Origin of the sequence: Roseivirga sp., from assembly GCF_034669765.1 — a bacterium.
Taxonomy (GTDB): Bacteria; Bacteroidota; Bacteroidia; order Cytophagales; family Cyclobacteriaceae; genus Roseivirga.
In genome coordinates this window covers 345,189-743,607 of sequence record NZ_JAXMOQ010000001.1, presented here as the reverse complement: position 1 = coordinate 743,607, position 398,419 = coordinate 345,189, and the positions used below count along the sequence as shown (strand labels likewise).

At 40.4% G+C, this 398,419-nt stretch carries 308 protein-coding genes and 2 tRNA genes (1 of these 310 running past the window's edge); 149 read left to right on the top strand and 161 right to left on the bottom strand.

The genetic code is table 11. The annotated features are described in order from the left end of the window. The coding region (locus tag VOI17_RS03155) for an Ig-like domain-containing protein (RefSeq protein WP_323755777.1) at positions 1–5,716 on the bottom strand (5,716 nt) is incomplete at its 3' end. Positions 5,717–5,819: 103 nt separating this feature from the next. On the opposite strand from VOI17_RS03155, the gene VOI17_RS03150 reads away from it, so the two are divergent. Together VOI17_RS03150 and VOI17_RS03145 are read left to right on the top strand one after the other, a co-directional pair. Further along, positions 5,820–6,803: an aspartate-semialdehyde dehydrogenase gene (locus VOI17_RS03150; RefSeq protein ID WP_323755776.1), complete on the top strand. Its 984-nt coding sequence runs from the start codon at positions 5,820–5,822 to the stop codon at positions 6,801–6,803. A 3-nt stretch (positions 6,804–6,806) separates the two neighbouring features. Beyond that, positions 6,807–7,994, top strand: a complete 1,188-nt coding sequence (locus VOI17_RS03145; protein WP_323755775.1) for a THUMP-like domain-containing protein — start codon at positions 6,807–6,809, stop codon at positions 7,992–7,994. Between the two features lie 221 nt (positions 7,995–8,215). Here the strand turns inward: VOI17_RS03145 and infB are convergent, their stop codons facing one another. Genes infB through rimP form a run of 3 tightly spaced genes read right to left on the bottom strand, consistent with a single transcriptional unit; the run spans position 8,216 to position 12,830 of the window. Continuing rightward, complete coding sequence (infB, locus tag VOI17_RS03140) at positions 8,216–11,074, bottom strand: translation initiation factor IF-2 (RefSeq protein ID WP_323755774.1); 2,859 nt, start codon at positions 11,072–11,074, stop codon at positions 8,216–8,218. Between the two features lie 36 nt (positions 11,075–11,110). Beyond that, a complete protein-coding gene (nusA, locus tag VOI17_RS03135) occupies positions 11,111–12,358 on the bottom strand; it encodes a transcription termination factor NusA (protein WP_323755773.1) in 1,248 nt (415 codons plus the stop codon). A 4-nt stretch (positions 12,359–12,362) separates the two neighbouring features. Beyond that, positions 12,363–12,830 carry a ribosome maturation factor RimP gene (gene rimP, locus VOI17_RS03130; protein WP_323755772.1) on the bottom strand — a complete coding sequence of 156 codons (468 nt, stop codon included), beginning with the start codon at positions 12,828–12,830 and terminating at the stop codon, positions 12,363–12,365. Positions 12,831–12,996: 166 nt separating this feature from the next. Here rimP and VOI17_RS03125 point away from each other — a divergent pair, with 166 nt between their 5' ends. Beyond that, entirely contained in the window at positions 12,997–13,986 is a 990-nt protein-coding gene (locus tag VOI17_RS03125) for a M28 family peptidase (protein ID WP_323755771.1), read from the top strand. Here VOI17_RS03125 and rfbA read toward each other — a convergent pair whose 3' ends face one another. Both rfbA and rfbB read right to left on the bottom strand, forming a co-directional pair. Next, entirely contained in the window at positions 13,987–14,847 is an 861-nt protein-coding gene (gene rfbA / locus VOI17_RS03120) for a glucose-1-phosphate thymidylyltransferase RfbA (protein WP_323755770.1), read from the bottom strand. Positions 14,848–14,849: 2 nt separating this feature from the next. Next, a complete protein-coding gene (rfbB, locus tag VOI17_RS03115) occupies positions 14,850–15,899 on the bottom strand; it encodes a dTDP-glucose 4,6-dehydratase (RefSeq protein ID WP_323755769.1) in 1,050 nt (349 codons plus the stop codon). A 174-nt stretch (positions 15,900–16,073) separates the two neighbouring features. On the opposite strand from rfbB, the gene VOI17_RS03110 reads away from it, so the two are divergent. From VOI17_RS03110 to VOI17_RS03090, 5 genes are all read left to right on the top strand, one after another. Then, positions 16,074–17,213, top strand: coding sequence for an acyl-CoA dehydrogenase (locus VOI17_RS03110; protein ID WP_323755768.1), 1,140 nt, complete (start codon positions 16,074–16,076; stop codon positions 17,211–17,213). A 130-nt stretch (positions 17,214–17,343) separates the two neighbouring features. Then, positions 17,344–17,538, top strand: a complete 195-nt coding sequence (gene rpsU, locus VOI17_RS03105) for a 30S ribosomal protein S21 (RefSeq protein ID WP_068411356.1) — start codon at positions 17,344–17,346, stop codon at positions 17,536–17,538. 53 nt (positions 17,539–17,591) lie between these two features. Next, complete coding sequence (locus tag VOI17_RS03100; protein WP_323755767.1) at positions 17,592–18,488, top strand: tyrosine-type recombinase/integrase; 897 nt, start codon at positions 17,592–17,594, stop codon at positions 18,486–18,488. A 25-nt stretch (positions 18,489–18,513) separates the two neighbouring features. After that, entirely contained in the window at positions 18,514–18,810 is a 297-nt protein-coding gene (gene hpf, locus VOI17_RS03095) for a ribosome hibernation-promoting factor, HPF/YfiA family (RefSeq protein WP_323755766.1), read from the top strand. Positions 18,811–18,976: 166 nt separating this feature from the next. Continuing rightward, on the top strand, positions 18,977–20,020 hold the full coding sequence (locus tag VOI17_RS03090; protein ID WP_323755765.1) for a BF3164 family lipoprotein: 1,044 nt from the start codon (positions 18,977–18,979) through the stop codon (positions 20,018–20,020). A 187-nt stretch (positions 20,021–20,207) separates the two neighbouring features. On the opposite strand, the gene VOI17_RS03085 is transcribed toward VOI17_RS03090, so the two are convergent. Genes VOI17_RS03085 through VOI17_RS03070 form a run of 4 tightly spaced genes read right to left on the bottom strand, consistent with a single transcriptional unit; the run spans position 20,208 to position 23,021 of the window. Continuing rightward, positions 20,208–21,035 carry an MOSC domain-containing protein gene (locus VOI17_RS03085; RefSeq protein ID WP_323755764.1) on the bottom strand — a complete coding sequence of 276 codons (828 nt, stop codon included), beginning with the start codon at positions 21,033–21,035 and terminating at the stop codon, positions 20,208–20,210. A 32-nt stretch (positions 21,036–21,067) separates the two neighbouring features. After that, positions 21,068–21,901, bottom strand: a complete 834-nt coding sequence (locus VOI17_RS03080; protein WP_323755763.1) for a hypothetical protein — start codon at positions 21,899–21,901, stop codon at positions 21,068–21,070. Between the two features lie 2 nt (positions 21,902–21,903). Continuing rightward, positions 21,904–22,521, bottom strand: coding sequence for a TIGR04282 family arsenosugar biosynthesis glycosyltransferase (locus VOI17_RS03075; RefSeq protein ID WP_323755762.1), 618 nt, complete (start codon positions 22,519–22,521; stop codon positions 21,904–21,906). Positions 22,522–22,526: 5 nt separating this feature from the next. Next, positions 22,527–23,021 carry a rhodanese-like domain-containing protein gene (locus VOI17_RS03070; protein WP_323755761.1) on the bottom strand — a complete coding sequence of 165 codons (495 nt, stop codon included), beginning with the start codon at positions 23,019–23,021 and terminating at the stop codon, positions 22,527–22,529. An 83-nt stretch (positions 23,022–23,104) separates the two neighbouring features. On the opposite strand from VOI17_RS03070, the gene meaB reads away from it, so the two are divergent. Further along, on the top strand, positions 23,105–24,097 hold the full coding sequence (gene meaB / locus VOI17_RS03065) for a methylmalonyl Co-A mutase-associated GTPase MeaB (protein WP_323755760.1): 993 nt from the start codon (positions 23,105–23,107) through the stop codon (positions 24,095–24,097). A gap of 95 nt (positions 24,098–24,192) precedes the next feature. Here meaB and VOI17_RS03060 read toward each other — a convergent pair whose 3' ends face one another. Beyond that, on the bottom strand, positions 24,193–24,906 hold the full coding sequence (locus VOI17_RS03060; protein ID WP_323755759.1) for a head GIN domain-containing protein: 714 nt from the start codon (positions 24,904–24,906) through the stop codon (positions 24,193–24,195). Between the two features lie 243 nt (positions 24,907–25,149). Between VOI17_RS03060 and VOI17_RS03055 the strand changes: the two genes are divergently transcribed. Together VOI17_RS03055 and VOI17_RS03050 are read left to right on the top strand one after the other, a co-directional pair. Next, the gene (locus VOI17_RS03055) at positions 25,150–26,484 is read left to right on the top strand and encodes an NAD(P)/FAD-dependent oxidoreductase (RefSeq protein WP_323755758.1); all 1,335 of its coding nucleotides are present in this window, start codon (positions 25,150–25,152) and stop codon (positions 26,482–26,484) included. Between the two features lie 15 nt (positions 26,485–26,499). Then, positions 26,500–27,927: a 4Fe-4S binding protein gene (locus VOI17_RS03050; RefSeq protein WP_323755757.1), complete on the top strand. Its 1,428-nt coding sequence runs from the start codon at positions 26,500–26,502 to the stop codon at positions 27,925–27,927. 66 nt (positions 27,928–27,993) lie between these two features. Here VOI17_RS03050 and VOI17_RS03045 read toward each other — a convergent pair whose 3' ends face one another. From VOI17_RS03045 to VOI17_RS03025, 5 genes are all read right to left on the bottom strand, one after another. Then, complete coding sequence (locus tag VOI17_RS03045; RefSeq protein WP_323755756.1) at positions 27,994–28,473, bottom strand: DinB family protein; 480 nt, start codon at positions 28,471–28,473, stop codon at positions 27,994–27,996. A gap of 67 nt (positions 28,474–28,540) precedes the next feature. Continuing rightward, positions 28,541–29,794 (bottom strand): methionine adenosyltransferase, encoded by a 1,254-nt coding sequence (gene metK, locus VOI17_RS03040; RefSeq protein ID WP_323755755.1) that lies wholly within the window; start codon positions 29,792–29,794, stop codon positions 28,541–28,543. 80 nt (positions 29,795–29,874) lie between these two features. After that, entirely contained in the window at positions 29,875–30,585 is a 711-nt protein-coding gene (locus VOI17_RS03035) for an SAM-dependent methyltransferase (protein ID WP_323755754.1), read from the bottom strand. Next, positions 30,578–31,345 carry an alpha/beta fold hydrolase gene (locus VOI17_RS03030; protein WP_323755753.1) on the bottom strand — a complete coding sequence of 256 codons (768 nt, stop codon included), beginning with the start codon at positions 31,343–31,345 and terminating at the stop codon, positions 30,578–30,580. The genes VOI17_RS03035 and VOI17_RS03030 overlap by 8 nt, the downstream gene beginning before the upstream one ends. Beyond that, complete coding sequence (locus VOI17_RS03025; RefSeq protein ID WP_323755752.1) at positions 31,345–32,058, bottom strand: pyridoxine 5'-phosphate synthase; 714 nt, start codon at positions 32,056–32,058, stop codon at positions 31,345–31,347. The genes VOI17_RS03030 and VOI17_RS03025 overlap by 1 nt, the downstream gene beginning before the upstream one ends. Positions 32,059–32,124: 66 nt before the next feature. Between VOI17_RS03025 and VOI17_RS03020 the strand changes: the two genes are divergently transcribed. The 11 genes from VOI17_RS03020 (at position 32,125) to VOI17_RS02970 (ending at position 41,408) form a co-directional block, all read left to right on the top strand. Next, the gene (locus VOI17_RS03020) at positions 32,125–32,577 is read left to right on the top strand and encodes a GatB/YqeY domain-containing protein (RefSeq protein ID WP_323755751.1); all 453 of its coding nucleotides are present in this window, start codon (positions 32,125–32,127) and stop codon (positions 32,575–32,577) included. Between the two features lie 4 nt (positions 32,578–32,581). Further along, positions 32,582–33,112: a CvpA family protein gene (locus tag VOI17_RS03015; protein WP_323755750.1), complete on the top strand. Its 531-nt coding sequence runs from the start codon at positions 32,582–32,584 to the stop codon at positions 33,110–33,112. Continuing rightward, positions 33,109–33,675, top strand: coding sequence for an aminodeoxychorismate/anthranilate synthase component II (locus tag VOI17_RS03010; protein ID WP_323755749.1), 567 nt, complete (start codon positions 33,109–33,111; stop codon positions 33,673–33,675). Before VOI17_RS03015 ends, VOI17_RS03010 begins: the two co-directional genes overlap by 4 nt. Before the next feature lie 22 nt (positions 33,676–33,697). Continuing rightward, positions 33,698–34,462 carry an alpha/beta hydrolase gene (locus VOI17_RS03005; RefSeq protein WP_323755748.1) on the top strand — a complete coding sequence of 255 codons (765 nt, stop codon included), beginning with the start codon at positions 33,698–33,700 and terminating at the stop codon, positions 34,460–34,462. Beyond that, positions 34,459–35,124: a CBS domain-containing protein gene (locus VOI17_RS03000; RefSeq protein ID WP_323755747.1), complete on the top strand. Its 666-nt coding sequence runs from the start codon at positions 34,459–34,461 to the stop codon at positions 35,122–35,124. Before VOI17_RS03005 ends, VOI17_RS03000 begins: the two co-directional genes overlap by 4 nt. Before the next feature lie 6 nt (positions 35,125–35,130). Further along, positions 35,131–36,006, top strand: coding sequence for an NAD kinase (locus tag VOI17_RS02995; RefSeq protein ID WP_323755746.1), 876 nt, complete (start codon positions 35,131–35,133; stop codon positions 36,004–36,006). A gap of 95 nt (positions 36,007–36,101) precedes the next feature. Continuing rightward, a complete protein-coding gene (locus tag VOI17_RS02990) occupies positions 36,102–36,782 on the top strand; it encodes a DUF6089 family protein (RefSeq protein WP_323755745.1) in 681 nt (226 codons plus the stop codon). Positions 36,783–36,863: 81 nt separating this feature from the next. Beyond that, entirely contained in the window at positions 36,864–37,595 is a 732-nt protein-coding gene (locus VOI17_RS02985; protein ID WP_068411314.1) for an isoprenyl transferase, read from the top strand. Positions 37,596–37,609: 14 nt separating this feature from the next. Then, complete coding sequence (locus tag VOI17_RS02980) at positions 37,610–40,273, top strand: BamA/OMP85 family outer membrane protein (protein ID WP_323755744.1); 2,664 nt, start codon at positions 37,610–37,612, stop codon at positions 40,271–40,273. Between the two features lies 1 nt (position 40,274). After that, positions 40,275–40,817, top strand: a complete 543-nt coding sequence (locus VOI17_RS02975) for an OmpH family outer membrane protein (RefSeq protein WP_323755743.1) — start codon at positions 40,275–40,277, stop codon at positions 40,815–40,817. 24 nt (positions 40,818–40,841) lie between these two features. Further along, positions 40,842–41,408, top strand: a complete 567-nt coding sequence (locus VOI17_RS02970) for an OmpH family outer membrane protein (protein ID WP_323755742.1) — start codon at positions 40,842–40,844, stop codon at positions 41,406–41,408. Positions 41,409–41,482: 74 nt separating this feature from the next. Here the strand turns inward: VOI17_RS02970 and VOI17_RS02965 are convergent, their stop codons facing one another. The 5 genes from VOI17_RS02965 to VOI17_RS02945 all read right to left on the bottom strand — a co-directional run bounded on the left by VOI17_RS02965 (position 41,483) and on the right by VOI17_RS02945 (position 47,902). Next, positions 41,483–42,418, bottom strand: a complete 936-nt coding sequence (locus VOI17_RS02965) for a tetratricopeptide repeat protein (protein ID WP_323755741.1) — start codon at positions 42,416–42,418, stop codon at positions 41,483–41,485. 4 nt (positions 42,419–42,422) lie between these two features. After that, a complete protein-coding gene (locus VOI17_RS02960; RefSeq protein WP_323755740.1) occupies positions 42,423–44,009 on the bottom strand; it encodes an amidohydrolase family protein in 1,587 nt (528 codons plus the stop codon). A gap of 150 nt (positions 44,010–44,159) precedes the next feature. Beyond that, positions 44,160–44,519, bottom strand: a complete 360-nt coding sequence (locus VOI17_RS02955) for a hypothetical protein (RefSeq protein ID WP_323755739.1) — start codon at positions 44,517–44,519, stop codon at positions 44,160–44,162. 104 nt (positions 44,520–44,623) lie between these two features. Then, a complete protein-coding gene (locus tag VOI17_RS02950) occupies positions 44,624–47,191 on the bottom strand; it encodes an ABC transporter permease (RefSeq protein WP_323755738.1) in 2,568 nt (855 codons plus the stop codon). 9 nt (positions 47,192–47,200) lie between these two features. Next, positions 47,201–47,902, bottom strand: coding sequence for an ABC transporter ATP-binding protein (locus VOI17_RS02945; protein ID WP_323755737.1), 702 nt, complete (start codon positions 47,900–47,902; stop codon positions 47,201–47,203). Between the two features lie 79 nt (positions 47,903–47,981). Here VOI17_RS02945 and VOI17_RS02940 point away from each other — a divergent pair, with 79 nt between their 5' ends. After that, positions 47,982–48,608, top strand: a complete 627-nt coding sequence (locus VOI17_RS02940) for an arylesterase (RefSeq protein ID WP_323755736.1) — start codon at positions 47,982–47,984, stop codon at positions 48,606–48,608. 75 nt (positions 48,609–48,683) lie between these two features. On the opposite strand, the gene VOI17_RS02935 is transcribed toward VOI17_RS02940, so the two are convergent. The 4 genes from VOI17_RS02935 to VOI17_RS02920 form a co-directional block, all read right to left on the bottom strand. Then, complete coding sequence (locus VOI17_RS02935) at positions 48,684–49,085, bottom strand: GxxExxY protein (RefSeq protein ID WP_323755735.1); 402 nt, start codon at positions 49,083–49,085, stop codon at positions 48,684–48,686. A gap of 120 nt (positions 49,086–49,205) precedes the next feature. Further along, on the bottom strand, positions 49,206–49,958 hold the full coding sequence (locus VOI17_RS02930) for a carboxypeptidase-like regulatory domain-containing protein (RefSeq protein ID WP_323755734.1): 753 nt from the start codon (positions 49,956–49,958) through the stop codon (positions 49,206–49,208). 50 nt (positions 49,959–50,008) lie between these two features. Next, positions 50,009–50,398: a hypothetical protein gene (locus VOI17_RS02925; protein WP_323755733.1), complete on the bottom strand. Its 390-nt coding sequence runs from the start codon at positions 50,396–50,398 to the stop codon at positions 50,009–50,011. Continuing rightward, positions 50,395–50,985, bottom strand: a complete 591-nt coding sequence (locus VOI17_RS02920; protein WP_323755732.1) for an RNA polymerase sigma factor — start codon at positions 50,983–50,985, stop codon at positions 50,395–50,397. The genes VOI17_RS02925 and VOI17_RS02920 overlap by 4 nt, the downstream gene beginning before the upstream one ends. A 158-nt stretch (positions 50,986–51,143) precedes the next feature. Between VOI17_RS02920 and VOI17_RS02915 the strand changes: the two genes are divergently transcribed. Next, positions 51,144–51,536 (top strand): DUF6249 domain-containing protein, encoded by a 393-nt coding sequence (locus VOI17_RS02915; protein ID WP_323755731.1) that lies wholly within the window; start codon positions 51,144–51,146, stop codon positions 51,534–51,536. A 73-nt stretch (positions 51,537–51,609) separates the two neighbouring features. Here VOI17_RS02915 and VOI17_RS02910 read toward each other — a convergent pair whose 3' ends face one another. Then, the gene (locus tag VOI17_RS02910) at positions 51,610–53,238 is read right to left on the bottom strand and encodes a S8 family peptidase (RefSeq protein ID WP_323755730.1); all 1,629 of its coding nucleotides are present in this window, start codon (positions 53,236–53,238) and stop codon (positions 51,610–51,612) included. Positions 53,239–53,268: 30 nt separating this feature from the next. Then, positions 53,269–53,757: an asparaginase domain-containing protein gene (locus tag VOI17_RS02905; RefSeq protein WP_323755729.1), complete on the bottom strand. Its 489-nt coding sequence runs from the start codon at positions 53,755–53,757 to the stop codon at positions 53,269–53,271. A 157-nt stretch (positions 53,758–53,914) separates the two neighbouring features. Here VOI17_RS02905 and VOI17_RS02900 point away from each other — a divergent pair, with 157 nt between their 5' ends. Further along, positions 53,915–54,724: an amidohydrolase family protein gene (locus VOI17_RS02900; protein ID WP_323755728.1), complete on the top strand. Its 810-nt coding sequence runs from the start codon at positions 53,915–53,917 to the stop codon at positions 54,722–54,724. Between the two features lie 33 nt (positions 54,725–54,757). Here the strand turns inward: VOI17_RS02900 and rodA are convergent, their stop codons facing one another. From rodA to VOI17_RS02860, 8 genes are all read right to left on the bottom strand, one after another. Continuing rightward, positions 54,758–56,029 carry a rod shape-determining protein RodA gene (gene rodA / locus VOI17_RS02895; RefSeq protein ID WP_323755727.1) on the bottom strand — a complete coding sequence of 424 codons (1,272 nt, stop codon included), beginning with the start codon at positions 56,027–56,029 and terminating at the stop codon, positions 54,758–54,760. Then, positions 56,026–57,909 carry a penicillin-binding transpeptidase domain-containing protein gene (locus VOI17_RS02890; protein ID WP_323755726.1) on the bottom strand — a complete coding sequence of 628 codons (1,884 nt, stop codon included), beginning with the start codon at positions 57,907–57,909 and terminating at the stop codon, positions 56,026–56,028. The genes rodA and VOI17_RS02890 overlap by 4 nt, the downstream gene beginning before the upstream one ends. Next, the gene (gene mreD / locus VOI17_RS02885; protein WP_323755725.1) at positions 57,909–58,424 is read right to left on the bottom strand and encodes a rod shape-determining protein MreD; all 516 of its coding nucleotides are present in this window, start codon (positions 58,422–58,424) and stop codon (positions 57,909–57,911) included. Before mreD ends, VOI17_RS02890 begins: the two co-directional genes overlap by 1 nt. Continuing rightward, positions 58,417–59,271 (bottom strand): rod shape-determining protein MreC, encoded by an 855-nt coding sequence (gene mreC, locus VOI17_RS02880; RefSeq protein WP_323755724.1) that lies wholly within the window; start codon positions 59,269–59,271, stop codon positions 58,417–58,419. Before mreC ends, mreD begins: the two co-directional genes overlap by 8 nt. 6 nt (positions 59,272–59,277) lie before the next feature. Continuing rightward, positions 59,278–60,306, bottom strand: a complete 1,029-nt coding sequence (locus tag VOI17_RS02875) for a rod shape-determining protein (RefSeq protein ID WP_068411272.1) — start codon at positions 60,304–60,306, stop codon at positions 59,278–59,280. Positions 60,307–60,384: 78 nt separating this feature from the next. Continuing rightward, positions 60,385–61,914 (bottom strand): bifunctional phosphoribosylaminoimidazolecarboxamide formyltransferase/IMP cyclohydrolase, encoded by a 1,530-nt coding sequence (gene purH, locus VOI17_RS02870; RefSeq protein WP_323755723.1) that lies wholly within the window; start codon positions 61,912–61,914, stop codon positions 60,385–60,387. 38 nt (positions 61,915–61,952) lie between these two features. Next, entirely contained in the window at positions 61,953–62,531 is a 579-nt protein-coding gene (locus tag VOI17_RS02865; protein ID WP_323755722.1) for a phosphoribosylglycinamide formyltransferase, read from the bottom strand. Next, positions 62,528–63,334: a geranylgeranylglycerol-phosphate geranylgeranyltransferase gene (locus VOI17_RS02860; RefSeq protein WP_323755721.1), complete on the bottom strand. Its 807-nt coding sequence runs from the start codon at positions 63,332–63,334 to the stop codon at positions 62,528–62,530. The genes VOI17_RS02865 and VOI17_RS02860 overlap by 4 nt, the downstream gene beginning before the upstream one ends. 354 nt (positions 63,335–63,688) lie before the next feature. Here VOI17_RS02860 and VOI17_RS02855 point away from each other — a divergent pair, with 354 nt between their 5' ends. Next, on the top strand, positions 63,689–69,238 hold the full coding sequence (locus VOI17_RS02855) for a hypothetical protein (protein WP_323755720.1): 5,550 nt from the start codon (positions 63,689–63,691) through the stop codon (positions 69,236–69,238). Here VOI17_RS02855 and VOI17_RS02850 read toward each other — a convergent pair. The 12 genes from VOI17_RS02850 to VOI17_RS02795 all read right to left on the bottom strand — a co-directional run bounded on the left by VOI17_RS02850 (position 69,225) and on the right by VOI17_RS02795 (position 77,783). Further along, positions 69,225–69,845 (bottom strand): class I SAM-dependent methyltransferase, encoded by a 621-nt coding sequence (locus VOI17_RS02850; protein ID WP_323755719.1) that lies wholly within the window; start codon positions 69,843–69,845, stop codon positions 69,225–69,227. The two genes, VOI17_RS02855 and VOI17_RS02850, sit on opposite strands and share 14 nt — an antisense overlap. Then, the gene (locus VOI17_RS02845; RefSeq protein WP_323755718.1) at positions 69,842–70,681 is read right to left on the bottom strand and encodes a UbiA family prenyltransferase; all 840 of its coding nucleotides are present in this window, start codon (positions 70,679–70,681) and stop codon (positions 69,842–69,844) included. Before VOI17_RS02845 ends, VOI17_RS02850 begins: the two co-directional genes overlap by 4 nt. A gap of 99 nt (positions 70,682–70,780) precedes the next feature. After that, positions 70,781–71,656, bottom strand: coding sequence for an ATP synthase F1 subunit gamma (atpG, locus tag VOI17_RS02840; RefSeq protein WP_323755717.1), 876 nt, complete (start codon positions 71,654–71,656; stop codon positions 70,781–70,783). A 25-nt stretch (positions 71,657–71,681) separates the two neighbouring features. Then, a complete protein-coding gene (gene atpA, locus VOI17_RS02835; RefSeq protein WP_068411252.1) occupies positions 71,682–73,256 on the bottom strand; it encodes a F0F1 ATP synthase subunit alpha in 1,575 nt (524 codons plus the stop codon). A gap of 27 nt (positions 73,257–73,283) precedes the next feature. Then, complete coding sequence (gene atpH, locus VOI17_RS02830; RefSeq protein WP_323755716.1) at positions 73,284–73,841, bottom strand: ATP synthase F1 subunit delta; 558 nt, start codon at positions 73,839–73,841, stop codon at positions 73,284–73,286. 6 nt (positions 73,842–73,847) lie between these two features. Next, a complete protein-coding gene (gene atpF / locus VOI17_RS02825) occupies positions 73,848–74,342 on the bottom strand; it encodes a F0F1 ATP synthase subunit B (RefSeq protein WP_323755715.1) in 495 nt (164 codons plus the stop codon). Between the two features lie 74 nt (positions 74,343–74,416). After that, a complete protein-coding gene (atpE, locus tag VOI17_RS02820; RefSeq protein WP_416376041.1) occupies positions 74,417–74,677 on the bottom strand; it encodes an ATP synthase F0 subunit C in 261 nt (86 codons plus the stop codon). A gap of 35 nt (positions 74,678–74,712) precedes the next feature. Continuing rightward, complete coding sequence (atpB, locus tag VOI17_RS02815; RefSeq protein ID WP_323755714.1) at positions 74,713–75,750, bottom strand: F0F1 ATP synthase subunit A; 1,038 nt, start codon at positions 75,748–75,750, stop codon at positions 74,713–74,715. A 12-nt stretch (positions 75,751–75,762) separates the two neighbouring features. Then, positions 75,763–76,155, bottom strand: a complete 393-nt coding sequence (locus tag VOI17_RS02810) for a hypothetical protein (RefSeq protein ID WP_323755713.1) — start codon at positions 76,153–76,155, stop codon at positions 75,763–75,765. A gap of 28 nt (positions 76,156–76,183) precedes the next feature. After that, positions 76,184–76,435 carry an AtpZ/AtpI family protein gene (locus VOI17_RS02805; RefSeq protein WP_323755712.1) on the bottom strand — a complete coding sequence of 84 codons (252 nt, stop codon included), beginning with the start codon at positions 76,433–76,435 and terminating at the stop codon, positions 76,184–76,186. Positions 76,436–76,473: 38 nt separating this feature from the next. Further along, on the bottom strand, positions 76,474–76,899 hold the full coding sequence (locus VOI17_RS02800) for a polymer-forming cytoskeletal protein (protein WP_323755711.1): 426 nt from the start codon (positions 76,897–76,899) through the stop codon (positions 76,474–76,476). 26 nt (positions 76,900–76,925) lie between these two features. Further along, entirely contained in the window at positions 76,926–77,783 is an 858-nt protein-coding gene (locus VOI17_RS02795) for a M23 family metallopeptidase (RefSeq protein ID WP_323755710.1), read from the bottom strand. A gap of 105 nt (positions 77,784–77,888) precedes the next feature. Here VOI17_RS02795 and VOI17_RS02790 point away from each other — a divergent pair, with 105 nt between their 5' ends. The 3 genes from VOI17_RS02790 to uvrC are packed head-to-tail and all read left to right on the top strand — an operon-like array spanning position 77,889 to position 84,600. Further along, on the top strand, positions 77,889–80,459 hold the full coding sequence (locus VOI17_RS02790) for a hypothetical protein (protein ID WP_323755709.1): 2,571 nt from the start codon (positions 77,889–77,891) through the stop codon (positions 80,457–80,459). A 2-nt stretch (positions 80,460–80,461) separates the two neighbouring features. Then, positions 80,462–82,786 (top strand): penicillin-binding protein 1A, encoded by a 2,325-nt coding sequence (locus tag VOI17_RS02785; protein ID WP_323755708.1) that lies wholly within the window; start codon positions 80,462–80,464, stop codon positions 82,784–82,786. Between the two features lie 8 nt (positions 82,787–82,794). After that, complete coding sequence (uvrC, locus tag VOI17_RS02780) at positions 82,795–84,600, top strand: excinuclease ABC subunit UvrC (protein ID WP_323755707.1); 1,806 nt, start codon at positions 82,795–82,797, stop codon at positions 84,598–84,600. A gap of 37 nt (positions 84,601–84,637) precedes the next feature. On the opposite strand, the gene VOI17_RS02775 is transcribed toward uvrC, so the two are convergent. The 8 genes from VOI17_RS02775 to VOI17_RS02740 all read right to left on the bottom strand — a co-directional run bounded on the left by VOI17_RS02775 (position 84,638) and on the right by VOI17_RS02740 (position 93,794). Then, the gene (locus VOI17_RS02775; RefSeq protein WP_323755706.1) at positions 84,638–85,600 is read right to left on the bottom strand and encodes a hypothetical protein; all 963 of its coding nucleotides are present in this window, start codon (positions 85,598–85,600) and stop codon (positions 84,638–84,640) included. Positions 85,601–85,602: 2 nt separating this feature from the next. After that, the gene (gene gldM, locus VOI17_RS02770; protein ID WP_323755705.1) at positions 85,603–87,207 is read right to left on the bottom strand and encodes a gliding motility protein GldM; all 1,605 of its coding nucleotides are present in this window, start codon (positions 87,205–87,207) and stop codon (positions 85,603–85,605) included. Between the two features lie 11 nt (positions 87,208–87,218). Continuing rightward, positions 87,219–87,989: a gliding motility protein GldL gene (gene gldL / locus VOI17_RS02765; RefSeq protein WP_323755704.1), complete on the bottom strand. Its 771-nt coding sequence runs from the start codon at positions 87,987–87,989 to the stop codon at positions 87,219–87,221. 83 nt (positions 87,990–88,072) lie between these two features. Further along, positions 88,073–89,266, bottom strand: coding sequence for an SUMF1/EgtB/PvdO family nonheme iron enzyme (locus VOI17_RS02760; RefSeq protein ID WP_323755703.1), 1,194 nt, complete (start codon positions 89,264–89,266; stop codon positions 88,073–88,075). A gap of 212 nt (positions 89,267–89,478) precedes the next feature. Then, on the bottom strand, positions 89,479–90,444 hold the full coding sequence (locus VOI17_RS02755) for a type IX secretion system membrane protein PorP/SprF (RefSeq protein WP_323755702.1): 966 nt from the start codon (positions 90,442–90,444) through the stop codon (positions 89,479–89,481). 89 nt (positions 90,445–90,533) lie between these two features. Next, positions 90,534–91,313, bottom strand: a complete 780-nt coding sequence (locus VOI17_RS02750) for a uroporphyrinogen-III synthase (protein WP_323755701.1) — start codon at positions 91,311–91,313, stop codon at positions 90,534–90,536. A 15-nt stretch (positions 91,314–91,328) separates the two neighbouring features. Further along, the gene (locus VOI17_RS02745; RefSeq protein ID WP_323755700.1) at positions 91,329–92,036 is read right to left on the bottom strand and encodes a DUF4271 domain-containing protein; all 708 of its coding nucleotides are present in this window, start codon (positions 92,034–92,036) and stop codon (positions 91,329–91,331) included. A 6-nt stretch (positions 92,037–92,042) separates the two neighbouring features. Further along, a complete protein-coding gene (locus tag VOI17_RS02740; RefSeq protein ID WP_323755699.1) occupies positions 92,043–93,794 on the bottom strand; it encodes a hypothetical protein in 1,752 nt (583 codons plus the stop codon). 32 nt (positions 93,795–93,826) lie between these two features. Between VOI17_RS02740 and hemW the strand changes: the two genes are divergently transcribed. From hemW to VOI17_RS02725, 3 genes are all read left to right on the top strand, one after another. After that, positions 93,827–94,966, top strand: a complete 1,140-nt coding sequence (gene hemW / locus VOI17_RS02735; protein WP_323755698.1) for a radical SAM family heme chaperone HemW — start codon at positions 93,827–93,829, stop codon at positions 94,964–94,966. Between the two features lie 111 nt (positions 94,967–95,077). Next, positions 95,078–95,392, top strand: a complete 315-nt coding sequence (locus tag VOI17_RS02730; protein ID WP_062591426.1) for a DUF721 domain-containing protein — start codon at positions 95,078–95,080, stop codon at positions 95,390–95,392. A 66-nt stretch (positions 95,393–95,458) separates the two neighbouring features. Next, on the top strand, positions 95,459–96,472 hold the full coding sequence (locus VOI17_RS02725) for a hypothetical protein (protein ID WP_323755697.1): 1,014 nt from the start codon (positions 95,459–95,461) through the stop codon (positions 96,470–96,472). 89 nt (positions 96,473–96,561) lie between these two features. Here VOI17_RS02725 and VOI17_RS02720 read toward each other — a convergent pair whose 3' ends face one another. From VOI17_RS02720 to VOI17_RS02700, 5 genes are all read right to left on the bottom strand, one after another. Continuing rightward, positions 96,562–99,414, bottom strand: coding sequence for a M16 family metallopeptidase (locus VOI17_RS02720; protein WP_323755696.1), 2,853 nt, complete (start codon positions 99,412–99,414; stop codon positions 96,562–96,564). 134 nt (positions 99,415–99,548) lie between these two features. Continuing rightward, positions 99,549–100,169, bottom strand: coding sequence for a lipoprotein signal peptidase (locus VOI17_RS02715; protein WP_323755695.1), 621 nt, complete (start codon positions 100,167–100,169; stop codon positions 99,549–99,551). Then, on the bottom strand, positions 100,169–103,474 hold the full coding sequence (gene ileS / locus VOI17_RS02710; RefSeq protein ID WP_323755694.1) for an isoleucine--tRNA ligase: 3,306 nt from the start codon (positions 103,472–103,474) through the stop codon (positions 100,169–100,171). Before ileS ends, VOI17_RS02715 begins: the two co-directional genes overlap by 1 nt. A 38-nt stretch (positions 103,475–103,512) precedes the next feature. After that, positions 103,513–105,954 (bottom strand): efflux RND transporter permease subunit, encoded by a 2,442-nt coding sequence (locus VOI17_RS02705; protein ID WP_323755693.1) that lies wholly within the window; start codon positions 105,952–105,954, stop codon positions 103,513–103,515. Between the two features lie 89 nt (positions 105,955–106,043). Next, positions 106,044–107,360 (bottom strand): deoxyguanosinetriphosphate triphosphohydrolase, encoded by a 1,317-nt coding sequence (locus tag VOI17_RS02700; RefSeq protein WP_323755692.1) that lies wholly within the window; start codon positions 107,358–107,360, stop codon positions 106,044–106,046. A 200-nt stretch (positions 107,361–107,560) separates the two neighbouring features. On the opposite strand from VOI17_RS02700, the gene glpK reads away from it, so the two are divergent. Further along, on the top strand, positions 107,561–109,051 hold the full coding sequence (gene glpK, locus VOI17_RS02695; RefSeq protein ID WP_323755691.1) for a glycerol kinase GlpK: 1,491 nt from the start codon (positions 107,561–107,563) through the stop codon (positions 109,049–109,051). A 4-nt stretch (positions 109,052–109,055) separates the two neighbouring features. Next, a complete protein-coding gene (locus tag VOI17_RS02690; RefSeq protein WP_323755690.1) occupies positions 109,056–110,702 on the top strand; it encodes a glycerol-3-phosphate dehydrogenase/oxidase in 1,647 nt (548 codons plus the stop codon). Positions 110,703–110,708: 6 nt separating this feature from the next. On the opposite strand, the gene VOI17_RS02685 is transcribed toward VOI17_RS02690, so the two are convergent. Together VOI17_RS02685 and VOI17_RS02680 are read right to left on the bottom strand one after the other, a co-directional pair. Beyond that, entirely contained in the window at positions 110,709–111,872 is a 1,164-nt protein-coding gene (locus VOI17_RS02685) for a hypothetical protein (RefSeq protein ID WP_323755689.1), read from the bottom strand. Between the two features lie 12 nt (positions 111,873–111,884). Continuing rightward, positions 111,885–113,075, bottom strand: a complete 1,191-nt coding sequence (locus VOI17_RS02680) for a hypothetical protein (RefSeq protein ID WP_323755688.1) — start codon at positions 113,073–113,075, stop codon at positions 111,885–111,887. A 175-nt stretch (positions 113,076–113,250) separates the two neighbouring features. On the opposite strand from VOI17_RS02680, the gene VOI17_RS02675 reads away from it, so the two are divergent. From VOI17_RS02675 to VOI17_RS02665, 3 genes are all read left to right on the top strand, one after another. Next, entirely contained in the window at positions 113,251–114,300 is a 1,050-nt protein-coding gene (locus VOI17_RS02675) for a PA0069 family radical SAM protein (protein ID WP_323755687.1), read from the top strand. 159 nt (positions 114,301–114,459) lie between these two features. Next, on the top strand, positions 114,460–115,773 hold the full coding sequence (locus VOI17_RS02670; RefSeq protein WP_323755686.1) for a Fic family protein: 1,314 nt from the start codon (positions 114,460–114,462) through the stop codon (positions 115,771–115,773). 226 nt (positions 115,774–115,999) lie between these two features. Next, a complete protein-coding gene (locus VOI17_RS02665) occupies positions 116,000–116,995 on the top strand; it encodes an AraC family transcriptional regulator (protein WP_323755685.1) in 996 nt (331 codons plus the stop codon). Positions 116,996–117,044: 49 nt separating this feature from the next. Here the strand turns inward: VOI17_RS02665 and VOI17_RS02660 are convergent, their stop codons facing one another. Beyond that, positions 117,045–118,145, bottom strand: coding sequence for a DUF2911 domain-containing protein (locus VOI17_RS02660; protein WP_323755684.1), 1,101 nt, complete (start codon positions 118,143–118,145; stop codon positions 117,045–117,047). A gap of 415 nt (positions 118,146–118,560) precedes the next feature. Continuing rightward, positions 118,561–121,032, bottom strand: a complete 2,472-nt coding sequence (locus VOI17_RS02655; RefSeq protein WP_323755683.1) for an alpha/beta hydrolase family protein — start codon at positions 121,030–121,032, stop codon at positions 118,561–118,563. A gap of 281 nt (positions 121,033–121,313) precedes the next feature. Here VOI17_RS02655 and VOI17_RS02650 point away from each other — a divergent pair, with 281 nt between their 5' ends. After that, on the top strand, positions 121,314–121,691 hold the full coding sequence (locus VOI17_RS02650) for a BlaI/MecI/CopY family transcriptional regulator (protein ID WP_323755682.1): 378 nt from the start codon (positions 121,314–121,316) through the stop codon (positions 121,689–121,691). After that, positions 121,688–124,198, top strand: coding sequence for a M56 family metallopeptidase (locus VOI17_RS02645; RefSeq protein ID WP_323755681.1), 2,511 nt, complete (start codon positions 121,688–121,690; stop codon positions 124,196–124,198). The genes VOI17_RS02650 and VOI17_RS02645 overlap by 4 nt, the downstream gene beginning before the upstream one ends. Positions 124,199–124,399: 201 nt before the next feature. On the opposite strand, the gene VOI17_RS02640 is transcribed toward VOI17_RS02645, so the two are convergent. Together VOI17_RS02640 and VOI17_RS02635 are read right to left on the bottom strand one after the other, a co-directional pair. After that, positions 124,400–125,080, bottom strand: coding sequence for a response regulator transcription factor (locus VOI17_RS02640; protein WP_323755680.1), 681 nt, complete (start codon positions 125,078–125,080; stop codon positions 124,400–124,402). Further along, a complete protein-coding gene (locus VOI17_RS02635) occupies positions 125,077–126,582 on the bottom strand; it encodes a HAMP domain-containing sensor histidine kinase (RefSeq protein WP_323755679.1) in 1,506 nt (501 codons plus the stop codon). The genes VOI17_RS02640 and VOI17_RS02635 overlap by 4 nt, the downstream gene beginning before the upstream one ends. Before the next feature lie 117 nt (positions 126,583–126,699). Here VOI17_RS02635 and VOI17_RS02630 point away from each other — a divergent pair, with 117 nt between their 5' ends. The 3 genes from VOI17_RS02630 (at position 126,700) to VOI17_RS02620 (ending at position 130,980) form a co-directional block, all read left to right on the top strand. Continuing rightward, a complete protein-coding gene (locus tag VOI17_RS02630) occupies positions 126,700–127,545 on the top strand; it encodes a GLPGLI family protein (protein ID WP_323755678.1) in 846 nt (281 codons plus the stop codon). Positions 127,546–127,578: 33 nt separating this feature from the next. Then, positions 127,579–130,272 (top strand): carboxypeptidase-like regulatory domain-containing protein, encoded by a 2,694-nt coding sequence (locus VOI17_RS02625; RefSeq protein WP_323755677.1) that lies wholly within the window; start codon positions 127,579–127,581, stop codon positions 130,270–130,272. Positions 130,273–130,635: 363 nt separating this feature from the next. Next, the gene (locus tag VOI17_RS02620) at positions 130,636–130,980 is read left to right on the top strand and encodes a hypothetical protein (RefSeq protein WP_323755676.1); all 345 of its coding nucleotides are present in this window, start codon (positions 130,636–130,638) and stop codon (positions 130,978–130,980) included. Positions 130,981–130,982: 2 nt separating this feature from the next. Here VOI17_RS02620 and VOI17_RS02615 read toward each other — a convergent pair whose 3' ends face one another. Continuing rightward, entirely contained in the window at positions 130,983–133,382 is a 2,400-nt protein-coding gene (locus VOI17_RS02615) for an ABC transporter permease (RefSeq protein WP_323755675.1), read from the bottom strand. A gap of 645 nt (positions 133,383–134,027) precedes the next feature. Between VOI17_RS02615 and VOI17_RS02610 the strand changes: the two genes are divergently transcribed. From VOI17_RS02610 to VOI17_RS02595, 4 genes are all read left to right on the top strand, one after another. After that, on the top strand, positions 134,028–135,383 hold the full coding sequence (locus VOI17_RS02610) for a sigma-54 dependent transcriptional regulator (RefSeq protein ID WP_323755674.1): 1,356 nt from the start codon (positions 134,028–134,030) through the stop codon (positions 135,381–135,383). 183 nt (positions 135,384–135,566) lie between these two features. Then, complete coding sequence (locus VOI17_RS02605) at positions 135,567–136,490, top strand: hypothetical protein (RefSeq protein ID WP_323755673.1); 924 nt, start codon at positions 135,567–135,569, stop codon at positions 136,488–136,490. Between the two features lie 98 nt (positions 136,491–136,588). Continuing rightward, positions 136,589–137,206 (top strand): porin family protein, encoded by a 618-nt coding sequence (locus VOI17_RS02600; RefSeq protein ID WP_323755672.1) that lies wholly within the window; start codon positions 136,589–136,591, stop codon positions 137,204–137,206. A 106-nt stretch (positions 137,207–137,312) separates the two neighbouring features. Next, on the top strand, positions 137,313–137,846 hold the full coding sequence (locus tag VOI17_RS02595) for an RNA methyltransferase (RefSeq protein WP_323755671.1): 534 nt from the start codon (positions 137,313–137,315) through the stop codon (positions 137,844–137,846). 4 nt (positions 137,847–137,850) lie between these two features. On the opposite strand, the gene VOI17_RS02590 is transcribed toward VOI17_RS02595, so the two are convergent. The 4 genes from VOI17_RS02590 to VOI17_RS02575 form a co-directional block, all read right to left on the bottom strand. After that, the gene (locus tag VOI17_RS02590; protein WP_323755670.1) at positions 137,851–140,544 is read right to left on the bottom strand and encodes a carboxypeptidase-like regulatory domain-containing protein; all 2,694 of its coding nucleotides are present in this window, start codon (positions 140,542–140,544) and stop codon (positions 137,851–137,853) included. Positions 140,545–140,599: 55 nt separating this feature from the next. Continuing rightward, complete coding sequence (locus VOI17_RS02585) at positions 140,600–141,466, bottom strand: FecR family protein (RefSeq protein ID WP_323755669.1); 867 nt, start codon at positions 141,464–141,466, stop codon at positions 140,600–140,602. Positions 141,467–141,476: 10 nt separating this feature from the next. Continuing rightward, positions 141,477–142,013: an RNA polymerase sigma factor gene (locus VOI17_RS02580; RefSeq protein WP_323755668.1), complete on the bottom strand. Its 537-nt coding sequence runs from the start codon at positions 142,011–142,013 to the stop codon at positions 141,477–141,479. Positions 142,014–142,078: 65 nt separating this feature from the next. Then, positions 142,079–142,867: a PepSY-like domain-containing protein gene (locus VOI17_RS02575; RefSeq protein WP_323755667.1), complete on the bottom strand. Its 789-nt coding sequence runs from the start codon at positions 142,865–142,867 to the stop codon at positions 142,079–142,081. A gap of 138 nt (positions 142,868–143,005) precedes the next feature. Between VOI17_RS02575 and VOI17_RS02570 the strand changes: the two genes are divergently transcribed. Both VOI17_RS02570 and VOI17_RS02565 read left to right on the top strand, forming a co-directional pair. Further along, positions 143,006–143,458 (top strand): hypothetical protein, encoded by a 453-nt coding sequence (locus VOI17_RS02570; RefSeq protein WP_323755666.1) that lies wholly within the window; start codon positions 143,006–143,008, stop codon positions 143,456–143,458. 16 nt (positions 143,459–143,474) lie between these two features. Then, a complete protein-coding gene (locus VOI17_RS02565; protein ID WP_323755665.1) occupies positions 143,475–144,191 on the top strand; it encodes an endonuclease/exonuclease/phosphatase family protein in 717 nt (238 codons plus the stop codon). 17 nt (positions 144,192–144,208) lie between these two features. Here the strand turns inward: VOI17_RS02565 and VOI17_RS02560 are convergent, their stop codons facing one another. Continuing rightward, on the bottom strand, positions 144,209–146,572 hold the full coding sequence (locus VOI17_RS02560; protein WP_323755664.1) for an ABC transporter permease: 2,364 nt from the start codon (positions 146,570–146,572) through the stop codon (positions 144,209–144,211). Between the two features lie 237 nt (positions 146,573–146,809). Here VOI17_RS02560 and VOI17_RS02555 point away from each other — a divergent pair. The 3 genes from VOI17_RS02555 to VOI17_RS02545 all read left to right on the top strand — a co-directional run bounded on the left by VOI17_RS02555 (position 146,810) and on the right by VOI17_RS02545 (position 148,967). Continuing rightward, positions 146,810–146,882, top strand: a tRNA-Gly gene (locus VOI17_RS02555). A 299-nt stretch (positions 146,883–147,181) separates the two neighbouring features. Next, positions 147,182–147,265: transfer RNA gene (locus VOI17_RS02550), tRNA-Leu, on the top strand. Between the two features lie 157 nt (positions 147,266–147,422). After that, a complete protein-coding gene (locus VOI17_RS02545) occupies positions 147,423–148,967 on the top strand; it encodes a family 20 glycosylhydrolase (RefSeq protein ID WP_323755663.1) in 1,545 nt (514 codons plus the stop codon). Positions 148,968–149,019: 52 nt separating this feature from the next. Here VOI17_RS02545 and VOI17_RS02540 read toward each other — a convergent pair whose 3' ends face one another. The 6 genes from VOI17_RS02540 to VOI17_RS02515 form a co-directional block, all read right to left on the bottom strand. After that, complete coding sequence (locus VOI17_RS02540; protein WP_323755662.1) at positions 149,020–149,586, bottom strand: hypothetical protein; 567 nt, start codon at positions 149,584–149,586, stop codon at positions 149,020–149,022. 13 nt (positions 149,587–149,599) lie between these two features. Next, the gene (locus VOI17_RS02535; protein ID WP_323755661.1) at positions 149,600–150,142 is read right to left on the bottom strand and encodes a hypothetical protein; all 543 of its coding nucleotides are present in this window, start codon (positions 150,140–150,142) and stop codon (positions 149,600–149,602) included. Positions 150,143–150,177: 35 nt separating this feature from the next. Beyond that, entirely contained in the window at positions 150,178–150,750 is a 573-nt protein-coding gene (locus VOI17_RS02530) for a hypothetical protein (protein ID WP_323755660.1), read from the bottom strand. Positions 150,751–151,119: 369 nt separating this feature from the next. Further along, entirely contained in the window at positions 151,120–151,608 is a 489-nt protein-coding gene (locus tag VOI17_RS02525; protein WP_323755659.1) for an OsmC family protein, read from the bottom strand. Positions 151,609–151,977: 369 nt separating this feature from the next. After that, positions 151,978–152,748, bottom strand: coding sequence for a hypothetical protein (locus VOI17_RS02520; RefSeq protein WP_323755658.1), 771 nt, complete (start codon positions 152,746–152,748; stop codon positions 151,978–151,980). Then, positions 152,748–153,302, bottom strand: coding sequence for a hypothetical protein (locus VOI17_RS02515; RefSeq protein WP_323755657.1), 555 nt, complete (start codon positions 153,300–153,302; stop codon positions 152,748–152,750). Before VOI17_RS02515 ends, VOI17_RS02520 begins: the two co-directional genes overlap by 1 nt. 553 nt (positions 153,303–153,855) lie before the next feature. On the opposite strand from VOI17_RS02515, the gene VOI17_RS02510 reads away from it, so the two are divergent. From VOI17_RS02510 to VOI17_RS02495, 4 genes are all read left to right on the top strand, one after another. Further along, complete coding sequence (locus tag VOI17_RS02510; RefSeq protein WP_323755656.1) at positions 153,856–156,516, top strand: glycoside hydrolase family 3 protein; 2,661 nt, start codon at positions 153,856–153,858, stop codon at positions 156,514–156,516. Positions 156,517–156,664: 148 nt separating this feature from the next. Continuing rightward, entirely contained in the window at positions 156,665–161,689 is a 5,025-nt protein-coding gene (locus VOI17_RS02505) for a translocation/assembly module TamB domain-containing protein (protein WP_323755655.1), read from the top strand. 71 nt (positions 161,690–161,760) lie between these two features. Continuing rightward, the gene (locus tag VOI17_RS02500; RefSeq protein WP_323755654.1) at positions 161,761–163,968 is read left to right on the top strand and encodes a BamA/TamA family outer membrane protein; all 2,208 of its coding nucleotides are present in this window, start codon (positions 161,761–161,763) and stop codon (positions 163,966–163,968) included. 431 nt (positions 163,969–164,399) lie between these two features. Next, positions 164,400–165,488, top strand: coding sequence for a Fic family protein (locus tag VOI17_RS02495; protein ID WP_323755653.1), 1,089 nt, complete (start codon positions 164,400–164,402; stop codon positions 165,486–165,488). A 53-nt stretch (positions 165,489–165,541) separates the two neighbouring features. Here VOI17_RS02495 and VOI17_RS02490 read toward each other — a convergent pair whose 3' ends face one another. After that, positions 165,542–165,676, bottom strand: coding sequence for a hypothetical protein (locus VOI17_RS02490; RefSeq protein WP_323755652.1), 135 nt, complete (start codon positions 165,674–165,676; stop codon positions 165,542–165,544). 58 nt (positions 165,677–165,734) lie between these two features. Between VOI17_RS02490 and VOI17_RS02485 the strand changes: the two genes are divergently transcribed. The 4 genes from VOI17_RS02485 to VOI17_RS02470 are packed head-to-tail and all read left to right on the top strand — an operon-like array spanning position 165,735 to position 168,126. Then, on the top strand, positions 165,735–166,301 hold the full coding sequence (locus VOI17_RS02485; RefSeq protein ID WP_323755651.1) for a DUF4287 domain-containing protein: 567 nt from the start codon (positions 165,735–165,737) through the stop codon (positions 166,299–166,301). After that, entirely contained in the window at positions 166,301–166,696 is a 396-nt protein-coding gene (locus VOI17_RS02480; RefSeq protein WP_323755650.1) for a DUF1801 domain-containing protein, read from the top strand. Before VOI17_RS02485 ends, VOI17_RS02480 begins: the two co-directional genes overlap by 1 nt. A 44-nt stretch (positions 166,697–166,740) precedes the next feature. Further along, the gene (locus VOI17_RS02475; RefSeq protein WP_323755649.1) at positions 166,741–167,652 is read left to right on the top strand and encodes a pirin family protein; all 912 of its coding nucleotides are present in this window, start codon (positions 166,741–166,743) and stop codon (positions 167,650–167,652) included. A 36-nt stretch (positions 167,653–167,688) separates the two neighbouring features. Continuing rightward, positions 167,689–168,126 carry a hypothetical protein gene (locus VOI17_RS02470; protein WP_323755648.1) on the top strand — a complete coding sequence of 146 codons (438 nt, stop codon included), beginning with the start codon at positions 167,689–167,691 and terminating at the stop codon, positions 168,124–168,126. Here the strand turns inward: VOI17_RS02470 and VOI17_RS02465 are convergent. Together VOI17_RS02465 and VOI17_RS02460 are read right to left on the bottom strand one after the other, a co-directional pair. Further along, positions 168,123–170,549, bottom strand: coding sequence for a response regulator (locus VOI17_RS02465; RefSeq protein ID WP_323755647.1), 2,427 nt, complete (start codon positions 170,547–170,549; stop codon positions 168,123–168,125). The genes VOI17_RS02470 and VOI17_RS02465 overlap by 4 nt on opposite strands. 133 nt (positions 170,550–170,682) lie before the next feature. Beyond that, positions 170,683–171,606, bottom strand: a complete 924-nt coding sequence (locus tag VOI17_RS02460) for a DUF4382 domain-containing protein (protein WP_323755646.1) — start codon at positions 171,604–171,606, stop codon at positions 170,683–170,685. Positions 171,607–171,906: 300 nt separating this feature from the next. On the opposite strand from VOI17_RS02460, the gene mutS reads away from it, so the two are divergent. Continuing rightward, on the top strand, positions 171,907–174,516 hold the full coding sequence (gene mutS / locus VOI17_RS02455) for a DNA mismatch repair protein MutS (protein ID WP_323755645.1): 2,610 nt from the start codon (positions 171,907–171,909) through the stop codon (positions 174,514–174,516). A 226-nt stretch (positions 174,517–174,742) separates the two neighbouring features. Here the strand turns inward: mutS and tnpA are convergent, their stop codons facing one another. Continuing rightward, positions 174,743–175,195 carry an IS200/IS605 family transposase gene (gene tnpA / locus VOI17_RS02450; RefSeq protein WP_323755644.1) on the bottom strand — a complete coding sequence of 151 codons (453 nt, stop codon included), beginning with the start codon at positions 175,193–175,195 and terminating at the stop codon, positions 174,743–174,745. Positions 175,196–175,738: 543 nt separating this feature from the next. Here tnpA and VOI17_RS02445 point away from each other — a divergent pair. Beyond that, entirely contained in the window at positions 175,739–175,972 is a 234-nt protein-coding gene (locus VOI17_RS02445; RefSeq protein ID WP_323755643.1) for an addiction module protein, read from the top strand. A gap of 223 nt (positions 175,973–176,195) precedes the next feature. Here VOI17_RS02445 and VOI17_RS02440 read toward each other — a convergent pair whose 3' ends face one another. Both VOI17_RS02440 and VOI17_RS02435 read right to left on the bottom strand, forming a co-directional pair. Further along, on the bottom strand, positions 176,196–177,683 hold the full coding sequence (locus VOI17_RS02440) for a M28 family peptidase (protein WP_323755642.1): 1,488 nt from the start codon (positions 177,681–177,683) through the stop codon (positions 176,196–176,198). Position 177,684: 1 nt separating this feature from the next. Then, positions 177,685–179,319, bottom strand: coding sequence for a M14 family metallopeptidase (locus VOI17_RS02435; RefSeq protein WP_323755641.1), 1,635 nt, complete (start codon positions 179,317–179,319; stop codon positions 177,685–177,687). A 142-nt stretch (positions 179,320–179,461) separates the two neighbouring features. Between VOI17_RS02435 and VOI17_RS02430 the strand changes: the two genes are divergently transcribed. Beyond that, positions 179,462–180,355, top strand: coding sequence for an MBL fold metallo-hydrolase (locus VOI17_RS02430; protein WP_323755640.1), 894 nt, complete (start codon positions 179,462–179,464; stop codon positions 180,353–180,355). Beyond that, a complete protein-coding gene (locus tag VOI17_RS02425) occupies positions 180,355–181,101 on the top strand; it encodes a hypothetical protein (RefSeq protein ID WP_323755639.1) in 747 nt (248 codons plus the stop codon). Before VOI17_RS02430 ends, VOI17_RS02425 begins: the two co-directional genes overlap by 1 nt. Before the next feature lie 76 nt (positions 181,102–181,177). Here the strand turns inward: VOI17_RS02425 and VOI17_RS02420 are convergent, their stop codons facing one another. The 4 genes from VOI17_RS02420 to pdhA all read right to left on the bottom strand — a co-directional run bounded on the left by VOI17_RS02420 (position 181,178) and on the right by pdhA (position 184,915). Beyond that, entirely contained in the window at positions 181,178–182,497 is a 1,320-nt protein-coding gene (locus tag VOI17_RS02420) for an aspartate kinase (protein WP_323755638.1), read from the bottom strand. Between the two features lie 37 nt (positions 182,498–182,534). Then, on the bottom strand, positions 182,535–183,011 hold the full coding sequence (ribH, locus tag VOI17_RS02415) for a 6,7-dimethyl-8-ribityllumazine synthase (protein ID WP_323755637.1): 477 nt from the start codon (positions 183,009–183,011) through the stop codon (positions 182,535–182,537). Between the two features lie 125 nt (positions 183,012–183,136). Next, entirely contained in the window at positions 183,137–183,826 is a 690-nt protein-coding gene (locus VOI17_RS02410) for a tetratricopeptide repeat protein (protein ID WP_323755636.1), read from the bottom strand. Positions 183,827–183,883: 57 nt separating this feature from the next. Continuing rightward, complete coding sequence (gene pdhA / locus VOI17_RS02405; RefSeq protein ID WP_323755635.1) at positions 183,884–184,915, bottom strand: pyruvate dehydrogenase (acetyl-transferring) E1 component subunit alpha; 1,032 nt, start codon at positions 184,913–184,915, stop codon at positions 183,884–183,886. A gap of 96 nt (positions 184,916–185,011) precedes the next feature. Between pdhA and recF the strand changes: the two genes are divergently transcribed. Then, positions 185,012–186,115 (top strand): DNA replication/repair protein RecF, encoded by a 1,104-nt coding sequence (gene recF / locus VOI17_RS02400; protein WP_323755634.1) that lies wholly within the window; start codon positions 185,012–185,014, stop codon positions 186,113–186,115. 63 nt (positions 186,116–186,178) lie between these two features. On the opposite strand, the gene VOI17_RS02395 is transcribed toward recF, so the two are convergent. Together VOI17_RS02395 and VOI17_RS02390 are read right to left on the bottom strand one after the other, a co-directional pair. Then, positions 186,179–187,207, bottom strand: a complete 1,029-nt coding sequence (locus VOI17_RS02395; RefSeq protein WP_323755633.1) for a PorP/SprF family type IX secretion system membrane protein — start codon at positions 187,205–187,207, stop codon at positions 186,179–186,181. Further along, a complete protein-coding gene (locus VOI17_RS02390; RefSeq protein ID WP_323755632.1) occupies positions 187,207–193,578 on the bottom strand; it encodes a PKD domain-containing protein in 6,372 nt (2,123 codons plus the stop codon). The genes VOI17_RS02395 and VOI17_RS02390 overlap by 1 nt, the downstream gene beginning before the upstream one ends. Before the next feature lie 270 nt (positions 193,579–193,848). Here VOI17_RS02390 and VOI17_RS02385 point away from each other — a divergent pair, with 270 nt between their 5' ends. From VOI17_RS02385 to VOI17_RS02350, 8 genes are all read left to right on the top strand, one after another. Then, on the top strand, positions 193,849–194,352 hold the full coding sequence (locus VOI17_RS02385; protein ID WP_323755631.1) for a DinB family protein: 504 nt from the start codon (positions 193,849–193,851) through the stop codon (positions 194,350–194,352). Positions 194,353–194,650: 298 nt separating this feature from the next. Next, positions 194,651–196,234 (top strand): hypothetical protein, encoded by a 1,584-nt coding sequence (locus VOI17_RS02380; RefSeq protein WP_323755630.1) that lies wholly within the window; start codon positions 194,651–194,653, stop codon positions 196,232–196,234. Between the two features lie 112 nt (positions 196,235–196,346). Next, a complete protein-coding gene (locus VOI17_RS02375) occupies positions 196,347–197,378 on the top strand; it encodes a sensor histidine kinase (protein ID WP_323755629.1) in 1,032 nt (343 codons plus the stop codon). Then, complete coding sequence (locus VOI17_RS02370) at positions 197,375–198,430, top strand: histidine kinase (protein WP_323755628.1); 1,056 nt, start codon at positions 197,375–197,377, stop codon at positions 198,428–198,430. Before VOI17_RS02375 ends, VOI17_RS02370 begins: the two co-directional genes overlap by 4 nt. Further along, positions 198,427–199,206, top strand: coding sequence for a LytTR family DNA-binding domain-containing protein (locus VOI17_RS02365; protein WP_323755627.1), 780 nt, complete (start codon positions 198,427–198,429; stop codon positions 199,204–199,206). Before VOI17_RS02370 ends, VOI17_RS02365 begins: the two co-directional genes overlap by 4 nt. A 54-nt stretch (positions 199,207–199,260) precedes the next feature. Further along, positions 199,261–199,770 carry a hypothetical protein gene (locus VOI17_RS02360; protein ID WP_323755626.1) on the top strand — a complete coding sequence of 170 codons (510 nt, stop codon included), beginning with the start codon at positions 199,261–199,263 and terminating at the stop codon, positions 199,768–199,770. Positions 199,771–199,904: 134 nt separating this feature from the next. Next, positions 199,905–201,035: a DUF4221 family protein gene (locus VOI17_RS02355; protein ID WP_323755625.1), complete on the top strand. Its 1,131-nt coding sequence runs from the start codon at positions 199,905–199,907 to the stop codon at positions 201,033–201,035. A gap of 80 nt (positions 201,036–201,115) precedes the next feature. After that, on the top strand, positions 201,116–203,266 hold the full coding sequence (locus VOI17_RS02350) for a DUF5916 domain-containing protein (RefSeq protein ID WP_323755624.1): 2,151 nt from the start codon (positions 201,116–201,118) through the stop codon (positions 203,264–203,266). A 446-nt stretch (positions 203,267–203,712) separates the two neighbouring features. Here the strand turns inward: VOI17_RS02350 and recG are convergent, their stop codons facing one another. Genes recG through mutY form a run of 5 tightly spaced genes read right to left on the bottom strand, consistent with a single transcriptional unit; the run spans position 203,713 to position 209,301 of the window. After that, positions 203,713–205,806: an ATP-dependent DNA helicase RecG gene (recG, locus tag VOI17_RS02345; RefSeq protein WP_323755623.1), complete on the bottom strand. Its 2,094-nt coding sequence runs from the start codon at positions 205,804–205,806 to the stop codon at positions 203,713–203,715. Positions 205,807–205,815: 9 nt separating this feature from the next. Beyond that, a complete protein-coding gene (locus VOI17_RS02340; RefSeq protein WP_323755622.1) occupies positions 205,816–206,406 on the bottom strand; it encodes a gliding motility lipoprotein GldD in 591 nt (196 codons plus the stop codon). Then, complete coding sequence (gene gldE, locus VOI17_RS02335; RefSeq protein ID WP_323755621.1) at positions 206,403–207,743, bottom strand: gliding motility-associated protein GldE; 1,341 nt, start codon at positions 207,741–207,743, stop codon at positions 206,403–206,405. The genes VOI17_RS02340 and gldE overlap by 4 nt, the downstream gene beginning before the upstream one ends. Positions 207,744–207,761: 18 nt before the next feature. Then, the gene (locus VOI17_RS02330; RefSeq protein ID WP_068410956.1) at positions 207,762–208,199 is read right to left on the bottom strand and encodes a single-stranded DNA-binding protein; all 438 of its coding nucleotides are present in this window, start codon (positions 208,197–208,199) and stop codon (positions 207,762–207,764) included. A 34-nt stretch (positions 208,200–208,233) separates the two neighbouring features. Then, positions 208,234–209,301, bottom strand: a complete 1,068-nt coding sequence (mutY, locus tag VOI17_RS02325; RefSeq protein WP_323755620.1) for an A/G-specific adenine glycosylase — start codon at positions 209,299–209,301, stop codon at positions 208,234–208,236. A 155-nt stretch (positions 209,302–209,456) separates the two neighbouring features. Here mutY and VOI17_RS02320 point away from each other — a divergent pair, with 155 nt between their 5' ends. The 3 genes from VOI17_RS02320 (at position 209,457) to VOI17_RS02310 (ending at position 212,341) form a co-directional block, all read left to right on the top strand. Further along, entirely contained in the window at positions 209,457–209,759 is a 303-nt protein-coding gene (locus VOI17_RS02320) for an HU family DNA-binding protein (RefSeq protein WP_053221676.1), read from the top strand. 21 nt (positions 209,760–209,780) lie between these two features. Next, entirely contained in the window at positions 209,781–210,599 is an 819-nt protein-coding gene (locus VOI17_RS02315) for a tetratricopeptide repeat protein (protein ID WP_323755619.1), read from the top strand. A gap of 185 nt (positions 210,600–210,784) precedes the next feature. Continuing rightward, entirely contained in the window at positions 210,785–212,341 is a 1,557-nt protein-coding gene (locus VOI17_RS02310) for an Rne/Rng family ribonuclease (RefSeq protein ID WP_323755618.1), read from the top strand. Between the two features lie 77 nt (positions 212,342–212,418). Here the strand turns inward: VOI17_RS02310 and VOI17_RS02305 are convergent, their stop codons facing one another. From VOI17_RS02305 to VOI17_RS02230, 16 genes are all read right to left on the bottom strand, one after another. Beyond that, complete coding sequence (locus tag VOI17_RS02305; RefSeq protein WP_323755617.1) at positions 212,419–214,233, bottom strand: acyl-CoA dehydrogenase family protein; 1,815 nt, start codon at positions 214,231–214,233, stop codon at positions 212,419–212,421. Positions 214,234–214,253: 20 nt separating this feature from the next. Continuing rightward, the gene (locus VOI17_RS02300; RefSeq protein WP_323755616.1) at positions 214,254–215,432 is read right to left on the bottom strand and encodes an acetyl-CoA C-acyltransferase; all 1,179 of its coding nucleotides are present in this window, start codon (positions 215,430–215,432) and stop codon (positions 214,254–214,256) included. A 58-nt stretch (positions 215,433–215,490) separates the two neighbouring features. Further along, positions 215,491–217,875: a 3-hydroxyacyl-CoA dehydrogenase/enoyl-CoA hydratase family protein gene (locus tag VOI17_RS02295; protein WP_323755615.1), complete on the bottom strand. Its 2,385-nt coding sequence runs from the start codon at positions 217,873–217,875 to the stop codon at positions 215,491–215,493. A gap of 5 nt (positions 217,876–217,880) precedes the next feature. Further along, on the bottom strand, positions 217,881–218,315 hold the full coding sequence (locus tag VOI17_RS02290; protein WP_323755614.1) for a MarR family transcriptional regulator: 435 nt from the start codon (positions 218,313–218,315) through the stop codon (positions 217,881–217,883). 96 nt (positions 218,316–218,411) lie between these two features. Then, complete coding sequence (locus tag VOI17_RS02285) at positions 218,412–218,612, bottom strand: hypothetical protein (RefSeq protein ID WP_068410931.1); 201 nt, start codon at positions 218,610–218,612, stop codon at positions 218,412–218,414. A 12-nt stretch (positions 218,613–218,624) separates the two neighbouring features. Continuing rightward, a complete protein-coding gene (locus VOI17_RS02280; RefSeq protein ID WP_323755613.1) occupies positions 218,625–220,388 on the bottom strand; it encodes a long-chain fatty acid--CoA ligase in 1,764 nt (587 codons plus the stop codon). Positions 220,389–220,438: 50 nt separating this feature from the next. Further along, positions 220,439–222,262, bottom strand: a complete 1,824-nt coding sequence (locus tag VOI17_RS02275; RefSeq protein ID WP_323755612.1) for a tetratricopeptide repeat protein — start codon at positions 222,260–222,262, stop codon at positions 220,439–220,441. Between the two features lie 373 nt (positions 222,263–222,635). Then, a complete protein-coding gene (locus VOI17_RS02270; RefSeq protein ID WP_323755611.1) occupies positions 222,636–224,273 on the bottom strand; it encodes an Ig-like domain-containing protein in 1,638 nt (545 codons plus the stop codon). Then, positions 224,270–225,151, bottom strand: a complete 882-nt coding sequence (locus VOI17_RS02265) for a class I SAM-dependent methyltransferase (RefSeq protein ID WP_323755610.1) — start codon at positions 225,149–225,151, stop codon at positions 224,270–224,272. Before VOI17_RS02265 ends, VOI17_RS02270 begins: the two co-directional genes overlap by 4 nt. Before the next feature lie 3 nt (positions 225,152–225,154). Beyond that, the gene (gene mnmG, locus VOI17_RS02260) at positions 225,155–227,020 is read right to left on the bottom strand and encodes a tRNA uridine-5-carboxymethylaminomethyl(34) synthesis enzyme MnmG (protein ID WP_323755609.1); all 1,866 of its coding nucleotides are present in this window, start codon (positions 227,018–227,020) and stop codon (positions 225,155–225,157) included. 79 nt (positions 227,021–227,099) lie between these two features. After that, a complete protein-coding gene (ybeY, locus tag VOI17_RS02255) occupies positions 227,100–227,528 on the bottom strand; it encodes an rRNA maturation RNase YbeY (RefSeq protein ID WP_323755608.1) in 429 nt (142 codons plus the stop codon). Continuing rightward, the gene (locus tag VOI17_RS02250) at positions 227,528–227,929 is read right to left on the bottom strand and encodes an ATP-binding protein (protein ID WP_323755607.1); all 402 of its coding nucleotides are present in this window, start codon (positions 227,927–227,929) and stop codon (positions 227,528–227,530) included. Before VOI17_RS02250 ends, ybeY begins: the two co-directional genes overlap by 1 nt. Before the next feature lie 8 nt (positions 227,930–227,937). Then, positions 227,938–231,327, bottom strand: a complete 3,390-nt coding sequence (locus VOI17_RS02245) for a DUF4175 family protein (protein ID WP_323755606.1) — start codon at positions 231,325–231,327, stop codon at positions 227,938–227,940. 90 nt (positions 231,328–231,417) lie between these two features. Further along, positions 231,418–232,179 (bottom strand): exodeoxyribonuclease III, encoded by a 762-nt coding sequence (locus VOI17_RS02240; protein WP_323755605.1) that lies wholly within the window; start codon positions 232,177–232,179, stop codon positions 231,418–231,420. Beyond that, the gene (locus VOI17_RS02235) at positions 232,176–232,538 is read right to left on the bottom strand and encodes a hypothetical protein (protein ID WP_323755604.1); all 363 of its coding nucleotides are present in this window, start codon (positions 232,536–232,538) and stop codon (positions 232,176–232,178) included. The genes VOI17_RS02240 and VOI17_RS02235 overlap by 4 nt, the downstream gene beginning before the upstream one ends. After that, the gene (locus VOI17_RS02230; protein WP_068410901.1) at positions 232,538–232,876 is read right to left on the bottom strand and encodes a carboxymuconolactone decarboxylase family protein; all 339 of its coding nucleotides are present in this window, start codon (positions 232,874–232,876) and stop codon (positions 232,538–232,540) included. Before VOI17_RS02230 ends, VOI17_RS02235 begins: the two co-directional genes overlap by 1 nt. Positions 232,877–232,915: 39 nt before the next feature. On the opposite strand from VOI17_RS02230, the gene VOI17_RS02225 reads away from it, so the two are divergent. Further along, positions 232,916–233,614, top strand: a complete 699-nt coding sequence (locus VOI17_RS02225) for a ComF family protein (protein ID WP_323755603.1) — start codon at positions 232,916–232,918, stop codon at positions 233,612–233,614. Between the two features lie 66 nt (positions 233,615–233,680). Here the strand turns inward: VOI17_RS02225 and VOI17_RS02220 are convergent, their stop codons facing one another. Beyond that, the gene (locus VOI17_RS02220) at positions 233,681–235,114 is read right to left on the bottom strand and encodes an SUMF1/EgtB/PvdO family nonheme iron enzyme (protein WP_323755602.1); all 1,434 of its coding nucleotides are present in this window, start codon (positions 235,112–235,114) and stop codon (positions 233,681–233,683) included. Between the two features lie 323 nt (positions 235,115–235,437). On the opposite strand from VOI17_RS02220, the gene VOI17_RS02215 reads away from it, so the two are divergent. Genes VOI17_RS02215 through VOI17_RS02205 form a run of 3 tightly spaced genes read left to right on the top strand, consistent with a single transcriptional unit; the run spans position 235,438 to position 237,934 of the window. After that, positions 235,438–236,577, top strand: a complete 1,140-nt coding sequence (locus VOI17_RS02215) for a sensor histidine kinase (protein WP_323755601.1) — start codon at positions 235,438–235,440, stop codon at positions 236,575–236,577. Between the two features lie 20 nt (positions 236,578–236,597). Then, on the top strand, positions 236,598–237,320 hold the full coding sequence (locus VOI17_RS02210; RefSeq protein WP_323755600.1) for a LytTR family DNA-binding domain-containing protein: 723 nt from the start codon (positions 236,598–236,600) through the stop codon (positions 237,318–237,320). A gap of 11 nt (positions 237,321–237,331) precedes the next feature. Beyond that, positions 237,332–237,934, top strand: coding sequence for a hypothetical protein (locus VOI17_RS02205; RefSeq protein ID WP_323755599.1), 603 nt, complete (start codon positions 237,332–237,334; stop codon positions 237,932–237,934). On the opposite strand, the gene mfd is transcribed toward VOI17_RS02205, so the two are convergent. Next, positions 237,897–241,244 (bottom strand): transcription-repair coupling factor, encoded by a 3,348-nt coding sequence (gene mfd / locus VOI17_RS02200; RefSeq protein ID WP_323755598.1) that lies wholly within the window; start codon positions 241,242–241,244, stop codon positions 237,897–237,899. The genes VOI17_RS02205 and mfd overlap by 38 nt on opposite strands. Positions 241,245–241,376: 132 nt before the next feature. Between mfd and VOI17_RS02195 the strand changes: the two genes are divergently transcribed. Next, positions 241,377–242,003: a cytochrome c oxidase subunit 3 gene (locus VOI17_RS02195; protein ID WP_323755597.1), complete on the top strand. Its 627-nt coding sequence runs from the start codon at positions 241,377–241,379 to the stop codon at positions 242,001–242,003. 68 nt (positions 242,004–242,071) lie between these two features. Here the strand turns inward: VOI17_RS02195 and VOI17_RS02190 are convergent, their stop codons facing one another. From VOI17_RS02190 to VOI17_RS02170, 5 genes are all read right to left on the bottom strand, one after another. Then, on the bottom strand, positions 242,072–243,307 hold the full coding sequence (locus tag VOI17_RS02190) for a hypothetical protein (protein WP_323755596.1): 1,236 nt from the start codon (positions 243,305–243,307) through the stop codon (positions 242,072–242,074). A gap of 198 nt (positions 243,308–243,505) precedes the next feature. Further along, positions 243,506–244,267, bottom strand: coding sequence for a LytTR family DNA-binding domain-containing protein (locus VOI17_RS02185; protein WP_323755595.1), 762 nt, complete (start codon positions 244,265–244,267; stop codon positions 243,506–243,508). Between the two features lie 17 nt (positions 244,268–244,284). Further along, complete coding sequence (locus VOI17_RS02180; protein WP_323755594.1) at positions 244,285–245,304, bottom strand: sensor histidine kinase; 1,020 nt, start codon at positions 245,302–245,304, stop codon at positions 244,285–244,287. A gap of 10 nt (positions 245,305–245,314) precedes the next feature. Beyond that, positions 245,315–246,619, bottom strand: a complete 1,305-nt coding sequence (locus VOI17_RS02175; protein ID WP_323755593.1) for a hypothetical protein — start codon at positions 246,617–246,619, stop codon at positions 245,315–245,317. A gap of 99 nt (positions 246,620–246,718) precedes the next feature. Then, positions 246,719–247,804, bottom strand: coding sequence for an amidohydrolase family protein (locus VOI17_RS02170; protein WP_323755592.1), 1,086 nt, complete (start codon positions 247,802–247,804; stop codon positions 246,719–246,721). Positions 247,805–247,983: 179 nt separating this feature from the next. Here VOI17_RS02170 and VOI17_RS02165 point away from each other — a divergent pair, with 179 nt between their 5' ends. Then, positions 247,984–248,742, top strand: a complete 759-nt coding sequence (locus VOI17_RS02165) for an SDR family NAD(P)-dependent oxidoreductase (RefSeq protein WP_323755591.1) — start codon at positions 247,984–247,986, stop codon at positions 248,740–248,742. On the opposite strand, the gene VOI17_RS02160 is transcribed toward VOI17_RS02165, so the two are convergent. Genes VOI17_RS02160 through VOI17_RS02150 form a run of 3 tightly spaced genes read right to left on the bottom strand, consistent with a single transcriptional unit; the run spans position 248,739 to position 252,132 of the window. Further along, positions 248,739–250,070, bottom strand: a complete 1,332-nt coding sequence (locus VOI17_RS02160; protein ID WP_323755590.1) for a HAMP domain-containing sensor histidine kinase — start codon at positions 250,068–250,070, stop codon at positions 248,739–248,741. The two genes, VOI17_RS02165 and VOI17_RS02160, sit on opposite strands and share 4 nt — an antisense overlap. A gap of 2 nt (positions 250,071–250,072) precedes the next feature. Next, complete coding sequence (locus tag VOI17_RS02155) at positions 250,073–250,756, bottom strand: response regulator transcription factor (RefSeq protein ID WP_068410863.1); 684 nt, start codon at positions 250,754–250,756, stop codon at positions 250,073–250,075. Continuing rightward, on the bottom strand, positions 250,753–252,132 hold the full coding sequence (locus tag VOI17_RS02150) for a hypothetical protein (protein ID WP_323755589.1): 1,380 nt from the start codon (positions 252,130–252,132) through the stop codon (positions 250,753–250,755). Before VOI17_RS02150 ends, VOI17_RS02155 begins: the two co-directional genes overlap by 4 nt. A 79-nt stretch (positions 252,133–252,211) precedes the next feature. Here VOI17_RS02150 and VOI17_RS02145 point away from each other — a divergent pair, with 79 nt between their 5' ends. Continuing rightward, the gene (locus tag VOI17_RS02145; protein WP_323755588.1) at positions 252,212–252,784 is read left to right on the top strand and encodes a DNA-3-methyladenine glycosylase I; all 573 of its coding nucleotides are present in this window, start codon (positions 252,212–252,214) and stop codon (positions 252,782–252,784) included. A 3-nt stretch (positions 252,785–252,787) separates the two neighbouring features. Here VOI17_RS02145 and VOI17_RS02140 read toward each other — a convergent pair whose 3' ends face one another. Then, the gene (locus VOI17_RS02140; RefSeq protein WP_323755587.1) at positions 252,788–253,255 is read right to left on the bottom strand and encodes a hypothetical protein; all 468 of its coding nucleotides are present in this window, start codon (positions 253,253–253,255) and stop codon (positions 252,788–252,790) included. A gap of 83 nt (positions 253,256–253,338) precedes the next feature. On the opposite strand from VOI17_RS02140, the gene prfA reads away from it, so the two are divergent. After that, a complete protein-coding gene (gene prfA / locus VOI17_RS02135; RefSeq protein ID WP_323755586.1) occupies positions 253,339–254,412 on the top strand; it encodes a peptide chain release factor 1 in 1,074 nt (357 codons plus the stop codon). Here the strand turns inward: prfA and VOI17_RS02130 are convergent, their stop codons facing one another. Continuing rightward, positions 254,413–254,625 carry a helix-turn-helix transcriptional regulator gene (locus VOI17_RS02130; RefSeq protein WP_323755585.1) on the bottom strand — a complete coding sequence of 71 codons (213 nt, stop codon included), beginning with the start codon at positions 254,623–254,625 and terminating at the stop codon, positions 254,413–254,415. Positions 254,626–254,813: 188 nt separating this feature from the next. On the opposite strand from VOI17_RS02130, the gene VOI17_RS02125 reads away from it, so the two are divergent. Continuing rightward, the gene (locus VOI17_RS02125) at positions 254,814–254,951 is read left to right on the top strand and encodes a hypothetical protein (RefSeq protein WP_157716040.1); all 138 of its coding nucleotides are present in this window, start codon (positions 254,814–254,816) and stop codon (positions 254,949–254,951) included. 71 nt (positions 254,952–255,022) lie between these two features. Here VOI17_RS02125 and VOI17_RS02120 read toward each other — a convergent pair whose 3' ends face one another. Then, positions 255,023–256,447, bottom strand: coding sequence for a pyridoxal phosphate-dependent decarboxylase family protein (locus VOI17_RS02120; protein WP_323755584.1), 1,425 nt, complete (start codon positions 256,445–256,447; stop codon positions 255,023–255,025). A 93-nt stretch (positions 256,448–256,540) separates the two neighbouring features. On the opposite strand from VOI17_RS02120, the gene VOI17_RS02115 reads away from it, so the two are divergent. Genes VOI17_RS02115 through VOI17_RS02105 form a run of 3 tightly spaced genes read left to right on the top strand, consistent with a single transcriptional unit; the run spans position 256,541 to position 258,376 of the window. Further along, entirely contained in the window at positions 256,541–257,134 is a 594-nt protein-coding gene (locus tag VOI17_RS02115) for a LemA family protein (RefSeq protein WP_323755583.1), read from the top strand. Continuing rightward, positions 257,134–257,574 carry a TPM domain-containing protein gene (locus tag VOI17_RS02110; protein WP_323755582.1) on the top strand — a complete coding sequence of 147 codons (441 nt, stop codon included), beginning with the start codon at positions 257,134–257,136 and terminating at the stop codon, positions 257,572–257,574. The genes VOI17_RS02115 and VOI17_RS02110 overlap by 1 nt, the downstream gene beginning before the upstream one ends. 1 nt (position 257,575) lies before the next feature. Then, positions 257,576–258,376, top strand: coding sequence for a TPM domain-containing protein (locus VOI17_RS02105; protein WP_323755581.1), 801 nt, complete (start codon positions 257,576–257,578; stop codon positions 258,374–258,376). Positions 258,377–258,532: 156 nt separating this feature from the next. On the opposite strand, the gene VOI17_RS02100 is transcribed toward VOI17_RS02105, so the two are convergent. The 3 genes from VOI17_RS02100 to VOI17_RS02090 form a co-directional block, all read right to left on the bottom strand. Further along, entirely contained in the window at positions 258,533–259,279 is a 747-nt protein-coding gene (locus VOI17_RS02100) for a LytR/AlgR family response regulator transcription factor (protein ID WP_323755580.1), read from the bottom strand. Then, entirely contained in the window at positions 259,276–260,331 is a 1,056-nt protein-coding gene (locus tag VOI17_RS02095) for a sensor histidine kinase (protein WP_323755579.1), read from the bottom strand. Before VOI17_RS02095 ends, VOI17_RS02100 begins: the two co-directional genes overlap by 4 nt. Before the next feature lie 120 nt (positions 260,332–260,451). After that, a complete protein-coding gene (locus VOI17_RS02090) occupies positions 260,452–261,150 on the bottom strand; it encodes a LiaF transmembrane domain-containing protein (protein ID WP_323755578.1) in 699 nt (232 codons plus the stop codon). Between the two features lie 302 nt (positions 261,151–261,452). Here VOI17_RS02090 and fumC point away from each other — a divergent pair, with 302 nt between their 5' ends. From fumC to VOI17_RS02065, 5 genes are all read left to right on the top strand, one after another. After that, positions 261,453–262,853, top strand: coding sequence for a class II fumarate hydratase (gene fumC, locus VOI17_RS02085; RefSeq protein WP_323755577.1), 1,401 nt, complete (start codon positions 261,453–261,455; stop codon positions 262,851–262,853). Between the two features lie 56 nt (positions 262,854–262,909). Then, a complete protein-coding gene (locus VOI17_RS02080; RefSeq protein ID WP_323755576.1) occupies positions 262,910–263,569 on the top strand; it encodes a hypothetical protein in 660 nt (219 codons plus the stop codon). Between the two features lie 91 nt (positions 263,570–263,660). Then, complete coding sequence (gene recJ, locus VOI17_RS02075) at positions 263,661–265,361, top strand: single-stranded-DNA-specific exonuclease RecJ (RefSeq protein ID WP_323755575.1); 1,701 nt, start codon at positions 263,661–263,663, stop codon at positions 265,359–265,361. 24 nt (positions 265,362–265,385) lie between these two features. Further along, complete coding sequence (lptB, locus tag VOI17_RS02070; RefSeq protein ID WP_068410816.1) at positions 265,386–266,117, top strand: LPS export ABC transporter ATP-binding protein; 732 nt, start codon at positions 265,386–265,388, stop codon at positions 266,115–266,117. Positions 266,118–266,150: 33 nt separating this feature from the next. Beyond that, a complete protein-coding gene (locus VOI17_RS02065; protein WP_323755786.1) occupies positions 266,151–267,656 on the top strand; it encodes a GH3 auxin-responsive promoter family protein in 1,506 nt (501 codons plus the stop codon). Between the two features lie 45 nt (positions 267,657–267,701). On the opposite strand, the gene VOI17_RS02060 is transcribed toward VOI17_RS02065, so the two are convergent. The 3 genes from VOI17_RS02060 to mazG form a co-directional block, all read right to left on the bottom strand. Then, on the bottom strand, positions 267,702–268,304 hold the full coding sequence (locus VOI17_RS02060) for a thioredoxin family protein (protein ID WP_323755574.1): 603 nt from the start codon (positions 268,302–268,304) through the stop codon (positions 267,702–267,704). Positions 268,305–268,933: 629 nt separating this feature from the next. Continuing rightward, positions 268,934–270,709 carry a chloride channel protein gene (locus VOI17_RS02055; RefSeq protein ID WP_323755573.1) on the bottom strand — a complete coding sequence of 592 codons (1,776 nt, stop codon included), beginning with the start codon at positions 270,707–270,709 and terminating at the stop codon, positions 268,934–268,936. A gap of 20 nt (positions 270,710–270,729) precedes the next feature. Then, on the bottom strand, positions 270,730–271,539 hold the full coding sequence (mazG, locus tag VOI17_RS02050) for a nucleoside triphosphate pyrophosphohydrolase (RefSeq protein ID WP_323755572.1): 810 nt from the start codon (positions 271,537–271,539) through the stop codon (positions 270,730–270,732). A gap of 86 nt (positions 271,540–271,625) precedes the next feature. Between mazG and VOI17_RS02045 the strand changes: the two genes are divergently transcribed. The 4 genes from VOI17_RS02045 to VOI17_RS02030 all read left to right on the top strand — a co-directional run bounded on the left by VOI17_RS02045 (position 271,626) and on the right by VOI17_RS02030 (position 274,838). Next, on the top strand, positions 271,626–271,856 hold the full coding sequence (locus VOI17_RS02045) for a hypothetical protein (protein WP_323755571.1): 231 nt from the start codon (positions 271,626–271,628) through the stop codon (positions 271,854–271,856). Between the two features lie 96 nt (positions 271,857–271,952). Further along, positions 271,953–273,344, top strand: a complete 1,392-nt coding sequence (glmM, locus tag VOI17_RS02040) for a phosphoglucosamine mutase (protein WP_323755570.1) — start codon at positions 271,953–271,955, stop codon at positions 273,342–273,344. Positions 273,345–273,348: 4 nt separating this feature from the next. Further along, positions 273,349–274,491, top strand: a complete 1,143-nt coding sequence (locus VOI17_RS02035) for a cysteine desulfurase family protein (protein WP_323755569.1) — start codon at positions 273,349–273,351, stop codon at positions 274,489–274,491. A gap of 5 nt (positions 274,492–274,496) precedes the next feature. Beyond that, on the top strand, positions 274,497–274,838 hold the full coding sequence (locus VOI17_RS02030; protein WP_323755568.1) for a hypothetical protein: 342 nt from the start codon (positions 274,497–274,499) through the stop codon (positions 274,836–274,838). Positions 274,839–274,842: 4 nt separating this feature from the next. Here VOI17_RS02030 and hemH read toward each other — a convergent pair whose 3' ends face one another. Beyond that, the gene (gene hemH, locus VOI17_RS02025; RefSeq protein ID WP_323755567.1) at positions 274,843–275,862 is read right to left on the bottom strand and encodes a ferrochelatase; all 1,020 of its coding nucleotides are present in this window, start codon (positions 275,860–275,862) and stop codon (positions 274,843–274,845) included. Positions 275,863–276,240: 378 nt separating this feature from the next. On the opposite strand from hemH, the gene VOI17_RS02020 reads away from it, so the two are divergent. Together VOI17_RS02020 and VOI17_RS02015 are read left to right on the top strand one after the other, a co-directional pair. Continuing rightward, positions 276,241–277,452 carry a bifunctional alpha/beta hydrolase/OsmC family protein gene (locus tag VOI17_RS02020; protein ID WP_323755566.1) on the top strand — a complete coding sequence of 404 codons (1,212 nt, stop codon included), beginning with the start codon at positions 276,241–276,243 and terminating at the stop codon, positions 277,450–277,452. 99 nt (positions 277,453–277,551) lie between these two features. Beyond that, complete coding sequence (locus VOI17_RS02015) at positions 277,552–279,477, top strand: cation:proton antiporter (RefSeq protein ID WP_323755565.1); 1,926 nt, start codon at positions 277,552–277,554, stop codon at positions 279,475–279,477. A gap of 61 nt (positions 279,478–279,538) precedes the next feature. Here VOI17_RS02015 and VOI17_RS02010 read toward each other — a convergent pair whose 3' ends face one another. Both VOI17_RS02010 and VOI17_RS02005 read right to left on the bottom strand, forming a co-directional pair. Next, positions 279,539–280,042: a hypothetical protein gene (locus VOI17_RS02010; RefSeq protein ID WP_323755564.1), complete on the bottom strand. Its 504-nt coding sequence runs from the start codon at positions 280,040–280,042 to the stop codon at positions 279,539–279,541. 162 nt (positions 280,043–280,204) lie between these two features. Then, on the bottom strand, positions 280,205–280,744 hold the full coding sequence (locus tag VOI17_RS02005; RefSeq protein WP_323755563.1) for a DUF2911 domain-containing protein: 540 nt from the start codon (positions 280,742–280,744) through the stop codon (positions 280,205–280,207). Positions 280,745–280,880: 136 nt separating this feature from the next. Between VOI17_RS02005 and VOI17_RS02000 the strand changes: the two genes are divergently transcribed. The 4 genes from VOI17_RS02000 to yjjX all read left to right on the top strand — a co-directional run bounded on the left by VOI17_RS02000 (position 280,881) and on the right by yjjX (position 287,953). Further along, positions 280,881–282,431 carry a glycine--tRNA ligase gene (locus tag VOI17_RS02000; RefSeq protein ID WP_323755562.1) on the top strand — a complete coding sequence of 517 codons (1,551 nt, stop codon included), beginning with the start codon at positions 280,881–280,883 and terminating at the stop codon, positions 282,429–282,431. A gap of 178 nt (positions 282,432–282,609) precedes the next feature. Beyond that, positions 282,610–285,924 carry a glycosyl hydrolase gene (locus VOI17_RS01995; RefSeq protein WP_323755561.1) on the top strand — a complete coding sequence of 1,105 codons (3,315 nt, stop codon included), beginning with the start codon at positions 282,610–282,612 and terminating at the stop codon, positions 285,922–285,924. Between the two features lie 316 nt (positions 285,925–286,240). Then, positions 286,241–287,416, top strand: coding sequence for a tetratricopeptide repeat protein (locus VOI17_RS01990; RefSeq protein WP_323755560.1), 1,176 nt, complete (start codon positions 286,241–286,243; stop codon positions 287,414–287,416). A gap of 6 nt (positions 287,417–287,422) precedes the next feature. Next, positions 287,423–287,953 (top strand): inosine/xanthosine triphosphatase, encoded by a 531-nt coding sequence (yjjX, locus tag VOI17_RS01985; protein WP_323755559.1) that lies wholly within the window; start codon positions 287,423–287,425, stop codon positions 287,951–287,953. A 71-nt stretch (positions 287,954–288,024) separates the two neighbouring features. On the opposite strand, the gene VOI17_RS01980 is transcribed toward yjjX, so the two are convergent. Both VOI17_RS01980 and VOI17_RS01975 read right to left on the bottom strand, forming a co-directional pair. Beyond that, complete coding sequence (locus tag VOI17_RS01980; protein WP_323755558.1) at positions 288,025–289,545, bottom strand: M20/M25/M40 family metallo-hydrolase; 1,521 nt, start codon at positions 289,543–289,545, stop codon at positions 288,025–288,027. Positions 289,546–289,638: 93 nt separating this feature from the next. After that, a complete protein-coding gene (locus VOI17_RS01975) occupies positions 289,639–290,685 on the bottom strand; it encodes a hypothetical protein (RefSeq protein WP_323755557.1) in 1,047 nt (348 codons plus the stop codon). A 90-nt stretch (positions 290,686–290,775) separates the two neighbouring features. On the opposite strand from VOI17_RS01975, the gene VOI17_RS01970 reads away from it, so the two are divergent. The 3 genes from VOI17_RS01970 to VOI17_RS01960 are packed head-to-tail and all read left to right on the top strand — an operon-like array spanning position 290,776 to position 293,857. After that, positions 290,776–291,675, top strand: coding sequence for a M28 family peptidase (locus VOI17_RS01970; RefSeq protein ID WP_323755556.1), 900 nt, complete (start codon positions 290,776–290,778; stop codon positions 291,673–291,675). Positions 291,676–291,679: 4 nt separating this feature from the next. Beyond that, positions 291,680–293,152, top strand: coding sequence for a DUF5687 family protein (locus VOI17_RS01965; protein ID WP_323755555.1), 1,473 nt, complete (start codon positions 291,680–291,682; stop codon positions 293,150–293,152). 9 nt (positions 293,153–293,161) lie between these two features. Next, positions 293,162–293,857, top strand: coding sequence for an ABC transporter ATP-binding protein (locus VOI17_RS01960; protein WP_323755554.1), 696 nt, complete (start codon positions 293,162–293,164; stop codon positions 293,855–293,857). 21 nt (positions 293,858–293,878) lie between these two features. Here VOI17_RS01960 and VOI17_RS01955 read toward each other — a convergent pair whose 3' ends face one another. From VOI17_RS01955 to VOI17_RS01940, 4 genes are all read right to left on the bottom strand, one after another. Beyond that, positions 293,879–294,613, bottom strand: a complete 735-nt coding sequence (locus VOI17_RS01955; RefSeq protein WP_323755553.1) for a DJ-1/PfpI family protein — start codon at positions 294,611–294,613, stop codon at positions 293,879–293,881. Next, on the bottom strand, positions 294,613–295,869 hold the full coding sequence (locus VOI17_RS01950; RefSeq protein ID WP_323755552.1) for an amidohydrolase family protein: 1,257 nt from the start codon (positions 295,867–295,869) through the stop codon (positions 294,613–294,615). The genes VOI17_RS01955 and VOI17_RS01950 overlap by 1 nt, the downstream gene beginning before the upstream one ends. Next, positions 295,866–296,282 carry a VOC family protein gene (locus VOI17_RS01945; protein ID WP_416376040.1) on the bottom strand — a complete coding sequence of 139 codons (417 nt, stop codon included), beginning with the start codon at positions 296,280–296,282 and terminating at the stop codon, positions 295,866–295,868. The genes VOI17_RS01950 and VOI17_RS01945 overlap by 4 nt, the downstream gene beginning before the upstream one ends. Positions 296,283–296,701: 419 nt before the next feature. Continuing rightward, the gene (locus VOI17_RS01940; protein WP_323755551.1) at positions 296,702–297,247 is read right to left on the bottom strand and encodes an REP-associated tyrosine transposase; all 546 of its coding nucleotides are present in this window, start codon (positions 297,245–297,247) and stop codon (positions 296,702–296,704) included. A 555-nt stretch (positions 297,248–297,802) separates the two neighbouring features. Here VOI17_RS01940 and VOI17_RS01935 point away from each other — a divergent pair. Together VOI17_RS01935 and VOI17_RS01930 are read left to right on the top strand one after the other, a co-directional pair. Continuing rightward, positions 297,803–299,317, top strand: a complete 1,515-nt coding sequence (locus VOI17_RS01935) for a sensor histidine kinase (RefSeq protein WP_323755550.1) — start codon at positions 297,803–297,805, stop codon at positions 299,315–299,317. Beyond that, positions 299,314–299,982 (top strand): LytTR family DNA-binding domain-containing protein, encoded by a 669-nt coding sequence (locus tag VOI17_RS01930; protein WP_323755549.1) that lies wholly within the window; start codon positions 299,314–299,316, stop codon positions 299,980–299,982. Before VOI17_RS01935 ends, VOI17_RS01930 begins: the two co-directional genes overlap by 4 nt. 7 nt (positions 299,983–299,989) lie before the next feature. On the opposite strand, the gene VOI17_RS01925 is transcribed toward VOI17_RS01930, so the two are convergent. Next, a complete protein-coding gene (locus tag VOI17_RS01925) occupies positions 299,990–300,937 on the bottom strand; it encodes a pyridoxal-phosphate dependent enzyme (RefSeq protein WP_323755548.1) in 948 nt (315 codons plus the stop codon). Positions 300,938–301,064: 127 nt separating this feature from the next. Beyond that, positions 301,065–303,878 (bottom strand): DNA polymerase I, encoded by a 2,814-nt coding sequence (gene polA / locus VOI17_RS01920; RefSeq protein ID WP_323755547.1) that lies wholly within the window; start codon positions 303,876–303,878, stop codon positions 301,065–301,067. Between the two features lie 217 nt (positions 303,879–304,095). Here polA and VOI17_RS01915 point away from each other — a divergent pair, with 217 nt between their 5' ends. Beyond that, positions 304,096–305,535: a DUF5723 family protein gene (locus VOI17_RS01915; RefSeq protein WP_323755546.1), complete on the top strand. Its 1,440-nt coding sequence runs from the start codon at positions 304,096–304,098 to the stop codon at positions 305,533–305,535. A gap of 164 nt (positions 305,536–305,699) precedes the next feature. Here VOI17_RS01915 and VOI17_RS01910 read toward each other — a convergent pair whose 3' ends face one another. After that, the gene (locus VOI17_RS01910) at positions 305,700–306,149 is read right to left on the bottom strand and encodes a DinB family protein (RefSeq protein WP_323755545.1); all 450 of its coding nucleotides are present in this window, start codon (positions 306,147–306,149) and stop codon (positions 305,700–305,702) included. Positions 306,150–306,196: 47 nt separating this feature from the next. Next, entirely contained in the window at positions 306,197–306,622 is a 426-nt protein-coding gene (locus tag VOI17_RS01905; protein ID WP_323755544.1) for a hypothetical protein, read from the bottom strand. A gap of 73 nt (positions 306,623–306,695) precedes the next feature. Between VOI17_RS01905 and VOI17_RS01900 the strand changes: the two genes are divergently transcribed. Together VOI17_RS01900 and VOI17_RS01895 are read left to right on the top strand one after the other, a co-directional pair. Next, positions 306,696–308,396: an amidase gene (locus VOI17_RS01900; protein WP_323755543.1), complete on the top strand. Its 1,701-nt coding sequence runs from the start codon at positions 306,696–306,698 to the stop codon at positions 308,394–308,396. Between the two features lie 42 nt (positions 308,397–308,438). Then, a complete protein-coding gene (locus tag VOI17_RS01895; RefSeq protein ID WP_323755542.1) occupies positions 308,439–309,203 on the top strand; it encodes a type III pantothenate kinase in 765 nt (254 codons plus the stop codon). Positions 309,204–309,389: 186 nt separating this feature from the next. On the opposite strand, the gene VOI17_RS01890 is transcribed toward VOI17_RS01895, so the two are convergent. Continuing rightward, positions 309,390–309,947 carry a hypothetical protein gene (locus tag VOI17_RS01890; protein ID WP_323755541.1) on the bottom strand — a complete coding sequence of 186 codons (558 nt, stop codon included), beginning with the start codon at positions 309,945–309,947 and terminating at the stop codon, positions 309,390–309,392. Between the two features lie 183 nt (positions 309,948–310,130). Between VOI17_RS01890 and VOI17_RS01885 the strand changes: the two genes are divergently transcribed. Both VOI17_RS01885 and VOI17_RS01880 read left to right on the top strand, forming a co-directional pair. Further along, positions 310,131–311,783 carry a hypothetical protein gene (locus VOI17_RS01885; RefSeq protein ID WP_323755540.1) on the top strand — a complete coding sequence of 551 codons (1,653 nt, stop codon included), beginning with the start codon at positions 310,131–310,133 and terminating at the stop codon, positions 311,781–311,783. A 649-nt stretch (positions 311,784–312,432) separates the two neighbouring features. Next, complete coding sequence (locus VOI17_RS01880) at positions 312,433–312,879, top strand: DUF2141 domain-containing protein (protein ID WP_323755539.1); 447 nt, start codon at positions 312,433–312,435, stop codon at positions 312,877–312,879. A 194-nt stretch (positions 312,880–313,073) separates the two neighbouring features. Here the strand turns inward: VOI17_RS01880 and VOI17_RS01875 are convergent, their stop codons facing one another. Further along, a complete protein-coding gene (locus tag VOI17_RS01875) occupies positions 313,074–314,102 on the bottom strand; it encodes a type IX secretion system membrane protein PorP/SprF (protein ID WP_323755538.1) in 1,029 nt (342 codons plus the stop codon). Positions 314,103–314,115: 13 nt separating this feature from the next. Continuing rightward, positions 314,116–322,290, bottom strand: coding sequence for a PKD domain-containing protein (locus tag VOI17_RS01870; RefSeq protein WP_323755537.1), 8,175 nt, complete (start codon positions 322,288–322,290; stop codon positions 314,116–314,118). Between the two features lie 479 nt (positions 322,291–322,769). Between VOI17_RS01870 and VOI17_RS01865 the strand changes: the two genes are divergently transcribed. The 3 genes from VOI17_RS01865 to VOI17_RS01855 all read left to right on the top strand — a co-directional run bounded on the left by VOI17_RS01865 (position 322,770) and on the right by VOI17_RS01855 (position 341,580). Continuing rightward, entirely contained in the window at positions 322,770–323,726 is a 957-nt protein-coding gene (locus tag VOI17_RS01865) for a MoxR family ATPase (protein WP_323755784.1), read from the top strand. Positions 323,727–324,128: 402 nt separating this feature from the next. Next, positions 324,129–335,135, top strand: coding sequence for a hypothetical protein (locus tag VOI17_RS01860; RefSeq protein WP_323755536.1), 11,007 nt, complete (start codon positions 324,129–324,131; stop codon positions 335,133–335,135). A 589-nt stretch (positions 335,136–335,724) separates the two neighbouring features. Continuing rightward, positions 335,725–341,580 (top strand): LamG-like jellyroll fold domain-containing protein, encoded by a 5,856-nt coding sequence (locus VOI17_RS01855; protein WP_323755535.1) that lies wholly within the window; start codon positions 335,725–335,727, stop codon positions 341,578–341,580. Between the two features lie 728 nt (positions 341,581–342,308). On the opposite strand, the gene VOI17_RS01850 is transcribed toward VOI17_RS01855, so the two are convergent. Further along, positions 342,309–343,511: a hypothetical protein gene (locus VOI17_RS01850; protein WP_323755534.1), complete on the bottom strand. Its 1,203-nt coding sequence runs from the start codon at positions 343,509–343,511 to the stop codon at positions 342,309–342,311. A gap of 32 nt (positions 343,512–343,543) precedes the next feature. Further along, positions 343,544–346,291: a TonB-dependent receptor gene (locus VOI17_RS01845; RefSeq protein ID WP_323755533.1), complete on the bottom strand. Its 2,748-nt coding sequence runs from the start codon at positions 346,289–346,291 to the stop codon at positions 343,544–343,546. A 300-nt stretch (positions 346,292–346,591) separates the two neighbouring features. Here VOI17_RS01845 and VOI17_RS01840 point away from each other — a divergent pair, with 300 nt between their 5' ends. The 3 genes from VOI17_RS01840 (at position 346,592) to VOI17_RS01830 (ending at position 349,022) form a co-directional block, all read left to right on the top strand. Beyond that, complete coding sequence (locus VOI17_RS01840) at positions 346,592–347,497, top strand: TIGR01777 family oxidoreductase (protein ID WP_323755532.1); 906 nt, start codon at positions 346,592–346,594, stop codon at positions 347,495–347,497. Between the two features lie 157 nt (positions 347,498–347,654). After that, positions 347,655–348,359, top strand: coding sequence for a TIGR00730 family Rossman fold protein (locus VOI17_RS01835; RefSeq protein WP_323755531.1), 705 nt, complete (start codon positions 347,655–347,657; stop codon positions 348,357–348,359). 3 nt (positions 348,360–348,362) lie between these two features. Then, positions 348,363–349,022: an HAD-IA family hydrolase gene (locus VOI17_RS01830; RefSeq protein WP_323755530.1), complete on the top strand. Its 660-nt coding sequence runs from the start codon at positions 348,363–348,365 to the stop codon at positions 349,020–349,022. A gap of 73 nt (positions 349,023–349,095) precedes the next feature. Here the strand turns inward: VOI17_RS01830 and VOI17_RS01825 are convergent, their stop codons facing one another. Further along, on the bottom strand, positions 349,096–350,013 hold the full coding sequence (locus VOI17_RS01825) for a DUF6624 domain-containing protein (protein ID WP_323755529.1): 918 nt from the start codon (positions 350,011–350,013) through the stop codon (positions 349,096–349,098). A 206-nt stretch (positions 350,014–350,219) separates the two neighbouring features. On the opposite strand from VOI17_RS01825, the gene VOI17_RS01820 reads away from it, so the two are divergent. Then, positions 350,220–351,263: a sensor histidine kinase gene (locus tag VOI17_RS01820; protein ID WP_323755528.1), complete on the top strand. Its 1,044-nt coding sequence runs from the start codon at positions 350,220–350,222 to the stop codon at positions 351,261–351,263. 8 nt (positions 351,264–351,271) lie between these two features. Next, entirely contained in the window at positions 351,272–351,967 is a 696-nt protein-coding gene (locus tag VOI17_RS01815; RefSeq protein WP_323755527.1) for a response regulator transcription factor, read from the top strand. 41 nt (positions 351,968–352,008) lie between these two features. Here VOI17_RS01815 and VOI17_RS01810 read toward each other — a convergent pair whose 3' ends face one another. The 4 genes from VOI17_RS01810 to VOI17_RS01795 all read right to left on the bottom strand — a co-directional run bounded on the left by VOI17_RS01810 (position 352,009) and on the right by VOI17_RS01795 (position 355,770). Beyond that, positions 352,009–353,298, bottom strand: a complete 1,290-nt coding sequence (locus VOI17_RS01810; protein WP_323755526.1) for an STN domain-containing protein — start codon at positions 353,296–353,298, stop codon at positions 352,009–352,011. Between the two features lie 103 nt (positions 353,299–353,401). Beyond that, entirely contained in the window at positions 353,402–354,034 is a 633-nt protein-coding gene (locus tag VOI17_RS01805) for a hypothetical protein (protein WP_323755525.1), read from the bottom strand. 122 nt (positions 354,035–354,156) lie between these two features. Continuing rightward, entirely contained in the window at positions 354,157–355,140 is a 984-nt protein-coding gene (locus VOI17_RS01800; RefSeq protein ID WP_323755524.1) for a FecR domain-containing protein, read from the bottom strand. 57 nt (positions 355,141–355,197) lie between these two features. Further along, positions 355,198–355,770, bottom strand: coding sequence for an RNA polymerase sigma-70 factor (locus tag VOI17_RS01795; protein ID WP_323755523.1), 573 nt, complete (start codon positions 355,768–355,770; stop codon positions 355,198–355,200). Between the two features lie 173 nt (positions 355,771–355,943). On the opposite strand from VOI17_RS01795, the gene VOI17_RS01790 reads away from it, so the two are divergent. The 8 genes from VOI17_RS01790 (at position 355,944) to VOI17_RS01755 (ending at position 365,750) form a co-directional block, all read left to right on the top strand. Then, a complete protein-coding gene (locus VOI17_RS01790) occupies positions 355,944–356,564 on the top strand; it encodes a hypothetical protein (RefSeq protein ID WP_323755522.1) in 621 nt (206 codons plus the stop codon). Continuing rightward, complete coding sequence (locus tag VOI17_RS01785; RefSeq protein ID WP_323755521.1) at positions 356,561–356,869, top strand: transcriptional regulator; 309 nt, start codon at positions 356,561–356,563, stop codon at positions 356,867–356,869. Before VOI17_RS01790 ends, VOI17_RS01785 begins: the two co-directional genes overlap by 4 nt. A gap of 53 nt (positions 356,870–356,922) precedes the next feature. After that, complete coding sequence (gene creD, locus VOI17_RS01780; protein ID WP_323755520.1) at positions 356,923–358,272, top strand: cell envelope integrity protein CreD; 1,350 nt, start codon at positions 356,923–356,925, stop codon at positions 358,270–358,272. Further along, entirely contained in the window at positions 358,262–359,260 is a 999-nt protein-coding gene (locus tag VOI17_RS01775) for an endonuclease/exonuclease/phosphatase family protein (protein WP_323755519.1), read from the top strand. Before creD ends, VOI17_RS01775 begins: the two co-directional genes overlap by 11 nt. A 234-nt stretch (positions 359,261–359,494) precedes the next feature. Further along, a complete protein-coding gene (locus VOI17_RS01770; protein ID WP_323755518.1) occupies positions 359,495–359,839 on the top strand; it encodes a GIY-YIG nuclease family protein in 345 nt (114 codons plus the stop codon). Positions 359,840–360,237: 398 nt separating this feature from the next. Then, entirely contained in the window at positions 360,238–363,105 is a 2,868-nt protein-coding gene (uvrA, locus tag VOI17_RS01765) for an excinuclease ABC subunit UvrA (protein WP_323755517.1), read from the top strand. Between the two features lie 178 nt (positions 363,106–363,283). Beyond that, the gene (locus tag VOI17_RS01760; protein WP_323755516.1) at positions 363,284–364,603 is read left to right on the top strand and encodes an acyl-CoA dehydrogenase family protein; all 1,320 of its coding nucleotides are present in this window, start codon (positions 363,284–363,286) and stop codon (positions 364,601–364,603) included. A gap of 118 nt (positions 364,604–364,721) precedes the next feature. Then, positions 364,722–365,750 carry an RluA family pseudouridine synthase gene (locus VOI17_RS01755; RefSeq protein WP_323755515.1) on the top strand — a complete coding sequence of 343 codons (1,029 nt, stop codon included), beginning with the start codon at positions 364,722–364,724 and terminating at the stop codon, positions 365,748–365,750. On the opposite strand, the gene VOI17_RS01750 is transcribed toward VOI17_RS01755, so the two are convergent. Further along, positions 365,747–366,583: a DUF3298 and DUF4163 domain-containing protein gene (locus tag VOI17_RS01750; RefSeq protein ID WP_323755514.1), complete on the bottom strand. Its 837-nt coding sequence runs from the start codon at positions 366,581–366,583 to the stop codon at positions 365,747–365,749. The two genes, VOI17_RS01755 and VOI17_RS01750, sit on opposite strands and share 4 nt — an antisense overlap. After that, a complete protein-coding gene (locus VOI17_RS01745) occupies positions 366,580–367,077 on the bottom strand; it encodes a DUF6702 family protein (RefSeq protein ID WP_323755513.1) in 498 nt (165 codons plus the stop codon). The genes VOI17_RS01750 and VOI17_RS01745 overlap by 4 nt, the downstream gene beginning before the upstream one ends. 90 nt (positions 367,078–367,167) lie before the next feature. On the opposite strand from VOI17_RS01745, the gene VOI17_RS01740 reads away from it, so the two are divergent. Further along, entirely contained in the window at positions 367,168–367,752 is a 585-nt protein-coding gene (locus tag VOI17_RS01740) for a HupE/UreJ family protein (RefSeq protein WP_323755512.1), read from the top strand. 164 nt (positions 367,753–367,916) lie between these two features. After that, the gene (locus VOI17_RS01735) at positions 367,917–370,253 is read left to right on the top strand and encodes a M1 family metallopeptidase (protein ID WP_323755511.1); all 2,337 of its coding nucleotides are present in this window, start codon (positions 367,917–367,919) and stop codon (positions 370,251–370,253) included. 71 nt (positions 370,254–370,324) lie between these two features. On the opposite strand, the gene VOI17_RS01730 is transcribed toward VOI17_RS01735, so the two are convergent. Continuing rightward, complete coding sequence (locus VOI17_RS01730) at positions 370,325–373,408, bottom strand: CHAT domain-containing protein (protein ID WP_323755510.1); 3,084 nt, start codon at positions 373,406–373,408, stop codon at positions 370,325–370,327. Positions 373,409–373,515: 107 nt separating this feature from the next. On the opposite strand from VOI17_RS01730, the gene VOI17_RS01725 reads away from it, so the two are divergent. Next, positions 373,516–373,953: a hypothetical protein gene (locus VOI17_RS01725; RefSeq protein WP_323755509.1), complete on the top strand. Its 438-nt coding sequence runs from the start codon at positions 373,516–373,518 to the stop codon at positions 373,951–373,953. Positions 373,954–374,043: 90 nt separating this feature from the next. Continuing rightward, entirely contained in the window at positions 374,044–375,288 is a 1,245-nt protein-coding gene (locus tag VOI17_RS01720; protein WP_323755508.1) for an aspartyl protease family protein, read from the top strand. 54 nt (positions 375,289–375,342) lie between these two features. Here VOI17_RS01720 and VOI17_RS01715 read toward each other — a convergent pair whose 3' ends face one another. Continuing rightward, complete coding sequence (locus VOI17_RS01715; protein ID WP_323755507.1) at positions 375,343–377,823, bottom strand: zinc-dependent metalloprotease; 2,481 nt, start codon at positions 377,821–377,823, stop codon at positions 375,343–375,345. 106 nt (positions 377,824–377,929) lie between these two features. Between VOI17_RS01715 and VOI17_RS01710 the strand changes: the two genes are divergently transcribed. Further along, on the top strand, positions 377,930–379,045 hold the full coding sequence (locus VOI17_RS01710) for an NAD(P)/FAD-dependent oxidoreductase (protein ID WP_323755506.1): 1,116 nt from the start codon (positions 377,930–377,932) through the stop codon (positions 379,043–379,045). Here the strand turns inward: VOI17_RS01710 and VOI17_RS01705 are convergent. After that, positions 379,042–379,947 (bottom strand): UbiA family prenyltransferase, encoded by a 906-nt coding sequence (locus tag VOI17_RS01705; protein WP_323755505.1) that lies wholly within the window; start codon positions 379,945–379,947, stop codon positions 379,042–379,044. The genes VOI17_RS01710 and VOI17_RS01705 overlap by 4 nt on opposite strands. Before the next feature lie 50 nt (positions 379,948–379,997). Between VOI17_RS01705 and VOI17_RS01700 the strand changes: the two genes are divergently transcribed. Continuing rightward, entirely contained in the window at positions 379,998–381,089 is a 1,092-nt protein-coding gene (locus VOI17_RS01700; protein WP_323755504.1) for a type III polyketide synthase, read from the top strand. Positions 381,090–381,127: 38 nt separating this feature from the next. Continuing rightward, complete coding sequence (locus VOI17_RS01695) at positions 381,128–381,820, top strand: methyltransferase domain-containing protein (RefSeq protein ID WP_323755503.1); 693 nt, start codon at positions 381,128–381,130, stop codon at positions 381,818–381,820. Positions 381,821–381,874: 54 nt separating this feature from the next. Here the strand turns inward: VOI17_RS01695 and VOI17_RS01690 are convergent, their stop codons facing one another. Next, positions 381,875–382,468 (bottom strand): nitroreductase, encoded by a 594-nt coding sequence (locus VOI17_RS01690; RefSeq protein ID WP_323755502.1) that lies wholly within the window; start codon positions 382,466–382,468, stop codon positions 381,875–381,877. Between the two features lie 157 nt (positions 382,469–382,625). On the opposite strand from VOI17_RS01690, the gene VOI17_RS01685 reads away from it, so the two are divergent. From VOI17_RS01685 to VOI17_RS01660, 6 genes are all read left to right on the top strand, one after another. After that, positions 382,626–383,357 carry a peptidase-C39 like family protein gene (locus VOI17_RS01685; RefSeq protein ID WP_323755501.1) on the top strand — a complete coding sequence of 244 codons (732 nt, stop codon included), beginning with the start codon at positions 382,626–382,628 and terminating at the stop codon, positions 383,355–383,357. Next, entirely contained in the window at positions 383,357–384,805 is a 1,449-nt protein-coding gene (locus VOI17_RS01680; protein WP_323755500.1) for a RimK family protein, read from the top strand. Before VOI17_RS01685 ends, VOI17_RS01680 begins: the two co-directional genes overlap by 1 nt. A gap of 5 nt (positions 384,806–384,810) precedes the next feature. Then, positions 384,811–386,076: a carboxylate-amine ligase gene (locus VOI17_RS01675; protein ID WP_323755499.1), complete on the top strand. Its 1,266-nt coding sequence runs from the start codon at positions 384,811–384,813 to the stop codon at positions 386,074–386,076. After that, positions 386,055–386,747, top strand: a complete 693-nt coding sequence (locus VOI17_RS01670) for an N-formylglutamate amidohydrolase (protein WP_323755498.1) — start codon at positions 386,055–386,057, stop codon at positions 386,745–386,747. Before VOI17_RS01675 ends, VOI17_RS01670 begins: the two co-directional genes overlap by 22 nt. 166 nt (positions 386,748–386,913) lie before the next feature. Next, on the top strand, positions 386,914–387,696 hold the full coding sequence (locus VOI17_RS01665; RefSeq protein ID WP_323755497.1) for an inositol monophosphatase family protein: 783 nt from the start codon (positions 386,914–386,916) through the stop codon (positions 387,694–387,696). A 96-nt stretch (positions 387,697–387,792) separates the two neighbouring features. After that, positions 387,793–387,966, top strand: a complete 174-nt coding sequence (locus VOI17_RS01660) for a FeoB-associated Cys-rich membrane protein (protein WP_323755496.1) — start codon at positions 387,793–387,795, stop codon at positions 387,964–387,966. On the opposite strand, the gene VOI17_RS01655 is transcribed toward VOI17_RS01660, so the two are convergent. After that, positions 387,963–388,985 carry an SPASM domain-containing protein gene (locus tag VOI17_RS01655; protein ID WP_323755495.1) on the bottom strand — a complete coding sequence of 341 codons (1,023 nt, stop codon included), beginning with the start codon at positions 388,983–388,985 and terminating at the stop codon, positions 387,963–387,965. The genes VOI17_RS01660 and VOI17_RS01655 overlap by 4 nt on opposite strands. 97 nt (positions 388,986–389,082) lie before the next feature. Between VOI17_RS01655 and VOI17_RS01650 the strand changes: the two genes are divergently transcribed. From VOI17_RS01650 to VOI17_RS01630, 5 genes are all read left to right on the top strand, one after another. Further along, positions 389,083–390,255 carry a DUF4105 domain-containing protein gene (locus VOI17_RS01650; protein ID WP_323755494.1) on the top strand — a complete coding sequence of 391 codons (1,173 nt, stop codon included), beginning with the start codon at positions 389,083–389,085 and terminating at the stop codon, positions 390,253–390,255. A gap of 177 nt (positions 390,256–390,432) precedes the next feature. Then, positions 390,433–390,597 carry a DUF1328 family protein gene (locus tag VOI17_RS01645; RefSeq protein WP_323755493.1) on the top strand — a complete coding sequence of 55 codons (165 nt, stop codon included), beginning with the start codon at positions 390,433–390,435 and terminating at the stop codon, positions 390,595–390,597. A 113-nt stretch (positions 390,598–390,710) separates the two neighbouring features. Further along, positions 390,711–391,133, top strand: coding sequence for a hypothetical protein (locus tag VOI17_RS01640; RefSeq protein WP_323755492.1), 423 nt, complete (start codon positions 390,711–390,713; stop codon positions 391,131–391,133). 12 nt (positions 391,134–391,145) lie between these two features. Further along, positions 391,146–391,787, top strand: coding sequence for an alpha-ketoglutarate-dependent dioxygenase AlkB (locus VOI17_RS01635; RefSeq protein ID WP_323755491.1), 642 nt, complete (start codon positions 391,146–391,148; stop codon positions 391,785–391,787). Positions 391,788–391,988: 201 nt separating this feature from the next. Next, positions 391,989–392,483 carry a DinB family protein gene (locus tag VOI17_RS01630; protein WP_323755490.1) on the top strand — a complete coding sequence of 165 codons (495 nt, stop codon included), beginning with the start codon at positions 391,989–391,991 and terminating at the stop codon, positions 392,481–392,483. 11 nt (positions 392,484–392,494) lie between these two features. Here VOI17_RS01630 and VOI17_RS01625 read toward each other — a convergent pair whose 3' ends face one another. After that, positions 392,495–392,998, bottom strand: coding sequence for a regulatory protein RecX (locus VOI17_RS01625; RefSeq protein ID WP_323755489.1), 504 nt, complete (start codon positions 392,996–392,998; stop codon positions 392,495–392,497). Between the two features lie 50 nt (positions 392,999–393,048). Between VOI17_RS01625 and tpiA the strand changes: the two genes are divergently transcribed. From tpiA to VOI17_RS01610, 3 genes are all read left to right on the top strand, one after another. Continuing rightward, positions 393,049–393,810 carry a triose-phosphate isomerase gene (gene tpiA, locus VOI17_RS01620; RefSeq protein ID WP_323755488.1) on the top strand — a complete coding sequence of 254 codons (762 nt, stop codon included), beginning with the start codon at positions 393,049–393,051 and terminating at the stop codon, positions 393,808–393,810. 9 nt (positions 393,811–393,819) lie between these two features. Then, positions 393,820–394,650 (top strand): 50S ribosomal protein L11 methyltransferase, encoded by an 831-nt coding sequence (prmA, locus tag VOI17_RS01615; RefSeq protein WP_323755487.1) that lies wholly within the window; start codon positions 393,820–393,822, stop codon positions 394,648–394,650. 92 nt (positions 394,651–394,742) lie between these two features. Then, a protein-coding gene (locus VOI17_RS01610) for a hypothetical protein (RefSeq protein ID WP_323755486.1) crosses the window boundary here: on the top strand, positions 394,743–398,419 show its 5' portion. 994 nt of this gene lie beyond the right edge of the window; the window shows 3,677 of its 4,671 coding nt (coding positions 1–3,677); its start codon is at positions 394,743–394,745; its stop codon lies off the right edge, out of view.

Here is a 398,419-nt window from a genome sequence, read left to right as displayed (position 1 = left end):
TTACTTGCCCAAAGTCATCAAGAATTTCAATACTAGAAACCTGAAGCCCACCAGAAAAATTTAAGTTCGAAGTCAAGATTGAAGACGTATTCATGGCTTCATTAAAAGTAATTTTCAGCTTTGTTTCTGATTCCGTAGAAAGCGAGGTTACTAATGGAGCCGTAGTGTCTGGCGTGGTGTCAAAAACTGAATTCTGAATACCTGGCGTTCCGCCATTCGCACTATTTGTAGCAATCCAATTACTCTTATCGAAACAAATAGCCAAAGGATTGATCAACTCCATGCTATAGCCTCCATTATCCTTGGCATCGGACTGATAATAACTGCGGTCATAAGCCACTTCAAAAATGATATTTCCATTAGCATCTTTGAGTTTCGCCTCATCTTCAATCGTCAAAGTTGGAAATGAGTTTACGCCCAAAACATCACCATAAACAGCCAAAGTTGCGGTGGCTGAATTGCTTGATAAAATCAAATATGTATCTGGTAATATGTTCTTCTTTGTCAGTTTATAATCCCCGTCATTATTACCAAAAAAGAGACCTTCCAAATCAATAATTCGTCCTGAATTGTTATAAATTTCAACATACTCTACCTCTGGCAAGCCTTTACTTGGTGTAGGAGTGGCCATAATTTCTGTGATCAAAAGTTCATGAAATGCCGGGCTATCTCCTCTTACAAAGGTGAAACTATTAGAGGATAGTGTATTGCCAGAGCAATCTGTAATGCCGCTTGTAGTAAGAACACGTTCATAGCCCTTGATAAACTCCTTATTCAATTTCAATTGAATACTTCTACCAAAAGGATTGAGCACTGTTACAGAAATTACAGAAACACCGTTATGCAAAGTGAAGTTGGCAGGAATCAAAGTACCAATATCCATAGCTTCGTCAAAACTCAGTTTCAGTTCGGTTGTAGAAATAACTTCAAACTTGGTCACAGACGGAGCCGCAACATCTGATGAGACATTAAATACCGAATTCGGACTGCTTGGTGTTCCTCCATTCGGAGAAACGGAAGCCGTAAAATTGGTATATTCAAAACAGGGTTTTTCAGGATTGATTAGCTCCACCGAAAAACCTCCATCAGCTTTTGTTACATCATTATAAAAAGCTTGTTCGTAGGCAATTGAGTCAATTACTATCTTATTTCTTCCGAGTAAGTAAACGGATTCGCCCGTGTTGGACAATGAAGGAAAGTTGCTTAACCCTATAGCTTTACCATATTTTAAGTATTCTGTTACTGCCCCTTGGCTTGTCACCGCTAAATATTCACCTGGGGCTAAAGTTTGAGCCGAGAACACTGCCGTGTCTCTTTTGTCGGTAATTAAGAAATCTCTTAGCTCAAGGTTTTTATTCCCACGATTGTATAGCTCAATAAACTCCGCGTTAGGTAAGTAAGAAGTGGTCTTTGTGTCAAAGTATATTTCATTGATCACTAAATCTCGAAACGCTGGATTAACAGGAGCAGAAAAAGTGAAATCGAAAGTCGCAGCGTCAATCGCCTTTCCCTGTTTATTTTGAACCCTATCCACCGTAAGTTGATAAGCCAAGGCATTGGTCAATGGTGCGCCAAATTCCAATATTACTTTGGAAGAAGAGCCAGCTACCAAAGTGGCTGAAGTTGGATTTCCAACTCCATTATTTAACGAATAATGATTAATAGTTTTGGTAGTAGCAGTATTTAGCGGCTCATTAAACACCACCTCAATCTCATTTAGATAAGTAGAATTTACCTCCAAAATCACAGGTGGAGTCAAGTCATAAATCAGTTTATTTCGTGATCCATTAATTGTGAACCCGAATAAATCTTTGATATTCTGCACTGCTAGTTCATAGTTAATACCTTCCTCAAAATTGGTATTAAAAAGAAGGGTTACCATCTTAAAATCATCGGAACTTCGCACCGCAGAAATTGGGTTTCCAATACCAGAATTCAAAGCATAGTTTTGGGCAGTTTCGGCTGTAACCTCATCTAATTCCTGATCGAAAGTAAGCACAAGACTGCTCTGACTCAGGATTTGAATAGACACAATATGGCTGCTATAAGTAAAATCATAACTGATTATTTCAGAGGTATTTCCATCAGCATCCAATAATTCTTGCACTACCAAACGGTATTTTACCCCCTCTTTCAAAGGGATTGTAAGGTTCAGTGTAATCAATGAAGCATCGGTTGCATCTTGAACCGATGACTTTAAGCCGATGCCATTATCGAAACCATAATTCTCAATATTTTCAGCGGCAGCCTTGTTCAGCGCCTTAGTAAACTGCATCTGAATGGTGGTGTCATTTAAAACCGTAAATGTTCCGAAGGTTGGTTTTAAGCTTGAAAAAGTAGCCGTTAAATCAACTGGTAAACCGTTTTGAAATACGTCTGAGATATTCGAAATACGAAGTGTATTCAATTCATTGTTCCCTAAAGTTGAAAAAGTAAGTTCAACAATGTTGGTATTCTTCTCTGTGCGTACCGCAGTCAATGGAGTTCCAATGCCATTATCTACCCAATAATTATCAACGTTCTCAGCAACCCCTTCTACCACTTCTTCCGAAAACTCCACAAGTATTGTTGTTGGACTCGTCAAAGTAATACCCTTCAAACGAGGTGCTAATCGGTCATAAGTAAAGTCTTCATTTCGTTGGGTTGAAATTGCATTGCCCGGTAAATCTTCTACCCCGGTGATGGATAACCGATTCTTCACTTCTTGCTGAAACTCCTGTGCAAATTGTAATAACACCGAGCGTTTGTCTTCTTGTCGAGTTACCGAGGCAGGATTGTCTATACCGTTATTTACGGTGTAATTGTTCACCGATTCAGCAGAAGTTTCATCCAGAATTTCATCAAAATAAACGCTGAGGCTATGCTCGTCCACCACCACCACAGAGTCTATATCTGGATCATCGGTATCATAAATAAAGGTGGTATTGAACAACTGCAAATAGCCGTTATTGTCGGCTTGAATTCCCTCAAAACTTATAAACTGATTCTTATTTTCGTCAAAATTGGTATTGAATACCAAATGGATCAGTCGAGGATTTGTATTGTCTAGCGAGGCGGTAACCGGATTTCCAATATCACCGTCTACCCAATAATTCACTAACTGTTCTGCGGTTGTTTCATCGACATCAGCATCAAAGTATACATCAAGCAACTGAGCAGACAATACAATCACTGTATCCATTTGGTCTACAAAATCGAAGTCCAGTGAAGTAAGTGCAATTGTATTATCGAGGGTATCTGAAAGGTTTTGGTAAGTCAATACATATGTTGAACTTGTTGTCATTGAAGCTCCAAAAGTCAATCGAACACGGTTAGAATTGTTTGTGTCAATGACGGATTTTGTCGGGTTCCCAATTCCCAAGTTGATCGAATAGTTGCTTTCTGTTTCCGCCAAAGCCTTATTCAGCTTCTCATCAAAGACCATGTCGATGGTCGTGGAATCTTTAAAAATCAATCGCTGGAGGGCTGGCGCCAAATTGTCGAATAAGAATTCTAATGTGTTAGTCCCTATTGTATTGCCAGCACAATCCGTGGCACCTGATAACGACACCTTGTAAATCGTTCCAGAGATCATAGGAGCAGTTAAGGAAAGCACCACAGACTTATGAGTTGTCTGGTTCACGGTTTTCGAAGCAATCGCTCCACCATTGCTCAAGGTGTAAGACGCTCCAGCAACAGAAGCGTCATCCATAATTTCATCAAAAAACAGAGTCAATTGACTTGGCGAATCAATGCGTACTTCAGTGAGATTAGGCGCCTTTACATCCGGACTGTTATTGTACACCGAGTTTTGTGCAGATGGCGTAGCACCTTGAGCATTATTCGAAACTTGCCAGTTGTTGATATCGCTGCACACCAGTTCTAGATTGATTTGTTCGATGGACCAACCCCCATCTGCTTTGGCTGCATCTTTATACCAGTCAGTACTGAAAGTGAGACTGTCTACCAGATTTCCCAGATTATCTTTCAACAATAGTTGCTCTCCTCCATTTGAGAGTCCATTCCATGAACTGACTCCTACTACATTTCCAAAAGTTTGAAAATCGGTTACGTTGGAAGTAGAAGTTAAGGTTACATAAGTCTGAGGCTGTAAAACATAACTGGCGATTGTTCCTCCCGTTAAATCAAAATTGGCCAAATCAATGGCTTTACTTCCAGCATTATACAGCTCTATAAATTCATCCGATGCACCCGAGGGTAAAGTTTGTGGATCGGGTTGGGCTGCGCCCGTTGGGTCTGCAAAAATTTCATTGATGACCAAAGTTCGATAGGCTGTTTGTGTGGCATTGGTCACAGAAGTCTTTAGCGCAGAAGCCTGTGCATTTTCACTTTCATTGGCCACATTGTTAATCGTTAACTCATATGTATTGTTCGCCAATTCAGTTGCAAAACTGAGCACAACTTTGTTGAGTTCTGTTCCATTTCTGGCAGCTGAAGTTGGTGTGCCATAGCCAAAATCCATACTATAATTGCCGGCTAAATTCGCAGAACTGGCTTCTACATTCTGATTAAAAACTACTTGAACCTGAGTATTTGAAAGTGTTGAAATACTTGAAACCGCCAGCGGTAAATATGAAAAATTAGAGGCCAAATTTGTAGTAGTGGCCAATGTAGATGCATCCTTTACCCCATTGACGGTTAAGCTAAAATCGTTTTCCGTAAGATCAATACCAAGTGTGAGCACTACTTTATTAAGCTCACTTGTACTTCTTGCTACCAAAGTTGGACTGCCAATTCCGTTATCAATTCCATAGTTCGAAGTCGTTTCAGCAGTGGTTTGATCAAGATTCAAATTGAAACTCGCTTCAATAGAGTTCTTTGAAAGCACACGCACTGCAGTAATGGAAAGAGGCTCAACATAACTAAAAGAAGAGGTTAAGTTAACTGCTGGAGTATTGCTTGCCGCATCTTCTACATTATTCACCGTCAGTTGATAATTAGCGTTTGCCATTACCGAAGTGGTTAATGTAACCTTATTGGTTGCTGTTCGCGAAGCAGAAACCACAGTTACTCCCTTATCCAAACTGTAATTCGCCTTGTCTTCGGCTGTGGCTTGCGTTACTTCTTGGTTAAAATTAACTACTACAGATGTCGAACTGGGTGCGTTTGTTGTGCTAATGGTCAGAGGTAAAACTTGTTCCACAATGCTCATATCATCCATGACGAATTCAGCTGCCGAGCCTGCTCCATCGCCTCTTTCAACTTTCAATTTCACCACTACATTACTCTGACCAGTGGCTTGGCTGGGTAACTCGTACTCATATTTAGTGTAGCTGGTCGTATTATTATTGGGAAAAGTAGTGGTATCGCCAATAGACACATTATCGAGAAAATTAGTGCCTCCATCAATAGAAGTTGAGAAGCTGACCAAAGCTGGCCTAGTCGAGGCATCTCCCCCATTTTGTTTGGAATAGGCATAAAAAGTCAGAAGAGGATTGTTGATTCCAGTAAAGTCTAATGCGATTAAAACCTCCCCAGAAAAAGTGGAAATAGGAATTATATTCAGAGAGGCGGTGCCAGTTCTCCCATCTGATCCCTGAAAAATTCTTGAATTATCTTTCACTTCATTCCCTGTCCAGTTTGAAATAAAGACCACTGGCTTGCCAGCAATAAAATCACCTTCGAAACTTTCACTGTAAGGAAAGGTGTTAATCTGACTTAACGTTATATTTGCGCTAAGAAGAAGAAGAGACACTATGACAATGGCTGACCTCATCTAAGATTATTATGCGATTAATTAATAGCTTCTTAAAATACAAATAATATCGTTACATTTCACATATATATTTAATTATATGTGTATAATAATGAAATGCAAAATGAAAATAGCAGTAGTTGGCGCCACTGGACTTGTTGGTGGAGAAATTTTAGAGGTTTTAGCGGAAAGAAATTTCCAGTTTGATGAGTTGCTCCTTGTCGCTTCAGAGCGATCAGTTGGCAAGAAAATGACCTTTAAGGGCAAGGAATACGAAGTAATTGGCTTGGCTAAGGCAGTTGAGTTAAAACCTGACTATGCAATATTTTCAGCTGGAGGAACTACTTCATTAGAATGGGCACCTAAATTTGCCGCTGCCGGCTCAACCGTCATCGACAACTCTTCTGCATGGCGAATGAGCCCAGACCACAAGCTAATTGTACCTGAAATTAACGCGGCTTGTCTTACTGCTGAAGATAAAATTATTGCTAACCCAAACTGTTCTACCATCCAAATGGTGGTGGCTTTGGGGCCGTTGCATACCAAGTATAAGATTAAAAGAATTGTGGTTTCCACCTATCAATCGGTGACGGGTTCCGGAAAAGCTGCCGTGGATCAAATGATGAACGAGCGTAATGGAATTGAGGGAGAAATGGCTTATCCGCATAAAATAGACATGAATGCCTTGCCTCATATTGATGTGTTTTTAGACAACGGCTACACCAAGGAAGAAATGAAAATGGTAAACGAAACCAAGAAAATCTTTGGTGACGACTCCATGCGTATTACTTCAACTACAGTAAGAATCCCAACTGTTGGTGGCCATTCGGAAGCGGTAAATGTAGAGTTCGAAAACGACTTCGACCTAGAAGAATTAAGAGGTATTCTAGAAAATTCTGAAGGTGTAATTGTACAGGATGACCCTAAAAACAACCTTTATCCAATGCCACTGACAGCCCATAAAAAAGATGCTGTTTTTGTAGGGCGTTTAAGAAGAGACGAAAGCCAACCAAACACCTTAAATATGTGGATTGTGGCCGATAACTTAAGAAAAGGAGCCGCTACCAATGCGGTTCAAATTGCGGAATACTTATCTAAAAACAGCTAATTTTTGATTGAAGCACTGCTAACACCTAAGGTTCAAAAATTTATTCGGGATCATGAAAATGATGATCCCGCTACTTTGATGCTTCGGGCAAAACAGTTTGCTGATATTCATTTAAAAGAAGCTGTTGAGCAGATTCAATCCAGAAAAAAAGCGAAGGCCAAATTACCCACTTGGTATCTGGCAACCGACCTAATTTACCCGCCACCACTTTCCTTAGAGCAATCTTCTTCATCCATTACTGCTGAATACAAAGCTTCGCTATTCACAGGTGAGAAATTCGTAGACCTGACTGGTGGAATGGGCATCGACTTTTCCTTCCTTTCAAAGTCTTTCAAAACGGGCTTTTATATTGAAAGACAAGCCAATTTGGTTGAGATAGCTCGACATAATATGAAATGTTTGGGCTTAAAATCGGTAGAGTTTCACCATACCGAAGCCGAAGACTTCTTACATCAAACTTCCGAAAAGTTCGATCTGATTTTTCTGGACCCAGCCCGAAGGGGAAACCATGACCAGAAGGTTTTCAGGATTGAAGACTGCGAACCTAACGTGATTTCAATGCTTCCATTAATGAAGGCCAAAGGAAGATCAATACTAATGAAGACTTCGCCTCTATTGGACATTAAAGGCGCAGTAAAAGACCTTGGGGGAGCTACTCAGGTTCATGTTGTTGCGGTAAATAATGAAGTGAAAGAACTACTCTTTATCATTGATGCAAAGGCGAATGAAAACCCAATCATCAAAGCCATTGACTTGACAAATACCGAAGTTCATTTTGAATTTGATTATTCTCAAGAGCAAAATATTAGCCTGACTCATGGATGCATTGAAAATTATTTATACGAACCCAATGTGGCGATTCTAAAAGCAGGAGCTTTTAAAAGTATTGCTACGCAGTTTGGTTTGATAAAGCTTCATGTGAATTCACACCTCTACACCTCAAAAATGCCCATCGCGAAGTTCCCAGGGCGAAGTTTTAAGGTAATTGGGGAAATAAGCCTCAACAAAAAAGAACTTCGCAAAACCCTACCGAAGATGAAGGCCAATATCACAGTCCGTAACTACCCGATGACAGTGGAACAGATAAGAAAGAAAACTGGCTTGACAGATGGAGGGGATCAGTACATTTTTGCCACTACAGATCAAGGTGGGAAAAAAGTAGTGTTATGTGAAAAGGTAGATCAACAATAGAGTCAACAAAGGAACCCCATAGTACTTCAAAACTAACAAGCGGTTTTGTATGCTCATCCACCAAAGCATGCGCCAAGGCGAATAAAGACCAATAATCACTGATAATGCCGCAACACCAATCAGGAACTTAAGGATTACCTCCATACCAAAAGAAAACTAATTTCATTAAAAAAGCCATTCCGATTTCTCAGAATGGCTTTTCAATTTATGTTCTAGAGCACTTAAAGTGTTCTTTTTACTTCTTGAATTTCGAAACCTTCAATTACGTCTCCTTCTTTAATATCGTTGAAGCCTTTAATGCTCAAACCACATTCGTAACCAAATTTAACTTCAGCCACATCGTCTTTGAAACGTTTTAACTGACCGATGTTTCCAGTGTAGGTTACAATACCATCTCGGATCACTCGGATTTGATTGTTTCTCTTCACGAAACCATCTAACACGAAACAACCTGCAACAGTACCTACTTTAGAGATTTTAAATACTTCTCTGATTTCGATGTTACCCGTAATTACCTCTTTCTCGGTTGGCTCAAGTAAGCCTTCCATCGCATCTTTGATCTCGTTGATCGCATCGTAGATGATAGAGTAAAGTCTGATTTCGATTTCTTCGTTTTCAGCAATTCTTCTAGCACCGCTAGATGGCCTTACTTGGAAACCAATGATCACCGCATCAGAAGCAGATGCTAACAACACATCCGACTCGGAAATTTGACCAACACCCTTATGGATAATATTTACTTGAACTTCTTCAGTAGAAAGTTTCAGTAATGAATCACCCAAAGCTTCGATAGAACCATCAACGTCACCTTTAATAATTACATTAAGTTCTTTAAAGTTACCCACAGCCAATCGTCTACCGATCTCGTCAAGAGTAATATGTTTCTTAGTCCTTACACTTTGCTCACGTAGAATCTGCTCACGCTTGTTCGCAATTTCTCTGGCTTCACGCTCAGTATCCATTACATTAAAGCGGTCTCCTGCTTGAGGGGCTCCATCCAAACCTAACATTTGAACTGGTGTAGAAGGACCTACTTCTTTCAGCTTATTTCCTCTGTAATCGAACATCGCTTTCACCTTACCGTAATGCGGTCCAGCCAAAAGTACATCTCCAATTTTAAGCGTACCTCCTTGAATCATCAGCGTAGTCAAATAACCTCTGCCCTTATCAAGAGAAGCTTCAATTACAGTGCCTACTGCGTTCTTTTCTGGGTTTGCTTTTAACTCTAACAATTCAGCTTCAAGCAATACTTTTTCCAATAGTTCTTCCACACCTTGACCGGTTTTGGCAGAAACTTCTTGACATTGGTATTTACCACCCCAGTCTTCCACCAAAATATTCATTTGCGAAAGCTCTTCCTTGATTTTATCAGGGTTGGCGTGTGGCTTATCAATTTTATTAATTGCAATTACGATTGGCACTTCAGCCACTTGAGCGTGATTGATTGCTTCTTTCGTTTGCGGCATCACATTATCGTCAGCAGCAACCACAATAATTACAACGTCAGTGATTTTAGCACCACGCGCTCTCATCGCAGTAAAGGCTTCGTGACCTGGAGTATCTAGGAAAGCGATTTTCTTACCCTCCTTCGTCATTACATCATAGGCACCAATGTGCTGGGTAATACCCCCTGCTTCGCCTTCAGTTACTTTAGAATCTCTAATATAATCGAGCAATGAAGTTTTACCGTGGTCAACGTGACCCATGATGGTTACAATAGGAGCTCTATCTAGTAGATCTTCCGCTTCATCGGTTTCTTCAGTCACCTCAACATCTTCGTCTGCTGAAGTAAAGCTTACATCAAAACCGAATTCATCGGTAATAATGGTTATCGCTTCGGCATCTAGACGTTGGTTAATTGAAACGAACATTCCCAAACTCATACAAGTTGAGATTACTTCGTTTACAGTAACGTTCATCAAAGAGGCCAAGTCACTCGCAGAAATAAATTCTGTTACTTTAAGTACTCTTGACTCTTCGTGCTCCTGAAGCATTCTTTCTTCGGCAGCTTCAGCGGCAGCACTCCTCTTTTCTTTACGATATTTAGATCGGCCTTTTCCACCACCTTTTCCACCACTTAAGCGGGCGAGCGTTTCCTTGATCTGATCTTGTATTTGCTTATCTGTAAGTTCTTCTTTTGGAACCCTTTTTCTAGTATCTGCTGCTCCACCTCTATTTGGAGGTCTTCTGACACCTCCAGCAGCGGCCGCTCCAGTACCTTTATTTGGGTGTTCTGGCTTGGATTGAATTCTTTTTCTTGGGCGTTTCTTCTTATCAGCCGCAGATTGATTACCTCCTCTTTGGTCTTGCTTAGGCTTCTCCTTCTTGGTGGGTAATTCAATTTTCCCTAAAACCTTTAGTCCGCTTAGCGAGTCGGCTTTTGCCTTAATCGTTTCACTTTCTACCGGAGCTGGCGCTACCGGAGTTGGCTTAGGTGCTTCTGCTTTCTTCTCTTCTACTTTAACCTCTGCCTTTTTCTTTGGCTCAAGGTCTATTTTACCCAATACTTTAAAAGTGTGAGGCTTATTATCCTTCACTTCTTTCTTAGGCTCTTCTACCTTTTTCTCAACCTTAGGAGCTTCTTCCTTAGCGGCAGGTGCAGGTGTTGCTACTTCTTTAGAAGGACTCTCCTCTTCCTTAACAGGAGCAGGTTTCGGTGCTTCTTTTTCGGCTTTCGGCTCTTCCTTCACCTCTTTTGGTGCCTCAACAACAGGCTCAGGTTTCGGTTCTTCCTTCTTTACAAGCTTTTCGCTACTTACGTTCTTAATAAGCACCTCTTTCTCTTCAGACTCTGTCTCTTCAACCTTCTTTGGAGCAACTGAAGGAGTGGGCTCAGGTTTTGAAACCGGCTTTTCTTCGGTATGCTTATTACCGATAGTTAGATGAGAAGCCTCCTCTTTTTCAGAAGCTGATGCAGCAAATTCTTTAGCGAGCATACTGTACTGCTCGCCAGTGATTTTCGCGTTTGGACTGCTGTCAACATCAAATCCTTTAGAGGAAAGGAAGTCTACTATGGTACTGCTACCAACGTTCAGTTTCCTCGCCACTTGGCTAAATCTCATCGTTCTTTCTTCTGCCATACTCAAATATCCCTTTTTTTAAGCGTTTAAAAAATATCAGTCCTTATCAAATTCTTGCGAAAGGATACCAAAAACGTGCTTTATTGTCTCTTCCTCCAACTCTGTTCTTCTCACAATATCCTCTTGAGAAAGAGCAAGCACACTCTTTGCGGTATCTAGACCGATTTTCTTTAACTCATCAATAATCCAGCTGTCGATTTCATCAGAAAATTCATCCAAATCAACATCTTCTTCTTCTAGTTCAGATAACTCTCTGAACACGTCTATTTCTAATCCAACTAGCTTAGAAGCTAATTTTATATTCTGTCCGCCTTTACCAATGGCCAATGAAACTTGGTCTGGTTTAAGGAAAACTGAAACTCTACCGTCTTCGTCCCGAATTTTCATGCTAGTAATTTTAGCAGGGCTTAATGCTCGGGCGATGTACAACTCCATGTTGTCGGTAAAGTTGATTACATCTATATTTTCGTTCTGAAGCTCACGTACGATTGAATGGATTCTAGATCCCTTCATACCCACACAGGCTCCTACAGGATCAATACGATCATCGTAAGACTCAACAGCTACTTTAGCTCTTTCACCTGGTTCACGAACCACTTTCTTAATGGTGATCAAACCATCATAAACTTCTGGCACTTCGTTCTCGAATAGTCTTTCGAGGAATTCACCTGAAGTTCTTGAAAGAATAATCTTCGGGCTACCATTTACCATGTCTACACGGTCGATAATCGCACGCACAGAATCTCCTTTACGGAAACGATCTTTTGGTATTTGTTCTGCCTTCGGAAGTGAAATCTCATTTCCTTCAGAGTCAATAAGCAATACTTCTCTGCCCAAAATCTGATACACTTCAGCAGAAATCATTTCACCAACTAGGTCTTTGTATTTCTGATAAAGAAGATCTTTTTCTAAATCCTTAATTCGTTGAATCAAAGTCTGACGTGCAGTCATTACCGCTCTACGCCCAAAGTCTAACAATTTAATTTCTTCCGAAACTTCCTCACCGATTTCAAAATCTGGCTCGATCAAACGTGCGTCAGTAAGGCTAATCTTGTCGTAGTCCCAAATATCTTCCGAGTTGTCGTCAACGATCTCTCTGAAGCGCCAAATCTCCAAGTCACCTTTATCGGCATTAATGATGATATCAAAGTTATCATCAACCTCGTACTTTTTCCTGATCATGGTTCTGAAAACATCTTCCAGAATTCTGATCATGGTAGGTCTGTCGACATTTTTATTTTTTGCAAACTCTGCAAAGGATTCGATTAATATTGAACTGTCCATCTGATTACTTAAATGACACTAATACATTCGCTTTTTCGATAGTATCAAAATTGATTTCCACCAATTCAGACTCTATTTTCTTTTTCTCTTTTACTTCTTTTTCAAACTTAATGGTATTCTCGCAAACCTCTATGAGTTTTCCTTTTACAATTGAGCTATCCGTTAATACCAACTTCAAGTCCCTGCCCACATTCTTCTGATACTGTCTTTTCAGCTTCAACGGGTGGTCAAGACCAGGCGAAGAAACTTCTAATATATATGGATCATCCATGATGGCCTCGGCTTCCATTTCATTACTAATGGCTCGGCTTAAATCTGCGCAATCGTCAATGTTAAAATCAGTGTCACTATCCAATAACACCAATATTTTGGTTTTACCAGAAACACCTTTGACAATCACCTCTACGATAAAGTAGGATTCATCCTTTAGGCTACTGTTAGCCACCTTCTCCACAAAGTCCTTTAAATCCATAAACTAATATCAGAAAACAAAGAGGGGACTTTTGGTCCCCTCATGGTAAATTCCCTTAAGTGATGCAAAATTAATGTTTTTTTTATTCAAATCAAATAAATGTCTGAGAGATAGATTTTAACGTCAGCGTATACTATTTTGGACAAAACTCAAAGCGAAAATGATCATGCACCACAGATTAACTTTCCTCTTATTCCTTGTCATTTTCTGTTCAGTATTGGGATGTTCCCAACAAAGTGAAAAGAGCAAAATAAAAACGCTTGTTGTTGCCCCAGCATTGAACGTGGACTCTGCCTATTATTTTATTCAGAAGCAGGTAGGTTTTGGCCCGCGGATTCCAAATTCTGAGGCACACAAAGCTGCAGGCCAATGGTTTGAAGAGAAATTTAAATCGTACGGAGCAAAAGTTTACCTCCAAGAGTTTGAAGAAGACACATACAATGGTGTTAAAATCGAACTCAAGAACATCATCGCAAGCTTTAATCCAGAGAAGAAAAAGCGCCTGCTATTGGCTGCTCATTGGGACACCCGACCCTTTGCGGATAGCGACTCAGAGGACAAAAAGGCTCAGTTCGATGGTGCAAATGACGGAGCAAGTGGAGTTGGGATTTTACTGGAAGTGGCAAGAATTATTAGTTCAGTAAAAAATCCAGAAGTAGGTATCGACATTATTCTCTTTGATGGAGAAGATTATGGAGACTCAGGCGAGGATTATGGGAGAATGACGGGAGACAAAGATTCATGGTGGTGTTTGGGTTCTCAGTATTGGAGTAAGAATAAGCACATTCCTAACTATACGGCTTATTATGGAGTCCTCCTCGATATGGTTGGGGCGAAAGACGCCACTTTTTATTATGATGGGGTTTCGCAAGAAAATGCTGGTCGAGTACTCACCCAAGTTTGGGAAACAGCCCATCAGCTTGGTTATCAGGAATATTTCAAAATGGAAAGTGCACTACAAAATGGCCTTATTGATGACCATGTTTACGTTAATAAATATGCACGGATTCCAATGATTGACATTATGGATTATAGAAAAGCAAAAAATAGCTTCTTTCCTGGCCACCACACCACGCAGGATAATATGGAAGGGATAAGCAAAGCTACCCTAAAAGCAGTGGGTGAGACTTTGCTAACTGTTATATATAATGAGTAGCTATTTCAACAAGCTCAATAGGTACTGCCCGTAACCCGATTTAACTAAAGGTCTAGCGATTGCTTCCAATTGTCCTTTAGAAATAAACTTCATTCTGTAGGCAATTTCTTCGATACAGCTGATTTTAAAGCCTTGTCTCTCTTCAATTACTTGAACAAATTGGCCTGCTTGCATTAAAGATTCGAAAGTACCCGTATCTAGCCAAGCAGTTCCTCTATCGAGGATGCTCACTTTAAGTTCGCCCTTGGATAAATATTCTTTGTTTACATCCGTGATTTCCAACTCTCCTCTTGAGCTAGGCTTCAAATTCTTGGCAATTTCTACCACACGGTTATCATAGAAATAAAGACCAGGAACTGCGTAATTGGATTTAGGCTCAGCAGGTTTTTCTTCGATGCTCAAAGCATTCATTTGTTCATCAAACTCCACCACCCCGTATCGTTCCGGATCAGAAACGCGGTACGCATATACCACACCACCTTCTACTTCGGTATTTGATTGGAGTAGTTTAGGCAAACCTGAACCGTAAAAAATGTTATCACCCAATACCAAGGCCACTTTGTCTTCTCCAATAAATTCTTCTCCAATAATAAAGGCTTGCGCTAAACCTTCAGGGTTTTCTTGCACCGCATACTGAAAATTACATCCTAATTGACTTCCATCCCCGAGCAATTTCTTAAAGAGTGCGTTGTCATGAGGTGTGGTTATAATCAGAATCTCTTTAATTCCGGCCATCATCAATATTGACAATGGATAATAAATCATTGGCTTGTCGTACACAGGCATCAGCTGCTTACTAACCGCCAATGTCAATGGATGCAACCTTGTTCCTGAGCCTCCTGCGAGTATAATTCCTTTCATAATTAGTCTTCGTACTGATTATTATAATATGACTGATACTGTCCTGAAGTTACGTTGTTCAACCACTCTTCATTGGCCAAATACCAATCTACGGTTTTTTCCATTCCCTCTTCAAATTGTAAGGAAGGTTCCCAACCCAATTCTTCTTTTATCTTATTAGCGTCAATTGCATAGCGCATATCGTGGCCAGCTCTATCGGTTACGTAGGTAATCAACTTTTCAGAAGTACCTTCGGCCCTGCCCAACTTCTTGTCCATCACTTTGCAAAGTATCTTCACAATGTCAATGTTCTTCCATTCGTTAAAGCCCCCAATATTATAGGTTTCGCCTTGTTCTCCTTTATGGAAAATCATATCAATGGCCTTGGCATGATCTTCTACAAAAAGCCAATCTCTGATATTTTCACCTTTGCCGTAAATAGGCAAAGCTTTACTGTTCTTTATATTGTTGATGCACAAAGGCAACAGCTTTTCTGGGAACTGAAAAGGACCATAATTATTGGAACAGTTAGAAACTACAATCGGCATTTTGTAAGTATTGGCATAAGCCCTAACGAAGTGATCTGAACTCGCTTTTGATGCTGAGTAAGGTGATTGTGGATCGTAAGAAGTGGTTTCCAAAAAATAACCAGTTTCGCCTAAAGAGCCATACACCTCGTCAGTAGAAACGTGGTAGAAAAGTTTATTATCGAAGTTTCCCAACCAAGTATTTTTGGCTGCATTCAAAAGGTTTACTGTACCCATTACATTGGTTTTCACAAAAGCCAAAGGATCGGTAATTGAACGATCGACATGAGACTCAGCAGCCAAGTGGATCACCGCATCAAACTGATGCTCTTTGAAAATATCATCTAAGAAATCAGCATCATTAATATCTCCTTTTATAAAAGTGTAATTCGCCTCTTCTTCAATATCCTTCAAGTTTTCAAGGTTACCTGCATAAGTGAGTGCATCCAAATTGTAAATGGAATAATTTGGGTATTTCTTCACAAAAAGCCTCACCAAATGGCTTCCTATAAAGCCTGCTCCGCCTGTAATTAAAATCTTCTTCATGTTTTCCATATTGAACATGTTCAAAGATAACAGATTGACCCTATTCGACATCTCACCTTTCGACAAGCTTTCTGTGTGCTTCGTTAAATGAACAAAAATATTCGACAAGGATTTTGCCTAACGATCGTTTGTTCGGTTAATGAAATTGCGTAATTTTCAGAAAATAAAACAACCATGGATTTTGACCTAAATGAAAACCAAACCATGATCGCCAGTATGATCAAGGATTTTGGAGAGAAAGAAATAACTCCTTTTAGAAATAAATGGGACGATGACCAAACCTTCCCAGTAGATGTAATGAAAAAATTGGGCGACCTTGGCCTTATGGGCGTTGTGGTGCCTCAAGAATACGGTGGCTCTGGTTTTAGCTATGATGAATACGTTACCGCTATTATGGAATTGACCAAACTCGATCCAGGGATTGGGCTTTCTATGGCCGCTCACAACTCCTTATGTACAGGTCATATTCTCCAGTTTGGTAGCGAAGAACAAAAGAAAAAATGGTTGCCAAAATTAGCTACTGCTGAATGGATTGGATCTTGGGGCTTAACCGAACCTAACACAGGATCAGATGCCGGCAACATGAAAACCACTGCCAAAAAAGACGGCAACGAATGGGTAATTAACGGCACTAAAAACTGGATTACGCATGGTAAAAGCAGCGATATTACGGTGGTAATAGTTCGTACTGGCGAAGTGGGTGATTCTCATGGAATGACAGCCTTTGTAGTAGAAAGAGGCACTCCTGGTTTTAAAGGAGGCAAAAAAGAAGACAAGCTGGGTATGCGTAGCTCAGAAACGGCAGAGATGATTTTTGAAGATTGCCGCATTCCTGAAGAAAATGTCTTGGGTGAAGTCGGTCATGGTTTTATCCAATCGATGAAAGTTTTGGACGGAGGTAGAATCTCTATCGCGGCTTTAAGTTTAGGTATTGCTGAAGGCGCTTTTGAAGCCGCTTTGAAATACTCTCAGGAAAGAGAGCAGTTCAACCAACCTATTTTCAACTTCCAAGGAATCTCTTTCAAACTATCTGATATGGCTACAAAACTAGAAGCTGCTAAGCTTCTTACTTTTAGGGCTGCTCAGCTAAAAAATGAAGGAAAGAACGTCACTAAGGAATCGGCCATGGCAAAATATTATGCTTCCGAATGTGCAGTTGAGTTCTCGAACGAAGCCGTTCAGATATTCGGTGGTTACGGTTACACAAAGGATTATCCAGTAGAGAAATACTACCGTGACTCTAAACTTTGCACCATTGGTGAAGGGACTTCAGAAATTCAAAAACTAGTGATTTCAAGGTCTATCTTGAAGTAAAACGACAGGCATTTTTACAAAACCTACAAAGGGCAGCTTTTTTGCTGTCCTTTTTTTGTGGAAATCAGTGGTTTAGAAAAAAAAACCTCTATTTTTGCAGTCCAATTTGAAGGGAGGTGTTTCAAGGATTATGATTATTATAAACGTAAAAGAAAACGAATCTATCGACAGAGCTCTAAAAAGGTTCAAAAAGAAGTTTGAAAGAACGGGAGTTTTGAAAGAGCTAAGAGCAAGACAAGCTTACCAGAAACCTTCAGTTGCTAATAGAGCTGAAAAGATCAAAGCTGCTTACAAAGAAAAAATGTACGCCAACGACAACTACTAAGGCTTACTTTTTTTTCTAATCATATTTAATCACTATGTTAGTACTGTTTGCAAATGCGCAGTACTAGCATGGTTGATTCATTCCTCAAATACATATCGTTCGAGAAAAGATACAGTAAGCATACTGTTATTTCCTATCAATCAGATCTCGCGCAATTCACAAATTACATTTCGGAACAATTTAAATGCAGTGACCTTAGTTCGGCCACTCAAATTATGGTGCGTTCTTGGGTGCTATCCTTAATGGACGCTGGTACATCGCCCCGCACCGTCAATCGGAAAATTGCTAGCCTCAGGTCTTATTATAAATTTTTAATCAAGCGAGGCGAAATCGAGAAGGACCCAACCATCAAAGTTCGCTTACTCAAAACTCAAAAGGACTTACCCAGCTTTGCTGATGAAAAAGAATTAGTCAACCTTTTAGACAAGTTTGAGTTTACAAATGACCTTGAAGGACTAAGACAAAAGCTAATTATTGAATTACTTTACGGAACAGGCATAAGATTATCAGAATTAATTGGCCTCAAAGATTCCGATATTAACCACCATCAAAACACACTTAAAGTATTGGGTAAGAGAAACAAAGAGCGGGTGATCCCCATAGCGGCACCACTCCTCTCAATCATTGCTCAATATAAAGCTGAGAAAAATCATGTGTTTGGAGGCAATCCAAATGCTCCATTGCTCGTAAACAACAAAGGAGACAAGACATATCCGATGATGATTTATAGAATAGTAAATAATTTCTTGGACATGGTTTCTTCTACCGAGAAGAAAAGTCCCCACGCCCTGCGGCATACATTTGCCACGCACCTTCTAAACAAAGGCGCAGACCTAAACGCTGTGAAAGATCTTTTAGGGCACAGTAGTTTGGCGGCAACGCAGGTTTATACACACAATTCGCTTGAAAAACTGAAATCGGTTTTTGATCAGGCACACCCTAAAGCTTAAGTTTTAACCCTTAAACATTACGATTATGAAAGTACAAATTCAATCCGTTCACTTCGTTGCAGATGACAAATTAACCGACTTTATTCAAAAAAAATTAGATAAACTAGATACCTTTTACGACCGAACTATTGATGCTGAAGTCATTTTGAGAGTGAATAACGAGGGAATTGAAAACAAAACGGTTGAGATTAAATTGAACGTTCCGGGCGACCAGCTTTTTGCTGAAAAGACCAACGGTTCGTTCGAGGCCGCCACCGATCATTGTACTGAAGCCTTGCGTAGACAAATCAAAAAGCACAAAGAGAAATCTTTGGCGCACTAAGAATAGATAAAATTCATTACATCAAATGAGCTGCTTTAAATTAAGGCAGCTCATTTTTTATTGCCATTTTCAGTATTGAACAAGTGGATAAACGTATATTGATCCTAATTTTTCTGCATAAATAATAAAAGGTCAATAACATTTATCTGAAATTAACTGGTCAACTATGTCACTAAAACTCAAAACCTGCATCCATCTTCTATTATCGGTTTTCATTTTCGCCAGTTGTAGTTCTTCTGGTAGTGATGCCTCTAATCAAGATATAATCGTCAAAGAATTCCCTAAAACAGCAACAATTTCGGGTACGCCTACAAAGGAAATCATGTTAACCACCACTTGGGCAAATCTTGTTGTAGTCGATACATTTTTAGTGATTCAAAAAAGAGAAGCACCCTTCATAAAAGTATATAGTACAAACAGCCATCAACTGCTTGGGGAAACTGGTACACAAGGTTCAGGCCCCAATGAGTTTGAAATGCCAGATATGTTAAAGCAAACCTCTTACGATAAAGACAATAACTCACCCATAATAAGGCTATACGACATAGGCACTAATCGAATTTCCAAAGTAAATATTCTAAAAGTCATTAAAGGCAGCGATAATGCCATTACGCAAGAGCGCGCACCTGATTTAAACAGTGTCACTGTAACTTTACATCATATTGATGACTCTCTCTTTTTAGCCAACCCTGAAACCGGTGGGAGGTTTGTAATTCTTAACTCCAGCACAAAAGACACAACATATATCCCTTTTATTCCTGAATTAGATGTAGAAATGAAAGACTATACCAAGTCCTCCATCTTTCAGTCTTTCGTTTTAGTCAATAAAAATAAAAACAGATTTGTTGCAGCACCTATGTTCTTAAACGAACTGAATTTCTTTGATTTACAGGGCAATTATATTCACTCCACAATTATCAGCCCTAGGGAGAACCTACTTCCTCCTCCTGGTATTCAAGCTCTTCCTACAGGCATAAAACGTTACGCCTCGTCATTGGTAGAAGTTGAAAATAAAATCTATGCATCGAGAAGAGGGCCAGACGAAGGTAAAATTCAAGTGTTTGATTGGGACGGAAACCCTTTAGAACAGTATACTTTAGAAGTTGATAGTAGAATTGGCTCTTTTGCCTACGACAAAATACACGAACGATTTTATGTGTGCTTTCCAGATGAAGAGCCCTATAATATTTATACTTACCCGTTAAATTAAGAACCCGTATTTCAGTTTATGAAACTTAAATTCTCCATTCCCTTAATATTGCTTATCGTTTTTGTTGGGTATCTTCTTAAACAGTACAGTTTAACCGAAGGCCTATTTATTCTTATTGTGGGACTTGTGGGTGGCGGATTAGCTGAGTTATTGGTTAAAAAGATAGCGAAGAAGAAAGCTTAATAGCTTATAAAGCTGAAGCCTTCCTTTCCAACACCTTAAGCAAATAACCCACCTTTAATTCCCCCTCGCTGGTGGCGATAAAGTTCTCGCCAAAAAGTATTTTGTTACCCGTTTGACGATAAGTACTCAAGGTTTTTAGTGGTTCCTTTCCTTTTTCAGAAGTATCAGGGTTTACGGTGGTCATTACGCAACGGGCGCAAGGCTTTACGCCATACATCTCAATGCCGTTGCAAAACACTTTTCGTATCTCATCTTCCTCGTGAGCTTTTCCACCTTTGAAAACGATACTCGGCCTGAACCTTCTCATGTCCACCGACTCATCAAGCTTCCCGTTCAATTGGGCTAAAGATTCTTCGCTGATCATCAGGTAAGGATAGCCATCTGCAAAGCTGACCTTGTCGGTTTCGTTAATGGCATAGCGCTGGTCGGCTTGACGGATAGAATCATCGTGCATGTACATCAGTCGGCACTTCATTCCTAAAACAGCACTGAACCATTCGTCTGCTTCGGGACTCACAGGTTTTGCAGGGCAGGTATCGTCCCAAATGGTCACCATTTCTGGAGAAGTATTGGGTTCGTCCAAACTGATTTTGAGCGGGCTTACCGCTTCTGTTTTGTGCCGAACTATAATTTCTGAAGCCGTCAATTCTGGCTGAAGCAAAGCCATTTTAGCGTATTTGCGCTGGGTGATGAATTGATTATTTTCATCGACCAACATGAACCTGCGGTCGTGTTGAAAACCACGGCTATCTACTTTGGCTTTTGCTACTTCAATACCCGCCAAGGACTTAATCGGATAAATATAAAGTGCGGTAATAATCAGGTTCGACATGGCTTTTTTCTTTGTGCCCCCAAGTTAAAAGTTTACCTCCAATATTGATATCGGCTTACGGTATCAAGTTCAAGTTTGTAGCCATTCCATGACTGTTGGGAGCGCAAAAGGTTGGGGTATTCCTTTTCAAATAAGTAAACGTTCGTTTTTTCTGCGTCAAGCTTTACTTCCACTTGCCAAGTATCACTTTTTTCGACTACCGAAAATTGAGCATTATAAAGGATTGGTTCTTTTACTTTCGTGTTGATTTGGGCTTCTAGCAAACGTGCATTAAAAGTTAATCCATCTTCAAAATTTAAAGCCCTTAGCGCATAACTCAGTTGGTCTTCCCATAAAAAGTCGGTGCCGCTAATTTCCATTTCACCATCGCCCTTTCCGTCAAAATAACTGTTATAATCATATGCGTAGTGGTCGTCTTCTACTAAAAACTGCTTGAAGGTATTGCCACACCATTCCTGACCCGTGTGTGTCATTTTATACAATTGGTCGGGTTGATCTCTTTTAAAGAAAAGGCTACTGAGGTAATGATAGGGATAGTTATCGGTTTCAATACGTGCGAACTTATTCACCTTCATCACGCTAAAAAGATCGTCCCTTTTATAGTCGTCCGTCTTTACATTCCATTCCTTATTGAACTCTTCTTTTACGGTAACAAAAACCTGATCGAAGCTTCTGGTTTTTCCATAAATATTCAGTTCTGCACGATAATGTGCCACTTCGGCCAAGCCATCTTCCCACAGTTTATCCATCGCCCAATTTTGGTCGAAATGCGCTTTCGGCACATATTGATCTTGAGCAGAATTTTGAGGAGTGCTGCAAGCCGAACTGATAAAAACGAGCAGCAGTAAATTGACAATAGCTTTCATAATTACGCCTTTTTATGTTCTTTCAAAATATCCTGAGCCCAATCGCCCAAGTCTTCTTCCGTATCAACATCATTTAAAACAGGGAGTTCAAAATACGAAAGTCCTTTATGCTTAAAATCTTGAATGGTAGAAGGAAAAACCTCTTCAGTACTCCATTTCTTGTTTTGAAACACATCAGTAATCAAGCAGTTCATTCCAATAAGATAATAGCCACCATCCACGGCTTCGCCAATCACAGCATCATGCTTTTCCAGAGAGGAAAAAGCTTGGTTCAAGATGTCAGTAGTTAAGTCATAGCAGTCGCTGCCGATGACGCAGATCTGTTCATAACCCTTATCGATAGCCGATTGAAATGCTGCCAACATTTTTTCACCTAAATCACCTTTAGTTTGAAGCGCTTTGAAAAACCCACCCTCGGACCACAAGTCATTCTCTCCCAAAGCCTGATCGTAAAACACAGTTTTGTCCACCGCTAAAGGTTGGGTTATGGTTTTTGTTCGCTCCAGTAGACGTTTATAAATCGCCAAAGCGGCTTCCTCTCCTACCGTAGCGGCCAAGCGGGTTTTTACCTTTCCCAATTCTGGGTTTTTAACAAAAATGATGAGTAATGCTTTTCCCATATATCTTACTTAACCGCTTCTCCTTTTTTCAACCAAAGGCCAAAGATGCCCTTATATACATGTACTTTTTCAGTGGTTTGTCCTTTATTGTCTACCACTTCTAAACCTTGGTTCTTCCAGTTTACAATTCCCAAATCGATGTTGTGCACATTCGAAAACCCTTGGATTTGAAGTTCTTTCGCCAAACTGGCGCTTCGAACCCCTACGGTACAATACACCAAAATCTCGGTGTCGGGTTCAATGTTTTTCAACACTTCTGGTGTAAAACGTTTGGCACCCGACAAATGACTGACTTCATATTCTGCTTGCTCGCGCACATCTAAGATCAGTAGTTTTTGGGATTGAATTAAGTTCTTCGCTTCAATCGGACTAATGTTTGAAACCTCTTTAGGGTAAAATAAACGTGCCGTTTGTGGTGTAAAGTAGAGTATTGTCGTCAGGAGAAACAGAAGACCTAATGGCCAAAGCAGCATCCGTTTTCCAAGTTTTTTAAATGCCATTGAGTTTCCTTAAGGATATTTGATCGGTTTGTTCGACAATCATGTTTGGCCAAGTTAAATAATTATTACTTTCGGTACTGAAGATGTTGAAATCAAAAAGACTTAGTGTAAAAGCCTATACCGAAGGAATCCTAAATTCAGATCGCCTGATCTTGAGCCGTGCCATTACTTTGGTGGAAAGTAATTTGCCATCGGATATTGAGCTGGCACAAGCATTATTGGAGAACATTATTCCACATGCGGGCAAGGCCATTCGTATTGGCATTACGGGAGTTCCCGGTGTTGGAAAAAGCACTTTCATCGAATCCTTTGGTGAGTTTCTAACGCAGCAGGACAAAAACTTAGCGGTACTTACCATTGACCCAAGCAGTCAGTTAAGCAAAGGCAGTATTTTGGGAGATAAGACCAGAATGGAAACTCTGGCCAGAAACCCTAAAGCCTTTATCCGCCCATCGGCATCGGGCACTGCGCTTGGTGGTGTAAGTGGAAAAACCAGAGAGGCCATGTTGCTTTGCGAAGCCGCTGGGTTCGATGTTATTTTTATTGAAACCGTAGGCGTTGGTCAGTCGGAAACTTTGGTGCATGGAATGGTGGATTTCTTCCTATTACTCATGCTCGCTGGAGCAGGTGATGAGCTGCAAGGGATAAAAAAAGGCATCATGGAAATGGCCGATGCGGTAGTCATCAATAAAGCAGATGGCGACAATATTAAAGCCGCAAAACGGGCTAAAGTTGAATACCAAAATGCACTTCACCTATTCCCTGCTTCAGAATCAGGTTGGATTCCAGAAGTAAAAACATGTTCTGCCTTACAAAACACTGGCTTGTCTGAAATATGGCAAATGATGGAAAAATACGTTCATCACACCCAAACCAACGGTTATTTTGAGGTGAATCGAAAGGCTCAGAATTTGAATTGGATGAAGGAAAACATCGGTGCATTATTAGAACAAGAATTCTATGCCAACGATGCTGTGAAAAACAGCCTTCCTGAAATTACCAAAGCCGTCAAAGCTGGTTCTTTACCTGCCCTCAATGCGGCCAGACAGCTAATCCAAAAATTTAAAGGTAAATAAAAAGTCCCCTTCAAAATTTCGAGAGAGGACTCTCTGTCATTCTGTTCCGAATTTTCGGAATCTGTATAATTTTCATGGAGCAAGGTCCAAAAATCTTACTCTCCTTTTCTTACGCTTGAAGCACCCGAAGTATCTGAGTCTACCGAAGCATTTCCACGGTAACGAACGCTAGAGGCGCCAGAAACATTGGCTTCTAATCTTTCAGAAACATTAACTCTTGCATTGCTCGCTCCAGAAATACGCAAGTCTGCAATTTTATTCTGAAGATCGTAAGCACTGTAAGTAGAGGCGCCTGTAATACGTACTGTTTGTTTATCGGCCCTACCTTTCAAATTGATTACGCATGAACCAGAAACTTCAAGGTTTAAATCATTCACGTCTAAATCTAAGTTTAGAGACGAAGCTCCTGAAAGATCAATGCTCATTTTACTGCTTTCTAAAGTTTGCATGGTTTTGATGGAAACCGCACCACTAGCAGAAATGGATTCGAGTGACTTTACTGTAAGATAGGCCCTTGGGGTTTCTCTCATTCTGTAGCCTCTTCGCCCCGATTGATCTCTCATTTTGATGGTCAATCGGCCTCCTCTTACTTCTGTGATTACATCATCCATGTAGTCCTCATCAATCTCTATTTCTAAAGACTCTTGATTCCCGATTCGGATTTCAACTGCAAAAGCATTGCTTACGCTCAACTCTCTAACGCCAGATATTTCTCTTTTCTGCTTGGCTTGCCCAAAAGCGGTCATGGCAAACATTACCATAACAGCGGCAAGTAAAATTGGTCTCGAAATTCTTAATAATGTTTTCATTTTCTTAAAACTTAAATCTGGCCTAAAGATGGCCATCAATGTAAAAGGTTGCATGGCCTATCATTAATACTGGTTCAAGATAAATATGTTCACTCATTTAGCAAGGGCGAGGTTAGACATGCGGCATTAATTCCTTAAATTCAACAAAAGCTAAACCCCGACTTGATAAGAGTTTGTATTATCGTCATAAAAACGACATGTTCAAGCAACTAAAAACCTCAACTTGGGTATTATCATCCATCTATGTATAACATTGTAATTATAGGAAACGGCATTTCGGGTATTACCACAGCCCGCCATGTACGCAAACTAAGTGATCATAAAATCACTGTGATTTCTGATGAAACCGATCATTTCTTCTCCAGAACTGCGCTCATGTATGTTTATATGGGTCATATGAAATACGAAAACATCAAACCTTATGAGGATTGGTTTTGGAAGAAAAACAGAATCGACCTAAAACGTGCCTTTGTCGAAAAGGTAGACACAGAAGGTAAAACCCTCCATTTTTCCGGTGGAGAAACGATGGCTTATGATAAGTTGGTAATCGCAACCGGCTCTAAACCCAATAAATTTGGTTGGCCAGGTCAAGATTTAGAAGGTGTACAAGGCCTGTACAGTTATCAGGATTTGGAAACCATGGAAGCCAATACCAAGAACATTTCCAGAGCTGTCATTGTCGGAGGAGGCTTAATTGGAATTGAAATGGCCGAAATGCTTCGCTCCAGAAATATCCCTGTTACATTTTTGGTGAGGGAAGAAAGCTTTTGGGACAATGTTTTACCCAATGGCGAGTCTCAAATGATCAACCGTCACATCAAAGAACATCATATTGATCTACGACTGGCAACCGAATTAAAAGAAATTATTTCAGACGGAAATGGCCGAGTGAAAGCTGTAATTACTGGAACAGGTGAAACTATACAATGTGAATTTGTTGGGCTCACCGCAGGTGTTTCCCCAAACATTGGGCTTTTAAAGGGTTCAGGAATTGAAACAAAAAGAGGCGTCTTGGTTGACCCATTCCTCAAAACCAATATTGAAGATGTATACGCACTTGGCGATTGTGCTGAATTTTTAGAGCCGAATGGAGAACGAAAAAACATAGAGCAAGTTTGGTATACGGGCCGAATGATGGGCGAAGCACTCGCCAGAACACTATGCGATAAACCGACCAAATATGAACCTGGGCATTGGTTCAATTCTGCTAAATTCTTAGACATAGAATACCAAACCTACGGTTGGGTTTGGGCGAAAGCCAAAGAAAATGAAGGCGACTTTTATTGGGAGCACAAGAATGGGAAAATTTGCCTTCGACTGCGCTGGGAGAAATCTACAGGTAAACTGTTAGGCGTAAACAATTTCGGTTTTAGGCTTCGACATCATGCTTTCGATAAATGGTTCAAGGAGGGAAGAACAGTGGATTATGCGCTTGAACACTTAAAGGACGCCAACTTTGACCCTGAGCTTTATAAAACCTATGAGGCTGAAATCATTGCGCAATTCAATCGCGAAAACGGCAAAAACATTCAGCTTAAAAAGAAAAGCTGGAAACGTATTTTAGACTTTGTATCATAATTCAAATAGGCAATAATGTCGACTACAGAACCGAATTTATCCATTTCGAACCCACATCCAGAAGATACAGATGTAATCCAAAAAATCGCCTTGGTGGTGGCCTGCTTTGGAGTGCTGATACTCTTGGCGGCTTGGGCCAATGTGGCCTTAGATGCTGCAGTATTTATGCCCATCGCCATTATTTCGATGATAGGCGGAACCACAGTTTATGGTGCGAGAAGCTATTTAAAGCAACCTGAAGGAATTAAGAACAATGGTGTTTGGCACTTTTCATTGACCAGCCGAGGCGCATTTGCTTGGGCAGTTGGCATTTTGCTTACAGGCTTTTATATCCTATTGTATTGGTTTCCTGGTTATGTGGGTTTTGTTCAGAGTGGTGAAAACCAAGGTTTGGTCGCGCTGTTCGATCCCTTAAGCATGGCCATAAAAGGCCGCCCTGCCAGCCAATGGTTTATGTATGGAACACTTTATACCATCGCCATTTTGGCTTTAGGCATGAAGTTCATTTTCAAATACAGACACAACCGTTATCAACTTATAAGAACCATTTCGGTGATGATTGCTCAATTGGTTTTTGCCTATACAATCCCTGAAATATTAGCCGCGCTTAATTACAACGATGTCACCACCACGGCTGGCGAATATGCCGGCTATTATGGTGCTGACATTAAAAACGTTTGGCCACTCGATTACGACTTCTTTTATAGCTATCACTTAGATGCGATGAAGGAGAAGGCTTATCAGCCTTTCGGAATGATTTATTTAGTGGTTGGGATTGGCTTATTCTTAATCGGAACCCCTGTTTTAACCTACTTGATCGGTAAGCGATGGTATTGCTCTTGGGTATGTGGTTGCGGTGGTTTGGCAGAAACTGCAGGAGATCCATTCCGTCACCTTTCTTCAAAAAAACTAGGCGCTTGGAAACTTGAGCGTTGGCTCATTCACAGTGTTATGATCTTCGTATTTGTAATGACAGCCGTTACGCTCTATGGATATTTTACGGGTAGCAGTTCCGTTTTTGGGCTCGATATCTATTCTAAATTCCAAAAACCTTATGGTTTCTTTATTGGAGCCATTTTCTCAGGAATCATCGGAGTTGGCTTTTACCCCATGCTAGGCAACCGTGTTTGGTGCCGCTTTGGCTGCCCAATGGCAGGCTATATGGGCATTATCCAACGTTTCAAATCAAGGTTTAGAATTACCACGAATGGTGGCCAATGTATTTCGTGCGGAAACTGCTCTACCTATTGTGAACAAGGAATTGACGTAAGGGCATATGCCCAAAAAGGGCAAAATATTGTTCGTGCGAGTTGTGTAGGTTGCGGAGTTTGTTCTGCGGTTTGCCCAAGAGGAGTACTAAAATTAGAAAATGGCCCGGAAGAAAAACGTTACGATTTACCTCCAATTATTATTGGTAATGAGAGTGTGAAAATTTCAGATTAGCTGAATAGGATCATCACTTAACAAAAAAGGAATTGTCACACATTTGACAATTCCTTTTTTGTTATCTCAGGTGTTAGAGATAATCTCCTCAATCTGACCCAGATGATGCTTTAAGTGCTTGATATAATCGTTGATGAAATATTCAAGCGTTGTAGGTTGATCTGCGGGTACAGGTTTCCAAGCAATTATATCAAGGTTATGATTTACTCTTTCCTTGGTCAACACCTTGTCTGGAATTTGACTGACGATGTAATCGATATGGAGGTTGTATTGTCTCCATAGAATAATCAAATCATGCCATTTCGCGCCAGCATAATTTTGGTTTTCTACCCAAGCTACTTGATCGTAGCCTTCAAAAATCAAATCATCCGTAGATTGTGCTTTCACAAAACGCGCATGGTTATTTGCAGCCGAATCGATCATATGCCCCATAATTTCTTGAATCGACCACTTGCCAGCATCGAGCCTTAGATTGGCTTCGTTTTCGGGCATCATCATAAAGCGCTCAAAGGCGGAAAGAATCGTTTCTCTTAAATTATGTTCCATAGCTGCTAGTTAAATAAAAAGCCCGATTCGGTGAATCGGGCTCAAATAATTATTTATGAAGTAACGCTTAAAGCCCGAAAGCCGCTTTTACTTGATCTTGATAATCTAATTTTTCCCAAGTAAATAATTCCACTTCTCTTTCGTGCGACATTCCGTCAGCACCGATAAAGCTTTTCTTTACTATTTCGTTCTTTCTACCCATGTGGCCATAAGCAGCAGTTTCAAGATACATTGGGTTTCTCAATTTCAATCTTGTTTCGATAGCATAAGGACGCATATCAAATACCTTAGTCACGATTTTAGCGATCTCACCATCGGTCATATCTACATGAGCCGTTCCGTATGTTGAAACGAAAATACCCATTGGTTCAACCACTCCAATGGCGTAAGAAACTTGTACCAAAACTTCGTCAGCTACACCAGCAGCCACCAAGTTTTTAGCGATATGTCTTGTAGCATAAGCTGCAGAACGGTCTACTTTTGAAGGATCTTTTCCAGAGAAAGCACCTCCACCGTGAGCACCTTTTCCACCGTAAGTATCTACAATAATTTTTCTTCCTGTTAAACCAGTATCACCATGCGGCCCGCCAATTACAAACTTCCCTGTTGGATTGATATGATACTTAATCTGACCATTGAACAATGCTTGAAGGCTCGCTGGTAATTTCGCCATTACTCTTGGGATCAAGATATTGATGATGTCCTTACGGATAGTTGCTAACATTTCTTCGTCAGCAGCAAAATCATCATGCTGTGTAGAAACTACAATACTGTCAATTCTCAACGGCACGTTATCATCAGAATATTCAATAGTTACCTGAGATTTTGCATCTGGTCTTAGGTAAGGTATTTCTTTACACTCTCTTCTGAGGTCTGCTAATTCCTGAAGAATTTTATGAGAAAGGTCTAATGCTAAAGGCATGTAGTTCTCAGTCTCTTTAGTAGCGTAACCGAACATCATACCTTGGTCACCAGCACCTTGCTCTTCTTTGCTTGCTCTATCAACACCTTGGTTAATATCTTGAGACTGCTCGTGAATGGCTGAAAGCACACCGCAAGACTTACTATCGAACTGATATTCGGCTTTTGTATAACCAATTTTCTCGATTACACTTCTTGCAATTCTCTGAACATCAAGATAGGTGTTAGACTTTACCTCTCCTGCCAAAATCACTTGGCCAGTAGTCACTAAAGTTTCACAAGCTACTTTTGAATCAGGATCGAAAGCCAAGAAGTTATCGATAAGTGCATCAGAAATTTGATCAGAGACTTTATCAGGATGTCCTTCAGATACAGACTCAGAGGTAAATAAGTATGACATATTATAATGTTAGTTTATTCAAATATTGGAGCGCAAAAATAGGCTTTTGATTTTATTATGAAAACAAATGTTTAGTAATACTAACTGCTGTAAAGCAGAAAGATAGCAGGCGTCTTTTTCATGTCAATGTCCGAAGCCTTCCATTTGCCCACTGACTTTGATACAATATGCTCCGTTGCACCAGAAATATCTTTGGCTACGCATAAGAAAGTTTCTTTTCTAGCCACTTTTAGGATGTCTGTCAGTAAGGCTTCATTTCGGTAAGGCGTATCCATAAAAATTTGGGTAACGTTCTTCAGGTTCGACTCCTTTTCCAAATCTCTAATCGCTTGCTGCCGCTCCTTTCTGTCGATTGGCAAATAGCCATGGAAGGTAAAAGACTGACCATTGAAACCGCTCGCCATTAAGGCCAGAAGTATTGAAGAAGGTCCAACCAATGGATTCACTTTCACCCCAAACTGATGTGCCATGTGTACTAAACGAGCTCCAGGATCGGCTACTCCTGGGCAGCCAGACTCTGATATGATACCAATGTTCTTTCCTGATATGGCGGGTTGTATCAATTCGAAACAGTCTTCGAAAGAGGTTTTCTTATTGAGAATCTCAAACTCAAGTTCTTCAATCACCAAACCAAGCCTCAAAGAACTAAGGTATCTTCTAGCAGTTCGCAAATCCTCAACATAAAACAGATCACATTTAAGAATCGCTTCTCGCACTTGCTCGGGAATAACTGCTTGTTGAGTATCGGCAGAAATCACATTCGGAATCATAAAAACTTGTCCACTACCCATTTTGTAAATAATCTAAAGTGATATTTAAAAATTCTTCTGGCTTTTCGGCATGAAGCCAATGGCCCACGCCTTCTATGGTTTCGATTTTACTTTTCTTAAAAATGGAATGAATTAAGTTGAAGTCGCTATCCTTAATATAATCCGATTTCCCTCCTCTTATAAAAAGTGTGCTCCTTTCATAAACCGAATTGTGGTTTAAACCCATGCCCACTTTATCAATTTCTTTAGCAATTACATCTAAGTTCATTTTCCACTCGAAGGCATCGTTGCTCCTTGTTAGGTTTTTAAGCAGGAACTGACGAATTCCAAACTCTGGAGTGTATTCGGCTAACTTTTCATCCGCTTCTTTTCTAGAACTCAATTTGGGAAGATCTAATGAATATAAACCTTTGAAAATAAGTGCGTGATGAGGCGGGTAAGACTGTGGACCAATATCGGCCACAATCAACTTATCCACTCGATTTGAATGTTCTGTTGCGAAAGTCATGGCCACCTTACCCCCCATTGAATGTCCAAGAATATGGGCCTTTTCAATGTTATGATTGTCCATAAAGTTGAGTAAATCCTCTGCCATGGCTGGATAAGAAAACTCATCGTCATGGAAAGACTGACCATGATTACGTTGGTCAAGAATATATACCTTAAAATGTTCAGCATACTTTTTACCCAGGGTAAACCAATTGTCTGATGTTCCCAACAGGCCGTGAAGTATAATGAGTGGTTTCCCCTCACCCAATTCTCTGAAATAGAGTTCTTGCATTATCTTAATTCTCTTAAATAAAGTTGAATAGTATTTTCTATCCCCAAATATAGGGCATCACAAATCAAGGCATGTCCAATAGACACTTCATCCATAAAAGGAATTTCTTGTTTCAAGTAGGCTAAATTCTTTAAATCTAAATCGTGACCAGCGTTAATCCCGAGCCCCAATTCCTTTGCTCTTGCTGCCGCCAACTTATAATCAGCAATCGCTCTTACCTTATCTTCCTCATAAGCCGAAGCATACATTTCGGTGTAAAGTTCAACACGATCCGTGCCTACTTTTGCGGCCCCTTCAATCATATCAATATCTGGTGCTACAAAAATTGAAACACGTATCCCAGCCGCTTTTAGTTCCGAAATCACCCCTTTTAAAAATTTCTCGTGGGCAACGGTATCCCAACCTGCATTTGAAGTAAGTACTCCAGGAGGATCGGGTACTAGCGTGGCCTGTTCTGGCTTCACTTCTTTCACCATGGCCATAAAGCGTTGGTCAGGATAACCCTCAATATTGAATTCAGTAGTTACTACTTTCTTCAAATCGTATACATCCTGTCTGGTAATGTGGCGTTCATCCGGCCGCGGATGTACGGTAATTCCTTGAGCACCAAATCGTTCGCAGTCCTTTGCTACCTGCGCTACATTGGGGTTGTTTCCGCCACGGGCATTCCGGATTGTGGCTATCTTGTTGATGTTGACACTAAGCTTAGTCATGGAATATTTTTATTTGCATAACTTTGCCCGCAAGTTAATGATTTCATTGATCGTAAAAATTTTGAGATGAGCCTAAAACAACAGATTGACGCAGATATTAAAAGTGCAATGCTTGAAAAGCGTAAAGATGACTTGAAAGCCTTGAGGGCCGTCAAATCAATGATTCTTTTAGCCGAAACTGAAAAGGGAAATACAGAGGGAATTTCGGAAGATGCCGAAATGAAACTTTTGGTAAAAGCCGTGAAGCAAAGAAGAGATTCTGCTCAGATTTATAAAGAGCAGAATAGAGAAGACCTATATGCCGTTGAAATGGCAGAAGTTGAGGTCATCGAAAAATATTTGCCCAAGCAGCTTTCTGAAGAAGAAGTAAAAGCCGAGCTACAAAAAATCATGACTCAAGTAGGTGCCACTGGCCCTCAGGACATGGGTAAAATGATGGGTGCCGCTTCTAAAGCCCTTGCTGGTAAAGCAGATGGCAAAACCATTTCAACTTTAGTGAAACAATTACTGACAGCCTAATTCATTGAAAACCCTTGATATCATACTATTAATACCGCTCATTTTTGGAGCGGTAATGGGTTTTAGAAAAGGGTTACTCTTAGAAATAATCGGGATATTGGCCTTTGTCTTGGCCATTATTGGCGGTTTTAAACTTATGGAAATCGGTATTTCATATCTTCAAGAGCACATTGAGGGCATGGATCACCTCCTTCCATTCATTTCCTTTCTTCTTATTTTTCTGGCCATCATTCTGCTGGTAAATATGATAGGAAAATTAATGAAGAAAGTGGTGGATATGACGTTGCTTGGGGGAGTGGATAAATTTGCTGGTGCCATTGTTGGCATTGCAAAATGGGCCATTGGCTTAAGCATTCTCCTTTGGCTTACTAATAACTTTGGCATTGAACTGCCTGGGCAAGATGAAGATTTGGTGCTTTATCCCTATTTGGTAAAACTGGGGCCTAACCTAATTGAAACCCTCAATGTAGTATTGCCTTTTGCCGAAGAAATGCTGGACTCTATTAAAGAAATGGTTTCTCCACAAATCACTTGATACTCATTTTAGATAACTTCGATTCGTTCACTTATAACTTGGTGGATTACTTTGGGCAACTCAATGTGAAAACCGAAGTCATTAGAAACAATGTTGCCATACATAATATCAACTTCAGCAAGTATTCTGGTATTGTTTTATCGCCTGGGCCAGAGAAGCCAGAAAAAGCTGGTATCTTATCAGAAGTTGTGCAAACCAAAATTGGGCAAATACCAATACTCGGCATTTGTTTAGGCCATCAAGCCATTGGTCAGCACTTAGGGGCTACTTTGGTAAAAGCCAGTTACCCAATGCACGGCAAAATTTCCAGGATTAAAACCAAAGAAGCCGTTATATTTAATAGTTTGCCCAATGAATTTGACGTGGTTCGTTATCATTCGTTGGTACTTCAAAATTTACCAAATGACCTTTCTCCTATAGCACAAACGGAAAATGGAGAACTAATGGCATTTGAAAATGTTACATTAAAAGTAACGGGAATTCAGTTCCACCCAGAAGCTATTTTGACCCAATACGGATTAGAAATGCTAAATAATTGGGTGAGTTTTTATAATATTGTTTAAATCGTTAGCTAAAACTGACCACATGGCATTAGAAATTAAAGAAGAAAAAGGATACGAGTATATAGATGAGGGGCAAGGCGAAGTAATTGTACTCCTTCATGGACTTTTTGGAGCTTTAAGTAATTGGGAAAGCGTAGTAAGTCAATTCTCTAAAGAATACAGGGTTATGATTCCGATGCTGCCTATTTATGAAATGCCAATCAAACAAGCTGGGCTTGAAGGTTTGGTGAAACACCTTGAGGGCTTTGTAGCCTTAAAAGGTTTGACGAGCATGAAACTCATGGGCAACTCACTTGGCGGCCATATAGGTTTGATTTATACACTGGCCAACCCAGAGAAAGTCAACGGACTAATCCTAACAGGTAGTTCTGGACTCTTCGAAAATTCAATGGGCGGAAGTTTCCCAAAAAGAGGGAGTTACGAATACATTAGAGAAAGAGTAGAATACACTTTTTATGACCCTAAAACCGTTACCGAGGAGTATGTAAACGAGGTATTTGAAACCACCAAGAGCATTCCAAAATGTATGCGAATTGTGGCCATCGCAAAGTCTGCGCAAAGGCACAATATGGCAAAGGAAATCCCGAACATTAAAATACCAACGCTACTAATTTGGGGCCTTAATGATACCATTACACCTCCAATTGTGGCCCATGAGTTCAACAGGCTTATACCTAATACGAAACTAAGGTTCATAGATAAGTGTTGTCATGCACCAATGATGGAACACCCTGAAAGATTCAATCAATTACTTCAAGAGTTTTTAGACGAGCAAAAAGCAGCATGACCGCAGCAGAACTGATTAATTATTTAATTCCTCCTTTAAAATTGACCGATGATGGCAACAAAGCCATTATTTGGATGGAAGAATTGCGGACCAATCAGTTACCTGTGGTAGAAAAGGGGAAGTTTTTGGGCTTTATTTCGGAAGAGGTAATCCTTGAAAATAATGATGCTACCAGGCCCATTCGGGAATATGACCTATTTGCCGAAGATTGCTTTATTTTTGAAGATCAGCATTTTTACGATGTCATTAAAATGGCCCATGAACACGAGGTTCAATTGGTTTCTGTTTTAGGTAGAAATGGAAATTTCTTGGGCGTGGTAACCATTGAAGACACCATTAGCAGTTTTGCTCAATCAATGGCCGTTCAAGAACCTGGAGCAATTCTAATTGTCTCCATGAACTATAGAGATTATTCTTTGGCCGAAATCAGTAGAATTGTTGAAGGCGAAAACGCTAAAATTTTAAGCAGTTGTGTCACTAACGATTACATGGATGCTTCACGGATTAAATTAACCCTAAAGGTTAATCAGCCCGATATTTCTCATATTAGTGCTTCCATCGAACGTTTTGGTTATAAAGTGATTGGAAAATTTCAAGAAATTGAAATCAAATCGAATGATCAAGACCGTTATGATATGTTGATGAAATACCTCAACATTTAATCGCCTATGAAAGTAGCCCTCCACGGAAAAAGCATCACCCCTGAAGCCATTGATTGTGTTAAAGACTTGCTTCAGGTTTTAGACGAGAAGTCTATTGATATTTCGATGTCAAAAGATTTTGAGAAGCAGTTGAAAAAAGTAAAGCTAAGCGCCAATCCAGAAAGAATTATTTTACCAGGTGATGACCTGTCAGACATGGACTTTGTTTTAAGCCTAGGAGGTGATGGCACCATGCTAGACACCATTGCCTATACCGCACAACACGAAACCCCCATTGTAGGCATAAATCTTGGAAGGCTTGGCTTTTTAGCCACTACCCCTCGAGGTGAAATCAACAATGCTGTTGAATCACTAATTTCATCAGACTATAATATAGAAAGTAGATCATTGATTCATGTTGATTCAAATGAAGACCTTTTTGCTCCTTTCAATTTTGGGCTGAACGAATTCACTATTGTCAAAAAAGAAACTTCATCGATGATTGTTGTGCATACCTATGTAGACGGTGAATATTTAAATGCATACTGGGCCGATGGTTTGATTGTTTCAACCCCAACGGGATCAACAGGATACTCCTTAAGTTGTGGAGGGCCATTGGTTCACCCAAGGTTAAAGAATTTTATTCTAACCCCTGTTTCTCCGCATAACCTTAACGTTCGGCCAATTATTGTTTCAGACCAAAGCGAAATTACTTTCGAAATTGAAGGTAGAACTAACCGTTTTATGGTGTCTTTAGACTCAAGGTCATGCAGTGTAGACGATAAAGTAAAAATATCCGTTAAGAGAGAGTCGTTTGAGGCAAAGCTGGTAAGGTTCGCCCATAACAGCTATTTTGATACCTTACGACATAAGTTGAATTGGGGGGTTGATGCCAGAAATTGAATTAACAATATTTAACTGGCCATTTTTGAAACGAAATCACAATGTTATCTAGCTTGCGAGCATATCATACGGATAAAACTGTATTACCTAAGTTTTTGAAAAAATCATCTTTGATGGTGGTATTTCTACTGTCAATTTTCAGTCTAAGAGCACAAGACTCTGAGGTTGGTTTTGAGCTAGGCACTTATAACTACCTTGGCGATGTAGCCCGAGCCTATGATTTTGGAAATTCAACTTTAGGAGCGCAGTTCTTTGTTAGAAAACACCTTAATAACGGTTTCAATACCCGGATTTCAGCGGGGTATGGTAAACTAAAAGGTGTGGATAACGAAGCATTTGACGTGTTTTCAGCAAATAGAAATGCTTCTTTCAAAGGCCGTTTTTTCAATGTTGATTTTCTATGGGAATATAACTTCCTCGATTTTCGAGACGAAAAATTACGGCAATTTTGGACTCCTTATATTTTATTTGGGGTGGGCGCTTACAAATATACCGGGGAAGATGGCTTTGGCTCATCATATAATTCTGGAATAAGTTTAAGGTTACCAATAGGAATAGGCCTCAAGTATAGAATTGATAGAAGGTGGACATTGGCAGCGTCAACCAGTGCAATAAAGTCTAATTCAGACGATTTGGACAATGTCTCTATCAATACTCCTTCTATAAAAGATTATAGAGGGGGCAATCCTAATGATGACGATTGGATGTTCTTCACGTCAATATCCATTAGCTACACACTCTATAAAATCGTCTGTCCTCAAGACAAATTTAGATAGCACTGATAAAGAATCAATTAGGGTTTAAAAACAATAACCATTTTCGTACCTTCGCAATCGCTTTTTCGCGGAGCAGATACAATGAAGAACAAAATTAAGCTCGACTCACTTCCGAAACACATTGCCGTAATCATGGATGGTAATGGCCGTTGGGCAAAAAGCCAAGGTGCAGCCCGTGTTTTTGGCCATAAAAACGCTATTAAGGCGGTAAGAGACACTACCGAAGGGTGTGCAGAGTTGGGCGTTGAGTACCTTACCCTTTACGCATTCTCAACAGAAAATTGGAAGAGGCCAAAGTTAGAGGTTAATGCTCTGATGCAGTTATTGGTAGCCACCATCAATAAGGAAATAAAAACCTTAATGGACAATGACATCAAGTTGACTGCCATTGGTGATATCGAAAGTTTACCAAAGTCATGTCAACGTGAATTGGCTCAGGCAATGGAAACAACCTCGAAAAACAAAAGAATGACTCTGGTTTTAGCTTTGAGTTATAGTGGTAAGTGGGACATTACCAATGCCATGAAACAAATAGGCCTAAAGTGCGAGAGTGGAGCGTTAAAAGCTGAAAACATTACAAGTGAAATTATTGAAAACCATTTGTCTACATCGGGGATTCCTGATCCAGAGTTGTTGATAAGAACAAGTGGTGAGCAAAGAATAAGTAATTTTCTATTGTGGCAAATGGCATATACCGAGTTTTTTATCACGGACACCCTTTGGCCAGACTTTAGAAGAGAGCATTTATACGAGGCAATTGTCTCGTACCAAACAAGAGAAAGAAGGTTCGGTAAAACGAGCGAACAGATATAGAATTAACCTTGGGAATGAAGAAAATATTTTTACTTCTGGTCATTAGCATATGTGGTTTAACGCAAGTTAAAGGGCAGGTGAGATATGGTGTGAATACGGCAGAAGGTGTTCAAATTGACTATACAAACCCAAGGGTTTTTGAAATTGCAGAAGTGCTATATACTGGCCTAAGCTCCATAGAAGAACGGGCGCTAACCGGTTTAGTAGGCATTAAGGTCGGTGATAAAATCAGTATTCCAGGAAACGAAATTTCTGATGCCATTAAAAAACTATGGAAGCAAGGCATTATTGCTGATGTTCAAATATTGCTTACAAAAATTGAGGGTGATAGGGCCTTTTTAGAAATTAAAATTACTGAGCGACCAAGAATTACGAAATTTGAAATTGAGGGTGTTAACAGTTCGCAAAAATCAGACTTAAAAGAGCAGATTGGTGTAATTGGTAAAGTAGCAAGCGCTCCTCTTATCAAGAATAGTGAAACCCTGATTAAGAAGTATTATGTGGCTAAGGGCTACTTAAATGCAAACGTAAAAACACTTCAAGAAACAGACTCTGTAGGTAATAAGGGAGCTCAGTTGACCTTTGTTGTGGACAAAATGGCGAAGGTAAGAATCAATAAAATTGAGTTCGAAGGCAACGATTCTTTTTCAGATCAACGACTAAAGAAACCCTTAAAGAAAACCAATGAAAAGCCGCGTTTCTGGCTTGTAGCAAGACTTTTCGACCAAGTTTTTAAGACTACTCCAAAGTCAGTTTCAAATTATGTAGACTCAAGCTATACAGTGAGTGAATCCAGGTTCAAGACATTTATTAATGATAACGTCAAACTCAACTTTCTTCAAAGTTCAAAATTTATTGAAGCTGAGTTTGATGCTGATAAAGATGGATTAATTGCTTTCTACAACACAAAAGGTTACAGAGATGCTGCCATTGTGAGTAGTTCCGTAACAAAACTAGATGAAGATTATATCAACCTTAATATTAAAGTAGACGAAGGAAGTAAATACTATATCAGAGATATTGACTGGACAGGGAATTACAAATACACTTCTTCACAGCTTTCAGGTCTCTTAGGAATTAAAAAAGGTGATGTTTACAACAGAGAACGAATAGAATCAAGAACCTCATTTGATGGACAAAGTGGAGATGATATCAACTCACTCTACATGGATGATGGTTACCTATTCTTCAGGCTAGAAGTAGTTGAAGTAAGGGCAGATAACGACTCAATAGATCTTGAAATGCGAATGTATGAAGGAGAGCAGGCTACTATAAAAAGAATTATTCTTAAGGGAAATGACAGGACTAGTGATCATGTGGTTCTAAGAGAAATCAGAACACTACCTGGACAAAAATTCAGTAGAAGAGACTTAATTAGAACGACAAGGGAGTTGGCTCAGCTTGGCTATTTTGACCCAGAGCAAATCAATCCAAAGCCTATTCCAAACAATGGAGACGGCACGGTAGACATTGAGTTTAGCCTTGTTGAAAAATCATCCGATCAGATCCAGCTTTCTGGAGGCTTCGGTGGGCCATTCGGTTTTGTGGGTACAGTTGGGCTTCAACTGAACAACTTCTCAATCAAAAATATTAGAGATTGGAGTAAATGGAGACCTTACCCATCTGGTGATGGACAAAGGCTATCTATACAGATCCAATCAAATGGTAGACGTTTCCAAAACTACAATATGACTTTTTCCGAGCCATGGCTTGGAGGTAAAAAACCAAACAGCTTTAGCGTAAGCTTTAACAGAACTGTGAACAGAACTTTTACAGATTTCTATAATCCTTCTGACGTAAATGGTTTCTTGAAAGCCTCTGGTTTTACGATTGGGCTAGGTAGAAAATTGCGTTGGCCAGATGATTACTTTGGTATATCAAACAGCATATCATATCAATTTTATGATGTATTTAACTTTGGAAATACACTTGGCTTCTCTACTGGTCAAGCAAACAGCATTACCTTCAACACTGCTATTTCTCGAAGCAATATTGATAGCCCTCAGTTCCCTACACATGGGTCTCAGTTCAACTTAAATATAAACTTAACGCCTCCATATTCATTATTCATGGATAGATTCAATGATGGTGGAAGCTCAGACCTTACAACCAGAGAGCGCTATCAGTTCATTGAATACAACAAAACATTAATGGATGCATCGTACTTTATTCCATTTACTAAAAAGTTTGTGTTGAATGCCAGAGCACACCTTGGGTTCATTGGTTCTTATGGAAACAAGACAGATACAGGGCCATTCGAAAGGTTCTTCTTAGGAGGTAACGGCTTAAATGGTGCGAACAACTTTATAATTGGACAAGACATTATTGCGTTAAGAGGTTATGAGGATAACAGTATTGTCCCTGTAGACCCCGAAACTGGCTTTAGAGGAGGGCTTATCTTTAACAAGTTTGTTGCTGAATTGAGGTATGCAGTATCATTAGCCCCTACATCAACCATTTACGTTTTGGCCTTTGGCGAAGCAGGTAATGCGTGGAACAATTACTCGGAGTATTCTCCAAGGAATTTATTTAGGTCTGCGGGAGTAGGTGCAAGGGTATTTCTTCCTGCATTTGGTTTGCTAGGTCTAGACTGGGCATATGGTTTTGATTCTGATAGAGAATTGGGAATTGATGGAGGTTCTCAGATTCACTTCACTATTGGTCAACAAATAAGATAACATGCACAAATTTTCGCCCCCCATAGTATTATTCTTTGTAATTTCTAACTTTGCGCTGGCTCAAAACGAGGCTTATGCCCAAAAGTTTGGCCACATAGATTCAGGTTATATTTTATCCAAAATGCCTGAATACGATGAGAAAAAGAAGGAGATAGAAGATCTTCACAAGGAGTATGATAAAGTGGTACGGAGTTTGCAAAACGAAGCAGAGAAGATGAGGGCAGAGCTTAGGGCCAAAGAAATTTTGTTCACTCCTGAAATGATAAAGGAAAAGCAAAAAGAAATTGACCTGAAAGAGCAAGAAGCTCTTGAGAAATCGACAGAGCTTTTTGGTTATGATGGACTCATCTATAAAAAGCAAAACGAATTATTAAGACCTCTTTTGCAAAAAATGTCTGAGGCTACAGAGATAGTTTCTAGAAAGCATAACCTAGATTATATGCTTGATAAAGCTGCCGATGTTAGCATTATTTACTCTAACCCTGAGCACGATTACACAGAGTTTGTGCTAGAAGAATTAGAGTTACTAAAAAAGAAGAACTAAAACATTAATTTGAATCTTAAAGTCATGAATCGTAAACTATTACTCGCTACATCATTGTTTTTAATGGCAATGACAGCCTGGAGCCAGGAATTTAAAGTTGGTTATACAAGCATAGATGCTATTGTATTTAGTATGCCTGAAATTCCTCAAATCAATGCCGACCTACAAGTCTATCAGAAACAATTAGCTAGTCAGGTAGAAAGCAAACAAAAAACAATCGATGCTAAAATTGCAGAATATCAGCAATTGGCACAGCAGCCAACGGTATCACCAACAGTGATGCAAGAAAAAGAAACTGAAATCAGAAAGCTACAAGCCGATTTTCAGAATTTTTCTCAAAAAGCAGATGAATCACTAAGCACTAAATCGAACAACTCGTTCAACCCAATTTATGCAAAGGTTCAAAACGCTATAGAGGAAGTAAGAAAAGAAAAAGGCTACGGCATGATTATCAATGCAGGTACCGAAACAGGTGGAATAGTATTGGCAGCTAGAGAAGAAGACAACATTACTAAAGCCGTATTCGAAAAACTAGGTGTTCCAATGCCAGCTGCTCCAGAAGAAGGTGCAGCAGCAAAAGGAGGTAACTAAGAATAGAATATTCATAAAAGAAAGGCCATCACAATTGAATTGGGATGGCCTTTTTAGTTTTCTGAGTTTTAGAATTAATCCTTCAATTTATTCAGATCAACCTCAGTGGCTACATAGCCAAAAGCTGACCAATTACCCGTATCAATTACCTTTTGGAAGATCTCCTTCGCTTTTGCAGTATCTCCATTGTATAAGTACCAATTGCCCATTCCGTAACCCTGAGTAGCTAAACTCAGCGCTACATCCATTTGATCAGTTCTTAAAAGCTCCTCTTTCGCCAGCTCACCCTTGTACATCATAATTCGTTTATAATAACTATCGTTTTCGATAATCGTCATTTCTGAATGAATTGGCTCAAGAACGTTCAAGGCCTCTTCGGCTTTCCCTTCTCGCATAAGGCTCATGTAAAGCCAATCTGTAGTGGCCACTAGTAAATCATCGTTTACACTATACTTTAGGCATTCCTTATATATAGCAGTCGCTTCTTGAAACTTGCCTTGCAGATAAAGCGCGAGCCCATAGTGATAAAGAATATTAAACTGAGTATTGGAAAGTGGAATGTTCATGCTGTTGGGGGCACCATCAGGTTCCACTTCAGCCTTCCCCGTATCCATCATTTCAAAAGCTTTTTTGTAATCCGATTCTGCCTTTGAAAACTGGCGGGTACTGATATACCTATGTCCTCTGTGTCTGTAAAGCTTGTAAGAATTAGGGAATTTATTGATGCCTTCAGTAAATACCTCTATGGCTTTATTGTAGTTGGCCAAATAAGCCCAACGCCTTCCTAACCAAATGGTGTTCATTTCGCTAGGGTCCTCATCAAATCTCTTTTGGGCTTCTTCCAAATTAGAAGTCAAAGCTGAAGTGACGTCTTCACTTCTATCAGGAATATACAGTGGAGTGCCATCAACAGCATAAGCTTGAGCTTCTTCCTTTTCTTCAGCTTTATCAGCAGAACAAGCGAAGACAATCGCAGAGCAACAAAGCAAAATCAACAAGCGGACTTTCATATATTTAGTATTTATCGGTCATTTTGAAAGTCATTCCATTTTTCTTTTCATCCACCATTTTCTTCACGTCTTCTAGAAGTTTTTTGGAGTCATATACTATTCCATCCTTCACTGTATACCGAACTCCTCCCACACGAACAAGTTCATTGTCATCATTTAGTTTCAGCGCACCTGTGCCGTAAAGCACTTTCAAATTCTGTAATGGGTTCTCTTCTACAATTACAAAATCTGCAAACTTGCCTACTTCAACTGTTCCAATTTTATCGGCCATACCCAAGGCTTCTGCCCCATTCAATGTAGCCGACATAATGACCTCAAGCGGATGAAACCCTGCTTCGCGAAGCAATTCTAACTCACGGATATAAGCGAAACCATACAATTGGAAGATAAATCCAGAATCAGAACCTGCAGTAACGCGCCCTCCACGGTTTTTATATTCGTTTACAAAGGTCATCCAAAGATTATAGTTTTCTTTCCAAGCCACTTCTTCTTCAGTTCCCCAATAGAACCAATAAGAACCATGTGATCTTTTGCTTGGGCGATAGAATTCCCAAAGCGAAGGCAAAGTATACTCTTGGTGCCATTCCGCAGAATACGCACGCATTAAATCGCGGCTGGCTTCATAAATGTTGAATGTTGGATCCAAAGTGAAATCCAGATCTATCAACTCATTCATCACGTTGTTCCAGTGGTCTGAAAAAGGAGGTGCCGCCTGTGCCCAAAGCCTACCTGCTTCACCAAAACGGTCTTGCTCATTTCTGTAATTATAGTCTAAGCTATAGTTCTGAACCCTTCTGTCTGTGAACAGTGCTTCAGGCAATCCATACCAGTGCTCCATTGAAGTCAATCCAGCTCGGGCAGAGTTGAGTACATTCCAACGTACTACGTCCATCTGCGCATGATGCATGGCCGATTTCAATCCCAATTTTTTGTTTTCTTCCAAAGCAGCCTGCATAATTTCTGGGGCAGCTCCAAAAAACTTGATCCCATCAGCTCCTTTGGCTTTGTTTTGTCTTACCCATTCTCTAGCCATTTCTGGCGTTGAAATGGGCTCCTTAGACCCCTGGCCAAAACCTGTGTAGGCCAAAATTCTAGGTGCTGTAATGGTGTTCTGATTACTCTTTTCCTTTTGATCCAATACCCATTGAAGGCCATTACCTGTAGAAGGATCACGAATGGTGGTGATACCATGCGCCAACCATAATTTAAACACATATTCTGCTGGAGTACCTTGTGCAGATCCTCCAATATGGCCGTGCATATCCACAAAGCCAGGCATTAGGTACATGCCCTCCAAATCCATTACTTGATCTTTTGGCCCTACTTTCGGACGATCTTGTTCACGGATTTCTAAGCCTGGGTAACCTACATTGTAAATGCCTTTGATAATGTTCTTTTCCACTACAATATCCACAGGGCCTGTGGGTGGCGCTCCATTGCCATTGATCAATGTAACTCCTCTAATGATAAGCCTTTCGAAAGGCCCTTCTCCTTCGCTGCGGTTGGGTGCTTTTTCTACTTGAGCCTGTAGGTGAACGACTAGGGTGAATAAGAAAAGGGACGCAATTGCCCTTAAGAAATGTTTTTTCATAGTGATTAAGGTTGAATTAGTGCAGAAGATAATTATTTCCTCAGCAGTACACAACGCGGCTTATTCTGACGGGGCAAAATGAAAGACTAATAAAAACAGAAAGCCTCTCAGTAAAAACTGAGAGGCTTTCGTATTAGCTGATTACTAAAACTATTTTTTTTCCTTCTTTTCAAGGTTCATGTCGAAAGTCTGACCAGACTGTTTCCATTTACCTGCAAACTTACCCTCTTTTAGAGTGCCTTCATAAGTTCCACCAATCGCTTCCATTTTCAATTTTAAGACACCTTCCTTAAAGCTGACTTCATCGAAAGCTAAGCCATAAGCATTTTGCATTGGGCTGTCCATGGTGGCTTTGAGCGCCTTCTCCTTTTCAGTAAGATGGATTACAATTTCAAGGTCGCCATTTGGGGTTACAATTTTCCCGTTCCAATCACCAAGCGCTTTGGAATTGTCTTGAAGAGAAAAACTGAGACTAGTGAGTACGAGTAATACTGTGGTTATAAATTTCATGATTTGAGTTTTTGATTACGTCAAATGTATACGAAAACACTCCTTCTGAGAACAGAAAAAAGCACGAAAGGGATATACAATGGTTAAATGAAATATTAAACCGATCATTGAATTTCACTCCTAAGCACTTCCAGTGGAGATTTGCTCAAAATACCTCGGCTGTTCAGCAATCCAATCAAAACTGTCAACGAAGTAATGGAAAAATACACCAATAGTACTGGAAGCACATTTGGTACGAAAGAAGTTTCGAAAGTAAAGTAAGCCAAGGCCCAACTACCCAAAAGGGCTAGGGCAATCCCTGAAAGTGAGGCCAAACTACCCAGTACAAAATATTCAAGACTATTGATAGTCAAGATTTGGCGTTTACTTCCGCCTAAGGTTCTTAACAAAATACTCTCTCTGATACGTTGAAACTTGCTCAGAATTACTGAACCAATTAAAACCAGCAGACCCGTAACAATACTGAACAAGGCCATAAATCGGATGACAAATGAGATTTTACCCAAGATTTCATCTACCGTAGTGAGAATCAAACCAATATCGATTACCGAAACGTTCGGGTATTTCTTGACAATATCGCGTTGATAGAGCGCTCCCTCTTCAGTGGATTTGACCCTTGTGATCAACACATGAAACTGAGGAGCCTTTTCTAAAACGCCTTCTGGGAAAAGCACCAAGAAATTCGTTTGTACCCTTTCCCAATCAATTTCTCTAAAACCACCCACATAGCTAGTAACCGGAACACCTTGCACATTCCATATGAGTTCATCCCCCAGTTTGATTCTATTACTTTGTGCATAACCCTTTTCTATGGTTACAAAAACCGAGTCGGTATTTGCCTCCCTAATTCTGAACTCACCTTCTACCAATACTTCCGATTCAATGAGGCTATCTCGATACGTAATTCGCCATTCACGATTGAAAGCGCCCGACCTATAATTGAGCGTAGAATCGGCCATCACATCAGCCAAACTGTTGCCATTAATCTTGGAGAGTCGCATGGTAACTACAGGCACTTGCTGTAATACTGGCAAACCTTGCTCTTTGGTAAATGCTGCAATTTCATCTTTCTGATAGGATTGAATATCGAACAGCATCATGTTCGGACGACCTGCATCAGTAGTAATTTCTACCTGACTGATCAATAAGCCCTGAATAAAGTAGAGCGTTGTGATGAGGGCTGTGCCTAAACCAATGGAGGCAATCAGAATCGTAGTTTGATTATTTGGTCTATACAAATTGGCCAAGCTTTGGCGCCAAAGGTAACTCCAACCCGTTGGGAAGAATTTCTTCACTGCCCACATGGCCAAACGGGCGATGAGCACCAAAAGGCCAAAGGCCATTAATACAGAAAAAGTAAATACAAAACTGTTCGAAAGGTCTCTGATTTGAAGGTAGGCAAATCCGAAAATGAAAATGAAGATGCCCGCAAACACCAACCACCTGAGCGGGTCTCTAGCGCTGTTTTCTCCGTCAGATGTATTCCTTAAAGTAAGTAGTGGCGAGGCTTTTCTGATCGCTAAAAGCGGTGTAAGCGCAAAAAGGATGGACACCACAAGCCCAGTTGCAATTCCTCCTAAAATAGAAGTCCAAGAAATACTGAAATTGACTTCTACTGGAAGAAAATCAGCGAATACTTTGGGTAAAATGGTTTGTAAAAGTGTTCCTGAAAAAGCGCCTATGGTAGCTCCAATCAAGCCAATAATTCCAATTTGAATAAGGTAGATTAAAAAGGTGTCTCGTCCTTTAGCCCCAAGACAGCGCAGAATTGCCACCGTTCTAATTTTCTCTTTAATATAAATATGTACCGCGCTGGCTACACCCACACAACCCAAAAGCAAAGCCACAAAAGCCACCAAGTTTAAGAAGCTACTCAAGTCTTCGAAAGTACGACCTGTGTCTCGCTTTCTTTCCTCCACAGTATCTCCACGAATGCCTTCGGTGCGCAAATATTCTCGATCCTCTCTTAGCTGTGCGTCCAAGTCAAACTCAGAATCGAGGTCATTAAGCTTATAAAACTTTCTGTATTGAACACGGCTTCCCTTCTGTATCAGACCCGTGGCCTCGACATATTTCATAGGAATGTACACTGCAGGGGCTACCAAAGTAGCGGCCATTGACTGTGATGGGGAGCTGATCAAAGCACCTTCGATCAAAAAGGTGACCTTACCAATTCGGACAGAATCCCCAACTTGAATATCATATTGAACCAAAACACTTTGGTCTACCAAAGCTTTGGCTTGCCCATCTCTAAAGGATTGCGCTGCTGATGCAGGATTAGATTCGATAACTCCGTAAAAAGGAAAAGCTCCTTCTAAAGCCCGAACATCTACCAATCGACTTCCCTGGTTTTTTGGGAAGTAAACCATTGAAGCAAAGCTATTTTCGGAAGACAGCTCATAATCCAGCGTATCTAAAAACGGATAACTGAAATCATCTTTGTTGGCGCTTAATTCTAGGTCCGCTCCAAGTAATTCCTTTGCTTGGCCATTAATATCGTCTTTCAGATTTTCACTGAAGGAGTTAATCGCCACTAAAGCAGCAATGCCTAAAATGATGGACGAAACGAAAAGAAAAAGCCTTGATTTACTTTTTCGCGCATCGCGCCAAGCCATTAAAAACAACCACTTGGCAGAAGAATTCGACTGAAAATTATTTGGGTCAATGCTCATCTAAAACAATCAAATTGAGGTTTCTGCATTGGCCAATTCCGAATCGTAAATGACCTGACCGCCTTTAATTCTTATAATTCGATTGGTTTTATTGGCCAGCTCCAAATCATGTGTCACCAGAATTAAGGTAGTACCCGCTTCCTTATTTAAACTGAAAAGCAATTCCTCCACTTTTTCAGAAGTCTCTTCATCTAAATTACCGGTAGGCTCATCGGCAAAAAGAATTTCAGGTTGGTTTGAAAAAGCCCTAGCGATTGAAATTCGCTGTTGCTCACCACCCGAAAGTTGTGTTGGATAATGATCATGCCTGTCGGCCAAACCTACACGGTCGAGCAGTTCCAAAGAACGCGCTCTTATATTTTTTTCTTTTCTCAATTCCATCGGCACCATCACATTCTCCAAGGCGGTAAGTGTGGGTAGCAATTGAAAATTTTGAAATACAAAACCCACATATTGATTACGTACTGCTGCTCTTTGGTCTTCGTTGAGTGTTTCCAAGGCATGACCATTCAGCACCACAGTACCCGATGAGGCCCTATCGAGACCTGCACAAAGCCCAAGCAAAGTGGTTTTTCCACTGCCCGAAGGACCAACTATGGAGAAACTTGTGCCTTTTTCAATTTCAAAATTTACATTTTTGAGCACGGTTAAATTTTTGGAACCGCTTTTGTAAGTTTTCGTTAGGTCTTGAACCTTAAGTATACTTGCCATGTAGTAATAGAGATGTAGACAAACAAGACGAAATTATCGCCTGAATGTTTAATGATCCTTCAATTAAGTGTAGAAACATATGATTTCAAAACTTCCTATCCTCAGTATTTTAACTTTTGTTGTTGCGTTTTGGCTTAGCCCGAACGATCAAGAGAAGAAAAAAATCATCTTTTTTGGTGACAGTATTACGGCTGGTTACGGTATCAGCCTAGAGGAAGCCTTCCCCAATCTTATTCAGAAAAGAATAGATTCTTTGGGGTTGAATTATGAGGTAATCAATGCTGGTTTAAGTGGAGAAGCTTCAGCTGGTGGTTTAGATAGAATTGACTGGATACTTCAAGGGAAGCCCGATATTTTTATTTTGGAACTGGGTGGAAACGATGGTTTACGCGGCTTGAGCATTCAAGAAACTGAAGCCAACCTAAAAGCCATGATTGACAAAGTGCGTCAAGCCCAACCGAGCACTAAAATTCTTTTGGCGGGCATGCAAATTCCACCCAATCTTGGGCAAGAATATACCGAGTCATTCCGTAAGGTTTTTGCCAAAGTAGCGAAAGACAAAAAAGTAGATTTAATTCCCTTTCTGCTCGAAAACGTTGGTGGGGAAGAAGATTTAAATCAATCTGACGGGATTCACCCCAACCGTGCTGGGCATAAAATTGTAGCCGAAACTGTTTGGATGTATTTGGAGAAGTATGTGAAATGAAGTTTTAGTCTAATCTAAGTCAGTGATTGTATCTTTTATAACCACAAAGGGCACCAAGTTTTTTCACAAAGTTCACTAAGGCTTTTGCGCTATCAAACTTCCGTTTATCACTCTTCTAATTCCATGTTTTAGTAATGCCACATTAAAATTGATAAGCAAGCCGAGTTTATAATCACCAAGTTTCATATAGGTCAAGGTCTGCGCCAAATGAACATCAGTCAAACTTTCCACACTTTTTAACTCAATAACTACCTTTTTATCTACCAGTAAATCAATACGATACCCGCATTCTAACTTGACTTCTTCAAACACGAGTGGCATAGGTTTTTCCTTCTCAACCAATAATCCCACTTGTTGAAGTTTGTAGAACAAGCATTCTTTATAAGCACTCTCCAGCAAACCAGGGCCTAAAGCTTTGTGTACTTCTATGGCACATCCAATAATTCGATTTGCTATTTCATTCTCCGATTTATCCACCCTTAGTGCTCTTTGTGAATTCTCCGTGTCCTTTGTGGTTAAAACTTAACAAGCCCTAAGCATTTTTAAATTACACACACATAAGTTATCGATAATTCTTTTTTAAAAAAAAATAGTGGTCTACCGTTTCAAAAAAGCATCGTACCTGTTCAGTACTTTTTGTGCCAGTTGGTATTCTGAGGCACGAAGGACTTCAATATCGTAAAAATTGCAGAATTCCATAAACTCATCAATCACGCGGTCATCTATACGCGTAACGAATTTCACAAATTCCTTATTGAATTTAGCCTCAACGGCTTCTTTCTGTGTTTTTTCCTTTTCCTGAGCGGCTAAAAGCACATTCAATTTCCTCTTCTCCATAAATTTTCGATCTAAGAAATTGAGTAAACCTGAAACACCAACACCACCTTGTTCCAAGGTCTCCAGCTGTGGTTTCGACCAATCAGTTTTGGGTGCATTGGGGTCTACAAAGCCTAGATCCATGGGTACACGTTCGGGACGATTGAGGTAAAAATCTTTAGCGAAAGCGGTTACCACTACCGAATCGAGCAGATAGGTTCCTTCTTCAAGCTGAATAAATAATCCATCAGGATGAGTATCCATTAAATAAGCTGTGATGGTAAAGGTTACAGGCTCGTAACCAATTGAGGTAATCTTTATGCTATCGTTGAGCTGAACAGGAAATTCAAACCTCCCCTCATTATCAGTCGCTACACCTTGTTTTCTATTCACCACTAAAACCGTTGCAAATTGCACTGGCATCAGCGTAGTTTTTTCAACCAATTGCCCCTTCAATACATAGTTTTCTTGCTGCTGTGCGCTAAGGCAAAAGCATAAGAAAAGCATACATACGATGGTGATGGTTTTGAACACGTTACAAAGTAACGTTTGATTGGTAGATAACCCTACGCTAAAATCGGTATTTAACCTTTTTTAACCGCCCTTTCCAGTTCTTGGTGTTTAAAATATCGGTTCAAGAGAAAAGCCATCCAAACTACAATCACGCTCAGTAATCCGAGCAAAAGCAAAGACAGGTCGATATTAAAAGTAAAGAGCTCCGTGACTTTCGATAAACCAAGCCCCTCTAAATCAAGGTTCTTTTTGGTGAGTAAAAGAAAGCCTATTGCTACAATAATGACAGAGAAGTAGGTTACCTTGAGCCATTTTGGAATGTAAACAGGTCGGATTTTCGTTTTTTCGTACCGCTCTACTTTTTCAAGCAAGGCACGGTTAAATCCCATAGAAGGTTCTTCCAAACCCTCCATTTGTAGTAATTCTTTTAACTCCTTATCTGATAGATCGAACTCTTTCATAATAATTCTCTCACCTCATTGTCCAACAAATGCTCTAAAGCAATAAGTAATCTTTTTCTGGCCCTGTGCAATCTAACTTTAACATTTGAAAGCTCCCAGTTCGTAATCTCACAAATTTCCTGAAGCGAATTTTCATTGAGATAAAACAAAGTAATCGCCACTTGGTCATCATTTGAAAGCTGTGTCAAAGCCAATTGAATATAGCCTGATCGCTCTTCCTTTTGAAGTCTTCTCCATTCTGCATCTGGCTCACTCAGCTGAAGCAAGTTTTCGGAAGATAGGTCTTCAATTTCTGTAGTCTTTAGTTTTTTCTTCCGCAAAGATGTTAAAGCGGTATTGTACACAATGGTATACAGCCAAGTGGAAAATTTAGCTTCCTCCTTAAACTGACCAATATTTTTATAGGCTTTTAGAAATGAATCTTGCGTTACCTCCTCCGCATCTTCCCTCGACTTTAACAAACGCAAAGCCAGCGTAAAAGCCATGGCCTTGTGTTCATCAACCAACACATTGAAAGCCGCAACATCACCATTTTTTACTTTAGCGATGATCAGCTCCATTGCATATCGTTCATTATGAGGTTTCATTTTTTATGTTTGACTACAAGGTGGAGTTTTAGGTTACATCAAGATTGAGTGATTCAGTTTCATACCAAGTTAAAAATTAAACTTTGTAACAGGGTGTAACCTAAATTTCAGAAAGCGCATCTATAAGAGCAAGTATTGAAAATTTAAACACAGAAATCATGAATGAAATAGTTGGAATATTTTTTATCATAGCCATCCTTAGCATAGCCGGTTTGATATTTTTCCATTTACTCACACGACATAGAGAACGTGGAATGTTAATAGAAAAAGGAGCAGATGCGAGCCTTTTTCAAACAGAGCCGAAAAAGAGAAATTTGTTCTTCACAATCATTCTTGGTTCGTTGCTTATCTGCTTATCACTAGGAATTGGTTTGGGTTACTTACTAGAGAACCTTCTGATCAGTATGATTGATCCAGACCCTAATTTCAACGGCTATCGATCAAATAACCAACCAGGAGCATACTTTTTCACAATCTTCTTAATGCTAGGTGTTGGTTTCATAACCTCGTTCTTTCTGCATAGAAAATTGGTTCTTGAGAAAAAAAACTAAAACAGAGGATAACACAAAAGACCTCTTGAATTAATTTCAAGAGGCCTTTTGTGTTTAGGGCGAGACAGTAATATTATCTCTTCTTACCTAAAGTCATAGACTCAGCCATTTTTACCGCCTCATAAGCATTAATGATCCCTCCTGATTTTGACAGCTTTGAGAAGTTTACTTCTTGATCGAATGTTCCGGGTTTGGTTACTTTAATGCCATCTAGCTTACGAACAGACTTCATCAGAATATCTTTAAGCTGTTCAGCGTTCAAATCTGGAAAATAAGACAGTAACATTGCAGCTACTCCAGCCGTAACAGGCGATGCCATACTCGTGCCTTGTGCATCCTGATAAGAATTTCCTGGAGCGGTTGAATAAATGGCCACACCTGGGGCAAATAAATCAACGGTTTTATCTCCATAATTACTGAAATCGCCTACATACTGATCTTCAGCTCCCCAAGAGGAAGCTCCTACTTCAATCCAGTTGGCCCAATCGCCATTCTTGCCAAATTTATCATTTGGGTAATTGTTGGCCTCGTCAATGTCTTCGCCACTATTTCCTGCTGCATGTATCAACAAAACACCTTTTGAATTGGCGTACTCAATGGCATCATATACATACTGAAGGTTGGGAGAATAAGCCTTTCCAAAGCTCATATTAATGATTTTTGCACCATTATCCACCGCATAGCGAATGCCATTGGCTACATCTTTATCACGCTCATCACCATCAGGAACAACCCTCACCGCCATAATGCTGACATTGTTGGCCACACCATCTGTTCCAATGCCGTTTCCTCGGGAAGCAGCAATAATTCCTGCCACGTGAGTTCCATGAAAGTTATCCGTTCCTTTGCCAATCACATCGTTGTTTCCATAGCCTTTTTCAGCAAGGTTATTCGGGTCATCGCCCACAATTTCCCTTGCATCATATTCTAAACTATAAGAGTACTTAGCATTGGCCTCCAATTCAGCCAAATCCATATTGATCAATACCAATACGCTATCCAGAGATACTTCTTCACCAACGGATTGTAAGATCTGAGTCATGTAGTTTTTGCCTAGATCGATTACTGCATCAGGCGAATCTATTTCGGATAATGTTGCAACCGTCACTTCTTCCACATCCATATAAGCTTCAAACAGTTTATTGAAGCGCTCAATCTGGCGCGCCAAACTTCCGTATTGCTCAAATTCCATTTGTGCTTTTCCGTAGGCTTCTTCGAATTGGCCTTTTACCTTTTGCCAAGTAATAAACTCTTCCTTGTCCTTTTTATCAATGTCTTTGAGCTCTTTGCCTTCGTACTTTTTGCTTAGAATTTTATAGTACCTGGTCACTTCATAACTGTCCTTTCCAACATTTCTGCCGTCTTTTCCGCCAATGAAATTCCAGCCATGTACATCGTCTATATAGCCATTGTTGTCATCATCAATACCGTTATTTGGAATTTCTCCCGGGTTGGTCCAAATCACATCTTTAAGGTCTTCGTGCTCGATATCAATTCCTGAGTCGATTACCGCAACGATTACTTTTTGAGAAGTTTTTCCTTTTAATAACTCATAGGCCTTTTCGGCACTTACCCCATTCACTTTGTTTTCAACTGGGTCTAGGTTGAACCAATTTTTTGGAGGTGATTGTAAAAGCCCTTGTTGGGCAAAGCCTTGAAGCGATGCGAACAAGAGTATCGCCCATATGGTATATTTTTTCATCTGTATAAATTCTAGGTTTTAAATATAGTACTAGACCTGTTCAAACCTTCCCGTTTTTTCGTTTTTATAACATTGGTCAGGGTGAATCTGCAGCCCATTCATGGCAATAAACGTGCCCTCTAATATATTATTGAGAGCGCCTACCGCCACGCCAACATTAAAATCTGCATCGGAGTTCGAAAATCTTTCAGGCCTATACGCTGCGGTGAGTACAATGGTTTTTCCTTTAATCTGACCTATGACTTTGGCGGTTTCTACCAGCGTATCCGACCCGTGTGTGATGACAATTTTTGAGCAGTCTGACTTTAGACAATAGTCCCGAATTTCGCTTCTGTCTTGGTCCGTCATATCAAGGCTGTCCTTTTTCATCAGGCTTACAATTTCATATTCGAAACCGAGAAGATTCCGCTCTAGGATTCGCGAAATGGCAGGTTCGCCAATCTCGAAGGCATAGCCCTTATTCAGCTTTGGATAGTCCTTATCAATGGTTCCTCCCACTTGGATAAACAGTACTTTCATAAAAGAAAGCTAAGGGATTTTTAAATGCTTTGCTAACGAAAGACTATTAGACAATTGAGTTCTTGATCGGTAGTTTCTTTTTAAATCAATGTGCGGTTTCTGTTATATCATCCAAGAGTTCTTATATTAGAAAACAACCCTCTTATTCAAAAATAACATGATCATAGACGTCCACACCCACCTTAATAATTACCATGAAGAGCGAGTAGTGTCGCTTGAAGACTGTCTCGACAAGCTTTCTGACACCATGGATGAAAACAAGGTGGATTATTCGCTTGTCCTTACTTCTTATTTAGTGAATGAACATCGCCCTGGTATTAAAAAGGTAGTAGAGGCTATTGAAGGTCGGAAAAATCTTGGTGTGGTTGCAGGAGTAAGCTTTCTTAATTACAAGGAAAGAGATTTGAGAGAAATCAGTGATTATATCAATGCCGGACTGATCAAGGGACTAAAGTTTTACCCGGGGTATGAGCCGTTTTATCCTTATGATAATCGACTTCAAGTTTTTTACGATTTGGCAACTGAATACAATATTCCAGTCATGTTTCATTCGGGTGATACCTATTCTCCCAAAGGAAGAATTCGTTATTCGCACCCCATTCATATTGATGAAGTGGCCGTGGACAATCCAGAAATGAAGATCGTAATCTGCCATGTAGGTAATCCCTGGATTAAGGACTGCATGGAAGTAGTTTATAAGAACAAGAATGTACATGCGGATATTTCTGGCCTAGTTTTGGGTGATTTCTCAGAGAAGTTCGAGAAATACATGAAAGCTCAAATCGAAGAAATGATCCTCTATGCTGGTGATCCTCAGTACTTACTTTATGGCACCGATTGGCCCATTTGCAATATGAAATCCTACCTAAAGTTTATGGATCAATTGGATTTGCCTCAAGAAAAGAAGGAACTTATTCTCTGGAAAAATGCTGCCAAGCTATTTAATATTGATGTGAGTAAGTTTTAAGGCGATCTGCAAACCCTGATAACAGTATACGAATCACCTCGAAAGCACCTGAGTTCTGTGCATATCCATTTTTAGGAGCACAAAGAGCATAATGGTGAATGACCAAAGGGATGAGCCCCCGTAGCTAAAGAAAGGCAGCGGAATGCCTACCACAGGAAATAAGCCAATGGTCATGGCGATATTAATGGTAAAGTGAAAGAAGATAATTGCCGCAACGGCATAACCATAGAAGCGTGCAAACTTAAACTTCTGCCTTTCGGCAATTACTGTGATTCTAATCATCAGAAAAACGAACAAAGCAATCACCACGAAGCTTCCTAGCCAACCGTGCTCTTCGGCCAAGGTGCTAAAAATAAAGTCGGTACTTTGTTCTGGTACATAGCCGTATTTAGTTTGTGTTCCCTCTAAAAACCCTTTGCCAGAGAAGCCGCCAGAGCCAATCGCAATTTTGGATTGGTTTAAGTTATACCCCGCCCCTAATGGGTCTACTGAATTGGAATCGAAGATGACAAGGATTCTATCCTTTTGGTATTTCGGCACCAAGTTTTCAAAAGCATAACCGAAGCCATATGAAAAACCAACACTCAGAAGAATCAACAGCGAGGTAATCACAATATTGGAAACGGACCGAGATGTAACCACCACCCAAATGATACCCACAATGAGTGCAATGATTATGATAATCTTAAGGGGAAGTAAGAGCGTAAGCACACCAACTATTGCAAAAGCTCCTGCCACAATCAAGTAAATGGCTGGCAAGCCTTCCCTAAAAAGGGGAAGAACAAAAGCAAAGAAGATCAAGGAAGAACCCAAATCTGGTTGGAGCATAATGAATCCGACCGGCAAGAAAATGATAAACAGTGCTATCAGCTGATGCTTGAATTCTGTGAGCTTAACATTATTATTAGAAACATACCTGGCTAGCAAAAGGCCCGTGGCCAATTTGGTGAACTCTGAAGGCTGTAAGCGAAAAATCCCCAAGTCGAACCAAGCCCTTGCTCCGTTAATTTTAGCCCCAAAGACTAAAACCCCCATCAGCAAGAGTATAAATAGTAAATAGAGATAAGGTGCAAAAGATTCGTAAATACGAAAATCCAGCAAGAGGATAACAACAATGAGTATTACCGAACCACCAATGAATAAAAGTTGTCGGCCAGAATTTAGACTTATATCGAAAATATTAAAGGCAGTTTCGGGATCGTAAACTGATGCGAAAATATTGAACCAGCCCATCACCACAAGAATGATGTATAGGAAAACGATGGGCCAATCCAGGTTTTTTAATATGGAGTCTCTTCTTCTCAATTCTGCAATAAGGCATTTTTTCTAGCCCTTTCGAGTTTCTTTCTCTCAATTTCCTTCTTCTGTTCCTCGTCTAAGAAGTCGCCTTTGAGTACATACTCTTCTCTATTTCTCCAATCCTTTTCAATATACCCTTTAAGATACATTTCCATGATTAAACTGGCCGTAGTAGCGGCAGCTCTTCCACCCCAACCTGCATTTTCTATATAAACCGAAATGGCAATTTTTGGATTCTCCACTGGGGCAAAAGCCATAAATACGGAGTGGTCTAAGGTCTCATCCTTAGCACCATTTTCAGCTGTTCCTGTTTTACTGGCAATCGTAATATCTTTAATTGGCGCCCGAAAAGTGCCTTGAGCAGAACGCTTCATGCCTTCAATAATGGCAGGGTAGTAATCGGTGCCCTTTCCTGTGTAGTTCTTCTCAAATTCCTTTAAAGTTACAGTGCCGTCCTTCTCAAAGCCTTTTACCAAATGTGGCTGAATGTAATAGCCCCTGTTGGCAATAATAGCGGCCAGGTTCGCTACTTGCAGAGGTGTTACTAATATTTCTCCTTGGCCAATAGATATGGATTGAATGGTGCTATAAGCCCATCGGTTCTGACCGTAAAGTCTATCGTAATAAGCTACTCCAGGTACCAAGCCAGAAGATTCACCCGGAATATCAATTCCAAGAGGCGCACCAAAACCAAATTTCTTTACGGCTTCTTCCCATTTGGCCATACCTATGCTCGTATCTATAAATGTATTGGTAGGGTTTACTCTCTGATTTACAATCCTCCGCATTACTTCAAGAAAGTAGTTATTCGAAGACTTTTCAATTCCTTTGGCTACATCATAGTAGCCTGCTGGCGCATGATCTCCAATTCCATTTAAATTGACGAAAATCTGTTCATCGGCCTTAATTACACCCTCATCTAAAGCGATTAGTGCTTGTACCGTTTTAAACACAGATCCCGCAGGATAAGTGGCCATATGCGCCCTGTTGAATAAAAGCTTTGAGCTGTCTAAAGCAATTTTTCCATAGTTCTTCCCAAACTCCCTACCCGATAACATCTTTGGCTCATAAGTAGGGGCGGTAGCCATTACCAATATTTCACCCGTAGATGGGTCAATAGCAACAATACTTCCTGTTTTGCCCGCCAGTAACTTCTCTGCGTAAGTCTGTAATTCTAGATCGAAAGTGGAAATCAAGTTGGTTCCTGGTACAGAAACGGTATCAAGTGCGCCATCTTTAAAAGAGCCCTTCTCAATTCCTCTTACGTTCACTTGTTTATAGCTTACTCCTCTTTTGCCACTTAGCAATCTTTCGTATTGTTCTTCTAGGCCTGTAATACCAATGTTATCGCCTGATCTATAATATCCAGAGGTGTCTCTGTCCAATTGGCGTCTGCTAATTTCACCCGTATAGCCAAGTTCGTTGGCCAAAATTGGACTGGTATAGCCCCTTACTGTTCTTGGGTTTACAAAAAATCCGCTAAATTTATACAGCAAATCTTGAATCTGGCCGTATTCCTCATGTGATATTTTCTTGAGAAACACTGAAGGCTTTACCCTTGAGTAAGCCTTAGCGGTTTTCATGTTCTCTAGAAAAACCTCTTTTTCAATTCCCAATAACTCGCAAAATTCGGTGGTATCAGCAATAGTAACATCTTTTGGAACGACCATTAGGTCATACACTGGTTCGTTATAAACAATTAGCTCATTGTTTCTATCGTAAATGAGGCCGCGGAAAGGATATTGGACAATAGGCTGAATGATGTTTCGCTCTGCCTTGGTTCTATAATCTTTATCTAATACTTGAATGGCAAACAGCTTGATCAGAAACACTAATCCGATCAAAATAAAAGAGCCCTGTATTATATACTTTCTGTTGTCCCACATTACCGCTTCGCCTTAGAGTAAAAAAGATACTGAATAGCGATCATAAAAACCAGTGAAATGAGGGTTGTAACAACAGACTTAAGAACTGATAAGCCCATTAACTGATTTCCTCCTGATTCAATTAAGAATACGGTGAGGCTGTGAATAAAAATGAGCGGTAGCGCATAGATTACGAACCAGCTAAGCCCATAATTGGTAATCATGGGTAAGTCATTGATTTCGTAACCACTTCGTGGTTTGCTCCATTTCATCCAATAAGGACGAAGGAACATGATGAGAACGCATGCAAAGGCATGGATGCCGAGTGTGTTGTAAAATAAATCTACTATTAGGCCAGCGATTAAGCCAATGACCATGGCCGAAGCAAAACCTATTTCTAAAGGTAGAAAAAGCAAAAACATGAGGTAAAGAAAACAAAAACCAATACCAAAAAGCACAAAGTATTTTAGGATCAGCACTTGAAAGAGCATCAACACTATTGCTGTAAAAGTCAATATGATCAGGTTTCTACTCATTAAAATCGATAGGGTTGTTGAGAGAAATTGAATCTTCCTCCTCCTTATATATATTCTCAATAACATATACATAAGCCAAGGTTCCAAAGTCAACACTTAAGGCTACTTCAATTTCCAAGTCACGCTGATTTTGGTCCGGTTTAACACTGGCCACCGTTCCAATCATGATGTCTTTAGGGTAAACTGCATTAAAGCTAGAAGTCACAACGGTGTCTCCAACATTGACATCATCTTCTCTAGTAATGTAAAGGAGTTTTGCTATCCTAGGGTTACGGCCATCACCATCCCACTGGATAGTAGCCGTTCTGTTGGAGTTTTTAAGTTTAGCCGAAACTTGATTTCTGGAGTTGAGTAGCGAAATACCGCTAGAATAGTTTTCGGAAACTGTTCTAATTTTACCAACCACACCTTTCTGGCTAATCACACCCATACCAGTCTTTATTCCATCTTTGCTTCCTTTGTTTATCTTAAAGAAGTTATGGCTTAGACGTATAGAATTATCTACTATTTCGGCTGCAATTAACCTATACTGAACAGCGTCAGTAGTATCGGTGTCAATATTAAAAGCTTTAAGAGAGTCTATCGGAGTTCCCGTAGTTCTTAGAAGCAGTGTCCTCAACATAGCGTTTTCCTCGGCTAAGTCGCTGTTCACTTTTTTCAGGCTGAAATAGTCGCTGATATTATTCGTCCTTTCATTGATGTTTCCAACAAAACCAGAAGCCGCACTGAAGTATACCACCCTTTGGTAATTGTTGTTTCGAACAATCATCCAAATGCACAGCAGTTCCAGAGTCAGAAATGTAAAAAAGGCTCGGTACTTATAAAGAAAAGAGAATAACTGCCCCATTCATTATCAAGTCATTAACACCGCTCTATATCGATCAATGTTTTTCAAGGCTTCACCTGTTCCACGCACTACCGCCCTTAACGGATCATCTGCAATGTGGATTGGGAGTTTGGTTTTCAAAGCCAAACGTCTATCCAAACCTTTCAGCATTGCACCACCACCAGTAAGGTGAATTCCACGATCATAAATGTCGGCAGAAAGCTCTGGCGGTGAAATTTCAAGGGCTTTCAGCACAGCCTCTTCAATTTTAGAAACTGATTTATCTAATGCGAAAGCAATTTCAGAATATGAAATTTTAATCACCTTCGGAATACCCGTCATTAAATCACGGCCACGGATTTCGTAATCGTCTGGTGCATCGTCCAATTCTGTCAACGCTGATCCAATGGCAATTTTTACTTTTTCTGCAGATCGCTCTCCAATCAAAAGGTTGTGTTGTCTTCTCATGTAGTCCAGAATATCCTTGGTAAAGGTATCTCCAGCTACTCTAATAGATTGGTCGCAAACAATTCCAGATAGGGCGATTACTGCAATCTCTGTTGTACCACCCCCAATATCTACAATCATTGAGCCCATCGGCTCGTCAATCTTAATTCCTGTTCCAATAGCCGCAGCGATTGGTTCGTAAATCATGTACACCTCTTTGGCATTTGCATGTTCGGCCGAATCTCGAACCGCTCTTTTTTCTACTTCTGTAATTCCAGAAGGGATACAAATCACCATTCGGTGCGATGACGGCATAAAGCTTCTTCGCTTTAAGTCAATCATTTTGATCATCCCTTTGATCATCAACTCGGCTGCCTCGAAATCGGCAATTACACCGTCCTTCAAAGGGCGAATGGTTTTTATATTTTCATGCGTTTTTTCATGCATGTTCATTGCGTCTCTACCAATGGCCAACACCTTATTGGTGTTTCTATCAATAGCAATAATAGACGGTTCGTCTACAACGATTTTATCTTTATGTATGATCAGGGTATTTGCTGTACCCAAGTCAATTGCAATGTCACTTGTCAGAAAGTCGAAAAAGCCCATATCAAGTCTTGTCTCCTATATTTTATATCCTTGAAAGTTACGAATTACTCGCAATTATCTAGGGGTTGAAAAATTCTTTTAATGTTTAAAATGACGAGTGCCCGTAAACACCATCGCCATACTGTTATTGTCACAAAATTCAATTGAAAGGTCATCTTTAATTGAGCCTCCAGGTTGGATCACTGCAACAATTCCTTCACCCTTTGCGATTTCTACACAATCAGGGAAGGGGAAGAAAGCATCCGAAGCCATTACAGCCCCATTTAAATCGAAGCCAAAAGCTTTGGCTTTTTCAATGGCTTGCTTCAAAGCATCTACCCTTGAGGTTTGACCTACACCGCTAGAAAGCATTTGGCCTTCTTTGGCTAGAATAATTGTGTTCGATTTGGTGTGTTTACAAATTTTGCTCGCAAAAGCCAGCGCTAAATTATCAGCATCAGTCGTGGCTTTCTTTGTCACTTGCTTAAAGCCAGAAATTTGATCCGTTACCAAATCTCTATCCTGAACAATAACACCATTCAATAAACTTTTGAACTGCTTCTTAGTACTTAAAGCTTGTTTCTTCACCAACAAGATTCTGTTTTTCTTGCCTTTCAATAAGTTCAAAGCATCGGCATCGAAAGCTGGAGCAATCAACACTTCAAAGAAAAGCGAATTCAATTCTTCAGCTGTTGCTATGTCAATCGGCTGGTTACATACTAGTACACCGCCAAAAGCACTTACCGTGTCAGCTGCGAAAGCTTTTAAGTAAGCCTCTTTTACAGTATCGCCAATGGCAACGCCACAAGCGTTGGTATGTTTTAAAATAGCGAAAGCCTTTTCATCGTTCGAAAACTCTTCGATCAAACTTACGGCAGCATCCACGTCTACCAAGTTATTATAAGAAAGCTCTTTGCCATTCAGCTTCTCAAAAAGCTCATCAAGCGGGCCAAAGAACTGACCTTTTTGATGCGGATTTTCTCCGTAGCGTAACGTTTGACCTTCAGCTTGGCTCACTTTAAATCTTTCAAGCGTTTCGTCTTTATTGAAGTAATTGAAAATTGCTGAGTCATAATGAGACGACACATCAAAGGCTTGGGCAGCAAAGGCTTTTCTATCGGTTAGATCTGTGCTGCCATTTTTGTCTTCAAGTAGTTTTTCTAAAGTAGGGTATTGGTCTCTTGTAGAAACAATTACCACATCTTTGAAATTCTTAGCGGCCGCCCTAATCAATGAGATTCCACCAATATCGATCTTCTCAATAATGTCTTGCTCTGGCGCACCTGATGCCACGGTAGCTTCGAATGGATACAAATCCACGATCACCAAATCAATAGAAGGGATTTCAAATTCATTCGCTTGTTCTAAATCTCCGCTATTATCTCTCCTGTGCAAAATTCCACCAAATACCTTTGGGTGAAGGGTTTTTACTCGGCCACCAAAAATTGACGGGTAGCTAGTAAGGTCTTCAACAGCAGTTACTGGCACTCCCAGTTCTTCTATAAACGTTTGAGTACCCCCTGTTGAGTAAATTTGAACACCTAAAGCGCCTAATTTCTTTACGATTGGAGCTAAGTTGTCTTTATGAAAAACAGAAATTAATGCGGATTGGATCTTAACCTGCGACATCTAGGTTGGCTTTTAATTAAGTCGCAAAACTAGGCATTTTAGAACTTATTAAGAACTAGATTCTCAATCACTTTTGCATAATTTTCATGTTCCAGCACTTGAACCTTCCTAGCAATTTCCTCAGGAGAGTCATTTACTGAAAGATTACATGAAAATTGAGCTAGAATATCTCCCTCATCATAATGTTGATTCACCAAGTGAATGGTAATACCAGTCTCCATTTCTCCAGCTGCCTTTACCGCTTCATGCACATGCATACCATACATTCCCTTACCTCCAAATTTTGGCAACAAGGCCGGATGAATATTTACAATCTTATTTGGAAAAGCCTCGACCAAGTATTCGGGAACCAACCACATAAAACCTGCCAACACAAGTACATCAGCTTGATGCTCGCGTAGCGCATTTAATACCAATTGGGTTTCATAAAACTCATGTCGAGAAAAGGTAAAGGTGGGAATACTAAAGTTTCTAGCCCTCTCTAAAACTCCAGCGGTTTGTTTGTTGCATAAAAGCAACACAACTTCCACTTCTTGGTGCACCTTAAAGTATTCAAAAATCTTTTGGGCATTGGTCCCACTGCCAGAGGCAAAAACTGCTATCCGTTTTTTGTTCATATCCAAACCATACTGATCACGCCAATCAGCATAATAACTTTACAAAATGTGCTGAGTTTACCGTAGTCCTTGATCTTATCAGCCTTTAAGAGCTCAAAGATGAGGAAAATCATAACAACTGAAAGGGTGATAGGAAAAACAATGTTCACGGTACTCATCAATAAAAAAACCACTGCACAAAAGGCTAAAATGATTCCGTAAATGATCTTCTTCGTTTTGGCAATTCCAAAAACGATTGGGAGGGTTTTACAGCCAAACCTTTCATCGCCTTTGAGGTCTTCCATGTCTTTAATAATCTCTCTGATGAGCGTTATAAAACCCGCAAAGATCGCATAACATAAAATCAAATATTCTCGCTCTTGAAAATATTGCCCAACTAAAAACAAAGTGACTCCAGTGAGGATGGCAATTGTAAAATTCCCTATGAAGGGGAGCCTCTTTAATTGATTGGAATAAAGCCAAAGCAGAAAAGCTGCTACAAAATTAATGATACCAATAATTGGAGATATATAGAACCCAATACCTATGCCCGTAAAGTTCAAAACAGTGTGGGCAATAATAATCCGTCTTCTTTTTAAGGTTTTACCTACAATAACACGGTCGGGTCTGTTCACATAATCTATTTTAACATCGTAATAATCATTAATGAGATAGCCCGCACTGGTAATAATAACTGTGGATAGCACGAGTAAAAAGAATTTTTCATCATTTAACAGCTCCCAAGCAAGCCCTTCTCTAAGCAAAAAAATAGCTGTAAAGTATTGCGTTAACGCTACTATCACGAGGTTTAGACCCCTTATCATTTTTAGGTATTTGAAAACAGAAAAGCGGCTTGCTATTGTAGAAATCGACATTAATCCTTAATACGATATAAAGGTACACTAGTTCATCAACCTAAAAAAAATGAATTCGTCTGAAATGTTTAAAGACGGCCACAACACCTAATATCCCAACTTGGGAATCCCGTTTCAAAAAAAAACAACCTGCTCAAAAAAATTACTGTTTTATAATAAAAAAAACCTCATTTTTGCAACGTAAGCAAGAAATAAATTCTTGGCATCGTTTTTCCTACATTAATTGAATGACTAGGGGCTCAGCCTAATAGATTTAATAGGGATAGTGAGAGTTTATTTGTGCTATATATAACCAAACGTGTCGTGTTAATACTAAAACTGGTCAAGAGATTTCTTGTTTTATGTTTGATCGTATGCTCAAACCAATTACTCTTTGCCCAGTCTCCAATTACTACCATTAATGTAAGCTCCACAGCAGCTCCAGATTCCCAATATAATCAAACAGCTCCCGCAGACGCTAGTAATAATATTAACAACAGTGGCTCTACTATTTATACAGTGCGTAACGGCACAGGAAATGACATTTCAGTATCTAGCTATGTTGTAGGCGGTAATACTTACAGTAATTTTTTGGCTCCCGACACTTTGGCCATAAGGCGAACCGATGGAAGTAAATTCGTAAACATTTGGTATACCCTAAACCAAATCAATACGGGCACTACTCCGAATCAATTGGATTTAGACCCAAGGGCCGTGTCTGATGCCGACCTTATTTATCAAATCGGAAATATTAATGCGGGCTATGATAATATTTTAGTAAACCAAGACGATTTGGCTGGAGATGCTATACAGGCTCAAATTGAACGAGTAGATATTATTTGGTATACGGGCGTTGCAACTTGTGAACCCGACAATGCTGTTTTCCCTATTTTAGAAAGAGGAGGTAATGATAACATTCGTGTGGCAGCCATTACTTCTTTAGACAGTAATGGAGACCCAAATGGATATTCATCAACCGTACTTATCGAAGCCTCTGATTGGACCGGAGCGGGACAAACCTTCAATAATTATTTGATCTTAAGAAGACAGGTGGTAGGTCAAAACCCTTTACCATTACTCAATATTGGTACTATAGCTGGCCAAGCGGCTCAAGCCATTAAAGGTGTTGCCGTTTCTTTCACTGAGTTGGGTATTTCAGCCAATCAGGTTGTTTATGGCTATTCGATTTTCGCTTCCGACACAAATGAATCAAATCCTGGAATTGATTTAACAGACATTAGTACTTTTCCGACCACCACCCTTTCATCTGTTTCCGGCCTTGACTTAGTCGCTGGAGTAGCCGCTGCTGTTTCATCCGACAATTGTCTTTCCCCTGCTGTTGGACCTGGAGGTTATAAAGCCGCCTTATCGACTTGGTTAAAAGCCAATGTAGGAGTCACTACTGCCACAGATGGTAGCACCATAACCGACTGGCAAGACCAGTGGATAGGTAATAATGACGCCACCTCAAATACTGGAACGGTGGTGTATAGAAATACTTCAAGCAATATCAATTTTAACCCAACGGCTGATTTTGGAAACGGAAACAATAGCCTAGATATTTCAAATAATGACGCTTTCAATACGGCCACGTCTTACACCAAAAAGGGAATTAACCTAGCATTTCGCACAAGCGCAAGTGACATCAATACAAGGCAGGTACTGTACAAACAAGGAGGAAATTCACGAGGTATAAATATTTATATCCGTAACGGTAACCTCCACCTTACAGCATGGAACACTCCAAATGACGGGCCTGGTTCACCCTGGAATAACAGTGGAAATGTCACTTCAGTAAGTGCTGCAGTAAGCACCAATACTGAATACATTGTGACATTAGAGGAAAATGGAAATTCATCAGGGACTGGTACAATCACCGCGTATCTCAACGGCCAAAGTTTCGGCTCATTCGGAAACGTTGGTATACTCTATCGGCACACTGGAGGAATTCAGTTTGGTGGATCTGATGGTAATATAAAGTTTGATGATGGCTCAAACAACAGTGGAAACTCATTTTACGGAGAAATCTCAGAACTTATCTATTGTAACGAACCTAGTGCCTTTCCACTTACACAGCGCAATAAGATTGAAAGCTATTTGGCGATCAAATATGGCATTACGCTCGATCAATCAACTCCAATCAATTATACAAACTCTGCTGGATCGGTAATTTTTAACACAACCTCAGCAGCCTCAATTGGAGGATTTTTAGAGTACAATAAGGACATTGCCGGAATAGGAAGAGATGATAACTCAGCTTTTGAGCAACAAAAATCAAGGAGTGAAAACAACAATTCCGTGGTAACAATCAACCATGGGGGAAGTTTTTCTTCAAACGATTCGTGGTTGATTTGGGGTAATGATGGAACCGCTGTAACGGATACAGAAACTGCAGACGTTCCTCCATTGATTTCTAAACGCGTAAAAAGAGTTTGGCGCGCTGGCGAAACAGGTGAAACGGGAAACAACTCGATAGCATTTGATATTTCTAAATTAAGCGTTTCAGGCAGTCCTGTAGCCTCTGACTACAGTTTGCTTGTGGCAGGAAATAGCTCAGATGGTGATTTTTCTTCTGCCACGGTGATTACAGGCGGTGTTTTAGCAGGAAGTACACTCACATTTAGCAATGTAAATCTAGCCAATGGAGAATATTTCACTATCGGTACGGCCTTTATTGATTGTGCTCCTGGCGATGTGAGTACAAACCTAACCTTATGGCTCAAGGCTGATGTTGGGCCAAGCTCTACTACAAATGGAAGCAATGTAAGTACATGGGCCGACCAAGCAGGTAGCAACAGCGCTTCGGCTGCTTCGGGTGATGAACCAAACTACGAGAGCAATTCTATCAACTTTAACCCTGCCCTTAATTTTGATGATAGCAATACTGAAGAAATGTCAGGTACAGCTGGTTTCAATTCTGCTGCCTACTACATGGTTATTAATACAGACCTTGACTATACTTCTGCTTCGGCTCAAGAAAGCATAATGGAATTTACTGTACCAGGGGCTGCTACAAATCAGTTTGGTAGCTTAGCTTTTGGAAGTGTAACAGGAGCTTTTAATGACGAAATCATTACTCATGCTATTGGAGGATCAGGTACACGTTATAGGAGAGCGACATCACAAGCCGCTTATGGCACAATTGCCAATAATACCACCATGATGTTTGGGGTGAAAAACAATGCAGCAAATAACAGTACCGAGATTTTTGTGAATGGTCGCAACCAAGTAAACTTGAGTGATGGTAACTTACTTACTTCTACCAATGTAGCTTATCGTATTGGTGGAAACTTAGATGCCAACACCTTCACTAACGATAACTTTGATGGCCAAATTGCTGAAGTAATTTCATTTTCAGCACGTCCGTCTGATGCAGAACATGCGAGAATACAGTCTTACTTAGCCATTAAATACGGAATTACACTAAGTCAGAATTCGGCTCAAAACTATGTGAACTCTGCGAGTAGTGTGATTTGGAATGCCACGACTAACTCAACTTATAATAAAGATATTGCTGGAATAGGCAGAGACGATGGCTCTTGCTTACAACAAAAACAATCTAAAAGTGCGAATTCGGGTTCCATTGTAACCATTGGGAATGGTGGGATTTATACAGACAACGTTTCGAACCCTAATAGTTTCTCAGTAGACAATTCGTTCTTAGTATGGGGTAGAGACGCAGGTAGTGCATTACAGTCAGGAGCGAGTGCAAGTGATTTACCGGGTAACGTAACCCAACGAATGACGAGAAAATGGAGAGTTGCCAAATCAGGTACTATTGGAAATACCTCTGTTTCCTTCGACCTTACAGGATTAGGATATTCATCAAACCCTGCAAACTTCCAATTGATTGTATCTTCTAGTGCAACAATGGCCAGTGGTTCAACTATCTCAGGAGGAACATTCAATGGAAATGTGATCACCTTTAATAACGTTAATTTTGCAAATGGCAATTACTTTACCCTAGGTACAGCGCGTGAAACTTGTGGCCCTGGTGGTATAAAAACGGATTTGGCTTTATGGTTAAAAGCAGATGCTGGCACAGGAAGCACAACCAATAATACTGACTTAAACACATGGGCAGATCAGAGTACAATTGGTAGAAACGCCTCAGAAGCCAATTTAGGTGGTGGTGTACCCGTGGAACCTAAGTATCAAACCAATCAGATTAATTTTAATCCAGCAATTAGTTTTAACGATCCTAACTCAACCAATGCTTCGTTCATGAAAACCTCTGGGGGTAATAATGTTTCCGAAGACTTCACATTGATTGCTGTTTTTGAAACAGGTCAAGCGGGTGGGTCTACAACTAATTTTGAAGATGCGCCAGCTATTATCGGAGGTGGTGATTCTGGGGGTAATAATGATTATGGGCTCGGAATTTCTGAAGGGAGAGTACACGTAAATGCTTCGGCTAATGCAACGCTGAATATCCGAAGTACTTCTGGGCCAGTGTATAATAACTTTGAACCATTTATTGCAACCGCTACAAGAATAAAATCTACAAGTGCAGGTGCCATTCAACTTTACATTAATTCGCTCAATGTGGGGTCTTCAGTCTCTACCAACACTTCATTAACCGGTCCAGGCTCATTCGGTATTGGAAACCATGATGATGCTAATGTGGCATCGCAATTCAGTGGTAGAATTGCTGAAGTATTAGTATTCTCTGATGACCTAACGGAGAACGAAAAACAAAAGGTAGAATCATATTTGGCGATCAAATACGGAATCACAAGAAATGCTGGAGGTACAGCTTATGAGGATTATTTATCTTCTGCTGGAACGATTACTTGGGATTGGTCAGAACAATCTGTTTACAATAATGATATTGCTGGAATTGGTCGTGATGATGCCTCATGTTTTCAGCAATGGAAATCAAAAAGTGAAAATAATGATGCCATGGTGACCATGGAAATGGCTGGTTCTTTCTCTGCGGATAACTCATTCCTGATTTGGGGAAATAATAATGCAGCAAAAGAAGGCACAAAGGCAGACGGAAACACTGAATACAACTCCTCTCAAGTGAGCGGTAGATTGTTCAGAGAATGGTATGTTCAAGAAACAGGGACTGTAGGAACTGTGAGTTTAACCTTTGATTTAGCCGCAGTTACCGGCCCTACTGGCATAGGTACAAACAACTTGAACCAAGTGAGATTAATGCTTGATAGTGATGGTGATTTTACTTCAGGAGTAACTTTAGTATCTCCAACATCAATTGATGCAACCAACAAAAAGGTGACCTTTGCAGTCAACCTAAATGATAAGCAATACTTCACTTTAGGCTCCTTACAAGCCACTTCATTGCCTATTACCCTATTATCATTCGATGCGAAAAAAACCAATGAGGATTACGTTAGATTGGATTGGAGCACCGCAGCCGAATACAACAATGCATATTATACCATTGAAAGAGGTTCAAATATGGAAGACTTTCAAAGCATTCATACACTAGTGGGAGCTGGCAATAGTGAAGATATCAATAATTACTTCTTTGTAGACAAGGCACCTAAATCGGGAAATAACTTCTATCGCCTAAGACAAACCGACTTTAACGGAACCTCTTCCGTTTCTGAAATTAAAAGAGTACTTATTGAAAAAACGAGCACGTCTCAAAGCTTCAATGTATTCCCTAACCCAGTAAACCATGGTGAGTTGATCACCTTAAAGTATAACGTTGACGCAGAGAACGAAGTCCTTGTACAGATAATTTCAGGCGCTGGTGTACTCATCTATAGTCAATCTGTAATACTTCAGCCAGAAAGTGGAAATATAAAATTAGAAACCACAGACTTAAATAAAGGCCTCCATATGGTCGTTATCACGGATAAGGTAACTCAAAAGCGAAAAACCTTTAAGGTTATTGTTCGCTAGTATATACTGAAGAGAATATTAGGCCATTCATTAACGTGAAATTTTCACTTCTTGAATGGCCTCTTTTTTTGAACTTAGGATCAAAGTTGATCAATGATTCTGACTCTAGCTTTGCAGTAATTCTAAAAAAGGAAAACATAAGCCACAGTAAAAAACGATGTCTGGTTTTTTTTGTATCATAAAAGTCTGAACAGATCCACATACCTCCATTGTGGAGTTTTCCAGAAAGCGTAGACATAACTTGATCTAATCGTGGTTCCGAAAAGACATCAAGAAAAAAATTGGTGATAATCACATCATATTTATGATCAATCGGAATAGCATTCTCCTCTCCATGAATAAAATCAATGGAGTCATTAAAGGCACTATTTCTTCTAGACAGTGAAATCATCTTCTCCGAAGCTTCCACATAAGTCAGCTTTCCTTTAAAGCCTGTGTTAAACAGTTCGTTGATAATCCATCCCGTGCCTCCGCCCATGATTAAAACACTGGCGTTCTCAGGAATCAAGGGTAGAAATTGAATTTGAATCTGCTTTAGCTTTTTTCCAAATACAACTTTAGCCAAGCCGTCATACACTGGGGCGATGAGGTTGAAATTATTCTTCACAATAGAATATAGATCAAAGGGAAAAAGAAGATGCCGTCTCCCGCAAGTCTGTAACGATCATTGCGTTGGAAAAAGCTGGGAAAAATTAAAAGCATGGCCAAAACTAGCGTCATCACAAACAAAATATACTCTGAGCTTAACCAACGCGCACCTGTCATAACAGGGTTCAGGTAAACTATGCCGCCAACAATAAGCAATACATTAAAGACAAGAATAACAATGGTTAGTTTTCTGACAAACACGTTACCATAAATCGTTACTATGGATTGAATATTATTGCTTCTATCACTCTCATGTTCGAACACAGGAAATACAAGGAGATTAGAAAGTACAATGAGAAAAAAGACCATGAAAATATAAAATACAAATGGATCCAAGTGCGCTAATAAACTTAGCGGTGCTACGAAAACTCCAAAGCTGTAGATTATGGCTGCCAAAAATTCCTTATGCCAGGTCTTATTAAGCTTAAGTAAGTGCAATGAGCCAATGTAAATCAAAACCAAAAGCGCCAGAATCAAGCCTAATTTTGTAGTAACCCAAGGCAAGTAATACAGATTAACTACCCCAACAATGAAAATGCCCAGCGCAGTGTAAGTTATTTGTTTAAAGTATTTATGATGAAAAGCATGGCGTTGGTTAGTTGAACTTCCGCTCCCCTTTTTTGCGTCAAAAAGATGATCAATAGTATAAATCAGCCAGATGGCCACGCCCAAGCCAATGAGCATCGAGCTTTCAAGCCTAACGCCAAGCAATTTAGCCACGTACAAGCTACAAATTATTGCGCCTGCCGTAACGTCAAGGCTAAGGTTCTGAATAAGGATCAAAAGCTTTCTCATAGCGATAGATCAAATGTATGGAAAGTTACGAACCAGAAGCAAACAAAAAAGCCCTCTGATTTCTCAAAAGGGCTTTCTCTACTTATTACAATTGAATTTCTATTTATCAGCAGCTAAAGCTTCTGCTCCACCAACAATCTCTAGGATTTCTTTGGTAATGGCTGCCTGACGTGTTCTGTTGTACATCAATTTCAGTTCTTTCAACAAGTCACCAGCGTTATCTGTTGCTTTGCCCATGGCCGTCATTCGAGCACCATGCTCAGAAGCATTAGAGTCTAATATTGCCTTGTAAAACTGAATTTTCAACGATTTTGGAATCAAGTCTTCAACGATAAAATCCTTTGAAGGCTCAAAAATATAGTCAGTACCTGTAGAAGAAGCTTCATTGTCTTGTTCTACCTGAACGATTGGAAGCAATTGCTCGCTTCGAATGATTTGAGTTGCTACGTTTTTGAACTCGTTGTAGATCAATACAACTTTGTCATATTTCCCTTCCACGTAACCGTTCATGGCAAATTCAGCTGCCTCACGAGCGGTTTCAAAGCTCAGTTTAGAGAACATATCCCAATAAGCAGTCACATTAGTGAATTTCTGCTTTTTGGACATATCAAACGCTTTTTTACCAATTGGCATCACATGAATAGCTGCACCCTCATGGGCTTTGACTACTACATTTAATGCTTTGTTGATATTTGAGTTGAATGCTCCACAAAGTCCTCTATCAGAGGTCACAGGAACGATAAGTACATTTTTTACTTCACGCTCTTGGGCGTAAGTTGTCATGGACTCATCGCTGTTACCAGCAGATACATTGGCAAGAATGGCCGATAGTTTCTCTGAATAAGGTCTCAATTGAATGATCTTATCCTGAGCTCTTCTCAACTTGGCAGCAGCAACCATTTTCATGGCCCTGGTAATCTGCTGAGTAGAAGATACCGACTTAATTCTTTCCTTTACTTCCTTTAAATTCGCCATCTATTACGATTTAGGCTTAATGAAATTAATACCTACTTGCTAAGTCTTTTACAGTCTTTTCGATTGCTGAAGTAGCAGCTTCGTCTAGCTTACCTGCTTTCAATAAATCAAGTGCTGCTCTTTCAGAAGTTCTCATGATTGTTAAGAATTCCTTCTCAAACTCTCTCACTTTTTCAACCGGCACTTTATCTAAAAGACCTTTTACAGAAGCATAAATGATTGCCACTTGCTCTTCTACTGGTGATGGAGAAAACTGTGCTTGCTTAAGAATTTCCTGGTTTCTTCTACCTCTATCAATAGTAAGTTTAGTAGATGCATCCAAATCAGAACCGAATTTTGCAAAAGCTTCCAATTCACGGAACTGAGCTTGATCAAGCTTCAAGGTTCCAGAAACTTTCTTCATTGATTTGATCTGAGCGTTACCTCCTACTCTTGATACAGAGATACCTACGTTAATTGCAGGACGTACACCAGAGTTGAAAAGGTTGGTTTCCAAGAAAATCTGTCCGTCTGTAATTGAAATTACGTTGGTTGGAATATAAGCAGAAACGTCACCTGCTTGTGTTTCGATAATTGGAAGGGCTGTTAAAGAACCACCACCTTTTACTTTTCCTACTAAAGAAGGAGGAAGGTCGTTCATTGCCTGTGCAATATCATCGTTATCGTTAATTTTTGCAGCTCTTTCAAGAAGTCTAGAGTGCAAATAGAATACGTCACCCGGATAAGCTTCACGTCCCGGAGGTCTTCTCAAAAGAAGAGAAACTTCACGGTAAGCAACTGCTTGCTTAGACAAATCATCATAAATTACTAAAGCTGGTCTTCCTGTATCTCTGAAGTACTCACCGATAGCAGCACCTGCCATTGGCGAGAAGAACTGCATTGGAGCAGGATCAGAAGCACCGGCCAATACCACAACAGTGTAATCCATTGCACCACCTTTTTCAAGGGCTGCTACTACTCCTGCTACAGTAGATGCCTTTTGACCTATGGCAACATAGATACAAAATACAGGCTCTCCTTTTTCGTAGAATTCTCTTTGGTTAAGAATAGTATCGATAACTACAGCAGTTTTACCTGTCTGACGGTCACCAATTACCAATTCTCTTTGGCCTCTTCCAATTGGAATCATTGCGTCAATCGCCTTGATACCTGTTTGAAGAGGTTCTGTTACTGGCTGTCTGTAAATTACCCCAGGAGCTTTTCTCTCCAAAGGCATTTCAAACGTTTCGCCAGAAATAGGTCCTTTACCATCAATTGGGGTACCAAGGGTGTCAACCACACGGCCAACCATTCCTTCTCCTACATTGATGGATGCGATTTTACCTGTTCTTTTAACAGTATCGCCTTCTTTGATTTCAGCTGATTCACCAAGTAATACAGCTCCTACATTGTCCTCTTCAAGGTTCAATACTAGGGCCTTCAGTCCGTTTTCAAATTCAAGAAGTTCTCCTGATTGCGCTTTAGACAAGCCGTAGATTCTGGCTACACCATCACCTACTTGCAATACAGTACCTACTTCTTCTAATTCAGCTTCTGATTTAAAGTTAGAGAGTTGCTCTCTCAAAATTGCTGAAACCTCATCAGGTCTTACATCTGCCATGTTATGATACAGTTATGTGTTAATTATTTAAAACTCCTTTACGTAAGGGTTTTTGCTAAATTCTAATTTCAATGCTTTCAATCTAGAATTGATTGAATCGTCAATTTGACGATCTCCAACTTTCAAGATAAACCCACCAATAAGGTCTTGCTCTACCTTTTCAGTCAGTTCTACTTTTTTGCCAGAAATCTTCGTTACTACTGCCTCAAATTCTGCTCTCAAACCAGCGTCAATAGGGAAGGTAGTAGTGACCGTAGCCTCTGCTATTCCTTTTTTAACATTGTACTGATGGTGGAACTCTGTTGCAATCGCAGGAAGATATTGTTCACGGTGTTTCTTTGCAAGAATTTTGAATATACTCAAAGTAAGGCTGTTCACTTTACCTTCAAATACTTGATTGAGTATGGTCAATTTCTTGTCATGCGGCACTACCGGGCTTTTTAACAAAAGTAAAAAGTCCCTGTTTTCCTCAATCATTTGAGAAAATAGCAGCATGTCTTTGTTCACGTCTTCCAACATACCTTTCTCATCTGCTAGTTCAAGCAGTGATTTGGCATAACGGGAAGCAATTCTGTATACAGACATTTATACCTAATTAAGGTTCAAATCTTTTACAAGGCCATCGATGAGCTCTTTTTGAGCACTCTGATCGGCCAATTCTTTTCTCAACAGTTTCTCTGTTATATCGAGTGAAAGACGAGCTACTAATACCTTTACATCGGTTAAAGCCGCTTTTTTCTCATTTTCGATTACTGCTTTAGCATCTTCTATCATTCTAGCAGTGATCTTAGAAGTTTCTGATTTGGCTTCTTCCTTAATAGTAGAGGCCACAGTAAGTGCTTCTTTTAAAATACTATCTCTTTCAGCTCTCGCTTCTTTTAATAGTTTTTCATTATCTGCCTGAAGCGCCTGCATTTCATTTTTTGCTTGTTCAGCAGAAAGCAATGCGCTCTCGATAGTTTCTTCTCTTTCTTTTAAGCCAGCTAAAATTGGTTTCCAAGCAAATTTGCCCAAAACAAATAATAGAATGACAAAGCCTACCACTTGGTAGATTATTAATCCTGAATCTGGTAGTAATAAGTCCATATCGCTTTTTGTTAAAATTAAACTCAGGCTGTGCCTAACGCACAAGCCTGAATTCATTAATTCAATTACCTAAATTAAAGAGCACCAGTGATTGTCGCGTTGTTAGCCAACAAGAAACACACTACTACACCAAACAAGGCGATTACTTCAATAAGGGCAGCGATGATCAACATCCCTGACTGCAATTTACCTGCAGCTTCAGGTTGTCTAGCCATACCTTCCATAGCAGAAGCACCAATTTTTCCAATACCAAGACCTGCGCCTATTGCAACAAGACCAGCACCAATACCAGCTCCCATAAGGGCATAACCAGCAGTTAATAAAATAGCGAACATAATTTGTCTATTAATATATGAAACAAAGATTCTAATTAATGATGTCCGTCATCAACGGCTTGGCCGATGTACATAGATGAGAACAAGGTAAACACGTAGGCCTGAATTAAGGCAACTACAATTTCAATGATCAAAATGACAGTAGAGAAGAGTGTTCCCACCACACCAACTGCGACACTTTGAAGTATAAAGCCCAAACCTACAATACTCAATACAACGATGTGACCAGCTGTAATACTAGCAAACAAACGAAGCATCAATGAAATAGGCTTAGTGAAAATTCCGATAATTTCTACAATCAAGATTACTGGTCGAACTGGAAGCGGAACACCTGGTGTCCACAAAATATGCATCCAATAGGCTTTCTTTCCATTCACATTGGTAATGATGAATGTGATTAAGGCCAAAGTCATGGTGACAGCAATATTACCTGTAAGGTTAGCTGCACCTGGCGTTAAGCCCAATAAGTTGTTGAAAAGGATAAAGAAAAACAGGGTCAATAAATAAGGCATAAAGCGCTCATATTTATGACCAATATTAGTTTTAGCGATATCGTCTCTTACGAAAACAATAATAGGCTCGAAAAACGACTGAATACCTTTTGGTGCTGAAACTCCTTTTTTATAGCGCTTTGCTACAGTAATGAACACCAATGATAGAACAACAATACTTATAATAAGTGATGCTACGTTTTTGGTAATCGATAAATCAAGGAATTCTGCATGATTTGTAGAGTGCAGTTTGCCATGCTCTAGCATGTAACCATCTACTTCAATTGGATTGTGATCTGCATCCACAAATTCAGATGACATGTGAACTTTGAATCCGTGCTCGTAATCATAAATAATTACTGGTAGAGGAATGGTAACGTGGGTATGACCAAGCGTAATTAAATGCCATTCGTGGGCGTCTGTAATATGGTGCATGATAAAATCAGTACCACCAGCCGCTTTCTCCTCTCCATCGCTATCGCTAGAGGCTCTCAAATTATTTAAACCTGAAACACTAAAAAGAGCCATTAAGAGGCTAATCATCAGTATTTTGGAAGTATTCATCTTTGGTAGTCTCATCATGGTTTTTAACCCCTATCCTGAAATTTGGCGCAAGTTAGACAGAATGGTATATATTTCAAACACTAGATAGAATAAATAGACCACGAAAAAATTAGCTACCCAAATCATTTGATCCTCAACTCCTCTAAAAAGAACGATACCTATAAAGACCATACTAAAGATTAGCCTTAAAACTGTGGTTCCTAAAAAAAGATTGGTGCGGCTCTGTGGGTCTAAGTTTTTAACCCCCCAATGGCTCATTCCAACAATAATCAACCCGAGTACAGCCGAGAAAATAAGAATCGGCCAGATTTGGGAATGAATAAAACTTTCAGAACCTTCGATTTGTTGCAAGCCTAAAACTAAGGCTGCAATTACCCCAGAGAATATTAAAGTTTGGGCAATTTGTTTACTCAACTTTTGCATGGCCACAAATTTAGGCCAAAGAATTGGCTTAGTTGTCTTTCGGTAAAGATTTAAATAACATATAAAAGGCTCCGAAAGCACCGATGAAGATCATGATAATAATATAGAGGGATTTACCATTGTTCCACCATTCATCCATTTTAAACCCTAACCAGCCACAGAGGCCAATAGTAACAAACAGTTGAATGCCTAGCTGTGAGTATTTCAGGTAAGCATTCCCTGCACGTTTTAAAGGTTTCTTTTCTGACTTCTTATCCTCAGGAATCATTTCAGAATACATGTTTTGTTAAAAGAGCCCTTCAAAAACCTATTTGAGGCTTAGGCACTCTTTATTGTCCCTTCTCTCGACTGACTTAAAGGTTTTGCTATTTCAATGTCTTTGGCCAAATAGCCCATTTTACAGCCTCCGTTAAAAGTAGCACCTGGCTCTACTACCAATTTATTGGTGAGTATATCGCCATTAATTACTGCGGTGGGCTTTAAAATCAGCAGTTCAGAAATTTCAATATTGCCTTTAATCGTTCCAGCAATTTCAGCAGTACGGGCCGTCACATTACCATCGAGTATGGCATCTACGCCCATTACTAATTTGGCTTTAGCCTTGGCGTGACCAAATATTTTGCCTTCAATTCTTATATTGCCAATAGACTCTATACTGCCTTCAAGGGTCGTGTCTTTACCAATAATATTACTGGTATTGCTTTGTTCTTCGGTAGCCCTTTTTTCTTCCTTGGATGTAAACATATTATTAATAGTTGAGTTGGGAGGGTCTAAAATACAATGAAATCTTCAGGATTCACAGCACTTCCGTTATACCAAAGCTCAAAATGCAAATGTGGCCCATTTGTCAACTCCCCAGTATTTCCGATAATGGCCAAAATCTCACCTGCGCTAATGAAATTACCGACTTCTTTAGTAAGTGCAGAATTATGTTTGTACACTGAAATCAAATTTTCTTTATGCTGAACGGCTATTACATTTCCAGCATCTTGTGTCCATGAAGCAAATATTACGGTTCCATCTGCTATACATTTTACCGGCTCATCTTTCTTTGAAACCACATCAATTCCAAAGTGCTCGTTTCTTGGGTCGAAAGATTGAGAAACGTAACCACTGATCGGTGAAAACAAATACGTCTGCCTCAACTCCATATTATCCATATTTCGACCTAGAAGGAAATCACCTCCTGTTTCAAATTCAGACTTAAAGAGTGAATCAATTTCTTGAGAATTAGGATCTCTTGTGAGTTGAACCGCATCAGCGCTAGTTTCAGCGAGCTCTTCGCCTTCCGTTGCCTGATCCCCATCCAAAACCCGTTTCATACTTTGAATAAAGAGATCTCTATTTTCTAGTTCTGTGGCCAATGAATCCAGCGAAAGGCTCATAGTCACCAAATCCTTTCTGGTTTCTCTTTCAGCATGTGTAGGATCAAACCACTGGGCCAAAACCGTATTTACCAAGTAAAAGCTGATTACAAAAACTATAATCAAGGCGAGAAGACTAAAAAAGACAATCCTAGCATAAGTGAAATTGTAGGTTGCCTTATGAGAAAAGTCTTCCTCATTCTGAATAATCAGGATATGCCTGTTATTCAACCAGTTCGAGAGTGTTTTTTTATTCTTCGCCACGGTTATTTTCTAAGGGAAACAAAAATATAGATTAATAGATAATCCACTTCCTTTATTTGTATTAATTAAGATTTAATTTCGTTCCTTAATCGGGTAAACGAGATTTTGAGATTTAGATTTTTACATATCGCCAGATTTTTTGGTCTGCTGGCCATTACTTCGCTCTTCATAGGCTGCAATTCGAAAGGGTATCAGAACATGAACGCTCGGTACAACGGATACTTCTATGCCAACCAATATTTAAATGAAGTCAATCAACAAATTGAAGATTCATACCAGTATAATTACGATCAAGTACTAAAAATCTACCCAGATATTGATTCAGGTATCATAAAGAGCAACAAGGCCAAGCTAGACGATGCATTTAAAAAAGCTTCTCAAGTTATTGAGTGGTACGGAACAAGCGACTGGACGGATGACAATTATTTAATTATTGGTAAAATTCGCCACCTCAGGGCTGAATTTCAGTTTGCTATAGAAACCCTTCAGTATATTAATCAAACCAGCAAAGACGATCCAACCAGACATGCTTCATTGATCGCCTTAATGCAAACCTACATGGATGCTGGCGATAAGGATAAGGCCAAAGAGGTTTCTAATTATCTGGAAACTGAGGAGCTTGATAATGAAAACATGGCCAATTATAAAGTGATGTTGGCGTATTACTATCAACGTGAGCAGGACTATGAAGCCATGGCCTCAAACCTCAAAGAGGTGGCGGAAGTCATTACCAAAAAAGACACGAAGTCTAGAATCAATTTTATTCTAGGACAAATAGAACAAGAAAAAGGGCAAAATGCCGAAGCCTATAAATACTACAAAGCCTCCTTGGCAGGCACCCCACCTTATGACCTTACTTTTCACGCCAAGCTGAATATGCAACAGGTGAGTACGGTAAATGGCGCAGCCGAAATAGAAAGGGTCAGGAAATTTTATGCTCAGCTCTTAAAGGATGGAAAAAACAAAGAATACCAAGGCAAGATCTATTACGAAATGGGAGAATTCGAAAAGAAGCAAACCCATTATGACCTAGCCATTGGCAACTACCTGAAAGCAGTGGCGGTTGAAGAACCTTCGCCACGACAGAAATCACTTTCTTATTTAAGGATTGGCCAGCTCTATTTTGATATCTATGAGAAATTCCAGCTATCAAGCAATTATTATGACAGTGCGGTTTCAATAATGCCAGCCGATATTGATGGTTACGCGATTCATGTAAAACGAAAAGAGGTGCTCACCGACTTTGTAACACAACTCAAAACCATTCAGGTGAATGACAGCTTGCTTTCTTTGGCAGAACTACCCGCCATATCATTAGATGCCTTCCTTGATAATTACTTGAACCAACAAGAAAAAGAGGCCAAAGCACTCGAAAAAGAAGAAAGACAAAATCAGGCTTCTACAGGTTCCGTTATCTCCCCTTCCAGCGCTGGCGGTTTTACTTCCAATACGCCTTCAAGCGAATGGTATTATTACAACGATGCGGCAGTAGAACTTGGAACAATAGAATTTCAAAGACGTTGGGGCAACAGAAAACTGGAAGACAACTGGAGGCGCTCTTCAAAAGAGGCTTCTTCAACTACAGAGGAATCAACCGATGAAGCCATTACGGCTGACGCAACTGAAAAACCAGAAGAAGCCGCTTCAGCTGATGAAGGAAGGGCTGCAAAGAAAAAAGAACTACTGGCCACTATTCCTACCACACCAGAGGCAAGGGATCAACTGCACTTAGAGATTCAGGAAGCTTACTTTAAATTAGGGGCTGTATATAGGTTTGGACTGGGAAAAGACGCCAAGGCGGCCATCAGTTACAAAACACTTGTTCAAAAATACCCTGATACGATATATAAGCTCGATGCCCTTTTTGCATTGTATACACTGTACCTTGAAACTGACGCGAACCAAGCCGAAGGTTATAAGCAGCAAATTATTGCTACTTTCCCTGAATCGTTGATTGCTAAAACGCTCATCAACCCGAATTACTTGGCTGAAAAAGAAGCGCGCAACAAAGCACTGCAAAAAGTATATGCATCGGCCTATGGCGCTTATGAGAATGGAGAATATGTGAAGGCCGATCAGATTTTACGAGGCGCCTTGCAATCATTTGAAGATGTCGACTTTCTACCCACTGTAGAGCTGCTTTCGGCCATATTAAAAGCCAAAACGGAAAACTTGTTTTCGTATGAAGAGGCCTTAAAAAACTTTGTAGAAAAGTATCCAGAAGGCCGTTTGACCAATTACGCTAAAGATCTTTTACTAGCCGTTAACCCAATAAAGGAAACCATCGTAAGGAGTGATGACTTTGAATACAGCGAAGACCTTAAACAACTTCACCTTTTAGCGATTGTATATAACAATGAAGTAACTAAGACTACTGATTTAAAAGCTGCAATTGAAAATTTCAATAAAAATTCATTCTCCCATCTAAAACTAAGTGTGGGACAATTGGAGTTTGATGAAAGTAAAAAGCTGGGCATCATGTTCATCAATTCTTTTGAAGATAAGAAAACAGTAGAGGCCTATCATAGGGCATTCAAAAAAGCTTTAGCAGACTTCACTATAGAAGTCGATTCAAATTTTAATAATTTTGCAATATCACGAGATAACTTTCAGATGCTCTTTCAAACTAAAGCGTTAGAGGCTTACCTCAGATTTCATAATAGATTCTATCAATAGACATGGCCAAGGAAGAAAAGAAAGGTGACAAAAAAATACTCAAGAAGTTAACGATACTCCTTTGGGTGGGCTTCGTTTTGGCTTTTGTGGGCTTCCCAGTGTACATCTGGGCAGTAAGTAGCAATACGGGCCAATTATTTGGAGAACTCCCCAGCTATAGCCAACTAGAAAATCCTGAACAAAATCTAAGCTCATTGCTTTTTAGTGCCGATGATGAAATCCTTGGTGCCTATTACAGAGATAACCGGAAGCCAGTAACCTATGACCAGCTTGGTCCTAACTTGATCAATGCGCTAAAAGCAACAGAAGATATACGTTTCAACGGCCATTCCGGAATTGACCTACGCAGTATGCTAAGGGCTGCTTTCGGGGTGATTACTTTCAACCCACAAGGAGGCGGAAGTACAGTAACCCAGCAATTGGCCAAAAACCTGTTTGATACCCGTATTATTGAAGAGGAAGAAAAAGGAAAACTAGAAGGCGTTAACGGCTTGCTTGATCAACTTATTTACAAAACGAAGGAATGGATTTTAGCAGTTCGTTTAGAGCGATCATATACCAAAGACGAACTGATGGCGATGTATTTCAACCAAGTGAGTTTTGGAAACAACACTTTTGGAATTCAGTCTGCCGCTGAGAGTTTCTTCAATAAAAAGCCAAAACAACTCAATGTAGAAGAAGCAGCAGTACTTGTGGGTCTTCAAAAAGCAGTTACGCGTTATAATCCTTTAAGAAATCCAGAAAACTCAAAGTCGAGAAGGAATGTCGTAATGAACCAAATGGTGAGGTACGGATATCTAGACAAAGCGGCCTATGATACCTTGGCCCCTCAAGACATCGTGCTTGATTATAACGCCCAAGACCAAAACTTTGGTCCAGGCCAATATTTTAGAGCAGAGGTACAGAAAGACCTTATTGTAATTGCCAGAGATTTAGGCTACGATTTGTTTGCCGATGGCCTAAAAATCTATACCACCATTGACAGCAGAATGCAGCGCTATGCAGAACAAGCAGTGGACAGCACCATGCGCCAAGTTCAATCCAGTTTCTTCAACAAATTGAAGGATGCCAACGGAAATATGCGCGAGCCATGGATTGATGATCAAGGCCGAGTAATCAAAGACTTTATAGAAAAAATACTACCTAGAACCGAAAGATATAGAAGCTTGGAGAAAGAATATGGCGAAGGCTCCGACTCAATAGATTACTATTTGAATAAGAAAGTTCCGATGAAAGTGTTCTCCTGGAAGGGAGCAATTGATACTGTATTTAGTCCAATCGACTCAATAAAGTATTACAAACACTTTTTACAAGCTGGCTTTATGGCGGCTGACCCTCACAATGGCCAAATCAAGGCTTGGGTAGGAGGCATTGATTATGAGTACTTTAAATTTGATCACGTAAGATTGGGGAAAAGGCAAGCAGGCTCATTATTTAAGCCATTCCTATACGCCACAGCCGTTGAAAAAGGATTCTCTCCTTGTTATGAGTTTGTAGATCAACCGATTACGATTCCCATCCCCGGACAATCAAACCCTTGGTCCCCTCAGAATTCCGATAATGTTTTCAGCGGTGAAAAGATGACAATGAAAACTGCCATGGCAAAATCCGTGAACTCTATATCGGCAAGAGTAATGGACATTGTAAAACCCGATAATGTTTCAAAAATGGCCAACAGACTAGGGGTTGAATCGGAAGTAGGTCCATATTATTCTATTGCACTGGGCACTGTGGATGTTTCGGTAAAAGAAATGGTTTCGGCTTTTGGCACATTTGCCAATAAAGGCACACATATCGAAGCCCATTATGTTACCAAAATTGAAGACCGCTTTGGTAATGTAATCTGGAGCAAAGTGCCTCAAAAGAAAAGAGCCATCAGCGAAGATGTGGCCTATGTAATGTTGAATATGTTACAAGAAAATACTACTAATGGCTCTGGTATCAGGCTTTGGAGTGAGTACAAAATCACAAATTTTAACCAAACTGAAAACTCAATAGGCTCTAAAACAGGAACAACACAAAATGCTTCCGATGGCTGGTTTATGGCCGTAACCAAAGATTTAGTAGCTGGTGCTTGGGTAGGCGGAGATGATCGTGCCATTCACTTTAGCTATTGGGCCGATGGACAAGGGGCAAGAACAGCACTTCCAATTGTAGGTCGATTCTTTGAAAAAGTTTATAAAGACAGTACCATTAACCTCCAGAAAGGGCTTTTTGAGCGTCCAGCTAACCTTGATATGGAGATCGACTGCCAGAAGTTTCAAGACATACTCGTACCGCAGGATACCACCTCTGGTTCTACAATTTATGATCCGGAAATATACTAAACTGCTCAATGGAGGCGACCCGCTTTTCACCAAAGGATATTTTAAAATTACCCGACAATCCGGGCGTCTATCGGTATTATAATGCTGAGGATACGCTCATTTATGTGGGGAAGGCAAAATCTTTAAAAAAACGGGTATCAAGTTATTTCAACAAGTCAGCACAGCACAGTAAGAAGACCAGTCGCATGGTCAGCGAAATTGTGAGCATCGAAATTGTGCTGGTCAATTCCGAGTTTGACGCACTGTTGCTGGAGAATAATTTGATCAAGCAGAACCAGCCTAAGTACAATATTCTGCTCAAGGATGATAAGACGTTTCCTTACCTCTGTGTTTCCAATGAGCGATTCCCAAGAGTTTACAGTACGCGTAAATTGATCCCTTCCCTTGGTAGATATTTTGGACCTTTTACCAATGTAAGGGCCATGAACAATGTGCTCAAACTGATCAATAGTTTATTCACTTTGCGTACTTGCCGCTATGACTTATCTAAAGAGAACATCGCAAAAGGAAAATTCAAAGTATGCTTAGAATACCACTTGGGTAATTGCAAGGGACCCTGCGAAGCTTTTCAAAGCGAAGAAGATTACCTCAAAGATGTTGATCAGGCATTGAATATTCTGAAAGGAAATTTGGGACTACCCAAAAACTACTTCAAAGAGCGAATGCAAGAAGCTGCCGAACAGCTACAATTTGAAAAAGCGCAAGAATTTAAAGAAAAGCTCGAGTTGGTAGATGAATTCCATTCTAAATCAGTGATAGTAAGCCCAAAGCTTACGGATGTAGATGTATTCTCCATTGTTTCTGATGAAAAGTACGCCTTTGTCAATTATATCCGAATTAAAAATGGAATGATTAATCTCTCCAAAACCAATGAGATTAAGAAAAAACTCAACGAAACGGACGAAGAAATTCTATCACTCATGTTGGTGGATATGCGAGATCGTTACCAAAGCATTACAAAGGAAATCCTTACCAATAAGCCAATAGATCTAGGCTCCGAAACCTTTCAGCCCGTTGTGCCTCAAATTGGAGATAAGCGTAAATTGGTAGAACTCTCTTTGAAGAACTCACTATTTGCGAAAAAAGAAAAATATCAGTCGCTGGACAATGTAAAGGACAAAGGGAACAGAGTATTGAAGCAGTTGCAAAAAGACCTTCAACTGAAAGAATTGCCCGTGCATATTGAATGCTTTGATAACTCAAATATCCAAGGAACAAACCCAGTGGCTTCAATGGTGTGTTTCAAAATGGGGCGCCCATCAAAGAAAGATTACCGCCATTTCAAAATTAAAACGGTGATTGGCCCCGATGATTTTGCTTCTATGACAGAAGTAGTAGGTAGGCGATATAAGCGTCTCTTGGAAGAGGATCAACCGTTGCCAAAGCTCATCGTCATCGATGGAGGTAAAGGCCAGTTAAGCGCTTCTTGTGAAGCCTTGAAAACCTTGGGTATTTATGGACAAATCCCCATTATTGGTATCGCCAAAAGGCTAGAGGAAATCTATTTTCCAGAAGATTCATTCCCTCTCCACATTGATAAAAAGTCAGAGTCGTTGAGATTGATTCAAAAATTAAGAGATGAGGCTCATCGCTTTGCCATCACTTTTCATCGCGATTTACGAAGCAAAAACAGTTTCAACTTTGAACTTGAGAATGTGAAAGGTATCGGAAGGTTTACGGTAGACAAGTTGCTCAAAGAGTTTCGCACCATGAGTGGAATCGAAAAGGCTAGTTTCGAAGAATTGTCTGCGATAGCCGGAGAGAGTCGGGCAAGGCGAATTCAGATTTTTTTCCAACAAAAAAAGGAGGCATAAGCCTCCTTTTTCATTTATAATTACTTTCTAACCTTCTTTAGTATTCCCAAAGGTTATGCATTGTTTCTAATAGCTGATACCTGAAATCCCTTGAAATCTCCATCAAACTTCTCTTTCCTGCTCCAATTTGAGATTCAAAGAACTGCTCCATGGCCACATCACTTGGGTTTGAGAACTTGATGATATTGGAACTGAACAATCGCATATCAAACGCATTACTCAAGCTAATACCAAAGTTTCGAGGGTTACGGGGATTAAACCAAAATGCCCTTACATTAGCCTCTTTATTGGCAAAGCTTTCACTATACACTTTATCTAAATAGGCAACCAAGTCTTTGTATTTGATTCTTACCATTTCCTTTTCAATGCCTCCAGCAATATCAGATTGCGCCACCACTTTTACAGACTGTATATCCCAAATTGGTAGGGATCTATTTCTGTCAAACATCAAATCCTCTTCAATTTCCAACATGGCAATTTGGCCCTTTGGAATACTGTCAGGAGCCAGTTTCTCTTGCCTTTTCTGTTGTACGTATTGCTCAGGCTCAACCCCACGAGTAATGGCTTCAGTTCTCCAGCGCTCTACTTCATCCAAAGTAGCATCTTCCCCCTTGGTTCCATCAATGATCACCCTGTCCGTATATGCATTTCTATCAGAGAGTAAATCTGAAGCTTCATAACCTTGCGTTAATGGATTATAAGGAGCAATTCCTTCCCCTTCAGCAGAGTTATACCACAGGTCTATGCCTTCGAAAATGATCTCAACAATTTTAGAATGACTGGAATTCCAACCCTCATTAGACTTCTCTCTCATGTCCATTTTTGACCATACCCTAATGCTGAACATTACATCCTCATTTCGGATTGGCCTAACAGAATTAATATTATACCTTCTTGAGTTTTGTACACTATCAATCGGTGCGGCTCCATTAGAATTGGCCTGACCAAAACTACTGGCACTCACTAAGAGTAAAAAACAAATTGCTGAGAGAGTTCTCATAATTAATTAATATTTATTTCTTGTGCATCGCTATACTTCACCACTTCATTCTTATTGGCAAAGTTCAAGCGCGTATATTCTTCTACAATAACCCTAATCCTATCACCAGCCCTCATATTAGATTTAAATGCTGTCAATTCGAAATCAGTTTGTGCTGCGGTTATATTAATAGTACCACTCTCACGATTATTCTTAATCAAAATTATCTTACCCTTTGATACAAAGAATCGAGCATCATCAGGGTAGTTCTTCAGAAAATCTGGATCAGGCTCTAATACTAAGCTTACTTTATTTGGAATACCACTGTAACCCTTTTCAGCATTATAGACTTTATCGTCAACTTCAACCACAAACCTAGGTCTTGGTATAGACTTTACAGTAAAAGTCTTATCACCAATTTTGGCTCCTCCACTACTAACGCCAATAACCACATTTCTAGTGCCTATTGTTGGAATTACTACTAACTCTCCCCTTTTGGAACCTTCACGTTGTTCTGCGCCTTGCACTGTAAAAGAAGGGTTGTAAGCAGGACCTAAAGAAGGAACATTCACTTGTAAAACGTTGGCAGAGTTCTGATAAAGGTTTTGAATGGCCTCTGATTCAAACTGAATTACTGGCTCAGCTACCATAAACTCATGTACGATAGGAACGGTCTTAATCTCTCCCCCATCGTTGTATGTAATTTCTGCTTCAAATTTCTGCTTAGAAATGTTATCTACATAATTAGTCGCAGATGCTCTGAACTTGATTTTTCCCCTTCCGTTTTCAACTGTTAGTTTTGACCCATTATAAGTCATAGTAGGTTCCAATGCCGAGTTAGAAGCGGTTAAGAATAGTTCAGCTTCAAACTCAGTACCTGCAGTAACAACGTTTGAAACTGGCAAAACTGTGCCTGTAATTTGGTCAAACCCTTTTACGGCTGTTGCTCCAACTCTACCACCTAGTAAACCTAATGCTTCCGATTCACGGGCGTAAATTTGGTTCTCATAAAAGGTCAATTGAGCTAAGACCGCAGCCAAAGGTGTTTTGTAAAAGTTCAAGTTTGCAAAATCTTTTCCTTTCTCTTCTGGGTTATTCTTATAGAAATCTATTTCGCTAGCATCTAGGGCCAATGATGCCCAGTTCTTGTTGATACCAATTTGAGATAAAACTGATTTCATCTCGTCATTATACGTATCTAAACGAACTTTCATCTCATCGGCTTTCTTCTGCTCCACAAGATAATTCGAGGGCTCTTCATATTTCTTTAAAGTGCTTCTCTTATAAACTGCATCCTTATCATTTCCAGCTGTTGTCAAACCAACCTCTTCCTTGATCTCCGCTAGGTACTGCACAATATCCGTAGTCTTTTGGCGAACTTGTTTCGCAGCATTCACTACGGCTACATCAGTATCTTTATTTCCTTGGTCTCTAGCCGCCTTGTCGATACTCGTTAAAACTTGTGCATTACTTGTTGCATAAACTTGGTTTGAAGTTTCCAAGCCTGCTTCCATCAATACAAACTTTTCGAGTACTGCATCTTTAATCTGTAAGGCCAAAAGAGCTGTCAGTACGAGATACATCATACCAATCATCTTCTGCCTTGGGGTTTCTTTACCTCCTGCCATAATAGATCAGTTTAATTTGATGATTTCATTGCTGACAACATTGCGCCATACACTTTGTTAAGTGAATTCACATTGGTATTTAGCTTGCCCATTTGAGCTTTAAATTCTTCTGCTTCTTTAGTTGCAGCAGACACTCCCGCTAAAGCAGTATCAATATTTGCATAGAAGGTTTTAATTGCTTTCACGTGTGATTGTGAATCGTTCAATTCTTCTTTATACACCTTATTTAGTGCGTCCAGCTGGGTAGCTGCATTTTGCAGTTGCGTTTGGTAAGAGCCTACTGAAGTTTTCAATTGTGCCTGAATTTCTCCAGCTCCTTTTGCCGACTCGGCCATTTGAGCCATCGCTGTTGCTGTCGCTGTTGTACTCTGATTAATTTTACCTAAGCTTTCAGATGCTTTCTTCGCACTATCTGCATAAGTATTAGTAGCCGAAACAGCATTAGACATATCTGACATCCCTTTCGCATTGGCAGCTAGGGCGGTCATTCCTTCACCAAATTGTTTGAGGCTTTCTTTACTTACTGCAGCTTCCTTCAAAATTTTGCCTAGACTTACCTCGTCTTTACCACTTTGAACACTGGAATCGGCTCCAATTGAGTTTGCCTCGTATAATTTTTGTGTGTAATCGGTTGACTTTGGTTCAAAAGCACTAAAAGCAAAAATTAATGCTTCTGTACCCAAACCCACAATTAGCATTTCGCTGGCAAACGCCCAGCCTTCTAATTTAAATAGGGCTCCTATAATTACCACTGCAGCGCCTAACCCATATATTTTGGGCATTATGTCGCTGTAAAATTTTTCTGAAAATGATTTGTTAGCCATACGTGTCTAGATAAGGTTGAAGTTATTTGATTAAAATTTGGTTAATTGGTTCCGAAGTCATCGCCTGAACGGCCTAAGTAATCCATCGCACATCTGAAACCAATACTAGCAGATTCTACATCTCTGTATTCGTAAGTTCGTGTTCCTGTTTGCAGGTAATAAGATATATCATTCCAAGCTCCACCCCTTACTACTTTCTTACCATAGTGCGGATTGCTTGTTTCATTTTCTTTATAAAGAAATAGGGGATTCAAATCCCAAACCAAAGGATTGTATATAGGTGAAAAATCATCTAAACACCACTCGGCAACATTACCTGCCATGTTATATAAATTGAATGAATTTGGAAGAAATGCATTAACTGGAGCAGTATATGGATACCCATCATCATCATAGTTACCACGACCAGGCTTAAAGTTGGCCAAGAAGCAACCGCTTTTATTTTTAGTATATGGGCCACCCCAAGGGTACTTAATGATTTCACGGCCTCCTCTGGCAGCATATTCCCATTCTGCTTCGGTTGATAATCTGAAGTTAGGGTAACGCGCTTCAACAGGAAGTGTACTTTTAAAAGTAGTATTAGTTTGATTTCCTTGTCCTTGATTCACTTGAGGTTGCGCTCCCAATTGCCCTGGGCCACCTAAACCTTGGACCTCAGCAGGATCAGCGTTCTTATTCTTTCTACCTCCGAAAAGGCCACCACCACCTGTGCCAAAGTAATCATCCTCACGGCCTATGTTAAAGTGCTCAGTTCTCCACTCAGCAAATTTTGCAGCAGACTCCCAGCTAATTCCTACGACTGGATAGTTATCAAATGCTTGATGACTAAAGTAGTATTGGGTCATTTTATCACCCATATGGTAGGCAAACTCAGTATCCCAAACATTAGGGTTTGGAGTAACATCTTGTTTTACTTGCTGTGTCCAGTACTGCTCGTTAGGATCTTGGGAAATGGTATCGATAAAGTTTAGAAACTGACGATACTCATTGTTTGAAATTTCTTCTGAATCCATCAGAAATGAACTGACGGTGATTTGTCGGTTGAAATTGATTTGAGATGCAGCAACATCTTCATCGGCTTGACCCATAAAAAATGTTCCTCCCGGAATCTGAACCATTCCGTAGGGTGTTTCTTGGATCCAACCCTCTCGATCGGGCACCCCCATTAACTGCCCACTAGCATTCAGTTGTTCTACCTTACTTGTGCCTCCACCCCCAAATATACCCTTAAACATAGAGCACCCAGTAGATACAGAGACAACCATTAAAATCGCAAACCCAGCGTATATTCTCCTCATTGATAGCTAATTCTTGTTTTTACTTAACTGACCGCTTGTTTATCTTATTGCCAATCAATTAAATAAAGCGCGAAAAATAGTGTTTTCTATTCATTAATCCAGTCTATGGCTGAAAATTATCAAAATCTTAACTTAGGCAAACCGTTCACTTAGTACCTAAACCTCGGAGTTCTTATAATTCTCTGCCCTCCAATTCTTGGAGAAGACTTAAAATTATAGATTAACATTAACTCCTGTGATGTCGGCTTCTTGCTATTTTGATTTCCTACAACAAAATCAAAGGCATAAGCCAGTGTTAACGAACGATCACTTAATATTTTGTACCCAACTATTAGGGAGGCCGACTCTGATTGTCTATAAGCCAAACCAGCCCTGAGATTGTTATTGTACTCGCCAATAACGCTCACTTCTACGTTGTAAGTATTCAAACTTACAGATTTTAATAAAACAGATGGTGTGATAGTTATTTGAGGGGTAAATGAATAATCATAACCCGCTGTCAAATAGAAATGTCTATTCAATTGGTTGGAAACTTGGCTTTCTCCAAAGTCAAATTTTGGTTGAAATAAGTGATTTGAGCTTAAACCACCAAAAAAACTACCTTTTCTATAGAGGAGTCCTAGCCCTAAATCAGGTCGAATTTGACCTTCCTTTCCCGCAGCATTAAAAATTGGATCAGAGGGATCTACCACCACTACCTTATCATAATCAATAGAGTTTGAAAATATACCTAAATTTAATCCTACGGTAAGTATTCCACCATTAGGTAAATTAAAATTTCTGGATAGCGCGGTTTGTATTTGTAAGTTGTTGGTGGGGCCTAATTTGTCGTTACTCAAATATATTCCAAACCCAGCCCTTATCTGAGGTAAGCTTGAGTTGTAACTGATCAATTGTGTGCTTGGGGCTCCTCCTTGATTTACTGTACCATCATAGCCAAACCATTGAGATCTGTGGATCGCAGTTAAAGTTGCTCCATCAGAAGGCCCTGCAAAAGCTGGGTTGTAATACAACTGATTAAACATGTACTGGGTAAACTGAGCATCTTGCTGAGCTTTTGCCTGAAAGGTGACAACCAGTAGAAGAACCAATGAAAAACTAAAAGTTCTATTCATAATCTCGTAACGACAAATTTAGCCGAATTATTCACTCGAGTCGAATATATTACAAGATAAGTGGATTCTTCCCTTAGCGCTGATATAAATCAATCTAAGTTATTTGCCTTTTTTATGTAGAGCTCGAGGGCACCAGTCATAGAAGGAGCATTGGGCAAAGGAGCTTCAATGTCACTAATTAAGCCAGCGTCTTTTGCAGCTTGGGCAGTTGTTGGTCCAAAAACAGCTATTCTCGTATCGTTCTGCTTAAATTCTGGGAAGTTTACAAACAATGAGTTTATTCCACTAGGGCTGTAAAAAGCGATAATATCATATAAAACGTCATCCAAATCTGATAGATCGCTTGCTACAGTCTCGTATATAATGGCTTCTGTGAAATGATATTTACTCTCTTCTAAAAAGACAGGAATATCTTCCTTACGGATGTTAGAGCAAGGAAAAACGTACTTTTCGTTTTTGTGCTTTTTAAGAATCTCAATTAAATCTTGTGCCGTTCGTGATCCAGTAAAAATCTTTCTTTTTCTAACGACAATATACTTTTGAAGGTAATTAGCCGTCTGCTCCGATATACAGAAATACTTCATGTCAGCAGGCACTTCAACTTTAAGTTCTTTACAAAGCCTAAAAAAATGATCAACGGCATTTCTACTGGTGAAAATAACGGCTGTATGTTTAAGTATATCTACCTTCTGCTTTCTGAAATCCTTAACATTGATTGGATCAACCTGAATAAAAGGTCTGAAGTCAATTTTAATACCATACTTATTCGCTAAAACGTAATAAGGTGATTTATCATCAGACGGCTTTGGTTGAGATACTAGGATGCTCTTTACTTGTTTAAGCCTATCCTCTTGTGTGCTATTAGACATACCCTACTTCTTCTTCTAGATGTGGCTGTTTATTATTAGAACCAACCCAATTGTGAGTGGGGTCAGTTCCGTGGCGCAAATGTACGAAAATATAAACAACTTGCTATGAGGCCTGTCATTGAGCATTCTCATGTAGATTAAAAACCCCCGATAATAGAAAAAGATAATAGATGCAGCCAATGTAAATTGAATAAGACTTTTGGGGAACACTACGGAAGAGAAGCTTATTAAAACTAAAAATAGAAGCACAATTAGAAAAAAGACCAACGAAGCATTTACCATATCGACAAAGTGACGGGCGATTATGGAACGCAAATCAAAGAGCAAGCCGAAACCTAAAATCAACAGAAACTTAATATACACCAGTACATTAAGTACCACAAACAGGCCTAGCCATTGAAGAATGGCAACTCCAAAATGGTTGATAATGAATATTTCTGGCAAGCCATTCTCCCTCCAAAGGCCATTTGCGATGAACAGTATAACAAAGGACAATGACAAAGAACTCAAAGCTGTGAAATAGAGATGCTCTGAACTGAATGGCCTTAAGTTACTTCCCAAATCCTCTCTCACTTTAAAGCCAAAGAGTTTATTTGGAGCAACGATGCCCGAAAATACCTTGGGAAAAGCAGCCCTCGACACGGCATAGGTACAAAGCAAAATAATTGCAATAACAATAAATGCATCTCTACCTTCAGCCCTAACCAATTGTGTGTAGATCATATTCCCTTAAAATCTGGCGGTATAACCAAAGTGTATTTTAGATTGATTGAAATTAAACCTACCTGTGTTTTGCGAGCTTCCTAGGCCATAAATAAAATTAAAAATACCCGATGAAGTGGCAAAACTCAAGCCTGCCCCCAAACCCAAAGCCCAATCTGATGTTGGAGATGTTCTAAATTCTCCTCGTAAATAGGCCAAGTCCGAAAACAGCAACAAATATGAACTTTCGTCAAATAACAACCTACCTTCTAAGGTAGCTAATGCATATTTAGTCGCAAAAAAGAAGTTTTCGTTAAAGCCTCTGATGGTTTTAAGACCTCCCAGCCTAAAAGCATCGTTTCTAAAAAGCTGGTCGTTTGCTTTCAGTCCTCCCCTTAGCTTATTCACCAAAACAAAGTTGTTCTTCAGCCTCAAGTAATTCTGAAAATTGAGCTCAAAAGTATACTGAAGGGTTTTAAGATCAACGCCCTCATAAACCGCTGAGGGCAAGCCAACATTCCTACTTATTTTTTTATTCCCTGTTGAAGCCTTAAGGTTGAACCCTGTGCCCTTTGATATCAAAAAGGGATCATCGAAATTATTCCAATCAAAGCCAAAGCCGTAGGAAGTTAAATCAAAATCTACGACTGAGGGTAGTTCATTATTTGTGATTTTTGGAGTACCAATCAAATCAGTGCCTTCACTACTTGAAAAGGCATTGAGAAAGCTATTACCACCAAGGTTATAACCAATCTTAAGATCGAAGATTAGCTTGGTAAAAAGCGTGTCTTGCTTTAAAAAATCGAAAGCAAAATCGAAATTAAGCGGGCTGCCCAAAACATTGGGATGTGCATATAGCAGGTTTAAGTTCTGAGTTTCTTCACTCAGTTTTTGCCAATGCAATCCTATCTTTTTCCCCCAACCAAAAGGGTTCAACAAATCAATATCTACCTGACCTGTAATCAAAAGCCCATTTGATTTATTCGAATTAGGCAGGAAGCCAATTATACCATCAATTTGATTTACGGGTCTTTTCTGAACCTTTAAATGTAAGGTGGCTTCGGAATTTTGAAAAGTTAAAGTGGAAGCCTCACTTAGCCTCAGGTAAGGTAAATTGCGTAATCTTTGACCCAAATAATCAATCTTCCTTTGGTCATAGGGGCTACCCTGAACAATCCCTAAATAGTTTCCTAGAAAACGTGCTTTGAGTTTAAAATCACTTTTAATATCCAGGCTATCGAAAAGAATGAGTGGGCCTAAATCTAAATTCAGCGAAGCTCCAATTTGGTTTTCATCTATTCTTAGCGAGTCCAACTTCAAGCTCGCAAAGGGATAACCATTTCTTTCGGCAAAAGACAAAAGCGATTTTTCCATTCTTGCCACCTGATTGAACCGAAATGGCTTTTCTTCGAATTGGGCTTGTTTATAACCGCTCCTACGTAAAAGTGAATTTTCAATATTCCCTTGTGAAAGCTTCATCCAAGTAAATTTTTCGCCAATGGATATTTTATAGCTGATCTGCTGCGAAACACTCCTATGAGAAGAAATATAAGCCAGCAAATAACCATCTGCATGTAAAGCATGCACCAAGTTTTGCGCAGACCGTTTGGCACTTAAGGAATCTGCATGTTCTTTAGGAAAACTGTACCGCTTAAGCACCACATTTTCCTGTTCAGCTACTTCAATATTGAGCACATACTTTTCCTGTGCCTGAACGGAAAGGCATAAAAAACCATAAAGGAATAAGCAATAAATATACTTTAAGTATATCTTGGGCATTCTGCGAATTTAAGCTTCAAATTAACGATTCTTTGGCCGGATTATATATTCATATTCCCTTTTGCAAAAAGGCTTGTCATTATTGCGATTTCCATTTCACCCAATCGCTTGGGCAAATGGACAGCATGGTGAATGCCATTTGTAAAGAACTGGAAATGCAAGCCGATTATTTGAATGGAGAAGCTATAAATACCATCTATTTTGGAGGCGGCACTCCTTCGTTAATGAATGAAGATCAGTTGAAAAGAATCTTAAAACAGATTCATCACACCTTCAGTTTGGCCAGTAATCCTGAAATTACGCTCGAAGCCAATCCAGACGACTTAGATCTCAATCAACTGAAATCAGTTTATGCTGCTGGCATCAACCGATTGAGCATGGGAATTCAGTCTTTTCATGAGCCGCATTTAAAATGGATGAACCGCCAACATACTGCTGAAGAAGCAGAGATGTGTTTCTATAATGCCCGAAAAGCTGGTTTTGAAAACATCTCTGTAGATTTGATTTATGCCTTGCCGCATCACAATCATGACATTTGGGAACGGGATTTAATGAAAGTAATCCACATGCGTCCCGAACACATTTCTTCTTATTGCCTGACCATAGAGCCTAAAACCGCCTTTGGCCACTTGGTTTCGAAAGGAAAAATGAAGGATGTTGAAGAAGAGTATGCTGCACAACAGTTTGAAATCCTGACCGAAACACTCGACCGCTACGGTTTTGAGCAATATGAAATTTCAAATTTCGCTCAACCCGGTTACGAGTCGAAGCACAACGGTAATTACTGGAAACAAGAAAAATATCTGGGCATCGGCCCTTCGGCACATTCATTCAATGGCCATTTCAAGCAAGCCAATGTTTCAAACAACGCTAAATACATTAAAGGAATAAGTGAAGGAGTAATTCCTTTCGAGAAAATCATTCTGACCAAAGAAGACCAAATCAACGAGTATATTCTTACCAGCCTAAGAACGAAATGGGGTTGTGATACCGAGTGGCTAAAACAAAAGCACAAAGTTGATTTATTGAAAATGCACGAAGATTACCTCATGCGGATTGACTACAAAGGTATGATTCAGTTAGAAGATGGCTGCATTACCCTCACCAACAACGGAAAGCTTTTGGCCGATAAAATAGCCTCTGATTTATTCGTTTATAGTGAAGAGGATTGACGCTCAAATGGCTTTGTCCAATTGTGGATAACCGTCTTGATAAGTAAATCCTGTGCTTAATCAAAAACGACCCTGTCAAATCCTTACTTTTACAATTCGAACGAAAATATTTTGAATAAAAGACCTTACCCCAACAATAGAAAAGGACAGCCAGAGAGCATTGGTGATGCGGTGAAAGATATGTTGAAGTCATTCAATATTGAGCAGAAATTTCACGAAACCAACCTGATTAATTCTTGGGAACAAGTAATGGGCGTGGCCATAGCCAAACGCACGAGCAAAATTTACATTAAGGACAAGAAACTTTACGTTCACCTCACTTCTGCCCCATTACGCCACGAACTCAACATGTCCAAAAACAAGATTTTGGTGTTGCTTGCCAAAGAATTTGGAAGTCCTATCGTGAATGATGTAGTGTTGCTTTAACAGCCTCTTGTTAATAATAAGCTTTATATTGAAGTTGAGTATTCTATAAATTCAACTTGTAATGGTATGAAGAACATTGTCAAATTCGCTCCCACACTCATTCTATTCTTCAGCCTCTTCAACAGCCAAGCGCAAAATCAAAAAATAGATGCGCAAAAAATCAAATCAATTAATGAGTTCAGTAATGGCCAATTCATCGCAAAGATTAGTGACATCGTAGTTGACGATAAGCTCTTTTATTTTCTTGACATTGGTTTATTTAAAGTGTTTGCAACCGACCAAAACCTGAGTTATGTCAATAGTTATGGAAAAGAAGGCCCTGGCCCAAAAGAACTAAGTAAACCTCAGCAATTGCTCATTCAGGGAGACAGCAACATCCTCGTTTTTGATTTGGCTCAAAAAATCCTACCCTTCAATAGATTTACTGGAGAAATAAAAGAGAGTTTGCCTTTTAAGAAAGTTGTGACGCATCATAAAACCCTTTTGATTGATGATAAACTCTATTATTCTGATCTACTGGAACCTTTGGTTACTGTTCACCGATACAGCTTGACCGATGAAAAAGAGGAGTCGGGTATGGGTGAAACAGCCAAAGCAGTTACGATGGGAAGCCACGTAATCTCTGACGAGAAGATGATTTATAGTATTTATGGGGAGAACCAACCCGTGATCCAAACCTTCGACTTAACTGGAAACTTACTCTATTCACAAGATTTGAGTGAACTCAAAATATTCAGTGACAGGTTAGCGCAGAAAGCTAAAAGTGGAGTAAAAATAAGCGGTACAGGAAACATTAAGCTTCGCGCCACAGGCCGTGTATTTGTTCAGGATGCTCAATTATTCCAAGGAAAACTTTATATGTTAATCCCTCAAGTATCAAAAAAGGAGAGCAACAGAACGCTATTCAATACGATTCTCGTTTTTGAGAAACAAGATGCGGTTTGGAAGTACAGTCAAGAAATCCAACTTCCCATAGATGGAACCTATCTGACTTTTAAAGTATTCGATCGAGGTAAAAAGCTCGTCACTTTTGAAACTGTAAATGGTAATATGGAGACCTTCAATATCAGCAACCAATAAGACAAAAGTGTAATCTTGTTCGGTGTTGCTAATGTGTTTTAAAAAGTAAAAAGGCCGACAATATGCCGGCCCTTTCATTTCAACTTTTCTTAATTCTTCTTGATCTCCTGTTTTAGGTTACTGTCACCTTTATAGCCATCAGGAAGCTTGATGATTCGAATAATATTCTCGCCAGTTAAGTACTGATTTACAGCTCTAACCACCCTTTCTTTTGTAATGGCCTTAGCCCGTTCATTTGAATTCAAGATTTCTTCAAAACCATCTCCAGATTTTGAATAACTCTTAATCATACCCTGCCAATAGGCATTTGTTTTAATTTGCTCATCATAATTCTGCATGCGGGCAGTAATCACTTTCTGCATGTCTTCATCTGTAAATTCACCCTTTTTGAGTTTCTCCAATTCCTTCATGGCCGCTTCTGCTAAGGCCTCGGCATTATCGGGTTTACAAGGAAATGAAATCGTAAAAGTGAAGCGTTCTGTTGGGGTATCACTCAATGAAGCCTGAGCGCTAACACCATAAACTCCACCCAATTCTTCCCTAAGCGTTTCAATCATTTTATTGGTCAGAATACTGGCCGCGGTACTCATGAGCCCATTGTTTTCTAAAGTATACTCATAGTCTCCACTCAAAGTAATGGTGACCACACTTTTATCGTCTACTCCAGCATACACGTTTTGGGTGATTACTCCAGGTACCGGCTCTAGGTTTATGTCTTTACTGGTTTCCTCTTTATTCGTTGCTGGTAAGCTGGCAATATACTGCTCCAACAGGGGCTTAAAGGTTTTCATATCTATATTCCCTACAAATACAAAATCGAAATCACTGGCATCGGCAAAGCGCTCTTTATAAATCTCCATCACCCTTTTCAGCGAAATTTGATCCATCTCTTCTGCGGTAGGAAGCCCTCTTGCCCAAGGGTTTTCTCCATACATGATTTTCATTGATTCTATTTGATATTTTATATCTGGACTAGAACCAAAATTGGCATAAAGTGTCTTCATTCTAGTGAGCCAACTTTTGAAAGCTTGTTCATCGTTCCGAACTGTGGTGAACTTCAAATGCACCATTTGGAAAAAGGTTTCCAAATCTTTCAGGCTCGAAAATCCAGACATGCTTTCTTCATACTGACCTATGTTAGCACTAACGGCAGCCGTTTTTCCTGTCATAAATTTGCCCAAATCAACTTGGCTGAATTCACCGAGCCCCATCTCAGCCACAACCTGATCTACATTGGTAACATTCATATATTCATCGGCTGAATAAAGAGAAGCCCCTCCATCACTATAAGCACTCATTCGCACTTCATCATTCTTAAAGTCTGTGGCTTTCACATAAACCGTTGCTCCATTCGAAAGGCTAAGCTTGGTAATGCCGGTAGGTTCATTCGTGCTTTCGCTTGTGATCTTACCAGCTTTTGGTGCTGAAGTCATTAAAGCCGTTGCTAGCTTTTCTTCCGCATAAGGCTCAATCGTTTGATCTGTTCGAACATCCGTCATTATCGCCTTTAACTCGTCTTCCGAAGGAATATTCGCTTCTTGATCTGTTTTGGCAGTGATGACAATAGTTTGGTTGTCTTCTGTAATCCAGCCTTTCACCAGTTCGTTGATCTCTTCTACTTTAATGGTTGGGAGCACCTGATTCATAAGGTCCAACATTTGCTTTTCGCTCAACAAGGTTCCTCCATTCAAGAAATGTTGGACATAAGTATTTACAAGGCTACCCGATTGGGCTTTATCTGCCTCCTTGGCCATTCTATCATATGCATTAAGATATAGTGCTTTTACTCTTTCAAGCTCTCCATTGGTAAAGCCATATCTTCTCACCCTTTCATTCTCCACCATAGCCGCTTTCAGCCCCTCTTTGAACATGTCATCCTTCACATTGACCACAATGCTGTACTCCTTTTTATACTTGCCAAGTGAAGCTCCGTAACCACTATAGCTAAATAAGTAAGGTGGGTTTTCCGATTGAATTTTTTCTCTTAGTCGCTGATTGATCATTTGACCAAATAATCCACTCAAAATGCTCTTTCTGAAATCATCTAGGGTGTTTTCTGGCTTGTGGGTTCCTGGTGTAATAAATCCCACGGCAATTGAACTTCCAGTGGCTTCGTCATCTGTTGCCACTGCAATGCGGGTTCCTTTAAACGGAGGTAAATCATAATACTTTCGCTCCTTTGGTTTTTTAGGATTCTTAATAGATCCGAAATAAGACTTGATTTTAGCCTCCATTTCTGCTGGGTCAAAATCACCAACGGCCACAATTGCCATTAAATCTGGTCGATACCAATCTGCATAAAACCTCTTAGCCGCCTCATATTTAAAGTTCTGTAATACCGTCTCCTTACCAATTGGTAATCGTTCGGCATATCTGGAACCTTGAAGCACTACTGGCCAAGTTTCTTCTCTCATTCTTTGCGCTGCGCCTCGGCCGAGCCTCCACTCTTCCATCACCACGCCTCTTTCCTTATCTATTTCTTCGTTGTCGAAAGTGGCATTGTGCGCCCAATCGCTCAACACTGTTAAAGCTTTGTCAACATTCTCTTTGTCTTCTGTTGGAATGGGTAAAAAGTATACCGTTTCATCAAAACTGGTGTAGGCGTTTAAATCGCCTCCGAACTCAAGGCCCATTTTCTGAAGAAAACTGATCAGTTCGTTTTTCTCGAAGTTTTTTGTGCCGTTGAACAGCATGTGCTCCGTAAAGTGAGCCAAGCCTTGCTGGTCGTCATCTTCTAAAATTGAACCCGCATTAATGGCCAATCTAAATTCAACACGATTTTCTGGTTTCGCATTCTGTCTTAAATAATAAGTGAAGCCATTTTCTAGCTTTCCTATCTTAACAGACGGATCCTTTTCAAGTTCTTGAAAAGCAAATGAGGATAACGGTAGGACGAGCAATAGCACTGCCCAAATACTGAGTTTTAGAAGTCGGTGTGTCATATTCTATAATTAAAACTATTCGATTAGTTAAATGTATTAATTATGAATGAAATAAGAAATGATTCTACATTTATTTACAATTAAAAAAAGTTAATCAATAAGTTGAGCGCAGCTATAATACTGTTGATTATGATCTATTCAACAGTTATCTCACTATGCGTTGTGTTAGGACGATTAAAAAACCGCTTTTGAAAAATCAGCAGTAAGGCAATTCCTAAGAAAATACACACATCGGCCACATTAAAAATAGGCCAAAGCGCAATGTATTTGCCTCCCCAAAACGGAATCCAATCCGCTATATATCCCTCCCAAACATCGAGGTAAAACATATCTATCACTTTTCCATGAAACCAAGGGGTAACGGAATCGTAAGGTGCGTTATTCAAGTAAACTCCGTAAAAAATACTGTCGATTACATTGCCCATGGCGCCACCCAAAATGAGTGCAATCGTCCAGAGTAAACCTGGTTTGAGATTCTTCTTGGCCAGTTTGTAGAGATAAATGGCAATGAATGTCATGGCCACCATTCGGAAAGCAGTAAGCCCCAATTTTCCCCATTCAGAACCAAACCGAAGGCCAAAAGCCATGCCTTCGTTTAATATATAATGCAGTTTGAACCAGTCACCAAATACTTTAATTTCCCCACTTTGGCCGAAGACCATTTTAAAATGCACCAGAAGTTTTACCGTCTGGTCTATGGCGATTACCGCCAAAGTGAGGAGAAAATATTTATAGTGTTTGAACTGCGCAGCCATTAGCCTACTGCTATTTTCACTTCAAGCGTCCACTCGTCAATTTCAACACTTTGTGCCTCTGAAAGCGAGTCAACAATGTTCAAACTCAAGGCCTGTGTTTCTTCACAAACGTAGTTCGCATTGGCCGCCAAAGCCTCATTGATCAACGCTTCGTTCTTGGCTACCTGAATGTTGATCTTGTCCTGCACATCAAGTCCCATGTCCTTTCGCAAATTCTGAATTCGGTTCACGAAATCACGGGCAATACCTTCGGCACGAAGTTCATCTGTAATCGAGATATCTAACGCCACGGTTACCTTGCCTTCAGAAGCCACTGACCAGCCCGGAATATCTTCACTAGAGATTTCTACATCTTCCAACAAAAGAGAAGCTGGCTCGCCTTCAAGCGAAATATTTATTGATCCGTTTTTTTCAATTTCAGCAATTTCGGTTTTCGTCCATTGGCTGATGGCTGCTGCCACCAACTTCATTTGAGAACCAAATTTCTTACCCAAGGTGCGGAAATTCGGTTTTACCTTCTTCACCAAAATGCCCGAAGCATCATCAATGAATTCCACCGCTTTTACATTGACTTCCGTCATGATCAAATCTTGAACCGCCTCAATGTATTGCTTGGTTTTTTCATCCAACACAGGCACCATCACTTTGGTTAAAGGCTGACGCACTTTGATTTTTTCCTTCTTACGAATTGAATGCGTTAGCGAAGAAATGGTTTGTGCCAAAATCATTTGGGCTTCTAAGTCTGCATTAATGCAAGCTTCATTCGCCACTGGGAAATCAGAAAGGTGAACCGATTCGAAAGTTTCCTTTCTAGACACTGCATTCAAATCCTGATATAAACGATCCATATAGAATGGAGCCACAGGAGCAGCCAATTTCGCCACACTCATCAAGCAAGTGTAAAGCGTTTGGTAAGCAGCCTTTTTGCCTTGATCGTAATCGCCTTTCCAGAAACGTTTTCTGTTCAAACGCACGTACCAGTTACTTACTTCATCGGTCACAAAATCCATGATTGCTCGTGAAGCGCGCGTAGGCTCGTAATCGTTATAAGATTGGTCTACCTCCTTGATCAGACTGTTCAATCGAGATAAGATCCAACGGTCGCTTTCTGGTCTTTCGTTCAAAGGAATTTCAGAATCCTCGAAAGTGAAGCCATCTAAATTGGCATAAAGCGCAAAGAAAGCATAGGTGTTTTGAAGCGTTCCGAAGAACCTTCTCTGCACTTCGCCTACACCTTCAATATTGAATTTAAGATTGTCCCAAGGGTTGGCATTCGAAATCATGTACCAACGGGTGGCATCTGGGCCAAAATTGTTGATGGTCTCAAATGGATTGACAGCGTTGCCCAATCGCTTCGACATTTTATTGCCGTTCTTGTCAAGCACCAAACCGTTGGCAATTACATTTTTGAAGGCCACTTTTCCCTCGAGCATTACGGCCAAAGCATGAAGCGTGAAGAACCAACCACGGGTTTGATCTACGCCTTCAGCAATAAAGTCTGCTGGGAAATTCGACTCGAAAATTTCTTTGTTCTCAAACGGATAATGCCATTGCGCATAAGGCATGGCACCCGAATCGAACCAAACATCAATAAGGTCAGCTTCACGGGTCATTTTCTGACCTGTTTCACTTACTAAGTATACATCATCTACATAAGGACGGTGTAAATCGAAGTCTTCGCCAATGCTTTCCGTCATAAAACCAGCAGCAATTGATTTCTCTACTTCAGCTTTCAATTCGGCCAATGAGCCGATACAGATTTGCTCTTTTTTATCTTCCGAAACCCATATTGGCAATGGAGTTCCCCAATAGCGTGAACGGCTTAAATTCCAATCTACTAGGTTTTCTAGCCAGTTGCCAAAACGGCCCTCACCCGTTGAAGCGGGTTTCCAGTTAATAGTCTTATTTAGTGCTACAAGCTGATCTTTATAGGCTGTAGTTTTGATAAACCAAGAATCCAATGGATAGTATAAAATCGGCTTATCGGTTCTCCAGCAATGCGGATAAGAGTGCTCGTATTTTTCTACTTTGAAGGCCCTATTTTCTTCTTTCAGCTTGATGGAAATCAAAACATCGAGTGACTTTTCTGGACGTTCGGCATCAGAATAATATTCGTTCTTCACGTACATGCCAGCAAAATCCGTGATCTCTTTCACGTACTTTCCTTGCTTGTCCACAATCGGAACATCTTTGCCCTCTTCATCCTTTACAAAAACACCCGGCATATCATTCATTACCGAAACACGGTAATCGTCTGCACCAAAAGTTTTCGAAATATGAACGATACCTGTACCATCTTCCGTAGTCACAAAATCACCAATTACAACAGTGCAAGCTGGTTTTTCCAACGGAATGTAAGGCATCAATTGCTCGTAGGCCTTACCCGCTAAGTCGCGCCCTTTGAAGCTTTCAACTACTTCAAAAGGAATTAACTTATCGTTGGGCTTGTAATCTTCGAGTTTAACTTCTTTCGCCTTGTCACTGAAGAATGAAGCCACTCTATCTTTCGCCAAAATCACATTGATTGGCTCAAAAGTGTATTGGTTGAAGGTCTTCACCTTTACGTATTCAATACCTGCGCCAACGGCCAAACCGTTGTTGGCGGGCAATGTCCATGGCGTAGTAGTCCAAGCCAAGAAGAAGTCGTTTTCTGTACCTTCTACCTTAAACATGGCCGTCATCGATGTGTCTTTCACATCTTGGTAAGTGCCTGGTTGGTTCAGCTCGTGCGAACTAAGACCAGTACCTGCCGCTGGAGAATAAGGCTGAATAGTGTAGCCTTTATAAATAAGGTCTTTATCGTAAAGTCGTTTTAAAAGCGACCAAAGCGTTTCAATATAATTAGTTTCGAAAGTGATGTATGGGTTTTCTAAATCTACCCAATAGCCCATTTTCTCGGTAAGATCATCCCACTCATCTTTGAATTTCATTACCGCCTCACGACACTTCTGGTTGTATTCTTCAACCGAAATCTTTTTGCCGATGTCTTCCTTGGTAATGCCCAATTCCTTTTCCACCTGAAGCTCAACAGGAAGACCGTGGGTATCCCAACCCCCTTTTCTTTTTACCTGAAAACCTTTTTGGGTTTTATAACGGCAGAAAATATCCTTCACCGTTCGCGCCATTACGTGGTGAATACCAGGCGTTCCATTCGCAGATGGAGGCCCTTCGTAAAAGGTAAAAGAAGGTTTCCCTTCTCTGGTGTCTACCGACTTTTCGAATATGCCGTTCTCTTTCCAGAACTGGAGCATTTGCTCTCCAATTTCAGCATAATTCGGGTTTTTGTATTCGTTGTACTTTTTCACTTTACTCCTTGTTTTATGGGCTAAGCCGAAAATGGCTTTTAGGAATCTTTCTTCTCTTTGTCTGTTGAACCAACAAACGGGTCGTTACTCTTAATCAATAAGCTTTGAGTATCAATTTCTTCATCTTCGTCTTCAATATAGAACTCATAATGCTCAATGAGGGGGTGAGAGTTCAAATTTCGTTTACCGCTGTCAAAAACCATCAATAGTGCTGGCAATACAGTGAGGTTGGTCAGCATTGCAAAAAGCAAAGTAAGGGAGGTGAGTAAACCTAAAGCAACTGTTCCTCCAAAATCAGAGAACACGAAAATTACAAAACCGAAGAACAACACGATGGAAGTATAAAGCATACTCGACCCCGTTTCTTTTATACTGTTGCTAATCGCGATAGGCACAAAGAACTTATTCGCAAACAACTCTTGACGATATTTGGCCAAAAAGTGAATAGAATCATCTACTGAAATACCAAAGGCAATACTGAAAATTAGAGCGGTACTCGGCTTTAATGGAATTCCAAAAAAGCCCATGATTCCTGCGGTGAGCACCAATGGAATTAAGTTTGGTACCATAGAGATGATAATCATTCGTAGGTTAGCGAAGAGGATTGCCATAATAATTGCAATAATCGCGAAAGCCAGTAGCAGTGACATTTGAAGGTTTTCGATCAAGAATTTATTCCCTTTTACAAACAATAAGGTAGAACCTGTTACGCTAGTATGAACCTCATCATCATCTCCAAACACTTCGGTAATTCTTGGCTCCACTACCTGGGTGATGAGTGAATCCATTTTAACAGATCCCAAATCCCAGATTTTTAGAGAAACTCTTAACACTTGTCCTGTTGTGTCTACAAAGCTGTTCAGCAGCCCATCATTATCCTTTTGATTGCTCAAATAATTCAGAATCGCATTTCTATCACTTGGGCTTGGAAGACTGTATCGCCTAGAGTCGCCATTATAATACGCTTGACGGATGGCCTTAGCAAAACTGACTATAGAAACAGGTTGAGATACAAAGTCAATAGAATCAAGCCCCACTTCTAACCTTTCTACTTTTCTTAGGTTCGTGGCATTCATAGATGATCTCGGTTTTCCGAAATCAATAATAATTTCAAGCGGCATTACTCCATTGAAGTTCTCTTCAAAAAAGTAAAGGTCTTGCTTAAGCTTAGACTCTTCTGGTATATCATCCACCATGTAGGCCACCGAATAAAGTTTCGAAACTCCATAAAGCGACACGCCAACCACAACAAAAGTGATTATGAAAACACGATAACGATGTCTGTGCACAAGCAAGTCGAGCAAGGTCAGCATACGCCCCGTCATTTTAAAATCGAGGTGTTTCAGCTGTGCAGGTTTTGGCGCAGGCAGGTAGGAGAAGATGCCAGGAATTAGCACCATGCTCACCACGAAAGTGGCCAAAATGTTGATTCCAGCAACCAAACCGAACTCCTTCAAAAGGGTGATATCCGTTGTCACCAAAACCAAGAAACCAATGGCAGTTGTGAAATTCGTGATGAAAGTCACCAAACCAATTTTTCTAATCATCAGGCTAAGCGCCTTCATTTTATTGCCATGCTTGGCAAAGTCTTGATGGTATTTATTCAGTAAGTAAATTGAATTAGGAATTCCAATAACAATGATTATTGAGGGTATTAAACCCGTGAGCACATTGATATTATACTGAAGGATTCCGAGGGTTCCCATTACCCAAGTCACTACCACTCCAATTACAATCAGTGGGAAGACCACTGCCGTCCATGACCTGAAGAATAGGAAGAGAATAAGGGCGGTTATAGCAATGGATAGAACAATGAACAACTTGAGTTCTCTGGCCGTCATTTCTTGCATGATGGTCCGCACAAACGGCATTCCTGAATAATGCAGTTCAATACCAGTATCGGCCGAAAATGCTTTTCCAATCCCTTGGATTTCGCCCACTACATCATTCCTAAGTTTAGAATTAAGCACCTCCCTGTCCATCGTGATCAGAATCAACGTAGCGCCATTCTTAACATTCATCAACTGGCCACTGTAGAACTTTAGATTTAAGGCCACAGCCATCAACGAATCCAATTCGGTCTGTGAAGTAGGGCTTTGTTTAATTAAGGGCGAAAGTTCAAAACTGCGATTGTCCTGATTTTTGGTAATATTCTGAAGTGTAGCTAACGAAATCACGTTAGTGATTCCTTCTACATTTTTTAATTTTTTGTTTAGCGCCTCGTACTTAAGAAAGTTATCGAGCTCATAAAGACTGCTGTCTTTCACCCCAAGCACCAAGATATTTCCGTCCTCTCCAAAGTTCTTTTTAAAATCTTGGAAGTACTTATAGTTCTCGTCTGTTTCGGGAACGGCCGTATTGAAGTTAAATGCCATTTTTACATCACGCGCCATATAGCCCATGAACACCGTAAAAAGGAGCAAGAGAATCATCAGGCCGAGCCTGTATTTCAGAACGATATGAGGAAGTTTAGACCACATTTTTTTCAAAGATCACAAAGGTAATAGAAATCCCTTCTCAGTAAATTGATTCTCACCATTTTATCCTATAAACAGAAAGCTTGTTTAGGCTATCTTCCCGGCAGTGAAATGCCCATAATTTTTCGGTACAAATTCAAGGCGTTAGAGTCGGTCATTCCAGCCACATAATCGAGCGCAGCTCTTAAGGCTAAATATGCCGAATTGGCCTCTTTAACTTCGGCTTGGGTTTCGGTAGGTAATAATCTAAAATACGTTTTATCTTTTGCAGAAAGGTTCTTTTTAAAGCCTGCTAACGTAGCAGGCACAAGCACTTCTAAGAGCCCGTTCAATACACGGTAACCTGCCGCTTCGGTTTCCACTACATCACGGCTACGATAGATTTTCTCTACAGAAACGCTAATAATTTCGGCCATGGCATCTTTTGAAGGAATTTCATCGGCCAAAGAAATATCGAACTCTGCCGTCAGTAATTTTTCCTCATGTTCCATAAATAAATCACCGCACTCCTGAATCAATTGACCGATGGCCATAGCACGAAGCACTCCAATTCGCTCCTTCAGACTATGAATGGCCTCTAGCTTTTCGGGTTGAAACTTATCGCCAATCACATTGGCAAGCAATTCCACCGTTTGCTCATAAGTGACCAAGCCCAAATTACAGCCGTCTTCCAAATCAATAATGTGATAGCAAATATCATCGGCAGCCTCCACCAAAAATGCCAGCGGATGGCGACAATACTGGTCAGTCCCTAAAGTTTCAAGGCCAAGCTCTTTTCCTAATTCCTGAAAAATGCTTCTTTCCGTATCGTAAAAGCCAAATTTCTTCTGGCTTCTTCTCGCCCTGTCTTGCTTTTCTACCAAGGCAGGACGAGGGTATTTTGTAAAGGCTGCTAAAGTGGCCGAAGACAATTTCAAACCCTGATAGCCCGGTCGGTTCAGGAGTCTAAAGCCTTGGGCATTTCCTTCAAAATTGATCAAGTCAGACCATTCTGATTCACTTACTTCTGGCTTTAATTCCGCTTCCGCATTCTTAAAATAATCCGAAATGGAAGATTCTCCTGAATGTCCAAAAGGTGGATTTCCAATGTCATGCGCCAAAGAAGCGGCCGCTACTATGGCCCCAAAATCATGTGCAGTTACCTTAAACTGAAGAAAGTCGTACTTCTCAATCAGTTTACTTCCTACCAATCTTCCTAAAGATCGGCCTACGCTAGACACTTCTAAACTGTGCGTCAAACGGGTGTGAACAAAATCTTGCTCTGGCAAGGGGTGTACCTGCGTTTTATCCTGCAGTTTACGGAACGGATGAGAAAAGATAATCCGATCAAAATCACGATCGAACACCGTTCTCGTCAGGTTTTGCTGAACATCAGGGGTATCTAAAGAAAGAAGTTGTAACCAATTCATCGCGGTAAAGCTAAGTATTGAGCCTTTAACAGGAAAGGTAAAAAAGACTTGAATCAAATATACAGTCAGAAGCAGCAATAAAAGTTCATTCCCGTCAAATAATAGAATTGGTTTTGCGCCCTAGGCTTTCCGCTGAATAGTCGCTAATATTATAGGAGGTCAAGTCATTTTTTCATTTAAAGCAAAATCCTTCTAAAACTATGGGCCAAAAAAAATACATCATCGCATTAGACCAAGGCACCACGAGTTCTCGTTCGGTGCTTTTCGATCAAAAAGGGCAAATCATTGACATTGCACAGCAAGAGTTTTCTCAGATTTTCCCTAAACCAGGATGGGTAGAGCACGATGCCATGGAAATACTTTCCAGCCAAATGGAAACCCTTTCCAAGCTCATTAAAAAGAACAAAATCAAAGGCGAAGAAGTGGCGGCCATAGGCATTACCAACCAACGGGAAACGACAGTGGTTTGGGACAAAAACACGGGCAAGCCGATTTACAACGCCATTGTTTGGCAAGACAAACGGACGGCCAGCATTTGCGAAGACCTAAAGCACAGCGGCATTGAAGCCTATCTAAGAGAAAACACGGGCTTGGTAATCGACTCCTATTTTTCGGGCACCAAAATCAAATGGATTTTAGACAATGTCGAAGGTGCAAAAGCAAAAGCCGAGGCTGGCGATTTATTGTTCGGAACGATAGACTCTTGGTTGGTTTGGAACCTTACAGAAAGAAAAGTACATGCCACCGATTATAGTAATGCTTCTCGCACTTTGCTTTTCAACATCAAAACCTTGAAGTGGGACAACAAGCTTTTAAAAGCACTGGATGTCCCTAAATCCATGCTTCCAGAAGCCCGACCAAGCTGCGGAGATTTCGGTACTTATGAACTTGACGGAGTGGAAATCCCTATCGCTGGCATTGCTGGAGACCAACAAGCCGCCCTTTTTGGCCAAGCTTGTTTTGAACCCGGCATGGCGAAAAACACCTATGGCACTGGCTGTTTTATGCTAATGAATACAGGCGAAGAACTTCAGCATTCCTTTAACGGTTTGCTCAGCACCATTGCCTGGGGCATTGACGACAAAGTCTATTATGCTTTAGAAGGAAGTGTTTTTGTGGCAGGTGCAGCTGTGCAATGGCTGCGCGATGGACTTGAAATTATTGACAACTCGAGTGATTCTGAAGCGATTGCAGAAAAGCTAAAAGACAGCCATGAGGTAGTGGTGGTGCCGGCCTTTGCTGGTCTGGGTGCTCCATATTGGGACATGTATGCGCGAGGTGCTATTTTCGGACTTTCTCGTGATACCGGAAAAGAACACATTATCAAGGCCACACTAGACTCTTTAGCTTTTCAAACCCGCGATATTCTACAGGCCATGCAAAAAGATGCGGGTCTTAAATTGAAAGAATTGAAAGTGGATGGAGGCGCTGCAGCCAATAATTACCTCATGCAATTTCAAGCCGATATTCTTGGCGTTGGGGTAGAACGACCAGAAGTCATTGAATCCACTGCGCAAGGTGCGGCTTACTTGGCTGGAATTTCAGTGGGCTTTTGGAAACAAGAAGACATCATCAAAAACCGAATTATTGAGCACGAATTTGAGCCAGAAATGGACGCCAAGCTCAGGGAAAAACTCTATGCAACTTGGCAAAAGGCGGTGAAGAGATCTATGGACTGGGTAGAAAATTAGCATTATGAACTTCCTCTCTTCCACCAACCGAAAAGCACTAACCGATACTGCAAAAACGCAGCACTATGATCTATTGATCATTGGTGGAGGCATTACAGGAGCAGGCATTGCGCTCGATGCCGCTTCAAGAGGACTTAAAACCGTGTTGGTTGAAAAGAACGATTTCGCCTCGGGCACCAGTAGTAAATCCACCAAACTGATTCATGGTGGTTTGCGCTACCTCAAGCAGTTTGAAATTGCGCTCGTGCGCGAAGTAGGCAGAGAACGCGCCACTTTACACAAGCTCATTCCCAACTTGGTAACTTCAGAAAAAATGCTGCTCCCCCTCATTAAGGATGGCACTTTCGGAAAGCTCATGACCAGTATAGGTTTGATGGTCTACGATGTTTTGGCAGGCGTAGAAAAAGTGGACCAACGCAAAATGTTGGACATTGAAGAGACCTTGGAAAAGGAACCGCTCTTAAGCGAAGAGAATGTGGAAGGCGGTGGCATTTATGCGGAATACCGAACTGACGATGCCCGCCTAACGATTGAAATTATTAAAACCGCCTCCAAATTTGGAGCCCATTGTCTTAATTATGTGCAAGCCGATGAGTTCATTTATAAAGAAGGAAAAGTAGCTGGAGTTTTTGCCACGGACTTTATTTCGGGTGAAAAAATGGAGATCAAGGCCAAGTCCACCATCAGTGCCGCTGGCCCTTGGGTAGATGAACTGAGAACGAAAAACCATTCTTTAACCAGCAAACACCTCCACCTCACCAAAGGCGTACACATTGTGTTGCCCCACAGTAAATTCCCACTTAAGCAGGCCATTTATTTCGATTTCCCCGACAAGCGTATGGTCTTTGCCATTCCACGAGGAAAAATCACTTATATAGGCACTACTGACACCGATTACGCTGGCGACAAGGATAAAATTTTGACCACAAAAGCCGATATAGAGTATCTTATTAAAGGAACAAATCATGCATTTCCAAAGCTGAACCTAAAGCTGAAAGATGTAGAGTCGAGCTGGGCTGGAGTAAGGCCACTGATACATGAAGACGGAAAGTCTGCTTCAGAAATTTCGCGTAAAGATGAAATCTTCGAATCGGAAACCGGTTTGATTTCTATTGCTGGCGGCAAACTTACGGGCTATAGAAAAATGGCTGAAAAAGTGGTCGATCGCTTGTATGATCGACTGAACGATGAGGAAGATCTACCCATTGTGGAAACCAAAACCATCCATATTGATTTAGATAATGGTGCTTTTAAAAATGCCAAAGCGGTAAAGAAATATAGAAAAACCATTCGTGAGCAATTAGAGGTTCTTGGCCTCGAAAAGTACTATGCTGGTTATTTGGTGAGCAATTACGGAAAGGTTACCGATGAAGTTATTAACGGCATGACTGCTTTTGACAGCAAAGCACTCCATCTTAAATTGATTCGTTCAGAATTGAAGTATTGCCTAGAAAATGAAATGGTCTTTTCAATTCAAGATTTCTATATCCGCAGAACGGGCCGTTTGTATTTCGATATTCACAGCATTAAGCCAACGCTTGAGGTTATCCTTAAAGATTTTCAAAATCACTTTGGTTGGTCAGTGGAAAAAACGCTATCAGAAAAAGAAGCCATGGAAAAAGCCATTGAGGAGGTTTCTGTTTTTAGTTAGGAAAAATTATTTTTCCACAATCTTCACCTTTAAAAAGGTCTGGTAGTCGCGTTCATCTTTATAAGTTCTTTTCAGCCAAAGAAAGTCATTTTCTGTGCCTTTGGGTAAAGCCTCATTAAGGTTAATATCCCATTCAACTTTTCCTAAAAACTGCTGTTGATCGAACAGCAGAAAATCAGTCTTTATATATTTTTTTACTGCCGCATCTAACTCTGGTGACTCATAAAAATTAGGAATTCGTTGCAACTCTTCCATCACAGCATTGGGTATTCGTGCCACACTAAGGAGCAAAATTTTATCCCCAACAGTAAACACTTTTGCATTTACTCTTAACTGCTCAGGGGCATCTTTACTACCAAATTCTACTCCTTTATACTCAGGCAAAAACTCGGCTGGAATCGCAATTTTATTGAGGTATTCATTTTTCTCAGCATCAAAAATATAAAGGAAATTGTCGCTCTGGTGGGTAAAAGCAAAAGTGCTTCCCGACAATAAAGTGAATGACGGATAGCCCCAGTCGATATACTCACCAGCAGTGCGGTAAATATTGTCAGGCTGCTTGTGCATTACCGTAGTGGTTTCACCCGTCTCAAAATTCATTCTGAAAACCGCATCAGTAGAATCCTGATAGCTTTGATTGTTCCCTTCCTTTCCAGAAACTTCCAAAACCAAGGCCAACACTTCTGTTCCACGTTGAGTTTCGAAAGCCCTTATGCGTTCTTGAGAAAAATCTAGATAAACTCCTCCTCCTGTTTCTATTGGTACTTCGTATCGCCCCATTATTTTGCCGGCTTTCGAAAAACGATAAAAATAAGGATTACCAAAAGCCGCCAATTCATCTTTACCATAGAAGCTCCAGCCATAACTCGAATTGCCCATATAATTTGGTCCTTCTATATGAGGCGTAAAAGAGGAAGTCGTCTCTCCTTTTTTATTAGTCACAAAGTAGTCACCTGCCTGATAGTCCACAAACAGAAGATCTCCTGTGCTATTTTGGTAATCCAGTAATTCAACCATTGAGAGTCTATCAATCACCAAAGAGTCAACAATTTCGGTTTTGAAGCTTCCTATTTTGCTTTCTGAATTTTCTTTATTGCCACTGCAAGCCACCATTGTAAGAAGGCAGCATGTTAGCAAAAAGAGTTTAAAGTTTCTGAAATACTTAAGCATACAAATCTTTGGTTAGGGTTTTTCTGAATTAGAGTCTTCTACAATTTTTACTTTCAAAAAAGTCTGGTAGTCGCGCTCCTCTTTATAAGTGCGTTTCAGCCAAAGAAAATCGTTTACGGTGCCTTTGGGCATGGGCTCATTAAGGTTAATATCCCAGTCTACTTTTCCTAAAAACTGCTTTTGATCGAACAGCAGAAAATCAGTGGTCATGTATTTTCTCGTGGCTGCCTCAAATTCAGGCGAGTACCACCATCTAGGAAGCTGTTGCAACTCCTTCATCACCGCATTGGGTATTTTTCCCATGCTGAGGAGCAAAATTTTATTCCCTACAGAAAAAACGTGTGAGTTTATCTTCAATAGCTCAGGGTCATCTTTACTTCCAAATTCTACCGCTTTATACTCTGGCAAAAACTCAGCTGGAATTGCGATTTTGTTGATGTACTCATTTTTCTCTGCATCAAAAATATAGAGGTGATTATCGCTTTGATGAGTAAAGGCAAAGGTGCTTCCCGATAATAGCGTGAAAGAAGGGTAACCCCAATCTGTGTACTCTCCAGCTGTTGGGTAAATATTGTCAGGTTCCTTATGCATCACCGTAGTGGTTTCACCCGTTTCAAAATTCATTCGAAAAACATCATCGATCGAATCTTGGAATTGTTGAGTCTTAGAGTTTCTATTCGAGAGGTCTAAAATCATGGCCAGCACTTCTGTTCCTCGTTGGGTTTCAAAGGCTTTTATGCGCTGCGGCTTAAAATCTAGAATAATGCCCCCGTCCGCTTCTATTGGGGGCTCATATTGCCCAAGTCTTTCACCCAATTTAGAATACCGATAAAAGTAAGCATGACCGTAAGCCACCAGTTCATCTTTACCATAAAAGCTCCAGCCATAACTAGAATTGCCCATATAATTTGGCCCTTCTATATGAGGGTTAAAAGATGAAAGAACCTCTCCGGCTTTGTCCATAACCAAGTAATCGCCTGATTGAGTATCCGCGAACAGAAGGTCTCCCGTACTACTTTGGTAGTCCAATAACTCTAAGACCGAAAGTCTATCAATCACCAAAGAGTCAACAATTTCAGCATTAAAGCTTCCAATTTTAATTTCAGAGTTTTCTTCATTGCCATTGCAGGCCACCATTGTTATAAGGCAGCATATGAGGAGAAGGAAACTAAAAATTGAGAATGCCTGAGATCGGAGTTTCATTATAGCTTAAGTATAATTTTATGTTCTAAAGTATAAATTAATAACCCAGAAAACAAAAGACACAAAGCCATTGTGTCACCGAAAAAATTAGCACTTCAAAAGAAATACTCAATCTATTAGCTATAATATTTGGTTTTAATCTAGTATTTTTAGTTTTACTAAAAATACTAGATTAATGATTAAGGGAAGAGGCGCTCAAAAGCAGGTGAAGAACAGGTTCTTGATGCACGAATATGTACAAGAACACCTAGAGGCAATCGATGAATTTGATGGCCAAAACCCGAACACCAAGTACATCCCCATCTTCCCAAAAACCATTGTGAACAAAGTGGAAAGCCCTGATGTCGGCATGACCTATTCCCTCAACCCTTATCAAGGTTGCGAGCATGGCTGCATTTATTGCTATGCGCGAAACAGCCATGAATACTGGGGTTATAATGCTGGGTTAGATTTCGAAAAAGTGATTATGTACAAGGAGTCTGCGCCACAGTTGCTAGAAAAGCATTTGCAAAACCCCAATTGGCAGCCTTCTACCATCGTGCTTTCCGGCAATACCGATTGTTATCAGCCTTTGGAACAAAAGCTTGAAATAACCCGAAAGCTGCTCGCTATTTTTCTGAAATACAAGCACCCTGTGGGCATTATTACCAAAAACGTTACCATTACCCGCGACCTCGATATTATTGGGCCTTTGGCCGACCTCAACCTGATTAGCGTTTATTTCAGCCTCACTACTTTGGATGAATCGGTAAGAAGAAAGCTAGAACCTAGAACAGCTTCGGCTATTAGAAAATTGAAGGCCATTGAAACCCTAACCCAGCGTGGCGTGCCCGTAAACATTATGATTGGCCCTATTATTCCCGGGTTGAACGATCATGAAATTCCTGAAATTATGAAGGCCGCTGCCAAGGCTGGAGCGCGAAGCGCTGGTTATAACATGGTGCGGTTAAATGGCGCCATTGGCCAAGTGTTCGAACATTGGGTGCAGGAAGCTTTTCCGGACAGGGCAAGTAAAATTCTGAACCAAATAAAGGCCGCACACGGAGGCAAACTAAACGACAGCCGTTACAGCACCAGAATGCGAGGCGAGGGCTTAATGGTGCAATCCATCAACCGACTGTTTGAGCTTTCTAAAGCCAAGTACTTTCAAAATACGGAACCCAGGCCTAAGCTTCGCACCGACTTATTTGTGAAAACCAACAAAGGGCAGATGGGGTTGTTTTAGGAAGGGTACAATTATTATCAATAGACTCTTTTTTAAAATATCACTTCGAGAATTCATTGTAATTAGAGGGTTAATTTACAGAAGACAGGGTCTGCCAAATTTATTTTTCTAATAATTAATAAATATGTTAATTTTGTATTCATATTTAACATATTTAACATGAGGTTTGAAAATCCACCACAGTTTGATATAAGCGAACTGATCTTGAAAGATGAGCATCTAATAGCCGAATTCTTTTCAAAGAAATATGATGATTTTTTTAAATCCTCTAATGCAAGATATTTATACTGGGATGAACTTAAACACAGAAAGGATCTGCCTTTTGAACCAATAAAATCTTGGGCATTGTTAAAATTAAATAGGCGTTCGAATTATAAAAAATTGACATTTGGCGACTTCAATTTTTGCTATACACTTACTGAATTGATTCAAAAGGATCTCCATGAGTTCGATCTGAAACTCATAGGAGGGTTATATAAGAGCCCAATCACAAATTTTGAAAAATCCGAATATTTAAAAAACTCTCTTTTAGAAGAAGCTATCGCCAGCTCACAAATTGAAGGTGCTGCAACAACAACAAAAGTTGCATGGGATATGCTTAAGTCTGGACGTAAACCTAGGAATGAATCGGAACAGATGATTTTCAATAATCTTCGAGGTATCAAATTCATTGATGAAGAAATTAAAAGCCCTTTGGATTTTAAGTTTATTATTGAAGTTCATAGAATAATGACTGCAAATACGAGTGCCGAGAGTTGTGCAGGTTCTTTTAGAGATGGCCAAATATATGTTCAAGATCATGTAGATGGTGAGATTGCCCATACTCCCCCACAGCACGAAAAGGTTGTTGCCTTGATGGAAGAGCTATGCAAATTCGTGAATGAGGATAAAACTTTCATTCACCCAATAATAAAAGCATCAATTATTCATTTTATGATTGGCTTTATCCACCCATTCAAAGATGGAAATGGCCGAACAGCCAGAGCATTATTTTATTGGTATCTTTTGAAAAAGGATTATAGTCTTATAAAAAGTATTTCAATATCAAGAGCTATTTTGGATTCAAGGATTCAATACGATAAAGCATTTTTAAAAACGGAAAACGATGACAATGACCTTACTTATTTTATAATGTACTCTATCAAAAGCTTAAGAGTTGCTTTTGAAAGCCTAGTAAGGTATCGAGATAAGAAAAAGGAGGAAAGAGAAAAGTCTAACCTAATAGCTTACAAGCTAATTCAAAAGGGATTGCATAAAAGACAAGCCGATCTTATCGGATACTTATATGCGAAAGAGACCAATAGGGTTAACATATCTTCATATTCTGAAAGGTATGGTATTGTTCGTCAAACAGCCCGTAAAGATTTAAATGACCTTGAAAAATTAGGTCTTATTGAAGAGGAGAAAATAGGCCGAAATGTTTATTTTAAATTGACTTCAAATGTAAAAGTGAATATCTATTTGGAAGCCTAAGCCTAATAAAATATAATTTTAGGTGTTTAGCCCTAAGCAAATCGAAAAGGCTATGGCTTACAAAAAAGTAAGAACAGAAATACCGATGAACATAGCGAGCTGGATTGATTGAATAGGGCTTTGAATAAACCAATTATCTTTGCTGAAAAACAGCATCAGATTCACGTTTTACTTATCGTAACTTATACTGTAAGCTCAACGTAACTAAAGCGTGAATCCATAGCCCATGAATCTCTTTGGAATATTAGGTTTGTTTGCCGGTATAGCAGTAACAACTGGTTTGTTTTTAGCAGCTTACCTCATTTTTATTAGAAAGGATGATAAAATTGGCAACTACTTTCTTGGCGCACTGTTTTTGGCAATTTCACTTCGCGTAGGTAAGTCTATTGCATATTTTCTTCTTCCTGTTATGGCAGATGAAGGTGTGGCCACAGGCTTTTTGGGGCTTTCTTTAATAGGGCCGCTCACATTGTTTTATACCGCCTATGCTGCCAGTAGAAAATCAATTCCATGGTATTATTATGCCATTCATTTTATATACCCATTGGTTGGTACAGTGCTTTGCTTCACGGTAGTAAAAGATGAAGGATTTACATGGTTTTATCAGATTACTACAGTCATAATGTTTTTCTATTTGCTCAAGGCATGGAAGGTGAATACCGTAAGCACTTATGAGCATGAGCGCCTTGCTGCTTGGAACAAGCAAATATTGATTGCTGTTTCGCTAGTTTGGATGGCCTTTGTTTATCAGCACCTTACCAACTCCATGATGGATTATGCCATTGGTTCAGGAATTGCGGCTGTGGGCATTTATTTTGTGTTTATCAATGCCCTCAAATCTCCAGTGGTTTTTCAGCCAGCCATGAAGATAGAGGTTTCTCCATTGTATGTAAAGAAGGTGAAAGAGGCCTTTGAGCATGAAAATGTTTACAGAGTGCCAGGAATAACAATCAATCAACTTTCCGAGCAATTACAAATACCCGCTTATTTGATCACTCATTGTGTAAAAGAACTTTACAAAATGACATTTCCTGAAGCCATTAATCATTTCAGAATTAACGAAGTGCAGAGCCTATTATTGATCGAAGACAATGTAAAAGTGGAGGCTTTAGCTTATGATGTTGGCTTTAAAACGCCATCTGCATTTTATGCCGCGTTTAAAAAACAAACGGGTATGAGTCCGAAGGTTTTTAAGCAGATTCAGGCACTAAAAACAGCATAAAAACGACATGCCATTGCTGGCATGCCGTCTGGTCAAAAAACCCGAAAACTCAACTCCCAGGTACTTTATAGGTATCGTTCTCTATTTCAGTTTTAATCTGGCCCAACCTTGCCTTGAATCCTTCAGGAATAACCCTTTCTACTTCATTCAATGTTTTCAGAGCAGATTTCTTATTGCCCAAGTAGTATTGAAAGATTCCTTTGTTCAACTTTAGAAACCATGCATCAGGATTCTCCTTCAATAGCCTTTCTGTAATTTCAAGTGCATCTGATGCCTTATTGTTTTGCAATAAAAATATCCCCAATTCATTGGCCTCATTCGGGCTCATATCCATAGCTTTCAATTCAGTAATTGTAGCCGTGAGCTCTTCACTCTTATTAAGAGCCTTTAAAAGTCTAACTTTAGTCGTGAGGTTAGTCACATTTTTATTGGCAGCAAAACCACCATAACCACCATTGATAGACCTATCTGCCCAGGTAAGTGCTTCTTCTAAGTTAGTGTTATGTATTAGGCACCACGCAGCGGCATCATTCCACGCTTGCCAGTGGTAAGTGTTGATACCACGCAGCTCACTTCTAAAACTTTCAACTACAGTATTATTAATATCAACACCTACTGTAAAAGGAATCCTTTGATTACGCCACTCCAAAGCGACTTGCACTGTTGATTCAGTCCAATTGATGAATTCATAGTCCAGCTTTTCTGAAGGGGCGCATTCTTCACTTTTTACATCAACCTTTAAGGTAACATCCTTGTCCACATCAAGGTAGTAGCTTCCCCATTGATCATTATTATGAGCAAAAAGGAGCTGGTAGCCATCATCTTTAGGTATGATATGAAATCCATACTTCCCTGCTTTCAATGCCTTACCCTCTATGGTTACATCGGTGCTGAATTCGATGGTAGTATTCATATTAGCACCAGCTCGCCACGGTATCGGGTCACCATTTTTAGGAATTACATTGGTGTCATTCCATACATCCCTTCCATTCGCAGAAGGACTTGAGTAATCGATGGTGATATCTGTGACAGCAAGTCGCTGTGTTTCAGTAACACGATTACTCGGCTGAGGAATTTTTAAAGTGTGAAATTGAGCGCTCGCTTCTACTGCTGCAATCGATAGTAGCAGTACGGCTAATAATTTTTTCATAATGTTATTTATTTGAGTTCATGCAATTCTAGTACTCAAATGGATGCCTTAACTCCTGATTCAGGAAATCAGGAGACGATTTACCTGATAAAAGTGTTTGCGTAAACAGAAAAAGGGCATGCTCCCATGACCCTTTCAGATGTGTAATGACAGTTTAAATTATGAAATAGGGTTACTTGATTTAAGTATTAAGAACAATTGCCTTAACGGTAACTGGTGAGAGTGGCAGACCTTTCGATGATTCTTAAGTGCGCTTACATTTCCTTTAAATTGGAATTCTTGATTGAAAATAATAACAGTAAGTCTTGAATGTGATTGCTAACCTAAAATATATTGAATTTTACCCTTGTTAACCCCAAACAAAAAAACCGCACCCTTTCGAGTGCGGTTAGTTGTTTCAGTATTTGTATATCAATTACTTCTTACTGTTGATGGCTGCGCTTTCTGGGCTAGTTTTTCCATTTTTTACGTGGGTTTCTAACCAAGAATCCATTTCCCAAAGCATATGCATAATCGATTCTTTTGCGCGGTAGCCGTGGCTTTCGTGAGGTAACATTACCAAACGCGAAGTACCGCCATGCCCTTTAATGGCATTGTAAAAACGAATACTCTGGATTGGGAAAGTACCTGAATTATTATCGGCCTCACCATGAATCAAAAGCAATGGTTCATTCACTTTATCGGCATTCATAAATGGCGACATGGTGTTGTAAAGATCAGGGTCTTCCCAATAAGTACGCTCTTCTCTTTGGAAGCCAAATGGAGTTAAGGTTCTATTATAAGCACCACTTCGGGCAATTCCGGCTGCAAATAAATCAGAATGCGCCAAAAGGTTGGCCGTCATAAAGGCGCCATAAGAATGGCCTCCTACTGCAAACTTGTTGCGGTCGCCTACACCCATTTCTACCGCTTTGTCAATCGCTGCTTCTGCATTCATCACCAATTGCTCTACGAAAGTATCATTCGGCTCATTTTCACCTTCACCAATAATAGGAAACTCAGTGCCATCCATTACGGCATAACCGCGAAGCACCCAAAACAAAGGAGAACCAGAACTTACTCTTGTGAAAGAATAAGGTGTGCCTCTAATTTGTGAAGCCGTTTCTACCGACTTGTACTCAATTGGATATGCCCACATGATCACTGGCAAACGCCCATCTCGGTCTTTGTCGTAACCCGCTGGAGTATACAAAGTAGCACTTAGGTTGACGCCATCTTTCCTTTGGTACTTTACAATCTCCTTGTTAATGTTCATTAATGAAGGTTGTGGATGAGGGAATTCGGTGATCGCCTTCATTGTGCCTTTTTTCAAGTCACGGATGTAATAGTTTGGTGGCTCTTTCTCCGACTCACGAATGGTGACAATCATATCTCCTTTATTAGAAAGTAAATCCGTTACTCTTTCGTAATAAGGCGCTTCAGACCTGAAAAGGATTTCTGCCTTTTTGGTTTTTGTGTTGAACTTGCTCAAAAACGGTCTGTCTCCTTCTGGTGAACCGCCCGTACTGCGCATAAACAAATTGTCTTTGTCAAACAAAAGCACGTTCCAACCATATTGATTTTTCGTCATTACTGGATTTCCAGGGTCGTTATAACGATCGGTGGTAGCGCGGTCAATCAACACCTGACCAGGAGTATTAGGTTTAGAAGGATCAATCAAAGTAGCTCTGTCTAAGCGTTGCGCCCACCAGCCTTCATTTAATATGGCACGATTCTCATCGCCCCACTGAATGCCAGAGTAGCGTAAACTAGTACCCAAAAGCTTGGTTGGGTTTCCGTTAAACGGAGCGCTTTGCATGTACACAATGTCACGCTCTTTTACTTCTTTGTTCGGATCGCCACCATCGTTGGCCACTGCCCAGTATAAAGTGTTTGGTTTATCCGCTCTCCAGTTCATGCTTCTTGCACCCAATCTTGTGGCATCAAAACCATTCGGACGAACTTCATCCAAATCAATTTCGGCCATTACTTTCACCAAACTTCCGGTAGTACTCCATACTTCGTAATGAAAAGGAAAACGAGAGGCAGGCACCAAATAAGAAAATGGTTTCTGAATGGTTTGCACCAACATGTATTGGCCGTCAGGCGAAATATTCACCGACTTAATAATATCTGGCTGCCCTACTTTTTGACTATTTCCATTCATGTCAATCTTTCTCAACTGAACCATGGTATAGTATTCGAAAAGCATTTCGTCATAGGGGTTTTCGAGTAAATCCTGATAAGTTCTTGAAGCGGCAAGCGCACCAGAAGTTTCTTGAAGTACTGGTCCGGTTGGCGCCAAAGGTCTTTTCGGCTGCGGGCCTCGGTTGTCTATCACCGTGCTTGCCAATAAGGAGTTATTATCTGGCATCCATTCGTAGGCGCCTACATATGCATTGTTGATGATTTCACCCGTCAGTTTTTTGGCTGATTTGCTGCTTACATTTGCTACCCAAAGCTCAATCCCGTTTTCGGTGGTATTGGTAAAAGCAATTTTACTTTCGTCCATCGACCAGCTTACATTGCCAATTTGAGGTTTGCTTGGCATTCCTGAAAACTGAAATTCTTGGCCTGAAGCGATGTTCTTCAAGCTCAAGCCTGTCATAAAGCTTTCTCTGCTTGGTCCGTTGGTGGCAGGATTAATTCTTGTTCCGCCAATTCTCAGTTCTGGCGCGGCTACTTCTTCAATGGAAGGGTAACCCGGTCTTTCCATCAGCAACATCCATTCTGCTTTGGAGTCAATATTTACCGATGGCGTTGAAGGCGCATCAATAAGTTTGGCAATTTCTTCTGGAGGTCTTTGGTAGCCCAAATTTGTGTCCTGCGCCTGCATCGAACCGAAGTTCAATAACAGCGCTAAGACCAGAAGCCCTGTGAATCGTTTTAAACTCTTCTGTAGTTTCATCTTAATGGTCGGTTTAGTGGTTAATGAAATTAAACATTCCTATCATGCTAAATACAGATCATTAATATAATTGTTCTAAAAATATGATGAGAGGAAAGGGTTTTCACATTTTTGGTAGAAATCCGCTGAAAAGACACCACGCATTCAATTGATATACGAAATAATTCGTAACAAAATTTGCATTTACGAAATCGTTCGTATATGTTTGATACGAAACTTGTCGTAGATCATAAAGATTTACTTCAGCAGGGTCAAAACTTCAAGACAAAAACGGACGCAACATGACACAAAAACCCACCGAATCGGAATTAGATATACTCAGAGTGCTTTGGCAAAAAGGCCCAAGTACGGTAAGGGAAGTCAATGAAATACTCAGTCAGGAAAAGGAAACTGGTTATACCACTACTTTAAAACTGATGCAGATTATGGCGCAAAAAGGCATTGTCACTAGAGACGAATCGTCTCGCACCCATGTGTACAAGCCCGCCATTGAGCAGAAAAATGTACAACATACTTTACTCAATAAATTGGTCGATGCCGCTTTTAGCGGTTCCGCCTCGCAATTGGTCATGCAGGCATTGGGGCAAGGAAAAACCTCGAAAGCAGAGCTCGAAGAAATCAAAAAACTCATTGAACAACTAGAAGGAGAACAAAAATGAAAGGATTCATCAACCCACAATGGGCCGAAGCCTTAGGCTTAACCCTATTCGATTCGCTTTGGCAAGGTGCCTTAGTGCTCATCGCCAGTTTTGTTGTTTTGCTTTTTATGAGGAAAGCTTCGCCCGCAAAACGTTATACTGTAGTGTTGGTGGCCATTCTTATTCTGCCCCTCCTTTCTATAGTTACTTTCACACAACACTTCGATACAACTTACGCTATTACACCCGTTGCTAACTCAATCAGCTCCGACAACTCAGCTCTTTTCTCGTTGGACTTAAGTGAAACTTTCAACACTCCCGAGCAAGCAGCAGCTCCTCTCACCTTTATAGCCAAATGGAAAGCATGGACGTCACAAAACGCCAACATGGCCTTAGTGATTTGGCTTTTGGGCGCCTTCTTATTCACAGTCAGAATGTTAGGCGGTTTCTATTTTCTAAATCGCTTAAAATCTAAAGCTTCTCCTATTGTAGACTCTGCTTGGTTAGAGAAAATGAGCGTCCTTTGTAAGTCGTTGAAAATAAAGGGGAAAGTGCTTTTAAAACACTCTGAAAGGGTTTCTTCTCCATTGGTCATGGGGGTGATTAAGCCTGTCATTATTTTCCCAATGGGGCTAATCCAAGCCCTCCCTACCGATGAAATAGAGGCCATTTTGGTACATGAATTGGCCCACATCAAACGAAAAGATTTTCTTATCAACATAGTTATCAACCTGTTGCATGTGGTGTACTTTTTCCACCCCGCTTTTTGGTGGCTCAAAACACAACTCGATGCCGAAAGAGAATACCATTGCGATGATATTGCCCTAAATCAATTGGGTAAAAAGCTCACCCTCATCAGGGCCTTGACCAATGCGTCTGAATTTCAAGGACATAAATTTCAACCTGCTTTGGCCTTTGCCGGAAAGAAGAATCAATTGTTGAATAGAGTGAAGCGCATTGTATATCACAAACCACAAATGAACTGGTTGAGTGGCTTCATGTCTTTAGGAATTCTGGTATTGAGTTTTGCGCTTATGAGTCAGAATGCAAAGCAAGAAGACAAACCGTCAATGGCCGACCTGCAAGAAGACGATATCGAAAACTTGATGCAGGAACCAGCCCTTCAAGACACCACCAAGGTGAACAAAGCCATTTTAGAATTATTAAACCCAAACTCTAAAGTGACGGTGAAAACCGATGCTTCGGGTAAGGTTAGCTCGATCATGAATGACAAAACAGAAATCACTGGCCAAGAGTTTGAAGCCTATAAAGCCGCTTACAATCAAATCCATAAGTTTTCTGAAGAACGCCAAAAAACCAAAGAAGAGCTTCAAGAACTAGCAGAAATGGTGAATGTCAAAAACAGAAAAATTGATGTGGTGCTGAAAGCCAGAGATATTGCTAATGCCAAAAAAGCGAAAGAATACAATCAAAGAATTGACGAAGAGCTTGAAAAAAGGGCACAACAGCATTCAGAAGAAATGGCTAAGGTTGAAACAAAAAAGGCTCAGAATGAAGTGAATATTGCTCGCATTCGCGCTGAAACAAGAAAAGTGGAGCGAGAGATTCCGCAAACTCAAGTAGCCTTGAAAGAACTGGAGAAACAATTGAAAGCTTCTGGAAAAACTGACACGGCCCTCGTGAACCAATACAAAAAACAACTGGACGAATTAAATGAACACTGGAGAACTCTAAACTCTTATTCAAGCAACCTCAGAAAGTATGAAAATGAAGTAAATCAGTATTTGGAAAAAATGAATAGCTCTATTGACTTTTCAGCTCCCAAAATACGGTATCAGTTTATGGGCAAAATTCTAGGCGAAGAGGAAATGGGTCAGTATAAACTGGCTGGCCTTAGGGTTTCAGAAATAATAGAAGACTACCCAATATATGATGAAAAAGAGCAAAAGGAAATAAAAGTTAAGTTGGTGAAACTTGGAAAACTACAAGCAAACAGTGAACAAAATAAGGACACTTTAGATGTCTATTTTCGTCAACCCAATAATACAGTAATTCGCCCTAGAGCCGATGATGTGACAATATATTATGTGATTGATGGGGAATTAAAGAAAGACTTTAACCCTAATAATATTGACCCAAGTCAAATCGAAACGCTAAGCGTTATTAAATCTAAATCAACAGTCATTGATACCTACCCAGAACTTAAAGATTCTAACCCCGCATTGATAATAATCCAAACTAAAAAAGGGTCAAAAAAATCGACATCTGGAATTACCATGAGATCTCCGTTCAAACCTAGTTACCTAGATTTTTCCACTGTGAATTTTGATGATGAAATCGACAACTCTCAAAGGACCAACTTTACTATAAAAAGACTTGAAGAGGACAACGCCATCATAGAAATCGATGGGGAGTTAAAACCTGACATGACTGTTGATCAGATAAAAGCGCTTGATTTAATGAATGTAAAAAGCATTCAAATCATCAAAAACGACAAGATGTATGAGTACCACAAAAAGCGTAAGTTGAAGGGTTACGATGCGCTGATTAGAATAGTGACGAAGTAAATCTCCATGATTTGTCTTTCTATGAGAGTTACTCTGAGGTAGGAGGTATTCAAAAGAACTACTAGTTAACGCTAGCACAAATTTCTCCTCCTTAGTGAAGGAGGCTGGGAGGATTGTAACGAAACATTAGAACTCTTTGCTGAAATCATCTAATCCCCCAACCCCCTTTTCAAAAAAGGGGGAGGATTTGAGAACATTTTTTCAACACACCAGCTTATAGCCATACCCCCGAACATTCAGGATTTCCACGGTGTCGTCTTCGCTTAGTTTTTTGCGAAGTTTAGTAATGAAAACGTCCATGCTTCGGGCATTGAAAAAGTCGTCATTGCCCCAGAGTTGGGTGAGAATCAAACTTCTGTCCGTTACAGCATTTCTGTTTTCACTCAAGTGAAAAAGCAGTTGCGCCTCGCGGTGCGTTAAGGTCTGTTCCTTATCGCCCAACCCTAATTTTTGTTTCGAAAGGTTGAAGCGATATTTACCAATATTGATTTCTTCCGAAGATTCTCGTTTTCTCTTTCGGTCTAAAAGCGCATGAATCCGAACGATCAGTTCTTCCATGCTAAAGGGTTTTTTCAAATAATCATTTCCACCCAAACCAAAGCCTTCCACCACATCTTCTGTTCTAGATTTAGAGGTGAGGAAAATGACAGGGATTTTCTCGTTTTCAGCCCTAATTTCTTTGACGAGCGTAAAGCCATCCTTCTTGGGCATCATTACATCCAGCACCAATAATTCAGGCTTCTCTGTACGATAAGTATTTAAGGCTTGCTCTCCGTTGGTGCAAAAAAGCACATCGAAACCTCGGGTTTCTAGGCTTTCCTTAATGATGGTGCCCAATGCCGTTTCATCTTCGGCCAATAATATTTTGATTTTATCCGTCATGAAAAGGCCACTTCAAAACTGGTCAATTGGGGCTTCAGAACTAGATCAATCGAGCCTCCGTGTTTCTCAATTATCTTTCGGGTATAGTAAAGGCCAATCCCAAAACCTTTCACATCGTGTTGATTACCTGTAGGAATTCGATAGAATTTGTCAAACACCCTTTCCTTTTGACTCTTCTCTATAAAACCGCCATTGTCCTGAACGATCACTTGAGCACGTGTGCCTAGTTGTGTCAAAATTACCTGAATTTCATTACCTCCATATTTTATGGCATTGTCTACCAAGTTTGAGAGGGCATTTTCCAAGTGAAAAGGATCAGCTTCAATAACCACATCGGAAGTGGGTGATACAAAATCAATTTGCTTAAATCCCGCCAGCATTTTATACTTCTCAATCATGGAGGAAAGTAACTGCGTTAGGTTTACGGGCTCCTTTCTCAAGCTCAGTTCATCGCTATCGAGTGTGGCCGTTTCCAGCAGCTTCTCCACCATCAGGTTGAGTTTCTTCAACTGGTCATTCGACATGTCTAAATACTTGGCGGTCTTTTCTGGGTCGTTTTGCTGATTGAAATTCGCAATGCCTTCAAGGGCCGATGTGACGGTGGCAATTGGGGTTTTAAATTCGTGGGTGATATTGCTGATCAGGTCGTTCTTAATTTCTGCCAAATGTTTTTGCTGATTGATTATTTTATAGAGGTATAACAGCGAACCAATAACCGAAATCGAAATGAGTAGTGAAATCAATAAATCCACCATTCCCCTTTTCAGAATAATTATAGAGGCATTATCGAAATACATCTTGAGCTCCTTTTTGGGCAAATAGCTGGCCTTTGAAAGCGTGGAAAGCGAAAACTCATCATCGCCAAACGCTCTAGACCGATCAACAATCTCATCGTTATGCAAAGAGGCAAAAGCGAAATCAATGTTTATTTTCTTTCGACCCAATTCCTTCTTTACATACTTGGTTAAGTTTTCAAAATCGATGGAATCTTGCACCATCGAAATCATAATTTTGGTGGTGAAGGCTTCTAACTCATTCAGCCTGTTAGAAGGAATGGTGTCTTTTGATATCGAAATATTCTTTATCGCAGCCGTATTATTGAGTTTAGCAATTCCTCGCAAGTGTACATTTGAATCTCCTTTCCCAGTACTCCTAAAAGTCACACCACCAAATGAAGTATCTGAACTAAAGGCCGTATTGGTTGAAAACTGAAATCTTTTGAGAGAATCATTAGATTTTCCTTCAATACTATTTTGAAAGAACGCCTTGATTTCACTGGTATCAAAAGCACCACTATCGCTTCTATCCAGAAATACAAAGCTTTTGGCCAAAGAGGAAAAATAACCCTCCACTCCGTTGTCTAAGGCTACTTGCACATCGTTGATAAATCGCTGTTTGTTCAGGTTATAATTCTGAACATTTCTATACACCTGAATGCCCACAGTAATAAGTACCGTAAAGGAAATCAGATAGATAATAGCCTTGAACTTGCGTTTTTTCACAGTTCAAATATACGCATTCGTAATACCCGAGCATCAAAGGTTAACACTCGTTAACACTGGTTAACTATTGGTTTGCATGAATAGAAGTTTGTTTGTATTCCATAAAACAGATCAAAAATGAAAAAGCTCAAAAAAACAATCATGCTCATGTTGGGCATTCTAACAGCAGGAACGCTCACCTTAAATGCTCAGAACTTTCAAGGCATTGCTACCTACCAATCTGCCCGCAAAATGGGTAACATGAGTATTAAAGGAGACGGTATGTCGCCAGAAATGGAAAAGCAAATTCAAGAGAGCCTTAAAAAGCAAATGCAAAAAGAATATGAGTTGAAATTCAACTTAACTGAATCTACTTGGGCCGAAGTGGAAAGCCTTGAAGGAGGGCCTACATCAGCCTCAGCAGGAGGTATGGTAATGAGGTTTTCTTCTGGGGGAGGAACCAAGTACAAAAACACTGCCGAGAACCTTTTTTTAAACGAAACCGAAGTTTTTAGTAAACCCTTTTTGGTACAAAGTGAGCTAAAAAACCGCGAATGGCAATTGACCAACGAAACCAAGAAAATTGGGAATTACAACGCCCAAAAAGCCATTTTCAGTGAAATAGTAGAGCGCACGGTTATTTCATTTGACAATGATGATAAGGAATCAACCGTAACTTCCGATACCATCAATATAGAAGCTTGGTTTACGCCTGAAATCCCAGTGTCGCAAGGGCCTGATGACTTTTGGGGTCTGCCTGGCTTAATCATGGAAATCTCAGATGGTAAATTGACTTACCTCTGCACCAAAGTAATTCTAAATCCAGAAGAGGGTGTGAAAATCAAGAAACCATCAAAAGGTAAAAAAGTAACGCCTGAAGAGTTAAAGGTCATTCAGGACGAAAAAACTAAAGAGATGATGGAGAAATACAGCCAAGGTGGTGGAGATGGCAAAAGCTTCAAAATTAAAATAGGCGGTAATTAATTTTTTCGAACACAAAGGTCAAAAACTCACAACATGAAAAGAATAGGTTTAATTTTTTTGTTCACATTCCTATATGTGGCAATGCAGCAAGCTAATGCCCAACAGAAAGTGGTTTATCTTGGAGAGGTCAGGGATTCTTTAGGCCTACCACTTGAGTATGCCAATGTAATGGCCATGGACACCACCAAAAAAACCATCGCTTCGTTTGGGGTCACCAATAAGCAAGGTCAGTTCAAATTACTACTGGAAGACCAAAAGGTCTATCAGCTTAAAGTCAGTTTTATTGGCTTCGTGCCTTTTGAAAGGTATTTCACAGCCAAAGACACCCAATCTTTACCCGTTTCAATTCAGTTGAATAATGACGAAAGAAATTTGGGTGCCGTAGAAGTGGTGACCGAAATGCCCATTCTAATTCAGGGCGATACCATTACTTATAAAGCTGATGTATTCACGCAGGGCAACGAACGCAAACTGGAAGATGTGCTCAAGGATTTACCCGGTTTTGAAGTAGACGAAGACGGGCAAGTCAAGGTACAGGGCAGAAAGGTGAACAAACTTTTGATTGATGGTAAGGAGGCTTTTGATGGAGACACTAAGCTAATGACGAAAAACTTACCCGCAAAGGCTGTGGACAAAGTTCAGGTATTGCAGAATTTCAATGATGTTGGCCCTTTAAGTAATGTAAACAACAGTGAACAATTGGCATTGAACATTCAGCTCAAGGAAGATATGAAGAACATGGTCTTTGGTGATTTGGAACTTGCTGGAGGCCCCGAAGAAAGATATAAAGCACACGCCAACGTTTTCTATTACGATAAGAAAACGAACATCAACTTTATTGGTGACGCCAATAATGTAGGCGACTTGGCTTTTAGCATGAGCGACTACTTTAGGTTTAGTGGGGGCTTGGCGAGTTTGGCAGGCAGATCGGGTTCAAACTTCCGTGTAAGCTCCGACCAACTAGGAATTCCAATGGCAGAAAGAAACAGCGCGAAGGAGTTGAACAACCAATTGGGTGCACTCAATTTCAATTACACGCCTAGCAGTAAAATCAGATTTTCAGGTTTTGCTATTGGTTCTAAGGTGGACAACACTTTGGGTTCAATATCGGAGCGCCAGTATGTTTTGCAAACAGGAGAAACAGAAACGCTCACTACAGAATCAAATGTGCAGAGTACTTCTGGCTTGTTTAAATTAGGCATTACTTATTCGCCAAACGCAAGCTTGCAATTGGATTACAATGTGTTCTCTCGCCTTTCTAATATTGAAAATTCAGATCTTCAAAATTCGCTTTTCAATAATACTTCGAATGATATCAATAGCTTGAGCACACAGCAGCCATATTCTATTGAACAGCAGTTGAGAGCTTTTTATGCACCAGATGAAAAGAACGTTTTTTCGGCCGAAGTCACTTATAAGAGCCAAGAGCAAAATCCGACATACGACTTGTCGACTACACAAAGGCCTTTTGCTGCAATCATTCCGATGACGGACAACAGCCCTTACAACCTGCTTCAATTTAAAAATATAGGTACCGAACAAGCCGAAGCCGCCATTAACTATTACAGAATTCTGAACAATACAAACCACATCAACTTCAAACTTGGGGTGAACCAAACCAGTCAGGATTTAAGCTCCAGTATTATGGAAAGGCTCGACAACGGGACTACAAATGAGTTCAACGACCCCGACTTAAACAACTTGGTTGACTATAGTTTCAGTGATTATTATTTCGGGCTTTACTACAAAGTAAAGTTTGGAAAATTGGTCTTAAACCCTGGACTTAACCTGCACCAGTATGTCATCGAAAACCAGCAAAATGGAATCACTGAGGGGTTTGACAAAACGCTTTTACTTCCTTCCTTAACTGCGAAGTACAATTTCCGAAACTCGCATTCATTGAATCTTAATTATGGAGCTTCGGCCAGTTTTACCGATATTCAGAATGCAGCTAAAGGCATAATTGTGAGAAGTTATAACTCACTTTTTGCAGGAAACCCCGTGTTAGACAACAGTTGGTACCATAATTTGAACCTCAACTATTTCAACTTCAACATGTATAATTTCCTAAACGTGTCGGGAGGTTTGAGTTACCAAAAACGTTTTGACGACATCACAAACATTATAGATTTTAGTGGTTTAGAAAGGGTAAACACCCCTACGAATATTGATTTCGCAAATGAAAGCGTTTCGGGAAATGCAAGTATCGACAAACGCTTTGACCATTATCGCATAAGCCTTTCAGGTAACTGGTCGCGTTCTGTAACAAATAACCGAATTAGTGATCTTGCTAATGAGAATGTGAGCTTTCAGCAAGGCTATAAAGCTGGATTGTCTACCACCATTTTGAAAGCCTTAGAATTCAATTTTGGTTATGAGGTGTCTTTCAATAATTATACGGCCAGGAGCACCAGCAGTAAGTTCGAAAACCATAAGCCTACGGCACGTTTGATCTTGCGTTTCTTAAAGGATTTCCGCTTTGATACCGATTATGAATTTAACACTTATAAAAACACTTCTAACGGAACAAAAAGCACTTATGACCTGCTCAATGCCAAAATGAGTTACCGAAAAGAAGGCAGCAAATGGGAGTTTAAAACTACGGCCATGAACTTGCTGAACACTACGGGAATTAGAAGAGATTCATTTTCGGAAAGTTTGATTAGCACCTACGAATACTTCATTCAAAAACGTTACTTCTTGTTCTCAGTGAATTACGACTTATAATAGAATACAGTATATAAGATTACCACTAATGCCGCTCAATTTGGGCGGCATTTTTTATGCCTTCCTCATAACATCATTATTATCAAAATCTTATCGCATTTGGTACTCTTATGGCTTTATCCCGTGCAACAATGTTAACTGATCAATAATTTCTGCTATTTTTATAACTGAGTTTTTTTAATCAATACAGTCATGAAGCGTCTTCTTGTCAGCGCTGTTGCCAATACCCCAATGGTAAGCGAGACTATGGAAGGAAGATTTTGAAATCAAGAATAATTTTAAGTTGTTAAATTTAATAAGGACTTAATTTCTGAAGAATAAAATAGTACCATCAATGAAGAGAGTATTATTCAAGTTTTATGTATGAAAAACAAATTTAAAGTTGACTTGAGTATGCTTAAACGCATAGTTCAGGAAGATCAAAGCTTTTTGAAAGAGATGATTGAAGTTATTCTTTTGAACCTTCCATTAGAACTCAAAATCCTAAGTGAAAAAATAGCTGAATCAAACTGGGCTGAAGTAAGGAAAGTACTACATAAAATACGCCCAAGCACAGATTATTTAGGTATTCCTTTTCTTAGCGAAGCTCGAAAAGAAATACACGATCAGATAGAATCTGGTAATGTGAGTGAATCCACAAAACAGCTAATCCAAGATTTCACAACTGGAATGGCCTTGGCGTTGGATGACTTGAAAACATACACTTAGACTCATTCATACCTCAGGGTTTCTGATGGATTTTTTCGAGAGGTATACCATACAATAATACTAACAATGCTCAAGGTCAAGAGAATCGCTACGATCACAGAAATCACCATTGAAAAGACACTTACAGGAGCTTGATATGCAAAGTTTTCTGCCCATTTCTTAATGATAAAATAGGAAATAGGAGCAGAAATAACTCCTGCGAGAACAATAATTTTGAGTGTGTCAGAGAAAATGATTTGTATAATTTGGCGCGTCATAGCTCCAAGCACTTTTCGAATACCAATCTCTTTTCTTCGTTGATTCACATTGAAGGCAGAAAGCCCCGAGAGCCCTATTAATGAAACAAAAATGCACAGTATAGACATTGAAGTAATCAAAGTATTTTGGTTCTTGTCGGCTTCATATTGGTCTCGTAAACTTTGGTTTAAGAAAGAGTAGTCAAGCGGATAATTTAGGATAGTTTCCTCCCAAGTGCTTTTTATGCCTGCAATCAAATTTTCTTCATTTCCTTGCCTAAACCTTACAATCAAATGACTACCGGGCTGATTATTAAAAACAATCACCAAAGGTTCAATAGGGTTATGTAGTGAGAAAAAATTGAAATCGTTTACCACTCCAATTACTCTCCCAAACTCTTCTTGATGAAAGAAGCCCATTTTTTTATCAATTGGATCTTCCCAATTGAGCATTCTTGCCGCTGTTTCATTCACCACAAAATAAGCATTACCTCTAGTCTCATCCCCTCGGTAAAATCTGCCTTCTTTCAAGCTCATTCCAAAAGTCTCCAAATAATTGGCATCCCCTTGTAAGGTTTTGAATTCCTGCTGATGCATTTCTCCATCTTTTTCTACCATAAAAACAGTTTGGCCCACATCTGTGCCCGGTAAAAAATCGGAAGAGCTTACCGCTTCTATTTGTGGGTTCTGCTCAAACACTTCCTTTAATACCTTAAACTTGGTCTGTGTTAAACTATCCTGACTATTGATGACTAGAATTTGATCCTTGTCATAACCCAATTCTTTGTTTTGTAAGAAGTTCAGTTGGTCTTTCATCAGCAAAGTACCCGTGAGAACGCCAATTGAGATTATAAACTGAAAAAGCACTAAGCCCCTTCTAACCCAGTTGCCACTCCGGCTTGCAACCCAATTGCCCTTTAGGGCTTTCACTGGTTTTATTTTGGCCAAATAAAGCGCTGGATACAGTCCTGAAATCAAGCCTGTGCATATTACTAGCAATAGAATTAACCCAATCAGATCTGGCTGAGCAAACAAGTTGAAGGAAAAGCCAACGCCCAGCAGTGATTGAAAGCTTGAATATTCGATAAGCAACCAAGCCGTAATTACGCTCAAGATAAGCGCCACAGAAACCTGAACAACAGACTCGAAAAGCAGTGCCATTCTAAGGCTCAAGGCGTCTGAACCCAACACTTTTCTTATCCCAATTTCTCTAGCACGAAGTCCAGCACGGGCCGTTGATAAATTAATATAGTTGATACAAGCCAAGAAGAGAATAGACAATCCAATAATGGTAAAAACAACAAGGTTATTTGAATTTCCTTTCGGAAAATCATCTTCAATTTTAACCGTATCGTAATGGATGTCCACTAGTTTTTGAATGCGTAAAAAGTGCTCTCCATTAACAACTCTGCCAAAAGGCATATAATATTTTTCATTAAACGCTTTAAATTTTTCCAAAAACTTAGCTTTGTCAAAACCAGGCCTCATCAAAATATAGTTGGCGCAGTCAGGGTTCCATAGTGCTTCAGAATTAAATACGCCATCTTGAAAAGCAAACTCCCTCTGTGCGACTCCAGAAACAAGCACTTGAAATTTAAAGTGTGTGTTTTCGGGTTGATTCTTGAATACCCCCGTGACTTTAACATTCCTTCCGTCAATTTCTATGATTTGATTTATTGCTGAACCATCACCAAAAAGTCTTTGGCTCACATCCTTCGAAATAATAGTAGAAAGGGGCTCTGCTAAGGCAGATTTGGCATTTCCTTCTTCAAAATCTAGGGTAAAAATTTTTGTTGCATCTGGGTCTGTATAGAAAATATCGCTCTCCCTAAAAGTTTCATTTTGGAAAGTGATCTCCCTCGTGTTTGCAGGGCTAAACCTCGCGAAGGTTTCTATTTCTGGAAATTCCTCTGCCAACATTGGAGGTAATTCGTTGGCCGAAAATGCAGTATTGAATTCAACCCCAGGCGCCTTTATATGGTGGCTAAAACGATAAACCCTGTCTGCATTTACGTGGTACTGATCATAAGACAGCTCATTCTTTAAATAAAGCATCAGCCAAATGGAGGCTGTAATACCGAGCGTGAGTCCAAGAAGATTAAGAAGCGTAAAGAACTTATTTCTCCATAAAAACCGGAGTGTAAATTTTAAGTTGATGAAGTTCATTGTTTGTTGTTTTTGACCTATTGAATAAATCTACAACTAAAAATTAAGTTAAAAAGCGATTGGGATGATTTTCTTGTTACCGCTCCTTTATGCCAACCCTAAAGATGTGTTAAGAGGCTCGCCAGAAATACACTGGTATTTCAGACAAGCAGATAAATTAACACATTTTGAGAAAACTTGTGATGAGCTTTTCTGATATTAGAAAAGGAAACTATTACCGTGTGAAAGGGTTAAAACATCGATTAAAGCCAATAAACACACTAAAGCAGGCTCGAATTGATTCAAAACGGTATAGTACCTCTCAAATAGGATATGAACCAACCAGTTAATTAACGTTAAATTAATTTAAGAAACACAACCTTTCTCTTAAAAAAACGATCTTTGTATTAGAAATCAATGAGAAGTAGTAACCCTCAGATTTTAAAGAATTCGATCACAAACGTGTGGTCATCTTCATTAAGTTAGTAGTTTATTTGTTTAGTAACCCGAGGAGTAGTTAGCCTCGGGTTTTTTTATGCTCCATTTTGGATATCAAATGCTGTTTACTCAAAAAAAACTAACATCTTTTCAGGGTTTAAAAAGTATCTTTTTTTCGAAATAAAAAATTGCCATCGCAAGCTTAATTTCATTTTGTAAATTACCCACATGAATAAAGCCTCTTTTACCATTTTCGTAGTTGAAGATGATGAATGGTACCGAAAACTTATAGTTTATACCCTTGAGTTAAACCCAGATTATCGCGTGGTGGCCTTTGAAGATGGTAAATCCTTGATGGAAGCCCTCAAAGAAAAACCGCAAGTAATTACGTTAGATTATCGCTTGCCCGATACCAATGGCGAGGAACTTTTGAAAAAGATAAAGGAAGTGGCACCAGAAATTAAGGTGATCGTCATTTCTGAGCAAAGCGAAATCGATACTGCTGTGGAATTACTCAAAAATGGCGCTTACGATTACATCACCAAAACCAAAGACATTAAGGATAGGCTTCACAATGTAATCAAACACATTCGTGAGCATTCATCTCTGCAAGAAAGAATTGAGACCCTACAATCGGAAGTTGAAAAGAAATATGACTTCCAGAACTCCATTATAGGGCAAAGCGAACCATTAAAGAAAGTATTCGGACTCATTAAAAAAGCCACCATCACCAATATCTCTGTGATCATTAATGGAGAAACGGGTACAGGTAAAGAACTAGTGGCAAAGGCCGTTCATTATAATTCTGAGAAAAAAGAAAGCCCCTTTGTAGCCGTAAATATGAGTGCCATTCCAAAAGAATTGGCCGAAAGCGAACTCTTTGGTCATGAAAAAGGAGCATTTACTGGAGCGGCCAATCGCCACATCGGAAAGTTTGAACAGGCCAATGGCGGAACACTTTTTTTGGATGAGATGGGTGAGATGGACAAAACCCTTCAGGCCAAAATATTAAGGGCCCTTCAGGAAAAAGAAATTATCCGCGTTGGGGGAACAGACGTTGTAAAAATCAACTGTAGGATTGTAGCCGCTACCCACCGCGATTTGCTAGAGGAAGTTAAGGCAGGGAATTTTAGGGAAGATTTATATTATCGCCTTTTTGGATTAACCATCCACCTTCCTCCTTTGCGCGAACGCGGCAAAGACGTTATCGTTTTGGCCAAATACTTTATTGATGAATTCTGCAAGGAGAATGGCCTGGCTAAAAAGGTGCTTTCATCCGATGCTTCTAAAAAACTATTGGGTTATGGTTATCCTGGAAATATAAGGGAGCTGAAATCTGTAGTGGAGCTCTCGGTAGTAATGTCCGAAGGAGAAACAATTCACCCCGATGACATCACCTTCGGCACCAAAGATGTAATTGCTGAAATGTCTGGCGAAGAAATGAGTTTAAAAGAATACAACCAGCGTATTATCCAGTTGTATTTAAAAAATTATGATAACGACATTAAGCTTGTTGCCCAAAAATTAGACATCGGTCAATCTACCATTTACCGAATGCTCAAAGAAATTGAGGAAACAACTTAACCGAATCCCTTCAAATCTTATTCATTTTGACAAAAACGCTCTCAAAAGTAGAGCGTTTTTTATTTGTATACTTCTCATTATACTGATTAACAGCACTTTACAACACCTTCTAATATTGGTCTTGTTTTGGTATAATACCAACCACAAGAGAAAATTAGTATTTACACATATAAATTAGTAGCCATGAAAATTCAAAATTCAAAAACAAGCAAAGCGCTTTTGGCGCTAGCAGCGTTCGCCACTGTAGGTCTGGCGTCTTGCAGTAGTGGTGAAAAAGAAAAAGTAATCGAAGAGCAAACCGTTTCTATTAAAGAAATGCAAAGCGAGATTGCATCAAGAGACTCCGCTTTCAATGAAGTGTTAAACATGCTTAGTCAAGTGGAAGATCAAGTTGCAACGATTGTGGAAAAAGAAAATCTTATTGTCAACGCACAGTCAGGTGATAACGCCAATAACAAAGACAAGCTTCTAAAAGAACTTGCATTGATCGATAATTTGGTAGCACAGTCTAACCAGACTATAGATGACTTAAAGGGTAAGTTGAGAAACACGGACTTGAAGCTTACTGGTTTCCAAAAAAGAATCAATCAGTTGACTGATGATTTGGAACAACGAAGCACTATGATTGCCGACTTGAGAGGCGAAGTGCTTAGAAAAGACGAGCAAATCAATATGATCGCTGGCAGATATGATTCCATTCAAGTGACATCAGCTTCTCAGGTGAGAGAGATCAACACTAAAAATCAAGAAATCGAACTATTGACTTCGGTAAATAACGATTTGAATACTGTTCACTATGCAGTGGGTAGTTTCAAAGACCTTAAAGAAAGAGGTTTGGTTTCTAAAGAAGGCGGTTTCCTTTGGATTGGTAGAAGTATAGATTTGAATGAGTCAGCGGATAGCAAAGAATATATCGAAATCGATATTCGTGAGTTTTCTAAGCTCCCAATCGAAGCAAATAAAGTAGAGCTTGTTACTGAACACCCTGCCGATTCTTATATAATCGTGCAAGACGAAAACGAAGCAAACATCAAATACCTAGAGATTACCGACCCTAAAAAGTTTTGGCAAGTATCTAAATACTTGGTGATATCAACAAAAAGCTAGTACCCTCCTCAACTGAGTAATAGCAAGAAAGTAGGTTCCTATAACAGGAGCCTACTTTAAAAACAAAGCGTATAAAAACTTACGAAAAATCTAGAACCATGAAAACGACAAATAAACTATACATAATTGCCCTAATGATGTTACTTGTAGCGTCAGTGGCAAAGGCCCAAACAGGCTTTACTGTAGGTGCCAATATTTCAAATCTATATGTAAATGATGTGGATGATGAAAACGCCAAAGTCGGTTTAAACATTGGTATTTATAACCGCATTAAAATCACAGATTTCTTAGGCATTCAACACGAATTCCTATACACTCAAAAAGGAGCTGCAGTACAATACAACAACTTCCTTTCAGGCAGTGGTAAATACAAATACAACCTTAATTATATCAAAATGCCAGTGATGCTTAACGCTAACTTGGGCAAGCTTAACCTTCATGCCGGACCATATCTAGGCTTCTTGGCTGGAGTTAAAATCAAAGATGTAGACGGAGATGGCTCTATCAACAGCATTCAAGAACTAGACCGAGATGACTTCAATACCATAGATTATGGTGCTGTCGCGGGTTTAGGTTACGACTTTGATGGAGGTATTTTGGGAGTAAGGTATAACTACGGTTTCCGAGAAATTGGTAAATCAGGATCTTTCGCTGGAGAAGCCACGAGCGAAGCAAAAAATTCGGCACTAACAATCTATATCGGCTTTCATTTTTGATGGTTCTTTGAAAGCCATATGTGTAGGGTAGAGTCTTAGGACTCTACTCTTTTTTTATGCCTAAAAAGTATCGGTGATAAGAGCGATACTTTTTTTAATTTTGGGCATGCGAAAACTCAAGAATGACGAACTCGATAGACTGACACTGGAAGAATTCAAAACCACTGAAAAGCTTCCGCTCGTGCTTATTCTAGATAACGTCCGCAGCATGAACAATGTCGGTTCGGCATTTCGTACATCCGATGCTTTCGCCATAGAAAAGATTTACCTCTGCGGCATTACCGCCCAGCCTCCCCATAGAGAAATCAACAAAACGGCTTTGGGCGCTACGGAATCTGTGGATTGGGAACATACAGAAAACACCGCAACACTTTGCCAAAAATTACAGCAACAGGGCTACAAAGTTCTGGCTGTAGAACAAGCAGATAACAGCACTTCACTTGAGAATTTCAAAATTGAAAAGGGCCAAAAGTATGCCTTAGTTTTTGGCAACGAAGTTTTTGGGGTGGAAGACGAAGTGATTGAAGTAGCTGATGGCTGTCTAGAAATCCCTCAGTTTGGCACCAAACACTCCCTAAACATTTCTGTCAGTATTGGCGTGGTGCTTTGGGACTTGACGAGTAAGATCAAATTCGGTTAAGCGATCAAAACTCAATTCCAAAAGATAGGTTTGGTGTAATTCCCATCAATGCAACATTCGTTGAACTGATGATAGGGTTTCTTCGGTTTCGTGAATCAGCTGGCGCAATCACTGACACTTTAGTGTCGTACACATTTTCGCGATCATACAAATTGAAAATGCTCAAAGCAACATGGCCGTTGCCTAGGCCTAGCTGAAAACGATACTTGGCACTCACATCAAGGCGATGGTATTCTGGAAGACGCTCCCCATTATTTTCTGTGAAATTTAGTTTGCCTATAGTAGGACCTCTATCACCTGAGGGCTTTCTTGTTTCTATACCATCGAATGAACTATAAGGTTTTCCCGAGCCATACACCCAAGTGGCTGAAAATTCAAAATTCTTATACGTATAAGCGCCATACCAATTCAGTTCGTGGCGTTGGTCATGGTCGGCAAAATAGCTTTTCCCCCGATTGAGTCTAGGAAAGGTATATTTAACCTCTGAGAGTGTATAGGACAACCAACTACTTAACTTTCCAAAATCACGTTTGACCATAACCTCGAGGCCTTTGGAGGTTCCGTTTCCTTCATCAAAAACTCTTCTTTCATCATCAAACTGAGTAATTAGGCTTCCATTTTTAAAGGCGTATTCCAGCAAACCGTCAAACTCTTTTCTGAAATAACTGACAGAAAACACGCGACCACCTTTATTGTATTCCAAACTTAAAAGGCCATGCCAAGCATGCTGAACAGGAACGGTTTTATCATTGGCCAAAATCCAGAAATCACGGCTTCCTTCAAGCGCATTCTTGGTGTTTGACTGATTGATAAACTGGTTGTATAAACCCGTGGCTCCTTTCAATTGAAGGCTGCTATTGACTTGGTAATGAAATGACAACCTAGGCTCTAAATACACCTTTTGAGTGGTTGACAAGTAACTCGTTCGAAGGCCAGGAGTTAAAGAGAAACTCGGGCTTAAGTAGAATGAGCCTTGAATGTAATGCGCCAACAAAGATGCGTGATTCATTGAATTATCCACCAGTACGGAATCGTCTGCTTCGTACCGAAATTCATTATTGTAAAGGGAAAGCATCACCCCTGTTTCGATTTTGCTGGAGCTGTTGATGTCCCATTCATGATCGAACTTTAAAGAAACATCTTCAATACTATTCACTTGATCTTGCTTGGTGCTAGACTCAAATTGGCCTTCGGTACTCGATACGCTTTTACTGGTCGCTCTTTCGTTATAGGTACTTTCATAATCAGAATAAGACAGCATCAGACTAGAGAAATGGTGTGTAGTCCACAAGCGCGAAAGATTCAACGAAGTGCCCACATTCCCCCATTTAATAATTCCCAATTTATCGGTGTCCACACGAAGGGTATCTCTATATCTAGTTTGGGAAGTTTCAGTGTAATTCAGAATATCATTGCTATCGTAAAAACTAAACGACAAGTGATTTTTAGGGCTAATTCTTGTCGAAATTTTTAGGTTGAGATCGGTGTAGTAAAAGTCAGGTACGAGTTCGCTTCTTATGCTTCGTTCTGCTCCTGGAATTTGCCCGTTTTGATCTTCGGTAATACTGCTTTCAAAAATAGAAAAGATGTTTTCGAACAAAGAGGAACTCCAAATGTCGGTGTAAGACCGTCTTCCCGAAAAGAATAAAGTGGCTCCATTGTCAGAAAGGGGCACTTCCAAAGAAGTGTTCACGCTTAACATATTAACACCCAAAGAACCACTGGTTTTGTTGCGGTTGCCATCCTTTCCAGAAATATCCACCACACTCGATACCCTGCCTCCATACTTGGATTCGAAGCCGCCTTTATACAACCGAAGCGATTTAATGGCCAGAGGATTAAATGCGCTGAAATAGCCAAAGAAATGATCGACATGATACACCGTAAACCCATCGAAGAGCACGAGGTTTTGATTCGAGGTACCACCATTAATACTGAGTCCCGAAGAAGCCTCATTGGTAGCATTTACCCCAGGCAGCAATTGTAAAGTTCTGAAGACATCTTCTTCCCCTACAGATGGCGTTTTTTGTGCAATGGCCGGATTCATGGTGAATTTACCTGCCTGTTCTTCGCTTTTAAAATCGTTTGTTTCCTTTTCCGATTCAACCAATACATCTTCTAGTTCAACATAGTTGGGTTGAAGCTTAATTTGTAGTCTTCTATTTCTATAATCATCACTTATCGTCAATAAGGTGTCGTTGTACCCTAAATAAGAGATGCTCAATTGGGTCTGTTCATTCACTGAAGGAATAGAAAAGTAGCCTTCGACATTGGCCATTATATTTTGCTGACGAGTGTTTACCCAAACGTATGCATAGGGCAATTCCTCTCCAGAAATGGCATCACTCACCACCGCTGTCAACTCAAAAGTACTGACGGTTTCAGGCACCTCTGTTTTCTTCCTTTTGATTATTATTGTATTGGTAGTGACCAATTCAAAGGTGAGGTCTGTGCCTTCTAAAACCTTGGAGAAGGTATCGTAAACACTGAGGTCGTTGATGGATGCATTGATTTGAATATTGCGTACGAACTTGTCTGTAAAAGCAATCTTGAGATGGTAATTGTCCTTTAGTGTTCTTAAAACTTCTTTGAGGGGGGCATTTTTAAATTGCTCATTGATCACAACATCATCATTGCCAAACAGAAGGTTTGGAAGAGTGCAGATGATAAAAACGATGACTAAAAAACGATTTCTCATATAGCATTACAATCAATTCGTCTCGCAGGGCGAGTTATGCTAAACAAACATAAGGCTATTCTTCTAAAGGTATCAGCTCTATGAGCTTGCCTTTTTGCTTGGCTTCTAATCCAATAGGTTCACAAATCAATTTTAGGGCCTGGGCCAAATCCTTGTTATTGAAGTAACCCGTATATCTTTCCTTTTTATAGCTATCGGGATAGCTTACCGTAACTCCATATTGTCTTTCCAATTCGGCAATCACAATGTCAAAAAATGTCTGATCGAAGTAAAATTCACCTTGGCGCCAATCTTCATTTTCTTCCTTATTGTATTCAAAAGGGCGAAGTATCTCTTCTTTCAGCACCACGCCTTCACCGGGCAAAAGAATCACTTCTTCATGGGTACGATTAGAACTTACCAATACTTTTCCTGTGCTGCATTTCACTTCGTATTTCTTTCCTCGGGCATAAATATTAAAGCTGGTGCCTAATACTTGAGTTCTCCCCAAAGTTGAATTCACCACAAACTTTTCCCCTTTTTCAACTTCAAAAAAGGCTTCTCCTTCAAGACTCAATTCGCGCTTCAATTTCCATAGTAATTTGTTGTACTGAATTTGAGAGCCAGAATTCATGGTTACGATGGATCCATCGGGCAATACCACTTCCTGTTGAGCTGTATTTCCTACACTTACTTCTACCTCATTGAAGGCATAAAAACCATAACCAGCAATTAGCAAAATAGCGATGGAAGCTGCCACTTTTAAAAAGAAACTAGAAACCGATTTTGCTGGTTTCACTACCTGCAAAGGCACCACTTTGGTTTCTTGCGGCAGCACTTTATCCAGCATGTCGAACATTCGTTTTGTTGAGGCATCGTTGGGTGACTCATCATAATGATGTGAGCTTAGCTTGCTTTCTATTTTCTTGTCAAAGTTTTCCATAATCCTGCTATTAAGATGCCTGATGGCCTATTGCTAGCTTTAATTTATTTCTGGCTTTCGCCAAATTCGATTTCGATGTGCCTTCGTTAATTCCCAGCTGTGTCGCGATTTCGTGATGCTTGTAGCCTTCCATTACGTACAAGTTGAACACCATTTTGTAAGCTGGGGGTAGGTCTTGAATGAGGTGCACAATTTCCTGGGCAGAAAGCTGATCGATAATATTATCATCAAAACTTTCAACGCCTCTGGCCTCATCAATATCTTCTTGGTCGTAGTGCTTTTTGTTACTTCTAAAATAATCAATCGCAGCGTTGATAAATATGCGTCTGATCCAGCCTTTAAAGCCAAAGTCTATGTCATATTTTTCGATGTTGGTAAAGACTTTCAGAAAACCATCGTGGGCTATTTCTTCTGCCTCGTCTCTGGTCTTAGAATAAGGCAAACAGATGCTCATTGCATAGCCATAATATTGCTTATACAGTGCTGTCTGGGCGGCCCTGTCATTGGATTTACATCCTTCAATAAGCTGTATTATATTCTCTGTCATTTTGTTTGGTTGCAAAAAGATACCGGAAATCTTTCGATTTCCGGCCCTCAATTATGAAACGGAGCTTAGCCCCTTTTCATCCCACACGTTTTCAACTCAACGAAATTTCCGTCTTCATCGAATATCAAGGCGCCTACTTCTTTCACTAAAACGTGAATTTCAACGACTCCATCTCTTTCTCCAATTCTTGCTCCCAACACTTCATTGTCAGGGTAGTTATTGGTGATATAAGTTCTTATTGCTTCCGCCAAATCTTCAATGGCCACCTCATCAAATTGTCTGCAGATGCCCTCTTGACGGACCTTCAGCTCAACAAAATTACCGTCCACATCGAACACTAATGCTCCCACTTCTTTTACCAAAACATGGTATTGGCTAATGTCTGCATTGTCAATAAATATCACTTTTAGCACTGTGCTGTCAGGATAATTGGTCGTTAAATAATCTGCAGCTGTGGCTGGTAAATCGGCCACTTGCAACTGAGTTGGCCTATCGCCTTCAGGTCGATCTCCTTTTCTCTGGTGCTTTCCTCTGCGTTGCGGACGGCCTTCGCAATCTACCTGAGATACGTCTTCACCAAATTCTTCTAAGTCTCCATTTTGTGAAAAGACTAAGTTCATACTGTTGGTTAAAAACACTTCGAAGTTAGTAGACTCAGCACTGGTTACTTTAAAAGCCGAAGCGGCTACTTCGCCCACAAAATTTTCACTGATATAGGTTTGTACCGTGTTAGGCAAACTCTCTGTGCTAATCTCCGTTACGGTTACATCATTAATGTCACTCGATATTTCATCGTCTTGGCAAGCTGTGATGAGCGCCAAGGAAAACGACATGATTAGAATTTTCTTTAACATTTTCTTTTGAGTTATGTGAAACATTTATTGATTCTGAAGCCCATACGGAGTGAGTTGCCAAAACCGTTGCCTCGGTCAGAAAATAAAATTCATATATCTCTTTTTTGATTAAATTCACCATTCGAAAAATCATCTACTATGAAGCAGATTAGCAACAAAGGAAAAGTGAACCGTTTTAAATACTTACTGTACTTCTATGTGCTTTTTGCGGTCTTTATTTTTGTATACAAATACATTATCAGACCAGATATGCCAAGTCTCATCTTGTTGGTGGCCTTTGCGCCTATTTTTGGTTTTTTATCTAGCTTGGTCAATTGGCCATTGTATGTTACCGCAATGGAAACGGAAGGCGGAATTGCGATCAGCACAAGAAAATTATTTTCGAAAAAGGAAAATTCAATTTTGGTGACCAAGTACAACTTTGATAGTTATTACGAAACCGATCACCTCCACATTGGTATGAACTTGTTGGACAAAGACGATAAGCTGCAAAAACACAAACTACGCATTAGCTGGTTGCGCATTAAAGACCTTCGTGCGTTGGAAGAAAAGCTGAGAGAAATTAATCCTTATGCGCCTGTGAAGGAGTAAACCTTGATCCTCTAAATTGAAAATTGTCACTTGGAACTGTAATGGTGCCTTTCGGAAAAAGTTCGAGGCTATTTCTGCAATCAAGGCAGATATTTATGTCATTCAAGAATGTGAAAATCCTAAAGAATGTAAGGATGAAAAATATAATTCATGGGCTAAAAATTATCTTTGGATTGGAGATACTAAAAATAAAGGCATAGGAATTTTCTCAAATAGAAATAGTATTAACCTTACTAAGCTAGATTGGTCTAACTCTTTTGAAGACCATAGTGTCAAGCATTTTCTCCCATGTCGTGTAAATGATGAATTCAATATTTTGGGCGTTTGGACTCACCAAAATAACTCGCCTACTTTTGGATACATTGGTCAGTTTTGGAAATATCTTCAAGTCAATCAAGATAATTTAAACAATACAATTATTGCAGGAGACTTCAACAGCAATGCAATTTGGGATAAGTGGGACAGGTGGTGGAATCATTCCGATGTTGTAAAGCAGTTAAATCAAACGGGCATAGTCAGCCTTTATCACGAACAATACAAAGAAGACCAAGGTAGTGAAACAAGGCCAACTTTCTTTTTTAGAAGAAAGTCAGAAAGGCCTTATCATATTGATTATTTCTTCGCAGACAGAGAATTTTCCTCTAGGCTAAAAAAACTAGAGGTTGGAGAAATTCACACTTGGATTGAGCTTAGTGACCATGTACCCATAATTTGCGAATTCCACCAACCCTAAATTAACATTGCTAAATATTACTCATACTTCAAGCTCTTTACTGGATTGGCTGCTGCTGCTCGGAACGAATGATAGCTTACTGTGAGTAAAGCAATAAGCACAGAAGCACAGCCGGCAAAAACATATACACCTATACCAATATTCGCTTGATATTCGAAGGCCGATAAGAAATCGGACAAGAAGAAGTAGGACAATGGCACGGCAATGCCAAAACCCAAAAGCACAAGCAGCAGAAAGTTTTTGGCCAAGAGTAGAATCAAATTGCTAATTCCAGCCCCCAACACTTTCCTAATTCCTATTTCCTTAATGCGCTGCTCTGCGGCAAAAGAAGCCAAACCAAAGAGTCCTAAAAGTGAAATAAACACGGCAATGATGGCAAAAATATTGGCCAAAGTACCAATGTCCGTTTCTCTACGGTAGAGGTTTTCGTATTGCTCATCTAAAAACTGATACTCAAACGGATATTGGCCATTCACTTCTTTAAACACCTTTTCTACATAATCCAAAGTAGCCTTGGTATTTGCTGTAGTGGTTTTCATAAACATTACACTCGATGACTCTGGCCTTAAGCTGATCACCAAAGGATCAATTTTATTGTGTAGCGAAGCAAAATGAAAATCCTTTACAATGCCCACCACCTTGCCTTGTCTGTCCCAAAAAGTGATGGGCTGATTCAATGGGTTTTCAACATTCATGTTTTTAGCCGTCTGCTCATTGATGATCACATTGAGCGTATCGCTTACTAAATTAGGATCAAAAGAACGACCTTCTTTCATTTCCATACCCAAGGTTTCAATGAAGTCGTTACTCACTTGCAATACCGTAAATAGTACTTCACTTTCTGGGTCTTTTCCGTCCCATGAAAAACCACCTGAAGTAGAACTACCAATATTAATTGGGGTATTGCTGGCCGTAGAAACATTCAAAATGTTCGGGTTTTCCAGCATTTTAGCCTTGAAAAGCTCAATCTTACTGTCGTTCTGAAGCTCTCCTTCCATTGGAATATAGATGATGTTTTCTTTGTTATAACCGAGGTTGATATTCTTAACATAAGAAATCTGTTTGTGAACCGCCAAAGTACTGATGATCAAAAAAATGGAAATCAGAAATTGAAAAACCACCAAGCCTTTTCGAATACCATTTGACCAGCCCGAAGAGCGAAAGCTACCTCTCAATACTTTTATGGGTGAAAAGGAAGAAAGAAAAATAGAAGGATAACTACCTGCCAAAACACCCACCACCAAAGCAATACCGATAAGCAAAAGCAGGTTGTTGAAGTCTAAAAGGGAAAATGCCATGGCCTTATCGGTAAAGTCATTGAGGGATGGCAGCAATAGCATAATGACCAAACCCGCCAGCAGTGTGGACGCCAATGCCATAATTACAGACTCTCCCATAAACTGGGCAATCAGCTGACTTCGGGTAGAACCTACTGCTTTCTTTACACCTACTTCTTTGGCCCTTTTTGAAGAACGTGCCGTAGCCAAATTCATAAAATTGATACAGGCAATGACCAAAATAAAAATGGCAACATAGCCAAACAGTCTCACATAGGTAATTCTTCCGCCCGCCTGAACCCCATCTTTGTATCTTCCGTGCAGGTATTGTTCTCCTAAATTCTGAACAAAAAGCTCCACCACAGAACCTTCATTCTTCGTTTTTACAAAGTCTTTAATTTTTGTGTTGAAGGCCTGGGCATCCACTCCTTCATGAAGTTTGACATAATCTCTAATGCCATTATTCCCCCAATTTTCTAACCAATCGTTTCGAACAAGCCAAGGTTCAATGGGCAATACAAATTCAAAGTCGAGGGTCGAATTGACAGGCGGATCTTTAAATACACCTCCAATTTTATATTCACCCCAACCGTTAATGCGAACCGTTTTATCTAAAACCGCGGTGGTCTTAAACATACGTTCCGCCAAGGATTCAGAAATGTAGGCGACATCTGGTGCGGTTAAGCTATTTTCTTGGCTCCCTTCAACAAACGGAAAGTCAAAAACCTTGAAAAAGTCTTCGCTGGCCACCCTGCCTTGTGATTTATAGGATTGGTCGTTAACAATAAATAGACGCTCTTCCTGCCAGACCAGTTGAGTGATGTATTCCACTTCTGGCATTTCGGCCTTAAACGCTTCCTTTAGCGGACCAGGGTTTGCCGTTGTGGTAAGTACATAGCCGCCAGAATAGCGTTGATGCTCCATGACCTGATAGATTCGGTCTATGCCCTTATGAAAATGATCGACTGTCTTTTCATCTTGGATATAAAGGAACAGCATAAGGCTTGTGGCAATGCCCACTGTGAGACCCGAAATATTTAAAATGGAGTAGCCGCGTTCTTTCCAAAAGACACGCAGCGCAGTGATGAAGATGTTCTTGACCATGTTTTTGTTGATTTGAGTTACTTATGAGACGAGGTTATTTATTATTCATTACTCCACAGATGCAAAAAAGTAACTAAGGTTGCACGTATTAGCGGTTGTAGAGTATCTCAAAGCACTGATTGATAAGCAGAAGTAGAAATACATTTATTTTTTCACAAAACGTATTGCATATTTAAAGCCCTTAGTTAAATTTGCACTCCAATTCGCCACAAGGGCGGAAAATAAGTACTGAAATAAGCGAGAGTAGCTCAGCTGGTAGAGCACGACCTTGCCAAGGTCGGGGTCGCGGGTTCGAATCCCGTCTCCCGCTCATAAAATGGAAGACACGCTAGTGCTTTTATATATGAGTAGACAAAAATCGCACCTTACCAAGGTTTGGTTGCGGTTCGTCCCGAAGTTTCGGGACCGTCTCCCGCTCATTGATGTAAAGACAGGTTAGTGCTTCTGTTTATGAGAATATTAAGAAGCGTGATCACGATCGCGCTTTTTTACTTTAAGGCCAATAGGTCTTGAAGACTACCAAAAAACTTGACTATCTGATAGTCAAAGTCTTTATAGCGAAAGCTATGAAAGACGATGCCTTCCTAGGCTAAGGCTATGGAAGACGAGGCCGGAGTGGTGGAACTGGTAGACACGCAAGACTTAAAATCTTGTGCTCTTCTGAGCGTGCGGGTTCAAGTCCCGCCTCTGGTACAAAAAGCCCTGACATGTCGGGGCTTTTTGTTTTTCTACCCCACACATAATGAGTCATTAGACGGTGACCGAAGAATTATCTTACATTGAAGCAAAATAACTTCAATGTAGTGTTCACATTATCCTGCACCGGAGCTTCTTCTTCAATCGACTAACCATGAAAAAAATAGCCTTATTTCTATTAGCAGTCATCTTCCTTCAATCCTGCGACAGTACTACAGAGAAATTTGATCATAATAGTGAAGTCAACTTGGTGCCTATTCCTAAGCAAATCTCTGTCTCGGCTCAGGCCGTTCGGCTTTCAGAACAGAGCACAATCTTTGTAGAAGAAGCACTAGCCCCCTTAGCGAAAATCTTTCAAGCAGAATTATTGGGCTTGACCGATTTTAAAGTTGAAATAGCCGAAAGCAAAAATTCAGCAGACATTACATTCGCCATTGATAGCGAGCAGGAAAAAGACAGTTACCAAATTAAAATTGATAAGGAAATCACCGTTACAGGAGGTTCCTACCAAGCCTTAGCAATGGCACGCAATAGCCTGCTTCAATTGGCTTTTGTTGAAGACGGAAAAATAAGTTTCCCTGTGCTCAATATGGAAGATCGCCCTGATTCTGGATACCGAGGCCTGATGATTGATTTGGCCCGTCAGTGGCATTCGGTGGAAAGCATTAAAGAACTGATTAACATGAGTTCGTTTTACAAATCCAATTACTTGCACCTCCACTTTACCGACTATCAGTCCTATACTTTGCCTTCAAAAAAATACCCTAAGCTATCTACCCCCGACAGGCATTATACTTTTGAAGAATTGGAAATGTTAGAGGCTTATGCGCAAGAACGTGGCGTAACCATTATTCCTGAAATTGATATTCCCGGTCATGCTAGTTCTATTGTTGAAGCATACCCCGAGCTTTTCGGAATCAAGGATATTAAAGAAAACCCTTGGACCATTAACATGGGCAAGGAAGAAGTCTATACCGCTTTGGAAGAAATTCTATCCGAGATTATTCCCATTTTCAAATCAACGCCCATTATTCATATTGGAGGAGATGAAGCCATCTTCCATAAATTGGATAACGATCCGCATGTTCAAGAGTACATGAAGGCCAACAATTTGGGTGACGATGTTCATGATTTGTATCGTCATTTTATCGTGCGAATGAATGACATCGTAAAAAAGCAAGGCAAGCAAATGGCGGTTTGGGAAGGCTTTCGAAAAGAAGGTAAAGTGGAGATTCCAAAAGACATAATTGTCTATGAGTTCGAAACCAACAGGTATTTGCCCAATGATTTAATTGAAGATGGCTACACCGTGGTCAACACTTCTTGGAAACCGCTATATGTGGTCAATCGCAAAAAATGGGAGCCAGAAACCATTTACAACTGGAATGTTTCTCGTTGGGAAAACTGGTTCCCAAAAGCCCCTTCTTTCGACCCCATTCAAACCAACGGTTCCGACCTTATTCTCGGAGCACAAATGTGTGCTTGGGAGCAGGCAGAACAAAGCGAATTTATCAGTTTGAGAAAACGTTTGCCAGTGATGAATGAGCGAATTTGGAACGTTGAACATCAAGTAGACTTCCCAACATTTATGTCTCGCTTGGACGCCACGGACGAGTTGCTTTCCAAATTAACTGGAAACACAAAACAAGACAGTCTTTTGCATGGCCACAATTATGTAGATGACAGGCCTGATCGTTAATGTATAATTATTGAATCTCTATACTTTAGCCTCCTGAGTTTGAACTTGATGATTACTTTTCGAGGGTATCTAACAAGGCTTTTCCAGTGGTAAAATCAATTGCTGAGCCATCTTCTTTCACTACCTTAGCGGCAATATAGGTTTTAGAAGCTGTTTCAGCTTCTGAAGCATTTAACCGAAGCATAAAGATTGTTTCAAAAACCTCATCTTGATCATCGTCAAAAAAAACATAATTCAATCCATTCACAGCACCACTTTGAAGAGCTCCAGAGTCGTCTAACCAAAGTGCATTCCAAGGCATGTCAACCCTAAGGCTAATGCTTGAGTTGGGCGCATTCTGGAAAAATGCTTGACCTGTTTGATCAATACCCAGTTTTGTCGGATTGGCTGAGAAATAATAGTTGTCAGAAAGTTTTGAGAGATGAATGCTCTCCGCTGGATTGTCAAGGTCAACGCTTTGTCTTTCGGAACGGAAATGAACTAATGTATACCCATTATTACTTGTGGTAATGTCTTGGGTACGAATACCATCATCTTTGGGGTCAGAATCATCGGCCGTTGAACAACCTTGGATAACGAGTATGGCAAGGAGCATTGTAATTATATACCTAAGTTTCATAATCTGTCTTTTTCTAATCGTCTAACAATTCCTTGGCTTTAGCAAATGTAATAGCGGTTCCATCATTCTTAATGGCTTTCCCAACTAAGTAAGTTTTTTGGCTATCTGCGGGTGCTGTAGCATCCAAGCGGAGTAAGTAGGCTACTTCTAAAACTTCATCCCCATCTTCATCAACAAAGATATAATTCAAGCCTGAAACAGCTCCATGTTGTAATTCTGTTTTATTCAAAAGCCAAAATGAATGTTCAGGATTTGAATCAGCATCAATAGCAAGCGCTACTGTAGGGGTAGATTGAAAAAATACTTGGGTTGAATTCATCACTCCAAACTGTTGGGGGAAACCCAGAAATATTTCTGCAAAGCTGGGGGTGTCACTAAATGGAGCCTCAATACTTATTCTGGGCTTAGGGGGGTCAACAAAACTAATACCAGGGCCATAGGTAGTTATAGTATATTCTTCGGTGTTCGGGTTTTCATCATCTCCTTCACTTTCGCAGCTTTGAAAAACTAACGTGAAAAGGCTAAAAATAACAAGAGGAAATAAGTGCTTTTTCATAAAAATAAAATAGGGTGTAGGTCAGTAAACTATGTTTAATTCAGTTCATCAAGGGCCTGTTTCGCCATGGAAAAAGAGAGGTCGGTGCCGTCTGTTTTTACGGCTTTACCAATAAAATAAGAGCTCTCTAGGTCTTGTACATTCAGATACAATAAAAGCATCGTTTCAAAAGTACCGTCATTTTCTGTATCCACGTAGCAGTAGTTCTTTCCATTTACCGCTCCACCATACAAAGCGGAGTCGTCCCACCAAATAGCATCATCAGTACCTCTATTTAAGTCTTTTGTAGGTTCAGCTTGAAAAAAGGAATAATCAAAGGTACCAACCAACTTGGCAAATTTTGCATTTCCAATTCCACTGTCAACGTTTAGCCAAGCTAGTGTACCACTATCTTGTAAAAGAGAAAAATCTATACCTGGTGAGTTGGTCATACTCTGGTATTCAGGCCCATACTTTGTTAATCTCACACCAGTCACATTAGAGGTAACCTCCGTTCCTTCTTTATTAAACTCAGGCTCTTCTTCATCAGCACCCCCTCCAGAATCACAGGAGTAAATAAAAAATAAGGATAATAGGAGTATTGATTTAATAGAATTTTTAAAAATCATAATTATCTGAATATTAACGCTATACCATAAAATAGCGCAATTAAATCACCGCTTCCAAGTTTCGCTATATGACTTTAATCATGTTTATAGTAATAAGCGCACTATTTTTTATTGATAAGTAGAGCAAATTAGACTTCATCAAACAGGTTATCTGGTTAAAAAATGAAGAAGTTAGTCCCCTATTTTATGTAAAAATAAAGGTAGAGAAATTTCAAAAAATGTACGTTTCCCTTCCAAAAAACTAGGTTATGCTTATAACCATAGTCTATGAAAACCACATAAAATCTCGGTCGGTTATCAACCATTTCTTCAAGAAAGACTACGAAACAATCAGAAAGGCTCGATGGTCATCTAGATCGTTATTTATAATTATTCTGAATATTTTTTAGCCCTTACTTCGCAAGTCGGATTGTGCCGAATGGGGAAATTACATGAATTGGCAATGAAGCAAAGTTCGTTGGCCTTATGGTGTAATTCCTTGGCTTTGGCAACCCTATCCGCTTCCAAAATTGTCACTGCGGGTTTCAATACTACTTCAGTAAAGCGGCCTCCGCCATTTGGCGTTTCTTCCATTGTACCAGAAGCGTTGTCAATATAATCCACTACCGTAATTCCAGCGTCAGCGCATAAATGCAAATACACCAACATGTGGCAGGCTGAAATAGAAGCAACCAACATATCTTCTGGATTGTGTTTGGTTTTATCGCCTCGGAAAGCCGGGTCTGATGAACCAGTAATTTCTGGCTTTCCTTCTACCTGAATACTATGACTTCTTTCATAAGCTCGGTATGAACTGGTGCCCGTTCCTTTATTTCCAGTCCATTCTATTTTTACATTGTAGCTGTGATGCTTTGACATTGAACAAGATTTATGGTGGTTAAATCAAAAGCCAATTTACATGGCCTTACATAAATTCGCTCTTCCTCTATTGAATATATTTCTTAAGAAATAGCTCAGCTTTTTACGAAACTGCCAATTGCAATGTGAGAGTTTTAGGTAATCAAAATAAAACGCAATAGGTAGAAATATCAACAAGCCTTACCCTCCGCTCAGCCTGGCGAAAAATGGCTGTTGATGGAGAGGGTTTTTGAGTTGTGGGTAACGGTCTTGTATATGAAAAATAGCGGATTTTTACGCACTAACTTTCAGTTTATAACTGACCTTTATTTTATCTTTTATTTAGGCACTTAAACCGCTATTTTTTATATGTGTTGTTATGTGCTGCTTTTACTTTTTGTATTTAAGTACGACATTATTAATTAAATCTTCTATGAACTCAATTGCTTTGGATTCAGTCAAAATCATATTAGAAGGGTGAGCATAAGTATTTCTAATACCTAATTTTTCATCAAGAATTTTTCTGACATCATTCGAAATGATTCTTGATTGTCTACAAAATTCAATGAATTTCCCTTCTGGTATTTCGCTGAAATCATCTTTTACACTCATAGAACTAATTCTAACTCTTCGGTCGGTATTTGTAGATAAAACAGAATTAAATTCAGTGAGTTTATTTGAAAGTATATATTCAAATAAACTGTCGACAGTTAAATTCCAAACCATAATAATTGAAGCTCGAAATGCACCAATCTCAAAACATTTAATTGCTTCATCCAAAAAAACATTCTCTTCAGAATCAGAGATTGTGACAAGCAAATCCCTCAAAGTTTTTGAGGTAATAGCTTTTGGTTTGTTTAGTGTAATTGTTTTTGCAAGCTCTACTTTGAAGGCAGAGTTTAAAGAATAACCTGATTTAGATTTCAAAAATTTCGGTTTTTTGCCTCGTGGTGCTTTCAAATTACTTGTAAGATATCCTGAAATATTGGTGTATGGTTTGATTTTAGATAACTCAAAACAACTTTTAAGAAGAGTAGGACTGAAGAATTCTGTCTTTTCAACTTCTTCAATAAAATAGGCAAAAGCATCTATTTGGGAAGTTTTGTTCAGAGCATAAAAATCCTCAAAACCCGAAATATAATTGGTTAATTTATCCTTCATTAATTACTAGGTTGCATATCGTGTTCGACATAATTAAGTCCAATACTTGTTAAAGTAATATCTGCCGTATCCGAAGTGTCAATCCAACCTTTTACACTAGTATCTGCAATACTTTGATAGAATGCTGCAGGAACTTTGGCTTTTAAGTGTCTATAGCAAGTGTAAATGTGGTCTAAACCAATATTTGTTGTTTTCAATTCGTGTGTTAGATAATAAACAAATGCTACATTTCTTTCAAGGTTTGATTTAATGTTCAAGTTCGAAGTAAAATCATCAAGAGAGCTTTGATCCTTTGGCCTTAAATTCAGACTTGAGATAATACTTGGCGTTTTACTTTTTGCCTTCTTTTTGCCTTTTGTTGTAACTGTTTGTTTTGTTTTCTTAACAGGTGTTTTAGTTGGTTTTTCTTCCGTAACTACTGTGCTTATAGGCTTGACAGTTTTATTTTGAAGTAAGTTGCCTTTGAAATCTTCATAAATTGAATTTACAAAAGTTTCGCTACCTTCTACTTCGAGAAGACCTTCTACAATATTAATTTTCAGTTTTGTATTCATATTTTCAGTTTAATTAATGGTTATTTCAAAGTTGCACGTAACGTTATGAATCGCTCACTTTTATGAGCGTTATATTTCTAATGGTATACAAAAAGTGCTTATAGCATAGCCAATTAGGTGTGCTATAAGCACTTTTACAATTTTCAGAAAAGCACGATGAGTGAAAGCGGAGGGTATGTTTTTCTATGATAAAGAAAGACAATTAGTAGAATATTTACAAGGGGTATACCCGAGGAAGTTTACCCATGGAAAAACAGGGTACAGCGTGCAAGATTGGAGCACTTATGCAAAACCTAGCAGAACGTGCTGCCCCTCTCCTTGGAGAGGGATAAAAGGGTGAGGCCTATCAGAGGTTGCTATCAAGCATTTCTATCTTCTACGAAACTTATTCATTTAAGCTAATAAGTAAACTGTCGGGAAGTCAGAGCACCCACCATCGAGTAAATATCCCAACTCATTTCCGTAAATTGTCCCTTTCAGCAAAGCCTGTCCATGGCAAAAGAAGGCGGAAAGTGGAGGGCTAATTTTTTTGAATTAAGAGAATAAAAAACCTATGCTCAAAAAGCGAATTTTCAGTTTAATCATACTTTGCCAGGTAGTGGGCATATCACTATTTGCCCAAAAATACCCTTACCAAAACGCTAAGCTTCCGGTAGAAGAAAGAGTGGCTGACCTTCTTTCAAGAATGAGTTTGGAAGAAAAAGTACGGCAGATGGACATGTACAATGGGGCTAACCTTAAGGAAGGGGAAGCCTTTTCACTCGCGCTGGCCAAAGAGTTAATCGGAGAAAAATTGGGAGCAGGCGCGGTGCACGATTACTATCCGAAAGACGCCAAGGCAGCCAATCAACTTCAAGAATTTATCATCAACAATAACCGTTGGGGAATTCCTGCATTACTCATGTCCGAGTTTTTACACGGCTATATGGGTGAGGGCAGTACTGCTTTCCCCATGAATATTGGCCTTGGCGCTACTTGGGACAAAGCCTTAATGGAAAAGGTGGGTGAGGTTATTGGCACTGAAGGCCGAGCGCATGGTGTACATTTCGGTTTAGGCCCCAACCTCGATTTGGGCAGAGAACCCCGCTGGGGAAGAATTGCAGAAACGCTGGGAGAAGACACCCACTTATCTGCCGAACTCGGTACCGCCTTGATCAAAGGCATCCAAGGAAAAGACTTGAGTTCTGACCGCTCGATGGTAGCAGAACCCAAACATTTTGCCGCCCACGGATCTCCACAATCGGGAGGCAATGCGGGTCCTGTTTTGTTGGGAGAAAGGTCGGTAAGGCAAGATTACCTTCCTGTATTCAGAAAAGCATTTATGGAAGGAGGCGCTTTGGGCACCATGGCCGCGTATTCCGAAATTGATGGAATTCCCAATGCCTCCAATGAATGGCTGATGACCGAAGTGCTCCGAAACGAATGGGGTTTTAAAGGCATTGTGGTTTCTGATTTGGGTGCTATTCGCTTTTTGCAGAGCAGCCACAAATCCAGCGATTCCCCTAAAGAATCCATCCGACAAGCCATTTCTGCGGGCATCGACATGCAGTTCTACGACTTCCCAAATGATCAATTTCAGCAAACCATTATTGAACTGGTGAACGAAGGATCGCTTGATATCTCAAAAGTGAACAGAGCAGCATCAGGCGTTTTGAGATTGAAATTCTTATTGGGACTTTTTGAAAACCCATATACAGAACAAAGACTTATTGACGAAAGAAATCACAATCAGGAAAACCAAAACTTGACCTTAGAAGCAGCCTTAAAATCGATGGTTTTGCTTAAAAATGAAGGAGATTTATTGCCCCTCAGTAAAAGCTTGAAGAAAGTCGCAGTGCTTGGTCCATTGGCCAATGAGTCCGTTTTGGGTGGCTATTCTGTAAAAAACAAAAAAGCCATCACGGTTTATGAAGGGGTAAAGCAATTGCTCGGAGAAAATACAGAAGTAGTGTATTCCGAAGGTGTTCCCCTCATTTATAAAGGTCAACCCATTCCGATGGCCAACTTTAAAACCAAAGACAAATCACAAAACGGATTGAATGCCACATTCTTCAACAATAGAAATGTAGAGGGCGAACCTGTGCTCACTAGAATTGATAAGCAAGTCGCGTTTGAATGGCCGGGCTCTCCAGGCGAAGGAGTGGGAGAAGATCACTTCTCTGTCACATGGGAAGGTTACCTTCAGCCAGACCAGTCATTTAACGGATGGTTAGCCGTCAGTTCCGATGATGGCGTAAGGCTTTGGGTAGACGACAAACTGGTGATTGACAATTGGGAAAAGGGAGCGACAAGCATCGAAACAGCGCCTATGGATTTTGTGAAAGGCAAGGAATACAAAATCAGGATGGACGTTTGGGAAGGTGGTTATGGCGCCAAAGCTTATCTCAACTGGAACATGCAAAAGCCAGATTTGACCGAGGCGATCGCGCAGGCAAAATCATCAGATGTGGCCATTGTGGTGGTCGGTGAATCGAACGAACTGGTAGAAGAAAATAAAGACGTAAGCAGCCTGGAACTCTATGGCCTTCAGAAGGAATTTGTGGATGCCATTCTTGCTACTGGAACTCCTGTGGTATGTGTGGTGCTCAACGGCCGCCCCTTATCCATTAACAGTTTAGATCAGAAAGTACCTGCCATTTTAGAGGCTTGGTTTCCGGGAGAAAAAGGAGGATTAGCCGTGGCGCAAACCTTATTTGGAGACTACAATCCTGCGGGTCGTTTGCCTGTTACGGTTGCCCGAAGCGTAGGCCAATTGCCCATGTATTACAGTGCCAAACCCACCAGAAATCACCGCTATGTGGATGAGAAAATTACACCGCTTTACCCTTTTGGTTATGGTTTAAGCTATACCTCTTTCGATTATAAAGACCTTCAGATTACCAATCAGGGAGAAGGTAAAATTCACATCGAAGTAACGGTCACCAACACCGGAACTCAGGCTGGTGAAGAAGTAGTACAGCTTTACCTCAGCGACTTGATCAGCTCTGTAACCACAGCGGTAAAGGAACTCAAAGGTTTTCAACGGATTCATTTCAACGCTGGAGAAAGCAAGCGCGTAAGTTTTGACCTAAGTCCTGAAGACCTTTCTCTTTGGAACAGGAACATGGAGCGTGTAGTTGAAGCGGGTAGATTCCGAGTAATGGTTGGAAAAAATTCTGAAGAAGGAACGAGCGATACTTTCACGGTGGAATCAACGATTAAACTGAAAAATTAAATGATTGATTAGAAGATCTACATTAAGCGATTAGTAATTTATTCCTAGCACTTCATAAACCAAAACCTCCTCGCTTGGTTAATTAAAAAGCACATTTCATAACCGCTATGGAGAATTATGAAGTTATTTGTAGAGGATAAAATTTACATTGAAAAGATTAATTAAGAATCGTTTTTTAAGAATACTGACCCGAGTCATCATCGGTGTGCTTATTTTTTTCGGTTTGCTGGTTCTTTTTATTCGCAGCCCTTGGGGTCAGAATATAATTGTTAATAAGGCGGTAAGCTTTATCGCTGACAAAACTGGTACCGAAGTAAGCATCGATAGGCTGTACCTTACTTTCTCGGGTAACTTTTTTGTAGAAGGGCTTTATTTGGAAGATGAACAGCAGGACACGCTTGTTTATTCTAAAGACCTGGAGGTTTCGGTGGCACTAATTCCCTTAATCAAAGGCGATCGCATCAATGTTAAATCTGTCCACTGGGATGGATTGAAAGCCAACATTCACCGACCTGCTTCAAGTGAAAATTTTAACTACAATTTCTTAATCGAGGCTTTTGCTACAACCGATACTACGACAACCGACAGCGCTCCTTCTACCAGTCCCGAGATTGTAATTGGCAAAATAAACTTCAGCAACTTTGACATTACCTATAACGATGAGCTCTTAGGCATGAAAGCCACGGCACTTTTAGGTGAGCTCGATTTAGAAGTAGACGCGCTGGACATAGAGCAAATGATCTATGAGATTGATGAGCTTTCCATTGCCGATAGTCAGATTAAATACGAACTCAGCAAAGCAGCTGCGGTAGACACCGCCCAAAACAATAGCAGCCAAGTCGAGGATTCACTTCTCCCAAATCTTTCCGTAGGTGCATTGATCTTAAAAAATGTAAGCCTAGATTATAATTCAATTCCAGACCGAACTACCGCAAAACTCGATATCGGAAACTTTAGGGTTGAACTGCCCATGGCCAACCTAAAAGAACAAAAGATTGTATTGGATGAACTGAGCTTAGACAACTCCAAAGTTTTTGTGAAACAGCTGTCTATTGGCGAGTTGCAAACCCCATCAGATTCTACTCAATCGTCTGAACCGGTTGTTTTTGAGTGGCCAGATTGGAACATAGATGTCAATGAAATTTCGTTCAAGAAAAATGACATTACTTTTCAAACCACAGACAGTTTACCGGAAAACGGAGTTTTCAACCCCAATTGGCTAGAGGTCAAAAATTTCAATTTTGAAGCGGATGATATTGAATACCAGCCGGGCAAAGCGAACATGTCCATCAATGGCTTTTCCTTTGCCGAAAGAAGTGGGCTTACACTAAACAAACTCGCTTTTGATTTAAATGTATCCGATGAATCTCTTTCGATTGAATCCTTAGATTTTGCCACGCCAAAGAATATGCTTTCGGGTGATTTGAGTCTGCAATATGCCTCGCTCACAGACTTGATAAACTCCCCTGAGGCTACTACAATTACTGTCGATTTAAACAAATTTGAAATCGACTTACTCGAAACGGCAGCCTTTAGTCCAGAGCTGACTCAGAATGAATACCTCCAGTCGCTTTCCAAAAGGAAAATCACTGGGCGACTGAATGTCAATGGCAACTTAACCGACTTACAAATTTCTGAGGCTTTGGTCAATTGGGGGATGCAGACCAGTATCAACATTTCTGGCCGAGTAACCAACCCAACAGACCCCGATCAGTTGAGGCTCGACCTACCCACATTAAGCGCAAAAACCACCAGAGTCGATATTTCCCAAATCATGGACACCACAGGTTTAGGCTTGGGCTTGCCAGAAAGCATGGTTTTAACTGGAAATTTCAAGGGCGGGCTAAATGACGCTCAAACTAACCTCTCCCTTCAAACAACCATGGGAAATGTTGAGGTAAAAGGCCAGTTCAGTCAAAACGAAACCATCGCTTTTGACGCGGTGATTTCTGGAAAAGAACTTCAACTCAACCAATTGCTTCAGAATGAACAGCTCGACACGCTCTCTTTTACAGTGGATGTAAAGGGAAGCGGAACCAGCTTGAGTGAATTAACGGCTGAATTAAAAACAGATTTTGAACGGCTGAAATTCAACGGATACGATTTCTCCAACCTGGAATTGTCAGGTAAAATCACTAACGGAAGTGGCAATATCGATTTACATTTTAAAGATGAAAACCTAGACATGGCCATGGAAACCAAGCTAGCGCTTGATTCTGTTGCGCCCCAAATCAATACAAATTTGACCGTGAAAGGGGCTGACCTTTACGCTTTGGGTTTGACCACACAAAACGTAAAAACTGCCTTTGTTTTAGATGCTAGCTTTGAAGGTAATGCTTCAAATTTTGATTTAAAAACAGAACTCAACGATGGCGTGGCCATTTACAATCGTGAAGCTTACACTTTCGGAAGTTTCAGTTTAGCGGCTAAATCTGCTGCCGATACTTTGGGAATAATGATCGACAGCCAAGCGATTGATGCCAAAATTATTGGCAATAAAAGCCTTATGGAAATCCTTCCGCTTTTGCAAAAGGAGTTTACACGCTACCTCGAAAGCGGAGGAAATTTATCTGCCCGAGATTCTTTGAATACCGATGCAGCCTTGAAAATGACCATGGTAGCGAGGCCTTCTGCCATCGTATCAGAAGTATTTTTACAAGGCTTAGAGCGCATGGATTCTATTAGTTTCAAGTTTGACTTTGATGCAAAGACAAGCAAGTTATCAGCCGAATTGATGGCGCCTTATATCAATTTTCAAGGGACAGAAATTGACAGTTTGGGCTTCAAAATAAATGGTAAAGACGATTATTTAGATTTCCTTTTAGGCTGGTCTCAGGTCAGTTCTGGCCCCGTTACAATCGACAAAACCAAGCTACAAGGAAAGGTAGATGCGGGTACTATTACTTCTCGTTTCAACATCATCAGTAACCAAAAAACACTCATCAACATTAATTCTGAAGTAAACTTAAAAGGCGATACTATTCAGGTACACCTTCTCCCCGACACGTTGATTTTTAACAGCGAACAATGGAATATTCTGGAACAAAACCGCGTCACACTGGCCAGTAATTACATCAACATTAATGACTTTGAACTTTCCAACGGAGCCCAAAAAGTTTCGCTAAGCACATCACTACCCAGCCATAAGCAGAAACACTTGGGAGCTATTTTTAGTGATTATCAGCTGACTACAATTACCAGCCTTTTCAATGCCGAAAAACCGCTGGCCTCTGGAGTGCTCAATGGGGATATTGTTATTGAGAATCCGCTAAGTGGTTTTGGTATAATCGCTGGATTAAATATTTCTGATTTAGCCATTATGGAAGTGCCTTTCGGCCAACTGAAATTAGAGGCGCAAGGGGCAGGCGTTGAAAAATACCAGGTAGATCTTTCTGTGAAAGGCGGAGATGCCGACCTGAATCTGGCGGGCAATTACACGGCTTCGGCCACTGGTGGCGACTTGAATCTCAACCTCGATTTGAAGGAATTAAAAATGTCGGCCATAGAGACTTTTTCAAATAACAACCTTTCCGAATCGAAAGGAAGCCTTTCGGCAAAAGTGGATGTTTCTGGAAATGTAAACGACCCAAAATATGCTGGAACATTCAACTTTAATCAGGTCGGTTTTTTGGTGAACGAATTGAACGCAAGCTTTAGCATTGACAATGAACAGCTGAAGGTTGATAATTCGGGGCTTTATCTCGATAGCTTCACAATTACCGATGGCGACATGAACGAATTTGAGCTGGCTGGAAAAGTTTTAACGGATAACCTCATGAACCCAACTTTCGACCTTAAAGTAAAGGCCGATAATTTTAGGGTGGTAAACTCAGCCAAGGAAGACAGCGATCTCTTTTATGGGCAGTTAAATGTAGGGGCAGACCTTACCATTACGGGCGACTTGAATATTCCGAAAGTAAGAGGAAGCATGAAAGTAATTGATGGATCAACGCTCACTTTTACGGTGCCAGAATCTCAGTTGGAATTGAAAGAACGTGACGGAGTAGTATTGTTCGTCAACCGAGAAAATCCAGATGACATTTTAACTAGAACAGATCAGAGTGAGGTTTCTGCAAGCACGGCCTCCATTGCTGGCTACGATATTGAGACCATCATTTCCATAGGTGATAATTCTGAATTCAATATCATTATTGATGAATCTACGGGAGACAACCTGCGGGTGGTGGGCGATGGCGATTTCAACCTCAGTATAGAACCCAATGGAAGAATTGGCCTTTCTGGAAAATATGAATTGAGTGGAGGCCATTACGAAGCCAACGTGTTCAACCTTGTAAAACGCAGGTTTGAAATTGCACCGGGCAGTACTATTTCATGGTCGGGCGACCCCTACGATGCCGAGCTGGACGTAAGCGCGATATACAGCATAAAAACATCGGTGAGTCCTTTAATGGCCACACAAACCTCGGCCGAAACTTCGGCCGCTGAAGCTTCTTATCAGCAGCGGCTTCCCTTTGAGGTTTATATTAATGTGGATGGTGAATTACTCACGCCTACCATTTCTTTCAACCTAGACATGCCCGAGGACGAGCAAGGAGCCTTGAGCGGAACAGTGTACAGCCAAGTTCAGCAACTGAACAGCCAAGAAGAAGAGTTAAACAAGCAGGTGTTTTCATTGTTGGTTTTAAACCGATTCTTTCCAAGTTCAGGAAGTGACGGGAGTAGCGGTGGACCGACATCTTTGGCTTTAGACAATGTAAATAATGTGCTTTCTGGCCAGCTCAATAATTACTCCGAAAAGATTTTTGGTAATACGGGCATCGATGTAGGCTTCAACCTCAACAGTACAACAGGCGAAGAAAATAATAGTGGGCAAGTTCAAACCCAGCTTGGCATTACCGCTAAAAAGGAGTTTTTCAACGACCGTCTGATTATAAAGGTGGGTAGTGAAGTAGATGTGGCGGGTAACCAAAGTGCTTCACAGGGCACTCCTATTCTTGGTAACGTGAGCTTGGAATACTTGCTAACAGAAGATAAAAGATTGCGACTTCAAGGTTTTAGTAGAAATCAATATGAAGGCGTAATTGATGGCCAATTAACGGTTTCGGGTATTGCTCTCGTGTTTACCCGCGAGTTCAATAAATTCAAAGAACTTTTTGCCAAGCAGGTAAAAGAAGAAGTAGAAAAAAAGGAAAAAGAGAATAACAATAAATGAGTTTTCGTCAGTCATCGGTTCGTATAATTTTTGCTTCGCTCGCAGGCCTACTTTTGGTTAGTTCATGCAGTGTGAGGCGGTTTATTCCTACGGATGAATACCTCTTAAAATCCTCAAGCGTAACGTTAACTGCCCCAGATAGCGTAAGAAATATCGGTGGGGTTGAAGAGGAATTAGAGGAGCTTTTAAGACCAGAACCCAACGCCACATTTTTGGGTATGCGCGTGGGATTAAATGCGCATTATAAATCCCAAAGAGAAAACCCTGGATTCTTAAATAAATACCTGAATAGAAAATTTGGAGAAGCGCCCGTTTACTTGTCGCATGTAGACTCTAGTCGCACCATGGAACTGATCTCCAACAGACTAGAAAACAATGGCTTTTTCAACACCAAGGTGTCTTCTTTTACCACCACAAAAAAGAAACTGGCCAGCGTGAAATACAAAGTAGAGCTAGGGCAACCTTATACTTTGGCCAAGTATGAATTGGACTCCGCATCAGGCACAATTTACGAGGGCATTGCTCAGTCATTAGAAGAAAGCACCATCACTGAAGGTACCCGCTTTAGTTTGGACATGATGAAGGAAGAGCGCGAAAGAATAGACACCTACTTAAAAGAGAGAGGTTACTATAACTTCAATGCGGACTTCCTGATTTTCGAGGCCGACACCAACCAATTTGATAACAGGCGTTTCAATCTGTTTTTAAGGTTGAAAAAAGAGGTTCCAAAAAAATCGCTGTTGCCTTACAAGCTCAATAAGGTGTATGTGAATCCAGATTACTCATTCAACAACAAAGCGACAAAGGAAGATGCCTACAGCGTAAACGGAATTAACTTTATTCAAGACCCCGAATTCTTCAAACCAAGCCGGATGACTCCCTACATTTTGTTTAAGGAAGGCCAAATTTATAACCCAAAAATCTCTCGCCTTACCAGTAGCCGACTGTCTTCCATCGGAGCTTATAAGTTTGTGAACATTCGCTACGAACCGGCTTTTGATGAAGTAAGCGATCAAGACACTTTAGGCCTAGATGCCAATATCTACCTGTCGCCTTTAAAGAAACGGTCTGTGCGAGCAGAGCTAAAAGCGGTGACCAAATCGAACGGTTTTGCAGGCCCTGCCTTGGCCATGGTGTACAGCAATCGTAATCTTTTCCGAGGCGGAGAAACGCTCAACCTTTCGGGGAATTTTGGTTACGAGTTGCAACTGAGTTCAGGTGATAATAAAGGCCTAAGCAGTACACAAATTGGTTTTGAAACGGGGCTGGTGATACCGCGTTTGCTCATTCCTTTTAATGTAAAGGATACTGTACTTTATGCCGTACCAAAGACGAATATCAAGTTTGGTTACGACTTATTCAAGCGCAGCGACCTCTATAACCTCAATGCGTTGAATACCAGTTTTGGTTACAACTGGCGAAAGAATCAAGCGATTTATCATGAGTTCAACCCCATAAATATTAACTACGTCAACACCTCTAATATCACTCCTGAGTTTCAAGAAATTCTTGACCAAAACACTTTTCTGCAAAGTAGTTTTGAACAACAACTAATCACAGGTACTACCTACAGCTTTATTTATAATCAGCTTACTGAAGGTAAAAAGCGAAACCCGATTTTGCTGGTGACTAACTTTGAGTTTGCAGGAAATGCTTTGGATTTGGTAAGTAAAGATAGCAATGGCGATGGGCAAGAAACACTGTTCGGAATTGCTTATGCGCAGTTTTTTAAAGCTGACTTAAACTTTGTTTATAACTATCGCCTCAGTAGTAAGCAAACCATAGTCGGACGACTGTTTGGTGGGTACGGTCTGCCTTATGGCAACTCCGAAACGCTTCCATTTTCTAGGCAGTTCTTCTCTGGCGGCCCTTCTAGTATTCGGGCTTTCAGAAGCAGATCACTCGGGCCGGGGTCCTATAATCCTACCGAAACCGATCAAGGCTCGTTCTTTGACCGAGCGGGGGATATTCGACTAGAAGCCAATATTGAATTCCGTTTTCCGATCTACTCTTTCTTAAAAGGGGCGCTCTTTGTTGATGCCGGTAATGTTTGGCTCAATAATGAAAATGCAGATTTGCCAGGCGGAAAATTCAGTAAAGACTTTATTAAAGAATTGGGTATTGGCTATGGCGCTGGGCTAAGGGTCGACATCCAAAGCTTTGTCATCCGGTTTGATTTGGCGAGCCCTTTCAGCAAACCCTATTTACCGGTTGGTCAACGCACGGGTTTCGACCTCTCTGAAATACTCTTCAACTTTGGAATAGGTTATCCTTTTTAGGAAAGAACAAACTGCTTCAATTTATCTCTTAGAAAAAAAATTCCCAAGAGATAGCGTAATTAAGACTTATGCAGCATAAATGATCTGCGAACACTCCTCCTTGGAGAAGGAGGCTGGGTGGATTGACTCTATTAGTATATGCAAAATTAAGAATGGCTATTGTATCCACTTATGCCTCATGCCCCCGTCCGACCTTCGGTACCGATGGGCTTACCGTCAGTACCGAAGGTCGGACGGGAGATTGTAGATAAAATACATTATTCCTAATTGTATCAATCACTTAAAACAGGCGTTTCCATTGACTAATCGTAGATTTTATCATCTTCCAAAAATTTATAGCTCAATTTCACCCCGTTACGTGAGCTATAAAAATATTTTTATAGCTCACAAAATAGCTATATATTGAGCTATAAACCTGAACTTTATAGCTCATGCTGTGGAACTGGCAACAAAAAGACTGGCCTAATTTTGTTTATAATGAAGAACAATTCTCAAGTGATGAGAATCGATTTCTGCATAATGCAGGTCTTCTATTAGGCAGCATGAAACACATTAGTGTTGATGATCAAGAGGTTTTAAAAGTCGATCTGATCATGAATGAGGCTTTTAAAACCTCAGAAATTGAAGGAGAGGTTCTCAACCGAGACTCGTTACAATCTTCAATCCGAAAGCATTTTGGTTTAAAAACAGACCAAAGAAGAATTTTACCTGCCGAACAAGGCATTAGTGAAATGATGGTTGATCTTTATTCCAACTACAAAAAATCTTTGGATCATGAGCAGCTTTTTGCTTGGCACGAAATGCTCACAAGAGGCCGAAGAGATTTAATAGAGATTGGCCAATACCGTACTCATGACGACCCGATGCAAATTGTTTCTGGCTCTATCAATCAGCCTAAAGTTCATTTTGAAGCTCCGCCATCAGATAGAGTGGAACAAGAAATGCATGCCTTTATAGAATGGTTCAACACCGCTAAAATCGAAAATGCACTTGTCCGTTCTGGCATTGCACATTTATATTTTGAAAGCATTCACCCTTTTGAAGATGGCAATGGCAGAATTGGCCGAGCGCTTTCTGAAAAGGTACTTTCTCAACATTTAGAGCACCCCACGCTAATTGCCATTTCCCAAATCATTCAGTCTGATAAAAAGAGTTACTACGAAGCATTACACGCCAATAGTTTTAAGCTGGACATTAACAAATGGCTTAAATACTTCTGCAAAATGGTCTTAGAGGCACAAGATTATACGCAAAGGATGATCGATTTTCTGATTCAGAAAGGGAAGTTCTATCATCGTTTTAATGTAGAACTCAATGAGCGACAAAGCAAAGTGATTGAGCGCATGTTTAGAGAGGGTATTGAAGGGTTTAAAGGCGGCTTGAGTGCTGAAAACTATATCCGCATAACTGGAACAACCAGCTCTACGGCTACCCGAGATTTGCAAAAACTAGTAGAAATGGGCGCCCTTCTTCGAAAAGGCGAAAGAAAGAGCACACGCTATTTTCTTGATATGAAGTGACTCCACTTCTCAGAAAATTAGGCCATAGGGGTTCTTTAGCATTGATTAAAGTGCTACTGCATCATTAATCCACCCATCTGACCTTCGGTACCGATGGGCTTCCCGTCAGTACCGAAGGTCGGACGGAAAAAGGGGGGTAAGTAAAACTGCTCACCAGCTTTAAGCGCTATGAAATTAAGTTTCCACACAAGCCCAATCTTTTGTATGTTTAAAATGTAAACAGTTACGCTTTTTAAACCCAACGATATGGCAACTCCTGAAGAAATGGTGCAAACCATGATCAATAACCTTCCCGAAAAAACAGGCAAATCTTTAACCGAATGGCAGACTTTATTGGCTGCTACTGAGCTTCAGAAACACGGTGAAATTATGAAACTGCTGAAAGGCGAACATGGCGTTACCCACGGTTTTGCTAACCTAATTGCACAGGTATACCTAAAGCCCGAGTTGCTCGAAAACAAGGTGGCTGATAATCCAGATGAGGATTTACTGGCCGGAAAAGAGGCCATTGCGGAAGTGTACAAGAAAGCCAAAGCACTTTTCGAAAACCTAAATGGCGAAGTAGAATTTGCTTACAAGAAAACCTACATCAGCCTTCGGACCCCAAAAAAGCAGTTTGCCTTATTACAGCCCAGCACCAAAACGAGGGTTGATATTGGCCTCAATTTAAAAGGCGTTGAACCAGCAGGAATAGTAGAAGCCGCAGGCAGTTGGAACGGCATGGTTACCCACAGAATCAGGCTTTCTTCGGTGGAAGAAGTAGATGCCTCTTTGGCCACTTGGGTACAAAAAGCCTACGATGCCAACAGCTAATGAATAAGTTTCAGCCTGTTGACTTTCAGGATTTAGATGATCTTTTCTCCTTTCTTTCTGAGCATGAACTCAAAATCGTTGAGGCTTTGAGAGGCTTGGTTTATGAGTGTATTCCTCAAATCAAGGAGAAGCTTTCTTACAATGTGCCGTTTTTTCGCCTACGCAAAACCGTTTGCTTTATCTGGCCCGGAGCTGTGCCTTGGGGTGGCACTTTCGAAGGCGTGCAATTCGGATTTACTTATGGCCATTTGCTCACCGATGAAAATGGGTATTTGGCTGCTGGAAAAAGGAAGTACGTCCGCACCAAAACTTTCAAGTCTTTGAACGAAATCGACTTCGACCAATTGAGAATCTTGCTTTTTGAGGCCGCAGAAATTGACGCCCAGAAAAGGTAATTGCAAACAATTTTTTGAGGAAGGTGAGATAGAATCAATTCGCATTGATTAAACTTATAGTCGGAACCCAAAAGCAGCAAGCCATGTCGAACCAAGGTTTAATTATTGAAGAACGCAGCCGAGATATTGGCGATTTTATTGTCGGCAGACTAATTCCTTTTAGGAAAAAGCGCATGGTAGGGCCTTTTATTTTTATCGACCACATGGGGCCGGTTACGATTAAGCCCGGCCATTATATGGACGTTGGGCAGCATCCGCATATCGGCCTTTCTACACTCACTTATTTACTGGAAGGCGAAATTACTCACCGCGATACCTTGGGCACAGAACAATTGGTTACTCCAGGTTCGGTAGGTTGGATGACGGCCGGAAAAGGAATTGTGCATACCGAACGCACGCCCCAAAACAGGCGAGACGGAACTGAATTCACCGCCCACGGTTATCAAATCTGGGTCGCCCTTCCGAAGGAATTAGAGTTGATGGAACCTCAGTTTTCTTATACCCCAAAAGAGGATTTGCCTACTTGGGAAGAAAAGGGTTTGCAGTTTAAGTTAGTCGCTGGCCAAGGTTTTGGACATCAATCGCCTGTGCCCGTTCATTCCGAATTGTTTATGGTGGAAGTAAAATCTACTACCGAAGCCCTACTGAATATTGATGGTCAGCTTTCAGGGGAAATCGGAATTTGCATTGTGGAAGGGCATATTATGGCCTGCGATGAACGCGTAAACAAAGGCAATATGTTGGTGTCGAAAGAAGAAGACCTTTGCAAAATTACACTCGGAGAAAACACACATTTATTGATTTTTGGCGGGCAGCCTTTTCCAGAAGAAAGACATATCTACTGGAATTTTGTGGCCTCAGAAAAAGCCACACTTGAAGCGGCCAAAGTACGCTGGAAAGCCAAAGCCTTTGATATGGTGCCCGGTGAAACTGGTTATATTCCGTTGCCGGGTTAACAGGTAATATTTGGTTCAGATTCTTTAAATTGAATTATGCTTACCTACGATTCCCTTATTACTCGCCTTCAGGAAAAGCTTCAAGAGGAGAAACACTTGACCTGCCATAAAATCATAAGGCAGTTTATTCATCTTTTTGAGCAGTTGAAAACACGCGAAATTCCGATTGAAGCACTAGAAGAACCCATTGACAGACTTGACAAATTTCTGGAAATTGAACCCCTTCGTTTTAGTCAACTAAGACCGTTAAAGGCGAATATCTACAATATATTGAGAAAGCAATTCGAAATACTTCCTCCAAATTTCTATAAGGGTCAGTGGATGATTTTAGGTATGTTGATTTTTGGAATACCCATGGGAACAGCCCTTGGAAGCATGGCATTTATGGGAGTGGGCATTCCTATAGGACTCGCCATTGGCATTGCGAAAGACAAAAAGGCTCAGGCAGAAGGCAAAACGCTTACGGATATTTAGGCCTTCAACGCGGCTGTGATTCCATTATAAATCGTTTCTATTTCAGCAATACGAATACTGAGTTCATCAAAGGTTTCCTTGTCTGCCTTAATTTGTAAAGCCTCCAAAGCTTTCACTAAATCGGTAGCGCTGAGGTGTCGCGCTGGCGGAAGCATTTTATGGGCTTCGTTTTTAAGGCTATCTCTAATTTTAAGCTCAATTGCCATTTTCAAGTTCTCGATACTTCGGGCAGAACTCGACTTAAAAATATCAACCATTTCGTTTACAAATTCGTCATCTCCCATTTCGCGCAAACCGGAAAGGTCAAACTTTGGCACTTCGGTGACTATTTCAGCAACCGGTGATTTCTTCATTTTAGTTTTCATGGTTTCCACACGAATCATTTCTAACAATGCATTTTCGTCAAATGGCTTTCTCAATATTCGGTCAAATCCAGAGTCCAAACTCTCCTTCATTTCTTGTTCCGAAACGGTGGCAGTAAGTGCAACCATCGGAATTTGACTGTTATTTCCTTGTGTCTTTCGAATCTGCTTCACCACTTCTAAGCCACTAAGGCCGGGCATTTTCACATCCAGAATGGCAATATCGAACACTTGCGCTTGAAGTGCGGCAAGGGCTTCGGTTCCATCTTGGGTCTGCACCAACTTGATATCGTGACTCTTAAAAATGGTTTCCAAAAGCTTTAGGTTGAAGGGCTCGTCATCGGCTACCAAAACCGAAATCCCTGAAAGGTGAATCAGCTTTTCATCCTTGGCTTTCACTTCTTCTTTTAATCCTTCGCCAATGGTAAAAGGCAAAATCAAAATCATTTCTGTGCCTTTTCCAATTTCACTTTCAATCAAAAATTCTCCTTTCTGAAGTTTTACCAGCATGGCCGAAATGGCCAAACCAAGGCCAGTTCCTTTGGACTCATCGGTTACCGAGGCTTGCTCAAACTCTTCAAAAATTCTAGCTTGTTTGTCCTTCGGAATTCCCACGCCACTGTCTTTAACCGCTATTCGCAGGCTCACTTGATTAGCCGATTTAGCATGTACCGAAGCACTCAACTGAACATAACCTTTATCGGTAAACTTGATGGCGTTGTGTAATAGATTCAGAATAATTTGGCGCAGGCGATGTTCATCGCCCACCACAAACTGCGGAATGTTATCAAACTCCGTTTTTAACTTCAAGCCCTTTTCATCGGCCATTTCCTCAAAAATGCGAGCCGTTTCATGCATCAACAATTTTAGGTCGAAGGCTTCTTGGTTCAACTTTACTTTGTTGGCTTGTAGTTTCGAAAAATCGAGGATGTCGTTCAATAAATGAAGCAAGTGATCGGAAGAGCTTTTAATGATTTGTAGCTGCTCTTTTTGTTCTCCGGGTTGTGCGTTTTTCAGCAATTGGTTGGTAAAGCCCGAAATAGCATTCATTGGCGTACGAATTTCATGGCTCATATTCGCCAAGAATTTCTCTTTGGCTTCGCCCAATTCTTCTGCATTCTTTTTGGCTTCGCGAAGCACTGCTTGGTACTTTCTATTTCGGCCTACATAATTCAATTGGCTAATGAGTGTGATCAACAAAAGCGCACTGGACAATGCCGAAAAAATAACCACTTCACGATTGGTGTCGCTGGCCAAAGCCTGAATATCCTTAACGTGATCTCTACCCTCTTCGAGTTCATGAGATTCAAGCGAATTGATAACATCGATAATTTTATTCTGAAATACCTGCGATTCCTTTTCAAGCGTAGAAAGTTGATAACGTAATTCTGAGCCTTTTTCGATACTCTCTTCTTTCGCCTTGGCCAGTTCTGACATAATTTCTGATTGGAGTATTTCTGATTGGGTTGGCGCTACACTGGTATCTGCTTTTATTCTGTTCTCTTTCTTTTTCACAGCATTAGTAAGAAACCTTCCAGCTTTTTTAAAGAAGCCGTTCTTTTCAGGGGTGATGGTATCCGCCTCGGCCAATAATTGAGGCATTTTCTCCATTTTCTGAGTTAAATCTTCCAATGTGTTTTCAAGCAAATCAGAATTAATGGCCGTCAACTTGGTTTGTACTTTTGCACGCTCCTTGATCAAAAAGGAAAGCGAATCGCAAAGCTCGAGCATTTCTTCCCTTTCAAAATAGTTTGTCTCTAGGGAGTCAATCAGGTACTGGCTATTGTCTAAGGCCTCATTAAAACTCCGGATATAATCAGGGTTAGGTCTGTTTCGATAAGCATCAATTTGTGTTTCCATTTCATTCACAAAAAAGGATACATCCTTCAGGATCAATAAATTATAGTTTTGCTCTGCATTTTGCTGCAGCTCACTCACCATGTTGTTCAACCTTTGATAAGCTTTATATCCTGCCACCGAAATAATAACGGTAAGCGCGATTAAAGTCAAGTTGATCAACCAGGCCCAGCTAAGTCTATTATTAAGTTTGAAACGAGTCATCTATCGGCTAACGCTAAAAAAATAAAATATTGAAAATTACTTTCTCAATATACGCTAGATAACCTTTCAGCAGGCAATATGTTCAACTCAAAAAAAGCGAAAGGCACCCAACTGGGCACCTTTCGGTAATCAATTATTGAAATAAGTTGATAAGTAAGTTGGTTACTACTCTCGCTTGTACTTCAAAAACTGAAGTCGTTTCTCCGTCAATTGAAACTTCAACTTGAGTGGCAGAGTCAAACTCCAACTCACCTAGTAATTGGTTTTCCTTATAAGTGGCTACAATTAGCTCATAATCTCCTTCTGGCATAAAGGCCAAAGTAAAATCACCATTTAAACTACTTGCTACAGCACTGTTGATTGAATTCTCAAACCTTGAATTACCCTCTGTTGGTTCATTCATTTCAGATTCTTCAAAAGTACCTTCTAGATAAGCATACACAACTACTTTATCAGCGTCTTGCATGTTATCTTCATCCACAGTTCCTTTAATCATACCTGCGGTAGATTTAGTAATTAATCTGGCAGTTGGTCTTAAATTAAACTCACCGTTACCTTTTTTCACAAGAGCCTTTCTCAAGTCTACATCAAGAACAAGTTCAGTCATACCGTTGGCCATTACATCAAAGTCACCCATAATTTTATAGCCTGAAGTTGATCCACTTGGCACATCGATTTCATCGGTAGAACCATTGACATACTTCACATAGGCTTGATTGGTAGAAGTCAAGATTAAACGAATTTCATCGTATGCTCCTGCTTCCAATTCCGTTTCACCCAAAATATAAGTTTCACCGTTTTGGTAATCCATTAGATTGAACTCTTTTGGAGACTCAAACATGATTGAATTCTGTACTTGCCCATTGGCTATAAATTGGGCTTGGTCTACTGACAAGAAAACGCCAGTGATATTCTCTGCATCCACTGCAGCATCTGTTGCCTCCAGTCTAGCGGTTCCTGTTCCATCAAGTTCATTTGAATTGTCGTCATCGCAGCTCGCAAATATTAATGTTGGAATAATTAATAGCGTTGCGACTAATAATTTTAGATTTTTCATACCTCTCAGTTTTGTTTAGAATTTTACTGATAACCATAAGGCGAACTTGATGCCGAGCGTGCCAAAGCCTTCTCATTGGTCTATTTTGGGCTTTTTAAATAATTCAACATTGAGATTCCTTTCACTTCGAGAAAAGCTTTGTCATTTTGAAAAAGGAATCGGCCAAACTATACTTTTCGTTGGTATGCCCTCGCCTCACTGACAAACGAAACCTTCTATTTGCATACTTTTATAAAATGAGAATTGAAAGCGCAGTGGATTTTTCTATTTTTGAAGAAGCACAAAATTCAATTTCAATTTATGGCGAAGGCAAAGGCAGAAGTGAAGGAAACCCCGTTGATGAAGCAGTACAACGCCATCAAAGCCAAACACCCAGGGGCACTATTGCTTTTTAGGGTGGGTGATTTCTATGAAACCTTTGGCGAAGATGCCAGTAAGGCCAGTAAGGTGCTGGATATTGTGCTCACCAAACGTGCCAACGGTTCTGCCAGCCACATTGAATTGGCTGGTTTTCCACACCATTCTCTCGATAATTATCTGCCAAAATTGGTACGTGCGGGTAATCGTGTTGCCATTTGCGATCAGCTGGAAGATCCTAAATCGGTAAAAGGAATTGTCAAGCGCGGGGTGACTGAATTGGTAACTCCTGGCCTTTCCTTCAACGATAATGTACTAGACAAAAAGCGAAACAACTATTTGGCTTCGCTCTTCTTCGACAAAGACCAAGTCGGCATTTCCTTTCTTGACCTTTCTACCGGTGAGTTTTTAACTGCCCAAGGGTGCAAAGAATATATAGACAAACTCGTGCAGAGTTTAAACCCTTCGGAATTCATTTTCTGTAAATCGAATCGAGAGGTTTTTTACGAACGTTTTAAAGAATCGCATAACACCTATCATTTAGATGACTGGGTATTTGCCTATGATTATACTTACGAAAAACTGACCCGCCATTTTGAAACCGCCAACCTCAAAGGTTTCGGTATTGAAAGCCTGGGTTTGGGCATTATTGCTTCGGGCGCTATTCTTCATTATTTGGAAGAAACCGAACATAAGGAAGTAAAGCACATTGCTTCGATCAGCAGAATTGAAGAAGACAAATACGTTTGGCTCGATAAATTCACCATCCGAAACCTAGAATTAGTTTACCCTCAACAAGAAGGTGGTGTGCCGTTGATTAACATTCTTGATCACACCCATACTCCAATGGGCAGCCGCTTGATGAAACGCTGGATGGTGCTTCCCCTAAAGGAAAAAAGCAGAATTGAAGAGCGCCTTTCTATTGTGGATGCCTTTGCAGAAAACACGGAACTGCGTGATCAGATCTCAATTCACCTCAAGCAAATAGGTGATTTGGAGCGTTTGATTTCTAAAGTGGCTGTAGGCAGAATCAATCCGCGCGAGATGAACCAACTGCGCAAAGCCTTGGAAAACATCCGCCCTATTCAAGGTTATGCAGCCAATGCGGCACACAAATCTCTGCAAGCCCTTGCGGATCAAATGAACCCTTGCGATAAGCTGCTCGAACGTATTCAAGCCCAATTGAAGGAAGAAGCGCCTATGTTGGTGCATCAGGGTAATTTTGTACAAGATGGTGTAGACGAAGAGTTGGATGAACTTCGAAAAATATCACATTCTGGAAAAGATTACTTGCTGCAAATTCAGCAACGAGAAACAGAACGCACGGGCATTACTTCTTTAAAAATTGCCTACAATAGGGTTTTCGGTTACTATTTAGAGGTCACAAATTTGCACAAAGACAAAGTGCCTGCTGAATGGATCAGGAAACAAACTTTGGTCAATGCTGAACGCTACATTACTGAAGAGCTGAAAACCTACGAAGACAAAATCTTAACAGCCGAAGATAAAATTCAGGCCATCGAACAGCAGATTTTCCTTGACTTGGTTTCGTTTGCGGCTGAATACACTGCTCAAGTACAGCAAAATGCCAAGGTGGTGGGCATGTTAGATTGCTTGATTTCCTTCGCCACCGTGGCCGAAATAAACCACTATTGCCGCCCTCAAATCAATGAAAAAATGATCATTGATATTCAGGAAGGTCGCCATCCTGTGATTGAAAAGCAATTGCCTGTGGGCGAAAGCTATGTGCCGAATGATGTTTTTCTGGACGATCATACGCACCAAATCTTAATCATTACAGGGCCCAACATGGCGGGTAAGTCTGCGCTCCTACGTCAAACTGCTTTGATTGTATTGATGGCACAAATGGGTTGTTATGTTCCGGCCAAAGCCGCCACTTTAGGCATTACAGACAAGGTATTTACGAGAGTAGGTGCCAGCGACAACCTATCGAAAGGCGAGTCTACTTTTATGGTAGAGATGACTGAAACGGCAAGTATACTTAACAATTTGAGTGATCGAAGTTTGGTGCTGATGGACGAAATTGGCCGAGGCACCAGTACTTACGATGGAATTTCCATCGCTTGGTCCATTGTGGAATACTTGCACAACCACGACAAGTTCAAACCGAAAACCCTTTTTGCTACGCATTACCATGAACTCAATCAGTTGCAAGAAGACTTTCCAGCCATTAAGAACTTTAATGTTTCGGTAAAAGAAGTGGGCAACAAGGTGATTTTTATGCGCAAGCTCAAAGAAGGCGGTAGTGAACACAGTTTTGGTATTCATGTGGCGCAAATGGCGGGCATGCCAAACCCCGTAGTGATTCGTGCTGCGGAAATTATGCACCATTTAGAAAAGGATAAAATCCGCAACCAAACGGATGACAAGATGAAGGATTTGCCAAAGAACAACTTTCAGTTGAACCTCTTTGAAGCCGACCCTACTTTCATGGAAATCAAGGAAATTCTAGACACTTTAGACATCAACACCATTTCGCCTGTAGAAGCACTGCTAAAACTGAATGAAATTAAAGGGAAGTTGAAGAAGTAGAATTCCCAAAGACAGCTTTAACTTTACCAAGATAAATTACCTCATAACTATAGAACGAGATAGCATAACCAAACATAAAGTCTCTCGATAAACGCATCACGAAGGAAAAGCATTATCAAAAATTATAAATATCATAGTCCTGAAGGGACGATATATCATAACGGAGGACGAAGTCCTTCGGAAGGAAGTTACCAAAGGGTCACTTCAGCCCTGAAGGGGCGAAATACTAATCCCACACATATCTTTCGTCATAGTCAACTTTGTACTTGATAAGAAAGGCTCTATACTCTTCCTGAAAAGACTTGACAAGATGATGCTCATGCTGATTTTCGATATAAGTAATTACCTTATCTACTTCCGTTGGGCTGACAGAAAATGCCCCATAACCATTCTGCCAATAGAAGTTACTTAAGGTTTCATGCTGAGTTTTCATCCATTTTGAAGAACTCATTTTAAGTTCTTTAATCAATTGAGATAAGGCTATATTCTTAGAAAGCCTGCACAAAACATGTATGTGATCAGTATAACCACCAACTCTTAAAGCTGTACAGTCCAGGTCTTTGCAAGTACCTGCAATATATTGATGTAACTCCTTTTCGTAAGGCGGATGTATTTTAGTATGACGATGTTTCGTGCTAAATACAATGTGTATGTAATTTTGAGCTAACGACTGACCCATTATTTATTTACTCTAATATTCACAATAGGAATAATTTAAAGAAAATATTTCTTCTAATACATTTGAGAAGGACATATTTAAACCAAAGTATCTCGCCCCTTCAGGGCTTTAAGAGTCTAGTTCTTTTCGTGGATGGGCTATGCCCATCCTTATGATATTTCACCCCGCTGGGGCTTGATGTCTGCATAATCCAACAAGCTCGTAACTTCAACTTGATTAATGGAGATCATTCTCCCTTGGTAGAACCCTCCAGAAATTCTCATTTCGACTTTTAATGACGTGATTTACCTCTGTTGACAGAAATCAACTTTTGGAGAGTTTTCGCATATTAAAAATCGGGTTAAGGTTAATAGACCATGAGCTCCGATGTCTCGGAGTGTTGGTTGTTTAGCATTTCCGCTCCGAACAGACAGACTCTCGCGGTTTCGTTTTTCAAACTCAACCTCAGAGTGACGGTTGAGTTTAGCATTTTTCTGGAAGACCAGACAACTCATACACAAGAATGGTTTGTATATTTTCGTTATTTTTGATAAAAAGAGCCGTATGCGCAGCGCAGATATTAGGAAGGGACTACACGATTTTATCAACAAGTCAGATGACAAATCACTTGAAGCGCTGTATTCAATTGTGCAATCTGGTATAGATGAATCTGATTATACGCTGAGCCCTCAACATAAAGCTCTTCTGGAAGAAAGACTTGAAGAACATGAAAAGTACCCAAACTCTGGTTCAAGTTGGGAAGAAGTTAAAGACCGAGTGAAGCTGCTAGTTGTTTAGTATTTCCGCTCCGAACGGACAGACTCTCGCGGTTTCGTTTTTCAAACTCAACCTCAGAGTGACGGTTGAGTTTAGCATTTTTCTGAGGTTGCCTTACTTAACTTGGAAAGTTTTCAGTTGAGAAAATCAAGGCAAAGAAAAGAATCCGATGCTTCGGAGTGACGGTTGATAAACAAAAAAGCCCTCTTTCAAGGGCTTTTGTAATCTTTCTTTTGGTAAAGGCTTAGTCCTTTCCGTAAAGTGCTTTTCCTGTTTCGTAGTATTTATCACTTTCAACCCAAAAAGGAGTTTCATCGGCATTTCCGATAAGGCGCGAAGCCAAAACATAACTGCTGAAGAATTTATAGAGATAGTCATAATCTACAGTTTCAGGATTGTCGCCTGCTTTGTGGTAGTACTTCGTTACATCGCCATCGAAAGAGCGGAAACCTAAGCTATAAGTCGGTGCTGGAATTCCCTTTCGGGCAAAACTCACATTATCCGATCGGTCGAAAAGCCCTTGCTCACCTGCTGGATCGTCAATAGCGGTAAGACCATAAGCCGTGTTTGCATCTTTTATCAATTGCGGCACTACCGTAAATCTTTCTAAGCCAACTACAGTAGAAATGGTGGTGTCGTTATAACCAGCGTTGTCGCTATTCCAGCAAAACACAATTTCGTTCAATGGAATAATTGGGTTATCAGCCATCCAACGACTTCCGATCAGACCCTTCTCTTCGCCTGTATAAAGCACGAATAGCGCTGATCTTCTCATTGGGTATTTACCAATGTTCTCTGCTGCAGAAAGCACCGTTACCGTACCTATCGCATTATCGCGAGTACCGTTGTAAATAGAATCTCCAGTTTCGTCTGGCCTTCCAATGCCTACGTGATCGTAGTGTGCTGAAAACATAATGAACTCATCCTTTAATTCAGGATCAGTACCTTCAATCATAGCCAACACGTTCTTATCTTTGGTCAACTCATTGATCATTCCTTTGATTTCAATATTCGCCCTTTTGATGCTGCGCGTCATCATAAATTTTTGGGTCGAATTGTCCGCGTCCTTCAACCAAAGCTGAGGAATGATTCTTCCTTCATCACCATCAGGATCGATACTCAAGCTAGTACTTCTGAAACGAGCACCTACCTGTTCAAATGAAGTAGGAAGGTTATAGAATTCCACGATTCCTGCCGCTCCATTTTCTAAAGCCAATTGGTATTTCTCACGGCTAAATTGAAGAATTTGACGTGTGTCGGTAGCTTCTCCATCGCCAATTTTGGCAAACACGATTTTTCCTTCTACGTCCTTGCCTTCATAATCGGCTGCCAATGCGTAATTGAGAAATACGATTTCGCCTTCCACTTTTTCGCTTTGACCTTCGAGCACCAGCAGGTTTGTACCTAATTCGAAATTCTTACCTGAGAAGTTTAAAGTAGCAGACTCTGCTGGGCTTTTCTTTCTTAAAGGAACAGACTGAAAATAGCCATCGGCACCTGGCACAGGCTTCGCTCCATATGCTTTCAACTGATCAGCGATGTAATCTGCAGCGATTAAAATTTCAGGAGAACCAGTATCTCGGCCCTTCATTTCATCAGAAGCCAAATAGTAAATATGTTCCTTAATGGTTTCTTGATTTACCGTAGCATCGGTTTTTTCTTTGTCAGTTTTGGGGCTACAGGCGGTACCAATAAACAGTAACAAACCTGAAAAAAGGAGGGTCTTTTTCATATTATTTCAATTCAAAATATTTGAAAACAGGATAATCTACAGTCTTTTCGTCAATACCGTTCTTCTGGAAATACTCATCGAAGAAGTTCCAAGTCACCAACCCGTCATCAGACTGTGGCTCTAACATATAGAATATCAAGTTGGCCAAAGGCTGGGCCAAGTCTACCCAATAATCTCCTTTACCAAATTTCATTGTTGCGCTCTCATAGGCTCCTTCAATAGTCGCCATGTTGTGTTTTTCGAAAGGTCTTTGCGCTATTTCAAGTTTGGTGGCTTTAAATGCCTGACCTGTTGCTCTCACATTCTTCTCAAACTTCGTCACTTTCACACCATTCTTCATTAGGTGCTCAGCAATGTTGGCAAACTCGGCTGGAATAATGTAGCCCTTTGGTAAAATAGCTGAAACTGTTGGTGTAAAAGCACTGTAGTTGACTACATCAGGCAGCTCAACTATTTCTGGCTTTCTTATATAACGCGTTCCCGGTCTGTTGCCTTCTGTTTCATCATAAGCCACATAATTATAGGCTCTGTATGCAGGAATTTTTTTGTCCAAAGCTGTCATTTCGAATCTTACTCCTTTGCTTACTTTTCCTCCTTGTTCTTTCACCAATTGAATGGCAGCGGCTTCTGCTTGCGCATTTACCTTCAACATTTCCTTCCCATTCTTATTGGTAAACTCAAGGATTTCTCTGACAAAAGCATAAGTAGAATTAATACGCTGGTATAAACGCTCATGCGCAAAAGCTTCGCTCAAAATGGCCATTCTATTTCTTAATCCAAATTGGTTCACTAGGTACCTTGGGTGGTGGTTATAGGTGGTAATTGACTTAATCGGCCAGCCTTCTCTTTGTGGGTAGAAGTAGCCGTATGGACCTAAGTATACATTGTCTTTCTTTTTTACTTGGTCAGTTACCTCAGGAAGAATTCTATCCCAAGTAAAATCGTATGGTGCTTTTTCACCTGCCGTATGGTAGCTTGGAGCCCATGTCAGAGAGTAGCCATGCCAAACGCCATTGGTAGTGTGTAAATCAACGAATAGCGCAGGATCCCAAGGCACGATGATGTTTTGAATAAGTCCGTTGGTTTCTAAAGCTTCTTGCTTCATGCCGTCACGGTTCAAGTCCCAACCTTGGCTGGCCTCTCTAATTCCTACTTCTTTTGGGCTGTCTTCTTGCGAAGGTCTACGGCCTGCCTCCATTTTGTCGTTGGAATCGGTATTGTAAATAGGTGCAAAAAGGATGATTTGGTTATCCAAAAGATATCCCTTGTCTCCGTGAAGGATTTCGCGCAGCATTACCTGCACCGCTTCTTTTCCTTCTACTTCACCAGAGTGAATATTTCCTTGGATATAAATGATCGGTTTGCCACTAGCTTTTGCTTCGGCTGGGGTGCTCACTTTTGGATTGGCCAAAACCAACACAGGAATGTCTTTTCCTTCCAAACTCGTGCCCATCGAAATACGGCTTACCTTGTTGGTTCCTTTGCTCACGGCATCAATAAAGGCCATCACATCGGCATAAGTAGAAGTCTTCTCGTAATTCGAAAGTTCTGGGGTAGTCAATAATGATTTAGGTAAGTCTTGCGCAGTTACAGAAAAGGCAAAACAACTTAAGATCAAAAGATAAAAAAGTCTCATAATTATCAATTTAGGGTTGGTGAAATTACCAAAAACAAACTGATGTTTTTCTATTTTCAAATTGCTTTTATTTCCCTTTTATATAGGCGGTACAGCCTTTAATCGTATCCTTTTATAACTTCAATAGACCAATGAAACCCTTATGAACAGACGAAATTTTGTAAAGCAGACAAGTTTAATCACTGGCATTGGAGCTACTACAGGCTTCACCTTTCTTAATGCTCTTTTTGAACAAGACGGGTATAAAATGACCCCCTTGAGAAATAACGTTGGTTTTTTTACCGAGAAGGGAGGAACCATTGGCTGGATGGCTTCCAATAATGGAATTGTGGTGGTGGATACGCAGTACCAAGATTCAGTTGCCCACTTGATTGAAGAACTAAAGAAAAAGACCAGTCGGCAAATTGATCTTTTGATCAATACGCACCATCATGGCGATCATACTTCAGGCAATATTGCTTTTAAAGGCCTAGTTAAAGAGTTTGCCGCACACGAAAACTCTAAGTCAAACTTAGCCCGTACCTCAAGAAATCCTGAAAACACCCTTTTACCTGATACTACATACAAATCAGGTAAATGGAGTAAAAAAGTGGGAGACGAAACCATAGCGCTACATTATTTTGGCGCTGGCCATACAGATGGAGATTCTGTGGTTCATTTTGAAAATGCCAACATCGTTCATATGGGTGACTTACATTTTAACAGAAGACCACCCTTTATAGATAAATCAGCCGGGGCGAATATGGCCAGCTGGCAGGCGGTTCTTGAAAAAACTTATAATACCTTTGACAGCGATACGATTTTCGTTTACGGACACGCTGGAGAGGGCTATAATGTTCAAGGAAAGCGCGAAGATTTGAAGGCTTTTAGTAACTATTTGGGGAAATCGCTCGAGTATGTGAAAAAAGGTATTGATGGAGGAAAGACCAAGGAAGCTTTGTCGGATGTGAATGAAATTCCAGGTGCTCCTGAATGGAAAGGAAACCAATCTAGAACAATTGATGCAGCATATATGGAGCTGTTTGAAGGAAAATAATGATTTTTAAAAAGCTTATCTTATCTATTACAGTATTATTCTTTGCCCTTCCAAATGAGCATAATGGCGATGGCCTAAAGCTTCTGAATAAAATGCATAAACGCTACGAAGGCAAATGGTACAAAACCCTCACTTTTGATCAGCAAACCATTAGATACGATGAGGATGGTAATGTTGTGAGTGACAACGTTTGGTACGAAGCGATTCAAATGCCTGATAAGTTGGCCATCAAGTTTGATGAAATGGATAAGGGTAATGGAATGATTTTTAGAAATGATTCCATCTATCAACTGAAAGATGGAATTGTTACTGGCTCTAGAATAATGTACCATCCCTTGCTTATTTTAGGCTTTTCAGTTTATGATCAGCCCGCTGCAAAAACAGCCAATGCCCTTACTATTTTAGGCTTTGATTTAGATAAAACTCACCAACGAGATTATAATGGGAAAAAAGTATACGTTGTTGGAGCGCTAGAAGGAGATGAAACTTCAAACCAGTTTTGGATTGATAAGGAAACGCTTCTGTTTGTTAGAATGACTCAGAACTTTGGAAACGGACGAAATCAGGACGTTCATTTTAATAAATATGAGAGAATTGGTGGTGGCTGGATAGCCACTGAAGTAAAGTTTTATACGGACAAAAAATTAAGGCTTTCAGAAGTCTATACGAATATCAAATCTCCCAATAAGCTTTCTCCTGCAATATTTGAGCCCGCTAATTTCGAAGAAGCCAGATGGATGCCCTAAGGCCATATAAAATCAAAGCATAAAAAATGCCTATCAAAACTAATTGATAGGCATTTTTTATTTCGGCTTGATTAAATTATAAATCGAACAGGTGAGCGTTCAATTTTTTAAGCGCTTCTACTTTAGAGCCTTCATCTGTCAATAAAGAAATATTATGTCGGCTACCACCATAAGAAATCATACGGATTGGGATGCTGGTCAAAGCTTCAAAAATATTATTAACCACCCCTTTCCTTTCGGCCACAAAGTTACCCACTACGCAAATGATCGTTTGATTCTTATCCACCTCCACAGTACCGAATTTCTCCAGTTCTGCAAGAATTTTATTCAAATAAGTGTCATCGTCTATGGTCACTGAAACCGCTACCTCTGAGGTAGTAATCATATCGATTGGCGTTTTATACTTCTCGAAAATCTCGAACACCTTTCTTAAAAAACCATAAGCCAAAAGCATTCGACTTGACTTGATCTTAATAGCGATAATCCCATCTTTAGCAGCCAAGGCCTTAACATCATCAGAAGTGGTTGCCGTGCTAATCACGGTTCCCTTTGCCTCTGGCTGCATAGTGTTCAGCAAACGCACGGTAATTCCCATTTTCTGCGCTGGCCAAATGGAAGCAGGGTGTAAAATCTTCGCTCCGAAATAAGCAAGCTCCGCAGCTTCGTCAAAAGAAAGCTCCGCAATCGGGAAAGTTTTGTCTACCACTCTTGGATCGTTATTGTGCATTCCATCAATGTCCGTCCAAATCTGGATTTCAGTCGCATTAATGGCCGCACCTACCAAAGAAGCGGTGTAGTCACTTCCTCCACGTTGCAAATTGTCAATTTCGCCTTTATGATTTTTACAGATATAGCCTTGAGTGATAAAAATTGAAGCATCACCTTCCTTCGATAAAATGGCTTTCAGCTTCTCCGAAATCAGATCCAAATCCGGCTCCTCTTCCTCGTTGGTGCGCATAAACTCTAGGGCTGGAAGCAACTTTGCGTTTACACCAATTTCTTCTAAATAAAGCGTGAACAGCTTGGTGGACATCAATTCGCCTTGCGCAAGAATATCTCTGTTTAATGCTTCGTTAAAGGATATTTTAAGCGTGATGAGCAGGAACTCAAAATGCTCATCAATCATCTCTTGTGCTTCCGCTGCCTTTTCCGAAGTGGAAAATAAGGCCTCTATAAAAGTGGCGTAATGAGCTCGAAGGGCCTCAATCTTAGATTTGGCTTCAGGTTTATCACTCTTTGCCAAAGACTCTCCAATAGATACTAACCCATTGGTAGTGCCAGAAAGGGCAGATAAAACAACAATTTTAGGGTGCTCATCTCTGGTAATCAGCTGAGCCACTTGGTGCATTCGTTCCGGTTTACCAACCGAAGTGCCTCCGAATTTTAAGACCTGCATAAATTGATCTGGGAAAGTAATTTTGAAAACCTATTGATTAGAAGCCGAGCATTTTCACTGCAGTAATTGCAGCTTCATCACCTTTGTTACCGTGCTTTCCTCCGGCCCTATCCAAAGCCTGTTTTTGGGTATTTGGGGTAAGCACACCAAAAATCACGGGCTTATTGTATTTCAATGATACGTTGGTAATGCCATGGGCTACAGCATCGCAAATGAAATCAAAGTGACGGGTTTCGCCTTGGATTACACAACCCAAGCAAATCACAGCATCAATTTCTTCAATTTGGGCCATCCACTGAGCGCCCATCGAAAGCTCAAAGCTACCAGGTACCATTTTCTTTATAATGTTGCCCTTGCTGACTCCGTTGGCAATTAGCGTTTCATATGCGCCTTGATAAAGCGATTCTGTTACTTCTTCATTCCACTCTGAAACCACAATAGCGAACTTCTTCTTACTCATATCAGTAATATTTTTGCCGCTGTAATCGCTAAGACTTTTAAGGTTTGATGCCATAATGTTGATTGTGTATTGCTGTAATTTTATTGATAAGGTAGAATCGTGTTTTTAAACCCTGCTAAATAAAAAAGGTAAGACCTTACGACCTTACCTTCTTTGTTAATTATTTTTTGAATTAAGAATTAACTCCCGGCAAGGCCTTCTAGGCGAGCCTTATGCTTTCGTGCGCTAGCGTACTCAGCAGTACCAAAGTGGTTCTTAATAATATTGTCTAAAGGCTTAACAGCCGCTTTAAGGTCTCCTTGTTTTTCATAAGCCAAAGAAGCTTTCAACAAATAAGCTGGAGAAAAAGCATCGTCATCAGCAGTGCTTGCTGCTTTTTCGTATTCGCTAGCCGCATTGCTAAAGTTGCCCAGTTCCATGTAAGCATCACCGGTTAACTTGTAAGCTCTCGATTGAATCAACTCTTCTGATGAACTGAAGTTCTTCAAATGATCTAGGGCCAATTGAAATTGTTGCTCCTTTAAATAGATTACACCAGTATAATAGTTAGACAAGTTTGCCGCTTCTGTTCCGCCATAAATATCGATGATACTTAAGAAACCTAAGTTTCTACCATCGCCATTCAAGGCTAAATCAAGGCTATCTTGCTCGAAATAATACTGCGCCTGAAACATGTCGGCTTGAGCGGTTGTATTTTTGTTACTCTTGCTATAATTAAAGAAGAAAACAGCGCTGGTAATTACGATAATTACCAAGCCTACTATCATCCCAACAAAACCTGTTGGGCCTAGCTCTTTCTTCATTTTTCCAACTGTTGAGTTGGTATCGTTATGCGTGTCGTGTGCTTCTTCTGAAGTCTTTTGTGCCATCTCTTGAAAATTAGGTCGCAAATATAAGGAAAATGTTGAACAACAAGGGATTAAATCCTATTCGGTGATGAACGGATAGTCCTGTTGTACGTATACGTCTTTGTAAGCCTCAGACGGATCAGGATAATCTGACTCTTCTGCAAACTTAACTGATTCTTCCACAGTAGCTTTGATCTTCTTATCTATATCTTTCAACTCTGCTTCAGTAGCCCATTTGTTCTCCAAAATTTTGGCCCTTACTTGCTCAATTGGGTCTCTGTCTTTGTATTCGTTTAGTTCTTCTTTTGTTCTGTATTTCGCTGGATCAGACATTGAATGCCCTTTATAGCGGTAGGTTCTGAACTCCAATAAAGTTGGTCCATCACCTCTTCTTGCTCTGTCGGCAGCTTCTTCAACGGCAATGTGAACGTTTTCAGGACTCATGGCATCAACAGCTGCAGAAGGCATGTCGTAGGATTCGCCTAAAGTATGAAGGTCGGTTACGTTAGAAGTTCGTTGTACTGAAGTTCCCATGGCGTAACCATTGTTTTCGATTACAAAAATCACAGGCAGTTTCCATAACATCGCCATGTTCAATGCTTCGTGGAATGCACCTTGACGCACAGCACCGTCACCCATCATACAGATACAAAGCTTGCCTGTTTTATTATATTTTTCGGCAAAGGCAATACCAGCACCCAAAGGCACCTGACCCCCTACAATACCGTGACCGCCCATAAATCCAACTTCTTTGTCGAACATGTGCATTGAGCCACCTTTTCCTTTAGAAACACCCGTTTCTTTGGCCATTAGTTCGGCCATAATTGCATTTGGGCTTGTTCCTAAAGCCAAGGGCTGACCGTGGTCTCGATAGGCAGTAATCCACTTATCTCCCTTTTCCAAGGCAGAAACTGAACCACTAGAACAGGCTTCTTGTCCAATGTACAAATGGCAAAAACCTTTAATTTTTTGTTGTCCGTAAAGCTGTCCTGCTTTCTCCTCGAACCTTCTTTGTAGCAACATGTTCTCGAACCAGAACATATAAGTCTCCTTAGAGAACTTTGTCGCCTTTGTTGCTTTTGCTTTAGATGTTGCTTTAGTTGCGGCCATTCGTCAATATATTTGAAGGAAATCTCCGTTTCCTTTGCTTGTACAAGTTTAAATCGGAGTGCGAAAATAAGACAAAAACGTTCAACTTCGAAATTAATGCATCTCGAATCTCTCGGCCTTAACAATTTCAAGAATTACGAAAGTCTAAAGATCGACTTTTCGAAGGAAATCAACTGCCTGGTGGGGAAGAACGGAAGCGGTAAAACCAACCTGTTGGATGCTATTTACTACCTCTGCATCACCAAAAGCGCCTTTAACCCACAAGATGTCCAATGCGCCCTCCACGGCCAAGACTATTTTTCATTACGAGGAAAAATTATTTTAGGCGACCGAACGCACACACTAGTTTGTGGTTTGCAACTGGGAAAAAAGAAATTAATTAAGCTAGACGAGAAGCCTTATAAGAAAGCAAGCGAGCATATCGGCAAGTTTCCTGTGGTACTTATTGCCCCCAATGACACCGATGTAATCCGGAATGGCAGCGAAGACCGAAGACGGTTTTTCGATGGAATAATTTCGCAGACCAGCCAAAGTTACCTGAACGACCTTATTCAATATAACCACGTACTAAAGCAGCGCAACAGCTTACTGAAACAGTTTGCCGACCGTGATTTTTTCGATGCCGCCCTGCTTCAACAATACACCGATCAGCTGATTGAAATTGGCCAGCGCATTTATGAAGTACGAAAGGCCTTTACCCAGGCTTTCCGCCCTTTGGTGCAAAAGCATTATGCGCTGCTTTCAGAAGAAAGTGAACAAGTTGACCTACAATACGAATCAGACTTCGGACAGGACATTGCCACCTTGTTTAAGCAAAACCAGAAAAAGGATTCAATACTGAAGCGCACAAATGTGGGCATTCATAAAGATGAGTTTCTGTTTGAAATGGAAGGCGAGCTGATTAAAAAGTTTGGCTCACAAGGGCAGCAGAAGTCTTATTTGATTGCACTCAAGCTGGCGCACTTCGATTACATTTTCAACGAAACGGAAATAAAGCCCATGCTCCTCCTCGATGATATTTTCGATAAGCTGGATGATTTCCGCATTACCAAACTGATGGAAATGGTGGCTTCCGATGCCTTTGGGCAGATTTTCGTTACCGATGCCCGCCCCGAAAGGAGCCATAAGGTCTTCGATACCATAGGCCATGAAGTCAAGTTTTTTGAAATGGAAAAAGGAAAAGTAATTTTGCCTACTTAGGGCCAATCCTATTGAACCCATGAGGCATGAGTAGTGGTGATTTGGCTACTGATAATGATTTGCTTAGCGAAAAGGCATATAAAAGCACGGTAATTTCACGTGCTTTTTTAATCTTCTCATATCTCCAAAAAGTAGGCTAATGGAAATTTCATGAGAACCTCCCGAAGCTCCTCGGAGTTCTGAAACGGTAAAATCATAGCTGTAACCAATGTTAATTCCCTCTTCTAGCTGCACGCCCACAAGTGCAATAACAGATTCACTTTTATTGACTGAGCCGAGCTTACTAATCGGCAAACCTCTATACCATAGCCCAAAATAGATAGGTTCTAAGTAAGATTGAACTCCAAAGTCGAGTTGGGTAAAAACGCCTTGTTGTTTGTAATTAGCGGCCAGTGTAACACTTCTTTCCTGAAAACTATAAGCCAAAGTTTTTCTCCGTTTACCGTTCTTAAGATTAAACTTATATCCACCATGAAAAGAGTAAAACCTGGATATTTTTGAAGAATTACCATCAAAAGAATCATCCGGCTCAGTAATATGATATACCGCTCCGCCTAGCCATGCAGCGTTTGAGAACAACACTCCACCAGCCGCCAAGTCTAAGCCACCTACCCGATACTGGCCGCTGACAAAATCAGCTGAAATATCGGCTATCACTCCACTCGATAAATCAATTTGATCTGAATAAATCAACTCTTCATAATCCGCATCTTTTTGAAAGAACCTACCTTCAGTACCCAATTGAAACACCAAATTCTCGTTGAGCTCTAATCGGTAAGAGTACTGCAATGCCAGGAAGGTGGAGGTTAATTGCGCTAAGGATTCTCGGTTTTTTACGACCAAAAAACCTACTCCGTGAGGGGTATTGTTGAAATGATTATCAAAATAGGCACTACTCGTTTCGATCGTCTGTGAAAGAGTAGGCCACTGAATCCTTTGATTAAAACCAACGCGAGAAAGTTCTATAGAACCCGCATAAGCTGGATTGAGATATAGTGGTGCATTGTAAAACTGCGTAAGCTGCGCATCTTGACTCAAAACAAAATTCAGAGCAACAATGGATAAGCTAATAATGAAAAATAGTCTCCTCATTATTTTTTTACCAGCATAAACGACCCAGATTTCTCAATTGCTTTTCCCGATAGGGAGTTAGCATAGAGTTTATAGGCATAAGCACCTGAAGGTGCCACTGTGTTTTTCACCAAACCAGCCCAACCCCCACTCTCAATATTTTCAGAAACGAACACAGCTTCACCCCATTTATTATAAATAACGAGTCTTAAGGAGGTTAAACCATAAAACTCAGGATAGAGTCTGTCATTCAACCCATCGCCATTCGGAGTAAAAGCGGTAGGCATTATAATTTCATACCCTAAATTAACTGTAATATTGATCAGTTTTTCATCCGTACAGCCATTGTCATCAGTCGTTTGAAGTCGAATGGTGTATTGACCCACGTTGGTATAAATATGTTCAAATGACTCCTCTGAAGAAATGGTCCCATCTCCTAAATCCCAAGACCAAGAAACAATATTATCTGTTTTTATCAAACCTAACTGCACCGCAGTATTCAAAGTATAGTTGCCAAAGGGATCAATTGTTCCCGAAACATCTATTGACGACTCCCCAAATGTTGGAATATCAGAGATCACATTGACTACTGATTCACATCCATTCGCATCTTGAATCATAATAGTATGGTTACCGCTGGTGGTGACTTCGAATAAATTACCTAATTCAAAAGGTAGTCCATCCCAGCTAAATAAGTAAGGTGCTGACCCACCAATCACAACAGCAGTAATTTCCTCTTTTATTGTTTTATTCTCGCAGTCTATTATGAGCTGTTGCAAGGCAGAAGTGACTAATGCCGGAGGCTCAGTAATCTCTAGCTGGGTAGATATACTACAATTATTTGCATCGGTGACGGTAAGATTATAGCTGCCTGCCAATAATCCAGTCAAAATGCTAGTCGTGGCGTTATTGGACCATGAATAGGTATATGGAGCTGTTCCACCGCTGACCGCTACTTCGATTCTACCAGTGGCTTCTCCGAAACAAAATACTGGGATTACATTCGTTGTCATGTCCAAAGGACTTGGTTGAGTAAGGGTAGCGCTCACAGAGAATGTACAGCCTGAGGCATCTGTAACTGTGGCAGCATAGTCACCTGGACTTAAATTAGAACGTTGTAATCCACTAATACCATTCCCCCAATCCACTGTGTAAGGCGCCACACCGCCTCTAACATCCAAGTTTATACTTCCCGAGTTTTCACCGAAACAAAGGACATTAACCTGAGTCGCAAGGACTAAAAGAGGCTCTGGTTCTACCACATTGAATGAAATAGTCGATATACAATTATTGGCATCTGTTACCTTGAGTGTGTAAGCACCACTGCTCAACTGTGAAATATTGGCCTCCGTTCTGCCATTAGACCATAGGTAGAAATAAGGGGCCAGTCCTCCTGTGACCTTCAAACCTATCGATCCATCTATACCATTGTTACATGAAACATTATTGACCACCGATTCAACAAAATTGACTGGGCTAGGTTCAGAAATGATTGAGGTGCCAACCAAACTGTTGTCAGCCACTTTAATTACAGAATAGGTACCCTCAGGTAATCCTGTAAGCATCAACTTGTCTGTCTCAATCGTCCAGGCAGCAAAATCTAAGAACTTAGTGTTGGTAGAATTAACACGATACGTGTTAGAATCACAACCACTGGCATTGGAAATGGTAGTAATAATACCGGTGCCTGGGTTTGAACTCACTGTGATTCCGTAGGGAGCGGTTGATCCTGATAAAGCCAAGGTCAAAGTGCCATTATTGGCACCATTACAACTCAGGTCGGTGGAGGTAGTTACCACTGTAAGTGCTGTTGGCTCAACAATCTCTGTTCGAATAATTGATCTACAATTATTCGCATCGGTAATGGTTACCGTATATGTACCCGCCACTAAATTGTTTACATCTTCTGTTGTTTGTCCATTACTCCAACTATAGGTATATGGTGCTTGGCCACCACTAATGCTAAGATCAATATTACCATCAGTACCTCCAAAACAAGAAATATTACTAGAAGCGACTGTTGGCACGAAGTTATCGTTTTCGTTGACACTAATGAAGAGTGTATTAGAACATCCATTCGCATCGGTTACCACTACAGTATAAATTCCAAAGGTGAGGTTCTTTAAATCTTCGGTGCTAGCTCCATTATTCCAGGAATAAGAATAGGGTGCCGTACCTCCTGTTACTGTAAGATCCACCGTTCCATCACTTCCTCCATTACATCCCGATTGAGTACTGGCGGCTGTCAATACAATGGCAGGGGGTTCATTAATCACTATAGATAAGTCTTCAGTACAACCATTGGCATCAGTTACTGTTACTACATAAGTGCCTGCCTTGATATTAGAGATATCTTGCGTGGATTGCCCACTACTCCAATTGTATTGGTAGGGTGCGGTTCCACCGGTGACACTTACATCTATTTTACCATTGGTAAGGCCGAAGCAACTCACATCTGTTTTAACCTCAGTTATTGCAATAGGTGTTGGCTCTATGATGGTATAACTCTTGGTGATTGTACATCCTTTCGCGTCTACTATGTTTACGGTATAATTACCTGCTGTCAGGTTATTAATGTCTTGTATGGTCTGTCCATTACTCCAGGAATAAGTGTAGGGAGCCGTTCCTCCACTTACTTCTAAATTGATTGCTCCTTGCGCACCTGCATTACAGGAATTATCTTGGGTTGTAGCCGTGGCACTAAGTACAACAGGGGGTTCTGATACTATAATTCCTGTAATGGTTAAACAATTATTAACATCACGAATCGTAACATCATAGCTACCTGCTGCCAACCCAGTGACATCCTCTGTTTTCATTCCATTACTCCATAAAAATGAATACGGTTCTATTCCTCCACTCACAGTCAAGTTGATTGCTCCATCATTGGTCCCTTTACAGTTAATGTCGGTGACCACTGCAGTCGCTGAAATATTAGTAGCGGGTTCCGTAATCGATATCGATGTATTTACTGTACACCCATTTCTATCGGTGACCGTCACGGTGTAAGCGCCTGCTTTGATTGAGGTTAAATTTTGGGAAGTAGTCCCTGTACTCCATGCATAGGTATAAGGGGCAGTACCGCCTGTTACGGTAAGACCAATGCTTCCGTCATTGGCGCCACTACAACTTACATTGAGTTTTGTGTTGGTCAAGGCCAACGCAGCGGGTTCGGTAACCGTCACCGAACTGGTCGCGGTACAACCTTTGGCATCCCTGACTGTTACGCTATAAGTGCCTGCGGCTAGACCGCTAAGGTCTTGGGTGGTAGCTGCATTATTCCATACGTAAGTATAAGGTGCTGTTCCACCGCTTACGCTTAGGTCAATTGCTCCCGTGCGGCTCCCTTGGCAGCTCAAGTTCACCTTTGTACTACTAATGGCTAAGGCCGATGGAGCAGTGACAACAATATTAGAGATGACCAAACAGCCGTCTTTGTCAGTCACCCTAACACTATAAGTGCCTGCGGCCAGGTTGCTTACATCTTTCGTGGTTACACCATTGCTCCATAAGTAAGTATAAGGGGCCTTTCCGCCAGTAATACTCAGGTTTATTTTTCCATCATTCCCTCCATTACAACTCACATTAGTGACGGTAGGCGTTCCTTTAATGGTCGCAGGAGGCTCTGTTAAGGTGATATTTTTACTGGAAGTACAGCCTTTAGAATCTGTTACTGTGATGGTATAAGTACCTGCCTTTATACCAGTCAAGTCCTGCGTGGAAGCTCCAGTATTCCACAAATAAGTATAGGGACCCGTACCTCCTGTTACCGTCAAATCAATACTACCATTGGTATCTCCTGTACAACTGAGGTTTACCTGCGCATTGCTCAGCACAATGGGAGGAGGTACGGTAATCGTTGCTGAAGTAGTTGAGGTACATCCTTTCGCATCTGTTACGGTCACGCTATAGGTACCTGCTGCTAAGCTGCTTAAATTCTGCGTAGTCGCTCCCGTATTCCATGCGTAAGTATATGGCGCTGTACCACCGGTTACATTCAAATCAATACGCCCGTTATTAACGCCATTACAGTTCGCATCTACTTTCGTGCTGCTCAATACAAGCGCAGCCGGTTCTGTAATGGTCACGGCACCTGTTACTGTACAGCCTTTGGCATCCGTCACAGTTACACTAAAGGTGCCAGCCGCAAGACTACTTAGGTCTTGGGTGGTGGCAGCATTGCTCCACAGATAGGTATAGGGAGCCGTTCCGCCAGTGACAGTCAGGTCTATTGTACCGGAGGTGCCCCCTTTGCAATTTACGTCCACCTTGGTACTACTGATGGCAAGCACCGCAGGCTGGTTGACGGTAATATTGGAAATAACTAGACAACCGTCTTTATCCGTAATTTTTACACTATAGGTACCTGCAGCCAGGTTGCTGACATCTTTCGTGGTTGCCCCATTACTCCATAAGTACGCGTAAGGTGCGGTACCTCCACCAACAACCAAACTCACGCTTCCGTTAGTGTCGCCATTACAGCTTACATTTGTAATTGTTGGTGTACCTGTAATGGTTGGCACAGGCTCTGTCAAGGTGATGCTTGCGTTTGCAGTACAGCCTTTGGCATCGGTGACTGTGACGGTGTAGGTGCCAACGGCCAAAGCATTGAGGTCTTGCGTAGTTGCTCCGTTACTCCATAAATAGGTATAAGCACCATTACCTCCTGTAACCGTTAAATCAATACTCCCATCAGTGGCGCCCGAACAGCTAATATTAACTTTGGTATTACTCAGCGCTAATGCTGGCGGAGCAGTAATTGTGACCGGAGCATTATCAGTACAGCCTTTGGCATCGGTGACGGTAACATTATAATTTCCAGCAGGAAGGCTACTTATGTCCTCGGTTGTCGCCCCATTATTCCATGCATAAGTGAAAGGCGCTGTTCCTCCTGCTACCGTCAGGTTTATACTTCCGTCAGTTCCCCCATTACAACTTACATCTACTTTCGAAGTGCTAAGCGCAAGCACTGCGGGTTGAGTAATGGTGACAGGAGCGGTGGCCGTGCAGCCTACCGCATCGGTAACGGTAACATTATAACTTCCAGCGGCAAGGCTACTTAGGTCCTCACTAGTGGCTGCATTGTTCCATAAGTAAGTGTAGGGGGCTGTGCCTCCTGCTACCGACAAATTTATACTGCCGTCAGTTCCGCCATTACAGCTTACATCTACTTTCGAAGTGCTAAGCGTTATCGCTGCTGGCTGGGTGATCGTAACGGAACTAGTGGCGGTACAGCCCTTGGCATCTGTTACGTTGACGGTATAGGTGCCAGCAGTAAGACTACTAATATCCTGAGCCGTGCTGCCATTGCTCCAGGCATAGGTATAACCGGCCGTTCCGCCAGTGACAGTCAAATCAATACTTCCTGTGCTGGCTCCATTACAAAGTACATTCACTTGGGTGTTGGACAATGATAGGGCAGTCGCTGGTTCGGTTATCGTAACGGGACTAGTATCAGTACATCCATTAGAATCTGTTACAGTGACGTTATAAGTACCTGCAGCAAGGCCGCTTAAATCTTTTGTGGTTTGACCTGAGTCCCATTCATAGGTATATGTGCCAGAACCACCGCTTACAGTTAAAGTAATACTGCCTGTGGAGGCCCCATTGCAGTTGACATCTACTTTAGTAGGCGTAATCGTGATAGCTGTAAAAGCATTAACCGTAAATTTGTGAATTTCACAATGATCTGGACTACCAGACTCAACTATTTTTACCTCGTAATCTCCTGCAGGTAAGCCACTAATATCCTGAGTTTTGGTACCTACTTTTGCCGGGCCAGAAATCCATTCGTAACTTAAGTTTGCCGGATTATTAGCTCCCTGTACTTCTAAATCAATCGCACCATCATTTCCTGCACATGAAACATGTGTGACTTCAGAATTAGTATTAATTGTAAATCTGGCAGCAGGTTCAGCGAGTGTAATCTTTTTCTCATAAGTACACCTTTCAGTCTCTGGACTTGTTCCAGTGATTCTAAGAGTATATACACCAGCAGACAAGTTATCATCTGTCTGGAACTTATTTTTTCCCGTTAAAAATGTATTACCATTTGGATCTATCCACTCATAAATAATATCTCCCTTAAATTCAGAGCTATTTACAACATACCTTAAATTACCATCGCTCCCTCCTACACAACCCGGCAGTTTTGCAGAGGTTTGATTATTGGCTGAATTAAAAATATCATAATCTGAGCATGAAAACCTATCATTTGATCCATCCTTAGAATCCGAAAGTTCAGACCTCTTAGTAGTAAGTGACGTTTCAGTTACATTAACAGCAAAACCCTCTGTAACAGACAGGGGCTTATCATTAATTTCCGCTAAAAGGACAAAAGAATCTAGCTGAAACAACGAAAGGATAAGTAAAAAACGAAAAATCCTTTTCAACTATATTTGTAGTTTGGTAATAAGTTAAGTGACCAAATTAATAGAAAAACATTCAGCTTTTTCAAAATGATGTAAACAGGAAAAGTGGTAGGTCAAAGGTCAAGTTTCTTAATGTAAGTCGCATTGTTTATGTAATCTTCTGATCTCTAAAACTTAGAACTAGGTGGAATTAAACAAGTTTGAACAGATTTAAGCATCCAACTATCATATTAGGTAACCTTTTATGTAACCACTTACGTATAATATCTATTTTACATTTTATAACCACTTATGAAAAACAAACTAAAACAAATGTCCTTATCGGCATTGGCACTCTGTGTGCTGGCCATTGGGCTCACCAGCGCTACCTTAAAGCCAGCCGATGGCGGTTATGATTACCTGAAACAAAGGTTAGACGTCACCAAAGCTTATACGCTTGAGGTTCTTAATGCCATGCCAGAAGCAGACTACAACTTCAAACCTAATGAAGAGCAACGCACTTTTGGGGCTCAGGCTTATCACATTGTCTACAGTATCGATTATTTCCGCAGGGCCTTTGAAAACCAAGGTCAAGCCGCATGGAGCCCAGGCGATGAAAACGCCAAAAACAAAGCTGAACTGATCAAATGGACTGGGGAGCAGTTTGATGCCATGCACAAATTAATTCTTGCCAGTGAGTCGAGTGACGCCATGACAGCTCAAGTGATTTCTTACTTAGACCATAATGCCCATCATAGAGGCCAAATGATTACCTATTTACGAATGAAAGGAATCAAACCTCCTGCTTATCGCTAAAAGACTTTGTATCGTGTATTGGAATGGGCTGTGCTGAAAGGTGCAGCCTTTTTTTATTCAACTCGCACCTTCTTTAAGCAGCATTACATCTTCTCGACAGTTCAGTGCAGGCAAATTACAGTTCATTGCATTGCAGTTTTTTCTTGCGCGGCATCTTCCCATCATTGTAAGGTCGATAAGCCATTTGGCGCATCGGCAAGAGGTCAGCCCGATAGGTCATCGGGAACTCAAAACAACAAAGACAGTTGAAAAGGCAGGTTTGGTCACCTGCTGGCAACTGCCTAAAACCAAACAAACTATGAAAAACCGAAGCACAAAAACTCGAAGTATGATTATGGGAATGGCCGTTGCCTTATGGGCAATGCTTTCCTTAGCAAATGATCTTTCTGCAAAACAAATTACTGTTTCAACCTCCAGGTCCAACTCTACCAGCATTTCTCAAAAAAATGGCACCTATCGCTATTCTAGTAAGCAAGGCAGCAATGGTATTGAAATAGAGTATGAAGGCGACATCGCTTTTACAGATGATGACAAAGCCATCAAATCAATTTCTAGAGATGGTTATATCAAAATAAGAAAAACTTCATTTGGCGAAAGAAGAGAGTTATTGGCCGAAGGCAACTCTGCTGGAACGATCGACTATCAATTCTATGAGGGCCGAAGAAGGGCCGATTTTGATGCTGCCGCACAAAAGTGGTTGGCCGATGTATTGCTCGAAGCCATACGCGCCACGGGCATTGGGGCCGAAAGCAGAACCCAAAGAATTTATGCCAAGGGTGGTCTTGATGCGGTTTTGAAAGAAACTAGCCAAATCAAAAGTGACCATGTAAGTCAAATGTACCTTAAAGCGGTACTCGGTAAACAAAACCTGAACAATAAAGAGTTGGTGAAAATAGCGGCTTATGTACCTGCTAACTTAAGCTCTGACCATTACATCACCGAAGTTTTTAAGGATTACAGTACTCTGTTCTTAAAGAATAATGAAACCACGGAGGCATTTTTAAGCGCCATTGGCAGAATGGATTCTGATCATTACATAAGCCTCATACTTATGCGTGCTTTGAAAGAAGATTTAAGTGATGCCATGATCTCGAAGGTTTTAGATGCTGCCGAGAGAATGGATTCTGACCATTACAAAACTGAGGTGATCAAAAAAGTAATGGATAGAAAAGAGCTTTCGAGCAGTGCGGTAAATAGAATCGTGAAAGCCACTTCCGACATTGACTCTGATCATTATGCTACTTTGGTTTTACGCGAAGCCCTTGACAGACCCAACTTAACCGATGAAGCTTTTGAAAGTCTGATGGATGCCATGGCGAACATTGATTCCGATCATTATGTAACGGAAACCATGCGTGGGCTTTTAAGACAAAGCAATCCTTCCGACAGAGTTGTAGAAGCTGTGATCAAAAGAGTGGGTCGAATGGATTCAGATCATTACCGAACTTTAGTGATCAATGATTTGATGGAAAATCAGCAGATTTCTAAAAAGTATTTTAATGACCTTTTGGTCACCGTTAATGATGTTGACTCCGACAATTACGCTTCTCAAATTCTTAAAAGCGTGTTGCGCGAGCAAGACCTTTCAGACGAAAACTACGACAAGGTATTGAGCAGAGTTGCCAACATTGATTCGGATTTTTACAAAGTAGCCATTTTGAAAGATGTGCTCAATGCCAGAAATTTGAACAAAACGCACATGATCAGCATTTTGAAAACGATCTCTAGCATCGACTCAGATTATTATAAGTCTGAAGTATTAAAAGGCGCTTGTAGTTCCGTAAGTGGAGCTGACGCAGAAGTAAAAGACTTGTTCAGATCGGTGGCTAAAACCATTAAATCAGATACCTATTACGGCAAAGTAGCCCGTTGTATCGACTAAGGTTTTCTGTCCAAAAGAGAGGGAAGTGAAAATGGAGTTTTGAATATATTTCAATAGACCCTCATTTTGCCCCTCTCTTTTTCTTAAATTTCTGTCCAACCAACTTTAATATATGCCCAAGCTTATCCGGCTTGTACTTTTTACCATTATTGGAATTCTATTCCTAGAATACCTCTATTATAGCGAATACGATTTGCTACCCAATGTGTACAGAGAAGCTCCACTGTATATTTTTACCATTATCACCAGCATTCTTTCGGGCTTGGCCATCAGCAGTATCAATCTAAAACTGAATGAGAAATTACCTTGGCGCAAAAGCATCTTGCAGCGCTTTATCGCTGGACTGGCTTTCGATTTTATAGCCTTGGCCATTATTCTTTTGACCTTAAATTGGTTGGCTGGCGTTTCAGGAATGATTGACTTTCACTTGTTCGAAGCCGCACTTACCGAAAGCCAACTGGAAGTGAAAGTGATTATCCTAAGCTTTATTCTGCTGTTCATTGTTACGCTGGTGGAGTTCAATACTTATTCCTACAGCGAATTTTCAGTGGGCCAAATTCGGAGACTAAGGTCGGAACGAAAACAGCTTGAGTTTCAATTTGAAGCCCTGAAAAGTCAGCTCAGCCCACATTATTTGTTCAATAGCATGAACACCATTTCATCGCTTATTTATCGTGACCCTCAAATTGCAGAGAACTTTATTCGCAACCTGGCCGAAACCTTCAACTATGTTTTGAATACCAAAAATGTAAAGCTGGTCAGCCTGAAGGAGGAAATTGAAGCCCTGAAAGACTTTAATTATTTGCTGGGCATCCGCTACGGAAATGCACTGGATTTGAAAATTGAAATCGATGATGCTACGCTTTCTTTTCCCATACCGCCTTTGAGCCTTCAGCTTTTGGTGGAAAACGCGGTAAAGCACAATGTAATTTCTGATGACGAACCGCTTAGGATCAATATCCGAAATGACGAGCATCACCTTATTGTTTTGAACAACAAAACCGAAGCGCCTACCAAAACCAGCTCACATAAAGTGGGCCTCGACAATATTAAGAAGCGATATGCCTTTTTTACCGTGCGCGAAGTAGAGGTAAAAGACGAAGATTATTTTGAAGTGAAACTGCCGATTCTGAAAGATTCATGAAAAAGAACCTACTAGATCAGCCGCTTTTCCGCATTACCGTGCCGCCCATTTATGGGCTGATGATGTATTTCCTCATTCTATTGCTGAACAATAGCCTTGCTCAAATAACCGACACTGTCCTTACCCAAGAATTACTGCTTTGCGTGATCCTTGCCTTTCTTACTTCCGAATCACTGCGCTTTACCATTGTGCTCTTCGAGAAAAAAGTGGGGCATGAATTAAGAAGAACGGGCAATATTGCTTTGCTCTTTTTTACCTCATTACTGATTTCGGCAGCCATCATCTTCGCTGCGGTATATTATTACTTTTCTGAAATTGAGGGCAATTCTTACTTTGTGCTTTATCAGTCCAACCTGATTAAACTTGTTTCCATTTACTCCATTAGCGGCCTGCTGTACACGCTTTTCTACCTGAGCATTTATTTCCTTTCCGTTAAAAATGAAACTGAAATAAAACGCGAAGACCTCAAGCGCCAAAATCTAGAACACCAACTCGAAATCTTCAATAATGAAATTAACCCAAAGCTGCTTTTCCAAAGTTTGGAAACACTCATTGCCCTAGTGCATCACAATATTGACGCGGCAGAAGATTTTGTGGACAGGCTGTCATTGGTCTATCGTTACATTTTAGATAACCGAAAAAAGGAATTGGTAAAAGTGGAAGACGAGCTTCAGGCCACCAAAAACCTGTTCCTTCTTTTCAAAGAAAAGTACCCCGAACAAATAAGCTTAACTATTGCGCCTTGGACTGGAGAAAAAGGAAAATTACTGGTGCCAAATTCATTGCCGATGCTGTTGGACTGTGTCGTAAACAGCACGATCATATCGGGCTACCAACCTTTAAATATTCGAATTAGCTTTGATGAAGAAGGTTACCTGGTCATGCAGTACCAAGAAAATGATAAATTGAGTTTGGATGCGATGATTAAGAAAAGGCACAGAAACCTGCATCAGGCCTTTGCTTATTTTTCAGACAAACCCGTAATCCAAATCAAGGCCTATGGTGACGCCTTTATAAAACTGCCATTGCTCGAATTGAAAGAAGAACTATGAAGGTATTTATTATAGAAGATGAAATTCCGGCAGCCGAGAAGATTCAACGCTACTTAATGCGCTATGATGAAAACATCGAAATCTTGGGGCAAGCCATGAGCGTGAAGCAAGCCGTAACTTGGCTTGATGAAAACCATGATGTAGACCTGCTGTTAATGGACATTCAACTAACAGACGGCCTCAGCTTTGATATTTTCAAGTCGGTTAAAATTGACATTCCCGTGATTTTCACCACGGCCTATAACGAATACGCCATCGAAGCCTTTAAAGCCAACGGAATAGATTACCTCCTTAAGCCCGTTACTTTCGATGCCCTTTCTGAAAGTTTGGACAAATTCAAAAACCTTAAAAACCGACTTTCAGAACAAGGAAAAGTAGAAACAGAATCGGTGATTGATTTACAAGCGGCCCTGCAAATGCTAAGCAAGCGCGAATACAAAACGCGTTTTATGGTGAAGATTGGGGAGCACATTCGCTCTGTCACCACCGACACTATTCACCTGTTTTATGCCGAGGGGCGAAATGCTTATATCGTTACTGATGAAGGCAAACGCCTCATTATAGATTACAAGCTGGAAACGCTGGAAGAAATGCTCGACCCAAAAAAGTTCTTCCGGGTAAACCGCAGCTATATCATAGAAATCAATGCGATTAAAGATGTGTTGGTCTATTCTAACAGCCGCCTGAAAATCATCCTTCACCTAAATTTCGACCGCGAAATTATTGTTAGCCGCGAAAAGGTGAATGCCTTTAAGACTTGGTTTGATGGGGAGTGATTAGTGCTCAGTTAATGGTTAAAAGTTATTAGTAAATTGGTGTTCTTTTGAGTTATGAAGAACATTATAATCAAAGAAACAGCAGAGGGGCTAGAACTGGTAAAAACCAAGAAAAGTGCACTCAAAAAACTGATGCCTGAAGTGGCATTCATCATTTTTTGGTATGCTGTGCTTTTTTCCTACTCCTCAGCTTTCAGGGCAGAGAAGGCTATTTTTGCCTACCTTTTCTTCTTTGCACCTTTTATCTTGATCCCAAGATGGTTTAGGCTGACAAAACCATTCGTTACAAAAGAAAGTATCCTTTTCGACATCAATACTAGGACTGTGAATAACGGAAAGACTGCTCTAACTTCCTTTGATCAAATAGACAAAGTAGTGATTAAATATAAGTTGCAATTAGACAATGATAGATCACTTCTAAACTTGGTACTAAAGAATGGAAAGTACATCCTCATTGAGGAAATGGATGCGCATTGGAATAAAGACCTTCAGCTTGTGGGAAATAAAATCGCTGATTTTATTGGGGTGAAATTCCACGATTTACATCCATACGAAGAAAAATAATGATTTTGTCAACTCTCCATTAAGTCTTAGTACTAATATCTAACTACTCAATTCTCGCCTTCGCTTTCATCATCACAGGTAAAGCCGACTGGGAAAGCGTTTCATTTATATCCAAAGTATCACTATTTTGGTTTATGAAATTTTTAGGAATAAGTAATAGGATTAGATTTTTTTCACTGGGCTTCTGTATCATTTCATTCTCTCTTCAGGCTCAGACAGCGAAGCAGGTAGTTTACGGAGACGACTTTGTTTTCAAGCTTGATTTTAAAACCTCCTACGATGCGTACGGCCCTGTGAAATACAAAAACTTCTATGCTTTTTTTACCTATCAAGGCAAAACAATCAACTTTTATGACGAGAAAACACTCGAATCAGCTGGAACTATTTCTATAGCCCAAGAAGGGCCTAATGCGGAGAGGAATCCATCTGGCTTATTTACGGATAGCGATCAATTGTATGTTTTCAATCATTATTATGGTCTGTTATCTGCTATAGATATGGATGGAAAAGCATCTACCGCTTATAGGTTCAAACAGGAAGACCATTATCGTGGTAGCTATGTGCCATTTAGAGCTAACCTTGTTTTTAGTGATGAAACGTTCATCTATATTCCATATCAACCAGGTGTTGATTTTAAAACAAAACTGATAGATCACAGCTACCCAACAGTTCTAAGAATTAATAAAGCGGACTCTTCGATAACTACATTCTTAAATTACCCTTCCAATTATAAAAATATAATCAGTGGAGGTTTTCAATCCTTCATTATCACAGCTTTCAATAACAAAACGAGTTCCCTTTTTGTCGGTTACCCTTTGAGTCATATTGTTTTGGAGCTTACTCAAAATGGCGAAGTAAAAGAACATTTGATGCAGTCCAAAGAAATAGATGGCTTTGAAGATCACTATTTCAAATCGGAGTCGGAGCTAAAAACAGCAAATACAAAAATCAAATTTCTGAAAAACCCATCTTATTGGAGGCTGCATTATGATGTATACACCGACACTTACTGGCGCTTTGTCAACTTACCGTTAACCTATTCTCAAATGAATGAAGAAGAGATTAATGAAGCTGAAACTAGAAATTACAAAGTAGTGGTATTCGATGCTAACTTTAGGAAAATAGCCGAAAGTGATGTTTTGAAAGATATCAATCTAACGCTGTTGGCTCCGGTAGTCTTCTCCACAGAAAAAGGAATTCACATCTACGCTAAAAATCAAGGAAACGAAGATGAAATGAGGTTCAAAACGCTGAAAATCAAATAACATCTTAGAACGATTCAAAATATATAAGTGGTTACCATTCTTACTATTAATCAAAGTATTTTTGCCTACAACCATTTTTTATGTTGAAAACTATTTTTTACTCGGTCATTGCGCTTGTTCTTCTTTTTAAATTTCAGGCAAACGCTCAAATTCAATCTGTATATGCTGAATCGGCTCCTAAGATAGATGGGGTCTTAGATGATGATATTTGGCAAAATAGCGCAACGGTTTCAGGCTTTAAAACCTTTGTTCCCGATTACGGTCAGGACATGCCCTTCAAAACAATTGCCTATGTGGCGCATGACGATGAAAATCTCTACTTCGCATTCAAGAGTTTCGATGACCCTACTAAAATAAAGACCTCCATTGCCGCCAGAGATAAAATTAGAGATGATGACTGGATATGTATCAACCTTGACTCTTTCAATGGGCAACAATCCATGTACGGATTTTACATTAATCCCAACGGCATCCAAATGGACACCCGTTTTGCCGCAGGAAAAGAGGACATAGGAATTGATATGATTTGGTACAGCGAGGCCAAAATTAATGACGACAACTACACCATAGAAGTAAGGATTCCTTTTAAAAGTATTCGCTATGCCGTTAAGGACGGAAAAGTGGACATGGGCGTGATTTTCGAACGTAAGATTAGTCGCTTTTCTATGCAAGGCACTTTCCCAGCCTTGGATCCAAAACAAGGCATGAGTTTCCTTACCCAAACTTTACCCATGAGTTATACTGGAGTGAAGAAATCGGTTTTGCTCGAAGTGCTTCCGGCCATTACTTATGCGCAAAGCCAAAGTCATCTGAACGGAGCATATGTAAAAGAGAATAATTTTGAACCGAGCCTTACGCTAAAATATGGCATCACTTCGGAACTCGTTCTCGATGCCACCATCAACCCAGATTTCAGTCAGGTAGAAGCCGATGCTTCACAGGTAGAAGTGAATCAGCGGTTTCCGGTGAATTACCCTGAACGCAGGCCTTTCTTTTTAGAGGGAAATGAAAACTTCAATTTTGCTGGAAACAGTATGTTTGGTCCCGTTCGGTCGGTGGTTAATACACGCTCTATTGTTTCGCCCATTGCCGCTACAAAACTTACGGGTAAACTGGGGCCACGAAACATTTTCTCCACCATTTATGCCGTAGACCGCGCCAGCGAGACTTTGGCGGATTATGCAGAAGACAAAACTGCCGATGTTGGTGTGCTCCGATATATGCGCTCCTTTTCTCAAGACAGCTACCTCGGATTTATTGGAACGGGCAGAAAACGAAACGATGGGTTCAATGCCGTTTATGGTGTGGACGGACAAGTAAGAATCAAGCAATCGAACCTCCTCGGTGCGCATGTTTTAAACTCATTAACGAGAGAAACTGCCGATGGCGCCATCGAAAATAAAGGAACTGCTTCTTTTGCTTTTGAACGAAGCACCCGAAACTTTTCTGGAAATTTAAGCTTTATGGACATCGGTGATGGTTTTCGATCCGATGTGGGTTACATCACCCGAACTGCCATCCGTAAATGGACTTTGAGTGCTTCCCCAAAAATATACCCCAAACAAGGTGTGGTGAAACGGATCGACCCAACCCTTTACACTTCGTTGACCAAAGATAAGCCTAGCGGTATGTATGAAAGTTCGGTGTATTTTTCATTGGGCGCCACTTTACCGAGAAATACCCGATTCTCAATTTCTACAGACTTCTCTACAGAAATTTATGAAGCACAACGCTTCGATGATGGCGGAGTAACAATCTCAGCCAACTCTCAAATGACCAAAAGGATTTACTTTAGAACCAGCTATGGTTGGGACAAAGGCATTTACTATAGCACGCCTGCCCAAGGCTACGGCAAGCGAATCAGCAATAGCCTCAACCTCCAGCTATCCGACAAATTCAATGCGGAGTTTAACCACAGCTTCAACTCGCTTTACAATGAACAAACGGACGACAAATATTACGACATCCATATTTTAAGAGGAAAGGTAATTTACCAAATGAACCAATACCTTTTCTTCCGAACCATTGTGCAGTACAACAGTTTATCGAAGGTTGTCGCGCCTAATTTCTTGGCCTCCTTTACCTACATTCCAGGCACAGTGGTGCACCTCGGTTACGGTTCTATCCATGAGCAAACCCGTTGGGATGGCGTCAACTACAGACCTGACGACCGCTACCTCCGCACCAACAGCGGCTTCTTCTTTAAAGCCAGTTACTTGTGGAGATTGTAGTTTGGTTAAGAGGGATTGGTTATTGGTTATGGGGGCCTTCAGCTTGTTGGTGAAAACACCAACAAGGGCTTAAATATTCTATTTCGAGTCTAAAGTCTAGCTTCTATTTTCTAACATCTACCCTCTACGAAATCCTCCCCCAATTCACTACGGCTTTTCTAAGCTCTAAATTTAGTTTTCAATTGAAATATTCTGCACGTTTTTTTGTGCATAACATATTAGCATGCACAAGAAAATAAGTATACGCTTACATGTTTCTTGAACGCGCACAAAGAAGTGTCGTTTGTTGTGCACGTAGCCGTTTAGGCAACACTCTCTATTTTACAAACCTATGTGCGCCATCGAAAACAAGAATAATTTTGCTATGAAAAGCCACATCAGCTTGTTGGTGAAGAACACCAACAAGGGCAGAGTTTCCTGATCTACTGATAACTGATTTCTAAGCACTACGAAATCCTCCCCCAATTCACTACGGCTTTTCTAAGCGACTTAATATGACGGAGGATATTGCGGTTTTCTTCTTTTTCTAGCTTGGGGTCAGCTTCAAGGATATCGCTGGCAGCATTTCTGGCAGCTTGCAGAATTTGACCGTCTTTGGCAATATCTGCAATTAGTAAATCGAGCACGCCACTTTGTTGGGTTCCAGTTATGTCGCCTGGGCCACGGAGTTGAAGGTCTACATCGGCAATCTCAAAACCATTGTTGGTGCGCACCATGGTTTCCAGTCGCATGCGGGCTTCTTTGCTCAGCTTGTACTCTGTCATCAGAATACAATAAGATTGCTCAGCACCACGCCCCACACGGCCCCGCAACTGATGCAGTTGCGCTAAACCAAAACGTTCGGCATTTTCAATCACCATTACCGAAGCATTCGGCACATTTACCCCTACTTCGATCACCGTGGTGGCCACCATAATTTGGGTTTCGTGTTTAATAAAACGCTGCATTTCAAAGTCTTTGTCCTGCGGTTTCATTTTACCATGCACAATACTAATGTGCTGGTCGGGGAAAGCCCTGCGAATGGATTCATAGCCATCGTCCAAATCCTTCAAATCCAGCTTGGCAGATTCTTCAATGAGCGGATAAACCACATAAATCTGTCGGCCTTTTTTGATTTCTTGCTTCATAAAACCAAACACCTGAAGCCGTTTTGCATCGTATTCGTGCAAGGTTTTAATCGGTTTTCTGCCAGCAGGCAATTCATCAATAATAGAAACCTCTAGGTCTCCGTAAAGCGTCATGGCCAAAGTACGCGGAATTGGAGTGGCCGTCATTACCAACACATGTGGATGGAAACGTTCGTTCTTACCCCACAACTTGGCCCTTTGTGCTACGCCAAAACGGTGCTGTTCGTCAATAATGGCCAAACCTAAATTCTTGAATTGGACCACATCTTCGAGCAAAGCATGCGTGCCCACCAAAATGCTGATGCTGCCATCGAGCAGGCCAGCGTGAATCACTTTGCGCTCGCTCTTTTTGCTGGAACCTGTCAGTTTCGCAATGCCAATGCCCAGCGCGTCCGCAAAAGGTTTTAAGCCTTGAAAATGCTGATCGGCCAGAATTTCGGTAGGCGCCATGATACTGGCTTGCGCACCAGAGCCCACCGCCAAAAGCATGCATATAAAGGCCACAATGGTTTTTCCACTTCCCACATCGCCTTGCAGCAAACGGTTCATCTGCTTGCCCGACTTCATATCGAAGTAAATTTCTTTGATTACCCGCTTTTGGGCATTCGTTAAGTCAAATGGTAAATGGTTTTTGTAGAAATCAGTAAGTAAACTGGAATCGCCAAACACGGCTCCTCGGTATTTTTCTGTTCTAGTTAATTTTAGCTTAAGCAGGCGCAACTGAATAAAAAATAGCTCCTCGAACTTTAGCCTGAATTGGGCTTTCTTCAATAACTCTTCATTGCCCGGAAAATGAATGTGCCAAAGCGCCAGCTTCTTTTCAATCATTCCATACTGCGCCACCAAATGCTGAGGAAGTGTTTCATTAATATGGGCTTCCGACAAAACCATTACCTGACGCACCATTTTAGAAATGGCTTTGCTGTCCAAGTATTTGGCCTTCATTTTTTCAGAAGTATGATAGACCGGCTGAAGGAAGGAAGCCTTTTCGTTTTGCGTGGTCAGCACTTCCAGTTCAGGATGCGCAATGCTAATTTTTCTACCAAAAACAGCAGGTTTGCCAAATACCACGTATTCCACCCCCAGCTGTATTTTCTTTGCTACAAACTGAATTCCCTTAAACCAAACCAGTTCTAGGGTACCCGTTCCATCCTCAAAGTGGGCAACAAGGCGCTTCTTTCGCATCTCACCCACCGTTTCAATTCTTCGGATTTTACCCTTGACTTGCACAAAGGGCATATCGCCATGCACTTCTTCAATGGGATAAAATTTGGTGCGGTCTTCGTATCGGAAAGGGTAATGCTGAATGAGGTCACCATAGGTAAACAGGCCGATTTCGGCACCAATCAGCGCTGCTTTTTGCGGGCCAACGCCCTTAATAAATTCTATGCGGGTTTCGAAAAAGGATGCCACGGAAACAATTTAATATTTCCATTCAAAAGAGTTCAACATTTCAATTGCATCCTTCTTAATAAAATCAATAATTGGCCGAAGCGAATCATTTTTATTGGCGGTATTAAAGTAAAGTGCTCCCCTAAAAAAGTGTGTTGTGCTGTCGGTAGTAAAAAACTGAAACTGGCTGGGTACTTCTCCTGCCAGCTCGGCTATGCTTGCAACTTGGTTGTTTCGCATTGGAATAATGCTTTCTCGAATAGAATAAGCTTTAGGATTGTGTTTCATGGTGAGATCAAAAGCCTCTGTAAGCAGTTCTTCCACATTATTCTCAGGCTTTTTCAAATCCTTGTAAGTGATTTGAATCACGGCATCGTAATCTGGGTAAAATAGGTTGATGTAATACCTACCTGATTTTGGAAAGGTATCGCGCGACAACTCCGCATATTGAGAATAGAAGAAATGATAAGGGAACGTATCGGGCAAAACCTGGTAGGCTGACTCTGGTAAATCAATTCGATTATAAGCTTTTGGTTTGGGTAAATAGCTTTGCTCACAAGCCGAAAAGCCAAGAATAAGCACAAATGAAAGCAGTAGTAATTTCTGAATCGACTTTTTCAAATTGGAACTTTACGGTTGATCAAAACTCTAACCCTCTTTATCCTACGAACGTCTACAGCAACTATTGTGAAAAGGAACTTCTCAAACTTAATTTTTTCTCCAGCCCTAGGCAGCTTGCTGTGCAATTCGAGTAAAAGGCCACCAAGCGATTCGCTTTCTCCCTTCACCTGATCAAAGTAATACTGGTCGATTTCCATGATTTTACAGAAATCATTGAGGGAAGTTTTTCCCTCGAAAATGTAGGTGTTGTTATCTAGTTTGTTGAAGGCTATATCGTCATCATCGAACTCATCGTTGATTTCACCCACAATCTCCTCAATAATATCTTCCATGGTAATCAGTCCAGAAGTACCTCCGTACTCATCCACCACAATGGCCATATGCACGCGCTTATCTTGGAAGTTTTTCAGCAGACTGTCCACCTTTTTATTTTCAGGTACAAAGAAACCTGGCCTCATTAGCTCTTGCCATTTAAAGTCTTCATCCTTGTCTACATGAGAAAGCAAGTCTTTGATGTATAAAACTCCATCAATCTTATCAATGGTCTCGTTGTACACAGGAATTCGGGAGAAGCCACTCTTATTGATTTTGTCCATCAGCTCGTGAAAATCAACTTCGATATCCACCGCTGTAATGTCCATTCTTGATTTCATTACCTGACGAACCGTGAGCGTACTAAAATTCACAATTCCTTTTAGGATTCCTTTTTCCTCATCAGTAGTGTCATCGCCAGTAGTCATTTCTAGCGCCTGATTAAGTTCGTCCACCGTTATGTTATGCCCCTTTTTCTTTACTCGGCTTTCAATGAGCTGCGTGAATTTTATCAGTACATAGGCCACTGGCTTTACTATACCTTCGAAAAAGAAAAGCATTCGGGCGGTTGATCTCGAAAATCTAAGATTGTTCTGTGTGGCAAAATTCTTAGGAAGCACCTCTCCGAAAAAGAGAATCACAAAAGTTACCACGGCTGTTAAAGCCACAACGATAGTTCCCTCACTTGTTTTTTCACCTATGATTTCCCAAGTCACAAAAGTGGTGAGGGTAACAATGGCGATGTTCACCAAATTATTCATGATGAGAATGGTGGCCAATAAATGGCGGGGTCTTTCCATCAATTGAATAATCAATCGGTTTGCAGGCGTATTGTCGTTTTTGCATTCATCGATTTGGTCATCGTTTAAGGAAAAAAACGCCACTTCAGAGCCAGATATAAGCGCAGAAAGTATAACCAAAAAAATAAAAACCACTCCATTGACCACAAGGTATGGAGTGGAAACATCTTGAGTTAAGGCCAAAAGGGCCAAACTAGGATAGGGATCGTCAGTTGCTGATTCCAATATTCTTTTTTTAACTAATTAAAACGGCAAATCATCTGAGTCATCCTCAGGAATGCTCGACACTTCACTTGATTTCTCTGAACTAGGTGAATAAGAAGAGTTTCCTCCACCACCCTCGTTGTCAGACTTAGTACCTAGCATTGTTAAATTATTTCCAACAACTTCGGTAGTATATCTCTTATTTCCATCCTGATCATCCCAAGAACGGGTCGTCAATTTACCTTCAATATACACTTGGTTGCCCTTTTTTAAATACTTCTCTGCAATTTCTGCCACCGGGCTCCAAAGTACAATATTGTGCCACTCCGTGGTGGTCACTCTTTCACCTTGTTTGTTTTTATAAGTTTCACTCGTAGCCAAAGAAAAATTTGCTACCGCTCTTCCGTTTTCCAAGTGACGCACCTCTGGATCTTTGCCCAAATTGCCTACTAGAATTACTTTGTTTACTCCTGCCATGATATTTATTTTTTGATTCTATAGAACAATTTAATTAAATATATTGATCTTCCAAGTATTTGATTATCAAAACTGGCTTTGGAAGGTTGTTTATGTGTTCTAAAGAGTATTTTTCTATTTCGGGATGAAGACCCATTAATCTAGCCCCATCATCTGTTTTAAGTTCAATTTTCACGAAGTTGGCGAAAATACGTTGATGCGTCAAAACATGTTCGTATAATTTTGATTCTTCTCCGATTATTGAGTCCGTCAAACCTAGTTTTTGCAGTGTTGAAAGAACCTCATCTAAATTTATGGGTTTACTGTCTTCTATCAAATAAAAATCAAAGAGACCTTGCCAAACATCACCTTTTCCTCTTTTTTTCATCCAAAACTCTTGTTCCGAATGAAAGGCCAGATAGGTAAAGTATCTTTTTCTAACCTTGGTCTTCTTTGTTTTAACCGGAAGCGTGTCAATTTTATTATGGTTGAAGGCAAAACAATCGTTTTTGAAAGGGCAAACTCCGCAAGCTGGGGATTTTGGAGCGCATTGAATGGCCCCAAACTCCATAATGGCCTGATTGTATTGATTTGGCTTTTCTTTATCTAACAGCTCATTTGCCCGAATTTCGAAAATTTTAGGCCCTTGCGTGCTGGAAATGTCTTCTTCTATTCCGAAAACACGACTTAACACTCTATAAACATTTCCATCCACCACGGCATTAGGTTGATTAAAAGCAGATGAAGAAATGGCCGCGGCCGTATATCGCCCAATTCCTTTTAGTTTGAGTAGTTCATTAAAATCAGGCGGAAACTCCCCACCAAAATCATTTACCACCATTTTAGCACAGGAATGAAGGTTTCTGGCCCTAGAATAATAACCTAAGCCCTGCCATAAGCGCAGTACTTCGGTTTCGGAAGCATTGGCCAATTCAAAAATCGTAGGAAATTGCTCTAAAAAACGCTCATAATAGGGCAAGCCTTGGGCAACTCTTGTCTGCTGAAGTATAATCTCAGAGAGCCAGATTGGGTAAGGATCCTTGGTTTTCCTCCACGGCAAGTCTCTTTTATTTTCTTCATACCAGTTAATTAACTGATATGCAAACACTTTACTGTCTAACATAGTGCTATCTTGTGCCAAATTTATGCCCCTACAAGGTATTGGTTAAAATTTGAGAGTTTGTTTTTTAAATTAGAAATGAACTCGTAATTTTGCAGGCCAAAATAACTGGGAATTAGTTTTTTACACAATATTTATAAATCTAAAATTTAACAGCGGTGACGAAAGCAGATGTTATTAACCAAATAGCAGAGAAGACAGGAATAGATCGATCTGATGTTACTACTACGGTGGAAACTCTTTTTACAGTAGTAAAGGATTCAATGGCCGAAGGTGAAAATATCTACGTGAGAGGATTCGGCAGCTTTGTGAATAAGAAAAGAGCAAAAAAGATTGCTAGAAATATCTCTAAAAACACTGCCATCGTAATTGATGAGCACTTTGTTCCAAGCTTTAAACCTTCAAAGGTTTTTGTAGAGCAAGTAAAAGTGAGTGATAAAGTAAAGATTGCAAACAAGTAAGCTTTAGCCTAGTTGGCTACTATGAAAAAGAATCAAATTATACTTTTGTGTGTTGGAATTGTAGCTGTTGTATTATTATACATGCTACCCACCTCCGTAGTAGACAATAAGGAAAATGAGGCTTTACAGTTTGTAGACGAAAGTAAACCAGGCGGAGTAGTTATAGATCACAGCTCTGAAATCCCTCAAGAAATTCAACCTAAAATTGATCTCTGGAAGGATAAACTGGTTTCTGATTCAAACATTAAGAAAGATGAAGTAGCCTTGGATTCATTGATGGCCGTATTTCAGACCATCAACCAATATGATAGCGCTGCCTATTATGCTGAGTCTTTCGCAAAAGAATTTAAAACAATTACACTCTGGCAGAAGGCTGGAGATGCCTATTTCGAGGCTTTTACTTTCGCTATGGAACCAACCAAGGTTGAAAGGCTAGGCAATAAGACCCGTGAAATGTATGCTAAGGTTTTAGAACAAACACCCGATAATCTGGATGTTAAAAACAATTTAGCGATGACCTATATTGCAAGTTCTAACCCGATGCAGGGAATTTTAATGCTAAGAGAAGTACTCGAAGTAGATGAAAAAAACGAAAAGGCCCTATTGAATATGGGTCGCCTTTCCATGCAATCAAATCAGTTTGATAAGGCAGTAGAAAGGTTCGAAGCATTAGTGGGTTACCATCCAAATAGCTTAGATGGTAATTATCTTTTAGCGGTATGCTATTTTGAAACAGGGAAGAGCGATAAAGCAAAAGCCCAATTTCAAAAAGTAAAAAACATGGATGCTGATCCGGTTGTGCAAACGGCTGTTGATGAGTATCTGCAAAGAATTAAGTAAAACATTATTTCATTAAAACATTAGAATTATGCCTTGCGGTAAAAAAAGAAAAAGACATAAGATTTCAACTCACAAGAGAAAGAAAAGACTTAGAAAAAACAGACACAAAACTAAGAAGTAGTACTTCTTAGTTTTGTGCTTATACGCATCACTAGTTTAATTATTAACATTTAACTTTTTTCAAATTGAGCAACGAATTAGTAATTAATTCGACTCAAGATGGATGTCGTATAGCCCTTCTGAAAGATAAAAATCTGGTTGAGTTCCATCATGATCATGATGACAACCAGTTTAAGGTAGGTGATATGTACTTGGGAACGGTTAAGAAAATCGTCCAAGGATTGAACGCGGCTTTTATAGATATAGGGTACGAGAAAGATGCTTTTCTGCATTATCTTGACCTTGGTCCGCAGATAAAATCACTAAACAAATACACCAGAATGGCCCAATCGGCCAATGATGTCAATGGCAACCTGAGTAAATTCAAAGGTGAGCCAGACATTAACAAGCTTGGCAAAATGGGTCAAGTGCTGACAAGAGGTCAGCAAATACTTGTTCAGGTTGTAAAAGAACCTATTTCAACAAAAGGGCCACGACTCTCTTGCGAGTTGTCTATAGCTGGGCGCTATATGGTTTTAGTGCCTTTCTCCGATTCTATCAATATTTCTAAGAAAATAACTGATGGAGACGAGAGAAAAAGATTGATGAGATTGATTTCATCGATCAAACCCGAAAAATTTGGTGTCATCGTTCGCACAGTTGCGAAAGGAAAAGATGTGGCCGAATTAGATAAAGATCTCCGAAACCTTGAAGAAACTTGGATTGAAGGCATTAAAAAGCTTCACAAAGCCAAGCCTAAAGATAAGGTCATCGGAGAAATGAGTAGGGCTTCATCCTTGCTCCGCGATATCCTCAACGAATCTTTTGACAGTGTAAGTACGGATGATAAGGAAATCTACAATGAGATTAAATCCTACATTCAGAAAATTGCTCCCGACAAAGAAAAGATAGCAAAGCTTTATACAGGAAAAGCCAAAATCTTTGAAGCTTTTGGAATTGAAAAGCAATTCAAATCGCTTTTTGGTAAAACTGTAAGCTTGCCGAAAGGCGGCTATCTAATTATTGAGCATACCGAGGCACTTCACGTTATTGACGTGAACAGTGGTAATAAATCGAATGCAGGAGAAGATCAAGAAAGCACCGCGCTTGCTGTTAATATTGAAGCAGCAAGAGAAGTAGCACGCCAATTAAGGCTGCGCGATATGGGTGGTATTATCGTGATCGACTTTATCGATATGCGTAAGGCTGAAAACAAAAAGCAGCTTTACACTGTAATGCGTGATATTATGGATGATGACCGTGCTAAAAACACAGTTCTACCCATCACCAAATTTGGCTTAATGCAAATTACACGTCAGCGTGTAAGGCCAGAAATGAACATTACTACCCGTGAAAACTGCCCAACATGTGGAGGAACGGGAAAAGTAGCTGCAACAATACTTGTTTCAGATACAATTGAAAAGAATATCGATTACATTCTTGGTACCCAAAACGAAAAGGGAATTACGCTATTAGTACATCCTTTTTTACATGCTTACTTCACTAGGGGAATATTCTCTAAAAGGTGGGAGTGGTACAAGAAATATCACACTTGGGTAAAAATTGAAAAAGACAGTTCTTTAAGTCTTTCAACTTATACCATAAACAATAAGCTTGGCGAAGAGATTGCCATTACAGCTTAAGTTTTAAAGCATCAATTTAAACGAAAAAGGGAACCTCAAATGAGGTTCCCTTTTTACTTTATCAGTCTATTTTATTGTTATGCGAAATAATAAGGAAATTTTCCCTTAGCAATCATCGTGTCTGCTACTTGTCTTCTAAGCTCCTTAGTATTTACTAAGTCCATTTTTGTAAAGCGCTTCAAGCCCATTAACATCACTTTCTGTTCATCACCTTTGGTGAAGGATGCAATTGCCTCTTTGGCTGCTGCATTCACTTTATCGATAGCTTGAGCCATATAAATCTGTGTCATAGCAATGTAATCCTTACAAGCTTCCTCCCCTCTTTGGCTCACCAGCTTCTCTGTTCTTAGCATTGATGATTCCACTGCGTAGATTTCAATAAGAATATCGGCAAGGTTCATCATTACCTCTTGCTCGTCTTCAATTTTATCTTGCAACGCCATAGCAGCTTTTCCACCCACCATAAGGAAAACTTTCTTTACGTTTTTCACCACTTCTTTTTCAGCATTGAATAACACTGATTTATCGATAGTAGTAAATGAAGGTACAGAAACAAGTTCTTTAGAAACTGCCATTGCTGGCTCAAACATGTTCAGTTCGCCTTTCATTGCTCTTTTTAGAAGCATTCCAATCATCAACATACGGTTAATTTCATTGGTACCTTCATAAATTCTAGCAATACGTGCATCTCTATAAGCCCTTTCCATTGGAGCATCCGCAGAATAACCCATTCCACCATATACTTGAACGCCTTGGTCTACTACATAATCCAATACTTCAGAACTGTGGATTTTAGCAATGGCACACTCGATGGCGAATTGCTCCACTCCTTTAAGCTTGGCTTTAGCATCGTCCATTCCGCCTGCGATCAGGTCGTTAATTTTATCTTCGATGTTCTGCCCTGCGCGGTAGTCTAAAGACTCCGTCACGTAGACCTTAGTGGCCATCTCAGCCAGTTTGCTTTTGATCGCACCAAAGCTTGAAATAGAGACACCGAATTGCTTGCGTTCGTTAGCATACTGAGTAGCATAAGAAATTACAGTTCTGCAACCTCCCAAAACTCCTGCTCCCAATTTCACACGGCCAATATTCAATATATTAACAGCGATTTTGAAACCATTCCCTCTTTCTGAAAGCATATTTTCAACCGGCACTGGGCAATCGTTAAAAAATACCTGACGGGTTGAAGAGCCCTTGATGCCAAGCTTCTTCTCTTCCTCATTCATTGTGATGCCACCAAAGGTTTTCTCAACAATAAATGCAGTCAAGTTCTTATCATCTTCAATCTTCGCGAACACGATAAAGATGTCAGCAAAACCTGCATTCGAGATCCACATTTTCTGACCCGTAATATTATAGTGCTTTCCGTCTGTAGATAGAACAGCCTTTGTCTTTCCTGAATTGGCATCAGATCCAGCATCAGGCTCTGTCAAGCAATAACAAGCAGCCCATTCGCCAGTGGCCAGTTTTGGTAGGTACTTTTCTTTCTGCGCCTCAGTTCCATAATAAAGAATTGGTAAAGTTCCGATTCCAGTATGAGCACCATAGGTCGTAGAGAAAGACCCAGCGGCACCAATCACATCAGCAATTAGCATACTCGTGTTGAAGCTCATTCCTAAGCCGCCATATTGCTCTGGTACTGTAATACCCAAAAGACCTAGCTCACCCGCTTTCTTAAAAATACTAGGAACCAAATCTGGCTCTTTCATACTGTCGATACGATCAGCATTAGGTGTAATTTCTGTTTCGATGAAATCGCTACAGGCCTGCGCCATCATTTTTTGCTCTTCACTGAATTCTTCAGGAATAAAAACTTCCTGAGCAGGAGTTTCCCTTACTAGAAATTCACCGCCCTTAATTGATGCTTTATTGGTTACGTTTTCGCTTGACATTGCCTTATTATGTTTACAACCTATTTCAAAAATTCATAAATACCCGCTACGCCTTGGCCACCGCCTACACAGGCCGTTACCATTCCGTATTTAGAGTTGCCTCTTCTTCTCATCTCGTTGAAAAGCTGAACCGAGAGTTTTGCTCCTGAACAACCAAGTGGATGTCCTAAAGCAATTGCTCCACCATTAACATTCAAAATAGAGCGATCAAAATCTAGCTCTTTAATTACTGCTAAAGATTGTGCTCCAAATGCTTCATTCAATTCGATCAAATCAAGGTCCGACTGTTTCAAACCCGCTTGCTTCAATGCTTTTGGCACCGCGTCCACTGGGCCAATTCCCATAATTCTTGGGTGAACACCCACAGCGGTATAAGTAACCATTCGAGCGATAGGCTCTAAGCCTAGTTCTTTTACCATTTTCTCAGACATTACCATCACGAATGATGCACCATCTGAAACTGGAGAAGAGTTACCAGCAGTTACCTGGCCACCTTGTGCAAATACAGGCCTTAAACCCGCCAATATTTCCATTGAAGTATCACCTCTTGGGCCTTCATCCTTATCTACGGTGTAAGTTTTTTCAGCCATCTTTCCGTTAGCGTCAACGAATTTCTCCGTTACTTTAATTGGAACAATTTCGTCATCGAATTTGCCATCAGCTTGCGCTTTCACAGCCTTTTGATGTGATTCAAAAGCAAATTGATCAGACTCTTCTCTGGTGATATTATATTCCTTTCCTACTTGCTCAGCAGTTAAGCCCATGCTTAAGTAGTAATCTTTATGTTCTGTAGCCAGCTTGTAATTCAAGGCAGTTTTATAACCCATTACTGGCACTTGACTCATCGACTCTGTTCCGCCTGCGATAATACAATCTGCAGTACCAGCATGAATTCTAGATGACGCCAAAGCAATGGCTTCCAAACCAGATCCACAATAACGGTTAACGGTAACGCCAGGGACTCCAATAGGCAATGCCAACAATGAAATCATTCTTCCCATTTGCATCCCCTGCTCTGCCTCTGGCACAGCGTTACCTACAATAAGATCGTCTACTCTGGTTGGGTCGAAGTTCGCCACCTGACCAACCAAGTGTTTAATTACTTCAGCAGCCATGTCGTCAGAACGTACACTTTTAAGCACACTCCTCTTGCCACGTCCTACGGCTGTTCTATATCCTGCAACTATATATGCGTCCATATTTTTAGATTTTTGAGGTCAGACATTAGATGTCAGACTAATTTTTTAATGATCGATTTTAGTTTCTAAGCGGTTTTCCTTTGAAAAGAATGCTGTGAATTCGCTCTAAGGTTTTTGGCTCGGCCGTAAGTGCCAAGAAAGCCTCGCGCTCTAAATCAAGAAGGTATTGTTCTGATACTTCTTGTGGAGCAGTTAAGTCTCCACCACACATTACATAACCTACTTTTCTAGCAATTTTAGCATCGTGCTCAGAAATATAATTTCCGAAAAGCATTCCATTAATTCCCGCTTCGAATAGCGCCAAGCCAGTTACACCTTGTACTTTAATATTCTTTCTTTCCACTGGCTGGGTATAGCCAGCTTCATGCAATTCGAGCACTTTTTTCTTAGCGTCAGAAATCAATCGTTTTCTGTTCATTGTGATACCGTCAGTAGGTCGAAGAATATTCATTCCTCTGGCCTCTTCTGCCGAAGTAGCAACCTTAGCAGTCGCGATATTCATAAAGGCTTCTTGAAGTCGGTTCAATTCTGGATCACCAGCTACGTAAGAATCTGCAGCTCTTAAAGCGAGCTCCTTCGTTCCACCACCACCAGGGATGAGACCAACACCCACCTCAACTAAACCAATGTAGGTTTCAGCGTGGGCTTGAATGGCATCGCAATGCAATGACAATTCGCAACCTCCACCTAGGGCAAGGCCAGCTGGGGCTGCAACCACTGGAATGGAAGAGAATTTAGCACGCTTCATGGTGTTTTGGAATTGCGCGATCATTAAGTTGATCTCATCAAAATCTTGATCGCCTGCATACATAAATAGCATGGCTAAGTTTGCTCCTGCCGAGAAATTTGGTCCTTCATTTCCAATCACCAAACCTTTATAATCTTTCTCTGCCATAGAAATGGCTGTTTGAATTCCTTCAATGACCTCAGCGCCCATTGAATTCATTTTGGTATGGAATTCTAAGCATAACACGCCATCTCCGATATCGAAAACAGATGCACCTGCATTACCCCAAACCTTATTGGTTTCACGTATATTTTCTAAGATGATTAACTCATCTAAGCCCGGAATCACTTTATATGATTTTGAAGGAATATCGTAATAGTGCTTGATTCCTTTTTCAATTTTATAGAAAGAGTCGTTTCCTGCTTCAAGCATTTCATACACCCAAGCCGCTGGCTTTAAGTCCATGGCTTCCATTTTCTTCACAGTAGCTTTTACACCTAGCAAATCCCAAGTTTCATATGGCCCTAATTCCCAACCAAAACCAGCACAAACTGCCTGATCTATTCTGTAGAGCTCATCTGAAATTTCTGGAATTCTAAACGAAACGTATTTGAAGGTATCGTAGAATGTAGTTCTATAGAATTCACCCGCTTTGTCATCAAAATGGACAAGCGTTTTGATTCTCACTTTCAGGTTTTCTTCTTCCTTAACGGCTTCAAGTGCTTTGAAATTAGCCCTTGTTCTTTCTCCGTATTCGTAAGTTTTTAAATCAAGCTCAAGGATTTCGGTCTTACCGTTAGCGTCTTTTGTTTTCTTGAAATAGCCTTGTTTTGACTTATCGCCAAACCAGCCTCTTTTATGCACTTCTTCAACAATACCAGGAAGAACGAATTTCTCTCTGGCTTCGTCATTTTGCAAGCCCTTATATAAATTGTTGGCAACGTTCACTGTTGTATCAAGTCCAACAACGTCCATGGTACGGAAAGTGGCAGATTTTGCTCGACCAATAATTGGCCCAGTCATTCTATCTACCTCGCCCACCGTAAGCCCCATTTCTTCAATGGTGTGCATGGCCGACATGATGGCGTAAATACCAATTCTATTGGCAATAAAGGCTGGGGTGTCTTTACAAAGCACAGTTTCTTTACCCAAGAAAAGGTCTCCGTAATGCATTAAGAAATCAATAATCGCAGGATCCGTTTTCGGTCCGGGAATGATTTCCAACAAACGCAAATACCTTGGGGGGTTGAAGAAGTGAGAACCGCAGAAGTGTTTCTGGAAATCTTCGCTTCTACCTTCACACATCAAATGCATAGGAATTCCAGATGTATTCGATGTTACGAGTGTGCCTGGCTTTCTGTGCTGTTCTACTTGATCAAAGATTATCTTCTTAATATCAAGCCTTTCCACAACTACTTCAATAATCCAATCAACTTCAGAAATTTTAGACATATCGTCTTCAAAATTTCCGGTGGAAATTCTATTTGAAAAACTCAAGTCATAAATTGGAGATGGCTTAGATTTTAATGCCGTAGCCAAGGCATCATTTACTAATTTGTTTCTGGCTGCCTTATTAGATTTTTGGTCTTCAGGTAAATCCCTCGGTACCATATCCAATAATAAAACTTCTACTCCGATATTAGCGAAATGGCAAGCTATGCGAGAGCCCATCACTCCTGAACCTAATACCGCAACTTTTCTAATCGATCTGTTCATATGTTCTAAAAGATTGATTTTCTATCTATAAGATTATTTATCTGTTCTATTACCTCGAAAAAGGTGTCTAGCTTTTCTTTTTCTATTAACTCGTTGGCGGTAGTATTAAACTCCAAAACCGTAGCTCGAGATATTTCTCTCTTTTGTTTTCCAAGATCCGTAAGAAATATTCTAACAGAGCGGCCGTCATTTGGATCCTTCTCACGGTATATAAATCCTTTTTCTTCCATGCTTTTGAGCATTCGAGTAAGGCTACGTGATTCTAATCCCATTAAGGGAGCGATTTTGGTTGCTGGAGTTCCTTCTTTGCTATTTATTATAAGAAGTACAAAACCGATAGAAGTGGTAATGTCGTGTTTTACTGCTTGTTGGTTATACATGCGGTAGATCGCATGCCAGAGCATTTTAACGTTGTGGTCTATGGTTTCTTCTCTCTTCATAATCCTGTAAGGGTTACGAAGTTAAAGAAAATTTGTTATGCATGCATACTATTTTTTTGAAAAATTTTGCCTCTTTATTTAAATAGAAACTATGCTTTACAAATCGATAAGGTCAAAATCCTCTCCTTTTCCGTAACGTATAAGATCAAAAAGGTGGTAAGTATCTAAAGAGTTCAGGTCTTTAAGAAGGCAGTCTTCATTTGCTTTTATTTCGATTACTTCAAACTCAAATGTTTCTGAAAAATTAATGAGCTTGAACTTCTTACCTACCCGTAAATTATTAAATGATTTTGCCATTGAGCGAAGGTATTACACTGCGTAAATCTTCTCTATTAGATCGGCATATTTTTCTTTTATGATTCTCCTTTTGAGTTTTAACGTTGGTGTGAGTTCTCCTGAAGCAATACCCCATTGGTCATTCAATATTTCAAACTTTTTTACCTGTTCCCAATTGCCAAAACTCTGATTTGTAGCGTCTACTTCTGCTTGAAACTTATTCATTATCTGGACATTCTTGAGCAAATCAGGGTCGGTTCTATTTAAGCCATGACGATCTGCCCAACCTCCAACTGCTTCTAAGTTCGGAACGATAAGGGCTGCTGGAAATTTCCTGTTTTCGCCAATGACCATTACTTGTTCTATCAGAACCGATTCTTTAAGCTTATTTTCCATTACCTGTGGAGCAATATATTTGCCCCCAGAGGTTTTAAACATTTCCTTTTTTCTATCGGTAATTCTTAAAAAATTCTCTTCGGTCAATTCGCCAATATCTCCCGTATGAAACCACCCATCGACAATTACCTCGTCCGTTTTCTCTTGGTCTTTATAGTAACCCATCATTACGTTAGGCCCTTTCACCAAAATTTCTCCGTCATTGGCAATTTTAACTTGAACACCGTTGAGAAGTGGGCCAACATAATCCAGCTTTGCTTTGCTTGGGTCTGGCATTCCTATACTGATCCCAGGAGATGTTTCCGTTAACCCATATCCTTCGAGTATTTTAATATCGGCCGCCCAAAAAACTCTCTTTAAACGAGGCTGAATTGCTGATGCTCCTACAATAATGTGACGTACATTTCCACCGAGAGCGGCCTGCCATTTACTGAAAATAAGTTTTCGGGCCATTTTCAACTGAAGGTCATACACAAAACCCATTGGCTGATCGGGGTTATATTTAAGGCCTAAGTTCACCGCCCAAAAGAATAACTGCTTCTTAACTCCCGAGAGTGCAAAGCCTTTTGCTATGATCTTATCATAAATTTTTTCAATGAGCCTCGGAACGGTATTAAACCCATGAGGCTTAATTTCTTGTAAATTATCACTTATGGTCTCTAAGCTTTCGGCATAATAAATGGACAAGCCAAGCTGAAAGTAGAAGTAAATAGCGGTTCGCTCAAATATGTGGCACAATGGTAAAAAGCTAAGCACTCTGTCATGACCATTGTTATACTCTGCCCTTTCTGAAACCGCTATGGCATTTGAAATAATGTTCTTATGATTAAGCATTACACCTTTTGGTCGACCTGTTGTACCTGAGGTGTAAATAATGGTGACAAGGTCGAACTCATTTACCTGAGCTTTCCTTTTTTCCATTTCTTCTTTTTGTTCTTCGGAACCTGAGGTCAGGAGGGTAGACCAGTGTTCTGAAACTGTAGATTCATCAAAAATATAGATGTCCAAATCTAAGTTTGCTTTTGCTGCTCCGTTTTTCGCCTTGTGATATATTTCTTCGGTAGAAACAAAAATAAGTTTGCATTCGGAATGCTCAAAAATGAAAGCATAATCGTCTTCAGAAATGGTAGGATACATCGGTACACTGATGGCTCCGATTTGCTGAATGGCAATATCTGCAAAGTTCCATTCGGTTCGGTTTTCACTGATTATAGCTACTTTTTCCCCTGCTTGTATTCCCTTACTCATTAGCCCAAAAGAAAGCTGAGTAGATTTTTCTATAACTTCTTGGGTTGAATATTTTCGCCATTTACCATCCTTTTTATCGGCAAGGCATACATCAAGGTTATATTGTTCTAGCTGCAGCGGTAGCAACTCAAAAAGGCGGGTAGCAGTCTTCATAATAATTGGCTAATGTTCATCAAGATAATAAAATGCGGGAGCAGTAAAAATTAACCAAAGTCTCCTCGCAGTTCTCTCAGTCTTTTTCTGGCTTCAGAAACAAAAATACTTCCTTTGAATTTTTCGAGAAGCTGAAGGTAAACTTCCATTGCTTTTTCCTTGTCCTTTAAGTCATCTTCCAAAATAATTCCTGTAAGGAATAAGGCGTCATCACCCAAAATTTCAAAATAATGCTTCTCATTTATCACCCCTAATGCTGTTAAGGCTTTGTCAAAATAACCAAGTTCTCTTTCCGTTTTGGCCATTAAAAAATAGACCTCATCAATAATTGAGTGGTTAGGATATTTTTCTATCATTTGATTCAATGCTGCTATCGCTTCATTTTTTTGATTCTGAAAAAGCTGAAGTTCAATATTTGCATATTCCTGCATCACGACATCTGTTGAATCAAAAACCGTATTGTTCTTAATTAGAATACTCAAGTTCAAGGCATCATTGGCTATTTCTCTTGATGTGGCCAGCTTTAGGATATCTAAGTGACTTTGGGCAAGTTCAAACTCTCCTTTGAAGTAAGAAAGTTTGGCACTCTTCAGTTTGGCTTCATAGCCGAGTGGTTCGTCTTTAAACATTCTTTCTACTTGCGCATAGAGTAAAATAGATTCCCAGGGCTCTTCATTAAGCAGATATATATCTGCCAAGTCCATTTTTGATTCAGCGATAACCCTATGCTTGCCAACAGGTTGATTCACATTTTCGGTAAGAATCTCAATGGCTTTCGGAATTTCATTTAAGTAAAAGGCATACAGATGAGCAACCCTTCGATTGGCATCAATGATATTAAAAACATCGCGCAAACTTTCTTTATACACCTGATATTTAATAATAAGGTTTTTAATTGCTGTGGTATCTACCGGATAAGTTTCTTTTACTACTTCTTCATCGGCCAATAAAACATAGCGTGAGGCCAAATTTCTACTCGGACTGTCCGGAAATTCATTCAAAACATAATCGAAGGCCTTTTGAGCAGCTTTGTATTCTTGATTTCTAAAAGCGATAAGCCCAACGTTAATTATATTCTCTGCATTGTTTTGAAGTCTTCTATCAAGTGCTCTAGCCTGCCGTAAGGCAGCAGAAAAATTTTTCTGCTGTAAGTGTGTCCAAACCAATAGATCGTTGTAGATAGGATTCCCAGCGTCCTTCTGAATAAATTCGTATAGCGTAGTCTCAAGTGTATCTAAATCTTCTGGTTCCGTAAGTGCTCTTTGAAATGAGTTTTTAACATAGCTGAGATTTTGTGGCTGAGATTTTGAAAAGATGAGGTATTCCAACACCATCTCTCTCTTTTGATTCATCAGTTGGTAAGCATTGGCAAGTTCTAATGAAAACATATCCGGGCGGTTCATTGCCTTTCTTCCTTCTTGATAAGTCTCCAATGCCTTTTGCCTTAAATTCTTTTCGAAGAATACCTGTGCTAAAAATCTTATACCATTTGTCTTATTGTTTTCACCAGCATCTTTGGCCTGTTCAGCAATTATATCATTGAATACATTCTCCGCTTTTTCTTCTTCCTTTTGACTTTTATATAACATACCTAAGTCAACTTTATAGAAGAAGTTATCTGGGTTATCTTTAATAGTACCCTTTAGGTATTTTTCAGCTTCGTTAAACTCTTCCTCACTTAAAAGTAACTTTAGATAATTATCATGTATTCGAGAAATATTAGAGTTGTCTTTCGCTAATTTTTTATACTCTTTTAGCGCTTTCTCAAATTCTCCTTGTTCATAGTATTCATTGGCAAGTGCTATCGCATCAACTTGCGAAAAAGCAATAGTACTCATGAGTATCATAAAAAGTAAAAGAGCTGTTTTCCTCATAGTTGTTAACATTTTCAACACGGTAGTAATTAAAGATAGTTAATTGATTAAAGATAATTACTCTCTATTAAGACTGTGGATATGTGTATAACTTCATTACTCACATTTTGTATTGATATCTGTGAACAACTTGTATACTGATTTTAGGTTATAAACATCTTATTAACTTTCTATATATTGATTAATAAGTACTTATGAAATATGAATCAAAAGTCCGTGATTTTGTGGATAATAATTAATTACTTTAAAAATGTTGATGAGGTTTTGAAAATTACTTCAAAGGTGAAGACTTTATCCACTTGGCCTTATGTTGATAGGGAAGAATGTGGATCAGTGTGGATGATGGTGTCTCTATCCTCTTTCTTATACACAGTTAATCGTTGTTATTCACAGCGTGTGAAATGTTAATATCGCCTATTTCCCAGTTCTTTTTAACGCTTATATTTTTGCTTTTGGAGGATGGATCTGTGTAGAAAACTATGGTTTCTGAGGAAGTTCTTGTCAGGATATTTCCGACATCTAACCTTTTATTGTTGTTAGTATCTACTATCATTCTTACTATATAATTTCCAGCATCAAGGTTGTCGAAAGTGTACTTTTTGATATTGTACAGCTCACGAATTACTTTTCCTTGATTGTTTAATAACTGAAGTATAAAGTTGGGAGCATTAGTTGTGATGGTTCCTTCTATAATACCAGAGTCTTCGGATTTGGCTACTTGAAATGTTTTTTGAATAACGGATGATGTATCTGATTCGATACTAATGAATGCTCCTGATTCGAAGATGGCTTTGAACTGTTCTCCAGGTTTAATGAAATTGCTCGCATTTAATGACCATGAAATTTCTGTTTTGGAACTGTTCCATGTGAGGAGTGAATCGGGTAAAAAAAACTTATTTAGACTGTCCTTTTGGAGAATGACTTTTTCAGCTTGGTAAGAAGCAATGGGTTTGTTGAAAGTTACTTTCAATTCAAAATTATTTGTGACGTATGATGAAGATGGAGTAATTTCTTGGCTGAGTTTATCTCCATCTAAATCAGACTCATTAAAGTAGACTTTTATGTTTTCTTTGAAATTACTGTTGATGGAATCATTTGCGTTGACTATAACTTTTGTGGAATCACCATAGGTGGCTTTGGTATTGTATATTCTGATCTTATCAGGTGCATAGAGATGATGAACTAAGGGAGTATCATTATCTGATTCTAATTGATAGGAAGTGATGGGTTTGTTGAAAGTAATATCGTAGTATTTTCCGAAATGACGGTTTGTCTTAATGGATAATGGAAGGACGTTGAGTCGCTGTAAGGAAAATGAGAGTTGAGAAGTGTTTTCAGTGAGCTTAACTGTATCTTTCAAAAAGCCATATAACTCTTTGTCAGTATCTGCTTTTGAGTTGTTGTTTTTATCTAGGGCAGCATAAACTAGGAAATTTCCAGAAGGAAGATTTTGAAATTTATAGTTACCAGTGGTATCTGTTTTTGTCAAGTATAGCGCTGCGCCAGAAGTTATGTTCAATGTATCAGACGATGGATATAAAGAGACTAATGCTTGCTTGACAGGTTCTGCAGTGTAGAGGTTCGTTATTTTTCCTGAAAGGGTTAAGGAATCTATAGTTGCTCCCGTAGAAAAGCTGAGGTAAAGATTGGATGGAACATTGCCTTCATTAAGGTCCTGAATAGTATTTCCGAAGTTGAATGAATAAGTAGTGTTTTGTCGCCAGGTACTATCGAATACGAGTTGAACAGTATTACGCTTGATTCTCGTTTTAAAATTGCCTTCAATGGAAGGTGTAATGATTAGATTATTCTCAATGGATTTAGTGGTTATAGCTTCATCAAATACAAGGGTAATGGTTTTTTGATTGAATAGCGTTTGACCATCTTTTGGACTAGAAGATACTAGTACAGGTGGATCTTTATCTTCAGGCCCACCAGTTGGTGATGACACGCGAGCACAACCCAATAGCGATAATAGTATGACAGTGAAAAGGATCTGTATTCTGGTCATTTTCTGAGGATATAGATTAAGCTACTGTATTCACCATTACTTTTTGCTTTGCGATTGGATTTGAATCCATTCAATATTCCACGAACTAGTGCCATAGAATTACCCACATATTTTTCTGAAAGCATACTTACGTAAAAGGAATCAAATACCATTGGTTCGATTTTATCAATTTTCAAGCCATGTTCTTTGGCTAAATGTTTCACGGAGTTTTGATCGAAATGATATAGGTGTCTGGGTACATCATAACCCGCCCAATGCTGCTGGTAATGTTCAGCATCAAAGGATTTGTGGTTGGGAAGGGCAAGTAATAAGATTCCGTTTGGCTTGAGTTGCTTAGTGAGTAAGGCTAGTACCGAATTGAGATCATGTACGTGCTCTAAAACATGAAATAATGTGATTACATCGTAAGTATTAAGTTGAATTGATTCTAAATTATGTAGAATTAATTTTTGAATTGATTTATTATTATGCTCTAATGCATTTTGGTCTGGTTCATATCCTTTAGAAACCCATCCCTTCTTTGTAGTATAATCTATGAAATGGCCGGTGCCGGAACCATAATCCAAATGATGAATTTCTGAGCTGTTGGTAAGTAGAGATTGAATGAGTCTATACTTTTTTCTAAGCGTATATGATCGCACCAATTTGTATAGAGCACTGGAGATGCTTTTTGTTTTGTTGGAATGAGATATATAATCGGTGGACTTATAATATGGACCAATTTCTGTTTGTGTAGGTCGTGGATTAGTAAAGACTAAATGGCATGAAGAACACTCCATGAGTTCGAATACTTCATGACTCAAAAAGTGATCACTGACTGTTGAATGATGTTCAAAATGAGGGTTGCCGCAAAGTGGACATTGTTCTAAGTTTTCCATTTCCTATCGCCCCATATATACCATAAGCACTGAAATATCTGCTGGAGAAACGCCACTGATTCTAGAAGCTTGTCCGATGGTAGATGGCTTTATTTTTTTGAACTTCTCACGTGCTTCTGCAGATAGGGCGCTGATGGAATCAAAATCAAAGTCATTCTGGATAGCGTGATTTTCCAAGCTACTGATCTTGTCTGCAAGCTTCTCTTCTTTATCTATATAGTCTTCATATTTAATAAGAATGTCAACTTGCTCCAGAATCTCAGGATCATACTTTGCTAAGTAGTCAGCCATTTCTTCATCAAAGGCAGGTAGATCGTAGATGTTTATTTGTGGGCGCTTTAACAGTTTTGCGTAATTCGTACGGTGCTCTATTGTAGCCGTCCCAAGTGCAGCAAGTGCTGGATTGGCCTTATCAGGATCAATCTTCTTTTGTCTAATGTCGTTTAATAACTTCGACACAGACTTCTTTTTCTCTTCTACAATTTTGAGTCTTTCGTCCGAAGCCAAACCTAGCTTATGACCTTTTGCAGTGAGACGAATGTCAGCATTATCTTGTCGTAATAGTATTCTGTATTCAGCTCTAGACGTGAACATTCGGTAAGGTTCATCTGTACCTTTGTTAATCAAGTCATCAATCAATACTCCGATATATGCTTCCGACCTTCCTAAAACAAAAGGCTCTTTATCGTGTGTTTTATTGTGTGCATTGATTCCAGCCATTAATCCTTGGCAGGCTGCTTCTTCATATCCGGTAGTGCCGTTAATCTGGCCAGCAAAGTATAGGTTCTGAATTAGATTGGTTTCGAGCGTTGTGCTTAACTGAGTTGGTGGGAAATAATCATACTCGATGGCATAACCTGGCCTAAACATTTTAGCGTTTTCGAAGCCCGCTATTTTACGAATAGCTTTAAACTGAACGTCCTCGGGAAGCGATGTTGAAAATCCATTCACATAGATCTCAACAGTATCCCAACCCTCAGGCTCAACAAAAACCTGATGCCTGGTTCTTTCAGCAAACCTGTTGATTTTATCTTCAATAGATGGGCAATAGCGAGGACCCAAACCTTGAATTCTACCATTGAACATTGGTGACCTGTCGAAACCGGTTTCTAATATTGCATGTACTTCCGGGTTAGTATAGGTAATGTAGCAACTCCTCTGTTGTACCAAAGGAGTTGTTGATGGCGAAAATGAGAACTTCCCTGGTACATCATCTCCCTTCTGTTCTTCCATTTTGGAGTAGTCTAAAGAGCGACCATCTACTCTAGGTGGAGTTCCTGTCTTCATTCTGCCGGACTCAAAGCCAAGCTGAACGAGTTGTTCGGTGATTCCTTTCGATGCACCCTCTCCTGTTCTTCCACCACCAAACTGCTTTTCTCCAATATGGATTAGACCGTTCAGAAAAGTACCATTGGTGAGGATAACAGATTTTGATCTAATTTCTATTCCCATTCCAGTGGTAATACCGACTGCAGTATTGTTTTCGATAACAATCCCAGTAACCATTTCTTGCCAGAAATCAACATTAGGATTACGTTCGAGCGCCAAGCGCCACTCTTCAGCAAACCTCATTCGGTCACTTTGAGTACGCGGACTCCACATGGCAGGTCCTTTTGACTTGTTGAGCATCCTAAACTGAATCATGGATTTATCGGTAACAATCCCCGACATGCCGCCAAGTGCATCAATTTCCCTAACGATTTGACCTTTGGCCACACCCCCCATTGCTGGGTTGCATGACATTTGGGCTATGGTATTCATGTTCATGGTTACTAACAGAACCTTTGAACCCATAGTGGCGGCAGCATTTGCAGCTTCGCATCCAGCGTGGCCAGCGCCAACAACTATGACATCGTATTCATTGAACATATGGTTTTTCTACTTGATGTTTCACGTGGAACAGTTCTGGTTGAACGTCCGTAGTGTTTCACGTGGAACAGTTGATTTACTAATTGATTTGCAAAGATAGATAAGCTTCTTCTTTTTCTCTCATGAGCAATTGCTCTTCTTCTGTCTTATCATTGTAGCCAATAAGGTGAAGCAATCCGTGAGCAAGAACCCTTTTGAGTTCATGTTCGAATGATACGTTTTGGTCTGAAGCATTTTCAGTCACCCTGTCAATGGAAACGAAAATATCGGACTCTATTGGGTCTTCTGGGCTATCACGATTATCAAAGGTGATAATGTCTGTGTAATAGTCGTGATCTAAATATTCTTGATTGATTTTTAAGAGATAATCGTCTGTGCAGAAGATGTAACTGATTTCTTCAATTGGCGTGTTTTCTAATTCTGCGATACGTTCAAGCCAAAGAGTAATCTTTTCTTCTTGTTGTAGGCTGAAGTCTATGTCTTCAGAGAAGAAGCTAATGTTATCCATTAATTGAGGTAGAAGGTAAGTTTAACTTCTTGACCATTGTCTTTAAAGGTAACTTCATCGGCTAAATGCTTCATTAAGAAGATGCCTCTTCCACCTGGTTTTGTGAGGTTTTCAGGTGATGTTGGGTCAGGTAAATCATTGATAACGAATCCGTTACCCTCGTCTTTGATCAAAAAAGTAACCGAAGTTTCCTCAAGAATCATAGAGAGTTGTACAAACTTACTTTTCTCTAATTTATTACCATGAATAATGGCATTGTTCACTGATTCAAGAACGGCTATCATGATGTTTCCGTAGAGATCATCGTCTAACTGATATTTGTCTTTAGCGTTGTCTATAAAACTTTCGACAATACGAATGTTCTCAACGAGAGATGGAATTTCAATGCTAATAGTGTTCATGTAGAGAATTAATTCTTCTGCTTTATTTTTTTGAAGTACTTGTTCGTCTCCTGCTTATAGTATGGGTTAAGGATTGCAGGGATAGTTTTTAATAATTCTATTTCCTTTTCCTTAGCCTTAAGGTATTCATTTAAAGATTCAGGAACCGAGATGTCATAGTCTGATGCCGTTTGCGCCTTTCGTTCCTCATCTTCACCCCTTTCGTTCATGGCGTTTTCAGCTTCTAACAAGCGAGTAAGAATTTCTTGCTGTCTTTCTACTGTTTCATCCGTCAGGTTTTTATTAATAAGATCTTCCTCATTCTTTTCCATTTGGTCAATGAGCTTATCAATTTTCTCGCCTAAATTATCTCCATCAACTCCGGTTTCAAAATTTTCAAGGGCATTTCTCAAACGTTGCTGCTCGGCTGCTAGTTTCGCTAATTGCTCAGAAAGTTGTCTTCCAGATTTTCCGCTTTGTTTTAATTCGCTTATTTGTTCACTGAGTTGTTTCTGAAGCTCGCTGAGTCCACCAGGCATAGGCTTATTTTTCTTACCCCCTTTGCCAGAGGAACTTGCCATTTGGTTTTGCATTTGTTGAACAACGTCATCCAATAGCAGAGCTAAATTATTAATAGAAGTCATTGTAAACTGCTGTTTTCCAGTGGCTTGATTAATTCTTTTTTCTTTTAACTCGTCTAATGCGCCATCCATTTGACGGTTCATTTCACTTACTTCCCTCATCACGAAAGAAGAGATTTGGAAAACTCTTTGAGAAAGAGAAATGAGGCTATCCTGAACAATCTTGGAGTCGTCTTTAAGCTTGAGTTGTTTCTGTGTAAGATCAATGAAGCGAGGGTCGCTCTCACGTATTTCACGGAAAGAGTTCATAAGGTCTTCTTGATTGAATGAAAGAGTCACGAGGTTGTCTACAAGCTCTTTCAGGAACTCTAAGTTTTCTTGCTGCTGCTCCATTTCCATGCCGCCTTGCATAGACTCAAGATCTTTTTTCATCTCCTTCATTTTCTCAGCCGCTTTTTGCTGAGCTTTGGAGGCGTTTTGTCTTTGTTGTGAAGGTTTATTGTCCTTTTGCTGCTCCTCTTCGCTCTTCGCTTTTTCCTCTTCCTGTCCTTTTTCTTGCTCTCCTTCAGATTTCTCTGGGTTATTCTTTTGCTTTGCGTCCTTTTGTAACTCTTCTTGTGCTTTTTCTTGCTCTTCTTTTATTTCTTCGAATTGCTCTTTTATATCGCTAGGCAGGTCATCTGGAGTTTTTCGCTCTTGATTTAACTCCTCCAACTTGTCCATTTTCTCTTGAAGCTTTTCGAGGTCTTCTTTTTCCTGCGCTTGTTTTTGACTGAGTGAATCGGCACTTATGTCTTCATTCTGAGTATCTTCAATAAGCTTCTCTTGATCTTTTATCCTTTCTTCTAATTCCTTGATGTTCTGTTCGAGCTTCATATCGAACTGGAGTTTCTTGAACAGCTCAAGGGTTCTTTCTAGCTCCTTTTCAAGGTCGCCACCTTTGTTTTTCATTTCCTCTATTTTGTCTCTGAACTCAGAAATATCTCCTTGCTCTTCCAGCAGCTTTCTCAATTCATCATAGAGCTTTTTTGTCTCATCATCTAGAATGTTGTTCATCAACTCTTGGAGCTGATTCATTTTTTCCTGAATCTTATCGTTCTGAGGAGAGAATTGCTCTTTCTTCATGTTATTGAGCTGATTTTCTTTCTTTAACTCCTCTAACTTTTCGGCCAGTTGCTCTTTCTGCTTAAGAATATCTTGCATCAGCTTTTCGTCTTGCCAATCCAATTCTTTTTTCGTCTTGAGGCGTTCATCCACCTCGCCTAGCTTCTCATTCAACTCTTGTGCTTCTTTCAAGGTTTTATCTATGTCTTTTTGAACTTTATCAGACGAGCGATCAATTTCTTTTTCAATTTCTTCTTTAGAAGGTATTTTGAAAGAATAGGTGCTGGTTTTTACGGATTTAGAACCATTAACTCCGTCATTATCAGAAACTTGTACATAATATTTGATTTCTGCGCCAGCTGTGATTTTAGCTGAATCCAGTTTGAAAACCTTATAATAACTCTGGTTACTCAAGTCTCTATTGAGCTCTAATGGAAGCTCTTCAAAACTTTGTTGGTTTTGATATTGGTAGAATAATGAAAGACGAGAAAAGCCATGGTCATCGGTAATATTTCCACCTAGAACCAAAGACTTGAATAAGACGGTGTCTTGATATTGATCTAGGGTGATTTCAGGATAGCGGTCTTTCACCGACTCTAGGGCAAAAACGAGAGAGTCACGATTAAGACTGTATTCGTTTTTAAGCTGGATGGAGTAACGGCTGGACTTATTGATTGATTGTTCGTGTGTAAAGGCACCATTCGAGTTCTTTTTTGCCGTTGCATATACATCAAGCCCGGGAAAGTTAAGCTTCACCTCATCCGTATTGTCGGTATTGAACTTCCATATAACGGTTGTGCCTTCAGGAATAGAAACGTTTCCAGAATTTTCTAATACTTCTTTCTCCCGTTTTAAATATTTTGGAAAGTTAAGCTCAAGATTGAATAATGAGAGTGTTGGGCGAGAAACTACCTCAATTTCATATTCTGAAGAAGTGATGCTTTCAGCTTCTAAAGAAAACTTAGTATCAGCTTGAACTCTTGTGAAGGTATATTCAAAACTATCGGGTCCAGTTTTGTTGGCCTTTACCTTTCGGCTATTGGTCCAAACATATAGATTTTGAGGAATAGACTTTCCTTCGGTATTTACCTCTAATGTGAAGTTTTCACCTTTAAAAGCCTTAAAATCAGTGTTTTTGATGGAGATTGAAAATGGCGCTTCTGGAAGAAATTCAGTATTGTAATTAATAATTCTAGTTGAGCTCTCAGTAAGAAACTGAGGAATAAAAAGAAGGAGAACAACAATAATAGCTCCTGGTCCAATTATATAACGAAGGTATTTTCGGTTGCCTTTGTAGTCAATGGCATTAACAAATGAAATTTTACCGACTTCATTGCTTTTTTGCTCGATACTGGCCAGCAGCAGTTCATTTTGAACAGTATTTAGCTTTTCTAACTGAATTATATTTAAAAGCTTGTCTGAAATTGCCGGAAAATGAGCCCCAATTTGTACGGAGGCTTCTTCATTTGACAAGTGTCGTTGCGCATTTCTTAAATAGTATAGATTTTTACCAATAAACCATACGAATGCCAATAGGCTTCCAAAAACGAATGAAAAGAACAGAACAGCCCTTCCACCACCACTTAAACGGGCAGAAAATTCAAAGGCATTGGCCACAATAAAAAGGCTGAGAAAAAATGCAAGAAATAGAATAGAGCCTTTGATCAACCGGTTAGTGTAGAACTTTTTCTTATATGCCTGAAGTTGCTGCTTTAGTAATTGGTTAGAACCCATCTCCTGAATTTAAACTTGTAAACATTAATACGTGAACGAGCCGTATTTGATTGTAAAACAATTGACTAAAGGAGAAATATACGATTTAAATTATCGAATTTCTAGGAGTATCGGGCAGTGATCAGAATGGATGGCATCATTCAAGATAGAAGCACCCACTAATCTCTCTTTCATTTCTGTTGTGGTCATGTGATAATCTATTCTCCAACCTTTATTATTTGCCCTTGAGTTGGCCCTATAGCTCCACCATGAATATTCATTTGGATTTTGGTTAAAAACACGGAATGAATCAATAAAGCCAGCCTCAATATATTTTGTAAGCCATTCTCTTTCTTCGGGTAAAAAGCCAGAAGAGTTCTTGTTTGAGACTGGGTTATGAATATCAATTGCTTTGTGAGCAATGTTATAGTCTCCGCTGATGATTAGGTTAGGAATAGTTTTTCTTAACGAATTGGCATACTCAAAGAAGAAATCCAGCCATTCATATTTAAAGTCTTGACGAATATCTCCACTTGTTCCGCTCGGCATATAGACGCTTATCACAGAAAAACCCTCATAATCAGCCCTGATCACTCTTCCTTCAAAGTCATACAATGGGTTTCCACAACCATGTTCCACGTGAAGCGGCTTGATTTTACTAAAAATTGCGACTCCACTGTATCCCTTTTTTTGAGCAGGTTCCCAATATAAATGATAGCCTAAAGCTTCAAATTCAGAGGTGTCTACTTGTTCGGGCAATGCCTTTAGCTCTTGTAAACATAGAATATCGGGATTTTCGGCTTTTAGCCATCCCACGAAATCTTTTTTCATGGCCGCCCTAATTCCGTTTACGTTGTAGCTGATAATCTTCATAACTCAATTTTTAATTCAGTTTCAAAATATTCAATTACATGCATTTTGAGAAGCTTTTCTTGATCCATGAGGTCGAAGTGTGGAAGAGCAGTTTTGGCTTTTTTCCAATGAGGCCAACCTTCAGCATCAATTCCCTCGAGTTCATAAAAGCCTGAAAGACTCAATACCTTACAAATAGCAATGTGCATTAAGTCTTGCTTTTCTTCTTTCGTGAAATTCTGTTTGCCGTTACCCAACTCTTGAACCCCAATAAGAAATAGAACCCCATTAAGGTCTTTGGGCCTTTTTCCTAAAAGTTGCTCTAAGTGGCTAAGCAACTTTACCCAGTTTCTCTGAAGTTCTAAATCCTTTTTATACATTATTTATTGAGCTCTTCCCAGAATTCTACCGCCCTTCTAAGGTGAGGAATTACAATGGTTCCCCCAATCAAGTTGGCGATTGAAAATACTTCAAATACTTCTTGGGTGGTGACCCCTAACTCATGACATTTCCCTAAATGATACTTAATACAGTCGTCACACCTTAGTACCATCGAGCTAGAGAGCCCAATAAGTTCTTTTACTTTTCCGTCCAATGCACCTGGCGCAAAGGCATTAGTGTCAAGATTGAATAATCTTTTCAATACTGTATTGTTCTCTTCCAAGATTTTTCCATTCATCTTGGCGCGATAATCGTTGAATTCTTCTACAATAGTCATTACCTTAATATTTTCGTCAAATATAGTTTCGTTTCTCGAATGCCCAGCAAGATAAACTTAATCTTGAACGACTTTGTCGCACTCTTTTTCCCAAACATATGTATTGGGTGTAAAGGACCATTGCCCAATGGCTTGAAGCATATTTGTACGGGTTGTCAGTACGAGCTGCCGAAAACAAATAACTATAAGGAAGAGGTTCCACATATTTACCAAAAATTGGCGGGCTCAATTCGATTTAATCATATGCTCGCCTACCTGCATTTTCAGAAAAAGGGAATTGTTCAGCATATTTTGCATGAGCTAAAGTATAATCATAATGAGGATGTTGGGCTTATGATGGGCCGATGGTATGGTCACGATTTATTGCTAGGGGGCTTTTCAAATGAGTTCGACCTCATTATTCCTGTTCCACTACACCCTTCAAAACAGAGAAAAAGAGGTTATAACCAAAGTGAAGCTTTTGCCAACGGTCTTTCAGAAGTATTGAAAGTGGAAGTTTGTATTGGGCTTAGGAGAGTTACAGCCAGTGAAACTCAAACGAGAAAAAGTAGGGCCGAGAGGCTGGAAAATGTGAAGGCAATTTTTGAAGCCGTAGATCCTGTGGAACTTAAAAAGAAACGGGTGCTTTTAGTGGATGACGTAATTACTACTGGGGCAACCTTGCTGGCTTGCGGAAATGTATTGATCGATGCAGGTGTGGAAGAATTGAGTTTTGGTGTATTGGCATCTACTTATTGACCCACTAAAACGAAAAAAGGCCGCTCACTATTAGTGAGAGGCCTTTTCATAGACTCTTTTTAATTATTATCTTCTTTTAGATTCAACTCCGATAGAAATCATGGCACATCTAAAACCAATAGTATTAGTCGCTTTATCTTGATCTAAAAATCTTCTTGTACCTGGGGACATCCAGTAAGCAACATCCTTCCATGAGCCTCCTTTGTATACTTTTGCTCTGTCATTAATCAATGACCTGAAATCTGTTCTATCACCATCCCAACCGTAAAGTTGTTCGGAATCTGCGGTTCCGTCCTTCCTTACGGGGTTTAAATCATCAACCGCTTGATAAGAAAGGGGTCTGTAGGTATCGTTTACCCACTCACTCACATTGCCACCCATGTTGAATAAACCAAAATCATTTGGTTCGTATCCACCAACCTCAGCTGGAATTACGTCACCATCATTATTGATATTTCCTGCAATGCCAGCATAGTCACCTCTACCCCTTTTGAAGTTGGCTAAAAGTTCGCCTCTTTTTTTACGGTATGGGTTTCTAACGCCTCTTCCATCCCAAGGATAAATTCTTCCGTATTCTTCGTTCTCGTCCAAATATTGTGTTCCAATGGTTGCTTTGGCAGCATATTCCCATTCAGCCTCATTTGGTAGTCTGAACTCTGGTAGATATATACCTCTTTCTATGAAAAGCTTTTTGTTTGCATTTATAAAAGCAATTTGATCCTGTTGAAGGTCATCTAGCTCTTGTGGTGTAACTTCTATGGCTCCTGTAAGACCAATCCCACTAGAACTACCAAGCATTTGAAGAGTACCATCTGGGTTAAAAAACTCAAATTTGTAAGCATCAGGAAGGTCATCAAGAGGTAATTGACTTATAGTTAAGTAGTTAACAAAATCAGTTCTCCACTTACAAAAGTCTACAGCTTGCCTCCAAGTCACTCCAACAACTGGGCGATTATTGTAACCTGGATTGTTATAGTAGTTTTCACTATAGACGTCATTGAAAGAAAAGTCACTAGACCAAACACTGTCGTTAGGGATTAAATCTTTAAGGGTCTGTCCGTTGTGGGAAGTGGTTGCAGGAAGAAATGGGTTCGTTGGATCGTCCACAATATTTACTTCCTTACCCAAGCTTAGCGGAATCGGGTTAAACTGATAAAAAACATATTCTTTCCAGTTTTCATTGGTAACTTCAGTTTCGTCCATGTAGAAAGAGTTTACTGTAACTGTTCTTTCTATGTTATCTCTGCTGCCCAATAAATCTTCCTCAAAAGAGCCTAAAACAGTTCTACCACCTTGAACAAACACCATTCCCGGAGGGTTAGGTAAATTTTTTGTGTCAAATGGAGTAAAATTGAGTGTGTCTTTTGAGTTACCATAAGCCATACCCGTTGTAGAACTCACTCTTCCTTTATTTTTATTAAAAAGGAAGCAAGAAGATAATAATGAGGAAGACAGTAAAATGAATACTGAAACCTTCAAAAACCCAGCTGTGTTTTTCATGTTAGTGCTTTAATCAGACCTTTTAGGTGAATTAAGGGGGCTAATATACGCTTATCCCTCATGTTTAACAAAGGTGTAATTCACTCATTGTTATGCAAAAACGTTACTTTCAAGCACATATTTTAAAATTCATCATCAAAATCTATGCTTTGAGAAAAGCTGGGGATGGAAATGAACTAGGGTGTTCATCATTTTTTAACCTGAGATAGGGTTATTGTAAGTCATTTGTGATCTGATCGGGCTTATTTTATGGTTAATCCGACTATTAAACCTTTCAGTAAATTGATCGGTGAGGTGTTGAATAAATGTATTTGCTTTAGGTTATGAAAAAGAATCAGCTGTATTGGATGCTCCAAATTGGAGGTTGGGGCGGACTCCATATTACCAGCTTTCTGGCCATTGCTTTTGTTTTGCCTTTCTGGGCATCTGTCATATCTACTTTAGTAAGTGTTCTTTGCGCCATTCTTATTAGCCATTTGTACAGGCTTTATGCAAAAAAAAGAAAATGGAAGGACTTAAAAATTGTCAAGCTCATTCCTCGAGTATTTTTTAGTAGTATTCTTCAAGGTGGCCTTTTGGCCATTCTCACCTTTTTAGTTGCAATTGGCTCCGTTATACTATTGATCAAACTAGATCCCAATTTGATGGATCATTTTACTGGCCTTTCTAAAATGGAAGGGGTTGATGAAGCCACCCTAGAAAAATTAAGAGAAGTGAATCGTGGCATATTTACGCCCAGCACACTGGTCATTATGGCTATGAGCTTTATTGGTAGCTACTCGGTTTACTTTATTAGTTGGTCATCGATCTATTTTGCTTATCAGTTTCTTCAGAAGAACAGAGAAGTGGAAATTGAAAAGTGGAAGCTTCAGGCTACCGTAAAAGATGCCGAACTAAGCGCTTTGAAGTCTCAAATTAATCCACACTTCATATTTAATAGTCTTAATAATATTCGATCTTTAGTAGTCGAGGATGCAGAAAAAGCCAGAGATTCTATCACTCATCTTTCAGATCTTTTGAGGTTTTCCATTCAATTTGATCATTACGAAAAGGTGAGCCTTGAGAAAGAAATAGAAGTAGTAGCCCACTATTTAAATCTTGAATCCATTCAGTTAGAGGATCGACTGAGGTATCAGTTTTTGATCGACAGTGAAAGTAAGGAATTTGTTGTTCCGCCAATGATTATTCAAACCTTAGTGGAAAACGCCATTAAACATTGTATCAATAATCTGCCAGAAGGGGGCGAGATCATCGTTGAATCTAAACTGACACATGGTTTCCTTAGCATTTTTGTCAAAAATACCGGGCAACTAAAAGGGCCAAATGGTTCTAAGCGAAAAGGTATCGGAATTGGTAATGCGCGTGAAAGGCTTAGGCTGCTTTATGGTGATAAAGCTTCATTAAGTATAGAAAATATGAACGAGCACATGGTATGTGCTACTGTGAAAATCCCCTTAAATTAGAAACCACAAAATTAAGCCATATGAAAACTTTAGTAATAGACGATTCAAGACTTGCCAGAAACGAATTAAAAAGACTGCTTAAAGAGTTTGATAACGTTCAAATTGTAGGCGAGGCTGCTAGCGTGGATGAAGCAATCGAAAAAATTACAGAATTAAAACCAGACTTAATTTTCTTGGACATTCAAATGCCAGGCAAAACGGGCTTTGATTTACTTGAAGAACTGGAAATCGTTCCTGAAGTAATCTTTTCAACTGCTTATGACGAATACGCACTAAAGGCTTTTGAATACAATGCGCTTGATTATTTGGTAAAACCTGTTCAGAAAGACCGTTTGGCGGGAGCCATTTCTAAGGTGATTGAAAAGGTGGAGAAAAAAGAACGAGAAAAGGAAAACGGAAGTGATAAGCTCACTATCCACGATCAGGTTTTTGTAAAGGATGGAGAAAAATGCTGGTTTGTTCAGTTGGCAGATATTCGTCTTTTCGAAGTAAGTGGAAACTACACCACAGTGTATTTCGATAAATCGAAACCGATGATCACCCGAACACTGAACTATTTAGAATCAAGGCTGGACGAGAAAACCTTTTTCAGGGCAAACCGCCAACAAATCATCAACCTAAAGTGGATTGAAAGAATTGAACCTTGGTTCAGCGGTAGCTTAAGAATCTATATGAAGGGTGGCGAAGAAATTGATGTTTCACGTAGACAAACCCTTAAGTTTAAAGATATAATGAGCTTCTAAAAGAAGGAGGGATGAAAAGAAATGGTAAGCAAATTGCGTTTGAGTTTATTTCTATAGTTGTGGCGGTAGTCTTGGCCATGGCTCTATCAGAGTGGAGGCAAGATTTTTTAAATAAAAAGCAGGCTGACTTATCGTTTCAAAACATTATTAGCGAGGTAGAAAATAACATTGAGTCTATTCAATCCAATAAGAATGAAATTCAAAAAAATTATGATCGTACTACTGCTTGGTTAAAGGCCGGTGAAAGCCAAAGAGATACAACAGATGTAAATCTCAATTTTGATCTCGGCTTATTAAGCGCGACAGCCATGGAAGTGGCCAAATTAAACCAGTCATTGACTTATCTATCGAACGACAAGGTGATGGATATTTCAGGAGTATATTCTATCCAGGAATTTTACCAAAGCAATGGTTCAGTGGCCTTTCACAAAATGACGGATATATTTCTTCAAATCAGAGATGAGAAAAAGGATAAAGCTTTGTCTTTGAGGGCATATCGCTATGAATTGACTTTGGCCCTAAGCGCAATATTGGCACTGGAAGGCTCTTACAAATCTTTTCTAGAAAAATACTCTCCTAATTCATCTGCTTTAGAATCTCTATTGCATCATTAATAGATAAAACCTCGTCAATTCGTAAAATCAAGCGAGTTTTGTGCTCCTTCATGTGGCAACTTTTTGGATGCGACTGAACAAAAGCGATAACTTTTCCGAAGGCTGGGGATTGGAAATAGCGCTCATTGTCAGAAGGCAAGAAGTAGCACTTCATCGACTCGTTTTTGATGACCACTTTTTCGAAACCTAGGTTTTCAGCCAGCCAACGCAGCCTCACCGTTTCCATCAAATCTAAAACAGGTACAGGGATAGGTCCAAAGCGGTCTTTTATACTGGTTGTGAATTTGGCTAAGCCTTCTTCATTCTTGATGTTATCGATTTTAGAATAAAGGCCCAAACGTTCCGAAATATTGGAAACGTAAGTCTCCGGAATGAGAATCTCTAAATCGGTTTCAATCGAAGTATCCACCTTAACCGCTTCGGCTGCTTCTTTCACCAAATCCTTGTAAAAGAGGTCTTTGAATTCGGTTTCTTTTAATTCTTGAACAGCTTCGTCAAGAATTTTGTGGTACATCTCAAAACCTAAATCGGTAATGAAACCTGTTTGTTCGGCTCCTAATAAATTACCTGCTCCGCGAATATCTAAATCACGCATGGCTACTTTAAAGCCATCGCCTAAATCAGAGAATTCTTCCAAAGCACTCAAGCGTTTTCTAGAATCGGAACTAAGCCCGATAGATGGAGGTGTTAATAAGTAACAGAAGGCTTTTCGGTTAGAACGCCCTACTCGTCCACGCATTTGGTGCAAATCGGAAAGCCCAAACATGTGCGCATGATTAATGATGATCGTGTTGGCGTTCGGAATATCTAGGCCAGACTCAATGATGTTGGTAGAAATCAATACATCGTATTCACCCTCGATAAACTTCATCATGCGTTTTTCAAGCACACTCCCTTCCATTTGGCCGTGGGCCACACCAATTCGAGCATCGGGCACCAACTTCAGGATAATATTTCCTACCTGAACAATGTCTTTAATTCGGTTATGCACAAAGAAAACCTGACCACCACGCCTCAGTTCAAAACTGATGGCATCGCGAATTATGGTTTCGTCAAAAGTGTGTATTTCCGTAGTAACAGGCTGTCGGTTGGGAGGAGGCGTAGCGATTACGCTCAAATCTCTCGCGCCCATTAACGAAAAGTGCAAAGTTCTCGGAATTGGTGTAGCCGTGAGGGTAAGCACATCTACATCCAGTTTAAATTCCTTGAGTTTATCTTTGACACGGACTCCGAATTTTTGTTCTTCATCAATAATGAGAAGCCCAAGGTCTTTGAACTCCACATCCTTGTTTACAATTCTGTGCGTGCCGATAAGAATCTCGGTTTTGCCTTCTTTCACCCGTTGAAGGGTTTCTTTAATTTCTTTACTGGTTTTGAATCGGTTGATGTATTCCACATTGACTGGAAAGTTTTCCAGCCTTTCAGCAAAAGTACGGTAGTGCTGCATGGCCAAAATGGTGGTAGGTACTAAAACCGCCACCTGTTTTCCATTGGCGCAGGCCTTGAAAGCTGCACGAATGGCCACTTCCGTTTTACCAAAACCTACATCGCCACAAACCAATCGGTCCATGGGGTGTGCCAATTCCATATCAGCTTTAACGTCTTCGGTGGCCTTGGCTTGGTCTGGAGTATCTTCATAAATAAAAGACGATTCCAATTCGGCCTGCATAAAACCATCGGGTTCAAAAGCAAAACCACTGGCGCCTTTCCTTTTGGCGTAAAGTGCAATCAGGTCTTTTGCAATGTCTTTTACCTTCTTCTTGACCTTAGATTTCTTGGTTTCCCATTCAGGAGAACCCAATTTGCTCATGGTTGGCGGAGCGCCTTCTTTACCTGAATATTTTGAAATTTTATGAAGGGCATGGAGACTTACATAAAGCAAATCGTCATCGCGATACACCAGACGGATGGACTCTTGCTTGTTTCCATTCACTTCTACTTTTTCCATTCCCGCAAAACGCCCCACGCCATAATCAATGTGGGTAACGTAATCGCCTGGATGTAAAGAGCGCAGTTCTTTCAGCGTTAAAGCCTTTGATTTACTGTGTTGTGTTCGGCTTTTGTATTTGTGAAATCTATCGAAAAGCTGATGATCTGTATAGCAGAGCATCTGGAGTGTTTTATCAATAAATCCTTGTCTGAGGCCAATATTAAGGGGTTGAATCTTAATGATAGGGTTCAACTCAGTGAATATTTTTTCTAATCGGCCGATTTGAGTGTCAGATTCCGCAGAGATTAAAAGCGTATGACTTTTCATTTGCCAACCACCAAGGTTATCAGCAATGAGGTCGAAATTTTTGTTAAAGGATTGCTGCACTTCGGCATCAAACCTAAATTCGAAACCGGATTTTTTGGTAAAGCGATTTCCGAACTCGATTTGAGTCAAACTCTCAATTCCCTTTTTAAAGGACTTTTGAGTTTCGAAAAGCGCATCTGGGCTGAGTACTATTTGCGCATCGGTAACTGAAAGCACTTCGTCAAAATTAGCAGAAGCCTTTTCGAAGTATTTTTCGATCGTATCTAAGGTTTGTTGGTAATCCTTAAACCAGATTTTGGTGTTGTTCGGAATAAAATCCAAAAACGATTGTCTTACTTCTTGCAACAGTCGGGTTTGAATATTCGGAATGATGTTGATGTGTTTTACACTTTCCTGACTAAGCTGAGAAACTGGATCGAAAGTTCGAATACTTTCTACTTCGTTACCGAAAAGCTCAATTCTGTAAGGTAAATCGTGTGCGTAAGAATATACATCTACTATTCCACCACGCACTGAAAACTGGCCTGCTTCGTACACAAAGTCGGTTTTCTCGAAATCGTAAGTCATCAGCAGTTCTGCTAAAAACTCCACATCAATTTCTTCTCCCACTTTGGTAGAAAAAGTATTGGTGGCCAAGGCCTTTTTGTTGATTACCTTTTCGGTAAGTGCCTCGGGATAGGTAATAATGATTTCGCCTGTGGACGCTTTATGGTTAATCCTGTTTAGGATTTCGGCACGCATGAGAATGTTGGCATTCTCTGTTTCATCAAACTGGTAAGGTCTTTTGTAAGAAGTAGGGAAAAGCAAAACTTCTTTTTCGCCAACCAAATTCTGCATGTCGTTATGAAAATAAGCAGCTTCTTCTTTGTCATGCATTACAAAAAGGGAAGTTTGCTTATTGTGTTGATACACGGCAGCCGCCACAACGGCATCCAAACTACCCACCAACCCCTTAAGCTGAATGCTATTTCCCTCGTTGGGCTTAATTCGCTCGGCAATGGTTTGAATGATAGGGTCTTCCCTATAAATCTTTATGAAGTCTTTTACTTTCAAGGTTCTTGCTAAAAAGAGGGGGCAAATGTAAATAATTCTGAAGCCATTCGTGGCAAAAGAGTGTAAGCAATGAATAAATTAACCGACATTTAACCCAACTCTTTAATTGCTTTTATTGTTAGAGCATTTGTAGTGAAAAAAGAAAAAATTAGAATCGGCTTAAGGCGCGAAGCCTTTAATAAAATGGAGCAGATGCATCCGCATCAAATTATGCTCTATGTGGCTCTGATTGGCAGTTCGGTGCTTTTCCTCTTTTTGCTGGTTGCTTTTACAGCCAGCCAACCTGCGAATGGCAATTTCCTCAAAATTGAATTTCCTAAATTCTTTGTGGTAAGTACGGTATTGATGCTTCTTTCCAGTTTTTCGGTGTCCAAAATTATTCCTGCCTATGAAAAAGACGAGCTGGAAGAACTGAAAAAATGGTTGGGAATTACGTTTTTACTAGGTTTGGCTTTTGCCACCTCGCAGTTTTTAGGCTGGCGCGAACTTCAAGAAAATCAGATTTTATTTAGCGGTAGGCGTTCTGGCGCTTATCTCTATGTAATCACGGGCTTACATGTGGTGCATGTAGTGGCCATTTTACTCTACGTGGTTCGGTTGCTCGTCAAATGCAATAAGGTTTCGCTCGATGCCGTTCAAAGTTTGATCTATTGTACTACACCCTACCAGAAGATCAGATTCAAAATGCTGACAGACTTCTGGCATTTTGTAGATGTACTTTGGGTGCTGTTATTCTTCTATTTGCTGTTTAGTTTTTAAAAAAGAGGAAGGCCACAACGTAGTTGTAGCCTTCAAATTGACCAGGATATTGTTTCTGACTTTTGGGCTTAGTTAAAATTAATCTGTTTAATGTTTTCGTATTTCACGTAAGTGGGTTTTCCGCTTGAGTTGAAAACCAAAACGCCTTCATTTTCATCACTTACATCTCTACCCGAACCAAGGGTTAATTCTTTTCCACTTTTCAACACAATTCTTGCGTTATCGTAATTTCTTGGGCTGAAGGATTTGATGTTTTCAATTGGAATAAAGTATTCAATGTCATCATTTTCCCCTTGAATTATCTCGAAGTTGTATTCTTCATCTAGATCAAAAATGATCTCGCCAGAAAGGCTTTCTCCTTTGGTTGTTTCCACGGTTCCAGAGATTTTATTCACTGCGTAAGCAGAATATGCTTTTCCAGAATTGGGTGCATTTGTGAATTCAACACGCTTAAATTCTTTCCATGGAATATCTACTCTGCCGAAATCGGTACTTACGATAATTCCACCATTCGAATTGTCTACATCATTGGAGCCTCTCAAGTAAAGCTCTCTGCCTGATTTGGTTACCACATTACTGCCAGAGCGATCTCTTTCAATGGACTTAATATTGCCGAATTCGATTTTCATGTCGCCATCGCGGGTATCACCGTCAAGAACGTTGGTGGTATAGCGCTCATCGTGGTCCCACTGAACAAATCCAGTGATTGAACCCCCATAATATTCAACAGTTCCGTAGATAGGGTCACCAATTCTGCTGTTGAGTTTGCTTGGCGTATCCATAAATTCTATGGTTTCAATTCTACTCCAGTTGAATTTCATGCTTCCCAATTCTTGATCTAGAATGGTGATTGTACCGCCCATATCGTCCGAGCCGTCTTGAACAAAAACCCTATCTCCGTTGCGTAGCGTTAATTCTACTTCGGAACGTCTGTTAATGTCAATTTTGGAAATGTTGCCGAATTCAGTTCTGAATTCATGTGTGGTTTCCCAGCTGTTATTGCCCCAACTAATCGTGAAGCTGCCCCAGCTACTATTTCTTCTCCTTTGTTCGTCCCTTAAATCGTTTATTTCCTCTCTCGTCAGGTGACGGTAATTATCATTTTCTTCTTTATTTCCATTAAAATGGTCTGTCCAATAGCCCTCACCACGATCGCCCCAGCGCATTTGACCTGTGTAGCTTTTGCCATCAATGGTGGTGAGTTTTCCGTAGATGAATCCTTCATCTTGTGCATTGGCCGAAATAAATGGAGCCGCAATGAGCCCGAGAAATAGGGCAGATTTTGAAATAATTGATTTGATCATGGTTGTGTTGTTTGAGTTTGATTCTTTTGACGAATCAAAGATGCAGAATGACATCTTGCCAAGAAATGCCGATTGGCTCTAGCTAGTTATTCTTTGACCGAAACGGGAGGAGAACTTACTGAACTGGAATGATCTATTCCTGTTGGTTTATTGAAGCCAACTTTTGAAGCGTTATTTCAAGAAGGAATTGGGGTGGCTTTAGTTGTCTAACCACTGTTTGAAAAGGGGTGTCTTTTCCGAACTCACTACAATGTCTTCATCAATTTCTGGACTAAGGCTTAGTTTTACGCGGCCTTTGAAGTAAGGGTGAATGTCACTAACGGCATCGAAATGCACCAAAAATTTACGGTTTACCCTGAAGAACTGTTTAGGGTTGAGCATTTGATCTACTTCTTCCAGCGTGTTATCGATGATGTACTTTTGCTTTTCAAAAGTGACGATATAAGTAAGCTTATCGTGGGTATAGAAATAGGCGATTTTCTCGGTAGGAATGGCACGAATTCGCTGGCCAATCTTGGTGAGGAATCGTGATTTGTATTCTTTGTTCTGTTCGTTAATCAGTGCTTTGATTTGGCTAAGATCAAAGGCTGGAGAAGAAGAAATGGCGGATTGCTCTTTAATTTTTTCTAGCGCAGTGGCCAACTTTTCGCGCTGAATGGGTTTGAGCAAGTAATCCACACTATTTACCTCAAAGGCTTTAATCGCGTATTGATTGTAGGCTGTTGTAAAGATAACTTTACATTTTGGTTTGTGCTGTTCAAAAATTTCGAAGCTCGTTCCGTCAAGCAACTGAATGTCGCTGACAATGAAGTTGGGGTCTTCATTATTTTCGAACCAAAGCAAACCGGCCTCTACAGATCTGATGGTTCCTACGATTTCCAGTTCCGGTTTGAGTTCTTTTAGCAGTTCGATTAACCTTTCCGATGCCAGCCTTTCGTCTTCAATAATCAGTATTTTCATTCGCTTAGCTTTTAAGGTTAAATTTCAGAAATATTGATGAGAGGAACACGAACGATGAACGAGTTTGGGTTCTTAATTACCTCAACTTCCTTTGTAGTAAAGTAGGAATATCTACGCTTAATATTTTCCAAACCAGTTTGCCCACTGTTCGGCAGTTCAACCTTCTTTTCCTGCAGGTTATTTTTTACTGAGATATAGCCATTCTGACTTTCAACATGAATTTTTAGTGGGCGTAGTTCCGAAACTGTATTGTGCTTAATGCCATTCTCAATGAGCATTTGCAGGGTGAGTGGAGGTAAGTATAATGCTTCGTCTTTTTTATCTATGGCCATGCTCAGTTGAATGGTGTCTTCGAACCGAATTTCTAACAAATACATATAAGCACTAATGAAACTGAGCTCCTGTTTCAACTCCACCAATTCTTCGGAACTACTTTGGAGAATGATGCGATAGACTTCAGCAAACTTTTCCAGATAAGCCTGTGATTGCTTTTGGTCTTTAGAAATCAGCGAAGAAAGAATGTTAAGGTTGTTGAAAAGGAAATGCGGATCCAAGTGGTTTTTTAATGCATTAAGCTCTGCTTTGATCGATTCTTTCTGAAATTCTTCCGAAGCCAGTTGAGCATTTTTCCAGCGTTTCAAAAACTGAATTCCAAAATTGATTGAAATGATGGGCAACAGAATCAAAATTGATAATGCATTGATGGTCGCAATTTGACTTCCGACAGGAGGATCTTCTGTAAGGGTAATCTTGAACAGAAAATAACTTAGGTTGATAATGATTAAAGAAACTAACACGCCAATACTCAATTGAGAGTAAAAGCGCTTATTACCATGGGTTAACCAGGGAAGTTTTCTATCTAATGCTATGGTTAAGGTGCGATTGGCCAATAAGACCAACAACAAAACCGCAACAATGAGTCCGGCAGTTAGGTAAAGTTCGCGTGGTGCTGAAGTGGCGTAGAGAAAAACAAAAACGCCCACCACCAAACTGATGGCAATACTGTTTTGGATGATTTGACTACGACTGAATTTCAAAGCGTTTTACTCAATCAAAGATGATTTCGTCAATTTGTGACCAACGTATGTACGTTGGTTTGGCGTCTTTAGAAGTAAATATAAGCACTCCATCATTGTCTTCTGACACATCACGACTTTCACCCAGTAATAGCTCTTTGCCATTTCTCAGAATGACCATTGAGTAACTATAGTTCTTAGGAATGATGTTTTTCACATTTCGGAAGGGGATTTTGTAAACCACTCGGTCATCTTGGCCATCTAAAGTTTCATATTCCCAAGCTTCATCTAAGTCATAGGCAATAAGGCCGCTTATTTTTTCGCCATCTCTGTTAATCACGACTCCTCTTAAGCCTGTGGAGGATGGGAATTCACTATAAGAAGGTCCTTGATTCTTGCTTTCTATAATTTCCAGTTCTTCAAAATCGCGCCATGGTACCACGATTTGACCAATTTCCTTATCGTTGATTAAAACGCCAGCGTTTTCGCTGTTCACATCGTTCGAGCCCGTTAAAAAGAATTCCCTTCCTGATTGCAGTGTTACATCTACCCCATTTCTATTTTTGACAATTTTTGTAATCGACCTGAATGGAATGTTTTTATCTCCATCACGGTCTTCACCATTAAGAATATCTTCTAAGAAACGCTCATTGTGGTTATTGCCGCTTGTGCCTTGGTCCCATTGAATGGTGCCTTCAAAAGTACCTCTTCTGCCTGCTTTAACTTTTCCATAAATGGCTTCTCCAAAGAGTGTTTTCAGCTTTTTTCCGCTTTCTGAAAACTCAACTTTTTCTATTCTCGCCCAGTCTAGGTTTACTATGCCTAACTCTTCATCGTACACGCTCACACTCGCGCCCACATCTTCAAAACCATTACCACTGACTTCTACAATTACACCATTTTTTAAGGTGACTTGTGCTCGGCTTCTGCCCGTAGGTTTAATGCTTTTGATGTCACCAAAGCGGGAATCGAATTGGTGAGCCGTGCGGCTATATTTGTCGTCCCAAATACTCAATACTCCAAGGTCAATACCCAACCATGAGCTTCCGCCTTCTTGATCCGAAATCTGTTGTATTTCTTTTTTTGAAAGGAATTTTAAAAAATCGCTAGAGGTTTTTTGGGCATTAAAAAGGTCGACCCAATATACTTCATCACCTCCCCAGCGCAAGGCGCCTTGGTATTTATCGCCATTAATGGTTGTTACTTTTCCGTAGAGGTAAATGTTCTTTTCCTGTGACTTCGCTTCCGAAACAATAATCAACAAGCCCACCGCAATGCCAATGCAAAGCATCAACTTTCTCACCCTTCTCTCAACTCCATGTTGCAGACTATCCATGCAACAAACGTAATTTGAATTGTTGGTAGAAAAAACGTTTCCAGACTGTACTAGCATATTCAAACCCTGAATCGGGAAAAGCACCACTTCAAATAATTTCTATCTGGGAAAAGTAGAAGCGTCAATACCCGGTACCAAACGAATCGCATTCTTGTAATAGATCTTTTTCAGCACTTCGTCAGATAAGCCCAGGCCGTACATTTTCCAATAGGCGTGGTACTTTTTGTAGTAGGGAAAATACTCATCTTGAGTTTCAAGCACTCTAAAATAGGTGGCGTATTCCTCAGGGTTGTAGGCGTCTTTTCCAAATAGCACACGATCTTGGTATTTGGTGAGGAAGGTATTTGCTGCACGTGGTTGGCGACCCAACTCAGCGATTACCGCTCCGATTTCTACATTCATATTTGGCATTTCGTCCAGGAGTTTTCCTAAATGGGCTAAGTCGTTGCCATACCAACCTAAGTGTGCTGCAATGAATTGCGTTTTCTTATGCTTTTTGAAAACGTTGTGTTGTTCTTGAATCAAGGTTTCCCAAGGTACAGGGTCATTGTTTTCTCTTTTTCTACCTGGATGTGTTTTTAATTCCAACCATCTTTCATTCTCAGCATCAAAGGGCTCCCAAAATTGTTTTGGATCTGCGGTGTGAATCAGCACTGGAATGCCTAATTCACCACATTTAGCCCAAATGGGATCAAGCCTTGGATCGTCAACTGCTACGCGGTTTCCGTTAATATCTTTTACGGAGAAGCCCAAGCTTTTGAATATTTTCAAACCACGGGCTCCCGCATTATAATCTTGCTCTAGTAGCGCGGCAGCCTTTTCACCCCAACCTTTTTCCCCCACCTTATCGAAGGTTACATTCGCAAATACAATAAAGCGTTTGGGTTGATTGGCCTTGATGTTCTTTGTAGCGTCTGCAATTGATTGGCCACTTCCCCCACTCAGGTTTACCATTAGCCCCATATTGATTCCATCCATTTCGGCCGCAAGCGCATCTAAATCCTGTTGGCCCATTCGTCTCTGATGACTGTGGATATCGATAAAAGGAAATTTAGATCGAGTTAAAGGATGTTCCGGAACAACGAGTGATGATGGCGGATTATATCCTTCAAAGTCCATCGTTTGGGCAGTAACTGTGGCTCCTAAAAGTAGAGCAATGGAGCAGGCAATCAATTTGATTTTCATGGCTTAAGATAGTTTTTAGCTTAATCGAGGTAGAATATTAAAGGTTTTACGCTTGTGATCAAAATTGCAGCAGTTGCATAATATAGAATGAATTGCGCTTTTCTGAACTACAAAATGATTTTGGCGGTAGGAAGGGACATTGAATTTTGACTTAATTTGAAGGTATAAACAGAGGAAAAATGGAGATTTCTTTAAAAGGGAAAGTGATATTGGTAACCGGTGGCTCAAGAGGCATTGGTCGTGCACTTTCCAAACAGCTTTCAGATTCTGGCGCTGCCGTGGCGGTTCACTATAACTCAAATGAAGAACAAGCGCAGTCCATTCTGAAAGAGTTGAATTCCGATTGTCAGCTTTTTCAAGCCAACCTTTCTGATGCATCGGAAACCATAAACTTGTTTAAACAAGTAGTTGAGAAAATGAATGGTTTGGATGTGTTGATTAACAATGCTGGGGTTGCTATTTCTTCGGACTTAGTGAAAGCAGATGAAGACTGGTTAAGTGACTGGCAGTTTACAATGGGCGTGAACCTAAGAGGAACGGGACTTTTGTGCAAAAAAGCCATCGAGCATTTCTTGGCTAATGGCGGAGGAAGAATTATCAATATTTCATCTCGTGCTGCTTTTCGCGGAGACACTGCTGATTACTTGGCTTATGCGGCTTCGAAAGGTGGTGTGGTGGCGCTTACGCGTTCCATAGCTCGGGCTTACGGAAAAAATGAAATCAAAGCATTTACTATTGCGCCTGGTTTTGTTCGAACCGACATGGCACAAGATTTTATGGACCAATACGGAGAGGGTTTTGCCCTTGATGATATTGCGTTGAACCAATTGACCGAGCCGAAGGATTTGGCACCCTTGGTTACGTTGATGGCCAGTGGGTTAATGGACCATGCAACGGGATGTACCATTGATGTGAATGCCGCTAGTTATGTGCATTAACGAGTGAATAATATTTCAATAGTAAAGTTTGTTTTACGTTTTGAGAGTAAAAACTGGTAGTTGTGCTTTTCTATTACCTGCTTCGCAATCTGTAAACCAAGCCCCATTCCTTTCTGTAGCGAATCGATATTTTCGGCAATTCCATTTTGAATATGTAAGGTAAGCATCTCGTTTTGTTCAGAGATTTCAACGGAAACGGGTTGCTTGCTCGCTCCATATTTTCGGATGTTATCGAAGAGGTTGACCAATACACCTTCAAGTTTTTCTCTATCTGCATTTATTGTTAAATCTTCAGGATTGGCATTGATGGAAAGCTTGATGTCGAAATTCTTTGTAGACAAAGTTGGGCGCATTCTTTCCAGCATGTCATAAATCAAATCGTCTAATCTGAAATCGGATCTGCGCAACACGAGCGTTTCAGATTTGAGTTGACTCATGAGCAAAAAATCTTGGACAATGTTCTTTAGCCTAATCACTTCTTCGCGTAAGCTATTGAGCGTTTCCTGACTCAGTTCTTTTTCAGACGAACCCATTCGGTACTCCAATTCAGACTGCATATTGGCCAAAGGCGTTCGCAGTTCATGGGCGGCCATAGCGAAAAATTGATTCTGGCTACGAATGGAAGTTTCAATTCTTGAAATCATTTCGTTCATCGTAGCTGAAAGCTGAGTGATTTCGTCATTGGCAGAAGAAACAGGCAAACGATCCATTTGAGGCGAGGCTTTTACACTTTGGGCCTTGGCAATTAACTTTTGCAATGGTGCTAAAGTGAAATGAGCAATTAAAACAGCAGCGATAAATGCAATCAGGGCTGCACCCAAGTTGGCAAAGATCAGTCTGGATTTTAAGGCTGAAATTTCATTATAAACTACCTGATTGTTTTTAGCCAGGACCAAACTGATTTGTGCGCCTGTGCTTTCATCCAAAGGCCTTCGGGCAATGCAATAAGTAAACGAATCAATCTTAATGAATTCCATCAGTGAAACCCGTTCGCCTGAAGATGGTTGTTCTATTTCTACAAAAACGGAAGAGAATATTTCTGGGAAATCGGGCCGCTCATAGACCATCTGGCTTTCGAACATGTTGCCAAACCAAAGCTGAATGGGCTGATCTTCTTGCGTAACGGGGATTTGCGTCAGCTCATCATCTACTCCGTTCAAAATACTCAGGGCTTCAATTTTTCCGCCATTCTGAAAAGCATTGATGAGGCTGGTTCGGATGGATTGGAAAAGGGAATAATTAAAAGCGAGCGAAATGCCTAAAAAGACAACAAAGAAGGCCGCAGCAATCTTAAATCGAATACTTTTGAAAAATTGAATCTGCGGCAAGCTTAACTTTTTACGAGTTCACCTTGAATTTTATAGCCGTAACCTACTTGGGTTTCTATCAACTTGGGCTCAAACTCAAAGTCTATTTTTTTTCTGAGTTGATGCATATGCACTTCCACCACATTGCTTCCTCGATCGAAATTAATGTTCCAGATTTTCTGGGTAATCTCTGATTTGGAGAGCACGCGATTGGTGTTGCTCAACAGCAGTTCTAAGATAGAGAACTCTCGCTTACTTAACTCGATTAATTGATCGGCTCGGGTAACTTCGCGTTTGATCAAATCTACTTTGAGGTCTTTTACCTGAAGAATTGAAGCCCGTGTTGAACCGAATTTTCTTTGCACATTTCTTACCCTGGCCTTTAACTCTTCAAAATCGAAGGGTTTTTTGATGTAATCAATGGCGCCTAAATCCAGCCCCTTGATTACATGTTCGCTTTCATTTAAAGCACTCATAAAAATAATGGGCGTATGAATGGAAAACTCACGCATGTTTTTCAGGACCTCAAAACCACTTTGCCCCGGGAGCATAATGTCCAAAAGGATCAGGTCGAAGTCGTTGGTGGCTGCCGTTTCTAATGCTTCGCTTCCATTGGTTTCATGTGCAACAGAATAGCCTTCTTCTTCTAAGCCCTTTACTAAAAAATTACCCAGCTTAACTTCGTCTTCTATTAAGAGAATTTTCATAGGGTTCCAGCTAGGTTTACTTGGTCTTTAAAAGTTGTTCCGTCTACAGTGATTTTGGAAGGGATAAAAATACTGTAGCCCAATTTATTAATTTCCCCCTCAAGCCCGTTTCTTTTCCAACCTTCAATCTTAATCGTTTTGCCCTCTTTAATTAGTTTTGAAACAGAAGAAGCAATACGAGAACTGATTTTAATGTAAAACTTATCGTCCAAAACGATTCCTCTTAAAATATCATCTTTGTTCACCAGTTCTAAGTTAATGCTCGTAACCACTCCACTGATTTCTTCTGGGTCAGATTGGTAGCTTTCTTCTCCACTAGCAAAACCATTATTTAAGCGGAGCGTGTCTTTTTTAGTACAAAGTGCATAAAGAAAATTATAGTGTTCACTTCTGAAATAGCCGTTGCTTGTGCGGTTACGATAGAAAAGTGAAAGCTCTTCGTTTTTGTTCTTATCAACAAAATCACCAATTGCTTGCGCATCGTTTTCACTGAATCGATAAGTAATCTTCTCACTTTCAGACTGCGTTTCTAGAAAAGAAATTAGTCCAAGTTCATTTGAAATAAGATGATTGGCAGTACCCGTTTTTTGATCTAAAAACATAGAAATTTGACCAAATGAAGGCATAACGGAGCTACCATACTTAGTTTGGATAATCATACCAGATGCCATTTGCAGTGTATTCTTGCTTTTTATAAAGGAGCCAGGGACGTAATTTTTAACAGGACGGACATAGCTAACAAAATTTGATTCTAAATGATCCTCATTGTTCGAGATAGACTTATCAACGAGCAAACTATCTCCGTTTCCTAGGAATAGTAGGTATTCACGACCTTTTATTTTTGTACTGCTCAATACTTTAGCCGCTATCACTGTTTCAAAAGTTTGACTATTTCTTATTCCTGTTTTATTTGTATCAATGCTATTTTGGTCAATTAAAAAGGTGTTGTTTTTTGTTTTTACCTCAAGCAAATAACCTATTCCCGAAACCTTTTTTTTCAGTTCTTTCTCCGCAGTTTTTGTTGAGGTCGTTTTATATGGAACCTTTTCTAAAAACTCTTGGTCTCCGCTCACCCTAATTTCAACAGTTTCATTTGAATCAATAAGCGGCTTAATTATTAATCCATTTTTAGCAGGAAATGTCAGGTTTAATAAATCTCCATTTTCTTTCTGGAAAATAGCGCCAATCAAATAGCTCTCTATAGCTCTGTAACCGTAAACTGACTTTATAAATTTTCCGCCATAGGTAACTTCAATATGTTTAGACTTATCATTAAAGCGTTTTGCATAATCGAGTATTTCAGGAGAAACTTCTTGGCCAGCTACTGATATAGAGAGAAGTAGTGCTAAGAGTAAAAAAGTAAATCGTTTTTTCATAGTCTTAAATTTCTTCGAACCTATAACACTCGTATTAAAACTAGCTTAAATTCAGATTAATATTCCTTAATTTCATAATATGAAAAAACGCTGCGCATGGTGCGATAACACCTTTGATCTTTATGAGAAATACCACGATGAAGAATGGGGCGTGCCTGTGCATGATGATAAAACTCATTTTGAGTTTTTGATTCTAGAAGGCGCACAAGCAGGTTTAAGTTGGTCAACCGTTTTGAAAAAGAGAGAAGGCTATCGCCAACTATTTGCTGATTTTAATGTGGAGTCCGTTGCGGAGTTTACACCAGATGAAGTAGAAATTATGCTTCAAAACCCAGCTATTATTCGAAACCGACTGAAGGTGGCTGGGGCGGTAATCAACGCGAAGAAATTTATAGAGGTGCAAAAAGAATTCGGTTCCTTCGATAAATATATTTGGTCCTTTGTGGGCGGAAAACCCATTGTGAATGCTAGGGAGAACATGAAGCAAGTGCCTGCTACTACACCAGAGTCAGATGCGCTGAGCAAAGATTTGAAAAAACGAGGGTTTAAATTTGTCGGCAGTACAATAATGTACGCTTACATGCAGGCCTGCGGTTTGGTGATGGATCACACCAAAGATTGCTTTCGATATAAGGCTTTAGGCGGAAAGTAGAAACTATTTGGCCACGCCCAATACAATGGTTTTCCTTGGAATTTTTATCAACCACATTCCAACTTCTTTACCTTCTGCTACCATGGCCGAAGTATAAAGCACAAAGTGAGTGTCTTCTAAAAACTGTACGTTTGCGGGTGATTTAATATCGTTTTGACTGTTGTATTGATAGGCTTCGTAAATGGCCTTTTCCTTCCCTTTTAGCGTGTTTTCTTCGTTAAAAGCTAAGCCAACAATCTCAGCAATGTTATTCTCTATGGGAGTTAAGATTACTTTTTCACCGTCCATCGTAAAACTTAATGTGGCGGAAAGACTATCGCCCATTGCCATTGCGGTTTCAATAATTTCAGCATCAGAAACGATCTGAATCTCTTGGCTTTTCATATCTTGAAGTGCTTTTTTGGTATCCACCTTCTGGTTGGAGCAATTGAAAGCGAAAAGAGCGAGAATTACGATGCTTAGCTTTTTCATAAAATAAAATATTTACTCAGTTGGGTGTAAAATTAACAGCCTTGTCAATTGTTTGTTAATTTTGAGGATTAATTCGCATAAATATGATTGACAAGCTAGAGACACTCAAAGCAAGATTCGAAGAAGTAGGTCAGCTCCTTTTACAGCCTGATGCCATGACAGACATGAAGCATTACTCTAAACTGAACAAGGAATACAAGGACCTAGAGAAGATTGTGGTTGTCTATGACGAATATGTCAACGTGACTGAAAATATAGAATCGTCTAAAGAGCTCCTAAAAACCGAGAAGGATGAGGAGTTTCGTGAGATGGCCAAAATGGAAATTAATGAACTGGCCGAGCGAAAAGAGGAGATAGAAGAAGAGCTGAAAGTAATGCTTATTCCTAAAGATCCAGACGACTCTAAAGATGTAATTGTGGAAATTAGAGCAGGAGCTGGTGGAGATGAAGCGGCAATTTTCGCAGGCGATTTATACCGCATGTATGATCGCTATATTGAAAATAAAGGATGGAAAAAGGATTTGATCAATATCAACGAGGCGTCATCAGGTGGTTTTAAAGAAATTACTTTTGGTGTTTCTGGCGAAGATGTTTACGGAGCATTAAAGTTTGAATCGGGTGTACACCGTGTACAGCGAGTGCCTGTAACCGAATCTCAAGGGCGAGTGCATACTTCAGCCGCTTCGGTGGCAGTTTTACCCGAAGTAGAAGATATTGACGTGAACCTCGATATGAAGGATGTTCGAAAGGATACTTACCGTTCTTCAGGCGCGGGTGGACAGCACGTAAACAAAACGGAATCTGCAGTTCGATTAACACACATTCCAACTGGAATTGTGGTAGAGTGTCAGGATGGACGTTCTCAGCACAAGAACTTCGATAAGGCGTTGAGCGTTTTACGTTCTCGGATGTATGATATTGAGCTGAAGAAGCAGGAAGCGGAACAGGCTGGAAAGCGTAAGTCTTTGGTAGGAAGTGCAGATAGATCGGATAAAATTAGAACTTATAATTATCCTCAGGGTCGGGTTACGGATCACAGAATTGGGTATTCTCAGCACAATTTGCCTACAGTGATGGATGGCGAAATTGGGGAGTTTGTAGAGCGACTAAGAATGGCAGAAGCTTCTGATAAAATGGCCCAAGACAGTATGGTTTAACTATTTCGCTTGGTAATCCATCGGTTCAAGTTCGAACAAACGGTTTACAGAAGTATTGAAAATCTCAGAAATTTTAAGTGCAAGCGTGGTGGAAGGAGTGTACTTACCTCGCTCTATGGCGTTGATGCTTTGTCGAGATACTCCCGCAAGGCCGGCCAGTTGTTCCTGAGTTATCTTTTTTCGCTTTCGCTCTTCGCGGAGTGTGTTTTTCATTTTGATTCCAATTCTTACGTAAAACTAGAACGATAAGCCCTTTTAACGGGCTTTTAATTAGTTAAGTTTATATTACATTTTTGTCTCAAAAACGAAGGGAATGTTACAAGGCTGTTAAAAATTCGTGAACAGTTTCTTAACATTGGCATTTTGATTTATCTTTGCACTCCAAAATAAAAGAAGAAACTATGTTATTCGACCCACCAATTGCATCTGGCGCAAATACCTTTATTTGGATTGTTGTAATTCTTATTGGCTTTGTTGCTGCTTTGAGCCAGCACGATGCGATTTTTAAAGGAAAGAAGAAGAAAGAAGAAGAGCATTAAGCTTTTCCTCCTCCCTTTTCTCTTATTTGATCAGTCAATCTTTTGATTGATTCTTAATCACATGCTTTTGGCTAGTAAACGCTAGCCATCACCTCTGTTGCTTTTTCCTGAATTAAGGCCCAAGCGTTCTCTACGTGTTTGGCTTCTAGATTTGTATTTCCAAAAGCCAAGCGCAACGAAAATTTATTGTTCAGCTTGGTTTGAGCAAAGAAAACCTTTCCAGTAGCATTCACCCTGTTCATTATTTCTTCATTCAAGCTATCCAGCTTTTCTTCGCTAATATTTGGAGCGAATCTAAAGCAAAGTGTATTTAGCGGAACTGGTGCTAGAAGCTCAAAATCGGTGTGATTTTCAATTTCAGTTTTCAGCCATTGGCCAAGTGCAATATGCTTTCTAATTTTAGCTTGAATACCTTCAACACCCATTTCACGAATCACAAACCAGAGTTTAAGTGCCCTGAACCTTCTACCTAAAGGCACGCCCCAATCACGGTAATTCTTCACTTCATCGTCTACTGAAGTTTTTAAGTAATCGGGCGAAATGGAGAAAGTATTGATCAAAGCACGCGGATCTTTGACGTAATAAGCCGTACAGTCAAAATTGGTAAACATCCATTTGTGAGGGTTGAAAACAAAGGAATCGGCCAATTCAACACCCTCTGCCATCCAGCGCATTTCAGGCAAAACCAAAGCAGTGCCCGCATAAGCCGCGTCTACATGGTGCCAAATATCATAGGCTTGGCAAATTTTGCTAATGGCCATAATTGGGTCGATGGCCGTTGTGCTGGTAGTGCCTATGGCGGATACTACACAAAGTGGTTTTTTTCCTTCTGAAATGTCTTTTTTGATCAATGCCTCTAAATGAGCAGGATCTAAAGCAAAGGCCTCATCTACATTTACTTTGCGAAGGTTATTCGAACCAATACCTGCAATTTTGACTGCCTTATCAATGGAAGAGTGAATTTGGTTTGAAGCGTATACCACATACTGCTCAGATCCCGAAAAGCCATCTTCATTCACTTTATAACCTGAAGCTTTTTCACGGGCAGTGAGAATGGCGCAAAGCGTGGCGGTAGAAGCGGTATCTTGAATTACACCCGTAAAATGCTTTGGCAAGGCCAGCATTTCTTTCATCCATTCCATCATTTGTTCTTCCAGCTCGGCTGCCGCTGGCGAAGTGAGCCAAATCATGCATTGTGCACCTAAAGTAGCGGTCAGCATTTCACCCAAAATGGAAGGCATACTTTTATTGCCTGGGAAGTAGGCCATGAAGTTGGGGCTCTCCCAATGGGTCATTCCAGGCACAATTTGCTGCTTGAAATCGGCAAAAATGGCCTCAAACTGCTCCGACTGCTCAGGAGGGAGTTTTGGAAACTGCTTTTTTATATCACCCGGTTTTACATCGGGTAAAACAGGATACTCTTCTACGTTTTGTAGGTAATCGGCCATCCAGTCCACAAGGCTGTGGGCGTGTCGCCTGAAAGATTCATTGTCCATTTAGTTACGTTTATCAGCCATATTGTCCGAAAACAAAGTTAGCATATATCTTGTAGGCCTAAGAACGTACTTTAATCTAAAGCACTAAAAATTATGAAAACGAAATGGATTGTTTTAATCGTTGTTGCCCTAGTGGTTCTCATCGGTTACTCTACTTTTAAAGGATCTTATAACGGAATGGTTCAACGCGAAGAAAGCATCAGCGGTGCATGGGCGCAAGTTGAAAACCAATACCAAAGAAGATCGGACCTTATCCCCAACTTGGTAAACACAGTAAAAGGCTATGCCGATTTTGAGCAAGAGACTCTAACAGGTGTTATCGAAGCGAGGGCCAAAGCTACTTCGGTGAGCATCAACCCAGAAAACTTAAGCCCGGATGCCATTACCCAATTTGAGCAAGCACAACAAGGCGTGAGTTCAGCTTTGAGCAGACTTTTGGTTACGGTAGAACGCTACCCTGATTTGAAAGCCAGCACTCAGTTTAGCCAACTTCAAGTTCAATTAGAAGGCACAGAGAACAGAATTTCTGTAGAAAGAAGAAATTTCAATACAGCAGTTCAAGGATATAATACTTTTATCAAAACCTTTCCTAAAAACATCATTGCGGGTATGTTTGGTTTTGAGCAGAAAGGATACTTTGAAGCGAACCCAGGGTCTGATGTAGCACCAGAAGTAACTTTTGACTAATGGCTGAGGATTTATTCAGTAGCGACCAGAAAAAGCGGATCAAAGCGGCAATTCAGGAAGCTGAATTGAACACCAGCGGAGAGGTTCGGGTACATTTAGAAAACCATTGCAAAACGGAAAATGTACTCGATAGGGCATCACAAATGTTTTCCAAAATGGAAATGCATAAAACGGATGCTAGAAATGGCGTATTGATTTACATGGCGGTGAAAGATCACCGCTTTGCCATTATTGGTGATGCTGGCATTAACCAAAAAGTGGGTGACGATTTTTGGGATACCACCAAGGATAAAATGCTGGCCCATTTCAAAAACGAAAAACTCACTACGGGTTTGGTGGAAGGAATTCTTTGTGCGGGCGAAAAGCTAAAGGAGCATTTCCCTTACCAAAAGGACGACAAAAACGAACTGTCAGACGACATCTCATTCGGAAAAAATTAATATGCGATACTTACTTACCATAGCCTTAATCTTCAGTCAAGCACTTGCTTTTGCTCAGGGAATTCCGGATAAGCCGAGCCCAATGCGGTTGGTGAATGACTTTACAGGCACAACCTTATCGACTGCTGAAGCCAATACGCTTGAGCAAAAACTCTTGAATTATGAAGACACTACTTCGACCCAGGTGGCGATTCTTATTGTGGAATCACTGGATGGATATGAGGTAGTTGATTTTGCCCAGCAGACGGGACAAAAATGGGGTATTGGTCAGCGAGAAAAAGAGAATGGTGTTTTCATAGTGGTGGCAATTGATGACCGTAAAGCGGCAATTGTAACGGGTTACGGTATGGAAGGCTCCATTACCGATGCTGCAACCTATACCATTCGTGAAGATTATATGAATCCTAGGTTTGCGGAAGGGAATTTTTACCAAGGTTTAGATGACGCCACAACGGTGATCTTTAAACTTGCTTCTGGAGAATATACTTCTGATGATGTAGCGAGCGGAAGAACTGGAGATGGTGGTGGAGGTTTTCCATTCTTTACCTTATTCATTGTTTTCTTCTTTATCATTCCGGCTTTGGTTGGAAAAAGAAGAGGGAATAGTCATGGTACCCGAGGTATTCCATGGTGGGCTTGGCTTATGATGGGTAGCGGAGGTGGAAACCATAACGACAAATGGGATAATTTCCGTGGAGGCGGTGGTTCCTTTGGTGGAGGATCTGGCTTCGGTGGTGGAGGCGGATTTGGCGGTTTCGGAGGTGGAAGCTTCGGAGGCGGTGGTTCTGGTGGAAGCTGGTAAACCTAATTCACTTAAAAAGATATTTGAACCCCTTTCAAGAAATTGGAAGGGGTTTTTTGTTTGAAAAATCGGTTTTTAAAGGCTGTCTCGTCATGAAATAGGTTGAAAAGCTTAAAACTGCACATCTACACTCCAACACCTCAATACACAAACACCTCAATACTTCAGCACCTCTTTCAACTTACTATGCCCACTGCGGCTTACTGGCAATTGAGCACCAGTTTTTAGGCTGAGTAAATAAGAATCCTTTTCGTAGAGCTCCAGCTTTTCGATGTGCTTAATCGAGACAATGTGAGAACGATGCACACGAATAAAATCACCAGAGGGCAGATTGTCTTCCAGGTGTTTCATGCGCATCAATTTCAAAAATTTTCCTTGGTCTGAATGAATGGCTACGTAATCATCCTGTGCCTCGAAATGTGCAATTTGATCCAGACCTAGGATATGGATTTTGTTGCCAGTTTTTACCACCAAACGATCAATACCTTCCGAAAGCTCTTCACGTTTTTCCGTTAAGGTCTCAATTTCTTTTTGAGCAGAAGTTTTGGTTTGAATTTTATCAATTGCCTTTTGTACCGCTCCTTTAAAGCGCTCTTCGGCATAAGGTTTTAGCAAATAATCTGTGGCGTTCATTTCAAAAGCTTTGATTGCATATTGATCAAAAGCGGTACTGAAAATTACCACAGGAGGTTTTTCTATTAATTCCAGCATTTCAAAACCTGTGATTTTTGGCATTTGAATGTCCAGAAAAAGTAAATCGGGTTGATGTTCCTGAATGGCCTTTAAACCCTGAAAACCATCACCGCATTCTGCAATCAATTCCACTTGAGCAAAGTTTTGCAAATAGGCCTTGATGATATCGCGGGCTAATTTTTCATCGTCAACTATTATGGCTTTGATCATTTTTCGCTGGGTTGAGGAATGTCTAAACGGACGGTAAACAGGTTTTCGTTGGTTTCAGTGAACACCAATTTCGGCACACCATAGATGACGCGCAAACGTTCACGCACATTTTTAAGTCCAATGCCCTTGCCTTTTCTGCTCACGGCTTTTGGGTCGAATTCGTTGGTCATGGAAACGCGCAGAATGTCTTTTTCAGTTTTGGCCTTTACCCGAATGGTCACATCTTCCAAACTTTCATAAATTCCATGTTTAACTGCATTTTCAATTAAAGGCTGAAGAATAAGGTTGGGCAAGGTATGGTTTAAAGACTCAATATCAATTTCAGTTTCTACCTTAAGTCGGTCTCCAAAACGCACTTTCTCAATTTCTAAATAGAGCATTAGGTTGGCTATTTCTTCTTCCAAAGTATTCAACTGATGGTTTTCTTTCCCCAGAGAATAGCGGAGGAAATCGGAAAGCTTAACCACCATTTCTCGTGCTTGGCTGGGGGCTGTAATGGTGAGCGAGGCAACTGAATTAAGACTGTTGAAAATAAAATGCGGATTGATTTGGGATTTCAGCATCTCCAACTCCGACTCTTTCAGCATCGTTTCTAACTGGGCATGTTGTTGTCCTCTATCTCTTAAGTCATCATAATATTTTATGAGGTGATACACCAAAATAAGTACAGCATAGTAGAGTAGCCCTAAACCCGATCGCCAAACGATAGAGCTATTCAAGTAAATCAAAGATTCTTCAGTTTGCGGCAACACGTTTTTTAAAATGGTAATGGTGATAAAAACGCCAGCAGCTACAGAGAGTGCAGCAGCAGCCAAATGACTTACGATAAGGTTGAGGATTTGAGAAGAATCGAAGGAATTATACCGTACTACGAACCAAAAGGCCAAGCCCAACCCATAGAAAGTACCATTAAAAATGAAGCTATCAATGTTCGCTTCTTTAGTACTGAAATCGTAAAAATAGCCAAGACTGAGCCCAAACAGAATGGCAACAAACAGCCATACTGCGGTATAAAAAATGATGCCTTTGTTCTTTAGAAAGGGGTGGTTCATAAAAATCTAAACGAAAGGAAAATTAGTGATTTCTTCTAAGGCTTTGGCAAAAAAAGAAAAAGAGTATTGAAACAAGAGCGACCAACTCTATCTCAATACTCTAGATTTAAGCTACCGTTTTTACTTTACCTCGCCTCCACCAAAAAGCACCAATCCTTTTACTACTAGTTCTTTTCCGTTGTTGGCTTCATTTTCAGTGATCACTTTTCTTTCGTCTGAAAAGCCTCCGAAAATGGCAGTTACCTGTACTTTCACATTCATGTCGGACGGAACTCTAATTTCGGTTCCACCAAACAATACAAATACATCCAAAATATTCGTGCCGCTGGCAAGTTCTGCGTTTAGAAGGTTTATATCTGTGCCTCCGAATATCGTAGTCAACTTTCCTCCCCTAAACTGTTTCGAGGTAACTTTTCTTTCTGCTCCACAGAAAATGGCGATTTCATCTACGCTGTCTAATTCTGATTCACCATTTTTTTTTTCCTCATGTCCGCCTTTATCCATGTTTCTTCTGAAAAGAAGAGATGCACCGATAATGATGAAGATGACAGGCCAGAATTCGAAGATGTCTACGAATCTATACCTATATACATCCTGAACTAAGAATGCTATCCCAATGGCTACAAACGTTAAGCCTAGGCCTACTTTTTCTCTTACTGTGGCAATTAAAATACCGATAAGGATCATAATAGAATACCATTCGGTAAAGTACCAGGGAAGGCGAATGTTGAGAACATCAATGTTATCCAAGGTCCAAAGAGAACCGATGACAAGAAATAACGCTCCGACTATATACCTTTTACTAGCTGATTGTGACATAATTTTTTTGGTTAAATGCAGGCAGAAAATTTTCTGCCTGCCGTGGTTGTTGTTTTGAGTAATTGTTGTTGTTGAATTGACCGGTGTTTTTTGACCTTTGGGCTTGAAACACATTCAAATGTACGTGGGATTAGGCTGTTATTGTTGGCGGAATTCGGTGAACGAACGCCTGAACTCGGTAAACGCGCAATGTTTTCGACCATTTCATTTAGCAGTTTTAAATAATCGGTGAATAACATCACCGAATTACTTTCTAACTAGTGGTTCATTGCCTAATTTTGAATTGAATAAAATCTTATCACATGGAATATAGAATAGAAAAGGATACCATGGGGGACGTTAAAGTTCCTGCGGACAAGTATTGGGGAGCCCAAACGGAGCGCTCAAGAAACAATTTTAAAATTGGTCCAGAAGCCAGCATGCCTCTAGAAGTGATTTATGGTTTTGCCTACCTTAAAAAAGCTGCAGCCCATACCAATCATGCTTTGGGTGTTTTGGCTGTAGAAAAGTGCGACCTTATTTCTAAAGTGTGCGATGAGATTTTAGAAGGAAAACACGATGACCAATTTCCTTTGGTGATTTGGCAAACTGGTTCGGGCACGCAGTCAAATATGAATGTGAATGAAGTGGTGGCCAACCGAGCGCATGTAATTGCTGGCCATAAACTGGGAGAAGGAAAAACAGAAGTTCACCCGAATGACGATGTGAACAAGTCGCAGTCGTCTAATGATACTTACCCAACAGGCATGCATATAGCAGCCTACAAAATGATTGTGGAAACCACCATTCCAGGAGTGGAAATGTTGAGGGATACGCTTCAGGCCAAATCTCAAGAGTTCATGAAAGTGGTGAAAATTGGCCGTACACACTTAATGGACGCCACACCACTTACATTAGGACAAGAGTTTTCAGGCTATGTTTCTCAATTAAACCATGGCCTGAAAGCCTTGAAAAATACTTTAGAACACCTTTCGGAATTGGCCTTGGGTGGTACCGCAGTAGGAACGGGTATTAATACGCCCGAAGGTTATTCAGAATTGGTAGCGGAAAAAATCGCTGAGTTCACGGGTCACCCTTTTATTACGGCTGAAAATAAATTCGAAGCACTAGCGGCTCACGATGCATTGGTAGAAACCCACGGAGCGCTCAAGCAGATGTCAGTTTCTCTAAACAAAATTGCCAATGACATCAGAATGTTGGCTTCAGGCCCTCGTTCTGGAATAGGCGAAATTATCATTCCTTCAAACGAACCAGGTTCTTCTATTATGCCGGGCAAAGTAAATCCAACGCAATGCGAAGCCATGACTATGGTTTGTGCTCAAGTAATGGGTAATGATGTTGCGGTTTCAGTAGGGGGTGCACAAGGCCATTATGAGTTGAATGTTTTCAAACCAATGATGGCATACAATGTGTTACAGTCTGCACGTTTAATTGGAGATGCTTGTGTTTCTTTCACTGAAAACTGCGCTGTTGGCATTGAGCCTAATTATAAAAGCATTCAGCAACACGTAAACAATTCATTGATGTTGGTTACCGCCTTAAACACCAAAATAGGGTATGAAAAAGCGGCAAAAATAGCGAAAACTGCTCATGAAAATGGAACTACCTTAAAGCAAGAAGCTGTCAATTTGGGCTACTTAACAGCCGATGAGTTTGACGAATGGGTAAGGCCAGAAGATATGATCGGAAGTTTGAAAAGCTGACATTAAAGTTATAATTTGTCATTGAATGGGTTTCACTCAAATAAAACAAAGATAAGATGAAAGCTTCTAAAGTATTTTTCACGCTTTTACTGGGCATATTTATTGCCTCAGCCGCCATTGGTCAAGAAATGACCAAGGCCGAAAAGAAGGCCTTCAAAAAAGAGATGAAGGTTTGGAAGAAAATGAAAAAATCTATGTCTCCTGAGGAGTTCAAGGCACTTTCCGAGGAACACCGTAAATTAAAAACCGCCAACGCGGGAGCTTTGAGTGATATTCAAACGCTTGAAACCCAATTGAGTGGTAAGGATGGTCAGATTGGTGATTTGCAGAAACAAGTTGCCAGAATGCAAGCGTCTTATCAAGCATCTCAAAAGGAAGTAGAGAACCTAAAGGCTCAAATTGACAGTCGTCCTGCGTATAATCCAGAGATCGTCAACGGTGAGGATTTTAGTGTGGGTGTTGTGTTTAAAGTCCAAGTGGGTGCTTTCAGAAAGGTAGATTTGAAGAAATATGCAGATACAGCAAAGGACTTTGCAGAAGAAGGAGAGGAACTTAGAAAGTATGTCATTGGTAACTTTAGAAACTATGAAGACGCCAACGTTCTTAAAAGATACCTAAGAGAAATGGGTGTTGAAGATGCTTGGATCGTGCCTTACAGAGATGGCAAAAGAGTTCCGCTTATAGAGGTACTCCCTACTGCGGAAAAAACGAAGTAAACTTTTATAACATTAGATATTTAGCAGTGCTTTATTTAATAAAGCACTGCTTTTTTATACCCTTTAGGTTCAATATTTACTATTTTTATACATGCAAAAGAGGTGGTTAATTAATGAAGAAGCGCACGGAGAACTGGTACAGTCGCTTCAAGAAAACCTCGGAATCAGTGAAAATCTAGCTTTTCTTTTTGCTCAAAAAGGAATTAAAAATTATGAAGAGGCAAAGGCCTACTTCAGGCCTCAATTAGATCAATTGCATGATCCCTTTCTAATGAAAGATATGGATCGTGCAGTGGATAGACTTTCCAGCGCCTTAGATAACGGAGAAAAGATTCTTGTCTATGGCGATTACGATGTGGACGGAACTACTTCAGTAGCCACTTTTTATGGTTTTCTTTCAGAAACCCATAATACGCTTGAGTTTTATATTCCAGATAGATATAAAGAAGGCTATGGCGTTTCAAAAACTGGAATTGAATATGCCATTGAGAACGACTTTCAGCTTATTGTTACTTTAGATTGTGGTATTAAGGCACATGATAGAGTTAATCAAGCACAGGCAGCGGGTATAGACGTTATTATTTGTGACCACCATACGCCTAGTGATGAATTGCCAGCGGCTTATGCAGTGTTGGACCCCAAGAGAACGGATTGTGAATATCCTTATAAAGAACTTTCGGGTTGTGGGGTCGGTTTTAAGCTTTTGCAGGCCTATTGCCAAAGAAAAGAAATGTCGCAAGATGCCCTTTTTCAGTACCTCGACCTATTGGCGGTGAGCATTGCTTCCGATATTGTTCCCATTACAGGCGAAAACCGAGTACTCACTTATTTTGGACTTAAAAAGCTGAATCAAGACCCTAGGCCAGGGCTAAAGGCACTGGTAGACCTTTGTAAGAACAGAAATGACTTTACTGTTTCCAGTATAGTTTTTGGCATTGGGCCAAGAATTAATGCTGCTGGACGAATGGATCATGCCAGGGCATCTGTAAAGCTACTTTTGGCAAAAACCGAGGAAGATGCAGACGCTAAAGCATCATTGATCAATGATAAGAATGATGCGCGTAGAGATTTCGATAACACAATTACGGAGGAGGCATTGTTGATGATTCAGTCGGATGAGGTGCTGCTAAACGCAAAGTCAACCGTCTTGTATAAAGAAGATTGGCACAAAGGTGTGATAGGAATTGTGGCTTCACGCTGTATCGAAAAACACTATCGCCCTACCGTGATTTTAACGGAATCGAATGGCAAAGTAACTGGTTCAGCGCGCTCAGTGATGGGTTTTGATGTTTACAATGCTATTACTGAATGTGCTTACTTGCTTGATCAATATGGTGGTCATATGTATGCTGCTGGCGTTACTATGGAAATTGAAAACGTGGAGGCTTTTCAGAAAAAATTTGAAAGCGTAGTTGCCAATACCATCACCGAAGAGCAACTCGTACCAGCCATTAAAATTGATTTGGTTATTTTTCTTGATGACATCCATTTCAAGTTTTATGAAACCCTCAAGCAAATGGGGCCTTTTGGTCCACAAAACATGCAACCTGTGTTTGTTTCTGAAAATGTGCATGCTGAGAACGCCAAAGTGCTTAAAGAGCAACACCTTAAGTTTACAGTAAAGCAAGAAGGTACCAGTGGTTCAATTGATGCCATAGGTTTTGGTTTGGGCGAATATTACGATTTGGTAAATTCTGGCATGAAATTTCACATGGCCTATACCATTGAAGAGAATGATTTTAGGGGGCATAAGAGCCTTCAACTCTTCATTAAGGATATTAAGTTTGAATGATTATTCTATTTTTGCCATTCCATCATGAAATTAAGAGCCGACAACCTCGTCAAGACATATAAAAAAAGAAAAGTAGTCAATGATATTTCCGTGCAAGTTGAACAGGGAGAAATCGTTGGATTACTAGGGCCAAATGGTGCAGGGAAAACCACTACATTCTATATGATTGTTGGCTTAATTAAGCCTAATGAAGGAAATGTCTATCTCGAAGATGAAGATATTACCCCCTTGCCAATGTTTAAAAGGGCCAAATTAGGCATTGGATATTTAGCTCAGGAACCTAGTGTTTTTAGAAAGCTTACTGTGGAAGAAAACATCATGGCGGTGTTGGAGATGACAAAACTCCCAAAGAAATTACAGAAAGAAAAGATGGAATCTCTTTTAGAAGAGTTCAGTCTTACTCATGTGAGAAAAAACAAGGGGCAGGTACTTTCAGGAGGAGAAAGAAGAAGAACGGAGATTGCAAGGGCGTTATCTGTAGATCCTAAATTTGTGTTGCTTGATGAACCCTTTGCTGGTGTAGACCCCATCGCGGTAGAGGAAATTCAGTCTATTGTTTTTAAGCTGAAGCAAAAAAACATCGGTATTCTCATTACAGATCATAATGTGAACGAAACCCTTTCTATTACAGACCGAGCCTACCTTATGTTTGAAGGCAAACTTTTAAAGGCAGGAACTGCCGAAGAATTGGCCGAGGATGAGCAGGTAAGAAAGGTATACCTAGGTAAGAATTTCGAACTAAAGCGGAAAGTGTAAGTGGCAATAATTAACTCGATACTCACATGGGTAATGAAAAAGCGGATGTATCAAATCGGCCTTTTCATGAAGTATCCATTAGAGGTGCAAGACGAATTATTCAAGAAACTGATTACTACTGCCAGAAATACAGAGTTCGGTCGTACCCATGGGTTTGCTGACATTCAAAATCAAGAACAGTTTAGACGAGACATCCCTATCTTCTCTTATGAGGAAATTAATCCATATATAGAAAGAAACATGATGGGCGAGCAAAATTTGCTTTGGCCATCAGATGTAAAGTGGTTTGCCAAATCATCGGGAACCACAAATGCCAGGAGCAAATTCATCCCCGTTTCTTATGAGGCTTTAGAAGAATGCCACTTTAAAGGAGGAAAGGACATGCTTTCCATATACTGCAACAATAATCCTGAAACTCGGATGTTCGATGGCAAAGGACTCACAATTGGCGGAAGCCAGCAGATGAACCAATTCGACAGCAGTAAAGAGTCGTTTTATGGAGATGTTTCAGCGGTAATCATGTCTAACCTCCCATATTGGACAAGGTTTGTTCGTACCCCTGCGTTGGACATTGCTCTCATGGATGAATGGGAGTCTAAAATTGAGATCATGGCCAAAACGACCATGGACGAAAATGTGACTAGTATTTCGGGCGTACCTACTTGGACGATTATTTTGCTTCAGAAAATTATGGAGCTTAAAGGAACAGATAATATCCATGACGTCTGGCCGAACCTCGAAGTCTTCTTTCACGGAGCAGTGGCTTTTGGCCCTTATAAAAATATTTTTCAGGAGATGATTCCTTCTAGCGGAATGCATTATATGGAAACCTATAATGCTTCGGAAGGCTTTTTTGGTATTCAGGATGAAATGGGGTCTGAGGATATGTTGCTCATGCTGGATTATGGCATTTTCTACGAATTCATTCCTTTTGCCGAAATACACAAAGATTCACCCAAGGTAATTGGGCTCGAAGAAGTGGAGGAAGGCGAAAACTATGCATTGCTTATTTCTACCAATGCTGGTTTATGGAGATACAAAATTGGAGATACAGTTCTGTTTACATCCGTTTCTCCTTATAGAATTCGAATTTCTGGAAGAACGAAACATTATATAAATGCTTTTGGAGAAGAATTGGTAGTTGAAAACGCAGAAAGGGCAATTGCTGAGGCTTCAGATAAAACGGGAGCCTTGATTAATAATTTTACTGCAGCTCCGAAGTATTTTAGTCAAGACGAAAAGGCTGCCCACGAATGGGTCGTTGAATTTGAAAAAGAACCCGATAGCCTTGAAGATTTCACAAGGTTTTTGGATGAAACGCTCCGTGAAATCAACTCAGACTATGATGCTAAGCGCTATAAAGATATGGCACTGACCAGCCCTATTGTTCATAAGGCCGAAGTAGGCACTTTTTATAGATGGATGAAGGGGAGGGGAAAGCTGGGTGGTCAGAACAAAGTACCTAGACTTTCTAACACACGAGAGTATCTGGATGATATTCTAAAGATGTTAGGGGCAAATCACAAGCAAGTATTGTAAAGTAGAAGGGCTTCAACTATTTAACTGATTGAGTTTAGTCTTCTTCTATTTTATCGTACAGCCAATGGCCTTGGTGCTGTTGGTTTCAACGCTTAGCCCATTTAAAAGGGCGTCTACAGCACTTTCTACGTATCGTTTGGTGGCTGACTCAGGGTTACGGCTGTTATTGTCAATCGCACCAATATATGCTACTCTAAATTCTTGTCTCTCTTTATTTAGAACATATACTTGAGGAGTGTTTGTTGCGCCATAGGCCGCTGTGGTTTCCTGACTATCGGTGTCTATTAAATATGCAAAAGGAAATTCTTTGTCATTGGCCCTTTCTTTCATTTTTGAGTAAGAGTCTCCAGTAGAAATTTTAGGGTTGTTAGGCTGGATGGCGATTACGGGATATCCCATAGCAGCATACTTCCGATGCAAAGCTATAACTCGATCTTCATACATGTCTGAATAAGGGCAAGTATTACAAGTGAAAACAATAATATAGCCCTTCGCACTTTTATTGGTATTGAGTGATACCATTTTACCATCAATATTTTTAAGGTTAAAGTCTGGAGCGGTACCCCCTATTTTAACCCCTTGAGGAGTTTGGTTCAGTCCTCCTACTATAAAGAGAAATGATATTACAAATGCTTTAATATAAACCATAACAGTTGATCTTTATTGGCAATTCCTTTTTCAAAGCTTGAAGCTCGTCATTCTCCACCTTTCATTCAACATATTTTATGTGACTGTTGTTTAAAGAGGTTTTATTTGGATTCACAGCTTTAATCTGAAATATCCAAAATATAACTATTCTAATGAAGGTCAAAAATCACCAAATTGTTTTGACTTGGGTTTTTATTGGTGCCAAATACAAAAGAATAACCTGCTCATATGAGCGTAATATTGGGTTAACATTCAGGTCATTGGAGATTGAACTATTTGCATTTCGATTTGAGTCAACTCTTACTACTGAAAATACAATTGAAGCCTATGCTGAAAGCTGCGTTTCTGGTTCATAAATGGGCTTTCAAAAATCGATTATTATAAAGGTTTTTAGACAAAACAAAGATTGAACAAAGTCAAATAATGTTTTCCACAAAATTGAAAAGTTGTCCACACTTTTTAACATAAAACGCATAAACACTTGATTATAAGAGACTTAAATTAAGCAAGTGGAATTTGATTTTTGTTGATAAGTATTTAAAAAATCGCTCTAGGGCATTCTAGAGGGGTATATTCATAATTCTGGGGATAAATAATATTTAAAAAATGTGGGCTAATTATTGGAACAATCATTCCTTATTCTGACGCTTGAGTTTGGTGCGATAGGCACTGAAAATACGAGATTTTGACATAATTCCTAAATACTTATTGTCCTTAATCACAGGGAGATTCCATGCCCCTGTCTTCTCAAATTTTGTCATTACTTCTTCCATTTTATCGTTTGTAGAAACCGTAGCAGGTGGTTTGTGCATTAAGGCTGCCACAATAACACTTTTTTGAGATGCTGGATCAAACATAATTTCACGAATGTCGTCAAGCGTGATAATTCCCTGAAGCTCACCCTTCTCATTTACGACAGGAAAAATATTCCTTTTAGACTTTCGAACTAGGGCCACTAAATCGCCAAGGGTCTTTTCTGGGTGGATAGTGAGGAGGTCATTTTCAATTAGCTTTTCAATTTTTATCAAGCTTAATACCTGCCGGTCTTTATCGTTAGTAATGAGGTCGCCTGCCTTAATTAAACGACCAGTATAAAAGGAGTACTGCTCGAAATAACGTGAGGTGCTAAGGCCAATTGCTGAGACTAGCATTAAGGGTAAAAATAGGGTATAACCACTAGTAATTTCAGCAATAAGGAATATGGCAGTAAGTGGAGCGTGCAATACACCACTCATTACACCACACATGCCGACCAAAGTGAAATTACTAATCGAAAGAGTTTTGCCTATTCCTAAAAAATTGATGGTTTGAGAGTAGATATATCCGGTAATGGCCCCAATGAAAAGTGAGGGAGCGAAAATCCCCCCACTACCACCAGCTCCCAAAGTAAGTCCAGTGGCAATTGGTTTGATCAGCAAAATCCCTAGCGAAAAGAGAATAAGGTAAAGGGTACTGTCTTGATTTTTTAGGAAAAAGCTTTCCTTTAAAAGTGCTTCAGGGTTTCCATTGAGAATAGTGGTGATTGAATCGTAACCTTCACCATAAATTGGATGAAAAACGAAAATGATAATTCCCAGTGCTAAACCTCCAAAAACAGCTCTTCCTGTTTTACTCTTAATTTTAACTGCAATCGACTCTGTGTACTGAGTAAGCCGCGTGAAATACACGGAAACCAAACCACACAAAACCCCTAAAACCAAGAAGTAAGGAAAATCAGAAGCCAAGAATGGATCCTTCAGGTCAAAGGAGAAGAGCACATCTGGCCCTAATGTGAGCATGGAAACTAATGAACCAATTACGGAAGCGATGAGCAGTGGAATGAAGGCTGCAATAGTTACATCTGTTAAAATAACTTCGATACTAAAAATAACTCCCGCTACCGGAGAGTTGAAAATTCCGGAAATTGCTGCAGCTGCACCACAGCCAATCATTAAGGTGCGTTGCTTATAACTGAGGTGCATTAGCTGCCCAATGTTTGAGCCAATGGCAGAGCCAGTAACCACAATAGGTGCCTCTAGTCCTACTGAACCACCAAAACCTACTGTAATGGCTGAAGTAACCATACTACTATAGGTTTTTACCCATGTTATGATGCTTGATTTTTTAGAGATAGTGTATAGAATGCTGGTGATTCCGTGACCTAATTTTTCCTTCAGAAGTTTATCAGCAACAATGGAAGTAATAACAATCCCGATCAGTGGATAGATTAGAAAAAGATAATGGGCAACATCTTCTCTAAAGTCACTGAGGGTGTGTTGAATGTAATGGACGGTACTTTTTAGGAGTACGGCCGCCACTCCTCCCAAAAGACCTATAACGCCACTTAGAATTATAAGAAAGTTACGCGTACTGATGTGGCGTATTCTCCAGATTAAAAACGTTGAAAATGTCTTATTGAACTTCATAAATATTTCACTGCAAATCTCTAAAGATTCTTAGCCCTTTCCCAATATTTATCCATTTCCTGAAGGCTCATCTCTGCTATGTTTTTACCATCCTTTTTCGATTCCGTTTCTAAGAACTGAAAACGTTTTATGAATTTAAGGTTTGTTCGCTCTAAAGCCTCCTCAGCATCGATATCTATAAAGCGAGAGTAGTTGATGAGCGAGAAAAGCATGTCACCAAACTCTCCGGAAGCCTTTTCTTTGTCAATTTTAGCAGTGTCCTCAATGTTGAATTCATCTTTGAACTCCTGCATCTCCTCTTCTACCTTTTCCCAAACTTGCTCTTTCTTTTCCCAATCAAAGCCAACACCCCTAGCTTTGTCTTGAATTCGCATGGCTTTTACCATGGCAGGTAAGCCTTTAGGCACTCCGCCTAAAACGGAAGTATTTCCTTTTTCCTTCAGCTTAATTTTTTCCCAATTTTCCTTTACGGCCTGCTCATCTTTGGCTTCTACATCACTATAAATATGGGGGTGACGATGAATAAGTTTATCGCAAATGGCGTTTATGCTATCGGCAATATCGAAAGCCTTTTGTTCATCGGCTATTTTTGAATAAAACACCAAGTGAAGCATGACGTCTCCGATTTCCTTTTTGATTTCATCAAGGTTGTTTTCGAGAATGGCTTCTGAAAGTTCGTAAGTTTCTTCAATAGTCAAATGGCGAAGACTCTCCAGTGTTTGCTTTCTGTCCCAGGGGCAGTTTAAGCGCAACTCATCCATTATGGTAAGCAAGCGGTCGAAGGCGTCTAACTTTTCTTTTCTATGAAGGTCTTTTTTGGGTTGAAGCATTGAGATAAAGGCTTTTTGGGAAACTTACAGTCCAAAGGTAGCGTTCTACGCACAACTATCTTAAATTTGCAAAAAATTAGTCTACCATGATAACGCTATATTTGACCTTAGGACTTGTAGGATTGTTCTTCATATTCATGTCTGTCCGCTTAATTTTTTTAAAAAACGGAGAGTTCAAAGGGACATGTGCTTCCCAAAACCCCTTTTTGAATAAGGATGGTGCAGCCTGTGGCTATTGTGGAAAAACTGTACAAGCAGGTGAAAGCTGTGGAAACCCTGATAACGAAGTGGATAAAGTGCTTGCCAAGTTTAAGTAATCTCCCTGTTTATTTGCGGACTTCAAAAGTCGATCAAAAACGATTGTCATATTCTGTTTTTGCTAGCTTTGTAATTACAACCAACCTAACATATACGTGACCTTAATCAAATCTATTTCAGGAATAAGAGGAACCATTGGCGGTAAAGTAAACGAATCGCTTACACCAATTGATGTTGTTAAATTCTCTGCCGCTTTTGGCACCTGGGCAAAGCAAAACTCGAAACAAAATACGATTGTTATCGGTCGTGACGCTAGACCTTCTGGTGAAATGGTCTCTACCTTAGTTTCTTCTACCTTAAGAGGTTTAGGTTTGAATGTGGTTGACCTCGGCCTTTCCACAACTCCAACAGTTGAAATGGCAGTTACAGCAGAAAATGCTTGTGGAGGGATAATTCTTACCGCCAGTCATAACCCTGTTCAATGGAACGCGCTAAAACTTTTGAATGCCAAAGGCGAGTTTATCAGCGGTGATGACGGGAAAGCAGTATTAGAAATTGCTGAAAACGATGCCTATGAGTTTGCTCCAGTTAAGTCTTTAGGTACATACAGAACAGACGATACTTATATCCAGAAACACATTGATGCCATTCTGAAACTTCCATTAGTGGATGTTGAAGCAATTAAGGCGGCCAAATTCAAAGTGGCTATTGACTGTGTAAACTCTACGGGTGGTATTTCACTTCCTCCTTTGTTGAGAGCTTTGGGAGTTGTGCAAATTGAAGAACTTTATTGTGAACCTAATGGCCATTTTCCTCATAACCCCGAGCCACTTCCAGAACATTTAGGAGACATTACTAGAATTATGCAGAAGGGCATTTACGACCTTGGCATTGTGGTGGATCCAGATGTGGATCGTTTGGCTATGGTATCCGAAAATGGTGATCCTTTTGGTGAAGAGTACACCTTGGTGGCGGTTGCAGATTATGTGCTTTCACAAACCAAAGGCAATACCGTTTCAAACCTTTCTTCAACCCGAGCATTGAGAGATGTGACCGAAAAAAGAGGAGGTAGTTACGAAGCCGCTGCAGTGGGAGAAGTGAACGTGGTAACCAAAATGAAAGAAATAAATGCTGTAATTGGTGGTGAAGGAAATGGTGGAATCATCTACCCTGAATTACATTACGGTAGAGATGCCCTTGTTGGAATCGCGCTTTTCTTAACACATTTAGCTAAGTACGGAAAGAAAATGTCTCAGTTGAGAGCGAGCTACCCTAACTACCATATCTCAAAAAATAAGATTGATTTATCGCCAGACATTGATGTGGATAAAGTATTAGAAGGAATGCAAAAGCGATATGCTAAGCAACCAATAAATACCATTGATGGAGTAAAAATAGAGTTTGATAAAGAATGGGTACATTTACGAAAGTCGAACACTGAACCAATTATTCGTATTTATTCTGAGTCAGAATCGCAGGCCACTGCCGAGTATTTGGCCAATAAAATTATTACCGATATTAAAGAAATCGTTTCATCAAAATCTTGATAGAATGAAGAAGATATATTTAGACAACGCTGCTACAACACCATTGGACCCTGAGGTATTTGAGGCCATGAAACCAATGATGCTTGAGTTCTACGGAAACCCGTCTTCAACCCATGCGCATGGAAGAGAAGTAAGAACTAAGGTGGAAAGGGCAAGGAAAACGGTGGCGGAGTTGCTGAATACAACTCCTTCTGAAATCTTCTTTACTTCTGGTGGAACTGAGGCCGATAATACGGCCATTACTTGCAGTGTTGAAGCCTACGGTTTAAAGCATTTAATCACTTCTAAAATTGAGCACAAGGCGGTTTTGCAAACAGCAGAAAAGCTTGAAGCCCAAGGTAAAGTGAAATTGAGTTTTGTTGATATGGACAACCAAGGCCATATGGATTATGACCATTTGAACAGTCTTTTAAAGGACAATTCACGTTCAATGGTGTCCATCATGCATGCCAATAACGAAATCGGAACATTGAATGACATTGCCAGAATTGGCGAGATGTGTAAAGAATATGATGCCGTTTTTCATTCCGATACGGTGCAAACCATGGGGCATTTCAAACATGATTTGCAGTCATTGGCTTGCCACTTTATTGTTGGCGCAGGCCACAAATTCAATGGGCCAAAAGGCGTTGGCTTTTTAAGAGTTTGTAAGAGTAAGAAAATAGGCCGTTTTGTGGAAGGCGGAGGCCAAGAAAGAAACCACAGAGGTGGAACAGAAAACGTTTACGGCATTGTTGGCCTGGCCAAAGCATTAGAAATTGCTTATCGAGATATGGACAGCCATGCCAAGCACATTCAAGGGTTAAAAACCAGAATGATTGAAGGCTTGAAGAACAATGTTTCAGGCATTGAATTCAACGGAGATATCAGAGAAGGCCATAGCCTTTACACGGTATTGAACGCAAGCTTTCCGGCACACGAAGATAACGACATGTTGCTTTTCAATTTAGATATTAATGGGATTTCTGCTTCTGGTGGAAGCGCTTGTTCTAGTGGAGCTAATACTGGTTCTCATGTGTTAACAGGAATAAAAGCAGACCCAGAAAGACAAGGTATTCGTTTTTCTTTTGGGAAGTACTCAACAGCAGCGGAAGTAGACTACACTGTGGAAAAACTCGTTGAGATTCTAAACCCAATACACGCATAGAATTGATGAACGAATTTCGTTCCATATTACATAAGACTACAACAAGGCCAATATATCTGTTGGCCTTGCTTTCTTTTTTTCTTTTGAATTGCTCTGACGAGGACATTGATATTTCTGAACTCAGGGGCACCATTGTGGAAGGCGCTACAGTAAGTCTCAGTTGCGAATATATTTTTCAAACGGATGGTGGACGATATTATGTTCCCACATTTTTACCTGCGCAGTATAAGCAAAACGGAGCTTCGGTATTCATTAAAGGAGAAATCTTAGACGAGCTTTCTGATTGCGCCAATCTATTGGGTGACGGATCATTTATCCGAATAGAACAAATTAGCTCTGCCAATTAACCATTTAAGCATTTTCTACCATTTCTTTTAGCCCTTCAATCCAAGTCGTTGAGTTATTAAGGCTTGGTACCAAATCCCAAACTTCTCCACCAGCTTCCATAAACTCTTCCTTAAATTGTTCGCCCACTTCAACCGTAGTTTCCAAGCAATCGGCAATAAAAGCAGGAGAATAAGCCAATACCTTTTTTATCCCTTTTTTCGGAAGGTCTTTCAGAATTTCATCGGTGTAAGGCTTAATCCATGGATCTTTACCCAGCCTCGATTGAAAACTAATAGTATATTGATTTTCGCTTAAGCCCAGTTTTTCGGCCAAAAGCCGAGAAGTGTAAAAACACTGCGCTCGGTAGCAGTAACGGTTTTTTTCGTGGAATTTATTGCAGCAACTTCCGAGCTGACATTGGTTTCCATCAGATCCTTTTTTGATTTGGCGTTCTGGCAACCCATGGTAACTGAAAACCACATGGTTGTAATCAGTGGTTTCCATCAGTTTCAGTCCGTTTTCAGCAAAAGCCTGAATGAATTTAGGGTGGTCCATAAACTGATTAATGTAGCTCATGGAAGGAATGATCTGCCATTTGTTTACCACATCATTTACCTCTTGCACCGCAGAACCTGTAGAAGCTGAAGCGTATTGCGGAAATAATGGGATTACGATAATTCGGCTTACGCTGGCAGCCTTTAATTCATTTAATGCCACTTCAATACTTGGGCTTTGATAGCGCATACCCAAAGCCACCTTATACTCAGGGCCTAATAATTCTTGCAAAGAATCACGAACATCGTATCCGTAAAATTTTAGTGGACTTCCTCTTTCAACCCATAGTTTGGCATACTCTTTTGCTGACTTTGGGGCTCTTAAAGGAGCAATAATGCCCTGAACTAAGAGAAACCTAGAAAGAAATGGGATGTCTATAACTCTTCCATCCATTAAGAACTGGCGTAAGTATTTGCGAACGTCTGGTGTGGAGGGACTATCTGGTGTGCCTAGATTAACGAGTAAGACACCAATTTTTTCTTTTTGCATGGTTGGAATTTAGCCTTGATAAACCGTTTACAAAGATATTTGTTTTCGGGAGTTAGGCCAATTGATCTTTTCAATAGACAATAAAAAAGCACTATCTGTTAAGATAGTGCCTCATCTATATCGTTCAAATCTGTTGTTTTATTCTCTATTGGACTCCTCTTCCTTTAGAGAGATATTTGAGCGACCTTATTTATAGGTAGATTTATTAGAAAACAAGGCATTTGGTATTTACCCTTACCTGTGCCTAAAAAATAAATCATTAATTAGTGACTCAATTAAGAGCACACCCTCTTAACGAATCAAACCCTTTTTGGTTTTGGGTGGATGCCTTTATAGCGTTTTTTATAGATTAAACTTGAAAATAGATCCAGAATGGCCATGAAAACAATCAAACTTCAATTTAAAAATGCTGAGGGCTTTCTGCTTTCTGCAAAACTTGAACAACCCGTGGATAAGAAGCCTGTTGCCTATGCTTTGTTCGCCCATTGCTTTACCTGCTCTAAGAATTTACTTGCGGTCACCAACATTAGCAGAGCATTGACCTCTAAAGGAATTGGCGTACTAAGGTTCGATTTCACAGGTTTGGGAGAAAGTGAAGGTGATTTTGCTGACACTAATTTCTCTGGGAACATTCAAGATCTCGTTGTTGCCGCGGAATATTTAGCCAAAAACTATGCAGTGCCAAGCATTCTAATTGGCCATTCATTGGGTGGTGCTGCGGTATTGATGGCCGCCAGTCAACTGGATTTTATAAAATCGGTAGTTACCATTGGTGCTCCATCTGATACGCCACATCTTAAAAAGCTTTTTAAAAGTTCGTTAGAAGAAATTGAAGAAAACGGTAAGGCGGTGGTCTCATTGGGCGGAAGACCTTTTACGATTAAACAGCAGTTTATTGAGGATTTGGATAAAACAGAGCTGACTTCTGTCATAAGTGAGTTAAGAAAGCCATTGCTTATTTTTCATTCCCCACAAGATGAAACGGTAGACATCAAGAATGCTGAAAAGATTTATGTGGCTGCCCATCACCCTAAAAGCTATATCTCATTAGACAAGGCCGATCACTTGCTAACCAATAAAGAAGACTCTCTTTATGTAGGTGAAATAATTGCCACTTGGGCCAAACGTTATGTGGATTTGGAATTGAATGAAGAAGGGCTTGAAACTACACACCAGGTGCTGGTAAGAAATGAGAAGGAAGATGGACTCCTTTCCGAAATCATGGCGAATCAGCATTACCTAATTGCCGATGAACCTAAAGATGTAGGAGGAACTAATTTGGGTGGAACCCCTTATGACTTACTGGTGTCTGCTTTGGGGGCTTGCACGGCCATGACAATAAGGCTTTATGCAGACCACAAGAAAATGGAACTCGATGACGTGAAAGTACACTTGACCTTCAATAAACGCCATGTAGAAGATGCCATAAGCGGATCGCCAGCACAAATGGAATTTATTAATAGAGAGGTTGAACTAACAGGAAATTTGAGTGAAGAGCAACGGGAGCGAATTTTGAAGATTGCAGATAAATGTCCTGTACATAAAACGCTGACTAAAGGCTTAACTGTCAATACGAAGCTTAAGGCGTAGCCATAAATCGTTTTAATCTCAGCTTTCAGATAGAATTTTTAGCTATTTTGTCAGCTTGTTCAAAATTGAAGTAGGGATAAGATCACACATCAGCTTTAAATGACCTTCAACCAAAACACGGTTTTATTATTGGGTGGTTTCGCCATTGTGGCTGTAGCCGCGAAGCAACTGGCAGGTTTTTTTACAAAAATTAAACTGCCTTTTATTACCGGCCTTTTAGTGATTGGCCTATTCTCTGGCCCTTTCATTTTTAATTTATTGCCGAAAGGTGCGGGCAATAGTCTTCATTTCATCAACGACATTTCCTTGGCATTTATCGCTTTTGCCGCTGCTGCCGAACTCTATTTAAAAGAAGTCAGAAGTCAGTTTAATAGTATCAAATGGATGACTTTTGGACAATTGGTGGTCACCTTTGTCGTCAGCTCTATTGTCATCTATTTCATGGCGGGCATTATTCCATTTATGAGCGACTTGAATGCCGCCAATAAAGTTGCTGTCTCACTATTAATGGCCACTATTTTTGTGGCGCGCTCCCCTGCTTCTGCCATTGCCGTAATTACCGAAATGCGAGCAAAAGGACCTTTTGTTCGTACCGCCATGGGCGTAACCGTGGTGAAGGACTTTCTGGTGATTCTTCTTTTTGCTATTTGCTTTTCTGTGTCGCAGGCCTTGGTGAATGGCGATCCATTGCGTCTGAAATTCTTGCTGACTTTATTGGCAGAGCTTACCGCCTCCTTTGGCTTAGGCTTTTTGGTGGGGAAGATCTTGACGCTTCTTTTAAAGCAACGAATGCATCAGCATTTAAAAACCACTCTGATTTTGGCCACAGGTTATGGTGTTTATGCGTTTTACTATTTCGTAAAAAGTTATACCGTTGAAGAGTTCGGGAAGGAGTTTCATTTAGAGCCATTGCTGATTTGCATCATCGGTAGTTTCATCGTCACCAATTACAGTAAATTTCGCTATGAGTTTCTGAAAATTCTGGAAGAAATTGGCCCTTACGTTTACATCGCATTTTTCACACTTACGGGAATAAGCGTTTCGCTAGATGTTTTTATTGAACTCTTCGGGATTGCTGTTTTGCTATTTACACTGCGTTTAGTGACTATGGTCTTGGGCTCTTTTGTTGGTGGAGCTTTGGCTGGCGATTCTCCTTTGTTCCGTAAAATTGGTTGGATGCCTTATGTTACTCAGGCGGGTGTTGGCTTGGGTTTAGCTACAATCGTTGCCGATGCATTTCCAACTTGGGGCTCTGAATTTGCCACAGTAGTTGTTGCAGTTATTGTATTGAATCAATTTGTTGGCCCGCCACTTTTCAAATGGTCCATTAATCTGGTGGGCGAAGGCCATACCAGGGCTAATATTCCTCAATATGATGGTGTTCGTGATGCTTTCATTGTTGGCTTCGATTCGCAAAGTGTTGCCCTCGCGAGGCAACTAAAAGAACATGGTTGGGAAGCAGAATTGGTGACCAGAAAAGAAGATTTAAATGTGGAGGATTTTCCTGATCTTATCATCCATCAAGTCAAGGATTTTGATCTAGAAACATTCAAGGGTATTAATGTTGAAAAAGTAGAAGCCATAGTGCTCACACTTACCGATGATGAGAACCTTGGTATCGCTGAACTTATTTATCAAAATGTAGGTACGAAGGACATTGTGGTAAGGCTGAATCAACGTTACAATTTCGAGAAGTTCCACAAGTTAGGATGCCTTATTGTCGACCCTCATACTGCCATGGTAAGTTTAATGGATCATTTGGTGCGTTCGCCACAGGCTGCTACACTTCTTTTGGGAATGAAAGAAGGTCAAGACACTATGGACATTCAGGTGCTTAATCCAAACTTGAGAGGTATTCCTTTAAGAGAGCTAAGATTGCCCGCAGACATTATTGTGCTTTCTGTTAATCGTAATGGGCAGAGTATAATTACACATGGTTATACCCGATTGAGGATAGGAGATGTTTTGACGATTGTGGGCTCTAAAGAGAGTCTACAAAAAGTGACATTGAAGTTTGACCGATAACGAAAAAGGAGTCAACCTTTCGATCAACCCCTTTTTACAAAACAACCACATATTACAACTCTTAATTTCCTCCGTCTTTTTTCTCTTTGGTTTTTTCTTTCATTTCAGGACCGCGTTTTCTCATCATCATACGCCTGTCCATATTTTCTCGATCATTTTGGGGTGAAAAGCGACCTTCATTTCTATTTGCCCCTCTCATCATTTCGCCTCGGTTTCTTTGACCTTGAACCCTGCCTCTTTGACCATTTTTTGAGGACTCCTTTAATTTTGCGTATTGCTCTTCGGTTAGAATTTCCTTAAGTCGTTCTTCCTTGGCTTGTCTTTCTACAAAAGCATCGCGCTTCATTTCTTCTCTTAAAGCCCGCATTTTTTCCATAGAGGTTTTACGCTCTGTTTGCACTGCTTTCAATTCTTTATCCAGCGCTAATTTTTGCTGCTCATTTAAACCGAGCTTCGCTGCCATTTGCTCCGTTTGCAATAATGTCTTATTAGTATTTTGAGCTAACATTTGGTTTGCTGATACTCCGATCAAGCCTACCATTAAGATTTTAATTATTGACCTCATTTCCTTTTCGTTTGTTGTGAACCTTGGATTGAAAAGTGAGATCAAGGTTTAATGAGGGAGGGAATCAATGTGAAGCAGAAGTCGGTTGCTTTATGAGTGAGACACACTAAATGCTAGCACAGGTTGTTTTTTTATTATGGAGGAAGAAAATAAAATGGGTGGTTAGAGCACCTTAAATAGTGTGGAAACTTTGGTTTTGTCCCAAGCAATAATGAGTACAGGGCTTCCGTTTTCTTCGGAAAAATCAATGGTAAATTGTTCAACCACTTCAGGAAGTTCTTCTACTTTAGCGCTTACTCTTAAGACATCATCTTCGGGAGTATAAACAGTGCCCCAATCGTGAATTTGATTATTGAAAACGATTTGCCATTCGGTTTCTCCAGGTATGGTTACTAAAGAGTAAAGGCCTGCCTTGAGGGTTTTTCCTGAAAAAGAAACATCTCTTGATAGCTGAATAGTGGTGGCTTCGTTAGCGCCTGTTCTCCACCATTTGCCGTAAGGAACCAGCTTGCCAAAAATCTCACGATCTTTTTTGAATGGCCTACTGTAAGTAACCTCAATATTTATGGCATTGTTGTTATATGATGCAATTTCGGCAGGGCTATACTTTTTTGTCTGATAAAGCTGATACTGTTGTACGCCAACAATACCACCGACAATGACGGCTAAAATAAGTACTGCTGTGGAAAGCTTTCTTTTCATACCAAACAAATATAAGGATTCTGATTTCTAAGACTCGCAAAAAGCCTCAAGGATTATGCCGAGACTGGATAAACGGAAATTTGCTTTTTCAGTAATGCATTGCACATGTTGAAAGCCTTTTCCATATCTTTGCCGCATGGCACAAAATGACGATAATCAGCTTAAAAAAATCGCAGGGCATGCGAAAGAATACGGTTTTATATTTCAATCCAGCGAAATCTATGATGGCCTTTCTGCCGCGTACGACTACGGTCAAAACGGAGTTGAACTAAAAAATAACATTAAGCAGTATTGGTGGAAAGCCATGGTGCAAATGAATGAAAATATTGTGGGCATTGACACCTCAATTTTCATGCACCCCACTACTTGGAAAGCTTCAGGTCACGTAGATGCTTTTAATGATCCTATGATCGATAATAAGGATTCGAAAAAAAGATACCGTGCCGATGTTTTGGTGGAAGAATATCTGGACAAAATTGAAGCTAAAATAACCAAAGAAGTAGAAAAAGCGGAGAAGCGTTTTGGCGATGCTTTCGACAAGGAGCAGTTTATGGCTACCAACCCTAATGTGTTGAGAAATCAACAGAAGATGGATGAAATTAGCCAGCGTTTAGGCAATAGTTTAGAAACCGAAAACTTGGCCGATGTTAAAGCGCTTATAGAAGAATTAGGCATTGCTGACCCAGTTTCTGGTTCAAAAAATTGGACAGACGTTCGTCAGTTCAACCTAATGTTTTCTACAGAAATGGGCTCTGTGGCCGAAGGCGCCAGCAAAATATATTTACGTCCAGAAACGGCTCAAGGAATTTTCGTCAATTTCTTGAACGTTCAAAAATCGGGTAGAATGAAAGTGCCTTTTGGGATTGCCCAAATTGGAAAAGCCTTCAGAAATGAAATTATCGCGCGTCAGTTCATTTTTAGAATGCGTGAGTTCGAACAAATGGAAATGCAGTTTTTTGTAAAACCGGGCGAAGAATTGACTTGGTATGAAAGCTGGAAAGAAAAGCGAATCAAATGGCACAAAGCCCTTGGTTTGGGTGATGAAAATTACCGTTTCCACGACCACATTAACTTGGCGCATTACGCTAATGCCGCAGCCGATATTCAGTTCAATTTCCCTATGGGCTTTAAAGAATTGGAAGGAATTCACTCTAGAACGGATTTTGATTTAAAAGCACACGAGGAGCACTCAGGTAAAAAACTTCAGTTTTTCGATTCAGTTGAAAACGAATCGTTTGTGCCTTATGTAGTAGAAACATCGATTGGTTTGGACAGAATGTTTTTGGCGGTATTGAGTGCTGCTTATACGGAAGAAACATTGGCAGATGGAAGTGAAAGAACGGTATTAAAAATACCAGCAGCTTTGGCACCATATCAAGTGGCTATTTTGCCATTGCTTAAAAAGGAAGATTCAGGACTGCCTCAGAAAGCTAGAGAAATCTTGAGCGACCTTCAGTTTGACTTCAATTGCCAATACGATGAAAAAGATGCGATTGGTAAACGTTATAGAAGACAGGATGCGATTGGTACCCCTTATTGTGTAACTGTAGACCACCAAACTTTGGAAGACAATACGGTTACGCTTCGCGATAGAGATGATTTAAGTCAAATCAGAATTTCTGTTGAAGCGCTTAAGGCAAAACTTACGGAGGTAACTTCGATGACCAATTTGCTTAGAGAATTGTAATAGCAATTCACTATTTGGCCTAATTTACTGCGGTCTGATTTTCGGTTTATGGCTTTTAATTGAGCTATGCCCAAACTCAGACCGTTTTTATTGAGCACTTTTCCATCCCATTCTTAGAATGTACTTTGGGTTCTGTTTCGAATAAACGCTATATTTATTCAACTCAAAACCAATCTAAATGAAAAATATCCGTCTTTTCAAGCCGCTTTGCTTATTCTTAGCATTCGTTCTTGTTTCTACAACAGCCTTTGCCCAGCGCAATAAAAAGGAGCCAGCCAAAGCCGAAGTAAATGACCCATTAAAAGGAATTTCTCTTGGCACCTTAAAGTTCAGAAGTGTCGGCCCAGCGCTTACTTCGGGTAGAATTGCCGACATAGCAGTGAACCCATCCAACCATAGTGAGTTTTATGTGGGTGCAGCAGCAGGTGGTGTCTGGAAAACCACTAATGCAGGCACTACTTTCACCCCAATTTTCGATGGTCAAGGTTCGTATTCTATTGGAACAGTAGAAATTGACCCGAATAACCATAGTGTAATTTGGGTAGGCACTGGCGAGAATAATAACCAGCGTTCCGTTTCTTATGGCGATGGTATTTACAAATCAGAAGATGGCGGCAGCTCATGGAAAAACATGGGTTTGAAAAACTCAGAGCACATTGGTATGATTGCCATTGACCCTCGCAACTCTGATGTGGTTTATGTAGCTGCTTATGGCCCGGTATGGAGCGCAGGGGGTGACAGAGGCCTTTATAAAACTACTGATGGTGGTGAAAATTGGGAGAAAGTCTTAGAAATCAGTGAGCACACTGGAGTAAATGAAGTGCACTTCGATCCAAGAAACCCTGATATTCTTTATGCCACAGCCCACCAAAGGAGAAGAAGACAATGGACTTATTTAGGCGGAGGCCCAGAGTCTGGCATTTACAGATCGATGGATGCCGGTAAATCTTGGGAAAAAATTAACCGTGGTTTGCCTGGTGGTGACAAAGGCCGAATTGGTATGGCTATTTCACCAGCCGACCCAGAAGTGCTGTATGCCGTAGTTGAAGCTCAAAGTGGCCAAGGTGGATTCTTCAGAAGTACCAATCGTGGCGCTTCTTGGCAGAAAATGAGTAGTACTTCTTCCAGCGGGAATTATTACCAAGAAATTGTAGCTGACCCTGTCCATGTAGGGCGTGTTTACCTTTTAGATACGTTTACACAAATTACAGAAGACGGTGGAAAGACATTTTCTGGTTTGGGTGAAAAAAGTAAGCACTGGGATAACCACGCCATATGGATTGACCCAAATAATACCGACCATTTATTAGAAGGCAATGATGGAGGGGTTTACGAATCGTTCGACAGAGGCCAAAACTGGAAGTTCTTTAGCAATTTGCCAGTTACTCAGTTCTACAAAGTTTCGGTAGACAATGAATATCCATTCTATAATATTATGGGCGGAACACAAGACAATTATAGCTTGCATGGCCCTTCGCAAACGTTAAGCCGCCACGGTATTGTAAGTTCAGATTGGATTGTGACTCAAGGCGGTGACGGTTTCGAGTCTGTTCCTGATCCAGAAGACCCTAACATTGTATATTCTCAGTCGCAAAATGGCGGCATTGTTCGCTTTGATAGGCAGAGTGGTGAATCAGTGAGTATTCAGCCTAAACCAAGAAAGGACGAAAGGCAATATAACTTTAACTGGGATGCCCCATTAATGATCAGTCCTCACGATCACAAAACAGTATATTTTGGTGGAAATAAGTTATTCAAAAGTACAGATCGCGGTGATTCTTGGGAGGTAATTAGCGGTGAATTAGATCAAGACATTGATAGAAACTTGCTGCCAATCATGGGTAAAATTTGGCCTATGGATGCGGTGGCGAAAAACGGTTCCACCTCACGGTATGGTGCTGCGGTTTCTTTAGATGAATCACGTTTGCAAGAAGGATTACTTTATGCAGGGACTGATGATGGTCAAATTAACATTACTGAAGACGGAGGCAAAAACTGGAGGAAAATCAATCGTTTTGCTGGCGTACCTGAGAATACGTATGTGTATGATTTAATTGCTTCTAAGCACGATGTGAATACAGTTTACGCAGCTTTCAACAATCATAAAAGTGGTGATTTCAACCCCTATATTTATAAAAGTAATGACAAGGGAAAAACTTGGTCGAACATTTCTTCAAACCTACCCAAAGGAGCTGTTTATGCTTTAGAGCAAGATCATGTAAGCGCAAATATTCTATTTGCAGGAACTGAGTATGGAGTGTTTGTTTCGATGAATGAAGGTGGAAGCTGGACAAAATTATCTGCAGGGCTGCCTGCTGCAGTAAATGTACGTGATATTGCAATTCAAGAAAGAGAAAATGACTTGGTACTCGCTACTTTTGGAAGAGGTTTTTATGTGCTAGACAACTATGCTCCGCTTCGCGAAATGACGCAAGACCTTTTGGCCAAGGACGGTCATATTTTCAAAATTAAGGACGGCTTGATGTATAATACTTGGCAGCCGCTTGGTAGTTTGGGCAGTGCAGACAAAGGTTTTCAGGGCGAAATGTTCTATTCGGCAGATAACCCAACCAGAGGGACAACTTTTACTTATTATGTGAAAGAAGGGGTGAGTTCATTGAAAGCCGAAAGATCAAAAAGAGATGCAGAAGCCTTTAAAAACGGGAAGGCTATTCCTTATCCAACCTTAGAAGAACTGAAAGCCGAAGAAAGCGAACTTCCTTCCTTCTTAATTTTCACTATAAAAGATCAATCGGGCGATATTGTGAGCGAATTAAGAAGCCCGTTGAGAAAAGGCATTAGCGAAATGAATTGGGACATGACCTATGCTGGTTTTGGCCCCGTGAACGAAAGACAAGCTTCAGTGACCAGCAGTTTGCCTTCATCTAATGTGTATGTTGTTCCAGGTAACTATACTGTGAGTTTGTCACAAAATATAAAAGGTGAAATCAGTGAGTTAGCCGAGCCGGTAAGTTTTAAAGTGAAAGACATCGACAATAAAACTATTCCAGCAGCCGATTGGCTTGCCATGGCAAATTTCAAAAAGAAAGCAATGGCTTTAATGCAGGCAGTCAATTCAACCCGATCCGTATTGGGCGAAATGAACGGAAAAATTGCAAACTATAAGGCAGCGGCCAAAGGCTTTTCTGCTAGAGAGAGCAATGAACTGATGAAAGAAATCATGGCTTTAGAGGCTAAAGTGAATGCCCTTAATATGGAAATTAATGGTGATTCTGATTACCGCCAACTAGATATGGACGGAGAATATAGCACAGGCCAAAGAGCACAAAATGCGGTTTATGATATTTTTGGCTCAACCTCTAATGTAACTGGGACGGCTAAAGCCAACTATGATATTGCTGCGAATGAGTTTGGCCCAATTCTGCCTAAAGTGAAAGCTTTGGTAAGTGAATTCACTAGAATGGATACAAAACTAGATCAATTGGAAGCACCACTTACATCAGGAAGGCTCCCTAATTGGAAGAAGCAATAGAGAAAAGATGTACAGGGGTTATTCCAAATATGACCCTTGTACTATTTTTCATATATTTGATCCTAATTCGTTTTATCGAATTTTTAACCTCACACCCTCTTCATACCACCTATTTTCTATCTGATTTTCAGTTTAGTGTTCTAATAAATAACTAAGCCTCATGATTATCTGGTTCAAATAAGTGTATTCCAAATTTTTGATGTACAGAAATAAAATGCTTATTTCTGTATTCCAACAATAATTAATGTAGTTTGAAAAGTATAATGTCCACTGTTACAATATTTCATATTTTCACGTGTAGTTCTATTTGACCAATTTGAGGCTAGCTATAACCATATTATTGACATTGATTACAGGGTCTGGGTATTCTCAGGACTTGGTGACTGTGGCCAGCACTTTTTTGAATGACAATAAATATATAGAAGCTAAAGAGACAATAGATGATGTTTTTGAAAACCCAGATGGAAATAAAAGTGCTCGTGCTTGGTACACCAAAGGTCGTATATATCACGAAATCTTAAAGAGTGATGCGCCTGAGTTTGATATATTTAAGGTAGACCTTAATGGCTTTGCTGCTGAAGTAACACTATCTTATAATAAGACAAAAGAACTTACAGACCCTGAAAACAACCTTTTTCGACTTGCCTCGAATCAACTGGAAATTCTATGGACAGATGGAATTAATAAAGGGTATAAATATTATCAAGAACAGAAATTTGAATTGGCAACAAAGCTTTTTGAGGTGGCCAGGGTTGCTAAACCACAAGATACTACCGCCTATTTATATGCTGGTTTGAGTGCTCAAAATGCTCAAAACTATCAGCAAGCCATTGATTACTATTTAGCGATGAAGCCTTTGACGAAGCTTAGTAGAATGGTTTATAATGGACTCATTGTGTGTAATCAGTCTATGAACGCCTCTCTTCAAAAGAGGCTGAACATGATTGAAGAGGCTCTTTTTGAATATCCAGATCACCCTCCATACATAGCTGAGGGCGTAAGTGTCTTGATTAGATTAAACAAGTTTGATGAGGCTGAATCTCTTTTGAACACGGGCTTAGAGCGATTTCCAAATAATTTTGATTTGAGATTAAGGCGTGCCGATCTCTTTGATAGGATTTTTAAAGACGCCTATACGAATGGTTTACCAGAACGCTCTGAAAATTATTTTGAGATGGCTTCAGAGGATTATGAAATCTACCTCAATAGGTATCCACAGGGTTTTGCCGCCAACTACAATTATGCGGTAATGATCAATGAACAGGCCAACCGAGTTTATGACCGAATCAACATGATGAGTGCAGAAGAATACGTTATTAGTGGAAAAAGCACTGAAGAAGTGGGCCATAACTGGACACGAAAGGCATTACCTTATATGGAAATGTGTGGAAAAATTAAGCCTGACGACCCAGGAACTATCCGGGCGCTTAAGGTTTTCTACGAACGTTTAAAAATGACCGATAAACTTGCGGAACTAGGCGGAAAGGGATAATTAGGAATGATCAATGTTGTAATAGCCTCTCAAAATCCTGTAAAGGTAAAATGTACGGAGAAAGCATTTTCAGAAGTTTTTAAAGAAGAGGCTTTCGCCTTTAACGGAATAAATGTTCCCTCTAATGTTTCGGATCAGCCAATGAGCGATCTAGAAACACTTTTAGGTGCAAGAAACAGGGCTAAGAACGCACAGTCCGCTAAGCCTAATGCAGATTACTGGGTTGGCATAGAAGGTGGAATTGCTGAAACTGACGAAGGCGAAATGCTGGCCTTTGCATGGATTAGTATTATTTCTAAGCACCAAAAAGGAGAAGCCAGAACAGCTTCTTTTACATTACCACCAAAAATTGTGGAGCTCATTCATCAAGGAATAGAGTTGGGCGTGGCAGATGATATGGTCTTTAATCGATTGAACTCAAAGCAGTCCAATGGAGCAGTGGGTATTCTTACGCATGATTTAATTGATAGGGCCGAATATTATAGGCCGGCAATAATATTGGCCCTTATTCCTTTTATTAACCCTGAGCTTTACTGATTCTCTTCCAAAGAAAAAGGCCTTATCTATTACAGACAAGGCCTTTCACTATTTCTTAAATCTAAAGCTTATTAAAACTCTTTCGGTTTTCTAGGCATTTTAGCATCCATATTAGCAGTTTGCATTACCATAGCGGCAATAATTACTGCATTCTTTTTCAAGTCCACTTCTTCTAAGGCTTCATAAATGTCCATGTTAGAATGGTGTGTTCTTGTATTGTAAGCGATAGGATCTTGGATAAACTGGAAGCCAGGTAAGCCTACACCGTCAAACGCCAAGTGGTCAGTTCCACCTGTGTTGCTTGTTGTAATTGTGCTTGCTCCAATTTCATGGAAAGGCTTGAACCACTCTTCGAAAAGACCTTTAGTCGCTTCATTACCTTGTAGGTAAATTCCTCTAATAGCACCAGTTCCATTGTCCATGTTATAGTAAGCAGAGAAGTTTTGGTGTGCTGCGTTAGGTTTTTTGTCTGCCATGAAAGTATTTTGAACGTAGTTTCTTGACCCAAATATACCTTGCTCTTCACCACTCCAAAGACCAATCCTTACGGTTCTTTTTAGTTTTACACCTGAAGTTTTCAAGATTCTCATTACTTCCATCATTACTGCAGATCCTGCAGCATTATCAGTAGCGCCTGTTCCTGCAAACCAAGAATCAAGGTGAGCACCAACCATTACCACTTCATTTTTCAATTTTGCATCAGTACCTACAATGTCTCCAACTACATTGTATCCTTTAGTATCGTTTTTCAAGAAGCGAGTTTTGGTCTCAGCCTCAACCATTACTTTTTCACCTTTTTGTAGCAAACGAACCATTCTGTTATAATGCTCAGGAGCCATTTCCATTTCTGGAAGGGCGCTGTCATCATTTCTAGCTCCGTTAGAAGTAAAGAAAGTTCCTTGTCCACCACGGTTAGTGTTCAACACTAAGGCTACACCTTCTTCTTTCAACATAGTATAGGCCGCTCTTCTTAGGTTAGAAGCTCTTCTGAAATCAGACATTCTGCTAGCGCTGAAGTTTCCACCACCACGGCCACCTCTTACAGCAACTTTGGTCATGCCTTCTAGTTCTTCATCAGTATATCTACGTGCATCAGCATCATAACCATTTACGGCTTCAGTTGTAGTTGGCATTAAAACCACCTTGCCTTTAAGGTTGCCCTTGTATTTGGCTAAATCTTCTTCAGAGTTTATTTCAACGTAAACCACTTCAGCAGTAATTTCTTTACCAGTACCAGGAGTCCATGCTTTTGGAATGGCAATCATGGCTTGGTAATAAGGCACTGTCATGGCGATGTAGTTTTTATCTACTTCCCATCCTGGACCGAAATCGCCCCAAGCTTCAACTTTAACATTGGTTAAACCCCAATCTTTATACATTTGAGAAGTCCAATCGTAGGCTTTTTTCAAACCTTCAGAACCTGTAAGTCTAGGCCCAATTCTGTCAGTTAAGTTCCAAGCAATGTCCATTACTTGACTGTTATTGAATCCTTCGTCTTTGATTTTGTAGATTGATTCGTAATCTACTTGGGTGTTCTGAGCTAGTGCTTGCAGCCCTAAAAATAGAAACCCTAATAATGCTGATATTCTCATTTTTTTAAGTTTTTAATTGAGGAGGAAGGTAGCTAATAGCGCTTTTAGAATCTTTCTAAAATATACTGATGGGCAATAATGTGTTCAATCGGGTTATTTTCCCCTCATACCGTTGATCTGAGCAATAAATGAATTCAGGGCTTCATTCCAATCCTCCTTGGCGTCCCAGTTGTTCCCCAAAAAGGCAATATTCGTTCTGGTGTCACGCAGGAAGAACTTTACTAAGACTCCTGATTTGTTTTCTTCACGCTTTTCGAAGGGTAAAAAGGTGTAAACGTTTTGAGCATCGGCTTCTATATAGTGGAGGACATAATCTACTCTGGCACGTCTCAAATCAGCATCGGTTTTGTTTTCTACGCTTAGGATTTGATATAAAACGGAATCTTTGGCGGCCAACGCTTCGAAAGAATGCTTCCTGTCTGTTAGCTCTTTTTTAAACGTATTTGCTGATGTGAGAGCCGCAATGCTTAAAGCCTGAGGGTTGGGTTCAGCGAAGGGATTTATATCAACTTGAGGAATAGCAATTTTTTTACCTTCAAACTCTTTTGGTAAGGTAACATAGGCTTGTTTAAAGCCCGAAACGGTTGGTTCGAAAAACTCGGCCGAATTACTTAACAATAGATTTTCTTTTGGAAAAGCATCGGTTTTTAGCCTTGTCGTCAGTTCCTTGAAAACGGTTTCTAAATCAGTTGTTCTTCTCAACCAAAACAATGCTCCTTTATCATAAAAATTGTTTTTACCATTAAAAGGCCCCATTCCTAATAAAAAGTCATTTTCTGGGTTTAAAACGGTAAGAAAAAAAAGATTTTTAATGTCACGTTTTAAGATAAAATCTGGGATTTGCTCTTGCATTCCACTCACGGAACTAAGGCTGTTTATTTGAAAATAGGCTGCTGCGTCAACCCCCACTTCAGCAAAAAAGCCTTGCAGCTCATCCGCTAATTTTAACCTTTCTTCCACAGACATACCCTTTGGTACATCCATTAGCACAATTGACTTGCTGCTTAGTATATCTTGAGGTGGATCGTAAGCTTCAGTCATATGAAGCAAGGTAAATAGCGAAGCATTCGTCTCCTGAGCATTCAGTGGAGAACTGCTGAGTAAAAGCAGAAAAAGAAAATTATATATTATGACCTTCAAAACTTACTATTCAATTCACTAAGTTTAACATGAAAAGAGTCGAAATATTGAATGTTCGATTTCTTTTTGTTCGAACTTAACCAAATAAAAATGAAAAAGCATATCCTCAACCTTGCGCTTATTATCTTATTTGTGGGCGCACCAATTACCGCTTATTCCCAAAATGATTTAGATTCAGAATACATGTTGGAAGATTTAAGAAAACTTTCACATGATGCTGCTGAAGGCAGAAAAACTGGGACAAAAGGAGCAGAAATAGCTCGACAATTTATTGTAAAACAAATTGAAAGGATAAAACCAAAGCGTTTCGTGAAGGGGTATCGCCATCCATTTACTTTTATTAGCAGAGGCGATACCGTAATGGGCGAAAACATTATAAGTTATATTCAAGGAGTATCTGATTCGGCCTTTATTATTACTGCCCATTACGACCATGTTGGAGTAATTAATGGTGAAGTATTTAATGGCGCTGATGATAATGCTTCTGGTGTTGCGGCCATGCTTGCCATGATGGAGTATTTCAAAAATAACAAACCAAGGCACACATTGATATTTGCCGCCTTGGATGGTGAAGAAATGGGACTTCAAGGAGCCAAGGCCATTTTTAATGACCCAAACACTCCAATCAAGAATGTAATACTGAACATTAATATGGATATGATCAGTATGAATGATAAGAATGAGCTTTATGTGGCAGGAACACATTTCTACCCTAAATACAAGTCTATTTTAGAAAAGGTTGAAATTCCACCTTTGAAAATAAGGTTTGGCCACGATTCCCCAGATTTAGGCAAAGACGATTGGACGATGCAGTCGGATCATGGTGTTTTTCACAAGAATAACATTCCCTTCCTCTATTTTGGAGTAGAAGATCACGAGCACTATCACAAAGCCACTGATGAATTTGAGAACGTAAATCAAGCATTCTATATCAAAGCTGCTCATGCCGTACTTTATTCAATTATGGAGCTAGACCGTAACCTAAACTAGACCAATGATTAGCCAGCTGATATCGCACATTTGGAAAAAGGAATTTCGTTCGCCTGTTTGGGCAAAGAGCGTTCTTGCGAATGTTTTCTTAGGCTTTGCAGCCTTAATGATGCTAGCTTACGCACTTATTGCTGGCGTGTTAATGGACGAGTTGGTGCAGGAATTTTTTCCAGATAATGACCCACTAGTTTTTATCAATGGTTTTATTCTTTACTATTTTCTGGTTGAATTTATGCTTAGGTTCTTTTTGCAGAATGTGCCTGTTTTAGAAATTCAACCCTACTTACATTTGCCGATTAAAAAGGGAAAGATCATTCACTTTATGTTCAGGAAGAGCCTTTTCAGCGTTTTTAACCTGCTGGCCATTCTGCTTTTCCTTCCTTTTTCAATTTTACGCGTGGGTGCAGATTATGGCATTTTAAGTGCTTTCGGCTGGTTGGCCTCTATTGTTGGCCTTTCTATTACGCTGCATTTTGTGGTCATTCTCTTTAAGAAGAAGATGAATGATATACCCAACCTCTTTATTGGCCTTATAGGTTTTGTTGCGGCACTTGTTGCGCTTGATTACTTTAATGTTGTTTCTTTTTCAGATTTATCCTCTGCTGCTTTCGGCTTTATTGTGGAGCAACCAGCTTTGGGAGCCATTCCGGTAGTGTTAGCTTTTGTGTTTTACAGACTCAATTATAACTTCTTGGTAAAAAACACTTATCCAGAAGAGTTGGCCATTAAAAAGGAAGAAAAGGTAACTGGAGATTTCAGTTTCTTAAAGCAATACGGAAGAATGGGCGAGCTTATTCAGCTTGAACTGAAATTGATTTTACGGCATAAGCGGCCAAGGAACACTTTGATTATGAGTGGCTTTCTGTTGCTTTATGGACTGTTCTTCTATACCAGTGATGCTTACCAAGACATGCAGTTCATCTTCATGTTTGCTGGAGTGTTCATCACCGGTATTTTCTTTATCAACTATGGTCAGTTCTTATTGAGTTGGGAGAGTGGGTATTTCGATTTTATCCTGACCAGAAGAGTCACAACTAAGCAATTTATAGAATCAAAGTATTGGCTGTTTGTGGCTACTTCTACCATCGCGTTTGTGGTGTCATTGGCTTATGGTTATTTCGGTTGGAAGATCGTTTTGATTAATCTAGCTGCTTATTTATTCAACATTGGCTTGAATGTGTTTGCAGTAATGCGATTGGCCATGTTCAACCCAAAAAAGATTGATTTAAATAAAGGAGCCGCCTTTAATTATGAAGGGGTTGGCGCTGCACAATTTCTGATTATTATTCCTATTATGATTTTGCCATACATACTCTATGCGCCATTTTTAATACTTGGTTACGAAAACTTAGGCCTGTTTTTAACCGGTTTGGCAGGACTCACTGGGTTCTTATTCCGAGATAAAATGCTCAATGCACTCACGCAATTTTTCATTAGCCGAAGACATAAATTTGCTGCCAGTTTTAGATCCCAATAAACCATTAAGATGATTGACGTAAAAACACTTTCGAAAAGTTATAAAGGAGTTGAGGTTGTCAACATTCCTGAAATGCACATTGCCAAGGGCGAAAGCTATGGTTTGGTTGGGAATAATGGAGCGGGCAAAACGACCTTCTTCAGAATGATTTTAGACCTGATCAGACCATCAACAGGTGAGGTCCTTTCTAAGGGCATAAACGTTCAGAGTAATGAAGACTGGAAATACTATACGGGTTCATTCTTAGACGAATCCTTTCTAATTGACTACTTAACGCCAGATGAATATTTTGAGTTTATCGCCTCTTTGCACAATTACTCAAAAGGCGATTTGCAAGAGTTCTTAAACCAGTTTGATGATTTGTTCAACGATGAAATCAGAGGGAAGAAAAAGTACATCCGCGACCTTTCTAAGGGAAACCAGAAGAAGGTAGGCATTGTGGCAGCCTTGATGGGCAATCCTGAAATCATTTTATTAGACGAACCTTTCGCTAACCTTGACCCCACCACGCAAATTCGCTTAAAGGTAATTCTACGAAAGTTGAAAGAAGAAAAGGATGTTACCTTAATGATTTCTAGCCACGACTTAAGCCACGTAACCGAAGTTTGCGAGCGCATTGTTTTGCTAGAAAAAGGTAAGGTTCAAAAGGATATTCAAACCAGCGAAACAACGTTAAAGGACCTGGAAGATTACTTTACAGTTTAATTTTTGAACAGCCTTTAGCATTCATTTTTCTGGAGTAATGGATTTGATTTCGCCTACATTCCAATCGATGACCAAACCACCCGCTACACCATCGGCTGCTTTTTTACCATATAGAAATTCTACTAAATACAGCGCAGGGTCATATGATTTGGCGCCACCCGATGAGGTAATGGCTTTTCCATCATGCACAAAACTTACATTTTCATAGACATCTAGTTCTGGAAAGGTCTGTCTGAATTGGCCAATGTCGCTGGGGAAGGTGGTTGATTTTACTTTATCTAAAAGGCCAGCTTTGGCCAGAATAAATGCGCCATCGCACAAAGACATAATGTACATGGCGCTACCTCCTTTTTCTTTCACAAAGTTGATCAGGCGTTCATCTTCCAAATCTGAACCCATGTTGTTTTCGGCACTGGGAACAACAAGAATGTCAATATTCGGTACGTCATTAAAATCGTAATCGGGCAAAATACGGATACCTTCAAAAGTCGTAATCACCTCTTTTGTGGGGGAAACGATGAAAGTCTTCATTCCTTTTTCTGTATGAAAAATGGTATGCTGAAAAATATCAAATGGTGCCATCAGCTCGGAGTTATACACTCCGTTGATGGCCAGAAAAGCTACATTCAGTTCTTTGGTGGGTTTGTTCTCTGGTTTGAAAACCTCTTTAGTTGTCTGTGCAACTTGTTGGTTTTCTTGCGGTGTCTGACAAGCCACCATGAGCAGAATGCAGAGAACAGAAAGTAGCTTTTTCATCAATTTTCGTTTTTATAGATTTTTCCGTTTTTCATCACCAAACTCACTTTTCTAAGTGAAGTAATGTCTTTGGAAGGATCGCCTTGAACGGCAATAATATCGGCCAAGAAGCCTGCTTTGATTTGGCCAAGTTGGTTAAGGTGGAATTGTTCGGCATTGGCCGAAGTAGCAGAAATTAAAGCAGCCTCGGTATTCATTCCGTACTCCACCATCATTTCCAACTCTCTAACATTTTCGCCATGTGGAAAAACGCCAACATCGCCACCAAAAACCATTTTAACGCCTGAGTCTAGCACCATTTTAAAGCTTTTTCTTTTGGCTGTTATTCGGGCGGGTTCAGGGTCAACGCCTCTTTTCCAACCTCCATATTGTGTAATGGCATCGCCAGCGGCTAGAGTTGGGCAGAAGGCTACACCCTTTTCCTTCATCATTTTAAATATTTCTGGAGTGGCGCTGTCACCATGCTCAATAGTTTCTACACCCGCTTCAATGGCCCTGCGAATTCCTTCTTCGGAAGAGGCATGTGCCACCACATATCGTCCGCTGGACTCGGCAATTTCTACAATGGTTTTTAACTCAGCCACAGTAAAAGTTGCCTCGGCTGTACCGTTTGGCCCCCAACGGTAATCGGCATATACCTTAATAAAATCGGCTCCGTGCCCTATTTGATCACGTGTTACGCGAATGAGGTCATCAAAACCATCGGCAGTTTCGGCACCGAGTGGCACTTCTACTCCTTCATGAAAACCCTTTGGACCATAACTTCCCGTAGCCACAATTGCTTTTCCTGCCACCAAAAGTCGCGGGCCTGGAATGACTCCTTTTTCTACGGCCTGTTTCATGCCTACATCGGCATAGCCAGCCCCTTCAGAGCCCAAATCGCGCATGGTGGTAATGCCAGCCATTAGCGAGGCCTCCAAGTGATTCACCGCCCTGGCGGAACGTTCGGCAACGGATTCTTTGAGCACTTGATCGTTCCAAGACACCTCATTATAAGGGTGCAATAGAATATGCGAGTGCCCTTCAATTAAACCCGGCAATAGGGTTTGGTTTTTCAACTCAATCACCTCATTGGCTTGACCCGTGTATTTTGCCCCAACGTAAGTAATTCGGTTCCCTTTTACTGCAACCACCCAATTGGCATGCGTTTCCTTTCCATCAAAAACCTGTTTGGGCTTGAAGAGAAAATCGTCTTGCGCCTTAAGGCTGAAAACGGAAATTAGTGCTGCCGAAAGTAAACCAGTGAGTTTTCTCATTTGGCAAAAATTTGGCTGGTGTCTTTAAAAGCTTTGAATTCTAAAGCGTTTCCGCTGGGGTCGAGAAAGAACATGGTGGCTTGTTCGCCTACTTGGCCTTCGAAACGGATGTAAGGTTCAATCACAAATTCGGTTCCGTGGGCTTTTAGCTTATCTGCCAATGTGTGCCATTGGTTCCATTCCAATATGGCTCCGAAATGCCTAACGGGTACATTTTTACCATCTACAATATTAGCCTGCGCTTGGGCCAATTCTTCCGGCTTTACGTGTGCACTCAATTGATGACCGAAGAAATTAAAGTCGATCCATTTCTCGGTAGAGCGGCCAATTTCGCAGCCCAGCAAGTCGCCAAAGAAAGATCGGGTAGATTCGATGTCCTTTACGGGAAAGGCTAAATGAAAAGGAGTGTTCATATTGATGTTTTTTTGGACAAATTGAGCATTTATCATTTGCTGTGCAAATTCCTCTCATCCTCGTTTGCAACGCGTTTGCTAGATATACCCAAAATCGAAATTTTGGTAGTGTCTAAAATGAAACCGCCCGATATTTAATAGTGTAAACCGCATTAGAAATGCTTTGTTAGTCCCTTCTCGTTGCAAACGAGAAGGAGAGCTCACTCATCTCTTCCACAACGCTCACTCAACCTCGTTTGCAACGAGGTTGCTGCACATCTCCAAAACCGTAATTGAATTAGTAAATATTTGTAGTGCTTGATATTTAAGTATGTCAATAGCATTGAAAATGCTTTAGTAGATCCTTCTCGTTGCAAACGAGAAGTAGAGAGGCTACGCTCACTCAACCTCGTTTGCAACGAGGTTGCTGCCTACACTTTTTACATCAAAGTAACTTGAACTAAGCCCTTTCCATTGGCATAGTCGATGGCACTGCTATAAATGTAATGATCGGGTTCATTCACAATTCCTGCCTTTACTGGGTTTTGATGGATATAATCGATCTTATTGAATGCACCAATATGATGAATGTCAACAGCATGATTACCGTCTTTCCAAAGCTTGAAATTTTCTGTCCTTCTCGTTCTCTTCGCTTCAAAATCAAACCTGTTCAACAACCATTCTCTTCGGCTTTCAGGAATCTCTTGGATCAATTCTAAAATTCGTTTCGAAGTAAATTTTTTGAAATCCCTGAGGAAGCCAGACATTCCCAAGTCTGTGCTTACCCGCCCTACAATATGTAGGTGGTTGGTCATTAACACCCATGCATTTAATTCTAAGCCTTTGTTTTGAATGCAGTAATTAAGTGAATCAACAATAACATCTTTGTACTCTACTCGCGTAAATACATCAACCCAGCGGACTACAGTCATAGTTAAGAAGTAGTAGCCGTTTTGGTCTCGTATGGTATAGCTGTCGCCTGACATGTGTTGTATTTTAGCATTAAAAATGCTTTGGTAGTTCCTCCTCGTTGCAAACGAGGAGAAGAATGCGCGTACTCACTCAACCTTGTTTGTAACGAGCTTGCTAAATAAAAACCTTTTAAATATACTTTAATAGTAGAATAATGACTAATATGAAGTTGGTATTCATTGAAAAGCCTATGCCAAAAGAGCAGTCCATATTCATGACATACGTAAAGAAACTTGGCGAGGATAAAGCATCTGACACATAAATCGCATTAAAAATGCTTGGGTAGTTCCACTCTCACTCATCCTCGTTTGTAACGAGGATGCTGCACATTTCCAAAATCGTAATTGATTAGCGGAGCTTGGTTCATTTTAAAAATGAAACTGGTTGAATTTAACAATGCAAACCGCATTAGAAATGCTTTTGTACTTTCTCCTCGTTGCAAACGAGGAGAAGTGATTATATTCCGTCACATTGTTTTGGGCTTTGGTCACATTTATTTTTTGAAGCAATAGCAGGGCAGTATCATTGAAGAAAAAAGGATGAACAGGATTTATATTTTTCGAACCTTTATGTTGGTTATATTGATAGCTTTTTTTGCTACTAAAATAGGTCAACTGAATTCGAATCACGGAGCAGAGTATTATACAAATGCCTTGGATGCTTTGGGAAATGCCACAGACGCCAGAGCACAACTGACAAAGTTTAAAATTCAGAAGTTAACGGAATACGTTTTCTATGTATTAATTATTATTTATTCTCGGAAGTTATTCTTCGATAGAATAAATAATCACAACATTTGGTATTTGTCATTTCCCACTTCAATAATTGCCTCTGCCATTATTGGTTTACTATTAGCATATATAGTAAGTATAATGAATCCATACTATTATTTGAGTCCATACAATGGGGTTATCAAAAGCTCCTCAAGAAGTCTTTTCACTCTATTACATCTGCGTCTTTCTGTTCATTTTTTCTTTGCTGTATGCTCTTCGTGCATAATAAGCGAGATAGAGAAAATACTAGACTCAGAAGAAAAACAGCCTAGTTTAAAAATTTTAGATCTGAGGTTTTGGATTGCACTGTTTGCCCTTCATTTTATTGTAACTACACTATTAATGCAATATATGGTAGTTGGATCAAGCGGTGTGTTTTATTTGATCCTACAGATGCCAGTTGTTCTGCTTGCATCTGTAGGATTTACATTGATTTCATATGTGATCATAGACGCTTTTGTTGATAAGGCTAGAATTCGTTTTGACAATTTATTTGACAAGCTTTCTAGAACACTGATTGCTTCGTTTGGAGTTTTAGGCTTATTCTATTTTACGATTGAATTGAATTTATCTTTTGGTAGTAGGTGGTTGGGAGTTTCACTTAACCCAGCTATTATCATAACGCTAATCATGTTCCTTATAGTGTTGATCTTGACTTTACTATATTTTCAATTCAATTCACAAAAGGTGAAAGCTGCCCTGAAGTTGCATGAGAACTTAGAAGAAAGAACATCCGAACTCTCCCTGCTCAAATCTCAAATCAACCCGCACTTTCTATTTAACTCCTTAAATACGCTCTATGGTTTGGCGCTAAATGAGGAGAGCCCAAAAACGGCTCATGCGGTGCAGCAGCTGAGCGAGATGATGCGTTTTATGCTCCACGAAAACCACGCTGAGAAAATTCCTTTGCAGAAGGAAATTGACTACCTCCGTAATTACATCGAACTTCAAACTTTACGAATTTCACAGAAGGATCATTTTCAACTGGAAGTAGACGTAGCTGAAGGTTGCCAAGGAGAAATTACGCCTATGGTGCTGATTCCTTTTGTTGAAAATGCTTTTAAACATGGGGTGAGTTTTCAAAAACCTTCTTGGGTAAAAATAAAATTAGCTTGTAATGCAGAAGAGGTGCATTTGAATGTGCAAAACAGTGTTCACAAACATGGGGGAGATCCAGAAAAAGGTAAATCGGGAATTGGGCTGGAGAATGTGAGAAAGCGTTTGGGCATTCTTTATCCTGAAAAACACTTATTTCAAATTTATGAAACGGAAGACAGCTTTGAGGCCAACATTAAAATCACCTTGATATGATCAGAGCCATTGCCATAGATGACGAACCGATTGCGCTAGACATCATTGAAAGTCACGCCAATAAAATTCCGTTTTTGGAATTGAAAGCGAGCTTTACCAATGCTTATCAAGCCCTTGAATTCCTAAAAACCAATTCCATTGACTTGCTGTTTTTGGATGTGAAAATGCCGGATATCTCTGGAATGGACTTTCTGAAAAGCCTTTCAAAAGCACCTTTGGTCATCTTCACCACAGCTTATCAGGAATATGCATTGGAGAGTTATGATTTTCAAACCGTGGATTACCTGCTGAAACCTTTCGATTTCGGAAGGTTTTTGAAGGCGGTAAACAAGGCCAGCGACCGACTGGAGCAAAAGAACGATCAGCATCTTTTTCTGAAAACGGGCTATGAATATGTGCGACTTGAAATAGCGCAAATCAAATACGCCAAGGCCGAAGGCAACTATGTAAAGTTTGTGACGGAAAACGAGCAAGTCCTCAGCCGAATGACAATGCAACAAGCTGAAGATTTACTCTTGCCGCAAAGTTTTTTAAAAACCCATCGTTCCTTTTTAGTCAATAGGGCTTTTATCAATAAAATAGAAAAGCACCAGTTAAGCATCGGCAAGGAAGTGATCCCCATTAGCAGCATCTACTATCAGTTGTTGGTGGAGGCTATTGCTTAATGGTAGTTTAGAAAGGCAACTTCCCTAAATCCACATTGCCACCACTGATAATGATGCCTACTTTTTGGCCAGCAAATTGGGCTTTGTACTTTAATAGAGCAGCAAAAGGCACAGCGCCAGAAGGCTCTACTACGATTTTCATTCGCTCCCAAATCAAGCGCATGGCATGGGCTATTTCTTGGTCATTCACCACCAAAATTCCGTCCACCAATTTCTGAATAATGGCAAAGTTCTTATCGCCTACAGTCACCAAAAGTCCATCGGCAATGGTGTTTGTGGTTTTGTTCGGCACAATTTCACCCTTTTGCATGGAAAGAAAAGTGTCCATGGCGCCCTCTGGTTCGCCAGCATAAATTTTAAGATCGGGCTTTAAATAATGAGCGGCCAATGCGGTTCCGGCCAACAAGCCACCACCACCCACAGGCGTCATCAAAACTTCCAAATCAGGCTGGTCTTCCATAAACTCTATGGCCGCAGTGCCCTGCCCTTCGATGACTTTATTATCGTTGTAAGGCGAAACATAAGTCGCTCCAGTTGCTTCCATAATCTGATTGGCCGCTGCTTCTCTAGCCGCTTGGTTGGGTTCGCAAAAAGTGATTTCTGCGCCATAACCCGCCACTGCTTTTTTCTTTACTTCAGGTGCGGTGTTGGGCATTACAATGTAAGCAGGAATGCCACAGGTCTTGGCCGCCATGGCTACGGCTTGCGCATGGTTTCCCGAACTGTGCGTTACCACACCCTTCGCCCTTTGTGCCTCGGAAAGAGAAAGCACAGCATTCAATCCTCCGCGTGCTTTAAAAGCCCCAATCTTTTGAAGGTTCTCGCACTTGAAATACACTTCGCAGCCTGCAATGGCATTGATACTTTCCGAAGTAAGAATCGGGGTGCGATGAATGAACGGTTTGATGCGTTCGTGTGCTTCGCGAAGCTCTGCTAAACTGATCGGTAATTCCATAGTGGTTTTAAATATGGTAAAAACCCTCCAAAAGTTGATGCTTTGATATGCTCAGAATTTATTAAACACATCTGAACTGTGAACTTGAACTTTTGGAGGGTTGAGTAAAATAAACAGACTCAACTTATTAATGCGCTTTCAGCCAATTGTCGCCCACGCCTACTTCTACTTCCATAGGCACTGAAAGCTCAATGGCCGATTTCATTAATGCCGGAACACGCTCTTTCATCATTTCAAGCTCGGGTTTGTACACATCGAAAACGAGTTCATCATGCACCTGCATAATCATTTTTGATTGAAGCTTTTCTTTCTTCATCCAATCGTGAATGCTGATCATGGCCACTTTAATCATATCCGCAGCGCTGCCCTGAATTGGGGCATTAATTGCATTTCGTTCAGCATGGCCACGGCCTACCATGTTTTTAGAATGAATGTCACGCAAATACCTTCTTCGGCCTAAAATGGTTTCAACATAAGTGAACTCACGCGCTTTGTTCACTTGGGCATCCATGAATTTTTTCACGCCAGGAAACTCATTGAAATAAGCCGTAATAATTTGCTGGGCTTCCGTACGGGAGATGCCAATATTTTGCGCCAAACCAAAAGCTGAAATGCCATAGATCAAACCGAAGTTTACTTCTTTGGCTTTTCTTCGCATGTCGCGATCTACTTCTTCCAAGGGAACACCAAATACTTTTGAGGCCGTGGTGGAGTGAATGTCTCGCCCGTTTTTAAAGGCATCCATCATACTTTCATCTTCGGCAAAAGCCGCTACAATGCGCAGTTCTATTTGCGAGTAATCCGCAGCCAAAAGGATATGATCTTCGGAACGAGGAATAAATGCCTTTCTGATTTCACGTCCTTTTTCAGTTCTGATCGGAATGTTCTGGAGGTTGGGGTTATTTGAACTCAAACGCCCCGTAGCCGCCACCGCCTGACGGTAATCGGTGTGCACCAAACCATCAATCGGACTGATCATTTTAGGAAGGGCATCTACATAAGTAGACTTCAGTTTTTGGTATTCCCTGAACTCCAAAATGATACGCGCAATGTCATGCTCTACCGCCAGTTTCGAAAGAATATCTTCGCCCGTAGCATACTGACCTGTTTTAGTTTTCTTCGGTTTTTCAATCAGCTTCATCTGATCGAATAGTATTTCGCCCAACTGTTTTGGCGATGCAATATTGAATTCAACACCCGCCAATTCGAAGATTTGGGTTTGGGCTTTTAAGCTTTCTTCTTCCAGCTCTTTCGACATCACGGCCAAGGCATCGACATCGATTTTTACGCCATTATATTCAATGTCGGCCAATACGTTGACCAAAGGAATTTCCACCTCGTCAAAAAGTTTGGTCACTTTGCTTTCTTCCATCAATGGCGCAAAAACCTGTTTTAGCTGGAAGGTGATATCGGCATCTTCACCAGCGTATTCGGCTACTTTATGGATGTCCACATCTTTCATGTTGCCTTGCTTCACTCCTTTTTTACCGATGAGTTCGGTAATCGAAACTGGCGTATAATTGAGATAATTTTCGGCCAACACATCCATATTATGGCGTGTGTCTGGATCGATCAAATAATGGGCAATCATGGTATCGAAGATTGGCCCTTTCACTTCAACACCGTAATTCTTCAAGATCTGAATATCGTATTTCGCGTTTTGCGCAATTTTCAGAATGGCTTCATTTTCGAAAACAGGTCTGAATTCCTCAATAATGGCTTGGGCTTCTTCGCGGTCTTGTGGGGTGGGAACATAATAGGCTTCTCCCTTTTTATAAGAAAAAGACAGCCCAACCATGTTGGCTTCGATTGGCTCCAAATTGTCGGTTTCTGTATCGAAGCAAAGCTCTTTTTGCACCATCAAATACTTGATCAGCCTTTTTCTCTTTTGAGGCGTGTCGATTAAATGGTAATCGTGCTCGGTGTTGGCCAGCGTGTTTTTTTCTGAGGCAGCAGCTTCTTCAGGGTCATTTGAAAGTGTTGGTGTAGCATCGCCAAAAAGACCCATTTGAGAAGTGTTGGCAACCGCTTTTGGCTTAGATGCCGTTGGGGCCGCAGGAGTTTCTCCTAAAATCCGTTTCAAAGTGGTACGGAACTCTAGCTCTTCAAAAATTTCAGTCAGCTTTTCTTTGTCGGGCCCTTTGTACTCCATGGTGGAGGAATCAAAATCGATGGGTACAGTGATGCAGATTCTAGCCAATTCTTTAGACTGCAAACCTTGGGCGGCAAACTCTTCAACCCGTTCTTTCAGTTTTCCTTTTAGCTCATGCGAATGCGCGATGATGCCTTCAACCGTATCATAATCTTTCAAAAGTTTAGCAGCCGTTTTTGGGCCTACACCAGGAATACCAGGGATATTATCTACGGCATCCCCTTGCAAACCGAGCATGTCTACCACCTGATCAATTCTTTCGATGTCCCATTTGGCCAATACTTCCGGAATTCCCATAATATCAACTCCATTGCCCATAAATGCAGGCTTATAGAGGTAAACATGTTCTTCCACCAATTGGCCAAAATCTTTATCGGGCGTCATCATAAAAACTTCAAAACCTTCGGCTGAAGCTTTTTTAGCGAATGTGCCAATCACATCATCGGCTTCATAGCCATCGAGTTCCAATACAGGAATGTTGAAAGCCCTAACAATGTCTTTGACCAAAGGAATTGCAATGCGAATATCCTCTGGCTGGGCATCGCGATTGGCTTTGTAAAGCGGGTAATCGATATGCCTAAAAGTTGGGGCATGCGTATCGAAGGCCACGGCAATATGGGTAGGTTTCTTTTTATCTAAAATCTCATAAAGGCTATTGGTGAAACCAAAAGCGGCTCCTGTGTTGAGTCCTTTTGAACTGATTCTTGGGTTTTTACTGAAGGCAAAATGGGCACGGTAAATCAATGCCATGGCATCCAGAAGGAAGAGTGATTTTTCGGGTTTACTCATTCAATAAAGGTAAGTAATCCGAGTACTTAGGGAAATAGAATTTTGATTAATTCCTTATAAAAAAAAGAGTAGTGAAAGGCAGTGCCAGTCAGTTGATTAATAAGGTTTTGTGGAAATCTGTTGATGAATAAAATATTTATGGGATTTTCCCGTACTTTCAATGTTCCATCGTTTGTACAACTCTATTTTGCGAATTTTATTTGTCGTTGTAAGTTTTTTGTCGGCACAGCTAATGATGGGCCAAAGCTTTAATGGCTATATGCATTCAGATTTTTCTGGAATTATAGGGGCGCAATTTCAACCAGCAAACTTGGCCGGCTCACCTTACAAGTACGACATCAGTTTGGTGAATGCGAATTACTTCCTCACCAATAACATGGCCTACATAAAAAGCACAGAAACCAGCCGGGGTTTTGTTCGGTACCTCAATGGCGGCCAAAGGTTTTTACACTCAAATATTGCCTTGGGAGGAATCTCGGGAATGGTTACCTTAAAGGGCAATGAATCCATAGGGTTTACTTATCGAATGCGAGCGCACGGAAGTGCGATCGACTTCAGCCCAGAGTTTATTACCCAAATGGGAAGGTTCACGCAGCCTCAGTTTTTGAATACACAAGCCACTAATCAAACGGGAGAATTTGCGACTGCACTTTGGAGAGAATATGGACTTACTTATGCTAAAATTTTAAAGGATGATGGTTTTAATCGTTGGAAAGCCGGAGCAACTTTTAAGCTGATCAACCCACGAGGAAGTGCTTTTTTGGATGTTAAAAACATTAGCTATTCAACCGATAATACTGGCTTTGCCAATTTAACCAATGCTGAATTGGCCTTTGGTTATTCTTCTAACCTTAACCGCTTTGAACAATTTGATGGTACTGAAAAATTAGATCGCTTGCCTGATTTAATTGGCAATCGCTTTGGACTTGATTTTGGTTTGGTTTACGAAAGAGTGTCTTTTTGGGAGCCCTCAAAAAATGAGAACGGTACCAACCGAAACAGGGATATTGATTATGAATTTAAACTGAGTGCAAGCATCACTGATATTGGGATGATGAAGTTTCAATATGGAACGGCTTCTACACAAAGTACTGGTTTATTGAGCAACATTATTGCGTCAAATTTGGACACTCTTTTTAGCGAGATTGCCAGCTTTAGAGGCGTAGCAGATAGTCTTTCTACAGTGGCTCAAACTTCCTCCCTAAATGGAGAATATACCCTGAGTTTACCCACAACGCTTAACCTTGGTTATGATTACAATTTCGGAAACGACTATTACGTTGGGGCTTTTGCCAGAATAGATTTAACGAGTTTTTCTAAAGCAGATTACCGACTCAATTACCAACATAGCCTCACGATTTCTCCCCGTTGGGAACATGAGAAAAAAGCCATTTATGCACCGTTGTATATCAATCAGCAAGGGGCGCTTCATTTGGGATTGGCAGCTCGCTATGGGCCAGTTACGTTAGGTACTCAGAGTTTGGGGTCGCTTTTGAGTAGTGAACCTAATACAGGTAGTTTTTTCTTCAGCATCAATATCAATCAGCTTAAGGCCAACTCAAAAAAACCTTACTGTTTTGGTTCCACAAGAGGAACGGCCCTAACGAGGACGAAACGTACTCCGATCTACAAAAGGAAGAAGTGGATCTTCTTTTAACCCGGATTATGCAATAGAGATTGTTATGAGGGCGTAAACCGCAAATAATCAGGAAGTTTGGCTTTGAAAATATAGCACCGCTTTGGTGAAAAGCCAAACGAAGGGTAGCGACTGATTCAAAGTGAGTTGCGTCCGTAATAGATAGTCTATTGCATAATCCGGGTTTAAGCCCTCACAAAAAAAATGAAATCACTTACTGGAGGCTCAATATCCTCTTCGCGCAGCAAAGTCGCCAACTGGCCTCTATGGTGAGTTCCATGATTTGCAACATGCGTTAGAATATCAGAAATACGGGTTTCGTAAGTATCGCCTTTTGAATCTTTATATTCAACCACATCTTCATATTCTTCTTGAGAATAGATGAAATCTAACCATCGTTGGCTGCTTCGTTTTACCAGTTCAATCGCTTCTGATAAGTTTCCTTCAGTCCAAACTCCTGGAACGTCTTCTTCGGCATGGGTAATTCTATCGAGCCAAATGAGCTGGGCATTTCCAATGTGGTGGAAAAGGTTGGTGATTTTTTCGTTTTTATAAACGTTGGATTTGAGCACATCGGCAAAAAGATTGTTTGCCCAAATGTTGTATTCATAAAGTCTGGTAAAGCGCTCTTTCATAATTTAGTCGTTAGAAGGTTATAAATGAGTACATAGAACAAACAGAATTAAATCGCTTTTGCCTTTTTATAGGCATGTCCTTTAATGGCAATTGCAATTAAAAAAGGAACCCAAATTCCATCATTCATAATCAGGTGGAACAAGCCTTGATCGCCAACTTTCCCTTCTAAAATGACAGCATAGAACCATATTGCACCACCAATTTTGGTAAGCGCACCAATAAGCGGAAGGTACCAAAGTTTGCCGGGATGAAGGGCAGAAGCAAAATAAACAAAGCCTAAAATTAAGCCCGCTCTACCTTGCCAAATGATAATTTCTGGCGCGGCATTTTGGCTTTCGGTTACCCAATGGTAAAAGCTTTCTGGAAACCAGGCGATGAAAATGCCCCAAAACATATTATAAACACAGGCGATCAGTAGAAATCCGCGCATCCAGTTAGGAAATAAAGCTTGTTGTGTTTTCATCGTTTTCATAACTTAAAACTTTAGCAGATTGTTAGCTTTGTTATTGTTCTGCAAAGGACGGTAAAACATTTAAATTAAACCCATGAAACAACCAAATCCCCGTAAGTTCAGAATTCCAATTGCCGCTTTTTTGGTGGTACTGTTGGTTTCTTCTGGTTTTGTAATGGGCTACAAAGTAGCTCAGGAAATCAAAATCGAAAAGACTGATGTTCAATCGGCTCAAAAAATAATTGACCTGCAACTGACTGATGCTGAGATTGAACAGCTACTTCCTAACCTGAACAGAGGTTTGGCGGATGTCCGCGAACTGCACGAATATCACTTAGATAATGCAACTCCGCCAGCCGTTTTATTCAACCCGAATATTGGGAAAACAAACTTTCCTGCTCAAAAGAAAATTGAATGGCTTTTGCCGAATAAGGTAGAAATGCCAACAGATAAGAACGACTTGGCTTTTTATACCGTGGCGCAGCTTTCTTCCCTGATTAAAAATAAGAAGATCAGTTCGGTTGAGCTTACCCAATTCTTCCTCGACAGGCTAGAAAAACACGGAGGAACGCTAGAGGCCGTCATTACCATTACCAAAGAACGCGCTTTGGCGCAGGCCAAAAAGGCGGATGATCTGTTGGCGAAAGGCACTTATTTGGGTCCGCTGCACGGTATTCCATACGGAGCAAAAGATTTGCTTGCCGTTCCGGGCTATAAAACCACTTGGGGAGCTGGACCTTATAAAGACCAAGACCGTGGTGATGAATTGGCCACCGTAATCAAAAAATTAGACGATGCTGGAGCAGTTTTAGTCGCTAAACTTACTTTGGGCGCTTTGGCCATGGGCGATGTTTGGTATGGCGGAACCACCAAAAACCCATGGAATTTGGAGCAAGGTGCCAGCGGATCTTCAGCGGGTTCGGCTTCGGCTACATCGGCTGGTCTGGTGCCTTTTGCTTTGGGCACAGAAACCTTGGGCTCTATTGTTTCGCCTTCTACCCGAAACGGGGTGACTGGCCTTCGACCTACTTTTGGTCGAGTGAGCAAAGCAGGTGCGATGGCGCTCAGCTGGAGCATGGACAAGATTGGCCCGATTGCTCGAAATGCCTTCGATTGTGCTTTGGTTTTTGAGGTCATCCGGGGTTCTGACGGGATCGACCTTTCGGTACAAGACGCCCCTTTCAATTATAATGGGAAAGTGGATTTATCGAAACTAAGAGTGGGCTACCTCAAGTCTTATTTCGATAATACCCGCAACGAAACTCAGAAGAAAAACGACCAGCAGGTGCTGGACGAGTTGACAAAGTTGGGCGCAGATTTGAAACCCGTAGAATGGGTTTCTGACCTTCCTTTTGGAGGAATGTTGAACATTCTTTCGGCCGAGGCTGCTGCTGCTTTTGATGAACTGACACGCTCTAACCGAGACAGTCTTTTGGTTCGACAGAACTCAGGCGCTTGGCCAAACTCCTTCCGCGAAGCGCGTTTTATTACTGCTGTAGATTACATCAACGCCAACCGTGTGCGCTATGAAGTGATGCAAAAAGTGAATGAATTGATGAAGGATTATGATGTGATTATTAGTCCGAGCACGGGAAATAACCAGCTTTCAACGACCAACCTTACAGGGCATCCGGCAGTGGTGATGAAAAATGGCTACAACCAAAACGGAAGTCCAACCAGTATTTCGTTTATTGGCAACTTGTATGATGAAGCCACGATTTTAGCGGTGGCCAGGGCTTATCAAGACGCCACGGGTTTTGATGAAGAGAACCCTCCTCTGTTTGTGAAAAAATAGAGGTCATTTGGGTTTATTGTTTGGTGCTTAAAAATTGAGAAAATGCTCTTAGCCATTGATGCAGGGAATACCAATATTGTTTTTGGAGTTCATGATGGAAACGCGTGGATTCACGAGTGGCGATTTAATACCCTCCCGATAAAAAATCAGATCGAATATGAGGTGTTTTTGCGTCTCAATTTTATGGAAAACGATCTCAAATTGAGCGATGTTGACGGCATCATTATTTCCTCTGTGGTGCCACAAATGAACGGCATTTTGGCTGAGTTCTGGTCGAATTTAATTGAATGCGAGCATGTATTTATTGGCCCGAAATACTACGATCAATTGCCCATTATCACCAGCAACCCCCACAGCATTGGAACGGATTTAATGGCCAATGCCATGGCGGCCCATTGTCTTTATAAAACCGATTGTATTGTGGTGGATTTTGGCACCGCCCTCACCTTTACGGTGGTGGAGGCTTCGGGCAATATTCACGGGGTAAATATTGCTCCGGGCTTAAAAACAGCCATTAAAGCTTTGGTTGGAAATACGGCACAGTTGCCAGATGTGCCTTTGGAATTACCCACATCAGTAATTGGAAAAAACACGGTGCATGCCATACAAGCAGGAGTGCTTTGGGGCTATGTGAGTATGGTGGAGGGAATGCTCGATCGAATTCAAAAAGAGATGGGGAGAAATTTCAAAGTAGTAGCCACAGGTGGTCTTTCTTCAGTGCTTACCCCGCTCCACGAACGCTTTGACGAAGTGAACCGCCACCTTACCCTTGATGGCTTAAGGTTGATTCATGAGCGGTTGAAGTGAATATGATCAGATGTGGTCTCAGCGAGACGCAAAGACCAGTTGAGCAGTTGAAGTGAAATTAATGTTGTAAACTTTTTGATCCTCAACGCTTCACTCATCTTCGTTTGTAACGAAGATGCTACAAAGTGTAAATCGAGTTAAAAATGCTTTACTAGTTCCTTATTGTTGTAAATGAGGAGGAGTGAGTTAATTCTTCAACCTTATTGTTTTAAAAATCTTGAGAACAAGGTCTTCATCATAGGTTTTTGAAGATATCATCATTTCTACCCCGTAGAATGTTCTCCATTCATCTTCAAACTTCTCCTCAGTATAATCTTCCACCTGTATGCTCATCGAACCACCGTTTTTTGGTATGGCTAATAATCTGATGGTGTTATTAACAGTGTCGGAGTTAAATGAATAGTTATTTTGATTTATATCGCTCTCTTGTAAATTAGTTACATAGCCAATAAAAGAACTGTGATTAAAATAGATTCTGGTTCCCCTTCCTTTAATATCTCCAATAATACCATCTGAACTATTTCTTTTGATGTACCTAAAATCGTCAGGTATATCAACTGTAAAAGGCCCCACATCAAGCCTTTTCCATTCTTTGTTGCCATCTATTGAGGAATAGTATTTTGAACTATTTCTTAGTTCAATGTCAAAAAAGGAAACAGTGTCAATAAATGCGTTTGGGACAAAAATTATTACGACTAACAAGATAGCCAATACAGAAACCAATATTTTAAAGAGTCTCTTCATTTATCTCAATTAAAGCCACTCTAAAAGTACATAACAAAATAGGTACTCGCCAATCGAATGTGCCAGGTGGGGTAAACCGAATTAAAAATACTTTAGTAGTTCCTCCTCGTTGCAAACAAGGAGGCGGAGTTATTTATCATTTTCAAATTGACTAAATTAAGCCTCTAACCACAATTCAACCTTATGCACAAGTACCTTCCCTTTTTGCTGCTCTTCGTCATGTTAGGCTGTAAAACGCCTTCAAGTGAGCCAACAGCTGCGGTCACCAGAGAATATTCCGATTTGGTCGATCTTTTTAAGGCATGGAGAACATTTGAAAACCCTCCACTTCTTGATGGTGCGCCTGATTACAGAGAAGCTACTTTCAAAGAACGGTTTCCAGCCTTTAAGCAACTTCAAGCAAAGTTATTGGCGATGGATACCGCTGGTTGGTCAGTAGCCGAGCAAGTAGATTATCACATTGTTTGGGCAGAAATGAACGGCTATGATTTTAATGACCGGATTCTGAAACCTTGGCAAAGAGACCCTGCTTTTTATAAAACCATTTGGATGGAGCGCAGTGATGTTCCCGCACACGAAGGGCCAACGAACCATGGCGCCATCGATATATGGAAATACGATTTCCCTTTAAATACTGAAGATAGAGCAAAGCTTTTAAGTGGGTTTGAATCCATACCCGCCTTTAACGAACAAGCCAAAAAGAACCTCACGGGCAATGCAAAAGACTTGTGGATTGCGGGCATCAGAGACATTCGAAACCAAACGAATGATTTAAACACCATCAAAAAATGGGAAAGCATAGCCAATGATAATGAAATGACCAGCGCGATTGATAAGGCAATTAACTCCACTAACGACTTGGTCACTTGGCTAGAAAGTGAGGGAAAAAGTAAAACGGGACCATCGGGTATTGGTAAAGAGAATTATACTTGGTATCAGCAAAACGTTCATTTGGTACCGCTTACTTGGGAAGATGAAGTAATGATTCTCAAAAGAGAATTGGCCCGTGCTTGGACAGCCTTGAAATTGGAAGAACACCGCAACCGCTATTTATCGGAGCTTGAAGATGCCAATTCGCCAGAGGAATACGATGCCATGGCAGATCGATCGGCCAAAGGCTTGCTCACCTTTTTGTATGAGCAGGAAATAGTCACCGTAAAGGATTACTTCGACACCGCTTTGTACGCCCACCTTGGTGAATATATCCCTCGTGAAAAAAGGAACTTCTTCTCGATTGGTCAGCACTTTGATGCCCGCCCACTTTACTCGCATTTCTACCATTGGTTCGAATTGGCAAGAATGGACAATGAACCACAAGAAAGTGAAATCAGACGAGGTGCTTTGCTTTACAATATTTTCGATTCGCGCAATGAAGGCACCGCCACCGCTGTGGAAGAAATGTTTATGGATGCTGGATTGTATGATGATGATCCGAGGGTGCGCGAAATCGTGTACATTATGATTGCGCAAAGGGCAGCACGTGGATTGGGTTCTCTCTATGCCCATGCCAACGAGATGAACAGCGAAGAAGCAGGAGGAATACATTCAGAATTTACCCCTCGCGGTTGGATGAAAACCGAAAAGGAATTGCTTCTTTTTGAGCAGCATCTTTATTTAAGGCAGCCGGGTTATGGCACAAGCTATATTACGGGTAAGTACCTTTTAGAAAGCGCCATGGCAGATTATGCACGAGTTACTGAAGGCAATGGAGAAACTTTTAAAGTCAAGAATTTCTTTGATGAATTGAATAGTATTGGTTCTATTCCTATTGCGCTCGGTCATTGGCAAATGACGGGAGTGGACGATCAGGTGAAGCTAATCACGGTACAAGATTAACTGCTAAAGGCTGGAAGTTATGTTGAAGACTGACTCATCTTCAACTCTTCACTCATCCTCGTTTGTAACGAGTATGCTGCACAGTGTAAATCGCATTAGAAATGCTTTGGTAATTCCTCCTCGTTGCAAACGAGGAGGAGGTTAGGCAAGATTGTCGCTAAAGGCTGGAAGTTATGTTGAAGACTGACTCATTTTCAACTCTTCACTCATCCTCAACTCTTCACTCATACTCGTTTGTAACGAGGATGCTGCACAGCGTAAATCGCATTAGAAATGCTTTGGTAATTCCTACTCGTTGCAAACGAGGAGGAGGTTAGCTGCTAAAGAATACGATAGGTACTCACCAAAGGCTGGAAGTAATGCTAAAGATTGACTCATCCTTGTTTGTAACGAGGATGCCGCACAGGTCCAAAAATGAGATAGAACAATAGCTGTTTTAACGGTGTAGGGCAAAAGATCGTTTGAGGTAAATCGCATTAGAAATGCTTTGGTAATTCCTACGCGTTGCAAACGAGGAGGAGTGAGGACTTTTCTTACAATTCATCCAGCGGATTCTACGGTTCGGTAACTCTTTTTTTTAGGCCTGGCAATTTGCCCTCACCTTAGTGTCATCATTAAAACACGAAGTCAAAACTTAAAGCCAAAAGCCATGAAAATTTTAAGCACAGTTATTACAGCCCTATTATTATTTACAAGTTCATTCAGTCCACAACCACAAGACAAAGTCACCATTACAGTAACGATAAGTAATGTTCGCAATAGTACGGGTTCCTTATTGGTCGGACTGTATAATAAGGATACTGACTTTCCACAAGGCGAGCCTTATATGACCCAGGTAGTGGTGTTAAAATCATCATCTGATAAAAAAATAACTTTTGAAGGAGTGCCTGCCGGAGATTATGCCATTGCGGTAATACACGATGAAAACGGAAATGAAGACATGGACACAAACGAATATGGAATGCCTACTGAAGGCTTTGGGTTTTCGAATAATGCCATGGGCAGTGATGGTCCCCCATCGTTTAATGATGCTGCTTTTGCAGCAAATAAGCATGCCGAAATCACTTTTGGTATGATGTATTTGGGAGGCTACTAAACCTGAGCTTGCAAATAAATTGAAGCCGTGCGGGAGTACGGCTTTTTTTGTTTTCGTGAGTTTCAAAACATCATCATGTGTTTTGATTTTCCTTCCACTCATCCTCGTTTGTAACGAGGATGCAGCACAATGATGAAACCAAAATTCTATAGTAGTTTCTGCTCGTTGCAAACGAGCAGGAGAACTAGTTGGTATCAATACTTAAAACAAGGCAAAATGGTATCTCTGCGGGTGCGTTTTACGATTTGGCCAAAACTGATGGTCAGTGAAAATTCATGGGCGCCACCGGTGGAGCCCGCAAGGCTTGAAACCGTAAAATCGTAACTATAACCGATGGACAGGTCTGGGGTGATTTCCAAACCTAATAGGCCAATGATGGATTCATTTTTTATGACTTTATCTACCGTTTGCACGGGGATACCTCGGTACCAACCACCAATCACCAAAGGCTGAAAATAGAACTGCATGCCTGCATCCAATTGATTGAAGCCCGCCTGCTTTTTATAGTTGAGCGCAAAAGTGACCGATCGCTCCTGAAAGGCATAAGAAATAGTGCGGAGTCTTCTACCATTTCCTAGGTTGAGTTTATATCCCGCATGAACGGAAAATTTTCTAGCCAATCTACTTTCTTCTCCTAAAAAGGATTGGTTGGGCTCATTGATATGATGCACTGCCGCACCAATCCATAGCGTATTGGTATAAAACAAGCCGCCAGCCGAGGCACTCATAAAATCAACTTTTTTACCACGGTCAAAAGCTTCGCCTGAAGGTCCAATGACCTGCCCGTTGTCAATGTCAATCTGGTTGCCGAACACTAACTGTTCGAAATTAAGGTCTTTGCTGAAGTAGGAAAGCTGAATACCTGTGCGCATGACCAAGGCATCTGAAATTCTCATTTTGTAGGAATAAGCAGCTCCAATTTCATTCGACTCATAATTTAAAAAGCTTTCTCTGTATTGGTTTACAATAACGCCCACACCACTCTCAATGGCTTTGGAAAAGAAATCGGCATAGGCCGACATGGTTGTGAAAGAATGGGCAAGTGAAGGCCATTGATTTCTATAGTTAACTCCTGCTCTGCCACGGTCAGTAGAACCTACTAAAGCTGGGTTGAGGTACATGGGAGAGGCATAAAATTGCGAAAACTGCGGATCTTGTGCTTGTACCTTTTCTGACCAGAAGAGACTGATTAAACACAAAGTGAGAGGTAGAAGTCTTTTCATAGTGTTTGTTTAATTATTTAATCAGTGAGAAAACCCCATTTCGTTCTGCCTTCAAACCGTTTTGGGTAAACCCAGAAATTTTGTAGACATAGTTTCCATTTTCCGCAGGAATCCCTTTTACAATTCCATCCCAGCCTTTGGTTTCCAATAGTGTGGTACTGAAAACCAGTTCACCCCAAGTGTTGAAAACAGAGAATTGTACAGTAACTAGGCCTAAGAACTCTGGGCGGAAGTAATCGTTGTTGCCATCTCCATTGGGGCTAAAAGCGTTCGGGGTCATAATTCTGTAGCCTTCTGTAATTTCTAAAACAGTAGTTTTGGAGGAAGTGCAACCCGTATTGTCCGTTGTAATGAGGGTGACAGTGTACTTTCCGGGAGAATCATAAGTATGAATTGGATCGATTTCATCTGAATCGAAACCATCTCCAAATTCCCAATCCCAATCGATAATGTCTCCTACAGATTCATCATAAAAATTGACAGGATCATTCGCGGCTAAATCTCCCATTTCCCTAAGCGATTCTGCATTGTATGAGAACTCTGCTTCGCCAAAATCTGGAATCGAAATGTCTATGGCTTTGGATTGTACACAACCTCGGTTGTCTAATATCTCTAAACTAAGTCTTCCGGGTTGGGTAAGAAAAACTTCGTTGTTGTTGCTACTGCCTAAACTCCATCTGTAGCTGTAGTCTCCTGACCCGCCCGTTACATTGGCTTTTACCCTCATGCCAGCCAGTCGGTTTTCACAATCCACTTCCCGAACGGAGGTGAGCCCTATGCGCAAAGGCTCTGGCTGCTGTACCGTGTAGGTGCCTTGCACTTCACAACCGTATCGATCTGATACAGTTACCACATAGGTTCCTGGTAAAACATTTATAAGTTCAGACGTTGTTTGCCCGTTGTTCCAACGGTAGGTATATGGCTCTCTTCCTCCCGAAACAATCACATTCACCCTTCCACTTTTTGGATCATTGCAACGGGCGGCCTCTTCAATATAGGCGTCTAAGGTGAGTGGTAAAGGTTCAATAATGTTGAACAGTTTTTGGATGGTGCAGCCTTTCTTATCCGATATCAGCACGTTGTATTGGCCAGGCGCCAAACCTGTAATTACTTCTGTTGAAGCCCCTGTATTCCATTGGATGGAGAGTGGTGCAATTCCACCTTCAATATTGAGGGAAATGGAAGCGTCATTCGCTCCTACACAACTCACTTCCGAAATAAAAGGAGCTGCAATAAAGCGTTCTGGAGTGCTGAGTGTATAAGATCCTTGCACAGAGCAGCCATTGGCATCGGTAATTTCAACAATGAAAGTTCCGGCTGAAATACCGACTAGGTTTTTGGTGGTGGCTCCATTGCTCCACTGATAGGTATAAGGGAATACTCCTCCGCTAACATCGAGGTCGATAGAACCGTTTCTATCATCAAAACATTGACTTTCATTTATTCTGGCGTCTGCAATAACTAGAGGACTTGGTTCTTCCACTGAGAATACTTTTTCCGTGATACAGCCTTTTGCATCTGAAACTCGAATGGTATAATCTCCAGCAGTTAAATTTTCAATTTTTGGGTCTGTACTTCCTGTACTCCATAGGTAAGTATATGGAGCAGTACCACCTTCCACACTCAGTTCGAGGGCTCCGTCTCCATCGCCAGCACATGACAATTGCAAACCACCTTTGGCGCTAATACTGACAGGTTTTGCTGGTTGTTGAATACTAAAGCTCTGCTGAACCAAACAGCCATTGGCATCGGTAACGCTTACCGTATAATTGCCAGCCATTAGGTTATTGATTTGTCTTGTTCTGGCCCCATTGCTCCACAGGTAGGTATAAGGAGCAACGCCACCTGAAGGAATTGCGTTGGCGAAGCCCGTATTTTCACCAAAACAGGCAAATTCTTCGGTCCTATCTACCGTTACCCCGAGGGCAAGTGTTGGTTCAGAAATAACGACAGAAGCAGTGGTCGCACAACCTGCGGCATCTGATATTTTTACCTTATATACACCAGCCGAAAGGTTATTGAGCACCTTTCCCTCCGACCCGTTGTCCCACACATAGCTGTACGTTCCACTGCCTCCTTTTACATTGAGCACTATGGCTCCATTAGATTCTCCTTTGCAGAGCACGTCCGTTTTCTGGACGCTGACATTTAAGCTTCTAGAATCACCAATTTCTACCGAAGAAGTGCTTGAGCAGTTATTGGCATCGGTGATGGTGAGGTTATAGGTTCCCCCAGCGACATTGATTAAATCTTTGCTTGTAGCGCCACTACTCCATACGTAGGTGTAAGGTGCTGTTCCACCACTTGGGGTAACGATAACGCTTCCATTGGCATCTCCAAAACAGGTAGTATTGGTTACGGCTATGTCCGCGGTTATTGCGTTGGGTTGGTCAATGGAATAAGAAGCCGAGAAAGTACAGCCATTTTTATCGGTCACCTTCACATTATAATTTCCGGCAAAAACGTTGACTAAATCTCTCTGTACTGCACCGTTGCTCCAGAGGTAAGTGTATGGTGCTGTTCCTCCAGTAACGGTTAAGTCGATTCGTGCATTTGGTAGACCATTGCAACCTACATCGGTAATTGTTGCTGCAGCATTTAGCGCAGAAGATGGTGCTGAAATTGTAATGTTTTTTGTGGTTGTGTAACCCTTGGCATCAGTGACGGTCAACTCGTAATTGCCTCCGGCTAAGGATGAAATGTCTTTGGTAGTACTTCCATTGCTCCAGAGGTATGTGTAGGGTGCGGTTCCACCAGATACTTGGATAGTAATATCGCCATCACTTGCCTGAAAACATGACACGTTATTGGCGGTATGATTAAGCGTTATTGGCAAGGGTTGGGTAATGTTGTAGCTTCGCGAAACGCTGCATCCTTGTGCATCGGTAATTTGTACCTGATAGCTGCCTACTGCTAAATTGGAAAGGTCTTCTGTTGTGGCTCCATTGCTCCAAGCATATGCATATGGAGCGGTTCCGCCAGTTACAGTTAAATCAATGGAGCCATCTGTAAGGCCATTACTGCTGATGTTTTGAGCGGAGCTGGTAGAGGTTAATGCATCAGGGGTTGTAATGTTGTAGCTTTTTTGTACCGAACAGCCATTCGCATCGGTGATGGTTACATTGTATGTACCAGCAGCCAATCCGAAAAGATCTTGGGTAGTTTTACTATTACTCCAAGCGTAAGAGTAAGGAGCTGTTCCGCCTGTAACAGTTAAGTCGATGGTACCATCATTGGCTCCAAAGCAGGTTAAATTGGTATTGGTTTCTGAGACCGAAAGCGCGGCAATTGGCTGAGTGATTTGGATATTTTGTGTTATCGAACAACCATTTACATCCGTTACGGTCACCGAATAATTTCCGGCCGCTAAGCTTGAAACATCTTCCGAAGTAGCGCCATTTGACCAAGCGTAAGTATATCCCCCAACCCCTCCGGTAACTGTGATGTTGATTGCTCCAGTTGTGTTGCCAAAGCAAAGCACATCGGTTTTAGTGAAGGAGAGCTGCATTGCGGCAGGTTCCGTAATTTGGAAACTTTTAGAAATGGAACATCCGTTGGTATCGGTGATTTGCACCGAATAATTACCTGGTGTTTGTGATGAAAGATCTTCAGAAGTAGCGCCATTCGACCATAAGAAAGTATATGGGGCAGTTCCTCCCGAAGGGCTTAAATCAATCGCTCCGTTATCAGCGCCATTGCATGTAATATTTGTAACGGAAGCAGTGGCTTGAACTTGGCTTGGAGAACCGATGGTAAATGTAACAGAGACGGTACAACCTCTAGCGTCTGTAACTACTACTTGATAATTTCCTGCTGTTAAGCCAGAGACATCTTGGGTGGTTTTTCCATTATTCCAAGCATAGGTATAAGGCGCTGTTCCACCAGTAACCGTTAAATCTACGGCTCCGTTATTTCCACCAAAACAAGATACATCTGTAGTTGTTCCTGTAGCGGCAAGCGCAGCAGTTGGCTCATCAATAATTACAGTTTTTACGGTTTGGCAGCCCTTATTATCGGTAACGGTCAAGGTATAGGTGCCTCCCGAAATATTGGCCAAATCTTTTGTTATTGCTCCATTACTCCATGAATAAGAATAAGGAGCATTACCACCAGAAATGGTCACATCAATATCTCCATCACCTTGCCCAAAACAGGTTACATCTTGCTTTGTAACGGTGGCCACTAAGGCCAAAGGTTCAGTAATGGTATAAGTTCGATTTAATGAACAGCTGTTGGCATCGGTGATCGTAACTTGATAAGTGCCTCCGGAAATATTGGTGAGGTCTTGTGTTGTTGCTCCATTGTTCCACGCATATGTGTAAGGAGCTGTTCCTCCTGTTACCGTTAAGTCGATTGCTCCATTTAATGTTCCGTTACATGTCAAGTTTGATGTGGAGGCCGTAACATTTAATGCGCTTGGCATTGTAATGTTGAAGGTCTCTTGAACTGTACATCCATTGGCATCGGTTACGGTTACTTGGTAAGCGCCAGGAGTAAGTCCAAAAATATCGCGGGTGGTTTTTCCATTGCTCCAGCTGTATGTATATGGAGCGGTTCCTCCCGAAGGAACTAAAGCAATCGAGCCATTATTCGAACCGAAACAGCTAAGATTGGTAACGGTGTTTGTAATGGATAGGGCCGCTGCTGGCTGATTGATTGTAATGCTTTTTACGGATTCACAACCATTTCCATCAGTAATAGTAACGGTATAAGTCCCTGCTATTAAATCTTGGATATCAGCTTGAGCTTGGCCGCTATCCCAACTATAGGAATAAGGCGCAGTTCCTCCAGTTACGGTGAGGTCTATAGCGGCATTGTTGCCTCCAAAACAGTTAACATCTGTATTGGTGTAAGCAATATTGAGTGCCGTAGGTTGACTTATGGTGAAGCTTTTGGAAGTGGAGCAACCACGGCTGTCAACAATTTGAACAGTGTGGGACCCGGGAGCCAGGCCACTGACATCTTCAGTATTATCTCCATTGGACCATACAAAAGTGTAGGGTGCTTCGCCTCCGCTAACCGTAATATTAATCTTACCGTCATCTGCTCCAAAACAGCTAATGTCAGTTGCTGTTCCTGAAAGGTTGAGAATGGGCGGATCGGTGATGTCATAAGAACCGGTCACTTGACAGTTATTGGCATCGCGGATGGTAACACTGTATGTTCCAGGGGATAGACTACTTAGGTTTTGGCTCGTGCTTCCGTTTGACCAGGTGTAAGTGTAAGGCGCGGTTCCGCCTGATACACTCAGACTAATAGCGCCATCAGTGGCACCATTACAAGTAATTTGTCCCACCGTTGGAGTGAAAGTTAACGCAGCGGCTGGCTGATTAATTTGAACGACCTCCGTAGTGACACAGCCGTTTGCATCGGTAATGGTAGCAGTATAGCTCCCCGCTACTACACCATTTAGATCTTCCGTTATCGCCCCATTTGACCAGGAGTATGAATAAGGTAAAGTTCCGCCAGAAACGGTGATATTTGCTACTCCAGTGGCATTACCAAAACATAATACATCTTGTTTTACACTTGTAGCACTTAAAACTGCTGGTTCGGAAATGGTTATAACCTGTGTGTTCTGGCAGCCATTGTCATCGGTAACCGTGACGGTATAATTCCCATTAGTAAGCCCTGTCCTGTTTTGCTGTATGCTTCCATCATTCCATATATAGATATAAGGTGCAGTTCCTCCACTTACATTAAGATTGATAATTCCATCATCAGCACCGTTACAAGTAATGTCTGTTTTAGCAGGGCTAACAGCAAGTGCGGCCGGTTCCGAAATGGTAAATGAATCAAATTTGATACAACCATTCGCATCGGTTACTTTCACGGTATAAACGCCAGGGGCAATGTTGTTTAAATCTTGAGAAACAGCCCCAGTATTCCATACGTACGCATATGGAGCAACTCCGCCAGTTACTGTAAAATCAATTTTACCGTTGGCTCCACCATTGCAAGTCACATTAGTGGCTGTCCCACTTAAAACCAATACTTCGGCTGGCTCATCAATGGTAATGGCTTTAACAATCGAGCAGCCAGAAGCATCAGTTATGGTTACAGAATAGTTTCCTGCGGGTACGTTTACTAAATCTTCAGTTACTGCCCCATTCGACCATGAGAAGGTATAAGGGGCTGTTCCATCGTCAGGCGTAAGATCAATGGACCCAGTAGATTGACCTTTACACAAAACATCTTGTTTCACGACAGTAGAAGTGAGCGGATCGGGCTCTACGATTGTGAAGGATTTGTTTATAGAGCAACCGCTGTCATCGGTAATGGTTACTGAATAGCTGCCTGCAGAAAGGCCTGTAATACTGCTGCTTGTTGATGCATTATTCCATAGATATGTGTAGGTACCGGTTCCGCCAGTTGGCGCCAAAGTTATACTTCCGTCCACTTGGCCATTGCAACTGATATCTGCAACTACAGCATTATCCACAATTAGTGAAGGCTCACCTAATGTTACACTTTGAGTTACTGTGCATGATGTACCATCGTCTTTTACTGTTACGGTATAGGTTCCAGCAGGTATATTACTCAGTGTTGCGCCAGAAGCTCCAGTATTCCAGTTATAAGTATATGGGCCAGTTCCGTTACTGGCAAGTACGGTGATACTTCCGTCTGCTTGCCCATTACAAGAGGGTTCGTTGAGTGTGGGGGTAACAATAACTTTTGGAGGATCGGTGACCGTGTAGTTGTTAGTGTAGGTACATCCGTTTGCATCGGTTACGGTGATGGTATAGTTGCCTGAGGCCAAAGCAGAAGCAGTCGCGGTATTTGAACCACTAGACCAAACGTAGCTATAAGGAGCGGTTCCTCCTTGCATTACCACACTTAGGCTACCGTCACTTTCCCCAAAACAAGAAGGAGAATTATTGGTGATGGACTGAACAGAAAGTGCTGCTGCTGGCTGGTTTATAGTATAGGTTCCAGATACTGTGCATCCATTTTTATCAGTTACGGTTAGTGTATAACTGCCAGCTGTTTGATTATTTATGGTTTTCACTGTTTGTCCAGTGGACCACGAATAAGTATAAGGAGCGGTTCCGCCCGAAGGGTTTGTTTCTATCTTTCCAGTATTATCACCAAAGCACTTAACAGCAGTAATGGTCGGGTTAATGGCCAAGGCATTCGGCTCTCCTACGGTGAAAGTTTTTGAAAATGTGCAACCATTACCATCGGTTACGGTAATCGTATAGCTACCTGCTGTTAAACCCGAAATGTCTTCGGAAGTTGGTCCATTGCTCCAGCTGTAGGTATAGGTTCCATTCCCCCCAGTTACCGAAATATTGATGGCTCCGTCATTTCCCGTATTACAAGAGGCATCGGTGATTGAAGAGGTTATGGCAATTGGGTCTGGAGAGTCAATGGTATATGTCCTTTCAACTACACAGCCCTTGTCGTCAGTAATGTAAACCTTATAGTCTCCAGGAAGTAAGCTGTTGATTGTAGCCCCAGCTCCAAGGTATGTTGCTCCTGGCTCGGTATACCATGCATATGTATAATTTCCCCAGCCGCCTGTTCCTGTCACTTGTAAGCTCCCATTAGCTGAGTCGCTGCAGGTAGCATCGGTTTTTGAGACTAAAGAACCACCTAAGAAATTGGCAGGCTCTGTTACTGAAAAGGTAATAGTTCCATCGCATCCATCTTCATCGGTTAGCACCAGTTTATAGTTATCCACACCGAGTCCGGTAATTGTAATTGTGGTTCCACTTGCATTCCCTGTACCAACAGTACCGCCTCCGCTATTAGTGAGCACCCAAGAATAATCTGGGTTTCCATTGGCCATACTGACGACCACTTGTGCATCAGAACCCTCTTTACAGCTTACATCATTTACCACTACCGAGCCCACCAAATCAGGGGGACTAGTAATGGTATAGACCGCTGTAATTGTTTTGCCGTTTTTGTCAGTTACGGTAACTCGATAATCGTCCGCTCCTACGCCATTAAGTAGAAAAGAATTTCCACCCACGATGGCTCCCCCAGAGTCTTGCCAAACAAAAGTTAAAGGCAAAGCACTTATCTCGGATGATACGGATAGACTGATTTCGCCAACACAGCTATTAATGATTACACCATTTATCGTGGGCCCTTGAGCAAAGGCACTTTGGGCAAGACCAAAAATGGATGCAAATAATATAATTATTCTAATAAACCACTTTTTACTGTCCGTAATCAGCATTTTAGTTGGTGTCCAGAGTGATAGATGAAAGAGAGTCTAACTGAGACTAAAGTATGCGTTTAATTACCAATAAGCAACTTTTTTAAAATTCAGAGCACTTAGAATAACACAATTTGACGAACGAAAAATAAGACCAGCGTTTTGTATGAAATATAACTATATGAAGTTAACTGGCGTTTGAGGAAGTGTCAGTCACAGAAAGTAGTATTTGAACGGCTTAGCAAAAAATGAGGGTGATATTGGATAGAAATCAGTTTTCAGCACAAACTTTTTTTCCACTCAGGTTAATTATTGTTAAAAGGAAAGTGAAATCTCTTTTATAAAGTGAGAAAAGACCGATATTCGCCTCATTCTACCAACGCTGGAAAACTTTATCATCTCATTTGAGTATTGACCCCAGTATTTGATCAAAATTTCTAATTTAGAGCCCTTTAACAAATAAGTTTACAATGGAAGCGGTATCAGCAGAATTGGCTAAAATACACCAAGAAAAAATAAGTAAAGTTGCATCAGAAGTAGGTAAGATCGTTGTCGGCCAAGAATATATGGTGAACCGACTGATGATTGGCTTATTTACCAACGGGCACATTCTTTTAGAAGGAGTTCCTGGTATTGCAAAAACACTCACTGTAAATACACTTGCAGAAGTACTCCATTTGGACTTCCAAAGAGTGCAGTTTACACCAGACCTTCTTCCTGCCGATTTGATCGGAACCATGATTTACAATCAAAAGAAAGCTGAATTTGAAGTAAAGAAGGGTCCTATTTTTACCAACGTGGTGTTGGCCGATGAAATTAACCGTGCGCCAGCCAAGGTGCAGTCGGCATTGCTCGAGGCCATGCAGGAAAAAACGGTAACCATTGGTGAAACAAGCTTTAAGCTGGACAGACCATTCTTGGTATTGGCCACGCAAAACCCTGTAGACCAAGAAGGAACTTACAGTTTACCAGAAGCGCAGATTGACCGTTTTATGTTGAAGGTAAAGGTGGATTACCCATCTAAAGATGAAGAGTTAGAGGTAATGCGTAGAATGGCAAACATGGCATTTAAGCCTGAACTTGAAACGCTTTTGACTAAAGAAGATATTTTCAGTATCCGAAACGAGGTAAACCAAGTTTCTATTTCTGAATCATTAGAGAAATACATTATCGAGTTGGTTTTTGCCACCAGAAATCCGAAAGACTTTGGGTTGACTGAGGAAGCTTATTATATGCAGTTTGGTGCTTCACCAAGAGCAAGTATTAACCTAAACTTGGCCTCTAAAGCGCATGCCTTTATGAATGGCCGCGATTATGTTTTGCCAGAAGACATTAAGGCGATCGGTATGGATGTTCTGAACCACAGGATTATCCTTAACTATGAGGCCGAAGCAGACGGTATCACCACTGAGCATATCATAGAAAAGCTCTTAAAAAAGATTCCTATTAATCATTAGAATTTTAGACGCTGTCTTTATTTTTAAATTTATAAACTACGGTAACACATACAATGAATGGTTTTCATTGTATGTGTTACGAGTAGCAGATAAGCGCATGTGAAATGCTTGTTACTCCTTATATTTTCACTATCTTTACTCGTTAAAGTAATGACCCTTAAGGGTTTTTATTTTTACCTCTTCCAAAGCCATTACATATGTGGTCGTAACTATTCAATTGAATAAGTATGATATAAATTCTGCGCCAAGGTGAAAAATGTTATTCATGACCGGAAAGGGTCAGGAGAAATAGTTGAGGTTTTATATTCAGACAGATCAGGAGCGAATCCTGAATCTTCAATTAATGCTGCGTTTTTGCCGTTAATATTTAAATATTGTTCTTTCCTTCTGAACGCTCTGATAATGGGCGTTTTTCGTCTATTGCCTATTGGATCTGATCGCTATGGATCACTTTTTAGAATAAGTCATAGATTAATTTTCTTCATTTTTCTTTACTTCGGAATAGGTACGGCTGTTAAAGCACAAGATGTAAACCTCTTTTACTATGTGTCGGATGGCGATGACAAGCTGTACACCATCAACAGAAATACGGGTGTGGTTACTTTAATAGGTGACACTGGTGTTTCTGACATTGAGGCTCTGGCCTATTACCCTATCCCCGGTTCTCAAGTTTTATATGCTGCTAATGGAGGAGATTTTGGTACGTTAAATAGAACTACAGGTGCGTTTACCCTAATTGATGAAATTGACAATGGTGGAACCGCAGATGGTTCTGCAGGAGCCCAGACACTGAATGATGTTGATGGACTGATGCTTGATGGGCAAACACTTATTATGTGGGCCGTTGAGCGAAATTCAGGGCCAGACTTACTTTTTCAAATTAACCTGACCACGGGACAGTTTGTGCCAGATGCTTTTGGAGCAGGCGTAGATTACTTAGAGATAACAGGAGAAGGGATTGATGTAGATGTGGATGACATTGCTGTAGACCCAGTTAGTGGTGAAATCTATGGTGTTTCAAATAACAATGGCTCAAATGATGTTTTATTCAAGGTGAACAAAACTACAGGTGAGTTTATTCTTGTAGCCACATTATCAGAGGACGATGTAGAAGGATTGGCCTTTAACAATGATGGTGGACTTTACGGCTCTGAGGGGGATAGTGATAACCGCCTTAGTTTGATCAATAAGTCTACTGGCGCCATGACCAATTTCAGAGATTTTGATGGAGGTGGAGATGTGGAGTCATTAGCAGCATTAGTAGCCAACGCCAATGAAGTAACTGGAACTGTTTATGAAGACGATGACCTTGATGGTGTAAAGGATGGAGGAGAAACAGGCTTAGCAAATGTTCGCGTCTACATCTATATAGATCAAAATGGAGATGGGCAGGTTGATCCAGAAGACACAAGAGTTCAGAGTGTCCTAACAGATAGTAATGGCGATTATACTTTCTACTATTTAACCACAGGAACACTTCTTGCAACAACTCAGGCCGCTTCTTATCCCTCTGGTTACTCATTAACCACAGATAATATAGAAACCATCACTTTTTCTGACGGAGTTAATTTTGGAGCAAGTGATACCGGCAATGACTTTGGTTTAGGAACAGGTAGTGATTGTGATGGAGACGGCTTAACAGATTTTTTTGAAGGAGAGCTTGATTCTGATGGAGATGGTATTTTAGACAAATGTGATCTTGATTCGGATAATGACGGTATCCGAGATAATATTGAGGGTTCTGAGGATTATGATGATGACGGTATTCCTAATTACAGAGATAGAGATTCAGATGACGATGGTATTCCTGATGCCATTGAAGCTAACGGAGGAATAAGACCCGCTGAATATGTAGCTTCTCAAGGTAATCTTTCGGGTGCAGTGGGTGCCAACGGGATAGTAGATACTAGAGAAACTTCTGCAGAAAGTGGAGTTATGTTAGCCACAAATCCTGATTCTGATAATGATGGATTTCGAGATATTCTAGATTTGGACTCAGATAATGACGGTATTCTTGACCTTCGCGAAGCAGGGGCTACCGTAGATTCTGATAATGATGGACAGGTAGATGGTATTGTAGATGCTAATAACAATGGGTATGCAGATGCGCTGGAAAGTAGCCCATTGGCCGTTACCAATACCGACCTGTTCTATGAAAATAATAATAGCCTAACCCAAAGACCCAATTACATTGATATTGATTCAGATGCGGATGGCATTGATGATACTAGAGAAGGCCTAAGTACAGCTGGATATAGATTTCCGACACTTTTTGGAGACGATGATGAGGATGGGGTTTTGGATTTCTGGGACATATCAAATGGCAAAAGCCCAATAACACCTGTTGATTCCGATAGCGATGGTAACCCAGATTATGTAGACACCAATTCAGACAACGACCCTGAGTCTGACTTTATTGAAGGGAATGATGCCGATAATAACGGTGTGGCAGACGAAACCAATACTGGCTTAGACGCAAATGGTAATGGGCTCGATGATCGATTTGATAGTGCATGTTCCGGTGTGGTTTGCCGTTCAGATGTTAGCCTTCCAGATACTGATACTGACAATGAATATGATTTCAGAGATTTTGAAGGATTGGCATTAGATACTGATGGTGACGGAATTCCGAACTCCACAGATATTGATGATGACAATGATGGTATTAAAGATGTTGATGAAGGAGAAGCAACAGATACCGATGGAGATGGTGTCCCAAACAGTCTAGACCTTGATTCCGATAACGATGGTATTTTGGATATTATTGAGGCCGGAGGAGTGGATACGAATGACGATGGTGAGGTGGATGTTGCTACGGATACTGATAATGATGGATGGGCCAATACCTTTGATTCTGATAATGGAGGAACAGCCTTAACCAATCCAGATTCTGATGGTGATGGTATCAAAAACCTGTTGGATCTCGATAGTGATAACGATGGGGTGGTAGACTTAATTGAATCACAAGAGACAACGGGTAGTCCAATTATTCCAACAGGATCAGACACAGATGGAGATGGTATAGACAATGCATTTGATGATGACAATGGGGGGACACCAATTAGCGACCTAGAGGATACTGATTCAGATGGAATACCAGACTATTTGGACACTGACTCAGATAATGATGGTTTCCTAGATATTCTAGAAGCTTGGGATACGAACGGTAATTATATAGCCAATACTGTTCCCACTGGAATAGACTCTGATTTAGACGGATTAGACAATGCTTTCGATAATGTGTTTGGTCCAAACAGCACAACAAACATCTATAACAACGAAGACGCATTGGATTTTCCAAATGCTACCACTTCAGGCTTAACCTCTGAAAGAGACTGGCGAGAAGATAATGCCGTAGATTCAGATGGTGACGGACAAATCAATTCCAATGATATCGATGATGACGATGATGGTATTAAAGATGTTGATGAAGGAATTGAAGATTTTGATCTTGATGGTATCCCTAATAACCTCGATTTAGACTCAGACAATGATGGTATTCCAGACATTAAAGAGGCGGGTGGTGTAGATACTAATAATGACGGCAGAGTAGATGATAACACCGATACCAATAATAATGGATGGGCAGATACTTTTGATAGTGTCAATGGGGGAACGGCATTAACGAACCCGGATACTGACTCCGATGGTAAAAAGAACTTTCTAGACATTGATAGTGATGGAGACGGAGTTGTAGACCTCATTGAATCTCAGGCGACTACAATTAGTCCTAAGGTTCCTTCAGGAACGGATACAGATTTAGATGGCCTCGATAATACTTTTGATACAGACAATGCTGGGAGTCCAACCACACCTTTTGATAAAGATGGTGACCTTACCCCAGATTATTTGGACCTAAATTCTGACAATGATGATTTTTCCGATTTGCTTGAGGCCTGGGATACCAACGGTGATCTTACTGCGAATACTGTTCCCTCTGGTAGCGACTCAGATGATGATGGCCTGGACGATGCATTCGATGATGTGATCGGGCCAAATAGCACTTCAAATGCTACTAATAGTCAAACAGCATTCTCTTTTCCAGATGTGACTACCACAGGCGATAGTGAAAGAGATTGGAGAGAAACAAATGCGGATGATGCTGATTTTGATGGTATTCCTGACAACACCGACATTGATGATGACAATGATGGAATTTTAGATTCAAATGAAATAGGAGATACTGACGGAGATGGAATAGATGACAGACTTGACCTAGATTCAGACAATGATGGTATACCTGATATTATTGAGGCTGGTGGAGTAGATGCTAATAATGATGGCAGAGTAGATAATGATACGGATACCGACAATGACGGTTGGGCCAATACTTTTGACAATAATAATGGTGGAACTGCATTACTGAACCCTGATACCGATAATGATGGGATTAAAAACTATTTGGATCTCGACAGTGATAATGACGGTATTCCAGACATTAGAGAAGCTGGAGGAGTAGATACTAATAACGATGGTGTGGTAGATTCAGCTACTGACACTGACGAAGATGGCTGGGCCAACACTTTCGATAGTGACAATGGTGGATTAGCGTTGACCAACCCGGATACAGACTCAGATGGTAAAAGGAACTTTCTAGACATTGATAGTGATGGTGATGGAATTGTTGACCTTATTGAATCTCAGGCAACAACAGGTACACCAATTATTCCTGTGGGTACTGATACAGATGGAGACGGTATAGATAATGCGTTTGATGCCGATAATGGTGGCACTACAATTACTCCTGTCGATACCGATGCTGATACAATCCCCGACTATATTGATTTCAATTCCGATGGAGATAGTTTTTCTGACGCATTGGAAGGTTGGGACACGGATAATGACCAAGTGGCCAATACAGTACCCGCTGGTTTGGATAGCGATGGAGATGGTTTAGACAACGCCTATGACTTGATAACTGGGCCAAATGCAACCACAAACGTTTACAATACTCAGGACGCGAATGATTTTCCAGATGTATCCACGGCTGCCCAAACTACCCAGAGAGACTGGAGAGAAGCAAATATACTCGATGCTGACTTTGACGGAATTGCAGATGGGACAGACATTGATGATGACAACGATGGCATTTTAGATACAGATGAAACAGGAGACACTGACGGTGATGGGATAGATGACAGGCTTGACTTGGATTCAGACAATGATGGTATTCCTGATATTGTTGAAGCAGGAGGGGTAGACTCTAATAATGATGGACGTGTGGATGATGATACGGATACCGATAATGACGGGTGGGCCAATACTTTTGATAGCTCAAATGGTGGTACGGCCTTAGCAAGGCCAGACTCAGATAATGATGGAGTAAAGAACTATCTAGACCTTGACTCAGATAACGATGGAATTTTAGACGTAATAGAGTCTAATCATACTGATGCCAATGGAAATGGTAAAATAGACGGATTTCTAGATACAAATGGAAACGGGTTTCATGATGAAATAGAAGGGTCTGTGTTCGTTTTGCCTAATACAGATTTTGCTTATGAAAACGCCAATGGTTTATCCCTACTTCCTAATTATATAGACATAGATTCTGATGCTGATGGCATTGATGATACTAGGGAAGGTTATGGCACTGATGATTATCAATTTCCTAATACGTTCATTGATACCGATGGAGATGGGATTCTCAATTTCTGGGATGTAGACTCTGGAAATTCTCCTATCGACCCAGTGGATACTGATGCCGCAGGTTTGGACGACTATGTTGACAGAAACTCAGACAACGATTCTCTTTCCGACTTTATTGAGGGCAACGATTTTAATAAGGATGGGGTGGCAGATGTTGCCAATACGGGTTTAGATACCAACGGTAATGGTCTAGACGATGCTTTTGACCAAGAGTGTTACGGTTCCTCGATTACATCTGTTTCTACGAGTCATGCCGAACAGCAAGGAAGTACCGTTGACATTGTTAGTTCCGATTTGGAATTGGTAACGGAAAACTCAAATCAAATTGTAGGTGTTTATTTTCCTAATGTTGCCGTTACTCAAGGCGCATCTATCAATTCAGCCTATATACAGTTTGAGACTGACGAAGTTACAACGGGCACAGTTAATCTTACCATTGAAGGGCAATTGGCCACAAATGCGGCCACTTTTACTACAGGGGCGAATAATGTGAGTGCTAGGAGTAGAACCACAGCGGATGAAACTTGGAGTCCAGCAAATTGGAATACCATTGGTGAAGCCGGTGCCGCTCAAAGAACGGTAGATATATCATCTATTATTCAGGAAATAGTAAATCAAGGAGGCTGGTCAAATGGAAATGCTATCGTGATTATTATTACCGGCCCATCGGATGGAGACACTCGAACAGCAGAAGTGAATCCAACTTTGAATATCAACTATGGTAGTGGAGTTACATCCTGTGCTTCGGATGTTGCACTACAAGACAGCGATGGAGATTCAGAATACGACTTTAGAGACAGTAATGGAATAGCTGCACCAATAGATACCGATGCTGATGGTATTGATGATGTAGATGACATTGATGATGACAATGATGGTATTTTAGATACGGATGAAGGATGTACCGATGTAATTGTCACAGCAGGTAATGGCTTTTCAGCATCTGAACAAGTATCTAGGGTTGAAGACACTTCAAATGGGATTGATGGTGTAAATGGTAGTTATGCACGATTTAGAGATGACGGAGCTACCATGGATATTGTTCTTAGAACAGGGTCGGGAATAGTACCTGCTGGAAACACTATATCCATCAGGGCTCAGAAAACAGATAGTAGAGCAGCCAATCGAATGACCGTCAGTAAATCTTCAGATGGCGTTAATTTTGACACCGAAATTGAATATTCTTTTGATGATGACGACATATATGAAACAAAAGAGTATGAACTTCTTACAGATGCAACTCATATTAGGATCACCTATGCAAGGAGTAGAGGTGATCTGTGGGTAGATAATGTAAGTTACGAAGGCTTCACGATTCCATGTACTGGAATAGATACGGATTCAGATGGTATTTCCGATCACCTAGACATTGATGCTGATGGTGATGGCATTGTAGATTTGATTGAATCTCAAGCCACCACAGGCACCCCAGTCGTTCCAGTAGGAGTAGATACAGATTCAGACGGATTAGACGATGCATTTGATGGCGATTGCGCACCATGTGGTGCCATCACAGGTGTGCCAACGACAACTCTGGTAGATACAGACGGTGATTTAATTCCAGATTTTAAAGATTTCAATTCAGATGGTGATACTTTTTCAGATGCGCTAGAAGGTTGGGATACAGATGGAAACCTTGTCGCTAATACTTTGCCTTCAGGTACCGATACCGATGGTGATGGGCTAGACGATGCCTTTGATGATGTAAATGGGAAAAACAGCACTACCAATGTTTATAATAATCAGGATGCCTACGACTTTCCAGATGTGACTACTGGAGGAAACATTGAAAGAGATTGGAGAGAGGTAAATGCGGCCGATACCGATTTCGATGGAATCATTGATACCAATGATATCGATGATGATAACGATGGTATCCTTGATACTGATGAAACTGGAGACACCGATGGAGATGGAATCAACGATAGCCTAGACCTCGATTCTGACAATGATGGTATCCCTGATATTATTGAAGCAGGAGGTGAAGATACGAATAACGATGGACGAGTAGATGATGATACAGATACCGACAATGATGGTTGGGCCAATACATTCGATAGTGACAATGGAGGAACAGCCCATACACTAATTGATACGGACAATGACGGAATAGATAACCATTTAGACCTCGATTCAGATAATGACGGAATTGAAGACATTATTGAAGCAGGAGGAGTAGATACGAATGATGATGGAAGAGTAGATAATAGCAGCGATTTAGATGAAGATGGTTGGGCCAACACTTTTGATAGTGATAATGGCGGAACAGTATTAACTAACCCAGATACGGATGGAGATGGGATTAAAAACAACTTAGATATAGACAGTGATGGAGACGGTATTGTGGACTTAATTGAGTCACAAGCAACTACCGGTTCGCCAGTTGTTCCGGGCGGAACAGATACTGATGGAGACGGCATTGACAATGCCTTTGATACCACTGGAGGTACCCCAACTACTCCAGTAGATACAGACGGTGACGGTAAACCTGATTACATAGACTTCAACTCAGACGGAGATAGTTTCTCAGACGCTATAGAAGGCTGGGATACCGATGGTGATAAGATAGCCAATACAACCCCAACAGGAACAGACACGGATGGTGATGGGCTCGACAATGCTTATGATGATGTAGTAGGTCCAAATGCCACAACAAATGTTTACAATAATCAGGACGCTAATGATTTTCCAGATGTAACAACTTCAGGAGAGACGAGTGAAAGAGATTGGAGAGAAGCCAATGTAATAGATACTGATGCTGATGGAGTAGCCGACATAGATGATATTGATGATGATAATGACGGGGTTTTAGATACAGATGAAAGTTGTACGGATGTTTCTGTATCGGGTGCTACGGCCACTTCTGCAAGTCAAATAGTTGCAGAAGTTGATAGCCCAGGGAATGCAGTTGATGGTGATGATGGTTCAAGGGCAGAATTTAGAGATAATGGTGCACAAATGGAGGTCGAGCTAAGAGGTGGAGACCCTATAGCTGCTGGTACGGAACTGACAATTAGAGGCGAGAGGAGAGAAAATGGAGATAACTTTATGGTAGTTACGGAATCCATTGATGGTATCAACTATTCAAACTCACATCAATATGCCTTTGCAGGGAGAAGGTCAGTTGAAGACATAAGTCATACACTGTCTACAAACGCTACTCATATTAGAATCACTTACCTTCAGGACAATGGCAATATGAGAATCTACGAAGTAGATTATCCAAGCTTCATACTACTATGTACAGGAACAGACACAGACAATGACGGCATTGCTAACCATTTAGACCTAGATTCAGACAATGATGGTATACCAGATATTATCGAAGCAGGTGGTGTGGACAGCAACAATGATGGAAGAGTAGACAGTAACACTGACACAGATGGAGATGGTTGGGCCAACACTTTTGATAGTAATAACGGAGGAACTGCCCTTACTGACCCAGACACCGATAGTGATGAATTAAAAAACAGAATAGACATTGATGCAGATGGTGATGGCATTGTTGACCTCATTGAATCTCAAGCTACTACAGGAACTCCGGTGAAACCAGTAGGCTCTGATCTCGATGGTGACGGTATTGATGATGCCTTCGATGTGAACTGTACGCCATGCGGAGCTGTCACGGGTGCTCCTACAACAATTGCCAACACAGATGGAACAGATAATCCTGATTATATCGATTTAGACTCTGACAATGACGGCTTAAATGATGTGATCGAAGCTTGGGACACTAACGGTGATTACTTGCCAGATATTACGCCTAATGGAGACGATGATGACAACGATGGTTTAGACGATAATTTTGACGATGTTGGGGGTCCAAATGCAACAACCAATATTTACAATAACCAAACAGCCAATTCATTTCCGAACGTTACAACTGCAGGGAAAACCACCCAAAGAGATTGGCGCGAATCAAATCAAGAATCAGGCTCACCAGGAGGAATCAACACAAATTTCTTGCTTTGGGTAAAGGCAGACAAGGGAGGAACTTCATGGCAAGATGTTTCCAATAACTATGTGACGGTTACAAAATTTGGCACACCAAATACTGGAACACTCATCAACTTTAACCCCTCTAATTACTTTGATGCTACTGACTATTATAATACTACCCTAAGCGTTAATGCAGATACTTATGCTGATTTAGCAGTGATAGCTGTATACCAACCTGCAGCAAACAATGCTGGCTCGGTCTGGGGGGAAGACAACGGTAGTTTCGATCGTTTTATATTGGATGGAGCGGGGGCGAATGAAAACGAAGCGGTCAGCAATGGTACTGGTACCGAAGATGACATTACTGGACTTTATTCATCAATGACCACTACCCTTTCAAGTGTTATTTTCGATGAGGATCAGAGCAATGGATCGGGTGTATTTATCAATGGCGCTAAAGAAATTAATTTTACCGCTGATCATGGATCAGAAACCTCCAACAAGTTCCAAATTGGAGCCAAAGGAAATGCAACGAGGAGATTCAATGGGCTTATTTCGGAAGTAATTGTGTATAATCAGTTGTTGTCTCCGATAGCTACTCGCCAGAAGATTGAAAGCTATCTGGCGATTAAATATGGCATTACCCTTTCCTCAGATACTGACGGAGATGCCACTGCTTTTGAGGCTGGAGAGGGAGACTACCTTGCTTCTAACGGTACTCCTTTTTGGGATGCATCTGAAGCAACATCCTTTCAAAATAATGTAGCCGGTATTGCCAGGGACGATGCAAGTTCTTTAAATCAGTTGCAATCTAGCAGTGTTAACAGTAGTGCTATTGTTACCATGGGCTTAGATGGAGATACAGATGGTTTAGAAGCCAGTAATTCATTAAACGGAAGCTCTTTCTCTAATGATTTATCGGCCTTGGTCTGGGGTCATGATGGAGCCGCATTATATGATCGTGAGAATACAGAATTTGATGCCCTTCAAGTAAAGAGTAGATTGAATAGAGAGTGGAGGGTGCAAGAAACAGGTACGGTAGGTACGGTAACGGTGCGCTTTAAGGTATCAGGTTTAATTGGCCCAGATGAGAACCTTGGCACCAATGATGAATCAGAGATCGTATTGTTGGTAGATGCAGATGGAGACTTTTCTTCAGGAGCAAGCGTTGTTTCCCAGTCATTTGTGGTCGATTCAGATGGCTTTGTAAACTTCCAAACAGACTTTCCAGATGGCTCCTATTTTACGCTTGCTTCAGGTGAAAAATACGCTTTGCCAATTACCCTACTCTCATTTGAAGCCGCTGTGGAAGAAGACCAAATTATATTGAAGTGGACAACGGTGAGTGAGGTTGAGAACAGTCTCTTTAGGCTAGAGAAATCAGCCAACGGAATTGATTTTGAGGCATTAGGGTACTTAGACGGCTCAGGAACAACTTATGATGTTAATGACTATGTGCTTAGCGACAACAACCCGTTAAATGGGAAAAACTATTATCGCCTGATTGATATTGATCATAATGGAACTGAGAATGCTTCGGAGGTTATCATGGTAAGTTATTACAAGGAATCTGATATTGAGATAAAACCTTATCCTAACCCACTCCAAAGTGGAGAGACTTTTTACATTAATCTTGAAGAAGAAGCGGTATTGAATGGGGTGAAACTTTATCAAATGAATGGTGTCGAAGTGCCTATCAAAACAGAAAGAACAATTGATAGGCTGGCGATTAGCCCGGGTCGAATCGGCCAAGGAGTTCACCTTCTTACTATCGTGGTCAATGGTCAACTACATAAGCTTAAAATCTTGGTGAAGAATTAATTCGAGTCATTTGCTTTTAATTTTTACTGTAGGGTATAGCCTAGCGTTCACCTATTTAACACACCTAATGTTACTTAACTACAAAGCGCTGGTATAGAGCTATCAAGTACATTATTGATAAGCTTTAACAGAGCCTCTGTCTATTAATTATTACAATTTGGACGATTAGCAAAAGACCGAGTACTATTCTTTGTTACAGGCAACGCTTTTGCTAACTTTACCTTTACCTCACATAAAGCCGCCACTAATGTGGTAGCCATCATTTATGCAGTCAAAATATTCACCTAAAAAATAGGCTAAGTTGAAAAGCATTATTCCTGAGCGAAAAGGGTCAGGAAAAATAGATGGGGTTTCATGTTTGGATAGATCAGGTACAAGGCCCGAATCTTCATTTTGTGCTGCACTTTTACTTTTATCATGTAAATATTTTTGTTTCTATCTGAGTTCTCTCTCAAAGAGTGTCACTTACCCCTTATGCTGTCCATCAGCTCACTATCAAGCCTCGTTAGAATCCTTCTCCAGAATCGGTTCTAGGTTAATTTTCTTCCTCTTTCTTTATTTTGGGTTTGGAATAACTGTTAACAGCCAAGTGCCTGATAATTATTATGTAGTTAATGGAGTACCTAACCATATAGATTCAAGTAGTGATGTGCAGATCAATTCGAAAGGCATTAATGATATGATATGTGAGGATGAAGGCATTGAAGCTTTTGACAATATATCTACCATCCTCGACTTTGATTGTAATAATGATGGGGTTATTGATATTTCGGAGGCCAGAGAGATCTATTCAATTGTTGATACAGAAAAAAACTATAAGGCTAGTACTGTAGCTGTGGCGCTAGATACTGATGGAGATGGTGTTGATGATGTAGACGACTTTGATGATGACAATGATGGTATTCTGGACACGGATGAAGGCTGTACCAATATTGCTTCAACACCTTCTGGTGCGGTAGTAGCCTCGGATGGTACAGGAGGTAGCCTAACCCTAATTAATGATGAAGACTTTGCGGCAGATAATGGGATTGCCTTAAATGGAGCGGGCGAATATATTATAGTCGATTTAGGTAGTAGTATCCCATCCGGGGTCGATGTAGTTTTTACGTTATGGAAGAACAACGACAATAACAAAACGCTTCGTTTTGCGCAGCTATCAAATACCACTCCTAACCTTGGTGGTGGAGTAAACCCTGCTACTGTTAACGATACGGATATAGCAGGAGGGGGTAGTGTTACGAGTTACACATATACTTTAAGCGCTGACACAAGGTATGTACAAGTTGAAATGACCTCAAGAAATGCAGGAAGAATTGAAATAATAGAAGCTACCATTCAGTCTTATGCTTTATGTAGCTTAGATACCGATGGAGATGGGATTAAAAATAACTTAGATATAGACAGTGATGGAGATGGTATTGTGGACTTAATTGAGTCACAAGCAACTACCGGCTCACCAGTTGTTCCTGTGGGAACAGATACCGATGGCGATGGAATTGATAACGCCTTTGATGCTGACAATGGAGGCACTCCTATTACACCGGTTGATACCGATGGTAATGGCACTCCAGACTACCTTGACTTGAATTCTGATGGAGATAGCTTCTTAGATGCTTTAGAAGGCTGGGATACCGATGGTGACAAGGTAGCAAATACAACTCCAACAGGAACAGATACCGATGGTGATGGGCTCGATAATGCCTATGATGATGTGGTAGGGCCAAATGCAACTACGAATGTTTACAATAATCAGGATGCGAATGACTTTCCGGATGTCACCACTTCTGGAGTCACGAGCGAACGCGACTGGCGAGAAGCTAATCCACTTGACTCTGACCTTGATGGAATTATTGATAACATTGACATTGATGATGATAATGATGGTATTTTGGATAAAGATGAAGCCCCATGTGATACGCCAACTATTAACTTTGATGCTACCCCCGAAGCTTACTGGACTTTAGAAAACAACACGAACGATGTCTCAGGGAATGGTCACAATGAGCGCTCAGCCGGAAATGCTCCTGGCTTTTCAACTACGGCCATCCAAGGCACTTATTCAGCCAGCTTCAATGGTACTTCACATGAAATCAGGTATAGCCAAGATGGTGCCTTTATGGAGTCTGCCTATTCGACTATTAGCTTCTCTGCTTGGATAAGGCCTACAAATCTTTCGGGTGATAGAGTGGTATATGAAGAAGGTGGAGCCACCAATGGTTTTATGCTATGGCTTGACGATGGCGTACCAACAGTAACGACAAGAACAGGGGGGCCTGGCTCAGAGGTTTCAGCTGTTTCAGATATCACTTTAACGGTAGATAATACATGGCACCATGTAGCTGCTATTTTCGACAAAGGAGAAATCTATGTGTACGTTGATGGAAAGGCCAATACGGCTACTGCTGGCTTTAGTACAGTAGCCAGTCACGGAGATGACGGTGGTATTGGAGGGCCGATTTCAGGCGCTCCAAATGGAATTTCTGGTAACTATGCTGGGCTAATGGATGCGGTGAGGTATGACAATTCAAAAGCCTGGAGCGCTTCTCGCATTGGTTACGAAGCACAACTTTCCTGTGATACTGACGGAGATGGGGTTGCCAACCACTTAGATTTAGACTCCGACAATGACGGTATCCCTGATATTATTGAAGCAGGAGGTGTAGATACGAACAACGATGGGCGTGTCGACAGTGCTACAGACACAGACAATGATGGATGGGCTGATACCTTCGATAGTGACAATGCAGGCACCGCGCTGACACTTTTGGATACTGATAATGATGGAGTTGACAACCATTTAGACCTTGATTCGGACAATGACGGAATCGAAGACATTATTGAAGCGGGCGGAGTAGACACTAATGATGATGGAAGAGTAGATTCAGCTACTGATACAGATGACGATGGTTGGGCTGATACTTTCGATAGTGATAATGGAGGAACAGCACTATCCAATCCAGATACGGATGATGATGGGATTAAAAACAACTTAGATATAGACAGTGATGGAGATGGTATTGTAGACTTAATTGAGTCACAAGCAACCACTGGTTCACCAGTTGTCCCCGGGGGAACAGATACCGATGGAGATGGTATTGACAATGCCTTTGATACTACGGGAGGTACTCCAACTACTCCAGTAGATACTGATAGTGATGGCACTCCAGACTACCTTGACTTTAATTCTGATGACGATAGTATGTTAGATGCCGTAGAAGGCTGGGATACGGATGGTGATAAGGTAGCAAATACAACCCCAACAGGAACAGATACCGATGGTGATGGGCTCGACAATGCCTATGATGATGTAGTAGGGCCAAACGCAACCACAAACGTTTACAATAATCAGAACGCTAATGACTTTCCAGATGTAACCACTTCGGGAGAAACAAGTGAAAGGGATTGGAGAGAAGCTAACGTCATTGACACTGATTTTGATGGTGTGGCCGATGCTACGGATATTGATGATGACAATGATGGTATTCTGGACACGGATGAAGGCTGTACCAATAATGCTTCAACACCATCTGGTGCGGTAGTAGCCTCGGATGGTACAGGAGGTAGCCTAACCCTAATTAATGATGAAGACTTTGCCTCAGACAATGGAATCCAATTAAACGGGGCTGGCGAATATATTGTGGTCGATTTAGGAACTAGCATTCCAACTGGGGTTGATATAGTTTTTACTTTATGGAAGAGCAATGACAATAACAAAACACTTCGTTTTGCGCAATTACCAAATGCCACTCCTAACCTTGGTGGTGGAGTAAACCCTGCCACGGTTGATGATACGGATATAGCCGGAGGGGGTAGTGTGACGAGTTACACTTATACATTAAGCGCTGAAACAAGGTATGTGCAGGTTGAAATGACCTCAAGAAATGGTGGAAGAATTGAAATAATAGAAGCTACCATTCAATCTTATACTACATGTATTGACACTGATGCTGATGAAATACCAGATAGATTAGACTTAGATTCAGATAATGACGGGATATTAGATATAATTGAGGCAGGTGGTGCAGATAGTAACAATGATGGAAGAGTAGATAGCAACACTGATACCGATGGTGATGGTTGGGCGAACACTTTTGATAGTAATAACGGAGGAACTGCCCTTACAGACCCAGACACCGATAGTGATGGCTCAAAAAACAGAATAGATATTGATAGTGATGGCGATGGAATTGTGGATTTAATAGAGTCTCAAGCAACAACAGCCACTCCTGTGATCCCTGAGGGCTCTGATTTTGATGAAGATGGAATTGATAATGCTTTCGATGTAGACTGCGTACCTTGTGGATCGGTTACAGGTGTACCTACAGTAATAGCCAACACAGATGGAACAGATAATCCTGATTATTTAGATTTAGACTCAGATAATGATGGCCTTAATGATGTCATCGAAGCATGGGATACTAATGGTAGCTACTTGCCTAACACAACACCAAGTGGGACAGATGCGGACAATGATGGCTTAGATAATAATTTTGATGGTGTTACGGGGCCAAACGCAACAACCAATGTTTACAATAGCCAAACGGCCAATTCATTTCCGAACATTACAACTGCAGAGAAAACGACCGAGAGAGATTGGCGCGAATCAAATCAAGAATCAGGCTCACCAGGAGGGATTAACACAAATTTTTTGCTTTGGGTAAAAGCAACTAATGGAGGAACTTCATGGCGAGATGTTTCCAATAATTACTATAGTGTAACATCATCTGGTACACCAAGTAGTGGATCACTCATCAACTTTAACCCTTCTAATTCCTTAGGTGGTACTGACTATTATAATACTACCCTAAGCGTTAATGCAGGCACTTATGCTGATCTAACGGTGATAGCCGTATATCAACCTGCAGCGAACGATGCTGGCTCGGTCTGGGGGGAAGACAATGGTAGTTTTGATCGTTATATGTTGGATGGAGCAGGGGCGAATGAAAACGAAGCGGTCAGCAATGGTACTGGTACTGAAGATAACATTACTGGACTTTATTCATCAACGACTACTACCCTCTCCACCATTGTCTTTGATGAAGATCAGTCCAATGGATCAGGTGTCTTCATCAATGGAGGTAGAGAAGTTAATTTTACCGCTGACCATGCAGTAGAAACTTCCAATAACTTCCAAATTGGAGCCAAAGGAGATGGAACGAGGGGCTTCAGTGGGCTTATTTCTGAAGTAATAGTATATAACCAGCTGTTGTCTCCGATGGCCACGCGCCAGAAAATTGAAAGCTATCTGGCGATTAAATATGGCATTACCCTTTCCTCAGATACTGACGGAGACGCCAGCGCTTTTGAGGCTGGAGAGGGAGACTATCTTGCTTCAAATGGTACTCCTTTTTGGGATGCCTCTGAAGCAACATCCTTTCAAAATAATATAGCCGGTATTGCCAGGGATGATGCCAGTTCTTTAAATCAGTTGCAATCTGGCAGTGTTAACAGCAATGCTATTGTTGCTATGGGCTTGGATGGAGATACGGATGGGTTAGAATCCAGTAATTCATTAAACGGAAGCTCTTTCTCTAATGATTTATCGGCCTTGGTATGGGGTCATGATGGTGCTTCACTATATAATCAGGAGAATAGGGAATTCGATACGCTTCAAGTAAAGAGTAGATTGAACAGAGAGTGGAGGGTGCAAGAAACAGGTACAGTAGGCACGGTAACCGTCCGTTTTAAGGTATCGGGTTTGATTGGCCCAGATGAGAATATTGGTACCAATGATGAATCAGAAATCGTGTTGTTGGTAGATGCAGATGGAGATTTTTTAACAGGCGCAAGTGTTGTTTCGCAGTCATTTGTGGTCGATTCAGATGGCTATGTCAACTTCCAAACAGACTTTACAGATGGCGCTTATTTTACGCTTGCTTCAGGTGAAGAATATGCTTTGCCAATTACCTTACTTTCATTTGAAGCTGTTGCTGAAGAAGACCAAATAGTATTGAAGTGGACAACAGTAAGAGAGGTTGAGAACAGCCTCTTTAGGCTAGAGAGGTCAGCCAACGGAATTGATTTTGAGGATTTGGGATATCTAGACGGCTCAGGAACAACAAATGATATTAACCACTACGTGCTTAGAGACAACAACCCGTTAAATGGGAAAAACTATTATCGCCTGATTGACATTGATCATAATGGAACTGAGAACGCTTCGGAGGTTATCATGGTAAGTTATTTCGAGAACTCTGCTATTGAGGTAAAGCCTTATCCTAACCCAATTAAAAAAGGACAAACCTTATACATAAGCCTTGATCAAGCGGCTGAATTGGGCGTCATCCGGATGCACCAAATTAACGGAACCGAAGTGCAGATAGAGACAAAAAGAACTGGAAACAGACTGGCGATTAATGCAGCCCAAATTAGCAAAGGAGTTCATCTACTGACCATAGTGGTCAATGGTAAGCTGCTAAAGTTTAAGATCGTTGTAAATGGCTAAGTATTGATAAAATAGAATGAAAAAGTATGGATGGCTGCAATGAGGGTTGTGGCCTTTTTTTGTGCTGTAATAAGGAGGGTTCGCAAAGGTCATATCAAATGAGAAACCCTCCTGAGCCAGCAAAAAAGTCTACAATAGTTCATCTTACTTGAGCTTATTAACCCTAAACGAATCTTTCTTATTGCCTTCTTCTATTTGGATTGAGTCTTTATACTTTAAGACCTTATCTAGCTGACTTGACCTATGTCGATTGTTCAGAATAGTCTTTATAATAATCACGACCGAACTAATCAATGTCATTATCATAACCTCCCGACTTGTTAATTCTATAGAAACTATCCATTCCATTGTCCACGTTTTAAAGTGTTTTCAATTTCCTTTCAAGTATACTTTTGAGAAGAACTCAGGAATAAGCAACAAAAAAGGGACTGACTTTCAGTCTATTAAAACCTTAAATCGCGTCCCGCTATAAATGTACGGACTTAATAATGGGAGGTCAAGGATACCTAGCTTTTTGAGTTCTAAACCTAGCTTTTTGTTTTTCGGACCTTATCTATGTGGAGTATTGTTTTCATAACTCTCATAAAATAAAGTGTTTATGTGTTGTTAGTGCTACTTTGAGAACTAGTGACCTTTAGAAGTTGTCCACGACTTTAAATTCAAAAAACCAAAAAAGACGCCCATTGCTGAGCGTCTTAGTTGTGAAATATATGCTAATCTTCTAAAAATTAGAAGCTAAAGCCAGTCCATGCAAAGATTGAAGTGTTTACTGAAGGAGTTGTTCCTGAAGTAATTGTAGTAGTTGCAGTTGTAGTCAATGTTATATTATCAGTAGTTCCTGAATTTTTGATATCTGCAATGTTCAAACCGTTTGCAGGATTAGCAGTGCCAGAAACTGAAGTAGCATCAATTGCCACACCTTTAGAATCATAATAATCAACCAAGTCACCAGCAGTTGCGCCAGCACCTAAAGCCACATAAAGGTTAGTGATTACCGCTCCTGAACCTCTTCTGATTTTTACAATATCAGACATTTCAACCGCAGCATTGTGAATGATAGTGATCCCATCAATTTTAGGGTTAGACTGACCAGCATCGTTAGGAGAGTTACCATCTAAGTTACCGTCAGCTTCGATACCACGTGGGTCAGAAGTTACAGCCACAAAACCAGCAGTTCTTAAACCGTAGAAGTTAGTGTTGTTTTGACCAACATAACCTTGAGTCCAATCGAACATATCATCTTTAGCGTTTACTGCCAATAGGTTAGAAACACTTACTGATCCACCAAAGAATTCGATAGCATCATCATCTCCGTAAAGAATAGCCACATTGTTAATTGTTGTTGCAGAACCTACACCATAAAGCGTAAGACCGTTGAATTCTTTGTCTCCGTTAATACGAGCACCAGTGTATTCAATCATTAAGTAAGTGATTGTTCCTGAGTTGTCTGTAGTGCTAGTTCCACCATAAGTATAATCTACAACTTCAGTAGTAGCCGTTCCGCCACCTGAAATTGGAGCGTTCCCCATGATCAACAACCCACCCCAGTCACCTGAAGCAGGGCTAGCAGCAGATGATGTCATTTTGATTGGCGCAGCAGCAGTACCATTGGCTTCAATTAGCGCACCTTGCTCAACAGCAATGTAAACGTTAGTTCCACCTGCCTGAGCTTTGATCACTGTACCAGCTTCAATTGTTAATTTAGCTCCGCTTGCTACACTCAAAGGACCTGTAAGGTTCCACTCTTGAGCACTTGATAAAGTAATGTTTGCTGTGATTTCTCCCTTCAAGTCAGCAGCGTCAAGATCGACATCGCTTTGTGAAGAAATTACACCATCCTTTGTTTGAACTGGAGCTGGATCGTCATCAGAGCATCCGAAAATAACGGCACATAGTGCGGCCATTGCAAAGTAATTCTTAAGAGTTTTCATAAAATGGATTAGATTTTTGATTAGGTTTTATTTTAAAATGTATAATTGATTCCAAAAGAAACATTCATGCCTCTTTTGTAACTATTGATGATGGTTTCGTTACCGTTGTTAAGTTCTTTGGTCAGTTTAAACGCTGGGTTCAATAAGTTTTTTAAACTCAGGTTTAAGCCAAGGTGCTCTCCCAATTTTGTTCTTGTGACGAAGTCCAAAGTAGGAACGCCTTTCTCCATTATGTTCTGGCTTCCGGCAGTTCCCAAAGAGAAAATTCTATCGCTGAAGTAATTCATTACCAATGAAGTAGTGAAATCAAGACCGTCATTTTCAATCTGATAAGTAAGGTCTGCATTGATCAATAGAGGAGAAGCGCCTTCAAGCTTATCTTCAGTATTGGTGAATCTTACAGTTAAAGCATCTGTTGGTACATCCACTAATTTTTGGTTTGAATAGAGGTATGAAATGTTCAAACCAAAGTTCAATAGTTTCATGCTGTTGTCGTCACCGTATTGTTGGATCAACGATTTTTTGAACTCCAATTCAACACCAGCAACGTTGGCGTTTCCTGTGTTTACATAAGAAAGCTCGTTGGCAGCAGAGTTTACCTGCACTCTGTTCAATGCATCTTCAACTCTTTTGTAGAAACCAGTAATAGAAACCAACTCGGTGTTGGTGAAGTACCAGTCATACTTAAGGTCAAGGTTGTAGTTGTTCGATGGTCTTAAGTACGGGTTACCAAAGCTTGAGAAGTTCACATCTTCATAAAGGAAAGGAGCCACTTCTTTGAACTGAGGCAAAGTGTAGGTTTTACTACCTGCCAGTCTTACTACTTTATCATCCGTGATGTCATACTTTACATTGACGCTTGGAAGAACGTATGATTCCGAAACCGTATTAATGTTGTTATTGAAAGTATTGCGGTCAAGGTTGGTGTCCCAAATTACATCTTGCTCAATTTGCTCGTAACGAAGTCCAAAGTTTAAAAGTAAAGCTGAATTGAATTCACGAGCGTAGTTTACTAAACCAGCATAGATTCTTCTGTCTCCGTTATAAGTAATCGGAACAAAGGCGTCTACCCCATTACCGTTTGCTGTTAGAATGTTGAATACATCATTGTCTAAAGACTGTTGGTTGAACAATCCATCAGGATTATCTCTGTCTACATCTGTTGGTGCATCAAAATTGAAGTTGAATTGCATGGCAGAAAAGTCTCTTTTCGTGTTTCTGTAGTTACCACCAAATTGGAATTGGTTAAGTGATTTTTCAGAATTCATTTTAACAGTTAACAAAGCACGAGCCGCATAATCCTTTTCTTCTAGTTCTGAATAGAACCTATGGTTGGCAGCAGCAGAACCCGAAACGGTTTCGTAGTTAGTGCCGTCAAAAGCGTAGCTGTTGGTTCTTCGGTCAGGCTCGTTTCCTTGTACCACATTGTACGAAGCGCCTAAGTCGAGCGAAATGTTTTTGTTCAACTCAAAGTAAGAAAGCAATTGATTTACATATAACCTGTTGTTGTTTTCTTGTTGTCTTCTGATAAATGATTTTTCAGAAATAGGGTTGCTAGCATCATCATAAATACTCACATGAAAACCATTGAAATTACCAACACTTTGGTTATTGTCATGGATGTAGGTTCCGTTGTAAGAGATGAAATTGTTTTCGCCCATCTCGTATTTCAAGTTACCCATCAACACCTGAGAAACGTGGTATTCATATTTATCGAAAGTAAGGTCTTTACTTCTTCCTCCTTCTGGAGTAATGTCTCTTGTTACACCGTTTTGGTAAGTGAAGTTAGAGCTGTGAGAAGCTACCAAGAATGTATTTAGCGTGTTGTTTCCTACTTTAAATTGCTTTCCAGCATTTAATGATAAACCAAAGTTGATTGGAGTGCTAAGCTTAGTTGGCTCAAATGAGTTTTTAAAATCGTATTTCGTTAAATCCGTAATTGGGCTTGACGGGTTGTCTACAGTTCCGAATCGGCTGGTTCCGCTTGCGCTATAAAAGTCTTCCGAAATAGTTTGAGTATTGATACCAGAAGAAATGCCAATTTCAAAAACGTCTTCGTTACCTAATTCCTTTGAAGTAATGTTGATGTTCGCTCCGGCTACATCGCCATAAAGGTTGGCACCAAATGCTTTGTTTACATCAATGCTATTAATGATGTTGGAAGTAAAAAAGCTTAGTGCTATGTTTTTGTATTCTGGATCTTCAGAAGGAAGAGGAAGGTTGTTCAATGATGTGCTGTTATATCTGTCGCCTAAACCACGAACGAATACGTTTTTAGCACCTTGTTGCTTACTTACACCAGTTACTTTGGTAACGGCTCCTTCGGCATTGCTCACTCCTTTTCTTGAAAGCTCTTTTGCTCCAATAGACTGTAGCATTTGCAGCGACTCTCTTTGAAGCATGATCATGGCGATATCAGAATCTTTTTCTGTTTTGGCCGTAACCACCACATCTTCTAAGCTAGTTGCACCTGAACTCATTGAAGCAGTGATCTCTGTCACTTTTCCTGCGGTTACAACGATGTTAGGTAATTTCAATGTTTCGTAACCTACAAATCTTACCTCTACAGTGTAAGTACCTGGCGTTACGCCATCAATTCTGAAAAGGCCATCGAAATCTGTGTTTGCACCTTTTTGTGTTCCTTGAACGAATACAGTAGCAAAAGGAAGAGGTTCATCGTTTGCGTCTTTGTCTGTAATCTTGCCGGCTATGATTCCGACCTCTTGAGCTACCGCCATCCACGAGCAACTCATCACTAATAAAAACAAAAATAATCTCATAAGTAATGTTCTATATTTCACGGTACAAAGAACGCTTACTGAGGTAAAGTGTAAGTTACATCTGTATTAAACGTTTATGAGACTAGTGTTATATTCCGAGGTTAAAAGTTAACATTGGCGTAACGTAAAGCAGCCAATACATGCAATAGATCGATTTTAGCGATTACCTGTCCGTAATAATGGTTTTAAGCCTTCTTTTTGCTTCCTTCTAGTTTAGGCCAAAACCATTCTGTAATTGAGGGGTTAAACTTATATATTCGTTTAAAAACATACCCACTTTAAAGTCGCATAATTATGTCAATGTCTAAGTCAATTTTAATTACTGGTGGAACAGGTTTAGTGGGTTCCGAACTGGTCACGCTTCTAGAAGGGAATGGCCATAAAGTGAGTCTCCTCAGTCGTTCTAAAGGAAAGGATCAAAGCCCTCCTGTTTTCCAATGGGACTATAAGAATGACTATATAGAAGAGGGTGCTTTTGATGGGGTAGATACCCTGGTGCATTTGGCGGGCGCAGGTGTTGCAGACCAGCGGTGGACGAAAGAACGGAAAGAAGAAATAATGAACAGCCGTACCCAAACGTCTGACTTGCTATATGAAAAGCTGAAAAACACTGATCATTCAGTAAGAACTTTGGTGGCTGCATCGGCTGTGGGTTATTATGGAATGGACACAGGCGATACAAGTTTAACAGAAGATTCGCCTGCAGGGCACGATTTTTTGGCCGATGTTGTTAAAGCTTGGGAAGATTCAACCAGTAGGTTTACGACACTGGGGATTCGTGTAGTTCAAATTAGAATTGGTGTAGTATTAAGTAATGAAGGAGGCGCTTTGCCAAAGCTATTGTCTCCACCCGTTGCAGCACCACTGGCCAGTGGCAATCAATACATGAGCTGGATACATATGGACGATTTGGTTAGCATTATAGGAAAGTCAGTGGAAGACGGAAATATGATTGGTCCATACAATGCGGTAGCTCCTGAACCACTAACCAATAGAGCGTTTACCAAAAAAGCAGCAAAGGCATTTGGAAAACTCTATTTACCGATTCCCGTTCCAAGCTTTGCGCTTCGTCTTTTATTAGGCGAAATGGCACAGGTAGTAACAGGAGGAAACAAAGTGAGTGCTTACAAAATAAATAAGACAGGCTTTGATTTTAAATATGTTAAGCTTCAAAATGCCTTAGAAAATTTGGCAAAAAACAAGTAGATTGAAGAATGGCCATGTTTTTTTAACTGTGGAAGAGCCTTCTCCCATTTTTATATAAGCAAGAAAGCATTTTGACCTCAATAAGATATTCAACAAAATAAGGACGGTGAATTTGGGAAAAGCCCATTAATTTGCTGCGCCATAAAAAATCAAGAAAATGACAAACGAAGATAAAATTAAGAAGGCATTTCAAGACAGGGATTGGAACGAGATTAAAACCCATGACTCTTGGGTAATTTTTAAAGTAATGGCCGAATTTGTAGAAGGCTTTGAAAAAATGGCCAAAATTGGCCCATGTGTTTCCGTATTTGGGTCGGCCCGAACCAAGCCGGAGCATGAATATTATAAAATGGCAGAAGAAATTGCTGCCAAACTAGTGCGCCATGGCTATGGGGTAATTACTGGCGGTGGCCCTGGAATTATGGAAGCGGGTAACAAAGGCGCAAAATCCGAAAAGGGAAAGTCTGTGGGGCTTAATATTGAATTGCCGCATGAGCAAGGCAGCAATATCTACATTGACCCAGACAAACTTATTTCCTTCGATTACTTCTTTGTAAGAAAGGTGATGTTTGTAAAATACTCTCAAGGATTTGTAATTATGCCGGGTGGTTTTGGCACGTTAGACGAAATGTTTGAAGCCATTACGCTGATCCAAACGAACAAAATTGGAAGGTTTCCAATTGTTTTGGTGGGCAGAAAATTCTGGTCGGGCTTGATAGACTGGGTTAAAGGTACAATGCTAGAAGAAGGAAATATTAGCCCAAAAGACTTAGACTTAATTAGCATTGTTGATACTCCAACTGAAGCGGTAACGGTAATTGACGAGTTCTATTCTAAATACCTCCTTACTCCAAACTTCTAATTTGTGAAGCATATCATTTTTGATTGCGATGGAGTCTTAATCGATACCGAAATAGTAGCGGCCGAGGTAAGCGTAGATTGGTTAAACAGTGAAAAGGTGAACATCTCTGTGGAGGAGTTTATTCTTCAACACACGGGTAAAACCTTCAGCAATATTATTAACCAACTTAAAGCGGAAGGTTACCTTAAAGCAAGTTTGAAAACAGAGGCCATAGTGCCTCTGCTCGATGACCAAATTAAAGCCAGGGTTAGACCCATTTTAGGCATATCAGATTTACTCGATCGCATTTCCTCTTCAAAATCGGTAGTATCTAATAGTGCTGCAGGCTATGTGGTTGAGGCTCTCGAAAAAATTGGGGTAAGTCATCATTTTGAAAATCGAGTCTTTTCGGCTGAAATGGTAGCGCTTGCCAAGCCCAGCCCTTTGGTGTATCAGTTGGCGATGGATACCATTCAAGTTCCAAAGGAAGAAATTATTGTAGTGGAAGACAGCTATACAGGTGTTCAGGCCGCTTTGGCTGCGGGTTTAACCACCATTGGTTTTTTAGGCGGAAGTCACATTCAGCCCGGCCATGGCGAAAAACTGAAACAGTTGGGCGTTTTTGATGTGGCCCATAGTCATGAGGAATTGGCTATGAAGCTTATAAAATATATAGGCCGTTGATTATAGCTTAACCAACCCCAAACCATGATGACAGGGCGTGGAGTTGGTTTAAACTGTTGCCTTCAAATTAACTTTACTTTTCCTTCTGAGCTACCTCAAAATCGAAATTTATTCTTCGTTTCAAATAGTCTTTCAAGGGTTCTAGGCCAATGGCCTTGCGCCTTTGATCTACGTATTCAGGGTTTTCAATTTTAGCCGGAACGAGTTTTCGGTCTGCATTGAACTCAAACTGCATTCCATAGAATTGCGGCAGGCCATCGTTGACCAAAATGCGATCGTAAATTTTGGCGTACTCAATGCAGCTACCTTCTCCGCTTTCACAAGCTTCTTTAATCATCGGTAAATAGTCTTTTCTCACCTGATCGTCTGGATGATGGTTGATCACCAAAAGCGGGGCATCGCTGGCCAGTTCGCCTACCATAGAATATGTTGGCCAACCGTATTTCTTAATCAGGCTTTTCATTTCTTCAAAATTCTGATTCGTTATGAATTCATTTTTAAGAAAGGTGATAGGGTAAAACCAATGAGGAATGTGCCCTTTCTCTGAGAATTCAACCTTGGCAAAATCAACATAATAATCCAACGATTGATCTTTCATGATGATGGAGAGAAGCGCTTTGGTGTATGTTGGGTTTTTAAGTTGACCATGGGCGCTTTGAAACTTTTCAATTTGTCTGTCTTCTATCGCTTTCCATTTGGGGCTTGTGGTAAGCGAGTATAGGTTGAAATCTGCTAAGCGTATTAGGCTGTTGTCATCCTGAAGCGCAGCATTCAAAAAATAGAAAGCGGTGTCTACTTGATTCATTAAAGCCAATGTTTTTGTGAGTTGGTAAGCCGTTTCCGTATCGCTTGGGTTGGCCATAAATGCCTGACCAAATGCATTCATAGCGCCTTCTAAATTGCCTTCTTCTAAAAGTTTCTTTCCATTGGCCTGACCGAAGAAAATAGTGCTGGTCAGCAGCATTAATAAGAGTGTCGTTAGAGTTTTCATATTTTTCTAGATTAATTTTTGAAACAATTTGATACTGGAATTGCTGAACTTGAAACCAGTTATAGGTTTTGGCAAGAAACAGAAAGCATTTACCCTCTAGCTGATTTTTTCAGTCGAAAACCCTGTTTAATTGGTTAAATCCATTGTTTTTTGGGTTATGAAATTAGATATGCTAAGATTGTGTCTTTCATATAAATTCAAGTTTTATGAAGCTTATGATTAACCAACAACATAGCCGCTGGCCATATGCACTATTTGCGCTACTGGTGTGGTTGTTTTTCGCTCTAGCCCTCAGTTTTGGTTCTAGCGGCTGGCTGATTATCGTAGTTTTTTCAAGCTTCTTTTCCTTGCTTTCTGTAGTGGCCATCTGGGCGCTGATCAAGTTTGCTTTGACTTCACTCATTGCCAAACGATCTACACTCGGCTTTATTAAAGGAGCCATTTTAATCAGTTTGGCCAGCGCACTACTGATCTTGCTTTTTAACATTGTAATTGTTGGATATTTTCCTGGAATGAAGGCGGAAGGAATGCCAAGCTTGATCAAGAGTTTCTATTCCACATTTTTCCTTTACTTGTTAGTACTTTCAATTGCTGCCTTTATATACGTTTGGAAAGAGCATAGGAGAATTCAAGATGAAAACCATGACTTTAGAGAGAAACTACTTCAGGGGGAAATAAATTTAAAATCGCAAGAGCTTAACTTTCTGAAGTCTCAAATTCAGCCACACTTTTTGTTCAATACGCTCAATACAATTTATGGTATGGCCCTGACGAAGTCTGAAAAAACACCTGATACCATATTAAAACTTTCGGGACTGTTGGATTATATTCTTTACAGTGTAAACAAAGAAAAAGTGGCGCTTAAAAATGAACTGGAGCACATTAAGCAGTACGTAAGTTTAGAGAAGATTAGATTCGAAGATAGTCTAGAAGTGAGTATTGAATTTGATGAAATAACGGATGCTATTTCTTTGCCGCCTATGCTGTTTTTGCCTTTTGTAGAAAACGCATTTAAACATGGTGTCCGAAATGAAAACAAGCTTACTGTTAAGTTGAAGTTAGAGATTACTGATAAAGCCATTTTCTTTGTAGTTGAGAATTCAGCCACCGAGCCCAATGAAAACACAGCCGGTATTGGACTTCAGAATATCAAAAGCAGACTGAATCTTATTTTTGAAAATCGTCATTCTTTGAAAACCGACTATAAGGATGGCGTTTATAAAGTAGAATTAAGGATAGACCAAGTTTAAAATAAGACATGATCCATTGTGCCATTCTTGATGATGAGCCCACCGCTCGGCAAATTCTTGAAATTCATCTTTCGGAAATTGATTCGATGAAGCTTGTAGGCAAATGTAGAAACGCGATTGAACTGCTTAACCTCATGGCCAAAGAGCGGGTTGACCTCTTGTTTTTAGACATAAACATGCCAGATGTTTCTGGAATTACATTGGCCAAAACCTTGAGCAAAGAGGTGAAAGTTATTTTTACAACCGCGCATAGAGAGTATGCTATTGAAGGTTTTGATTTACAAGTGGTAGATTATTTGCTTAAACCTATTTCAGCTGAAAGGCTAAGGCAGGCGGTAGAAAAGTATTTGAAAGAAAGTGGTGTTTTAGCTTCGTCAAGGCCCCATTCTGAAATAAAAGGCTATCTCGATGTGGTTTCTAATCGTGTAAATGTCCGTATTAATTTTGATGATATTATTTATGTGGAAAGCATGAATGATCAGCTGATGGTACATACAGTCAATGGGCCAATTATTACAAGAACGAGTATTACAGAAGTTGAATCATTATTAGACCCGAACGTATTTCTTAGAACTCACCGATCGTTTATTGTGATGAAGAAGCTTATTGGCTCCTTTACCAAGGAACACCTAGTGGTTAAAGGAGTAGAAATTCCTATCAGCAGATCTTATAAAGTACAGGTGGCCAATGCCCTCTCTTTATAGAAAAACAAGCCTCTAAGAGGATCTAACCCGTTAGTCTTGTTTTAAAAAATCCCGAATTTCAACATGACATTGATACTCAATCCGTCTAAGCCATTTTTATCCATGATGGGTTGCTCTGTGGAGCTGTACTTTAAATTTGTGCTTGAAGCATCACGATAAGCAGCTCCAAAACCAACACGTAGATACTTGATCACATTCATTTCTAAATAAACACCAGGTTCAAACACAAAAATTGTTCTTTGGTCTTCAATAGTATTCAAGCCAGTAACGGGTTGCAGGCTGTTATACATTACTTCGCCTAAACCAAACACTATGGGAAACGAGAGATGAAAAGGTTGGTCAGGAAAAAGAGTGGCCTCTAATAGTAACCCTCCGTAACCTCCAGAATAAGCATAATCTGAGCCCAATTGAGCATCTGGTTCTGCCCTGGTGATAAAGCCTTTGCCAGCAACACCAATTCCAAAATTCTTTGTGGGATTATAAACCAACTGGCCACCAATGAGTACTGCATCTCGATTTCCAATTTCAGTATAGCCAACCGTTGGTGCTAAATTCATTCTAAACTTTTTGTCCTTTGCTGGCTTTTCTGGTTTGGGTTCCTTCTCTCTTTTAGGCGCTTCTTCGGTAGCAATTTCACCCTTGAACTTGAAAGGAAACAGGCTTCTCGGGTGCGCATCGTAAAGGGGTACAAAGATTAGCGGTGCCAGTTCATGGTTTTTGTAAGCCGCCACTATTGCTTCAGTTTGCTTTCTTTCTTCTTGGTAATATTCGGCTCTGGCATTTTCTGATGCTGATCCCGAGGCTTCAGAGGAAGGAATCGAATTTCCTATGGCTGAGTCGTTGCTTTGTGCTTCAAGGATAGGAGTCACCGTTTCGTTTTTTGGGTCTGTTACTGGGGTTTCTTCACGCTCTTTTTCAACAACTGGGGGCACCACTTTTTGAGCAGAAGGCTTAATGGGTGATGTGGGGGTAATTTCTTTTTTTATAGTGTCAGATTTTGGCACAGTTTCTTTAGGAATCCTTTTCTTTCGAATTAATAATTTATTCCCCAGTTGCTGGCATTCCATTCCTTGGCCCCGAAACAGAATTTCTAGAATATTGCCAATGGTTTCGTCTTTCACATTGATGGAAATCCTTTTCTTCACGTCAAATATTTCAGCCGAATAGGTGAAGGCAAAATCTTCCGTTTCAATCTGCTTCAGAATATCTTCAATTGAGGTCTCCCTAATATTCAAGGTTACCTTTCGTGCCAAGACATCATTTTCCCCTTGCCCCATGACCATAAGCGCAAAAGGCATAAATAAACAAATGAGGAAAGCCTTAGAGAACATGATGCTTAAATTGATATCAGTTTGAAAAACCAAAAGCCCAGTATAAATTACTGGACTAAAGGTCGGATTTTAGTTTAAAAATATAATTGGGTTTAACAATTTCTTAAAACTTACCGAATTTGAGGCTAATTTTTCCACTCATTCCGCGCAGCGCATCTTTATCAGTGATGGGTGCGCCACCATCCAGATAAGTCAAGCCGATGTCGGAAGTATAGCGGTAGTGCGCGCCAAATGAAAGACGCATAAACTTGATTACGTTTATTTCTATTTCTGCTCCAGCCTCGGTTACAAAAAACGCTTGGCTGTCTTCTTCACGTGCAAATTCATAGTCTCTACCAGCTTCTACATAAGTAACCCCTCCAGCACCAATTAATATTGGGAAGGAAAGATGGATCGGGCTTTTGGGCAAAAGGATAACTTCCATTCTAAGTCCACCATATCCACCGGCTATAGAGTATCGATTGTTCAATTGGGTATCGGTTCTGAGTTCGGTAGCAAAGGCAGTTCCACCAAAACCCAAACCAAACTGATGATTGATAAGCCAAGCGCCATGTCCTCCAATTAAGAAGGCATCTCTGTCAGCAATTTTGCTATAACCAGTGGTAATTCCTCCGTAGCCGCCATTACTACGGATACCGTTGTTGTTGAAAATGGTTCTGAATTCCTGATCGGGCTCTTGGGCAAATGCTCCAAAGCCAATAAATAGAAGTGCGATTGTTAAAATTGTTGTTTTCATAATTGTTGTTTTTGACTGTTGTTGAATAAATTTTGAGTTTTTGACCTTTTTCGTTTTGCCACCGTCAACGACCAATCTCTGGTAGGCAAAGCGTTTATGTTGTTTTGATAATTGATTCTACGCTAACATCCGTTTCCTTTAATGATGTAGTTTCCGTTACTTTCATTAATTTCTATATCGAAGAGGGCTTCAATGGCTTGCAACACATTTTCTATGGATTCATTTTCGAATCTTGTAGTGAGTGGGCAATTCATAAAGGCTGGGTTTTCGAATTCATAAGTAATCCCATAAGCATTGGCGATGTCTTCCATTACTTGTTTCATTGGGGTGTTTTCGAAAGTCAGAGTGCCTGTTTTCCAAGCGAGGAAGTTTCCGTTTGAATTTTCCTTTTTCGATAGCTTTCCAATTTCATCTATCATCACTTGATCTCCTGGTATTAAAATCACCACCTCTTCTTGGGTAGAAAATCTCACTTTTCCTGTCATTAAAACCAGTTCTATTCTTTTCCCTTCTTGCGAAGCATTTAAATTGAAAGAGGTGCCTAAAACCCGAGTTTCTGTCTGTTTGGCCTTTACAATAAAAGGCTGCTCAGGGTTATGCGCTACCTCGAAAAAGCCTTCTCCTTTTAATGTCACTTCTCTTTGCTCAGAAGAAAATTCCTCTGGAAAACTAATCGAAGAGCCTTCTTTTAGCCATACCTGCGAACCATCCGGAAGTACAGCGGCTTCACCGTTTAAGCTGGCGGCCATTAGCGTCTGCATTTCTCCGGCAGACGAATTCATAAATTCTCTTCCTAGAAACGCTACCGTAGCGATAAGCAAAATGGCTGCAGCCACGCGCCAAATTTTTGGCAACAAGAATACCTGCTTGGCTTTTTTAGGTTGAATCTTGCCTCGCACTTGCGACCAATTTTTGTCCACATCAATCGCAGCAAAATCAGACATGGCACCCGCATGTTGCCAAGCTTGTTTCCATTTGTCGAGTAAAGCATTATTTCCCTTATCGAGCGCCAACCAAGCTTCCACTTGCTGAAGTTCAGCCTCAGTGGCCTCTCCTTTTAAGTAGGAAAGCAGCAGGTGTTCGTCTATGGTGCTTCTGTTTTTCATTGAGTTCAGTAATATGACGGCCTAGTACTAAAACACACGTAGGCCAAGTTGAAAATTTTATGAAAGAATTTCTAAAGCAATGATTATCAATGCTTTTAGGTATTCAAAAAGATCGAGGCGAAGGCGTTTGAGCGCATTGCTGATCTGGGTTTCTACGGTGCGTTTCGATATCCCGAGCTCATCGGCTATCTCTTGGTTCTTCTTTCCTTCCACGCGGCTCATCTTGAAAATGAGCTGGCATTGTTCGGGCAACTGGGCGATGGAATTGTAAATCATTTGTTCCAGTTCCGCCTGCTCCATAAAGTCAGAAGTATCGATATCGGCTCCGAAAGAAGCCGCTAGAATATTGTCGTGATGACCACTACGGGTTTGTGTGCTGCGGATCTGGTCCAAGCATCGGTTGCGCACCGATTGGTACAGCAGCGCCTTGAGCGAAGTATGTACTTCCAATTTTTCTCTTTGCTCATAAAACTTGACAAAGACTTCCTGCACAATGTCTTGCGCAGCATCCAGATCATTCAGAAATTTCTTAGCGAAAACAGAAAGCACTTTAAAGTACTCTCGAAATAGGCTTTCGAAAGCACGTTCGTCTCCGTTTTTGATTTGGTCAATTAATGCTTTATCGGTCAAAATATGCTCGGTTAAAAATGCTTATTCATTAAGCGCCTGAATGATTGAACCTCAGAAGTCTACAACAAAAGCTTGCTTGGACTTCTAGCTGCAAAACTAGAACATTTTTTTTTGAGGATAATATTGCACCATCAAAACAAATCATTTACTTTGCATCACAAAGTACTTTTAATATGGAAAAGGATTACTTGAAAGACATCTCCGAGATTCGCTCCATTATGGAGAAATCCTCACGCTTTATTTCCTTAAGTGGCTTAACGGGCGTGTTGGCTGGAATTTATGCGCTGATAGGTGCATTCATAGCCAATAAACTGATTTATAACAGCGGTACTATTCTCTATAGCGACACGCTTAGCCAGCGCCAAGTGTCGGAAAACCTGACTTGGCTCATTGTTGATTTATTGGCTGTATTTGTTTTAGCAGTGGGCACAGGGGTGTATTTCACTACTAAAAAAGCCAAGAAGCACGGAGTTAAAACCTGGGATGAAAGTGCTAAAAGAGTAATTCTTAACCTGATGATTCCGCTCGCAATCGGTGGCCTTTTCGTGATCATTCTGTATACTCGTGGCTTTATTTCGCTCATGGCTCCTGCCACGCTTATCTTTTACGGCATGGCATTGATTAACGCCAGCAAATATACCTTTAGAGATATTCGCTATTTGGGCATTATTCAAGCAGGTCTTGGGCTTTTGGCTTGTCTTAGCCCTGGTTATGGTTTGCTCATTTGGGCCTTGGGTTTTGGGGTAATGCACATTGTGTATGGTGCGGTAATGTACTTTAAATACGAACGTTGAAAGTTAACATACATTCATTAAATAAGGCCTTTGAAAATAGGGTGAGGTTGGGCATCATGTCGGCATTGATAGCAGGCGAAGAGATGGACTTTAACCGCCTGAAAGAAATACTGGAAGTAACGGATGGTAACTTGGCCAGCCATTTAAAGGCCTTAGAAAAAGAAGAATATATAGAAGTGCAAAAATCATTTGTGGGTAGAAAACCCAATACGAAATACGTGGCCACGAAAGCTGGCAAGGTGGCTTTTATGTCGCATATCGATGCGTTGGAGGCTTTAATTAAAGAACAGACAGGGAGAGGGTAATATTTTTTTACCCCATCACTTTGAAATACAAAGTACTTTTAAACTCAATTATCATGGAAGAAAAACAAGAGTCAATTTTCGAAAAAATTAACAATAATATTAAAACCTCGGTAAGCATAAAGTTGCTGTCGATCGGCTTTCTAATTGCCGTATTATTAATTCCCAATTCAATGATCAAGTCCTTGATCAGCGAAAGGAAAATCAATCAGATCGAAGCAGTAGAGGAGGTATCTCAAAAATGGGGTGCGCCAGTCGAGATCACTGGACCAATTCTCACCATTCCTTTCAACCGAACCCATAAAGGAGTTGAGGGCCCTTATACCACCAAGCACTATGCTCATTTTCTTCCCTCGCAACTTGATGTAAAGGGGAAACTAAACCCTGAAAAGCGGAAACGTGGTATTTATGAAGTCATCGTTTACAATTCTGAGCTTAGTGCAGAAGGTCAATTTGAGGCGTTGGACTTCAGTAACTTTCAAGTGGAAGAGGGAAGTATTCTTTGGTCAGAAGCTTTTGTGTCCATCGGTATTCCTGACATGGCGGGTATCCAATCTGATATTCAGATTCAATTTGGAGAAAACACCTATCGGGCGGGCTCGGGAATTCCTGTTCAGGACTTATTGAGTTCTGGGGTTAATAGTAAAGTCGCAATCGATTGGGAGAGTAAATCTATTCCCTTTTCCTTTGATTTAAATATCAATGGAACCGAGTCGCTTTCCTTCAATCCAATTGGTAAAACCACGAATATTAGTTTGGTTTCCACTTGGCCACACCCAAGTTTTGGTGGTCAGTTTTTACCCGATAGTTATGACATTACCGATAAAGGTTTTACTGCGGAATGGTCGGTCTTCGATTTGAACAGAAATTACCCACAACAATGGGAAGGAAAAGCGCATCAGATCAGTAATTCTAGTTTTGGCGTTGACCTTTATCAGCCAGTCGATAATTATCAGCGTAACACACGGTCGGCTAAATATGCCATCCTCATTCTGTTTCTCACTTTCATTACCTTCTTCTTTGTTGAAATTCTGAATAAAAAGCGAATTCACCCTATTCAATACATTCTTGTTGGGTTGGCTTTGACCGTTTTCTACACCCTGTTGCTTTCCCTTTCGGAACAAGTTGGGTTTAACAATGCTTACTTAATCGCCTCGACTATCATCGTGGGTATGGTTTCGCTCTACGCTAAATCAATATTGCAAAGCTCAAAGTTGGCAATGGTCATGTTTGGCTTCTTCACCCTCATCTATTCCTTCATTTTCGTCATCCTTCAACTCGAAGATTTCGCATTACTGGTAGGTAGTTTTGGCCTCGTTTTGGTGCTCGGGGTCTGTATGTATTTATCCAGAAAAGTTGATTGGTATAATATCAAATCTAAAGAAATCATTAGCCATGCGTCATAAGTTAAAACTCAAAATATTAATCCGGTTCGGGCTTTTCTTACTCAGAATGTACTGCCTTATGCGTCAGCCGAAAAATAAGGAAAGGGCTTTGGCGGCTGTGCTGTTGTTGCCTGCGCTTTTGCTGCTGATCCCAACCTATACTTTTACACTTACCCTGTTTCAATCCTTCTTGTTTCAGGCCATGTTGGTCTATGGTCTGTTGAGCATTTTCTGGATTATTAAGCACCATTACCGGTTGGCGGGCATCAACTTTTCTATTTATCTGTTGCTGTTGATTAAGATCAATAGCCCTATTGGTCTGGGCTATCAAATCAATCAAGGCAAAGAGCAGATGACTGTGCTTCAGTTCAATGTGTTGGCTACCAATGAAGCCTATGAAAGTACCATTGATCGGGTCATCCAGCTATCGCCAGATTTTGTTTCCTTTCAGGAAGTAAGTGCCGAATGGGCTACCGAATTAAAGAAAGGACTGGCGAATGATTATCCGTTTTCCAGAGTGGTGAGTAATGATGATGCAAGTCAAGGCATTGCAGTGTTCAGCAAACATCCATTGATAGACACTGAAATCGTAGAATGGGCGGGCACCACCAATATCATTGGAAAGGTGAAAATGCATGAAGAGGAAATTAACTTTTTGGCCTTGCATACCCGTTCGCCAACTACTCGATTAAAATGGGGTACCCGCAACGAACACTTGAATATCGCCAAGCAATACATCAGTGAAAAGAAAGGTGAATTTCTGGTACTTGGAGACTTCAATACTGTTCCATGGGACAATCGATTGAAGAATTTCAAATCGACTACCGAGTTACAAGACAGCCGTAAAAAGCTGACTCCAACTTTTCCTGCTTGGAACCCTTACTTAGCCCAAATCCCGATTGACTATATCTTCCATTCGAAAGGTATTGGTTGTCGCTCTTTGGACTCTGTCAAAATCACTTCAGATCACCTCGCCATTATGGGCACTTATGAATTGAGAGGGATTTGATTTTTTAGATCCTTCGTAGCTCAGGAAAAGAAAGGAGGCAGTTTCGTTTCAATCGATTATCAGATGTGAAGTAAGCCAGAGTCTATCCATTTATCAATTGTTAAGTTCATTTGCGTATGCCGAAAACTAGGCTCAACTGTAATTGTTTGCACACCGCTTTTCATCCTGAGGCACGAAGGATCTAGAAACGATATCGAGAATAGAAGAACCCAAAATTTTTGACTAATTTCATTTATGTCGAATTGGTCGTTTTATGTGTACATCACCACTAACGAAAGTAGGTCTGTTCTTTACACTGGAAGAACAGACAACCTGCCACAACGAATAACGGAACACTGGTTAAAACGTGGGTCGGAAGATACTTTTGCCGGAAGATATCACTGCTTCAACTTGGTTTACTTTGAGCATTCCAAATATGTAAATAACTCCATTGCCAGAGAAAAGGAAATCAAAGGTTGGTTGAGAACGAAGAAAGAAGACTTGATTTCAGCATTTAATCCCGAATGGAAATTCCTAAACGATGAAATCATGGAATGGCCTCCAATTGATCCGTTCCATAGAGGGGATTTGTATAAATAGCCTTAGATCCTTCGTGCCTCAGGAAAAGAAAATGGGCCGTTTACTTCCAGACAATTATTGGTCGTCTAGTAAATGCGAACCTGTCCACACATGAATTAAGCTGGTATGCTAAAAATTATCCTTACCTTTTATTCTACGCACCCTGCTTTTCATCCTGACTCCGAGACTTCGGAGGAAGGAACTAGAAACGGCACAGCAAACCGAGAAATTAGACCCTTCGTTTCTCATTCGCTAAAGCTCCTGCGAACGCGGGCCTCAGGAAAAGAAAGGAGACTTTCGCTCTCTTAAAAATCCATCGATTTTAACCTCCAACACCAAACATTAATAATCAACCCTAAGTTGTAATTCCATCTGTAAATCCTGACCTTTGCCAATTGTCTGTTTTTGGCAGCACATCCATGGAAAAACTCAAGGAAAACGTAAAAATCGATCTCGCTCCAATAGACCTTTCTGGTCATGAATACATAGAAATTTTCGGGGCGCGAGAACACAATCTCAAGAATATTGACACGGTAATTCCGCGAAATAAACTGGTGGTCATTACTGGTATTTCTGGCTCTGGAAAATCTTCTTTGGCTTTTGATACCATTTATGCTGAAGGCCAGCGCAGGTACATGGAAAGTTTCTCGGCCTACGCCCGTTCTTTTATTGGCGATATGGAAAGGCCCGATGTAGACAAAATTAACGGCCTTAGTCCGGTAATCTCCATCGAACAAAAGACCACCTCGAAAAACCCGCGATCTACCGTGGGTACACTTACCGAGATTTACGATTTCCTCCGTTTGTTTTATGCCCGTGCGGGCGAAGCCTATTCTTACAATACAGGCAAAAAAATGATTCGTCAGTCGGAGGATCAAGTGATTGATCACCTGATTGAGAATTTCGAAGGAAAGAAACTGATCCTTTTAGCACCAGTCGTCAAAGGTAGAAAAGGGCACTATCGCGAACTCTTTGTACAGATTCGCAAAATGGGTTTCACCAAAGTGCGTATCGATGGCGAAGTGATGGACATGGAGCCGAAGATGCAAGTGGACCGTTACAAAACCCACGATATCGAAATTGTGGTCGATCGAATTATCGCTAAGAAAGAAGACCGTTACCGCATTTCGCAAAGCGTAAAAACCGCCATGACCCATGGAAAAGGTGTTATTATGGTGAGTGATGAGAATGATCAAGTTCATCATTTCTCTAAGTATTTGATGGATCCAGAAAGCGGCTTGTCTTATGACGAACCCGCCCCAAATTCCTTTTCCTTCAATTCACCTTATGGTGCTTGCCCAAGCTGCAACGGCTTGGGAAAAGTGGAAGAAATCAGTCGTGAAGCCGTAATTCCAGACGATAAATTGAGCATTAGCCGTGGAGGAATTGCGCCCCTTGGCGACTACCGCGACATCTGGATTTTCAAGAAAATTGAGGCCATCCTCAAACGCTACAAGGTCAGCCTGAGCACTCCAATAAAGAACATTCCCGAAGAGGTAATGCAGACGCTTTTGTATGGCGATGATATCGCGGTAGCGGTTACTTCAAAGAAATATCCGGGCACGGAATGGAATACTAAGTTCGAAGGCATTATTTCCTTTCTGGAAAAACAAAAAGACGAAGGAACGGAGAAAACCCGCAGGTGGATCGAAGACTTTATGTCGATTAAAACCTGCCCTGAATGCAACGGAGCAAGGCTAAAGAAAGAATCACTGCATTTTAAAATTGCAGAAAAGAACATTTCCGAACTGGCCCAAATGGACATTGACAGCCTTTGGGAATGGTTTGAAAACTTAGAAGAGCGACTGACGGATAAGCAGAAAATTATTGCTACGGAAGTACTTAAGGAAATCAGAAAACGCATCGGCTTCTTGCTGGATGTAGGTTTGAATTACCTGATGTTGGACAGACCACTAAGAACCCTTTCTGGTGGCGAGGCGCAGCGAATTCGTTTAGCGACCCAAATTGGCACACAACTGGTCGGAGTGCTTTATATTATGGATGAGCCGAGTATTGGGCTGCATCAAAGAGACAATGTGAAGCTGATCAAAGCGCTGAAAGATTTGCGTGATATCGGCAACACGATTATCGTGGTAGAGCATGATAAAGACATGATGTTGGCTTCGGATTACATCATCGATATTGGGCCGGGCGCAGGTCGCCATGGCGGACATGTAGTGGCAGCAGGCGTACCAGATGACTTTTTAACGCAAGGCAGCACCACGGCCGATTACCTCAAAGGAATCAAGAAAATTGAGGTGCCGAAAGAAAGAAGAGAAGGCAATGGTGAAAAATTAGTGCTGAAAGGTGCGAAAGGGAACAACCTTAAAAACGTAACGCTCAAGCTCGATTTGGGTAAAATGATTTGTATTACGGGCGTTTCAGGAAGTGGAAAGTCAAGTCTAATTCATGAAACACTTTTCCCGATTCTGAATCAATATTTCTTCCGTTCCAGAAAAACGCCAATGGAGTATGAAAGCTTCGAAGGCATCAAAAATATTGACAAAGTAATTGAGGTAGATCAGTCGCCAATTGGTAGAACGCCACGTTCGAACCCCGCTACGTACACGGGTGTATTTAGCGATATCCGTTCGCTGTTTACCGAATTGCCAGAAGCCAAAATTAGAGGTTATAAACCTGGGCGTTTCTCTTTCAATGTGAAAGGTGGCCGTTGCGAAACCTGCGAAGGTGCCGGAATGAAATTAATAGAAATGGACTTTCTACCGAATGTTCATGTGCCTTGCGAAACCTGTAAAGGCAAGCGCTATAACCGCGAAACTTTGGAAGTGCGCTACAAAGGAAAATCGATTTCCGATGTACTGGACATGACGGTAGAGCAAGCGGTAGAGTTCTTCGATCATATGCCGAAAATACTCCGCAAAATTCAAACATTGAACGATGTTGGTTTGGGTTATATTTCGCTTGGTCAGCATGCCACTACGCTTTCGGGCGGTGAAGCACAACGTGTAAAATTGGCGACAGAACTTTCCAAAAAGGACACTGGAAAAACCCTCTATATTTTGGATGAACCTACTACGGGTCTCCACTTCCAAGACATTCAACACTTGCTGGATGTATTGAACAGATTGGTAGACAAAGGCAATACGGTTTTGGTGATTGAGCACAATATGGATGTAGTGAAAGTCGCTGACCATGTAATTGACTTAGGCCCAGAAGGTGGAGACAAAGGCGGAATGATTATAGCCGAAGGCACACCCGAAAAAGTAGCTAAAAGCACAAAAGGCTATACCGCTAAGTTTTTGAAAGAGGAATTGGGTAGTTATTAGTTATTGGGAAATTAGTTAAGAGTTGATCAGGATATCAGTAGTCAGTAATCCGTTGATCAGGGAATCAGTACACATAATAAAGCTAGCTTTTGGCAGTGACCTCCCCCTTTTCCTAAAAGGGGGCTAGGGGGATTAAACCTTAAATCAGAAACCAAGTTTATAAGCTAAACTATAAACTATGTCTGTTTTCTCCAGCCTGCGCAAATTTGGTAAAGTGGTTTCGCAACTCGATATCTCCGAAACGCTTGAAGCCCTAGGTAAACTCAATCAAACCGAGCTTTACCAAATCATGAAAATCATCAAGTCGAAGAATAAGGAATTTGTTCCTCCAGAAATCAATGGCGACTATTACCACCTCAGCCGTTTTCTTTCTCCAGAAGAAAGAGAAATTCAGTTGAAAGTACGTGAGTTCATGAACGAGCATGTAAAGCCCATCGCCAACGACTGCTGGAACAAAGCCAGATTTCCGATGGAGCTGATTCCCAAAATGGCAGAACTCAACATTGCTGGTCTGACTTATGAAGGATATGACAGCCCTATGGGAAGTTATTTGCTGGAAGGCTTTATCACAATGGAAATGGCCAGGGTTGATACGTCAATTTCCACCTTTTTTGGGGTGCAAAGTGGATTGGCCATGGGCAGTATTTACTTCTGTGGAAGTGAAGAACAAAAATGGAAATGGTTACCCGCCATGCAGCGAATGGAAAAAATTGGAGCTTTTGGTTTGACCGAACCCAATGTTGGTTCGGCAGTTGCGGGTGGACTGGAAACGACCTGCAAAAGAGACGGAGATAGCTGGCTGCTGAACGGTCAAAAGAAATGGATCGGCAATGCAACATTCGCTGACTTGACCATTATTTGGGCGAGAGATCTGGACGACAATCAGGTAAAAGGTTTTATTGTAGAAAAGGGAACTAAGGGTTTTAAGGCCGAAAAACAAGAAGATAAGATGGCCTTACGCACCGTTCAGAACGCGCTGATTACTTTGACTAACTGCGAGATTTCTGAAGAAAACAGATTGCAAGAATGTAATTCGTTTAAAGACACTTCTAAAGTATTAAAGGCTACCCGAGCGGGCGTGGCTTGGCAGGCGGTGGGTTGCGCCAGAGGTGCTTATGAATGTGCTTTAGAATATTCTACCCAACGTTACCAATTCGGAAAACCCATTGCGAGTTTCCAACTGGTGCAAGATTTATTGGTGCAAATGCTTACCGACTTAACAGCCATTCAGAGCATGGCTTTTCACCTTTCGAAATTACAGGATGAAGGCACAATGACCGATCAACAAGCGTCATTGGCTAAAGTAGCCTGTACAAAACACACCCGTGAAATAGTTGGTCATGCGCGTGAGATTTTTGGCGGAAACGGAATTTTGCTGGAGTACAATATTGCCCGTTTTGTAGCCGATGCCGAAGCACTTTATACTTATGAAGGCACCAAAGAAGTGAACTCGCTAATTGTGGGCAGGGACATTACCGGAATTAGCGCCTTTGTTTAATGGAAGCGCCAAACAACTGATTTACTAATCCCTAATAACTGTTCAACTCCCTGGCCTTGGGCCAATCCCCTTGCTTTATAAGCCTTAATAGCGGAAGTTTGTAGCCAGATAGGAATACATGAAGAATTACGCGGAAGACATAGACGAACAAGACGAACTTTTTGAACACCATAGAATTGTGGCCGACAAAGGCCAAGTGCCTTATCGCATCGACAAATTCTTGATGGACAGACTGCCCAACGTGACCCGAAACAAGGTGCAACAAGGGGTTAAAGATGGTTTTGTGCTCGTCAATGGCGAAGCGGTAAAACCCAACTATAAGGTACATCCGGGCGATGAAATTGTGGTGGCTTTACCCGAACCTCCGCGCGATACCGAAATTATAGCTGAGGATATTCCGCTCAATATTGTGTTTGAAGACGATCACTTGATGATCGTAAATAAAGAGGCCGGAATGGTGGTGCACCCTGCCTATAACAATTGGTCGGGTACTTTGGTAAATGCCCTGACTTACCATTTTCAGAACCTGCCTACCATGCAAAACAATGAGGGCAGACCGGGGCTCGTACACCGAATTGACAAAGATACTTCTGGATTATTGGTAATAGCCAAAAGCGAAAAAGCCATGGCTGGTTTGGCGAAACAGTTTTTCGATCACTCAATTGAGCGCACCTATTATGCTTTAGTTTGGGGTGAACCCACTGAAGAAATGGGACGGATTGATGTCAACCTTGGTCGCAGTGAAAAAGACCGTAGGGTTACCGTGGCCATTGAAGATGGAAGCCGTGGTCGCCATGCGGTAACGCACTATAAAATTTTGAAAAGGCTGCGTTATGTGACCTTGATCCAGTGTAATCTGGAAACGGGGAGAACGCATCAAATTCGAGCGCATTTGAAATACCTTGGGCATCCGCTTTTTAATGATGCTACCTATGGTGGGGATAAAGTATTGAAGGGCACTCGTTTTTCTAAGTACAAATCTTTTGTAGACAACTGCTTTAAAATTATGCCTAGACAAGCCCTACACGCAAAATCGTTGGGTTTTGTTCATCCCGTAACAGGGCAGTTTGAGCAATTCAATTCAGAATTGCCCGAAGATTTTAAAGCTGTAATTGAAAAGTGGGAGCATTACGTGCAACACAATTAATTCTTTAAGTCGCCAATCACGCCTGAGGGTTTGATCAAGTCTACGTAGTCTGTTAACTTAAGCTCCAACTCTGTTGGCCCCATTGAGTATGGTCCAATTTCATAAGCATTATAATAGAACAGTAGGCTTTTGTTCATAATGGCAAAATTGGTATTGAGCTGAAATTGGCCATCTTCGAAGAAGTAACCCTGCTCATCTAAAGGTTCGCTTGGCGGAATTTTCTTGTCCATGCGGAATTCAATTTCCGCCAACTTATTCAGCTCTTCCTCATAACCTTCCACAAGGATATCTCCTAGCTCTAACACTTTCCCCGTAGTTAAATCATAACTGCGATACACTTGCATTGAGTTGGGATGAGCACCACCCGTGAAGGTGAAAATTGTAGTAGCAGTACTGATAAAGCTTGAATCTTGATGAATGATATCGGAGCTAATTTCTAAAAGCCAGCCAGTTTTATAGTCTTTGTTTTCATCCAATATTTTTTCATACTCTAGACTCATTTCCTCAATGAGCAATTTGAAGTCATCCTTAGGTTCGCTGATAAAGGCGTAATTCAAAATATCATGTTGAATTTGTCGGTTGATCGAATCCAATACAGTGGCAGAGGCCCCGCTATCGAGAGTAGGATATTGAATTTCAATACTCAAGCATTTCTCACCCTTTCCATCTGCCGCACAGGGCCCTTTTTTTTCTGAAATTTTATTGAGCTCGTAATTGACAAAAGTAGCTTTGGGGATAGCTTGAACCACTTCTGGAGTAGTTACACTTTCCTTTTTTCCAAACTCACAAGCGGTAAGTAAAAGTAGTATTGATAAAAAACCTAAAGGTTTCATTGGGCAAATTTAAAGAGATGTGAAATTTCCTTTTTGTTGAGTTTATAGCTTTTTAGCTGTTCGTTCACTTTAATGTGAACAATGTTTTCTTGCTCTGGAAAGGACTCAAATAATACAACATTCGAAATGTCTAACTCTGTAATGGAGCTTATGTTTTTTACTTCTATATAACACCAACGAGCATCGCCCTCTAACTCGCTACCGATATAGTCCAGCTTGGCCTTTTTACCATCGATGGAAATGAAGAGCTTGGCCTGAATGTATTCATTAATCAAGCTATCTAGCTTTTTTGGGTCTTTAGGTTTGTAGGTGTCGATGTAATCCATTTTATGGAAGCTTTGAAGTCCAGTGGCGAGATCGTCCATAAATATGCGTTGACTGATTTGTAGTGCCTTTGCTTCTTTGTTGTATTCCATATCACACACACTGACATGAAAAGGGTGTAAACTCCAAAAAAGTCCAATTATCACCGTATATAAAAGCTTAGCAGGCATGGATTACGCTATTTGTATGTGCTTCGAAAATTAAGTTTTATTATTGCAAAGCTAAGTGAAAATCTGTCAGCAAGTCACCAAAATACAAGAATGGATCAGTTTAAGCTTTATTTTCAACTCGGACACGAACACATCCTCGACATCTATGGTTTCGACCACATACTTTTTGTGATCGCACTTTGTGCTATTTATATGGCCCAAGATTGGAAAAAAGTGCTGATTCTAGTCACCGCTTTTACCATTGGCCATTCGATTACACTCGCTTTAAGCACTTTCGAACTAGTCAATTTTCGTACCGATATCATCGAATTTTTAATTCCCGTTACAATTTTTATTACTGCTTTCAGTAATATTATTCGAAAGCAAAACTCGGTTAAGCCTTCGGTATTGAACCTTAATTACTTTTTTGCACTGTTTTTTGGTTTGATCCATGGCTTGGGTTTTTCAAATTACTTAAAGAGTCTTTTGGGTAAAAATGAAAGTATCATTACTCAGTTATTGGCCTTCAATGTAGGGCTTGAGTTGGGTCAGGTGATAATTGTAGCCCTTTTCATGATTATTTCAGCTGTCTTTACGGGCCTTTTTAGTGTCTCAAGAAGAGATTGGAATTTGGTGGTTTCATCGGCCATCGCTGGTATTGCGATCACCATGATGATTGAGATGAAGTTCTGGTAGGCACCTTATTTGTTTTAACAGGAAAGAGATTAAACTATCTCTATCAATTCTAGAATACCTTTTATAAATTGAACCCCTATTTCTTCTATTTTTCAAATTGGAAAAGTCTTCTTTTGAGGAAAAGGGGATCGAGTAAATCATAAAAATCAAACAAACGAATGAATATGAAACGATTACTTTTCGTAGTAGCAGCGGTTGTTTTCATTTCAGGTCAATCTTTGGCCCAAGTGATCAATAGCAACCACGGTAAACGTTTTGAGCAATTGGAGCGAATGCTCCGTGACCCAAGTGTATATCGTACCGCATCTGGAGCCCCAGGTCATGAATATTGGCAACAAAAGGCAGATTACGTTATTGAAGCTGAATTGGATGATACCAATCAGCGACTGACAGGTTCTGAAAAAATTACCTATTACAACAACTCTCCTGACCCACTTGAGTACCTGTGGATTTCTTTAGACGAGAACGTAAGACAACCTGATAACCCAGTGTATAAGTGGGAAGAAAGCGCTATCCGAAACAGGATGAGCTACGACCAACTTGTGGCTTTAGATGGACATGATAACGATTGGGGTTTCCACATTACGGAGGTTAAAGATGCCAAAGGAGCCGACATGACCTACACCATCAATCAAACTATGATGCGAATTGACCTTCCTTCGCCTTTAAAGCCAGGAGATAAAATGACATTCGGAATTAAGTGGTGGTACAATACAACGCCAAGAGATGAGTCTGGCGCTAGAGGTGGTTACGAGTATTTCCCTGAAGACGGCAATTACATGTACACCATTACAGGCTGGTATCCAAGAATGGCCGTTTATTCTGATTTTCAAGGGTGGAACAACAAACAATTCACAGGACGTGGAGAGTTTGCTTTGACCTTCGGAGATTTCGATGTTAAAATGACTGTTCCGAACGACCATGTTGTAGGATCAACAGGTGTGCTCCAAAACCCGAACACTGTGCTCACTGCAGAGCAAAGAAAAAGATGGGAACAAGCCAAAAAATCAGAAGTTGAACCTGTTGAGATTGTGACTTTGGCAGAAGCGAAAGCGGCTGAAAAAGGAAAGCCAACAGGCAAGAAAACTTGGAATTTCAAAGCTGAAAACGTTCGTGACTTCGCATGGACTTCTTCTAGAAAATTTGTTTGGGATGCGATGGCCGTAACTATTGAAGGCAGAAGTGACAAGCCAATGGCGATGTCGTATTATGCGAAAGAGGCTTATGGTATTTATGCTCCCTATTCAACTAAAGCAGTAGCGCATACTTTAAAAACTTACTCTAAATACACTATTCCTTATCCATATCCAGTGGCAATTTCAGTTGAGGCTTCGAATGGAATGGAGTACCCAATGATTTGCTTTAACTATGGTAGAACGTTGCCTGATGGCACTTATCCAGAGTCGACCAAATGGGGTGCAATTGGTGTAATTATTCACGAAGTAGGCCATAATTTCTTCCCAATGATTGTGAACTCTGATGAGCGTCAATGGACATGGATGGATGAAGGACTTAACACTTTTATGCAATACCTCACCGAGCAAGAGTTTGATGAAAACTATCCTTCAAGAAGAGGGCCAGCGCATAAAATTGCTCCTTATATGGGATTGCCTAAAGATCAATTGGAGCCAATTATGACCAACTCAGAAAACATTATTGGGTTTGGTAACAATGCTTACGCGAAGGCGGCTACAGGCTTAAATATCTTGAGAGAAACCATTATGGGTCGTGAACTCTTCGACTTTGCCTTTAAGGAATATGCGCAACGTTGGGCATTTAAGCACCCAACTCCAGACGATCTTTTTAGAACTTTAGAAGACGCTTCGGCAGTAGATTTAGATTGGTTTATCAGAGGCTGGTACTTCACTATTGACAATACGGATATCGCAATTGACGATGTAAAATGGTACAAGTTGGATACTAAAAACCCAGCGGTTGAATTTCCAAGAATGAAGGCAGAAGCGGCTGAAGCTGATTATGACATTAGAAAGGATAAGAACAAGGAAGAGGGCATGACTTACTATGCTGAGAAGGATAAGGGTCTTCAGGATTTCTATTATTCTTATGACGAATTTAAAGTGACTGAAGATGCTAAAAATGCATATCAGAGATTCAGTGCTTCGTTAAGTGATCAAGAAAGAGCCATGTTGGGTAGTAACAAGAACTTCTATCAAATAGATTTCTCTAACCAAGGAGGCTTAGTAATGCCAATCATTATTGAATGGACTTACGCTGATGGTACTACTGAAATAGAGAGAATTCCTGCTTACATCTGGAGAAAGAACGAAGACAAAGTGACCAAGGCCTTTATGAAAGATAAGGAAGTGGTTCAGATTCGTATTGACCCAAAACGTGAGACAGCGGATACTAACGAGGACAACAATTACTTCCCAAGAGTAAACAAGCCTTCTCGTTTCGAGATGTTTCGAGGTGGAGGGGCTGGTGCCAGAGGCCAAGCCACTGGTTCTAATCCAATGCAAAAAGCCAACGGAGGAAATTAGACTAACCCTAATGAGAATAAAAAAAGCCCAGAGCATGTATTTGCTCTGGGCTTTTTCATTTTGCTACGTCTTTATTCCAAACTAAAGGTCGGTGATTGATTTGCTTTTTTCTTCCGCCAAAGCATTAGAATAAGTAGTATTAAGGCCGCTATAGAGCCAATGATCACAACATTCATCCAGATAGGGTTTCTGTCTTCAATAGTGATTGGAGAGCCCAATGATATGAATGCTGCCCAATAATATGGGTGTGCAGTGTAATTATCTGATTTTTGTAGATAGTCTCGTTTCGTTTGAGCAATGGCCATATTAATAGGCATTCTCTCGTTTAACAGCTTATGTGTATTTACCATTAATTCGGAAGTAACTTTATCATTTACACTCCAAAGGCTCATTACAATAGAAGGGACACCGACAAGGGCAAAACCTCGGGCAATACTAAAAGCTCCCTCTCCTCTATTAATTTCTCCTACTCCACTTTCGCAAGCACTCAAAATAGCCAACCTCGCCTGTAGTCCAGCCAAATAAAGGTCACCAGTTTTTAATATATTGTCATTGCCATTAAAAATAAGTTTCGATTCATATTTCCCAGTACTGTCAGCTACTCCGTGAATGGCCAAATGAAGCACATCATAGTCTTTTGCTGTTTTTAAGAAAACACTTTTAGAGCCTTCATTTCCAAGGTAATAGTCGCCTTCAATTTTTGATTGAAGAAACTTAATTTCTCTATCCGTTCCTGGTAGTGCTGCAAATCCTGAATCGCTATCTCCCTGACTATAGCCAATTCCAATTAGGTTTTTGGGTGCTTTTTTAGCTATTGCTTTGTTAAAATCTCGATTAGAAGAAAGCTGATAATTAATAGTATAGTCGTTAATGAGATAATGCAAGTTTTTAAATGACCTTGGATTTTCGGCTTTAGAAGTAATAAGGGTTTCAAAAGGGAGTCGTGACAAATACTCATCTGGAATAATAGTGAGATCGTTTATTGTGCCATCAAACTGATCAATTATCGGCTTCAGCAATACGCTATAGATATAGTAGGAGTTAGTATTAAAAGCCTTAAGCTTGTTTTCATAATCAGCCAGTTGAGGTCTGTTGCCAACCTCTACAATTAAATCATTAAAGGACTTCTTGAATCGTTCGTCAATATTCACACGCTCAAAAACTTGCTTGTCGGCTGATTTTCCCAGTATAAAAACTTGATTTTCTCCTACAAAAAACTCAATTATAGCCTTATTACGGCCTGTTTTGTCAAGCTGCTGATTTTTGAACACAAGGTTATCGTCATCGGACTGATCAACTAAAAAGAGAGAAACACTGTCTTTTAACTCTTTCAGTTTTTCACTCGCATTGAGTAACCGATTATTGATTCTACCTACAGAATCACTGGTAGGCGAAGACTTATCTAGAATAGAATAAAATGTGATATTTAGGCTCTCTATTTCAGTTTTTAACTGGTAAAATTCACTTCTGAGGTATTGTGGGACATTTGAATTCTGAATTTTTCCGAACTCACCTGATTGTTCTAAGAACAACACTGCTTTACTTAACCTGAAAAATTCAGAGGCATTTTCAAAGCCAATTTTTTTACTACCCAGATTGAACATCAAATATGAGGCTTCAATCCCTGCTTCATACAAGGACTTAAAGTTTTCTGACAGAAATAGCTTTCCCTCGGTTCTCATTAACTCTTGCCTACTGCCCATCAAAAGGTTGTGAGTGTTACTGGCATAAGAGCTCGCGGCCAACAAGACACTTAAACTATCCTGTAGGCTTTGGTTGTAATACCTTATAAGCGATCTGGCTTTGTCGCGCAAGGACGCCATTGCATCAATGGTTATTTTTTGGTTCTTAATTTCTGGAAACTTGAGAATGTTTGACTTATAGTATTCTGGGATACTGTTTCTTACTGCGGAATCATAATAGTCAAATGAAAGATCAGATTTGTCTAGCTCACTATACAAGGACCCCGCCACACCAAACAGGGATTCTGCCTGCTTATTAGGAAAAGTGGGTCTTAGTTCAGTCAAGATACTTTCGATCAAGACTTTCGCTTCATCGTATTTTTCTAGACTTAAAAGCCCATTAGCAATATTGATTTTTTGTTGAATAATGAAGCGAGAGTCACCAGAATTTGTGTTGATAATTTCTTGGAGACTTTTAATAGACTCTTCATATTTTCTTAACCCCAATAGAATCGCTGCTCTAAGCGATTTCATTCCAATAATTTTACCTTTTACACTTTGAGTTTCACTTGGAGAAAGTACTCCAAAGAACTTAGTTATATTTTCAGTTTCATCAAGTAGTTCGTTACAAACCCTTAAGCCTCTTTCGAAGTCCTTCATTCTATAAAGTACATTTCCTAAATTGAATCTAGAGTCTATATATCGTGACTTTAGTACCGAATCGTATTTCTCTTTAGAATAGGCCACTTCTTCAATCGCGTAAGCTAAAGCTTGTGCATAATCCCCCTTTTGCATATACACTTTCGCATAGTCGTTCATTAAGTATAGAATATCATCAGGGTTTGTTTTAGGTTTACTTAAACGCTCCTCCATTCGTTCATCTAAGTACTTTGTTAAAGTGTCTAGATTCATTTCACCATAACTGTAGGCATAGTATTTATACTCGATTAGATCATGATAAAAAGTAGAGTCGTAGTTATTCGAGGACTTATAAACGGCTTGGGCAGAATCTAAATCTGAGCCAGCCGCATAGAAGTTGGCAATTTTGTGTTCAATATAACCTCTTCTAAAATATGCCCTTGAAAGTAAAAAGTGATTTGTGGGTAAATGATCTTTGGCTGTTTCAATTGACTTTGTTGCGGAAACTAAGGCCAAAGAATCCCTTCTTAAGCTCCATAATATTGTGGCATTTCGCTCCAAAAGATAAGAGAGTGATTCATAATCTTTTTCTTCTTCAAGACGGGGCAGAACCGATTGAATATATTCTAAACTCTTAGCGTTCTTGGAAGATGGGTTTTGTCGATCCTCTTTGAGCTTTTCATTTAGTTGGTCAACCCAAGAGTTCTTGAGTACAAAGGGGGTTTTTATTTTGTTAAAATCACTTTGCTGTGCTCCTAATGGGGCGCAAAGAGATATCAGAAAAAGCCAGCTTAGAAGAGTAGCTTTAGAATAGCATCTCGTTAGTGGAGACATTACATTGTGTTGAGTAAAGTAAATATCATGAAAAATAGGAAGATTAGGCTGTAGTTCCAAATAGGGGAAAGCCACAAACTTTTCGACTAAAGAAGAGTTAATCGGTTATGAAAATCAAAATATCCACAAAGGTAGGTCAAGACTTGACGAATGTAAAGGATGGATTTAACGAAAGACTCTTTATTAACTTAAGCCCCCCTTTTCCAAAAGTTGAGTTAAATCGATATGATGGTTGTGAGCCAGGCCATATTGTCGCACTCTCACTTAATTTTGGTATATTCAAACAAGAGTGGGTAAGTGAAATTGTAGAGCAAACCGACTCTGAGGAGCTCTTTGAATTTATTGATGTTGGTAGAACGCTTCCTTCTTTCATAAAGAAATGGAAGCATAGGCATACAATTAAGGCTATGAAATCGGGGTCAATGATTATTGATGACATTGAATATTCAACACCATTTGCATTCTTAAACTATATCTTATACCCGTTAATTTACTTGCAATTTTTATATAGAAAACCAATATATAAAAAGCGGTTTAGAAACTGAGAAAATACAACCTTTATTGGATTGGTAAGGGTTTACGTTTTTCAGAGTGTTATTTAATTGATTCATTCAGAACACAAGACACCCACTCATATGAAATATCTGCCAATTATACTTTTCTCCGCGCTTCTCTTCCATATCACAAATATCAATGCTCAGAACTCAATTGGTTTCGGACTAGAAAACGGAGCCAATAGGGTCTCGTTGTCTTTCAAGAGTGAGAGCAATCTGATGATTGTTCCGATTAAAATCAATGAGCAAGGCCCATTCAATTTTATCTTAGATACAGGCTCTGAATCAGGGATGATTTTTGATAAACTTATCATAGGAGAGAACAATTTGGTGAACGCTAGAACAATTCCAATTTATGCTGCAGATGGCAATAAAGTAACAGACCTTTGGGTTGCGAATGACATCAGGGTAAATTTTGCAGGAGTACATGGAAAAGATCAATCTATGCTAGTCCTTCAGAATAATTTTGTAGATATAAAAAACGTGCTAGGAGTTGAAGCACATGGAATCCTTGGGTCAGAAATCTTCAATCGCTTTGTTGTGGATATAGATTATTCAGAAAGAAGAATTAACCTGACACACCCGGAAGACTTTAAACGCCTAAAAAAGTATAAAAAAATCCCGATCACGATTGAGAATTTTCGTCCATATGTAAATGTAACAGTAAAGCAAAAAGGAGAAAAAGCCATCACGGTGAAATTGCTTATTGATACAGGGGCTAGCAGTGCTCTTTTCCTTGATGCGGGTTCAAATGATGATATTGTTTTACCTGAAAGAACGCTTGAACATACCATTGGAAGAGGGCTTGCAGGAATTGTTAAAGGAAAAATAGGTAGGGTAAAGAAGGTAAGACTGGGTAAGTATAAATTCAAGAAAGTACTAACTTCTTATCCTGATAACTGGGGTCTGTCTAAACCTGACACTGAAAGAAAGAAAGAAGATATTAGGTATGGAACAATTGGTTCCGACATTCTCTCTAAATTCCATGTAATCTTCAATTATAATGAAGGGTATATGTACTTAAAGCCAAACAATAACTTTCGTGAAAAATTTAAATTTAATACCGTTGGTATGAATGTAATGGCCTTCGGTGAGCGACTTAATGAGTATTATGTAAATGATATTATTGATGGTTCACCTGCAGATAAAGCTGGACTAGAGATTGGAGATGAAATTATTGCAATGAATAATAACCCTGCCTTTTTTTATAAATTGGATGAAGTGGTTTCTGTTTTAAAACGTACCCCTGGAGAAAGACTTAAGTTAATTATACGCAGAGATGGTGAGCTAATGCAGTTCAACCTAAAACACAAGCGACTACTTTAAAAAAAACAGGGCTACCAAAAGGCAGCCCTATTCAAATAGAATAACGGATTTGAATTACTTTGGGTCAAGAATGTTACTCACCTTTTCCAATGCATCTTCTAAATGTATTTTCGACATTCTATCAGAAGTTCTTGGAATAGCAGTTTTGATTCTAGCCTGCAAAGTTTTCAGTTCTGCTCTCGCTACTGAACTAATATCAGATTGGGTCTCATCGTTCATTAATGTTGCCATTCTGTCGATATAACCACTCTGCAAGTTTCTTCTATAAGTATCAATTGTTTTACCAGCTGACAATTCAGACCAGATACCGTTTCTAACATCGCTGAATAATTCAAGCATTCCGTAAGCAGCGTTTCCGTTTAAAGCTTCGTTTTCAATAACTCTACCTAGTTTTCTTGGTTCTAAAACGGAGTTTAAAGTCCTCACTTGCATAGATTTCATAGCAGTAACAGCACCATCATCTTGAAGTCTGTTCAAAATTTCATTGTCAAGAATCCATTTTGGAGTATTGAACAATTGATCGTTTAAGAACTTAACGGCCTCTTTTTGTTTGGCTTTTGGAGCGTGCGTATAAACCGCACCTTCTTGGTCAACTGTTTTGTAATCTTCTTTTACGCCACCAACATAACGCCCAACATGACCCATGTATCGGTTGAACTGAGACTGAACCTCTCCATACATTTCTTCCAATTCTGTATAATCAGAACCTTGTACATAAGTCCATTTTTTCAGGTTGTCCATGATTATTTTCAGGTTTCTGATTCCGTAATCACTTGCCTTCATCGCATCATCACCTAAGTCTTCGCTTTGAGCCGTGTAATCATTGCTGTTACCTTGACGTCCATATCTGTAAAGTGGGTCACTGTTTTTATCTTCGATCCACTTTCTTAAAGTTGGTAGTTCAGCCTCTGGGCTATTTGCCTCTAAAATTGGTCTATAACCCCATGCGATTGAGTATTTATCATACACTCCCACTTCTGGCATTAAAGCAACTCCCTTATCTTCTGGTTGTGCTATGTAATTGAAACGCGCATAATCCATTAGAGATGGAGCTGTACCCATTCTTTTGGTGAAATCGGCAGACCTCAATGAATCTACAGGGTAAGCATTACTTGAGCCGAAGTTATGTGGTAAACCTAAAGTGTGACCTACTTCATGAGAAGACACGAAACGGATCAAACGAGACATTACTGCATCGTCAAATTCTGGGCTTTGTGCTTGAGGGTTGATTGCAGATGTTTGAACAAAGAACCATCTTCTCAATAAAGTCATTACGTTGTGGTACCAGTTGATATCACTTTCTAGAATTTCACCAGAACGAGGATCACTTACGTGTGGTCCGTTTGCGTTTGGAATTGGAGAAGCTAAATATCTAACAACAGAATATCTAACATCTTCTGGGCTCCAATCTGGATCTTCTTCTGGTGTCGGAGGTGTTTTAGCAATAATGGCATCTTTGAAACCAGCAGCTTCGAAGGCTACTTGCCAATCTTCAATACCATCTTTAATCGCTTTTACCCACTTTTCAGGAGTTGCTCTATCGATATAATAAACGATTTGTTTCTTAGGTACAACCAATTCTCCTCTACGGAATTTAGCCATGTCCTCATCTCTTACTTCAAGTCTCCATCTGTCCAAGTATCTTACGTCTTTTGATTGCTGAACGTCTAAGCCATAATCAGTTGTTCCTCTAGCAAACCAACCAACTCTTTCATCATAAAGCCTTCTTTGCATTGGCACTTCAGGCAAAAGAATCATTGAGTTACTCATTTCAATAGTAATGGCTCCGTCTTCTCTAGAAGATGGAGAATCACCCGCTAGGTATGTTTTAACGTGTCTAAGCTCAATGTTTTCTGGATAGCTGCTCACTCTAGTTACATAAGAGCGATCGTTGTCCATTCTTGAAACTTTGTATTGGGTTCTTGAACGCTGAGGTATGCCAAGCGGCTTAATGTCGCTAGTCAATAATGACGAAGCATCAATCACTACACCGTTACCATTTTTAGATAAAGCTTCAACTTGGAAAGACGCCAAGATTGGGTCTAAATTTGAATTTTTAACTGCTTCGCTAATTGGGAGGTCATCATCCGCTGTTACTTGAGTTGAGATAATTTTGAGGAGAATTTTATTCTCATAACGCTCCCATCTTAGCATTAATGTGCTTGTTTTTCCACCACCAAAACCAATGCCTGAAGCTGTCTTGGCAATTCGGGAAACCATAAGCATATCTCTTTTCAAGAGGTCATTAGGAATCTCAAAAAAGTATTTATCTTCAATTTTGTGAACCTTAAAAAGGCCATCATCTGAAACGGCATCTTTTGTGATTACCTCATCATAAGGCTTTGGATCACCTTTTTTAAGTTTAGGCTTAGGATCTTGTTTTGGCGCAGCGGCAGCTGCGGCTGCTTTTTCAGCTGCTTCTCTTTTTTCCTTCCTAGTTTGCCCATAAGAGTTATCTGCGAACCCTGTGAGCAAAAATAAGACGGCCACAGCAACCAAAAACGGCCTTTGTGCAATCATTTTAATCTTTTTCATTCCTTTAGTGGTTTAATAATTGTGGCTTAAGCTAATTGCTTATGTTATACGGTTCAGCCTATATTACTTGAAAGGTGCTTTGCAATTATAAAAGGGGAATGTAAAATTGAAAAAAATAGCAATTATTGGTGGAGGTTTAGCGGGTTTAGTGAGTGCTGTACGACTTTCCCGAATGAATTTTGAAGTTTTGCTCTTTGAAAAAAGGCAGTATCCCTTCCATAAAGTCTGTGGTGAATACCTTTCAAACGAGGTTCTAGACTTCATGAATAGGGAAGGACTTCTGCCTACAAACTATGATTTTCCGCAGATCAATAAGTTTCAAATCAGTGCTTTGGCCGGCCAGTCCTTAACAATGCCACTTGATTTGGGTGGCTTTGGTATTAGCCGCTTTGTGCTCGATGATTTTTTGGCGAATAATGCCAGAGAATCTGGGGCTCAGATTATTGAGAATACATCCATAAGCGAAGTAGCGTTCATAGAAAATCAATTCGAACTAAAGTCTATTTCAGGTGAAGTTTACCATGCCGATTTGGTGATAGGAGCCTATGGTAAAAATGGGGTGCTGGACAAAAAACTTGAGCGGAATCATTTGAATTATGAAGCTCCTTTTATTGGCGTAAAACACCACATCAAAACGGATTTCCCAAGAGATTTAGTGGCCTTGCATAATTTCGAAGGAGGTTATTGCGGCATCGTTGCCATTGAAAATGATCAATTTAACCTCTGCTATTTAGGTAGAAGAGAAGATTTGAAAAGAGCAGGTTCCGTAGAAGAAATGGAAGCACAGGTGCTTAAAGTAAATCCATTTCTAAAATCCATTTTTGAGAATGCTGAATTTGTCCACGAAAAACCTGTGGTCATAAATGCTTTTTCCTTCCGTCCCAAAAAGTTAATCGAAAACCACATTCTGATGTCTGGAGATACGGCCGGTTTGATTACTCCTTTGTGCGGTAACGGAATGGCCATGGCAATTCACTCCGCTAAAATCCTCTCTGATACGATTGCTGAACATGCGAGCTCAGAGCAATGGGATAGACAAGGGCTGGAAGCAGCTTACACGGCCCGGTGGAATGCGACTTTCAAAAGACGGCTTTGGGTGGGCAGAAAAACACAGTCCTTCTTTGGTTCAAAATGGAGCAGCAAGGCAGCCCTTTTGGTAATGCAGCGCTCACCATGGCTTGCAAAAAAGATTATGAAAAACACCCACGGAAAACCGTTTTAGTATTGACCGACTGCCGTTAAAATATTGGTGGAACCTAGAAAAAAGTAGAGAAAAAACCCACCCAAACAGGTGGCCGAAATGAAATTAAGCCACATGGTGTTTTTGTAATTCGCCTTGCTTTCATTTTTCAACACTGCCAAAAACCAGCCTACAAAAAAGAGAACAATCGGAATCATTGCGAGAATAAACGTCCACCCGTATTTGGTTTGATGATAGGCATCAAAATAGACGAAATAGAGCACTGATGCCATCACAAAAAAGACAGCAGTGAACAGGAAAGTGCCTCTAATTCCCAACTTAATACTGAGCGTTTTATCACCTCTTTTGGCGTCTTCTTCATGTTGATAAATTTGGGTCATAGGATAAGCGCCCCAAAGAATTACAGAGGCTAAAAGCCCAGGTATAAATACATGAGGTTTTAAAATATGGCTGAATTCAAAATTATTCAGACCAATGTAAATGATCCAAACTACCCAAGCGCCTTGAAAAAGCCCCGCGATGAACCAACTTAGGAAAGCGTACTTTTTTAGTCGAATGGAAGGATGGCTGTAAGCCCTTGATACTAGAATATAGACAAGTAGCATTAGGGTCAATGTCCAGTTGTTTTTGAACTGCCAAATGGAAAGTGAAATTCCAATAATGTCGAAAAGCCAAGCCATATAAAGCAGGTTTTTATCTACTGGAGGAGGGTTTTTCAGGCCTCCAATGCTTTTTTCATCCTTATCGAAATAGCTGTTGAAAGCATTACTCGCAGGGTAAATAAAAAGGTGAAGTATGATAAAAAGCCAGAGTAGACTAGGCTCACTTAGGTTGGGGCTAATAGAAATTCCAAAGAAATAGATAGGGAGAAGAAAGTAGCTAAATGGAATTCTTAAATGTAACCAAGTTGACTTTTTAAACATATGTGGAAGTTATACTGAACAATTTAGCGGAAAAAAGGATAATATAGAACGTGAGATCAATCATATCAGCCATAGGCACAGCAGTTCCTGAAAACAAAATTTCTCAAAGTGAAATCTTTGAATTCATGGCGAACGCCCATGGATTTGAAGATAAGGATAAAACCCGATTAAAGGCGCTTTATAGGGCCAGCGGAATTCAAACCCGTCATTCTGTAATTCCAGATTACAGTAGCCTAAATATGGAAGACTGGAATTTCTACCCAAAAAGTAAAGACCTCAGTCCTTTTCCAACGACTCATGAACGATCGCTTTTGTACAAAAATACAGCTCCAGATTTGGCCATGCAGGCAGTGAAAAACTGCATTAAGAAATCGAATGTAAAGCTTGACGAAATCACTCACTTAATTACCATAAGTTGCACTGGAATGTACGCACCTGGTTTGGATATTGACATGGTCAATGGACTGAAGTTAAGACCAGATGTTCAGCGTACGTGTATTAATTTTATGGGCTGCTATGCGGCCATAACGGGCATTCGAACTGCCGATGCTTTTTGCAAAGCCGATCCAAAGGCTAAAGTTTTAGTGGTTTCGACAGAGCTTTGCACGATTCATTTTCAGAACAATCCAGACGAGGATAATTTACTGGCAAACGCCCTTTTCAGCGATGGAGCTGCCGCCCTTTTAATGACCTCTTCGGAACAAGGGAATAAAGGATTATCACCTGTCGCTTTTCATAATCAAATTCTGAACGATGGTGGCGAGAACATGGCTTGGAACATTGGCGATTTCGGTTTCGAAATGAAGCTTTCTTCTTATGTGCCTACGCTTATTGAATCGGGCATTGCTGGAATGATTGATCAACTGAAAAAGAAAATGGGAGGAAGTTCTATTCAGCAATACGCCATTCACCCAGGGGGGAAGCGGATTTTAGAAGTGATTGAGCAAGAACTAAATCTTGACAAAAACGATAACCGTCATGCCTATGAGGTACTCCAGAACTATGGAAACATGTCGTCAGCTACTTTAATCTTTGTTTTAGAAAAGTTGATGGAAGAGAAACCCCAAAAAGGAGAACATTGTCTTTCCGTAGCTTTTGGCCCCGGCCTGACTTTGGAGTCGATGGTGTTAGAGGTTTGTTAGCTCATAAATTATATCTTAATTCATAATAAATCTCGCCTGTGCTTAAAAACCGATCATACGAAGAAGAATTAATGGATGACCTCGAAGCTTCTGGCGAAGTAATTCCGCAGACGCTAAAGGAGTTAGAAACCATCAATAAATGGCTCGGTGGAAATTTTGTGACCATTAATGGTTTGGATCAGCTCGTTCGGTCAAAAACGAAGGAGAAACTTGTGATTGCCGACTTGGGTTGTGGCGGAGGCGATATGCTAAAACTTGTTGCACAGTGGGCAAAGCAAAGAAAGCTAGAAGTTGAACTGGTTGGCTTTGATGCCAATCCCGCTATTGTGGAATACGCGATTGATAATTGTAAGGCCTACCCGAATATTCGTTTCGAAGTGTGTGATATTTTTTCAGAAACATTTAAAGAAAGGCAATTCGATGTTATTCTTTGTACGCTCTTTACACACCACTTTACCGATGAACAACTCATCAATATTTTTAATCAGTTTAAGACTCAAGCAAAAAAAGGGACGGTAATTAATGATTTGCATCGCCATGGCTTGGCTGAGTTTTTAATCAAATGGCTGACTCACTTTTTCTCTAAATCTGAAATGGTGAAGAACGATGCTCCGCTTTCGGTAAGGCGGGCCTTCAAAAAAGCAGAGCTAGAGAAAATCATGAATCAAGCCGAGATTCCGTTTTTCAAGTTGCGCTGGATGTGGGCGTTTAGGTGGCAGTTGATTTTTTAGTTTTCGAAGTAAAGAACCCTCCAAGGGTTTCAAACCCTTGGAGGGTTGACATATTTAGCTTTCCACCCAACTCACTTTTTCTTCAATTGGGCCGCGTTTTCCTGCTGGCCATTTGTCCGTTTTTAAGTTTCCTACATAGAGAAACCCGAGTAGTTTATCTTCGGCACCCAAGCCAAAAAAGCTTTTGGCTTCTTCTTTATAAGTAATTCCGCCCGAGCCCCAATAACAACCAATGCCATGTGCGGTAGCCGTTAAATACATGTTTTGCACGGCACAGGCCACAGCCGCAACTTCTTCGATTTCTGGTACATAGGCTTTTGGGTCGCGTTTCATGCCAATGGCTATAATATGCGAAGCCATCAATGGCTTGGTGGCCAGTTTTTCAAATTTTGATGCATCAAAATTGCCAGCCTTTGTGGAAAGTTCTTTATAAAGCTCCGATTGAAAAGTAGCAAGTTTCTTCAAGCCTTCGCCCTTGAAAACCACAAAGCGCCAAGGCTCGGTGAGTTTATGTGTGGGTGCCCAATTGGCATTCTCCAGCATTTCTTTAATGATGGTGTCATCCACGGGCACATCGGAATACATGGCTGGATATATAGATCTGCGGTTTCGGAGCAGGTTATTGGTTTCTTCTATCGAAAATTTCATATCGTTCTAACTTAAAAAACTGAAAACAGATTGAGTATGATGTGTGTGCTTTTTCAAACAGGCTATTCACACAACACTTTCTCGTCTCATAAATTCCATCCTTAAAGTGACTTTTGATTAAGCCTTCGTCAAAGGAGTATTAAAGGTAGAAAAATACATGATCGTTTTAGATAAAGCATGGTTTGGTATTGATATGCTTCCGCAACCAACGGACTCCACTTGTGGGCCCACTTGCTTGCAAGCAGTATATCAATATTATGACGACTACATCTCCTTAACCGATGTTATAGGCGGAGTTAAGGAACAGAAAAGCGGAGGCACATTGGCGGTAAATTTAGGCAATCATGCTTTAAAGCGCGGTTACAAAGCCACACTTTATACCTATAACCTCAACCTATTCGATCCGTCATGGTTTGATGCAGATGCGTCCGATTTACTTCAGAAATTAGCTTTGCAAAAAAAGTACAAACCGCAACGCAGAATTCAGTTTGCCTCGGTAGCTTATATGAAGTTTCTGAAAAAAGGAGGGGAAATCAAGTTTCAAGATTTGAGTCCAGACTTGATCAAGAAATTCCTCTTCGCTAAGCAACCAATTTTAACAGGCTTAAGCGCCACTTATTTGTATGGCAGCAAACGTGAAATTGGCGAAACGGTAACCGAATATGACGATTTGAGAGGCTTGCCAGTGGGTCACTTTGTGGTACTGAATGGTTATTCTGAAGAAACGGGAATGGTATCGATTGCCGACCCACTAAAGAACAATCCAATGAACAACGGTGAGCAACACTACAAAGTAGAAATTCATCGCCTGATCAATGCGATTATGTTGGGGATAGTAACCTACGATGCCAATTTATTAATTATTGAACCAAGAGATAAAAACCAGTAATGTCGAAACTAATAGTTACAGAGAACCCAAAGAAATGGAATTTTGATATTCCTGGCGTAGAGGTTATTTCCGCCAGAGAATACTTTGCAAACGAAGGATTAAGACACCTGAACAAGGTTAAAGTGATTAACCTCTGCAAATCTTATCAGTACCAAAGCACGGGATATTACGTGTCGCTTTTGGCGGAAGCCAGAGGCCATAAAGTATTGCCAGAAGCTTCCACTATTCAAGACTTCCGCTACCCGGCCATGATCAAGGACGATGCGCAGGATTTTGATGAAGTGATTCAGAAAACCTTTAAAGGGAGTACAGAAACTAAAGTTGAACTTAGGATATATTTCGGTTTTACGGGCAGTGCACACACCACTAAACTGGGGCTGTTGCTTTTTAACCTTTTTCAAACGCCAATTTTAAAAGTGGTTTTTGTAAAGAAAGAAAAATGGGCATTGGAACAACTTAAGCCGCTCAATATTCATGACTTAACCGAAGAAGAACGCAGCACTTTAAGTGGGCAACTTGGTCTTTTTCTCACCAAAAAAATGGTGGTGAGAACGAGTAATCCAAGAAGAAAATTCGATTTGGCAATTTTGATCAACCCAGAAGATGATAATCCACCATCGGATGCGAAAGCATTACAGAAGTTTGTAAAAGCCGCGGAAAAAACGGGTTTCAATACTGAGATAATTACCAAAAACGATTATGCTAGACTTACGCAGTTCGATGCGCTTTTCATAAGGGAAACCACGAACGTAAACAACCACACTTTCCGCTTTGCTAAAAAAGCCGAGGCTGAAGGCTTGGTGGTTTTTGATGACCCAATGTCGATTTTGAGATGCACCAATAAAGTGTATTTGAACGAGCTGATGACCAGCAATAAAATCCCGGTGCCGAAATCGACCATTATTTCAAGAGATAATTCAACACCAGAGACTGAAAAATTGCAGTTCCCTTTCATTCTGAAAGAACCAGATGGTGCCTTTTCACGCGGTGTAAAAAAGGTGAAAAATAAAGAAGAGTTGAAAACACTTCTAAAGGGCTTTTTCAAAGGGTCAGAATTGCTGATTGCGCAAGAATTTATGCCAACGCCTTTCGATTGGAGGGTTGGGATTATCAATAACGAACCGCTTTATGTGTGTCGCTATTACATGGCGCGCGATCACTGGCAAATTGTAAACTGGAAAGAAGGTGATAAGCAGGTACTTGGAAATGCCGACACTTTAGCGGTAGAACAAGCTCCTGTAGGTTTATTGCAAACCGCATTAAAAGCTACAAAACTGATTGGTAACGGACTTTACGGAGTGGATATCAAAGAAGTGAATGGGAAATTCTACGTCATAGAAGTAAACGACAACCCGAACATTGATTCGGGTGTGGAAGACAAGATTATTAAGAACAAGCTCTACGAACGCATAATGGAAATTATGCTGGAGCGCATAAAAATGAAATAAGTAAAATGAGCAATACAAACCGCCTGCATCTGTTCGAAGCATTTGGAATAGAGCTGGAATACATGATTGTGGATATAGACACCCTCAATGTGAAGCCAATCGCAGACGAGGTGTTCAAATCTTTGACCGGAGAATACACCGGAGAAATAAATATGGGGCCAGTAACTTGGTCCAACGAATTGGCTTTGCACGTGCTTGAACTTAAATGCTCGTACCCAACCAAAGATTTGGTGCAACTGGGCGTAGATTTTCAAGAAGCCATTGAGCAAATGAACGAGCTCTTGAGCACTTTTCATGCACGATTAATGCCAACGGCTGCCCATCCTTGGATGGATCCTGAAACGGAATCTTTCCGTTGGACGCATGACAATGGTGAAATCTATGCCGCCTACGACAGGATTTTCAACTGTAAAGGTCACGGCTGGAGCAACTTGCAAAGCACGCACATTAACCTGCCCTTTTATGACGATGAGGAGTTCTCAAAACTGCATGGTGCCATTCGTTTGATTTTGCCTTTGCTGCCTGCTTTATCGGCCAGCTCGCCTATTATTGGGGGTAAGTTTACCAACTTTTTAGACAAACGTTTAGATTACTATCAGAACAATCAAAAGATTATTCCTTCCCTTACGGGGAAGGTGATTCCGGAAGCTATTTTCTCTAAAAGGACCTATAGAAAATACATTTATAGCCAAATTGAAGAAGACATTGCTCCACATGATCCAGATGGAATTTTAGATCCAATTTGGTTGAACTCACGCGGAGCCATTGCTCGCTTCGATCGTGGTGCGATTGAAATCAGAATCATTGATATTCAAGAATGTCCAGCCGCAGACTTGGCCATCGCTAACTTGGTCATTGCCTTTTTACAAATGCTTACGGAGGAGAAAATCATGACTACCGAAGTGCAGCATGAATTTAAAACCACCGACTTACAAGCCATTTTCAAGGGAGTAATTAGGCATGGTGAAAACACGGTAATCAACGACAAGGAATACCTAAAAGCTTTTGGTTTTAATCCTTATGAGGAAGTCACCGCTGGTGATTTCTGGAGGAAAATGCTGATCAATTTACATGTAATGTACCCTGAAAGGCTGGCGCCTTGGTACGAACAAATCCATATGATTTTAGATCAGGGAACTTTGGCCAGTAGGATTTTGGCCAGCACCAACGAAAACTACGAGCACAGTAATCTGAAAATGGTGTATCGTGAATTGACCGACTGTTTGGAAAACAACCAAATGTTTGATCCATGTCTGGAAGGAGCATTTTAATTAGCTGCGAACATGCGGGTAACGAATTGCCTGAGAGTTATAAATACTTATTTAAAAGAGGGAAAGAGGTGTTGGAGTCGCACCGGGGTTGGGACCCTGGTGCTGCTATTCTTGCCAGTTACCTTGGGGTGGAGTTGGCCGTTCCGGTTTTTATGCACCCCACTTCTCGGTTATTGGTAGAGGTGAACCGGTCTTTAAACCACCCTCACCTCTTTAGTGAATTCACCATTGAGCTTGAGTCTTCGGTAAAGCAGTTTTTGCTCAATAAATACTATCGCCCTTACCGGAATGCAGTAACCGATTGGATTAAGCGTGAAACAGATGCCAAAAATGAAGTAGTTCATTTTTCCATACACTCATTTACGCCAGTTTGGGAAGGCAAAAAACGCCCCACCGATATCGGTATTCTCTTCGACCCAAAAAGAAGGTTGGAGAATAAAATAGCATTGGAGTTAATGGAGAAACTTAGAGCGTTAGCGCCTCTACTTACCATCGACCTGAACGAGCCTTATAAAGGCACTGATGATGGTTTTACCACCACTTTACGCAAGAAGTTTGGCGTTAAAAGCTACTCAGGTATCGAAATCGAAGTCAACCAAAAGTTCTTCTTTAATAAGGAGTTGGACTTTGTTAAAAGTGTTCTCTCGCCTGCATTAAAAGGCCTTGAGTGATAATGTGTAACTAATGCCGTTTTTTTATGGAAATGGCGCTATCTATTCATTTCTAGGAATGGTTTGAGACGAATCATTTACTGGTAGTCTGGCTTAAATACTAAATGGAATTTGATAATGTCTGCGTTTTGAAACCCCTATATTTGTAAGGTTAAGAAAACAGACCATGCAGCAACTACTTCAAGATGTTATCGTGCTTGCCAAAGAAACCGGAGAATTCATTCGGCAAGAATCCAGAAAATTTGACCATTCTAAAATTGAATACAAAGGGAAGAACGACCTTGTTTCTTATGTAGACAAAGAGGCGGAAAAGCGAATTGTTGCTGGCTTAAGTAAAATATTACCTGGTTCTGGCTTTATAGCCGAAGAAGGCACCTCCACTAAAAAATCGGATACCTATAATTGGATTGTTGATCCGTTAGATGGCACCACCAACTTTGCACACGGCATTCCTGTTTTTGCAGTATCAATTGCCTTGATGAAGCGTAATGAACTAACATTGGGCGTTGTGTATGAAATCAACCGCGATGAGTGTTTCCATGCTGTAAAAGGGCAAGGCGCATTTTTAAACCACTTTCCTATTACGGTTTCTCCCATAAAGACTTTAGACAAATCATTATTGGCTACGGGTTTTCCTTATTACAACTTTGAGCAGATGTCTCAGTATTTGGTCATTCTCGATGAATTTATGAAATCTACCCATGGTTTACGCAGAATGGGCAGTGCTGCAGTAGATTTAGCCTACACCGCTTGTGGTCGTTTCGAAGGATTTTTTGAGTACAATTTACAGCCTTGGGATGTAGCAGCAGGTGCCTTAATTGTAAAAGAAGCAGGGGGAATGGTGAGTGATTTTAAGGGAGGAGATGACTATATTTTCGGAAGGCAAATCATTGCTGGCAACGAAGTACAACCTGCCATGCAACAGTTAATTCAAGAGCATTGGTTTTGATAACAAGGAGTGATGCATGTCTTTATTTGGAATAATTCTAAATAAAACCGAACTTCGCCAGCGAGTTTTGGGTTAACCTTTCAAAAGATCAGCAAAATGCAAGAGGTAATTGTAGGGATAGTGTTTTTAGTAGCGGTACTCTTTATTGGGAGGCACTTTTATCACCAATATAAATCTGACAAAGGCTGTCCGAAAGGTTGCGGCTCATGCGATATTTCTAAAGAGGTGAAGAAGTTGGACTTTAAAATGCCTGAGCATCTTAAGAATTAAGCCCAAACCCTTGTTCCTTCAGAACAATTCTTACACATTTCAATTTCACTTCTGGATTTAATCAGCGACTGACGAAAATTCTGATAAGCTTTTCCTTTCCAAACCTGTTCAAAACTTTCGGCTTGCATACTGCCTAATTGGTAATGCGCATCCTTATCGAAACAGCAGGGTACTACTTTACCGTCCCAAGTGATTACACAGGAGTGCCACATTTTCCAACAATGGTCGAGTAATCGGTTTTTGATCTCCCATTTCCCATTGGCCTTTTGGCGGTAACGTGCGTACTTCTCAATTGTAGGTATTAGCTCAGAACCGTTTTCGTAATCGTAAATTTGGGCAGTTTTAAAAGCGACTTCGTCCACACCCAATTCTTTGGCCAGTTTTTGCACATCGTCTAACTGATGCTGGTTTGGCTTTACCACCAAATATTGAAAAATGACATGTGGGGTTTTACTCTTCAACTCCTTCTTCCAACGGATAATGTTCTTTGTGCCCTCAATTACCTTTTCCAGTTTCCCACCAATGCGGTATTGCTCATAAGTTTCTTGTGTGGTGCCATCAATGGAAATAATAAGTCGATCTAAACCAGACTCCACTGTAGCCTTTGCATTTTTATCGTGGAGGTAATGGGCATTGGTCGAAGTGGCCGTATAGATTTTCTTTCGCGAAGCATATTTTACATGGTCTAAAAAGCTGGCATTTAAATAGGGTTCACCCTGAAAATAGAAAATAAGATAGGTAAGCCGAGGTGCTAGTTCGTCAATGGTTTTTCGGAAAATTTCATCGGTGAGCATTCCCGTATCGCGTGAAAAACTGCGTATTCCACTCGGGCATTCAGGGCAACGCAAGTTACACGAAGTGGTGGGCTCTAAGCTAATACTAGTGGGCATTCCTAAATGGTTTGCCTTTTTTGTGATTTTTGAAAGCCAATAGCTACCCACTAACTGGAACATATTCCATAACCGAAGGGGCGTCAGTTTTGATGCATAATTTAGCCCATCGGTGAAATTTCTGTTCATAGCGTCAAATTAGGTTGGCAAAGTTCACTTTCAAAACCGATATGGGTTTTTAATCAAATAAGTCTCTTTATCTTCGTACAACACAATCTTATTACGAATGAAGCGGTTAGTACTTTTTTTCAGTTTACTCCTTTTTGTTTTCAGTGCGCAGGCGCAGTTTCCACGACTTTCCGGCCAAGCTGAAATCAGTATTATCACCATTGGCCCAGGGGCTAATTTGTATGATAGCTTTGGTCACGGTGCTATTCGAATTCAAGATTCATATTTGAGTTTTGATAGGGTCTATAACTATGGGACATTTGATTCTTTCGAAGACGGTTTCTACTTAAAGTTTGCTCAGGGTAAGTTAAATTATAAACTGTCAATTCAGGATTTCAAACGTTTTTTGGGGAATTATCAAGCCCAAAACCGATGGGTAACCGAACAAGTTTTGAGCCTTAGCCAGGCAGAAAAACAGCAAATATTTGAGTTTATAGAGAACAACGCCATTCCTGAAAACGCTTACTATTTATACGATTTCTTCTATGACAACTGCGCCACCAAGTTGCGCGATGTGGTGAGCAATGTTATAGGTGACAAACTCAAATTCAACAACGATCACCTTACAGAAGAAAAGACCTTTCGTGACCTGATTCAAGAGAATACTTTTAACTTTCCTTGGTGGGACTTTGGGATTGATATTGCTTTAGGAGCAGTGATTGATGTTAATGCCACACCAGAAGAGCATATGTTTTTGCCCGATTACATAATGAAGGCTTATGCGAATGCTACTATCACAAGAGACGGAGAAGAAGTTCCAGCAGTAAAAGCAACGAATAAGCTTTTCGAAGCGGATTATTATGAAATTCACCGAGAGACCATTTCGCCTTGGATGGTCTTTTCATTCCTCATGATTATTGTGGTGGTTTTCACCTATAAGGATACCGCTAATAATACAAGGGCTAGGTACTTAGATTTCATGATTTTGTTCGTTACAGGTTTAGTTGGGGTAGTGGTAGCCTTGCTTTGGTTTGCTACTGACCATACCGCCACGGTTAAAAACCTAAATTTACTTTGGGCATTTGCGCCTAACCTCATTGTAGCCTTTTATGTAGCCAAGAGAAGAGCTCCAGGGTGGACACGTGTATATGTTCGCTTACTCTTTATTATGCTTATAGGAATGACCTTTATTTGGGTTTTCCAGCTTCAGGTGTTTTCTATTGCTTTACTTCCAATCATGCTGCTCTTGGCTGTGAGATATGCCTTCTTATGGGTGAAGGGTTTGGCTTAGCCCAATCACTTTTCTTAACTCCTTCAATTTAAATAACTTTTTGTGGAAGCATCTCCACAAGCTGGGTCTTAACGTCTCATTAAATTTCATGAAAACAGGCTTTGTCTGAATAAAACGACTTGGCATAGTTTTCCCATATCCAAGGGTAAATCAATTAATCACTTAAACCCTACAGATATGTTACGCTGGACTGTTACATTCTTAATTATAGCCATAGTCGCTGGTATTTTTGGTTTCGGAGGCATTGCCGCTGGTGCTGCTTCTCTTGCTAAAATCGTCTTCTTCATTTTCGTGGTATTGCTTGTTGTTTCCCTTTTAAGAGGAGTCACCAGTAGGCGATAGGTATTACTCAATATATAGATCATGGAGCAGTGCTGTATCTCAGTCACTGCTCCAAACTTTATCTATCCCCTAGTTCACTATTTATTCTTTAGTTCACTTTTTACCCATACGTTATGAAACCTCAGGAAAACGAAATTCTTCTTATTTATAATGGCCGAAAAGCCCAAGATGCAAAAGTACTAGGCTATGCAAGTGCTGTTCAGAAATACACGGTGAACGAAAGGGACATTGACAAAAACCCGTTGACCGAAACGCAGCTTACCCAAGTTGCGAATGAAATGGGATTACAAATTCTCGATTTGATTGATAAAACTTCAGACGCTTACTTAAAGGAGGTAAAGAGCCAAAGTTTTTCGAATGAAGAAATGATGAAAATTGTAAAGCAACACTCTGATATCCTCAAAACCCCAATTGCGATGCTCAATGACACCGTGTTTTTTGTACACTCTGCCTATGATTTTGTTAACAAAGGAATTGAGATAGAAGGCGTTAAGAGCAAAAGTGGTAATTCTTCTGAAACGGCCAAGCGTGATTAAAATTGAGTAATTTTGATCCTAATCCATTCAATCAGTACTGGAAAAATGGAATTGTTCAGTAGAGAAATAGATGAAACCAAAAACTGGCTCCCCAAAGAGGGCACAGTAAACTATTATGGTAAACTTATGTCTTCTGAAGAAGCAAATTTCTACTATAAAGCCCTTTTGGAGGGAATTGAATGGCGAAATGACGAGGCAGTAATTTTTGGAAAGCACTATATCACCAAACGTAAAGTAGCTTGGTATGGCGATCAGAGATTTGAGTATAGCTATTCTAATGTTACCAAACATGCTTTGCCATGGACTCCCGAGTTGATCAAATTGAAAGCTTTAGCAGAGGCAAAATCTGGAGAAACTTATAACTCTTGTTTGCTCAACCTCTACCATTCTGGTGAAGAAGGTATGGCCTGGCACAGCGATGGCGAAAAGGACCTAAAGAAAAATGGAGCAATTGCTTCAATGAGTTTTGGTGCAGAAAGAAAATTTGCCTTCAAGCACAAAGAAACCAAAGAGAAGATCGACATCTTCTTAGAAAATGGCAGCCTCTTGGTCATGAAGGATGCTACCCAAAGTCATTGGCTTCATCGTTTACCCCCTACTAAAAAAGTAGATAGCCCAAGGGTAAATTTGACTTTTAGAACGATTGAGAGATAAGTTAAAATTGATATTCAAGTCTGACCTTCGGTGCCGACCTTAGTAGAGCGCATAATGTGATCGGTCGGTACTGAAGGTCAGACCGCTCCTGCTTCTGAGCTAAGCACAAACCCAAAAGAATTTTATCTTCCCAAAAACCTACTGACATAGGGTTGTCACTAGTGCCCTTTAGGTTTATGCCATAATCTTAAATCGCACATTATGAAAAACGAAACATTAACACCAGTAGTCATCAGTCCAAACGACTTATTAACTCAATGGCAAGGTCACCGCAGCCTGACCAGAAAAGTAATTGAGGCTTTTCCAGAAGACAAGCTTTTCAATTATTCAGTAGGTGGAATGCGTCCATTTTCAGAACTGGCCCTAGAAATGATCCATATGGCCGTGCCTAGCGTAGCAGGTATTATCACTGGAGAATGGAAAACTTTTGGTGAATCCGAGGCCGAAGAAAAACCCACCACTAAAGCAGGACTTCTCAAGCTATGGGACGAATCAACAGAGAAGCTAAACGAGTTATTTCCTCAAATTAAAACTGAGCGTTTTCAAGAAGTAGAGAAGGCTTTTGGTCAATATGAAGGCACCAATCACTCTCTTATTTTTTACTGTATCGATAACGAAATCCACCACAGAGGTCAAGGCTATGTTTACCTTCGTACTTTAAACATCGAACCTCCTTTTTTCTGGGAAAGAAATTAATCGGTTATTAATTATGGAGCTGTTGAATTGAGCAGCTCCTCAATTACCTCTCTGATCAAGTCACCTTCAAAGCCCTTCATGACCAAGTGCTGTGTCAGTTTGCCACGCACGGTATATTGGTTGTCGGCTTTAATGGTGGGGAGTTTTTTTTCTGCATGCCGCATAAGTGTCGCGTAATAATCATCGGGGTCAATTTCCATAAACCCTTTTTTCATACAGTAATCAGAAATGCGATGCTGCTTAAGCCCTTGCAGAATCTTGCGTTTTCCCCAGCCCTTAATTCTAAATTTTCCCCCAACATAAGCTTTGGCAAAACGCTCTTCATTGATATAATTATCGGTAATTAAGTCGGATAAAATCTCCTCAACTTCATCATGATGAAGACCATAGCCATAAAGTTTATCGCGCACTTCTTGCTGTGAACGCTCCTGATAAGCGCAAAAATCGGCCGCTTTGAGCTTGGCCACTTTAGGGTCTAATCGCTTTGGTTTGCGTTCTTCGTATTGAAAAGCCATCGATCTAAGTTAGAATGAATTATCTTTGGGCAAAACACAACAAACCGATAATGAGAAAAAAGATTGTTGCAGGTAACTGGAAAATGAACAAAAACTTCAGCGATGGCCTTACACTGGCCTCTGAAGTGGTAAACATTGTGAATGACGAACTGAATGATGACGTCATCGTCATTTTGTGTTCTCCATTTATTCACCTGGCCCAAGTAGCAAAAAATGCCCAAGAAAGCGATAAGGTTTTTGTAGGTGCTCAAAACATGAGTGAACACACTGCTGGTGCTTATACAGGCGATATTTCTGCCGAAATGATTAAATCTGTTGGTGCAGAATATGTTATTCTTGGTCATAGCGAAAGAAGACAATACCACAATGAGACTAACGATCAACTTGCAAAGCGAGTAGACTTGGCTTTAGAAATGGGCTTGACCCCAATTTTCTGCTGTGGCGAATCGCTTGAAATCAGAGAGTCCGGTAAGGAAGTGAGCTATGTATGCAACCAGCTTACGGAAAGCCTTTTTCACCTCACAGAAGATGAAATTCAGAAAATCGTAATTGCCTACGAACCAATTTGGGCAATCGGGACTGGAAAAACAGCATCATCGCAACAAGCACAAGACATGCACAAATCGATGCGTGATTTCTTGGCGGGTCAGTTTGGGCAAGAAGTGGCAGATGAAATTTCAATTCTTTACGGAGGAAGTGCCAAGCCAGACAACGCAAAAGAACTATTTGCTCAGCCAGATGTTGATGGCGGCTTAATTGGCGGAGCATCTTTAAAAGCCAGAGACTTTGTAGAAATTGCTAAGTCATTTTAATTGAAACCAATGAATTACATAGAAATCAAAGTCCATTGCGATCAGCCATTTGGTGAGATACTAATTGCCGAAATGGGCGAATTGGACTTTGATACCTTCGTTGAAACCGAGGTGGGTTTTGACGCATATATTTCGGAAGACGTTTTTAGCCATCCTGCTTTACAGCAGCTTTTCAACAATTATCGAAAGCAAACCCGCATTTGGTATGAATTGAATAAGATTGAAAAGCAAAACTGGAACGAAGAGTGGGAAAAGAACTACGATCCGATTGAAGTAGGTACGGACATCTTTGTGCGTGCTACTTTTCATGAATCGAAGCCAGGTTTTAAGCACGAAATCATCATCCACCCACAAATGTCTTTCGGGACAGGGCACCATGAAACTACGCACCAAATGTTGGCACTAGAAATGACATTAAACCATAAAGGGAAAACGGTTTTAGATGTAGGTGCTGGCACAGGAATTTTGGCGATTATGGCTTCTAAATTGGGTGCCTCGGAAGTATCAGCCACCGATATTGACGATTGGTGCATTGATAACGCTAAGGAGAACTTTGCATTGAATGCTATTGAGCCAAAGGATGTATTGCTGGGCACTATCGATGAATTCACTTTTGATGAACCTTTCGATATTCTTTACGCTAACATCAATAAAAACGTGTTGTTGGCTGAAATGGAGCACTATGCAAAGCTTACAAAACCGGGAGGACATTTATTCTTAAGTGGTTTTTATACCCACGATGAAGCCGATATACTTGAGTGTACCAGTGCAAACGGTTTCGAAAAGTTAAATTCAACCGAAAGGAAAAACTGGGCGGCTATTCTTTTAAAGAAACTGTAGTTTCAAAGTATTATTTCCGTCCTTTTATCGTTATTAATGGTCAGTTGAAGGGTCGTATGCAGTTTCTGGTCAAAAGAATTTTATATTGTTTATTGATTTTGTTGTGGTTTCTGCCGAGCAGTTTTGCGCAAGAAGCTACATCAACGGACTCTATTGTTTATACCCCAGACATTGCCAGAATTCTTACCACCCCTAACCCTGCCAGTTTTGGAGCCGACTACGAGCCTTTTATAGAGGCATGGCAGGCAAATGATTTTACCCAAGCTCAAAAAAATCAATTAGGTCAAACGCTTTTGAACATGGAAAAAAAGGGCTTTAGGCCCCGTTTCGATTTTAAAGGAGTCTTTAACACACTAATTCTGGCCAAAGAAAAACGCAGTTTTAATCAAACTCAGTTTGACGATTTGATAAAATCTTGCTTTAGCGTTTCTGAAAATTATGACAAGAAAATCATTGATCAATTTCACCAATATGCTTCGTTCTTTTTGGGCGACATGGCGCTTTTCAAAGACCGCAGCTATGGCATTTATGTAGAAAATGCAGATTTCGATTTGAAGTTCAATGGTTCTGAAGATCTTTCAGACGAAGAGCCTTTTGTAGCCGAAGCCCAAAAAGGGCCAGACGCCATTGAGCTTTTATTGATGAAGCAGCAAGGTTTAACCTCTAGCAAGGAGGAAGTTATCAACAATGAGACTAAACTAGAAGAAACTTTGCCCGCCATGCCTACCCGAATGGGCCCAGTAATCGAGTTCAGAAAACTGGATCTCGTTTTTGTAAATCGTCTGGACACAATATACCTCAGAAATACACAAGGAAATTTCTCTTTTGAAACACTTGATTTTGAGGGGCAAGGTGGTGCGGTTGACTGGACCAATGTGGGTTTGCCTGCCGAAACCACTTATGCCAAGCTGCGCAATTACTTTTTTTCTGTTACTCAGACTGATATTAAGTTTGATGAAGCCTATTTTCATTATCAGGGGAAATTAAATGAGCCCATAGTGGGAGCTGTAGAGATTACTTTGGCTCCACAGAGAAGCACAGTAGATTCATATCCCAAATTCGTGTCGGATTTTGCCGATGCACCCATTAATGATTTGGGAACCAATGACCTGACCTACCGAGGAGGAGTAAGTTATGAGGGAAGAGACTTTTATAGTAAATCGGCCTTCAACGAGCTTTCTAGGATAGAGGGCTTTGTCAATGGAGAATTGAAGTTTAGAGCCGAAGCGTCAAACTTTGTTTTTAACAAAAAGGATTCAATGGTGAGTTCTGCGGTTGCGAAAGTGACCATTTTCCATGGTACAGACTCTATATATAACCCTGCTGTAGGAATGGTCTATAACTATGGAAAATATCGTTTGGACCTCGAACCTAATAAAGGTGATTATGGAACTACACCTTTTAGCTCTTCTTTTTATGGCGTAGACCTCACGGGCGATCGCTTGATATGGGACTTGAAGTCTGATTCATTGGATCTAACTATTGGCTCAGCACGAAGCGAAGTACCTCTGATTGTTGAGTCAAAGAATTTCTTTAGCTCTTCAAGATTCTACAGCCTTTCCCAATTGTACAACTTTAATCCTTTAATACTTTCGGTAAGGCAGGCTCAGCAATATGAGCCAAAGAATGAGTTTTATATTTCATCGCTTTCCGAAGACCGAAAAATCAGCCTCGGGATTCTGAAAAAGAGTATGAACGATTTAATGTCGAAAGGCTTGGTGCTTTATAACGAATACTCCGGAAAGGTAATTATTACTGCCAAAGGACTACACTATTACGATTCAGGGCGAGATGAATCTGATTTTGACGATCTCGTTATCCCTTCCGTCATCGGCTCTTCCCCCAACGCCACCATTAACTTGGTGAATGATACTTTGACGGTTCGAGGAGTTGAGAAATTTTACGTAAGCGATTCGCTCGATGTAATGATTACACCAACCAACGGAGTGGTTAAAATTTCCAATAATAGAACGATAGAATTTGATGGCGCACTGGAAGCAGGAAACTTTCAGTTCAATGGTCAAAGATTCAAGTTTGACTACAATAATTTTTTGGTTGAATTACCCCAAATTGATTCGATTAAGCTCCAAGTAGAACTGGAAGAAGGAAAGAAGGAAGCCTTGAATAATCAATTGGTAAACACTTCTGGGGTATTGAACATTAATGACCCTAATAATAAATCGGCAAGAATTTCGAAACCAGAATACCCCATTTTTACTTCGAATGAAAGTACTAGTGTAATGTTTGACAAAAATGGGGTGCTGGGAGGTGCTTATGACAGTACCGTATATTTTGACATACCTCCTTTCAAACTCGACAGTGCATCTAGAGCAGATCCTTCTGATTATGCCTTTGAGGGGACTTTCTATTCAAATGGAATTTTTCCAGAATTCAAAGAAAACTTAAGAGCTATGCCTGATAGATCTTTCGGTTTTATTCATTCAATTCCCGATTCGGGGTATAGTCTCTATGGCACTTCTGGAAAACTGTATGGAGAAATAAACATGGATCAATCCGGCTTAAACTCTCCAGGTAAAATCGACTTTTTAACAGGAGGTTTCAATACTGAATCGGTTACTTTTTATTTAGATTCTATGTATTCAAAAAAAGGGATTGAAGGACAAATTGATGCAGGAACACTCAATGGGGTTTCATACCCATCCGTAAAGTTATCTAGGTATGAGCTGAACTGGCTACCTAAAAAGGATAGTATGAATTTGCGCAACCTAGAAGCCCCATTTAAAATGTATGACAGCTTGGGTACATTTAACGGTATGCTCACTTTGTCTACGAAGGGCATGTATGGTAAAGGGGAAATGATGATGTTGGGTTCTAAAACCAATTCGGAGAATTATACGCTGAAAGAAAGCTCTTTTGAATCTAGAAACTCTGACTTTGAGTTGGGTTCTGGAAATCCAAAAAAACCAATATTGAGTTCTGCTGATGTACGAGTGAATTACGATTTGGCCAATAATAAAGCTATAATTCAACCCGAGATACAAGGTAATGCGGCATTAACCTTCCCTTTTGCTCAATACAAAACATCCATTCCTACAGCCGAATGGGATATTGCCAACAATATGATTACAATGACAAAGCCAGATACCGTGGCCCTAGAAAAGTCATTTTTCTATTCTACAAAAAAGAGTATGGATTCCTTAGTGTTTATGGGAACAAGTGCCAGTTATGACATTGAAAAAGAGACCTTAAAAGTAGAAGGTATTCCATACATTATTGTGGCCGATGCGCTGATCACTCCAGAAAATAATGAGGTATTGATTTTAGGAGATTCCGAAATTGGAGCATTGGAAAATGCGGTAGTCGTATTTGATACAGCTCAGGCAAACCACCGTCTGTACGATGCCAACATTGAAATTATTTCCCGTAATCGCTTTAGAGGTCAGGGTACCTATCAACTCGTGATTCTGCAGGATACATTTGCTATTAAGTTTGATCAATTCGGTTTGGAGGAGGACCAAGCGCATGGGCTTTATACTAAATCAAGTGGGAAGATTAGCGGTGACAGTGGTGTAATTATTTCGCCAGGATTCACTTACAAAGGAACAGTTTTTATGTATGCCTTTAGAAAGGCACTAGAGCTGAAAGGAGCTGTAAAGCTTAACCTTGAGAAACTGAAAGAGAAAAACGTATGGATTGAATACGAATCGAATGATGATATTTCGGAGGTGGTTTTCAGCTTTGATGAAGCCCGAACAGAGTTTGGTGAGCCGCTCACGGCTGGACTTCACTTTAATAGAGGAGCTATTTA

Coding starts and splice junctions, on each gene's coding strand:
- VOI17_RS02130 (WP_323755585.1), bottom strand. CDS start 254,625: ATGAAAAACACACTCCGCGAAGAGCGAAAGCGAAAAAAGATAACTCAG.
- VOI17_RS02665 (WP_323755685.1), top strand. CDS start 116,000: ATGAATCTCTTTGGAATATTAGGTTTGTTTGCCGGTATAGCAGTAACA.
- VOI17_RS03055 (WP_323755758.1), top strand. CDS start 25,150: ATGTATAACATTGTAATTATAGGAAACGGCATTTCGGGTATTACCACA.
- VOI17_RS02645 (WP_323755681.1), top strand. CDS start 121,688: ATGAAAGGATTCATCAACCCACAATGGGCCGAAGCCTTAGGCTTAACC.
- VOI17_RS01955 (WP_323755553.1), bottom strand. CDS start 294,613: ATGAAAAAGCTACTTTCTGTTCTCTGCATTCTGCTCATGGTGGCTTGT.
- VOI17_RS02650 (WP_323755682.1), top strand. CDS start 121,314: ATGACACAAAAACCCACCGAATCGGAATTAGATATACTCAGAGTGCTT.
- VOI17_RS02960 (WP_323755740.1), bottom strand. CDS start 44,009: ATGAAAAAACATTTCTTAAGGGCAATTGCGTCCCTTTTCTTATTCACC.
- VOI17_RS01750 (WP_323755514.1), bottom strand. CDS start 366,583: ATGAAACCTTTAGGTTTTTTATCAATACTACTTTTACTTACCGCTTGT.
- VOI17_RS02920 (WP_323755732.1), bottom strand. CDS start 50,985: ATGAAACCTCATAATGAACGATATGCAATGGAGCTGATCATCGCTAAA.
- VOI17_RS02680 (WP_323755688.1), bottom strand. CDS start 113,075: ATGAAACTCCGATCTCAGGCATTCTCAATTTTTAGTTTCCTTCTCCTC.
- VOI17_RS02185 (WP_323755595.1), bottom strand. CDS start 244,267: ATGAAAATACTGATTATTGAAGACGAAAGGCTGGCATCGGAAAGGTTA.
- VOI17_RS02810 (WP_323755713.1), bottom strand. CDS start 76,155: ATGCAAAAGTTGAGTAAACAAATTGCCCAAACTTTAATATTCTCTGGG.
- VOI17_RS01755 (WP_323755515.1), top strand. CDS start 364,722: ATGAAGAATTACGCGGAAGACATAGACGAACAAGACGAACTTTTTGAA.
- VOI17_RS03025 (WP_323755752.1), bottom strand. CDS start 32,058: ATGACTAAGCTTAGTGTCAACATCAACAAGATAGCCACAATCCGGAAT.
- VOI17_RS02515 (WP_323755657.1), bottom strand. CDS start 153,302: ATGAATACAAAACTGAAAATTAATATTGTAGAAGGTCTTCTCGAAGTA.
- VOI17_RS03090 (WP_323755765.1), top strand. CDS start 18,977: ATGTCACTAAAACTCAAAACCTGCATCCATCTTCTATTATCGGTTTTC.
- VOI17_RS01825 (WP_323755529.1), bottom strand. CDS start 350,013: ATGAAAACTCTAACGACACTCTTATTAATGCTGCTGACCAGCACTATT.
- VOI17_RS02750 (WP_323755701.1), bottom strand. CDS start 91,313: ATGTCTAATAGCACACAAGAGGATAGGCTTAAACAAGTAAAGAGCATC.
- VOI17_RS01645 (WP_323755493.1), top strand. CDS start 390,433: ATGTTACGCTGGACTGTTACATTCTTAATTATAGCCATAGTCGCTGGT.
- VOI17_RS02590 (WP_323755670.1), bottom strand. CDS start 140,544: ATGAGAAATCGTTTTTTAGTCATCGTTTTTATCATCTGCACTCTTCCA.
- VOI17_RS02175 (WP_323755593.1), bottom strand. CDS start 246,619: ATGGATAGTCTGCAACATGGAGTTGAGAGAAGGGTGAGAAAGTTGATG.
- VOI17_RS01690 (WP_323755502.1), bottom strand. CDS start 382,468: ATGAAATTTTCGATAGAAGAAACCAATAACCTGCTCCGAAACCGCAGA.
- VOI17_RS02670 (WP_323755686.1), top strand. CDS start 114,460: ATGAGGTTTGAAAATCCACCACAGTTTGATATAAGCGAACTGATCTTG.
- VOI17_RS01870 (WP_323755537.1), bottom strand. CDS start 322,290: ATGCTGATTACGGACAGTAAAAAGTGGTTTATTAGAATAATTATATTA.
- VOI17_RS02120 (WP_323755584.1), bottom strand. CDS start 256,447: ATGGACAATGAATCTTTCAGGCGACACGCCCACAGCCTTGTGGACTGG.
- VOI17_RS02745 (WP_323755700.1), bottom strand. CDS start 92,036: ATGATCTACACACAATTGGTTAGGGCTGAAGGTAGAGATGCATTTATT.
- VOI17_RS03085 (WP_323755764.1), bottom strand. CDS start 21,035: ATGTCGAACCTGATTATTACCGCACTTTATATTTATCCGATTAAGTCC.
- VOI17_RS01890 (WP_323755541.1), bottom strand. CDS start 309,947: ATGAAGAGACTCTTTAAAATATTGGTTTCTGTATTGGCTATCTTGTTA.
- VOI17_RS02010 (WP_323755564.1), bottom strand. CDS start 280,042: ATGAGGTCAATAATTAAAATCTTAATGGTAGGCTTGATCGGAGTATCA.
- VOI17_RS02950 (WP_323755738.1), bottom strand. CDS start 47,191: ATGAGCATTGACCCAAATAATTTTCAGTCGAATTCTTCTGCCAAGTGG.
- VOI17_RS02875 (WP_068411272.1), bottom strand. CDS start 60,306: ATGGGCTTTTTCGACTTTCTGACAAGTGACATTGCAATTGACTTGGGT.
- ybeY (WP_323755608.1), bottom strand. CDS start 227,528: ATGGATAACATTAGCTTCTTCTCTGAAGACATAGACTTCAGCCTACAA.
- VOI17_RS02215 (WP_323755601.1), top strand. CDS start 235,438: ATGAAAAAGAATCAGCTGTATTGGATGCTCCAAATTGGAGGTTGGGGC.
- VOI17_RS01805 (WP_323755525.1), bottom strand. CDS start 354,034: ATGAAAACAACAATTTTAACAATCGCACTTCTATTTATTGGCTTTGGA.
- VOI17_RS01965 (WP_323755555.1), top strand. CDS start 291,680: ATGATTAGCCAGCTGATATCGCACATTTGGAAAAAGGAATTTCGTTCG.
- VOI17_RS03100 (WP_323755767.1), top strand. CDS start 17,592: ATGCGCAGTACTAGCATGGTTGATTCATTCCTCAAATACATATCGTTC.
- rpsU (WP_068411356.1), top strand. CDS start 17,344: ATGATTATTATAAACGTAAAAGAAAACGAATCTATCGACAGAGCTCTA.
- atpB (WP_323755714.1), bottom strand. CDS start 75,750: ATGATGAGACTACCAAAGATGAATACTTCCAAAATACTGATGATTAGC.
- VOI17_RS02585 (WP_323755669.1), bottom strand. CDS start 141,466: ATGGAAAACTTTGACAAGAAAATAGAAAGCAAGCTAAGCTCACATCAT.
- VOI17_RS01940 (WP_323755551.1), bottom strand. CDS start 297,247: ATGTCAGGCGACAGCTATACCATACGAGACCAAAACGGCTACTACTTC.
- VOI17_RS01685 (WP_323755501.1), top strand. CDS start 382,626: ATGATCGTTTTAGATAAAGCATGGTTTGGTATTGATATGCTTCCGCAA.
- VOI17_RS02620 (WP_323755676.1), top strand. CDS start 130,636: ATGAAAAACAAATTTAAAGTTGACTTGAGTATGCTTAAACGCATAGTT.
- VOI17_RS02600 (WP_323755672.1), top strand. CDS start 136,589: ATGAAAACGACAAATAAACTATACATAATTGCCCTAATGATGTTACTT.
- VOI17_RS01680 (WP_323755500.1), top strand. CDS start 383,357: ATGTCGAAACTAATAGTTACAGAGAACCCAAAGAAATGGAATTTTGAT.
- VOI17_RS02720 (WP_323755696.1), bottom strand. CDS start 99,414: ATGACACACCGACTTCTAAAACTCAGTATTTGGGCAGTGCTATTGCTC.
- pdhA (WP_323755635.1), bottom strand. CDS start 184,915: ATGGCCGCAACTAAAGCAACATCTAAAGCAAAAGCAACAAAGGCGACA.
- VOI17_RS03125 (WP_323755771.1), top strand. CDS start 12,997: ATGCACCACAGATTAACTTTCCTCTTATTCCTTGTCATTTTCTGTTCA.
- VOI17_RS02355 (WP_323755625.1), top strand. CDS start 199,905: ATGAAATTTTTAGGAATAAGTAATAGGATTAGATTTTTTTCACTGGGC.
- VOI17_RS02545 (WP_323755663.1), top strand. CDS start 147,423: ATGAAAAAAATAGCCTTATTTCTATTAGCAGTCATCTTCCTTCAATCC.
- VOI17_RS02235 (WP_323755604.1), bottom strand. CDS start 232,538: ATGTATAAAAAGGATTTAGAACTTCAGAGAAACTGGGTAAAGTTGCTT.
- VOI17_RS03045 (WP_323755756.1), bottom strand. CDS start 28,473: ATGGAACATAATTTAAGAGAAACGATTCTTTCCGCCTTTGAGCGCTTT.
- VOI17_RS02285 (WP_068410931.1), bottom strand. CDS start 218,612: ATGGCAAAATCATTTAATAATTTACGGGTAGGTAAGAAGTTCAAGCTC.
- atpF (WP_323755715.1), bottom strand. CDS start 74,342: ATGGACTTATTACTACCAGATTCAGGATTAATAATCTACCAAGTGGTA.
- VOI17_RS02080 (WP_323755576.1), top strand. CDS start 262,910: ATGAAAGCTTCTAAAGTATTTTTCACGCTTTTACTGGGCATATTTATT.
- purH (WP_323755723.1), bottom strand. CDS start 61,914: ATGTCGCAGGTTAAGATCCAATCCGCATTAATTTCTGTTTTTCATAAA.
- VOI17_RS02575 (WP_323755667.1), bottom strand. CDS start 142,867: ATGTTAAAGAAAATTCTAATCATGTCGTTTTCCTTGGCGCTCATCACA.
- VOI17_RS02290 (WP_323755614.1), bottom strand. CDS start 218,315: ATGAAGAGAGAAGAAACCATAGACCACAACGTTAAAATGCTCTGGCAT.
- VOI17_RS02045 (WP_323755571.1), top strand. CDS start 271,626: ATGATAACGCTATATTTGACCTTAGGACTTGTAGGATTGTTCTTCATA.
- VOI17_RS02170 (WP_323755592.1), bottom strand. CDS start 247,804: ATGAAAATCAAATTGATTGCCTGCTCCATTGCTCTACTTTTAGGAGCC.
- mreC (WP_323755724.1), bottom strand. CDS start 59,271: ATGGGGCAGTTATTCTCTTTTCTTTATAAGTACCGAGCCTTTTTTACA.
- VOI17_RS02015 (WP_323755565.1), top strand. CDS start 277,552: ATGACCTTCAACCAAAACACGGTTTTATTATTGGGTGGTTTCGCCATT.
- VOI17_RS02595 (WP_323755671.1), top strand. CDS start 137,313: ATGCGAAAACTCAAGAATGACGAACTCGATAGACTGACACTGGAAGAA.
- VOI17_RS02090 (WP_323755578.1), bottom strand. CDS start 261,150: ATGTCACAATCAGCTAGTAAAAGGTATATAGTCGGAGCGTTATTTCTT.
- VOI17_RS02330 (WP_068410956.1), bottom strand. CDS start 208,199: ATGGCAGGAGTAAACAAAGTAATTCTAGTAGGCAATTTGGGCAAAGAT.
- polA (WP_323755547.1), bottom strand. CDS start 303,878: ATGAGTAAACCCGAAAAATCACTCTTCCTTCTGGATGCCATGGCATTG.
- VOI17_RS02715 (WP_323755695.1), bottom strand. CDS start 100,169: ATGGCTGCGCAGTTCAAACACTATAAATATTTTCTCCTCACTTTGGCG.
- VOI17_RS01925 (WP_323755548.1), bottom strand. CDS start 300,937: ATGGAATTACCGATCAGTTTAGCAGAGCTTCGCGAAGCACACGAACGC.
- VOI17_RS02985 (WP_068411314.1), top strand. CDS start 36,864: ATGAAGAACAAAATTAAGCTCGACTCACTTCCGAAACACATTGCCGTA.
- VOI17_RS01900 (WP_323755543.1), top strand. CDS start 306,696: ATGAAACAACCAAATCCCCGTAAGTTCAGAATTCCAATTGCCGCTTTT.
- VOI17_RS01970 (WP_323755556.1), top strand. CDS start 290,776: ATGAAAAAGCATATCCTCAACCTTGCGCTTATTATCTTATTTGTGGGC.
- VOI17_RS02640 (WP_323755680.1), bottom strand. CDS start 125,080: ATGACGGATAAAATCAAAATATTATTGGCCGAAGATGAAACGGCATTG.
- VOI17_RS01875 (WP_323755538.1), bottom strand. CDS start 314,102: ATGAAAAGACTTCTACCTCTCACTTTGTGTTTAATCAGTCTCTTCTGG.
- VOI17_RS01630 (WP_323755490.1), top strand. CDS start 391,989: ATGAAAAACGAAACATTAACACCAGTAGTCATCAGTCCAAACGACTTA.
- VOI17_RS01660 (WP_323755496.1), top strand. CDS start 387,793: ATGCAAGAGGTAATTGTAGGGATAGTGTTTTTAGTAGCGGTACTCTTT.
- VOI17_RS01730 (WP_323755510.1), bottom strand. CDS start 373,408: ATGTCTCCACTAACGAGATGCTATTCTAAAGCTACTCTTCTAAGCTGG.
- uvrA (WP_323755517.1), top strand. CDS start 360,238: ATGGAAAAACTCAAGGAAAACGTAAAAATCGATCTCGCTCCAATAGAC.
- VOI17_RS01815 (WP_323755527.1), top strand. CDS start 351,272: ATGATCCATTGTGCCATTCTTGATGATGAGCCCACCGCTCGGCAAATT.
- VOI17_RS02700 (WP_323755692.1), bottom strand. CDS start 107,360: ATGAATTGGTTACAACTTCTTTCTTTAGATACCCCTGATGTTCAGCAA.
- ribH (WP_323755637.1), bottom strand. CDS start 183,011: ATGGCATCAAACCTTAAAAGTCTTAGCGATTACAGCGGCAAAAATATT.
- VOI17_RS03005 (WP_323755748.1), top strand. CDS start 33,698: ATGGCATTAGAAATTAAAGAAGAAAAAGGATACGAGTATATAGATGAG.
- recF (WP_323755634.1), top strand. CDS start 185,012: ATGCATCTCGAATCTCTCGGCCTTAACAATTTCAAGAATTACGAAAGT.
- VOI17_RS01910 (WP_323755545.1), bottom strand. CDS start 306,149: ATGAAAGAGCGCTTTACCAGACTTTATGAATACAACATTTGGGCAAAC.
- lptB (WP_068410816.1), top strand. CDS start 265,386: ATGAAATTAAGAGCCGACAACCTCGTCAAGACATATAAAAAAAGAAAA.
- VOI17_RS02005 (WP_323755563.1), bottom strand. CDS start 280,744: ATGAAAAGAAAGCTTTCCACAGCAGTACTTATTTTAGCCGTCATTGTC.
- rfbB (WP_323755769.1), bottom strand. CDS start 15,899: ATGAAGAAGATTTTAATTACAGGCGGAGCAGGCTTTATAGGAAGCCAT.
- VOI17_RS01945 (WP_416376040.1), bottom strand. CDS start 296,282: ATGAACACTCCTTTTCATTTAGCCTTTCCCGTAAAGGACATCGAATCT.
- VOI17_RS03020 (WP_323755751.1), top strand. CDS start 32,125: ATGAGCCTAAAACAACAGATTGACGCAGATATTAAAAGTGCAATGCTT.
- VOI17_RS02155 (WP_068410863.1), bottom strand. CDS start 250,756: ATGAAAATTCTCTTAATAGAAGACGAAGTTAAGCTGGGTAATTTTTTA.
- VOI17_RS02525 (WP_323755659.1), bottom strand. CDS start 151,608: ATGTCAAAGCATCACAGCTACAATGTAAAAATAGAATGGACTGGAAAT.
- mutS (WP_323755645.1), top strand. CDS start 171,907: ATGGCGAAGGCAAAGGCAGAAGTGAAGGAAACCCCGTTGATGAAGCAG.
- VOI17_RS01840 (WP_323755532.1), top strand. CDS start 346,592: ATGTCTAAGTCAATTTTAATTACTGGTGGAACAGGTTTAGTGGGTTCC.
- VOI17_RS02360 (WP_323755626.1), top strand. CDS start 199,261: ATGAAGAACATTATAATCAAAGAAACAGCAGAGGGGCTAGAACTGGTA.
- tpiA (WP_323755488.1), top strand. CDS start 393,049: ATGAGAAAAAAGATTGTTGCAGGTAACTGGAAAATGAACAAAAACTTC.
- glpK (WP_323755691.1), top strand. CDS start 107,561: ATGGGCCAAAAAAAATACATCATCGCATTAGACCAAGGCACCACGAGT.
- VOI17_RS01895 (WP_323755542.1), top strand. CDS start 308,439: ATGCTCTTAGCCATTGATGCAGGGAATACCAATATTGTTTTTGGAGTT.
- VOI17_RS02740 (WP_323755699.1), bottom strand. CDS start 93,794: ATGCCCAAGATATACTTAAAGTATATTTATTGCTTATTCCTTTATGGT.
- VOI17_RS02520 (WP_323755658.1), bottom strand. CDS start 152,748: ATGAAGGATAAATTAACCAATTATATTTCGGGTTTTGAGGATTTTTAT.
- VOI17_RS02410 (WP_323755636.1), bottom strand. CDS start 183,826: ATGGCACAAAAGACTTCAGAAGAAGCACACGACACGCATAACGATACC.
- VOI17_RS02615 (WP_323755675.1), bottom strand. CDS start 133,382: ATGAACTTCATCAACTTAAAATTTACACTCCGGTTTTTATGGAGAAAT.
- VOI17_RS02385 (WP_323755631.1), top strand. CDS start 193,849: ATGAAAAACAAACTAAAACAAATGTCCTTATCGGCATTGGCACTCTGT.
- VOI17_RS01950 (WP_323755552.1), bottom strand. CDS start 295,869: ATGAGAAAACTCACTGGTTTACTTTCGGCAGCACTAATTTCCGTTTTC.
- VOI17_RS02210 (WP_323755600.1), top strand. CDS start 236,598: ATGAAAACTTTAGTAATAGACGATTCAAGACTTGCCAGAAACGAATTA.
- VOI17_RS02510 (WP_323755656.1), top strand. CDS start 153,856: ATGCTCAAAAAGCGAATTTTCAGTTTAATCATACTTTGCCAGGTAGTG.
- VOI17_RS02970 (WP_323755742.1), top strand. CDS start 40,842: ATGAATCGTAAACTATTACTCGCTACATCATTGTTTTTAATGGCAATG.
- rimP (WP_323755772.1), bottom strand. CDS start 12,830: ATGGATTTAAAGGACTTTGTGGAGAAGGTGGCTAACAGTAGCCTAAAG.
- VOI17_RS02460 (WP_323755646.1), bottom strand. CDS start 171,606: ATGAAAAATCTAAAATTATTAGTCGCAACGCTATTAATTATTCCAACA.
- VOI17_RS02975 (WP_323755743.1), top strand. CDS start 40,275: ATGCACAAATTTTCGCCCCCCATAGTATTATTCTTTGTAATTTCTAAC.
- VOI17_RS02270 (WP_323755611.1), bottom strand. CDS start 224,273: ATGACCAGAATACAGATCCTTTTCACTGTCATACTATTATCGCTATTG.
- VOI17_RS03000 (WP_323755747.1), top strand. CDS start 34,459: ATGACCGCAGCAGAACTGATTAATTATTTAATTCCTCCTTTAAAATTG.
- VOI17_RS02140 (WP_323755587.1), bottom strand. CDS start 253,255: ATGAAAAAGCTAAGCATCGTAATTCTCGCTCTTTTCGCTTTCAATTGC.
- VOI17_RS02890 (WP_323755726.1), bottom strand. CDS start 57,909: ATGTGGGACAACAGAAAGTATATAATACAGGGCTCTTTTATTTTGATC.
- VOI17_RS02375 (WP_323755629.1), top strand. CDS start 196,347: ATGCCCAAGCTTATCCGGCTTGTACTTTTTACCATTATTGGAATTCTA.
- VOI17_RS02110 (WP_323755582.1), top strand. CDS start 257,134: ATGGCTGAGGATTTATTCAGTAGCGACCAGAAAAAGCGGATCAAAGCG.
- prmA (WP_323755487.1), top strand. CDS start 393,820: ATGAATTACATAGAAATCAAAGTCCATTGCGATCAGCCATTTGGTGAG.
- VOI17_RS01705 (WP_323755505.1), bottom strand. CDS start 379,947: ATGTTTAAAAAGTCAACTTGGTTACATTTAAGAATTCCATTTAGCTAC.
- VOI17_RS02860 (WP_323755721.1), bottom strand. CDS start 63,334: ATGATAAGGGGTCTAAACCTCGTGATAGTAGCGTTAACGCAATACTTT.
- hemH (WP_323755567.1), bottom strand. CDS start 275,862: ATGCAAAAAGAAAAAATTGGTGTCTTACTCGTTAATCTAGGCACACCA.
- VOI17_RS01850 (WP_323755534.1), bottom strand. CDS start 343,511: ATGAAAACTCTTAAGAATTACTTTGCAATGGCCGCACTATGTGCCGTT.
- VOI17_RS02145 (WP_323755588.1), top strand. CDS start 252,212: ATGAAAAAACGCTGCGCATGGTGCGATAACACCTTTGATCTTTATGAG.
- VOI17_RS01790 (WP_323755522.1), top strand. CDS start 355,944: ATGGAAAAGGATTACTTGAAAGACATCTCCGAGATTCGCTCCATTATG.
- meaB (WP_323755760.1), top strand. CDS start 23,105: ATGTTGAAATCAAAAAGACTTAGTGTAAAAGCCTATACCGAAGGAATC.
- VOI17_RS02775 (WP_323755706.1), bottom strand. CDS start 85,600: ATGAGAACTCTCTCAGCAATTTGTTTTTTACTCTTAGTGAGTGCCAGT.
- VOI17_RS02395 (WP_323755633.1), bottom strand. CDS start 187,207: ATGAGGAGACTATTTTTCATTATTAGCTTATCCATTGTTGCTCTGAAT.
- VOI17_RS02530 (WP_323755660.1), bottom strand. CDS start 150,750: ATGATTTTTAAAAATTCTATTAAATCAATACTCCTATTATCCTTATTT.
- VOI17_RS03050 (WP_323755757.1), top strand. CDS start 26,500: ATGTCGACTACAGAACCGAATTTATCCATTTCGAACCCACATCCAGAA.
- VOI17_RS01995 (WP_323755561.1), top strand. CDS start 282,610: ATGAAAAATATCCGTCTTTTCAAGCCGCTTTGCTTATTCTTAGCATTC.
- VOI17_RS02220 (WP_323755602.1), bottom strand. CDS start 235,114: ATGAAAAACACAGCTGGGTTTTTGAAGGTTTCAGTATTCATTTTACTG.
- mreD (WP_323755725.1), bottom strand. CDS start 58,424: ATGAGTAGAAACCTGATCATATTGACTTTTACAGCAATAGTGTTGATG.
- VOI17_RS02610 (WP_323755674.1), top strand. CDS start 134,028: ATGAATAAAGCCTCTTTTACCATTTTCGTAGTTGAAGATGATGAATGG.
- VOI17_RS02495 (WP_323755653.1), top strand. CDS start 164,400: ATGCTGTGGAACTGGCAACAAAAAGACTGGCCTAATTTTGTTTATAAT.
- VOI17_RS02350 (WP_323755624.1), top strand. CDS start 201,116: ATGTTGAAAACTATTTTTTACTCGGTCATTGCGCTTGTTCTTCTTTTT.
- uvrC (WP_323755707.1), top strand. CDS start 82,795: ATGGAGGCGACCCGCTTTTCACCAAAGGATATTTTAAAATTACCCGAC.
- hpf (WP_323755766.1), top strand. CDS start 18,514: ATGAAAGTACAAATTCAATCCGTTCACTTCGTTGCAGATGACAAATTA.
- VOI17_RS03030 (WP_323755753.1), bottom strand. CDS start 31,345: ATGCAAGAACTCTATTTCAGAGAATTGGGTGAGGGGAAACCACTCATT.
- VOI17_RS02420 (WP_323755638.1), bottom strand. CDS start 182,497: ATGCAGGTCTTAAAATTCGGAGGCACTTCGGTTGGTAAACCGGAACGA.
- VOI17_RS02225 (WP_323755603.1), top strand. CDS start 232,916: ATGCCCAGCAAGATAAACTTAATCTTGAACGACTTTGTCGCACTCTTT.
- VOI17_RS02485 (WP_323755651.1), top strand. CDS start 165,735: ATGGCAACTCCTGAAGAAATGGTGCAAACCATGATCAATAACCTTCCC.
- VOI17_RS02030 (WP_323755568.1), top strand. CDS start 274,497: ATGAACGAATTTCGTTCCATATTACATAAGACTACAACAAGGCCAATA.
- yjjX (WP_323755559.1), top strand. CDS start 287,423: ATGATCAATGTTGTAATAGCCTCTCAAAATCCTGTAAAGGTAAAATGT.
- VOI17_RS03150 (WP_323755776.1), top strand. CDS start 5,820: ATGAAAATAGCAGTAGTTGGCGCCACTGGACTTGTTGGTGGAGAAATT.
- VOI17_RS01835 (WP_323755531.1), top strand. CDS start 347,655: ATGACAAACGAAGATAAAATTAAGAAGGCATTTCAAGACAGGGATTGG.
- VOI17_RS02955 (WP_323755739.1), bottom strand. CDS start 44,519: ATGAAATTTATAACCACAGTATTACTCGTACTCACTAGTCTCAGTTTT.
- VOI17_RS02915 (WP_323755731.1), top strand. CDS start 51,144: ATGAATGAAATAGTTGGAATATTTTTTATCATAGCCATCCTTAGCATA.
- VOI17_RS02685 (WP_323755689.1), bottom strand. CDS start 111,872: ATGCTTAAGTATTTCAGAAACTTTAAACTCTTTTTGCTAACATGCTGC.
- infB (WP_323755774.1), bottom strand. CDS start 11,074: ATGGCAGAAGAAAGAACGATGAGATTTAGCCAAGTGGCGAGGAAACTG.
- VOI17_RS02035 (WP_323755569.1), top strand. CDS start 273,349: ATGAAGAAGATATATTTAGACAACGCTGCTACAACACCATTGGACCCT.
- nusA (WP_323755773.1), bottom strand. CDS start 12,358: ATGGACAGTTCAATATTAATCGAATCCTTTGCAGAGTTTGCAAAAAAT.
- VOI17_RS02845 (WP_323755718.1), bottom strand. CDS start 70,681: ATGAGAAAGCTTTTGATCCTTATTCAGAACCTTAGCCTTGACGTTACG.
- VOI17_RS02440 (WP_323755642.1), bottom strand. CDS start 177,683: ATGAAAAAGACCCTCCTTTTTTCAGGTTTGTTACTGTTTATTGGTACC.
- VOI17_RS03075 (WP_323755762.1), bottom strand. CDS start 22,521: ATGGGAAAAGCATTACTCATCATTTTTGTTAAAAACCCAGAATTGGGA.
- VOI17_RS01775 (WP_323755519.1), top strand. CDS start 358,262: ATGCGTCATAAGTTAAAACTCAAAATATTAATCCGGTTCGGGCTTTTC.
- VOI17_RS01670 (WP_323755498.1), top strand. CDS start 386,055: ATGTCTGGAAGGAGCATTTTAATTAGCTGCGAACATGCGGGTAACGAA.
- creD (WP_323755520.1), top strand. CDS start 356,923: ATGGAAGAAAAACAAGAGTCAATTTTCGAAAAAATTAACAATAATATT.
- VOI17_RS03110 (WP_323755768.1), top strand. CDS start 16,074: ATGGATTTTGACCTAAATGAAAACCAAACCATGATCGCCAGTATGATC.
- VOI17_RS03070 (WP_323755761.1), bottom strand. CDS start 23,021: ATGGCATTTAAAAAACTTGGAAAACGGATGCTGCTTTGGCCATTAGGT.
- VOI17_RS01905 (WP_323755544.1), bottom strand. CDS start 306,622: ATGAAAACGATGAAAACACAACAAGCTTTATTTCCTAACTGGATGCGC.
- VOI17_RS02305 (WP_323755617.1), bottom strand. CDS start 214,233: ATGTCAAGCGAAAACGTAACCAATAAAGCATCAATTAAGGGCGGTGAA.
- VOI17_RS01655 (WP_323755495.1), bottom strand. CDS start 388,985: ATGAACAGAAATTTCACCGATGGGCTAAATTATGCATCAAAACTGACG.
- VOI17_RS01800 (WP_323755524.1), bottom strand. CDS start 355,140: ATGAAAAACAGAAGCACCATAGACGAACACCTGCTGCTTTCCTACTTA.
- VOI17_RS02540 (WP_323755662.1), bottom strand. CDS start 149,586: ATGAAACTTAGGTATATAATTACAATGCTCCTTGCCATACTCGTTATC.
- VOI17_RS02115 (WP_323755583.1), top strand. CDS start 256,541: ATGAAAACGAAATGGATTGTTTTAATCGTTGTTGCCCTAGTGGTTCTC.
- VOI17_RS02800 (WP_323755711.1), bottom strand. CDS start 76,899: ATGTTTACATCCAAGGAAGAAAAAAGGGCTACCGAAGAACAAAGCAAT.
- VOI17_RS01860 (WP_323755536.1), top strand. CDS start 324,129: ATGGGCGTTTTTCGTCTATTGCCTATTGGATCTGATCGCTATGGATCA.
- rfbA (WP_323755770.1), bottom strand. CDS start 14,847: ATGAAAGGAATTATACTCGCAGGAGGCTCAGGAACAAGGTTGCATCCA.
- VOI17_RS02315 (WP_323755619.1), top strand. CDS start 209,781: ATGAAAAAGAATCAAATTATACTTTTGTGTGTTGGAATTGTAGCTGTT.
- VOI17_RS01935 (WP_323755550.1), top strand. CDS start 297,803: ATGTTGGTTATATTGATAGCTTTTTTTGCTACTAAAATAGGTCAACTG.
- VOI17_RS02465 (WP_323755647.1), bottom strand. CDS start 170,549: ATGACTCGTTTCAAACTTAATAATAGACTTAGCTGGGCCTGGTTGATC.
- VOI17_RS02020 (WP_323755566.1), top strand. CDS start 276,241: ATGAAAACAATCAAACTTCAATTTAAAAATGCTGAGGGCTTTCTGCTT.
- VOI17_RS02675 (WP_323755687.1), top strand. CDS start 113,251: ATGATTAAGGGAAGAGGCGCTCAAAAGCAGGTGAAGAACAGGTTCTTG.
- gldM (WP_323755705.1), bottom strand. CDS start 87,207: ATGGCAGGAGGTAAAGAAACCCCAAGGCAGAAGATGATTGGTATGATG.
- VOI17_RS02300 (WP_323755616.1), bottom strand. CDS start 215,432: ATGGACGCATATATAGTTGCAGGATATAGAACAGCCGTAGGACGTGGC.
- mnmG (WP_323755609.1), bottom strand. CDS start 227,020: ATGTTCAATGAATACGATGTCATAGTTGTTGGCGCTGGCCACGCTGGA.
- VOI17_RS02435 (WP_323755641.1), bottom strand. CDS start 179,319: ATGAGACTTTTTTATCTTTTGATCTTAAGTTGTTTTGCCTTTTCTGTA.
- gldL (WP_323755704.1), bottom strand. CDS start 87,989: ATGCCCAAAATATATGGGTTAGGCGCTGCAGTGGTAATTATAGGAGCC.
- VOI17_RS01960 (WP_323755554.1), top strand. CDS start 293,162: ATGATTGACGTAAAAACACTTTCGAAAAGTTATAAAGGAGTTGAGGTT.
- fumC (WP_323755577.1), top strand. CDS start 261,453: ATGGAATATAGAATAGAAAAGGATACCATGGGGGACGTTAAAGTTCCT.
- VOI17_RS02995 (WP_323755746.1), top strand. CDS start 35,131: ATGAAAGTAGCCCTCCACGGAAAAAGCATCACCCCTGAAGCCATTGAT.
- VOI17_RS02725 (WP_323755697.1), top strand. CDS start 95,459: ATGAAGAACATTGTCAAATTCGCTCCCACACTCATTCTATTCTTCAGC.
- VOI17_RS02245 (WP_323755606.1), bottom strand. CDS start 231,327: ATGGGTTCTAACCAATTACTAAAGCAGCAACTTCAGGCATATAAGAAA.
- prfA (WP_323755586.1), top strand. CDS start 253,339: ATGATTGACAAGCTAGAGACACTCAAAGCAAGATTCGAAGAAGTAGGT.
- VOI17_RS01980 (WP_323755558.1), bottom strand. CDS start 289,545: ATGAGAATATCAGCATTATTAGGGTTTCTATTTTTAGGGCTGCAAGCA.
- VOI17_RS02000 (WP_323755562.1), top strand. CDS start 280,881: ATGGCACAAAATGACGATAATCAGCTTAAAAAAATCGCAGGGCATGCG.
- VOI17_RS02625 (WP_323755677.1), top strand. CDS start 127,579: ATGAAAAGAATAGGTTTAATTTTTTTGTTCACATTCCTATATGTGGCA.
- VOI17_RS03080 (WP_323755763.1), bottom strand. CDS start 21,901: ATGAAAGCTATTGTCAATTTACTGCTGCTCGTTTTTATCAGTTCGGCT.
- VOI17_RS02910 (WP_323755730.1), bottom strand. CDS start 53,238: ATGAAAAAATATACCATATGGGCGATACTCTTGTTCGCATCGCTTCAA.
- VOI17_RS02760 (WP_323755703.1), bottom strand. CDS start 89,266: ATGTTTAAGGGTATATTTGGGGGTGGAGGCACAAGTAAGGTAGAACAA.
- VOI17_RS02275 (WP_323755612.1), bottom strand. CDS start 222,262: ATGAGGAAAACAGCTCTTTTACTTTTTATGATACTCATGAGTACTATT.
- VOI17_RS02240 (WP_323755605.1), bottom strand. CDS start 232,179: ATGAAGATTATCAGCTACAACGTAAACGGAATTAGGGCGGCCATGAAA.
- VOI17_RS02535 (WP_323755661.1), bottom strand. CDS start 150,142: ATGAAAAAGCACTTATTTCCTCTTGTTATTTTTAGCCTTTTCACGTTA.
- VOI17_RS02900 (WP_323755728.1), top strand. CDS start 53,915: ATGATCATAGACGTCCACACCCACCTTAATAATTACCATGAAGAGCGA.
- atpH (WP_323755716.1), bottom strand. CDS start 73,841: ATGTCTGTATACAGAATTGCTTCCCGTTATGCCAAATCACTGCTTGAA.
- VOI17_RS02380 (WP_323755630.1), top strand. CDS start 194,651: ATGAAAAACCGAAGCACAAAAACTCGAAGTATGATTATGGGAATGGCC.
- VOI17_RS01675 (WP_323755499.1), top strand. CDS start 384,811: ATGAGCAATACAAACCGCCTGCATCTGTTCGAAGCATTTGGAATAGAG.
- VOI17_RS02705 (WP_323755693.1), bottom strand. CDS start 105,954: ATGTGGTCTAAACTTCCTCATATCGTTCTGAAATACAGGCTCGGCCTG.
- VOI17_RS02605 (WP_323755673.1), top strand. CDS start 135,567: ATGAAAATTCAAAATTCAAAAACAAGCAAAGCGCTTTTGGCGCTAGCA.
- VOI17_RS02630 (WP_323755678.1), top strand. CDS start 126,700: ATGAAAAAGCTCAAAAAAACAATCATGCTCATGTTGGGCATTCTAACA.
- VOI17_RS01665 (WP_323755497.1), top strand. CDS start 386,914: ATGCAGCAACTACTTCAAGATGTTATCGTGCTTGCCAAAGAAACCGGA.
- VOI17_RS01845 (WP_323755533.1), bottom strand. CDS start 346,291: ATGAGATTATTTTTGTTTTTATTAGTGATGAGTTGCTCGTGGATGGCG.
- VOI17_RS02965 (WP_323755741.1), bottom strand. CDS start 42,418: ATGAAAGTCCGCTTGTTGATTTTGCTTTGTTGCTCTGCGATTGTCTTC.
- VOI17_RS02230 (WP_068410901.1), bottom strand. CDS start 232,876: ATGACTATTGTAGAAGAATTCAACGATTATCGCGCCAAGATGAATGGA.
- VOI17_RS02165 (WP_323755591.1), top strand. CDS start 247,984: ATGGAGATTTCTTTAAAAGGGAAAGTGATATTGGTAACCGGTGGCTCA.
- VOI17_RS02580 (WP_323755668.1), bottom strand. CDS start 142,013: ATGACAGAGAATATAATACAGCTTATTGAAGGATGTAAATCCAATGAC.
- VOI17_RS02055 (WP_323755573.1), bottom strand. CDS start 270,709: ATGAAGTTCAATAAGACATTTTCAACGTTTTTAATCTGGAGAATACGC.
- VOI17_RS02125 (WP_157716040.1), top strand. CDS start 254,814: ATGTTATTCGACCCACCAATTGCATCTGGCGCAAATACCTTTATTTGG.
- VOI17_RS01760 (WP_323755516.1), top strand. CDS start 363,284: ATGTCTGTTTTCTCCAGCCTGCGCAAATTTGGTAAAGTGGTTTCGCAA.
- VOI17_RS02785 (WP_323755708.1), top strand. CDS start 80,462: ATGGCCAAGGAAGAAAAGAAAGGTGACAAAAAAATACTCAAGAAGTTA.
- VOI17_RS02365 (WP_323755627.1), top strand. CDS start 198,427: ATGAAGGTATTTATTATAGAAGATGAAATTCCGGCAGCCGAGAAGATT.
- VOI17_RS02805 (WP_323755712.1), bottom strand. CDS start 76,435: ATGTATTCTGAAATGATTCCTGAGGATAAGAAGTCAGAAAAGAAACCT.
- VOI17_RS03035 (WP_323755754.1), bottom strand. CDS start 30,585: ATGGGTAGTGGACAAGTTTTTATGATTCCGAATGTGATTTCTGCCGAT.
- VOI17_RS02430 (WP_323755640.1), top strand. CDS start 179,462: ATGAACAGACGAAATTTTGTAAAGCAGACAAGTTTAATCACTGGCATT.
- atpE (WP_416376041.1), bottom strand. CDS start 74,677: ATGTTCGCTATTTTATTAACTGCTGGTTATGCCCTTATGGGAGCTGGT.
- VOI17_RS02370 (WP_323755628.1), top strand. CDS start 197,375: ATGAAAAAGAACCTACTAGATCAGCCGCTTTTCCGCATTACCGTGCCG.
- VOI17_RS02295 (WP_323755615.1), bottom strand. CDS start 217,875: ATGAACAGATCGATTAGAAAAGTTGCGGTATTAGGTTCAGGAGTGATG.
- VOI17_RS02280 (WP_323755613.1), bottom strand. CDS start 220,388: ATGAAGACTGCTACCCGCCTTTTTGAGTTGCTACCGCTGCAGCTAGAA.
- VOI17_RS01650 (WP_323755494.1), top strand. CDS start 389,083: ATGAAGCGGTTAGTACTTTTTTTCAGTTTACTCCTTTTTGTTTTCAGT.
- VOI17_RS02105 (WP_323755581.1), top strand. CDS start 257,576: ATGCGATACTTACTTACCATAGCCTTAATCTTCAGTCAAGCACTTGCT.
- VOI17_RS02060 (WP_323755574.1), bottom strand. CDS start 268,304: ATGGTTTATATTAAAGCATTTGTAATATCATTTCTCTTTATAGTAGGA.
- VOI17_RS01625 (WP_323755489.1), bottom strand. CDS start 392,998: ATGGCTTTTCAATACGAAGAACGCAAACCAAAGCGATTAGACCCTAAA.
- VOI17_RS02445 (WP_323755643.1), top strand. CDS start 175,739: ATGCGCAGCGCAGATATTAGGAAGGGACTACACGATTTTATCAACAAG.
- VOI17_RS01770 (WP_323755518.1), top strand. CDS start 359,495: ATGTCGAATTGGTCGTTTTATGTGTACATCACCACTAACGAAAGTAGG.
- VOI17_RS02065 (WP_323755786.1), top strand. CDS start 266,151: ATGAAAAAGCGGATGTATCAAATCGGCCTTTTCATGAAGTATCCATTA.
- VOI17_RS02560 (WP_323755664.1), bottom strand. CDS start 146,572: ATGGTCAAGAACATCTTCATCACTGCGCTGCGTGTCTTTTGGAAAGAA.
- atpG (WP_323755717.1), bottom strand. CDS start 71,656: ATGGCGAATTTAAAGGAAGTAAAGGAAAGAATTAAGTCGGTATCTTCT.
- VOI17_RS02925 (WP_323755733.1), bottom strand. CDS start 50,398: ATGAAAGAGTTCGATCTATCAGATAAGGAGTTAAAAGAATTACTACAA.
- mazG (WP_323755572.1), bottom strand. CDS start 271,539: ATGCTTCAACCCAAAAAAGACCTTCATAGAAAAGAAAAGTTAGACGCC.
- VOI17_RS02100 (WP_323755580.1), bottom strand. CDS start 259,279: ATGATCAAAGCCATAATAGTTGACGATGAAAAATTAGCCCGCGATATC.
- VOI17_RS02655 (WP_323755683.1), bottom strand. CDS start 121,032: ATGAAACTACAGAAGAGTTTAAAACGATTCACAGGGCTTCTGGTCTTA.
- VOI17_RS01885 (WP_323755540.1), top strand. CDS start 310,131: ATGCACAAGTACCTTCCCTTTTTGCTGCTCTTCGTCATGTTAGGCTGT.
- mutY (WP_323755620.1), bottom strand. CDS start 209,301: ATGTTAGACAGTAAAGTGTTTGCATATCAGTTAATTAACTGGTATGAA.
- VOI17_RS02250 (WP_323755607.1), bottom strand. CDS start 227,929: ATGAACACTATTAGCATTGAAATTCCATCTCTCGTTGAGAACATTCGT.
- VOI17_RS02150 (WP_323755589.1), bottom strand. CDS start 252,132: ATGAAAAAACGATTTACTTTTTTACTCTTAGCACTACTTCTCTCTATA.
- atpA (WP_068411252.1), bottom strand. CDS start 73,256: ATGGCAGATGTAAGACCTGATGAGGTTTCAGCAATTTTGAGAGAGCAA.
- VOI17_RS02660 (WP_323755684.1), bottom strand. CDS start 118,145: ATGAAAAAATTATTAGCCGTACTGCTACTATCGATTGCAGCAGTAGAA.
- VOI17_RS02690 (WP_323755690.1), top strand. CDS start 109,056: ATGAACTTCCTCTCTTCCACCAACCGAAAAGCACTAACCGATACTGCA.
- VOI17_RS01725 (WP_323755509.1), top strand. CDS start 373,516: ATGAAAATCAAAATATCCACAAAGGTAGGTCAAGACTTGACGAATGTA.
- VOI17_RS02425 (WP_323755639.1), top strand. CDS start 180,355: ATGATTTTTAAAAAGCTTATCTTATCTATTACAGTATTATTCTTTGCC.
- VOI17_RS02755 (WP_323755702.1), bottom strand. CDS start 90,444: ATGAATAGAACTTTTAGTTTTTCATTGGTTCTTCTACTGGTTGTCACC.
- VOI17_RS01810 (WP_323755526.1), bottom strand. CDS start 353,298: ATGTTCTCTAAGGCTTTCCTCATTTGTTTATTTATGCCTTTTGCGCTT.
- VOI17_RS01745 (WP_323755513.1), bottom strand. CDS start 367,077: ATGCCTGCTAAGCTTTTATATACGGTGATAATTGGACTTTTTTGGAGT.
- VOI17_RS02905 (WP_323755729.1), bottom strand. CDS start 53,757: ATGAAAGTACTGTTTATCCAAGTGGGAGGAACCATTGATAAGGACTAT.
- VOI17_RS02205 (WP_323755599.1), top strand. CDS start 237,332: ATGAAAAGAAATGGTAAGCAAATTGCGTTTGAGTTTATTTCTATAGTT.
- tnpA (WP_323755644.1), bottom strand. CDS start 175,195: ATGGGTCAGTCGTTAGCTCAAAATTACATACACATTGTATTTAGCACG.
- VOI17_RS02865 (WP_323755722.1), bottom strand. CDS start 62,531: ATGAACAAAAAACGGATAGCAGTTTTTGCCTCTGGCAGTGGGACCAAT.
- VOI17_RS02945 (WP_323755737.1), bottom strand. CDS start 47,902: ATGGCAAGTATACTTAAGGTTCAAGACCTAACGAAAACTTACAAAAGC.
- VOI17_RS03060 (WP_323755759.1), bottom strand. CDS start 24,906: ATGAAAACATTATTAAGAATTTCGAGACCAATTTTACTTGCCGCTGTT.
- metK (WP_323755755.1), bottom strand. CDS start 29,794: ATGTCATACTTATTTACCTCTGAGTCTGTATCTGAAGGACATCCTGAT.
- VOI17_RS01715 (WP_323755507.1), bottom strand. CDS start 377,823: ATGAAAAAGATTAAAATGATTGCACAAAGGCCGTTTTTGGTTGCTGTG.
- VOI17_RS02570 (WP_323755666.1), top strand. CDS start 143,006: ATGAAGCAGATTAGCAACAAAGGAAAAGTGAACCGTTTTAAATACTTA.
- VOI17_RS01735 (WP_323755511.1), top strand. CDS start 367,917: ATGAAACGATTACTTTTCGTAGTAGCAGCGGTTGTTTTCATTTCAGGT.
- VOI17_RS01880 (WP_323755539.1), top strand. CDS start 312,433: ATGAAAATTTTAAGCACAGTTATTACAGCCCTATTATTATTTACAAGT.
- VOI17_RS02940 (WP_323755736.1), top strand. CDS start 47,982: ATGATTTCAAAACTTCCTATCCTCAGTATTTTAACTTTTGTTGTTGCG.
- VOI17_RS02470 (WP_323755648.1), top strand. CDS start 167,689: ATGCTTACCTACGATTCCCTTATTACTCGCCTTCAGGAAAAGCTTCAA.
- VOI17_RS01720 (WP_323755508.1), top strand. CDS start 374,044: ATGAAATATCTGCCAATTATACTTTTCTCCGCGCTTCTCTTCCATATC.
- VOI17_RS02265 (WP_323755610.1), bottom strand. CDS start 225,151: ATGGAAAACTTAGAACAATGTCCACTTTGCGGCAACCCTCATTTTGAA.
- VOI17_RS02980 (WP_323755744.1), top strand. CDS start 37,610: ATGAAGAAAATATTTTTACTTCTGGTCATTAGCATATGTGGTTTAACG.
- VOI17_RS02480 (WP_323755650.1), top strand. CDS start 166,301: ATGAATAAGTTTCAGCCTGTTGACTTTCAGGATTTAGATGATCTTTTC.
- VOI17_RS02190 (WP_323755596.1), bottom strand. CDS start 243,307: ATGATCAAATCAATTATTTCAAAATCTGCCCTATTTCTCGGGCTCATT.
- VOI17_RS02095 (WP_323755579.1), bottom strand. CDS start 260,331: ATGAACCACCCCTTTCTAAAGAACAAAGGCATCATTTTTTATACCGCA.
- VOI17_RS01930 (WP_323755549.1), top strand. CDS start 299,314: ATGATCAGAGCCATTGCCATAGATGACGAACCGATTGCGCTAGACATC.
- VOI17_RS01640 (WP_323755492.1), top strand. CDS start 390,711: ATGAAACCTCAGGAAAACGAAATTCTTCTTATTTATAATGGCCGAAAA.
- VOI17_RS01820 (WP_323755528.1), top strand. CDS start 350,220: ATGAAGCTTATGATTAACCAACAACATAGCCGCTGGCCATATGCACTA.
- recJ (WP_323755575.1), top strand. CDS start 263,661: ATGCAAAAGAGGTGGTTAATTAATGAAGAAGCGCACGGAGAACTGGTA.
- VOI17_RS01740 (WP_323755512.1), top strand. CDS start 367,168: ATGGATCAGTTTAAGCTTTATTTTCAACTCGGACACGAACACATCCTC.